Annotated in this window: 387 protein-coding genes and 9 pseudogenes (1 of these 396 only partly in view); 242 read left to right on the top strand and 154 right to left on the bottom strand. The window is 67.6% G+C overall.

Translation table 11 applies throughout. The annotated features are described in order from the left end of the window. The first annotated feature begins 96 nt into the window (after positions 1 to 96). Positions 97 to 975, top strand: coding sequence for a TIGR03854 family LLM class F420-dependent oxidoreductase (locus tag OG225_RS22960; protein WP_405177208.1), 879 nt, complete (start codon positions 97 to 99; stop codon positions 973 to 975). Between the two features lie 181 nt (positions 976 to 1,156). Further along, on the top strand, positions 1,157 to 2,566 hold the full coding sequence (locus OG225_RS22955; RefSeq protein WP_405177207.1) for a serine/threonine-protein kinase: 1,410 nt from the start codon (positions 1,157 to 1,159) through the stop codon (positions 2,564 to 2,566). 57 nt (positions 2,567 to 2,623) lie between these two features. Here the strand turns inward: OG225_RS22955 and OG225_RS22950 are convergent, their stop codons facing one another. The 5 genes from OG225_RS22950 to OG225_RS22930 all read right to left on the bottom strand — a co-directional run bounded on the left by OG225_RS22950 (position 2,624) and on the right by OG225_RS22930 (position 5,487). Further along, on the bottom strand, positions 2,624 to 2,875 hold the full coding sequence (locus tag OG225_RS22950) for a hypothetical protein (protein WP_405177206.1): 252 nt from the start codon (positions 2,873 to 2,875) through the stop codon (positions 2,624 to 2,626). Between the two features lie 48 nt (positions 2,876 to 2,923). Then, positions 2,924 to 3,079, bottom strand: coding sequence for a DUF6131 family protein (locus OG225_RS22945; RefSeq protein WP_216907050.1), 156 nt, complete (start codon positions 3,077 to 3,079; stop codon positions 2,924 to 2,926). Positions 3,080 to 3,439: 360 nt separating this feature from the next. Beyond that, positions 3,440 to 3,982 carry a hypothetical protein gene (locus OG225_RS22940; RefSeq protein WP_405177205.1) on the bottom strand — a complete coding sequence of 181 codons (543 nt, stop codon included), beginning with the start codon at positions 3,980 to 3,982 and terminating at the stop codon, positions 3,440 to 3,442. Positions 3,983 to 4,169: 187 nt separating this feature from the next. Beyond that, positions 4,170 to 4,520, bottom strand: a complete 351-nt coding sequence (locus OG225_RS22935) for an ADP-ribosylation/crystallin J1 (RefSeq protein ID WP_405177204.1) — start codon at positions 4,518 to 4,520, stop codon at positions 4,170 to 4,172. Positions 4,521 to 4,620: 100 nt separating this feature from the next. Then, positions 4,621 to 5,487 carry an SDR family NAD(P)-dependent oxidoreductase gene (locus tag OG225_RS22930; protein WP_405177203.1) on the bottom strand — a complete coding sequence of 289 codons (867 nt, stop codon included), beginning with the start codon at positions 5,485 to 5,487 and terminating at the stop codon, positions 4,621 to 4,623. Positions 5,488 to 5,532: 45 nt separating this feature from the next. Between OG225_RS22930 and OG225_RS22925 the strand changes: the two genes are divergently transcribed. Continuing rightward, positions 5,533 to 5,991: a MarR family transcriptional regulator gene (locus OG225_RS22925; protein ID WP_405177202.1), complete on the top strand. Its 459-nt coding sequence runs from the start codon at positions 5,533 to 5,535 to the stop codon at positions 5,989 to 5,991. 96 nt (positions 5,992 to 6,087) lie between these two features. Next, the gene (locus OG225_RS22920) at positions 6,088 to 12,009 is read left to right on the top strand and encodes an amino acid adenylation domain-containing protein (protein WP_405177201.1); all 5,922 of its coding nucleotides are present in this window, start codon (positions 6,088 to 6,090) and stop codon (positions 12,007 to 12,009) included. Between the two features lie 170 nt (positions 12,010 to 12,179). Here the strand turns inward: OG225_RS22920 and OG225_RS22915 are convergent, their stop codons facing one another. Then, positions 12,180 to 13,637, bottom strand: coding sequence for an aldehyde dehydrogenase family protein (locus OG225_RS22915; protein WP_405177200.1), 1,458 nt, complete (start codon positions 13,635 to 13,637; stop codon positions 12,180 to 12,182). Positions 13,638 to 13,974: 337 nt separating this feature from the next. Here OG225_RS22915 and OG225_RS22910 point away from each other — a divergent pair, with 337 nt between their 5' ends. From OG225_RS22910 to OG225_RS22850, 13 genes are all read left to right on the top strand, one after another. Continuing rightward, complete coding sequence (locus OG225_RS22910) at positions 13,975 to 14,796, top strand: SigB/SigF/SigG family RNA polymerase sigma factor (RefSeq protein WP_405177199.1); 822 nt, start codon at positions 13,975 to 13,977, stop codon at positions 14,794 to 14,796. Between the two features lie 326 nt (positions 14,797 to 15,122). Then, positions 15,123 to 17,345 (top strand): SulP family inorganic anion transporter, encoded by a 2,223-nt coding sequence (locus tag OG225_RS22905; protein ID WP_405177198.1) that lies wholly within the window; start codon positions 15,123 to 15,125, stop codon positions 17,343 to 17,345. A gap of 312 nt (positions 17,346 to 17,657) precedes the next feature. After that, positions 17,658 to 19,904, top strand: coding sequence for a SulP family inorganic anion transporter (locus OG225_RS22900; RefSeq protein WP_405177197.1), 2,247 nt, complete (start codon positions 17,658 to 17,660; stop codon positions 19,902 to 19,904). A 21-nt stretch (positions 19,905 to 19,925) separates the two neighbouring features. Next, entirely contained in the window at positions 19,926 to 20,354 is a 429-nt protein-coding gene (locus tag OG225_RS22895) for a TIGR02611 family protein (protein WP_405177196.1), read from the top strand. Continuing rightward, positions 20,354 to 20,989: a (2Fe-2S)-binding protein gene (locus OG225_RS22890; RefSeq protein WP_405177195.1), complete on the top strand. Its 636-nt coding sequence runs from the start codon at positions 20,354 to 20,356 to the stop codon at positions 20,987 to 20,989. Before OG225_RS22895 ends, OG225_RS22890 begins: the two co-directional genes overlap by 1 nt. A gap of 149 nt (positions 20,990 to 21,138) precedes the next feature. After that, entirely contained in the window at positions 21,139 to 23,199 is a 2,061-nt protein-coding gene (gene thrS, locus OG225_RS22885; protein ID WP_405177194.1) for a threonine--tRNA ligase, read from the top strand. Then, positions 23,196 to 23,801 (top strand): HIT family protein, encoded by a 606-nt coding sequence (locus OG225_RS22880; protein ID WP_405177193.1) that lies wholly within the window; start codon positions 23,196 to 23,198, stop codon positions 23,799 to 23,801. The genes thrS and OG225_RS22880 overlap by 4 nt, the downstream gene beginning before the upstream one ends. A gap of 88 nt (positions 23,802 to 23,889) precedes the next feature. After that, the gene (pgsA, locus tag OG225_RS22875; RefSeq protein WP_405177192.1) at positions 23,890 to 24,600 is read left to right on the top strand and encodes a phosphatidylinositol phosphate synthase; all 711 of its coding nucleotides are present in this window, start codon (positions 23,890 to 23,892) and stop codon (positions 24,598 to 24,600) included. A 61-nt stretch (positions 24,601 to 24,661) separates the two neighbouring features. Then, complete coding sequence (locus OG225_RS22870) at positions 24,662 to 25,633, top strand: phosphatidylinositol mannoside acyltransferase (protein WP_405177191.1); 972 nt, start codon at positions 24,662 to 24,664, stop codon at positions 25,631 to 25,633. Next, entirely contained in the window at positions 25,630 to 26,754 is a 1,125-nt protein-coding gene (locus OG225_RS22865; RefSeq protein ID WP_109526792.1) for a glycosyltransferase family 4 protein, read from the top strand. The genes OG225_RS22870 and OG225_RS22865 overlap by 4 nt, the downstream gene beginning before the upstream one ends. After that, on the top strand, positions 26,754 to 27,797 hold the full coding sequence (locus OG225_RS22860) for an NUDIX domain-containing protein (protein WP_216907317.1): 1,044 nt from the start codon (positions 26,754 to 26,756) through the stop codon (positions 27,795 to 27,797). The genes OG225_RS22865 and OG225_RS22860 overlap by 1 nt, the downstream gene beginning before the upstream one ends. Positions 27,798 to 28,306: 509 nt before the next feature. Continuing rightward, a complete protein-coding gene (gene pdxS, locus OG225_RS22855; protein WP_216907013.1) occupies positions 28,307 to 29,227 on the top strand; it encodes a pyridoxal 5'-phosphate synthase lyase subunit PdxS in 921 nt (306 codons plus the stop codon). Between the two features lie 261 nt (positions 29,228 to 29,488). Next, positions 29,489 to 29,989, top strand: a complete 501-nt coding sequence (locus OG225_RS22850; protein WP_216907011.1) for a hypothetical protein — start codon at positions 29,489 to 29,491, stop codon at positions 29,987 to 29,989. 197 nt (positions 29,990 to 30,186) lie between these two features. Here the strand turns inward: OG225_RS22850 and OG225_RS22845 are convergent, their stop codons facing one another. Further along, entirely contained in the window at positions 30,187 to 30,819 is a 633-nt protein-coding gene (locus OG225_RS22845) for a hypothetical protein (RefSeq protein WP_405177190.1), read from the bottom strand. Between the two features lie 146 nt (positions 30,820 to 30,965). Here OG225_RS22845 and OG225_RS22840 point away from each other — a divergent pair, with 146 nt between their 5' ends. The 3 genes from OG225_RS22840 to OG225_RS22830 all read left to right on the top strand — a co-directional run bounded on the left by OG225_RS22840 (position 30,966) and on the right by OG225_RS22830 (position 33,423). Next, the gene (locus OG225_RS22840) at positions 30,966 to 31,787 is read left to right on the top strand and encodes an acyl-CoA thioesterase (protein WP_405177189.1); all 822 of its coding nucleotides are present in this window, start codon (positions 30,966 to 30,968) and stop codon (positions 31,785 to 31,787) included. A gap of 58 nt (positions 31,788 to 31,845) precedes the next feature. After that, positions 31,846 to 32,508 carry a pyridoxal 5'-phosphate synthase glutaminase subunit PdxT gene (pdxT, locus tag OG225_RS22835; protein ID WP_405177188.1) on the top strand — a complete coding sequence of 221 codons (663 nt, stop codon included), beginning with the start codon at positions 31,846 to 31,848 and terminating at the stop codon, positions 32,506 to 32,508. 159 nt (positions 32,509 to 32,667) lie between these two features. Then, a complete protein-coding gene (locus tag OG225_RS22830) occupies positions 32,668 to 33,423 on the top strand; it encodes a YebC/PmpR family DNA-binding transcriptional regulator (protein ID WP_216907003.1) in 756 nt (251 codons plus the stop codon). Positions 33,424 to 33,474: 51 nt separating this feature from the next. Here the strand turns inward: OG225_RS22830 and OG225_RS22825 are convergent, their stop codons facing one another. Both OG225_RS22825 and OG225_RS22820 read right to left on the bottom strand, forming a co-directional pair. Continuing rightward, positions 33,475 to 33,978, bottom strand: coding sequence for an SRPBCC family protein (locus OG225_RS22825; RefSeq protein ID WP_405177187.1), 504 nt, complete (start codon positions 33,976 to 33,978; stop codon positions 33,475 to 33,477). Then, complete coding sequence (locus tag OG225_RS22820; RefSeq protein ID WP_405177186.1) at positions 33,975 to 34,340, bottom strand: metalloregulator ArsR/SmtB family transcription factor; 366 nt, start codon at positions 34,338 to 34,340, stop codon at positions 33,975 to 33,977. The genes OG225_RS22825 and OG225_RS22820 overlap by 4 nt, the downstream gene beginning before the upstream one ends. Before the next feature lie 73 nt (positions 34,341 to 34,413). Here OG225_RS22820 and OG225_RS22815 point away from each other — a divergent pair, with 73 nt between their 5' ends. The 6 genes from OG225_RS22815 (at position 34,414) to OG225_RS22790 (ending at position 38,406) form a co-directional block, all read left to right on the top strand. Continuing rightward, the gene (locus tag OG225_RS22815; protein ID WP_405177185.1) at positions 34,414 to 34,929 is read left to right on the top strand and encodes an O-acetyl-ADP-ribose deacetylase; all 516 of its coding nucleotides are present in this window, start codon (positions 34,414 to 34,416) and stop codon (positions 34,927 to 34,929) included. A 48-nt stretch (positions 34,930 to 34,977) separates the two neighbouring features. After that, a complete protein-coding gene (locus OG225_RS22810) occupies positions 34,978 to 35,391 on the top strand; it encodes an MmpS family transport accessory protein (RefSeq protein ID WP_405177184.1) in 414 nt (137 codons plus the stop codon). 105 nt (positions 35,392 to 35,496) lie between these two features. Then, positions 35,497 to 36,090 (top strand): crossover junction endodeoxyribonuclease RuvC, encoded by a 594-nt coding sequence (gene ruvC, locus OG225_RS22805; RefSeq protein ID WP_405183339.1) that lies wholly within the window; start codon positions 35,497 to 35,499, stop codon positions 36,088 to 36,090. Continuing rightward, on the top strand, positions 36,087 to 36,689 hold the full coding sequence (gene ruvA / locus OG225_RS22800; RefSeq protein ID WP_216906992.1) for a Holliday junction branch migration protein RuvA: 603 nt from the start codon (positions 36,087 to 36,089) through the stop codon (positions 36,687 to 36,689). The genes ruvC and ruvA overlap by 4 nt, the downstream gene beginning before the upstream one ends. A 12-nt stretch (positions 36,690 to 36,701) precedes the next feature. Further along, on the top strand, positions 36,702 to 37,784 hold the full coding sequence (gene ruvB / locus OG225_RS22795; RefSeq protein ID WP_405177183.1) for a Holliday junction branch migration DNA helicase RuvB: 1,083 nt from the start codon (positions 36,702 to 36,704) through the stop codon (positions 37,782 to 37,784). Positions 37,785 to 37,890: 106 nt separating this feature from the next. Further along, a complete protein-coding gene (locus tag OG225_RS22790; RefSeq protein WP_216906988.1) occupies positions 37,891 to 38,406 on the top strand; it encodes a GtrA family protein in 516 nt (171 codons plus the stop codon). Positions 38,407 to 38,439: 33 nt separating this feature from the next. On the opposite strand, the gene OG225_RS22785 is transcribed toward OG225_RS22790, so the two are convergent. Together OG225_RS22785 and OG225_RS22780 are read right to left on the bottom strand one after the other, a co-directional pair. After that, positions 38,440 to 39,012 (bottom strand): DivIVA domain-containing protein, encoded by a 573-nt coding sequence (locus tag OG225_RS22785; RefSeq protein ID WP_405183338.1) that lies wholly within the window; start codon positions 39,010 to 39,012, stop codon positions 38,440 to 38,442. 143 nt (positions 39,013 to 39,155) lie between these two features. Further along, the gene (locus tag OG225_RS22780) at positions 39,156 to 39,821 is read right to left on the bottom strand and encodes a TetR/AcrR family transcriptional regulator (RefSeq protein WP_405177182.1); all 666 of its coding nucleotides are present in this window, start codon (positions 39,819 to 39,821) and stop codon (positions 39,156 to 39,158) included. Between the two features lie 64 nt (positions 39,822 to 39,885). On the opposite strand from OG225_RS22780, the gene OG225_RS22775 reads away from it, so the two are divergent. From OG225_RS22775 to OG225_RS22745, 7 genes are all read left to right on the top strand, one after another. Next, the gene (locus OG225_RS22775) at positions 39,886 to 41,397 is read left to right on the top strand and encodes a flavin-containing monooxygenase (RefSeq protein ID WP_405177181.1); all 1,512 of its coding nucleotides are present in this window, start codon (positions 39,886 to 39,888) and stop codon (positions 41,395 to 41,397) included. A 168-nt stretch (positions 41,398 to 41,565) separates the two neighbouring features. After that, on the top strand, positions 41,566 to 41,958 hold the full coding sequence (gene yajC, locus OG225_RS22770; protein ID WP_405177180.1) for a preprotein translocase subunit YajC: 393 nt from the start codon (positions 41,566 to 41,568) through the stop codon (positions 41,956 to 41,958). A 172-nt stretch (positions 41,959 to 42,130) separates the two neighbouring features. Continuing rightward, positions 42,131 to 43,930 (top strand): protein translocase subunit SecD, encoded by a 1,800-nt coding sequence (gene secD / locus OG225_RS22765; RefSeq protein WP_405177179.1) that lies wholly within the window; start codon positions 42,131 to 42,133, stop codon positions 43,928 to 43,930. Next, the gene (secF, locus tag OG225_RS22760; protein WP_405177178.1) at positions 43,927 to 45,129 is read left to right on the top strand and encodes a protein translocase subunit SecF; all 1,203 of its coding nucleotides are present in this window, start codon (positions 43,927 to 43,929) and stop codon (positions 45,127 to 45,129) included. The genes secD and secF overlap by 4 nt, the downstream gene beginning before the upstream one ends. A gap of 28 nt (positions 45,130 to 45,157) precedes the next feature. After that, positions 45,158 to 46,864, top strand: coding sequence for an ABC transporter substrate-binding protein (locus OG225_RS22755; protein ID WP_405177177.1), 1,707 nt, complete (start codon positions 45,158 to 45,160; stop codon positions 46,862 to 46,864). 37 nt (positions 46,865 to 46,901) lie between these two features. Continuing rightward, entirely contained in the window at positions 46,902 to 47,474 is a 573-nt protein-coding gene (locus OG225_RS22750; protein WP_405177176.1) for an adenine phosphoribosyltransferase, read from the top strand. Positions 47,475 to 47,707: 233 nt separating this feature from the next. Then, on the top strand, positions 47,708 to 49,285 hold the full coding sequence (locus OG225_RS22745; RefSeq protein WP_405177175.1) for an ABC-F family ATP-binding cassette domain-containing protein: 1,578 nt from the start codon (positions 47,708 to 47,710) through the stop codon (positions 49,283 to 49,285). 9 nt (positions 49,286 to 49,294) lie between these two features. Here OG225_RS22745 and OG225_RS22740 read toward each other — a convergent pair whose 3' ends face one another. Continuing rightward, positions 49,295 to 50,038 carry a hypothetical protein gene (locus OG225_RS22740; protein WP_405177174.1) on the bottom strand — a complete coding sequence of 248 codons (744 nt, stop codon included), beginning with the start codon at positions 50,036 to 50,038 and terminating at the stop codon, positions 49,295 to 49,297. 396 nt (positions 50,039 to 50,434) lie between these two features. Between OG225_RS22740 and OG225_RS22735 the strand changes: the two genes are divergently transcribed. The 3 genes from OG225_RS22735 (at position 50,435) to OG225_RS22725 (ending at position 53,706) form a co-directional block, all read left to right on the top strand. Continuing rightward, positions 50,435 to 51,382 (top strand): hypothetical protein, encoded by a 948-nt coding sequence (locus OG225_RS22735; protein ID WP_405177173.1) that lies wholly within the window; start codon positions 50,435 to 50,437, stop codon positions 51,380 to 51,382. Beyond that, positions 51,379 to 52,641 (top strand): adenylosuccinate synthetase, encoded by a 1,263-nt coding sequence (locus tag OG225_RS22730; RefSeq protein ID WP_405177172.1) that lies wholly within the window; start codon positions 51,379 to 51,381, stop codon positions 52,639 to 52,641. The genes OG225_RS22735 and OG225_RS22730 overlap by 4 nt, the downstream gene beginning before the upstream one ends. 438 nt (positions 52,642 to 53,079) lie before the next feature. After that, complete coding sequence (locus OG225_RS22725; protein ID WP_405177171.1) at positions 53,080 to 53,706, top strand: NUDIX hydrolase; 627 nt, start codon at positions 53,080 to 53,082, stop codon at positions 53,704 to 53,706. A 10-nt stretch (positions 53,707 to 53,716) separates the two neighbouring features. Here the strand turns inward: OG225_RS22725 and OG225_RS22720 are convergent, their stop codons facing one another. Continuing rightward, positions 53,717 to 54,043 carry a YnfA family protein gene (locus OG225_RS22720; protein ID WP_405177170.1) on the bottom strand — a complete coding sequence of 109 codons (327 nt, stop codon included), beginning with the start codon at positions 54,041 to 54,043 and terminating at the stop codon, positions 53,717 to 53,719. 212 nt (positions 54,044 to 54,255) lie between these two features. Here OG225_RS22720 and OG225_RS22715 point away from each other — a divergent pair, with 212 nt between their 5' ends. The 18 genes from OG225_RS22715 (at position 54,256) to OG225_RS22630 (ending at position 75,082) form a co-directional block, all read left to right on the top strand. Beyond that, entirely contained in the window at positions 54,256 to 55,203 is a 948-nt protein-coding gene (locus OG225_RS22715) for an alkaline phosphatase family protein (protein ID WP_405177169.1), read from the top strand. 117 nt (positions 55,204 to 55,320) lie between these two features. After that, positions 55,321 to 57,726 carry a RelA/SpoT family protein gene (locus OG225_RS22710; RefSeq protein ID WP_405177168.1) on the top strand — a complete coding sequence of 802 codons (2,406 nt, stop codon included), beginning with the start codon at positions 55,321 to 55,323 and terminating at the stop codon, positions 57,724 to 57,726. Positions 57,727 to 58,043: 317 nt separating this feature from the next. Further along, the gene (locus tag OG225_RS22705) at positions 58,044 to 59,645 is read left to right on the top strand and encodes a cutinase family protein (protein WP_405177167.1); all 1,602 of its coding nucleotides are present in this window, start codon (positions 58,044 to 58,046) and stop codon (positions 59,643 to 59,645) included. Positions 59,646 to 59,701: 56 nt separating this feature from the next. Further along, complete coding sequence (locus OG225_RS22700) at positions 59,702 to 60,655, top strand: hypothetical protein (protein WP_405177166.1); 954 nt, start codon at positions 59,702 to 59,704, stop codon at positions 60,653 to 60,655. A gap of 16 nt (positions 60,656 to 60,671) precedes the next feature. After that, on the top strand, positions 60,672 to 61,553 hold the full coding sequence (locus OG225_RS22695; RefSeq protein ID WP_405177165.1) for a MinD/ParA family protein: 882 nt from the start codon (positions 60,672 to 60,674) through the stop codon (positions 61,551 to 61,553). Continuing rightward, a complete protein-coding gene (locus tag OG225_RS22690; protein WP_109526825.1) occupies positions 61,550 to 62,191 on the top strand; it encodes a hypothetical protein in 642 nt (213 codons plus the stop codon). Before OG225_RS22695 ends, OG225_RS22690 begins: the two co-directional genes overlap by 4 nt. 58 nt (positions 62,192 to 62,249) lie before the next feature. Beyond that, positions 62,250 to 62,546: a hypothetical protein gene (locus OG225_RS22685; protein ID WP_109526826.1), complete on the top strand. Its 297-nt coding sequence runs from the start codon at positions 62,250 to 62,252 to the stop codon at positions 62,544 to 62,546. Next, positions 62,546 to 62,830 (top strand): hypothetical protein, encoded by a 285-nt coding sequence (locus OG225_RS22680; protein WP_109526827.1) that lies wholly within the window; start codon positions 62,546 to 62,548, stop codon positions 62,828 to 62,830. Before OG225_RS22685 ends, OG225_RS22680 begins: the two co-directional genes overlap by 1 nt. A 28-nt stretch (positions 62,831 to 62,858) precedes the next feature. Beyond that, positions 62,859 to 63,488: a hypothetical protein gene (locus tag OG225_RS22675; protein ID WP_405177164.1), complete on the top strand. Its 630-nt coding sequence runs from the start codon at positions 62,859 to 62,861 to the stop codon at positions 63,486 to 63,488. After that, entirely contained in the window at positions 63,485 to 64,297 is an 813-nt protein-coding gene (locus OG225_RS22670) for a hypothetical protein (RefSeq protein ID WP_405177163.1), read from the top strand. Before OG225_RS22675 ends, OG225_RS22670 begins: the two co-directional genes overlap by 4 nt. A 187-nt stretch (positions 64,298 to 64,484) precedes the next feature. Then, a complete protein-coding gene (locus OG225_RS22665; protein ID WP_405177162.1) occupies positions 64,485 to 65,951 on the top strand; it encodes a hypothetical protein in 1,467 nt (488 codons plus the stop codon). Further along, positions 65,948 to 67,438: an SCO6880 family protein gene (locus OG225_RS22660; RefSeq protein ID WP_109526831.1), complete on the top strand. Its 1,491-nt coding sequence runs from the start codon at positions 65,948 to 65,950 to the stop codon at positions 67,436 to 67,438. The genes OG225_RS22665 and OG225_RS22660 overlap by 4 nt, the downstream gene beginning before the upstream one ends. Positions 67,439 to 67,445: 7 nt before the next feature. Continuing rightward, positions 67,446 to 69,716 carry a hypothetical protein gene (locus OG225_RS22655; RefSeq protein WP_405177161.1) on the top strand — a complete coding sequence of 757 codons (2,271 nt, stop codon included), beginning with the start codon at positions 67,446 to 67,448 and terminating at the stop codon, positions 69,714 to 69,716. Between the two features lie 79 nt (positions 69,717 to 69,795). Next, positions 69,796 to 70,104, top strand: coding sequence for a transposase (locus tag OG225_RS22650; RefSeq protein ID WP_355091500.1), 309 nt, complete (start codon positions 69,796 to 69,798; stop codon positions 70,102 to 70,104). After that, the gene (locus OG225_RS22645) at positions 70,101 to 71,780 is read left to right on the top strand and encodes a peptidoglycan DD-metalloendopeptidase family protein (protein WP_405177160.1); all 1,680 of its coding nucleotides are present in this window, start codon (positions 70,101 to 70,103) and stop codon (positions 71,778 to 71,780) included. Before OG225_RS22650 ends, OG225_RS22645 begins: the two co-directional genes overlap by 4 nt. 116 nt (positions 71,781 to 71,896) lie before the next feature. After that, positions 71,897 to 72,421: a hypothetical protein gene (locus tag OG225_RS22640; protein WP_405177159.1), complete on the top strand. Its 525-nt coding sequence runs from the start codon at positions 71,897 to 71,899 to the stop codon at positions 72,419 to 72,421. A gap of 43 nt (positions 72,422 to 72,464) precedes the next feature. After that, on the top strand, positions 72,465 to 74,351 hold the full coding sequence (locus OG225_RS22635; protein ID WP_405177158.1) for a type IV secretory system conjugative DNA transfer family protein: 1,887 nt from the start codon (positions 72,465 to 72,467) through the stop codon (positions 74,349 to 74,351). Then, positions 74,348 to 75,082 (top strand): DUF4913 domain-containing protein, encoded by a 735-nt coding sequence (locus OG225_RS22630; RefSeq protein WP_405177157.1) that lies wholly within the window; start codon positions 74,348 to 74,350, stop codon positions 75,080 to 75,082. Before OG225_RS22635 ends, OG225_RS22630 begins: the two co-directional genes overlap by 4 nt. A 23-nt stretch (positions 75,083 to 75,105) precedes the next feature. Here OG225_RS22630 and OG225_RS22625 read toward each other — a convergent pair whose 3' ends face one another. Together OG225_RS22625 and OG225_RS22620 are read right to left on the bottom strand one after the other, a co-directional pair. Beyond that, positions 75,106 to 75,663 carry a hypothetical protein gene (locus OG225_RS22625; protein ID WP_405177156.1) on the bottom strand — a complete coding sequence of 186 codons (558 nt, stop codon included), beginning with the start codon at positions 75,661 to 75,663 and terminating at the stop codon, positions 75,106 to 75,108. Positions 75,664 to 75,985: 322 nt separating this feature from the next. Further along, positions 75,986 to 76,882 (bottom strand): peptidylprolyl isomerase, encoded by an 897-nt coding sequence (locus OG225_RS22620; protein ID WP_405177155.1) that lies wholly within the window; start codon positions 76,880 to 76,882, stop codon positions 75,986 to 75,988. 187 nt (positions 76,883 to 77,069) lie between these two features. Here OG225_RS22620 and hisS point away from each other — a divergent pair, with 187 nt between their 5' ends. The 3 genes from hisS to OG225_RS22605 all read left to right on the top strand — a co-directional run bounded on the left by hisS (position 77,070) and on the right by OG225_RS22605 (position 80,303). Further along, the gene (gene hisS, locus OG225_RS22615; protein ID WP_405177154.1) at positions 77,070 to 78,344 is read left to right on the top strand and encodes a histidine--tRNA ligase; all 1,275 of its coding nucleotides are present in this window, start codon (positions 77,070 to 77,072) and stop codon (positions 78,342 to 78,344) included. A 111-nt stretch (positions 78,345 to 78,455) separates the two neighbouring features. Beyond that, positions 78,456 to 79,103: a hypothetical protein gene (locus tag OG225_RS22610; protein ID WP_405177153.1), complete on the top strand. Its 648-nt coding sequence runs from the start codon at positions 78,456 to 78,458 to the stop codon at positions 79,101 to 79,103. 192 nt (positions 79,104 to 79,295) lie between these two features. Further along, positions 79,296 to 80,303, top strand: coding sequence for a malate dehydrogenase (locus tag OG225_RS22605; RefSeq protein WP_405177152.1), 1,008 nt, complete (start codon positions 79,296 to 79,298; stop codon positions 80,301 to 80,303). Positions 80,304 to 80,326: 23 nt separating this feature from the next. On the opposite strand, the gene OG225_RS22600 is transcribed toward OG225_RS22605, so the two are convergent. The 4 genes from OG225_RS22600 to OG225_RS22585 form a co-directional block, all read right to left on the bottom strand. Continuing rightward, entirely contained in the window at positions 80,327 to 81,409 is a 1,083-nt protein-coding gene (locus tag OG225_RS22600) for a 2-oxoacid:ferredoxin oxidoreductase subunit beta (RefSeq protein WP_405177151.1), read from the bottom strand. A 1-nt stretch (position 81,410) separates the two neighbouring features. Then, the gene (locus tag OG225_RS22595; protein ID WP_405177150.1) at positions 81,411 to 83,375 is read right to left on the bottom strand and encodes a 2-oxoacid:acceptor oxidoreductase subunit alpha; all 1,965 of its coding nucleotides are present in this window, start codon (positions 83,373 to 83,375) and stop codon (positions 81,411 to 81,413) included. A gap of 114 nt (positions 83,376 to 83,489) precedes the next feature. Continuing rightward, the gene (locus OG225_RS22590; protein ID WP_405177149.1) at positions 83,490 to 84,506 is read right to left on the bottom strand and encodes an Rv2578c family radical SAM protein; all 1,017 of its coding nucleotides are present in this window, start codon (positions 84,504 to 84,506) and stop codon (positions 83,490 to 83,492) included. A 24-nt stretch (positions 84,507 to 84,530) separates the two neighbouring features. Continuing rightward, the gene (locus OG225_RS22585; protein ID WP_405177148.1) at positions 84,531 to 85,541 is read right to left on the bottom strand and encodes an NAD-dependent epimerase/dehydratase family protein; all 1,011 of its coding nucleotides are present in this window, start codon (positions 85,539 to 85,541) and stop codon (positions 84,531 to 84,533) included. A 748-nt stretch (positions 85,542 to 86,289) separates the two neighbouring features. Here OG225_RS22585 and OG225_RS22580 point away from each other — a divergent pair. From OG225_RS22580 to OG225_RS22570, 3 genes are all read left to right on the top strand, one after another. Beyond that, entirely contained in the window at positions 86,290 to 86,508 is a 219-nt protein-coding gene (locus OG225_RS22580) for a hypothetical protein (protein ID WP_405177147.1), read from the top strand. Positions 86,509 to 87,101: 593 nt separating this feature from the next. Further along, entirely contained in the window at positions 87,102 to 87,419 is a 318-nt protein-coding gene (locus tag OG225_RS22575; protein ID WP_405177146.1) for a type VII secretion target, read from the top strand. A gap of 9 nt (positions 87,420 to 87,428) precedes the next feature. Then, positions 87,429 to 89,105: a hypothetical protein gene (locus OG225_RS22570; RefSeq protein WP_405177145.1), complete on the top strand. Its 1,677-nt coding sequence runs from the start codon at positions 87,429 to 87,431 to the stop codon at positions 89,103 to 89,105. 86 nt (positions 89,106 to 89,191) lie between these two features. Here the strand turns inward: OG225_RS22570 and OG225_RS22565 are convergent, their stop codons facing one another. Continuing rightward, the gene (locus OG225_RS22565; protein WP_405177144.1) at positions 89,192 to 89,710 is read right to left on the bottom strand and encodes a hypothetical protein; all 519 of its coding nucleotides are present in this window, start codon (positions 89,708 to 89,710) and stop codon (positions 89,192 to 89,194) included. 57 nt (positions 89,711 to 89,767) lie between these two features. Continuing rightward, positions 89,768 to 90,691 carry a neutral zinc metallopeptidase gene (locus OG225_RS22560; RefSeq protein ID WP_405177143.1) on the bottom strand — a complete coding sequence of 308 codons (924 nt, stop codon included), beginning with the start codon at positions 90,689 to 90,691 and terminating at the stop codon, positions 89,768 to 89,770. A gap of 297 nt (positions 90,692 to 90,988) precedes the next feature. Here OG225_RS22560 and aspS point away from each other — a divergent pair, with 297 nt between their 5' ends. After that, positions 90,989 to 92,803, top strand: a complete 1,815-nt coding sequence (gene aspS, locus OG225_RS22555) for an aspartate--tRNA ligase (protein WP_405177142.1) — start codon at positions 90,989 to 90,991, stop codon at positions 92,801 to 92,803. 220 nt (positions 92,804 to 93,023) lie between these two features. Then, entirely contained in the window at positions 93,024 to 94,010 is a 987-nt protein-coding gene (locus OG225_RS22550) for a DUF389 domain-containing protein (RefSeq protein WP_405177141.1), read from the top strand. Here OG225_RS22550 and OG225_RS22545 read toward each other — a convergent pair whose 3' ends face one another. Continuing rightward, positions 94,011 to 94,988 (bottom strand): hypothetical protein, encoded by a 978-nt coding sequence (locus tag OG225_RS22545; RefSeq protein WP_405177140.1) that lies wholly within the window; start codon positions 94,986 to 94,988, stop codon positions 94,011 to 94,013. Between the two features lie 193 nt (positions 94,989 to 95,181). On the opposite strand from OG225_RS22545, the gene OG225_RS22540 reads away from it, so the two are divergent. After that, the gene (locus tag OG225_RS22540; RefSeq protein ID WP_405177139.1) at positions 95,182 to 96,351 is read left to right on the top strand and encodes a phosphotransferase family protein; all 1,170 of its coding nucleotides are present in this window, start codon (positions 95,182 to 95,184) and stop codon (positions 96,349 to 96,351) included. A 75-nt stretch (positions 96,352 to 96,426) separates the two neighbouring features. Here the strand turns inward: OG225_RS22540 and OG225_RS22535 are convergent, their stop codons facing one another. Both OG225_RS22535 and OG225_RS22530 read right to left on the bottom strand, forming a co-directional pair. Then, positions 96,427 to 96,936 (bottom strand): DUF664 domain-containing protein, encoded by a 510-nt coding sequence (locus OG225_RS22535; protein ID WP_405177138.1) that lies wholly within the window; start codon positions 96,934 to 96,936, stop codon positions 96,427 to 96,429. 47 nt (positions 96,937 to 96,983) lie between these two features. Beyond that, positions 96,984 to 98,645 (bottom strand): alkaline phosphatase D family protein, encoded by a 1,662-nt coding sequence (locus tag OG225_RS22530; protein ID WP_405177137.1) that lies wholly within the window; start codon positions 98,643 to 98,645, stop codon positions 96,984 to 96,986. 203 nt (positions 98,646 to 98,848) lie between these two features. Between OG225_RS22530 and OG225_RS22525 the strand changes: the two genes are divergently transcribed. From OG225_RS22525 to OG225_RS22500, 6 genes are all read left to right on the top strand, one after another. After that, a complete protein-coding gene (locus tag OG225_RS22525; RefSeq protein ID WP_405177136.1) occupies positions 98,849 to 100,207 on the top strand; it encodes a replication-associated recombination protein A in 1,359 nt (452 codons plus the stop codon). Positions 100,208 to 100,299: 92 nt separating this feature from the next. Then, positions 100,300 to 102,963, top strand: a complete 2,664-nt coding sequence (gene alaS, locus OG225_RS22520) for an alanine--tRNA ligase (RefSeq protein ID WP_405177135.1) — start codon at positions 100,300 to 100,302, stop codon at positions 102,961 to 102,963. Beyond that, on the top strand, positions 102,963 to 103,535 hold the full coding sequence (gene ruvX / locus OG225_RS22515) for a Holliday junction resolvase RuvX (RefSeq protein ID WP_109526854.1): 573 nt from the start codon (positions 102,963 to 102,965) through the stop codon (positions 103,533 to 103,535). Before alaS ends, ruvX begins: the two co-directional genes overlap by 1 nt. Continuing rightward, on the top strand, positions 103,532 to 105,046 hold the full coding sequence (gene mltG / locus OG225_RS22510) for an endolytic transglycosylase MltG (protein WP_405177134.1): 1,515 nt from the start codon (positions 103,532 to 103,534) through the stop codon (positions 105,044 to 105,046). Before ruvX ends, mltG begins: the two co-directional genes overlap by 4 nt. Before the next feature lie 25 nt (positions 105,047 to 105,071). Then, entirely contained in the window at positions 105,072 to 105,905 is an 834-nt protein-coding gene (locus OG225_RS22505) for a shikimate dehydrogenase (RefSeq protein WP_405183337.1), read from the top strand. 71 nt (positions 105,906 to 105,976) lie between these two features. After that, entirely contained in the window at positions 105,977 to 106,453 is a 477-nt protein-coding gene (locus OG225_RS22500; RefSeq protein ID WP_405177133.1) for a B-4DMT family transporter, read from the top strand. Between the two features lie 56 nt (positions 106,454 to 106,509). Here the strand turns inward: OG225_RS22500 and aroB are convergent, their stop codons facing one another. From aroB to OG225_RS22480, 4 genes and pseudogenes are all read right to left on the bottom strand, one after another. Then, a complete protein-coding gene (gene aroB / locus OG225_RS22495; protein ID WP_405177132.1) occupies positions 106,510 to 107,631 on the bottom strand; it encodes a 3-dehydroquinate synthase in 1,122 nt (373 codons plus the stop codon). 1,003 nt (positions 107,632 to 108,634) lie between these two features. Next, positions 108,635 to 109,153 (bottom strand): annotated as a pseudogene (locus OG225_RS22490) (shikimate kinase); the annotation flags it as partial. Further along, positions 109,150 to 110,358, bottom strand: a complete 1,209-nt coding sequence (aroC, locus tag OG225_RS22485) for a chorismate synthase (RefSeq protein WP_405177131.1) — start codon at positions 110,356 to 110,358, stop codon at positions 109,150 to 109,152. The gene aroC and the pseudogene OG225_RS22490, both read right to left, overlap by 4 nt. A gap of 135 nt (positions 110,359 to 110,493) precedes the next feature. Next, positions 110,494 to 110,925 carry a prepilin peptidase gene (locus tag OG225_RS22480; protein ID WP_405177130.1) on the bottom strand — a complete coding sequence of 144 codons (432 nt, stop codon included), beginning with the start codon at positions 110,923 to 110,925 and terminating at the stop codon, positions 110,494 to 110,496. A 225-nt stretch (positions 110,926 to 111,150) separates the two neighbouring features. Between OG225_RS22480 and OG225_RS22475 the strand changes: the two genes are divergently transcribed. The 8 genes from OG225_RS22475 to OG225_RS22440 all read left to right on the top strand — a co-directional run bounded on the left by OG225_RS22475 (position 111,151) and on the right by OG225_RS22440 (position 117,121). Then, a complete protein-coding gene (locus OG225_RS22475; protein ID WP_405177129.1) occupies positions 111,151 to 112,275 on the top strand; it encodes a M24 family metallopeptidase in 1,125 nt (374 codons plus the stop codon). 65 nt (positions 112,276 to 112,340) lie between these two features. Continuing rightward, positions 112,341 to 112,904, top strand: a complete 564-nt coding sequence (gene efp, locus OG225_RS22470) for an elongation factor P (protein ID WP_405177128.1) — start codon at positions 112,341 to 112,343, stop codon at positions 112,902 to 112,904. Positions 112,905 to 112,937: 33 nt separating this feature from the next. Then, positions 112,938 to 113,447 (top strand): transcription antitermination factor NusB, encoded by a 510-nt coding sequence (gene nusB, locus OG225_RS22465; protein WP_216911720.1) that lies wholly within the window; start codon positions 112,938 to 112,940, stop codon positions 113,445 to 113,447. After that, positions 113,444 to 113,710 (top strand): YciI family protein, encoded by a 267-nt coding sequence (locus OG225_RS22460; RefSeq protein ID WP_405177127.1) that lies wholly within the window; start codon positions 113,444 to 113,446, stop codon positions 113,708 to 113,710. Before nusB ends, OG225_RS22460 begins: the two co-directional genes overlap by 4 nt. A 312-nt stretch (positions 113,711 to 114,022) precedes the next feature. After that, entirely contained in the window at positions 114,023 to 114,595 is a 573-nt protein-coding gene (locus OG225_RS22455; RefSeq protein ID WP_405177126.1) for a DUF4334 domain-containing protein, read from the top strand. A 91-nt stretch (positions 114,596 to 114,686) separates the two neighbouring features. Then, positions 114,687 to 115,577 (top strand): hypothetical protein, encoded by an 891-nt coding sequence (locus OG225_RS22450; protein ID WP_405177125.1) that lies wholly within the window; start codon positions 114,687 to 114,689, stop codon positions 115,575 to 115,577. Beyond that, a complete protein-coding gene (locus OG225_RS22445; protein ID WP_405177124.1) occupies positions 115,578 to 116,267 on the top strand; it encodes a hypothetical protein in 690 nt (229 codons plus the stop codon). After that, entirely contained in the window at positions 116,246 to 117,121 is an 876-nt protein-coding gene (locus OG225_RS22440) for an inositol monophosphatase family protein (protein ID WP_405177123.1), read from the top strand. The genes OG225_RS22445 and OG225_RS22440 overlap by 22 nt, the downstream gene beginning before the upstream one ends. 16 nt (positions 117,122 to 117,137) lie before the next feature. Here OG225_RS22440 and OG225_RS22435 read toward each other — a convergent pair whose 3' ends face one another. Continuing rightward, a complete protein-coding gene (locus OG225_RS22435) occupies positions 117,138 to 118,313 on the bottom strand; it encodes an SLC13 family permease (RefSeq protein WP_405177122.1) in 1,176 nt (391 codons plus the stop codon). Positions 118,314 to 118,508: 195 nt separating this feature from the next. On the opposite strand from OG225_RS22435, the gene OG225_RS22430 reads away from it, so the two are divergent. Next, positions 118,509 to 124,241: a TIR domain-containing protein gene (locus OG225_RS22430; protein ID WP_405177121.1), complete on the top strand. Its 5,733-nt coding sequence runs from the start codon at positions 118,509 to 118,511 to the stop codon at positions 124,239 to 124,241. Between the two features lie 10 nt (positions 124,242 to 124,251). Here OG225_RS22430 and OG225_RS22425 read toward each other — a convergent pair whose 3' ends face one another. After that, positions 124,252 to 124,347, bottom strand: coding sequence for a hypothetical protein (locus OG225_RS22425; RefSeq protein ID WP_405177120.1), 96 nt, complete (start codon positions 124,345 to 124,347; stop codon positions 124,252 to 124,254). Beyond that, entirely contained in the window at positions 124,311 to 124,823 is a 513-nt protein-coding gene (locus tag OG225_RS22420) for an alcohol dehydrogenase catalytic domain-containing protein (protein WP_405183336.1), read from the bottom strand. Before OG225_RS22420 ends, OG225_RS22425 begins: the two co-directional genes overlap by 37 nt. Here OG225_RS22420 and OG225_RS22415 point away from each other — a divergent pair. Together OG225_RS22415 and OG225_RS22410 are read left to right on the top strand one after the other, a co-directional pair. Next, entirely contained in the window at positions 124,729 to 124,956 is a 228-nt protein-coding gene (locus tag OG225_RS22415; RefSeq protein ID WP_405183523.1) for a hypothetical protein, read from the top strand. The two genes, OG225_RS22420 and OG225_RS22415, sit on opposite strands and share 95 nt — an antisense overlap. A gap of 69 nt (positions 124,957 to 125,025) precedes the next feature. Beyond that, positions 125,026 to 125,601, top strand: a complete 576-nt coding sequence (locus OG225_RS22410) for a TetR/AcrR family transcriptional regulator (RefSeq protein ID WP_405177119.1) — start codon at positions 125,026 to 125,028, stop codon at positions 125,599 to 125,601. Positions 125,602 to 125,610: 9 nt separating this feature from the next. Here OG225_RS22410 and OG225_RS22405 read toward each other — a convergent pair whose 3' ends face one another. Continuing rightward, positions 125,611 to 126,324, bottom strand: a complete 714-nt coding sequence (locus OG225_RS22405; RefSeq protein ID WP_405177118.1) for an HD domain-containing protein — start codon at positions 126,322 to 126,324, stop codon at positions 125,611 to 125,613. 144 nt (positions 126,325 to 126,468) lie between these two features. Between OG225_RS22405 and OG225_RS22400 the strand changes: the two genes are divergently transcribed. Next, on the top strand, positions 126,469 to 127,383 hold the full coding sequence (locus OG225_RS22400) for a hypothetical protein (protein ID WP_405177117.1): 915 nt from the start codon (positions 126,469 to 126,471) through the stop codon (positions 127,381 to 127,383). Positions 127,384 to 127,402: 19 nt separating this feature from the next. On the opposite strand, the gene OG225_RS22395 is transcribed toward OG225_RS22400, so the two are convergent. Next, positions 127,403 to 128,029: an alpha-ketoglutarate-dependent dioxygenase AlkB gene (locus OG225_RS22395; RefSeq protein ID WP_405177116.1), complete on the bottom strand. Its 627-nt coding sequence runs from the start codon at positions 128,027 to 128,029 to the stop codon at positions 127,403 to 127,405. A 245-nt stretch (positions 128,030 to 128,274) separates the two neighbouring features. On the opposite strand from OG225_RS22395, the pseudogene OG225_RS22390 reads away from it, so the two are divergent. The 14 genes and pseudogenes from OG225_RS22390 to OG225_RS22325 all read left to right on the top strand — a co-directional run bounded on the left by OG225_RS22390 (position 128,275) and on the right by OG225_RS22325 (position 144,794). Then, positions 128,275 to 128,984: pseudogene (locus OG225_RS22390) on the top strand (SAM-dependent methyltransferase). A gap of 157 nt (positions 128,985 to 129,141) precedes the next feature. Next, positions 129,142 to 129,777, top strand: coding sequence for a bifunctional pyr operon transcriptional regulator/uracil phosphoribosyltransferase PyrR (gene pyrR, locus OG225_RS22385; RefSeq protein WP_254189998.1), 636 nt, complete (start codon positions 129,142 to 129,144; stop codon positions 129,775 to 129,777). After that, a complete protein-coding gene (locus OG225_RS22380) occupies positions 129,774 to 130,733 on the top strand; it encodes an aspartate carbamoyltransferase catalytic subunit (RefSeq protein WP_405177115.1) in 960 nt (319 codons plus the stop codon). The genes pyrR and OG225_RS22380 overlap by 4 nt, the downstream gene beginning before the upstream one ends. Positions 130,734 to 130,782: 49 nt before the next feature. Next, positions 130,783 to 132,084 carry a dihydroorotase gene (locus OG225_RS22375; protein WP_405177114.1) on the top strand — a complete coding sequence of 434 codons (1,302 nt, stop codon included), beginning with the start codon at positions 130,783 to 130,785 and terminating at the stop codon, positions 132,082 to 132,084. Next, positions 132,084 to 132,581, top strand: a complete 498-nt coding sequence (locus tag OG225_RS22370; RefSeq protein WP_405177113.1) for a transporter — start codon at positions 132,084 to 132,086, stop codon at positions 132,579 to 132,581. Before OG225_RS22375 ends, OG225_RS22370 begins: the two co-directional genes overlap by 1 nt. Then, positions 132,578 to 133,747 carry a glutamine-hydrolyzing carbamoyl-phosphate synthase small subunit gene (gene carA / locus OG225_RS22365; protein WP_405177112.1) on the top strand — a complete coding sequence of 390 codons (1,170 nt, stop codon included), beginning with the start codon at positions 132,578 to 132,580 and terminating at the stop codon, positions 133,745 to 133,747. Before OG225_RS22370 ends, carA begins: the two co-directional genes overlap by 4 nt. Further along, positions 133,747 to 137,094, top strand: a complete 3,348-nt coding sequence (gene carB / locus OG225_RS22360; RefSeq protein ID WP_405177111.1) for a carbamoyl-phosphate synthase large subunit — start codon at positions 133,747 to 133,749, stop codon at positions 137,092 to 137,094. Before carA ends, carB begins: the two co-directional genes overlap by 1 nt. A gap of 27 nt (positions 137,095 to 137,121) precedes the next feature. Further along, the gene (pyrF, locus tag OG225_RS22355) at positions 137,122 to 137,946 is read left to right on the top strand and encodes an orotidine-5'-phosphate decarboxylase (protein ID WP_405177110.1); all 825 of its coding nucleotides are present in this window, start codon (positions 137,122 to 137,124) and stop codon (positions 137,944 to 137,946) included. A gap of 598 nt (positions 137,947 to 138,544) precedes the next feature. Further along, positions 138,545 to 138,865, top strand: coding sequence for an integration host factor, actinobacterial type (gene mihF / locus OG225_RS22350; protein WP_040708330.1), 321 nt, complete (start codon positions 138,545 to 138,547; stop codon positions 138,863 to 138,865). Positions 138,866 to 138,873: 8 nt separating this feature from the next. Further along, complete coding sequence (gene gmk, locus OG225_RS22345) at positions 138,874 to 139,455, top strand: guanylate kinase (RefSeq protein WP_109526877.1); 582 nt, start codon at positions 138,874 to 138,876, stop codon at positions 139,453 to 139,455. A 143-nt stretch (positions 139,456 to 139,598) separates the two neighbouring features. Then, positions 139,599 to 139,871 carry a DNA-directed RNA polymerase subunit omega gene (gene rpoZ, locus OG225_RS22340; protein WP_109526878.1) on the top strand — a complete coding sequence of 91 codons (273 nt, stop codon included), beginning with the start codon at positions 139,599 to 139,601 and terminating at the stop codon, positions 139,869 to 139,871. A gap of 18 nt (positions 139,872 to 139,889) precedes the next feature. Then, the gene (gene coaBC / locus OG225_RS22335) at positions 139,890 to 141,146 is read left to right on the top strand and encodes a bifunctional phosphopantothenoylcysteine decarboxylase/phosphopantothenate--cysteine ligase CoaBC (protein WP_405177109.1); all 1,257 of its coding nucleotides are present in this window, start codon (positions 139,890 to 139,892) and stop codon (positions 141,144 to 141,146) included. A gap of 238 nt (positions 141,147 to 141,384) precedes the next feature. Beyond that, the gene (gene metK, locus OG225_RS22330; protein ID WP_216911702.1) at positions 141,385 to 142,596 is read left to right on the top strand and encodes a methionine adenosyltransferase; all 1,212 of its coding nucleotides are present in this window, start codon (positions 141,385 to 141,387) and stop codon (positions 142,594 to 142,596) included. A 143-nt stretch (positions 142,597 to 142,739) separates the two neighbouring features. Next, positions 142,740 to 144,794: a primosomal protein N' gene (locus OG225_RS22325; protein ID WP_405177108.1), complete on the top strand. Its 2,055-nt coding sequence runs from the start codon at positions 142,740 to 142,742 to the stop codon at positions 144,792 to 144,794. Positions 144,795 to 144,812: 18 nt separating this feature from the next. On the opposite strand, the gene OG225_RS22320 is transcribed toward OG225_RS22325, so the two are convergent. Further along, positions 144,813 to 145,661 (bottom strand): alpha/beta fold hydrolase, encoded by an 849-nt coding sequence (locus OG225_RS22320; RefSeq protein WP_405177107.1) that lies wholly within the window; start codon positions 145,659 to 145,661, stop codon positions 144,813 to 144,815. A gap of 117 nt (positions 145,662 to 145,778) precedes the next feature. On the opposite strand from OG225_RS22320, the gene OG225_RS22315 reads away from it, so the two are divergent. The 3 genes from OG225_RS22315 to OG225_RS22305 all read left to right on the top strand — a co-directional run bounded on the left by OG225_RS22315 (position 145,779) and on the right by OG225_RS22305 (position 148,220). Continuing rightward, a complete protein-coding gene (locus OG225_RS22315) occupies positions 145,779 to 146,375 on the top strand; it encodes a TetR/AcrR family transcriptional regulator (RefSeq protein ID WP_405177106.1) in 597 nt (198 codons plus the stop codon). Between the two features lie 78 nt (positions 146,376 to 146,453). After that, positions 146,454 to 147,143: a PadR family transcriptional regulator gene (locus tag OG225_RS22310; protein ID WP_405177105.1), complete on the top strand. Its 690-nt coding sequence runs from the start codon at positions 146,454 to 146,456 to the stop codon at positions 147,141 to 147,143. A 111-nt stretch (positions 147,144 to 147,254) separates the two neighbouring features. Then, entirely contained in the window at positions 147,255 to 148,220 is a 966-nt protein-coding gene (locus OG225_RS22305; protein WP_405183335.1) for an esterase/lipase family protein, read from the top strand. A gap of 65 nt (positions 148,221 to 148,285) precedes the next feature. On the opposite strand, the gene OG225_RS22300 is transcribed toward OG225_RS22305, so the two are convergent. The 3 genes from OG225_RS22300 to OG225_RS22290 all read right to left on the bottom strand — a co-directional run bounded on the left by OG225_RS22300 (position 148,286) and on the right by OG225_RS22290 (position 151,614). Then, positions 148,286 to 149,419, bottom strand: coding sequence for a lipase family protein (locus OG225_RS22300; RefSeq protein WP_405183334.1), 1,134 nt, complete (start codon positions 149,417 to 149,419; stop codon positions 148,286 to 148,288). Positions 149,420 to 149,504: 85 nt separating this feature from the next. Continuing rightward, positions 149,505 to 150,716 (bottom strand): lipase family protein, encoded by a 1,212-nt coding sequence (locus OG225_RS22295; RefSeq protein ID WP_405177104.1) that lies wholly within the window; start codon positions 150,714 to 150,716, stop codon positions 149,505 to 149,507. Beyond that, positions 150,703 to 151,614 carry an oxidoreductase gene (locus OG225_RS22290; protein WP_405177103.1) on the bottom strand — a complete coding sequence of 304 codons (912 nt, stop codon included), beginning with the start codon at positions 151,612 to 151,614 and terminating at the stop codon, positions 150,703 to 150,705. Before OG225_RS22290 ends, OG225_RS22295 begins: the two co-directional genes overlap by 14 nt. A gap of 332 nt (positions 151,615 to 151,946) precedes the next feature. Between OG225_RS22290 and OG225_RS22285 the strand changes: the two are divergent. The 5 genes and pseudogenes from OG225_RS22285 to OG225_RS22265 form a co-directional block, all read left to right on the top strand. Then, positions 151,947 to 157,676: pseudogene (locus tag OG225_RS22285) on the top strand (SDR family NAD(P)-dependent oxidoreductase); the annotation flags it as partial. Positions 157,677 to 157,736: 60 nt separating this feature from the next. After that, positions 157,737 to 158,225 (top strand): annotated as a pseudogene (locus OG225_RS22280) (beta-ketoacyl reductase); the annotation flags it as partial. A 235-nt stretch (positions 158,226 to 158,460) separates the two neighbouring features. Beyond that, positions 158,461 to 161,586 carry a type I polyketide synthase gene (locus OG225_RS22275; RefSeq protein WP_405177102.1) on the top strand — a complete coding sequence of 1,042 codons (3,126 nt, stop codon included), beginning with the start codon at positions 158,461 to 158,463 and terminating at the stop codon, positions 161,584 to 161,586. Positions 161,587 to 161,607: 21 nt separating this feature from the next. Then, on the top strand, positions 161,608 to 162,579 hold the full coding sequence (locus tag OG225_RS22270) for an AfsA-related hotdog domain-containing protein (RefSeq protein ID WP_405177101.1): 972 nt from the start codon (positions 161,608 to 161,610) through the stop codon (positions 162,577 to 162,579). Positions 162,580 to 162,592: 13 nt separating this feature from the next. Next, on the top strand, positions 162,593 to 163,894 hold the full coding sequence (locus tag OG225_RS22265) for an FAD-dependent oxidoreductase (RefSeq protein ID WP_405177100.1): 1,302 nt from the start codon (positions 162,593 to 162,595) through the stop codon (positions 163,892 to 163,894). Positions 163,895 to 163,916: 22 nt separating this feature from the next. Here OG225_RS22265 and OG225_RS22260 read toward each other — a convergent pair whose 3' ends face one another. Further along, positions 163,917 to 166,220: an MMPL family transporter gene (locus OG225_RS22260; RefSeq protein WP_405177099.1), complete on the bottom strand. Its 2,304-nt coding sequence runs from the start codon at positions 166,218 to 166,220 to the stop codon at positions 163,917 to 163,919. A gap of 175 nt (positions 166,221 to 166,395) precedes the next feature. On the opposite strand from OG225_RS22260, the gene OG225_RS22255 reads away from it, so the two are divergent. The 5 genes from OG225_RS22255 to OG225_RS22235 all read left to right on the top strand — a co-directional run bounded on the left by OG225_RS22255 (position 166,396) and on the right by OG225_RS22235 (position 171,058). After that, positions 166,396 to 166,719: a hypothetical protein gene (locus OG225_RS22255; RefSeq protein WP_109526892.1), complete on the top strand. Its 324-nt coding sequence runs from the start codon at positions 166,396 to 166,398 to the stop codon at positions 166,717 to 166,719. A gap of 384 nt (positions 166,720 to 167,103) precedes the next feature. Further along, a complete protein-coding gene (gene def / locus OG225_RS22250) occupies positions 167,104 to 167,667 on the top strand; it encodes a peptide deformylase (RefSeq protein ID WP_405177098.1) in 564 nt (187 codons plus the stop codon). After that, positions 167,667 to 168,590 (top strand): methionyl-tRNA formyltransferase, encoded by a 924-nt coding sequence (fmt, locus tag OG225_RS22245; protein WP_216911680.1) that lies wholly within the window; start codon positions 167,667 to 167,669, stop codon positions 168,588 to 168,590. The genes def and fmt overlap by 1 nt, the downstream gene beginning before the upstream one ends. Before the next feature lie 323 nt (positions 168,591 to 168,913). After that, complete coding sequence (locus tag OG225_RS22240; protein ID WP_405177097.1) at positions 168,914 to 170,650, top strand: transcription antitermination factor NusB; 1,737 nt, start codon at positions 168,914 to 168,916, stop codon at positions 170,648 to 170,650. A 60-nt stretch (positions 170,651 to 170,710) separates the two neighbouring features. Next, entirely contained in the window at positions 170,711 to 171,058 is a 348-nt protein-coding gene (locus OG225_RS22235; RefSeq protein ID WP_405177096.1) for an MmcQ/YjbR family DNA-binding protein, read from the top strand. Positions 171,059 to 171,077: 19 nt separating this feature from the next. On the opposite strand, the gene OG225_RS22230 is transcribed toward OG225_RS22235, so the two are convergent. Beyond that, on the bottom strand, positions 171,078 to 171,806 hold the full coding sequence (locus OG225_RS22230; protein WP_405183333.1) for an RNA polymerase sigma factor SigF: 729 nt from the start codon (positions 171,804 to 171,806) through the stop codon (positions 171,078 to 171,080). Positions 171,807 to 172,051: 245 nt separating this feature from the next. Continuing rightward, positions 172,052 to 172,474 (bottom strand): ATP-binding protein, encoded by a 423-nt coding sequence (locus OG225_RS22225; RefSeq protein WP_216911677.1) that lies wholly within the window; start codon positions 172,472 to 172,474, stop codon positions 172,052 to 172,054. Positions 172,475 to 172,644: 170 nt separating this feature from the next. Between OG225_RS22225 and rpe the strand changes: the two genes are divergently transcribed. Then, positions 172,645 to 173,298, top strand: coding sequence for a ribulose-phosphate 3-epimerase (gene rpe / locus OG225_RS22220; protein ID WP_405183332.1), 654 nt, complete (start codon positions 172,645 to 172,647; stop codon positions 173,296 to 173,298). A gap of 40 nt (positions 173,299 to 173,338) precedes the next feature. Here rpe and OG225_RS22215 read toward each other — a convergent pair whose 3' ends face one another. Next, positions 173,339 to 173,812: a hypothetical protein gene (locus OG225_RS22215; protein ID WP_216911676.1), complete on the bottom strand. Its 474-nt coding sequence runs from the start codon at positions 173,810 to 173,812 to the stop codon at positions 173,339 to 173,341. 564 nt (positions 173,813 to 174,376) lie between these two features. Here OG225_RS22215 and OG225_RS22210 point away from each other — a divergent pair. From OG225_RS22210 to OG225_RS22195, 4 genes are all read left to right on the top strand, one after another. Further along, a complete protein-coding gene (locus OG225_RS22210; protein ID WP_405177095.1) occupies positions 174,377 to 175,000 on the top strand; it encodes a riboflavin synthase in 624 nt (207 codons plus the stop codon). Positions 175,001 to 175,102: 102 nt separating this feature from the next. After that, the gene (locus OG225_RS22205; RefSeq protein ID WP_109526899.1) at positions 175,103 to 176,347 is read left to right on the top strand and encodes a bifunctional 3,4-dihydroxy-2-butanone-4-phosphate synthase/GTP cyclohydrolase II; all 1,245 of its coding nucleotides are present in this window, start codon (positions 175,103 to 175,105) and stop codon (positions 176,345 to 176,347) included. A 45-nt stretch (positions 176,348 to 176,392) separates the two neighbouring features. After that, entirely contained in the window at positions 176,393 to 176,872 is a 480-nt protein-coding gene (gene ribH / locus OG225_RS22200; RefSeq protein ID WP_109526900.1) for a 6,7-dimethyl-8-ribityllumazine synthase, read from the top strand. Positions 176,873 to 176,876: 4 nt separating this feature from the next. Continuing rightward, positions 176,877 to 177,383 carry a PH domain-containing protein gene (locus OG225_RS22195; protein WP_405177094.1) on the top strand — a complete coding sequence of 169 codons (507 nt, stop codon included), beginning with the start codon at positions 176,877 to 176,879 and terminating at the stop codon, positions 177,381 to 177,383. Between the two features lie 225 nt (positions 177,384 to 177,608). On the opposite strand, the gene OG225_RS22190 is transcribed toward OG225_RS22195, so the two are convergent. Next, positions 177,609 to 179,558, bottom strand: a complete 1,950-nt coding sequence (locus OG225_RS22190) for a gamma-glutamyltransferase family protein (RefSeq protein WP_405177093.1) — start codon at positions 179,556 to 179,558, stop codon at positions 177,609 to 177,611. Between the two features lie 782 nt (positions 179,559 to 180,340). On the opposite strand from OG225_RS22190, the gene OG225_RS22185 reads away from it, so the two are divergent. The 8 genes from OG225_RS22185 (at position 180,341) to tpiA (ending at position 189,205) form a co-directional block, all read left to right on the top strand. Then, positions 180,341 to 180,757 (top strand): hypothetical protein, encoded by a 417-nt coding sequence (locus OG225_RS22185; protein ID WP_405177092.1) that lies wholly within the window; start codon positions 180,341 to 180,343, stop codon positions 180,755 to 180,757. Between the two features lie 74 nt (positions 180,758 to 180,831). Further along, entirely contained in the window at positions 180,832 to 182,880 is a 2,049-nt protein-coding gene (gene uvrC / locus OG225_RS22180; RefSeq protein ID WP_405177091.1) for an excinuclease ABC subunit UvrC, read from the top strand. 115 nt (positions 182,881 to 182,995) lie between these two features. Next, positions 182,996 to 183,943, top strand: coding sequence for an RNase adapter RapZ (rapZ, locus tag OG225_RS22175; protein ID WP_405177090.1), 948 nt, complete (start codon positions 182,996 to 182,998; stop codon positions 183,941 to 183,943). After that, positions 183,940 to 184,986, top strand: a complete 1,047-nt coding sequence (yvcK, locus tag OG225_RS22170) for a uridine diphosphate-N-acetylglucosamine-binding protein YvcK (protein WP_405177089.1) — start codon at positions 183,940 to 183,942, stop codon at positions 184,984 to 184,986. The genes rapZ and yvcK overlap by 4 nt, the downstream gene beginning before the upstream one ends. Beyond that, the gene (gene whiA, locus OG225_RS22165; protein ID WP_198654415.1) at positions 184,983 to 185,960 is read left to right on the top strand and encodes a DNA-binding protein WhiA; all 978 of its coding nucleotides are present in this window, start codon (positions 184,983 to 184,985) and stop codon (positions 185,958 to 185,960) included. Before yvcK ends, whiA begins: the two co-directional genes overlap by 4 nt. Before the next feature lie 207 nt (positions 185,961 to 186,167). Next, a complete protein-coding gene (gene gap / locus OG225_RS22160) occupies positions 186,168 to 187,187 on the top strand; it encodes a type I glyceraldehyde-3-phosphate dehydrogenase (RefSeq protein ID WP_216911668.1) in 1,020 nt (339 codons plus the stop codon). Positions 187,188 to 187,190: 3 nt separating this feature from the next. Then, entirely contained in the window at positions 187,191 to 188,423 is a 1,233-nt protein-coding gene (locus OG225_RS22155; RefSeq protein ID WP_405177088.1) for a phosphoglycerate kinase, read from the top strand. Further along, the gene (gene tpiA / locus OG225_RS22150) at positions 188,423 to 189,205 is read left to right on the top strand and encodes a triose-phosphate isomerase (protein ID WP_405177087.1); all 783 of its coding nucleotides are present in this window, start codon (positions 188,423 to 188,425) and stop codon (positions 189,203 to 189,205) included. Before OG225_RS22155 ends, tpiA begins: the two co-directional genes overlap by 1 nt. 332 nt (positions 189,206 to 189,537) lie before the next feature. Here the strand turns inward: tpiA and OG225_RS22145 are convergent, their stop codons facing one another. Next, positions 189,538 to 190,371: an META domain-containing protein gene (locus OG225_RS22145; protein WP_405177086.1), complete on the bottom strand. Its 834-nt coding sequence runs from the start codon at positions 190,369 to 190,371 to the stop codon at positions 189,538 to 189,540. Between the two features lie 151 nt (positions 190,372 to 190,522). Between OG225_RS22145 and OG225_RS22140 the strand changes: the two genes are divergently transcribed. From OG225_RS22140 to OG225_RS22130, 3 genes are all read left to right on the top strand, one after another. Next, the gene (locus OG225_RS22140) at positions 190,523 to 192,154 is read left to right on the top strand and encodes an MFS transporter (RefSeq protein ID WP_405177085.1); all 1,632 of its coding nucleotides are present in this window, start codon (positions 190,523 to 190,525) and stop codon (positions 192,152 to 192,154) included. Between the two features lie 34 nt (positions 192,155 to 192,188). Further along, entirely contained in the window at positions 192,189 to 192,422 is a 234-nt protein-coding gene (gene secG / locus OG225_RS22135; protein ID WP_109526914.1) for a preprotein translocase subunit SecG, read from the top strand. Positions 192,423 to 192,524: 102 nt separating this feature from the next. After that, a complete protein-coding gene (locus OG225_RS22130) occupies positions 192,525 to 193,439 on the top strand; it encodes a LysR family transcriptional regulator (protein ID WP_405177084.1) in 915 nt (304 codons plus the stop codon). 1 nt (position 193,440) lies between these two features. Here the strand turns inward: OG225_RS22130 and OG225_RS22125 are convergent, their stop codons facing one another. The 5 genes from OG225_RS22125 to OG225_RS22105 are packed head-to-tail and all read right to left on the bottom strand — an operon-like array spanning position 193,441 to position 198,689. After that, positions 193,441 to 194,253 carry a carbohydrate ABC transporter permease gene (locus OG225_RS22125; protein WP_216911596.1) on the bottom strand — a complete coding sequence of 271 codons (813 nt, stop codon included), beginning with the start codon at positions 194,251 to 194,253 and terminating at the stop codon, positions 193,441 to 193,443. Further along, on the bottom strand, positions 194,243 to 195,268 hold the full coding sequence (locus tag OG225_RS22120) for a carbohydrate ABC transporter permease (protein WP_405177083.1): 1,026 nt from the start codon (positions 195,266 to 195,268) through the stop codon (positions 194,243 to 194,245). Before OG225_RS22120 ends, OG225_RS22125 begins: the two co-directional genes overlap by 11 nt. A 4-nt stretch (positions 195,269 to 195,272) precedes the next feature. Continuing rightward, complete coding sequence (locus OG225_RS22115) at positions 195,273 to 196,160, bottom strand: metallophosphoesterase (protein ID WP_405177082.1); 888 nt, start codon at positions 196,158 to 196,160, stop codon at positions 195,273 to 195,275. Beyond that, complete coding sequence (locus OG225_RS22110; protein WP_405183331.1) at positions 196,157 to 197,518, bottom strand: ABC transporter substrate-binding protein; 1,362 nt, start codon at positions 197,516 to 197,518, stop codon at positions 196,157 to 196,159. The genes OG225_RS22115 and OG225_RS22110 overlap by 4 nt, the downstream gene beginning before the upstream one ends. Positions 197,519 to 197,564: 46 nt before the next feature. Continuing rightward, the gene (locus OG225_RS22105; RefSeq protein WP_405177081.1) at positions 197,565 to 198,689 is read right to left on the bottom strand and encodes an ABC transporter ATP-binding protein; all 1,125 of its coding nucleotides are present in this window, start codon (positions 198,687 to 198,689) and stop codon (positions 197,565 to 197,567) included. 202 nt (positions 198,690 to 198,891) lie between these two features. Here OG225_RS22105 and OG225_RS22100 point away from each other — a divergent pair, with 202 nt between their 5' ends. Together OG225_RS22100 and OG225_RS22095 are read left to right on the top strand one after the other, a co-directional pair. Further along, complete coding sequence (locus tag OG225_RS22100) at positions 198,892 to 199,590, top strand: hypothetical protein (RefSeq protein ID WP_216911592.1); 699 nt, start codon at positions 198,892 to 198,894, stop codon at positions 199,588 to 199,590. A gap of 647 nt (positions 199,591 to 200,237) precedes the next feature. Then, complete coding sequence (locus tag OG225_RS22095; RefSeq protein ID WP_405177080.1) at positions 200,238 to 200,516, top strand: YggT family protein; 279 nt, start codon at positions 200,238 to 200,240, stop codon at positions 200,514 to 200,516. Here OG225_RS22095 and OG225_RS22090 read toward each other — a convergent pair. Further along, a complete protein-coding gene (locus OG225_RS22090; RefSeq protein ID WP_405177079.1) occupies positions 200,506 to 200,844 on the bottom strand; it encodes a putative quinol monooxygenase in 339 nt (112 codons plus the stop codon). The two genes, OG225_RS22095 and OG225_RS22090, sit on opposite strands and share 11 nt — an antisense overlap. A gap of 233 nt (positions 200,845 to 201,077) precedes the next feature. Continuing rightward, entirely contained in the window at positions 201,078 to 201,926 is an 849-nt protein-coding gene (locus OG225_RS22085) for an SDR family NAD(P)-dependent oxidoreductase (RefSeq protein ID WP_405177078.1), read from the bottom strand. Between the two features lie 54 nt (positions 201,927 to 201,980). On the opposite strand from OG225_RS22085, the gene OG225_RS22080 reads away from it, so the two are divergent. Continuing rightward, positions 201,981 to 202,958: an alpha/beta fold hydrolase gene (locus tag OG225_RS22080; RefSeq protein WP_405177077.1), complete on the top strand. Its 978-nt coding sequence runs from the start codon at positions 201,981 to 201,983 to the stop codon at positions 202,956 to 202,958. Here the strand turns inward: OG225_RS22080 and OG225_RS22075 are convergent. The 7 genes from OG225_RS22075 to tkt form a co-directional block, all read right to left on the bottom strand. Further along, positions 202,955 to 203,434 carry a hypothetical protein gene (locus OG225_RS22075; RefSeq protein ID WP_405177076.1) on the bottom strand — a complete coding sequence of 160 codons (480 nt, stop codon included), beginning with the start codon at positions 203,432 to 203,434 and terminating at the stop codon, positions 202,955 to 202,957. The two genes, OG225_RS22080 and OG225_RS22075, sit on opposite strands and share 4 nt — an antisense overlap. Before the next feature lie 84 nt (positions 203,435 to 203,518). Further along, positions 203,519 to 205,888 (bottom strand): thiamine pyrophosphate-dependent enzyme, encoded by a 2,370-nt coding sequence (locus OG225_RS22070; protein ID WP_405177075.1) that lies wholly within the window; start codon positions 205,886 to 205,888, stop codon positions 203,519 to 203,521. Positions 205,889 to 205,962: 74 nt separating this feature from the next. Next, positions 205,963 to 206,751, bottom strand: a complete 789-nt coding sequence (pgl, locus tag OG225_RS22065) for a 6-phosphogluconolactonase (protein WP_109526937.1) — start codon at positions 206,749 to 206,751, stop codon at positions 205,963 to 205,965. Continuing rightward, positions 206,744 to 207,652 (bottom strand): glucose-6-phosphate dehydrogenase assembly protein OpcA, encoded by a 909-nt coding sequence (gene opcA, locus OG225_RS22060; protein WP_405177074.1) that lies wholly within the window; start codon positions 207,650 to 207,652, stop codon positions 206,744 to 206,746. The genes pgl and opcA overlap by 8 nt, the downstream gene beginning before the upstream one ends. Next, positions 207,649 to 209,205, bottom strand: a complete 1,557-nt coding sequence (gene zwf, locus OG225_RS22055) for a glucose-6-phosphate dehydrogenase (protein ID WP_405177073.1) — start codon at positions 209,203 to 209,205, stop codon at positions 207,649 to 207,651. Before zwf ends, opcA begins: the two co-directional genes overlap by 4 nt. Positions 209,206 to 209,208: 3 nt before the next feature. Next, positions 209,209 to 210,345: a transaldolase gene (gene tal / locus OG225_RS22050; protein ID WP_405177072.1), complete on the bottom strand. Its 1,137-nt coding sequence runs from the start codon at positions 210,343 to 210,345 to the stop codon at positions 209,209 to 209,211. Positions 210,346 to 210,349: 4 nt separating this feature from the next. After that, positions 210,350 to 212,491, bottom strand: coding sequence for a transketolase (tkt, locus tag OG225_RS22045; RefSeq protein ID WP_405177071.1), 2,142 nt, complete (start codon positions 212,489 to 212,491; stop codon positions 210,350 to 210,352). Between the two features lie 404 nt (positions 212,492 to 212,895). On the opposite strand from tkt, the gene OG225_RS22040 reads away from it, so the two are divergent. Then, complete coding sequence (locus OG225_RS22040; RefSeq protein ID WP_405177070.1) at positions 212,896 to 213,912, top strand: heme o synthase; 1,017 nt, start codon at positions 212,896 to 212,898, stop codon at positions 213,910 to 213,912. 7 nt (positions 213,913 to 213,919) lie between these two features. Here OG225_RS22040 and OG225_RS22035 read toward each other — a convergent pair whose 3' ends face one another. Next, on the bottom strand, positions 213,920 to 215,350 hold the full coding sequence (locus OG225_RS22035) for an FAD-dependent monooxygenase (protein WP_405177069.1): 1,431 nt from the start codon (positions 215,348 to 215,350) through the stop codon (positions 213,920 to 213,922). An 88-nt stretch (positions 215,351 to 215,438) separates the two neighbouring features. Between OG225_RS22035 and OG225_RS22030 the strand changes: the two genes are divergently transcribed. Continuing rightward, positions 215,439 to 216,041, top strand: a complete 603-nt coding sequence (locus OG225_RS22030) for a TetR/AcrR family transcriptional regulator (RefSeq protein ID WP_405177068.1) — start codon at positions 215,439 to 215,441, stop codon at positions 216,039 to 216,041. 81 nt (positions 216,042 to 216,122) lie between these two features. Here OG225_RS22030 and OG225_RS22025 read toward each other — a convergent pair whose 3' ends face one another. Next, entirely contained in the window at positions 216,123 to 217,088 is a 966-nt protein-coding gene (locus tag OG225_RS22025) for a quinone oxidoreductase family protein (protein ID WP_405177067.1), read from the bottom strand. A gap of 59 nt (positions 217,089 to 217,147) precedes the next feature. On the opposite strand from OG225_RS22025, the gene OG225_RS22020 reads away from it, so the two are divergent. Continuing rightward, positions 217,148 to 217,498, top strand: a complete 351-nt coding sequence (locus OG225_RS22020; protein ID WP_405177066.1) for a hypothetical protein — start codon at positions 217,148 to 217,150, stop codon at positions 217,496 to 217,498. A 3-nt stretch (positions 217,499 to 217,501) separates the two neighbouring features. Here the strand turns inward: OG225_RS22020 and OG225_RS22015 are convergent, their stop codons facing one another. Next, complete coding sequence (locus OG225_RS22015) at positions 217,502 to 217,747, bottom strand: hypothetical protein (RefSeq protein ID WP_405177065.1); 246 nt, start codon at positions 217,745 to 217,747, stop codon at positions 217,502 to 217,504. A 137-nt stretch (positions 217,748 to 217,884) separates the two neighbouring features. On the opposite strand from OG225_RS22015, the gene OG225_RS22010 reads away from it, so the two are divergent. After that, entirely contained in the window at positions 217,885 to 218,361 is a 477-nt protein-coding gene (locus tag OG225_RS22010) for a GNAT family N-acetyltransferase (RefSeq protein WP_405177064.1), read from the top strand. Positions 218,362 to 218,567: 206 nt separating this feature from the next. Here the strand turns inward: OG225_RS22010 and OG225_RS22005 are convergent, their stop codons facing one another. After that, entirely contained in the window at positions 218,568 to 218,948 is a 381-nt protein-coding gene (locus tag OG225_RS22005; RefSeq protein ID WP_405177063.1) for a GFA family protein, read from the bottom strand. Positions 218,949 to 219,244: 296 nt separating this feature from the next. Here OG225_RS22005 and OG225_RS22000 point away from each other — a divergent pair, with 296 nt between their 5' ends. After that, complete coding sequence (locus OG225_RS22000; protein ID WP_405177062.1) at positions 219,245 to 220,090, top strand: DUF389 domain-containing protein; 846 nt, start codon at positions 219,245 to 219,247, stop codon at positions 220,088 to 220,090. A gap of 11 nt (positions 220,091 to 220,101) precedes the next feature. Here OG225_RS22000 and OG225_RS21995 read toward each other — a convergent pair whose 3' ends face one another. Next, positions 220,102 to 220,728, bottom strand: a complete 627-nt coding sequence (locus OG225_RS21995) for a DUF4203 domain-containing protein (protein WP_405177061.1) — start codon at positions 220,726 to 220,728, stop codon at positions 220,102 to 220,104. A 306-nt stretch (positions 220,729 to 221,034) separates the two neighbouring features. Between OG225_RS21995 and OG225_RS21990 the strand changes: the two genes are divergently transcribed. The 3 genes from OG225_RS21990 to OG225_RS21980 all read left to right on the top strand — a co-directional run bounded on the left by OG225_RS21990 (position 221,035) and on the right by OG225_RS21980 (position 223,941). Then, positions 221,035 to 221,526, top strand: coding sequence for a MarR family winged helix-turn-helix transcriptional regulator (locus OG225_RS21990; RefSeq protein WP_405177060.1), 492 nt, complete (start codon positions 221,035 to 221,037; stop codon positions 221,524 to 221,526). Next, positions 221,519 to 223,153, top strand: a complete 1,635-nt coding sequence (locus tag OG225_RS21985; RefSeq protein ID WP_405177059.1) for an MDR family MFS transporter — start codon at positions 221,519 to 221,521, stop codon at positions 223,151 to 223,153. The genes OG225_RS21990 and OG225_RS21985 overlap by 8 nt, the downstream gene beginning before the upstream one ends. Before the next feature lie 398 nt (positions 223,154 to 223,551). Next, entirely contained in the window at positions 223,552 to 223,941 is a 390-nt protein-coding gene (locus OG225_RS21980; protein WP_405177058.1) for a VOC family protein, read from the top strand. Between the two features lie 315 nt (positions 223,942 to 224,256). Here the strand turns inward: OG225_RS21980 and OG225_RS21975 are convergent, their stop codons facing one another. The 4 genes from OG225_RS21975 to mptB all read right to left on the bottom strand — a co-directional run bounded on the left by OG225_RS21975 (position 224,257) and on the right by mptB (position 228,811). Then, the gene (locus OG225_RS21975; protein WP_405177057.1) at positions 224,257 to 225,231 is read right to left on the bottom strand and encodes a COX15/CtaA family protein; all 975 of its coding nucleotides are present in this window, start codon (positions 225,229 to 225,231) and stop codon (positions 224,257 to 224,259) included. A gap of 62 nt (positions 225,232 to 225,293) precedes the next feature. Further along, positions 225,294 to 226,085 (bottom strand): ABC transporter permease, encoded by a 792-nt coding sequence (locus tag OG225_RS21970; RefSeq protein ID WP_405177056.1) that lies wholly within the window; start codon positions 226,083 to 226,085, stop codon positions 225,294 to 225,296. Continuing rightward, positions 226,082 to 227,014 (bottom strand): ABC transporter ATP-binding protein, encoded by a 933-nt coding sequence (locus OG225_RS21965; RefSeq protein ID WP_109526955.1) that lies wholly within the window; start codon positions 227,012 to 227,014, stop codon positions 226,082 to 226,084. The genes OG225_RS21970 and OG225_RS21965 overlap by 4 nt, the downstream gene beginning before the upstream one ends. 54 nt (positions 227,015 to 227,068) lie before the next feature. Continuing rightward, entirely contained in the window at positions 227,069 to 228,811 is a 1,743-nt protein-coding gene (mptB, locus tag OG225_RS21960; RefSeq protein ID WP_405177055.1) for a polyprenol phosphomannose-dependent alpha 1,6 mannosyltransferase MptB, read from the bottom strand. A 351-nt stretch (positions 228,812 to 229,162) separates the two neighbouring features. Here mptB and OG225_RS21955 point away from each other — a divergent pair, with 351 nt between their 5' ends. The 8 genes from OG225_RS21955 (at position 229,163) to OG225_RS21920 (ending at position 236,303) form a co-directional block, all read left to right on the top strand. Further along, on the top strand, positions 229,163 to 230,056 hold the full coding sequence (locus OG225_RS21955; protein ID WP_405183330.1) for a helix-turn-helix transcriptional regulator: 894 nt from the start codon (positions 229,163 to 229,165) through the stop codon (positions 230,054 to 230,056). After that, the gene (gene sufB, locus OG225_RS21950; protein ID WP_405177054.1) at positions 230,053 to 231,513 is read left to right on the top strand and encodes a Fe-S cluster assembly protein SufB; all 1,461 of its coding nucleotides are present in this window, start codon (positions 230,053 to 230,055) and stop codon (positions 231,511 to 231,513) included. Before OG225_RS21955 ends, sufB begins: the two co-directional genes overlap by 4 nt. After that, the gene (gene sufD / locus OG225_RS21945; protein ID WP_405177053.1) at positions 231,513 to 232,724 is read left to right on the top strand and encodes a Fe-S cluster assembly protein SufD; all 1,212 of its coding nucleotides are present in this window, start codon (positions 231,513 to 231,515) and stop codon (positions 232,722 to 232,724) included. Before sufB ends, sufD begins: the two co-directional genes overlap by 1 nt. 39 nt (positions 232,725 to 232,763) lie before the next feature. Next, positions 232,764 to 233,540: a Fe-S cluster assembly ATPase SufC gene (gene sufC / locus OG225_RS21940; RefSeq protein ID WP_405177052.1), complete on the top strand. Its 777-nt coding sequence runs from the start codon at positions 232,764 to 232,766 to the stop codon at positions 233,538 to 233,540. A gap of 1 nt (position 233,541) precedes the next feature. Next, the gene (locus OG225_RS21935) at positions 233,542 to 234,804 is read left to right on the top strand and encodes a cysteine desulfurase (protein WP_405177051.1); all 1,263 of its coding nucleotides are present in this window, start codon (positions 233,542 to 233,544) and stop codon (positions 234,802 to 234,804) included. Between the two features lie 3 nt (positions 234,805 to 234,807). Further along, entirely contained in the window at positions 234,808 to 235,308 is a 501-nt protein-coding gene (gene sufU, locus OG225_RS21930; RefSeq protein ID WP_405177050.1) for a Fe-S cluster assembly sulfur transfer protein SufU, read from the top strand. After that, a complete protein-coding gene (locus OG225_RS21925) occupies positions 235,305 to 235,709 on the top strand; it encodes a metal-sulfur cluster assembly factor (protein ID WP_405177049.1) in 405 nt (134 codons plus the stop codon). Before sufU ends, OG225_RS21925 begins: the two co-directional genes overlap by 4 nt. A gap of 162 nt (positions 235,710 to 235,871) precedes the next feature. Beyond that, a complete protein-coding gene (locus tag OG225_RS21920) occupies positions 235,872 to 236,303 on the top strand; it encodes a DUF4189 domain-containing protein (protein ID WP_405177048.1) in 432 nt (143 codons plus the stop codon). A gap of 68 nt (positions 236,304 to 236,371) precedes the next feature. Here OG225_RS21920 and OG225_RS21915 read toward each other — a convergent pair whose 3' ends face one another. Both OG225_RS21915 and OG225_RS21910 read right to left on the bottom strand, forming a co-directional pair. Continuing rightward, a complete protein-coding gene (locus OG225_RS21915; RefSeq protein ID WP_405177047.1) occupies positions 236,372 to 237,004 on the bottom strand; it encodes a hypothetical protein in 633 nt (210 codons plus the stop codon). A gap of 121 nt (positions 237,005 to 237,125) precedes the next feature. Further along, complete coding sequence (locus OG225_RS21910) at positions 237,126 to 237,617, bottom strand: SRPBCC domain-containing protein (RefSeq protein WP_405177046.1); 492 nt, start codon at positions 237,615 to 237,617, stop codon at positions 237,126 to 237,128. Positions 237,618 to 237,703: 86 nt separating this feature from the next. On the opposite strand from OG225_RS21910, the gene OG225_RS21905 reads away from it, so the two are divergent. Together OG225_RS21905 and OG225_RS21900 are read left to right on the top strand one after the other, a co-directional pair. Continuing rightward, the gene (locus OG225_RS21905; RefSeq protein WP_405177045.1) at positions 237,704 to 238,042 is read left to right on the top strand and encodes an ArsR/SmtB family transcription factor; all 339 of its coding nucleotides are present in this window, start codon (positions 237,704 to 237,706) and stop codon (positions 238,040 to 238,042) included. Beyond that, a complete protein-coding gene (locus tag OG225_RS21900) occupies positions 238,035 to 238,550 on the top strand; it encodes an SRPBCC family protein (RefSeq protein ID WP_216911556.1) in 516 nt (171 codons plus the stop codon). The genes OG225_RS21905 and OG225_RS21900 overlap by 8 nt, the downstream gene beginning before the upstream one ends. A gap of 35 nt (positions 238,551 to 238,585) precedes the next feature. Here OG225_RS21900 and OG225_RS21895 read toward each other — a convergent pair whose 3' ends face one another. The 7 genes and pseudogenes from OG225_RS21895 to OG225_RS21865 all read right to left on the bottom strand — a co-directional run bounded on the left by OG225_RS21895 (position 238,586) and on the right by OG225_RS21865 (position 244,170). Beyond that, complete coding sequence (locus tag OG225_RS21895) at positions 238,586 to 239,095, bottom strand: GNAT family N-acetyltransferase (protein WP_405177044.1); 510 nt, start codon at positions 239,093 to 239,095, stop codon at positions 238,586 to 238,588. A 146-nt stretch (positions 239,096 to 239,241) separates the two neighbouring features. After that, a pseudogene (locus OG225_RS21890) lies at positions 239,242 to 239,658 on the bottom strand (spermidine synthase); the annotation flags it as partial. Next, the gene (locus OG225_RS21885; RefSeq protein WP_405177043.1) at positions 239,655 to 239,897 is read right to left on the bottom strand and encodes a DUF4247 domain-containing protein; all 243 of its coding nucleotides are present in this window, start codon (positions 239,895 to 239,897) and stop codon (positions 239,655 to 239,657) included. The gene OG225_RS21885 and the pseudogene OG225_RS21890, both read right to left, overlap by 4 nt. Positions 239,898 to 239,973: 76 nt before the next feature. Further along, complete coding sequence (locus OG225_RS21880; RefSeq protein ID WP_405177042.1) at positions 239,974 to 240,903, bottom strand: Ku protein; 930 nt, start codon at positions 240,901 to 240,903, stop codon at positions 239,974 to 239,976. A 107-nt stretch (positions 240,904 to 241,010) separates the two neighbouring features. Next, entirely contained in the window at positions 241,011 to 241,643 is a 633-nt protein-coding gene (locus OG225_RS21875) for a TetR/AcrR family transcriptional regulator (RefSeq protein ID WP_405177041.1), read from the bottom strand. Positions 241,644 to 241,798: 155 nt separating this feature from the next. Then, the gene (locus OG225_RS21870) at positions 241,799 to 242,737 is read right to left on the bottom strand and encodes an alpha/beta hydrolase (protein WP_405183329.1); all 939 of its coding nucleotides are present in this window, start codon (positions 242,735 to 242,737) and stop codon (positions 241,799 to 241,801) included. A 71-nt stretch (positions 242,738 to 242,808) separates the two neighbouring features. Continuing rightward, complete coding sequence (locus tag OG225_RS21865) at positions 242,809 to 244,170, bottom strand: flavin-containing monooxygenase (protein ID WP_405177040.1); 1,362 nt, start codon at positions 244,168 to 244,170, stop codon at positions 242,809 to 242,811. Positions 244,171 to 244,345: 175 nt separating this feature from the next. Here OG225_RS21865 and OG225_RS21860 point away from each other — a divergent pair, with 175 nt between their 5' ends. Further along, complete coding sequence (locus OG225_RS21860) at positions 244,346 to 245,062, top strand: PP2C family protein-serine/threonine phosphatase (protein ID WP_405177039.1); 717 nt, start codon at positions 244,346 to 244,348, stop codon at positions 245,060 to 245,062. Positions 245,063 to 245,162: 100 nt separating this feature from the next. On the opposite strand, the gene OG225_RS21855 is transcribed toward OG225_RS21860, so the two are convergent. Both OG225_RS21855 and OG225_RS21850 read right to left on the bottom strand, forming a co-directional pair. Then, a complete protein-coding gene (locus OG225_RS21855) occupies positions 245,163 to 246,254 on the bottom strand; it encodes a lycopene cyclase family protein (protein ID WP_405177038.1) in 1,092 nt (363 codons plus the stop codon). A gap of 92 nt (positions 246,255 to 246,346) precedes the next feature. Beyond that, positions 246,347 to 247,111, bottom strand: coding sequence for an SDR family oxidoreductase (locus OG225_RS21850; RefSeq protein WP_405177037.1), 765 nt, complete (start codon positions 247,109 to 247,111; stop codon positions 246,347 to 246,349). A 260-nt stretch (positions 247,112 to 247,371) separates the two neighbouring features. On the opposite strand from OG225_RS21850, the gene OG225_RS21845 reads away from it, so the two are divergent. Beyond that, the gene (locus OG225_RS21845; RefSeq protein WP_109526973.1) at positions 247,372 to 249,003 is read left to right on the top strand and encodes an ABC-F family ATP-binding cassette domain-containing protein; all 1,632 of its coding nucleotides are present in this window, start codon (positions 247,372 to 247,374) and stop codon (positions 249,001 to 249,003) included. An 83-nt stretch (positions 249,004 to 249,086) separates the two neighbouring features. Continuing rightward, positions 249,087 to 249,320 carry a helix-turn-helix domain-containing protein gene (locus OG225_RS21840; protein WP_109526974.1) on the top strand — a complete coding sequence of 78 codons (234 nt, stop codon included), beginning with the start codon at positions 249,087 to 249,089 and terminating at the stop codon, positions 249,318 to 249,320. 173 nt (positions 249,321 to 249,493) lie between these two features. Here the strand turns inward: OG225_RS21840 and OG225_RS21835 are convergent, their stop codons facing one another. Next, positions 249,494 to 250,024: a RimK family alpha-L-glutamate ligase gene (locus OG225_RS21835; RefSeq protein ID WP_405177036.1), complete on the bottom strand. Its 531-nt coding sequence runs from the start codon at positions 250,022 to 250,024 to the stop codon at positions 249,494 to 249,496. 142 nt (positions 250,025 to 250,166) lie between these two features. Between OG225_RS21835 and OG225_RS21830 the strand changes: the two genes are divergently transcribed. Continuing rightward, the gene (locus OG225_RS21830) at positions 250,167 to 251,015 is read left to right on the top strand and encodes an IS5 family transposase (protein ID WP_331758169.1); all 849 of its coding nucleotides are present in this window, start codon (positions 250,167 to 250,169) and stop codon (positions 251,013 to 251,015) included. Between the two features lie 456 nt (positions 251,016 to 251,471). Here OG225_RS21830 and OG225_RS21825 read toward each other — a convergent pair whose 3' ends face one another. From OG225_RS21825 to OG225_RS21815, 3 genes are all read right to left on the bottom strand, one after another. After that, complete coding sequence (locus OG225_RS21825) at positions 251,472 to 251,933, bottom strand: hypothetical protein (RefSeq protein ID WP_405177035.1); 462 nt, start codon at positions 251,931 to 251,933, stop codon at positions 251,472 to 251,474. A gap of 191 nt (positions 251,934 to 252,124) precedes the next feature. Beyond that, positions 252,125 to 252,622, bottom strand: a complete 498-nt coding sequence (locus OG225_RS21820) for an acyl-CoA thioesterase (protein WP_405177034.1) — start codon at positions 252,620 to 252,622, stop codon at positions 252,125 to 252,127. Between the two features lie 67 nt (positions 252,623 to 252,689). Further along, positions 252,690 to 253,193, bottom strand: coding sequence for a cupin domain-containing protein (locus tag OG225_RS21815; RefSeq protein WP_405183328.1), 504 nt, complete (start codon positions 253,191 to 253,193; stop codon positions 252,690 to 252,692). 95 nt (positions 253,194 to 253,288) lie between these two features. Between OG225_RS21815 and OG225_RS21810 the strand changes: the two genes are divergently transcribed. From OG225_RS21810 to OG225_RS21795, 4 genes are all read left to right on the top strand, one after another. After that, positions 253,289 to 253,816, top strand: coding sequence for a MarR family winged helix-turn-helix transcriptional regulator (locus tag OG225_RS21810; protein ID WP_405177033.1), 528 nt, complete (start codon positions 253,289 to 253,291; stop codon positions 253,814 to 253,816). Positions 253,817 to 253,986: 170 nt separating this feature from the next. Continuing rightward, entirely contained in the window at positions 253,987 to 254,514 is a 528-nt protein-coding gene (locus OG225_RS21805; protein ID WP_405177032.1) for a YbaB/EbfC family nucleoid-associated protein, read from the top strand. After that, positions 254,504 to 254,842 carry a hypothetical protein gene (locus OG225_RS21800; protein ID WP_405177031.1) on the top strand — a complete coding sequence of 113 codons (339 nt, stop codon included), beginning with the start codon at positions 254,504 to 254,506 and terminating at the stop codon, positions 254,840 to 254,842. The genes OG225_RS21805 and OG225_RS21800 overlap by 11 nt, the downstream gene beginning before the upstream one ends. Further along, the gene (locus OG225_RS21795; protein ID WP_405177030.1) at positions 254,842 to 255,756 is read left to right on the top strand and encodes a hypothetical protein; all 915 of its coding nucleotides are present in this window, start codon (positions 254,842 to 254,844) and stop codon (positions 255,754 to 255,756) included. Before OG225_RS21800 ends, OG225_RS21795 begins: the two co-directional genes overlap by 1 nt. A gap of 18 nt (positions 255,757 to 255,774) precedes the next feature. On the opposite strand, the gene OG225_RS21790 is transcribed toward OG225_RS21795, so the two are convergent. Continuing rightward, entirely contained in the window at positions 255,775 to 256,341 is a 567-nt protein-coding gene (locus OG225_RS21790; protein ID WP_109526982.1) for a TetR/AcrR family transcriptional regulator, read from the bottom strand. 92 nt (positions 256,342 to 256,433) lie between these two features. After that, positions 256,434 to 259,250, bottom strand: a complete 2,817-nt coding sequence (locus OG225_RS21785; protein ID WP_405177029.1) for an aconitate hydratase — start codon at positions 259,248 to 259,250, stop codon at positions 256,434 to 256,436. A 356-nt stretch (positions 259,251 to 259,606) separates the two neighbouring features. Here OG225_RS21785 and OG225_RS21780 point away from each other — a divergent pair, with 356 nt between their 5' ends. The 10 genes from OG225_RS21780 to OG225_RS21735 all read left to right on the top strand — a co-directional run bounded on the left by OG225_RS21780 (position 259,607) and on the right by OG225_RS21735 (position 269,605). Continuing rightward, complete coding sequence (locus OG225_RS21780) at positions 259,607 to 260,176, top strand: DUF6676 family protein (protein ID WP_405177028.1); 570 nt, start codon at positions 259,607 to 259,609, stop codon at positions 260,174 to 260,176. Positions 260,177 to 260,442: 266 nt separating this feature from the next. Continuing rightward, entirely contained in the window at positions 260,443 to 261,861 is a 1,419-nt protein-coding gene (locus OG225_RS21775) for an NlpC/P60 family protein (RefSeq protein ID WP_405177027.1), read from the top strand. Positions 261,862 to 262,033: 172 nt separating this feature from the next. Then, entirely contained in the window at positions 262,034 to 263,230 is a 1,197-nt protein-coding gene (locus OG225_RS21770) for an AAA family ATPase (RefSeq protein ID WP_405177026.1), read from the top strand. Positions 263,231 to 263,262: 32 nt separating this feature from the next. Continuing rightward, positions 263,263 to 264,213 carry a DUF58 domain-containing protein gene (locus tag OG225_RS21765; protein WP_109526987.1) on the top strand — a complete coding sequence of 317 codons (951 nt, stop codon included), beginning with the start codon at positions 263,263 to 263,265 and terminating at the stop codon, positions 264,211 to 264,213. Beyond that, positions 264,210 to 265,214, top strand: coding sequence for a VWA domain-containing protein (locus OG225_RS21760; protein WP_405177025.1), 1,005 nt, complete (start codon positions 264,210 to 264,212; stop codon positions 265,212 to 265,214). The genes OG225_RS21765 and OG225_RS21760 overlap by 4 nt, the downstream gene beginning before the upstream one ends. Positions 265,215 to 265,308: 94 nt before the next feature. Continuing rightward, on the top strand, positions 265,309 to 266,031 hold the full coding sequence (gene fabG1 / locus OG225_RS21755; RefSeq protein WP_109526989.1) for a 3-oxoacyl-ACP reductase FabG1: 723 nt from the start codon (positions 265,309 to 265,311) through the stop codon (positions 266,029 to 266,031). 53 nt (positions 266,032 to 266,084) lie between these two features. Further along, the gene (gene inhA, locus OG225_RS21750) at positions 266,085 to 266,918 is read left to right on the top strand and encodes an NADH-dependent enoyl-ACP reductase InhA (RefSeq protein WP_216908338.1); all 834 of its coding nucleotides are present in this window, start codon (positions 266,085 to 266,087) and stop codon (positions 266,916 to 266,918) included. Further along, positions 266,918 to 267,991 carry a ferrochelatase gene (locus OG225_RS21745; protein ID WP_405183327.1) on the top strand — a complete coding sequence of 358 codons (1,074 nt, stop codon included), beginning with the start codon at positions 266,918 to 266,920 and terminating at the stop codon, positions 267,989 to 267,991. Before inhA ends, OG225_RS21745 begins: the two co-directional genes overlap by 1 nt. Positions 267,992 to 268,033: 42 nt before the next feature. Continuing rightward, the gene (locus OG225_RS21740; RefSeq protein ID WP_405177024.1) at positions 268,034 to 268,411 is read left to right on the top strand and encodes a DUF1330 domain-containing protein; all 378 of its coding nucleotides are present in this window, start codon (positions 268,034 to 268,036) and stop codon (positions 268,409 to 268,411) included. 96 nt (positions 268,412 to 268,507) lie between these two features. Then, positions 268,508 to 269,605, top strand: a complete 1,098-nt coding sequence (locus OG225_RS21735; protein WP_405177023.1) for a hypothetical protein — start codon at positions 268,508 to 268,510, stop codon at positions 269,603 to 269,605. Here the strand turns inward: OG225_RS21735 and OG225_RS21730 are convergent. Genes OG225_RS21730 through OG225_RS21720 form a run of 3 tightly spaced genes read right to left on the bottom strand, consistent with a single transcriptional unit; the run spans position 269,602 to position 272,137 of the window. Continuing rightward, on the bottom strand, positions 269,602 to 270,348 hold the full coding sequence (locus OG225_RS21730) for a serine protease (protein ID WP_405177022.1): 747 nt from the start codon (positions 270,346 to 270,348) through the stop codon (positions 269,602 to 269,604). The genes OG225_RS21735 and OG225_RS21730 overlap by 4 nt on opposite strands. A 50-nt stretch (positions 270,349 to 270,398) precedes the next feature. Beyond that, entirely contained in the window at positions 270,399 to 271,706 is a 1,308-nt protein-coding gene (locus OG225_RS21725; RefSeq protein WP_405177021.1) for an SPFH domain-containing protein, read from the bottom strand. Next, positions 271,706 to 272,137 (bottom strand): NfeD family protein, encoded by a 432-nt coding sequence (locus tag OG225_RS21720; protein ID WP_405177020.1) that lies wholly within the window; start codon positions 272,135 to 272,137, stop codon positions 271,706 to 271,708. Before OG225_RS21720 ends, OG225_RS21725 begins: the two co-directional genes overlap by 1 nt. Before the next feature lie 193 nt (positions 272,138 to 272,330). On the opposite strand from OG225_RS21720, the gene OG225_RS21715 reads away from it, so the two are divergent. The 9 genes from OG225_RS21715 (at position 272,331) to OG225_RS21675 (ending at position 288,384) form a co-directional block, all read left to right on the top strand. Continuing rightward, positions 272,331 to 273,542: a hypothetical protein gene (locus tag OG225_RS21715; RefSeq protein ID WP_405177019.1), complete on the top strand. Its 1,212-nt coding sequence runs from the start codon at positions 272,331 to 272,333 to the stop codon at positions 273,540 to 273,542. Positions 273,543 to 273,599: 57 nt separating this feature from the next. Then, positions 273,600 to 274,427 carry a DUF3097 domain-containing protein gene (locus OG225_RS21710; protein ID WP_405177018.1) on the top strand — a complete coding sequence of 276 codons (828 nt, stop codon included), beginning with the start codon at positions 273,600 to 273,602 and terminating at the stop codon, positions 274,425 to 274,427. Between the two features lie 82 nt (positions 274,428 to 274,509). Continuing rightward, positions 274,510 to 275,325 (top strand): hypothetical protein, encoded by an 816-nt coding sequence (locus OG225_RS21705; protein ID WP_216908356.1) that lies wholly within the window; start codon positions 274,510 to 274,512, stop codon positions 275,323 to 275,325. A gap of 276 nt (positions 275,326 to 275,601) precedes the next feature. Continuing rightward, positions 275,602 to 276,534 (top strand): CorA family divalent cation transporter, encoded by a 933-nt coding sequence (locus OG225_RS21700; RefSeq protein ID WP_405177017.1) that lies wholly within the window; start codon positions 275,602 to 275,604, stop codon positions 276,532 to 276,534. A gap of 379 nt (positions 276,535 to 276,913) precedes the next feature. Next, positions 276,914 to 283,300, top strand: a complete 6,387-nt coding sequence (locus OG225_RS21695; RefSeq protein ID WP_405177016.1) for a type I polyketide synthase — start codon at positions 276,914 to 276,916, stop codon at positions 283,298 to 283,300. Continuing rightward, positions 283,297 to 284,736, top strand: coding sequence for an MFS transporter (locus tag OG225_RS21690; RefSeq protein WP_405177015.1), 1,440 nt, complete (start codon positions 283,297 to 283,299; stop codon positions 284,734 to 284,736). Before OG225_RS21695 ends, OG225_RS21690 begins: the two co-directional genes overlap by 4 nt. A gap of 10 nt (positions 284,737 to 284,746) precedes the next feature. Further along, entirely contained in the window at positions 284,747 to 286,141 is a 1,395-nt protein-coding gene (locus OG225_RS21685) for a condensation domain-containing protein (RefSeq protein WP_405177014.1), read from the top strand. A gap of 118 nt (positions 286,142 to 286,259) precedes the next feature. Further along, positions 286,260 to 287,183, top strand: a complete 924-nt coding sequence (locus OG225_RS21680) for a S1C family serine protease (RefSeq protein WP_405177013.1) — start codon at positions 286,260 to 286,262, stop codon at positions 287,181 to 287,183. Between the two features lie 103 nt (positions 287,184 to 287,286). After that, positions 287,287 to 288,384 (top strand): 4Fe-4S binding protein, encoded by a 1,098-nt coding sequence (locus OG225_RS21675; protein ID WP_405177012.1) that lies wholly within the window; start codon positions 287,287 to 287,289, stop codon positions 288,382 to 288,384. A gap of 139 nt (positions 288,385 to 288,523) precedes the next feature. Here the strand turns inward: OG225_RS21675 and OG225_RS21670 are convergent, their stop codons facing one another. After that, positions 288,524 to 288,670 (bottom strand): DUF1059 domain-containing protein, encoded by a 147-nt coding sequence (locus tag OG225_RS21670; protein WP_109527364.1) that lies wholly within the window; start codon positions 288,668 to 288,670, stop codon positions 288,524 to 288,526. 188 nt (positions 288,671 to 288,858) lie between these two features. Beyond that, positions 288,859 to 289,380 (bottom strand): hypothetical protein, encoded by a 522-nt coding sequence (locus OG225_RS21665; RefSeq protein ID WP_405177011.1) that lies wholly within the window; start codon positions 289,378 to 289,380, stop codon positions 288,859 to 288,861. A 628-nt stretch (positions 289,381 to 290,008) separates the two neighbouring features. On the opposite strand from OG225_RS21665, the gene OG225_RS21660 reads away from it, so the two are divergent. Next, a complete protein-coding gene (locus OG225_RS21660) occupies positions 290,009 to 290,530 on the top strand; it encodes a hypothetical protein (protein WP_405177010.1) in 522 nt (173 codons plus the stop codon). A 34-nt stretch (positions 290,531 to 290,564) separates the two neighbouring features. On the opposite strand, the gene OG225_RS21655 is transcribed toward OG225_RS21660, so the two are convergent. Further along, positions 290,565 to 291,257, bottom strand: coding sequence for a TVP38/TMEM64 family protein (locus OG225_RS21655; protein ID WP_405177009.1), 693 nt, complete (start codon positions 291,255 to 291,257; stop codon positions 290,565 to 290,567). 177 nt (positions 291,258 to 291,434) lie between these two features. Between OG225_RS21655 and OG225_RS21650 the strand changes: the two genes are divergently transcribed. From OG225_RS21650 to meaB, 3 genes are read left to right on the top strand one after another with little or no spacing between them, the layout of a single operon-like run. Continuing rightward, a complete protein-coding gene (locus tag OG225_RS21650; protein WP_405177008.1) occupies positions 291,435 to 293,291 on the top strand; it encodes a methylmalonyl-CoA mutase family protein in 1,857 nt (618 codons plus the stop codon). Further along, positions 293,291 to 295,555, top strand: a complete 2,265-nt coding sequence (gene scpA, locus OG225_RS21645) for a methylmalonyl-CoA mutase (protein WP_405177007.1) — start codon at positions 293,291 to 293,293, stop codon at positions 295,553 to 295,555. Before OG225_RS21650 ends, scpA begins: the two co-directional genes overlap by 1 nt. Beyond that, positions 295,552 to 296,595, top strand: a complete 1,044-nt coding sequence (meaB, locus tag OG225_RS21640) for a methylmalonyl Co-A mutase-associated GTPase MeaB (RefSeq protein ID WP_405177006.1) — start codon at positions 295,552 to 295,554, stop codon at positions 296,593 to 296,595. The genes scpA and meaB overlap by 4 nt, the downstream gene beginning before the upstream one ends. 116 nt (positions 296,596 to 296,711) lie before the next feature. Here meaB and OG225_RS21635 read toward each other — a convergent pair whose 3' ends face one another. The 3 genes from OG225_RS21635 to OG225_RS21625 all read right to left on the bottom strand — a co-directional run bounded on the left by OG225_RS21635 (position 296,712) and on the right by OG225_RS21625 (position 298,616). Next, positions 296,712 to 297,284, bottom strand: a complete 573-nt coding sequence (locus OG225_RS21635; RefSeq protein ID WP_405177005.1) for a DUF3558 domain-containing protein — start codon at positions 297,282 to 297,284, stop codon at positions 296,712 to 296,714. Further along, on the bottom strand, positions 297,281 to 297,670 hold the full coding sequence (locus tag OG225_RS21630; protein ID WP_216908383.1) for a hypothetical protein: 390 nt from the start codon (positions 297,668 to 297,670) through the stop codon (positions 297,281 to 297,283). Before OG225_RS21630 ends, OG225_RS21635 begins: the two co-directional genes overlap by 4 nt. Before the next feature lie 208 nt (positions 297,671 to 297,878). Continuing rightward, positions 297,879 to 298,616: a TetR/AcrR family transcriptional regulator gene (locus OG225_RS21625; protein WP_232839946.1), complete on the bottom strand. Its 738-nt coding sequence runs from the start codon at positions 298,614 to 298,616 to the stop codon at positions 297,879 to 297,881. Positions 298,617 to 298,690: 74 nt separating this feature from the next. Here OG225_RS21625 and OG225_RS21620 point away from each other — a divergent pair, with 74 nt between their 5' ends. Genes OG225_RS21620 through OG225_RS21605 form a run of 4 tightly spaced genes read left to right on the top strand, consistent with a single transcriptional unit; the run spans position 298,691 to position 303,117 of the window. After that, on the top strand, positions 298,691 to 299,566 hold the full coding sequence (locus OG225_RS21620) for a metal-dependent hydrolase (RefSeq protein ID WP_405177004.1): 876 nt from the start codon (positions 298,691 to 298,693) through the stop codon (positions 299,564 to 299,566). A 47-nt stretch (positions 299,567 to 299,613) separates the two neighbouring features. Beyond that, complete coding sequence (locus OG225_RS21615) at positions 299,614 to 300,624, top strand: PDR/VanB family oxidoreductase (RefSeq protein ID WP_405183326.1); 1,011 nt, start codon at positions 299,614 to 299,616, stop codon at positions 300,622 to 300,624. A gap of 46 nt (positions 300,625 to 300,670) precedes the next feature. Further along, entirely contained in the window at positions 300,671 to 302,155 is a 1,485-nt protein-coding gene (locus tag OG225_RS21610; protein WP_405177003.1) for a flavin-containing monooxygenase, read from the top strand. After that, entirely contained in the window at positions 302,152 to 303,117 is a 966-nt protein-coding gene (locus OG225_RS21605; RefSeq protein WP_405177002.1) for a short-chain dehydrogenase/reductase, read from the top strand. The genes OG225_RS21610 and OG225_RS21605 overlap by 4 nt, the downstream gene beginning before the upstream one ends. Before the next feature lie 15 nt (positions 303,118 to 303,132). Here the strand turns inward: OG225_RS21605 and OG225_RS21600 are convergent, their stop codons facing one another. Continuing rightward, positions 303,133 to 303,837, bottom strand: coding sequence for a TetR/AcrR family transcriptional regulator (locus OG225_RS21600; RefSeq protein ID WP_405177001.1), 705 nt, complete (start codon positions 303,835 to 303,837; stop codon positions 303,133 to 303,135). Positions 303,838 to 304,006: 169 nt separating this feature from the next. On the opposite strand from OG225_RS21600, the gene OG225_RS21595 reads away from it, so the two are divergent. Genes OG225_RS21595 through OG225_RS21580 form a run of 4 tightly spaced genes read left to right on the top strand, consistent with a single transcriptional unit; the run spans position 304,007 to position 307,092 of the window. Beyond that, entirely contained in the window at positions 304,007 to 305,581 is a 1,575-nt protein-coding gene (locus OG225_RS21595) for a succinic semialdehyde dehydrogenase (RefSeq protein WP_405177000.1), read from the top strand. A gap of 30 nt (positions 305,582 to 305,611) precedes the next feature. Beyond that, positions 305,612 to 306,442, top strand: coding sequence for an SDR family NAD(P)-dependent oxidoreductase (locus tag OG225_RS21590; RefSeq protein ID WP_405176999.1), 831 nt, complete (start codon positions 305,612 to 305,614; stop codon positions 306,440 to 306,442). 45 nt (positions 306,443 to 306,487) lie between these two features. After that, a complete protein-coding gene (locus OG225_RS21585; RefSeq protein WP_405176998.1) occupies positions 306,488 to 306,775 on the top strand; it encodes a hypothetical protein in 288 nt (95 codons plus the stop codon). Further along, complete coding sequence (locus OG225_RS21580) at positions 306,772 to 307,092, top strand: hypothetical protein (RefSeq protein ID WP_216908397.1); 321 nt, start codon at positions 306,772 to 306,774, stop codon at positions 307,090 to 307,092. The genes OG225_RS21585 and OG225_RS21580 overlap by 4 nt, the downstream gene beginning before the upstream one ends. A 36-nt stretch (positions 307,093 to 307,128) precedes the next feature. Here OG225_RS21580 and OG225_RS21575 read toward each other — a convergent pair whose 3' ends face one another. After that, positions 307,129 to 307,959, bottom strand: a complete 831-nt coding sequence (locus OG225_RS21575) for a putative protein N(5)-glutamine methyltransferase (RefSeq protein WP_405176997.1) — start codon at positions 307,957 to 307,959, stop codon at positions 307,129 to 307,131. Between the two features lie 206 nt (positions 307,960 to 308,165). Further along, complete coding sequence (locus tag OG225_RS21570; RefSeq protein WP_405176996.1) at positions 308,166 to 309,035, bottom strand: YdcF family protein; 870 nt, start codon at positions 309,033 to 309,035, stop codon at positions 308,166 to 308,168. 209 nt (positions 309,036 to 309,244) lie between these two features. On the opposite strand from OG225_RS21570, the gene OG225_RS21565 reads away from it, so the two are divergent. Further along, a complete protein-coding gene (locus tag OG225_RS21565) occupies positions 309,245 to 310,099 on the top strand; it encodes a bifunctional 5,10-methylenetetrahydrofolate dehydrogenase/5,10-methenyltetrahydrofolate cyclohydrolase (protein WP_405176995.1) in 855 nt (284 codons plus the stop codon). 20 nt (positions 310,100 to 310,119) lie between these two features. On the opposite strand, the gene OG225_RS21560 is transcribed toward OG225_RS21565, so the two are convergent. Together OG225_RS21560 and OG225_RS21555 are read right to left on the bottom strand one after the other, a co-directional pair. Further along, a complete protein-coding gene (locus tag OG225_RS21560) occupies positions 310,120 to 310,854 on the bottom strand; it encodes a hypothetical protein (RefSeq protein WP_405176994.1) in 735 nt (244 codons plus the stop codon). 256 nt (positions 310,855 to 311,110) lie between these two features. Then, positions 311,111 to 311,539 (bottom strand): MarR family winged helix-turn-helix transcriptional regulator, encoded by a 429-nt coding sequence (locus OG225_RS21555; RefSeq protein WP_405176993.1) that lies wholly within the window; start codon positions 311,537 to 311,539, stop codon positions 311,111 to 311,113. 82 nt (positions 311,540 to 311,621) lie between these two features. Between OG225_RS21555 and OG225_RS21550 the strand changes: the two genes are divergently transcribed. Then, positions 311,622 to 313,379 carry an ABC transporter ATP-binding protein gene (locus OG225_RS21550; protein WP_405176992.1) on the top strand — a complete coding sequence of 586 codons (1,758 nt, stop codon included), beginning with the start codon at positions 311,622 to 311,624 and terminating at the stop codon, positions 313,377 to 313,379. Positions 313,380 to 313,448: 69 nt separating this feature from the next. On the opposite strand, the gene OG225_RS21545 is transcribed toward OG225_RS21550, so the two are convergent. Then, a complete protein-coding gene (locus OG225_RS21545) occupies positions 313,449 to 314,201 on the bottom strand; it encodes a L,D-transpeptidase family protein (RefSeq protein WP_405176991.1) in 753 nt (250 codons plus the stop codon). A 193-nt stretch (positions 314,202 to 314,394) separates the two neighbouring features. On the opposite strand from OG225_RS21545, the gene OG225_RS21540 reads away from it, so the two are divergent. Then, entirely contained in the window at positions 314,395 to 314,817 is a 423-nt protein-coding gene (locus OG225_RS21540; RefSeq protein WP_216908411.1) for an ester cyclase, read from the top strand. Between the two features lie 43 nt (positions 314,818 to 314,860). Here OG225_RS21540 and OG225_RS21535 read toward each other — a convergent pair whose 3' ends face one another. Next, entirely contained in the window at positions 314,861 to 315,520 is a 660-nt protein-coding gene (locus tag OG225_RS21535; protein WP_405176990.1) for a cyclodeaminase/cyclohydrolase family protein, read from the bottom strand. Positions 315,521 to 315,658: 138 nt separating this feature from the next. On the opposite strand from OG225_RS21535, the gene OG225_RS21530 reads away from it, so the two are divergent. Further along, on the top strand, positions 315,659 to 316,696 hold the full coding sequence (locus tag OG225_RS21530; RefSeq protein WP_405176989.1) for an LLM class F420-dependent oxidoreductase: 1,038 nt from the start codon (positions 315,659 to 315,661) through the stop codon (positions 316,694 to 316,696). Positions 316,697 to 316,759: 63 nt separating this feature from the next. Here the strand turns inward: OG225_RS21530 and OG225_RS21525 are convergent, their stop codons facing one another. Beyond that, positions 316,760 to 317,098 carry an STAS domain-containing protein gene (locus OG225_RS21525; RefSeq protein WP_405183325.1) on the bottom strand — a complete coding sequence of 113 codons (339 nt, stop codon included), beginning with the start codon at positions 317,096 to 317,098 and terminating at the stop codon, positions 316,760 to 316,762. 945 nt (positions 317,099 to 318,043) lie between these two features. Then, complete coding sequence (locus OG225_RS21520) at positions 318,044 to 318,799, bottom strand: aspartyl/asparaginyl beta-hydroxylase domain-containing protein (protein ID WP_405176988.1); 756 nt, start codon at positions 318,797 to 318,799, stop codon at positions 318,044 to 318,046. Positions 318,800 to 320,287: 1,488 nt separating this feature from the next. Here OG225_RS21520 and OG225_RS21515 point away from each other — a divergent pair. The 4 genes from OG225_RS21515 (at position 320,288) to OG225_RS21500 (ending at position 352,689) form a co-directional block, all read left to right on the top strand. Next, positions 320,288 to 333,403: an amino acid adenylation domain-containing protein gene (locus OG225_RS21515; RefSeq protein ID WP_405176987.1), complete on the top strand. Its 13,116-nt coding sequence runs from the start codon at positions 320,288 to 320,290 to the stop codon at positions 333,401 to 333,403. Between the two features lie 67 nt (positions 333,404 to 333,470). After that, the gene (locus OG225_RS21510; protein WP_405176986.1) at positions 333,471 to 350,510 is read left to right on the top strand and encodes an amino acid adenylation domain-containing protein; all 17,040 of its coding nucleotides are present in this window, start codon (positions 333,471 to 333,473) and stop codon (positions 350,508 to 350,510) included. Positions 350,511 to 351,277: 767 nt separating this feature from the next. Further along, positions 351,278 to 351,691: a transposase gene (locus OG225_RS21505; protein WP_405176967.1), complete on the top strand. Its 414-nt coding sequence runs from the start codon at positions 351,278 to 351,280 to the stop codon at positions 351,689 to 351,691. Continuing rightward, positions 351,688 to 352,689 (top strand): IS3 family transposase, encoded by a 1,002-nt coding sequence (locus OG225_RS21500; protein WP_405176985.1) that lies wholly within the window; start codon positions 351,688 to 351,690, stop codon positions 352,687 to 352,689. The genes OG225_RS21505 and OG225_RS21500 overlap by 4 nt, the downstream gene beginning before the upstream one ends. Positions 352,690 to 352,827: 138 nt before the next feature. On the opposite strand, the gene OG225_RS21495 is transcribed toward OG225_RS21500, so the two are convergent. The 5 genes from OG225_RS21495 to mobF form a co-directional block, all read right to left on the bottom strand. Further along, positions 352,828 to 353,745, bottom strand: a complete 918-nt coding sequence (locus OG225_RS21495) for a hypothetical protein (protein ID WP_405176984.1) — start codon at positions 353,743 to 353,745, stop codon at positions 352,828 to 352,830. 230 nt (positions 353,746 to 353,975) lie between these two features. Next, on the bottom strand, positions 353,976 to 354,788 hold the full coding sequence (locus OG225_RS21490; RefSeq protein ID WP_405176983.1) for an ExeA family protein: 813 nt from the start codon (positions 354,786 to 354,788) through the stop codon (positions 353,976 to 353,978). 39 nt (positions 354,789 to 354,827) lie between these two features. Next, positions 354,828 to 356,240: a DDE-type integrase/transposase/recombinase gene (locus OG225_RS21485; RefSeq protein WP_405176982.1), complete on the bottom strand. Its 1,413-nt coding sequence runs from the start codon at positions 356,238 to 356,240 to the stop codon at positions 354,828 to 354,830. Positions 356,241 to 356,338: 98 nt separating this feature from the next. Next, on the bottom strand, positions 356,339 to 356,725 hold the full coding sequence (locus OG225_RS21480; protein ID WP_405176981.1) for a hypothetical protein: 387 nt from the start codon (positions 356,723 to 356,725) through the stop codon (positions 356,339 to 356,341). 387 nt (positions 356,726 to 357,112) lie between these two features. Continuing rightward, positions 357,113 to 360,046 (bottom strand): MobF family relaxase, encoded by a 2,934-nt coding sequence (gene mobF / locus OG225_RS21475; RefSeq protein WP_405176980.1) that lies wholly within the window; start codon positions 360,044 to 360,046, stop codon positions 357,113 to 357,115. A 412-nt stretch (positions 360,047 to 360,458) separates the two neighbouring features. On the opposite strand from mobF, the gene OG225_RS21470 reads away from it, so the two are divergent. From OG225_RS21470 to OG225_RS21450, 5 genes are all read left to right on the top strand, one after another. Beyond that, positions 360,459 to 361,220 (top strand): TnsA-like heteromeric transposase endonuclease subunit, encoded by a 762-nt coding sequence (locus OG225_RS21470; RefSeq protein ID WP_331764093.1) that lies wholly within the window; start codon positions 360,459 to 360,461, stop codon positions 361,218 to 361,220. Between the two features lie 74 nt (positions 361,221 to 361,294). Then, positions 361,295 to 363,253 (top strand): Mu transposase C-terminal domain-containing protein, encoded by a 1,959-nt coding sequence (locus tag OG225_RS21465; RefSeq protein WP_405176979.1) that lies wholly within the window; start codon positions 361,295 to 361,297, stop codon positions 363,251 to 363,253. Next, the gene (locus OG225_RS21460; protein WP_331758288.1) at positions 363,250 to 364,365 is read left to right on the top strand and encodes an ATP-binding protein; all 1,116 of its coding nucleotides are present in this window, start codon (positions 363,250 to 363,252) and stop codon (positions 364,363 to 364,365) included. Before OG225_RS21465 ends, OG225_RS21460 begins: the two co-directional genes overlap by 4 nt. Next, entirely contained in the window at positions 364,362 to 365,489 is a 1,128-nt protein-coding gene (locus OG225_RS21455) for a TniQ family protein (RefSeq protein WP_331758286.1), read from the top strand. Before OG225_RS21460 ends, OG225_RS21455 begins: the two co-directional genes overlap by 4 nt. Before the next feature lie 816 nt (positions 365,490 to 366,305). Next, positions 366,306 to 366,614 (top strand): hypothetical protein, encoded by a 309-nt coding sequence (locus OG225_RS21450; protein WP_405176978.1) that lies wholly within the window; start codon positions 366,306 to 366,308, stop codon positions 366,612 to 366,614. A gap of 7 nt (positions 366,615 to 366,621) precedes the next feature. Here the strand turns inward: OG225_RS21450 and OG225_RS21445 are convergent, their stop codons facing one another. Next, the gene (locus OG225_RS21445) at positions 366,622 to 368,349 is read right to left on the bottom strand and encodes a recombinase family protein (RefSeq protein ID WP_405176977.1); all 1,728 of its coding nucleotides are present in this window, start codon (positions 368,347 to 368,349) and stop codon (positions 366,622 to 366,624) included. 98 nt (positions 368,350 to 368,447) lie between these two features. On the opposite strand from OG225_RS21445, the gene OG225_RS21440 reads away from it, so the two are divergent. After that, positions 368,448 to 369,128, top strand: coding sequence for a transcriptional regulator (locus tag OG225_RS21440; RefSeq protein ID WP_405176976.1), 681 nt, complete (start codon positions 368,448 to 368,450; stop codon positions 369,126 to 369,128). A gap of 99 nt (positions 369,129 to 369,227) precedes the next feature. Here the strand turns inward: OG225_RS21440 and OG225_RS21435 are convergent, their stop codons facing one another. From OG225_RS21435 to OG225_RS21410, 6 genes and pseudogenes are all read right to left on the bottom strand, one after another. Continuing rightward, complete coding sequence (locus tag OG225_RS21435; protein WP_216908428.1) at positions 369,228 to 370,682, bottom strand: glyceraldehyde-3-phosphate dehydrogenase; 1,455 nt, start codon at positions 370,680 to 370,682, stop codon at positions 369,228 to 369,230. Between the two features lie 132 nt (positions 370,683 to 370,814). Then, on the bottom strand, positions 370,815 to 372,098 hold the full coding sequence (gene efeB / locus OG225_RS21430) for an iron uptake transporter deferrochelatase/peroxidase subunit (protein ID WP_405176975.1): 1,284 nt from the start codon (positions 372,096 to 372,098) through the stop codon (positions 370,815 to 370,817). Next, complete coding sequence (efeO, locus tag OG225_RS21425) at positions 372,082 to 373,212, bottom strand: iron uptake system protein EfeO (protein ID WP_405176974.1); 1,131 nt, start codon at positions 373,210 to 373,212, stop codon at positions 372,082 to 372,084. Before efeO ends, efeB begins: the two co-directional genes overlap by 17 nt. Before the next feature lie 15 nt (positions 373,213 to 373,227). Then, positions 373,228 to 374,136, bottom strand: a complete 909-nt coding sequence (gene efeU / locus OG225_RS21420) for an iron uptake transporter permease EfeU (RefSeq protein ID WP_405176973.1) — start codon at positions 374,134 to 374,136, stop codon at positions 373,228 to 373,230. A gap of 274 nt (positions 374,137 to 374,410) precedes the next feature. Further along, the gene (locus tag OG225_RS21415) at positions 374,411 to 374,656 is read right to left on the bottom strand and encodes a hypothetical protein (RefSeq protein WP_405183522.1); all 246 of its coding nucleotides are present in this window, start codon (positions 374,654 to 374,656) and stop codon (positions 374,411 to 374,413) included. Positions 374,657 to 374,690: 34 nt separating this feature from the next. Continuing rightward, a pseudogene (locus OG225_RS21410) lies at positions 374,691 to 374,801 on the bottom strand (hypothetical protein); the annotation flags it as partial. 85 nt (positions 374,802 to 374,886) lie between these two features. On the opposite strand from OG225_RS21410, the gene OG225_RS21405 reads away from it, so the two are divergent. Further along, the gene (locus OG225_RS21405; protein ID WP_405176972.1) at positions 374,887 to 375,795 is read left to right on the top strand and encodes an alpha/beta hydrolase family esterase; all 909 of its coding nucleotides are present in this window, start codon (positions 374,887 to 374,889) and stop codon (positions 375,793 to 375,795) included. Positions 375,796 to 375,856: 61 nt separating this feature from the next. Here the strand turns inward: OG225_RS21405 and OG225_RS21400 are convergent, their stop codons facing one another. Continuing rightward, positions 375,857 to 376,474 carry a response regulator gene (locus OG225_RS21400; protein ID WP_405176971.1) on the bottom strand — a complete coding sequence of 206 codons (618 nt, stop codon included), beginning with the start codon at positions 376,472 to 376,474 and terminating at the stop codon, positions 375,857 to 375,859. Continuing rightward, on the bottom strand, positions 376,471 to 377,628 hold the full coding sequence (locus tag OG225_RS21395) for a sensor histidine kinase (RefSeq protein ID WP_405176970.1): 1,158 nt from the start codon (positions 377,626 to 377,628) through the stop codon (positions 376,471 to 376,473). Before OG225_RS21395 ends, OG225_RS21400 begins: the two co-directional genes overlap by 4 nt. Positions 377,629 to 377,758: 130 nt before the next feature. Between OG225_RS21395 and OG225_RS21390 the strand changes: the two genes are divergently transcribed. Further along, the gene (locus OG225_RS21390; RefSeq protein ID WP_405176969.1) at positions 377,759 to 378,808 is read left to right on the top strand and encodes an FtsX-like permease family protein; all 1,050 of its coding nucleotides are present in this window, start codon (positions 377,759 to 377,761) and stop codon (positions 378,806 to 378,808) included. A gap of 14 nt (positions 378,809 to 378,822) precedes the next feature. Further along, the gene (locus OG225_RS21385; RefSeq protein ID WP_405176968.1) at positions 378,823 to 379,545 is read left to right on the top strand and encodes an ABC transporter ATP-binding protein; all 723 of its coding nucleotides are present in this window, start codon (positions 378,823 to 378,825) and stop codon (positions 379,543 to 379,545) included. 432 nt (positions 379,546 to 379,977) lie between these two features. On the opposite strand, the pseudogene OG225_RS21380 reads toward OG225_RS21385, so the two are convergent. From OG225_RS21380 to OG225_RS21370, 3 genes and pseudogenes are all read right to left on the bottom strand, one after another. Continuing rightward, a pseudogene (locus tag OG225_RS21380) lies at positions 379,978 to 380,811 on the bottom strand (IS3 family transposase); the annotation flags it as partial. Further along, complete coding sequence (locus tag OG225_RS21375; protein WP_405176967.1) at positions 380,808 to 381,221, bottom strand: transposase; 414 nt, start codon at positions 381,219 to 381,221, stop codon at positions 380,808 to 380,810. The gene OG225_RS21375 and the pseudogene OG225_RS21380, both read right to left, overlap by 4 nt. Positions 381,222 to 381,310: 89 nt before the next feature. Beyond that, the gene (locus OG225_RS21370; RefSeq protein WP_405176966.1) at positions 381,311 to 382,486 is read right to left on the bottom strand and encodes a helix-turn-helix domain-containing protein; all 1,176 of its coding nucleotides are present in this window, start codon (positions 382,484 to 382,486) and stop codon (positions 381,311 to 381,313) included. A gap of 257 nt (positions 382,487 to 382,743) precedes the next feature. Here OG225_RS21370 and OG225_RS21365 point away from each other — a divergent pair, with 257 nt between their 5' ends. The 14 genes from OG225_RS21365 to OG225_RS21300 all read left to right on the top strand — a co-directional run bounded on the left by OG225_RS21365 (position 382,744) and on the right by OG225_RS21300 (position 396,631). After that, positions 382,744 to 383,121, top strand: a complete 378-nt coding sequence (locus OG225_RS21365) for a hypothetical protein (protein WP_405176965.1) — start codon at positions 382,744 to 382,746, stop codon at positions 383,119 to 383,121. Continuing rightward, positions 383,118 to 383,594, top strand: a complete 477-nt coding sequence (locus OG225_RS21360; protein ID WP_405176964.1) for a DNA-directed RNA polymerase subunit beta — start codon at positions 383,118 to 383,120, stop codon at positions 383,592 to 383,594. Before OG225_RS21365 ends, OG225_RS21360 begins: the two co-directional genes overlap by 4 nt. 196 nt (positions 383,595 to 383,790) lie before the next feature. Further along, positions 383,791 to 384,099 (top strand): hypothetical protein, encoded by a 309-nt coding sequence (locus OG225_RS21355; RefSeq protein WP_405176963.1) that lies wholly within the window; start codon positions 383,791 to 383,793, stop codon positions 384,097 to 384,099. Positions 384,100 to 384,232: 133 nt separating this feature from the next. Further along, complete coding sequence (locus OG225_RS21350; RefSeq protein ID WP_405176962.1) at positions 384,233 to 384,757, top strand: hypothetical protein; 525 nt, start codon at positions 384,233 to 384,235, stop codon at positions 384,755 to 384,757. Between the two features lie 345 nt (positions 384,758 to 385,102). After that, the gene (locus tag OG225_RS21345; protein WP_405176961.1) at positions 385,103 to 386,284 is read left to right on the top strand and encodes a hypothetical protein; all 1,182 of its coding nucleotides are present in this window, start codon (positions 385,103 to 385,105) and stop codon (positions 386,282 to 386,284) included. 274 nt (positions 386,285 to 386,558) lie between these two features. Further along, positions 386,559 to 386,747 carry a restriction endonuclease gene (locus OG225_RS21340; RefSeq protein ID WP_405183324.1) on the top strand — a complete coding sequence of 63 codons (189 nt, stop codon included), beginning with the start codon at positions 386,559 to 386,561 and terminating at the stop codon, positions 386,745 to 386,747. Between the two features lie 97 nt (positions 386,748 to 386,844). Further along, positions 386,845 to 387,693: an IS5 family transposase gene (locus tag OG225_RS21335; RefSeq protein ID WP_331758169.1), complete on the top strand. Its 849-nt coding sequence runs from the start codon at positions 386,845 to 386,847 to the stop codon at positions 387,691 to 387,693. 131 nt (positions 387,694 to 387,824) lie between these two features. Continuing rightward, positions 387,825 to 389,246: an NF041680 family putative transposase gene (locus OG225_RS21330; protein WP_331758060.1), complete on the top strand. Its 1,422-nt coding sequence runs from the start codon at positions 387,825 to 387,827 to the stop codon at positions 389,244 to 389,246. A gap of 16 nt (positions 389,247 to 389,262) precedes the next feature. Beyond that, on the top strand, positions 389,263 to 390,696 hold the full coding sequence (locus OG225_RS21325; protein WP_405176960.1) for an MFS transporter: 1,434 nt from the start codon (positions 389,263 to 389,265) through the stop codon (positions 390,694 to 390,696). Positions 390,697 to 390,957: 261 nt separating this feature from the next. Then, the gene (locus OG225_RS21320; RefSeq protein ID WP_405176959.1) at positions 390,958 to 392,217 is read left to right on the top strand and encodes an ABC transporter substrate-binding protein; all 1,260 of its coding nucleotides are present in this window, start codon (positions 390,958 to 390,960) and stop codon (positions 392,215 to 392,217) included. 88 nt (positions 392,218 to 392,305) lie between these two features. Next, positions 392,306 to 394,318 carry an ABC transporter permease gene (locus tag OG225_RS21315; protein WP_405176958.1) on the top strand — a complete coding sequence of 671 codons (2,013 nt, stop codon included), beginning with the start codon at positions 392,306 to 392,308 and terminating at the stop codon, positions 394,316 to 394,318. Then, positions 394,308 to 395,123 (top strand): ABC transporter ATP-binding protein, encoded by an 816-nt coding sequence (locus tag OG225_RS21310; RefSeq protein ID WP_405176957.1) that lies wholly within the window; start codon positions 394,308 to 394,310, stop codon positions 395,121 to 395,123. The genes OG225_RS21315 and OG225_RS21310 overlap by 11 nt, the downstream gene beginning before the upstream one ends. Then, entirely contained in the window at positions 395,120 to 395,890 is a 771-nt protein-coding gene (locus OG225_RS21305; protein ID WP_405176956.1) for an ABC transporter ATP-binding protein, read from the top strand. Before OG225_RS21310 ends, OG225_RS21305 begins: the two co-directional genes overlap by 4 nt. A gap of 75 nt (positions 395,891 to 395,965) precedes the next feature. Beyond that, the gene (locus OG225_RS21300; RefSeq protein ID WP_405176955.1) at positions 395,966 to 396,631 is read left to right on the top strand and encodes a TetR/AcrR family transcriptional regulator; all 666 of its coding nucleotides are present in this window, start codon (positions 395,966 to 395,968) and stop codon (positions 396,629 to 396,631) included. Positions 396,632 to 396,693: 62 nt separating this feature from the next. On the opposite strand, the gene OG225_RS21295 is transcribed toward OG225_RS21300, so the two are convergent. From OG225_RS21295 to OG225_RS21285, 3 genes are all read right to left on the bottom strand, one after another. After that, complete coding sequence (locus tag OG225_RS21295; RefSeq protein WP_405176954.1) at positions 396,694 to 397,095, bottom strand: group 1 truncated hemoglobin; 402 nt, start codon at positions 397,093 to 397,095, stop codon at positions 396,694 to 396,696. A gap of 291 nt (positions 397,096 to 397,386) precedes the next feature. Further along, positions 397,387 to 398,235, bottom strand: coding sequence for an IS5 family transposase (locus OG225_RS21290; RefSeq protein WP_331758169.1), 849 nt, complete (start codon positions 398,233 to 398,235; stop codon positions 397,387 to 397,389). 385 nt (positions 398,236 to 398,620) lie between these two features. Continuing rightward, complete coding sequence (locus OG225_RS21285; protein ID WP_405176953.1) at positions 398,621 to 399,208, bottom strand: TetR/AcrR family transcriptional regulator; 588 nt, start codon at positions 399,206 to 399,208, stop codon at positions 398,621 to 398,623. Between the two features lie 151 nt (positions 399,209 to 399,359). Between OG225_RS21285 and OG225_RS21280 the strand changes: the two genes are divergently transcribed. From OG225_RS21280 to OG225_RS21230, 11 genes are all read left to right on the top strand, one after another. Next, positions 399,360 to 400,301: an alpha/beta hydrolase family protein gene (locus tag OG225_RS21280; protein ID WP_405176952.1), complete on the top strand. Its 942-nt coding sequence runs from the start codon at positions 399,360 to 399,362 to the stop codon at positions 400,299 to 400,301. A gap of 42 nt (positions 400,302 to 400,343) precedes the next feature. Further along, positions 400,344 to 401,078, top strand: a complete 735-nt coding sequence (locus OG225_RS21275; protein ID WP_405176951.1) for a molybdopterin-dependent oxidoreductase — start codon at positions 400,344 to 400,346, stop codon at positions 401,076 to 401,078. Then, positions 401,062 to 401,697, top strand: coding sequence for a cytochrome b/b6 domain-containing protein (locus OG225_RS21270; RefSeq protein WP_405176950.1), 636 nt, complete (start codon positions 401,062 to 401,064; stop codon positions 401,695 to 401,697). The genes OG225_RS21275 and OG225_RS21270 overlap by 17 nt, the downstream gene beginning before the upstream one ends. Positions 401,698 to 401,848: 151 nt before the next feature. Then, a complete protein-coding gene (locus tag OG225_RS21265) occupies positions 401,849 to 403,486 on the top strand; it encodes an ABC transporter substrate-binding protein (protein ID WP_405176949.1) in 1,638 nt (545 codons plus the stop codon). Positions 403,487 to 403,531: 45 nt separating this feature from the next. After that, positions 403,532 to 404,569 (top strand): ABC transporter permease, encoded by a 1,038-nt coding sequence (locus tag OG225_RS21260; RefSeq protein ID WP_405183323.1) that lies wholly within the window; start codon positions 403,532 to 403,534, stop codon positions 404,567 to 404,569. Continuing rightward, positions 404,566 to 405,459, top strand: coding sequence for an ABC transporter permease (locus tag OG225_RS21255; protein ID WP_405176948.1), 894 nt, complete (start codon positions 404,566 to 404,568; stop codon positions 405,457 to 405,459). Before OG225_RS21260 ends, OG225_RS21255 begins: the two co-directional genes overlap by 4 nt. Positions 405,460 to 405,509: 50 nt before the next feature. Then, positions 405,510 to 407,123, top strand: coding sequence for a dipeptide ABC transporter ATP-binding protein (locus tag OG225_RS21250; protein ID WP_405183322.1), 1,614 nt, complete (start codon positions 405,510 to 405,512; stop codon positions 407,121 to 407,123). Continuing rightward, complete coding sequence (locus tag OG225_RS21245) at positions 407,120 to 408,376, top strand: acyl-CoA dehydrogenase family protein (RefSeq protein WP_405176947.1); 1,257 nt, start codon at positions 407,120 to 407,122, stop codon at positions 408,374 to 408,376. The genes OG225_RS21250 and OG225_RS21245 overlap by 4 nt, the downstream gene beginning before the upstream one ends. After that, the gene (locus OG225_RS21240) at positions 408,373 to 409,599 is read left to right on the top strand and encodes an acyl-CoA dehydrogenase family protein (RefSeq protein ID WP_405176946.1); all 1,227 of its coding nucleotides are present in this window, start codon (positions 408,373 to 408,375) and stop codon (positions 409,597 to 409,599) included. Before OG225_RS21245 ends, OG225_RS21240 begins: the two co-directional genes overlap by 4 nt. A 41-nt stretch (positions 409,600 to 409,640) precedes the next feature. Continuing rightward, positions 409,641 to 410,672, top strand: coding sequence for an aldo/keto reductase (locus OG225_RS21235; RefSeq protein ID WP_405176945.1), 1,032 nt, complete (start codon positions 409,641 to 409,643; stop codon positions 410,670 to 410,672). Positions 410,673 to 410,782: 110 nt separating this feature from the next. Further along, on the top strand, positions 410,783 to 412,120 hold the full coding sequence (locus OG225_RS21230) for an NtaA/DmoA family FMN-dependent monooxygenase (RefSeq protein ID WP_405176944.1): 1,338 nt from the start codon (positions 410,783 to 410,785) through the stop codon (positions 412,118 to 412,120). Here the strand turns inward: OG225_RS21230 and OG225_RS21225 are convergent. Both OG225_RS21225 and OG225_RS21220 read right to left on the bottom strand, forming a co-directional pair. Further along, positions 412,055 to 413,344 (bottom strand): MFS transporter, encoded by a 1,290-nt coding sequence (locus tag OG225_RS21225; protein ID WP_405176943.1) that lies wholly within the window; start codon positions 413,342 to 413,344, stop codon positions 412,055 to 412,057. The genes OG225_RS21230 and OG225_RS21225 overlap by 66 nt on opposite strands. Next, a complete protein-coding gene (locus OG225_RS21220) occupies positions 413,341 to 414,405 on the bottom strand; it encodes an LLM class flavin-dependent oxidoreductase (protein WP_405176942.1) in 1,065 nt (354 codons plus the stop codon). Before OG225_RS21220 ends, OG225_RS21225 begins: the two co-directional genes overlap by 4 nt. Positions 414,406 to 414,996: 591 nt before the next feature. On the opposite strand from OG225_RS21220, the gene OG225_RS21215 reads away from it, so the two are divergent. Next, positions 414,997 to 415,749 (top strand): hypothetical protein, encoded by a 753-nt coding sequence (locus OG225_RS21215; protein ID WP_405176941.1) that lies wholly within the window; start codon positions 414,997 to 414,999, stop codon positions 415,747 to 415,749. 3 nt (positions 415,750 to 415,752) lie between these two features. On the opposite strand, the gene OG225_RS21210 is transcribed toward OG225_RS21215, so the two are convergent. Beyond that, positions 415,753 to 417,363 (bottom strand): ATP-binding protein, encoded by a 1,611-nt coding sequence (locus OG225_RS21210; RefSeq protein ID WP_405176940.1) that lies wholly within the window; start codon positions 417,361 to 417,363, stop codon positions 415,753 to 415,755. 179 nt (positions 417,364 to 417,542) lie between these two features. Between OG225_RS21210 and OG225_RS21205 the strand changes: the two genes are divergently transcribed. Beyond that, the gene (locus tag OG225_RS21205) at positions 417,543 to 418,379 is read left to right on the top strand and encodes an SMP-30/gluconolactonase/LRE family protein (RefSeq protein WP_405176939.1); all 837 of its coding nucleotides are present in this window, start codon (positions 417,543 to 417,545) and stop codon (positions 418,377 to 418,379) included. Positions 418,380 to 418,560: 181 nt separating this feature from the next. Here the strand turns inward: OG225_RS21205 and bfr are convergent, their stop codons facing one another. Together bfr and OG225_RS21195 are read right to left on the bottom strand one after the other, a co-directional pair. Continuing rightward, complete coding sequence (gene bfr / locus OG225_RS21200) at positions 418,561 to 419,040, bottom strand: bacterioferritin (protein ID WP_405176938.1); 480 nt, start codon at positions 419,038 to 419,040, stop codon at positions 418,561 to 418,563. A gap of 58 nt (positions 419,041 to 419,098) precedes the next feature. Further along, on the bottom strand, positions 419,099 to 419,308 hold the full coding sequence (locus tag OG225_RS21195) for a bacterioferritin-associated ferredoxin (RefSeq protein ID WP_405176937.1): 210 nt from the start codon (positions 419,306 to 419,308) through the stop codon (positions 419,099 to 419,101). Positions 419,309 to 419,911: 603 nt separating this feature from the next. Between OG225_RS21195 and OG225_RS21190 the strand changes: the two genes are divergently transcribed. The 3 genes from OG225_RS21190 to OG225_RS21180 all read left to right on the top strand — a co-directional run bounded on the left by OG225_RS21190 (position 419,912) and on the right by OG225_RS21180 (position 422,087). Further along, positions 419,912 to 420,829, top strand: a complete 918-nt coding sequence (locus OG225_RS21190; RefSeq protein ID WP_405176936.1) for a DUF1206 domain-containing protein — start codon at positions 419,912 to 419,914, stop codon at positions 420,827 to 420,829. 223 nt (positions 420,830 to 421,052) lie between these two features. Next, complete coding sequence (locus OG225_RS21185) at positions 421,053 to 421,523, top strand: hypothetical protein (RefSeq protein WP_405176935.1); 471 nt, start codon at positions 421,053 to 421,055, stop codon at positions 421,521 to 421,523. 108 nt (positions 421,524 to 421,631) lie between these two features. Further along, positions 421,632 to 422,087 (top strand): F0F1 ATP synthase subunit epsilon, encoded by a 456-nt coding sequence (locus OG225_RS21180; RefSeq protein WP_405176934.1) that lies wholly within the window; start codon positions 421,632 to 421,634, stop codon positions 422,085 to 422,087. Between the two features lie 17 nt (positions 422,088 to 422,104). Here OG225_RS21180 and OG225_RS21175 read toward each other — a convergent pair. From OG225_RS21175 to OG225_RS21160, 4 genes and pseudogenes are all read right to left on the bottom strand, one after another. Beyond that, positions 422,105 to 423,440 (bottom strand): annotated as a pseudogene (locus OG225_RS21175) (NAD(P)/FAD-dependent oxidoreductase). Between the two features lie 91 nt (positions 423,441 to 423,531). After that, the gene (locus tag OG225_RS21170; RefSeq protein ID WP_405176933.1) at positions 423,532 to 424,974 is read right to left on the bottom strand and encodes a CHAD domain-containing protein; all 1,443 of its coding nucleotides are present in this window, start codon (positions 424,972 to 424,974) and stop codon (positions 423,532 to 423,534) included. A 61-nt stretch (positions 424,975 to 425,035) separates the two neighbouring features. Continuing rightward, positions 425,036 to 426,112 carry a phospho-N-acetylmuramoyl-pentapeptide-transferase gene (gene mraY / locus OG225_RS21165; protein ID WP_405176932.1) on the bottom strand — a complete coding sequence of 359 codons (1,077 nt, stop codon included), beginning with the start codon at positions 426,110 to 426,112 and terminating at the stop codon, positions 425,036 to 425,038. A 55-nt stretch (positions 426,113 to 426,167) separates the two neighbouring features. Next, positions 426,168 to 426,296: a hypothetical protein gene (locus OG225_RS21160; protein WP_405176931.1), complete on the bottom strand. Its 129-nt coding sequence runs from the start codon at positions 426,294 to 426,296 to the stop codon at positions 426,168 to 426,170. A gap of 112 nt (positions 426,297 to 426,408) precedes the next feature. Between OG225_RS21160 and OG225_RS21155 the strand changes: the two genes are divergently transcribed. Further along, positions 426,409 to 426,738 carry a hypothetical protein gene (locus OG225_RS21155; protein WP_405176930.1) on the top strand — a complete coding sequence of 110 codons (330 nt, stop codon included), beginning with the start codon at positions 426,409 to 426,411 and terminating at the stop codon, positions 426,736 to 426,738. A 21-nt stretch (positions 426,739 to 426,759) separates the two neighbouring features. Here the strand turns inward: OG225_RS21155 and OG225_RS21150 are convergent, their stop codons facing one another. Beyond that, positions 426,760 to 427,686 (bottom strand): aldose 1-epimerase family protein, encoded by a 927-nt coding sequence (locus tag OG225_RS21150; RefSeq protein ID WP_405176929.1) that lies wholly within the window; start codon positions 427,684 to 427,686, stop codon positions 426,760 to 426,762. A 41-nt stretch (positions 427,687 to 427,727) separates the two neighbouring features. Here OG225_RS21150 and galT point away from each other — a divergent pair, with 41 nt between their 5' ends. Together galT and galK are read left to right on the top strand one after the other, a co-directional pair. Then, the gene (galT, locus tag OG225_RS21145) at positions 427,728 to 428,849 is read left to right on the top strand and encodes a galactose-1-phosphate uridylyltransferase (protein ID WP_405176928.1); all 1,122 of its coding nucleotides are present in this window, start codon (positions 427,728 to 427,730) and stop codon (positions 428,847 to 428,849) included. Beyond that, complete coding sequence (gene galK, locus OG225_RS21140) at positions 428,846 to 430,003, top strand: galactokinase (protein WP_405176927.1); 1,158 nt, start codon at positions 428,846 to 428,848, stop codon at positions 430,001 to 430,003. Before galT ends, galK begins: the two co-directional genes overlap by 4 nt. 171 nt (positions 430,004 to 430,174) lie before the next feature. On the opposite strand, the gene OG225_RS21135 is transcribed toward galK, so the two are convergent. From OG225_RS21135 to OG225_RS21125, 3 genes are all read right to left on the bottom strand, one after another. Next, entirely contained in the window at positions 430,175 to 430,438 is a 264-nt protein-coding gene (locus OG225_RS21135) for a hypothetical protein (RefSeq protein ID WP_405176926.1), read from the bottom strand. Positions 430,439 to 430,534: 96 nt separating this feature from the next. Next, positions 430,535 to 430,675, bottom strand: coding sequence for a hypothetical protein (locus OG225_RS21130; protein ID WP_405176925.1), 141 nt, complete (start codon positions 430,673 to 430,675; stop codon positions 430,535 to 430,537). Positions 430,676 to 430,961: 286 nt separating this feature from the next. Beyond that, the gene (locus OG225_RS21125) at positions 430,962 to 431,765 is read right to left on the bottom strand and encodes an LLM class flavin-dependent oxidoreductase (protein WP_405176924.1); all 804 of its coding nucleotides are present in this window, start codon (positions 431,763 to 431,765) and stop codon (positions 430,962 to 430,964) included. A gap of 235 nt (positions 431,766 to 432,000) precedes the next feature. Here OG225_RS21125 and OG225_RS21120 point away from each other — a divergent pair, with 235 nt between their 5' ends. Genes OG225_RS21120 through OG225_RS21110 form a run of 3 tightly spaced genes read left to right on the top strand, consistent with a single transcriptional unit; the run spans position 432,001 to position 434,010 of the window. Beyond that, positions 432,001 to 432,930 carry an ABC transporter ATP-binding protein gene (locus OG225_RS21120; protein WP_405176923.1) on the top strand — a complete coding sequence of 310 codons (930 nt, stop codon included), beginning with the start codon at positions 432,001 to 432,003 and terminating at the stop codon, positions 432,928 to 432,930. Further along, positions 432,927 to 433,778: an ABC transporter permease gene (locus OG225_RS21115; protein ID WP_405176922.1), complete on the top strand. Its 852-nt coding sequence runs from the start codon at positions 432,927 to 432,929 to the stop codon at positions 433,776 to 433,778. The genes OG225_RS21120 and OG225_RS21115 overlap by 4 nt, the downstream gene beginning before the upstream one ends. Continuing rightward, complete coding sequence (locus OG225_RS21110) at positions 433,768 to 434,010, top strand: helix-turn-helix transcriptional regulator (RefSeq protein WP_405176921.1); 243 nt, start codon at positions 433,768 to 433,770, stop codon at positions 434,008 to 434,010. The genes OG225_RS21115 and OG225_RS21110 overlap by 11 nt, the downstream gene beginning before the upstream one ends. Here the strand turns inward: OG225_RS21110 and OG225_RS21105 are convergent. Continuing rightward, a complete protein-coding gene (locus tag OG225_RS21105) occupies positions 433,932 to 434,465 on the bottom strand; it encodes an STAS domain-containing protein (protein ID WP_405176920.1) in 534 nt (177 codons plus the stop codon). The genes OG225_RS21110 and OG225_RS21105 overlap by 79 nt on opposite strands. A 279-nt stretch (positions 434,466 to 434,744) precedes the next feature. Here OG225_RS21105 and OG225_RS21100 point away from each other — a divergent pair, with 279 nt between their 5' ends. After that, positions 434,745 to 435,182 (top strand): Zn-ribbon domain-containing OB-fold protein, encoded by a 438-nt coding sequence (locus OG225_RS21100; RefSeq protein ID WP_405176919.1) that lies wholly within the window; start codon positions 434,745 to 434,747, stop codon positions 435,180 to 435,182. Beyond that, positions 435,179 to 436,327 carry a thiolase family protein gene (locus OG225_RS21095; RefSeq protein ID WP_405176918.1) on the top strand — a complete coding sequence of 383 codons (1,149 nt, stop codon included), beginning with the start codon at positions 435,179 to 435,181 and terminating at the stop codon, positions 436,325 to 436,327. Before OG225_RS21100 ends, OG225_RS21095 begins: the two co-directional genes overlap by 4 nt. 41 nt (positions 436,328 to 436,368) lie before the next feature. Here OG225_RS21095 and OG225_RS21090 read toward each other — a convergent pair whose 3' ends face one another. The 16 genes from OG225_RS21090 to OG225_RS21015 form a co-directional block, all read right to left on the bottom strand. Then, entirely contained in the window at positions 436,369 to 437,025 is a 657-nt protein-coding gene (locus tag OG225_RS21090) for a class I SAM-dependent methyltransferase (protein WP_405176917.1), read from the bottom strand. A gap of 51 nt (positions 437,026 to 437,076) precedes the next feature. Next, on the bottom strand, positions 437,077 to 438,216 hold the full coding sequence (locus OG225_RS21085; RefSeq protein ID WP_405176916.1) for a glycosyltransferase: 1,140 nt from the start codon (positions 438,214 to 438,216) through the stop codon (positions 437,077 to 437,079). Next, positions 438,213 to 439,556 (bottom strand): glutamate-1-semialdehyde 2,1-aminomutase, encoded by a 1,344-nt coding sequence (locus OG225_RS21080; RefSeq protein WP_405176915.1) that lies wholly within the window; start codon positions 439,554 to 439,556, stop codon positions 438,213 to 438,215. Before OG225_RS21080 ends, OG225_RS21085 begins: the two co-directional genes overlap by 4 nt. 18 nt (positions 439,557 to 439,574) lie before the next feature. Continuing rightward, positions 439,575 to 440,138 carry a YdcF family protein gene (locus tag OG225_RS21075; protein WP_405176914.1) on the bottom strand — a complete coding sequence of 188 codons (564 nt, stop codon included), beginning with the start codon at positions 440,136 to 440,138 and terminating at the stop codon, positions 439,575 to 439,577. A 65-nt stretch (positions 440,139 to 440,203) separates the two neighbouring features. After that, entirely contained in the window at positions 440,204 to 441,742 is a 1,539-nt protein-coding gene (locus OG225_RS21070) for a hypothetical protein (protein WP_405176913.1), read from the bottom strand. Next, the gene (locus OG225_RS21065) at positions 441,742 to 443,112 is read right to left on the bottom strand and encodes a hypothetical protein (protein WP_405183321.1); all 1,371 of its coding nucleotides are present in this window, start codon (positions 443,110 to 443,112) and stop codon (positions 441,742 to 441,744) included. Before OG225_RS21065 ends, OG225_RS21070 begins: the two co-directional genes overlap by 1 nt. Positions 443,113 to 443,130: 18 nt before the next feature. Continuing rightward, positions 443,131 to 444,138: a glycosyltransferase gene (locus OG225_RS21060; RefSeq protein WP_405176912.1), complete on the bottom strand. Its 1,008-nt coding sequence runs from the start codon at positions 444,136 to 444,138 to the stop codon at positions 443,131 to 443,133. Continuing rightward, positions 444,135 to 445,448 carry a lipopolysaccharide biosynthesis protein gene (locus OG225_RS21055; RefSeq protein ID WP_405183320.1) on the bottom strand — a complete coding sequence of 438 codons (1,314 nt, stop codon included), beginning with the start codon at positions 445,446 to 445,448 and terminating at the stop codon, positions 444,135 to 444,137. Before OG225_RS21055 ends, OG225_RS21060 begins: the two co-directional genes overlap by 4 nt. Before the next feature lie 164 nt (positions 445,449 to 445,612). Next, on the bottom strand, positions 445,613 to 446,788 hold the full coding sequence (locus OG225_RS21050; protein WP_405176911.1) for a glycosyltransferase family 4 protein: 1,176 nt from the start codon (positions 446,786 to 446,788) through the stop codon (positions 445,613 to 445,615). Further along, a complete protein-coding gene (locus tag OG225_RS21045; RefSeq protein ID WP_405183319.1) occupies positions 446,785 to 447,834 on the bottom strand; it encodes a glycosyltransferase family 4 protein in 1,050 nt (349 codons plus the stop codon). The genes OG225_RS21050 and OG225_RS21045 overlap by 4 nt, the downstream gene beginning before the upstream one ends. A gap of 29 nt (positions 447,835 to 447,863) precedes the next feature. Beyond that, positions 447,864 to 448,694 (bottom strand): glycosyltransferase family 2 protein, encoded by an 831-nt coding sequence (locus OG225_RS21040; protein ID WP_405176910.1) that lies wholly within the window; start codon positions 448,692 to 448,694, stop codon positions 447,864 to 447,866. A gap of 378 nt (positions 448,695 to 449,072) precedes the next feature. Further along, on the bottom strand, positions 449,073 to 450,212 hold the full coding sequence (locus OG225_RS21035; protein WP_405176909.1) for a class I SAM-dependent methyltransferase: 1,140 nt from the start codon (positions 450,210 to 450,212) through the stop codon (positions 449,073 to 449,075). A gap of 84 nt (positions 450,213 to 450,296) precedes the next feature. Beyond that, positions 450,297 to 451,361 (bottom strand): NAD-dependent epimerase/dehydratase family protein, encoded by a 1,065-nt coding sequence (locus tag OG225_RS21030; RefSeq protein ID WP_405176908.1) that lies wholly within the window; start codon positions 451,359 to 451,361, stop codon positions 450,297 to 450,299. Positions 451,362 to 451,364: 3 nt separating this feature from the next. Next, positions 451,365 to 452,015: a PIG-L deacetylase family protein gene (locus OG225_RS21025; protein ID WP_405183318.1), complete on the bottom strand. Its 651-nt coding sequence runs from the start codon at positions 452,013 to 452,015 to the stop codon at positions 451,365 to 451,367. Then, positions 452,012 to 452,794 carry a glucose-1-phosphate cytidylyltransferase gene (locus OG225_RS21020; RefSeq protein ID WP_405176907.1) on the bottom strand — a complete coding sequence of 261 codons (783 nt, stop codon included), beginning with the start codon at positions 452,792 to 452,794 and terminating at the stop codon, positions 452,012 to 452,014. Before OG225_RS21020 ends, OG225_RS21025 begins: the two co-directional genes overlap by 4 nt. Further along, positions 452,791 to 454,053: a methyltransferase domain-containing protein gene (locus tag OG225_RS21015; protein ID WP_405176906.1), complete on the bottom strand. Its 1,263-nt coding sequence runs from the start codon at positions 454,051 to 454,053 to the stop codon at positions 452,791 to 452,793. Before OG225_RS21015 ends, OG225_RS21020 begins: the two co-directional genes overlap by 4 nt. Positions 454,054 to 454,503: 450 nt before the next feature. Here OG225_RS21015 and OG225_RS21010 point away from each other — a divergent pair, with 450 nt between their 5' ends. Next, the gene (locus OG225_RS21010; RefSeq protein ID WP_405176905.1) at positions 454,504 to 456,012 is read left to right on the top strand and encodes a sugar transferase; all 1,509 of its coding nucleotides are present in this window, start codon (positions 454,504 to 454,506) and stop codon (positions 456,010 to 456,012) included. On the opposite strand, the gene OG225_RS21005 is transcribed toward OG225_RS21010, so the two are convergent. Further along, the gene (locus tag OG225_RS21005; RefSeq protein ID WP_405176904.1) at positions 456,006 to 456,620 is read right to left on the bottom strand and encodes a TetR/AcrR family transcriptional regulator; all 615 of its coding nucleotides are present in this window, start codon (positions 456,618 to 456,620) and stop codon (positions 456,006 to 456,008) included. The genes OG225_RS21010 and OG225_RS21005 overlap by 7 nt on opposite strands. Before the next feature lie 160 nt (positions 456,621 to 456,780). On the opposite strand from OG225_RS21005, the gene OG225_RS21000 reads away from it, so the two are divergent. Both OG225_RS21000 and OG225_RS20995 read left to right on the top strand, forming a co-directional pair. Next, the gene (locus tag OG225_RS21000) at positions 456,781 to 457,809 is read left to right on the top strand and encodes a TIGR03857 family LLM class F420-dependent oxidoreductase (protein ID WP_405183317.1); all 1,029 of its coding nucleotides are present in this window, start codon (positions 456,781 to 456,783) and stop codon (positions 457,807 to 457,809) included. A gap of 459 nt (positions 457,810 to 458,268) precedes the next feature. Then, positions 458,269 to 458,688 (top strand): annotated as a pseudogene (locus OG225_RS20995) (phosphotransferase); the annotation flags it as partial. 133 nt (positions 458,689 to 458,821) lie between these two features. Here the strand turns inward: OG225_RS20995 and OG225_RS20990 are convergent. Further along, complete coding sequence (locus OG225_RS20990) at positions 458,822 to 459,715, bottom strand: SGNH/GDSL hydrolase family protein (protein ID WP_405176903.1); 894 nt, start codon at positions 459,713 to 459,715, stop codon at positions 458,822 to 458,824. 111 nt (positions 459,716 to 459,826) lie between these two features. Continuing rightward, a protein-coding gene (locus tag OG225_RS20985) for a SpoIIE family protein phosphatase (protein ID WP_405176902.1) crosses the window boundary here: on the bottom strand, positions 459,827 to 461,373 show its 3' portion. 757 nt of this gene lie beyond the right edge of the window; only the last 1,547 of its 2,304 coding nucleotides appear in the window; its start codon lies off the right edge, out of view; its stop codon occupies positions 459,827 to 459,829.

Raw genomic sequence — 461,373 nt, 5'->3', positions numbered from 1 at the left:
CGGCTCGGGATGCGTTGTCCGGAAGCGAACGGCTGTGCGGGCCGGGCCTCGGATCGCATACGGTGATCGGGACGACCCGCTCGGGAGGAGAATTCGGTGAAGATTCGATTCGGGGTCGGTACCGGCGCGGGCACCGACCCGGAGGCGCTGCCCGAACTCGTCGACCGGCTCGAAGCCGCGGGTGTCGATTCGCTGTGGTTCTCCGAACTGGTCTACTCCCAGGCCGTCGATCCGGTGGTCGGGATGGCGTTCGCGTTGTCGCGGACCACCCGGTTGAAAGTCGGTACCTCGGTGGCGATCCTGCCCGGCCGCCATCCCGTGCTTGTCGCCAAACAGTTGGCGTCACTGGCGGCGCTCGCCCCCAAGCGGGTACTGCCGGTGTTCGGGTTGCAGCCCGCGAGCGGCAACGAACGCGACCTCTTCCCGGTGCCCGGCCGGCGCGGCGCCGTCTTCGACGAATCGTTGCGGCTGCTGCGTGCGGTGCTGCGCGCCGACGACGTGGATTTCGACGGCGACTACTTCTCGGTGCGCGGGGCCGCGGTGGGGCGGCGGTCCGCGCGTCCGCTCGATATCTGGCTCGGTGGCCGGGTGCCCGCCGCCTATCGCCGCATCGGCCGCTACGGCGACGGCTGGTTGGGCAGCTTCCTGACGCCCGAGGAAGCCGCGGCCGGGGTGGCGGCGATCAACGCGGAGGCCGCCGAGGCGGGACGCGAGATCGAAGCCGATCACTTCGGAATCACCGTATTCGTGGCCGAGGACGGTATCCCCGCGGAAGCGGCGGCACGGATCGGACGGCAGCGCCCCGGCGTGGACCCGGCCGATCTGATCGCGGGCGGTTGGCCGGAGTTGCACCGGCTGATCGACGGCTACCTCGCGGCCGGACTCAGCAAATTCGTGGTGGTACCCGCGGGCGGCAAGCCGATGGACGGTTTCGTCGACCGCTTCGTCGCCGAACTGATGCCACGCCAGAACTGACCGTTCGCGCCGGGGTCCGCTGTCGAGCTCCGGTCGCGGACGTTCGTCGAATTCCGCGACGCCGAACCGCCCGGCTGCGAAATGATCGGACAACCGTGGCCGAGCGTGGTCGAGCCACGTGGTAGCGGCAGGGATTTCGGGTAACTCTTCCCCGAGGGAGAGGCAGGCGGGAGATTCGCACATGGACGATATGTGGTTCGGTCACTATCGCCTCGAACGTCTGCTCGGTAGCGGAGGCACCGGCCGGGTCTGGGCGGCACACGACACCCGCACCGACAGGGACGTGGCCCTGAAGGTGCTTACGGCCGAGGTCGGGGCCGACCCCGCGTACCGGCAGCGCTTCACCAGGGAGGCCCGCCTGGCCGCGCAGTTGCGCGGTCCGCACACCGTGCCGATTCACGGCTTCGGTGAACTGGACGGGCGGCTCTACCTGGACATGGCGCTCATCGAGGGAGTCGACGGAGCCGAACTGCTGCGCCGCGCCGGGCGGCTCGCTCCCGAAGCCGCCGTCCGGATCGTCGCGCAGGCCGCCGTCGCCTTGGATGCCGCGCATCGGATCGGACTGGTGCATCGCGACGTCAAACCGTCGAATCTGATGGTGACGTCGACCGGGTACGTGTACCTGATCGATTTCGGCACGGCTGTCAGCGCGGGCCAGCGCCCGATCACCGCCACCGGCAATATGGTCGGCACACTCGGATACGTGGCGCCGGAACGCTTCGGCGGGACCGCCGACGCTCGCTCGGACCAGTACTCACTGGCATGCGTGCTCTACGAACTACTCACCCGCCGTAGGCCTTTCGGCGATGGTGACGCGCCGCAGCAGGTGTGCGCGCACCTGATGTCGACACCGCCGATGGCGAGTGACCTGGTCGCCGCCGTACCCCCGGAGTTGGACGCGGTGATCGCGCGCGCCTTGGCCAAGGAGCCGGGCGACCGCTGGTCCACGGCGGGGGAATTCGCGGCGGCGGCCCATGCCGCGGTGACGGGGCGTGATCTGCCGACCGTCGAGATCGGGCCGGTGAGCGTTCCGGGCCCCGCGATGGCGGCGATCGGTATGTCGGAGGCCGGCACAGCCCGTATGCCGGGATCCACGACATCGATCGGCGTCCCCGAGGCCGCCCGAACACACTCGTCCGGTCCGTCGAACCGGCGGGCACGTTCGGCCGCCGCGGTATTGGCCGCACTTTTCGCGGTGATCGGCGGTGCGCTGTGGCTCGGCACGCCCGGCACCGGCGAGACCCACTCCGCTACCCCGACGACCCGGCCCGACGTCACCGTGGTGCCGCCGACCGCGGCACCGATCGCCACGCCGCCGATCGCGCTCACCCCGGTGGCGGGGTGGCCGTGTGACCCGGCTGTGCAGGGCACCGGATTCGACCGGGACGGTGTAGCGCTGCGCTGCAACGACTTCGGGGGCACCGCGAGTTGGGCGTCGTCGGTACCGCAGACCGTTCAGGCCGGACCGGCGCACGACGACGATATCGTCGGCCCTCCCGGGCAGGGCAACGGCTCGGGTCAGGGCAACTCGGGGCATGGAAATTCTGGTCACGGCAACGGTAAGGACAAGCGGGACAAACCGAACAAGTAGCGGCAGCACCGTATGTACTGACGACGTGGACGACGTGGCGACGGCGTTGCCGGTGCGCTACGTGGTGCGATGTCTGCCGGGCGAATACTCCGCCTCATCGACGGTCTCGGATGTCGGGTCGATCTCGTCGGCGATCGCTTCACGCTGACGGACCTGCCGGGACTCTGCGACGGTCTCGGCGCGGATCTGCTCGGCTTCGGCGCGGCGCTGTTGGAGGCGTCTGCGTTGCAGTGCCCATCCCAGTGCTGCCAGGAGCAGGACTACGACGATCACGATCACGATGATCCAGACGATGGTGCTCGTGGCCATCTTCGACTCCTCGGAGTTCGGTCGCGGCCGCTCGTGGCCGCCGACCAGTCAGTAATAGTGGCGGCGGCCGCCGACGGCGCGGCCCATCGATCCCAAGAGCAGCAGCACCAGGCCGACGACCAGGACGACGAGGCCGATGGTCCACAGGATCGGAATGTCGAAGAGGAATCCGAGCAGGAGCAGGATGATTCCGATGATGATCATGGTGACTTCTCGTATTTCGATGGGTGGCCCGGAAACGCGAGCCGTGGGTGAGCGCCGGTGACAAAGAGATGTCCTCGAACTCGGCGCGGGCGTATTCGCTGTCGCCCGTGATCCGGTCGCCGGACCGAATCGCCATTGCCTATGGCATGTGACCAGCGACTTTTATGGGCAGCCCCTCAGTCAACTCCGCTGGATACACGGCTGTCAACGTCATCGATGCCGGGTCGACTGCGTCGCCCGGGCGGAACGATCGCTTCATGGCGGGCTCCTGATTCGTCTCGGTTACGGAGCTCTACCCGCCTGACGAGATCGGAAACCGAAAGTTTGCTGGGTCGGGAATGTCATGACGGCCGCCCGCGATCACCCCTGCGGCATCCGTTCGATGGTGGCGCAGGTCGCCCCGTCGGGCCCGTCGAGCATGAAGGAGCGACGCCCGACCAGATCGTTGACGGAGAACGTGGAATCGATGCCGCGGAATTCGAACTCGCCGTTCCTGTCGGCCTCGAATCTGCCGAATTTGGCGGTGAGATCTCCGACGGCGGCGGTCGCGAAATCGGCCGGATCGGGGCGATACGCGGGGGATTTGCTCAGGTCCATCGGGTCGAGGAGACGGCCGACGCCTTCGCATCCCTTTCCCGCGGCGGTGACGAATTCGTGGATGGAGGCGGAGTACTGCTCGCGAGGGTCGAGGCCGGTGAACGACGCCTCGATGAGAACGGTCTCGTCGAGCGGGACGAATTCGACCCGGCCCGACAGTGATCCGCTCTTCAGTTGCGCGACAACGGGATCGAACCTCGGCGCGGGAGCGGCGGTGGCGGTCCATCCCAGAGCGGTCGCGGAACTCGCGACGACGACACCGGCGATGAACAATGCCGTCGATCGGCGACCGGGTACAGACATCATGCCTCCGTTGAACATCAGCGCGAGCGTCTCGGCGCGAGGGAAAGCGCGGGTGAGGCGGGGCCGTCGAAAACCCCCGGCGTTCCAGGGAGCTCGACCCGCCGACACTGATTCGGAGCCGTCGTCGTCTCGGATTGGTCCGACCGGACCCGCAGCGCTGTCGGTGGTGCCGAACGCTACGGGTTTCCGTTCAGCGGAATTCCCGCACGACTACGATCCGTCCGACGATGTGGCGGTTGAATTCGTCGAGTTCCTCGGCGGGTACCCACAGTTCGAGGATCGTCCGGCCACCCGCCTGGCGAACGGGATATCCGGCGGCGAACTCGGCATCGATCTCGAACCGGGTCACGTAGCCGACACCGGACGCCGGGACGTTCCAATCCCGCGCGATCCGTATCGCGTAGTCCTCGTTCAGGACCGGGTAGAAGATCGGCTGATCCGGCAGGCGCGGTGGCCATGCAGTCCATCCCGAGGCCTCGACGAGCGCCAGTTCCTCCGGACCCGTCGGTCGCCACAGGGTCAGTGTCTCGCGTCGCTCCATCGCCGATCCTCGGTCGTGTCGTGTTCGGTGCGGCATCGCATCGCCGGACCCTCGACAGCCAGTCGTTTTCCGGCCACGAGGGTTCGGCCGGGATTTCGGTTCACACGCCGAGTTGGAAGCGTGCGCTGCGGACGGCGTCGAAGCGTTCGGGCACGACTCGATCGACGAGGGCGGCGATACGGCCGAGGATCGGACCGATACGGCGGGGGCGGTCGATGACGGCGTCGCAGATCGCCTGCGCGCCCTGTTCGGGGGTGAGCGCGGCGGCGTTCCGGTAGAGCGGGTTGGGGGCGATCATCTGTGTGCGGACGAGCGGCATGTAGACGGAGGTGAATCGTATGTTCTCGGTGAGGGTTTCGACCTGGAGGTTGGCGGTGAGCGAATCGAGCGCGGCCTTCGAGGCGACGTAGGCGCTGTATCCGGGGCCGCCGAACAGGTTGGCCACCGACAGGACGGTGACGACCTGTCCGTCGCGCCGTTCGCGCATGCTGGGAAGCAGGGCGAGCATGAGGCGGGTCGGGGCCAGGTAGTTGAGCCGCATGGTTCGTTCGTAGTCGTGGAAGCGGTGGTAGGACTCGTCGAGGCGGCGGCGGATGGAACGGCCCGCGTTGTTGACCAGGATGTCGACGCCGCCGTGATCGGCGAGGATCCGGGCCGCCGTCGCGTCGAGCGCGTCGAAATCATTGAGATCGCAGGGATATACGGCCGCTTTGCCGCCGAGGCCCTCGATCTGCGCGGCGACCTCGCGCAGTTCGGGTTCGCGTCTGGCGATCAGTGCGACGGTGGCGCCCGCCGCCCCGATACGCACGGCCGCCGCACGGCCGATGCCGGAGGACGCGCCGGTGATCACCACCGTCCGGCCCGCCACCCGCTCATCGAGCGTGTGCCGCCTGCGCAGCCGGGACAGGCTCACCTGGGTGTCGAGGCTGTGCTTGATCAGATGGGGTAGCTCGCCGATTCCATACATAGTGATGAATCCTAATTTATATAACTAGTGATGTATATTGCCGGAATGGACGCCGCCAGCCTGCATCTTCTCGCTCGTCGCCTGCGGGCCGTCGCCTTCGCCGCGACCGGCAATACCGGCCCGCGCCGATTCGCCCCGAGCGACTACGCGGTCATCGAGGATGTCGCGGTGTATCCCGAATCCTCGATTCGCGAGATCACCGACCGGACGGCGATCGTGCAGAGTCTGGTGTCGCGCATCGTGGCCCGATACCGCGACGAGGGTCTGTTGGTGACCGCGCCCGACCCGGCCGATGGACGCCGGGTCCTGGTGAGCGTCGACCCGGCGACGATGGTCGAGGTGTTCCGGACTCGCGGGCGCGCGCCCATCGAGACCGCGCTGATCGCGGAAATGCCCCGGTTGTCCCCGGAGCGGCAGCGCCGGATCGTGGAGTTGTTGGACGAGTTGGCCGACCTGGTCGGCGCCGCAGGTCCCGAGGCCGACGCCGGTTCGTCACGCCGGTAGCGGCCCGCATCGATTCTGTATCGCTCTTTGCCCCACGGCTATGGTGGTGAGGAAAGCCTTACCTAAAGGTGTGGATCGGAAGCTCGAGGTAGTGCCATGGAACCGGATCGGGACACGAAGCTGCCCTTGACCTCGGCCCAGCGCGAGGTGTGGTTCGCCCAGAATCTCCACGGCGATGTGCCGCTCACGATCACCCAGTACACGGATGTGACGGGTCCGCTCGATCGTGGCGTGTACGCCGCGGCCGCCAGGTACGCGGCGCGTGAGTTGGGCGGCTACCTCGGATTCGGCGTCGACGACGACGGCACGCCGTGGCAGCGGCTCGAATTCGATCAGTACGACGAGGTCGATTTCCTGGATATGACCGCGGAGCCGGATCCGCACGCCGCCGCGCTCGCGTGGATCGGGCGGGACCGGCGTACGCCGGTCGACGTGACCGTCGACGCGCCCATGTGGTCGACGATTCTGCGGATCGGTCCGGAACGCCATCTCGTCTACACCCGCGCGCACCATCTCTTACTCGACGGATACGGCGCGATGACGCTGGCACGACGGCACGCGCAGATCTACGGGCAGATGCTCGACGGCGTCGAACTCGCGCCGCCCACGCTCGGTACCCCGGACATCCTGCTGGAGGCCGATCGCGCCTACCGGGCATCGACTCGGTTCGATACGGACCGCCGCTACTGGGCCGAACGCGTCGACGGATTGCCGGAAGCGGTCGGTCTCGCGACCCGTCCCGGAGATCTCGCCGCGCATTCGGTGGTGGTCGGAACCGATCTGGACGCGGCGCCGCTCGAGGAGTCCTCCGGCGGCACGGGGACGGCGGCGGTGCTGGTGGCGGTCTTCGGCGGCTACCTCGCGCGGGTGACGCGCGCGGCAGAGGTCACCCTGAGTCTGCCGGTGGCGGCGCGGACGACGGCGGCGCTGCGACGGGCCGCCGGTTCGGTGAGCAATGTGGTGCCGCTGCGTCTCCCGGTGCCGGAGTCGGCCCGGCTGGCCGATCTGATAACCTCCGCGCGCGCCGAACTGAGCGGCGGGCTGCGGCATCAGCGCTATCGCGGCGAGGATATGATCAGGGATGCCGATGGTGGCGGAACACGCTATGGCGCACGTGATTTCGGACCCGCGATCAACATCATGAACTTCCAGTCCTCGGTGGAACTCGGACCGGCGCGCGGCACCCTGCATCTGCTCGGCACCGGTCCGGTGCCGGATCTGACGCTCAATGTCTATCCCGGTTCCGCGAACGGGCTCCGCGTCGAATTCGAGGGGAACCCGAACCGCTACACGCCCGCCGAACTGGCCGCGCATCACGCGCGATTCCTGCGTCTGCTCGACCATCTCACCGGCGACCCGTCGGCGACGGTCGGCGGGTTCGACCTGGTCGATGACAAAGAACGCCGTGCGTTGGTGCCGTGGCGCGGTCCGGAAACCGGTCCCGCCGACACACTGGCGGCGTTGATCTCCTCCGCGGCGCGCCGCAATCCGGACGGCACGGCCGTGGTGAACGGCGAATCACGCTGGACCTACCGGGATTTCGATATCCGCACCGACGGATTGGCGCGTGCGCTGATCGAGGCGGGCGCGGGACCGGAGCGCCTGGTGGTGACGATGCTGGAGCGGTCGGCCGAATCGGTGGCGGCCGTGTGGGCGGTCACCAAGGCGGGCGCGGCATTCGTCCCCGTCGATCCGAGCTACCCCGACGAGCGGATCGAATACGTGCTCGCCGACAGCGGCGCCGAGATCGCGCTCACCACAGCCGAATACGCGGACAAACTGCCCGAGGGCACGCGGGTGATCCTGCTCGACGATCTGCTCTCGACACCTCCGGGCGAGCATCGCGGCTCGGTGACCGACGCCGAGCGCACCGCGGCGCTGTCGGCCGCGCATCCGGCGTATCTGATCTACACCTCCGGCTCGACCGGTCGCCCCAAGGGTGTCATGGTGACGCACGGCGGATTGGCGAATCTGGCCGCCGAACGTCGCGATCGCTACGCCCTGCGCCCCGGTGCGGTGGCACTGCACCACGCCTCACCCGGATTCGACATGGCGGTGGGGGAGCAGTTGTGCGCCCTCGCCGGGGCCGCGACGCTGGTCGTCGCCCCGCGGTTCGTCGTCGCCGGCCCCGATCTCGCCCAACTGATGCGACGCGAACGGGTGAGCAACGCGATCATCACCCCCGCCGTGCTGGCGACCCTCGATCCGGCGACGCTGCCCGATCTGACGGTGCTCGGCGTCGGCGGTGAGGCGATCAGGTCCGATCTGGTCGACGCGTGGGCCCCGGGTCGGCTGATGCGCAACGGCTACGGTCCCACCGAGGCCACCGATATCGCGACCATCGGCGAACTGGTCGAAGGTCGGCCGGTGACCATCGGCGCGCCGCTGCGCGGATTCCACGCGGTGGTGCTCGACGTGGCGCTGCGGCCGGTGCCGCCGGGCGTGCTCGGCGAGTTGTACATCGGCGGGCCCGCGCTGGCCCGCGGGTACCACGGCCGCGCCGCGCTGACCTCGGACCGCTTCGTGGCCGACCCGTTCGGTCCGCCCGGTGGGCGGCTGTACCGCACCGGTGACCTGGTGACCATCACCGACGACGGCTCGGGCACCGGATACGCGCTGCTCTATCACGGACGCGGCGATTTCCAGATCAAGGTGCGCGGGCATCGGATCGAACCCGGTGAGATCGAGACCGTGCTCACCTCGTTGCCGGGGATCGCCCGCGCCGCCGTCACCGCGCACACCGATCCGCGCACCGGAACGCATCTGGTGGCCTACCTGGTGGCCGAACCGGGCGCGGGGATCGTCCGGCCCGCCGTCCGGGCGGCGGTGGCACGGTTGCTGCCCTCCTATCTGCGCCCGGCCGCCTACGAGGTGCTGGAGACGCTGCCGCTCACCACGAACGGCAAACTGGACACTCGGCGGCTGCCCGCGCCGGTCTTCGGGCAGAACGAATTCCGCGCCCCGGCCGGAATCGCGGAGGAACGTGTGGCCGCCGTCTTCGCCGAGGTGCTCGAGCCGTCGAAACCGATCGGTGCCGACGACGATTTCCTCACTCTCGGCGGTACCTCGCTGTCGGCCACCCGGGTCGCGGCCCGGCTCGCGGTGACGGTGCGCACGTTGTTCGACGCGCCGACCGTCGCGGAACTGGCCGCCGTGCTCGCGGACGCGTCGGCCGCGCACCGTCCCGAACTGGTCGCGCTGCCGCGTCCCGAACTCGTGCCGCTGGCGCCCGCGCAATTGCGGCTGTGGCTGCTCAACCAGCTGCTGCCCGATTCCGCCGCCTACCACCTGCCGGTCGCCGTGCGACTGACCGGACCGTTGGACCGGGTCGCCCTCGCGACCGCGCTGCACGCCGTGCTGGACCGGCACGAGGCGCTGCGCACCGTCTACCCGGAGGCGGGGACCTCCGCGCGCCAACACCTGTCGAGCGTCGCCGACGCGGCGACGGCCATCGATCTCGCACCGCACGAGATCGGCGCCGATCTCACGACCGCCGTGCACCGCATCGCCACCGAACCGTTCGACGTGGCGGTCGACCCGCCCGTGCGCGCCCGCCTGTTCCGGTCCGCCGGTGCCACCGACGAGCACGTGCTGGTCCTGGTCGCCCATCACATCGCCGCCGACGGCTGGTCGCTCGGTCCGCTGATCGCCGATCTCACCGCCGCGTACACGGCGGCGCGGGCCGGGACCGCACCGGCGTGGGATCCGCTGCCGGTGCGGTACGCCGACTACGCGCTGTGGCAGCACGCGCTGCTCGGCGACCCCGCCGACCCGGAATCGACCGCGTCCGGGCAACTCGCCTACTGGCGTTCCGTGCTGGCCGATGCCCCCGACCGACTCCCGTTACCGTCGCGGGGAGGGCGGCGTGGTGAGCGCGGTGAACGCGGGGCGGCCGTCACGGTCGACCTCGCCGCGCCGAGCCGCGCGCTGGGCGACAGTACCCCGTTCATGGTGGCCTTCGCCGCCTACGCGGTGCTGCTGCACCGGCTCGGCGACCGCACCGACATGGTGATCGGCACACCCGTGGCCGGACGCGGACATCCCGCGCTGGACCGGATGGTCGGGATGTTCGTCAACACGGTGCCGCTGCGGGTCCGGATCGATCCGGACACCTCCTTCCGCGAACTCGTCGCCGCCGTGCGCACGATCGCGCTCGATGCCTTCGACCACGCCGACATCCCGTTCGACCGCGTCATCGACGCCGTGGACGCGCCCCGCGTCGAAGGCGGACATCCGTTGCTGCGCACGGTCTTCTCCTTCGAGAACCTGCCCGCGCCACCACCGCTGGTCCTCGACGGAATGCGCCTGGAACTGCTCGATCTGCCCCACGACACCGCGCAGTTCGACCTCACCCTCACCGTGCGGGAGAACCCGCCCCGCGCCACCTTCCGCTACGACACCGCCGTATTCGACGCGGCCGACGTCGACCATTTCGCCGCCGGATACCGGACCGTCCTCGCCGCCGCTCTCGCCGATCCGGACCGCCCGGTCCGCGAGCTGGGGGATATCGCCGAGATCGACGGGGCTGTCACCGACGCCGAACCGCTCGGGAGTCGGGCCACCGGTGACGTGCCGTCCGCCCCGGCGACCGCCCGCGAACACGCCATCGCCGCGGTCTTCGCCGAGGTGCTCGGACTGGATTCGGTGGGCCCCGACGACGACTTCTTCGAACTGGGCGGCACCTCACTGCTGGTGTTCACCCTGCGAACCGCGCTGGCAGACCGACTCGGCCTGCACGTCGAGCCGCGCGCGCTGTTCGCGGCCGCGACCGTGCGCGCTCTCGCCTCGGCCGAGCACGACGCCGATCCGCGTCGCTTCGCCGAAACCCTGTCCGTCGACGCCGAACTCGACGACGAATTCACCGTCGACGGCCTGGAGCCCGCGGATCCGGAGGGGCCGCTGCTGCTCACCGGCGCGACCGGATTCCTCGGCGCCCACCTGCTGCGCGAACTGCTCGACAACACCGCCCGCGAGGTGTTCTGCCTCGTCCGCGCCACCGACAGGGCCGACGGGCTGCGCAGGCTGCGCGCCGCCCTGGCGAGTTACGACCTGGCCAACGACGACCTGCCCGATCGCGTCACCGCCGTACCTGGCGATCTCGCCGAACCCCGGCTCGGACTGGACCGGGCGAGTTTCGACACGCTGGCGGGACGGCTCTCGGCCATCGTGCACAACGGCGCGCTGGTGAACCATCTCGCGACCTACGGGCAGTTGCGCGCCGCCAATGTGGGCGGCACCCGCGAGGTGCTGCGTCTCGCGGCGTCGGCGCGGGCGATCCCGGTCCATCTGGTGTCGACCCTGGACGCGGTGCTCGGGCCGGACCGCACCGGTTTCGTCGACGAGAACACCGAGATCACGGCGACCGAGGTGAACAGGCACGGCTACGTCGCGGGCAAATGGGTGGCCGAACAACTGGTGCTGCGCGCGGGCGAACGCGGCTTGCCGGTCGCGGTGTACCGCCCGGGCCTGGTCGGCGCTTCGGCACGCACCGGCGCGATATCCGCCGACGACTCGCTGTGGACGATGGTCCGTGCCGCGGCCCTGCTCGGGACCGCGCCCGACGTGGGTGACGCGGTGGTGTCGCTCGCACCGGTCGACTACGTCGCCACGGGGATCGCGGCACTGGTCGTGCGCGGCACTCCGGACGGCGAGCGCTACCACCTCGTGAACACCGAACCGACTCCGGTCGCGGAACTGCTGGCCGGACTGGTGCGCCTGGGCTACCCGATGCGCACGGTCACACCGGAACAAGCCCAGCTCGCACTCGCCGGACGACTGGGTGAATACGGTGCGGCCCCCGGCGACGATCTGGCACGGGCCGCGCTGCTCGTCGGCAATTACGTCGACGTGGACGCCACCGGTCTCACGGATCTGGTGCTCGACGACACCGCGACCCGCACCGCGCTCCTCGGCACCGGAATCAATTGCCCGAGAGTCGACCGCGCCGTGATCGACCGCTGCCTGCGCAGATTCCAGGAAACCGGTCTGCTCGCGCCCGCGCGGTCCACGGTGCGATAACCGATTCGGCCGGTAGCCGAACCCGCGCTACCGGCCGAATCACCAAGCCATCGAGTACCGGACCCGCCGTAGCGGCGCACGTCAGCGCCCCGCACCGCCGCGAGGGCCGGTGCACGACACTCCATCCCGGTACACCTGGGCGTGAACCGGGACGAACAGTCACGAATCGGTCAGAGCTGGACCCAGACCGACTTGGTCTTCATGTAGCCCTCGATGCCTTCCTTGCCGAATTCGTGGCCCCAGCCGGACTGCTTGTAGCCGCCGAAGGGGACTCCGTGGTCGAAGACCAGCTGGCAGTTGAGCGAGACGGTGCCCGCGTCGAGCCGCTTGGCGAGGTTGTGCGCGCGGCTGAGGTCGGTCGTCCACGCGGTGGCGGCCAGACCGTAGGTCGTGTCGTTGGCCATCGCGACGGCTTCGTCGTCGCTGTCGAACGGCAGGACGGTGACCACGGGGCCGAAGATCTCTTCCTTGTACAGCCTGCTGGTCGCGGGATCGACGTTCGCGAGCACGGTCGGGTGCACGAAGTAGCCGGTGCGGTCGAGCCGATGTCCGCCGGTGACGACCTCGACGCCGTCCTTCTTGCCCTCGTCGAGGTAGCCCATGACGCGGTTGAGCTGCTTCTGGCTGATCAGCGGCCCGATCATCGAGCCCTCTTCCTTCGGCCCGCCGAGTTTGAGGTTGTTCGCCACGGTCGCGATACCTTCCACGACCTGGTCGTAGACACCGCGCTGGACGAAGATGCGCGAACCGCAGACGCAGCCCTGGCCGGAGTGCACGAAGATGCCCATCGCCGCCATCATGATGGCCATGTTCAGATCGGCGTCGTCGTAGATCAGGACCGGCGACTTGCCGCCGAGTTCGAGCATGACCTTCTTGAGGTTGCCCGCCGAGGCCTGCACGATCTTCTTGCCGACCTCGGTCGAGCCGGTGAAGGCGATCTTCTCGACATCGGGATGCGCGGTGAGCGCGGCACCGGCGGTGTGGCCGTAGCCGGTCACCAGGTTGACGACGCCGTCCGGAACGCCCGCTTCGCGGATGATCCGGTCGAGCAGCACCGCCGACAGCGGCGTCTCCTCGGCGGGTTTGACGATGGTGCTACAGCCCGCGGCCAGGGCGGGCGCGATCTTGGCGCACGCGTTGAAGACCGGGCCGTTCCACGGGAAGATCAGGCCGACCACGCCGTAGGGCTCTTTGAGGGTGTAGGCGTGCATCTCGGCGAACGCGCCGGAGACGCCGCCCTGCATCTGCACCTCGTGCGCGGTGCCGTTGACCTTGGTACACCAGCCCGCGTAGTAGCGGAAGAACTCCGCGCAGGTCGGCACGATCATCTTCGCCTGGGCCAGCGGCATGCCGGTGTTGAGGGAATCGAGTTCGGCGAGTTCGTCGAGGTAGTGGTCCATCAGATCCGCGATGCGCCACATGATCTTGGCCTTCTCGCGCCCGGGCAGACCGTTCCAGACACCCGATTCGAACGACGCCTTCGCACGGGCCACGGCCTCGTTCACCGCGTCCTCGCCGCAGTCGGTGAACTCGGTGATCTGCTCCTCGGTCACCGGATCGATGATCGGAATGACATCACCCGTGCCGGGTCGCTTCTGTATTTCGTCCAAAATCGACGGCAGCGTCATTGCGGATTCCTTCTCGTGGCCGAGGCAATCGATGCGATTCGAATGCTGTGCATCTGCTTAGCATCGAGGCGGAGGCGTGGTCAAGGTCTTCGGTCGCGGTCGCGGTCGGGATCGTCGTGCGGCGATCGGGATTCGTGCTCGGGCCGGGTCGGCTTCGCCCGGTCGCGAGCCATTTACCGGCACCGCGCTCTGTGGGATGATCATGTGCCCGGCCGGATGCGCCGGTTTGTCATCGGTGGACGCGCTGAAGCCGTCACCGCCGCCGTGTGAACACAACACTCGAACCGTCCGGGTCACGTGGAGCGCGCAGAGTTCCCCGTCCGGCACGAGGAGACTCATGGCATCGATGATCGTGCAAGACAACGACGCGGCGACGCGGGTGGGACGAGCCCGCGCCGACGGCTACGACGATATCGAGCCTCGATTGGCGCGGCTGGCGTCGATCCCGGCCGACGATCCGGAGCACGCGGTGCTGCGCGAGGAGATCGTGCGATGTTGTCTGCCGCTGGCCGACCACATCGCGCGCAGATTCACCGGCCGCGGCGAAACCTACGACGACCTGCATCAGATCGCCTCGCTCGGTCTGGTACTCGCGGTGGACCGGTTCGACCCGGACCGCGGATCGAATTTCCTCGCCTTCGCCGTCCCGACGATCATGGGCGAGGTGCGCAGGCATTTCCGCGACCACACCTGGGCGGTCCGGGTGCCGCGCCGGATCAAGGATCTCAAGCTCACCCTCGGTCCCGCGGTCGAAGCGCTGTCGCAGCGTCTGGAGCGACCGCCGACCGCCGTCGAGATCGCCGTCGAACTCGACGCGGATCTGACCGAGGTGACCCAGGCATTGCTGGCGGCCAACGCGTATCGGACCGATTCCCTCGACTGCGCCGCACAGACCTCCGACGCGGAGATCTACGCCGCCCCGGTCACCGAAACCCTGGGTGACGACGACCCGGGCTACGGCCTGGCCGAGGACGCGCTCACCGTCGCCCCGCTGCTGGCCGACCTGTCCGATATCGACCGCGCGGTCCTGCGCCTGCGGTTCTTCGAAGGGCAGAGCCAGTCCCGGATCGCCGAACGGTTCGGTGTCTCGCAGATGCACATCTCACGGACATTGACCCGGATCCTGGCGGATCTGCGCGAACACGCACTCGGAGACTGACGGGGGCTCGTCCACACATTCGCGAAAGACCATCGACGGCCCGGCGGCCCTGTGCCCGCCGGGCCGTTCTCGTCCGTTGTGATCGCGCCGGGGCGGCATCGGGATCGCGACTTCTCGACTGTGACTTAGGTCACAGTTGGGTAGCGGTTGGTCCTCCGTACTCCAAAAGCTTTTCATATGTTTTGCGAAGTCTTTACCATTTGGGCGACCCGTGTTCCTTCGGGTCGCGTTCCACGAGAGGCTCGAGTTTCGCCCGCCACTCGCCTTCGATGCCAGTACATGTTCGACCGATGAACCGGATCCGCGAGATCCGGCGAAGGAGAATTATGTCCACCGACACCGATTCCGTACCGCGGACGTCGCGGCTCCACACTCTTGTCCACCACCGGGTGCTCCGTCACGACGTGCCCGCGTCGGTGGTTGTTTTCCTTGTCGCACTACCCCTTTCGCTCGGCATCGCGGTCGCCTCCGGCGCGCCGGTCGCCGCGGGACTGATCGCCGCGGTGGTCGGCGGCGTCGTCGCGGGCGCCGTCGGCGGATCGGCGGTACAGGTGAGCGGGCCCACGGCCAGCCTCGCGGTGGTGGTGGCCGAATCCGTGCACCACTTCGGTTGGGCCGTCACCTGTTTCGTCACCGTCGGCGCGGGCCTGCTCCAGATCCTGTTCGGGCTCAGCCGGATCGCGCGCGGGGCCCTCGCCATCGCCCCGGTGGTCGTGCACGGGATGCTCGCCGGAATCGGCGTCATCATCGCGCTGCAACAGGTGCACGTACTGCTCGGCGGCAATTCGCTGAGCTCGTCCCTACAGAGTGTGATCCAGCTGCCGCATCAACTGATGTCGGTGCACAAGGGCGATCTGTGCATGGGACTGGTCGTCATCGCCATCCTGATCTGCTGGAAATACGTGCCGCGGCCGGTGCGTGTGGTGCCGGGACCGCTGGTGGCCGTGGTCGTGGCGACGGTGCTGTCGCTCGCGCTGCCGACGCATGTGGAGCGGCTGGTGCTCAACGGCTCGCTGGTGGACGCGATCGGTCTGCCCGTGTTGCCGCACGGCGGCTGGTTCGCGATCGGTATGACGATGGTGACCGTCGCGCTGATCGCGAGTGTCGAGACGCTGCTGTCGGCGGTCGCGGTCGACAAGGCGCGTCCCGGCGGGTCGACCGATTTCGATCGCGAACTCGTCGGTCAGGGCGCGGCGAACGTCACCTCGGGACTGCTCGGCGGCCTGCCGATCGCGGCGGTCATCGTGCGCAGCGTGACCAACGCCAACGCGGGCGCGCAGACCAGGGCCGCGACCGTGTTGCACGGTCTGTGGATCCTGCTGTTCGCGGTGGCCCTGGCCGCGGTGGTGCAACAGGTCCCCAAGGCCGCACTGGCCGGACTGCTCATCCTGATCGGCGTGCAGTTGGTCAAACTGGCGCATATCCGGCTGGCGCGGCGCACCGGCGAACTGTACGTCTACCTCGCCACCGTGCTCGGTGTGGTCTTCTGGAATCTGTTGCTGGGCATGCTGATCGGGCTCGCGCTGTCGTTCGCGCTGCTGCTGTGGCGAGTGGTCAGGGTGACGATCTGCGCCGGACCCGTCCCGGAGACGGGCCGCTGGAAGGTCACCGTCGACGGCACCTGCACCTTCCTGGCGCTGCCGAAACTGACCGCCGAACTGGCGAAGGTGCCCGCGGGCCCGCCGGTCACCATCCAGCTGACCGTCGACTTCCTCGATCACGCCTCCTACGAGGTGCTCACCGAATGGGCGCGCCGTCGTGAATCCGAGGGCGGGACGGTCGATTTCGTGGAGATCGGCACCGCGCGCATGGCGGCGGCGCCCGCCGGACCGCCCGAGCGCGGCCACTCCCGGCAGGTGCTCGACCGGGTGATCGGTCCGCGGCGGCACAGCGGTGGCCGCGTCGACCCGATCGCCGCCGGTATCGCGTCCTATCACCGTGGTCACGCGCATCTGATGCGCCCGCATCTGAACGAACTTCGCGATCGTCACGACGCCCACTCCTTCTTCCTCACCTGCGCCGACGCGCGGATCGTGCCGAATGTGATCACCGACAGCGGTCCCGGTGATCTGTTCACCGTCCGCAATGTCGGCAATCTGGTGCCGGTCGGCGGCAGCGATATCTCGGTGGAGGCCGCGCTGATCTACGCGCTGGAGAAATTGGACGTCCGCGCGGTCGTGGTCTGCGGGCATTCCGGGTGCGGTGCGATGGAGGCGCTGCACCGCGAGGTGCAGGCCGATCCCGGCTTCGGCGACTGGCTGGCATACGCCCGACCGAGTCTGGACCGATTCCGGCTGGGACATCCGGTCGCGGTCGCGGCGGCTCTCGCGGGCTTCGGCGAAGTGGACCAGTTGGGCATGGTGAACGTGGCCGTCCAGCTGGAATCGCTGCTTGCCTATCCGGCGGTGCGCCGTGGCGTCGAGGAACGCGGTGTCGCGGTATCCGGGCTGTTCTTCGACCTGGCGACCGCGCGGGTGATCGAGGTGACCGTCGACGGGATCGCCGATTTCGACGACAGGGGCGCCCGCGTCACCGCCGAGCCGGTCTGACGTCCGATCCGTTATCGTTCCGTGATGTTCGATCCGGCGCCACGCCGAGACGGCGGTGTGGAGCGGATCACATCGGAACTCTCGTATCGAACGAGACACTCCTCGGCAAATTCTCAGGTTTTGCTAAGTCTTTACCAATAATCTTGATCTGGTTTACATCTCGATCCGATGTCGTGTCGGGACCTGCTTCACCGCGAGATGCCGGTTCGCGGTCTATTGCCCAGTTGGACAAACGATCGTCAACCGAACTCGGTGCCGGGCCGTCGGGAGCCGTCCGCTCCCGCGCCGCGCCGCCGAGTCGGCGAAGGAGTAATGATGGCTGTCGAGAACGATCTGGCCCCACCGGGATTCGGTGCTGAAAAGAGAACTACCGCAACACGATCCGATCGTCTGGCATCCATCGTGCGCCACGATCTGCCCGCTTCGATCGTGGTATTCCTTGTCGCGCTGCCGCTTTCGCTCGGCATTGCGGTGGCTTCCGGCGCGCCCGTCGCCGCGGGTCTGGTGGCCGCGATCATCGGCGGTATCGTCGCGGGCGTCATCGGCGGGTCCACCTTGCAGGTCAGCGGCCCGGCCGCGGGCCTGACCGTGGTGGTCGCCGAATCCATCAGTCAATTCGGTTGGCGTGTCACTTGTTTCATCGTCGTCGCGGCGGGTGTGCTGCAAATCCTGTTCGGGCTCAGTCGAATCGCGCGCGCCGCGTTGGCTGTCGCGCCGGTCGTCGTGCACGCCATGCTCGCGGGCATCGGCATCACCATCGCGCTGCAACAGGTCCACGTGCTGCTCGGCGGGTCGTCGCACAGTTCGGCGTGGAACAACATCACCGAACTGCCCGCCCAGCTGATGTCGCTGCACGGCGGCGGCGCGTTCGTCGGCGGTGTGGTCATCGCGATCATGCTCGGCTGGCGCTACGTCCCGGCCAAGGTACGCGTGGTGCCGGGGCCGCTGGTCGCGGTCGTCGTCGCCACCGTTCTGGCGACGGTGCTGCCCACCGGCGCCGAGAAACTCGTCCTGAGCGGTTCGCTGTTCGACGCCGTCGCGTTGCCGCAGATCCCCGACGGCGGCTGGTCCTCCGTCGCGGTCATGGTGCTGACGATCGCCCTTATCGCCAGCGTCGAAAGCCTGCTGTCGGCCGTCGCGGTGGACAAGATGCACACCGGTCCGCGCACGCATTTCGACCGCGAGCTCATCGGACAGGGTTCGGCCAATGTGCTGTCCGGCCTGGTCGGCGGTCTCCCGGTGACCGGCGTCATCGTGCGCAGCGCCACCAACGTGCAGGCGGGCGCCCGCAGCCGGGCCTCGGCGATCTTGCACGGTGTGTGGATCCTGCTGTTCTCGGTCGCGCTGGTCGGACTGGTCGAACAGATCCCCAAGGCCGCCCTGGCCGGTCTGCTGATCGTGATCGGCATCCAGTTGGTGAAACTGGCCCACATCAAACTCGCGCGGCGCACCGGTGACCTGCTGGTCTACGCGGTGACGGTGGTGAGCGTCGTGCTGCTCAACCTGCTGGAAGGCGTCATCATCGGACTCGTGCTCGCCTTCGGCCTGCTGCTGTGGCGGGTCGTGCGGGTGGCGATCGTGGCCGCGCCGATCCCGGCCTCGCAACGCTGGCTCATCACCATCGACGGCTCGTGCACCTTCCTCGCCCTGCCGAAACTGTCCGCGGAATTCGCCAAGGTGCCCGTCGACGCCGACGTCACCGTCGAGATGACCGTCGACTTCCTCGACCACGCGGCCTTCGAGGCCATCGAGGAATGGGCGCGTCAACAGGAGGGCAACGGCGGCAGCGTCGATTTCGTGGAGATCGGCAGCGTCCGGATGGCCGACGCGACAACGGGCCCGCCCGCTCGCGGTTTCGGCCGCGCGGTATTCGAGGAGATCCTCGGACCGTGGCGGCGCGAGGATCGTCACCGCGATCCGCTGGCCGCGGGCGTCGCCGCCTATCACCGCAGCCACGCCCACGTCGTGCGTCCGCATCTCGACGAACTGCGCGACCGGCAGGATCCGGATTCGTTCTTCCTGACCTGCGCCGATTCGCGCGTGGTGCCCAATGTCATCACCAACAGCGGTCCGGGCGACCTGTTCACCGTCCGCAATGTCGGCAATCTGGTTCCCGTCGAGGGCGACGCCTCGGTGGAGGCCGCGCTGCTGTTCGCGCTCCAGGAACTGAACGTGCGGTCCATCGTGGTCTGCGGTCACTCCTCCTGCGGCGCGATGGCGGCGCTGTACTCGGGCGCGCAGGCCGATCCCGGGATCAGCGCGTGGCTCGCGCACGCCGAGCCGAGTCTGGACCGGTTCCGGCACGAACATCCGGTGGCGGTCGCGGCCCGCGAGGCCGGATTCGGCGAGGTGGACCAGTTGAGCATGGTGAACGTGGCTACGCAGCTGGAGACGTTGCACCGTCATCCCGCCGTGCGAGCGGCGATCGCCGAACGCGGGGTCACCGTGTCGGGACTGTTCTTCGACATCGCCAGTGCCAGGGTCATCGAGGTCACCGTCGACGGGCTCGCCCACATCGATGACACCGCGCCGGATCCGATGACACCGGAGTTGGTCTGAGCGACCTCGTACGCTGGCGTTGTGAGTACGGATCTCGACCCCCGGTCCACGCCGCCGCCGACCGGTTGGCGTGCCTTCCGCGCGGGCGTGGCCGCGCGGCCTACGCTGAACCTCGCCTACCGGATCGGTGTCGGGTTCGTCGGCACGGCGGTACTGATCGTGGGAATCGTCGCTATTCCGTACCCCGGCCCCGGCTGGGCGATCGTTTTCGCCGGGCTCGGCATCCTCGCCACCGAATTCTCCTGGGCGCGTCACGCGCTCGGCTGGTTGCGAGATAAATATCGGCAGGTCATGGCCTGGTACACCGCGCGTGGCCCGGTGCTGCGGGTGAGCGCGGCGCTGGCCACCGCGTTACTGGTGATCGCGACGCTATGGATTCTCGGCACATTCGGAATGGTCGGCGGCTGGATCGGAGTCGAATCGGAATGGTTGCACAGTCCCCTCATGTAGTGGGTTCCGTTCCCGGAACCACACTCACGCACCCGGAGTGGCTGACCGCGCGGATCGCGGAGATGGGCCGGTCCTGGGGGACCACCACGCCGCGCATCGCGGGCACGCTGTGGTGGTGCATGGCGGCCTCCGCGCTGGTCGAACAGCTCGTATGGGCCTATATCGACGGCGAGTCCACGCCGACGCCGGAATTGCGGAACCTGGACTGCGACATGCGACCCGACGGTGGCGTGGAACGGGTGCGGGTTTCGGCGGCGACCGGGGACGACTGTGCCGACGGCTCCGAGGTCAGCGCGCCCGCCGAGGGGTTGCACGACACGCTCGCCATGGTCATCCCGTCGGTGGCCGAGGTCTCCGGCGCCGGTGTCGCCGCGCTCTGGGCGATCGTCGCCGACGCCATCGGCAATCGCGCCATCGACGCGGGCGATCCCGCCGCGGGCAGCAGGCTCGCCGCCGAGATCGGCGGGAAATTGCCCGCGCCGCGTTTCGTCGATGTCGGTGGGCGCACTTTCGTCCGCAGGATCTCCTGCTGCCTGGTCTTCGAGGTTCCCGGCTGCCAGATGTGCACCAGTTGCCCCAAACGTCCCGCCGCCGACCGTGCGGCCCTGCTCGAGGCGACGGCCGCCCGGAGCTGAGGAAGCCCGAACCTCGCGCCGTCCAGCCGTACGGCGTGAATGCGCGCGCGGCGCGGACGGTTAGCATGGTCGCGCCGGAGCAAACGTGTCTCCGGTGATGACGCGCGCGGGAAAGACCCGCCCACGAGAACGTCAAGGAGTGCGCTGCCGTGACCACCTCAGCACCGATCAGCCCTGCCGCCCTCGTCCGGGTGCAGGCCGGGACGACGGCGGGCGCCGCGGTGCGGGAGGCCGGTCTGCCGACGAAGGGCCCCGACACCGTCGTCGTGGTGCGCGACGCCGAGGGCGCGCTGCGCGATCTGTCCTGGATCCCCGAGACCGACGTCGAGGTGGAGGCGGTGACCGCCGCCTCCGACGACGGCCGCAGCGTGATCAGGCATTCGGCCGCGCACGTGCTGGCCCAAGCGGTGCAGCAGGAGTTCCCCGAGGCGAAACTCGGCATCGGCCCGCCCATCAAGGACGGCTTCTACTACGACTTCCGGGTCGAACGCCCCTTCACCCCGGAGGATCTGGCGAAGCTGGAATCGCGGATGAAGAAGATCGTCAAAGGCGCGCAGCGCTTTTCGCGTCGCGTGGTCGAGGTGGACGACGCCAGGGTCGAGTTGGCGGGCGAACCGTTCAAGTTGGAGCTGATCAGCGACAAATCCGGGATCGACGATCCGGAGATCATGGAGGTCGGCGGTAAAGAGCTGACCATCTACGACAATCTCGATCCGCGTACCGGCGAGCGGATCTGGGCCGACCTGTGCCGCGGCCCGCACATCCCGACCACCAAATTCATTCCCGCCTTCAAACTCACCCGCAGCTCGGCCGCCTACTGGCGCGGTGACCAGGAGCGCGAGGATCTGCAGCGGATCTACGGCACCGCCTGGGAGTCCCAGGAGGCGATGGACGAGCACCTGCACCTGCTGGCCGAGGCCGAACGCCGCGACCACCGCAAACTGGGGCTGGAGCTGGATCTGTTCAGCTTCCCCGACGAACTCGGTTCCGGACTTCCGGTGTTCCACCCCAAGGGCGGCATCATCCGCAAGGAACTCGAGGAGTACTCGCGCCGCCGCCACGTGGCCGCCGGATACGAATTCGTCAACACCCCGCATATCACCAAGGGCCACCTGTTCGAGGTCTCCGGACACCTGGACTGGTACCGCGACGGCATGTTCCCGGCGATGCACCTCGACGCCGAACTCAACGAGGACGGCACCGTCCGCAAACCCGGCCAGGACTACTACGTCAAGCCGATGAACTGCCCGATGCACAACCTGATCTTCCGGGCGCGCGGACGGTCCTACCGGGAGCTGCCGCTGCGGCTGTTCGAATTCGGCTCGGTCTACCGCTACGAGAAGTCCGGCGTGATCCACGGACTCACCCGCGTGCGCGGCATGACCCAGGACGACGCGCACATCTACTGCACCAAGGAGCAGATGCACGCGGAGCTGACCGGCACCCTGCAATTCGTGCTCGATCTGCTGAAGGACTACGGCCTCGATGATTTCTACCTGGAGCTGTCGACCAAGGATCCGAAGAAGTTCGTCGGCTCCGACGAGATCTGGGAAGAGGCGACCGAGACCCTGTCGAAGGTCGCCTCGGCCTCGGGCCTGAACCTGGTTCCCGATCCGGGCGGCGCCGCCTTCTACGGCCCGAAGATCTCCGTGCAGGCCAAGGACGCGCTCGGGCGCACCTGGCAGATGTCGACCATCCAACTCGACTTCAACCTGCCCGAACGTTTCGACCTCGAGTACACCGCCTCCGACGGCACCAAACAGCGTCCGGTGATGATCCACCGCGCGCTGTTCGGTTCCATCGAGCGGTTCTTCGGCGTACTGACCGAGCATTACGCGGGCGCGTTCCCCGCCTGGCTCTCGCCGGTCCAGGTGGTCGGCATTCCGGTCGCCGAGGCCTTCGCGCCGCATCTGGATCTGGTCGTCGAGCGATTGCAGGACGCGGGGATCCGCGCGCAGGTCGATCGCAGCGACGACCGGATGCAGAAGAAGATCTTCAACAACACCGCCCAGAAGGTGCCGTTCATGCTGCTCGCCGGCGAGCGTGACGTGAACGCGGGCGCGGTGAGCTTCCGCTTCCGCGACGGCACCCAGGTCAACGGGGTGCCGGTGGCCGACGCGGTGGCGACGGTCATCGCGTGGATCGCCGATCGCAAGAACGCCTCGCCGACGGCGGAGGGTTTCGAGATCGTGTCGGCGGAGCGGATATGAGCGAGCGGCCCGCGCCGGACGGCTTGGAAGAACTGGACGAACTGGACGGCACCGTGGACGACGGCAGCATCGTGGACAGGGGCGCGGGCGAACCCGATCGGCTGGAACGACTCTGGACGCCGTACCGGATGTCCTATATCGCCGAGGCGGCCACCGCCCGTCCGGCGGATTCGACCGGGCATCCGTTCACCGATATCCCGATGATGTCCGACGAGGACGGCCTGATCATCGCGCGCGGCGAACTCGTCTACGCGGTACTCAACCTCTACCCGTACAACCCGGGGCACATGATGGTGGTGCCCTACCGGGTGGTCGCCAATCTGGAAGACCTCACCGACGCCGAGAGCGCCGAGTTGATGGCCTTCACCCAGCGGGCGATCCGGGTGATGAAGCGCGTGTCCAGGCCGCACGGATTCAATGTCGGACTCAATCTCGGTGGTGTGGCCGGAGGATCGCTGGCCGATCACCTGCACCAGCACATCGTGCCGCGCTGGGGCGGTGACGCCAATTTCATCACCGTCGTCGGCGGGGTCAAGGTGATGCCGCAGTTGCTACGGGAGACCAGGGCGCTACTCGCGCAGGCATGGAAGGAATCGGAGTGAGCGATCGCGTGGCCGCGGTCATCGAAGCCGCCCGGGTGCCCAACCCCTGTACACGGCCGCGCACGGTCGAGCGGGAAACGGACTAGAGGTGCTGAGCTTCTTCGGCCGCGAGGCGTTCGCGAAGGCGACGGCGCCGCTGGGCAAGGCATTGGTCAAGACGGGGCTCACTCCGGACGCGGTGACCGTCATCGGCACCACCGCCTCCATCGCGGCCGCGCTCACGCTGTTCCCCAGCGGGCACCTGTTCTGGGGCACGATGGTGATCTGGCTGTTCGTCATGTTCGACATGCTCGACGGCGCGATGGCCCGCGCGCGCGGCGGCGGCACGCGATACGGTGCGGTGCTCGACGCGACGTGCGACCGGGTCGCCGACGGTGCGATCTTCGGCGGGCTCGCGTGGTGGGCGGTCTACCACGAGAACAACAGGGCGCTGCTGTTCGCGACGCTGGTGGTCCTGGTGACCTCGCAGGTCATCTCCTACGCCAAGGCGCGCGCCGAGGCGAGCGGACTTTCCGCCGACGGCGGTCTGATCGAACGCCCGGACCGGCTGATCATCGTCCTGGTCGGCGCGGGTTTCACCGGAATCGGCGGATACTGGGATATCGAGTGGCTCACCTGGGCGGTGCACGTCGCGATGTGGATCCTGGCGGTGCTGAGCATCGTCACGGTCTTCCAGCGGGTGCTCGCGGTGCGTAATTCGCCGGGCGCGCGTGAGGTGATTCCGCCCATGAAACCGCGGGGTCCGGATACGGGAGACACGGCCTCCGGCGCGGCGGACGCGGCGGGTCAGCCGTCGTGAGATCGCCGGGCCACGGCACGGGTGGCGTCGAGACGTTCGGCGTGACAGGAGGATCCGGGGGATGAGCGAGGTCAGGGCCGTGCTGTTGGACCGGGCGTACGCGGCCGGTTGGCGGTTGGTGCGGGCGCTTCCCGAACGCACGGCGCGCACGTTGTTCGACAAGGGCGCGGACCGGGCGGTGCGCAAGGGCGGTCCGGCGCAGTTGCGGCGCAATCTGGCCCGGGTGATCGGCACCACCCCGGAGGCGGTTCCCGACGAGTTGGTGCGCGCGTCCATGCGTTCCTACGCGAGGTATTGGCGCGAGGCGTTCCGGTTGCCGTCGATGGATCACACGAAGGTGCGCTACCACGTCGGCGGCCTGGAACATCTCGACGCGGCGCTCGCGGCCGGGCGCGGGGTGATCCTGGTGCTGCCGCATTCGGGCAACTGGGATATGGCGGGCGTGTGGCTGGTGCAGAACTACCAGAGCTTCTCCACGGTCATGGAGCGACTGAAGCCGGAATCGTTGTTCGAACGTTTCGTGCGCTATCGGGAGACCCTCGGATTCGAGGTTTTCCCGCTGACCGGTGGCGAGGAACCGCCGTTCCCACAGTTGGCGGCCCGCCTTCGGGACAACAGGATCGTCTGCCTGTTGGGGGAGCGCGATCTCACCGGGCGCGGTGTGCCGGTCACCTTCTTCGGTGAGCGCACCTGGATGCCCGCGGGGGCGGCGAAACTTGCCGTGGAGACCGGGGCCGCGATGATTCCGGTGCACGCGTGGTTCACCGTCGACCCCGACGGGCGTGAGGACTGGGGTCTGAAAACCGAAGCGCCGATCGATGTCTCGCACGGGGTGGAGGTCGCGACGCAGGCGCTGGCGGACCGGTTCGCGGCCAATATCGCCGAACATCCCGCCGACTGGCATATGTTGCAGCCACTCTGGGAGGGTGACCTGTCCGCCGAGCGGCTGGCCCGTATCGCCGAGGTACGGCGTGGCGGCCGGGCCGCGGCGGGAAATCCGGTCGCCGGGGGCACAGAGGAGGGCACGCCGTGAAAATCGGGATGGTATGCCCCTATTCCTTCGACGTGCCCGGTGGTGTGCAGGCCCACGTGGTCGAACTGGCCCGCGTCTTCATCGAGCGCGGACATCGGGTGAGCGTGCTCGCACCCGCCTCCGACGGGACGCCGCTGCCGGATTTCGTCGTCTCGGCGGGCCGTGCCGTCGCGATACCGTACAACGGATCGGTGGCCAGATTGTCGTTCGGTCCCATGGCCTACACCAGGATTCGACGCTGGATCGACGGCAACGATTTCGACGTGCTGCACCTGCACGAACCCAACGCGCCCAGTCTGTCCATGCTCGCGCTCAAGATCGCCGAAGGGCCGATCGTCGCGACCTTCCACACCTCGACCACGAAATCGTTGATACTCAGCACCTTTCAGGGGGTGCTGCGGCCGTATCACGAGAAGATCAGCGGCCGGATCGCGGTGTCGGAACTGGCGAGGCGCTGGCAGGTGGAGGCACTCGGCTCCGACGCGGTGGAGATCCCCAACGGCGTCGACGTCGCCGCGTTCGCCCGCGCGCCGATGCTGCCCGGATATCCGAGGCCGGGACGGACCGTGCTGTTCCTCGGCCGCTACGACGAGCCGCGCAAGGGGATGGCGGTGCTGCTCGGCGCGCTGCCCGAGCTCGTGCGACGCCATCCCGAGCTGGAGATCCTGATCGTCGGTCGCGGTGACGAGGAGCGGCTGCGCCGTGAGGCGGGCGCGCTGGCCGGACATCTGCGTTTCCTCGGTCAGGTGACCGACGAGGAGAAGGCCTCGGCGATGCGCAGCGCCGATGTGTACGTCGCGCCCAATCTGGGCGGTGAGAGTTTCGGCATCATCCTGATCGAGGCGATGGCCGCCGGAACCCCGGTCGTGGCAGGTGAATTGGACGCCTTCCGCCGGGTACTGCGCGACGGCACCGCCGGTGTGCTCGTCCCGGTGGGGGATTCGGCCCGGCTCGCCGCCGCGATCGATTCGCTGCTCACCGATCGGGAGCGCCGCGACGAACTGGTGCGCACCGCGACCAGGGTGGTCGGCGAATACGACTGGCCGGTGGTGGCCGAACAGATCCTGCGCGTCTACGAGACCGTCGCCGTCGGAGATGTCAGGGTGCGTGCCGCAGGATGATCACGTTCTCCGCCACCACGGTCCTCGTTCTCGCGCTCATCGCGGCGGTGATCGTCGCGATCGGCATGTGGGCCTACTCCACCGCCAATCGGCTCGACCGGCTGCACGTGCGTTCGGACCAGTCCTGGCAGGCACTGGAGGGCGCGCTCGCGCGGCGCGCGGTCGTGGCCAGGGCCGTCGCGATGGCGATCGCCGGGCCGGTGTCCGATCCCGCCCTCGCCGAACAGGCCAGGGCGCTCACCGCCCTCGCCGGACGGGCCGAACGCGCCGGACGCCCCGATCGCGAGACGGTCGAGAACCAGCTCTCGGTGGCGCTGTCCGGGATCGATATCGCGCAATTGCGTCCGCAACTGGTCGCCGAACTCGCCGACGCCGAGGCCAGGGTGCTGATCGCGCGCCGCTTCCACAACGACGCCGTCCGCGACACGCTGGCGCTGCGCACCCGTCGTCCGGTGCGCATCCTGCACCTCGGCGGTACCGCGCCGCTGCCGACCTATTTCGAGATCACCGAGCGTGTCACCCCCGCCGCGTCGACCGGTCTGGCCGTCGACACCATCAGAACCTCGGCCAGGGTGGTGCTGCTCGACGAACGCGACCGGGTGCTGCTGATGCGCGGACACGACCCGGTCACCCCGGACATCTCGTTCTGGTTCACCATCGGCGGCGGGGTCGAGCCGGGGGAGACGCTGCGCGGCGCCGCGGTGCGTGAGCTCTGGGAGGAGACCGGGCACCGGGCCGATCCGGCGGCGCTGCGCGGGCCGATCTGGCGACGGGTCGCGGTGTTCCCCTTCAACGGTGAGCTGATCCGTGCCGAGGAACTGTTCTTCGCGCTGCGGGTGCCGTCCTACGAGCCCGAGCCGGGGAACCTCACCGCGATCGAACGCCGGTCCATCACCGGTCACCGGTGGTGCGCCCCCGCCGACATCCTCGCGCTCGAGGCGTCGGGGGAGATCGTCTACCCCTATCACCTGGACGAATTGCTCACCGAGGCCGTCGCCGCGTCCTCGGGTGCGTCGGATCCGGAAGTGCGTTCGATCCGGTAGCGTCGGATCGACCACTGTGATGTGATTCACTATCGTGATAACTTCGTGACTGGATCGCGCTCGCACGGGTAGCCCTGTTGTCAGGACGACACCGGAATGTCCGGTGTCGGCGCTCCCCGACGAGGTGGGGCGGGTCCAGTGAGGTGGAGGTAACTCATTCATGTCGTACCTGCTGTTCGATTTCCTGCTGCCGCTCATCGGAGCCGAGGGCGCGGAGTACTGGGCGAAGCTGCTGGTCGTCGATCCGATCTGACCGAACCGGTGTAGCTGACGGTTCGCTTGCGGGACAAGCGGATTCGTTCGGCGATCGTCGGTCGCGGTGCGATCCATGCGGCCGGGGTCCGTGGCTGCCGCTCGCCCCGGAGAGGTCCACCGCGGCCTCGCGCCGGGGGTTTCGTCGCTCGCGCCCCGCGCCGACCAGACCAGTGGTCCGCAACTGGCTATCAAGTGGCATTTCCGGCACGCCTAGAATTGGGTCGATTTCCATCCGAGCGACCCGATTGGCGCCAATGACCCAGGAGTTAGCCGTGACCACGCCCGAAACCACCAACACCGTCGGCACCGCCCGCGTGAAGCGCGGAATGGCCGAGATGCTCAAGGGTGGGGTGATCATGGATGTCGTCACCGCCGAGCAGGCCAAGATCGCCGAAGACGCGGGCGCTGTCGCGGTGATGGCGCTCGAGCGGGTTCCGGCCGATATCCGGGCCCAGGGCGGCGTCTCCCGGATGAGCGATCCGGACATGATCGAGGGGATCATCGCCGCGGTCTCCATCCCGGTGATGGCGAAGGTCCGCATAGGCCATTTCGTGGAGGCCCAGATCCTGCAGAGCCTCGGCGTCGACTACATCGACGAGTCCGAGGTGCTGACCCCCGCCGACTACGAGAACCACATCGACAAGTGGAACTACACGATTCCGTTCGTGTGCGGCGCCACCAATCTCGGTGAGGCGCTGCGTCGCATCACCGAGGGCGCGGCGATGATCCGGTCGAAGGGGGAGGCGGGCACCGGTGACGTGTCCAACGCCACCACCCACATGCGCCGGATCCGCCAGGAGATCCGCAAACTCTCGTCGCTGCCCGCCGACGAACTGTTCGTCGCCGCGAAGGAGTTGCAGGCGCCCTACGAACTCGTGCGTGAGATCGCCGAAACCGGCAAGCTGCCGGTCGTTCTGTTCACCGCTGGCGGTATCGCCACCCCCGCCGACGCCGCCATGATGATGCAACTCGGCGCGGAAGGCGTCTTCGTCGGCTCCGGCATCTTCAAATCCGGCAATCCGGCCGAGCGTGCCGCCGCCATCGTCAAGGCCACCACCTTCTACGACGATCCGGATGTGCTCGCCAAGGTGTCGCGCGGTCTCGGTGAGGCGATGGTCGGCATCAACGTCGAGGAGATCGCCCAGCCGCACCGGCTGGCCGAGCGCGGCTGGTAGTCCGCGCGACGATCTCAGCGAAACGACCGTCGATCATCGGCGGTCGTTTCGCCGTTTCCGGCGCGAGTGTGGCGGTGCGGGAACGATTTCGAGGCGCGGCCGACGCTGTCGCGGGCCGACTCTTCGGACAGGCACATCGGAGCCTTACCGTTCCCACAGAACCGCTGGATAGCTTCGGATCCGGTGCCGTGGACATCCGGTGACGTTCACCCCGGACGTCGCGGCACGAGTTTCGGACCGACGAACGCAAAGGACGAGCAGTTGAAGCTTCGTAAGACCGGACGTATCGCGATAGCGAGCCTGGCCGTCACCGCCGCGCTCGGCCTCACCGCCTGCGGCACCGACGACAGCTCGAACAACGCCGAGTCCGCACGCGCCTCGACCAGCGCCAAGGTCGCCGCGCCGACCGCCGACCTCCCGCCGACTCCCACCCCCGCCGCGTTGAACGCGGAACTGCAGAAGGCGCTCGATCCGAGTATCCCGTCCTCGGAGAAGCTGGAGATGGTGCAGGGCGTCGAGGCCGATCCCGACCTACCCAACCGCCTCGCCGAGGCGTACAAGAGCACCGACGCGAAGGTCGAGATCACCGAGGTCACCGCGTTCGGCGACACCCTCAACGCCAAGGCGAAGCTGATTCTGAACGGCCAGGAGAACATCGCCGACGTCCCGTTCGTCGCGGAGAACGGCACGTGGAAGGTGCAGAAGGCGTGGGCGTGCACGATGCTGACCAACTTGGGTCAGCAGTCGGTCGCCTGTAGCTGATCCGAGCGCGGTCCCGGCCGTGTCATGTACGTGTGGTGCGATACATCTTCCTACTAGGATATGCGCATCAATGCATGATCCCCTCGGTGGCATCGCCATCGATGCCGAGGCTGCACCCCGCGTTCGAGAACGAGCGGCGGTCGGTCACCGAAGTCGAAGCCCGGCGAGCCCCCGGCGTCGAGAGTCCCCGGCGGTGATCACCGCCGGTTCTCTCCACGGGGTGGGTCCAGCAGCGCGGGCCGGTCCGGATGGTCCCATCGCACCGAGAAATCCGCGGTGACCGGATTCTCCCGCCGATACCGCAGCAGGGGCTCGATGGTCCAGTGCTCGGAGTCCGGGGTCCTGCGGCGAAGCGCGGCCTCGGACATGTCGAGCCGAACGGTCAGATCGAAGTCCAGATCGCGCCCGAGCAGCATCGGGCCCGCGACGACGAGCACGGTGCCGGGACGCGCGTGCCGGATCGGCGTTCGCGCGGAACGATCGTCGCGTTCGTTCCACAGCGCGGGCAGCCAGCGGTCGTCGTCGCGCAACGCGTCGAGAACTTCGCGCCGTAACGCGGCGTAATCGAACCACGCCGTGCGATAGGACATTTCGTCGTCGCGGCCGAATTCGAGCCGCAGTGAGGCCGGGCGGACGAAATCGTGCAGCGCGACGACGTCCGCGCCGCGCCCGACCTCGCGCAGGGAGTCGGCGAAACGCCGCGCGAGCGCGACCGGATCCGCGGCGTCGGCCCCGTCGACGGCGATCACCGTGTGCCCGGTTCGATCGATGACGGCGGCGGTGACCGATTCGGCCAGTCGGTCCTGGGTGATCGCAACGAAATTCGGCACCCGACCATCAGAACAAAGGAACTTCCCGGTGACGCGGGCGGCACTCCCGATCCCGGCGCGAGGGTTGCGGTGTGATCGCCGCCCCAGCGGCCGACCGAGGTGAACGCGCCACGGCGGGCTAATCCACGGCGGGCTAATCTCAGCCCATGGCGACAATCGAAGAGGCGCTCGAGATCGAACGGCTGGAGCGGGACATCTTCCGTGGTGCGTCCACGAAGACCCAGTTGGAGCGCACGTTCGGCGGACAGGTCGCGGGTCAGGCGCTGGTGGCGGCGGTGCGCACCGTCGAACCGCGTTACCAGGTGCATTCCCTGCACGGCTACTTCCTGCGGCCGGGCAACCCCCAGGAACGCACCGTGTACCTGGTCGAGCGGATCCGTGACGGCCGGTCCTTCTGCACCCGCCGGGTCACCGGTGTCCAGGACGGCGACGCGATCTTCACGATGTCGGCCTCGTTCCACGTCGGTGACGCTGGTCCCACGCACCAGGACGTGATGCCGGTGGTGAAACTGCCCGACGAACTCTCCGATGTGCAGTTCGGCCTGAGCCCGGAGCGGCTGTGGGCGATGCGCGAATGGGAACACTGGGATGTCCGCCCGGTGCCCCTGGACGAGGTGCCCGCGCGGGACGGTGTCGTCTCCCCGCAGCAGGTCTGGTTCCGCTACCGGCACGCGCTGCCCGACGACCCGCTGTTCCACGTCTGCACTCTCGCCTACATGAGCGATATGACGCTGCTCGGTTCCTCCAAGGTGATCCACCCGGACGAGCCGACCCAGAACGCTTCGCTCGACCACGCCATGTGGTTCCTGCGCCCGTTCCGCGCCGACGACTGGCTGCTCTACGACCAGTCCTCGCCCTCGGCAAGTTTCGGCCGGGGTCTCACCGGCGGCAAGATCTTCAATCGCCGGGGCGAACTGGTCGCCGCTGTCGTCCAGGAAGGTCTGATCCGCAACCTGCGCGAGGACTGAGTATCGGCGGCGTCACCGTGAGCGGGGACACAGCGACGCTGCTCGTAAGCTCTGCGAGGTGAACGCATCCTCGGTCACCGAACCCGCCGTCGATACCGCCGCGCCGACCTCGCGCCCTACGGTCGGAGTGCTGGCCCTGCAGGGTGACGTGCGCGAACATATGGCGGCCCTGACCCATTGCGGCGCCGACCCCGTGCTGGTGCGCAGGGAATCGGAGCTGGCCGCCGTCGACGGACTCGTGCTGCCGGGTGGTGAGTCGACCACGATCAGCAAACTGCTGACCGTTTTCGAACTGCTCGAGCCGCTGCGCGCCCGGCTGCGAAACGGTATGCCCGCCTTCGGTTCCTGCGCGGGCATGATCCTGCTGGCCTCGGAGGTGCTCGACACCCGACCCGATGCCGAACATCTTTCCGGCGTCGATATGACAGTGCGCCGCAACGCCTTCGGACGTCAGGTCGACTCGTTCGAGACCGATCTCGACTTCGCGGGCCTGGACGACGGGCCGATGCGCGCGGTGTTCATCCGCGCGCCGTGGGTCGAGCGGGCCGGGCCCGGGGTCGACGTGCTCGCGACCGTGCCGAGCGGACCGTGCGCGGGCCGGATCGTCGCCGTGCGCGAGGGCAATGTGCTCGCCACCTCGTTCCACCCGGAGGTGACCGGTGATCTGCGGGTACACGGCATGTTCGTCGATATCGTGCGCGCCGCGCGATCGGGCGGCTGAGTGGCCGGTGTGGGCGGCGGACGGATCGGGCCGGACGGCGTCCATTAGGCTGGTGGAGTTGTCCGTTCGGCCGCGACGGCCGAAACCTCCGGGTTCGCCGCTGCGCCGCGGGTAACGCACCGACGTCCAGACGCGCTACCGACCTGAAGGAAGTAGGGAATGAGCGGCCACTCCAAATGGGCCACCACCAAGCACAAGAAGGCCGCGATCGACGCCAAGCGGGGAAAACTCTTCGCGAAGCTGATCAAGAACATCGAGGTCGCGGCTCGAACCGGTGGCGGTGACCCGGATGGCAACCCGACGCTGTACGACGCCATCCAGAAGGCGAAGAAGTCGTCGGTCCCGAACGACAACATCGAACGTGCCCGTAAGCGCGGCGGTGGTGAAGAGGCGGGCGGCGCCGACTGGCAGACGATCATGTACGAGGGTTACGGCCCCAACGGTGTCGCGGTCCTGATCGAATGCCTCACCGACAACCGCAATCGCGCCGCGGGCGAGGTCAGGGTCGCGATGACCCGCAACGGCGGCAATATGGCCGATCCGGGTTCGGTCGCCTACCTGTTCCACCGCAAGGGCATCGTCACGCTGGAGAAGAACGGTCTCTCCGAGGACGACGTGCTGCTGGCGGTACTCGACGCGGGTGCCGAAGAGGTCAACGACCTCGGTGACGGCTTCGAGGTCGTCAGCGAGCCGACCGATCTGATTCCGGTCCGCAAGGCGTTGCAGGCCGCGGGCATCGACTACGACTCCGCCGAGTCCGGTTTCCAGCCCTCGGTGAGCGTGCCGGTCGACGTCGACGGGGCCCGCAAGGTCTTCAAACTGGTCGACGCGCTGGAGGACAGCGACGACGTGCAGAACGTCTACACCAATGTCGACCTGTCCGACGAGGTGCTCGCACAGCTCGACGAGGACTGATCACGCTCGAACCGGGGCGGTCCGCACGGCGCGGACCGCCCCGGTTCGCGTCTATTCCGGGGTGAGGCCCTCGTAGTAGGCGCGCATCGACGGGAAGTAGTCGTCGAAGTCGGGTGGTTGCGCGCCGTCGCGCGCGGTGCCGAACAGGTCGAGGTAGTACTCCCAGCCGGGACCGACGTGCGAGACCATCCCGAGTTCTTTCGGGCTGTTCAGGTGCTGGGTGAACCGCAGTTCGGTGCCCCCGCCCGATTCGGTGAGCGCGAATTCGAGGAACCACGAACCCTCCTCGTCGACGGCCGAGATCTCCAGCCGCCGCGGCGGTTCGCACGCGCCGATGCGCATCTCTGTCCACGGTTCGCCCTCCTCGAAGGCCATCTGGACCTTGATCATCCGGCCGGGGCCCGCCTGCCCTTCCCAAGGGCCGTACCACCGCGCGGTGCGCTCGGATTCGGTCAGGCTCGCCCAGACGTCCTCGATCGGGGCTCTGTAGCTGCGTCGCAGGACCAGGTCGGCGCCCGCCTCGGTGCCGAACAGTCGGCCGGAAGGTGTGGTCATGCCGTGTTCTCCTTCGTCGTATCCGGGTCGACCGCTGCGGCGCGGTGTTCGCGCCTGGTCCGGTAGACCTCGGTCTCCAATGCGTCGAGATGCCCGGACCAGGTGTCCGCGCGCGTGATCGCGGCGATCCAGTCCGCGAGTTCGGTCAACGCCGCCCGATCGAGCGTGTAGTAGCGCTGCCTGCCTTCCAGTTCGTCGCGCACGAGACCGCTTTCGCGCAGCACCCGCAGATGCCTGCTGATCGCGGGCCTGCTGATCCGGAATTCCGCCGCGATGGCGCCCGCGGTGAGCCGGTTCGCGCGCAGCAGTTCCAGGATCCGCCGCCGGACCGGATCGGCGATCGCTCCAGCCACCTCGTCCACGACAGAAGCGTAACCACTTGGTTACCTTTTGTCGAGGGTGTCCGCCCGCGATGTCGGTCGGCAGAATGGGGTCATGGTCTCTGTGACGCTCGTCCGCGGTGACATCACCGAACAATCCGTCGACGCCGTGGTCAACGCCGCGAATTCCTCGCTGCTCGGCGGCGGGGGAGTGGACGGCGCGATCCATCGGAAAGGCGGGCCGGAAATCCTCGCCGCGTGCAGGGCTTTGAGAGCTTCTCACTACGGCAAGGGTTTACGGACCGGACAGGCCGTCGCCACCACCGCGGGACGGCTGCCCGCCCGCTGGGTGATCCACACCGTCGGTCCGGTGTGGTCGGCCACCGAGGACCGCTCCGATCTGCTCGCCTCCTGCTATCACGAATCCTTGCGTGTAGCAGACGAATTGGGTGCCGAGACGGTCGCGTTCCCGGCCATCTCCACCGGAATCTACGGCTGGCCCATCGACGACGGTGCGCGCATCGCGATCGACACCGTTCGATCGACCCCGACGGCGGTGCGCGAAATACGTCTTGTTGTGTTCGACCACAACGCTTTTGGAATATTCGAAGATCAACTCTCGGCCACGTGACGCCGGGGTAGAGTCGCCTCGATCGAGTGGAGCGCAGGGAGGAACTCGATGGAGAACCGCAATACGCCACGTCAACTCGAACGAGCACAGGATTCGCCGCGCAACCCGCTTACGCGGGTAATCGTGATCGCCGCTGCCGCCGTCGTCCTCGTGATCGCGGGGGTCGGAATCCTCTTCGCCGTCGGTGGCGGCGAGGAGGACACGGTCACCTATGTCTACGAGGTCTCCGGAACCGCGGAAACCGCCCATATCAGCTACAACGTCGGTACCGACAAGCTCACCGAGGTCCCCGGTGCCGCGCTGCCGTGGCGGCAGTCGATCACCGACTCGGCCGGTTGGGCGGGCATCAGGGTCAAGTCCGGCACCGATACCGGCAAGATCACCTGCCGAATCCTGCTGGGCGGCAGGGTCGTCGACGAGGAGACGGCCATCGGCTCCGCGACCTGCACCTACGCGGACTGACCGCGCACGACCCGTCCCGGCCGGTCGTCCGTGTCGTTGGTGACCCGCCCGAACCCCATCCACTAGACTCTCGAACAGTTGTTCGTGTCTGCGAGAGGGGTTTTCGTGCGGGTGATGGGCGTCGACCCCGGGCTCACCCGGTGCGGGCTCAGCATGGTGGACGGCGGCGTCGGACGGAAGGTCACCGCCATCGCCGTCGACGTCGTCCGGACACCGCCCGAACTCGATCTGGCGCATCGCCTGCTCCAGGTCGCCGACGCCGCCGAGTCCTGGATGGACACCCACCGGCCCGAGGCGGTGGCCATCGAACGCGTCTTCGCCCAGCACAATGTGCGGACCGCGATGGGTACCGCGCAGGCGGGCGGGGTGATCGCGCTCGCGGCCGCGCGCCGGGGCATCCCGGTGGCGTTCCATACCCCGAGCGAGGTGAAGGCGGCGGTCACCGGCAGCGGCACCGCGGACAAGGCGCAGGTGACGGCGATGGTCACCCGGATCCTCGGACTCGCGGTCGCGCCGAAACCCGCCGACGCGGCCGATGCGCTCGCCCTGGCGATCTGTCATTGTTGGCGGGCGCCGCTGCTGGCCCGGATGGCCGCGGTCGAGGCGCAGGCCGCCGCGGCACAGCGGCGGTACACCGAACGGCTCGCCGCCCAACAGGCACAGCGGCTCGCCGAACAACGGAAGGTGGTGGGCGGGTGATCGCGTCGGTACGCGGTGAGGTGCTCGAGGTCGCGCTCGACCACGTGGTGATCGAGGCGGCCGGGGTGGGCTACCGGCTCAACGCCACACCCGCCACCCTGGCCACGCTGACCCGTGGCGAGGACACCCGGCTCTACACCTCGATGATCGTCCGCGAGGATTCGATGACCCTGTTCGGCTTCGCCGACACCGAAGCGCGCGACCTGTTCGGGCTGTTGCAGACGGTGTCCGGTGTCGGGCCACGGCTGGCCATGGCGGTACTGGCCGTGCTCGAACCGGAGGCGCTGCGCAAGGCGCTGGCCGAGAGCAATGTGGCGGCGCTGACCAGGGTGCCCGGCATCGGCAAACGCGGGGCCGAGCGCATGGTCGTCGAATTGCGCGACAAGGTGAATCTCGTTCCGGTGCAGGCGGGCCCACCCGGATCGGTGACACCGGCGATCGCCCCGGTGCGCGATCAGGTGATCGAGGCGTTGACCGGGCTCAGTTTCCCGCTCAAACAGGCCGAGCAGGCCGTCGACACCGTGCTGGCCGAACAGCCGGCCGCGGGGACCTCCGTCGCGTTGCGCGCGGCGCTGAATCTGCTCGGTAAGAACCGCTAGGCGGCAACGGATATGGAATACGAAGAGGAATCGCCCGAATCCCAGGTCACCGCGAGTTACCTGCGGTCGGACGGGGAGGTCGAGGCGAGCCTTCGCCCGAAATCGCTCGACGACTTCATCGGCCAGCAGCGTGTCCGCGAACAACTCACGCTGGTGCTGCGCGGCGCGAAGCAGCGTGGCAGCACCCCCGATCACGTGCTGCTCTCCGGACCGCCGGGACTCGGTAAGACGAGTATGGCGATGATCATCGCGGGCGAATTGGGCACGGCGCTGCGCCTGACTTCCGGTCCGGCGCTGGAACGCGCGGGCGATCTGGCCGCGATGCTGAGCAATCTGGTCGAAGGCGATGTCCTGTTCATCGACGAGATCCACCGCATCGCCCGGCCCGCCGAGGAGATGCTGTACCTGGCGATGGAGGATTTCCGGGTCGACGTCGTCGTCGGCAAAGGGCCCGGCGCCACCTCTATCCCACTCGATATCGCCCCGTTCACGCTGGTGGGCGCGACGACCAGGTCCGGCGCGCTGACCGGTCCGCTGCGCGACCGCTTCGGTTTCACCGGCCACATGGATTTCTACGAGCCGCCCGAACTGCTGCTGATCCTGCAACGCTCGGCCCAGATCCTCGGCGTCGAGATCGACGTCGAGGCCGCCGCCGAGATCGCGGGCCGTTCCCGTGGCACGCCCCGTATCGCGAACCGTCTGCTGCGCCGGGTCCGCGACTACGCCGAGGTCCGCGCCGACGGGCGGGTGAACAGGGCGATCGCCCGAGCCGCGCTCGAGGTGTACGACGTGGACACCCTCGGCCTGGACCGTCTCGACCGCGCCGTGCTCGGCGCGCTGGTCCGCAGTTTCGGTGGCGGACCCGTCGGTGTCTCCACCCTCGCGGTCGCCGTCGGCGAGGAGTCGGCGACGGTCGAGGAAGTGTGCGAACCGTTCCTCGTCCGCGCGGGGATGATCGCCCGCACGCCCAGGGGACGGGTCGCGACCGCCGCGGCCTGGGAGCATCTCGGGCTGGTTCCGCCCCCGGATCTCGTCTTCGGCGCCATCGAGGTTCGTGGCCGCGAATCCCACCCGACTCTGGATCTATTCGACTGAATCGGGCTTCGGTCCCGCTCGCACCGAGGTCGCCCGGTGTCCGATTCGACGGCGGACCTCGCAGGCCGGGCGGCCGAGTCGGGTCCGGCGGGCTAGAGTCGATCGGGTGGCGGTGGTCCAGACAGTCCTCGAGCGAGTGCCCGAGCCGGTTCGTTCCCAGCTGATCCTGCATCGGGAGAAGCTCAAGTTCGCCTTGGTCGGCGCACTGACCTGGTTCATCGATACCGGTGTGGTGTACGCGACGAAGTTGACCGTCCTGGGCGAGAAGCCGCTGACAGCACGACTTCTCGGTGTGCTGATCGCCACGATCGCGTCCTACGTGCTCAATCGCGAGTGGTCGTTCCGGACCCGCGGCGGCAGGCAGCGTCATCACGAGGCCGCGCTGTTCTTCGCCGTCAGCGCGCTCGGCATCGGTGTGACACTGCTCCCGCAGGCGATTTCGCTCTACATCTTCAATATCCGGGTGCCGCACGTCGGTCCGGTCACCCAGGCGGTCGCGAATTTCATCACCGGCCAGATCCTCGGCGTGCTGCTGGCGATGGTGTTCCGTTTCTGGGCCTTCAAGCGCTACGTCTTCCCCGACGATCTGCGCGAAGCCGAACTGCACAGCATCCAGGGCTGAATCGGGCCGCTCGCCTGTCCGCGCGAGCGATGTTCAGCGGCGCGGTCCCATATGTTCCAGCGCGATCACGACCAGGTCGAGGAAGGCGTCGACCTCGTCGCGCTGATATCCCCGCGTCCCCAGCCGCGCGTCGGTGAACTGCACCGATTGCACGTCGCCGACCGTCAGGCTGCCCGGTCCGCCGTGTACCAGGGTGGCCGCGACGAGATCGAGGAACGCGTCCACCTCTTCTTCGTTATAACCCCGGTGCCCGACCGGAGCCTGGCTGAATCGCATCAGGTGCACGTCGTCGAAGGTGAGCAGCGGGGCGGGGCGATCCGATCCGCTTCCGCCCGCGGGCACCGGCCGTAGCCCGCGCTGGCGATATTCGAGTTCGACGCGCACCCGGTCGAGGAATTCGTCGACCTGATCGGCCTGATATCCGCGCCCGCCGAAGCGGGGGACGTCGAAGACGACATTGCGCACGGTGTCGGCGGTCATCGAGCCTCGCCCGTCCAGTGTCGCCGCGACCAACTCCAGAAAGGTGTCCACCTCGTCCGCGTCGTAACCGCGATGGCCCACCGATGGCATGGCGAAGTGGATCCGGCTCACATCCTCGGGAGTCATCACCCGCGATATTGTGTCAGGCTCGTCATCCGAGGCCGATCGGTTGGCTGTATTTCGTACTGCACGGTCTCTTGTGAACATTTCGCCCCCATGCGAACCGGTCCTGCCTGTGTCCACACTGTAGCTCTCACCGGCCCGGCTCCTCAGTCCTTGCGAACACCGTCGATGAGCAATCTGCGGATGGCCGCGTTCAGCGCGGCTATCGCCGAATCGTCCGGATCGCGCAGTCCGTGCACGATGCCCGCGAGCAACATGCCGGTGATAGCCCGGGCGGTATTCAGCGTGTCGAGATCCTCTCGGAGATAACCGAGTTCGACTCCGTGCTCCAGATAACCCGCGGTGAGGGTGTCGGCGGTGTCCAGTAGCCCATACAGCCGCGCGGTCAGTTCGTCGTCGATTCCCGTCGCGTGGAAGAGCAACAACTGGGCGACCCGCCGATCCTCGACGAGTATGTGCGTCAGCGCGACGCCGATCCGGTCGATCTGCGCGCGGTATTCATCGAGTGTGGTCGCGGCGTCCGGGGCGTTCTCGGTGCCGAGCGCGCCGACGATACGCGCGGCCAGATCGTCGATGACGTGGTCGATGATGTCGCGCTTGTTGCTGAAGTAGCGATAGAACGTGCCGTGGCCGATACCGAGTTCGGTGGCGATATCGGCGATTCCGGTGGCGTGATAGCCGCGTTCCGCGAACTGGACGAAGGCGGTGTCGATGATGTCCTGGCGCAATTCGGCTTTGCGTCGTTCGGCCCGCGTCGGTGGCTTCGTCACCAGGCCGATGATACAGTCGTCAGCAACGGAATGATGCGTCATTCTGTGATGAATGATTCAGCCAAGACTGGATCCCTGACGGTTGATTCACCTTTGGAGGTTCGACGTGGCACCTCGGTACGACGCGGTCGTGGTCGGTGCGGGGTTCGGCGGTATGGGCGCGGGCATCCAGCTCGACCGGCTCGGCCTGAGCGATTACGTGATCCTGGAACGCGAGAACGATCTCGGCGGTACCTGGCACGTCAATCACTACCCGGGTCTGGCCGTCGACATCGCCTCGGTCACCTATTCGTATTCCTTCGAGCCCAACCCGTACTGGTCGCGCCTGTTCGCGCCGGGCGCGGAACTCAAGAAATACGCCGCGCACGTCGCGGACAAATACGGCCTGCGCAGGCGGATGCGCTTCGGCGTCGTCGTCGACGGCGCCCGCTGGGACGCCGATCAGGATCAGTGGGTGGTCACGCTGGCCGGCGGCGAGACCGTCACGGGCCGCTATCTGCTCACCGCGACCGGCTTCCTGTCCCAGCCCTACACCCCGCCCTTCCCCGGCATCGGGTCCTTCGCGGGCAAGATCATCCACACCACCGCGTGGGAGGACGATTTCGATCTCGCCGGGCGCAAGGCGGCCGTCATCGGCACCGGCGCGACAGCGGTCCAGCTGGTTCCCGAGGCCGCGGCGAGGGTCGCCGAGCTGACCGTCTTCCAGCGCACACCGATCTGGGTGGTCCCGAAGGTCGATGTGGCCATCCCGGCCCCGGTGCAGAAGTTGTTCGCCAGGGTGCCCGCCGCGCAGAAGGTGGCGCGGATGGTCAACACCTCCCTGCTCGAGGCGGTGATGGTCCTAGGCGTGCTGCATTTCGAACGGGCAAGACCGTTGAACCGGGCGGCGGGACTGCTGGCCAAGGCGCATCTGCGGGTGCAGGTGCGCGACAAGGAGATTCGCAGGAAACTCACGCCGCACTATGACTTCGGCTGCAAGCGGCCGACGTTCTCGAATTCCTACTTCGCCGTGTTCAACCGGCCCGATGTGCGGCTCGAGACCGATTCCATCGACCACATCGAGGTGGACGGGATCGTCACCGCCGACGGGCGCAAGACCGAGATCGACACCTTGATCCTGGCCACCGGCTTCGACCTGTGGGACGTGAACTTCCCGGCCATCGAGATCATCGGCCGTGACGGGCGCGACCTCGGAAAGTGGTGGCGCGACAACCGCTTCCAGGCCTACGAGGGCATCACCGTGCCCGAGTTCCCGAATTTCCTCAGCCTGAACAGTCCGTATTCCTACAGCGGCCTGTCCTACTTCACCACCATCGAGGCCCAGATGAAGCATATGGGCCGGTTACTGGGCGAGATGCGCCGTCGCGGGGCGAAGACCTTCGAGGTCACCGAGGCGGCCAACGCCAGATTCCTCGCCGAGGTCACCGAACGCCTCGGATCCTCGGTCTTCTACGCGGGCGATTGCTCCACCGCCCGCAGTTACTACTTCAACCCGCACGGCGAGGCGGCGCTGCTGCGCCCCAACAGCACCGTCAGCACCCATCGTCGCGCGGTCGGGTTCCCGCTGGAGGATTACACCTTCGGATTCGGCGCCGAGACGCCGTCGCGTTCCGCCTGAGATCGTCCGAGCGCACCGGCGGAATCGGCGCGCCGGGGTGCCCGCCGAGCCGCGTGCGCTCGACCAGCGGGATGTCGAGGGTGTGCGGGTGTGGCGTCGGTGACACGAACTGGCAGACTGTGTGAGTACCTGCCCATCCCCACCGATAACTAGGGACTGACTTCGACGATGGAACTCCTGTTTCCGCTGCTGCTGGTAGCCCTGCTCGTGCCGATGTTCCTCGGCGTCCGCCGTCAGAAGCGGGAGGCCGAGAAGGTCTCGACGATGCAGGAAAGCCTCAAGATCGGCGACTCGGTCACCACGACGTCGGGTTTGTACGGAACCGTCATCGACCTGGATGACGAGACCATCGATCTGGAGATCGCCGAAGACGTCGTCACCACCTGGCTGCGCGCGGCCGTCCGCGATGTGCGCACCGCGGAGACGACCGACGAGACCGGCGCCGACGAAGCGATCTCCGCGAAGTCCGGTACCGACGAGTCCGGTGCCGACGACGGCGACGAGATCCCGGCCGTCGAGGAGTCCGCCACGCAGACCGAGACCCGGCTGACCAAGGACTAGATCGCCCGTCCCGGTGCGTTCGCGCCGGTACGTCGCCGTGCGGGTGCCGTGCCCGCAGGCAGCGCGGGGCGTGTCCGCCGCCGTCGCTCGATGTTCCGGCGGGTGGCCGATCGCGAGTTCGACGCGCGCCCGCTTGTTCCACCCTCGACTTCCCGCCTAGGAGATACGTACTGTGCCACCTTCTCAGGGATCGGCGCATCCGCTCCGGTTGCTCGGCGTCTACGCCGCGTTGCTGGCCGTGATCTATGCGCTGGTGTTCTTCACCGGTGACAACTCCCCGACACCCAAACTCGGTATCGACCTGCAGGGTGGAACCCGGGTGACGTTGACGGCCCGCACGCCCGACGGCAGCAAGCCGAGCCAGGACAGCCTGCGCAAGGCCCAGGACATCATCGAGAGCCGCGTCAACGGCCTCGGCGTGTCCGGCTCGGAAGTCCTGATCGACGGCGACAACCTGGTGATCACGGTGCCGGGCGACGACAGTCAGCAGGCCAGGTCGCTCGCGACCACCGCCAAGCTGTACATCCGCCCCGTCCTCGACGCCAAGCAGACGGTGAACGGGAAGATCGCGACCGGAACGGCGGGTACCGGCACCGGCACACCGCAGCTTCCCGCCACGCTGCCCACCGACCCCGCCGCGCCCCCGGCGACCGACGTGCCTCCGCCGCCCGCGGGCGATGTGCCCGCGCCCCCGGCGGGCGATGTGCTCGCCCCGCCCGCTGCCGAGCCCCCGGCCGTCGCGGAAGCCCCCGGCGCCGACGTCCCGGCCCCGCAGCCGCGTGTGTTCCCCGCGCAGGCGCCCACCTCGCCGCCCGCGCCTCCCGGCAACGGCAACCTGACCACCCAGGAACAGGCGCAGAAGGAGATCGCCGACGCCAGGGCGACCAGGCAGAGCACAGATCCCACCGTGCAGCAGGCCGCCATGCTCGCGATCGACTGCGCCAAGCCCGACCCGCTGGCCGGTAACGACGATCCGACATTGCCGCTGGTCACCTGCTCGATTCCCGGTGCGGAGAATCCCGAGGTCTACCTGCTCGGTCCCAGCCGCATCGACGGCCAGGAGATCAAGGACGCGAGTGCGGGCCTGAACTCGCAGCAGGCCCGGCACGAGGTCAACCTGGAGTTCAAATCCGGCGGTAGCGATGCTTGGGCGGCGCTGACCGGCGAGATGGTCAACAAGCGGGTCGCCTTCGTCCTCGACTCGCGGGTCGTCTCGGCTCCCGTCGTGCAGCAGGGCCCGCAGCAGGGTGGTCGCACCACCATCTCCGGCAGTTTCACCGCGGCCAGTTCCAAGGAACTCGCCAACACCCTGAAGTACGGCTCGCTGCCCCTGTCGTTCCAGACCTCGGAAGCGGAGACGGTCTCGGCGACGCTGGGTCTGTCCTCGCTGCGCGCGGGTCTGCTCGCGGGCGCGATCGGCCTGGCGGTGGTGCTGCTGTACTGCCTGGCCTACTACCGCATGCTCGGTTTCCTCGCCGGGTTCTCGCTGATCGCGGCGGGCTTCGCGGTGTACGGGATCATCGTGCTACTCGGGCGATGGATCGGATTCACCCTGGACCTGGCCGGTATCGCGGGTCTGATCATCGGTATCGGTCTGACCGCCGACTCCTTCGTCGTGTTCTTCGAACGCATCAAGGACGAGATGCGCGAAGGCCGCAGCTTCCGTTCGGCGGTGCCGCGCGGCTGGGCGCGGGCCCAGCGCACCAACCTCTCCGGTAAGACCGTGAGCCTCATTGCCTCGGTGGTGCTCTACATTCTCGCCGCGGGTCAGGTGAAGGGTTTCGCGTTCACCCTCGGTATCACCACCGTGCTCGACGTGATCGTGCTCTACCTGGTCACCGCACCGCTGATGATGCTTGCCTCGCGTTCGCCGTGGTGGTCCAAGCCCTCGGTGAACGGACTCGGCGCGATGCAACAGATAGCCAGGGAACGCGGCGCGGGCGGCGTTCCGGTGAAGGAGACTTCCCGATGAGCACTCCCACCCTGGACAGGTTCGACGACGAGCCGCAGCGTGATCACGCGCCCCAGCACAGCATCTTCGAGCGCCTCTACACCGGCACCGGCGGTTTCGAGATCGTCGGTAGGCGGCGTTTCTACTACGCGCTGAGCGCGGCGTTCGTCGTGATCTCGTTGCTGAGCATCGCGGTTCGCGGGTTCACCCTCGGCATCGATTTCGAGGGCGGCTCGCGGATCCAGCTGCCTGCCGCCGAGAACGTCACCACGCAGAAGGCCGAAGACGTCTATTCCGCGACCTTCGGCCACGACCCGGTCTCGGTGCAGAAGGTCGGCTCCGGCGCCGCGGCGACGATCCAGATCCGCTCGGACACGCTGGACCTCACGGAGTCCGAACAGTTGCAGAACGCGCTGTTCACGACATTCCAGCCCAAGGATTCCTCCGGGACGGTGAGCCGCAACGCGATCAGCATCGCGGAGATCAGCGAGACCTGGGGTAGTCAGATCACCCGTCAGGCGCTGATCGCGCTGCTGGTGTTCGTCGCGCTGACGATGATCTACATCGCGATCCGATTCGAACGCGATATGTCGATCGCGGCGATCACCTCGCTGTTCTTCAACCTGATAGTCACCGCGGGCGTCTATTCGCTGGTCGGATTCGAGGTGACCCCGGCGGCGGTGATCGGCCTGCTCACGATTCTGGGCTACGTGCTCTACGACAACGTCGTGGTGTTCGACAAGGTCGAGGAGAACACCAGGGGCGTCCTGCACCTGACCAAACGCACCTACGGCGAACAGGCGAACCTGGCCGCGAATCAGACGCTGATGCGCTCGATCAACACCACGATCATCGGTATCCTGCCGATCATCGGCATGCTGGTCATCGCGGTGTGGCTGCTCGGCGTCGGCACCCTGAAGGATCTGGCGCTCGTCCAGCTGGTCGGCATGATCGTCGGCGCCTACTCGTCGATCTTCTTCGCCGTGCCGGTGCTCGTCTCGATCAAGGAACGGTTCGGTCCGGTGGCGGCGCACACCAGGAAGGTGCTCGCCCGGCGTTCGGGCGCGGCCTCCGAGCGTGCCCGTCTGGAAGCGGAGCGTCGCGCGGTCGCCGCGACCGGCGGCAGGAAGACTCCCGAGGAAATCCGTCGGGAGTCCGACGATTACTCGCCGCGCCCGGGTGCGCGTCCTAGCGGAAAACGGAACAAACGAAGGCACTGACAACCACACGGTAGGGAGTTTCGTTTCTATGCGACCTCGTCCCGGCGCAGTGTTGCGTCTGCTCGGAGTGGTTGGCGCGGGAGTCTTGGCCGTCGGTTCGGTGGTCGGCTGCTCCGGTGAGAACCAGGTGTCCTCCATCGGCTATGCCATCGATGTGCCGATCACCAGCTACAACGGCGGCAGTACCGCCGGGGTGATCGGCGGCGCGCCCGCCGTGTTCGGGCGGGTGCTGACCGGGTTCTTCTATACGGGCCCGGACGGTCAGCAGGTGGCCGACACCGACGCGGGGACCGCGAAGGAGGTGCCGGGGGAGTCGCAGACCATCCAGTACCGGCTCAACCCGGACGGTGTGTACTCCGATGGCGTGCCGACCTCGTGCGACGACCTCGTCCTGGCGTGGGCGGCCCGCAGCGGCCGGTTCGCGCAGGCGGGCGCTCCGATGTTCGACGCGGCGGACACGGCGGGGTACTCCGAGATCGAGCGGGTGGAATGCCAGCCCGGATCGAAGGACGCCACCGTGGTCTTCCGTCCGAATCAGTACTTCGTGCCGTGGCGAACCCTGTTCGCCGCGGGCGAACTGGTGCCCGCGCACGTCGCGGCGCGGGCGGCGAATGTGGCGAATGTGGTTTCCGCGTTGCAGACCGGTGATTCCGGGGCCGTCACGCGGTTGGCCGAATTCTGGAACACCGGCTGGACCCTCGGCGCCGACGCGGATCTGTCGAAGTTCCCCTCCTCAGGTCCTTACCGGATCGAATCCTTCAGTGCCGAAGACGGTGTGGTGCTGGTCGCCAACGAGCGTTGGTGGGGCAACAAGGCCGAGACCGGCCGGATCGTGGTGTTCGGCAAAGCCGCCGATCTGAAGTCCAAGGTCGACGAAAAATCGGTCGGTGTGCTCGATATCGGCGCGGATTCGGTGCGGGAGCTGGGCACAGGCGGATTCTCGGCGAAGACGGTCCCCGGCCGCGGCGCCGAACAGTTGCTGCTGTCCAATTCGGGCGTCTTCGGCTCGGTGGGGGCACGGCGGGCGTTCGCGCTGTGCGTTCCGCGTCAGGCGTTGTTCGACGAACTCGGCAAGGTGGACGACGCGCCCAAGTCGGGACTCGGTTCGGGACCGCTCAATTCACGCACGGTGCAGCAGGATTCGCTGTTCTACGCACCGGCCACCGGCGCGGCCGACCGGTACAAGACCACCGATATCCCTGGTGCGACCAGCGGTTTCGCTTCCGCTCGCGTACCCGCGCCGACCGTCCGCATCGGCTATCTCGGACCGGACGATCGACGGGCGCGCACCGTGGCGATGATCGCCGAGGCGTGTAAACCGGCCGGTGTCACCGTGACCGACGCCGGTTCCGCCGATTTCACGCCCTCGCGGCTCACCGAGGGTGCGGTCGACGCCGTCCTCGGAAGTACCGCGGTGATGCCGGGTCCGGCAGGTTCCCTGTCGGGAATGACGGCGACCAGCGCGTTGCGCACCGATAGCGGACTCAATTTCGGGCGATTCGGGAACGGCCGCTACGATGCGATCACCGATCAGCTTGCGGCCGATGATAACTCGACCGTCCAGTTGAATCTGCTGACCGAGAGCGAGAACCTGCTGTGGTCGGAGATGCCGAGCATCCCCCTGTTCGCCACTCCGCGCACCATCGGCTTCGCGGACGGTCTGCAGAACGGTGTGGCCGGACCCTCGCAAGGTGGTTCCGGCTGGAACATGGACCGCTGGGTGCTGAAGCGGTGACAGGTGCGAATGGGTGAGTGATCATGGAGAGGTGCCGATGAGCAAGCACGCTGCGATCGAATCCGACTACTCGGTCGAAGAGCGAACAGGTCGAGCGGCTGCGCAAGTCGAACGCCTCACCAGGTGGCGTGACGATTTCCCCACTCCCGGTATTCGTTTCGCGGATCTCACCCCGGTTTTCGCCGATCCGCAGGGTTTCCGGGCCGTCATCGATTGCCTCGCGGCGTGCGCTCCCGACGCCGATCTGGTCGCGGGCGTGGACGCGCGCGGCTTCCTGCTCGGCGCGGGTGTCGCGGCCGTTCTCGGCACCGGCGTCCTCGCGGTGCGCAAGGCGGGCAAACTCCCGCCCCCGGTCCTGTCGCGGGAATACACCCTCGAATACGGCACCGCGGGCCTGGAGATTCCCGGCGACGGGGTCGAGCTGGCCGGGCGACGCGTCCTGCTGCTCGACGATGTCCTCGCCACCGGCGGCACCCTCGCCGCCGCGGCCTCGCTCTTCGAACAGGCTGGAGCCGAAATCGCTTCCGCGGCAGTGGTTCTCGAACTCGCCGCGCTCGGCGGACGGGATCAGCAAGGCGATTACCCGGTGACGTCGATCGTCCGGGTCTAGATCGCGTCGATCGATACTCCGTCCCCGGTGCGCACGGCGCACCGGGGACGTCCCGTATCCGGGCCGGTCATCCCGTGTGATCGGAATATCACTGGCGCGCGCCCCGGGTTCGTGTTTACCCTGGACGAGTCCTGCCCCCGCCGATCGGAGTCCGCCGTTGCTCTCATGAGGTAGCGCCTTCGGGCGGCCCGCACACCGCGCGCCGCGATACCGTCGCAACCTCTGGGGTACGCATGAGCACTCTGTCTTTTTCCGATCTCACCTTTTCCTGGCCCGACGGAACCCCCGTCTTCGAGGGGATCGGCGCGGCGCTGGGCCCGGGACATATCGGCCTGGTCGGCGGCAACGGCGCGGGTAAATCGACACTGCTGCGTCTGATCGCGGGCGAATTGCACCCGCTGCGCGGCTCGATCACCACCTCCGGTGCGGTCGGCTACCTGCGCCAGGATCTCGGACTCGCCCCCGGTCTGCGGGTCGACGACGTACTCGGGATCGCCGAGATCCGCACGTCACTGCACCGCATCGAATCCGGATCCGGCGACGAGGGCGATTTCGAGGTCGTCGGCACCGCCTGGGATGTCGAGGAGCGGGCCATCGCGCTGCTCGGACGCCTCGGGCTGCACTATCTCGCCGATTCCGCCGAACATCTGGATCGCACGCTGGAAACGCTGTCCGGCGGGGAAACCGTGCTGCTCGGCCTGGTCGCCGAACTGTTGGCCGAACCCGATGCGCTCCTGCTCGACGAGCCGACCAACAACCTCGATCGGTTCGCGCGAGCGCGGCTCTACGAGGTGGTCGAGCAGTTCTCCGGCACCGTACTGACGGTCAGCCACGATCGTGAACTCCTGGATCGGATGGACACGATCGCGGAACTTCGTCAGGGCGAACTCCGCATGTTCGGCGGCAATTTCACCGTCTACGAACAGATCGTGGCGGCCGAACAGGAGACCGCCCGCGCCGCCATCCGTGATGCCAGAAGCGATGTGCGCAAACAGGCGAGGGAACTCGTCGACACCCGCGTCAAACTGGACCGCAGACAGCGGTACGGCAAGAAGATGTTCGAGAACAAGCGCGAACCCAAGATCGTCATGGGCGCGCGCAAGCGGGCCGCCGAGGTGTCGGCGGGCAAATTGCGCAACAACCACATCGAGAAGCTCGACACCGCCAAGGACCAGCTCCAGCAGGCCGAGGAATTGTTGCGCGACGATCGGGAGATCCGTGTCGAACTGCCGGGAACCCGGCTGTACCCGGGGCAGGACGTCATCGAACTCGACCGGGTACGGCTGAGCTGCGGGCCGGTGGTGTCGCTGCGGGTCAGCGGACCCGAGCGGATCGCGCTGACCGGGCGCAACGGCGTCGGCAAGACCACGTTGCTACGCCGAATCGTCGAGGAACCGCCGAAGGTGGCCTGGCGCATGCTCGCGCAGCGCCTCGATCTCTTCGACGAGCGGCTCTCGGTCTTCGAGAATGTCGCGGCCACGGCACCGCACGCGTCAGCCGAACGGATTCGTGCCCAGCTGGCCCGCTTCCTGTTCCGCGGCGCGGCCGCCGACGTCGCGGCGTCCGCGCTGTCGGGCGGCGAACGGCTGCGGGCGGCCCTGGCGATGATGCTGCTGGCAGATCCCGCGCCGCGGCTGCTGTTACTGGACGAGCCGACCAACAATCTCGATCTGCCGAGCCTGGATCACCTGACCCAGGCGCTGGCGGGATTCGAGGGCGCGCTCATCGTGGTCAGCCACGACGAGCGCTTCCTCGAGGCGATCGAGGTGACCCGGCATCTCGAACTGACCCCCGACGGTCTGGTCGAGTAGTCGCGGCGCTCAGAACTCGCGGACCGGCAGGGCGAGGGTGTCGAACGCGGCTTCGAGGAAATCGTCGGGCAGGCCGCTGCCGGTCCACGTCCAGTCCGCCGGGCTGACGGCCTCGGCGACCTCCTCGACGGCCCAGCCCGCGCGGTCGGGCTCGTCCATCGGGATGCGCAGGGCGATCACCGCCCAGGTGGTCAACTCGTCGATGCCGAGGTACTGCCACCACTCGGCATCGCTCCAACCGAGCCGTTCGGTGGCGTGTTCGGTCCAGGCCGCCCGGTACAGCAGGGTGAGCGCGGTCCGCGGATCGGCGTCGGCGGCGGTGACGGCCGCGCGGACGGTGCGCACCAGGCGCAGTTCCTGGGACCGGGGGTGTCTGGCGAAGAAGCTCAGGTTGTCGCGCAGGGTCGCGCGAAAGGCGCGGCCGCGCCCCAGATTCCAGCGTTCGGGCGGGGCCCAGAGGCGTCCGGGACCATCGCCGAGACCGGCCGTGCGGGCGCGCGTGGCGATATCGCCGAGTACCGCGTCGCGCCAGCCGAGCCCGTAGACGGTCTGCGCGGCGACGATCGCGTGAACCTGTTCGTCGGTCGCGGCGCCGTCGAGCAACTCCGCGTCGCATTCGCCCCAGAGCGCGGCCAACGCCGCGGTCACGGCCTGCCTGCACTGCGTATCGAGTTCGCGTCGGGGAATGTCGGTCCATGGCAGCAACGCCAGGTAGGTCCGGTCCCACAGTTCTCGCACCGCTGAATTGTTCACTACCGCTTCCGTGATGTGGTAATCCGGCGCCAGCGCGCATGAAAAGCGCTGGTACAGGGAATTTTCGAGGGTATCGATCACGCCGGTGTCCGACCCGGTGACTCAGTCCATCAGCGCCGACAGCTTTTTCGGGGCAACCCGGCGATAGCCGTCGCGGACGATGCCGCGGACTTCGTCCCAGTCCGGGACGACGTCGAGCCGCACACCGATCCAGCCGCGGTGCCCGACGTAGGGCGGGACGAGGAAAGACAGATCGCCCTGATGCGGGTCAACGGGTCCACGTCGGCAGTGTAGAGCCGATATCGGCGCCGCGTCGGTGTGCCGCGCGCCGGGTTGTCGTTGACCGATATGTTTTAGTCTATTAAACTAAAACTACTTCACGAGAGGAGTTCAGCTATGGGATACGGACATTGGGACGACACCGCCTACCGGGCGGCCAAGACCTACCGCGCCGGACGGGGGATCGACGACTTCGGCTACACCGCGCAGATGCGGGATCAGCCCTACTCGAGCTGGAAGGCGCATCCGGACCTCGATCCGTTCGGCGCGGGCATCCGCGAGTGCCGGGATTCGGCCGACCACGGCAATTCGCTTCCCATCGCGGTGCTGTTCGACGTCACCGGGTCGATGGGGCAGGTGCCGATCATCATGCAGGACAAACTCGGCAAACTGCACGGCCTGCTGCGGTCCAAGGGATACACCGAGGACCCGCAACTGCTCTTCGGCGCGATCGGTGACGCCGATACCGACCGGGTGCCGCTGCAGATCGGGCAGTTCGAATCCGACAATCGGATGGACGAACAACTGCGCAATATCCTGCTGGAAGGCGGCGGGGGCGGGCAGAAATCCGAAAGCTACGAATTGGCGGCCTATTTCATGGCCACTCATATAGTGACCGACGCGTGGGAGAAGCGTCGCAAACGGGGCTACCTTTTCCTCATCGGTGACGAGCTGAACAAATCCAAGCTGGCGTCCCGGCATATCCGTGCGGTGATCGGTGATCATGTGCGTACCGATGTCTCGGTGGAATCGGTCTATCGGGAACTCGCCGAACGCTGGCATATCTATTACATCCTGCCGAAACAGTCGAACTACTACGACGACCCGGAGATCGCCGCGCACTGGCGGACGCTGCTCGGTCAGAATTTCGTGAAATTGGACGATCCGGCGGCGGTCTGCGAACTCATCGCGCTCACCATCGGATTGGAGGAGGACCGGGTCGACCTGGACACCGGGCTGGCCGATCTGCGCGATATCGGGTCGGTGCGCGAAGCGAGTGCGGTCGGCAAGGCGCTGGGCGCGGACGCGTCGGGGGCCAAGGCACTGCCCGGCGGGTCGAGTTGAGCGGGGTGCGTGACGGGCACGTCATCGTCGTCGACCTCGGATTCGGCGACGCGGGGAAGGGCGCGACCGTCGACTGGCTGTGCTCGCGCGACGGCGGCGCACCGGTGTCGGCGGTCGTGCGATTCAACGGCGGCGCGCAGGCGGCCCACAACGTGATCGCCGAGGGAAGACACCACACCTTCGCGCAGTTCGGATCCGGCACCTTCTCCGACGTGCCGACCCTGCTGTCGCGGCACATGCTGGTCGAGCCCATCGCACTGGCGGGTGAGGCGCGGCAGTTGGCGGCACTCGGTGTGGCCGATCCGTTGCGCCTGGTGCGGATCGACGGTCGCGCCCTGCTCACCACGCCCATCCACATCGCGGCGAACCGTGCGCGCGAGGACGCGAGGGGTTCTTCGCGCCACGGTTCCTGCGGACGCGGTATCGGCGAAACCGCCCGATACGCCATGGAATTCGACGCACCGAGGGTCGAGGACTGCCTTCGCCCCTCGGTGCTGGCCGAGAAGTTGCTGCTGCTGGCCGCGCACTACGGTCCGCTCATCGCGCCCGGCGCGCACCGGTACGAGCCGATCGCGGATCTGGTCGACATGTACCGGGAATTCGTCGCGGCCGTGCGCGTCGTCGGCCCCGGCGAGCTGGCCGCCCTCGCGTCCCGAGGCAGGCTGATCTTCGAGGGCGCCCAAGGCGTACTGCTCGACGAATGGCGCGGTTTCCCTCCGCACACCACCTGGTCGACGGTGGAACCCGCCAACGCGTGCGCCCTCCTGGCCGAGATCGACGCCACGGCGTTCACACTCGGTGTCACCAGGACCTATGCCACCAGGCACGGCGCAGGTCCCTTCCCGACCGAAGATCCCGAGTTGCGCGTTCCCGAACCGCACAACACCCACGGCCCGTACCAGGGATCGTTCCGTCGCGGCCACGCCGACCCCCTGCTGCTGCGCTACGCCGTGGCCGCCTGCGGTGGTGTCGACGGATTGGCCGTCACCCATCTCGACGCCCCGTCGACGGTGCGCGCCGCGACGGCCTACCGCACCGTCGACGGCGTACTCACCGACCTCCCCCCGAGTGCGGGTCGGGACCTGGACCGGCAGCGGCGGCTGACCGACCTGCTGTACGCCGCGGAACCGGTGCTCGCCGAATTGCCCGCCGACCGGGTCGGCTGGTTCCACGAACAGACGGGGGTGCCCGTCGTGCTGACCTCCGACGGTGCGGACCGCGCCGCCCGTGTGGCGACGTCGGCTGTTTCCGTTCGCTGATTTCGGGACGGAATTCTCCGATTGCGAATCCGATGAACGGAATGGTTTCGCGTATTACTGTTCACGGATTTTTCACCCGCCGACGGAGGTAGAATTCCAAAGGCGATTTCCACGAGTTGGCGGCTCGGCTGCACTCCCCGCTGTCGGGCACCGTGTTCGGCACCCTGCGCGCAGCCGCGATAATAAATCAGCCCGAAGAAAGAATGTGCGCAGTGATATCGAGACATGTTCACAAGAACGACCTCGCCACGCGGCTGCGGAGCCCGGCCGAATCCGAACTCCGGATGCGAAACGATCTCGCGTGGCTGAAAGAGGCGATGCGAATCCTGCTGGACGACCGCGGACTTCCGTATCCGGAGGAAAAGAAGGCCTGACCGACCGCGTTCGGCCGGGGGAGCCGGCGTCGCACGATGCTCGGATGCGGCAGGATAGTGCGCCGTGGAGCAATCGGTGGTTTCGGTCGACGTGGTGACGCTGCGCTTCTGGCCCGACGACCCCGGTGTGACGGTCGGTGTCGCCGCGCGCGAACACGAACCGTTCACCGGTGAGTTGGCGCTGCCGGGTGTGCTGCTCGGGCGCGGTGAACGGCTGGTGCTCGCGGCCCGTCGCGCGGTCAACACGAAATTGGGCGTTCCCGAGGCGGCGATCGGCGCGGTCGGGCAGTTGGTGACCTTCGACGAACCCAACCGCGACCCACGCGGCCCGACCCTGTCCATCGCCATGTGGGCGGTGGTCGGTACCCACGAAGGTCCGGCGCGGTGGGTGTCCTTCGACGACGTTCCGCCGCTGGCCTTCGATCACAATCGGATCGTCGAGGCCGCGCGCGGACATCTGTCACGTCTGCTCTGGAAGGATCTGCCGTTCACCAAGGCGCTCGCCGGCTCGGAATTCCCGGCCACGCGCGCCGTCGACATCAGTACCGCCCTGCTGGGCGCCCGCCCCGATCCGGCCAACCTGAACCGCACGCTCGCGGCCATTCCCGGCCTGGAACGCACCACCGAGCGCCGTCGCACCAAGGCCACCGGCCGGCCGGCCGCCGTCTGGGCGTTCGAATCGGCCGAATGAGGCTTCCGGTTCAGCGCGGGGCGTACATGATCACCCCGATGCCCGCCAGGCAGATCGCCGCGCCCAGGTAATCCCAGCGATCCGGCTGGAATTTGTCGACCACCATGCCCCAGGCCAGCGAGCCCGCCACGAAGACGCCGCCGTAGGCCGCGAGGATGCGGCCGAAGTTCGGGTCGGGCTGGAATGTCGCCACGAAACCGTATGCGCCGAGCGCGATCACGCCCGCCGCGATCCACAGCGCGCCGCGATCCTCGCGCCACCCCTGCCACACCAGCCACGCGCCGCCGATCTCGGCGACGGCGGCCAGGGCGAACAGCAGTAGCGAGCGGACGACCATGCGCCGAAGCTACCGCAGCGCCGGGCACCGGGCGGGTACCCGGCGTTCACGCGCCATATGCCTGCTGTCGACCAGTGCGTATAGCTGGAGGCTATCGAGAGTTCAGGTGGCGTTCAGCGAGACGACCCGGCGTCGCGCGGCCGATGAAACGTCGATGAACAGCGCGCCGACGGACTATCGGGGGCGGTGCCCGAGGCCGGATCGTTCGGGGTATGAACCGGAGGCAGCTGCTTTCGACCACCGCCTTGGCCGCGTGCGCGTTCCTCGGCACGGCCACCGGGACCGCCGCGGCGCGCGGCACGACGAACAAAGTGGTGCTGATCGGTATCGACGGTGTGCGCTACGACAGGATCCAACGGGCCGAGGCCCCGAACCTGTTGCGGCTCAGTGCGGAAGGGCTGCTGAGCCGCAGTTCGATCGCCCCGCACATCAGCGTCTCGGGCCCGTCGTGGGCCACCGTCCTGACCGGGGTGTGGGATCGCAAGCACGGCATCACCGGCAATATCTTCGACGCGACGCCCTTCGCCCGATACCCCACCGTCTTCACCCAGCTCCAGCGCGCGAAACCCGCGCTGAAAACGCACTGCGTCGCGACCTGGGAGATGATCGCGGTGATGGCGGGCAGCGGCGATCCGCGCGCCGATGTCGTCGTCACCACCGCCCCGGTCCCCGACGATCCGGACGAATCGAAGATCGACGCCGTCACCGCCGACGGCGTCGTCACCGCGATCACCCGATTCGGTCCCGATCTCTGCTTCACCCACCTCGACCAGGTCGACCACGCGGGGCATTACGCGGGCGGCGCCCGGTCCAGGAACTATCGCGCCGCCATCGAGCGGGTGGATCGACTCGTCGGCCGTATCGTCGCCGCCGTCGACGCCCGCGCGGCGGCCGAACCGGGCGAATCCTGGACGATCCTGGTCACCACCGACCACGGCCACACCGCCGAAGGTGGTCACGGGGGGATGTCGGCCGAGGAGACCGCGACTTTCGTCATCGCGCGCGGACCCGATTTCCCCGCGGGTGTCAGCACCGACCGTTTCTGTCTGGCGGACCTGACTCCGACGGTATTGGACCTGCTCGGAGCGCCGCCCGACCCCGCCTCCGACGGGCGATCGATGCGCGCCGCACCCTTCGAGCGACCGCTCGCGGGGCGCTAGTTCCACGCTCCCGCAACCGCACGCCCACGGATGTCGGCGTGCGGGACTAAAGTTGTGGTCTGGGCGGTTGCGGCGGTCCGATAGGGTGATCCGACCGCGGCGTGGAGAGGTGGTGGCATGACGCAACATCTGGACGAGGCGAATGTCGAGCAATCGGCGGCATCGGCCCCGTCGCAGGAGGGGACCCCGGCGACGTCCGAGACCGCTTCCGCGCCCCGTCCGACACCGAGCGCCCCGGCCCGCCCACAGGGCGCGTCGGCCGCCGTCCCCACCTCGGCCTCGCGCCGCGTCCGCGCCAGACTCGCCCGCCGGATGACCGGTCAGCGCGGTATCGCCGCGGTCAAACCGGTACTCGAACCACTGGCGACGGTGCATCGTGAGCTGTACCCGAAGGCCAATCTGACGCTGTTGCAGAACGCGTTCGACGTGGCCGACGAGCGGCACGCGCACCAGTTCCGCAAATCCGGTGACCCGTACATCACCCACCCGCTCGCGGTGGCCAACATCCTCGCCGAACTGGGCATGGACACCACCACGCTGGTCGCGGCGCTGCTGCACGACACCGTCGAGGACACCGGATACTCGCTCGAGCAGCTGACCGCCGATTTCGGTCAGGAGGTGGCGCACCTGGTCGACGGCGTCACCAAACTCGACAAGGTCAACCTGGGCGCGGCCGCCGAGGCCGAGACCATCCGCAAGATGATCATCGCGATGGCGCGCGATCCCCGCGTGCTGGTGATCAAGGTCGCCGACCGCCTGCACAACATGCGCACCATGCGGTTCCTGCCGCCGGAGAAGCAGGCCAAGAAGGCCAAGGAGACGCTCGAGGTCATCGCCCCGCTGGCGCACCGCCTGGGTATGGCGACCGTCAAATGGGAGCTCGAGGATCTCGCGTTCGCGATCCTGCACCCGAAGAAGTACGACGAGATCGTGCGCCTGGTCGCCGACCGCGCGCCCTCGCGCGATACCTATCTGGCCAAGGTGCGCGCCGAGATCGTGAATACCCTTGCGGCGTCACGGATCGACGCGATCGTCGAGGGCAGGCCGAAGCACTACTGGTCGATCTATCAGAAGATGATCGTCAAGGGTAAGGATTTCGACGACATCCACGACCTGGTCGGCATCCGCATCCTGTGCGACGAGGTCCGCGACTGCTACGCCGCGGTCGGTGTCGTGCATTCGCTCTGGCAGCCGATGGCGGGTCGGTTCAAGGATTACATCGCCCAGCCGCGTTACGGCGTCTACCAGTCGTTGCACACCACCGTGGTCGGCCCGGACGGTAAACCGCTCGAGGTGCAGATCCGCACCCAGGACATGCACCGCACCGCCGAATTCGGCATCGCCGCGCACTGGCGGTACAAGGAGACCAAGGGCAAGCACACCACCGACAGCACCGAGGTCGACGATATGGCGTGGATGCGCCAGCTCCTCGACTGGCAGCGTGAGGCCGCCGACCCGGCGGAATTCCTGGAGTCGCTGCGCTTCGACCTGAGATCGCCGGAGATCTTCGTCTTCACTCCCAAGGGCGATGTCATCACGTTGCCGCAGAAGTCGACCCCGGTCGATTTCGCCTATGCCGTGCACACCGAGGTCGGGCACAAATGCATCGGCGCCAGGGTCAACGGGCGACTCGTCGCGCTGGAACGTCAGCTGGAGAACGGCGAAGTGGTCGAGGTCTTCACCTCGAAGGCGCAGAACGCGGGCCCGAGCCGGGACTGGCAGAACTTCGTCGTCTCCCCGCGCGCCAAGGCCAAGATCCGGCAGTGGTTCGCCAAGGAGCGTCGCGAGGAGGCCCTGGAGAGCGGTAAGGAGCAGATCTCCAAGGAGGTCCGCCGCGTCGGTCTTCCGCTGCAACGACTGATGAGCGTGGACGCGATGACCGCGGTCGCGCACGAACTGCACTACGCCGACATCTCCACCCTCTACACCGCGGTCGGCGAGCACCAGGTCTCCGCGCACCACGTCGTCCAGCGGCTGATGGCCCAGCTCGGCGGCATCGGTGACGTGGAGAACGAACTCGCCGAACGCTCGACACCGTCGAGCACCCCGTCACGCCAGCGCACCACCGGCGACGCGGGCGTACTCATCCCCGGCGCCACCGGAACCGTGGCCAAACTGGCGAAATGCTGCACGCCGGTGCCGGGCGACGAGATCATGGGCTTCGTGACGAGGGGCGGCGCGGTCAGCGTGCACCGCACCGACTGCACCAACGCGGGCTCGCTGCAATCGCAGGCCGAACGGATCATCGGGGTGGAATGGGCGCCGTCCCCGTCCTCGGTCTTCCTGGTCGCCATCCAGATCGAGGCGCTCGACCGCACCCGGCTGCTGTCCGATGTCACCAAGGTACTCGCGGACGAGAAGGTCAACATCCTGTCCGCCGCGGTCACCACGCACGGCGATCGGGTCGCGATCAGCAAGTTCACCTTCGAGATGGGCGATCCGAAACATCTGGGTCACCTGCTCAATGTGGTGCGCAACGTGGAGGGCGTCTACGACGTCTACCGCGTCACCTCGGCATCCTGATCGGTTTCCCTGCGCCGGAACCGCACATCGGCCGCTCCGTTTCCGGGGCGGCCGATTTCGTGCAATCCGGGTCATATTTGCCGCGGGAGTCCGCTCGCGACAGGTATCGACCGGTCGTAAACTTGCCGACATTACACCGGTGCCACGCCGTCGCGCGATAAGTGTGGCACGGCGATTCGCGAAAACTTTTCGCTGCTTCGCCAGTCATAGCCGGAATCTGTTACCGTCTTAGGGGTTTCATGGCGTTGAAGTTGGCTGCGGCAACACGAGATTGATTGTGGTTCGCTATGACTGGGTACACGGCAAGGACATCGGGGATGCTGCTCGCACTCGCCGTCGCCTCGGCGTTCGTACCCGCCGGTTCCGCGGCCGCCGACCCGTCGAATCCCGTTGGGCCGCTGACGGATCTGTCGATCCGCACCTGCCCCGCATTGTTCGCCCTCGGTGTCCAGGGCACCGGAGAGTCCTCTCCCGACGCCGCGCCGACCACCGACACCGGCATGCTCTCGACGGTGTTCAGCCCCATGATGGCCGCGGCGGCCGAACCGGGACTCGTCGACCGCGCCTATGTCCCCTACGAATCCGCGTTCGGGGGTATCGACGCCAAACGCGCCACGCCGTATACGGAATCGGTGGCCACCGGACTTGTCCGGTTGCGGACGATGGCCGCGCAGGTCGCGAGCCGATGCGCCGACACCAGATTCGCGCTCGTCGGATATTCGCAGGGCGCGCATGTCGTCTCGATGTTCGCGCAGGAGATCGGCAAGGGTTCGGGGGTGATCCCGGCCGAGAAGGTCGCCGCGGTCGCGCTGTTCGCCGATCCCACCCGCAATCCCGGCGCGCCGTTGTTCCCCGGCGCACCGGGCAAACAGACCCCCGACCCGGCTCCCGGTACCAGTGGTACGCGCGTGGCCGAGGTGGCCGCGCTGCCGCTGACACCCGCAGACGGCGGCGGCATCGGCCCGGACCGGGACCGGGCGACCGATTTCGCCGCGCTCACCGGACGGGTCGCGAGTTTCTGTGCCGCAGGCGATTTGGCGTGCGACGCGCCGAACGGCGCGCCGGTGTTGCGCGCTGTCGCCAATGTCGCCGGACAGGCGACACTCAGCGGCGGTGACCCGATCGCCTCGCTGATGTCGATCTCGCAGGCGCTCGCCTACACCTCCATCAAGACGGTCACCGAGGTCGCCGCCGAGGACGTCCAGGGCACCTCGCTGACGAATCTGTCCATCGCGCCGAAGAAGTCGATCTCCCAGCGCATCGCCGACGCCTCCGATCCGCGCGCGCCGATCGATCTCGCGGGCGCGGTCCAGGCGCTGCTGAGGGTCGGAATGATCGGACTGAACGCGGTGGCGAGCGTCGTGCGGACGGTGCTGAGCCCCGCCGCGATCTCCGAATTGGCCACCGCCGGTTTGTCGGATCCGGTCGCGGGACTGCTGCGCCTGGGCACCCGACTCGCGGGCGCGATACCCCAACTGGTTCCGCCGACGACGGTGTCGCGCCTGGTCGCGCAGTCCTACGACGCCGTCGTGCAGAACATCACCGACAACAGGGAACTGCTCGATCTCACCACCTGGGTGCGGTACTGGGACACCGTGCGCACCCACGGCGCCTACGGCACCGCGGCGGTGGCGGCCAACGGTGACGCGCCCACCCGCTACGTCGCGGACTGGCTGGCCGCGCTGGCGCGCGATCTCGCCGAGAAATTCGGACAGGGTGCCGCCGCTCAGGGTAGCAAGCCGGGACCCGGATTCTTCGGCAACAGTTCCGGCGCGTCGACTACGCCGAATTCCTCCGGTACGGGACAATTTCCGTTCGGGACAGGAGCCGATGGCGCCTCATCCGGCGGCGCGACCTCGATTCCGCCCACCGAGCGACCCGGAACCACCAACACTGCCTACCCGTTCTCCACGAACTGATCGCCGAGAGGTCCGACGATGCGACGCTACGTGCCCTGCGCTGCGGGAATGGGGGAATGTTGAACTCGTACAAAGATCTTTCGCGCTGGTACGGCGCGCTCGAACCGGACGCGGCGACCTCCGCTCCGGTGGCCGGGGGCGACGCGATCGCGGAGCCGACGAACGAGGACGAACGCACCGCCCGTTTCCCGGACTACATCCGCGAAGAGGATCCGGAGGAGGCGCGCGCCAAGGCCGAGGTGCCGACGGATCTGCCCGCGCGGCGCAGTGAGTTCATCGGCGGCTGGTCGGACTGGGTGGCCGACGACCAGGCGCCGGGGCCCGACGACGACTACGACCCGCGCTCCGGTGTCGCCGTGCGCTTCCCCTGGCCCGACGACAACGATGCCGATGACGATCCCGCTGAGGAACCACCGTCGCCGCGCAACCGCTCGGCTCCGGCGTTGCGCGTCGCGGCCAAACAGCATCCGGCCACCCGGCGCGCGCGGGTGATTCTGGTCCTGATCGTCGCCGTGCTGATGCTGATCGCGGCGGGCGTCGGCGCGCTGTGGTTGGTGCAGATGTCGGGTCAGCGCGGCGCCGCGGGCGCCGCACCCGCGTCGATGCAGTTCACCGCGGGCAGCGCGCGTGCCGGTGGTCCGGCCGACTGCCCCACCGAACACGGTGTGAGCGTGCTGCGCAGCGCGGAGGCGGGCAGCACCGATTCCGGGCCGGATGCGGTGCTCGCCTTCCAATACGCCTACTACGTCGCGCGTTCGGGCGAACAGGTGCGCGCCGTCGTCGCGCCCGAGGCGCCGATCTCGCCCCCGGAGGTGATCCAGCGCGGGATCGACACCGTTCCCGAGGGCACCACGCATTGCGTGCGGGTCGTCACGGTCACCGAGAACAGGTATTCGGTGGAGGTCACCGAATACCGGCCCGGTGGTGTGCCCGCCACGTACAACAAGCAGATGGTCACCACCGCGGTGATCGGCGGTCGCACCCTCATCACGGGTATCGCGGCCGGATGAAGGAGAGCTGAGAACGATGGGAGAGGACTGGAGCCGCTGGCTCGACGAGGCGCCCGAGGAGGGCGGACCGTCGGGCCGGCAGGCACGTTCCAAGGCTCCGGTAGTACGGCTACGGCGCGGCAAACGGGACGACGACGGCATCGACGGTGAACCCGCGCAGCGCCCGATCCTGGTGGTCGGCGGTTGCGGCGGCGCGGGAACCACGACCACGGCGCTCGGCATCGCCGGTGAACTCGCCTCGGCGGGTACCCCGACCGTCGCGGTGGACGCGACGGCGGCGGGCAGCGATCTGGCACTGCGGGGCGCGGACGAACACCTGCATCCGATCAGTCTGCAGTCGTGGCTGTACGGGCGTGGCGACGACCAGCCGGCCCCGCTCAAGGAGTGCCTGTCGCTGGCGACGTCGGGGATGGGACTGCTGTGGCGCGACGCCGCGCCGCTGCGCCGCAGAGCGACATACCTCACCGTGGCGCGGGCGGTCGACGAGGCCGGCTTCACCGCGGTGTACGACGGCGGGAACCCGATTGCCGGACGTCAGCTGCGTCCGCTGCTCGATGACGCCGATGTGGCTCTCGTTCTTGCCATTCCGGCGCGCAGCGACGCGGCCAATCGGCTGCGGGTGACCCTGGAATGGCTCGATGACCAGTTCGGTGATTCCAGTGAGGGGCCGGGTACCGGCATCGTCGGAGACACCACCATCGTTGTCTCACATCAGCATCCGGGGTTCGACTCACGTGTTGCCGATCATTTGCGCGAACATCTCTCCGGGTGGGTGCGCGAGATCAGGGAGATTCCCTACGATCCGCATCTGGCCCGCGGCGAACTGGTCGAGCACGCCGCACTCGCCGACGAGACGCGCCGGGCATACGCACGCCTGCTGGCCGGGGTGGCATCATGACCGCAGCTATGAAACTTCGTCGCAAACACGACCCTCAACCGGCGGGGGTGGTGGCGCCTCCCGAGTCGAGACGCGCACCGGTATGGGAGCGTCCGGTACCCGGTGTCGGTCGGGCGCCACTGGTCTGGTTGCTCGGTGTGCACGGCGGTGCGGGAGCCACTACGCTCGCGCATGTGCTTGCGCCCGCGGCGGATTCGAGCCGCCGCTGGCCCGGCGTCTTCGAGCGTGAATCCCCCTTTGTCGTGCTGGTGGCCAGGGAGACGATCGCCGGGCTGACGCGTGCCCACGATTTGCTGCGGCAGCATCATTTCGGTTTCGGTGGGCCGTCGGAGGTCATCGGACTGGTCACCGTCGCCGCCAGACCCGGCCGGATTCCGCCGGAGATCCGGCGTTATCGCGAGGTGGTCGGGTCGCTGGCGGGGCCGATGTGGCAGGTGCCGTGGTACGAGGAATGGACGCTGGTCGAGCCCGAGCAACTGCCGACATGGTCGCCCGGCGATCCGATGCCGGAGAAGAAGCGCAAGATCGACCCGCTCGAGGAGGTCCCGCTCGAGGTTCGCGAGCTCGGCACCGATATTGTTGCCGTCGTCCGTGAAAAGCTCGATGCCAGTTCGTCTTTCGATGAGGAGGAGCCGTGATGGCGTGCACCGTGTCGATGTACAGGGCGTTGATTCACACTTCCCGGGAAGGTAGCCGATGAGCATGTTGCTGTTCGCCGCGCAGGACACCTACGGCGCCGTCCTCGCGCAGGTCGGGAATCCGACGCCGGAGGCGCCTCCGGGCTCGGAGAAGATCCTGCAACTCGTGCGGTACCTGACCTGGTTCGTCCTGCTGTCCGGAATCTGCGGCATCGTGTACGCGGGCGGCAAATTCGCGTGGGAGCGGTGGACCGGCGGCGGTCTCGAATCGCCGAAGATGGTCGCCGGAGCCATGATCGGCGGTGTCGTCGCGACGAGCGCGGGCACCATCATGAACGCCGTCATCGGTACCTGATGTCGACCATGTCCGACGTGCGACTCTCGGCGAGCGAGCTGCTCGCCTACAAGCAGATGCCCTCCGATGTACTCGAACCGCTGATGCAGTTGCTGAATTGGCTGCTGTGGTTCGTGCTGTTGGTCTGCCTGGCGTGGATGATCCTGTCCGCGGGCCGGTTGTGGATGGCCTTCCGCAGCGATATGGCGATCAACGACGCCACCCACGGTGTCGTGATGAGTTTGATCGGCGCTTCGGTGGCGAGTACCGCCTCCGGAATCGCGTTGGCGTTCCTGCCGACGTGAGCCGGCATCTGACGGGGACGGATCCGACATGAATTCCACAGTGATGCGCTCGCGCGCGGTCGGCGTCTTCGGCGTCGCGCTGTTCGCTGTCGCGGGCTGCGGCGGCTGCGAAGCCGACGGAGACGGCGCAACGGCGCCCAATCCGGCCGCGGCGCCGACCGATGTGCGGTGGCAGGACTTCCAGGGCGTCGCATTGCCGCGAACCGCGCAGGGGCCCCGGTCGATCACCGACGGCGCCGCCGTCGACTTCGACCGCAGCCCGCCCGGGGCCGCGGTGGCCGCCATCACCCATACCGTCCGGCTGTCGGTGGCCACCGACAGCCAATGGGCGAAGGTGGTGGCCGGGGAGGTCGTGCCCGGCGTCGCGCGTGACGAGTGGTCGGTGAACCGGCTACAGCTGTCGATCACCGGCGCCGCGGCCCCGGAGTACGCGCCGAGGCTGCTCGGTTACAAGATCACCGAATACACCGATCAGGTGACCGCGGTGGATATCTACACCGAATATTCCGACGGTTCGAAGGCGGTGAACCACACCACCGTCGAATGGTTTCGGCAGGACTGGAGATTACGTCTGCCCGGTCCGGACTCGACCGCGAGGCCGGTCGAGTCCATCGACGAATTACCCGACGACATCGTGACATTGGAGGCACCGCAGTGAGTCAGAAGGAGCCCTACGCCCGCTCGGGCGTCTCCTTCGGTGCCATCGCGTCCGCGGCCCTGCTGGCACTGATCCTGGTGGTCGGCATCGTCATGTGGATCGGAAGCGACGATGCGGACGGCGGTGACGGCGGCGGTGTCGCCGCCACCACCGGCGGTGAGGGGTTCGCCGAACCCGAGGTCGATATCTTCGGCAGGCGCATCGATGTTCCGAACAATCCTGCCGGACAACCGCTCTCGCAGGATCCGGCCCGCCAGCGCAAACCCACCGATTCGGACTGGCTGACCGCCGCGCCCGAGGGCACCAACGCCCCGCGCGGCTGGCAGAAGGTCTACGGCGCGTCGGTGCCCTTCTCCACCTCCGACGGCCCGACCCGGCTGGAAGACGGTCTGGCCGTTGGCTATTCGCACACCCCGCAGGGCGCGGCGCTGGCGGCGGCGCAGATCACCTACCGGATCAACGCCCGCCCGGCCGATCGCGAACTGTATCTGCGCCAGGTCCGTGTCTCCGCCGCGCAGATCGCGGCCTACGACAAGGCGCTCGACGAGGACCGTCTCCCGAAACAGCAGCCGGAGCGCATCACTCGCTATTTCGTCGCTCCCGACGCTTTCAAGGTGGAGAACTACGCCGACGATCTCGCCATCGTCCGATTCGCCTCGCGCGGACAGGTGATCGACGGTAAACAACTGTGGGCCGCACTGCGTTTGGTGATGGTCTGGGACGCGGGGGACTGGCGACTGAAGCCGTCCGCGTCCAGCGGAGCCCCGACCGAGTTGATCGAGTCGATCGAAGGGTGGACCGCATGGTGAGCCGGTGTCAGCAGGCCGCGACCGTCGAGTTCGCGAGAAAGGCCCGAGTAACAGTCGACGGCCGACCGGTACGGGCGGGCATGTGCCCGACGGTCGTGCGGCGGGACAGCGAGGGGAAGGTCCGCCCGGTGACAGGCGAAGAGCAAGTCCATATCGAGTCCCTGCGAGATATCGAGGGGTGGACATAATGGTGAGGCGAATTCTCACGATCTTCGCGGTGATCTTCACCGTGATGATCGCGACACCGACGGTGGCCTACGGCCAGACCTACGGTTTCGACGACACGTGCAACGAAATCCACGACACGCTCGACGATGTCGGACTGCCGGGGATCTCCCTCGGCGACGCGGCCTCGGCCGCATGCAAGGCGGGCAATGCCGCGTCCCATCCCGGCGACGCCGCGACCGCCGTCAAGGACAAGGCGTGGGACTCGACCTTCGGCAAGGTCGTCGACTCGTTGATGAAGGGTCTCGGTGAGGCCATCATCCTGGCGTTGACGTTCTGGATGAAGGTGCCCAACGAGGCGGCAAGCGACAACGGCTCGCTGTTCACCAAGATCAACGACTACACCTATCAGATACAGATATTGCTGCTCATCGCCTCGGTCATCCTGACCGGCGCGCGTCTGGCCGAGGCCAGACGCGGGGCCGCGGTGAGCGAGGCGGCCGAATCGTTCCGCATGTTCGCCCGGGTGGTGTTCAGTTCGTGGATGCTCGGGGCGATCATCGTCGCGGGCACCCAGGCCTCGGATCGCTTCTCCGAGTGGGTCATCACCGACGCCACCAACGGTAATGCCAAGGATCTGGCCGAGCTGATGGTGAAGACCAGTAAGTTGCAGGCGTTCTCGCCGGGCCTCGTCCTCATCATCGCGATCGTCGGCCTGCTCGGCGCGCTCGCGCAGATCGTGCTCGCCATCGTGCGCCAGGGGCTGCTGCTCGTCGCGGCGGGCGTGCTCCCGCTGGCGGCCGCCGCCTCGGGTATGAACACCGGCAAACAGTCCTATCAGAAGCTGATCGGCTGGATCATCGCGTTCATGCTGTACAAGCCGGTCGCGGCGATCGTCTACATGATCGCGTTCATGACCGCCGGGCACGTCGACGGCCTGACCTCGACCACGGCGCTGCCCGAAGCCGAAGAGGCACAGCGCATGCTGGTCGCCATCGTGCTGCTGTGCAGCGTCGCGTTCGTGCTCCCCGCGCTGATGCGCCTGGTCACCCCAGCCGTCGCGATCGTCGGCTCCGGTGGTTCCGGTCTGACCGCGGCGGGCGGCACCCTGATCGGCGCGGCGGCGCTCGGCGCGATGGGCACCAAGGCCGTGGCCGTGAAGTCCACCGCGGGCGCGGGTGCGCCCGGCTATGTCGCGGGCGGCGGCGGGCCGCGTCCGGGCGGCGCGGGGCCACGCGGCGGCGGCCGTCCGGTACCGCCACCGCGCGGTGGCGGCGGCGGAAGCGGCGGTGCGCTGCCACCGCGCGCCTCCGGTGGGCAGGCACAGGCCGGAGTACCCTCCGGTGCGTCGAGGGCCGCGGGACGCATCGGCGCCGCCCGCGCCGCGAGCACCGGATTGAACCGGGCCGACGAAAGCATGGGCGATCTCGCCGGTGACCGCTGGGCGAATCGTTCGCCCGACCTCGGGAGGAGCACCATTCCGCGATGACGATGACCGACACCTATGAGCGCCGTTCCTACGGCCTCTGGCAGAAGCCCCGCAGCGCAGGTCTTTTCGGCCTGCGCTGGGAGGAGACAGTCATCGGCTTCGTGGTCGTGATCACGGCGCTGATCACCGCGATGGTCGGTGGATTCCAGTGGGGTCTGATCGTCGGCGGCACCGGCGTGGTGATCATGGTTCCACTGGTGTGGCGGACCGGGGGCCGCTCCGGATACGAGACGGGATTGATGATGTTCAACTGGATGCGTTCACGCAACAACGGTGAGCACGTGTATCGGGGTGGCCGGTTCTCGCGGGTCCCCGGCGGCGTCACCCGCCTGCCGGGTCTGCTCGCCCCGTCGAAGCTGTACGAGGGAATCGACGCGGGCGGTTACAGCTTCGGCATGATCCACCTGCCGCAGTTCGCCCAGTACACCGTCGTGCTCCGGGCCTGGCCGCAGGGCCACGAGGCCGTCGACCAGCCGGTGATCGACCGCTGGGTCTCCGCGTGGGGCACCTTCCTCGCCTCGGTCGGTCAGACCAGCGACATCATCGCGGTGGTGCCCGTCATCGACACGGTGCCGGAAACCGGAAACCGCTTGCTGACCGAGGTTTCCACCATCACCAGGCCGGAGGCGCCCGACCTCGCCCAGCAGGTGATGTACGAATTGGCGACCGAACTGCCGCAGGAACGGGTGCAGTTGCTGCCGCGGGTCGCGATCACCTTCAAGGCGACCACCGCCGAGCGGCGCAAGAATCCGGCCGAGGAGGCCGTGGAGATCGGCCGCAGGTTGCCCGGTATCTGCGCAGCCCTCGCCGAGGCCGGTGTGCGCGCGCAGCCGATGTCGGCCGACGAGGTGATCTCGTTCATCCGGCGCAGTTACGACCCGGCCTCCCAGGCCGATCTCGAGGTCGCCTCCTCCGAACCTGATGGCCACGGCCTGGATTGGGCCGATGCCGGGCCGGTCTCGCACGACGAGAAGTGGGATCACCTGATCCACGACGGCGGCCGCTCGGTCACCTGGGAGATGGACGCCGCTCCCGAGGGCGCGGTGGACGAGCGGGTGCTGCAACGCCTGCTCGCGCCGAATCCCGAAGTGCCGCGCAAGCGCATCGCCATCGTGTACCGGCCGCATTCTGCCGCCGACGCCGCCGAGATCGTCGACGACGATTTCAAGAACGCGCTGGTGGCCCAACAGAGTGAACGCGGTGTCGTCTCGGCCGCCGCGACCCTGCGGGTGGGTGCCACCCAGCAGGCACGTGAGGAACAAGCCCGGGGTCACGGTGTGACCCGCTTCGGAGCCCTGGTGACCATCACCGAGCCCCTGCGCGGCGATCTGCCGCGTATCGAAGCCATCACTCGCGACCTGTCCACACAGGCGCGACTGAAGATCCGGCGGTGCTACCGCTACCAGTCCGCGGCCTTCGCGGCCTCGCTCGGGTGCGGAGTCATCCTGCCGGAACACGCGACAATTCCGAAGGCATTGGCGGGGTGAGTGATTCATGGCACGTGAGAACGAGCCACCGGTGCACGACCGCGACGGCATCCCGGTCCGGCGCGGCGGGCGCCCCGGCGTGGAGGACCTGCCCGACCGGGCCGGGCGACCGGCGCGGAGCGTGAACGGCGACGATCGGTCCGACGTCGGGGAGATGTCCGATCGGGAGCGGAGGGCGTCGCGCGACGCGGCCGAGCGACGGGCGCGCCCCGGGGCCGGGCGGGCCGACGCTGTCCGTGCCGATCGGGCGCATGCCGAACGTGAACGGGCGGAACGGGTCAGAGCGGAGAACCGACGCGCGTCGGCGCCGCGCTCGGAGTACGACGGATGGGCGGAACGTCCGCGTCAGGGCGCCGCGCGTCCCGATCGCGGTGCGCCGCAGCGTCAGGACCGACTGCCCGCCCGCCCGGACCGGGTCGGGCCGCAACGTCCCGATCGCGGTGCCGCGCAACGCAACAGCGGGCGATCCGGTCGCGGGGCACGCCAGGACAAGGCCGATTTCACCGCCGACCGCGCCATGGGAACCCCGCCCATGGACAAGGCCGCGCGTCGCGCGAAGGCCAAGGCGGACAAGCGCAAGACCTCGGGCCCGCAGCTGCTCGACGACGTCACCAGGTCCAAACTCGAACAGATCAGCCGCGAGGGTTCCGGTCTACGCGCGGCATGGGCGACCTTCCGCGTGCGCACCGACGACATCCGCCGCCGCAACTTCGCCGCGCGCGCCGAACAGGTCTACGAGGACGGTTTCGACCGCAGCACAGCCCAACTCACCGATCGCGGGTACGCGGGTCCCGGCGGCGGCCGGATGAACGTCGTCGGCCGCCCGGTCGAATACCGGGCGACCACCGCCCAGGTCGCGGGGTTGTGGCCGTGGTCGGTGGGCGCGGGCGCGCCGCTGATCGGGACACCGCTCGGCTCGCATCTGCACACCGGCGCGCCGGTGTGCTTCGATCCGATGAACTGGTTCCTGCGCGGCAGTTTCATCACCGCGCCGAGCCTTTTCGTGCTGGGGCTCAACGGTTTCGGCAAATCCTCGCTGGTGCGCCGGATCGTGCTCGGCGGAATCGCCCAGGGCATCACCCCGCTCATTCTGGCCGACGTCAAACCGGACTATCGCAAGATGGTCGAACTCGTCGGCGGCCAGGTCATCGACCTCGGTTACGGCCACGGCAAACTCAATCCGCTCGCGGCGGGCGTGCTCGGTTCGGTGGTGCCGCGTCTCGACGATCTCCCGGCGCTGCAACTGCAAGTGCTACAGGATCTGCGGGCCCGCCAGGTGACATTGATCGCGGGACTGGTCGAACTCGTGCGCGGCGCGCGGGTGCGCGACTACGAGGAGACCCTGATCTCCACCGGTCTGCGCATCCTCTACCAGCCCGGCAGCGGTTACACCCCGGATCAGCCGCCGATCATGGAGAACCTGCTCGAGGTGATCGTCGCGGGCGGCGAGGAACTCATGCTCGACGCGGGCGCGGACGATCCGAGCGAATACCAGAACGCCATCAAGGGTTTGCGCCGTTCGCTGCGCGCGCTGACCCAGGGCCCGTTCGGCGCGATCTTCAACGGGCAGACCTCGGTGCCGATCGATACCAGCGCCGTCGCGGTCTGCATCGACGTCTCGCACATCCCGACCGGCGACAAGAAGCTCAAAGCCGCGGTCATGCTCGCGTGCTGGGCCGACGGTTTCGCCTCGGTCGAGGCCGCGCACGTGCTCGCCGACGCCGATCTGGGCCCGCAACGGTACTTCCAGGTCGTGATGGACGAGTTGTGGCAGGTGCTCGGACTCGGCGATTTCATGGTCGACCGGGTCGACGAACTGACCCGTTTGCAGCGCAGTATCGCGACCGCGCTCATCATGATCAGCCACACGATCAAGGATCTACAGTCCCTCGGCTCCGAGGGCGCCATCGCCAAGGCGCTGGGCTTCCTCGAACGCGCTCGCGCCAAGATCTTCGGCGCGTTGCCCGCGGAAGAGGTCAAACGCCTCGACAGCATCGTGCCGTTCACCTCCGCCGAGGAGGAGATGGTGACCGGCTGGTCGGCGCCGCAGGCGTTGACCGGTGAGGCGCTCAAACCGGGCCAGTTACGGCCGTCGCCGCCTGGCACCGGAAAATTCCTGCTGAAAATCGGTGAGGACCGTCGGCCCGGCATCCCGTTCCATATGGAATTCACGGTGTCGGAGAAGGAGAGCGGGATCCACGACACCAATCAGCGCTTCAGCGAGTTCACCGAATCCACTGCGCGCGGTTCGGATTCGCCGAGTGGGAGCGCCGCATGAGGTTCCGGCCGGGATACGCGGTGTCCGTGCGGTGCCGCGTGTCCTCGCGGCCGGAACCGGGCGGTGCGGGGAGTGTCCGATGATGCCGCACCGGTCCTATCGCCGGGTATCGCCGGAGGTCCGCAAGGCCGCCGTGGAACAGGTCCTCGCGCTGACCGGCACGCTCAGTAGCGAATCCGAGGCGTGCCGGATGGTCGCTGATCAGATCGGAGTGCACGCCAATTCGGTGCGCAACTGGGTCCGTGCCGCCGAAGGGCCAGGACTGGAGCGGATGGACGCCGGCGCGCTGCGCCGCAAAGTCGCTCTGCTGCAACAGCAATTGGCCGCGGCCGCCGAGATGAACCGAACCCTGGCCGACACCCTGAACGAATCCCGCCGTCGCACGTGAGCGCCAAAGGCATGCTCTGGGGGGTGATGGGCGTCGTGGTGGCGCTGATGGCGGTGGTGCTCGTGGTGATCATGCCCTCGGTCGACGACCCGTGCGAAGGTATGTCGGTGCTCGGATCGCAGTCGGCGCTACCGCCGCTCGGCGGTTACCCGCAGGGCGATCCACGCGCGTCGACCGCCGCTGCCGCCCCATCCGGTTCCGCCACGGTGACCTCGGCGAACCCCGCTGCCACCGCGACCCCGTCGCTGGCGGCGGGCGTCGGCGCGATCCGTCGCGTGCTGCCGCTGGCGACCGGAACGTTCACCGTCTCCGATGTCTTCGGTTCGCGCGGGGGCGACCACAAGGGCATCGACATGGCGGCCGTCGACGGCACGCCGATCTTCTCGGTCTCCGACGGCAGGGTCGTCGCGGCCGGGCCCGCGTCCGGTTTCGGCAACTGGATCGTGGTCGACTCGATCGACACCAACGGCCGCGGCTATTCGGCCGTCTACGGACATATGTGGGACGGGGGCGTGATGGTGCGCGTCGGCGAGACCGTGCGCGCGGGACAGCAGATCGGACTGGTCGGATCCGCGGGCGAATCCAGCGGTGCCCACCTGCATTTCGAGATCGTTCCCGGTGGCCGTTTCACCGGCGGCAGGCAGATCGATCCGGTGCCGTGGCTCGACGGCGCACCGACCCCCGATCTCGGCGGCGCGCAGTGGTATTCCACCGATCCACGATGCAGCCTCGGTTTCGGCAGTGCCGGTGGCGCGCTCGCCTCGGGCAAGGTGCCGGAGGAACTCGAGATCTGGTACCGCCGAGCCGGTTCGATCTGCCCGCAGATCACCTCGTCGCTGCTCGCCGCCCAGGGCCGCCAGGAATCGGGTTTCCGTCGCGGCGCGACCTCGCCCGCGGGCGCGCAGGGCCTCGCGCAGTTCCTGCCCGGCACCGCCGCGAGTATCAATCCCGACGACGGTAAGCCCTATGTCATCGACGCCGACGGCAACGGTGTGGCCAGCGTGTGGGACGACGGTGACGCCATCATCGGCCAGGGCCGCTACATGTGCGCGATCGCGCACAAGATCGAGCGGTGGCAGGCGGAGGGACGGGTGCAGGGCGATCTCACCGCGCTGTCGCTTGCCGCCTACAACGCGGGCGAGGGCGCGGTACTGGCCTCGGGTGGAATGCCCAACCAGGTCGGCGCGCACTATTCCGAAACCCAGCCGTACGTGCGCAATATCCTCACCATGGAACCGCAGTATCGCGCGCCCGGCTCCACCGGCCGCTTCACCCCGGGCGAGGACGACGCCGGTACCCAGATCGTCGAGGCCGCGCACGACTGGCTCGGCACCCCGTATGTGTGGGGCGGCGGCGGACCGCAGGGCCCGAGCGGCGGCGGACTCGACGGACCCGGCCTCACCTCCGCGGCGGTCTTCGCGGCATCCTCCGGCGCGGTCACACTGCCGCGCACCGCCGAACAGCAGTGGGAAGCGGGCTCCGAAGTGCCGTTGAGCCGGGCGAAACCGGGAGATCTGGTGTTCAGCTCCTTCGGTCCACGCGGCCCGGCGCAGGTCGGAATCTACGCGGGGGCGGGCAGGATGATCCAGTCCGCTCCCGCCGCGCCGGGCCGAGGCGGCGGCGGGGTCGGCGAAACGGCGATACCGGGTGACGCGCGGGCGAGGAGGGTGCTGTGAATGTAGAGCGGAAAAGCGAACACGCGCTGCGATACCCGGCGTTCGGACCGCGACGTGGCGGCCCGCGACGGTTAGCCTGGAAGATACATGGAAGAGCCCGCGCGAAACTGGTGGTGATGCTGGTGGTGAGCGTAGCGACGCTGAGCGCGGCATGCGGGAGCGACAGCGACGGGCCGGATTCCGGCGCGTCGGATCGGGCCACGTCAACGACCCGGTTGCTCGAGGCCGCGCCCGCACCCGATCCGGTGACCCCCGACGGTGTCGCGGTCGCGGCGCTGAAGGAGATCTACACCTGGCAGCCCGCCGCCGAGCCCCAGGGCTCGTCGCTGGCCAGAGCCCGCAAATGGCTCGGTCCCAGCCTGATCCGGGTGCTCGACACCCCCGCCGCGTCGACCGAGACGCCCCGGCAGTCGTTGCAGTGGTCGGATTGGGCGAAGGCGAAAGCCACCGTTCAGGCCTTCACCTTCGCGTCGGGGGAGCGTCCGCCCGCGGGCGCGGACCCGAACACCGAGCAGTACAAGATCGGGATAGAGCAGACCGTCGTCTACCCGGACGGGCGCAAGGAGGAGTTGCCGCCGAGCACGGTCATCGCGACCGCCGTCCGCACGGCCGAGGGCTGGCGGCTCGACGCGTTCCGCTGACACCGCATCATTCACCACCGCAAGGCAATTCGAGGAGGCACAGATGGCAAAGAAGAAGCCGGTGAAAGATCCGGCCGCGGTCGGACCCGATCTCGGCCTGTACGCCGTCTACGCCGCTGCCGCGGTGTTCGCGACACTGCTGCTCGCCCTGCACCTGGGCAACGCGCTGTCGTCCCCACGCCAGGACGTCCCGGTCAATCCGATCGAGATCATCGCGAAAATGGCACGGGGACAACTGAAATGGCCGGTCGCCGCCACCGTGATCGTGCTGCTCGTCATCGCGGTGGGGGTGATCTACCTGCTGACGCGTAAACAGTCCAAGACCCGAGCGTCCAAGGGCAGACTCCCGGTCGATGACAAAGCCGATGTGATGGGTAACGGCGGTGCGATCGCGTCGCTGACCGAAGCGGGGGTACGGGAGAAGGCGGCGCAGCTCGGGATTCGGCTCGGGAGTCAGGACACACCCGGTGTGCCGATCGGTATCGGCGTCGCCGATGGCGCCATGTTGTACGGGTCGTACGAGGATCTGCACATCGACATCTGGGGTCCGCGCCAGGGGAAGTCGACCTCCCGCGTGATTCCGGCCATTCTCACCGCGATCGGTCCGGTGCTGGCCACCTCCAACAAGCGTGACGTGGTCGACGCGACCCGTGATGTGCGGGAGGCGAAGGGGAGTCCGACATTCGTCTTCGATCCGCAGGGTGTGGCGGCCGAGGAACCGACGTGGTACTGGAATCCGCTGAAATGGGTAGCGCCCGAACGGGCCGGGTTCGAGATGCGTGCGGCGCGTCTTGCGGGGCACTTTGCCGACAGCGACGACGGATCGGACGCCAAGACCGACGCGTTCTTCGATCCTGAGGCCGAGGATCTGCTCGCCGGTTTGTTCTTGGCCGCAGCCGTCGCGAAGGAGCCGATCACACGGGTGTGGTACTGGGTGACCCACCCCAGAGACGAAACTCCCATTCAGCTGTTACGCGATGCCGGCCACGAATTCACGGCCGATGGCCTGACCGCCCAGTATCAGGCCGACGAACGCACGCGTAGCAGTGTTTTCGGCACGGCGAAGAAAATGATCCGTTGCCTCAAATTGACCAATGTGCACGACTGGGTCACACCCGGTAGTACCCGTCTCGACAACGGACGCAGCCATGAACGAACACTGTTCGATGAACTGGAATTCATCGAGAACAACGGCACGCTCTACAGCCTGTCGTTGGAAGGACGCGGCTCGGCTGCGCCGCTGGTGAGTGCGCTGACCGAAGCGGTGATCGACGTCGCGATGCAGAAGGCGTCGAGGTCGCGCGGTGGACGTCTCGACATCCCCCTCCTTGCTGTCCTCGATGAGGCGGCAAACGTGGTGCGCTGGAAGGATCTTCCCAAGCAGTACAGCCACTTCGGGTCGCGTGGGATCGTCGTCATGACCGTGCTCCAATCGTGGGCGCAGGGCGTTCGCTGCTGGGGTGAGGACGGTATGTCCGCGCTCTGGTCCGCGGCTAATATCAAGGTGCTCGGCAGTGGTGTCGATGACACCAACTTCCTTCGCGATCGCTCCGAAGCGCTCGGGGAATACGATGCCATCTCGCAGTCGGTCTCCGAGTCCTCCAGTGGCAAGAGCTATTCCCGTTCGCTCGGTTCTTCCAAGACGTTCTCGGTGAACGGGCTCGCGACATTGCCGCGCGGGCGGGTCATCGTGTTCTCTTCGGGCGCACCGCCGGTACTCGTACGCACTGTTGCATGGTGGGAGAGCGAATATTCCGCCGAAGTCGAACAGTCGATCAAACGGCATGATCCGACACGAAAGACCGAGATCATCGACCTCATCGGATCACCGGCGCTCGACAAGTCCGCACCGCGACAAGACCCCCCGTCGTTGGTGAAGTCGGCGCCGCCGCAGGATCATGGGCAGCCAGAGGAGGCACGGCCGCTGTGAATGATCAGAAGCCCAAGTTCGCCACCGTGAACTCGTTCGTCGAGGAGTATCTTGTCGGGATCTATCAGCGACAGGTCACCGATACGAGCGATACGGTCTGGTGCGACCAGTGGTGGCGCCACGGTGAGGCGGCCGCCCGCCTCACCGCCGTGTGGCGGGCATGGGAACGATGGCATCGTGACGAGCGTGGCGGATTGAGTTACTGGCTGGTCCAGCATGCCGATCGGCACATGAAGCAACTGTTCGACCCGCGTGGGCCGTTCAAATATTGCAGTGTGCGTAACGGTCACCGCGGCGTGCTCGGCCCGCTGCCGACCGAGGCTCCGCCGAACGCTGTACTCGCCGAGCTGACACCCGAGCGTCACGATGACTGGTGGTATCCCACACTCGTCGACTTTGTTGACGGGTACCTCGGTCAGGTCTATCAGCGACAGGTCACCGACCTCAGTGATACCGCATGGTGCCCGCGGTGGTGGCAGCACAGGGAAGCTGTGGTCAGAATCGAATCGCTGTGGACCGCACACGAATTCGCTCGCAATGACCGATCGGACGGGCTGAGCGAATGGTTCCTGGAACATGCGGACCCGCAGATGAAGCAGCTCTTGGACCCGAGGGGGCCGTTCAAGTACTGCACGGTGCGGGGTGGGCACCAGAGTAAGGTGAGTCCGCTTCCGGTAACGACGGAACCGCCCGGATTGTTTGCCGAGCCCGATCCCGTGCCGGAGCGGTAGTCCGGCCGGATCGGTCCTACTACTCAGCGGCTACGTTCGAGCCCGCGGCCCAATTCTTGTTCGCGGGCTACCGTTGGCGTCGGCGCTTCTTTGGATCGTGTGCGGGCTGCTTCCTCGACGGGGTGCGCGTGCCCGGCTTCGACGAGCATCCGCACCGCCGCCAGTTCGGGTTCGACGCCGATCCTGGCGAGATGTGCCGCGATGGCGCTGCGGCGTTCTTCGGAGTCGTAGCGCATCTGCGGTGCGGCTACCGATGACGCGGTGGCAACCGAACCGGTGGCGACCGACATGCTCGAAGATCGATCCTTCTCCAGCGAGATACCGAGACTCTGACTCGTCACCGGCATCTCCATCATCCGCGCGAGTTCCACGTTGCGCGGATCCTTCGCTTTGGCGTCACGCGCCTCACGAACCTGGAGTTCCCTGGCCTCTTTGATGCGGGCCTCGGTGACCTTGACCCGTGCCTCGGCTTCTTTCTGGCCGCGCTCACGAGTCCGCAGTGCGACGAGGGTCGCAAGCTGCAACATGGTCCTCATCATCGCGCCTGTTTCCTTGGCGATGTCGTCCAATTCTCCGGACATGGCTGCTCCCCGATGCTGCGGTGATCACTATGGATTGTGGTGGTACTCGGTGACGAACTACTCGGTGACGAACTCTGCCCCTTGTCACGACCGAACGAGCGGTGATCCGAGGGGCAGCGTGTCGTCTGCAAACGCGGACATCAGAAGCCGGTCGCGTAGCACTCCCCGCCCGGGGGATCGGCCCGTTAGGGTTGGCTACGCTACGCGCGCTCCTTCTTTCGAGATTACCCGAGAAAGCCCTGGCACAACCGTACGGACGCGTCGGTTACAGCATATATCGCACAATTCCGACACGCAGGGGTAAGTCGCCGGACAACCTCGCTCAATCCATCTGAACGGACGTGATCGTTACGGGGGTGGTGGGTTTGCCGTCGCCCGGACCGTTCGAATTGTCCTGGCCCGCTTCGGCGATCTTGTCCAGGGTGCCCATGTCGCCCTTGTCGACGGTGCCGAAGATCGTGTACTGCGGCGGGAGTTGCGAATTGCCGTAGACGATGAAGAACTGGCTTCCGTTGGTGGCCTTGCCATCCACGCCGTCGGACCCGGTCGAACCGTTGGCGTTGGCCATGGCGAGCACGCCGCGTTCGTAGTCGACCGGCATCTGGAGGTTCGGGTCGCCCGCCGCGTACTGATCGGTCGGGTACTCGTTGTCGAATTCGTAACCGGGACCGCCCATTCCGGTGCCGACCGGGTCGCCGCACTGGAGCACCTTCAGGCCCTCGCTCGCGGTCATCCGGTGGCAGCTGGTGCCGTCGAAGTACTTCTGGTCCACCAGATTCATGAAGCTGTTGACCGTGCAGGGGGACTCGGCGTTGTTCAGCGTGAGTCCGATCGGGCCCGCGCTGGTCTCCACGCTGAGGCTGACCTTCGCGTCGTTACCCGTGGTCGGCACCGCGGTGCGTTCGGGTTTGTGCACCGGCTTGTCGGCGGGGGCGCGACCGTCGCGGTAGCTGCAGTTGACCAGTGCGGGCTTGGCCTTGGCGGCGGGCGGAGCTGCGGTCAGCGACGCGTCCTTGGGCTCGGCTGCGGTGTTGCTGTCGTTGTCGTCGCCCTTGGTCAGGAAGTACACCCCGGTCACCGCCGCGACCACGACGACGACGCCGAGCACGGATCCGGCGATCGTGAGTTGCTTGCGTTTGCGGGCCCGATCGGCGCGGGTGGCGAGCTGGCGCTCCAGCTTCCGCTTGGCCGCTGCTCGTCGCTGTTCGTTGCTCGGCACTGACACGTTCCTCCCGTTTTCCGGTCCTTTCGGGGGATCAGTGTGCCATCTCTTCCTTAGAGTTCCTCTAGACCTCCGGTGAGCGCGGCGGCCACGAGGCCGCAGGCGGGCTCCGCACCTGTGTGAGTGCGGCCCGAGGGACAACCGGTTGGACTTGTCGGGCCGCGGTGGTGGAAACTGGACCATCGTGACCAAGACCAGCCGCTTCTCCGCCCCGAAGGGGGTTCCGGATTACGTCCCGCCCGGCTCCTCGGAGTTCGTCGCGGTACGCGAGGAACTGATCCGTGCCGCCACCCTGGCCGGGTACGGGCATATCGAGCTGCCGATCTTCGAGGAGACGGCGCTGTTCGCGCGTGGCGTCGGCGAGTCGACCGACGTGGTCAGCAAGGAGATGTGGACCTTCGCCGACCGCAACGGTCAGAGTTTCACGCTGCGCCCGGAGGGCACGGCGGGCGTGATGCGCGCCGTCATCCAGCACGGCCTGGACAAATCCGCCCAGCTGCCGGTGAAGGTGGTCTACGCGGGGCCGTTCTTCCGCTACGAGAATCCGCAGGCCGGACGGTACCGGCAGTTGCAGCAGGTCGGTGTCGAGGCCATCGGCATGGACGATCCGGCCCTCGACGCCGAGGTCATCGCCATCGCCGACGCCGGATACCGCACGCTCGGCCTGAAGGATTTCCGGCTGGAGATCACCTCGCTCGGTGACGAGACCTGCCGACCGCAGTATCGGGAGCTGTTGCAGGAATTCCTGTACGGGTTGCCGTTGGACGAGGAGACCAAGCGTCGGGCCTCGATCAATCCGCTGCGGGTGCTCGACGACAAACGGCCCGAGGTCAAGGCTCTGACCGCCGCCGCGCCGTTGATGATCGACCACCTCTCGGAGTCGGCGAAGACGCATTTCGAGCAGGTGCTCGGATATCTCGACGCCCTGGGCGTGCCGTACGTGGTGAATCCGCGCATGGTCCGCGGACTCGACTACTACACCAAGACGACCTTCGAATTCGTGCACGACGGGTTGGGCGCGCAATCCGGGATCGGCGGCGGCGGTCGCTACGACGGACTGATGGCCGAATTGGGAGGCCAGCCGCTGTCCGGAATCGGCTTCGGCCTCGGTGTCGACCGGACCGTTCTCGCGCTGCGCGCGGAGGGCAGGCCCGCGGGCAATCCGGCGAGTTGCGAGGTGTTCGGGGTGCCGCTCGGCGACGCGGCGAAACAGGCTCTGTTCGTGCTCGCGGCTCGGTTGCGCGCGTCGGGTATCCGCGTGGATCTGGCCTACGGCGGTCGCGGAATCAAGGGCGCGATGAAGGCCGCCGACCGCTCGGGCGCGAAGTTCGCGCTGGTACTGGGCGACCGCGACCTGGCGGAGAACACCATCGGCCTGAAGGATCTCGGCGCCGGTGATCAGCGTCAGGTGCCGTTGGACGAGGTGGCGGGAATACTCGCCGAGGCCCTCGCCCGGTAGATCCCCGATCGGGGCCGGTCCCGCGTACCACAAGCGGCCCCGCGACGCCGGTGCACGCGGTAACGTGTCCGGCGCGCCGATGGTGCGCGAAGTCGCGGAGAGGCAGGGTCGGTGGAGTCGAATCCCGAGGGCGCGGAGGCCGTTTCGGCGATCGGCCTCGATCTGGTCGCACCCGAGGTGTACGCTCCGATGCTGCGCAAGCTGGTGCTGGCGGCGACCGGGGTCGGCGTCGGCGCGGCACTGCTGGCGGCCACGGCGCTGAGCTGGCCGGCGGCGGTCGCCATCGGCGTCATCGTCGCCGTGCCGACCATCGCCTATGCCCTCGCGATCCGGCGCAGGCGGATCTGGATGGCGGGCACCACGATTCACGTGCAACGGGTGTTCGGCGAGCGTCGCGTCGAACTGTCCGAGACGACCGGGGCCGAGCTGCTCGTGTACCCGGCCCGGCTCAGCCGGATCGTGCTGCGGGTGACAGCGGGACCGGAGACCCAGATCATCCCGCTGGCCATGTACACCGATACCGGTAGCGGCCGCGAACTGCACCTGCTGGGTCTGCGCAGGCTCGCCGACGCTCTGGCCGCGAGCCGATTGGCCGCCGCGATCGCCGTCTCGGACGTTCTCGTCCACCAGCTGCGCGCCGAGGCCCGCGACGCCGCACTGGGCGATCGGCCCCTCTACAAGGCCGTTCGACTGGCCAGAACCAACGACACGGTCTCCCCGGTCGTCCTCACCGACTCCGAGGTCGCCGAACTCGGCTGATCGGACACGCCGGTTTCCCCGCGCCCCGACACCCGGCCTGGCCGGCGAACGGCGACGCCGGTGAACCGCCCGCTGGGCTCGGTGAAGGGCGGTCGGCGACAACTGTCTGTTAGCTCACGCCCGGCCTTCGGGCTCGGTGAGACTCGATAGGGTTGGAGACGAGTTGACCGTCTGACGTAAGGAGCCGACGTCGTGAGCACCGCTCGGAACGCGCCCGTGACCGTTGCCGTCACCGGAGGAGCAGGCCAGATCGCCTACGGCCTGCTGTTCCGGATCGCCTCCGGGGCGATGCTCGGCTCCGAGACCCCGGTGCGGCTGCGGTTGCTGGAGATCCCCGCCGCCGTCGCGTCGCTCGAAGGTGTCGCGATGGAACTCGAGGACGGCGCTTTCCCGCTACTCGAATCCATCGATATCAGCGACGACCCGTGGGTCGGCTTCGACGGCGCGAATGTCGCGCTGCTGGTCGGTGCGCGGCCGCGCACGGCGGGGATGGAGCGCGGCGACCTGCTGGCCGCGAACGGGCCGATCTTCACCGAGCAGGGACAGGCGATCAACGCCAGCGCCGCCGACGACGTGAAGGTGCTCGTGGTCGGCAATCCGGCCAACACCAATGCCTTCATCGCGATGAGCAATGCCCCCGATGTGCCCGCCGAACGGTTCACGGCAATGACGCGCCTCGACCACAATCGCGCCATCGCCCAGCTGGCCAAGAAATCGGGCGCACCCGCCGCCGAAGTCGCTCGCGTCGCGATCTGGGGTAACCATTCGGCCACCCAGTATCCCGATATCACCCATGCCACCATCGGCGGTCGTCGCGCGCTCGACGTGATCGACGAGCCGGACTGGGTGCGTGCGGATTTCATCCCCACCGTCCAGCAGCGCGGCACCGCCATCATCCGGGCGCGCGGCGCGTCGTCGGCCGCCAGCGCGGCCAGTGCCGCGATCGACCACATTCACGACTGGTCGCTTGGAACCGGCGAGGGCGACTGGACATCCATGGCCGTCCCGTCGGACGGTTCCTACGGCATTCCCGAGGGCCTCATCAGTTCCTTCCCCGTCACCTGCGCCGACGGGGCGTACGCGATCGTGAGCGATCTCGAACTCGACGATTTCTCGCGCACCCGCGTCGACCTCAGCGTCGCCGAACTCGAACAGGAACGCGGCGCGGTCATAGACCTCGGATTCGCCAAACGCGTCTGACAACGGCCGCGGTCGGCCGCCGCTCAGCCGCCGACGGTCCAGGTCTCCGAACCGGTGAGCAGGTTCTGTAGGGAACCGGAGTCGACGGGTGTGCGCTCACGGGCGGTATCGGTCTGCGCGCGGACGCCGTCGTCGTAGGTGGGGCGGCTGACACTGCGGAAGATGCCGGTGACGACGTGGTCGAGATCCTGATCCGACAGGCGCGAGAGCGCGTAGGCGTATTCGGGGCTGTCGGCATAGGCGTCGTGCACGACGATATCGGATTCGGCCACCCGGTCGGCTCGCGCGGCCGCGAGACCGAAACCGTCTCGCACCACGGCGAATTCGCGATCGGCGCCGAAACGGATGGGTTCGGCGTGGCGCAGCGGGACGAGATGGTCGGCGGCGGTGTCGCGGCGCAGCGCGTCGAAGGAGCCGTCGTTGAAGATCGGGCAGTCCTGCAAGATCTCCACGAAGGAGGTGCCCCGGTGTTCGGCGGCGGCCCGCAGCACCTCGGTGAGTCCGGCGCGATCGGAGTCCAGGGCGCGGGCGGCGAAGGTCGCCTCGGCGCCGAGCGCCACGGACAGGGTGTTGAACGGCCGGTCCACCGATCCCATCGGGGTGGATTTGGTGACCTTGCCGGGTTCGGAGGTGGGCGAGTACTGACCCTTGGTCAAGCCGTAGATCCTGTTGTTGAACAGCAGGATCGTCATGTTCACATTGCGCCGCAGCGCGTGGATCAGATGGTTGCCGCCGATCGAGAGGGCGTCGCCGTCACCGGTGACGACCCAGACCGACAGGTCGGGGCGGGTGACGGCCAATCCGGTGGCGATGGCGGGCGCGCGACCATGGATGGAATGCAGACCGTATGCCTCCAGGTAGTACGGGAAGCGGCTCGAGCAGCCGATCCCGGAGACGAACATGAGATTCTCGCGGCGCAGACCCAGGTCGGCGAGGAATCCGCGCACGGTCGCCAGGATGACGTAATCGCCGCAGCCGGGGCACCAGCGCACTTCCTGGTCGGAGGTGAAATCCTTGACCTTCTGCGGACCGGTCGCCGCGGGCACCCCGGACAGACCGGTGAGCCCCAGATCGGTTCCGACGAGCGAAGTCTCGATGATGGTCATCTCAGTTACCCCCGGTACCGGAGCGTGCGGACGGTGATCGGTCGGCCGTCGGCGCGCGGTAGGTGGCCCTGGCGCGGGCGGCGAACGCCTTGCCGTGTTCCAACTCCGCGAGCGAGCCGTCGATGGCGGCGGCGATGACGCCGACGAGTTCCTGCGCCGAGAACGCGGTGCCCGCGATCTTCGTCCACGGCAGCACGTCGACGAGATATCTCGCGCGCAGCAGCATGGCGAGCTGCCCGCCGTTCATTTCGGGGACGACCACGGTGCGGTAGCGGCGCAACACGTCGCCGAGATCGGGCGGGAGCGGGTTGAGGTGGCGCACGTGGGCCTGGGCGACGGACACGCCGCGACGGCGGGCGCGGCGGCACGCCTCACCGATGGGACCGTAGGAACTGCCCCAGCCCAACATCAGGAGTTCGGCGTCGCCGTCCGGATCGTCGACCTCGAGTGAAGGCACGTCGATGCCGTCGATCTTGGCCTGCCGGAGCCGGACCATGAGTTCGTGGTTGTCCGGCTCGTAGGAGATGTTGCCGCTGCCGTCGGCCTTCTCCAGGCCGCCGATGCGATGGGCGAGTCCCGCGGTGCCGGGCACGGCGATGGGTCGGGCCAGGGTGTCCGGGTCGCGGGCGTAGGGCTGGAATCCCGCGCCGTCCTCGGCGTCGGGTTCGAAGCCCGGATCGATGGGTTCCATGGTCGCGACATCGGGTATCGACCACGGTTCGGAACCGTTGGCGATCGCGCCGTCGGAGAGCAGCAGTACCGGCGTCCGGTAGGTGAGCGCGATCCGCGCGGCCTGCACCGCCGTGGCGAAACAGTCGGCGGGAGAGCGCGGTGCGAGGACCGCGACGGGGGATTCGCCGTTGCGGCCGTAGAGGGCCTGCAACAGATCCGATTGCTCGGTCTTGGTCGGCAGACCGGTGGACGGGCCACCGCGCTGGACATCGATGATCACCAGCGGCAGTTCCGTCATGACGGCCAACCCGATGGTCTCGCTCTTCAACGCGAGACCCGGCCCCGACGTACTCGTCACCCCGAGCGCACCGCCGAGCGCAGCGCCCAGGGCCGCACCGATTCCCGCGATCTCGTCCTCGGCCTGGAAGGTCGTGACGCCGAAGTTCTTGTGCTTGCTCAGCTCGTGCAGGATGTCGGAGGCCGGGGTGATCGGGTAGGTGCCGAGGAAGACCGGCAGCCCGGCCAACTGTCCCGCCGTCACCAGTCCGTAGGCGAGCGCGGTATTGCCGGTGATCTGCCGATAGGTGCCGGGCGCGAGCGCGGCGGGCGCGATCTCGTAGGTGGTGGCGAAACTCTCCGTCGTCTCGCCGTAATTCCAGCCCGCGCGGAACGCGAGGATATTGGCCTCGGCGATATCGGGTTTCGTCGCGAACTTCTCCCGCGTGAATTTCTCGGTGCCGCCGATCGGACGCCCGTACATCCAGGACAGCAGTCCGAGCGCGAACATGTTCTTGGCCCGCTGCGCGTCCTTCTTGCCGACACCGGCGGGTTCGGTGGCGGTCAGGGTCATCGAGGTCATGGCAACGCGGTGCACGGTGAAATCGGCGAGGGTGCCGTCCTCGAGTGGATCGCCCGCGTAACCGGCCTTGCTGAGATTGCGTTTGGTGAACTCGTCGACGTTCACGATCACCGTGCCGCCGCGCGGCACCTCTTCCAGATTCGTCTTCAGCGCGGCCGGGTTCATCGCCACCAGAACGTCGGGCTGATCGCCCGCGGTGAGGATGTCGTAGTCGGCGATCTGGATCTGGAACGACGAGACGCCGGGCAGCGTGCCCTGTGGCGCGCGGATCTCGGCGGGGAAATTGGGCTGGGTGGCCAGGTCGTTGCCGAACGCGGCGGCCTCGTGCGTGAACCTGTCGCCGGTCAACTGCATTCCGTCGCCGGAGTCACCGGCGAATCGGATCACGACCTTTTCCAATTTCGCTGTGCCGATTGCACTTTGGTGCGAGACCATATGCCTTGTCCACTTCCTCGTCGCGTGAGAGGGGTGCTAGTGGCCAAAGTACTCCGCGAGACGCCTTCGGCGCGGGCGAAGCGCTGTCTCGGCCGAAATCGGCGCGGCGCGTCGTCAGGTGAACAACGACAGTTGCGGATCGGCGTCGGGTTCGGGCGCCGGATCGGCGTCGGGGACACGGGCGGAGGACCCGGCCAGTCCGTGACGGCGCAGTAGCGGATCGACGCGTTCGCGCAACCACGCCGCGTATTCCGGGGTGACGTAGGCGCCGCGCCCGTAGAGCTGACGGTATCGGCGCAGCATCGCCGGATGCGCCTCGGCGAGCCAGCCGAGGAACCAGCCCCGCGTCGCCCCGCGCAGATGCATCGGAAAGGCGACCGCCGAACTCGCGCCCGCCGCCGCGATGGCGCCGAAGAGTTCGTCGAGATGGGATCGGCTGTCGGTGAGATAGGGGATGACCGGGGCCACCATCACGTTGACGTCGAATCCGGCCCCGCTCAGCGCGCCGACCATGTCGAGCCGGGCGCGCGGCGACGGTGTGCCCGATTCCAGCCCGTGGTGCAGGTCGGTGTCGAGAATCGCGATGGACACCGCCACGCGCACCGGAACCTCACGCGCGGCGAGGGTGAGCAGAGGCAGGTCGCGCCGCAGCAGGGTGCCCTTGGTGAGAATCGAGAACGGCGTGCCGGAGTCGGTGAGCGCGCGGATGATTCCGGGCATCAGGCGGTAGCGGCCCTCCGCGCGCTGGTACGGGTCGGTATTGGTGCCCAGCGCCACCGCCTCGCGTTGCCAGGAACGCCGGCCGAGTTCCTTGCGCAGCACCGCGGCGATATTCGTCTTCACCACGATCTGGGCGTCGAAATCGCGTCCGGCGTCCAGATCCAGATATTCGTGGGTCGGGCGCGCGAAGCAGTACCGGCAGGCATGCGAACACCCGCGCATCGGATTGATCGTCCAGCGGAACGGCAGCGACGAATCCGGTGGCAACTTGTTCAGCGCGCTCTTGCAGAGCACCTCGTGGAAGGTCATCCCGTCGAATTCCGGGGTCCGCACGGTGCGGACGAAACCCGCCCGGCCGAGGCCGGGCAGTGCGCCGTCGTCGGCGTCCAGGGATTGGTTCTGCCACCGCACCCCGCCAGTCGAACATGTGTTCTATTATCTGTCAAGCGACCCGGCAGGTACGCGCCGGGCGAAGAGTTCCGGGTCGGCGAAGAATTCCACCAGGTCACGCACCGTCTCGTCGGTCGGGCGCGGCTGGTAGCCCAGTTCGCGTTCGGCCTTGGCGTGGTCGACCACCGGCGCGGAGACCAGCGCGCCCAGCGCCGCGCGCGAGATGACGTCGGTACGCAGCAGCTTGCCGATCGGGGCGAGGACCGGGATCAGACCGCCGACCAGCTTGGGCGAGATGGTGAACTTCGGTCCCTTCTTCCCGCCGTGGCGCGCCACGAGCCTGCACAGGTCGAGCATCGAGATCATCGAACCGCCGAGCAGGTAGTTCTCGCCGGTCCTGCCGTTGTCCGCCGCCAGGATCAGGCCCGCGGCGACATCGCGGACGTCGACGAGGTCGAATCCGCCGCCGATCATCGCCGGGATGCGGCCCTGGGCGGCGTCGCGCAGCGTGCGATTGATCCGCGACAGCGGCGTGCCCAGATCCGCGGGCCCGAAAACCCCGGTCGGGTTGCACAGCACGGCGTCGAGTCCCTTGTCGACGACCGCGCGCAAGGCCACCTCACCCGCCCATTTCGACCGGTCGTAGACGGGAAGCGCGGGCGCGACGGATCGGGCGGAGGTCTCATCGATGCGGCCGCCGCAGGTGTACTGATCGAAGGCGTGGATCGAACTGGCGTGCACCATGCGCCGCGCGCCGACCTCCAGCACGGCCTCGGCGACCACGCGCACACCCTCGGTGTTGACCTTCCACGCCAGGTCGTTGCGATCGGCGAGGGTGATCACCGCGACCAGGTGGTACACGACCTCGGCGCCGCTCAGCGCCGCCCGCATCGACGCGGGGTCGAGGACATCGCCGCTGACCCAGGTGACATTCGGTTCGGTCGACCGCTGCGGCGCCATCCTATCGATGGCGACGACCTCGTCGCCTCGATCGATCAGCAGGCGGAGCAGGTTCGTACCGAGGTAGCCGGCTGCGCCGGTCACTGCGACCTTCATGGGAACGAGAATATAGAACTTGTTCTAACATGCAAATCGCAGCGATAGCGTGCCTTTTATGCGCTCATACAGTCACACGTTACTGTTTCACTATGGGGCTGTCGCACGAATAGATGACATCCTGACCTGCCCCACCGTCCTGCCTCCGGGATCGGGTGGGCCCACACCGTTCGGGCAACGAGAATGCGTGTGTTCGGAGCCGCCGCCGCGACCAAGTCCGAGGCCGATCAATCCCAGTGTCGGAGGTCATGCTGCGTGAGGTCCGCGCCGGGGAGTGGAGCGATTTCCGCAGACAGCCCCGGCCGTCGATACTGTTCTCCCACTTCACCGCAGAGGAACTCGGCGCCTTCACCGCGTGTCGCAGCGGTTGTCGGGACCCGCCGCGTCCCAGAAGTATCCTCCCGTTCATGCGCTGATGGCTCGTCGGGGCCGTCGAACCGGGGGTGGAGTGAGGCGGTCGAACGCAAGCCGACGTAGTTCAACGGTAGAACTTCTGCTTCTGCCCCAACACAATTCGGCGTTCCGCGACTCGCTTCGTACGCCTATTTCTATCGGGGTGGATACCTGCAAGCTATCGACTGCCGAGTGATGCTGTAGCGCATCGCATTCGGGCGCGTTCGGCTGAAGATGTAGAGTAGATAAAGACCTCGTCGCCTCCGCGGCGATCGTGCATCGTAGGTCCAGGCAGGCCGGATTCACATACTCCCGGCTGCGGTCATTCATCGAACCGTCGCGCATGTTTCGGCTGATGACGGGACGTGTCGGCGATGCCCTCGGCATACCTCCGAACTCGGCGCACCTGCCCACCTTTCGCAAGGTGCGTGAGCTGACCGGCAAGATCCGCGAGTTCATCAACGGCTGGAACCCCGCGCGAAACCCTTCGCCTGGACCAAGAACGCCGAACAAGTCCTCGCCAAAGCAGACCGCCGAAGAACTTCAATACGGCCCACTAGTGTGTCGCGCCTGAGATCCGTTGAAGATATTTGGCGAGTGATTCGAGGATCTCTTCCGCGGTTTTGCGCCAGACGAAGGGTTTCGGGTCGGCGTTCCATTGCTTGATCCAGGCACTGATGTCTTTGTCCAGCGCGGCAACGCTTTTGTGGACTCCTCGGCGCAGAAAACGAACTGATATTCGAGCAGTTCGCGGCCGCGCGGCTCGCCGCTGGTCCGACACCTGAAGGAACCCCCATCCCCGGGTTCGGAGGGAAGTTCTCCGACGACACGTCGGCACCGAGTTCGAAGGTTGGACGTGGGAGGGGGCCAGTGGTACGACCAGGACGGACAACTCGTGCGATATAGCGAGGACGGCACCCGGGCATGACGGTCCGCCTCTCAGTTTTTCCCCTATCGCCGTGCGGCGGGCAGGAACTCGCGGGTTCGTGGCGCGTGGGAGACGGGCGCGGACCGTCTGGCTGCCCGCATGGGGGTCGGCTATATTAGGGCCCAACCGTGCCGGTTCGTGCGCTGGGAGTGCGTAGAGCTGGCGCGGCAGGGTGTAGAAGACGCCGGCGACGGTAAGCGCACGACACGAACGTTCACGACGATTTGGGGGGTTGCTCGATGGCAGAATTCTCGGCGGATACCGATGGGCTGCGGCTGTTCGCCACGGAGAACGCGGGTATCGCTTCGGAACTCGCGGGTGCGGCGAGTTACGACACGGTGGCACAGGTCTCGGCGGCGACGCCGGTATTCGGACTGATCGGCGCGGATTATCTGCTCAGCTTCGCGGCGGCCCAGGTGTTGCAGGCCAGGGATATCAACGAACTCTCGGCCAAGTACCAGGGGCTGTCGTCCAAGGCCTTCAGCGCCGCGCTGCGCTTCGACGGCCAGGACACCGAACACGCGGCCGATCTCGGCGCCGCCGCGGAACAGATCTGAGGTCGCGCGATGAAGCCCATCGATACCGCCGACACCGGTCTGATCATGCCGCAGGACCAGGCCTCGGCCTCGACCCAGCACGCCGCCGACGACGCCGGACAGATCGCCGCCGCGGCGGTGCAGAGCACACCGCAGGCGATCCAGGATCTGGCGATGCCGCAATTGCCGGAGGATATGGCGCCGATCGAGGCGCCGGAATTCTTCCTGTCCAAGAAGATCAGCGACGACGCGCAGTCCGGTGGTATCGGCATGCCCGCCGGTCCCGGTGGGCTCAACGGTGGCGCGGCGCCCGACACCCAGGGTGTTCTCGGCGCGGCGCCCGCCGATGTCTCCGGCCTGCTCGGTGAGGCGAACACCGCGATAAGTCATGCGACGACACAGGTGCAGTCTGCGGCCCAGGGCGTGCTCGACCAGGCGAACGGTGTGGTCGGCAGTGCCCTGAGTTCGGGCGCGGCCCAGGCGACCCAGGCCGCGGCGTCGGTGCCGACGGCGCTGTCCTCGTTGCCCGCCATGCCCGCAGATCCGGTCGCCGCGCTGATGAACGGACTCTCCGTTCCCGCGCTGCCCGGTGTCGATCAGTTGGTGAAGCCGATCCTCGATCTGCTCAGCAGCTTCGGCACCGGCGTCATGGGCGCGCTGGACCCCACCCAGATCCTGAGCCAGGCCTCCGCGATCGTCGACAAGGCCGTGGCGATGGGCAAGGGCAGCATGGCCACGGTCGAGCAGGTGTGGGAGGGGCAGGCCGCGCGCAGCGCGTCGGCGGCGAGTCAGCAGGCGAGCGTCCAAGGCCAGGAAACCAGCACGAACGGGACGGATATCGCGAAACTCACCGAGTTCGCGGCCTCCGACGTGCAACGCGGCAATACCGAACTCGTCGCCGTCGCCAGCTCGTTCGTGACCCAGGCCGTCGCCATGGCGCCGGTCATCTTCACCCCGCCCGGACAGGCCGCGCTCATCGCCTCGGCGACCGAACATCTCGGCAACGCCGTGGGGGTGGTCAATGCCACGCGCGGCCAGCTCGCGGGCAAGACCGCCGAACTGAACGGCGTCGTCGCCCAGATGCTCGGGCAGAGCGGGCTGCCCGCCCCGCAGGACGTGGCCCAGGCCGCCATCCAGAACATCGGCGAGCCGCTGATGAGCGAGGCGAAGGACACCGCGACCAAAGCGGCCGGACTCGGCGATTCCTCCGGACTTTCCTCGCTGGGGAGCCAGTCGCCGACCGCGGCGCAATCCGCTGGCAGCCACGGCAGTTCGGGAAGTCCGAGCGCGCTCGGTGCGCTCGGCACGGCGCGGCCGGGAGGTTCCGGCGGCTCGGGGCGCGGCGGCGGCGGTTCCGGATCGGGTTCCGGCTCCTCGTCCTCGGCTCGTCCCGGCACGGGTTCGCTCGGATCGACGGTGTCCCCGTTGCGTTCGATGCCGGGCCTTTCGGGAACGTCATCGGGGGCCGCCGGTGGCGCTTCCACATCGACGGCGGGTACCGGGAGTTCGTTCATGGGCAGCCCCGGGGCCGGAGCAGCCGGCGCCAAGGGCGGCGACGACGATCAGCACTCACGCAATGTGGCGCCGTATCAGAGCATCATCGGCAACGATGACCTGACCGGGCCGCTCGGGGAATCGACCCCGGACGTCATCGGCGCGCCGCATTCGGACGAACTGCTCTCGGACTACGAACAGGACCAGTTCTAGTTCGTTCTCGCACAACCGTATTCGGCACGAGTGCCCCTTCCCGGGTCGGGGAGGGGCACTCGTGCCGTACAGCGGTCCTTCGGCGGTCAGTTCTTGACGAAGGCGTCCAGCAGTGTGCGATAGAGGTCGGCGAAGCGTTTTCTGGCGCTCTGCTGATCGGTGGTGAGCCCTTCCGACAGGTCCGGCGCGTAGACGATCAGGTGCACGGTCTGTTCGGGCGGTTGCGGCATCAGATCGATGATCTGGGTGCCGTGGTCGGTGATCGACGGCGTGCCGAGGTCGAGGGTCGCGAGTTCCTTGATCTCGGTGAGCGCCGAGCGCACCACGTCGGGGCGGATCTTGCCCTCGAGCTGTTGCGGCGGGGTCTCCGGCTTGCGCTCGGCCGAAGCGGCGTCGGGCTTCTTTATCGCACGGCCGTCGGCGAAGACCTCGAGAATCGGGCGTAGATCGGTTCGCTCCTGCCATCCGCCGGGGATGGTCGTGAGGGTCAGCAGGGCGATCGAGTCGGCGTCCGCCGAACCGGATTCCGGGTCGGCGGCAGCGGTACTCCCACCGCCCACGAGGGCCAGTACGAGAACCACCAGCGCTGACATTGTTCTGCGCATCAGATAACCCACCTCGTTCACTGTGTCGAATTCGCCGACGGTCAGATGCGACGTCGGTCAGCGCAGCGCGTCGGGATTGTCCAGGTCGCGAGCCGAATACGTATCGCACGCGTCGACCCGGCCCGTCCGGTATCCGGTGAGGAACCACTTCTGCCGCTGTTCCGAGGAACCGTGTGTCCATGCCTCCGGGTTGACCCGACCCTGCGCCGCGCGTTGGATCCTATCGTCACCCACCGCCGAGGCGGCGGATAACGCGTCGCGAACATCGTTGTCCGACAGTGGCTTCAGAAACGGCTGCGAACCGCCCGGCGCGGGGGTCTTGTCGGCGTAGTGCGCCCAGATGCCCGCGTAGCAGTCGGCCTGCAATTCGGTACGCACCGCACCTGATTCGGGACCGCGCGGATCGCGCTGCGCGCGGCCGATATCCCCGAGCAGGTTCTGGATGTGATGGCCGATCTCGTGGGCGACCACGTATTCCTGGGCGAGCGGGCCGTTGCTCGCGCCGAAACGATCGGTCAGCTCGTTGAAGAAGGTGACGTCGAAGTAGGCGGTCCGATCGGCAGGGCAGTAGAAGGGGCCGACCTCGCTGGTGGCATTGCCGCAGCCGGTCGCCGTCGCACCCGAGAACAGGACGACCTGGGGTTCGACATATGTGTCACCCGTCTGCGCGGCCAACTGCTCACCCCAGATGACATCGAGGCTGACCGCGGTCAGCGCGACCCGGCAGTCGACGTACTTGTTGGCATCGGCGCCGGTCTTACAGTGCTCGGGCGTGCCCGCTGTCGCGGATTCGGACTGCGGATCCTGCGCGCCGGTGAGGTCGCCGAGCAGCGAACCGGGATCGCCGCCCAACAGCAGTGCCAGCACCAGCACGATGAGTCCGCCCGCGCCGCCGCCGAGGGCGATCTTGCCGCCCCTGCCGGGACCACCGCCGGACCGGACGGCATCCGGATCGATCTGCATGCCCTCGTTGAAGGTCATCGTCGTCGCTTCCTGTGTTCGATCGGACGCGCGCCGCCGCGGGTCGTCGGACGACGATCCACGGCGGGATGTGGCGCAAGGTCGCACCCGACATACCCGGTGCGACCTGGTATCCACACCTTGTCACGGATGAACCGCATTCCGTTATCGAGCGCGGACGTGTCGCGACGATGGGCGATTCGCGCGGTTTCGGGGTGTCACGAGCCGAGCGTGATTAGGGAGCCTGCCTGCGTCGTCGCTACGATGGCAACCGCACCGGGTGGCCCAACCGGTGCCGGAATCGTCGAAAGGAATCCCGTGCTGCGCACCCACTTGGCCGGTTCGCTGCGAAGCGAACACGCCGGCCAGACCGTCACCCTCACCGGCTGGGTGGCCCGGCGTCGTGACCACGGTGGCGTGATCTTCATCGACCTGCGTGACGCGTCCGGCGTGGCGCAGGCGGTATTCCGTGAGGGCGAGCCCGCCGAACAGGCGCACAAACTGCGCGCCGAATTCTGCGTGCTGGTCACCGGGATCGTGGAGCAGCGCCCCGACGGCAACGAGAACCCCGATCTGCCGACCGGCGACATCGAGGTCAACGTCACCTCGCTCGAGGTGTTGAACGAGAGCGCGCCGCTGCCGTTCCAGCTGGACGAACAGCCCGGCGAGGAAGCCCGGCTCAAGCACCGCTACCTCGATCTGCGCCGCGAGGGTCCCGCCCAGGCGATCCGGTTGCGATCCAAGGCGAACGCCGCGGCCCGCGACGTGCTCGCCGAGCACGCCTTCATCGAGGTCGAGACGCCGACGCTGACCAGGTCCACCCCCGAGGGCGCCCGCGACTTCCTGGTTCCCGCGCGGTTGCAGCCCGGCAGTTTCTACGCGCTGCCGCAGAGCCCGCAGCTGTTCAAACAACTGCTGATGGTCGGCGGTATCGAACGCTACTTCCAGATCGCGCGCTGCTACCGCGACGAGGATTTCCGCGCCGACCGTCAGCCGGAGTTCACCCAGCTCGACATCGAGATGAGTTTCGTGCGCCAGGAGGACGTGATCCTGCTGGCCGAGGACATCCTGGTCGCGCTGTGGAAGCTGATCGGCCACGACATCCCGACCCCGATCACGCATATGACCTACGCGGAAGCGATGCGCCGCTTCGGTTCCGACAAACCGGATCTGCGTTTCGGCGTCGAGATCACCGAACTCACCGAGTACTTCCGCGAGACGCCGTTCCGGGTGTTCCAGTCGCCGTATGTCGGCGCCGTCGTCATGCCGGGTGGCGCGAGCCAGCCGCGGCGTCAGCTCGACGCCTGGCAGGAATGGGCCAAACAGCGCGGATCGAAGGGCCTCGCCTACGTTCTGGTCAACGAGGACGGCACCCTGGGCGGTCCGGTCGCCAAGAACATCACCGACGCCGAACGCGACGGCCTGGCCAAACAGGTCGGCGCGGAGCCGGGCGACTGCGTCTTCTTCGCCGCGGGCGAGGTCAAGTCCAGCCGGGCCCTGCTGGGCGCGGCGCGCGGCGAGATCGCCCGCAAGGTCGGCCTGATCGACGAGAGCGCCTGGTCGTTCGTGTGGATCGTGGACGCGCCGATGTTCGAACCCGCCGCCGAGGCGACCGCGAGCGGCGATGTCGCGCTCGGTCATTCGGCGTGGACGGCCGTGCACCACGCGTTCACCTCGCCCAAGCCGGAATCGCTCGAGACCTTCGACACCGATCCCGGGTCCGCGCTGGCCTACGCCTACGACATCGTCTGCAACGGCAACGAGATCGGCGGCGGTTCCATTCGTATCCATCGCCGCGACATCCAGGAACGCGTTTTCGAGGTGATGGGGATCAGCCACGACGAGGCGCAGGAGAAATTCGGCTTCCTGTTGGACGCCTTCGCCTTCGGCGCGCCGCCGCATGGCGGTATCGCCTTCGGCTGGGACCGGATCGTCGCACTGCTCGGCGGTCTCGATTCCATCCGCGAGGTCATCGCGTTCCCGAAGACCGGTAACGGCGTGGACCCGCTGACCGACGCGCCCGCCCCGATCACCGCGCAGCAGCGCAGGGAAGCGGGCCTGGACGCGAAACCGGAGCAGACGAAGGGGCAGCAGCCCGCGAAGCCGCAGGCCGAGGCCACCGCACCGCAGTGAACGAACGGCCGCGGTCACAGCGGTCCCGGTACCCGGGATCGCTGTGACCGTCGCTCGTTCGAGATCCGGCTGCGCACACGGTTCGGCGGGACGCGGCGCTGTGGAACGCATGACCTTTTACCGTATGTCGGTTCGTTGCGCGGTCGCACCGGGAGTGCGGTAGCTTCGTCTCGATTTCGACGTCCTCCGCGTGGAGGACGCTGACGGCGAGGGGATACCCGTGCTCCATCTGCGCATGATCAGTCCTCCCGAGACGACCGATCCGGTGCTGCGAGTGCTGACCGACGAGCCCGGTGTCACCCACATCACCTGTGCGCGTGGGGTGGCGATCGAGCCCGAGGGCGATCTGATCCAGGCCGATATCGCCCGCGAGGCCGCCAACGATGTGATCGAACAGCTCAAGCGGCTGGACATCGACCACACCGGCGGTCTCACCCTCGTGCCGGTCGAGACGGTGCTCTCCGACGCGGGCGAACGCGCGGTCGACGAGGCGCCGGGCGATCCGACCGACGCGGTGGTCTGGGAGGAACTGCTCGCCCAGACCCACGAGGAGTCCTCTCTCAATTCCACTTTCGTGGCGTTCCTGACCATCGCGTGCCTGCTCGCCGCGGTCGGTGTGGCGACCGACTCGCCGGTGACCATCGTCGGCGCCATGGTGGTCGGCCCGGAATTCGGTCCGCTCGCGGCCTTTTCGGTGGGCGTGGTGCGGCGGGACTGGGCGCTGGTCCGTCGGTCGGCGGTGGCACTGCTGGTCGCGTTCCCGGTCGCGATGGTGGTCACCCTGGCCGCCACCGCGATATGGGAACAGTTCGGCTGGATCACCCTGACGGGCGTGGAGCACACGAACAATGTCGACTTCATCTACGAGGTCGGGCCGTTCTCGCTGATCGTGGCCCTCCTGGCCGGAGCGGCGGGCATGCTGTCGCTGGTCACGTCCAAATCGGCGGCGTTGATCGGCGTCTTCATCTCGGTGACCACCGTGCCCGCGGCCGGATTCGCGGTGGTGGCCGCCACCGTGGGCAAATGGAATATCGCCATGATGTCGGCCGGACAGCTCGCGGTGAACCTGTCCGGCATTGTCGTGGCAGGGGTGATCGTGCTCGAATTGCGGCCCCGCGCGGGAAGCGACGTGGGGCCTGTGGAACGGTGCAAGAAATGGCTCGGGATGACCTCGAAGGTCGAGAAGGTGAACTGGGTCGAGAAATGATCAGGGTGCGACGACTCCGCCGGTGAGGCCGCGATAGGCGAAGGTGACCGCGATGACCGACACCGGGCCCGCGACCAGCAGTCCGAGGCCGCACAGCAGCGTGCCGACGAGGGTGATCACCGCGACCGCGAGGGCGAGCAGCAATGTCTGCCCGAGGTTGCTCACCACCAGCACGGCACTGGATTTGATCGCGCTGAACGGTCCCTGATCCTGATCGACCACGAAGTGCAGGGCGAACATGCACAGATATCCGACGATCAGGCCCGGAATCACGCAGAACGCCAAGCCGATCCAGGTGCCGAGGAACGCCAGCATCGCGGTCAGCAGGACATTGCCCGCGTTCACGAAGCGGAAGTACGACCCGAAAGCCGGTTTGTTGCCGTCGGTTTCGTACAGCGCGCCGCGCACCATGGCCGCTTGCAACAGCCAGACCGCCGCCATCACGGCGAGGAACAGCAACACGACCGGAAGGAAGGAGTTCGGGGCGAAAATCCGGACGAGCAACCAGAAAACCAAATAGATGACAATACCCATGGCTGTAATTCCGAGCCATGGCGCGGGATTCGCTCGGAACTTTTCCAGCCCGTAGCTGATCGCGTTCCCGACATCGAGGTCGACCGGCTGGCCTACGGTTTGGTACCCATAGGTGTGCTGGTGGCCGGAATCCACCCCGGAATCGTCCGGGGAGAGAGTGCCGGGACCCGTTCCCCGCGGCCCGTAGGTCGGCTGCGGCGAGTAGGCGATCGGGGGCGGCGGTTCGACCGGCTCGTTGCCGTACTGGGCCGCGCCCGGCCCGTCGAACTGCGGGTATCCTGCGCCACCTGCCATTTCGTGACGGGCGTGGGGTGTGCCCGGCTCCGCGGGATGTGGCTGCGCGGCTTCGGGCTGTCCCTGGCCGGCCGCGTACTGGCCGCCGCCGCCCTGCGGGGGTGCTTCGCGTGCCGGATCGCGCGGTGCGTGAGACGGAGTGTCGGTCACAGTGTCAGACCTTTCGAGGCACCTGGTTTGCCATGTGGCGCACAGCAGTTGACGATGAGAAAACCCGACCGCCGCAATAGTGTCAAGCAAGCGCCGTGGGTTCCGCGAGCTGGAGGCCGGACACGCCGAGCGACGCGGAAAGGTTGTGTAACAGGTCGCTAGAAGTGACCTGATGCGAGTAGCTTGGGAGTCGATGACCGCACTATTGGCCGAACGCGCCGCCGAAGTCGTGTCCGCAGCACAACAGTTGCTCACAAAGCGAATGGGTGCTGCGGTCAAGCTGAGCGATCCGATGGAACTCAGCGGAAGTGGTAGGACGACAGTCCTACGCGTGCGTGTGTCGGAGAATGCCTACTCGTTGCCTCGGACCCTGATCATCAAGCAGGTCCGCGGTGCCGCACGCGATCGCAGGACCGGTGGGCTGGCGCCCGGTGTGGCCAGCGTCGATTCGGCATTCCTCCGCGAAACCGCCTCCTATCAGTTCACCACCGCCCTCGGCCGTGACCAGCGGCCGGGTGCCTACCTGATCGCGCACAGTCTGCCGGACCGGCTGCTCATCCTGAGCGACCTCGGCGAGAACTCGCTGCTGACCCAGGCCCTGCGCACCGGAGCCGAACCGGCGACCCGTAACGCGCTGATGGCCTTCGCACAGGCCATGGGCCGCATGCACGCGGCGACGGTGGGACGTGAGGCCGATTTCGTCGCGCTGCTGCGCCGGGTCGAGGTCGTGCACCGGGTGGACGGCATCGCCCAGCAGGCCGAATCCGCCATCGCCGAAGTGCCGGGACTGCTTCAGCGCGAAATCGGCGTCGAGGTGCCGGGTGAGATCGCCGAGCGCATCGTGCGCGGTAACCGGCTGTTCTCCGCGGGCCGGTTCCGTGCATTCAGCCCCTCGGATCTGTGCCCCGACAATGTGATCCTCAACGAGGAGGGCGCGCGGTTCCTCGACTACGAATGGGGCGGATTCCGCGACGCCACCCTGGATATCGCGTACGCGCTGGTGTCCTTCCCCGGCTGCCTGTGCGATTTCGAGCTGTCACGTGAACGCGGCGGGCAGATGATCGAGGCCTGGCGCTCCGAGATCGTCGGGGTGTGGCCCGCGCTCGCCGACGACGACGTCCTCGCCGAGCGCATCCTCGAGGCCCGGCTGATCTGGGTCTGGCTCAGCACCTACTGGTTCCTGCCCGCCGATCACGCGCGCATCGCCGCCGCCCGCGAGCACGGCCTGTCGGTGCCACGTTCGGACGCGCTGATCAATCGCTGGGCCGCCCTCGCCGAGGATGCTCGGTGCATCGGCGACGATATCGTCGGCGATTTCGCGGAGGATGTGTCGGCCCGGCTCGAGGAGCGCTGGGCCGAGTAGGAGCCGATCGGCGGCTACCGACACCCGGCGTACCGCCGACCGCGGCGCTCACGATCAACGGGTCGACGGTCGCGATCAGCGGCGGCGCAGGAGTACGCCGCGGATGAACGCGGCCTGGCCCGAATGCTGGATATCGTCATCGATGACGCTGATCAGTCGCACGCCGAGGGTGACCGGCGGATCCCACCGGATATCGACCACGCGCGGGAGGTCGGCGTCGGTCAAACCGGCGACGTATTTCACGGATTGCTCGTGCACCGCATCGAAGTAGCCGAGAAGTAGCTCTGGGGTCGCCGTGACCCGAGCGATCTCGGTCTGTCCGTGTCCGTGCCCGGTGTCGGCCTCGGGGAACGGGAGGCCGAAGCGCTCGGCCCAGCCCGCCGCCGTCCACACCTGCTCCAGGCCCGCCACCTCGGCGACGTGATCGTCCTGGACCCTGGTCAGATGCCAGACCAGCCAGGCGATGGAATTCGCGCCCGGCTCGATCGCGGCGTCCAGTTCGTGCTGTGTGAGACCTTCGACGGCTCCGTGCACGTTCTCCAGGATCCGGCCGAAGGCATCGGTCAGTAAGTCGGCACTCGTCATACCCGGACCAACAGCGGCGGCCCGGACTTATTCCCGTCCGCCGCTCGTCAGTGGACCGGAGCCGAGCGCGGCGTGACGCGCCCGCCCGACGGTACGGCGAACGAAGCGCCGTGCCGCACAGCGGAATCGGGATTCTCCACATCGGCCAGGTAGAACCAGTCCATCTGGGCGCGTTCGGTGGTGACATCGAGGACGCCGTAGCCGTGCGATTCCAGTTCGACATAGCGCAGGTGGTGGTTCGCGCCCGTCACCGCCGCCTCGATGGGCACGGCGGCGGTGCGCGGTGGCGCGCCGATCAATTCGCCGATACTGGACGAAGTGACCGAGGGGACCACGAATTCCGCGCCTACGGTGGGCCCGCCCGGATAGTTCGCGGCGTCGATCGGCAGATCGGCGGCCCAGGAGGAATGGATATCGCCGGTCAGGAACACCACGTCACTGATCCGCTGGTCGTGCAGGGTGCGGAACAGGGTTCGGCGATCGGCGGTGTATCCGTCCCACTGGTCGGCATTCGCTGGGATGCCCGCCTGCGGTAATCCCATCACCCGGGTGAAGGCTTCGGTGGTGGCCGGTTCGAGTGGAGGGAAGACCAGCGGCGCGATCATCACCGAATTGCCGATCAGTTTCCACTGCACCGGGGCCGAGGCCAAACCGGCTGTGAGCCACTCCATTTGCGCCTTGCCGGTGATGGTGCGCGCCGGATCGTCGATATCGCGCCAGCCGGTCACCGCCTCGGCCTCGCGATCACGGTAGCTGCGCAGATCCAGCATCGACAGTTCGGCGAGCGTGCCGAACCGCAGGCGGCGGTAGATCTTGGCCTGGTCACCGGAGCCATTGGCGCGCACCGGCATCCATTCGAGGTAGGCGCGCGCCGACGCGGCACGACGGTCGCGCCAGTCGCCGCTCACCGCCGGGTCGTGTGTGCTCGAGCCGCCCGACCACGAATTGTCGGCGGATTCGTGATCGTCCCAGGTGCAGATGAACGGCAGCCGCGTGTGCAGGACGGCGAGGTCGGGGTCGGTCTTGTACTGGGCGTGCCTGATGCGGTAATCGGCCAGCGTCACGATCTCCACGGCCGGCTCGTGCGGTCGGACGGCTCCGGTGCGGCCGCCGTATTCGCCGCGGCCGTATTCGTAGATGTAGTCGCCGAGGTGCACGATCGCATCGAGATCGTCGCGTGCGGCCAGGTGGCGGTACGCGCCGAAGTAGCCCGCCTCCCAGTTCGAGCACGACACCACGCCGAAGCGAAGGCGTTCCGGGGAATCGGCGGTGGCGGGGGCGGTGCGGGTGCGGCCGACGGGGGAGGACTCACCGAGTGCGGTGAAACGGTAATGGTAGACGCCGCCGGGTGCGAGACCGGTGACGTCGACCTTCACGGTGTGATCGGAATCCGAAGTAGCCGTGGCACTTCCGGATGCCACCGGCCGGGTGAAGGCGGCATCCTCCGCGACTTCCCAGCCGACCGTCGCGGGTGCGCCCGTCCCGGAACCCGGGGTCGCGTCGGGGGAGGCGGTGATGCGGGTCCAGATGACCACGCCGGTCGGCAGCGGGTCGCCCGACGCGACCCCGTGGGCGAAGACCGGGGTGGCGGCCCGCGCCGGGCCGGTCGCGAGTAACGCCGTCGCTGCCGCCGCCCCGCCTTTCAGCACGGTGCGTCGAGCGAGGGATCCGAGGAGAGACGGGTCTGAAACGGCATCGTTTTCGGCCACGAGTACCGATCACAGTCGATCCGCGAGCGGGAGGCAAGTCGAATGACCCGTCTCGGCCACATGTTCGGACCGGTCGAGGACGGTCGACCACGTCGCCACGGGCGACTCGATCCGGTGTCGTACCCGGGCGGTACGGTCGAAAGCATGAGCGAGCGATTCGGGTGCCGCCGAGCGTCGGTTGCGCGCCGGGGCGAGGCGCGCGTATGAGCGACGGGCTCTTCGACGTGCCCGGGCACCCGGGTCCCGAGTCGGATGTGCCGGGCGGGGCGGGCGTGGATTTCCGAGGACCGGGCAGCGCGGCGCCGCTGGCGGTGCGTATGCGCCCGGCGTCGCTCGACGAGGTCGTCGGCCAACAGCATCTGCTCGGTCCCGGCTCGCCGCTGCGGCGGCTCATCGAAGGTTCCGGTGCGGCTTCGGTGCTGCTATACGGTCCGCCCGGCACCGGGAAGACCACCCTCGCCTCGTTGATCTCGCAGGCCACAGGCCGTCGATTCGAGGCATTGTCGGCATTGTCGGCCGGGGTCAAGGAAGTGCGCGCGGTCATCGATCTGGCCCGCCGTCGGCTCACGGCGGGCGAGTCCACCGTGCTGTTCATCGATGAGGTGCACCGGTTCTCGAAGACCCAGCAGGACGCGCTGTTGGCGGCGGTGGAGAACCGGATCGTGCTGCTGGTCGGCGCGACCACGGAGAATCCGTCGTTCTCGGTGGTGTCGCCGCTGCTGTCGCGTTCGCTCGTCCTGCAACTGCATTCGCTGACCGACGCCGATATCCGGTCGGTGTTGCGGCGCGCGATCACCGATCCGCGTGGTTTCGGCGACTCCTACACCGTCACCGAACCCGCGCTCGATCACCTCGTCCGGATCGCGGGTGGCGACGCGCGCCGCGCACTGACCGCGCTGGAAGCCTCCGCCGAATCCTCGCTCGACGGGACCGTCGACGTGACCTTGGTCGAGGCGAGCGTCGACAAGGCCGCCGTGCGTTACGACCGCGCGGGCGACCAGCACTACGACGTGGTGAGCGCGTTCATCAAATCGATTCGCGGTTCGGACGTCGACGCGGCGTTGCATTACCTCGCGCGGATGCTCGGCGCGGGCGAGGACCCGCGTTTCGTCGCCCGTCGCCTGGTGATCTCGGCCAGCGAGGACATCGGCATGGCCGATCCCACCGCCTTGCAGACCGCCGTCGCGGCGGCTCAGGTCGTGCAACTGATCGGGATGCCGGAGGCGCAGCTCACGCTGACCCACGCCACGATCCATCTCGCCACCGCCCCGAAATCGGGCGCGGTGCCCGCCGCACTCGGTGCGGCCATGGCCGATATCGCGGCGGGCAGGGCGGGCTCGGTTCCGGCCCACCTGCGTGACGGTCACTACTCCGGGGCCGCCGCGCTCGGCAACGCGCAGGGCTACAAATATCCGCACGACGATCCGGACGGCGTGCTGACCCAGCAGTATCCGCCCGACGAGTTGGTCGGCGCGGATTACTACGCCCCGACCGACCACGGGCACGAGCGTGAGATCGGCCCGCGCGTGCAGAAGTTGCGCCGCATCGTTCGCGGCCGCTAGTCGTCGCGCCGCCCGTATCCCGCCCGGGGGCGGCCGGTGTGAGCGGCGGGCGATGAAAAACCACGTGCGCGGCACCGGTAGGCTGGATATCTGTGCAGACCCACGAGATCCGACGGCGATTCCTGGACCATTTCGTCCGTGCCGGCCACACCGAGGTGCCCAGCGCGTCCTTGATCCTGGCCGACCCCAACCTGCTGTTCGTCAACGCGGGCATGGTGCAGTTCGTGCCGTATTTCCTCGGTCAGCAAACCCCGCCGTACGCGACCGCGACCAGCGTGCAGAAATGCGTGCGCACCCTCGACATCGAGAACGTCGGCATCACCACCCGTCACAACACCTTCTTCCAGATGGCGGGCAACTTCTCCTTCGGCGACTACTTCAAGCGCGAGGCCATTGCACTGGCCTGGTCGCTGCTGACCGGTAGCGTCGAGGACGGCGGTTACGGCTTCGACGCCGAACGTCTCTGGGTCACCGTCTACCTCGACGACGACGAGGCCGAACGCATGTGGCTGGAGATGGGTGTGCCGTCCGAGCGCATCCAGCGCCGCGGCATGGCCGACAACTACTGGTCGATGGGCATCCCGGGTCCGTGCGGTCCGTGTTCGGAGATCTACTTCGACCGCGGCCCGGAATTCGGTGTCGAGGGCGGTCCCGAGGCCGACGAGGATCGCTACCTCGAGATCTGGAACCTCGTGTTCATGCAGAACGAGCGCGGTCAGGGTGTCGGCAAGGACGATTTCGAGATCCTCGGCCCGCTGCCGAAGCAGAACATCGACACCGGCATGGGCGTCGAGCGCGTCGCCTTCCTGCTCCAGGGCGTGGAGAACGTCTACGAGACCGATCTCTGCCGCCCGATCATCGACAAGGCCGAGGAGCTGACCGGGCGCTCCTACGGTGTCCAGCACGAGGACGACGTGCGGTTCCGCGTCATCGCCGACCACGCGCGCACCGCCGCGATGTTGATCGCGGACGGCGTCAACCCGGGCAACGACGGCCGCGGCTACGTGCTGCGCCGTCTGCTGCGCCGCATCGTGCGTTCGGCCCGGCTGCTCGGAGCCGAGAAGCCGGTGATGGCCGATTTCATGAAGGTCGTCAGCGACCTGATGGCGCCGTCGTATCCGGAGCTGGCCACCGATTTCCGGCGCATCGAGACCGTCGCGGTGGGTGAGGAGACGGCGTTCCTCAAGACGCTGAACACCGGCTCCACCCTGTTCGACAACACCGCGTCCGCGGTGAAGGCCAAGGGTGGCAAGACGATCCCGGGTTCGGAAGCCTTCACCCTGCACGACACCTACGGGTTCCCGATCGACCTCACCCTGGAGATGGCCGCCGAGGCCGGACTCGCCGTGGACGAGGACGGTTTCCGCTCGCTCATGGCCGAGCAGCGCACGCGCGCCAAGGAAGACGCCAGGTCCCGCAAGCACGCGCACGCTGACCTGACCGTCTACAAGGATCTCGTCGACCGCGGCCCGACCGAGTTCACCGGATTCGACGAACTGACCTCCGAGGCCCACGTGCTCGCGCTCATCGCCGACGGGGTGCGGGTTCCGGTCGCCACGGTCGGGCAGGACGTCGAGGTGATCCTCGATCGCAGCCCGCTCTACGCCGAATCCGGCGGTCAGATCGCGGATCGCGGCACCATCACCGCCGCCGGGATCAAGCTGCGCGTCAACGACGTGCAGAAGATCGCCAAGAAGTTGTGGGTGCACAAGTCGACGGTGGAGCAGGGGCAGATCACCGAGGGTGACGTCGTGCTCGCCCAGGCCGATCCGGCGTGGCGCAGCGGCGCGACCCAGGGCCATTCGGGCACCCACATGGTGCACGCCGCCCTGCGCCAGGTGCTCGGCCCGAACGCGGTGCAGGCCGGTTCGCTGAACAAACCCGGCTACCTGCGCTTCGACTTCAACTGGCAGGGCCAGCTCTCCGAACAGCAGAAGGCCGATATCGAAGCGGTGTCCAACGACGCCGTCAGCTCGAATTTCCCGGTCAACACCTTCGTTACCGATCTGCCCAAAGCCAAGCAGATGGGCGCGCTCGCGCTGTTCGGCGAGAACTACGGCGACGAGGTTCGCGTGGTCGAGATCGGCGGCCCCTTCTCGATGGAATTGTGCGGCGGCACCCACGTGCGGCATTCCTCGCAGATCGGGCCCATCACCGTGCTCGGCGAATCCTCGGTCGGGTCGGGGATCCGGCGTGTCGAGGCGTTCGTCGGTCTGGATTCCTACAAGTACCTGGCCAAGGAACGCGCGCTGCTCGCCGGTGTCGCGTCCTCGCTCAAGGTGCCTTCCGACGAGGTGCCCGCGCGCGTCGAGCAGCTGGTGGAGCGCCTGAAGGTGGCGGAGAAGGAACTCGAGCGGACCAAGATGGCCGCCGTGCTGTCCTCGGCGGGAGCCTTCGTCGACCAAGCCGAGCGTGTCGGCGCGGTGTTGCTGGTCGCCGTCGCGGCCCCCGAAGGGGTGCAGGCGGGCGATCTGCGGACGCTGGCCACCGATATCCGCGGTCGATTCGGCAGCGAACCGGCGGTCGTCGTGTTGCTCGGCAACACCGACGGCAAGGTGCCGTTCGTGGTGACGGTGAACAAGGGCGCGCAGGGACTGGGCTTCAAGGCGGGCGATCTGGTGGCGAGTTTCGGACCGAGTATCGCGGGTCGCGGCGGCGGCAAGCCGGAGATGGCACAGGGTGCGGGCTCGGATCCCTCGGGGATCGCGGCCGGTTTGGCCGCGGTCCGTGCCCGGGTGGCCGAACTGGCCGGTTGATGGGCGATTCGGAGAGTTCCGAGCCGTCGGGCCGGTCGCGCGCCGCGGACCGGCCCGACTCGGCGTCCGATCCGGGCCGGGGCAGACGTATCGCGATCGATGTCGGCAGCGTCCGAATCGGGGTCGCGTCGAGTGATCCCGACGGTATTCTTGCCACGCCGGTCGAGACCGTGGCGCGGGCGAAAAAATCCCGAGCCGGTGGTCCCGCCGCGGATATCGAGAGAATTGCCCACATTGTGCGGGAATACGAGGCGGTGGAGGTTGTCGTCGGCCTGCCGAGGACCCTGCGCGGGGAGAAGGGAACCGCGGCCGATCTCGCGATCGCGTTCGCGGAACGTTTGCGAATGGAAATTGATCCCGTGCCGATCAGGCTTTCCGACGAACGTTTGACTACCGTGTCAGCTGCACGTGCATTGCGGGACAGTGGAGTTCGCGCGCGTGGCCAGCGGCAGGTGATCGATCAGGCAGCGGCCGTGTCGATCCTGCAAGGATGGTTGGACGAACGGAGTGCGGTGTTGAAGTCGGTCGAAGAGGCGTCGATGGGTGACGCGTCGTTCGGAGACGATGCATGACGGATCGGTGGGCGCGGGCCGAGGAACGCTATAAACAGCGCGAGGCCGAGCGGCGTTATCAGCGAGACGACCGAGCCTGGGCCGGGCAGGGCACTTCCCAGGACGAGCCCGACGATTGGGACGACTACGAGGACGACACCAACGTCATCCCTCGGTACACCGACGACGAGCCGTTGTACGACGATCCGCCGTTGTACGACGACCTCGAGGACGAGGAGCCCGAACCGGCACCGCCGCCGAGAGCGCGCGGCCCCCGGGTCGGCAGGCAGGAACCCCCGGAACGCGGCCGTTCGGGGCGGCGTCCGCCGCCGAAGCGCTCCCAGCGGGGAAAGCGCTCGCGGGCGGCGGCGCGCAAGGCCGAGGAACGTAAGAAACGCCGCAGGACCCTGTGGTTGGTCGCGGGATTCTTCATCGTGGTGCTCATCGGCGCGGTCGGCTTCGCGAGTATGAAATTCGCCAGGTCGGTGGCGATTCCGGAGGATTACGCCGGACCGGGCGGGCCGCTGGTGGTGGTTCAGGTCCATCCGGGCGATACCGCCAAGGAAATCGCCTCGTCGATGGTCGACAAGGACGTCGTCAAGAGCAGCGGCGCGTTCTACGAAGCGGCGGTGCGCAATTCGGGGATGAACGCGGTGCAGCCGGGTTTCTACGCCCTCCCCAGTCAGGTGCCCGCTCTGGACGCCGTGACGGCGCTGCTGGGCAAGAACTCGCGGGTCGGCAATGTCGTCGTGTCGGAGGGCAGGCTGCTGCACGACCAGCACGATGTGAACACCGGGGCGCGCAAGGAGGGGATCTACACCAAGATCGCCGCCGCCAGCTGTATCGGCACCGCCACCGCGAAGAAATGTGTCACCTACGAGCAACTCGCCGCCGCGGGGGCCGATGCCGATCTGGGCGCGCTCGGCGTGCCGAGTTGGGCGCAGGCCAGGGTGAAGGCGGTCCCGGATCGCGCCAGGCAGCTCGAGGGCCTGATCGCGGCGGGCACGTGGGACTTCGATCCGAGCGCGTCGCCGCAACAGATCCTGAAACAGCTGGTCAGCGCGAGCGCCACGAGTTACGAGTCGACCGGCCTGCTGCAATCCGGCGCGACCACCAAACTGTCGCCCTACGAGACGCTGATCGCGGCGTCGCTCGTCGAACGCGAGGCGCTGCCGCAGGATATGCCCAAGGTGGCGCGGGTCATCATGAACCGGCTGGAGGTGGGACAGCAGCTGGAGTTCGATTCCACCGTCAACTACGCGTTGGATCAGACCGAGGTCGCCACCACCGACAGCGACCGTGCCACCCGTACGCCGTGGAACACTTACGCGATGGCCGGGCTGCCCGCCACCCCGATCGCCGCACCGTCGTTGAACGCTCTGCGCGCCATGGAGAATCCCGAGCCGGGACCGTGGCTGTACTTCGTGACCATCGACATGAAGGGCACCACATTGTTCACTCAGAGCTATTCCGAACATCTACGCAATATCGAGAAGGCCGAGGACAGCGGAATCCTCGACAGTGGCCGATGAACGCGGTGCGGCGGTGAACGGCACCGTGGCGAACGGGGCCGCGGTCGACGGTGCCGCGGCCCGCAAGGCCGCGGTGCTCGGCAAGCCCATCGCGCATTCGCGCTCTCCGCAGCTGCACCTGGCGGCCTACCACGCGCTCGGGCTGCCGTGGACCTACGAGCGGATCGAATGTTCGGCCGAGCAGTTGCCCGGTCTCGTCGACGGTCTCGGTCCGGAATGGGTCGGGCTGTCGGTCACCATGCCGGGTAAGGAAGCGGCCCTCGCGTACGCGAACGAGCGCACCGAGCGTGCCGAACTGGTCGGCTCCGCCAACACCCTGGTCCACACGGCGGGCGGCTGGCGTGCCGACTGCACCGACGTGGACGGCGTGGTCGGCGCGCTGCGCGAGGGCGGTGTCACCGCGCTCGACAGCGCTGCGGTGCTCGGCGCGGGCGGTACCGCGCGTCCGGCGCTGCTCGGACTGTCGGCGCTCGGCGCGAAATCGGTGACGGTCTTCGCGCGCGACGCCGGACGGGCACGCGGTGCCGTGGAATTGGCCGAGCGCCTCGGCATCGCGGTCGCGGTGGCCGGATTCGACGCGCAGTCCGTGGAGTCGGTGTGCGCCGAGGCCGGTGCGGTGGTCAGCACCATTCCGTCGGAGGCGGCCGCGGTCATCGCGGCGTCGGTGGCGCACGCTCCCGTGGTACTCGACGCGATCTACGATCCGTGGCCGACGCCGCTCGCGGTGGCCGTGGCCCGCGCCGGTCATACGGTGGTCAGCGGGTTGCGGATGCTGCTGCATCAGGCCTACGGCCAGGTCGAGCAGTTCACCGGGTGTCCCGCGCCGCGCGCCGAGATGGCTTCGGCGATGGAGGAGTGATCCCGTCCCGGCCGTATTTCTGATACCTGTTCTAGTTCTGTTGCGGCGAGCCGGGCGTTAAGGTAGTCGATATGACTGCTTGGGTTCTGCGGGCTTTCGCGCTCGGTTTGCTGGTCGTCGGCCTGCGTATCGGGCTCGGGTTCGGGATGGTGTACTGGCCGACGCACGGGAGTTCGATGCGGATCTTGTGCCTGGTCGTACTGCTCGCCGTCATCGTGGCATGGGGTGTACTCGACGGCCGCGCCGATCGTCTCGACAACCCGGACCCCGAACGCGGCTCCGACCTGACCATCCGATGGTTGAAGGCGGCGGTCGCGGGCGGTGTCGGCAGCGGTCTCGTCTCCTGGATCGTGGACTTCTTCCCGAAGATGGACCTCAGCGACAACGGACTGCTCTTCGAAGTGACAGCGGGCGCTTCCTTCATCATCCTGCTGATCTTCATCCCCGCGCTGATCGGCGTCGGGATCGGCCGCATGGTCACCGGACGCGCGGCGGAGAAATCGGTGAGTGCCGAATCCGAGCGACACCCGGTGTCGTCCGCGCACTGACGCGGAGACGACGAGGGCGCACTCCACGTGGAGTGCGCCCTCGTCGCATCTGAGCGCTAGAGCAGGACCGCGCCGCCGCTGGGACTCTCCTCGCGGGCGATGGCCGAATACGCCGCCGCCAGCAGGGTCGGGTCGGGACCCTCCAAACGGCCCGGTTTCGCGAGGCCGTCGAGGACGACGAAACGCAGGACGCCCGAGCGGGTCTTCTTGTCGGTCTGCATCGCGTCGAGCAACTGGGGCAGCGCGTCGGCGTCGTAGGAGACGGGGAGCCCGACGGCGGTCAGCACCGCACGATGCCGATCGGCGGTGGCGTCGTCGAGTCGTCCGGCCAGCCTGCCCAGTTCGGCGGCGAAGACCAGGCCGACCGACACCGCCGCACCGTGACGCCAGCGGTAGCGCTCGCGTCGCTCGATGGCGTGCGCGAGCGTGTGCCCGTAGTTGAGGATCTCGCGCAGGCTCGCTTCCTTGAGATCGGCGGCGACGACATCGGCCTTGACCTGGATCGCCCTGCGGATCAGCTCGGGCAGCACCTCGCCGGTCGGATCCAGCGCGGCCTCGGGATCGCGTTCGATCAGATCCAGGATGACCGGGTCCGCGATGAATCCGGCCTTGATGATCTCGGCCATGCCCGCGACGATCTCGTTGCGCGGCACCGTCTCCAGTGTCGCCAGATCGACGAGTACGGCGGCCGGTTCGTGGAAACTGCCGACCAGGTTCTTACCGGCCTCGGTATTGATTCCGGTCTTGCCGCCGACCGCGGCGTCGACCATCGCCAGCAAGGTGGTCGGCACGTGCACGATCCGCACGCCACGCATCCAGGTGGCGGCGACGAAACCGGAGAGATCGGTCGCCGCGCCGCCGCCGAGGCTGACCACGACATCGTTGCGGGTCAGGCCGATCCGGCCGAGGACTTCCCAGCAGAAACCCGCCACGGCAAGTTCCTTACCGGCCTCCGCGTCCGGGATCTCCACCCGATGCGCGTCGATCCCGGTGTCGGCCAACGCCTTGCGCACCACTTCGGCCGTCTCGGCGAGCGGCGGCTGATGGAAGATCGCGACCGTGCGGACCCCCGTGGTCGCACCCGTCACCGATTCGACGAGTTCACCGAGCAGTCCGCGCCCGATGATGACCGGATACGGGGCGGCGGTCTCGACCTGGATACGCCTCGGCTCTGTCACGAATGCTCCGATTCTCTCGTTACGAAATGTCGCGCTGCGCGGTCGTGGATCCGGCCCGCTCGTACGGCCGACCACGGACGCGGGCCGGTATGCCCGATCGCGCGTCGATCCGCGGTGCTCATGTGCGCTGCTCCGATTCTGTGCCCGCCGACTGTTTCTCGGCCCGGCCGCGACCGCGCGGGGCACGCCTGCGACGTGAACGCCCGGACTGACGCTCTCCGGTGGTCGGCTTGGCGTCTGCCGCGCGATCCCGGCCGTCCGACTCGGTGAGCGCGCCGGTATCGGGCACGGCACCGGCGGTGCGGCGGGTCACCTTCGACACCACCGTGCTCGTCGACGGACTGCCCGACAGCCCGGCCGAGGTGACCCGGCGTGCGGACCCCGAGTCGGGAGTCTCCGCACCGTCCGGGTCCACTACCTGGCTCGGGGCGCCCGCCGCGCGCTGCGCTCGACGCGGTCGACGCGGTCGACGTCTGGTCCCCGAAGTCCCGGCGTCGGCGATCCCGTCGGGTGGCGGACCGGAATATCTGTCGACGCCCGCCTCCGTCGCGTCTCGTCGTGCGGTCCGGGTGGTCTGCGCATCGCCGTGGGTGGCGCCCTGGTCCAGTCCGGCCTGCGTGCCGCCGTGCGCCGCGTCGACCTTTCGGCCGACCCGAGTGTCACCGCGTGTGGTGTCGCCCGTCCTGCCGATCTGCTCGGCACCGAGCACGGTGTCGGCGTTACCCGCGGTCGCACGGTGGTTGTTCGCCGTATGGGTGGCGGATTCGCCGCGTGTGCCGTTGTTCGGGGTGCGACGACCCCGGGCGCGCCGTGAGCGCTGCCTCGGGGCGGGATCGCCGGTGCGATCGGGCGTCGGCTCGGTGGTTTCGGTGGTTTTGTGCTTGGCCGCGGCCCGGGCACGGGCTCGACGGCGGGTGCGCGACCGCCTACCGGTCGGAGCGGGCGCGGCTTCGACGGCGGTATCCGGCTCGGGATCGGCACTCGGCGCGACGGATTCCATGCCGAGTTTGTCCAGGATCATGCGGACGACCCGGCCCGGACTGCGTCCGTCGGTGCGCACGCGGACGGTCGCCACCTCGCGGTAGAGGGGGCGGCGTTCACGCATCAGCTTGCGGTATTTCACGCCGGGGTCGGCGCCGTTGAGCAGTGGGCGCTGGTTGCTCGCCCCGGTGCGGCGCAAGCCCTCGGCGATGCTGATCTCGAGGTAGACCACGGTGCGGTCGCGCAGCAGCGCCCTGGTGTTGTCCGACAGCACCGCACCGCCGCCGAGGGAGACCACTCCGCGTTCGCCGAGAACGGCCCGGCGAACGACCCGTTCCTCGATCCTGCGGAATTCGGGCTCGCCGTCGACGGCGAAGATGTCGGGGATGGTCCGTCCGGTCTCGCGCTCGATCCCCGCGTCGGTGTCGTACAGCTCGACCCCGAGTTCCCTGGCGAGTTTGCGGCCGATCGTCGATTTTCCGGCGCCGGGCGGTCCGACCAGCACCACGCGAGGGGTGCGTGGGTCGGTCTGCACGATCATTGCGACCGACTGTCCGCGGGAATGTGGGGTCGGGTGCTCACCCGCTTGATGTAGCTGTGGATGTTGTCGACGGTCTCGGTGAGCGAATCGCCGCCGAATTTCTCCAGCGCCACCTGGGCGACGACGAGCGCGACCATCGTCTCGGCCACCACGCCCGCGGCGGGCACCGCGCACACATCGGAGCGCTGGTGGATGGCGACGGCTTCCTCGCCGGTGGTCATGTCCACGGTCGAGAGCGCGCGCGGGACCGTGGAGATCGGCTTCATGGCGGCACGCACGCGCAGCGCCTCACCGTTGGTCATGCCGCCCTCGAGGCCGCCGGCCCGGTTGGTGGATCGAAGTACGCCGTCGGGGCCGGGCCGCATCTCGTCGTGGGCCTGGCTGCCGCGGCGGCGGGCGGTCTCGAAACCGTCGCCGACCTCGACGCCCTTGATGGCCTGGATACCCATGAGGGCCGCGGCGAGACGGGAATCCAGACGGTCGGCGCCGCTGATGAACGAGCCGAGGCCGACCGGAAGGCCTTCCACGATCACCTCGACGACACCGCCGAGGGTGTCGCCGTCCTTCTTCGCCGCCTCGATCTCGGCGATCATCGCCGCCTCGGCGTCCTTGTCGAACGCGCGCACGGGGCTCTCGTCGACGGTGGCGAGGTCGGCGCCGGTCGGGGTGATGCCGGTGGTGTTGGCGGCGGTGCCGATCGAGACGACGTGCGAGACGACCTCGACCCCGAACGCCTGGCGCAGGAAGTTGCGGGCGACGGTACCGGCGGCGACCCTGGCCGCGGTCTCGCGCGCGCTGGCCCGCTCGAGCACATTGCGGGCGTCGTCGAAGTTGTACTTGAGCATGCCGGAGTAATCGGCGTGGCCGGGGCGCGGCCTGGTCAGCGGCGCGTTGCGTGCCAGGTCGGCCAGGATCGCCGGATCGACCGGATCGGCGGACATGACGGTGGTCCACTTCGGCCATTCGGAGTTGGCGATCTCGATGGCGACGGGGCCGCCCATGGTGCGTCCGTGCCGGACACCGCCGACCATGGTGACCTTGTCGGCCTCGAATTTCATCCGGGCGCCACGCCCGTACCCGAGCCGGCGGCGGGCCAGTTGCGCGGAGATATCGTCCGACGTCACCTCGACACCGGCGACCATCCCCTCCAGGATGGTGACGAGGGCGGGACCGTGAGATTCTCCAGCAGTTATCCAGCGCAGCACGCTCTATATCCTTCCATGTCGGACCCCGCGTGGGTGCATCCGGTCTTTGGTGATCGAGGGCACGTCGATGGTGGCGCGCTCTGTTCTTTCATCGTCGTCGCGGGGTGCGCGCGCAACCCCGCGACCCGCCGGATCTCACGGCGCCGTCGCGATCAGCGCGACCAGGGTCGCCAGGCCCATCGACGGTCCGTGAGGCATGCCATGATCCACTCGCCGCGATGCCAGTACGGCCACCCCGGCCGCCGCCGTCAGCACGGGCGCGCCGACGGCCGCCCACACCCACGCCTGCGCACCGCCCAACGCGCTCGCCGCCCCCAGCCCGACCGCGAGTTTGACATCACCGGCCCCCAGCGCGGCGGGGGCGAGGAGATGGATCGCCAGGTACAGCGCGGCGAGTAGCAGCCCGCCGGTGACCGCGACGGTGAATCGTGTTGTGCCCAGGGCGTATCCGAGGATCGCCGCGGCACCGGCGGCGGTCAGCGTATTCGGCAGCCTGCGATGACGCAGATCGAACCAACCGAGAACCGCGCACCATGCGGTGAGTGTCGCGAGCGCCGTGGGTTCCATGACCATCAGCTTCGTCCGAAATATGACCGCCGTCCGGCGTGATTCGCGGAATGTGGATGGATTCGCCACATGTGGATATGTGATGTTCCGCTCCAAGGTAATTCGGCTCTCACGTGGACGTCGTGCGGAATCCACGTGCCGGGGCGGTAGCGCGGCGACCACGGATTCGGCAGACGTCCGGACCGTGGGGGGCCGAGCGGGCCCGCGTCGCGGTAGCTTGGACCCATGTCTGCTGATCGCGCCGGCCGTTGGCCCGACTACGCCGCGCGCCGGAGCGCGCTGCGCAGTCTGTTGGTGGAGAACGAGCTCGACGCCCTGCTGGTCACCGATCTGGTGAACATCAGGTACCTGACCGGATTCACCGGATCCAACGCCACGCTGCTCGTGCATTCCTGGGATATGCGCAATGCCGAGGATCGCACCGTCATCGGCACCGACGGTCGATATCACAGCCAGATCGCCGAACAGGTACCCGATCTGCGCGCCGAGATCGCGCGCGCCACCGCGCGCCGGATCGTCGCGCTGGCGGGGGAGTGGCAGATGGGTCGGATCGGCTACGAGAGCCACGTCGTCACCGTCGACGAGCATCGAGGTTTCGTCGAACAGGGCACCGGGCTGGAATTCGTCGCGGCTCCCGGTCTGGTCGAACAGTTGCGCACGGTCAAGGACGACTACGAGGTCGAGCAGTTGCGCGCGGCCTGCGCGGCCGGTGACGCGGGTCTGGCGACGCTGCTCGAACGCGGCGGTCTGCGGCCGGGCCGCACCGAGCGGCAGGTGGCGCGCGACCTCGAATGGGCGATGTTCGAACACGGCGCCGAGGCGATCTCCTTCGAGACCATCGTGGCCGCCGGCGTCAATTCCGCCGTTCCGCACCACCGGCCCACCGACGCGGTGCTCGCGTCGGGCGATTTCGTGAAACTCGATTTCGGCGCCGTGATCGGCGGCTACCACTCCGATATGACCCGCACCCTGGTACTCGGCGAGGCGTCGGACTGGCAGCGCGAGATCTACGCCCTGGTCGAGGAGTCGCAGCGGGCCGGGCGCAAGGCGCTGCACCCCGGTGTGAAGGCCGCCGACGTCGACGCCGCGGCCCGCGCGGTGATCGAAGCCGCGGGTCACGGGGCGCTGTTCGTGCACGGTCTCGGGCACGGCGTCGGATTGCGGATCCACGAAGCGCCGGGAATCGCGAAAACCGGAACCGCTACACTTCTCTCTGGCGTGGCGGTGACCGTCGAACCTGGTGTGTACTTTCCCGGCCGCGGCGGGGTCCGGATCGAGGACACGCTCGTGGTGCGCGAAGGGGGCCCGGAGTTGCTCACCCACACCAGCAAAGACCTGACCGTCGTCTGACGACGGTCGCGCGAGACAACAGTGTTTACGACAACGAAGTTTACGAACTAGGAGATCCGAGGACAGTGGCGGACACCAGCGACTTCAAGAACGGCCTAGTGCTGAAAATCGATGGTCAGCTTCAGCAGATCACCGAGTTCCAGCACGTCAAGCCGGGTAAAGGGCCCGCCTTCGTGCGGACCAAGCTGAAGAACGTCGTGTCCGGCAAGGTCGTCGACAAGACCTTCAACGCGGGTGTCAAGGTGGAGACGGCCACCGTCGACCGCCGCGACATGACCTACCTGTACCACGACGGCACCGACTACATATTCATGGACGGCGAGACCTTCGACCAGCTGTCGATCGCCGAGGGCACCATCGGCGCGGGCGCCCGCTTCCTGCTGGAGAACATGGCGGTCCAGGTCGCCGTGCACGAGGGCGCGCCGCTGTTCGTGGAACTCCCGGTCTCCATCGAGCTCATCGTGCAGCACACCGATATCGGCTTGCAGGGCGACCGCTCCACCGGCGGCACCAAGCCCGCGACCCTGGAGACCGGCGCCGAGGTGCAGGTCCCGCTGTTCATCAACACCGGTGACAAGCTGCGCATCGATTCGCGCGACGGCAGCTACCTCGGCCGGGTCAATGCCTGATCGCCGGTTCGGCGCGCGGGGATAATGGTGACTGTGGCGGAACAGCCGGTAGACAAGAAGTCCAACTTCAAGAAGCTCGGCGCCCGGCATAAGGCCAGGCGTCGCGCGGTGGACCTGCTCTTCGAGGCAGAGGCGAGGGATGTCGACGTGGCCGACCTGCTCTCCGAGCGGGTCGACCTGGCGACGCACGACCAGTCGGTCGCGCCCGTGCACGCCTACACCCACACCCTGGTCGAGGGCGTCGCCGACGATCTGGATCGGGTGGACGGCACCATCGAGTCCTACCTACAGGACTGGGCGCTGTCGCGGCTGCCCGCCGTCGATCGCGCGATCCTGCGTATCGCGGTGTGGGAGTTGTTCCACGCCAACGATGTTCCGCCGGTTGTCGCGGTGGACGAGGCGGTGGAACTGGCCAAGGAACTGTCCACCGACGACTCGCCGTCCTTCGTCAACGGTGTGCTCGGCCAGGTCGTGCTGGTCGCTCCCCAGGTGCGCGCGGCCGCCGCCGCGACGCGGGCACCGCGGCCCGGCACCGACGCATGACCAAAAAATACCTGGTCATGGCTATGCGGACGCCGAATTTCGACGCCGCGACGATCGAACCCCACCGACGATTCCTCGACGCGTTGCTCGAGCGTGGTCAGTTGCGGGAGAGCGGTAAGTTCACCGACGGCAGCGGCGGCGCGTACGTGATCCTGGCCGAGAGCCTCGATGCCGCGCGCGAGATCGCCTTCACCGATCCGGTGCACACGAGCGGTTCCTCGGAACTGACCGTCTACGAATGGGAGATCGCCGTTTCGGCGTGAGTTCCCGCACCCCCGAAACAGCGACAGCCGCACCTCCGATGAGGGTGCGGCTGTCGCTGTTTCTGGGGTGACCGAGGCTCCCGCCGGTGGGTGTACGGAGCCCGGCGGGAGCCGACCGGGACCATCGGCGTGGTGTTCCCGGAGCGGTGTGCGCTCGAACCAGCGAGCACGGATTCGATCCTCGTTCCTCGAGCGGACTCGAGGTCAAGCGGTGTGGCGCAGCGCACGGCGGCTGCCCCGACCTGGTGGGACACCGGCAGTGAGAGATAGCTACAGTTGTTCTCGCAATAGTGCTGGGTGAGGAGAGCTGGGATGACATCGAATACTGTCCGGTCGGCGACCGAGGAACTGGCGCGGTTGCAGGCCGACGGGTGCACGCCCGAGCAGGCGTGGGCACTGTTCGATCGGCTGCCGGTGGCGGCGGTCGACGAGATCGTGACCGGGCGCTGGCAGGGTTCGGAGATCCAGACGGGCCATCCGTTCGACGGCGTACTCGGCGCGTCCGGCTGGTACGGCAAACAGTTCGACGACGCGCATTCCGTCCACCCGCTGCTGTTCTCCGACACCGACGGCAAGATCTTCGCGGTCGATCCGCGCCGGGTGCCGCTCTCGCTCACCGGAAAAGTACCGCTTCCCGGCGTGCGCGCCATCCGGAAATCGTTGCGTTACACCGGAATCGCCCTGCGGACCCAGCGCTACACGGCCCGCCTGCGTGCCGTCGAATACCGCGGCGTCCTCAGCGCGGCGATGGTCTACGACCACCTGCCCATCATCGACCACTTCCGCCGGGTCGACGCCGACACCCTGTTCGGCGTGATGGATATGCGCGGCATGACCGAACCGTACTTCTTCGTCCTGCGTACCCCTTCGGGCCTGCCCGCCTGATAGAAGTCCTGCCGCACAGTACTTCTCGGCTATCGCGTTCGCCTCCCGGTCCTTGCGCCTATCCTGGTGTCGAGACTGGGGAGGGCGGTGCATGGCTCGTCTGTTGGGCTGGATGCGGAACAATATCGACGGCGTCGTCGCGTTGGTGCTCGCGCTGACCGTCGGTGTGCTCGCGGTATTGGACCTCATCGACGTCGATTCGGTGAACGCGGTCGTACTGCTCGTGCTCGGACTGCTGGCCACCACGTTGCTGCGCGACCGGCACCTGTCGGCGCAGGCGGTTCGCGACGCGTCCTCGGTGCGGCTGCTGTACGGCCCGGAGATCGGGCACGCGCACACGCTGGCCCGCCGCGATACCGAACACTGGATCTTCAAGGGCGGCACCGGAACCTACATCCGCGCGGTGACGCTGCGCGCCTGCGTGGAGAACGCCAGGCGCGAGCAGCGTCCGCTGCGGATGCAGGTGGAGATCCTCGATCCGAGCAACGAGCCGCTGTGCAAGACCTACGCGGAGTTCCGTTCCTCGCTGGCGCCGGAAGCCGACCGCACCGGTGAGCGCTGGACCACCGAGCGCACTCGCAAGGAGGCCTACGCGACAGTCCTCGCGGCCTGCTGGTACCGGCAGCGGTTCACCTTTCTCACCATCGACGTCGGCCTGTCGTCGGTGATGACGACCTTCCGCTGGGATCTGTCCTCGAGCTGCGTGATCGTCACCCAGGACAATCCGAATACGCCCGCGTTGATGTTCGAACGCGACAAGCCCTACTACCGGGATCTGAGCAGGGAACTGGTCGCCAGCTTCAAACAGACCCGCCAGGTGCCGCTCGGCCGCGGCCAGGAACAGCAACTGGCCGACGAACCGACCGTCGACCAGGCCCGCGCGCTGTTCGACGGGCTCGGGCTCGGCCTACCGGCCTCGTTCACCGACCGTGATGTCGCCGATATCGTGCGGCGCGCGCTACAGCCGAGGAATCCGTACTAAGTGGACGACTACACCCGCCTGCGCACGCTGATGACCTCCGGCGTCGCGCGGCCGGGTGTGTACGACTGGGTCCGCGGCTATCTGGCGGGTGTGGTCGCGGGCGAGACGAAGCCCGTCGCGGTGCGACATCCCCTCGGCTTCCTGTGCTTTCCCGCGTGGCGCGGCGGCGTTCTCGGCATCTGCGTGCACGTCTGGCTCGAGGGAGCGTGCGCGCGTCCGACGACTTCGGCCATGCACGCGCACAGCTGGGATCTGCTCAGCCTGGTGCTCTACGGCACGGTCGCGAACGAGATCATCGAGGTCACCGAACCGCCCGCGACGCCGACGCATCGCGTCTTCGAGATCCACAGCGAGGCGGGCGGTGATCTGGTCCGCGCGACACCGTGTTCGGTGGCGCATCGCGTCCGCTCGCGGGAGGTGTTCGGACCCGGCGAGATCTACACGCTGCCGCGCGGGGTCTTCCACGTCACCGACGTCGACGGACCGGCCGCCACGGTCGTTCTGGGCGAATATCGCCCCGGTTGTCCCGATCGCTCGCTGGGAGCGCCGGATACCGAGGATCATTGGGTGCGACGCATTCCCTGCGCCGCGCAGGAAGCCGTCCGGGCGGCGCAACTCGTCCTGGACCGGATGGCGGACCTGGCGGCTCCGCGAGAGCTGGAGGAACGATGCGATCGGGCGACGTCATGAATCAGGTGCTGGAAGCCGCCGTGCTGGAGACCGCCGCGAAGGTGGCGGTCGGCGCGGCGGTCGCGGCGGGCGCGGCGATCCGCTCCGGTCTGGAGGGCGCGGTCGCCGTGCGGGCCAAGGGCACCGCGGGCGATCTCGTCACCGACCTCGATCTACGGGCCGAGGACATCATCCTGGGCCGGTTGCGTCGCGCGTTCCCGGATCATCACATCCTCGCCGAGGAATCGGGGCTGCTCGATGGAGCCGACAGCGCGTGGTGCTGGATCGTCGACCCGCTCGACGGCACCAACAACATCGCGGTCGGCCTTCCGGTGTACTCGATCGGAATCGCGCTGTGCCATCTGGGGACACCGGTACTCGGCGTCGTGCACGAGCCGACCACCGGGTACACGTGGTCGGCCCTGCGCGATCGCGGCGCCACCGGTCCGCGCGGCAGACTCGCGCCCGCGCGGCCGCCGCGCGCCGACGCGGGACCGATTCTGGCCTGGTTGCAGGGATATCCGGTGGCACGGACCGACCCGGTCGCGCGGGCATTGAGGCTCACCCTGGAGGCCAACGCGCGCCGGGTGATCCAGCTCTGGTCGCCGCTGCTGTGCTGGATGATGGTGAGCCGCGGCGATATCGACGGATTCGTCGGCTACCGCGCGGGATTGGTCGATCTACCCGCGGGCAGCATCATCGCCCGCGAAGCCGGTGTCAGGATCACCGATTGGGCGGGTGCCCCGCTCGACGACCGGATCGATCCGGACGGCGGTGAGATCGATTTCCTGGCGGGCAGTGCGGAGATCGTGGGGGAGCTGGCGACGCTGGTGAAATCGGCGGACGGTGTGACGGTCACGGGTCTGCCGGATTGAGACCGGCGCTCGGTGCTCACCCGAGAACGAGCAGCGCGGCGACGGCGCCCGTCGTCGCGAGTACGGCCAGGATCGCCCCGGTGACGACGAACCGCGTCATCGGGACGCGGACACCGTGGGTTCGGCAGAATTCCAGGCACAGCAGGGTGGCCAGCGATGCCCACGGCGTGATGATCGGACCGACGTTGGTGCCGATCAGCAGGGCCAGCAGCTGATCTCGGTTCTCCACCGGTACCACCGCCTCACCGGCGGTGTAGGCGGGCAGGTTGTTGGCGATATTGGAGAGCGCGGCGCCCGCGCCGGCCGCGCGGTAGGCGCCTTCCGCCCCGGGGTCCGAGCCGATCAGGGCGTGCATCAGATCCGACAGACCGAACCGGCTCAGCGTCGGCACCACCAGGAAGAGGCCGACCACGAAGACCAGCAACTGCCACGGGATCAGCGACCATCGCAGCGCCGAGCGATCGAAGATCGCGAACGCGCCGACGGCGATCACCGCGGCGAGGGTGGCCGCGATCTCGATGCGGTCACCGAGTATCGGAATGGCCAGAATGAACAGCGCGCAGGCCAGCGCCGTGGTGTAGAACAGCGCACGTTGCCGGGAGTTCTCGGGACGCACCGGCTCGGGGGGCACGTAGCGATCGGCGTCGCGGCGCCCGCGCCGCCAATAGAAGAGCCAGAGACAGAGCATGGTCGCCACCATCGAGACCAGTTGCGGCGCCCACATGGTCGCCGCGAATTCGGTGGCGTCGAGCGCGACCCGGTCGGCGGCGAGCAGATTCGTGAGATTGGAGACCGGCAGCAGCAGGCTCGCCGTATTCGCCAGCCACAGTGTCGTCATCGCCAACGGCAGCGGCGCGATGCGGGCGGGCACGGCGAGCGCGAGCATGACGGGGGTGAGCAGGACCGCGGTGGTGTCGAGATTCAGCAGCGCGGTCGTCGCCGAGGCGAACAGCACGCACAACCCGAACAGCGCGGGATAGTTGCCGCGCCCCAGGATCGCGAGCCGATGCGCGATCACATCGAATACCTTTGCCTGCCTGGTCAATTCCGCCAGGACGATCACGCTGCCGAGGAACAGCAGCAGCGGTCCGATGCGCCGCATATTGTCGGCCGCCTCCGCGCGCGGAAGTAGTCCGGTGGCGACACAGAACAGTCCGACCAGCAGCAGTCCGACCCGGACCCGATCGAGCACGCTGAGTCTCGCCCACCGCGACGGCGGCGGTGAACTCGGTCGATCCGACGGGCTCGACGGTGGGTGCGACGCGGCTGAGCCGACCTGTTCGGGCACCACTGCATGATCGCAATCCCGCCGCCGGTACCGGAATTCAGGGCGGTCGGTTCGACCGGGACCGCGGGCGGGCGCATCGGGCCGGGGCATACTGGGGGCGTGATACAGCGGGGCGGGCTGCCGAGGGAATTCTTCATCAGTTATTCGCCCGCGGACGAGCGTTGGGCGACCTGGATCGCCTGGCAATTGGAAACCGCGGGTCACCGAACACTGATCCAGGCATGGGATTTCGTGCCGGGCACCAATTTCATCGATTTCATGGATCGCGGAGTCCGTGAGTCGGCGGTGGTCATCGCGGTGCTGTCGGACAACTATGTCGGGTCGCGATACGGAACCATGGAGTGGCAGGCGGCCTTTCGGACCGATCCGGGGAAACTGCTGCCGGTCCGGATCGCCGAATGCACGCTCGAAGGACTGCTCGCCACGATCACCTACCTCGATCTCGTCGGCGTGCGCGCCGCCGAGGACGCGCGACGGGTCCTGCTGGAACGGATCGGGCATCTGTTGGCCGGACGGGCCAAACCGCTGCGGGAACCGCACTACCCCTACGACACCGCGCCGCTGGACCGGATCGCCGTCGAGGACGACGGCGGCACCATCGAATCACCGATGACCAGACGCACCCCGGTCGCCGCGCCCGGTTTCCCCGGCGCGGGCGACCGGTCCCGCGACGGCCACGAGGGCGTTTCGGTGCTGCACGTGGCCGGACCGCGTTTCGGCCGTGGCCTGTTCGGCCGTGACGAACCCGCGACCGCGCGGGAATCGCAGGCGCGGCTGTGGGCCGATGTCACCTACCTGGTCGATCAGGGCGCGCCCAGACCCGATCTCATCGTGGTGAGCGGCGATCTGACCGAATCCGGTCGCCCGCGCGAGGTCGACGAGGCACTGACGTTCCTGACCGGCCTGCGGGTGCTGCTCGGTCTCGAACCGGACCGGCTCGTCGTCGTGCCGGGCAACCACGATGTGTCGAAGGCTGCCTGTCACGCGTATTTCCTCGGCTGTGAGGCCCGCGACCGGCGGCCGCAGCCGCCGTACTTTCCCAAACTGGAGCAATACGCTCGCCTGTTCGGTGAGCTGTACCAAGGTCTGGACCACCTGGTGTTCGACGTCGGCCAGCCGTGGACGCTGTTCCCGATCCCCGAATTGCGGGTGGTGGTAGCGGGTTTGAACTCCACGATGGCGGCGACCCATCGCGCCGACGACGACTACGGGTCACTCGGCGAACCACAGACCGCGTGGTTCGCCGAGCGGCTGCGATCCTTCGAGGCATCGGGCTGGCTGCGGCTCGGTGTGGTGCGCCACGATCCGGTGCCGGGACCGGCCGCCGGGCCGCGCGACCCCGCCCTGCTACAGGACGTGGCCACGCTCTCACGACTGCTGGGCAACAGATTGCACCTGCTCATCCACGGCCCCGGTCCCGGTGGCAGGCATCTGGACCTGCTGGACGGCAGGCTTCCCGTGCTGCCCGCCGACGCACCGGGGCGCGCCGAGATCATCCACATCACCGCCGAGGGGCTGGCCCGCTACAGCGGCAACGACGCCCGTCCCGGTGAGCCGGGCGCGCGGCTCGAGCGAGCCTGGTCGAGTTCGGCCGCCGCTCTGATGGCCGCCGCGGACCTCGAATCGGTCGCTCCGGAGATCGGGACTGCGGTGCCGCCCGCGGAGATACCCGCGATCGTCGGCCCGCACGGCCGACTGCTGGAGCGGGTCGCCGAAGTCTGCGAAACCCGCTATCCGGGAGCACGAGTCCGGCGCGTGGAAACGGATCCGCCGCATCTTTTCGTCACCCATCAGGCCGACGAGGTCGTCGCGCAGTGGCGCATCGGCGTGCACGTCGGCGAGGTGACCAGGCACGTGGTGGAGGAATTCCTCGGTCACGACCCGGAATACGGTTCCGAACTCGTCTACCGCGGTGCGGCGCCCGCGCGTTCCCTGCGTGAGGAAGCCGCCAGTCACGGCCTGCGGGTGCGCAGTTTCGTCGAGTTCCAGGGACTGCTCGATCTGGAGGACTATCTCGCGCGACAGGCCGTCCGGCTGCGCAACGACCGCCGCTATCCACCGGAAATGTATGTGCCGCAGCGTTTCCGTATGCTCGACCACGGTGATCAGCTGATCCGTGACGACCTCGTCGGCGAACTGATGAGTCTGGTCGCCGCCGACCACGGCCGCTTCGTGCTGCTCCTGGGCGATTTCGGACGCGGGAAGACGTTCGCGCTGCGCGAGGTCGCCCGCCGCATCACCGAGACCATGCCCGCGCTGATCCCGATCCTCATCGAATTGCGCACCCTGGATAAAACCCATTCGGTCGACGGGCTCGTCGCCGCGCATCTGGCCGATCACGGCGAGGACCGGATCGACCTGAAATCCCTGCGGTACATGCTGCGGGAGGGTCGGGTGGTGCTGCTGTTCGACGGCTTCGACGAACTCGTCACCCGCATCAGCTACGAATTCGCCGCCGAACATCTGGAAACCCTGCTCCAGGCGGCGGTCGGCAAGGCCAAGATCATCGTCGCCAGCCGCACCCAGCATTTCGAATCGCGCGCCCAGGTGCTGTCCGCGCTCGGCGAGCGGGTCGGACTGTTACAGGACCGGCGCATCATCGGCATCGAGGATTTCGCCCCGGCGCAGATCCGGGCCTATCTGGCCAACCGCTACGACGGGGACGCGGGCCGGGCCGACGGCAGGATGCGCCTGATCACCGGGATCGAGGACCTGCTCGGATTGGCGCAGAACCCGCGCATGCTCGGTTTCATCGCGGATCTGGACGATCGCAGACTCCGTGCGGCGGCCAGCGCCGAACAGGCGGTCGGACCGGCCGGACTCTATCGGGAGATCCTGGAATCCTGGCTGTCCTACGAGGCCGACCGGGTCGCCTCCGTGACGGGCGGACTGCCCGGCCTGCGCGTGCACGAACTGTGGCTCGCCGTGACCGCGTTCGCCGTGCGCAGTTGGGAATTCGGCGAACCGTACCTGCATCTGTCCGAATTGACCGATGTCGCAAGGGAACTCGTCGAACTCATCGGCCCGCAGTCGATGTCGGTGCCCCAATCCGCCCACGCGATCGGCTCCGGCAGCCTTCTGGTGCGCACCGAGGACAATCTGTTCGGATTCATCCACCTGTCGGTCATGGAATGGCTGGTGGCCAACCATATCGCCGAGCAGTTCGCCGCCGGGGTGCCCGCGCCGCCGCAACTGGACAGGGCACAGCTGTCGCAGCTGTCCATCGATTTCCTGTGCGACCTCGCCGACCTCCGGATGGCGCGCGCCTGGGCCGAGGCGGTGCTGGCGGATTCGGCCGCCGACGATCATTCCCGCACCAACGCCCTGCGAATGACCACCCGGTTGCGCACCGCCCCGACCGCCGATCTGCGCGACGCCGCGCTGGCCGGTGAGGACCTGTCCTATCGCGACCTGCGCGGCGTCGACCTCAGCGGCGCGGACCTGACCGGGGCCCGGCTGGTCGGTACGAATCTGTCGCGCGCGATCCTGCGCGGTACGCGGCTGGTCGCGGCGCGGCTGGACGAGGCGCTGCTCACCGGGGCCGATCTGACCGACGCCGATCTGACCCGAGCGCGGCTGGCCCGCACGGATCTCACCGGATCCCGTGCGGCAGGCAGTACCTGGCAGCGGGCAGCGCTGCTCGACGTCATCGGGAGACCGGCGGGTACCGAACTACGCGGCGCGGCCCAGGTGCCGGGCGCGCCCGCGCGGACCGAATTCGCGCCCGCCGCCGTCGGTGTCCGGCACGGGTTCGACGCCAGGCACGGCCGGCTGCCGCAGCCGATCGCCTACAGCCCGGACGGCGGCACCTTCGCCAACGGCAGCGACGACGGCGGTGTCCTCATCTGCGACAGCGAGACCGGTCGTCCGCTGCGCACCTTGCAGACCCACCGGGCCCGCACCTTCGCCGTCGCCTACACCGATTCGGTTCTGATCACCGGGTCCGGAGACGGAACCGTCGGCATCTGGGATGCCGACACCGGCGAGTTGCGCAGCATTCTGCAAGGTCACCGCGCTTGGCCGTGGCCGGTGCTGCTGAGCGGGCCGGGTGATCTGCTCGCCACCGGCGACGCCGAGGGTGTCTTGCGCCTGTGGTCGCTGCCGGACGGCGAATTGCGCCACACCTGCCGACCCGCGGACGGCCGGGAACTGATCTACAGCATGGATTCCCACGGCGGGCGCGTCGCCGCCTCCTACCGCGACGGCACCGTGCGGCTGTGGGACACCGAGACCGGCGCCGAGACCGGAAAGTTCACCGGGGCAGCGGGTTCGGTGTTCCGCGTCGCCTTCAGCCCCGGCGGTGACCTGCTCGCGGTGGGCGGCGTCGACGGGACGGTCGCGATCTGGGATCCGGCGACACTGCGCCCGATCCGCACCCTGCCCGGTCACACCGGGCGGGTGTACACGCTCGCCTTCCACCCCACCGAACCGGTGCTCGCCAGCGGGGATACCGACGGGGGACTGCGCCTGTGGAACACCGTCACGGGCGACGCGCTGCACACCGCCACCGAACACACCGCCGCCATCTACTGGCTCGCGTTCTCCCCGTCCGGTGATGTCCTCGCCTCGGGCGACAGCACGGGCCTGGTATGCCTGCGCGACGGCGCGACCGCCAGGGCCGGACATCGGCTCTCGGCCCACACCGGATCGGTGTGGCCGTTCGTCTTCCGCCCGGACGGCGCGCAACTTGCCGTCACCGACGACCAATTCACCACCCGGCTCTGGGATCCGGTGACCGGGACCTGCAAGCACACCCTGACCGGGCACGGCAGACAGGTCACCTCGGTGAGTTTCAACGCCGACGGCACACTGCTGGCCGGGTGCGGCAACGACGGTGTGGTGCGGCTGTGGGATCCGGCGACCGGCCGCCTGACGCGTCGGCTGATCGGCAGCGAGGACCGGCTGTTCACCTTCGAATCCGCGCTGTTCAACGCCGCCGCCCCGCAGCAGCTCGGCACCGTCGGCAACGACGGCAGACTCAGCCTGTTCAACCTGGGCACCGGTCTCTACGACCGGCACATCACCGTCGAATCGGCCCCGGTCTGGGCCTTCGCGTTCGACCCGACCGGGGAATTCCTCGCCACCGCCAACGACGACGACACCGTCGTCATCTGGGTGCGCACCACCGGCGCGCTGCACACGGTGTGCGCCGAACATCGCGGCCGGGTCCGGTCGATCGCCTTCGACGCCGGGGGCACGTTGATGGCGACCGGCTGCGACGATTCGGTGATCCGGATCTGGGATGTGCGGTCGGGGCGGCTCGTGCGGAGCCTGCACGGTCACCGCGACCGGGTGTACGCGGTGGTGATCCACGGCGATCGACTGGCGGGCGTCTCCTGGGACGGGACCGCCCGCATCTGGGATATCGGCACCGGCGCACTGCTGCACGAGTTGACCCGGCACACCGGCCGACTCTGGGCAGCCGCGGTCGACCCGGCGACCGGGACCCTCGCGACCGGCGGCGACGATCTCGTCGTGCGCCTGTGGGATATCGCCACCGGCCGCCACCTGCACACCCTCGAAGGACATAAGCGCCGCGTATGGTCGCTGTCGTTCAGCCCCGCCGGTCGGCAACTGGCCAGCGGGGGTGACGACGGCAATGTCATCGTCTGGGCGATGGGAGAACAACCCGTCGAGCGCGCGGAGATCAAGGCGATACTGCTCGGACTGCCCGAAGGCTGGGCCGCCTTGGCTCCCGACGGGCGATACAAGTTCGAAGGCAATATCGCGGGCCAGTTCTGGCACGTGATCGGCATGTCGCGCTTCGATATCGGCGAACTGGACCCGTACGTGCCGCAAGTACGGCGCCTGGCTTCCGACGACCCGTTCTGAGATCGGGCATTCACGTACTCGCGGAATCGGGACGAAGCACGATCTTGCCCAGCGGGGTTCGTCCCTCGATCAGCCGATGCGCCTCGTCGGCGCGTTCCAGCGGCAATACGGATTCGACCAGGGGATCGATATCGCCGCTCGCGGCGAGTTCCAGCGCCCTCGTGCGGTTGGCGGCGACGATCGCGAGCCAGTGCGGTCCGGCGCAGCCGACGAAGGTGAGTCCGCGGGTGATGAGGTCGGCGGCAGAGACCCGGGCCGGTGCGCCGGAGAGGAAGCCGTAGCCGAGCATGCGGCCGCGTCCAGCAGGGTGATCGCCACCGAACCGCTCATCAGCACCGCCGCGGCCTCGGTCGCCGACAGGCTCTGGGGAATCGGGGTCGCGGAAACCGCGGGTGCGCACACATATTCGGCGTACGCGCCGAAACCGGTGGTGGCTACGGCGACCCGCTGACCGATGAGGTCGGTGTCGACGTCCGGACCGGTATCGGTGACGACGCCCACCGCTTGGAAGCCGAAGATCTGCGGCGGCTCGGCGGCCAGCGGGAACGTGCCGGACCGCAGCGCGATCTCGGGGTACAGCACCGGAATCGCCTCCGTCCTGATCGTCAGTTCACCCGCGCCGGGACGCGGTGTCGGCATCTCGCGCGGCACCAGTACCTCGGGGCCGCCCGTACGTGTCATTACGATTGCCCGCATCGAGAACTCCATAAGTTGACTGATGGTCCAGATCGAAACCGAACGATATGGACCGTCGGTCAACTTGTCAATGCGGGAAGTGGGTGAGATGGCCGTGGACCGTCCGAGGGAACGCGCCGACGCCACACGAAATCGGCGCGCGATACTCGACGCGACCAGGGCTCTACTGGCCGAGCACGGGGGCGAGGCGATCACCATGGATCGGGTGGCCGCCGCCGCCGGGGTCGGGAAGGGGACCATCTTCCACCGGTTCGGCAGCCGGGCGGGGCTGCTGCACGAACTCGTCGCCGAACCCGCGCTCGCGCTGATGAACGCGGTGAAGGATGGTCCGCCGCCGCTGGGCCCCGGGGCCGCCGCCGAGGATCGATTGCTCGCCTATTTCGGCGCGATGACCGAACTCATCGTCGGCAATCTCGAACTCATGGTCGCCTACCGGTCGGAACCGCCCCATCCGCAGAGCGAGGAGTTCCACGCGTTCTGGGCCGCGCACATCACCGCGTTGCTGCGTGAGGCCAGGCCGGATATCGACGCCGAGGTCGTCGGCGCGCTACTGCTCGCCCCGCTCGGCGGAGAACTGGCCGCGCGCATGGTGCGCGCGGGCGAGGCGGACCGGCTGCGCGCGGGTGTCCTGGCGCTGGTCGAGGCGGTACTGCGACAGCCGTGAAGCCGGGGTTCAGTCGCTGTCGAGGATCGCCTCGAAGCGTTCGTCCGCGCGATCCAACTGGTCGAGGATGAGCTGTTTGACGTGATCGGCCAGCGGTGTGTCCGGCCGGTTGACCAGTTCACGGTAGATATCGGGCAGCGGTTGGTACTTGGTGGCCAGCCGTTCCATCGCCGGACCGGTCGCGTAGAGAATTCCGACGCCGTTATCGGTGAAATCGGAGAATTTCACGATCCGCGCCCACGGTGCTCGATCGAGTTCGGCCGCGATATGTTCGCGATATTGTTCGTGCTTGTCCCGATCCGGGTCCGGGGTCGGATTCGTCACGGCCGCGACGATATCGGCGACACGTGTTCCGAAACGTTCGGCGAGCACCGCCAGCGCGGCGGACTTCGGTTCGCCCGGTTGTTCGTCCGCCAATTCCCGCGGGTGGTCCTCGACCGAATCGTGCAGCAGGCCCGCCACGACCAGATCGGTGTCGCGGACCTCGTAGTGGCTGATGATCCGAATCGCCACCCGCAGTAGATGACTCAGATACGGCTCGCGGCCGTAGCGATCGTCGCGATGCAGGTCGGCGGCCAGTTCCAGGGCGTCGACGACCCGATCGGCGTCCGGAAGTTCCGCGATTTCGAGTAGAAGTCGTTCCCGAAGCCCCGCTTCGCCGTAGACCTCGCTGATCGTATGCAGCGGCATCACGGCCAAGACCCCCGCCCCTGGATTGCTCATAAGGCCAATCTATCCGGGTACACGCCCGCGCGCTGTGCGGCGGGACACCCCGGCCACCGCCGGTCGGCGACGGAAAATGCGTTGCCGAACCGAGTTCATCCGTGGTGTCCTGTCCTTCACAGCGAGCCGAAACGGAGGATTATCGTGGCCGCGCAACAGGAACGGCCGCGTCACGGTTCGGCCGATAACGACATACTGAAATTGCACCGTCGCACGATGGTGCTCGACGGCCGTGTGTTCACGGTTCTCACACTGCGTCCCGGTGACGATTTCCGCTTCGCCACCAATCGCTACCACGACACCTGGCACGTGCTGTCGGACTGGCGCGGCGCGCGGGTGTCCGCGCGGTTGCTGTGGGGACTGTCCTACCAGCGTCGGCCCGGCACGCTGGTCGTGATCGATCCGGCGCATCTGGATCCGAACCCGTTCGACGCGGCACCGTCCGATCCGATCGTTCTCGTGCCGTCCGGTCTCACCGTATTCACCGCGGCCTCCGCAGCCGCGTTGCGCGCCCGGTTGCCGTTGCGCGACCGCTCGCAGGGCACGGTTCGCTGGCAGACTTTCGGGCTGAAACCCGCGCTCGCGCGGCGGCGAGAGCGGGATTCACGTGAATCCGGCACTACCGCATCGCATTACGTGGCGAAGCCGGTCGGCTGGACTCGGATCGACCGGGTCGGTGGCACTCTCGCGATCTACGGCGGGCCCGAACAGTTGCGAGAGTGGGCGATCGATCTCGAGCGGCTCGGCGAATACGCCCACGACGGCATGGACTACCTGTACCTGGACTACCCGGAAGTCGACGGGGAGGTCCAGATCTTCCGGCAGTATCGCAGGAAGGTGAGTATCGCCCGCCAGGCGCGGGCGGAGATCACCGTGCGGTTGCGGGAGGCTGGCTCGGGGGCCGACACGGCGGTGCGTCACGGTCGGCGTCGGCGCACCCGCGACGGTGGCGGCGGGCCCGTTATCGCGCCCGCCGATTTCGACCACGCGATCCACGCCCACACGGTCACTGTTGGCCGCCGCCGAAGTCCGACCCCGGCCCGCACAGCGGACGACTGATTCCGAGGTGCGCCCGAGGTCAGCGCACGCCGCGCGGACGGAACTGGATGCTGATCCGGGGGCCGGTCGGTCTGCGTGATTTCGGGACCGCGTGTTCCCAGGTCCGCTGACACGATCCGCCCATCACCAGCAGATCTCCGTGGCCCACGTGGTACCGGATGCTCGCGCCGCCCCCGCGCGGACGCAACAGCAGTGCCCGCGCGGCGCCCACCGACAGGATCGCGACCATGGTGTCGTCGGTCGCGCCCCGGCCGACGGTGTCGCCGTGCCAGGCAACGCTGTCGTGTCCGTCGCGGTAGTAGCACAGCCCGGACGTGCGGAACGGTTCGCCGAGTTCATCGCGATAGTGCGCGCTCAACGCCGTGCGCGCCCGGTCCAACGCCGGATCGGGGAGCGGGTCGCTCTCGTCGTAGAAGCGCGTCAATCGCGGCACATCAACTACCCGGTCGTACATCGGCCTGCGCTCCGACTGCCACGGCACCCCGGCCGCGAGCCGTTCGAACAGTTCATCCGCCCCGGTCATCCAACCCGGCAGCACATCGACCCACGCGCCCGCACCGAGCGTCGTCCGTCGAATTCCCTCCAGCGAACCGATCTCGATCTCACCGAATCCGTCGAGCAGTGAACCCTGTAGTGGCGTCGGCATGGCGTCGAATGTACGCCCGATCGAACGTATGTGCTAGCGGAATTCGGACTGGGGTGTCGCGGACGTACCGGTCCCCGCGGTGGACGGGAACTACCGGTCGATGATGTCGAGTGCGATCCGGGTGGCGGCGGATCGCCGTATCGAATCAAGGATTTCGCCGGCACGTCCCGGCCCCTTCGGCGAAAATGGCCGACTGGGCGACAAGCTGACCGGGAGGGAGAGCCGTGGCCGAGGATCAGGTGCCGATGGCGGGGGTGGCGATGACGGCTGTCGGGGTCGCGGTCATCCGGGCGACGGAATCCGAACGCGCCGACCGCCTCTACGACGATCCGCTGGCGCGAGATTTCGTCGCCGCCGCGCGACTCGGCTTCGAGAGCGCCGAGGAGGGGCGGGAGCGGTGGGCGCGGGATTGGACACCCGCGCCTACCGGATGGAGCTGCCCGCGCGGGTGCGGGTGTTCGAAATCGACCTGCCGGAACTGTTCGCCTTCAAGGAACCGATTCTCGCGGCGGCGGGCGCGACCGCGACCTGTGCGCGACACGTCGTCGCCGCCGATCTCCGCGCGGACTGGGTGTCGGCGTTGAGCGCCTCTGGCTACCGCGCCGATCGGCCAGCGCACTGGGTCGACGAGGGGGTGCTCGACTACCTCCCGCACGCCGACGCGCTGCGCCTTGCCGAGCGGATGACCGAAATATCCGCCCCGGCGAGCAGTTTCGCCCTCGGACGGTTCGATGTGGCGCCCCAGCGCGAGCGTTACGCCGAACTCGGGCGGTTGGTGGGAGCGACGGCTTCCGCCGATCGGCGTGGGCTCGGATCGGAAGGCGAACGATGGCTGGCCGAACGCGGCTGGCGCACGCGCTTTCATCCCTGGGACGATCTCGTCGAGTCGTTCGGCAGACCGGAAATGGCAGGCGGGTCGGGGGCCGGTCTCGTGCGGGCGGTGCGCCCGTTGTAGTGCTCGGTGTCGACCGCGTGGCAGAGCTCACAGGCCGCGCGTGGCCGGGCTCACAGGGGGATACCGCTGGTAGGAGGGCGCTGTTCGGCGCTGTTAGGCTGCTAGCCGTAAGACATCCTTTAACGGACCGTCCGGTGAGGCGGGGAAGGAGGTCGGCATGGCTGTGCCCGGAGATCGGGTCGCCAAGTCCGGCGGTGCCGAGGTATCGCAGCGGCACGCACCCGAGTGGGTGGAGGCGGGGCGCGAGCTGTTGTCGGCATCCGATGTGAGCCGGACCATCGCGCGGATCGCGCACCAGATCATCGAGAAGACCGCGCTCGACTCGGGGGAGACCGGCGCCGCGCGCGTGGTGCTGATCGGTATTCCGACCCGAGGCACCACCCTGGCCGCGCGGCTGACCGAGAAGATCGAGGAATTCTCCGGGGTCAGGCCCGCGCTGGGATCACTCGACATCACCCTCTACCGCGACGACCTGCGCAGCCGTCCGCACCGTCCGCTGGAACGCACCTCCGTTCCCGACGGCGGTATCGAGGACGCGCTCGTCGTCCTGGTCGACGACGTGCTCTTCTCCGGCCGCACCGTGCGCTCCGCGCTGGACGGACTCCGGGATCTCGGCCGCCCGCGCGCGGTCCAACTCGCGGTGCTGATCGACCGGGGACATCGCGAACTTCCGATCCGCGCCGATTTCGTCGGGAAGAACGTGCCGACCTCGCGGTCGGAGGACATCGCGGTACTGCTCACCGAACACGACGGCCGCGACGGTGTCTACCTGCGCCAGGAGGAGGCACAGTGAGGCATCTGCTGACCGTCGCCGATCTGGATCGCGACGCCGCCACCGAAATGCTGGACGAGGCGGAACGATTCGAGCAGGCGCTGCTCGGCCGCGAAGTGCACAAACTTCCGACACTGCGCGGACGCACCGTGATGACGGTCTTCTACGAGAACTCGACCCGCACCCGCGTCTCCTTCGAGGTCGCGGGCAAGTGGATGAGCGCCGACGTCATCAATGTCAGCGCGAGCAGTTCGTCGGTGTCCAAGGGCGAATCGCTGCGCGACACCGCGCTGACCCTGCACGCCGCGGGCGCCGACGCGCTCATCGTCCGCCATCCCGCCTCCGGCGCGGCGCATCAGATCGCGCGCTGGATGGACAGCTGGACGGCGGCCGGGCGCGGAACCTCTCCCGCCGTCATCAACGCCGGTGACGGCACGCACGAACATCCGACCCAGGCCCTGCTCGACGCGCTCACCCTGCGTCAGCGCCTCGGCGATATCGAGGGCAAACGGGTCGTCATCGTCGGCGACATCCTGCACAGCCGGGTCGCGCGCTCGAATGTCTTCCTGCTCGCCACCCTCGGCGCGGAGGTGGTGCTCGTCGCGCCGCGCACGCTGCTCCCGGTCGGTGTCGAGGCATGGCCCGCGCGGATCTCGCACGCGCTCGACGCCGAATTGGCGGGCGCCGACGCGGTGCTCATGCTCCGGGTGCAGGCCGAGCGGATGAACGGCGGTTTCTTCCCGTCGGCGCGCGAGTACGCGGTGACCTACGGACTGTCCGAGCGCAGGCTCGGACTGCTCGACGAGCACGCGGTCGTGCTGCACCCCGGCCCGATGCTGCGCGGTATGGAAATCGCGTCGGCCGTGGCGGATTCGCCGAAGGCCGCGATCCTGCAACAGGTGACCAACGGCGTGCACATGCGGATGGCGGTGCTGTTCCGGCTGCTGGTCGGCACCCAGGAGGCGGTCGCGGTATGAGCGCGGAGATTTGCCTCGGCCACGAGATCCGGGCGGAAGGCGGCGCGGTATGAGCGAACTGTTGATCAAGGCCGCACGGCCCTACGGCGAGGGCGAACCGGTGGACGTGCTGGTGCGCGACGGTGTCATCGTCGAGATCGCGGCGCGGATCGCCGCGAGCGAGGCCGCCGAGATCATCGACGCGGCGGGACAAATCCTGCTGCCCGGTTTCGTCGACCTGCACACCCACCTGCGCGAACCCGGTCGCGAGGACACCGAGACCATCGAATCCGGTTCCGCCGCCGCCGCTCTCGGCGGATACACCGCGGTGTTCGCGATGGCCAACACCAATCCGGTCGCGGATTCGGTGGTCGTCACCGATCACGTGTGGCGGCGCGGCAGGGAAGTCGGCCTGGTCGACGTCTATCCGGTGGGCGCGGTCACCGTCGGTCTCGCCGGCAAGCAGCTCGCGGAAATGGGCACCATGGCCGCGGGAGTCGGCGCGGTGCGCATGTTCTCCGACGACGGCCACTGCGTCTACGACCCGCTGATCATGCGACGCGCGCTGGAATACGCGAACTCGCTCGGCGTGCTGATCGCCCAGCACGCGGAGGAGCCACGGCTGACCGAAGGCGCGGTGGCGCACGAGGGTCCGACCGCGGCCCGCCTCGGCCTGGCAGGATGGCCGCGCGCCGCCGAGGAATCCATCGTCGCCCGTGACGCGCTGCTCGCCCGTGACGCCGGAGCCCGCGTTCACATCTGCCACGCGTCCACCGCCGGAACCGTCGAACTGATCAAATGGGCCAAGGCCCAAGGTATTTCGATCACCGCCGAGGTCACCCCGCACCACCTGCTGCTCGACGACTCGCGCCTGGAGACCTACGACGCGGTCAACAAGGTGAATCCGCCGCTGCGCGAGGCCTCCGACGCCGCCGCGCTGCGGCAGGCGCTGGCCGACGGGGTGCTCGACTGTGTCGCGACCGATCACGCCCCGCACGCCGAGCAGGACAAATGCTGCGAGTTCGCGGCCGCGCGTCCCGGCATGCTCGGTTTGGAGACGGCGCTGTCGATCATCGTGTCGACCATGGTCGAACCGGGACTGCTCGACTGGCGCGGTGTGGCCAGGGTGATGAGCGAGCGACCCGCGGCCATCGTCGGACTCGACGAACACGGCAGGCCGATCGAGGTGGGCGAACCCGCCAACCTCACACTGGTCGATCCCGAGGCGAGCTGGACGGTGCGCGCCACCGAACTCGCCAGCATCTCGAACAACACGCCGTTCGAGGATATGACGTTCCCCGCCAAGGTCACCACGACATTGCTGCGGGGCCGGATGACCGCCCGCGAGGGCAAAGCGGTGGGAGCTCCGTAATGGAAAGAACACTGTGGGTGATCGGGACGCTGGCGTTCTTCGTCATCGGCGTCTCGCTGATGTACCGAGGGTGGCAGCGTCGCGCCGCGAGGCAGGCCGAACGGATCGGCGAACTGCCGACCGTGCCCGCCGAACTGGGGGCGCAGGTATTGGAGCCGACGACCGGTCTCTACCTGGGCAGCACCATCGCGCCCAGCTGGCAGGACCGGATAGCGGTGGGTGACCTGGGGTTCCGCGCGACGGCGGAACTCACCAGGTTCGAACGAGGAATCCTGCTGCAACGCGACGGGGCAGCGGTGATCTGGATTCCCGAGGAGTCCATCACCGCCGTGCGGACCGAACGCGGGCACGCGGGCAAAGTGATGACGCAAGATGGTGTGCTGGTAATTCGCTGGAAGCTGCCGACCGGAACCGAGATAGATACCGGTTTCCGAGGTGACGACAAGACGGTGTACCCGGCGTGGGCCAGGACGATGACGGGAGATGAGCAAGGATGAGTGCGGTATCGGGTAACGATTCGGCGGGGGGCGGTGGCCGGGTGACCGGCGGGCACGACGAAGCCGCTCTCGTGCTCGAGGACGGCCGGGTGTTCCGCGGCACCGCCTACGGCGCGGTGGGCGAGACCCTCGGCGAGGCGGTGTTCTGCACGGCGATGACCGGGTATCAGGAAACCCTGACCGACCCGAGCTACCACCGTCAGATCGTCGTGGCCGCCGCCCCGCAGATCGGCAACACCGGCTGGAACGACGAAGACGACGAATCCGGCAAGATCTGGGTCGCCGGTTACGTGGTCCGCGATCCGGCCCGCCGCGCCTCCAACTGGCGCGCGACCGGAACCCTGCCCGAGGCGCTCCAGCGTCAGGACGTGGTCGGCATCGCGGGTGTCGACACCCGCGCCCTGGTGCGGCATCTGCGCACCCGAGGTTCGATGAAGGCGGGCATCTTCTCCGGCGCGGCCCTCGCCGTCACCGACGAACTGCTGGCCAGGGTCAACGGCCAGCAGTCGATGCTCGGCGCCGATCTCGCCCGCGAGGTGAGCACGGATTCGGTCTACACCATCGAGCCCGCGGGCGATCACCGCTTCACCGTCGTCGCGGTCGATCTCGGCATCAAGACCAACACCCCGCGCATGTTCGCCGAACGCGGGATGCGCGTGCACGTGGTGCCGTCGACGACCTCGATCGAGCAGATACTCGAACTGAATCCGAACGGCGTCTTCCTGTCCAACGGTCCGGGCGACCCGGCCACCCAGGACGGCGCGGTCGCGCTGACCCGCGGCGTGCTGGAGAAGGGGGTGCCGCTGTTCGGCATCTGCTTCGGCAATCAGATCCTGGGGCGCGCGCTCGGGCGCAGCACCTACAAGATGAAATTCGGCCACCGCGGTATCAACATCCCGGTGGTCGAGCACGAGACCGGTCGCATCTCGATCACCGCGCAGAACCACGGCTTCGCGCTGGAAGGTGAACAGGGCGAACGTTTCGACACCCCGTTCGGCAAGGCCGAGGTCAGCCACATCTGCGCCAACGACGGCACCGTCGAGGGTGTGCGACTGGTGGACGGTCGCGCGTTCTCCGTGCAGTACCACCCGGAGGCCGCCGCCGGACCCCACGACGCCGCCTATCTCTTCGACCGTTTCGCCGGTCTCATGGAAGGAGCCTCCTGATGCCTCGCCGCGTGGATCTCGAGCACATCCTGGTCATCGGCTCCGGCCCCATCGTCATCGGCCAGGCGTGCGAATTCGACTATTCAGGCACCCAGGCGTGCCGGGTGCTGCGGTCCGAGGGACTGCGGGTGTCGCTGGTGAACTCCAACCCGGCGACCATCATGACCGACCCGGAATTCGCCGACGCCACCTACGTCGAGCCGATCACCCCCGAATTCGTAGAGAAGGTCATCGCCAAGGAACGCCCCGACGCGATCCTGGCCACCCTCGGCGGCCAGACCGCGCTCAACACCGCGGTCGCGCTGCACGAGAACGGGGTGTTGCAGAAGTACGACGTGGAGCTGATCGGCGCGGATTTCGAGGCCATCCAGCGCGGTGAGGACCGGCAGAAGTTCAAGGACATCGTCGCCAAGGTCGGCGGCGAGAGCGCTCGTTCGCGCGTCTGCTTCACCATGGACGAGGTCCGCGAGACCGTCGCCGAACTGGGCTTCCCCGTGGTGGTCCGGCCGTCGTTCACCATGGGTGGGCTCGGCTCGGGCATGGCCTACAACGACCGGGACCTCGACCGCATCGCGGGCGGCGGCCTCGCCGCCTCGCCCACCGCGAACGTCCTCATCGAGGAATCCATCCTCGGTTGGAAGGAATTCGAACTCGAGTTGATGCGGGACAGCCGCGACAATGTCGTGATCGTCTGCTCGATCGAGAACGTGGACCCGATGGGCGTACACACCGGTGACTCGGTCACCGTCGCGCCCGCGATGACGCTCACCGACCGCGAATACCAGAAGATGCGTGACCTGGGCATCGCGATTCTGCGCGAGGTCGGCGTCGACACCGGCGGCTGCAATATCCAGTTCGCCGTCGATCCGGCCGACGGTCGACTGATCGTCATCGAGATGAATCCCCGCGTGTCGCGGTCCTCGGCGCTGGCCTCCAAGGCGACGGGTTTCCCGATCGCCAAGATCGCCGCCAAACTGGCGATCGGCTACACGCTCGACGAGATCGTCAACGACATCACCGGGGAAACCCCGGCCTGTTTCGAACCGACGCTGGACTACGTCGTGGTCAAGGCGCCGCGGTTCGCGTTCGAGAAATTCCCCGGCGCCGACCCGACACTGACGACCACCATGAAATCGGTCGGCGAGGCGATGTCGATCGGCCGCAATTTCTCCGAGGCGCTCGGCAAGGTGCTGCGTTCGCTCGAGACCAAGGCGACCGGGTTCTGGACCCAGGACGACGGGCAGTGGGCTCCGGTCGACAACAATGTCCAGGCCGCCGTCGAGGCGATCCTCGAGGATCTGCGCACGCCGACCGAGGGACGGATCTACCAGGTAGAGCGGGCGTTGCGCCTCGGCGCGAGCATCGAGGTGGTGGCCCAGGCGTCCGGTATCGACCCCTGGTTCGTCGCCGAGGTCGCCGGACTGGTCGAGCTGCGCGGTGAGATCCTCGACGCACCGGTACTGGACGAACCGCTGCTGCGTCGCGCCAAGCACTACGGACTGTCGGACCGTCAGCTCGCCGCGCTGCGCCCCGAATTGGCGGGCGAGACCGGCGTGCGCGTGCTGCGCCACCGGCTCGGCATCCGGCCGGTCTTCAAGACCGTCGACACCTGCGCCGCCGAGTTCGAGGCCAAGACCCCGTACCACTACTCGGCCTACGAACTCGATCCCGCCGCCGAATCCGAGGTCGCGCCGCAGCGTGAGCGCGAGAAGGTGATCATTCTCGGCTCGGGACCGAACCGCATCGGCCAGGGCATCGAATTCGACTACTCGTGTGTGCACGCGGCGCAGACGCTGTCGGCCGCCGGATACGAGACGGTCATGGTCAACTGCAATCCCGAGACAGTCTCCACCGACTACGACACCGCCGACCGCCTCTACTTCGAGCCGCTGACCTTCGAGGACGTGCTCGAGGTCTTCCACGCGGAATCCGAGTCCGGCACCGTCGCGGGCGTCATCGTGCAGTTGGGCGGTCAGACCCCGCTCGGCCTCGCGCAGCGGCTGACCGACGCGGGCGTTCCCGTCGTCGGCACCAGTGCCGCCGCCATCGACCTGGCCGAGGATCGCGGCGAATTCGGTGAGGTGCTGGTCGCCGCCGGACTGCCCGCGCCCAAGTACGGCACCGCGACCACCGTCGCGCAGGCCAAGAAGATCGCTGCGGGCATCGGCTACCCGGTGCTGGTGCGGCCGTCCTATGTGCTCGGCGGGCGCGGCATGGAGATCGTCTACGACGAGAATTCGCTCGAGGGCTATATCTCCCGCGCGACCGAACTCAGCCCCGATCGCCCGGTGCTGGTCGACCGGTTCCTCGAAGACGCCATCGAGATCGACGTCGACGCCCTGTGCGACGGCGAGGAGGTCTACCTCGGCGGAGTCATGGAACATATCGAGGAGGCCGGTATCCACTCCGGCGACTCCGCCTGCGCACTGCCTCCGATCACGTTGGGGCGCAGCGATATCGAGGCGGTGCGCCGGTCCACGGTGGCGCTGGCCAAGGGGATCGGCGTCAAGGGCCTGCTGAACGTGCAGTACGCGCTCAAGGACGACGTGCTCTACGTGCTCGAGGCCAACCCGCGTGCCAGCCGCACGGTTCCGTTCGTCTCCAAGGCCACGGCGGTGCCGCTGGCCAAGGCGGCGGCCCGGATCACCATGGGCGCGACCATCGCCGAACTGCGCAAGGAAGGCATGCTGCCCGGTGAAGGCGACGGCGGACACGTCCCGCTGGACGCGCCGGTGGCGGTCAAGGAAGCGGTGCTGCCGTTCCATCGGTTCCGCCGCGCCGACGGCAGCGGGGTCGATTCGCTGCTCTCCCCGGAGATGAAATCCACCGGCGAGGTCATGGGTATCGACGCCGATTTCGGTACCGCCTTCGCCAAGAGCCAGGCCGCGGCCTACGGCTCGCTGCCCACCGAGGGCACCGTATTCGTCTCGATCGCCAACCGCGACAAGCGGGCCATGGTCTTCCCGGTGAAACGCCTGCACGACCTCGGGTTCCGCATCCTCGCCACCGAGGGCACCGCGGAGATGCTGCGCCGCAACGGCATTCCGTGCGAGCAGGTCCGCAAGCATTCCGAACCGGATACCGCCGTCGATGCCGGGGATCGGCTGCCGAGCATCGTCGACCAGATCCGCGACGGTGAGATCGACATGGTGTTCAACACCCCGTACGGCAATTCGGGGCCGCGCGTCGACGGTTACGAGATCCGCACGGCCGCCGTCGGCGTCGACATCCCCTGCATCACCACCGTGCAGGGCGCCGCCGCGGCCGTGCAGGGCATCGAGGCGAGTATCAACGGCGGTATCGGGGTGCGCTCCCTACAGGAGCTGCATTCGGTGCTGCGTGGCTGATTCCGACCCTATGAAGGAGGCGGTTCGATGAAGACGTTCGGTGACCGATTACTGCGCGCCACGGCGCATTTCGGCCCGGTCTGTGTCGGCATCGATCCGCATCCCCAGCTGCTGGACGCGTGGGGCCTGACCGACGACGCCGACGGCGTGGAGAAATTCGCGGAGATCTGCGTCGAGGCCTTCGACGGCACCGTCGCGCTGGTCAAGCCGCAGGTCGCCTTCTTCGAGCCCTACGGTTCCGGCGGTATCGCGGTGCTGGAGCGGACGATCGAGGTGCTGCGCGCCTCGGGCACGCTGGTGCTCGCCGACGCCAAACGCGGCGATATCGGCTCGACCATGGACGCCTACGCCAGGGCCTGGCTCGGTGACGGATCCCTCGGCGCCGACGCGGTGACGGTGTCGCCCTATCTCGGATTCGGATCGCTCTCGCCCGCGCTCACGCTGGCCGAGGCCAACAACCGTGGGGTGTTCGTGCTGGCCGCGACCTCCAATCCTGAGGGCGGTCAGGTGCAGCGGGTGGTCGCGGCGGACGGGCGGACCATCGCCCAGTCGATCGTCGACGAGGCGACGCTGTGCAACGTCGGTGCGGAATTCGGGTCGGTGGGCGTCGTCGTCGGTGCGACGCTGACCGAGGCTCCCGATGTGTCGGCCCTCAACGGCCCGATCCTGATGCCCGGTGTCGGTGCGCAGGGCGGCGGCCCCGACAGCGTGCGCGCGCTGGTGCCCGAGGCGATGCTGCGTTCGGTGCTGCCCGCGGTCTCTCGCGAGGTCCTGCGCGAGGGCCCTTCGGTATCGGCACTGCGTGCCAGGTTGAACGCGATTCAGGACGAGTTCGCGTTCCTGCGTTCCTGAGCTACCCACCGCTGAGCTACCCACCGCGACGCCGCGGCCCTCTGGTGGGCAGCCAGGTGGCACTCCGGGCCGGTTGGGCGCGCTCGCGGACCACGTGTGGTCGGTGGTGCCCGCCCGTCGGGCTCGGTGGACGCCTCGGCGCATCGAATACGTGGATGCAAGGCCCCGGATTCCTCGGAATCCGGGGCCTTCGTCGTCTCGGATCCGGCTCCCGGGGAGTGATCCAGGACACGTATGGGGACATGTGTTCGATCCGACACGCGGGAAGTTGCGCCGACACGCCGATAATTTCCAGAAAGTTCCTGGTCGGGCGGGTGTGTGGTTGCTGGGGGTCCGCGCGGCGCTACCGCTACCGCTCCGCTATCCCTCATATTTCCGGTATATCCCCAGCTCGCGGGGTGTTTCATGGGAATGGCGGTACGATCACGGCAGCGAGCGAGGCATTGTGCGGATTCGACCGCTCGCGCCGAGGTGACAGTCGGAATCATGCGCTGACCTGGGGGGCGGGTTCGCAATTGCAGGACGTCGTGGGTACGGTCGCTGAGACTGTCGGGTTACCGGCAGGAGTTTATGCAATGAACGATGAGACGGAGGAACCGTGGCCCTTCCCCAGCTGACTGACGAGCAGCGCGCCGCTGCTTTGGAGAAGGCGGCGGCCGCTCGCCGCGCTCGGGCGGAGCTCAAGGAGCGTTTGAAGCGTGGTGGCACCGACCTGAAGAGCGTGCTCAAGGATGCCGAGACCGATGAGATTCTCGGCAAGATGAAGGTTTCGGCGCTGCTGGAGGCCCTGCCCAAGGTCGGCAAGGTCAAGGCAGCCGAGATCATGACCGAACTGGAGATCGCTCCCACCCGCCGTTTGCGCGGGCTCGGCGATCGGCAGCGCAAGGCGCTGTTGGCCCGGTTCGACTTCGACGCCTGATTACGAGGGTGGTCGAACACACGCGGAAGGGTCGACTGGTTGTACTGGTCGGCCCCTCGGCCGTGGGCAAATCCACGGTCGTGCGGTGCGTGCGGGAATTCCTGCCCGAGCTGGTCTTCAGTGTGTCCGCGACAACCCGGGCCCCCCGGCCCGGGGAAGTCGACGGACTGGACTACCGGTTCGTCTCCCGAGCCGAATTCGACGCCATGATCGAGGCGGGCGAACTGCTCGAATGGGCGGAGATCCACGGCGGACTGCAGAGGTCGGGCACCCCGGCAGGTCCGGTACGCGAGGCGCTGGCGGCGGGCAAGAACGTGCTCGTCGAAGTGGACCTCGAAGGTGCCCGTTCGGTACGTCGGGCGCTGCCCGAAGCCATACTCGTCTTCCTGGCCCCGCCGAGCTGGGACGAACTGGTCTCCCGGCTCACCTCTCGCGGGACCGAATCCCCCGAGGTGATCGCACGTCGGCTGGAGACCGCGAGGATCGAATTGGCGGCCTGTGACGAGTTCGACATCGTGATCGTGAACGACGAGGTGACCAGCGCCTGTGAGCAGTTGGTATCGTTGTTCGTTAGCACTATTTCGAGATAGGCTGCGCGCTCTTCGTCGTCGTCGGCACGAAACCGGGCCGACGACCGTCGCGCCGCGATCCCGAGACACGAGCACCCGCTGATCTCAGTACCCGCTGATCCAGTACCCATCGATTTCACCGACGAACCGCAGGAGCCTCCTCAGTGAGCGAAAAGACCGTGCACGTGTACGACACTCCGATCGGCCTGACCAACCCCCCGATCGATGAGCTGCTCGAGCGCACGTCGTCCAAGTACGCGCTGGTGATCTACGCGGCCAAGCGTGCACGTCAGATCAACGATTACTACAACCAGCTCGGTGACGGCATCCTCGAATACGTCGGCCCGCTGGTCGAGCCGGGTCTGCAGGAGAAGCCGCTGTCGGTGGCCATGCGTGAGATCCACTCCGATCTGCTCGAGCATTCCGAAGGCGAATAAGATCGTCGTTCTCCCCGCGTGGGCGGGGAACAGCCACCCGGAGGGCCAGTGACCACACGGATCGTCGTCGGTGTCGGCGGAGGAATCGCCGCATACAAGGCGTGCGCGCTCGTCCGTCGTTTCACCGAGACCGGGCACGAGGTGCGGGTGATCCCGACCGAGTCGGCGCTGCAATTCGTCGGCAAGGCCACCTTCGAGGCACTGTCGGGGAACCCGGTGCACACCGACGTGTTCACCGATGTGCCCGAGGTGCCGCACGTGCGCCTCGGCCAGGAGGCGGACCTCGTCGTCATCGCCCCCGCCACCGCCGACCTGATGGCGCGCGCCGCCCACGGCCGCGCCGACGACCTACTGACCGCCACGTTGCTGACGGCCCGATGTCCGGTACTGATCGCGCCCGCGATGCATACCGAGATGTGGGAGCATCCGGCGACGGTGGCCAATGTCGCGACGCTGCGCGAGCACGGCGCGATCGTCATGGAACCGGCGTCGGGACGGCTCACCGGAACCGATACAGGTCCGGGCAGGCTGCCCGAGCCCGAGGAGATCTTCGGGCTCGCCATGCTGTTGCAGGAACGCCCCGACGCGATTCCGCGCGATCTGGTCGGCCGCCGGGTGGTCATCACCGCGGGCGGTACCAGGGAACCGCTGGATCCGGTGCGTTTCCTCGGCAATCGCAGCTCCGGCAAACAGGGCTACGCACTGGCCAGGGTGGCCGCCCAGCGCGGCGCTCAGGTCACCCTCATCGCGGGCAACACCATCGAGATGGCCGCACCCGCCGCCGTCGACCTGGTGCACGTCACCACCGCCGAACAGCTGAAAACCGCCGTCGACAAGCACGCGGTCGGCTCGGACGCGGTGATCATGGCCGCCGCGGTCGCCGATTTCCGGCCGACCAATGTCGCCGCCGCCAAGATCAAGAAGGGCGCGGGCGAACCGGACGTCATCGCGTTGACCAAGACCGACGACATCCTCGCCGGTCTGGTGCAGTCGCGACGTGACGGCCAACTGCCGGGCACCTCGATCGTCGGATTCGCCGCCGAAACCGGTGACGAGCAGGGCGATGTACTCACCCACGCGCGCGCCAAACTCGCGCGCAAGGGCTGTGACCTGCTGGTCGTCAACGCGGTCGGTGAGGGCAAGGCGTTCGAGGTCGACACCAACGACGGCTGGCTACTCGGGGCCGACGGCACCGAACAGGCCCTCGATCACGGATCGAAGGCCTTGCTCGCCAGTCGTGTGCTCGACGCGCTGACGGTCCTGCTGCACGCCTGAGTCGCGACGATCGATATCGTTGCGACGCCGAGGATCCCGGCCACGGGCGTCCGGTCGGGATCCGGGGTTGTGGATATACGGCCGGAATCCCGCGCGTGAACCGTCTGGGTCGGACGAGGTAGGTCCACACTTTGCGCCGAAGATTTGGAATAGTCTGAGTTCAAGGGTTGCGCTGTGGCGCGGTCGCACTACTGTCGTGGCCCGATACGAGAAATCCGTCGAGGAAGAGGGAACAACTGTGCCCACGTCTGGCAGCCGCCTATTCACCAGTGAGTCCGTGACCGAGGGTCATCCGGACAAGATCTGTGACGCCATCAGCGATTCCATCCTCGACGCCTTACTCGCGCAAGATCCGCGCAGCCGGGTGGCGGTGGAGACGCTCGTGACCACCGGCCAGGTCCACGTCGCCGGTGAGGTCACCACCTCGGCCTACGCCGATATTCCGAAAATCGTCCGCGACAAGGTCCTCGAAATCGGATACGACTCGTCCGCAAAGGGTTTCGACGGGAACTCCTGCGGCGTCAATATCGCGATCGGCGCGCAGTCGCCCGATATCGCCCAGGGCGTCGACACCTCGCACGAGGCCCGTGTCGGCGGCGAGGACGACGCCATCGCGCGTCAGGGCGCCGGTGACCAGGGGTTGATGTTCGGTTTCGCGACCGTCGACACCCCCGAGCTGATGCCGCTGCCGATCGCACTGGCCCACCGGCTCTCGCGCAAACTCACCGAGGTGCGCAAGACCGGTGTGCTGCCCTACCTGCGCCCGGACGGCAAGACCCAGGTCACCATCGAATACGACGGTGACCGCCCGGTCCGGCTCGACACCGTCGTGCTCTCCACCCAGCACGCCGCCGATATCGATCTCGACAATATGCTCGCCCCCGATATCCGCGAGAAGGTCGTCGACGCGGTGCTGGCCGACCTGAACGTGCCGACCCTCGACATCTCCGACGTGCGGCTGCTGGTCAACCCGACCGGCAAATTCGTGCTCGGCGGCCCGATGGGTGACGCGGGTCTGACCGGCCGCAAGATCATCGTCGACACCTACGGCGGCATGGCCCGTCACGGCGGCGGCGCGTTCTCCGGCAAGGATCCGTCGAAGGTCGACCGCTCGGCCGCCTACGCCATGCGCTGGGTCGCCAAGAATGTCGTCGCGGCCGGACTGGCCGACAAGGTCGAGGTCCAGGTGGCCTACGCCATCGGCAAGGCGGCGCCGGTCGGTCTGTTCGTGGAGACCTTCGGCACCGAGAAGGTCGATCCGACGCGCATCTCCACCGCGATCACCGAGGTGTTCGACCTGCGTCCGGGTGCGATCATCCGCGATCTGGACCTGCTGCGCCCGATCTACGCGCAGACCGCCGCGTACGGCCACTTCGGCCGCACCGACGTCGATCTGCCCTGGGAGAGCACCGACCGCGCGGACAAACTGCGCGCGGCCGTCGGCCTCTGAAACCGGCGGGTACGGGTCGCCCCGGCGTGAAGAGGGCCGTGGCGAAAGCCCCCGGCCCTCCCTCGGACCCCGGGTCCGAGGGAGTCACGCCGACCACCGCATCGACAGCAGCGGGACTACCCATCGCACGGGTACTCCCGCTGTTGTCGCCTGCCCACCTCGACCGGGATTTCGACTACCTGGTTCCGCCCGAGTTCGACGATATCGCCCAGCCCGGCGTGCGCGTCCGTATCCGTTTCGCGGGCAGACTCGTCGACGGGTATCTGCTGCGTCGGCTCGCGCACACCGAGCACACCGGGAAAATGGTGAAACTCGAGCGCGTGGTCTCCGCGGAACGCGTGCTCACCCCCGAAATCCTCGACCTCGCCACCGCCGTCGCCCATCGGTACGCGGGCACCCGCGCCGACGTTCTACGCTTGGCCGTTCCACCCAGGCACGCCCGCACTGAGAACGGTGGGACCGCGAAGAAGGGCGCCCCCGATCCGAGCGTGCCGGTGGGGGACCCCGGGTCCCACGAGCAGCGACAGGAATCCGGCGATCACGAAGCATCGCCGCACACGCTCGACGGTTCGAGTGTGGAGAATGTCCCGGGTGCCCCGGAGCCGTGGGACCGCTACGTCCACGGCCGGGCATTTCTCGCGGCGCTCGGGCAGGGCAAGGGTGTGCGCGCGGCGTGGCAGGCACTCCCCGGCGAGGACTGGGCTCGACGGCTGGCCGAATTGGCGGCCACGGTCGTCGGTGCCGGGCGCAGTGCGATCCTTCTGGTGCCCGATCAGCGGGACCTGGACCGGGTGCTGGCGGAATGTGCTCTGCTGCTGGGGGATTCGGCGGTAGGACTGGCGGCGGGGCTGGGTCCGGCGGCGCGCTACCGGCGCTGGCTCGCGGTGTTGCGGGGGAGTGCGCGGGTGGTCGTCGGCACGCGTGCGGCGGTGTTCGCCCCCGCCGCCGACCTGGGATTGATCGCGGTGTGGGACGACGGTGACGACACCTACGCCGAACCGCGCGCGCCCTATCCGCACGCGCGTGAGGTCGCGATGCTGCGCGCGCACGAATCCGGCGCCGCCTTCGTGGCCGCCGGATTCGCCAGGACCGCCGAGGTGCAGGCGGTGGTGGACTCCGGCTGGGCGCACGATCTGGTCGCCGACCGGTCGGTGTTGCGCAAGCACACCCCTCGGATCAGCGCGCCGGGTGATTCGGATCTGGCGCTCGAACGCGATCCGATCGCCCGCGCCGTGCGTATTCCCGGCATCGCCTTCGCGGCGGCGCGGTCGGCGTTGAAGGAAGGCGCGCCGGTATTGGTCCAGGTGCCGCGTCGCGGCTATGTGCCCGCGCTCGCCTGCACGAAATGCCGGACCCCCGCGCGTTGCAGGCATTGCAACGGACCGCTCGCGCTGCCGGAAACTCGTGGCGGCCGGAATGATCCGAACGTGGCGCACAGTCCGAGTTGCCGGTGGTGCGGGATCGTGGAGGCCGGGTTCCGCTGTCCGGTGTGCGCGTCACGCGCGCTGCGCGCGGTGGTGATCGGCGCGCAGCGCACCGCGGAGGAACTCGGGCGCGCTTTCCCCGATGTGCCCATCCGTGGTTCGAGCGGCGGCGCGCTGCTCGACACGGTGGAGCCGGGGCCGCAGGTGGTGGTCGCCACGGTCGGCGCCGAGCCGACGGTGCGCGGCGGCTACGGCGTCGCGCTGTTGCTGGACAGTTGGGCGCTGCTGGGCCGGGCCGATCTGCGCGCGGGCGAGGACGCGTTACGCCGGTGGATGTCGGCGGCGGCCCTGGTGCGCGCGCACGGGCAGGTGATCGTGATGGCCGAACCGTCCATCCCGACCGTGCAGGCACTGGTCCGCTGGGATCCCGTCGGCCACGCGCGCGCCGAGGTCGACAGTCGAGCCGAGGTCGGATTTCCGCCCGCGGTCCGGTTGGTCGCGATCGACGGCTCCACCGAGGCCATCGCCGAATTGCTCTCCACCGCGGCACTACCCGATCATGTGGAAGTGCTCGGCCCGGTGCCGCTGCCGCCTTTCGCCCGCACACCGTTCGCGGGTGATTCCCCCGTCGAGGTCGAACGCATGATCCTGCGCGTCGACCGTCGCGAGGGCGCGGCCCTGTCCAAGGCGCTGATCACCGCGCAGGCCATTCGCAGCACGCACCGCACCGATGCCCCGCTGCGCGTGCAGATCGACCCGGTCGACATCGGTTGAGCGGTCCCGGACGCGTTGCTACGGCGTGCCGACCGGTCTGCCGGTGAGAAACGCGCTCATCGCCTCGGCGACGGCTTCCGGACGGTCGAGCATCGAGAGGACGTAGGCATCGTGGATCTCGACGAGTCTCGCCTTCGGGATCAGGTCGGCCAGCCGTCGGCCGTGGTCGCGTGGCATCACCTTGCCCGCGGACGACCACAGGATCAGCGCGTCGCCGGAGAAATGCCGCAGTGCTTCGGTATGGGCGACGAGCTCGGCCTTGTGGAATCCGGATCTGGTGTAGGAGAGCACATCCCGGCGAATGCGCTTGTCGCGTAGCCCGGGTTCGGTCCAGCCTCGCACCAGGTCGTCGGGCAGGCTCCGGCGCGTCATCCAGCCGAACAGCACCGGGGTGTCACGCAACCACCGGATGCGCAATTGCCGCAGGGCCAGCGAGACTCCGCCGGGCAGATAGCTGGCGACGGTGGCGGTCTTACCCGGCAGGCCGGGCGGGAAGTTGTCGAACGCCTCGCAGGGCAGCACGATCAGGCGTCCGACGCGTTCGTCGAGTCCGTAGGCGGTCAGGAACAGGCCGCCGCCCCAATCGCTGTGCACCAGGGTCGTGTCGCGCAGGTCGAGGGCGGTGAGGAATTCCGCGATCAGCACGTTCAATCCGCGCATGCTCAGATCCGCGCCGGGAAGCATCGGTTCGGGATGCGCGCCCAACGGCAGATCCGGCATCAGGTAGCGGAAGCCGTCGGGCAACAGGTCGATGACGCCGTCCCATTGCGTGTGATTGATGAGCAGTCCGTGCAGGAGGACGACCGGTGGGCCTTCTCCGCGTTCGGCGTAGTGGAGTGGACCCGCTGTGAGCTGGACTGTCGGCATGTGGACTCCATTCTGGGACCGCTGTCGGGCGATGCTCCGCGCGCCGTGTCCGCGAGCGGAACTGCCCGGGTGGCAGGTAGAGCATTTGCTCTAGAGTGCTTACTCTAGTCTGGGAGTGTGACCGAGCAGATGTCAACAACCACCAGGGATCGCCTCGTGACGGCGACGGCGGAACTGATGCGAAGGCAGGGGTATTCGGCGACGACGGTCAAGCAGGTCACCGTCGCCGCCCGCGCCCCGATGGGGTCGCTGTATCACCACTTCCCCGAGGGAAAACCACAGCTGGCGGCGTCGGCGCTACGCACATCCGGCGCCGCGTACATCCAGCTCCTGCCCCTGCTGATGGATCCGTACGACGACCTGCGCGAGGCGATCCCCGCCGCCTTCGCCGCGGCCGCCGAACAGATCCGGGACTCGGGCTGGATGAATATGTGCCCGGTCGGGACCGTCGCGGGCGAGATCGCCGACAGTGAACCCGGACTGCGCGAGGTCACCGCCGAGGTCATCGGCTCCTGGGTCGAATCGGGGTCGGACTATTTCGTGCGCCGCGGTCTCGCCGCCGCCGACGCCCGTGAGCTGATCTTCGCGGTGCTCGCCGCGTTGGAGGGCGCCTTCATCCTGTGTCGCACCCTCCGGTCGGTCGAACCGTTGCACGCCGCGGGGCGTGCGATGGCGTCGCGGGTGGAGGTGATGGTCGCGGCGTCGGGCGGCTGAACCCCGAGTGGGCGTCGTCACTGGGAATGATCCCCGACTTCCTTGCGTTCGATGCATTGTCGATATATCGTCGATAGTATGAAGAGAACGCGAGAGCCTGAGGAGGCCGAGATGAACACCCTCGACAATCAAGATTTCGGACGGCGTGGACGCCGTCATGGTCACCACCGCGCCGATATCGAATTCGGCCCGGATTTCCACGGCCGTCGCCGCGGACCACGCCAGGGCTTCGGTCCCGGCTTCGGCCCGGGGTTCGGCCCCGGTTTCGGGCCGGGCGCGCAGTTCGGACGTGGACGCGGTCGCGGTGGCAGGGGTAGGCGCGGTGACGTCCGCGCCGCGGTATTGCTGCTGCTGGCCGAGCGCCCGATGCACGGATACGAGCTGATCCAGCAGATCCGTGAGCGCAGCGACGATGTCTGGCGTCCGAGTCCGGGATCGATCTACCCCGCGCTGGCCCAGTTGGAGGACGAAGGTCTCGTTCTCATCGAGAAGGTCGCGGGTCGTAAGACCGCGAAACTGACCGAGACCGGGACGGCGTACATCACCGAGAACCGCGAGGATCTGGGCGACCCGTGGGCCGATGTCAAGACCGATGTGGGCGCCCAGGCCATCGACCTGCGCGGACTCGTCGGACAGCTGATGGGCGCGGTCGGGCAGGTCGCCGCGGCGGGTACGCCCGAACAGGCGGAGAAGGCGGCCGAGGTGCTGACCGAGGCGCGTCGCGCGCTCTACCGCATCCTCGCCGACGACGACGCTACCGAGAAGTAACCCCCGGACCTGTCCTGCGCGTGTGCCTTTCGCGCCTTTTCGGGTCATCATTGTGAGATGGAACATCCGAAGGGTGTGTTGGGTCGGGGATTATCACAGTGGGGCAGGTCGATGCTGATCTGCGTCTTGGCCGGAGCCGTCTTGTTCGGCTCCGGCGCGGCGCGGGTGCACGCGGATCCGAGTTCGAACCACGCGCCCCCGGAGATACCGACCGCGAGCGCCCCCGCGCAGCCCGATCACCTGGCCGCGGCCGTCTATCAGAAATTCCATTGGAACGTCGTTCCCGCGGGCGTGAACAACGTCGACTGCGTACCCGCTGACCCGTCCTCGCGACCGGTGATCCTCGCGCACGGCACCGATTCCACCGCGTACTCCGATTGGTCGGCCATCGGCTCGCTACTCGTCGACGCCGGAATCTGTGTTTTCGCATTGAATTACGGCGCGGCGCCGGGCGCGACCACCTATGGCACCGAGGATATGCGGGTCAGTGCCGCCCAGGTCGGGGATTTCGTCGATCTGGTGCTGGCGCGGACCGGCGCCGACCAGGTCGATCTGGTCGGATTCTCCCAGGGTGCCAACGTGACTCGGTACTACATGAACAAACTCGGCGGTGCGTCCCGGGTGCGGCAGTGGGTCGGACTGGCGTCGCCGAGTTACGGCGGGGTGATGTACGGGCTGGCTCCGGTCGCGCAGATGATCCCGGGGGCGTTGGAACTTTTCGCTCGGGTGACCTCGCAGGCGGTGATCCAGCAGGCGCAGGGATCGGCGTTCATGCTCGAACTCAACGCGGGCGGCGACACGGTTCCCGGACCGAGATACGTGACGGTCGGCAGCCGCGTCGACGAGATGATCCAGCCGTTCGAGAATATCGCCCTGCGGGGCCCAGGCGCGGAGAACCTCGTACTCCAGGACCTGTGCCCCGAGGATCTGACCGGGCATTTCCACATGGTCTACGACCCGTTCGTGGGGGAATTGCTGCTCGACATCCTCGACCCGGCCCGCGCCCCCGCGCCGGTGTGCCGTCCGGTGCCGCTCGGTACCGGCATTCCCGAGGTGATCATCGCGGGCAATTCCTGACCGCGACCGACGTGAACGGCCCCGTGATTCCGTCCGGAATCGCGGGGCCGTTCCGCGCGGGTGGGTCAGCAGTTGCTCGGCGCCGGTTCCCCGCGGAACCGCGCTTCGATGAAATTCCACGCTCCGGGGAATCCCGCCACCGCCGTGGTCATGTGCTCGGAGATGTCGTAGGTGACGAAGGTCAGGTGCGCCCCCGCCGCGCAGTATCTGTCGGCGACCTCGGCGGCGGATTGGAACGGCGTCAGCTCGTCGTAGATGCCGTGCCAGTAGTACAGCGGCGCGGTCGGCACGTCGGGAAAACGGCGCACGCTGTTCTCGCGCAACACCGCCCGTGCCTCCGGGTTGTCCATCAGGCTCTTGGTCGCCGCCATCTGCTCGGCATTGCGCAGGGCGCCGTTGGCCAGGATGAAACGCCTGCATTCGTCGTGGGTGAACTCCCGGAACCACAATCCGGTCTCGTTGAGCTGGGCCGAGATCGGCAACCGCGTCGGATACTCCCGCTCCAGGCCCATCGCCGCGGCGAAGGCGAGCCCGAAGCCGGGGTGCGGTCCGAAACCGATCCCGAGCGCCATCTCCTCGACATCCACCGGGATACCGCCCGCCGCGACGCCGGCCAGTGACAGATCGGGGGCGTAGGTCGGCTGTAACGCGGCGGCCCACGCGCTCGCCATCGCGCCGCCGGAGTACCCGGCCAGCGCGACGGGCGAATCCCCGAGTCCGAGGCCGGTCGCCCGCTTGAGCGCCCGCACGCTGTCGAGGGTGACCATTCCGCTCAGCCGTGCCGCGCCGTAGGCGACCGTCGGCCCCAGGTAGTCGGGTAGTGCGATGGCCCAGCCGCGCCCGAGCGGAAGTACCGCGCCGAGCGCGTCCAGGGTCTCCTCGTTGAACAGCGAATACGACGGATTGCATTTGGTGCCGAGGGAATTGATCAACGCCTGGTAGGAGACCAGCGGCGGGTTCACCGCGCCCTCGGGGATCAGCACGGTCGTCACGCCCATGATGGGATCGCCCGCCGAGTTGGTGGACCGGAAGGCGACGTTCCAGTAGTCGACGCCCTGGAACGGGCCGGTGTCGACCTTGCGTGTGCGCACCACGTCGCCGGGCTGGAGCGCGGCGAGATCGTCGGGGGCGTGGAAGAACGGGTCGGGGTTCGGCGTCGGATAGAGGGGTTCGCTCGACGCCGTCGAATGGGTGGACATGGCGAGGCCGACGAAACAGACGGCGGCGATCAATGCCCTGAACCAGGTACCGGTCATGAGGTCGATCCTTGGAGGTCGGGGTCGGTCAGCAGTTGCTCGGCGCGGATTCGCCCCGGAAGCGGGCGTCGAGCCAGCTCACCGCGGACGGGAAGCCGAGTACTGCGGTGGCGAGGTGATCGGGGCTCGGATACAGCTCGGACCAGAGCCTGACCCCGGCCTGACAGTAGCGGCGATTGGTGCGGTCGACGGATTCGACCGGGATCAGCGGGTCGGTCGGGGTGTGCCATTCGAAAACCGGCACGGTCGGCGTGCCGTCGAACAGTTCGAGACTGTTCTCGCCACTGACCTGCCATACCCGCTCGTCATCGATCAGCGACGTGGTCGAGGCGAGCGCGCCCGCGCTCTGCATGGCGCCGAGCGCGATGAGTTCGTAGGTGCAGGCGTTGGCCATCGACGCCCGGATCTGCTTGCCCTGCTCGTTGAGCTGATCGCTGATCGGGAGCCGGTCGGGGTATTCGCGCTCCAATCCGAGCGCCGCGCCCATCGCCAGGCCGAACATCGGGTGCGGCGCGAGGCCGAGCCCGCGGGCCATGAGATTGATATTCATCGGAACGCCGCCCGCCGCCGCGCCGACCAGACGCAGTTCGGGGGCGTATCGCGGTGCGAGCGCGGCGGCCCACGCGGTAGCCATGCCGCCGCCGGAATAGCCGAGCATCGCGGCCGGGCTCTCGGCGAGGTCGAGTCGGGGAACGCGCTGCGCCGCGCGGATTCCGTCCAGGGTGATCTGCCCGCCCAGCCGTGCCGCGCCGTAGGCGGCGGTGGGACCGAGGTGATCGGGCAGCGCGATACTCCACCCGCGCAGCAACATGGTGTTGAGCAGCGGGACGGCGCGGTAGAGCAGGTTCGGGTCGTGGTCGTAGAGCCCGTGATAGACCGAGCATCGGGTCCCGAGACCGTTGATGATGTGCTGATACGACAGCAGGGGAGCCCCCGGCCGGTGCTCGGCGGGGGTCAGCACCGTCGTGGTCGCCGCGATCGGTCGGCCCTGGGAGTTCGTCGAACGGAATTTGATCAGGGTGACCGTCGCGGTCGGGAAATACGGCAGCGGCGGCTCGGAACGCACATCGATGACGTCACCGGGCGCGGCGTCGGCGATGCCCGACGGTGTGGCGAAAAACGGGTCGGGGTCCGGGTCCGGATAGACGGGCTGGGCCATGACCTGGCCCTGACAGGTCAGTCCCGTCGCCGCGCCGATCATCAGCGCGCAGATCAGGATTCGGGTCCTAGTGAGCTTCATGAACGGTCCCTGTGGCAGTAGGTGCTATGGGGAAGCGGAGGCCGGTGGCCCGCTCGGATTCCTCCCACAACCGTTGCCACAGTGCGGGATCGCGCGAGAGCGAACTCGACGGGGTCGCGGCGACCGGGCCTCGGGTGTGCATCAGCCGGGTCGGGCCCCAATAGATTCCCGGGTCGGCTTCCGGTGCGGTGGCCGCGAACAGCATCGATCGCGCCGCGGCCGCCCTGGACTGCCCGACGAGTCCGATGAAGGGTTCGGCCACCAGATCCAGCGGCGTGCCGGTCCTGGCGACCAGTCCGGTGGGGGCGACTCCCGGATGGACGGCGTAGGACCTGGTGGCCGATCCGGTGCGTTCGAGTCGGTCCTGTAATTCGCGGGCGAACATCAGCGTCGCGAGTTTGGACTGCGCGTAGGCGCCCGATCGGGAATAGCGGCGGCGTTCGAACTGCAAATCATCCAGATGTAATGCGCGTATCCACTTGTGGGAAATGCTGGAGACCGACACGACGCGGTCGGTGATGCGGTCCAGCAGCAGTCCGGTCAACGCGAAATGCCCCAGGTGGTTGACGCCGAACTGCATTTCGAAACCGTCCGCCGTCCTCGCGAACGGGATGTTCATCAGACCGGCATTGTTGATCAGAACATCGACTTCGCCACGCCGGTCGGCGAATTCGCGAACCGAGGCTAGGTCGGCCAGTTCGAGTCGCTCGACGACGATATCTCCGTCGATGTCGCGCGCGAATTCACGCGCCCGCTCGACGTCACGGCATGCCATCACCACCGTCGCCCCGCGGTCGGCGAGCGTCGCGGTGACGACTCGGCCGAGACCGCCGTATGCCCCGGTGACGACGAAAGTTCGGCCCTGTTGGTCCGGTATCAGGCCGGGGGTCCACGTCATGGGGGCAGACACTATGGCAGCCTGCGAAACCCGAGCAATGGTTGCTGGGCAAGCCCCAGTGGCGTCACACCCGCCATTGTTGTGTCTCCCAAATACCCTGATTGCGAATGCGATTCGTCACGACCTGTCCTAGCCTGACGCACAGCGACACGGCAGCTCGCGCTGTGTGTCGCCCCACTTTGTCCGCTAACTGTGTCGCATCGACGGTGTCGCGCCGTCGCCGTCCGGCCGGTGCGACGCGATGGGGCCGGCGATTCGAATTCTGCCGCCGTCGTGTCTGGTTCCACGGTAATGACGCATGCCGTTACCGCTGATGCAGGAGATGTTTGCCCATGGCGAATGAGAACGAGCTTCGCGCCTACATGAAAAAAGCGATCAAGGAATTGCAGACCACCCGGGGGCGGTTGGCGGATCTGGAATCGAGGGCGCACGAGCCGATCGCGATCGTCGGGATGGCATGTCGCTATCCGGGCGGCATCGAATCGCCGGAACAGCTGTGGCGCGCGGTGGCCGACGGTGTGGACCTGGTCTCGGACTGGCCGCGCGATCGCGGCTGGGACACCGACGGGCTCTTCGACGCCGAACCGGGCATCGAGGGCAAGACCTATGTCCGTTCCGGTGGATTCCTCGACGGCGCAACAGAATTCGATCCGGCGTTCTTCGGAATCGGGCCGCGCGAGGCCCTCGCCATGGATCCGCAGCAGCGGCTGGTGCTCGAGACCGGCTGGGAGGCGTTCGAACGGGCCGGTATCGATCCGACAACCGTGCGCGGCAGCGCCACCGGTGTCTTCGTCGGCATGATGACCGATGCCCAGACCCCGCCCGCGCACACCATGGGCAAGGATCGCCACGGTGTTCTCCCGTTCCTGATGACGGGCCAGGCGGCGAGTATCGCCTCCGGCCGCATCGCCTACACCCTCGGGCTGGAGGGGCCCGCCGTCACCATCGACACCGCCTGTTCGTCGTCGCTGGTCGCGGTGCACCAGGCGGCGCGGTCGCTGCGCGCGGGGGAGTGTTCGCTCGCGCTCGCGGGCGGGGTCACGGTGATGGCGACCCCGTCGGCGTTCATCGCGTTCTCGGCCCAGCGCGCGCTCGCGGGCGACGGCCGCTGCAAATCCTTCGCCGCGGCCGCCGATGGCACCGCCTGGGGCGAGGGTGTGGGAATGCTGCTGCTGGAGCGTCTTTCGGAAGCGCGACGGCTCGGGCATCCGGTGCTCGGCCTCGTCCGGGGTACCGCGGTGAATTCCGACGGCGCGTCGAACGGGCTCACCGCGCCGAACGGATTGTCGCAGCAGCGGGTGATCCGGACCGCGCTCGCCGACGCGGGTCTGGAGGCGCGCGACGTGGACGTGGTCGAAGCGCACGGCACCGGAACGACACTCGGCGATCCGATCGAAGCCCAGGCGCTGCTCGCGACTTACGGTCAGCAGCGCGGCGATCGCGATCCGCTGCTGCTCGGGTCGATCAAATCGAATATGGGCCACACCCAGGCCGCCGCGGGCGTCGGCGGCCTGATCAAGATGGTGATGGCGATGCGTCACGAACTCGTCCCGCCGACCTTGCACGTCGATGAACCGTCACCGCATGTGGACTGGGCCTCCGGCGCGGTGCGCCTGGTCACCGAAGCGACACCGTGGCGGCGGTCGGACCGGTCGCGGCGGGCGGCGATCTCGTCGTTCGGGATCAGCGGAACCAACGCGCACGTGATCGTGGAGGAGGCACCGGCCGAATCGGTCGCCGCGCCCGCCGCGCCCGTCGATCCGGTGGTGACGCCGTGGGTGGTGAGTGCGAAATCCGAGGCGGCACTGGCCGCGCAGGCGGCGCGGCTGGCCGACTTCGTCGCGGCGGCCGACTCCGCGACAGCGGACCTCGCGACGGCCGATATCGGTTACACGCTGGCCGAGGCGCGGGCCCGATTCGAGCACTGCGCCGTCGTCCTCGGCGGTGATCGGGCGCAGTTGCGGGCGGGACTGCGGGCGCTGGCCGACGGTGTCGGCACGGCTGCGGTGGTGCGCGGCGCGGCGGGCGGACCGGCCTCGGTGGCGGTGATGTTCCCCGGCCAGGGCGCGCAGCGCGTCGGCATGGGCCGCGATCTCTACGAGCGATATCCCTTCTACCGCAACGTCTTCGACGAGATCTGCGCGGCCTTCGACGCGCATCTGGACAGGTCGCTGCGTGACCTGGTCCTCGGCGGCGAGGACACGGAATCGGCTGATCTGCTCGATCGGACCGAATACACCCAGCCCGCGCTGTTCGCGACCGAGCTCGCGGTCTATCGGCTGGCCGAATCGTGGGGTCTGCGCGCGGATTTCCTGATGGGACATTCCATCGGCGAGATCGTCGCGGCCCACGTCGCCGGGGTGTGGTCGCTCGCCGACGCGGTCACCCTGGTGGCGGCCCGAGGCAGGCTGATGCAGTCGCCGCCCGCGGGTGGCGCGATGATCTCGGTCGCCGCGAGCGTCGACACCCTCGCCGGACTGCTCGACGAATTCGGTGACGTCCTCGGTGTCGCGGCGGTCAACGGGCCGCGTGCCACGGTGCTGTCCGGCCGGGACGCCGCGATCACCGCCGTGGCGGGCAAACTCGAGGCCGACGGCGTCACGGTGCGCAGGCTGCGGGTCAGCCACGCGTTCCATTCACCGCTGATGGATCCGATCCTGGACGAATTCGCCGAGGTGTGCGCGAATCTGACCTACGGGACGGCGGTACTCCCGGTCGTCTCCGCGCTCACCGGGCGGGTGGCCGAGACAGCCGAGCTGAGTTCACCCGACTACTGGGTGCGGCACCTGCGCGAACCGGTGCGATACCTGGACGCGGTGCGCTGGGCCCACGACACCGGCGAGGTCACCTGTTTCGTCGAGGCGGGGCCGGGCACTACCCTGTCCGGGCTGGTGCTGGGAGGCGTTCCCGAGGACCGGGCCGACGCAGTCACCGTCGCCCCGCTGCAACGACCGGGGTCGGCGGGCGAGATCGCCTTCGTCCACGGACTCGCCACCGCCTACACCGGCGGCGCACCGGTCCGCTGGACCGCCGCCTTCGCCGAGACCACCGCGCGGCGGGTCGACCTGCCGACCTACGCGTTCCAGCGGGGCAGGTTCTGGCTCGAGAGCGCTTCCGGCGGCGATATGCGCCAGGCCGGTCTCGGCGCGACCGACCACCCGCTGCTCGGCGCGGCGATCAGTCGCGCCGACGACGGCGGCCTGCTGCTGACGGGACGGCTCTCGCTGCGGACGCACCCGTGGCTGGCCGGGCACCGGATCGGCGGACAGGTGCTGCTGCCCGGCACCGCCTTCGTCGAACTGGCCTGCCACGCGGGCGAACTCGTGCACACCCCGGACATCGGCGAACTCGTGCTCGAAGCGCCGCTGGTCGTGCCCGAGAGCGCGGCGGTCGAGGTACAGGTCGTCGTCGGCGCGACGGGTGCGCAGGGCGCGCGGACCGTCGCGGTGTACTCCCGGCCGCAGGGAGCGGGCACGAATGTGGCCGAAGGCCGCTGGCTGTGCCACGCGAGCGGCAGTCTCGTTCCCGCGTCCGCCGAACAGCGCGTCAGCGGTGACCTCGGCGCCTGGCCGCCCGCGAACGCGGTGGCACTGCCCGTGAACGACCCCTACGACGGGATGGCGGCGGCCGGATACAGCTACGGCCCGGAATTCCAGGGCATGGGGCGAGTGTGGCGTCTGGGGGAAGTGGTCTTCGCGGAAGTTCAGCTCCCCGAGCCGATTCGCGGCGACGCCGAACACTTCGGCCTCCATCCGGCCCTGCTCGACGCCGCGCTGCACGCGATGATCCTGGCCGGGACTATCGGTATCTCGGGCAGCGGCGGAATCCGCCTGCCGTTCGCCTGGGAAGGTGTCCGCGTACGCGCCGTCGGCGCCGCGGCACTGCGGGTGCGCATCGCGCCGCGCGGGCCGGACCGCGTCGAGTTGGAACTGGCCGACACCATGGGCGGGATCGTCGCGACGATCGACGCGCTCGTCATGCGGGAAGTCCCCCGCTCGGCACTCGGCGTCGCCGCCCCGGTCGCCGACGACGCGCTGTTCGAGACCACCTGGGTGCCGGTGCCGCACGGCACGCGCACGGACGGAACCTGGTCCGGCGACGACTCGGACCTCCGATACACGCACTCGGACAACGACTTCCGCGTCATACCCCTGTTCTCCGACGCCACCGGACCGTCCGGCGACGATCTGCCCGACGACGTACACGCCCGGCTCGCGACCCTGCTGTCCCGACTCCAGGATCTGCTCGCCGCCGACGATGACGACCACCCGGCACTGATCGCGGTCACCTGCGGCGCGGTGGCCGTGCACGGCGCCGAGGACGTCCCCGACCTGGCGGGCGCGGCGGCCTGGGGACTGCTGCGCAGCGCGCAGACCGAGAATCCCGGCCGTGTCCTGGTTCTCGACGTCGACGACCGCGCAGACTTCCGCTCGGCCGTCGCCCTCGCCGCCGAATCCTTCGACGAGGGCCAGTTCGCGCTGCGGCACGGCGAACTGTTCGCCCCCCGCCTGACGCGCGCCGGAGCCGATACCGTCGGCTCGGCCGCGCTCGTCGGATCACCGTCCTGGCAGCTGGTGACACGGGGCAGGGGCACCCTGGACGGCGACAACATGATCCTGTCCGAAGTGCCCGACACCGCCGCGCTGGAGCCGGGACAGGTCCGAATCGCGGTGCGGGCGACGGGGATCAACTTCCGCGACGTGCTCATCGTGCTCGGCATGTATCCGATCCCCGATACGCCCGTCGGCGGCGAGGGCTCCGGAATCGTCGTCGAGGTCGCCCCCGACGTCACCGACCTCGCGCCGGGGGACAAGGTGATGGGCATCTTCACCGGCGTCGGCGCGACCGTGGTCTCCGACCATCGGACCCTGATCCGCGTTCCCGAGGGGTGGTCCTTCGAACAGGCGGCGGCCACCCCGATCGTCTTCGCCACCGCCTACTACGCACTCGTCGATCTCGCGGCCGCGCGGCCGGGGGAAACCCTGCTCGTGCACGCCGCGACCGGCGGTGTCGGCATGGCCGCGGTGCAACTCGCCCGTCACCTCGGACTCGACCTCTACGTCACCGCGAGCACCGGCAAATGGAAAGTGCTGCGCGACATGGGCTTCACCGACGATCGGATCGGTGACACCCGCACCGTCGACTTCGCGGACAAATTCATGGCCGCGACCGACGGTCGCGGCGTCGACATCGTCCTCGACTCGCTCGCCGGCGACAAAGTGGACGCGTCGCTGGGACTGCTGCCGCGCGGCGGTCGCTTCATCGAGATGGGGCTCACCGATCTGCGCGACCCGCAGACGGTGGCGACCGATCACCCCGGCGTGCGCTACCGCAACTTCCTGCTGATGGAGGCCGGTCCGCAACGTCTGCGCGAGATTCTGGCCGAACTGGTCCGGCTCTTCGACACCGGTGCGTTGCGCCCGCTTCCGGTGACCTCGTGGGACGTGCGCCGGGCCCCGGCCGCGTTCCGCCAGCTCAGCCAGGCACGACATATCGGCAAATACGTGCTCACCGTCGCACCGGGACCGGACCCGGCGGGCACCGTGCTGGTGACCGGCGGTACCGGCGGACTCGGCGCGCTGATCGCCAAGCACCTGGTCACCGCGCACGGTGTCCGTCATCTGCTGCTGGCGGGCCGGCGCGGTCGCGCCGCCGACGGCGCGGCCGAACTGGAAGCCGAACTCGCCGCGCTGGGGGCCGAAACATCCATCGTGGCCTGCGATCTCGGTGACAGGTCGGCGGTCGACGCGCTGCTCGCCGGGGTGGACCAACGTCATCCGCTGACCGGAATCGTGCACGCCGCGGGCATCGTCGACGACGCGCTGCTGTCGGACCAGAACGGCGAGCGGCTCGCCCGGGTGCTGCGGGCCAAGGCCGATTCGGCCTGGCATCTGCACCGGGCGACCCGCGAACTGCCGCTGTCGATGTTCGTGCTGTACTCCTCGGTCGCCGGACAACTCGGTTCCCCCGGTCAGGCGAACTACGCCGCCGCGAACGCCTTCCTCGACGCCCTCGCCCAGCATCGCGTGGCCGCGTCGCTGCCCGCGACCGCGCTGGCGTGGGGTCTGTGGGAACGCGCGACCGGCATCACCGGCCACCTCAACGACCGTGACCGCACGCGGATGCGCCGTGACGGCCTGATCCCGCTGGCCGACGCCGAGGGCGTCGCCCTGTTCGACACCGCACGCGGCACCGGCCACACGGCGCTTGTGCCCGCGCGGCTCGATCCGGACGCGCTCCGATCGCTGGGCGAGGCGTCCGAGATGCCGCCGGTGCTGCGCGGCCTGCTGCGCGCCCAGCGCCGTGCCGCCGACGCGAGTGTCGCCGAGGCGGCCGCCCTGGTGGCCGGTCTGACCGGGCTCGGGCCGGTGGAACAGGAACGCGTGATCCTCGGCGTCATCCGGTCGCACGCCGCCGCGGTGCTCGGCCACGAATCGCGCGAGGCGGTGCCGCCGGACACGGCGTTCACCGAACTCGGATTCGATTCGCTGGGCGCGGTCGAATTCCGTAACCGGCTCAAAGCGGCGACCGGGGTGAAACTGTCGACCACCGTCGTCTTCGACTACCCGAACGCCGCCAAACTGGCGCGCTACCTGCGCGAGGAGATCGCACCGGAACGGGATCCGGTGCAACATCTCGTCGTCCAGTTGGAGACCGTGGCCCAGGGCTGCGCCGAACTCGACGGCGAACAACTCGGCGTGATCGTGGCCCGCCTCGGCGACCTGGCGCGCCGACTCGGCGGGGCCACCGGCGAAACCGTCGACGACATCGATGACGCCGACGACGACGAACTGTTCGAACTCATCGATCAGGTTCGCCCCGCGAGCCTCGGCTGAAAGGGCGACCGTGGCGAACGAAGCCGAACTGCGCGACTATCTCAAGCGCGCGGCACACACCATCAAGGAGACGCGACAGCGCCTCGACGAGATCGAATACCGGGCCCGCGAGCCGATCGCGGTCGTGGGGTCGGCCTGCCGGTTCCCCGGCGGCATCGACTCACCGGAGCTGCTGTGGGAGGCGCTGCTCGAAGACCGTGACCTGATCGGCGACATGCCGGACGATCGCGGCTGGGATATCGACGGGCTCTACGATCCCGACCCGGACAAATTCGCGAAGTCCTACACCAGGTCCGGGGGGTTCCTGGACCGGGCGGGCGCGTTCGACGCGGGATTCTTCGGGATCGGTCCGCTCGAGGCTCGGGCCATGGATCCGCAGCACCGACTGCTGCTCGAAGTGGCCTGGGAGGCGATCGAACGCGCCAGGATCGATCCGTCGACCCTGCGCGACGGCCCGACCGGTGTATTCGTCGGGCTCAGCGAACAGGGGTACGGATTCGGCTCGGCCCAGCAGTGGGACGGCGCGGAGACCTACTTCTTCACCGGGAACGCCGCCGCGATGGCGGCGGGACGGATCGCGTATCTGCTCGGTCTGGAAGGTCCCGCGCTCACCGTGGACACCGCGTGTTCGTCGTCGCTGGTCGCCGTGCACCAGGCGGTGCAATCGCTGCGCCTGGGCGAATGCGCGACCGCGCTGGCCGGTGGCGCGGCCGTGATCGCCACGCCCGCGCCGTTCGCGCTGTTCTCGCGGCAGCGGGCATTGGCGCCGGACGGACGCTGCAAGTCCTATGCCGCCGCCGCGGACGGCACGGCCTGGGGTGAAGGCGCGGGACTGCTACTACTGGAACGACTTTCGGACGCGCGCGCCAACGGTCATCCGATCCTCGCGGTCATCAGGGGTTCGGCGATCAACGCCGACGGCGCGTCGAACGGACTGACCGCGCCGAGCGGGATCGCGCAACGCCGGGTCATCCGGGCCGCGCTCGCGGCCTCGGGGCTCACCACCGCCGAGGTGGATGTCGTGGAAGGTCACGGCACCGGAACGGTGCTCGGCGATCCGGTCGAGGCCCAAGCCCTGCTCGCCACCTACGGTCGCGGTCGCGGCGACGGCGCCCCGCTGCTGCTCGGTTCGATCAAATCCAATATGGGCCACACCCAGTCCGCGGCGGGGGTGGCCGGACTCATCAAGGTCATCGAAGCCATGCGGCACGGCGTCGTCCCGGCGACCCTGCACGTGGATACCCCGACACCGCACGCGGATTGGGACGACGCCGGGGTCCGGCTGGTCACCGAGCCGACGCCGTGGCCCGAGGTGGACCGGCCGCGCCGCGCGGCGGTGTCGTCCTTCGGGATCAGCGGCACCAATGCCCACGTCATCGTCGAACAGGCCACCGAAACCGCCACCGATTCACTGTCCACGATCCGGGATTCCCTCCCCACGGCGTGGGTTCTCTCGGCGAAATCCGAAGCCGCGCTGCGGGAACAGGCCGTTCGGCTAGGGAGCATGTCGCCCGCCGACCCCGTCGATATCGGGTACTCCCTGGTGCGAACCCGCGCACGATTCGATCACCGCGCGGCGGTTGTCGCGACCGACGCCGACGAACTGCGGCGCGGCGTGGACGCGCTCGCGGCGGGCACCCGCTCCGCGGCGCTCGTCCGTGACCGCCGTCGCGGCTCGGGGAAGGTCGCCATGCTGTTGTCGGGCCAGGGTAGCCAGCGCACCGGGATGGGGCAGCGGCTCTACCGGGCCTATCCGGTCTTCCGCGCAGCCTTCGACGAGGTGTGCGAGTTGTTCACCCCGTATCTGGAGCGCCCGCCGCGCGAGGTGATCTTCGACGCGGCGGCCGCGGATCTGCTCGGTCGCACCGATCACACCCAGCCCGCGCTGTTCGCGATCGAGGTCGCGCTGTTCCGGTTGCTCGAATCCTGGGGAATGACACCGGATTTCCTGGTGGGACATTCGATCGGGGAGTTGGCGGCCGCGCATCTGGCCGGGGTGCTGTCCCTGCCGGACGCCGTCACGATGGTCGCGGCCCGTGGACGTCTCATGCTCGGTCTGCCGCGCGGGGCGATGACCTCGGTGCGCGCCTCCTACGACGACGCCATCGCGGGTCTGGCCGAATCCGGGCTCGACATCGCGGTCGCGGCGAGCAACGGCCCCAACGCCACCGTGATCTCCGGCGCGCCCGACGCGATCGACGCCGCCGAACGGTACTGGCGAAGCCGGGGACGCCGGGTGAAACGTCTGGACACCGAACGCGCGTTCCACTCGCCGCAGGTGGACGGGATACTCGACGAATTCGCCCGCGCCATCGCGGATATCCGGTTCGGCGAGCCGGTCCTGCCCATCCTGTCCACGGTCACCGGGCGGCTCGCCGGACCCGCCGACATGTCCACGCGCGACTACTGGGTACGCCAACTGCGCGAGCCCGTGCGATTCCACGACTGCCTGCGCCACATCGCGGCCGCGGGCGTCTCGGTCTTCCTGGAAGTGGGTCCGGCCGACATTCTCTCGGCCATGGTCTACGAGACGGTGACCGATCCCGACACCGTCGCCGTTCCCGCATTGCGACCCGGCATCGATGAGGCGACCTCGGTCACCAGGGCCGCCGCCGCGGCGTGGGTGCGCGGGGCCGCGCTGGACTGGGTCGGCACCTACGCGGGCAGCGATGCGCGCGCTGTCGACCTGCCCACCTACGCCTTCCAACGCGAGGTGTACTGGGCGCAGACCGATCGCGCCGTGCTCACCGAATTGATCGGCGCGGAAGGCGCGCAGCTCGCCGTAGGTGCTGACGTCCTCGTTCGAGTCGATACCGCCGAGCGGACCGGAGCCGCCGAACCCCTGATCGAGGTGGCCGAGGCGGATCGTGCGGAATACACCGTGCGACTGGTGATCTCGCAGATCCGCGAGATCCTGGTCGATCTGGCGGAAGACGATATCGCCCTCGACGCGACCGTTCTCGAGATCGGCCTCACATCGCTGTCGGCCCTGGAACTGCGGGCCAGGATCAACGCCACCGCCGGGACATCGATCACCCTCGAGGACCTCTTCCTGCATCCGACCCCCCGCGCCCTCGCCGACCTGCTGGCCGACCGGCTCTGGCCCGCCGAACCGGCCGTCGTGGGCGCACCGTGACACGAAGCCCGAGGTGAATCCATGGAGAACCAGCTGACCAACGGCCGCACCGCCGCGCGCCGGGCCCTCGGCTTCGACCAGGCGGTGCCGCGTTCGCTCGCGCATCGCAGCGCCGTCGCCGAGGTCTTCGTCACCGACACCGCGGCCGTCGGCGACGAATTCCTCGCGGCCGTGCAACTTCCGCGCGCGCACTCGCTGTGGTTCGACCGCCTCGTCACCTACCACGATCCGCTGGCCGTACTCGAGGCCGTCAGGCAGTCGCTGCTCGTGATCGGACAGCGGTACCTGCGCGTTCCGGTCGACTCTCCGGCGAGTCTGCAACGCATGGGTCTGTGCGTGGAGGATCTCAGCCTCTTCCACGACGACGAACGGGCCCCGCTCGAGGCCGTGGTGCGCATCCGCTCCGACCGGAACCCCGCCGATTCCGGGTACTTCCGCGATATCTCGTTCGATGCCGACGTCACCGTCGACGGCGCGGCGGCGATGACCGTGCACGGCGGCGGCATCGCCTTCCCCCGCGACGCCTACGACGAGCTACGCGCGCTGCAACAGGACAGCCGCGACCCCGGCACGATCACCGAGGTCGACTCTCTCGACCCGAATCTGCTGGGCCGCAGGGATCCTCGCAATATCGTCCTCGGCCGAGCGGGGGAGCGACTGCTGCTCGTCGTCGACCAGCGCCATCCCAGTTTCTTCGACCACCCCTACGACCACGTGCCGGGCCCGCTGCTGATCGAGGCCTTCCGGCAGGCGGCGCTACTGGCCGCGACCGAGGCGAACCAACTCGCCGCCCCGATCGCCGCCGTCACCGAATTACGCGCCGAATTCACCGAATTCATCGAACTCGACGTCGATATCGACTGCGTCACCGAGATCGCGCCCGGATCGGCGCCCGGTTTCCCGCTGGTGTCGATAGGACTGCGGCAATACGGCAAGCAGATCGCCCACGGCACCGTCGAGTTGTCGTCGTATCCGTCGATCACCCACCGATAGGAACAGGAACCCCATGAGGCGTACGCAGATATCCCGCAGATTCGCCGTGGTCGGCGGTGGTATGTCCGGACTCGCCGCGGCCCATCGGCTCTACGAGGCGGGCCACCGCGTCGATCTCATCGAAGCCGACGGAGTACTCGGCGGCCGCATGGGCTTCGACATGCTGGGCGAACGCCCGATCATGGTGGGCGGCAAGAATATCGGCCGCCGCTACACCCAGGTCAGGGCTTTCGTCGCGGCCATGGGCGGCGCCGAATACGAACAGTTCGGTATCAACAGTTCGCAGATCATCGACGGCGAACTGACCACACTCGACAACCCCGGCGTGATCGGACTCGTCCGTCACCTGCTGCGCATCGGCACCCCCGCCGATGTCGTGACGATGCTGCGCTACGGCGCGCGGGTCCGACTGTCCGCCCGTAACCGCTACCTCGGCTCACCGCATTTCACCCGCGTCGGCGCGGCACTCGACAACGCCACACTCGACACCTATTTCACCCCGGGGCTCGGCCGTCACGCCTTGCGGCCCATGAGTTTACGGCTCAACGCCGCCGAACCGGACGAAGTCTATCCGGGCACCTTCGGTGTGCATCTCGGCATGGTGATGGACCGCTACGACCAGTTGGTGCGCGGTTTCCAGCCGGTCGTCGACGATTTCGCGAACCGGATCACCCTGCGACTCGACACCAGGGTCGATGGCATCGTGCTCGACGACGGGCACGTGCGCGGACTGACCCTGTCCAGCGGTGCGGGCGCCGCCACCCGTGCGGACTACGACGGCGTGGTGCTCGCGACCCCCGCGTTCGCGACGGCCGCGATCGTCGCCGACGGCCTGCCCGCGTTGGGTAAACTCCTCGGCGAGGTCGCCTATCATCCTTCCACCGTGGCCGTCGTCGAATACGACGGTGAGATGTTCACCAGCGCAGTGCGCTCGATCGCCTTCGACACCGGACCGTGCAGTGCGGCCGGAGTCTACGGAATCGACGACCGCCACATCGTCCGCTACACCTTCAGCGGCGCGCAGGCGCGACCGGTCCCGAGTTCGGGAGTCCTCGGCGCCTGGATCGACGCCGCCGAGAAACAGGTCACCGACCACCTGAAAACCACACCACCGCGGCGTGTTCGGATGCGAACCCGCAGTTGGGAGGCCGCGCACTGCGCCTACGTCCCCGACCACGGTGAGTTCCTCTCCCAGGTCGCGACCCAGGTCGCCGCCGTCCCGGGCCTGGAACTGGCGGGCGACTACCTGCTCGGCGCGCAGTTGGAAGCCTGTTTCCGCTCCGGCGCGGCGGCCGCGCGTCGCTTGCACGGCTGAGGCTGCGCGCGGCTCGACAGCGTCAGCGGTGGGTCGCCGCCGCGGTCTCGGTCCTCGATGGCCGCTCGGCCGCGCCGGGATCGCGTACCACCGGTAACCGCAGGGTGATCGGGTCGGTGACGGGTGTGGTCTCGACCAGATCGACCGGGTGCGCGTTGCGGGGATGTTCGTCGTCGAGGACCGGTTCCCCGAGGCCGATCCCGCGTTGCACGCGTTTCATCCACTCCGGGGCCCACCAGCAGTCGTCGCCGAGCATTTTCATGGTGGCCGGGACCAGGAGCATGCGTAGTACGGTCGCGTCGATGAACAGCGCCGCGATCATGCCGTAGGCGATGTACTGCATCATCACCAGATCGGAGAAGGCGAACGCGCCGACGACCACGAGCAGGATCAGTGCCGCCGCGGTGATGATGCGCCCGGTGTGTGCGGTGCCGATACGCACGGCCTCGGTGGTCGACGCGCCCTTCGCGCGCGCTTCGACCATGCGGGACAACAGGAATACCTCGTAGTCGGTCGACAGCCCGTAGATGACGGCCATGATCACCACGAGCATGGTCGACTGGATCGGCTGCGGCGTGAAATTCAGCAGTCCGGCGCCGTGCCCGTCGATGAAGATCCAGGTCAGGATGCCCAGCGTGGAACCCAGGCCGAGCGCGCTCATCAGGGCGGCCTTGATCGGCAGGACCAGCGAGCCGAATGTCAGGAACATCAGCAGGGTCGTGACCAGCACGACCGCGGCGATCATCCACGGCATCCGGGTGAGCAGCGCGTCGATGCTGTCCTTCTGCATGGCGGGAACACCGCCGACGAGCATGCGCGTGGAATCCGGACGGTCGAGGCCGCGCAGATATTCGATGGTCGGCCCGGCTTCGTCGGAATCGGTGAGCACGGCTGTGGCACGGAAGATCTCGGGCTCCGCGGTGGAGCGGGACGGCACGCTGAACGGTTCGGCGAGACCGGGCGCGGCGCTCGCCTGTTTCCACAGTGTCCCGATGGCGGAGGTGTCATCGGAGACGAAGACCACCTCGATCGGGTCGGATTTCCGCAGTGGGAAGAGGCTGTCGAATCCCTGTTGGGCCAGCCGTGTCGAATTGTCGGGCGGCAGGTATTTCTCGCTGAATCCGCCGAAGACCAGATTGCCGATGGGCAGGATCAGCAGCACGAGCACCAGCACCAGCGGGACGGCGATCTCGACCGGATGGCGCATCACCCAGCGGGTGCTGCGCCCCCAGAATCCGTTCTCGATCTCCTTCGCCGCCTCGGTCCTGCGGAAGCGTGCGATTCCCCACATGTCCACGCGCGGTCCGAGCACCGCGAGTATCGCGGGCAGAATCGTGATCGCCGTCAGCGCCGCCATCGACACCGTCGCGATCGCGCCGTAGGCGATGGATTTCAGGAATCCCTGCGGGAAGAGCAGCATGCCGCCGAGGCTGGCGATGATCATCGTCGCGGAGAACACCACTGTCCGGCCCGCCGTCATCACCGTGCGCCGAACCGCGGTGGGGGTGTCGTAACCCTCGGCCGATTCCTCGCGGAAGCGGCTGACGATGAACAGTCCGTAATCGATCGCCAAACCGAGCCCGATCATCGAAACCACCGGTGACACGAAGGAGTTGACCTCGGTGAATTCGGTGAGGAATCGCACGATGCCGAACGCGCCGAAAACCGTGAGCCCGCCGACGATCAACGGCAATGCCGCGGCCACGATGCCGCCGAAGATGAAGAACAGCAGGACGCCGACCGCGGGGAACGCCAGGACCTCCATGCGACGCAGATCGGCGGCGATGGTGTCGTTGAGCGCGCCCGCCACCGGTTGCAAGCCGCCCACCCGCACGTCCACACCGGGGATGTCGAAGGCATCCTGGACCGCGCGGTAGTTGCGCACCATCGCGGTGTCGTCGTCACCGCGCAGGGCGATCGCCGCGAAGGCGTGTCTGCGGTCCGCGGTGGCGGCCGAGGCTCCGCTGATCCGGCCCGTCTCGGTGCGCCAGTAGGCGGCGTTGATCCCGGAGATCTGCTCGGGATAACGGCGCGGCAGATCGTCGAGACTCTCGACGACCTTGCGCGAGAACTCCGGATCGTCGACGGTCCGGCCCTCGGGCGCGGTGTAGAGAACGAGTACGTCGGCGTCGTGATTGCGTCCGAACGCGGTGTCGGCCAGCCGACCGGCCTCCGACGACTCCGAGGTGGGGTCGAACATTCCGCCCGATGTCAGGTGGTCATCGAGTCCGATCCCGTATCCGGTCAAGCCGAGCATCGCCGCGGCCACCAGTCCGATGACCACGAAACGGATGCGCGAGACCAGATCACCCCACCACACGAACATCCCGGCTCAACGAGCGACAGGTTCCGGATAGTTCCCGCGATCAGCGAATTCTCAGGAAGCAAGTCCCCCATGCTGTTTGGTCTCGGGGGTGGGATGGGGGCCGTCCCCGGCGTACAGCGCCGTCCGCTATGTCCGATACCCTCGAAATTCCCGCGACATCCAGGAGATACACGCTATGAAATCCCGCTCGAGAACCTGGCGGTTCACCCAGTTCGCAGGCGGTGCGCTGCTCGTCAACGCCGCGCTGCACTCGGCCAAAGGCCTGACCGGACAACGATTCCCCACTCCCTTCTCCAGCCCGCCGGGAGTCGGTCTGTCGACCCCGGGACAGAACATGGTGTGGGGCGCCATGAATCTGGCGATCTCCGGAGCGCTGCTGCGCCGCCTTCCCCGCACGACCGCCGAGAAGGTCACGGTGGTGACCGGAGGCGTGCTGATGGGCTTCTACCTGCGCCACTACTTCAGCGGTCTGGAACTGGACGAGACCGATCGCGCCTGATCGCTTCGAGCGGATCACCCGATGCGGGCTCCCGGACAGCGCCTCCCCGGAGAAGTAGCCGTACCCCGCTCCCGCACCGTCGACCAGGTATTTTCGGGGTAGCCGGACGGAGGTGAGAACACCCCGCCCGGCCACACGAGTTTTCTACCAGCTTTTCGATCTCTCCGTGGGGACCTCGGCCGAACTTTCCCACGGCACGCCGAGCGCCACTCCCGAGCGCGGCGACCGCGTTTCGCATCGTTTCGACGACACCGATTCTCCGGGTCATCCGGAAGTGGCGCGGTCGGGGACGAAGGGCCGTTCGCGTGGCTCTCTAGAATAGAGCGACCGCTGTGCCGCCATCACCTGACGACGACCCTGACGAAACGCTTCCGGGAGCTACTTGTGACCATTCAGCCCGTTCGCCTGTTCGGCGATCCGATCCTGCGTGCCCGTGCGGCGGAGGTCACCGAATTCGATCGTGAGCTGCGTCAGTTGGTCACCGACCTGACCGACACCATGCACGACGACGGCGGTGTCGGTATGGCGTCGCCGCAGATCGGGGTGGGGCTGCGGGTGTTCGTCTACGACACCGAGGACGCGGCGGGACACCTGGTCAACCCCACCTACACGGTGGTCGGCGACGAGGAGCAGGTCGGCGCGGAGGGGTGTCTGTCCATTCCCGGCCTGCGCTACGACACCCGTCGCGCGCTACGGGTACACGCTTGCGGATTCGATCTGACGGGGGCGCCGGTCGAATTCACGGCCGAGGGGCTGCTCGCCCGCTGCGTCCAGCACGAGACCGACCATCTCGACGGCGTGCTGTTCATCGACCGACTCGATCCCGCCGACCGCAAGGAGGCGATGCGCACCATCCGGGAATCCGACTGGTTCAACGCGGGCGTCACCGTGCGCAGTTCGCGCGCGCTCGGCGCCGGTAACGCCGGACCGTTCGGGCGGGGTCGCTGATGCGCATCGTCTTCGCGGGGACGCCCGAGCCCGCGGTGCCGTCGCTGCGGCGCTTCGTCGAATCGCGACGTCACGAGGTGATCGCCGTGGTGACCAGGCCCGACGCGGTCGCCGGACGGGGCAGGAAGGTCACCAGGTCGCCCGTCGGACAGCTCGCCGACGAACACGGGATCCCGGTGCTGACTCCGCGTCGCCCCTCCGAGCCCGAGTTCGTCGAACAACTCCTCGCGCTGGCGCCGGACTGCTGCCCGGTGGTCGCCTACGGTGCGTTGCTGCCGCAACAGGTGCTCGACATCCCACGCTTCGGCTGGATCAATCTGCATTTCTCGCTGCTGCCCGCCTGGCGTGGCGCGGCGCCGGTGCAGGCCGCCATCGACGCGGGCGACGAGATCACCGGCGCCTCCACCTTCCAGATCGAGGCGGGACTCGACACCGGCCCGGTCTTCGGTGTCGTGACGGAGAAGATCGCGGTCACCGACACCGCGGGCACCCTGCTCGCCCGGCTCGCCGAAACCGGGGCGCGCCTGCTGGAGACCACCATCGACGGCGTGGAAGACAATACGCTGCAAGCGATTCCGCAATCCACCGACGGCGTTTCCTACGCGCCGAAGGTCGTCGCCGAGGACGGTCACATCCGCTGGGATCAGCCCGCGCTCGCCATCAGCAGGCGCATCCGGGCCGTGACGCCCGCACCGGGCGCGTGGACCGAGATCGACGGTCTGCGCCTGAAGGTCGGTCCGGTGGAGATGGTCGAGGAGGCCCTTCCTGAACGTGCCATCGAAGTGCGTAAATCCGGGGTTTTCGTCGGCACCGCCACCACGGCGGTCCGGCTCGACCAGGTGCAACCGCAGGGCAAGCGCATGATGGCCGCGCTGGACTGGGCACGCGGTGCCCGGCTGGCGCCCGGCGCGGTGGTCGAGTGAAGGCCGAGGATCGACCACACGGCTCCGATCGCCCCGACCGGCGACCCCGTCGCGCTCCCGAAGCGCCACGCCGACCGGACGGAGAACCGACGCGCGGTCCCCGCTCCGGGCAAGAACGGACCGCCGCCCGCCAGCCGGGAAAACGCGCCGTCGACGGCGGTTGGCGCGCTCGCACGCAATCCACGAAAAGTGAAACCGCACAGCATGAATCGGAACGTCGGGGCAAGAATTCCGCCCCACGCTCGCGCCCCGGCGCGGCCGTACCACGACGAGACGACTACCCGCGCGACGACGCGCCACGAACCCGACCGGAGCGGTGGAATATGAACGCACAGCGTAATTCGGGGGACGAACAGTCGCGCGGCGAGGGCAGGGGAGCGTCGGAACGCGAGGGTGGGGCGAATTCGCCGGATGCCCGTCGAGGCGGTTCCCGGGACGAGCCCGGCCGTTCCGGTGAGTTCCGCGACCGGCGGCGTGATCCCGAGGCGTCTCGGCGCGGCGCGGCGCGTGATGAAGGCAAGCGCCCCGCAACCGGGCGTCCGAATGCAGTCCGACCGCAGGAGGCCGGTGGTCGTTCCTCCGGTGGCGGGCGTGGTAACGACGATGGCGCACGCGGCGGCAGAGCGGCTTCGGAAGGTGGCGGCAAGAAGCAGCAGGTCCGCTCGGGAGCGTCGAAAGACGCGGGGCGGCAGCATGTTCAGAAACAGCGCGGCCCTGCGGGCGATCCCGTTCGACTCGTCGCCCGCGATGTACTGCGCGCCGTACGGGAACGGGACGCGTACGCGAACCTCGTGCTCCCCGCGCTGCTGCGTGAACGCAAGATCTCCGGTCGCGACGCGGCCTTGGCGACCGAGCTCGCGTACGGGGCGAGCCGTTCACGCGGTCTGCTCGACGCGGTGATCGCCGCGGGCGCGGGCCGCCCGGTCGAGGAGATCGACGGCCCGCTGCTCGACGTGCTTCGACTGGGCGTCTACCAGTTGCTGCGCACCCGGATCGGCGCGCACGCGGCGGTGGACACGTCGGTGGATCTGGCTCGCGCCGAATTCGGCACGGGCAAGGCGGGATTCGTGAACGCCGTGCTGCGCAGAGCGGGGGAGAAGACCGCCGAGGAATGGGTGGAGGCGCTCGCGCCTGCCGATCCGGTCGGGCACATGGCCTTCGAATTCGCGCATCCGCTCTGGATCGCGCAGGCCTTCGCCGACGCACTCGGCGCGCGCGCCGGGGAATTGCGCGATCTGCTCGCGGCCGACGACGCCCGTCCCTCGGTGCACCTGGTCGCCCGTCCCGGTGAGATCAGCGCCGAGGAACTGGCCTTGGTCACCGGCGGCGAGGAAGGCCGGTGGTCGCCGTACGCGGTGTATCTCGACGGCGGCGACCCGGGCAAATTGGATCCGGTGCGCGAGGGTCTCGCGGCGGTGCAGGACGAAGGTAGCCAGCTGGTCGCGCTCGTGCTGACCCGCGCCCCGCTCGAAGGCCCGGACAGCGGTCGCTGGCTCGACCTGTGCGCGGGTCCCGGCGGCAAGGCCGCGCTGCTGGGCGCGCTGGCCGATATCGACGGGTTCCGCGTCGACGCGGTGGAACCGGCCGAACATCGTGCCGAACTGGTCCGCAAGACGACCAAGGATCTGCCGGTCGACGTGCACGTGGTCGACGGCCGCGACAGCGGACTGACCCCCGGCTACGACCGCGTTCTGGTCGATGCTCCGTGCACCGGCCTCGGCGCGCTGCGTCGTCGCCCCGAAGCGCGCTGGCGTCGGACCCCGGCCGATGTCCGCGATCTGGTCGTCCTCCAGCGTGAACTCCTGGCCGCGGCGTGGGAACTGCTGCGCCCCGGCGGGGTGGTCGTCTATTCCACCTGTTCACCGCATCTGCCCGAGACGGTCTCGATCGTCGCCGATTTCGCCCGCCGCACCGACGCGGTGCAACTCGACACGAGGGAACTCCTCCCCGGTGTCACCGATATCGGCGAAGGTCCGGCAGCCCAGCTCTGGCCGCACCGGCACGGCACCGACGCCATGTTCGTCGCGGCCCTGCGCAAACCCTCCGGGCCGGTGAACTGACCGGACTGCCGCGTTCCATTCGTCCAAGCCGGGCCGCCGTCGACGCGGGAGACTGGGTTCATGGCTCTGAGTTGGCAGCAGGTCGTCTCGATGGCGACCGAACTCCCCGAGGTCACCGAGTCGACGTGGTGGCGTAGTCCGGCGTTGAAGGTGGGCGGGAAGGGGTTCGCCCGATTACGCACGGAGGCGGAGGGCGGTCTGGCGCTGCGGTGTGAGCTCGAGGAGAAGGCGGCGCTGCTCGCCTCGGGCGACCCGGCGTTCTACACGACCCCGCACTACGACGGGCATCCCTACATCCTGATCGATCTCGACCGGATCGCATCCGAGCAACTCCGGGAGATGCTCGACGCCGCCCGGTGGCTGGCCGCCCCGGCGAAACCGCGCGGGCGACGCGAAAGCACCCGATAGGACCTCGGGCGTTGCGCGTTCACTCGCGCTGGGACAGTTCCCGCAGGCGGGCGAGGGTTTTCGCGAGGATTCGCGAGACGTGCATCTGCGAGATGCCCATCTGCTGGGCGATCTGGGTCTGGGTCATGGATTCGAAGAACCGCATGGTCAGGATGCGGCGCTCGCGTTCGGGCAGTCCGGCCAGCAGCGGCCGGATCGCCACGTATTCCTCGACGCGGTCGAACTGGGATTCCTCTTCGCCCAGGGTGTCGAGCAGGGAGGCATCGGTATCGCGCCCGAGTGAGGCCGCGTCGATCGAGCTGGGCTGATAGGCGTTACCCGCGATGACGGCCTGGGTCACCTCGTCCGGGTCGACGTCGAGTTCGGCCGCGATCTCCTTGGCCGTCGGCGAACGCCCGAGCGTCTGTGACAGCGAGTCGATCGCCGCGCCGATCCGCAGGTGCGTCTCCTTGACCCGCCGCGGAACCCGCATGGCCCAGGTGTTGTCGCGGAAGTACCGCCTGACCTCGCCCATGATGGTCGGCACCGCGAACGACAGGAAATTGGAGCCGCGGCTCACATCGAAGCGGTCGGCCGCGTGCACCAGACCGACGCGCGCCACTTGGGTGAGATCGTCGAACGGTTCGCCGCGCCCGCTGAACTTGCGCGCGATGTGATCCGCGAGCGGGATGCAGCGGCTGATCAGTTCCCCGCGGATCGCGGCGTGCTCGGCCGTGCCGGGCACGGCGGCGGCGAGACGTTCGAAGATGGCGGCGAGGTCGTCGTATCCCCCCGAGACCGACCCGACCTCCTGGACGGTCTCGGCATCTTCGGCCTCGTCGGGATCCTCCGCGCTGTCGGCATCCTCGGTGTCTTCGGAGTTCGAGGTGTTCGGGTGTCCCGGGTTCTCGGCATCCTCGCCATCGATGATCTCGACGCGCTCCTCGGTGGTCACCGAATCGGCGTCGCGCTCGTGCTCGATGTCGTGCTCCTGCTCGGTGTCCTGCTCCGCCACTACGCCTTCCCCCGGACCCGACGGAACTCGACCGTCGTCGGATATCCGGAAGCCGTCGAGTCGTAGGGGTTCTGGGTAGCTTCGACCGAATCGGTCAGGGTGCGCAGGACATGCCACCCGAAGCTGCGCTGGTCGGGTAGCCCCTCGTTTGCCGCGATTCCGCTGACGTGCACGAGCAGCTCGGCCTCACCGATGGTGAACCGGCACAGCAGGCTCGTCTCCGGCAACGCGACCGCGATCAAGGTCGAACACACCTCGTCCACCGCGAGTCTGATGTCGGCTACCTCGTCCAGCGTGAAATCGCTGAGTAGGACGAGGGTTTCGGCGAGCCCGCGCACGATGGGCAGCTGTGTGACCGATGCGGCCACCCGAATCTCCACCGGGGTGCTGTAGATCCCCTGTTCCGCCGAAATGTTGATCACCCTGAGAAGGCTACCCACTCGCGGCGCGGGCAATCACCGTTTGTGCTGCGCGCGCCCATCGATGTCCGGTCGGCGTTCGGGTCGATGTCCGGGTCCGCGCCTGCGGATCCGGGGTTCTACCGGCCTCGGTACACTCCCGCGATGTGACCTTCTCTCGCCCGGCCGAGCCGATGATCGCCCCGTCCATACTCTCCGCCGACTTCGCGCATCTCGCGGACGAGGCCCGCGCCGTGTCGGGCGCGGACTGGCTGCATGTCGACGTCATGGACGCGCATTTCGTGCCCAACCTGACCCTCGGTCTGCCCGTGGTGCACAGCCTGCTGAAGGCCACCGACATCCCGCTGGACTGCCACCTGATGATCGAGGATCCGGGCCGGTGGGCGCCGCCGTACGCCGAGGCGGGCGCGCACAACGTCACGTTCCACGCCGAGGCGACCGACGATCCGATCGCGGTGGCCCGCGATATCCGCGCGGCGGGCGCGAAGGCGGGGCTCTCGGTGAAACCGAACACGCCGATCGAGCCGTACCTGGAGATCCTGCGGGAATTCGACACCTTGCTGGTGATGAGTGTCGAGCCGGGATTCGGCGGGCAGTCGTTCATCACGCACGTGCTGGACAAGGCACGGATCGTGCGCAACCTGGTCGACGCGGGGGAGCTGCGGTTGATCGTGGAGATCGACGGCGGTATCAACGCCGACACCATCGAGCAGGCCGCGGAGGCGGGAATCGACTGTTTCGTCGCCGGATCCGCGGTGTACAACACGGCAGATCCCGCGGCCACGGTCGAGGCGCTGCGACGCAAGGCCGTGGCGCACCGCGTCTGAGCGTCGCAGGGCAACGCACCTGAGCGTCGCTCGAATTCCGTTAGCGCGCCGGTGATTTGCGCGTGCCGAGGGTGCGAGCCGCCTCGATCACCGCCTCGAGCGGCGGCAGGGCGGCCGCGCTGTCGGGCGGCGGCTCGATCCAGGTGCGGTAGCCGGTGCGCTCGTCCTCCGGCGAGGGCAGCACGACCTGGCAGCCGGTGCAGGCCACGGTCGCGTACAGCCGGAACAGTTCGGCGGAGACCGCCGCCCCGAGTCCCTCGGGTTGTGCCGGGCCGGTGATGAAGGTCCAGCGCTTGGCCCTGGGATGGTCGACGACGGGCGCGACAATGCCCGCCCGGCTCAAGTGCGCGCGCACCTGTTCGCCGAGGTCGCTCGGCATTGTTATCGCGCCGTAATGGGTTCCTATATGAAGCAGGATTCGCCGCGATGTCGGATCGATCGACGCGGGCATATGGAATTCGCGTCGATACTGCACGCAACGCACTTCCAGCGTCGAATCGAGAGAAATGGTCACGCGACACCCCCGGCTGTGCAGAACTCGTTCGGACCCACGGGTTTCATACTTCCCTCGAGTGTTGGTGTTCGTCGGTGTCGTACTCCCCGGTAGTGGCGGCACCACGGGGCGAAGAGCTCCACGCTGAACTGCTCGGATCAGAAGTTGAACGGTAGGAATGGGTTACATAACAATATTGCGTCCGTCGCGGTCGGCGCGCAAGTTGAAAGTGTAAGCGTGTTCCGGATGGGTACCACCCGGTAATCGATGCTAGCGCGGGTGTGTGAAATTCATCCGCTCGGTTTCCAAAATGTGTCTCAATGATTATCGCCGTCGGATGAACGGCGACACTCCGCCCTGTTCCGGGAGAGTTGTCCGGTCGTTACCGGGGAATTCGGTACGCATTCGGTCGGTTTCGTCCCCCCGGGTGGTTCCGCGATCGACGCCGACCCGCGCCCGCCGCCTACGGCTCGGCGTCGTTAGGCTGGTCAGGGGACCACGATCGCCGCGCGCCCCGGGAATAGCGGCACGGGTTCCGGCTGTTTCGCAGTTCGTACGTACACCCACGCGACAGGAGTGTCACCGATGTTCACAGGCATCGTCGAGGAATTGGGCGAGATCGTCGCGGTCGAACGGCTGGCCGACGCCGCCCGCCTCACGATCAAGGGCAAACTGGTGACCTCCGATGCCGGGCACGGTGATTCGATCGCGGTCAACGGCGTCTGCCTGACCGTCGTCGATGTCGTCGACGGCGACTCGTTCACCGTCGACGTGATGCAGGAGACGCTGAATCGATCCAGTATCGGCGGTCTCGACACCGGATCGGGAGTCAACCTGGAGCGCGCGGCGGCGTTGAACAGCCGTCTCGGCGGGCACCTGGTGCAGGGACACGTGGACGGCACGGGCACGGTGCTCGCCCGCACGCCCTCGGAGAACTGGGAAGTGGTGCGGATCTCGTTGCCCGACGCCGTCGCCCGCTATGTCGTCGAGAAGGGTTCCATCACCGTCGACGGCATCTCGCTGACGGTCTCGGGTCTCGGCATCGCGGACGAGCGGGCGGCCGACGGCACCCTGGACTGGTTCGAGGTCTCGCTCATCCCGACCACCCTGGCGATGACCAATCTCGGCGCCGCGAGCGTCGGCACCACGGTCAACCTCGAAGTGGACGTCATCGCCAAGTATGTGGAGCGCTTACAGCAGCGTGGCTGATTCCGCCGTGGGCGATCCCACCCCGGCGGACGCGCCGACCCGCGCGCACGGTCAAGGCCTTACTGTAGTGAGGCACCTATTTCGAGATGGAGCGCAACAGACGTGACCAGGTTCGACACCATCGAGCGCGCAGTCGCCGATATCGCCGCCGGTAAAGCCGTCGTTGTCGTCGACGACGAGGACCGCGAGAACGAGGGCGACCTCATCTTCGCGGCGGAGAAGGCCACCCCCGAACTCGTGGCCTTCATGATTCGCTACACCTCCGGTTACATCTGCGTGCCCCTGATGGGTGACGACTGCGACCGTCTCGGACTGCCGCCGATGTACGCGCAGAACCAGGACAAGCACGGCACCGCCTACACCGTCTCGGTCGATGCCAGGGAGGGCATCACCACGGGTATCTCCGGCGCCGACCGTGCCACCACCATGCGTCTGCTCGCCGACCCCAACGCCAAGGCCGACGACCTGACCCGCCCCGGTCACGTGGTGCCGTTGCGCGCCAAGGACGGCGGCGTACTGCGCAGGCCCGGTCACACCGAGGCCGCGGTCGACCTGTCCCGGATGGCGGGTCTGCGCCCGGCCGGTGTGATCTGCGAGATCGTCAGCCAGAAGGACGAGGGCCACATGGCCCGCACCGAGGAACTGCGGATCTTCGCCGACGAGCACGATCTGGCGCTGATCTCCATCGCCAGCATGATCGCCTGGCGCCGTAAGCACGAGAAGCAGGTCATCCGGGTCGCCGAGGCGCGGATCCCGACCGCGCACGGTGAGTTCATGGCCGTCGGTTACCAGAGCATCTACGACGAGGTCGAGCACGTCGCGCTGGTGCGCGGCGATATCACCGACGGCGAGGACGTCCTGGTCCGCGTGCATTCGGAATGCCTGACCGGCGACGTCTTCGGCTCGCTGCGCTGCGACTGCGGACCGCAGCTGGACGGCGCGCTGGAATTGGTGGCGGCCGAGGGACGCGGCGTGGTGCTGTACATGCGCGGACACGAGGGGCGCGGCATCGGCCTCATGCACAAATTGCAGGCCTACCAGCTCCAGGATTCCGGTCACGACACCGTCGACGCGAATCTCGAACTGGGCCTGCCCGCCGACGCGCGTGACTACGGCACCGGCGCTCAGATCCTGGTCGACCTCGGAATCCGGTCGATGCGGCTGCTCACCAACAATCCGGCCAAGCGGGTCGGTCTCGACGGCTACGGTCTGCGGATCACCGAGCGGGTGCCGATGCCGCTGCGCGCCAATGCCGAGAATCTGCGCTACCTGCGGACCAAGCGCGATCGGATGGGCCACGACCTGATCGGGCTCGACGAACTCGATCTGGGCGAGACCGCGCAGTAGGGGAGCCGACAGCATGTCAACCACGTACCGAAAAGGCGGACAACGATGAGCGGCACCGGCGTACCCAGCTTCGAGCTGTCGGATGCCAAGGATCTCAAACTCGGCATCGTGGCGTCACGCTGGCACACGACCATCTGCGACACCCTGGTGGCGAATGCCGAACGGGTGGCCAAGGAGGCGGGCGTCGAGCAGGTGACCGTGGTGCGCTGCGCGGGCGCGATGGAACTTCCCGTCGTCGCCCAGGAGTTGGCTCGCACCCATGACGCCGTCGTCGCGCTCGGCGTGGTGATCCGCGGTGGCACACCGCATTTCGAATATGTTTGTGACGCGGTGACGGCCGGTCTGACGAGGGTTTCGCTGGACGAGTCGACCCCGGTCGCCAACGGCGTGCTGACGACGAATACCGAGGAGCAGGCGCTCGACCGCGCCGGGCTGCCGGGTTCGGCCGAGGACAAGGGCGAGCAGGCCTGCGCCGCGGCGCTCGATGCCGCGCTCACGCTGCGCGCCCTGAGACAGTCGGCGTAGACGGATGCCTGCCATCGACGTGTCGAAGCGCGACTCCCCGGCGGACGAAGCCGGGCCGGTGTGGGATCTCGAGGTGCGTCCGCGCCGGGCGGTACTGACCGCCCGGATCGTGGCCGTGCTGCTGATCATCGTGTTCGGTATCGGCGGGATCTGGTTGCGTTCCGGCTCGACCGGCGTGACCTTCCGGGTGATCGACCAGGTCGCGATGGTGTCGATCGGCCTGCTCCTGGCCGCGGGGGTGCTGATGCTCACCCGGCCTCGGGTGCGGGCGGGCAAGCGCGGTGTTTCGGTGCGTAATGTGCTGGGCGACAACGAATTCGGGTGGGAACATATTCGAGGTGTGAGCTTCCCCGACCGGAAGTCCTGGGCTCGCCTCGAACTCGTGAACGACGACTACGTTCCGATGCTGGCGATTCGGTCCAACGACGGCGAGCGCGCGGCACGGGCGATGGACCGGCTGCGCGAACTCGGCCGCGAATACGGCATCACCGAAGAACATCCCAACCCCTGACCGACCCCGGCCCGTATTCTCGCGGCCATGATGCCGGGCGCGCAGATCCTCGCCGACGCTTTCGCCGCCGACCCACTGATGGCACTGTTCTGGCCCGATCCGCTGCGTCGTCGCCAGGCGTTGCCGTACTTCTGGGAATCGCGCATCGCCTCGCGGCTGCGCAAGGGACCCGATGTCACGCGCGAGGTAGGCGGTGACGGTCGCTGGATGGTGCGCCGATCGGGGTCAGCGTGGACTGTCGCCCAGCACCGCACCTTCGCGACGGGGGTCCGCGCCGCCGATCCAGCCGGTGCCGTCCCTGTGCAGGGCGCTGAGACCGCTGGATTGCGGGGCGACCGATACCTGATGGCCCAATTCCCGCAATCGGCGCACCAGCGGGTCGTGATCGCCGTTGTCGGAGGCATCGATGGCCGGATGTTCGCCGCCGACTCCGGTGGCCGGGCCGTTGCCCGCGCCGAACGACACCGCCGAGACGGCCTGCTGCGGATCCATACCCCAATCCAGCATGCCGACCAGTGTTTTCACCACGAACTGGATGATGACCGAGCCACCGGGGGAGCCGGTGACATAGATCGGGTCACCGCGTGATCCGTCGGGCGCGCGATCGAAGACCAGAGTGGGGCTCATCGAACTGCGCGGACGTTTGTTCGGCTGTAGCCGGTTGGCGACCGGGATGCCGTCGGGGCCGAGCGGATCGGCGGAGAAGTCGGTGAGCTGATTGTTCAGGACGAAGCCGTCGACCATGTGGAACGAGCCGAAGGCCGATTCGACGGTGGTGGTCATCGCCGCGGCGTTGCCATATTTGTCGACCACCGAGATATGGCTGGTGCCGTGCTCGGGCGGTTGCGGCCCGACGCCGAGGGGGACCGGACCGAGATCACCCGGCTGCGCGGTGCCCATACTGCGTCCGAGGCCGATCAGCCCCGATCGCTGCCTCAGGTAGTCCTTGTTCACCAGTGATTGGGCCGAATTACCCGGCAGCGGAACGAAATCGGTGTCGGCGACGTATTTGTTGCGGTCCGCGTAGGCCAGCCGCTCCGCCTCCGAGATCAGATGTACCGCCTCGGCGCGCGGCTTACCGCCGTTCGCGTCGACACCGTCGGGCCGCAGCGCGGCGAGATCGAAATTCTCCAGGATGCCGAGCGTCGCCGCGACCGTCGATCCACCGGAGGAGGGCGCGGGCATACCGCAGATCTCGCGTCCCCGGTATTCGGTGCACAGCGCCGTGCGTTTCTTGGCCTGGTATCCGGCGAGATCGGCCGCGGTGATCTGTCCCGGGGTGCGTCCGCCCGCGCCGGAACCGACGGCCGCGACGATGTCCTCGGCGATAGCGCCGGTGTAGAAGGCCTGCGCGCCCTCCGAGGCGATGGCGCCGAGGGTTTTCGACATCGCGGGATTGGTCAGCATGGTGTCGACGGTTTTCGGGCTGCCGTCGGGGTTCAGGAAATACGCCTTCGCGGTATCGTCACCGGCGAGATCCTTCGCCGATTCGGCGATCTGGCCCGCGAGCCTGGCGCCGATAGGGAAACCCCGGTCGGCCAGCCCGACGGCCGGATCGAATAGTTCGCGCCAGGTGAGTTTGCCGTGTTCCAGGTGCGTCTGTTCGAGCAGGCGCAGCACTCCGGGCACGCCGATCGAGCGGCCGCTGGCCCGGGTGTTCGGCGCGGGTTCGGTCCGGTTCGTGTCGCTGACCCAGCGCAGGTAGTTCTCGGTGGCCGCGGCGGGCGCGGTCTCGCGGCCGTCGTAGGCCTCGATGTTGCGGCTCGCGGCGTCGTAGTAGAGCAGGAACGCGCCGCCGCCGATTCCCGAAGCCTGAGGTTCGACCAATCCGAGAACCATCTGCGCGGCGACGAGCGCGTCCGCGGCGGTGCCGCCGCTGCGCAGTACCTCGCAGGCGGCCTTGGTCGAGATCGGATTGGCGGTGGAGACCGCGAAACTGCCGGTGCGCACCGCGCTCATCCCGGAGCGGTACCCGGAGGCGATCTCGGGATTGGTGCTGATGTTCGTGGAGGTGTTCGCGCCGCCCGCCGACGGTGCCGCCGACACCGGGGTGCCGTTCGGTGTCGCGACGCATTCGGCCGCCGAATCGTCCTCGGAGGAACAACCACTCAGCAGTCCCACGGTGAGCAGCGTGGCCGCCGTCATCCCGGTCCAGGCGTGCCGTGCTCGCGTCATCCCCCGACTGTAACCGTGGCTCCCGGTGGGGACGTCGGTTTCGGCGGCATTCCGGGGCGCGCTCGGATCCCCGGCGCGGCGCGCGGGCGCACGTCGCCGTGCGGCACGAATTGATCTGTGCGACACCAATTCTCGTCTTTCTGTGCACCACCGTCGGATGTTGCGGATCCTTGGAGGTGGGCGGGTGTGGCTCGTGCTTGTCCGGAGCGTGGAGGCTCGGCGGTTCCGAACATGGATACCCGTTCGTCCGCCGGAATCACCCGGGCAGCACCGTCCTGGGGGGCGCGAAGCCGAGCGTCGGTGGTGCGCGAAGCCGAGCGTCGGCGGTCGTGCGCGAGGCTGGGCGTCGGCGGTCGTGTGGGGGGCCGAGGGGCGCTGGTCGTGCGCGAGGCCGGGCGTCGTTCGTCCGTCCGGATCACCCGGGCGGCACCGCCCTCGGTGGTCGTGCGAGGCCGAGCGTCGGTGGTCGTGCACGGGGCCGAGTGTCGTCGGTCGCGCGCGAGGCCCAGCGTCGGCCGGAACCCTGGTCGTGGCCGATGCCGGAAGTTGACGGTGTGCGTCCCGCCTGCCCGCTGATCCGCGCATGCTCCACTCTCGACGGACCGGCGAGCGCACCGAGGTCGGCGCGCGGATTCATGCAGGTCCGACGATGATCCCGCACGCTATTTCCACGAAAGGTGATCTGGATCACACTGTAGCGGACTATCATGTCCGGACGCGGGATGTGAATTAACGTTCCCTCTCGTGCGTCCGAGGGGGCGTGTTCGAACTGGGAGTTGCCCGTGGTTACTTTCACAGATTCCGCTCGATTCCATTCGGCGGTACCGATGCCGGGCCCCGTGCGCGAGGCGCGCGAAGCGGCGCTCGGACTGGCCGGATTCGGAATTCTCTACCCGGCGGCGCTGGGGCTGACGCTCGGCGGTGACGCCGCCGTCACCGCGGCATTGCATTTCGCGCCGAGTCTGCTGATCGGGCTGCTCGCGCTCGGCTTCCGCTCCGGCGACGCGTCATTGCGCAAGAGCGTGCTCGTGCTCGCCGCGGTACAGATCCTGCTCGGCCTGCACATCATCGGCGCTACCGACCTCGGGGTGATCGTCGTGCTCACCGTGCTCTACGTGTGGGGTACCTCGGCGATGCTGATCTACCTGTTGCGGCGTCCGCAGGCCGTGGCGTGGTTCACCGACGACGGACAGGGCTGACGCGCCGACCGGATCGGGCGGGTAGGTCCGCCGCCGACGCGGGAGCTGTCGGACCGCGTCGATAGGCTTGTCCGGTGGCAGATCCAGCGACGTACCGTCCCGCGCCGGGCACGATTCCGGTGCAACCCGGTGTCTACAAATTCCGGGACGTACACGGTCGGGTCATCTACGTCGGTAAGGCCAAGAGCCTGCGCGGCAGGCTGAATTCCTATTTCGCCGACGTGGTGTCGCTGCATCCGCGAACCAGGCAGATGGTCACCACCGCGGCGGCCGTGGAATGGACGGTCGTCTCCACCGAGGTGGAGGCGCTGCAACTCGAATACAACTGGATCAAGGAATTCGATCCGCGATTCAACGTCAGGTACCGCGACGACAAGTCCTATCCGGTGCTCGCGGTGACCTTGAACGAAGAGTATCCGCGGCTGTTCGTCTACCGGGGCGCCAGGAAGAAGGGTGTGCGCTACTTCGGGCCCTACGCGCACGCCTGGGCCATCAGGGAGACCCTCGATCTACTGCTGCGCGTCTTCCCGGCCCGCACCTGCTCCAACGGAGTCTTCAAGCGCCACAGCCAGATCGGGCGTCCGTGCCTGCTCGGCTATATCGACAAATGCTCGGCGCCCTGCATCGGCCGGGTCAGCGCCGACCAGCACCGCCGGATCGTGGAGGACTTCTGCGACTTCCTCGCCGGACGCACCGACAGGATGGTCCGCGAACTCGAGCGCCGAATGCACGACGCCGCCGAGGAACTGGATTTCGAGACCGCCGCGCGGCTGCGCGACGATGTGCAGGCGCTGCGGCGGGCGCTGGAGAAGCAGGCGGTGGTGCTCGGCACCGGAACCGACGCCGACGTGATCGCCTTCGCCACCGACGAATTGGAGGCCGCGGTCCAGATCTTCCACGTGCGCGACGGCCGGGTGCGCGGTCAGCGCGGCTGGGTGGTGGACAAATCCGGCGACGCCGTCGACGCGCCCGAGGGCGGCGGCGAGATGGCCGCGCTCGTCGAACAGTTCCTCACCCAGTTCTACGGCGAGCAGGCCTCCTACGTCGACCAGGGCCCCGACGAACAGTCGGCGGCGGTGGTGCCACGCGAGGTCCTCGTCCCCGATCTGCCCGCCGACGCCGACCAGATCCAGGAATGGCTCGGCAGCCTGCGCGGTTCGGCGGTGCGTTTGCGGGTGCCACAGCGCGGGGACAAGAAGGCACTCGCCGAAACCGTGGAACGCAACGCGAAGGAAGCGCTGGCCCAGCACAAACTGAAACGCGCGGGCGATCTGACGTCGCGGTCGGCCGCGCTCCAGGACATCCAGGACGCTCTGGAACTCGACAGCGCGCCGCTGCGGATCGAATGCGTCGACATCAGCCACGTCCAGGGCACCGATGTCGTGGCCTCGCTCGTCGTCTTCGAGGACGGGCTCGCCCGCAAATCCGAATACCGCCACTACACCATCAAGGAGGCCGCGGGAGACGGCCGCTCCGACGACGTGGGCAGTATCGCCGAGGTGACCCGACGTCGGTTCGCGCGTCTGCGCCGGGAACGCGACGAGGCGGAACGCACCGAACTCGACGCCGCCGGTTCCGGTGACCTCGGTCCGAACGGTGTCGGAACGGGTGGCGCCGAGGACGAGGGCCTGGACCTCATCTCGCGTCCCGGGATAGATCCCACCACCGGTCGTCCCCGCAAATTCGCCTATCCGCCCAACCTGTACGTCGTCGACGGCGGCGCGCCCCAGGTCGCCGCGGCCGCGGAAGTGCTCGACGAACTCGGCATCACCGATGTCGCGGTCATCGGTCTGGCGAAGCGACTGGAGGAGGTGTGGGTGCCGGGCGAGCCGGATCCGGTCATCATGCCGCGTAACAGCGAGGCGCTGTTTCTGCTGCAACGGGTCCGCGACGAAGCGCACCGTTTCGCCATCACCTTCCACCGCAGCAAACGCTCGCGCCGGATGACCGCGTCGGCGCTGGACTCGGTGCGCGGGCTCGGTGCGGCGCGCCGGACCGCGCTCGTCACCCATTTCGGGTCGGTGGCCAAGTTGAAGGAGGCGACGGTGGAACAGATCACCGAGGTACCGGGCATCGGCGTAGCAACCGCGAAGGCCGTCCTCGCGGCATTGCGGGAGACCTAGCGGGCGCATCAGTGCACCCGCGGCCCCGGTATCGCGTACGTTGTGTGTCTGCGCCCGATACCGGAACCCGGTGCGGGATGATCGAGAGGCCCCCAAAACACAGATCCGGTAGGACATGACACGCGTCGAATCGAACAATAGTGCGGGCAGCCCGCGGCAGGTCGCGGGTAACCGGTTCCAAGAGCAGGTCGAGGTCGTCATCGTTACCGGGTTGTCCGGTGCGGGCCGTGGTACAGCCGCGCGGGTGCTCGAGGACCTGGGCTGGTATGTCACCGATAATCTGCCACCCGAATTATTCGGCCGCATGGTCGAACTCGGTGTCTCGGCCGAGCCACCCATCACCCGGTTGGCACTGGTCATGGACGTGCGCAGCAGATTCTTCACCGACGATCTCACGGTGGTGATCGAGCAGTTGCGCGCCCTGGGCGTGCGCACGAGGGTGCTGTTCCTCGAGGCGTCCGACGATGTGCTGATCCGGCGCTTCGGTTTCGCCAGGCGGCGTCATCCGCTGCAGAGCGAGAGCGCCGACGGTACGTTGTCGGCGGGTATCGCCGCCGAGCGGATCCGGCTGTCCCCGGTCAAGACCGCCGCCGATCTGGTGATCGACACCACCGAACTATCGATCCACCAACTGCACAGGAAGATGGAGGAGGCATACGGCGGCGGCGCGCCTGCCGCTCTCCAGTTGACCGTGCAGTCCTTCGGTTTCAAATACGGGGTTCCGTTGGACGCCGACATGGTGTTGGATGTGCGTTTTCTACCCAATCCGCATTGGATTCCGGAACTCCGGGAACGTTCGGGACAGGACACCGTGGTCAGCGAGTACGTGCTGTCGCGTCCCGGCGCGGCCGATTATCTGAGTACCTGCCGCCACCTGGTCGATCTGACGACGAATGGTTACCGCCAAGAGGGGAAGCGATACATGACGGTGGCAGTGGGCTGCACCGGAGGCAAACACCGCAGCGTGGCGATAGCCGAAAGGCTGGGGGAGGCGATCGGCGGGGAATCGGACGGTTCCGCGGATGTGGTCCGGATCGTGCATCGGGATCTGGGGCGCGAATGACGGGGTGGGAATCGAATCCCGCCGTCGTCGCACTCGGTGGCGGGCACGGCCTGTACGCGACGTTGACGGCGGTGCGCCGGTTGACGCGCAAGATCTGCGCCGTGGTCACGGTCGCCGACGACGGCGGTTCCTCCGGCAGGCTACGCGCGGAACTCGGCGTGCTACCGCCGGGTGACCTGAGGATGGCGCTCGCCGCGCTGGCCGATGACCCCGACGGGGTGTGGACGAAAACCGTCCAGCATCGCTTCGGCGGGACCGGCGCGCTGGCGGGACATTCGGTCGGCAACCTGATCGTGGCGGGCCTCACCGAAGTGCTCGGCGATCCGGTCGCGGCGCTAGACGAGGTCGCCAAGATGCTGCGCATCACCGGCCGCGTGCTGCCCATGTCGCCGATCGCGCTCGATATCGAGGCCGACGTCTCCGGACTCGAGGCCGATCCGCGGGTGAGCCGCTGCATTCGCGGACAGGTTGCGGTGGCGACGACGCCGGGCAAGGTGCGCCGAGTCAGGTTGATCCCGTCCGACCCGCCCGCGAGCACGGAGGCGACCTCGGCGATCGAGCACGCCGATGTGGTTGTGCTCGGCCCCGGTTCGTGGTTCACCAGCGTGATTCCGCATGTGCTCGTGCCCGAACTACGGGACGCGCTGGTGTACACGCGAGCGCGAAAAGTCCTCGTGTTGAATCTCGCGGCGGAGCCCGGCGAGACCGCGGGCTTCTCCGCCGAACGACACCTGCACGTATTGTCCCAGCACGCACCGGAATTCGTGGTAGACGAAGTTCTGGTCGACGCGAACAGTGTTCCGGAGGGCCGGGAACGCGAACATGTGGCCAGGGCTGCCGAACAGTTGCGGGCCCGGGTAACCTTCAGCGATGTCGCCGAAGCGGGGACGGCCCGGCATGACCCCGGAAAGCTCGCCGCCGCACTGGATCACCTGATCCGGCAACCTCGGCCGCAAATGGCAGGGCTTCGAGTCGAGGGACGGCACATGGGCGCGGATGTGCGGTCCGGGTTGGGTGGAAAGGAGCGCGTCTCGTGGCGATGACAGCCGAAGTGAAAGACGAGTTGAGCAGGCTCACGGTGTCGCAGGTGAGTTCTCGCAAGGCGGAGTTGTCCGCGTTGCTGAGGTTCGCGGGCGGCCTGCATATCGTCGGCGGGCGGGTGATCGTCGAGGCCGAGGTGGACATGGGATCCATCGCGCGACGGCTACGCCGGGAGATCTTCGAGCTGTACGGGTACGGGTCCGACGTACACGTACTCGGAGCGGGCGGCCTGCGTAAGACCTCGCGGTACGTGGTGCGGGTGTCGAAGGAGGGCGAGGCGCTGGCGCGCCAGACCGGCCTGCTCGACGTGCGCGGCCGTCCGGTGCGCGGATTGCCCGCGCAGGTGGTCGGCGGCAGTATCGCCGACGCCGAAGCAGCCTGGCGCGGTGCGTTTCTCGCGCACGGCTCGCTCACCGAACCCGGGCGCTCCTCGGCGCTCGAGGTCAGCTGCCCGGGTCCGGAGGCGGCGCTGGCGCTGGTCGGCGCGGCTCGGCGGCTCGGCATCACGGCCAAGGCCCGCGAGGTGCGCGGCACCGACCGTGTCGTGGTCCGCGACGGTGAGGCGATCGGCGCGCTGTTGACCAGGATGGGCGCGCAGGACACCCGCCTCACCTGGGAGGAGCGCCGGATGCGGCGCGAGGTCAGGGCGACGGCGAACCGGTTGGCCAATTTCGATGACGCGAATCTGCGTCGTTCGGCCCGTGCCGCGGTCGCCGCGGCCGCCAGGGTGGAACGCGCGCTGGAAATTCTCGGCGAGGACGTGCCCGACCATCTGGCCGCCGCGGGCAAACTGCGCGTACAGCACCGGCAGGCGTCGCTGGAGGAACTGGGCCAGCTGGCCGATCCGCCCATGACCAAGGACGCGGTCGCGGGCCGGATCAGGCGGTTGTTGTCGATGGCGGACCGGCGGGCCAAGGAGTTGGGCATTCCGGATACCGAATCCGCGGTCACCGCCGAACTGCTCGACGAGGCGTAGCAGCGCCGCGTTCAGCACACCGATTGCCATGACCGGCCGGGCACACCGTGAGAACACGCGGCGCGCCCGGCCGGTCGTGTTTCGTCCGTGTTGCGGTCGCGTCGCGCGAGCTCATGAATGCCAGGTGCATGTCGGGGAGATCGGCGCAGGGCATTAGGGTGAGTGGGGCATCGGAATGAATCCGCTTGAAAGCTGAGGAGCGATAACGTGACTGTCCGGGTAGGCATCAACGGCTTCGGTCGTATCGGACGTAACTTCTTCCGGGCGGTGGAGGCGCAGAAGGCGCTCGGCACCACCGACATCGAGATCGTCGCGGTCAACGACCTCACCGACAACGCGACTCTCGCCACGCTGCTCAAGTACGACTCGATCCTCGGCCGCTTGCCGCAGGACGTGTCCTTGGACGGCGACGACACCATCGTGGTCGGCGACCAGCGCATCAAGGCGCTGGCCATCAAGGAGGGCCCGGCGGCGCTGCCGTGGGGCGACCTCGGCGTCGACGTGGTCGTCGAGTCGACCGGTATCTTCACCGACGCGACCAAGGCCAAGGGCCACCTGGCGGCGGGCGCCAAGAAGGTCATCATCTCCGCCCCCGCCAAGGGCGAGGACCTCACCGTGGTCCTCGGCGTCAACGATCACCAGTACGACGGCAGCCAGAACATCATCTCGAACGCCTCGTGCACCACGAACTGCCTCGGCCCGCTGGCCAAGGTCCTCAACGACGAGTTCGGCATCGAGCGTGGCCTGATGACCACGATCCACGCCTACACCCAGGACCAGAACCTGCAGGACGCCCCGCACAGCGACCTGCGTCGCGCCCGCGCGGCCGCGCTGAACATCGTGCCCACCGGCACCGGAGCGGCCAAGGCCATCGGCTTGGTGCTCCCGGAGTTGCAGGGCAAGCTCGACGGCTACGCGCTGCGCGTGCCGGTCCCCACGGGTTCGGTCACCGACCTCACCGCGACGCTGCGCAAGTCGGCCACCGTCGACGAGATCAACGCCGCCTACAAGGCCGCCGCCGAGGGCCCGCTCAAGGGCATCCTGAAGTACAACGTGGACCCGATCGTGTCCAGCGACATCGTCACCGATCCGCACTCGTCGATCTACGACGCGCCGCTGACCAAGGTGATCGACAACCAGGTCAAGGTCGTCTCCTGGTACGACAACGAGTGGGGCTACTCCAACCGCCTCGCTGACCTCATCGGTCTCGTCGGCAAGTCGCTCTGACATATGGGCGTCAAGACACTCCAGGATCTCCTGGCGGAGGGTGTCGAGGGTCGGGGCGTACTCGTGCGCTCCGACCTGAACGTCCCTCTCGACGACAACGGACAGATCACCGATCCCGGGCGCATCATCGCGTCGGTGCCGACCCTGAAGGCGCTGGTCGAGGCCGGCGCGAAGGTGGTCGTCACAGCGCATCTGGGCCGTCCGAAGGGCGAACCGGATCCGAAGTTCTCGCTGGCGCCGGTCGCGGTGAAGCTGGCCGAACTGCTGGGCCGCAACGTCCAGCTGGCGGGCGACGTCGTCGGGTACGACGCGCTGTCGCGCTCGGAGGGCCTCACCGACGGTGACGTGCTGCTGCTGGAGAACGTGCGGTTCGATCCGCGCGAGACCAGCAAGGACGACGCCGAGCGGGCCGAGCTGGCCGCCGCCCTGGTCGAACTGGTCGGCGAGGACGGCGCGTTCGTCTCCGACGGTTTCGGCGTCGTACACCGCAAGCAGGCGTCGGTATTCGACGTCGCGCAGCTGCTCCCGCACTACGCGGGCACGCTGGTCGCGGCCGAGATCGAGGTGCTGGCCAAGCTCACCGCAGAAGCGCAGCGACCGTCCGCGGTGGTGCTCGGCGGGTCCAAGGTCTCGGACAAGCTGGCCGTCATCGAGGCGCTCGCCCCCAAGGTCGACACCCTGGTGATCGGCGGCGGCATGTGCTTCACCTTCCTTGCCGCGCAAGGCTTCTCGGTCGGAAACTCGCTCAAGCAGGACGAGATGATCGACACCTGCAAGGGATTGCTCGATCGCTACGCCGACGTCATCCATCTGCCGCGCGACATCGTGGTGGCCGACGGATTCGCCGCCGACGCGGAGTCGAAGGTGGTCGACGCCAACGAGATTCCCGACGGCTGGATGGGCCTGGACATCGGCCCCGAGTCGGTGAGCCGGTTCTCCGCGCTGCTGACCGAGGCGAAGACGGTGTTCTGGAACGGCCCGATGGGCGTGTTCGAGTTCGAGAAGTTCGCCGCGGGCACGCGAGGTGTCGCCGAGGCGATCGTCGTCGCGACCGGCAAGGGCGCGTTCACGGTCGTCGGCGGCGGTGACTCGGCCGCGGCCGTGCGCACCCTCGGCGTGCCCGAGGACGGGTTCTCGCACATCTCCACCGGCGGCGGCGCCTCCCTCGAATACCTCGAGGGTAAGGAACTGCCCGGCATCAGTGTTCTCGAAGACGCAGCGGGAGAGGCCGAGTAATGGCACGTAAACCGCTCATCGCGGGCAACTGGAAGATGAACCTCAATCACCTCGAGGCCATCGCCCTGGTTCAGAAGATCGCCTTCGCGCTGCCGGAGAAGTATTTCGCCAAGGTCGACGTGACGGTCGTTCCGCCGTTCGTCGACCTGCGCAGCGTGCAGACCCTCGTCGAAGGGGACAAACTCCTGCTCACCTTTGGTGCGCAGGATGTCTCCACCCACGACGAAGGCGCCTACACCGGCGAGATCAGTGGCGCGATGCTCGCCAAGCTGGGGTGCAGTTTCGTGGTCGTCGGCCACTCGGAACGGCGGCAGTACCACCTCGAGGACGACGCCACCGTGCTCGCCAAGGCCAAGCAGGCGCTGAAGTTCGGGATCACCCCGATCGTGTGCATCGGCGAGGGCCTGAACGTGCGCGAGGCGGGCACCCACGTCGAATACAACCTCGAGCAGTTGCGCGGTTCGCTCAAAGGTCTGACGGCCGAACAGATCTCGAAGGTCGTCATCGCCTACGAACCGGTCTGGGCGATCGGCACCGGCAAGGTCGCCACGCCCGCGGACGCGCAGGAAGTCTGCGGCGCCATCCGTAAGGAACTGGCCGAATTGGCCTCGCCGGAGATCGCCGCCGAGGTCAGGGTACTCTACGGCGGTTCGGTCAACGCCAAGAACGTCGGCGAGCTTGTCGGTCAGACCGATATCGACGGCGCGCTGGTCGGCGGCGCTTCGCTGAAGGGTGACGAATTCGCCACCCTGTCGGCCATCGCCGCGGGCGGCCCCCTGTAATTGGCGGCCGGGGCCGCGGGTTCGCGGCCCCCTTGTGTCTCGCGTCCGAGGGGGCGAAGCTGGCGACTGCGTCGCTTCGCTTCGCCCCCTCGGACGCGAGACGGGCCGCGAACGTGGGGGTCGGGTTTCGTCGCGAACGGGAGTTTCGGGGCTATGCCGCGAACGCGGGGTTTCGGGGCTGCGCCGGGATGGGGGGTTTCGGGCTACCCGTGAACGGGGGTTTCGGGGCTATGCCGCGAACGCGGAGTTTCGGGCTATGCCGCGAATGGGGTTTTCGGGTTTCGTCGCGGATGTGGGGTTCCGGGCTACGTCGTGAACGCGGGGTTTCGGGGCTACGTCGCGTGGAGTACCAGGCCGGTGTTGTTGGGGTTGCGCAGGGTGAGGGTGTCGGCGTCGATATTCGCGGTCGTGGTGCCGTCCAGTGCCGAGAGGACGGCGGACTCGACTTCCATGACCTCCGGGGGACAGGCCATTCTGGTGGTCGCGAGCTGGAAGGTGATCGGCGAACCCGAAGGGGCGACGTCGGCGCTACCCGTCATCCTGTTGCAGCCGGTGGTGCCGGAGACGGTGCCGTCCTCGGCGATCAGCAGCGTCGGCCTGGCCTCGGCGAGGGTTCGTGACGTCGTGCGGGCATCCTGGGTGATGATCTCGGTCACCACCCAGTCGGTGCCCTTCAGCGGTTTGTCGGGGCTGGCGACCTTCCTGTCGACCAGGGTGACTGTCTGATCCTTGGCCCGCAGTGTCAGGGTCGTACCCTCGAGGCGCCAGGTGGGAGCGGCGGTCAGCAGGGTGTTCATCCACTGGTCCGCGTCGGCCTGTGGTTCGGGGCAGCCGATCAGGGTGCTCGCGAGGTCGCCCACGCGCAGGACGTCGCCGTCGAAGGTCACCGAACCCGACGCGGTGTTGCAGCCCGCGTACCCGCTGACGCGATTGTCGGCGAAGGTGAGAGTCAGCGGTCCGTCGCCGGGAATCGGAGTGCCCTGCACCATCGTGGAGATGTAGGTGTGGCCCATCGGAGTGGCCCCCGCGGTGTTCGCGGTCGACGCGGCCGAGGTCGTCGATGTGGATGATGGCGTCGCCGCATCCGGGTCGTTGTCCGAGCAGCCGACCACACCGAACGCGGCGAGTAACAACAGCGGTGCCAGGCGAGCCGAGTATGCCGACATGCGTCCGATGGTAGTCACGCGACCGTCGGGTAATGGGTGCCGCGCCAAACGAACGGCGACGGCGACGGCCCGATTCGTCCGCTCCGCGCTGCCCACACCCCCGGCCCTTCGGTTCGTCGCAGGGCGCCTCTGGCCTGGCGCGGCGAGCGATATGCTCTGGCGAGTGACCACAGCCGACGCGCCGAGCCCACTGTCTACCTGGGCGCCGCTGCGAACGCCGATCTACCGGGCGTTGTGGATCGCGCAGTTGGTCTCGAATCTCGGTACCTGGATGCAGACCGTCGGCGCGCAGTGGATCCTGGTCGACGAACCGAACGCCGCGACGCTGGTGTCCCTGGTGCAGACCGCGATCACCCTCCCGGTGATGCTGCTTTCCATTCCTTCCGGGGTGATCGCCGATCTCGTCGACCGGCGCAGGCTGCTGCTCGGCGCGCAATCGGCGATGGCGGTGCTGGCCGCGATACTGGCGATCACCACCGCGTCCGGGCATACCACTCCCGCGATCCTGCTGACCCTGCTGTTCCTGCTCGGCTGCGGGCAGGCGCTCACCGCCCCGGCGTGGCAGGCGATCCAACCGGAACTGGTCCCGCGTCAGCAGATCGTCGCCGTGGCCGCGCTCGGCAGTATGAATATCAATATCGGCCGCGCGGTCGGGCCCGCCATCGCGGGCGTGCTCGTCACGATATCGGGACCGACCCTGGTCTTCGCGCTCAACGCGGTGTCCTTCGGCGGCATCGTCGCGGTGCTGCTGTTCTGGCGGCGACCTCCCACCGATCGCGCACTGCCCAGCGAACGGCCGTTGGCCGCGCTCCAGGCCGGCACCCGGTTCATCCGCGCCGCCCCGGCCATCCGGCGGGTGCTGCTGCGTTCGATCCTGTTCATCGCCCCCGCCAGCGCGCTGTGGGCGCTGCTGCCCGTGGTCGCCCGCGACGAACTCGGTCTGTCCGCGTCCGGCTACGGGCTGATGCTCGGCGCGCTCGGTGTGGGCGCGGTACTCGGCGCGCTCGGGCTGTCCAGGATCCGCACCCTGCTCACCCCGACGCAGCGGCTCACCGCGGCCTCGGTCCTGTTCGGCGTCGCGACGGCGGGCGCCGCGCTGCTGCGTTCGGTGCCGCTGGTGCTGCTGCTGCTCGTCGGCGCGGGCCTGGCCTGGCTGCTTGCCATGTCGACGATGAATTCCACGATGCAACTGCTGTTGCCCGCGTGGGTGCGCGCTCGCGGGCTCTCGGTCTACCTGCTGGTGTTCATGGGCGGCCAAGCCATCGGATCACTGCTGTGGGGACTGGTCGCGGGAGCGCTCGGCACCGTGTCGGCCTTGCTGATCGCCGCGGCACTGCTGGCCTGTAGCGCGCTGAGCAGCGTGTGGTTGCCGATTCGGCACAACGCCGAGGAACTGGATCTGACGCCGTCGGCGTTCTGGCCCGAGCCGCAGCTGGTGGTCGAGCCGGATCCGGAGGAGGGACCGGTCATGGTGTTGCGGACCTACGACGTGCCCGCCGAGCGCGCCGACGAATTCCTCGCGGCCATGGCCTTCCTCGGCCGCTCCCGCCAGCGCACCGGCGCCATGGAATGGCGGCTCTACCGCGACGTCGGCGTGCTCGACCGGTACGTGGAGGCGTTCGTCGTGCGGTCCTGGGCCGAGCACATGCACCAGCACCAGGTGCGGCTGACCGCGCAGGACCAGCTCAGGGAACAGGATGTCCTGCGGTTCACCGTCGGTGAGGAGCAGATCACCCACCTGGTCGCCGTCGAGCCCTATAGACCGCCCGGCCGGGTCCATTAGGTGCTGGGCAAACCCACCCCATAGACTGACCGGCATGCGGATGTTCCTGGATATCCTCCTGATCATCACCAGCCTGCTGCTGGTGCTGTTGGTGCTGCTGCACCGCGCCAAGGGTGGAGGCCTGTCCAGCCTTTTCGGTGGCGGCGTGCAGTCGAGCCTGTCGGGATCCACAGTCGTCGAGAAGAACCTCGACCGTGTCACGATCTTCACCGGTCTGGTGTGGCTCATCGCCATCCTCGGCATCGGACTCGAGATCAAATTCGCCTGACCGGCAACCGGTCGGCCACCCAACCGGTCTCGCCCGTTACCGCGTGATTCATTCCCGGTTACCCGCCCCCGATACGGTAGCGAGTACCGGGAAGGAGTCGGTATGGAGCTCCGGCATCTTGTTTCGTTCCTCGCTCTCGCGGAGGAACTGCATTTCGGTCGCGCCGCGCAGCGGCTGCATCTGACCCAACCGAGTCTGAGCGCCCAGTTGCAGAAACTGGAGCGGTCCCTCGATGTCCAGTTGGTATCCCGCAATTCCCACGAAGTGCGGTTGACCCCGGCCGGGCGGGAATTCGAGGGACAGGCCAAACTCATCGTCGCCCAGCTCGACCGGGCCGCCGAAGTCGCGAAGGCCGCGGCGGCGGGCCGGACCGGAACGCTCGACATCGGATATAACCTGCCCGCGAGCAGGCATGTGCTGCCCACCGCCCTGGCCAGGATGACTTCCGAGAATCCCGACATCACCGTGTCGCTGTGGGAGAAACGCACCGGCCCACAGCTCGCGGCGCTACGTGAGGGCACTCTCGACGTCGGGCTGATCTACGGGCAGCCGACCACGTCGGAATTCCGCTACCGGCGATTACTGCGCCGCATTCCGCTGGTCGCCGTGGTCGGACGCACCCACCACTGGGCGGGCCGCTCCGGTGTCCGGTTCGCCGAACTCGCCGATCAGCAGTGCGTGCTGTTCGCCAGGGAACAGTGTCCGGCCATGTACGACGCCATCTTCCGCGCCGCCGCCGTCAATCGGATCGCCCTCGACGTGGTGCAGACCGCCGACGATCCCGGGGCAACCGGACATATGGTCTCGGTGCGACCGCTGGTGGGTTTCGCGTCCCTGCCGAGGGCGCAGTCGATGCAGATGGGCGGGCCGGATTCCGCCGCCGTCGCGGTGAAACTGCTCGACCCGGTGCCGACACTCGACCTCTTCGCGGTCTGGCGGGCCGAGGAGACCAATCCGGCGGTCGGTCTGTTCCTCGACAGTGTCCCCGCGGTGGACGAGGACACCGTCGCGGTGTGAGTCATTTCAACCCCGAGCGCACGAACGCGTTGACGATATGGCGTTGCAGCAGCAGGTAGAGCACCAGCACCGGCAGGCAGGCCAGTCCGGCCAGCGCCATCATCGGCCCCCAGTCGTCACCCTCGGTGCCCATGAAACTGCGCAGCCCGAGTTGCAGCACGCCGTTGGAGCGGCGCATCACCACCGCGGGCCAGAAGTACTCGTTCCACGAGTTGATGAACAGCAGGATCGCCAGCGCGGCCAGCGCGGGCCGCAGATTCGGCACGACCACCGTCCACAGGATCGACCACGACGAGCGCCCGTCGATTTTCGCGGCGGCGACGAGTTCCTTGGGGAAGGCGGCCATGTGCTGGCGCATCAGCAGTACCGCCAGCGCCGAGCACAGCGTCGGCAGGGCGACGCCGACCAGGGTGTCGATCAGTCCCAGTTGGTTGAGCAGTACATAGTTCGGCAGCATGGTGACCTGGAACGGCACCAGCCAGATCCCGACGAAACCCAGATACAGCACCCGTTGCAGCGGGAAGGTGTACATGGCGAAGGCGTAGGAGGCCAGCAGCGCGATGAGCAGCTGCGCCGAGGCCGACAGCAGCGCCACCGCGAAGGTGTTCGCGATCAGCTGGGCCACGTCGACCTTGCGCGCCGCGTCGGTGTAGTTGTCCACCGACAGCGGCCACGGGATCGGGGACAGCGACATCACATCCGACGGTCTGCGCAGCGAGGTCGCGAACAGCCAGTAGATCGGGAAGGCGCACAGCAACGCGGTGCCCGCCAGCAGCAGGTGGCTCCCGAGTCCGCGCAATCGGTCAATCGTCATGGAAGGAAAGCCTTTCCGAGATCCACACGAGCAGCCCCGCGACGGCGCCGAAACCGAGGAACAGCAGCACGCCCGCCGCGGCACTGAGTCCGGCGTCGAAACTGTGGAAGGCGTAATCCCAGAGCAGGTAGTAGATATTGGTGGTGGACTGGGACGGACCGCCCTGGGTCATCGAATCGATGAGCGGGAAAGTCAGTGTCGGCGTGAGCAATACGGTGGTCAGGACCAGGAACATCAGGGTCGGCGCGAGTAGCGGCAGGGTGATCCAGCGCCGGATCTGACCGGGGGACGCGCCGTCGACGCGGGCCGCCTCGTCGTAGTCGGGACTGATCCCGGCCAGCCCCGCCCAGACCACGAGCACCGCGAATCCCAGCAGTTGCCAGCCGGTGATCACGATGATCACGCCCTGGGCGGTGTCGGTGTCGTAGACCCAGTTGCGATCCGAGCGCAGCACCTGGTCCACCGCGCCGCCACCCGGATGCAGCAGCCAGCGCCAGACGGCGGCCGCCGCGACGGGCGCGACGAGGAACGGGGTGAAGATGAAGGCCTGGTAGATGGTCCTCGCCCGGGGCGAGACCCGACGTCCGGCCAGGGCGAGCGCCGCGGGCAGCAGCACCGTGAACGGAATCAGGCCCACGATCAGCACGACGGTGCGCCACAGCGAATCACGGAAAGCCGGAAGGTCGAGCAGCCGTTCGTAATTGCCGGTGCCCACCGGTTTCATGGGGGAGCTCGGCAGCAGATTCCATGAGTAGGTGGACAGTTCGAACGCCTGGACCAACGGGCGATAGGTGAAGATCACCAGCAGGGCTATCGCGGGGGCCAGATACAGATAGGGGACCGCGGTGCGTCCGACGCGGCGCGGTAGCGAAGCCCACCGGCCGGTCCCGGGCGCGCGAACCGCGCCCGGGACCGAGGTGACCGTGTCGGTGCCGTCGTCGGGTACGCGATCTACCGCGAGTTCATCGCGGTCCGGCCGCGTGGCGGGTGCGAGCGAGGATTCGACGACGAACACCGGATCACCGCCGCTCGGCCAGAGCGGCGAGCTGATCGAGGACTTCCTGTTCGGGTCGGTCGTAGACCGTCGTCGCCGCGGTGGCCTCCACCGCGGTGGCCACCATCCCCGATCCCAGCACGTCGATTCGGGTGAAACCGAATCCGACGACGCCGCGATGCCTGCCCTGCGGCGCGAGGGTGTCGATCCGGTAGGACAGCGCGGGCGCCACCCACACCGGGATCCCCGCGAGCGCCGCCGCGCCGGTGAGGTGATTGTGCCCGCAGACGATCATGCCGACATCGGAACCCGCGAGCGCCGACGCCAGCAGATCCGGATGTTCCAGTCGCAGGAAATCCGGTCCGGGAATGGGCGAGGGCACCGGTGGATGGTGCAGTGCGAGCAGCGTGCCGCGCGGTGCGGGCGTGCTCAATACCTCGGCGAGCCACGCCAATTGCTGTTCGGAGAGCCGCCCGTGGTGGTGCCCGGGAATCGTGCTGTCCAAGGCGATGATCCGCAGGCCCGCCACGTCGACGACACTGTCGAGCGGCAGGTCCGGATCGACGGTGCGCCCGAGCAGTTCCTCGCCGAAGGCCGACCGCTCGTCGTGATTGCCCATGACGTAGACGATCCTGGCACCGAGGGCGTCGGCCACCGGTTCGACAGCAGCGCGCAGCCTCCGATAGGCCTGCGGCGCACCGTTGTCGGCGAGATCACCCGACAGCACGATGGCGTCGACGGGTCGTCGCGCAACGGCGAGCCGGTCCAGCACCGCGAGCAGGTTGGCGTGGGTGTCGATTGAGCCGTGGACCAGTTCACCCTCGGCTCGCAGATGGGTATCGGTCAACTGGACGACGGTGATCGTGTCGGTGTGCCCGAGATGTCCGGCCGGTCCGCCGTTGCGCGTACTCATGCTGCCGGGAGGAGTTTGCGGCCCTGATCCTGTGCGGCGGTCAGGGTGGACTTCGGATCCTTGCCCTGGAAGACGACCGCCTCGACGGCATCCATCATGCCGTCGCGGATCTGCAGGTAGTTGGTTCCCGGCATGGAGATCCACGGCTCCATATTCGCCAGCTGCGCGACATTGGGGGCCAGCAGCGGGTTACGACGTGACCATTCCTGCAAACCGTTCGGGTCGGTCAGCAGACCGGTGCGCAGCGGCAGGTAGCCGATACCCTGCGAGATCTTCACGTAGGCCTGTTCGCTGGTGAGGAACCGGATCAGTTCCCACGAGGCGCGCTGCTTGGCCGGATCGTTGGACAGAATGTAGAGCGAGGCACCGGAATTGGTGGGAACAGTGGTCTTCGCGCCGAAACTCGGCATCGGCGCCGACCGCAGATCCCATTTGCCCTCGGCGCCCTTGACGAAGGTGCCCTGGATGGCGCTCGTCTCCAGGATCATGCCGATCTCGCCGCGACCGAACGCCTCGTAGCCCTGCTTCTGGTTCAGCGTCGGCATCCCGCCGGTGCGGACCAGATCCTGTGCCATGCCGACGACCTCGACCGAGGCGTCGTCGGCGTAGGTGAGGGTGCGCCGATCCTCGGAGATCACCCGGCCGCCGTTGGAGCGGACCATCGACTGGAAGCACCAGTCCTTCGCGGTCTTGGTGAGGCAGTCGATGTACACACCGCCCTTACCGGTCTTCTGGGCGATCGCGGAGGCCGCCTGCGCGACCTGCTGCCAGGTGCTCGGCGGGTTGGCCGGATCGAGTCCGGCCTCGGTGAACAGCGAGGCGTTGAAGTACAGCACCGGAGTCGAGAAGACGAACGGCACACCGTAGGTCGCGCCGTTCCAGTCGGCCAGCGTGCGGGCGCGCGGCGCGAACGGGTGCGTGCCGTCGAAATTGCGCTGCACCTCGGTCTTACCGACCAGCCCGTCGAGGGATTTGGCCTGCAACTGGTTGACGGTGAAATCCAGATCGCTGAAACCGAGCTGCGCGACATCGGGCGGCGTCCCCGCCACCATCTGGTTCTGGATGCTGGAGATGGTGTCGGTGGCCGGATTCGGGCTGTTGCCCTGCGGCTTCTGCGCGGTCACCGTGATATTCGGGTGCTTGGCCCGGAATTCGGTGAGCAGCGCGTCGAACGTATCCGTCCACGCGCCCGCCAGACCGTAGTTGTAGGACTCGAAGACGATCGACACCTTCTGGTCGGCGCCGAGTTCGGGGATCGTGGCGGTCGGCCCGGCGGAATCCTCGGTGGTGCTGCCCAATCCGCCGCACGCGCTGAGCGCGAGGGCGGTGGTCAGCGCCAGAGTGGCGATGGCCGTAATACGTTTCACGACGGTGCTCCTGAGAGTTGTTCGAGCGAGGGGTTTGTCACGCGACAGGAACTTCGTCGCGCACATCTTGGATCGGATCGGTCTCGGTGGCCTGCCAGGTCAGGCGGAGACCGGAATCCGGATGGAAGAGATGGATATCGTCCGGGTCGACGGTGAGCGCGATCTGCTCGCCGATCGACACCCGCGCGGGACGCGGGACGCGCGCGCGGATCTCGTGCTCGCCGACGGTGATGTGCACGACCTCCTCGCTGCCGAGGTTCTCGACCATCCGCACCTGTCCGCGCAGCCCGCCGGGACCGGTCGTGACGCGCAACTGCTCGGGACGGATACCCACGGTGACACTGGTGTCACCGCAGGTATCCGTGATGCCGAGCGCGGCGTCGAGTCCCTCCGCCGTCACATGCAGTCGTCCGGCGCGCTCGGTGATCGTGGCGGGCAGCAGGTTCATCGGTGGGGCGCCGAGGAATCCGGCGACGAAGGTCGAACGCGGGCGGTCGTAGAGTTCGGTCGGCGGCCCTACCTGTTCCACCTGTCCGTCGTTGAGCAGCGCGATCCGCGAGGCCATGGTCATCGCCTCGACCTGATCGTGGGTCACGTAGAGGAATGTCGACCCGAGTCTGCGGTGCAGCGCGATCAACTCGGCCCTGGTCGCGCTGCGCAGCCTGGCATCGAGATTGGACAGCGGCTCGTCCATCAGGAACGCGCCCGGATCGCGAACCATGGCGCGCGCCAAGGCCACTCGCTGTCGCTGTCCGCCCGACAACTCGGCCGGTTTACGTCCGAGCAGCGGTGTGAGCGCCAGCGTCGCGGCGACCTCGGCGACCCGTTCGGCGATTCGCGCGCGCGGCACCCGCCGCGACTTCAGCGGGAAGCCGATATTGCGCGCCACCGTCAGATGCGGGTACAGCGCGTAACTCTGGAACACCATCGCCAGATCCCGTTGCTGCGGAGCGACGTCGGTGATGTCGCGCCCGTCGAGCATGATCCGGCCCGAGGTCGGGAGTTCGAGACCGGCGATCATGCGCAGCAGCGTGGACTTGCCGCATCCGCTCGGCCCGAGCAGGACCATGAACTCGCCGTCGGCGATATCGAGACTCACCTCGCGCACCGCGTCGGTCGCGCCGAATCGCTTCGACACCGCTTCGATCTGCAGCCGGGCCACCGGGGGTCCTCCTTCGCTCGGTATGCCGTAGTGACCTGGACAGTTTCGGCCGGACGCGCAGGCGCACGCGGGTGCGATAGGCAACGCCGATCGGGCGAATCGAGGGTTTCGACTGTGTGCGCGACGGCTGCGGCGGTGGGTGAGGGTGTTGTCGCTGATACAGCCGGGTTCGCCCGAATTTCCCGAGATGAGGATTCATTCGATGAAGGTCAAGCTGACCGTCACGTCCGCACTACTGATCGCCGCGCTCGGTGCCGCCACGGGTAGCGCCGGTGCCGCGCCGCAGTCCGACAGCGTGGGTTTCTCCGCCGTCGCCGAGAACAACTCGACCGTGATCACCACCGACGCGGGTTCTTTGGCCGCCGACAACGGTGTGTTCACCATCAAGGCCGCCGATGGCACCGTTGTCGCGGGAACCGAACTGGCGTTCCGGGTCGACGAGTTCGTCTTCCCGATCGCCGCACAGATCGCCGGCAACACCGCGACTCTCACCCCGCAGCTCGATCTCGACCACGCCACCTACAAGCCCGTCGCATTGCCCTACGAGGATCAGGCGCCGTGGAAGACCGAATACGAGCGTGAGGTCGCGGCCTGGAGCCGTATGACCACCACCATCGCCATGGGCGCCACCATCGGCACCCTCGTCGGCGGCCTCGGCGGCGCTGCCGTGGGCTGTGTCCTCGGCGGCGTTCTCGGCGCCGGCGTTGCCTCGGCCACCATCGCGGGTCTGTTCGGCCCGTTCATTCCCGCGGCAGCCGTCGGCTGTGTCGGCGGTATCGCCACGATCGGCTTCCTCGGCACTCTGGTCGGCCAGATCCTGATCACCGCACCGGTTGCCATTGCCGCCGCGGCCCAATACTTCACCACCATCAATACCCCCGCCCCGAAGCCCGCGAAGTAATTCACCTCTCGGTCACGGGCGTTCCGTGACTCCGATCGGAGAGTCTCGGATCGGTCGCCACGAATATGGACGGCCCCTTTTCGGTGAGAGCCCCTCATCGAAAAGGGGCCGTTGTCGTAGGAACGTCTCGCCGCGCCGGTCATCGGCTGAACTGGCGGGTGCGGACGAGCCTCGTACGCGGCGACGGCACGCGGAATCGTTGTGTGCGCCCGACGTTCGCCGCGCCGCGGCACTGGATTGCTGAAAGCACCGGGGTCAGGGGATCAGGGTGCTCGGGGAAAGCTCCCCGCCCCGGTGCAATTCCAGCATGTCGGTGGTCGACGTAGGTGCGTCGGCCGCCCGTGCATTCCGATTCTCGCGGAACACGATCGAGTCTACGAAGGCCGACTGTGGTTCGCCGGAAGTTTGCGGGATAGTTAGCGAAGGGTGGCCGGATGGACGCGCCGCCCGGCGGCGGGGTGGTGCGGGAACTACGATCTCGGCAGAGGCGGGGTGGGTGGCGCGACCGCCCCCACAACCCTTCGCGCTCGCCCGATTTGTCCGATCCTGATAGTCGGCTGAGAAGACGGCCACCCGGACACTTCGACGCGGGCGGGCCCGTTGATACCGATAGACGGCCGGTTCGGCCGACACATAAGGAGTTGGTCATGAGCCTCATCGGAGCAGTGCTCGGCTACGCCCTGACGCTGTTTATCGTGGTGCTGATCGCGCGGATGATTCTGGACTGGGTGGTGCTGCTCGGCAACACCAGGTCGCCGTGGGTGTTGCGGGCGCGCGATGTCACCCAGAAGGTGACCGAACCGGTGATCGCGCCGGTGCGCAAGGTGCTGCCGCCGATACGCGCGGGCGGGATGGCGATCGACCTGGCCTTCATGATCGTGTTCATCGTGGCACTGGTGCTGCGGTCGATCTTCTTCAGTCTGTGACGCGCGGTGTGCTCGCCGACCGGGCGAGCACACCCTTGGCCGCCACCGGTTCGCCGACGATGAGTTCGGCGCCCGCGATGAGATCGCCGAGTACGGGTGTGGCCGCCGACATCGCCGCGCTGTCGCGGTGTGCGGTGAACGCGTCCTCGTCGGCGTAGATCTCGGAGACCCAGAACAGTTCCGGATCATCCTTGGACCGATTCAGGACGTAGAGCAGCGTGCCCGGTTCGCGTTCGACCTGCTCGAATACCGGACCGAAAGCGGCGACCAATTCCTCGGCCCTGCCTTCCTTGGCCTTGACCCGGGAGACCAACGCGACCTGCGGCATTCGAGCGCTCCTTGCGGAAATGCAGACGGAAACAGGGGAGCCGAATTGCCGGTCGTGGCATGCGGAATTCGATCCGGTCATCGGCCGCAGCCAGACTAGCACCGACTTCGAATTGCCCCACCGGTGGTCCGCGTCGACGCGCGATCGGATTATCGCGTGGTGCAATGGGTTTCGCCGGGAATTCGAATCGGCACCGGAGAGCGTTCGCGGTCCGCTGCCGGTGCTGGCCGATTTCAGTCGTTGCGGGGAATGCGCCCGTCGACATCGGTGAATCCGTAGTGTTCCGCGAGATCGGCGACGCGCCAGGCGGATCCGGTGCGCGCGCGCCGGTCCGGATCGGTGGCGAGCGCGACAACCGCGCGACCGGGAAACCGCGGTGTTTCGGCGGTGTCCAGATCGAATGCGCCCTCGCCGGGCAGGGTGATGATCCTGCGCCCCTCGGCATCGGCGGGCACCATCCGGAGTAGTTCGGTGTCGACGATGCCCGGCCACAGCGAAACCACCGTGACCTCGGTATCGGTCAGGTTCCGGGCCAGATCGGCGGTGAGCCGATCCAGCGCGGATTTGGCCACCCCGTAGACGGCATTGTGCATGTACCGCTCGGCGCCGGGTGAGGAGATATTGACGATGAGGCCACCCGATTCGATCAACAGCGGAGCGGCGAATACGGCTGCCGCGTAATGGGATCGCACGCCGACGTCGAAAGTCTCGTCCCACGCGGCCGGCGGCACCTCCCAGAACGGTTTGCCGAGCCAGCGGGCCGCGGCGGGCGCGTTGTAGACATTGTTCACCAGGACATCCAGGTGGCCGTATTCGTCACGTATCCGCTCGAACAATCGGGCGACCGCGTCGTCGTCGCGATGGTCGCAGACGAACGGGATACCGACGCCGCCCAGTTCGTTGATTTCGGCAGCGGTGCCGTGCACCGTTCCCGGCAGGTGTCCCGGCGTGATCGATCGCCCGGTCACGAATACGGTGGCGCCCGCCGCCCCCAATTCGAGAGCGATGCCTTTCCCGATGCCGCGACTCGCCCCCGTGACGACGGCCACGCTGCCGCCGAGTTTCTCTGGTATTCCGTTCACGACTTCGGGACATTACCGTGAAATAGGAACACGTTCTAAGTTTTGGAGGCGATAGTGGAGTCGGCGCATCGGTTCGTGACCATCGACGGCGGACGGATGCACGTCGCCGAACAGGGGGAGGGGCCCCCGGTGATCTTCTGCCACGGGTTCCCGCACACCTGGTACATCTGGAATCGCCAGCTCGGGGCCGTCGCGGGGGCAGGCTACCGCGCCATCGCCCCCGACCTCCGCGGATACGGTCGCACCCGGGTGCGCGACGAACCCGATTCGCACACCAATCGCGCCGTCATCGGTGATCTGCTCGCGCTGCTCGACGATATCGGCGCCGAACGGGCGGTTTTCGTCGGACTGGATTTCGGCGCCGCGCTGGTCTGGGAGCTGGCGTTGCGCGCCTCGGAACGCGTCAGCGGGCTCATCGTCCTCAACAATCCCTTCGCGCCTCGTCCGCCTCGTCCGCCCTCGCAATTGTGGGCCAAGGCCGCCGCACGTCATTTCCTGCATCTGGACTACTTCCAGAAGCCCGGCGTCGCCGATGTCGAACTCGGCGCGAATCCGAGGGAATTCCTGGCGCGCGTCTATTTCTCCCTCAGCGCCGACTACCACTACCTCGACACCTGGCGTTATCCCGCCGAGGGGACCGGATACCTCGACGTGCTCCCCGAGGCCCCACGGCTGCCGTGGCGGTGGCTTTCCGGCGAAGACCTCGACACGCTCGCCCAGGATTTCGAGAGCACCGGATTCACCGGCGGGCTCGCGTGGTACCGGGCGCTCGACCGCAACTGGGAACTCACGGCCGAGTACGCCGACGCCCACGTCACCGTCCCCGCGTACTTCCTCTACGGCGACAGGGACACCGATATGGAGGGGTTCAGCGGCCACGATCCGCTGGGCGCGCTGCGCGCCCACGTGCCCGATCTGCGCGCGGTCACCGAAATCGCCGACGCCGGACATCTGCTCCAGCTGGAACGGACCGAGGAGGTCAACGCGCTCATCGTCGACCATCTCCGCGATCTGGCCGACCGGGCTCGCTAGCGGTACTCCCCGGCCAGTTCCTGATAGCCCGCCCACCTCGGCAGCGGCCTTGATTCGAGGTGGGCGCCGAGGCGGTCGAGCAGGTACTGCCAGCGCGGACCGATGGCCTCGGCTTCGTCGGGCCGCAGGTGACGACGGATCAGTTCGACGGTGGTGACCACGCCGACCTGGGTGAGGCGCAATTCCAGTTCACGGCCGTCGATACGGACGACAAGTGCGTGCGGTGCCTCGCAACGCTCCACACGCACGTCGAGGGGACCGGAGACCGGGCCGTCGACGGGGTCGACGGTCAGATCCGCGCCCTCGCCCGCGACGGTGCCCAGCCAACGCCCCAACTGCTCGCGGGAGGTGCACGCGGACCAGACGTCGATGACGGGCTGCGGGTAGGAGCGCTGATAGTGCAGCAGTACCCGCTCGCCGTCGATGGGTCGGTCGTGCTCGGGACGCACCTCGCCGAGCGTGGATATCGTGGTCATGAGCCTCATCCTTCCGCTGCCGGTCAGAAGTTACTTCTCCACTGTATTTCCATGCCGGGGAATTTCATGCGGCCCGACCGTCGATCACCGGGATCGCGTCGGCGACCGGAATCTGCGCATCAATGTGACGCCGCGTCGGTTCGTGGTACCGAGGATCGTGTCGGCGGCGGATTCGATCGCGGCCTCGTCCAGCAGGACGTTGTCGGCGGCCGGGCCGAGTGGCACGAAACTGTCCTCGCTGGTCACCCGGGCGATCCGGCCCTCGAATCCCGCGTCGAGCAGTGCGGTGACGACCGATTCCGAGACACCGCCGCTGCGACGGGTCTCGTCGGCGACCAGGACGCGGCCCGTGGCGCGGGCGTGCAGGATCAGATCCTCCACCGGCAGCGGGTTGAGCCAGCGCAGGTCGAGGACGCGCACCTTGATGCCGCGTTCGGCGAAACGATGGGCGACGCGCAGACTCATCGGGACGCCGTTGGCGAAGGTCACGATCGTGAGATCGGTTCCGTCGCCGTGGATTCGCGCGCGACCGATCTCGACATGGTCGGCGGGAGAGCCGGAGGCCAGCCAGCCCTTGTCGCCGGGATGCAGATCGCGGGCGTGGTAGAGCGCGATCGGTTCGAGGAAGACGCACACCCGGCCGTCCACGCGCGCGGCCGAGACGCAGGTGCGCAACATGGCCGCGGCGTCGTCGGCCCGGGATGGCACAGCGACGACCAGTCCCGGTATATCGCGCAGTGCCGCAACCGAATTGTCGTTGTGGAAGTGGCCGCCGAAACCCTTCTGGTACGCCAGTCCGGCGATGCGGACCACCATGGGGTTGCGGTAGCGCCCGTCCGAGAAATACGACAGCGTCGCGGCCTCGCCGCGCAGCTGGTCGAGGGCATTGTGGACATAGGCCAGGTACTGGATTTCCGGAATCGGCACGAATCCGGCGAGCCCGGCGCCGAGGGCGGTGCCGAGCACACTCTGCTCGTCGAGCAGGGTGTCGAAAACCCGTCGCGCGCTGAACCGCTTCCGCAGACCCTTGGTGACCCCGTAGACGCCGCCCTTGCGGGCGACGTCCTCGCCGAAGACGAGAATGTCGCGGTCGCGGTCGAGTAGTTCGGCCAAGGTGTGATTGATCGCCTGCGCGAGCGTCATCGGGTCGGGTTCGGCGGCGGAACCGTTGGCCGACGAATCGGCGGGCATGGAGGCCGCTGCCTTGGAGGCTGCTGCCTTGGTCGCCACCGCCTTGGAGGCCACCGCTTCGGTCCCCACTGCCTCGGGGTCGGCAGTCTCGGTGGCCACAGCTTCCGTGTCGGCGGGCTCGGTGGTTCTGAGCACATCGGCGCGCACGTCGTCCGGGTTCGCCGCCGCGATCGGGGCGGTCACGGCGGTGGCGGAGGCCAATTTCGGTTTGGTCCACACCGTCTGGGCCGTCACCGACACCAGGTGCGTGATGAGGTCGTAGCGGGCCAGAATCTCCTGCGGTGTCGCGGTTCCGGTGCCGACGAGTACCCGCGCGGTGGCCAGGACCGGATCTCGTTCGAGATCGGCGGCGATATCGCCCGGGCTGCGGTAGGCGGATTCGACATCGGATCCGGCATGACCGAGCAGTCGGACGGTGCGCATACGGAAGAAGGCCGGTTTGCGGTTCTTGCGCACCCATTCGACGGCCGCCGCGGCGGTCGTCATGGCGTCCACCGGATCGCAGCCGTCGGCGTCGAAGTAGCGCAGGCCGGGGCGGGACCCGTAGGCGGACTCGATCCAGTCCGACGGTGTCGGCACGCTGAGTCCGATGCCGTTGTCCTCGCACAGGAACAGCACCGGCACCGCGACGCCCTGGTGCGCGGTGTGGACGGCGGCGTTGATCGCGCCGGTGGCGGTGGAGTGGTTGGCCGACGCGTCACCGAAACTGCACAGCACCACCGAATCCGCGGGCCATTCGCTCGAAACGCCCAGTCGCGCGGCACGTTCGAGGGAGAAGGCGAGTCCGACCGCGCGGGGCAGATGCGACGCGACCGTCGAGGTCTGCGGAATGATGTTGGCGGCCTTGCTGCCGTAGACCTTGTGCCTGCCACCGGAGATCGGGTCGGCGGCCGCCGCGACGACGCCGAGGAGCACGTCGAGAATCGGGTCGAGTTCGGGCACCCGACGCGCGCGATGGACGAAGAACGCGCCGGACCGGTAGTGCAACAGTGCCGGGTCGGTCGTGCGCAACGCCGCCGAGACCGCGGCATTGCCCTCGTGCCCGGACGAGCCGATGCTGTAGTAGCCGCGCCGCGCGCTGCTCAGTCGCCGGGCCGCCAGATCGAGTTGCCTGCTCGTGGCCTGCGCCTGGAACAGTTCGAGTATCGCCTCGCCCGAAACCCCCGGCGCGACCGCACGATCCGACGGCGGCGCCGACGGACCGACCAGCGCCGCGATGCCCTCGCGTAGTCGCTGGTCGAGTTCACTTTCGGAACGGCTCACCGGATGTTCCCTCGATGGATACCGTCGACGAAATTGCTGGTCGGCACCCCGACCCCTCCTGTCAGAAAGTCGAGCTAGCGCAGCGCCGCTGCGGCCTCGTTGTCCAGCAACCATGTCGTCGATTCGGTGCCGATGGCGCCCGCCGAGGGGATGTCCACCGGAAACGCCCCGCCCATGGCGTCCGCGACGGCCTGCGCCTTGGCGGCGCCGCCGACGACCAGCACGACATGCCTCGTGCGACGCACGGCGGGCAGCGTCAGCGTCACCCGGACCGGCGGCGGCTTCGGTGAATTCGTCACCGCGACAACGAGTTCGTGCTCCTCGCGGACCGCGTCGGTATGCGGGAACAGGGAGTTCACGTGTCCTTCGCCGCCCATGCCGAGCAAGTGCAGGTCGAAGGCGCCGTGTTCGGCCAGATGTGCGTGCACCGCCGTAGAGTACTCGGCCGCCGCCTCGATCGGGTCGGGGTATTCCCCGTCCGAGGTCGCGACCGGGTGCACGCGCGCCGGATCGACCGGGACATGATCCAGCAACGCCCGGCGCGCCTGTAGGTCGTTGCGCTCCGGATCGTCGGCGGGCACGAAACGTTCGTCACCCCAGAAGATGTCGAGCGCCGACCAGTCGATCGCGCCCGGCTCCTTGCGTACCAGCTCCAGCAGGCCGATGCCGGTGCCGCCGCCGGTCAGCACCACCGACGCCGATCCGCGCGCGGCCTGCGCCGCCACGACGACCTCGACGAATCTGGCGGCCGCCGCGGCGACCAGCGCGTCGGTGTCGGGATGCACCTCGACGATATCGGAGGGGAATTCCCTGGTGACCCGCTTGCCCTGGTCGGCGTATTCCTGCCCCGGTGTCTCACTCATAGGTCACCTCATCGATTCCGGCGAGCGCCTCGGCGTAGATCTCGTCGGCATCGAGCCGACGCAGTTCCTCGGCGAGACAGTCGCGAGTCTCCCGGCGCGCCAGCGCGATTCGCTGGTCCGGATCTCCGGTACGGGTCAGCGTGGCGGTGCGCCCGGTCTGGGGGCGTTCGATGGCGATGGACACCGAAGGACGGTGCAACCTGACCTCGAGCGCGCCCGAATGCCTGCGCACCGGGCAGCCGAGCCGGATCGCGAGCCAGCCCGCGAGTATGTCGAGCGCGGGCTCGTTGCGCAGGCCCGACACCGTCACCGATTCGATCGGCTCGAAGGGCGGCTCGTCCATGGCCGCGGCGAGCAGGGCCCGCCAGTAGGTGATCCGGCTCCAGGCCAGATCGGTATCGCCCGGCGCGTAGGAACCGCGCCGTTTCCTGATCGTCGCCTGTGGATCGGCGGCGAAGGTGGCGTCGGTGATCCGCCTGGTCGCCAGGCGGCCGACCGAATCCTTGGACGGGAATTCCGGGGCGCCGCGCGGCCACCAGGCCACCACGGGGGTGTCCGGCAGCAGGAACGGGATCACGACGCTGCTCTCGTGGGCGATCAGCTCGCCCTGAAGGCGCAGCACGATCACCTCCGCCGCGCCCGCGTCGCCGCCGACGCGGATCTGGGCATCGAGTTTGGTCTCGGCGTCACGATCTCCACGCGCCAGCACCACGACGCGACAGGGATGTTCGCGACTGGCGTCGTTGGCGGCGTCGATCGCTTCCTCGGCCTCGGAACTGTCCAGGGTGCACACCACCAGGGTGAGCACCCGGCCCATGGTGATGACGCCGTTGTTCTCGCGCAACCGGATCAGGCGTTTGGTGACCGCGCCCGTCGTGGTGGCAGGCATGTCGACGATCATGGCCGCCGCCATTCCCGGCCGGTGCGCTCGAGCATCTCGTCCGCCGACGGCGGACCCCAGGTGCCCGCCTCGTACGGTTCGGGCCTGCCGTCGGCCGCCCAGTGATCGAGCACCGGATCCAGGATGCTCCAGGACAATTCGACCTCCGCGTTCACCGGGAACAGTGACGGTTCCCCGAGCAGTACGTCCAGGATCAAGCGTTCGTAGGCCTCGGGGGAGGATTCGGTGAACGCCTCGCCGTAGCTGAAGTCCATATTGACGTCACGCACCTCCATGCTGGAGCCGGGCACCTTGGACCCGAAGCGCGTGGTGATGCCCTCGTCCGGCTGTACCCGGATGACCAGGGCGTTCTGGCCGAGATCCTCGGTCATGGTCTGGTCGAACGGCAGATGCGGGGCGCGCTTGAAGACGACCGCTATCTCGGTCACCCTGCGGCCGAGCCGTTTTCCGGTGCGCAGGTAGAACGGCACCCCGGCCCAGCGCCGCGTGTCGACCTCGAGGGTGATGGCGGCGTAGGTCTCGGTCTTGGACTGCGGGTCGAAACCCTCTTCCTCCAGCAGCCCGACCACGTGTTCGCCGCCCTGCCAACCTTCGGCGTACTGCCCGCGCGCGGTGGTCTCGTCCAGCGGCGCCACCAGTTTCGTCGCCGAGAGCACCTTGATCTTCTCGGTCTGCAACTGGCTGGGCTGGAAGCTGATCGGCTCCTCCATCGCGGTGAGCGCCAGCAGTTGGAGCAGATGGTTCTGGATCACGTCGCGGGCCGCGCCGATACCGTCGTAATAGCCCGCGCGCCCACCCAGCCCGATGTCTTCGGCCATGGTGATCTGGACGTGGTCGACGTAATTGGCGTTCCAGATCGGGTCGTAGAGCTGATTGGCGAAACGCAGCGCCAGGATGTTCTGGACCGTCTCCTTGCCCAGGTAGTGGTCGATCCGGAACACCGTCTCCTCCGGGAAGACCCGGTTGACCAGTGCGTTCAGTTCGACCGCGCTCTCCAGGTCGTGCCCGAAGGGTTTCTCGATGACCACCCGCCGCCACGGTGTGCGGCCCTGCGCGTCGACGATGTCGGGCTGGGCCAGTTTGTGTTCGGAGAGCTGATCGAGCACCACCGGGAACATATTCGGCGGAATCGACAGGTAGAAGGCGTGATTGCCGCCGGTGCCGCGTTCGGCGTCCAGATTCGCCAGCGTGGTGGCGAGACGGCCGAAGGCGGCGTCGTCATCGAACGTGCCCTGTACGAAACGGATTCCCTCCGCCAGGTGATCCCAGACCTCCTGGCGGAAAGGCGTGCGCGCGTGCGCGCGCACCGAATCGAGGACGACTTTCGCGAAATCCTCGTCCGCGTAGTCACGCCGGGCGAAGCCGACCAGGGCGAAACCGGGGGGGAGCAGCCCCCGGTTCGCCAGGTCGTAGATGGCCGGCATCAGTTTCTTCCGGGACAGATCCCCGGTGACACCGAAGATCACCATGCTGCACGGTCCCGCGATGCGTGGGACGCGCTTGTCGCGCTCGTCGCGCAGCGGGTTCTTCCAAACCTCTGCTGTGCCGGCCATGGATCAGGCGCTTTCGCCCGAAGCGGCGCCCAACTCCTCTGTCGTCGCGGAAAGTAGTTCCTCCCACGACTTCTCGAACTTGTCGACGCCCTCGGTCTCGAGCACGGTGAAGACGTCGTCCAGGTCGATTCCGACGGCGGACAGCGCGTCGAAGACCGCCTGCGATTCGACGGCCGTCCCGCTGAGGGTGTCACCGCGGACCTCGCCGTGGTCGGCGACGGCCTCGAGGGTCTTCTCCGGCAGGGTGTTCACCGTGTTCTTCGCCACCAGTTCGGTGACGTAGAGGGTGTCGGAGTAGTCGGGGTTCTTGACACCGGTCGACGCCCACAGCGGCCGCTGCCGGTTCGCGCCCGACGCCGCGAGATGGGCGTAGGTCGAGGTGTGCGCGCCGCCGTCGAAGACGTCCTGGTACTCGGCGTAGGCCAGCCGGGCATTGGCCACGCCCGCCTTACCGCGCAGCGCGAGGGCCTCGGGGGTGCCGATGGCCTCGAGGCGCTTGTCGATCTCGGTGTCCACGCGGGAGACGAAGAACGAAGCGACCGAGTGGATCCGGGCCGGATCGTGACCGGCGACCTTCGCCTTGGCGATGCCGTCGAGGTAGGAGCCCATGACCAGGCGGTAGCGCGCGACCGAGAAGATCAGCGTCACGTTCACGCTGATGCCCTCGGCGAGCACCGCGCTGATGGCGGGCAGGCCCGCCTCGGTCGCGGGGATCTTGATGAACAGATTCGGCCGGTCGACGATCTTCCACAGCTCGACCGCCTGCGCGGTGGTCTTCTCCGCGTCGAAGGCCAGGCGCGGATCGACCTCGATGGAGACGCGCCCGTCCACCCCGTTGGTCGATTCGAACACCGGGAGGAAGACGTCGCACGCGGCGCGCACGTCGTCGGTGGTGATCGTGCGGATCGCGGCGTCGGCGTCGGCGCCGAGGGCGGCCAGATCCTTGATCTGCGCGTCGTAGGCGTGACCCTGGCTCAGGGCGCCCTGGAAGATCGTCGGGTTGGTGGTGACTCCGACGACACCGCGGGTGGCGATGAGTTCGGCGAGATTGCCGGACTGGATCCGGTCCCTGGACAGGTCGTCGAGCCATACCGAGACGCCTGCGGCCGAGAGAGCGGCGACGTTTTCGTTCTGTGTCATGGGGTTATCCCTTCACGTTTTCGAGCGTGCGCTGCGCGGCGGCGACAACGGCTTCCGCGGTGATCCCGAACTCGCGGAACAGGGTCTTGAAATCGGCGGAGGCGCCGAAATGCTCGATCGACACGATCTCGCCCGCGTCACCGGCGAACCGGTGCCACGGCATGGCGATTCCGGCCTCGACGGTGACTCGCGCGCGCACCGTCGGGGGCAGCACCTCGTCCCGGTAAGCCTTGTCCTGCGCGTCGAACCACTCGACACACGGCATCGAGACCACGCGGGTTCCGATGCCCTGTCCCTCCAGCGTAGTGCGGGCGGCCATGGCGAGCTGGAGCTCGGAGCCGGTAGCGATCAGGATCACCTGCGGCGTGCCGGTGGACGCCTCGGCGAGGACGTAACCGCCGCGTTTGACGCCTTCGTAGCTGGTGCCCTCGAAGATCGGCAGATCCTGACGGGTCAGCGCCAGCGCCGACGGTCCGTCCTGGTGCGGGGCGTCCGACGGCACGAAATGCGAGGTGCGTTCGCTGGAGTCACGCTCGAGGATGGTGCGCCAGGCGTAGCTGGTCTCGTTCGCGTCACCCGGGCGGACCACGTTCAGGCCGGGGATGGCGCGCAGCGCGGCCAGATGTTCGATCGGCTGGTGGGTCGGGCCGTCTTCGCCGAGTCCGATCGAGTCGTGGGTCCACACGTAGATCGCGGGCACCCGCATCAGCGCCGCGAGGCGGACCGCGGGACGCATGTAATCGGAGAAGACCAGGAAGGTGCCGCCGTAGGGGCGGGTCGGCCCGTGCAGCGCGATGCCGTTGAGGATCGAGCCCATCGCGTGCTCGCGCACACCGAAGTGCAGGGTGCGGCCGTACGGGTTGGCCTTCCACATCCCGGTAGAGATGGATTCCGGCCCGAAGCTCGGCGTGTCCGGCATGGTGGTGTTGTTGGATTCGGCGAGGTCGGCCGAACCGCCCCACAGTTCCGGCAGCACCGGGGCCAGCGCGGCGAGCACCTTGCCGGAGGCCTTGCGGGTCGCCACGCCCTTGGGATCGGCCTCGTAGGTGGGCAGGTTCGCGGCCCAGCCCTCGGGCAGATCACGGTTGGCGAGCCGGTCGAACAGTGCCTTGTTGGCCGGGTTGGCCTGCGCCCACGCGTCGAAACCGCGCTGCCAGTCGCGATGGGCCTGCTGTCCGCGTTCGATGACCTCGCGGGTGTGCGCGATGACGTCGGGATCGACGTCGAAATTCTTCTCGGGATCGAATCCGAGCACCTTCTTGGTGGCGGCCACCTCGTCGACGCCCAGCGCCGCGCCGTGGGCGCCACCGGTGTTCATCTTGGTGGGGGCCGGGTAGCCGATGATGGTGCGCAGCACGATGATCGAGGGCTTGGAGGTCTCCGCCTTGGCGGCCGCCAGCGCGTTCTCGATGGCGACGACGTCCTCACCGCCCTGCACGACCTCGACGTGCCAGCCGTAGGCGGCGTAGCGCTCGGCGACGTCCTCGGTGAAGGCGATGGTGGTGTCGTCCTCGATGGAGATCTTGTTGTCGTCGTAGATCAGCACGAGGTTGCCGAGCTGCTGGGTGCCCGCCAGCGACGACGCCTCGGAGGTGACGCCCTCTTCCATATCGCCGTCGGAGGCGATCACGTAGACGAAGTGGTCGAACGGGCTGGTCCCCGGCGCGGCCTCGGGATCGAACAGGCCGCGTTCACGCCGGGCCGCCATCGCCATGCCCACCGCGGAGGCCAGGCCCTGACCGAGCGGGCCGGTGGTGATCTCGACGCCGTCGGTGTGCCGATACTCGGGGTGGCCGGGGGTGAGCGAACCCCATTTGCGCAGGTTCTTCAGATCGTCGAGTTCGAGACCGAAGCCCGCCAGGTACAGCTGGATGTACTGGGTCACGCTGGAATGGCCGCAGGACAGCACGAAACGGTCCCGGCCGACCCAGTGCGGGTCGCTCGGATCGTGACGCATCGTACGCTGGTAGAGCGTGTAGGCCAAGGGCGCGAGGCTCATCGCGGTACCCGGGTGACCGTTTCCGGCGTTCTGGACCGCGTCGGCGGCGAGGACGCGGACGGTGTCGACGGCCTTGGTGTCCAGATCCGTCCAGTCGTCCGGGTGGTTCGTCTGAGTGAGGGCGCGGATGTCATCTGTCACTGGCACGACCGGGGTTCTCCTGACATTGGTTTCGTCGACGGCGGTGTTGTTGGCGGCCCGATTTCTGCCGCGAGACGCACGGCGGCTGCGCGATGCGTGTCCGAGTGTCGACACCAGCCTAGATGTGCCCTCTGACCGGCATTGCGTGAACCCGGCTCTACCGGTGCCCGTGTCGCTGACTTCACCGCGTGGCGTGGCGCGGCGGTGCCCGTTTTGCCCGTTGCTGCGGGGCCGGTGCGGTACACGGTCATCGGAGGCTGCCAGGGGCGAGGAGAGGAGTGCGGTCGGCGAGGGTCTACCATCCTCTGTAGTAGTAGCCGCGCCGCACTGTGCTGTGCATCGGAACATCAGGACCGAGCGCGCTGCTCGTTCCATTGCCGGATGTGATGCACAGCGTGCGAGGAGAGATAGTGCGGATTGGGCAACAGCCGGGTGGCAGCGGTGCGCACGGCTCCTCCGCGACGGCGCACGACACCTCCGCCTCCGCTTCCACGCAGGTCGAGAAATCGCAGGGTGACGGCGTGGTCTCCCGGGTGCTGCGTCGCCCGCTGGCCTACATCGCGCTGACCAAGCCACGCGTCATCGAACTGCTGCTGGTCGCCACCATCCCGACCATGCTGCTCGCCGACCGCGGCACCGTCGATATCCGGCTCATCCTGGTCACCCTGTTCGGCGGCTGGATGGGCGCGGCGAGCGCGAACACGCTCAACTGCGTCGCCGACGCCGATATCGACAAGGTGATGAAGCGGACCGCCAAGCGTCCGCTGGCCAGGGAAGCGGTTCCCACCTCGCACGCCGCGATCTTCGGCGTGACGCTCGGAATCGCCTCGTTCGCCTGGCTGTGGTGGCAGGCCAACCTGCTGAGCGGCATGCTCGTGGTCGCCACGATCCTGTTCTACGTCTTCGTCTACACCCTCGGGCTCAAACGGCGTACCTCCCAGAACGTGGTGTGGGGCGGCGCGGCCGGATGTATGCCCGCCCTCGTCGGCTGGTCCGCCGTCACCGGCGGTATCGGCTGGCCCGCGATCGCGCTGTTCGGCGTCATCTTCTTCTGGACGCCGCCGCACACCTGGGCGCTCGCCATGCGCTACAAGGAGGACTACCGCGCGGCGGGCGTGCCGATGTTGCCGGTGGTCGCCACCGAGCAGACCGTCACCAAGCAGATCGTCATCTACACCTGGCTCACCGTGCTCACCACCCTCGCCCTGGTCCCGGCGACCGGGGTCGTCTACGCCGCCGTGGCGCTGGTGGCCGGAGCGTGGTTCCTGCTCATGGCCCACCAGCTGTACTCCGGCGTGCGGCGCGGCGAGTCGGTGAAACCGCTGCGCCTGTTCCTCCAGTCGAACAATTACCTGGCGGTCGTGTTCTGCGGCCTCGCGGTGGATTCGGTGCTCGGCTGGGACACGGTCGGCAGCTTCTTCGGCTGATCCGCCGTCAGTCGCGGCGGGCGAGGTACCCGTCGGGACGGATCTCGACGACATCGCCGTCGGTCGCCGCGTACGCGTCGAAGGCGTGCCCGTCGACGTCGACCACGTACCGCCCGCTCGCCGTCGTCCCCGGCCGGATCACCCGATACACCTCGGCGTCGGTCGCGCCGGGCAGTTCGCCCCCGTCGCCGAACATCAGCACCGTGGCGTGCGGCCCGCGGAACAGGTCGAACAGCCGGACGGGCTGCCCGTCGACATCCTTCACCGGCGCGTCCGGGGCCCGATCGCCCGCGACGAGTCGGCCGGTCGCGCCGGGTTCGCGGTAGCTCACGCTCAACTGGCGGGCCTCCTCGCCGCGTTCCATGGCGTCGGCCTTGCCTTCCACAAGTTTGTCCAGCAATTCGGTGCTCAGGCCGAGGACCCGCGCGGCGACCGTGCGGCGTTCGGGTTCGTAGGTCCGCAGCGGCGCGGGATCTCCCAGCAGCGCCGCGGCCAGCTTCCAGCCGAGGTTGTACGCGTCCTGGATGCCGGTGTTCATGCCCTGACCGCCGGTCGGCGGATGGACGTGGGCCGCGTCGCCCGCGAGGAAGACCCGGCCGTCACCGAACCTGGCGGCGAGCCGGATATTCGGCCGCCACACGGTGACCCAGGTCAGGTCGGTGAATTCGAGGTCCATCGTTCCCGTGTAGCGGTCGGCCATGTCCTGGAGCACCGCGAGCGTGGGTTCGGCGGCGGCGTCGAGGGGCGCGCCGAATTGGAAATGACGCCCGCCGGGCAGGGGCGAGAGCGCGAAACCCTCCATCGGACGTTCGGCCGAAGCGGCGAACCAGTGGCCGTAGTCGTGGTCGAGCACATCCGCCCGCACATCGCCGAGCAGCATCCGTATCGAATCGTCGGTGGAACCCTCGAACGGGATGCCGAGGGTTTTGCGCACGGTGCTGCGTCCGCCGTCCGCGCCGACCAGATAGGCCGCGCGCACCGTCTCGACGCCGTCGGCGGTGGTCAGCGTCGCGGTGACGCCGTCGTCGTCCTGCGTGAGGTCCGTCAGGGCGGTGCCGAGTTCGACGTGCACGCCGAATTCGGCCAGTCGCGCGCGCAGGATCGCCTCGGTGCGTGACTGCCCGAGGAACCACGGGTTGGGATAGGGGATCGCGGGGGTGGGTTCGGCGGGCTCGAACATCCGCCGTTCGCCGACGAACTCACCGCCGAAGTATGCGCGCATGACGGGCGCGGGAATGCCCGCGTTCGTCACCGCTTCCAGGACGCCGAGATCGTCGAACACCTCGAGGGTGCGGGGCAGGATGCCGTCGCCCCTGGAACCCGCGAAGAACTCGTCCGCCTTGTCGACCACGCGGACCGGGATGCCGCGGCGGGCGAGATCGATGGCGAGGGTCAGGCCGGTCGGCCCCGCACCCGCGATGAGTACCTGGTTCGTCACGATTCCTCCAAGAGTGAATTCAGTTTCAGTGAATCTGAATTCAGTATTGGACTTGGTAGGTTCTGCTGTCAAGAGGAGGTGGGTGCCGGTGGCGACGAGTAGGCGGGAACGGTCGGCCGAAACGGAGCGCGCGCTCAAGGACGCCGCGCAACGATTGTTCGCCGAACGCGGCTACCTCAACACGAAGATCACCGACATCACCGCCGCCGCCGGACGTGCGGCGGGCTCGTTCTACAACCATTTCGCGAGTAAAGAAGAACTGCTTCAGGCCCTGTTACGGGATCTGGCCGACGCGGGGGACGTGCGCGCCGAACATCCGGACCACAATCCGGATTTCAGCGATCCGGACGCCGTGCGCTACCACATCGCCGGTTACTGGCATTTCGCCCGCGAGCACGCCTCGGTACTGCGCGCCGTCGGTCAGGCCGCGGCCGTGAACGAGGATTTCGCGCGTCTGCTCCAGCAATTCGGCGTCGAACAGCGGGCCGATATCGCCGACCACCTGAAAGGTCTGGTCGACAACGGATTCCGGTTACCGAGCACCCCCGACGCCAGCCTGGCGGTCATGTTCATCGCGACACAGGGACTGCTCGCGGCGGTGGAGGACGGCGCGGTCGAACTCAGCGACGAACAGGCGATCGACGGGCTGACCCGATTCGTCTACCGGGGACTCACCGGACGCGATTACTGACACACGGCGGATCGGATCTTCGCGGATTCCGTCACCGACGCGATCATGGCGGGCGCGTCGCCGATCGAGGTCGCGCTCGGGTCAGGGCAGCAGCACGATGGATCCGGTGGTCCGGCGACCTTCCAGATCCCGGTGTGCCCGCTGCGCCTCGGCCAGCGGATACGTCGCGCCGATCCGGACGTGCAGTGAACCGTCGGCGACGGCGGCGAGCACATCACCCGCGCGCCAGAGCAATTCGGCCCGGTCACGGGTGTAGTGGACCAGTGTCGGCCTGGTGACGAACAGCGAACCCGCCGGATTGAGTCGTTGCAGGTCGAACGGCGGGACCGGTCCGCTGGCCGCGCCGAACAGCGCCAGCGTGCCCCGGACGCGCAGCGAGGCCAGACTCGCCTCGAAGGTCGACCGGCCCACCCCGTCGTAGGCCGCGGCCACGCCGATTCCGTCGGTGAGCGCACGCACGCGCTCGGCGAGATCGTCGGTGTAGCGCAGCACTTGCGCGGCTCCGGCGGCGCGCGAGAGCGTCTCCTTCTCGTCGGAGGACACCGTCGTGATGACCCGGACCCCGCGCGCGACCGCCATCTGGGTCAGGATCAGACCGACCCCGCCCGCTCCCGCGTGCACCAGGATCGACTCACCGGATTCCGGTTTGTAGACCGATTCGATCAGATAGTGCGCGGTCATGCCCTGGAGCAACACGGACGCGGCGACCGAGGCGGGCACGCCGTCGGGAACCGCGATCGCCACCGTCGCGTCCACCACGACCCGCTCGGCGTAACTACCGGGCGCGGCGGCCCAGGCGACCCGGTCACCGACCGAGAATTCGGACACCTCCGCACCGACCTCGGCGATCACGCCCGTCCCCTCCGCGCCGGGGATGTACGGCACGGACTGGGGATAGACGCCGGTGCGGATATAGGTATCGATGAAATTGATACCGATGGCCTCGGTCTCGACGAGCAGCTGACCGGATCCGATCGAAGGCCGCGGCACCTCCGTGTAGGTCAGGACCTCGGGACCACCGTGTTCGGAAACCTGGATGGCACGCATGGACTCCGTTCTACACCCGTGGTCGATGAGACGGCCTACCGGTCGGTAAACTCGGTGGAATGAGCGTTGAAACTGCCCCGGTCGAAGCCAAGTTGTCGGGTGCCCTGGTGGATTCCGTCAAGGGTTTCCTCGCCGAGCACGGCGGTTCGGCCACGGCCGTTCTGCAACCCATCGGGCGCCTCGGCGTGCGTGTCACGCTGGTCGGCGCGAACGGCGTCATGGGTGATCGCGTCGTCGCCGATCTCGCCACCGCCAAAGCGCTCGTCGAGGCCGTCGACGGGCTCACCGAGGCCGACGAGTGGGATCGTGCGCTGACCTCGATCGTCACCCCGCGCAAAGGCCACTGGGCGCAGATGGCGGGCTGGGTCGCCCGTCAGACCCGCTTTCCCAAGGCGCGCAACGAGAGCTGAGCTCTACATCCGGTCGTCGGCGGGATCGAGCAACTCGCCGACGCCCCAGTGCAATATGCGCCCGGCCACCGCGAGATAGGCGAGGACCGCCATCGCGATCAGCACCGTGCCGTAATCGGCGGCCCAGCCGGGAATCCGATCCGATCCGGCCACCGCGACCAGCACCATGATCACGCCGAGCACGACCGCGAGCGACGCCAACGGTGCGGTATCGGGCCTGCCCGGACAGCGGGTGGGGCGATTCGTCATCGGACGGGCCTCTCTTCTCACGCAACACCGCGCTCCGTCCGTCGCGGTGTGGTCTGTTCATCGCCGAACGTCACCGATTCGTTATCACCACGCCTCATATTCGTGATCACAACTTCCGCCCGATTACCGTGACTTCGATGCAGATGGTGCGGATCGCCCCCGCCGATCCCGAAGATCGCGGCGTGGCCGAACTTCTCTTCGCCGCGATCGGCGGTGATCGCGCCCGTCTCGCGGCGGCCATTCGGCGCTACCTGATCGACGGATCGACCGAACTCGTCGGGGCGACCATCGGCGCCGAACTCGCCGGTGTCGCCGGGTACGAAATGCGCCGCGACCACCTCGTGCTCCTCCACATCGCGACCGCCGACACCCACCGTCGATCCGGCATCGGTCGCCTACTCGTCGCGGAGATCGGCTCGCGCCACCCCGATCTGCCGGTGGTCGCCGAAACCGACAGCGCCTCCGTGGACTTCTATGCCGCCATCGGATTCACGGCCGTGCCTCTCGGCGAGAAATACCCCGGTGTCCAACGGTTCCGGATGACGCTGGCCTCCGATTCGGCCCGCGCGACGGCTGGGCACGCCGCAGACGATGCGGGAACATCGAGCGTGTGATCGGTGGGTGGCCGGTGCTGGAGGCATTCAGGTGAGGCGTCGCGATCCACCCGTGCTCGGCTCGGCGCAGGTCTGCGAGGCCCTCGACACCGGAATGGTCGGCCTCGACCAGGGCGTGGCGTCGAATCCGGCCGCGCCATTCGGTACGAGCGCGTCGTCGATCTGGAGTATCCGCAAAACAGCGGGCAAGCCGATCCGGTCGATGATCAGGGGCGGGAGACGGTTTCGACGACCGGCAACCACGGCACCGCGTTGTCCTTGAAGGACTGGTGTACCGGTGTCAGCGCGGTGTGATCGTCGAGCGACATCATCGTGACGCCGATATCGGCGCTGCCGTCATCGATGGCGGCCACCGTGGATCCGCAGTCGGGGCAGAAACCGCGTCGGGTGGTCGCGAAGGTGTTGTACCAGCGGGGTTCACCGGCCTCGCCGGTCCAGGTGAAGCTGTCGGCGGGGAAGCCGACCCAGGCCATCACCGGTCCGCCGCTCAGACGCTGACAGTGCGGACACGAGCACAGGTGCGGCCAGTCGGCCTCCGCGTCGGCACGGAATCGGATCCGTCCACACAGGCAGCCGCCTTCGTACATCGGTCACACTCCTCGGCTCGAATCGGGTTGGCGCAATGGAGAATCGACGTCCGCCGCGGCGGCACCGGCAAGCGTAGCGGGTGACGTTCGAGGTTCGCGGCCCCGCGCATACTCGGCCGGGCCGTCGCTCGTTTCCGGCGAGGGCTCGGAGCGCTCGAACATGTCGATCGATCGAGAAGGAGCGGCCGTGCAGGTGCTGGTCCTGGTCGAGTCAACGGCGGACTTCGGAAGAACTGGTCGAGCGGCTCGATCTGGATGTCGGGGACACGAAAGCCAAACGCTCCGCGTTCTGGATCATGCTGACCCTGTCCAGCGTCATCGCGGTCTCCGGTGTCATCGGCGATTCGACGGCCACGGTGATCGGCGCGATGATCGTCGCGCCGCTGTCGCTGCCGATCCTCGATGTGGCACTCGGCATCGCGACGGGCCGGGTGGCGTTGATCGGACGGAGCCTGCTGTTGGTCGTGGCGGGGGTCGTGATCGGGTACCTGTTCGCGCAATTGCCGCCGAATCCGACGAATGTGCTGGCCAATTCGCAAGTGACCGGGCGTACTTCGCCCAAGTTGATGGATCTGACGGCGGCTCTGGCGACGGGGTCGGTCGGTGTGATCGCGCTGATCCGGCGCGATGTCGGCGATGTGCTGCCCGGTGTCGCCATCGCCATCTCCCTGGTTCCGCCGCTGGGTGTGGTCGGGGTCTGTCTGGGCTCGCACGCGCCGGGGATGGCGTTGGGCGCGTTCGTGCTGTTCGCCTCCAATATGGTCGCCATGATCGTCACCGCGACCGTGGTGCTCGTCGTGACCGGATACGCGCGTGAAGCCGGGGTGGGCGAGGCCCGTCGCGGGCGCGCCTACGCGGTGCTCGCGGCGGCGCTGGTGCTGGTCGCGGTGCCGATGGTGGCGAATTCGCTGTCCTCGCTGTGGGCCGATCGGATCGCGACCGCGACCAGGAGCTGGCTCGACGCGGTGCCCGGCGCCGAGGTCAGGCAGGTGACGGTGCACAGCGACACGGCGACCGTCGAAGTGCTCGCCCCCACCGACCTCCCGCCGATCAGCGAACTACAGGACCGGGTGAACCGGGTCGTGCCGTGGAACCCCCGGGTCGTTCTCGTACACACGGTCGGCAGTCGGGTGGACGACTGACTCGCGCGCGTTCATCTGCTCGGCCATTTCCCGCCGATATTGTGGCCCTGCTCGCGCGGTTCGTCGTCACCGGCGAGGTGCTGGATTCCCAGTTTCTCGGCGAACAGATGACGCTGGGTGATCCAGCCCGCCGCCGACAGCGCGATCCAGGCGGCGGTGAAGGTGACCTGCTGCCAGCCCGGATCGGGGTCGTGCAGGAAGGCCATGGAATCGTCGATTCGAGCGAGGCCGCTGAGCATCATGCTCGCACCGCCGATGGAGGTCAACCACAGCAGGGCGCGGGCGCGGAACTTCTCGGCGAGGAACGCACCGGTCACGCCGACCGCGAGTATCACGATCATGCTCAGCGCCCAGTTCTTGTCGCCGGGTTGCAGGACCGTGGCCAGCTTCGCCCCGACCATCGCGCCGGTGAGCCCGCCGATCAGATACGACGCGAATCCGAAGACCAGTGCCGTGATCACCCACGCGGCGACCGCCCCGATCAACCCGAACAGCAACAGGACAGTGAACGAGGGTTCGAACAGGTCGGCGATCAACCAGCCGAGCCCGAATCCGATCGCCAGCAGTCCCAGATGCACGGATCGGACCCCGTAGAAGCACAACAGCGCACCGACCAACGTCAAAACAATGCCCGACATCCGTCATCCCTTCGGCCCGCGTCCTCGTCCCGAATGAAATCCCGCACATTCACAGTAAACCTATTTCCCCCGCCCGCGACCGGCCTCGGCCGCCTTTCACCCGTCACGGATGACGTCGCGGGTGCGACCGCGTGCGGTCCGCCTCGCCTGTGGTCGAGCCGCACAGGCGACGGGTGTGTGATGGCCCGCAACCGACCGGGACCGGGTGATTGTCGACACTCGACCCCTCGAAAAGTAATTGATTAGCGAAAGCAATGATAATGTAGTTGTGTTCCGCAAGTAAGTATTATCGTGCTGGGAGTGGCCATGGCTGTGTCATCGGATACGGCGCAAAGCCTGATCGAGGAGCTCTACCTGATGGGCCGGGCGATGCGTGTCGTCCTGTTGCATCCGGACGAGGGGCAGTTGCTTCCCGGCGGGGTCGGGGTGCTCGGCTCGCTCGAAGCCAGGGGCGAATGCCGCCAGGTCGATCTGGCGACTGATCTGTGCATCAGTCCGTCGGCGTTGAGCAGGCATGTCGCCGAATTGGTCGGGGCGGGCTACATCAGCCGTCACGCCGACCCGGGAGACGGCCGCGCCACGCTTATTCGGATCACCCCGGAAGGGCGCGAACTGCTGTGCCGCGTCCGGGTCTCCCGCGCGAGGGGATTGCAGACCGCGCTCGCCGACTGGAGCGAGGGTGACGCCGAACAGGCGTACCTGGCCGTCCAGCAGCTGAGAAACGCACTCATCGCACATCACACCGCACCGGGACAGCGTCGCCTCGGTCCGAAACAGAATCAGGAAGCAGATGTCTAGTTCAGTCGAGGCGGTGACACCGCGTGATCCCTTCGCGATGACGCACCGCGAAATCCTCGAGGCGATGACCGGACTGCTCGCGGCGCTTTTCACGGCGCTGCTGAGCACCACGATCGTCGCGACCGCCCTGCCGACCATCATCGGTGACCTGAAGGGCTCGCAGACCGCCTACGCCTGGGTCATCACCACGGCGCTGCTCGCCAACGCGGCCTCCACGCCGATCTGGGGCAAGTTCGCCGATCTGTTCAACAAGAAGGTGCTGGTCCAGACGGCCATCGTCATCTTCGTGCTCGGCTCGATCGTCGCCGGTTTCGCCCACAGTGTGCCGCTGCTGCTCGTGGCGCGCGTCGTGCAGGGTGTCGGCATGGGCGGTCTGACCGCGCTCGTCGTCGCCATCATCGGTTCGATCGTCGCGCCCCGTGAGCGCGGCAGGTATTCCGGTTACATGGGCGCGGTCATGGCCGTCGCCATGTCGGGCGGACCCATTCTGGGCGGCGTCATCGTCGACAGCCCCCTCGGGTGGCGATGGTGCTTCTTCGTCTGCGTGCCGCTGGCCGTCATCGCGCTGGTGCTGTTGCAGCGGACCCTGCGTCTGCCGACCGAACGCAAGACCGGTGTCTCGATCGACTGGCTCGGCGCCGCGCTGCTGACCGGTGGCGTGTCGGTGCTGCTCATCTGGGTGTCGTTCGCGGGCAAGGCGGGCTACTACGACTGGATCTCGGGTGAGTCCGCGCTCTACGTCGGCGGCGGTCTGCTGCTGTTGCTGGCGATGGTGTGGGTGGAATCGCGGGCCGAGTCGCCCATCATTCCGCTGCCGATCGTCACCGAGCGCACCACCGGCCTGGCGATCATCGCCTCGATCTCCGTCGGAATGGGCATGTTCGGCGCGACCACATTCCTCGGCCAGTACTTCCAGACCGCACGCGGATTCTCGCCGACGATCGCCGGTGTTCTCACGATCCCGATGGTCGCTGGCATGCTCGCCGGTTCGGCGGGCTCGGGACAGCTGATCACCCGCTTCGGCAAGTGGAAGGGTTTCGTCGTCGCCGGCGCCACCTCGCTGGTGATCGGCCTCGGACTGCTCTCGATGATCGACCACGCGACGAGCCTGTGGCAGGTCGGTATCTACATCGCCCTGGTCGGCCTCGGCGTCGGCATGATGATGCAGAACCTGGTGCTCGCGGTGCAGAACACGGTGAGCGTGCACGATATCGGCGCCGCCTCCAGCAGTGTCGCGTTCTTCCGCACCTTCGGCGGCGCGATCGGAGTCTCGGTGCTCGGTTCGGTGCTGGCCACCCGGGTGGGTGAATTGTCCGCACAGGGCTTCGACCGGATCGGCGTCGAGACGGGCTCCTCCGGCGGCGGCAATCTCGACATCGGCGCACTGCCCGCGCCCATCGCCGCGATCGTGCGCGCCGCCTACGGTGACGCCACCGGACGGATCTTCCTGATCGCGGCAGGCGCGGCGATCGTCGCACTGCTCGCCGCGATGCTCCTGCCGAACAATCCGCTGCGCCGCACTATCGACATCGACCCGGACCTCGACCCCATGCGGGCCGAGAACGATGAGGACGATGCCCCGGTGGGCGAGTTCGACGGCGACCGGCAGAAGGTCGGAGCCGGTTAGGGTTCGGCGTATCGCTCGGTAGTTCTCGCACCGCCCTCGATGATCACCGCCCCCGCTGTCGCAGCGGGGGCGGTGATCTGTGTATGGGCGGCTGGGTCCGTATATCGCCATGAGGTGGCGTCCGCCTGTGGGTGCTCCATCGGCGCGCCATGGGCGGCAAGTGCGGGCGCGTCGTGATCGGTGCTCAGTCGGCGTCCCGTGAGAGCCCGGCGGGGCGGGCTGGTTCCGCATGCGGCCTGCGCGGACAATCTCCGGCCGAACACGCAGGATTCCCACGTTTGGGGGCAATGAATGTCCCCGGAGGCCGGGGCCCCAAGTCGGCCCAGCCGACCGGTGTGAGCGCGCCGACCGAATAACTCTGTACAATGTACTGAGTTATTCGGTGTCGGAGGAGGAATATGAAGGTCGTCGAGTCCATCGCCTGTCTGAATGTCGATGATGTGCCGGGTGCGGCGGCGTTCTTCGCGAAGTACTTCGGGTTCGAGGAACTGTTCGCGGCCGACGGGTTCGCGTCGCTGTCGCGCCCCGACTCGGGAATGAAGATCGCGCTGCACCGCAGGGGATTGGAGGTCCTGCCGGAGGGGTTTCGGGATCAGCCGATGTCGGGGGTGATGCTCGCTTTCCAGGTCGACGACCTCGAAGCCGAGGAGCGGCGATTACAGGCGGAGGGTGCGCCGTTCCTCCTGCCGATGACCCGGCAGGAGTGGGGCGAGAGGGCGCTGCTCGTCGCGGGGCCGGACGGGATCGTCGTCGAACTGTGCGACTTCCCGGAGGCTCCGGGAGCGTAATCCCCTTGTCGATCGGAGGCGGGGTCCGATTGCTGTGGCTATGGGGCGTAATCCCGGTATCGATCGGGGCCGGGGGGCGATCGCTGAACCCCGGCTCCGGCGTACTGATCAGGAGATGGAGGGGCCGACAGTGAGCACGCCCGACCCGAAGGTCCGCCGCGGCGCGGCAGTACGCCCACGAACGGCTGGGGATGGCTGATCTGGACGGGTAGTCGCACCGACCGGCGCGAGCGCGGCCACGGGATTCGGATGAGCGCCGACCCGGAACGATGATCGGTCCGCGCCGACAGAGCGGTTCTGTGAGTCGGCCGCCGCTCAGACGGCTTGGGCGGTGGCGGCGGGCAGTGGCGCGGTCACCTTCTCGCGCGTGCGCAACGAAGCCCAGAGTGCGGCGGTGGCGGCGGTGCACGCGCCCGCGCCCGCGACGTGGAAGACGACGAGTACGGCGGGGACGTCGGTGAAGTACTGCACGACGCCGATGAGCGCCTGCGAGCAGACCAGCGCCAATAGGGTGAACAGCCGGGCGCGGACGGCGGGCATGATGCCGAAGGCGAACAGGCCGAACGCCAAGCCGATCAGTAGTGCCAGGTAGCCGACCAGCAACTGGGAATGCAGGTGGACGAGCGTGACGATCTCGACCTCGAGTCGCGCGACCGGGCGGTCGATACTCTTGTCGCCCGCGTGCGGTCCGGCGGCGGTGACGAGCGTGCCCGCGACCAGGACGGCGGCCAGCGCGGCGGCGCAGAGGGCGGTGAGCCAACGCAGCGGCGCGGGGGCGCGCACGGCTTCTATTCCGTCGTCAGGTTCGGAGACCTTGGCGTACAGCACGGTCGCCAGCCACACCATCAGCATGGAGACGAGCAGGTGCACCGCGACGGTCCACCAGAGCAGTCCGGTACGGACGGTGATCCCGCCGATGACGGCCTGCAATACCGTGCCGCCCGGCATCAGCCACGCGTACACCAGAACGTCGTGGCGGCGTCGGGCCCTGATCACGGCGAGCACGATCAGTCCGGCGAAGAGGCTGACCACGAAGGTCAGCATGCGGTTGCCGAATTCCACCGCCTGGTGCACGACCGCGACTTCGGACACCCCGATGGGGGTGAAACTGCCGGGGAAGCATCGCGGCCAGGTCGGGCAGCCGAGTCCGGAGGCGGTGACCCGGACGATCGACCCGGTGACGGCGATCCCGGCCTGGGTGAGGATCACCGCGAACGCCGTCAACCGCTGCACTCGCAGTGAGGGCAGCGGGAGGCGATCGACAAGTCCGACGAATGCGCGATACAGCACCCGACGATGGTAGCGGCAGCAGATCCGGCCACCGCACCCGGACTACTACAAGGCGTCGTTAGTCAGTGGAAGCGGAAGAATCGCGTGCCGAGGAAGGCGCAGACCGCGCCCCACACCGCGAGCACGACGAGTCCGAACCAATCGATGGAACCGCGCAGCGCTTCCTCCAGCGTGACGGCGAGCGCGCCGGAGGGAACCAGGCGGGCCAGCACGTTCACCACGGTCGGCAGATCGTCGGAGGCGAAGACGATACTGGCGATGCCGAGCATGACGAACCAGAGCACATTCGCCAGCGCGAGCACGACCTCCGCCTTGAGGGTGCCGCCGAGCAGCAGGCCCATGGTGGCGAAGGTGAACGTGCCGAGGGCGATCACCAGGGCGCCGAGCAGCAGGCCGGTCGGCTCCGGTCGCCAGCCCAGCGCGACGCCGATGAGGCCGAGCACGATCGCCTGGAGCACCACCACGATCAGCACCGCGGCGCTCTTGCCCGCGATGATGCCCCAGCGAGGAAGTGCCGTGGCGCCCAAGCGTTTCAGCGCACCGTATCGGCGATCGAAACCGACCGCGATGGCCTGACCGGTGAACGCCGTCGACATCACCGCGACCATCATCACCGCGGGCACGATCTTGTCCACCCGGTCGTCGCCGAGTCCGCCGAAGGGCAGCAGGGCCAATCCGACGAGCAGGGTGATCGGGATGAACAGCGTCAGTAGCAACTGTTCGCCGTTGCGCAGCAACAGGATCAGTTCGAGTCGGGTCTGCGCGAGCAGCATGGCGGTGCGCGCGGCCGGGCGAGGCGCGGGGGAGAAGGTGCCGGGCGCGAAGCGGTTGGCAGCGGGATCGACGTTGGTCATCCGCGCAGATCCCGTCCGGTGAGTTCCAAGAAGACGTCCTCCAGCCGACGCTGATCGATGCGGATATCGGTGGCGAGGACATTGAGCCTGGCGCACCACGCCGTTGTCGTCGCCAGCACCTGTGGGTCGATCTCGCCTTCGATCAGGTAGGAGCCCGGCGTGGTCTCGCGTGGCGAGAACCCTTCCGGCAGCGCTGATTTCAGCAATTCGAGATTCAACTTCGGCGGAGCGGTGAAACGCAGTTGCCCGGCCGCTCCGTGCGCGGTGACCTCGGCGGGCGTGCCCGCGGCGACGATCTGCCCGTGGTCGATGATGATGAGCTGATCGGCGAGCTGTTCGGCCTCGTCCATCAGATGCGTGGTCAGTACGACGGTCACCCCGTCGCGGCGCAGCGCGTCGATGAGTTCCCAGACGATGAGGCGGGCCTGGGCGTCCAGACCGGCGGTCGGTTCATCGAGGAAGACGATCTCCGGGCGTCCGACCAGCGCGCACGCGAGGGCGAGGCGCTGTTGCTGCCCGCCGGACAGGCGACGGTAGGGGGTGCGCCGATTGTCCTGGAGACCGAGTGTGCGCAGCAGCCAATCCGGATCGAGCGGATCGGCCGAGTAGGCGGCGACCAGTTCGAGCATCTCCCCGGCGCGGGCGCCGGGGTAGGCGCCGCCGCCCTGCAACATGACACCGATCCGTGAACGCAGCCGCTCGGAGTCGGCGATCGGATCCGCGCCGAGTACCCGGACCGATCCGGCGTCGGGGGTGACGAACCCCTCGCACATCTCGACGGTGGTGGTCTTGCCCGCGCCGTTGGGGCCGAGGAGCGCGAGCACTTGGGCCCGTTCGACGTCGAAGGACAGGCCGTCTACCGCGGTGGTCTCGCCGTAACGCTTGACGACTCCATCGACGCGGACGGCGGGTCCAGAGGCAACGGTCACGGTGTCACACCGTATGCCTCGGGCCGATGTGACCTGGAAGACACCCCCGCACGGTCAGTCGCCCGACCTCGCCGCGGGCAGCGCGCTCTCCGCGCCGGATCTGTTCAACCGCCACGGCAGCGATTTGCGGGTGGCCAGAATCATCAGCAGGCAGGTGACGATGGTGATCGCCGCGGCGTAGATGAGGACGAACGGGGTGATGTCGCTGCCCGACGGCATCAGCAGTACGGCCACCGTCGCCGAGGCCACCGTCGCCGGGACGCGGAAGGCGGGCCGGTTGGCCCACGCGGCCAGCGGCACGATGCCCCACAGCAGGTACCACGGCTGCACCACCGGGAACAGCAGCACGACCGCGCCGAACGCGACACCGAGCGCGCCGACCGGATGCAGGCGACCGCTCCAGGCCGCGATCAGCAGCCGTACCACGATCAGCGCGGCGGCGGCGGCGGCGATCGGACGGGTGATACTGAGCAGCGCGGTGGTGTGATCGCCGAGACCGAGCAGGACGCCGCCGAATCCGGTGGCGACGCCGAGGGCCGTCGGCAGTGACATCCAGCTGCGCACCGTGCTCGCCGTGTTGAGCGTGTCGATCCAGCCGAATCCGAGTCCGCTGCCGAAACACACCGCCAGCAGCACCGTCGCGGTCGTGGCGCCGAGTAGGAGCGCCGCGCTGCAGATCGCGCGCCAACTCCCGCCCCACCGTCTGCTCAAGGCCATCCAGACGAACGCGAGCGCCAGCATCGACGGGATCTTGACGGTGGCCGACAGCGCGATCACCGTCGTGCCCGCCAGTAACAGGGTCAGCGTGTGACCGCGTATCGGGCCGGTGCGACCGAGCGCGGCCAGGCACAGTTCCAGCCCGACCAGCATCAGGCCGATCATCATCGCCTCGTTGTGCACGCCGGACACCAGGTGGAATATCACCAGCGGATTCGCGGCGCCCAGCCACAGGGCGGCGACACCGGACACGCGGCAGCGCTGCGCCAGACGCGGCAGCGCCCACACGATGCACGCGATGCCGACCAGCGCGAGCAGGCGATGCAGTAGTACACCGGCCAGAATGTTCTCGCCGGTCAGTTCCGCGATGCCCTTGCCGAACCAGATCGACAACGGCCCGTACGGCGCGGGGGAGTTCTGCCAGATATTCGGGACGCTGCGGGTGAGCACATGGTCCTGGCCCAGTCCGGTCACCGGGCCGACGTCGTAGGGATCGAGTCCGCGCGCCGCGATCTCGCCCTGGGCCAGATAGGAATACACGTCCTGGCTGAACATGGGCGGCGCGACCGAGAGCGGAATGATCCACAGCAGCAGCGTGCGATCCAGTTGCGACCGGCTGAGCCTGCGGACCCGATTCGATTGCAGGCCGAGCGCGAACCGGCCGAGCAGCAGCCAGGCCAGCATGACGATGACGGTGCCGAGCATGGTCACGGCCAACCCGGAACTGTGCACCCGGGCGGGCAGGCCGAGGATGGCCTTGCCGTAGGTGGGGTTCTGCAAGGTCGGCTGCGCGCCGAGTCCGAGCGCGCCGATCGCCATCATCACCGAACCGGTCGCGCCGAGCAGTCTGACCCGGCGCAGCTGGCCGGTCTCGTTGACATTGAGACCTGCGGCCTCGGGTTCGTTGACGTGGAGCGCTTCGCTGACGGTGTGATCGGGCGGAACATCGAGTCCGATGACGCGCCTGCCGAGGGCGACGGCGGAGGCGAACGGCTTGGTCGCACGCAGTCGGGTCAGGGTTCTCGAGGGGGCGGATCGATCGTCATCGACACCGTCTGCACCCTGTTGGCCTGACTTCACCGGGTCAGCGTAGCCGATCGGGGGTGGGCGTTCCGTGGTCGGAAGCACGGCGCTGATCCCCTGTTCGCGGCGGGGTTCAGGGGCGCCCGAGCGGGGCCGATCCCGGTGGGCTCGCAACCTGTCGACGTCGGCCGGTGCCTCCGTCGGAGGTCGTGACCGCGACCGCTGGCTCGCGTCGACGTTGTGGCCGTCTCGGCTCGTGGAGGCGCTGAGCCCCGATGCGCTGTCGGGGTGATTATCGAATTCCGCACGTCGCGCGGACCCGATACGTGGATTCACGCGGTGTGCTGCGCGTCACTCACGACGGCGGTCGGTCACCGCGCGCAGCCGACGTTTCGCACGGTCACGCGCATGGATGTCCGATTTTCCGCAGGTAGGGCCCTACTTCTGGTCAGGGCACCCTTATTAGATTTCGGGAACGAATTCCGCCACACTGATGTTGTGAAAAGCGTGGGCTTGCGGAAAAACGACGGAAGGCCCGGCCGTCCGGCCGGTGCCGCGTCCTCCGCCGCCTCCGTTCCGGTGGGCGCGGAAGGACCGACGCGAGCTGCCATCGTGCAGTTGCTGCTCGAAGAGGGGCCGATCACCGCGACCGCGATCGGAACGAGACTCGGTCTCGCCCCCGCGGGGGTGCGCCGTCACCTCGACGCCCTGATCGATTCCGGTCAGGCACGCGCGGCTCGTTCCGCGCCGTGGCAGCAGAAGGGGCGCGGCCGTCCCGCCAAGCAGTACCAGCTGACGGCGACCGGCCGAGGCAAACTCGGTCACGCCTACGACGATCTCGCGGGGGCCGCGATCCGGCAACTCGGCGAGATCGGCGGCGAACAGGCGATCACCGAATTCGCGCGCAAACGGGCACGCACTATCGTGGCCGGGATCGACGCGATCGGGGAGCACACCCCGGAGAAAACCGAGGCCAAGGCCGAGGAGATCGCCGAAGCGTGCACCGAAGCGGGTTTCGCTGCGACCACCCGCAAGGTGGGCGCGGGCGTGCAGATCTGCCAGCACCACTGCCCGGTCGCCCATGTCGCGGAGGAATTCCCGCAACTGTGCGAGGCCGAGCTGGAGGTGTTCCGCGAACTGCTCGGCACCCATGTGCAGCGGCTCGCCACGATCGCCAACGGTGACTGCGCGTGCACGACGCACGTGCCGCTGATGGTGATGCCAACCCCGAAAACTTCTCCATCCTCCGTCGCACAGCCCGCGACGGTACGAACGAACGACTCCGGAAGGAGTGCCGAATGACGACGACCTCCGCGGCGAGCCGCGAATCAGCCGCTGTCCAGGTTCAGCCTTTGACTCAGGAAGAGACGATTGCTTCCCTGGGTAAATACGGTTACGGCTGGAGCGATTCGGACGCGGCCGGTGCCAGCGCGCAACGAGGCCTGTCCGAGGCTGTCGTCCGCGACATCTCGGCCAAGAAGAACGAGACCGAATGGATGCTCGAACAGCGACTCAAGGCGCTGCGCATCTTCGATCGCAAGCCCATGCCGAACTGGGGTTCCAACCTCGACGGCATCGACTTCGACAACATCAAGTACTTCGTGCGCTCGAGCGAGAAGCAGGCCGAGAGCTGGGAAGACCTGCCTGAGGACATCAAGAACACCTACGACCGGCTCGGGATCCCGGAAGCGGAGAAGCAGCGTCTGGTCGCCGGTGTCGCCGCGCAGTACGAATCCGAGGTGGTCTACCACTCGATTCGTGAGGACCTGGAGAAGCAGGGTGTCATCTTCATGGACACCGACACCGGTCTGCGCGAGCACCCGGAGATCTTCGAGCAGTACTTCGGTTCGGTGATCCCGGCCGGTGACAACAAGTTCTCCGCGCTGAACACCGCCGTGTGGTCGGGTGGCTCGTTCATCTACGTGCCGCCTGGCGTGCAGGTCGACATCCCGTTGCAGGCCTACTTCCGGATCAACACCGAGAACATGGGTCAGTTCGAGCGGACCCTGATCATCGTCGACGAGGGCGCCTACGTGCACTACGTCGAGGGCTGTACAGCACCGATCTACAAGTCGGATTCGCTGCACTCCGCGGTGGTCGAGATCATCGTGAAGAAGGGCGGCCGCTGCCGCTACACCACCATCCAGAACTGGTCGAACAACGTCTACAACCTGGTCACCAAGCGGGCCAAGGCCGAGGCGGGCGCGACCATGGAGTGGATCGACGGCAATATCGGCTCCAAGGTCACCATGAAGTACCCGGCGGTCTGGATGACCGGCGAGTACGCCAAGGGCGAGGTGCTCTCGGTGGCGTTCGCCGGCGAGGGCCAACACCAGGACACCGGTGCGAAGATGCTGCACCTGGCGCCGCACACCTCGTCGACCATCGTGTCGAAGTCGGTGGCGCGCGGCGGCGGTCGCGCTTCCTATCGCGGCCTGGTCCAGGTCAACAAGGGCGCCTACGGCTCGAAGTCGACGGTGAAATGCGACGCGCTGCTGGTCGACACCATCAGCCGCTCCGACACCTACCCCTACGTCGACATCCGCGAGGACGACGTGACGATGGGGCACGAGGCGACCGTGTCGAAGGTGTCCGAGGATCAGCTGTTCTACCTCATGAGTCGCGGTATGAGCGAGGACGAGGCGATGGCGATGGTGGTGCGCGGCTTCGTCGAGCCCATCGCCAAGGAACTGCCGATGGAATACGCGTTGGAACTGAACCGGCTCATCGAGCTGCAGATGGAAGGAGCCGTCGGCTGATGGCGACTGGCGTAATCGGAGCGGTCGAGGGCGAGAACCCGACGATCAAGCCGATCCAGAACCCGGGTGCCGGCGCGGCGACCAACAAGGGCGAGGTCTTCACCTCGTTCGATGTGGACGCCTTCGAGGTGCCTTCGGGTCGTGACGAGGAGTGGCGGTTCACCCCGCTGCGTAGGTTGCGCGGTCTGCACGACGGCAGCGCGACCCGCGACGGCGCGGCCACCGTCGAGATCGGCGCGGTCGAGGGTGTGACGGTGGAAACCGTCGCACGCGACGACGTTCGCCTCGGCCGGGCCGGTGTGCCCGCGGACCGGGTCGCCGCGCAGGCGTACTCGGGGTTCGTCACGGCCACCGTGGTGTCGGTGCCCGCCGAGACCGAGGTCGCCGAACCGGTCGTCGTCACGGTCACCGGTCCCGGCGAGGGCAAGACCGCCTTCGGCCACCTGCAGATCGCGCTCGGCAATTTCGCGGTCGCCACGGTGGTCATCGACCAGCGCGGTAGCGGAACCTATGCCGAGAACGTCGAATTCGTGCTCGGCGACAGCGCCAAGCTGACCGTCGTCGCGGTGCAGGACTGGGCCGACGACGCCGTCAACGCGACCGCGCATCACGCGAAACTCGGCCGCGACGCCACGCTTCGCCATATCGCCGTCACGCTCGGCGGAGATCTGGTGCGCCTGACCGGCAGGGTGAACTACGACGGGCCCGGCGGCGACGCCGAACTGCTCGGCCTGTACTTCGCCGACGCGGGTCAGCATTTCGAACAGCGCCTGCTGATCGATCACTCGCAGCCCAACTGCAAATCGAATGTGCTGTACAAGGGCGCGTTGCAGGGTGATCCGCACTCGCCCAAGGGCGATGCCCGGACCGTGTGGGTCGGCGATGTGCTGATCCGCGCGGCCGCCGAGGGCACCGACACGTTCGAGGTGAACCGCAATCTGGTGCTCACCGACGGCGCGCGCGCCGATTCGGTGCCGAACCTGGAGATCGAGACCGGCGAGATCGCGGGCGCCGGACATGCCAGCGCCACCGGTCGTTTCGATGACGAGCAGCTGTTCTACCTGCGTGCCCGCGGCATCCCCGAGGATGTGGCCAGGCGGCTGGTCGTACGCGGCTTCTTTCACGAGATCATCCAGAAGATCGCGGTCCCCGAGATCAGGCAGCGGCTGGAGACGGCCATCGAGGTCGAACTCGCCGCCATCGGCGTCTGATCCGCACACATCAACTTCCCACGAAGGAATTCGAATTCGATGACCACCTTGGAAATCAAGGACCTGCACGTCGAGGTCGCCAACCCGGACGAGGCGGGCGAGCCCATCAAGATCCTCAAGGGCGTCGACCTCACCGTGAAATCCGGTGAGACGCACGCCATCATGGGCCCCAACGGCTCGGGTAAGTCCACGCTGTCCTACGCGATCGCCGGACATCCCAAGTACACGGTGACCAAGGGCTCGATCACGCTCGACGGTGAGAGCATCCTCGAGATGCCGGTCGACGAGCGGGCGCGGGCGGGGCTGTTCCTCGCCATGCAGTACCCGGTCGAGGTGCCGGGTGTCTCGATGTCGAACTTCCTGCGCACCGCCGCCACCGCGGTCCGTGGCGAGGCGCCGAAGCTTCGCACCTGGGTCAAAGAGGTGAAGGAGGCGATGGGCGAACTCGAGATCGACGCCGCCTTCGGCGAGCGCAGCGTGAACGAGGGTTTCTCCGGCGGCGAGAAGAAGCGCCACGAGATCCTGCAACTGGGCCTGCTCAAGCCGAAGATCGCCATCCTGGACGAGACCGACTCCGGCCTCGACGTCGACGCGCTGCGGATCGTCTCCGAGGGCGTCAACCGCTACCGGGAGCGTGAGAACGGCGGCGTGCTGCTGATCACCCACTACACCCGTATCCTGCGCTACATCCAGCCGCAGTTCGTGCACGTCTTCGTCGGCGGCCGCATCGTCGCCGAGGGCGGCCCCGAACTTGCCGAGGAACTCGACGCCAACGGCTACGTGCGTTTCACTCAGACAGCAACAGCTGGAGCCTGATATGACAGCAGCGTCCGTGACGGGCAACGCCGTCGACGTGGCCCGCGTCCGGGCCGATTTCCCGATCCTGAGCCGCACGGTCCGGGACGGGAAGCCGTTGGTGTACCTGGATTCCGGCGCGACGTCGCAGCGACCGACCGAGGTGCTCGATGCCGAACGCGAATTCCTGATCACCAGCAATTCGGCGGTGCATCGCGGCGCGCATCAGCTGGCCGAGGAGGCGACCGACGCCTACGAGGGCGCCCGCGCCGATATCGGCCGCTTCGTCGGTGTCGAAGCCGACGAGATCGTCTTCACCAAGAACGCGACCGAATCGCTGAACCTGGTGACCTACTCCTTCGCCGACGAGCGGTTCCCGTACCACGTCGGACCGGGTGACGAGATCGTCATCACCGAGTTGGAGCACCACGCGAATCTCGTTCCGTGGCAGGAACTCGCGCGTAAGACCGGGGCCACTCTCAAGTGGTACGCGGTGACCGAGGAGGGGCGGATCGATCTCGATTCGCTCGAATTGTCGCCCGCCACCAAGGTTGTCGCGTTCACCCACCAGTCCAATGTCACCGGGGCGATCGCGCCGGTGGCCGAGTTGGTGCGCCGCGCGAAGGCGGTCGGCGCGATCGTCGTACTGGACGCCTGCCAGTCGGTGCCGCATATGCCGGTCGACTTCCGTGAACTCGGCGTCGATTTCGCCGCGTTCTCCGGTCACAAGATGCTCGGCCCGTCCGGTGTCGGCGTGCTCTACGGCCGCCGCGCGCTGCTCGAGCAGACCCCGCCTTTCATCACCGGCGGCTCCATGATCGAAACCGTCTTCATGGATCACAGCACCTACGCCCCGCCCCCGCAGCGTTTCGAAGCGGGCGTGCCGATGACCTCGCAGGTGATCGGATTGGGTGCGGCGGTACGGTATCTCGAGGCCATCGGCATGGACGCCATCGCCGCGCACGAACACGCGCTCGTCGACGCCACGCTGGCCGGTCTCGCCGCGATCCCCGGCGTGCGGATCGTCGGACCGACCGAGAATGTCGAGCGCGGTGGCGCGGTGGCGTTCGTCGTCGACGGCATCCACGCGCACGACGTCGGCCAGATCCTCGACGATCAGGGCGTCGCGATCAGGGTCGGACACCACTGCGCGTGGCCGCTGCACCGCCGTTTCGGCGTCGCGGCGACAGCGCGAGCGTCCTTCGCCGTCTACAACACGCTCGACGAGGTCGACGCACTGGTCGCGGCCGTGCGGAAGGCCAAGAGCTTCTTCGGGGTTGAATAACACATGCGTATGGAGCAGATGTACCAGGAAGTGATCCTGGACCACTACAAACATCCTCATCATCGCGGGCTGCGGGAACCGTTCGGCGCCGAAGTGCACCACGTGAACCCGACCTGCGGTGATGAGGTGACTCTGCGCGTCCACATCGGCGACGACGGTGATGTCGCCGACGTCTCCTACGACGGACAGGGCTGCTCGATCAGTCAGGCCGCGACCTCGATCCTGGCCGATCAGGTGATCGGGTTGCCGGTGCAGCAGGCGCTGAAGGTGGTCGACTCCTACAGTGAGATGATCTCCAGCCGCGGCACTGTCGAAGGCGACGAGGATGTGCTCGGCGACGGCATCGCGCTCGCCGGAGTATCGAAATACCCGGCTCGCGTGAAATGCGCGCTGTTGGGCTGGATGGCATTCAAGGACGCGGTGGTCCGGATAGCCGCCGGGGAAGGCACAGGGACAGCGGAGGATGCCAAGCGGACAATGGGCACGAATGGGGCTACGTCATGAGTGAGACATCGACGACCGAGACGACCGAGACGAGCGAAGCGGCCGGAACCGCCGAACAGCCCGAGAAGGTCGAGCTGTCGGCGGAGGAGATCAAACACCTCGAGGACATCGAGGAGGCGATGCGCGACGTCGTCGACCCGGAACTCGGTATCAACGTGGTCGATCTCGGACTGGTCTACGGTATCGCGGTCGAGAACGAGATCGCGAAACTTGACATGACCCTGACCTCGGCGGCCTGCCCGCTCACCGATGTCATCGAGGATCAGACCCGCAACGCCCTGGTCCGCAGCGGCCTGGTCGAGGACCTGGAGATCACCTGGGTCTGGATGCCGCCGTGGGGTCCGGACAAGATCACCGACGACGGCAGGGAACAACTGCGCGCTCTCGGCTTCACCGTCTGATTCCGGCGTCGTCGTAGCCGCCCCGTACCGCGGGGCGGCTTCTTCGTGCCGTGACCAGGCCGGGGAACGATAGCCGTCGGCTCCGAAAAGAATTGCTGGACAATCCGGTTCGAGACGAGCAAGATCGCCCCGTTGTCGTTCTCTAAACGGGGAGATCTTTTCGTGTCCGTGTTGCGCAAGTCGGCCCTCGCGGTCGCCGTCTCATCGACCGCCGCTCTCGCCATCGTCGGGGTGGGGTCGGGTCCCGCCGCCGCGGCGGGCAAGTACTACGGGACGCTGGCGGTGTCGAGGAGTACAGGCAAGGTGGTCGCGGCGGTCGATCAGTCGAGCCGGGTCCGCGCCGACGCCGAAGCCATCCGCGAATGCGCGGTCTACGACTGCGAATTGGTGCAGCGTTTCGTCGACGGCTGTGCCGCGATCGCCAGGGGAGCCGACGGCGCGTACGGCTGGGCGGCGGCGGGCACCCGCACCGAGGCCGAGCAGGCCGCGATCGGCGCACTCGGCGAATCCGCGCCGCCATTCCCCGATCTCGGCAGTGCGCAGGCGCGGCCTGCGGCGGTCGCCCTCTCGGCGTGCACGTCGAACGCGAACTGATCCACCCGGAACGTGAAAGGGGTGCGGACGTGGTCCACACCCCTCGGTTCCGGAATGCCCTGCCGTGATTACGGATCGATGTGCACGCCGCCGAGGATGGTCGTCAGGTCGGTGCGGTATCGCGGCAGATCCACGACCTTCACCTGGCTGCTCACCTGAACCGGGTGCACTCCCGTCGGGGCCCGGAACGCGAGTTCCAGATATTCGTAGTGGATATCGATACCGGCGCTGGGCGCGGTTCCGGTGACCCGGAGACCCCGGACGCCGCACACCTCGATGCTCTCCGAACCCGATTGACGCCAGCCCGGAGCCGTCGCACGCACCATGGTGAGATGCGCGAGGGCGGAATCGATATCGGCCAGCGAGTTGTACGTCGCGATGGTCACCATCGCGGAGCCGAGGCCACCGCTGTCGGTCGGCAGGTCGAAACGGTTCACCATGAATCCGGGGGAGGAGCCGTTGACCCAGGACAACGTCCAGCCCGGCAGTCGGGGGACGCGGATGGTGATCCGGCCCGGACGCTGTTCACTGGTGAACACCTCGTCGCTCGATTCGAAGGCGGTGCACACCGATTCGGTGGTCGCCACCGTCCGGGCTTCGGGTTCGGCCACGGGTAGTTCCGATGTGCCGCAAGCGATCACCAATGCCGCCGCGATACCGCCGAGTGCCAGGTGTTTCCCGGTACGCCACATCACCGTCATGACCGGACAGCGTAACCGGAACGACCATCGATTTGTCGACCGCTCAGCAAGTGACCAGCGAGTAGCTAATGTCGCCGGATGGTGAGCGCCGTCGGGCCGTCCACCATTCGGGGAGTCCGTATTACCGCGAGGTCGTCTCGGTCTGTGCCCGTGACAGTGCGACGGCTTGCGGTTCGTCGTCGGGTAGGCCGGTTCCGGTGGTGATCAGCCCGCCGAGACTCTGTTCGATGTAGTAGGTCCAGCCCTTGCGGCAGGCCTCGAAACATTCGAATCGGGGGACCAGGCCGACGTGGGTGAAGCGGAGTTCGGCGCCGCCCTCGGTCGCGGTGACGTCGAAGCGGATCTCGGTGCCGTTCCATTCGGTCTGGTCCTCGACGAAGTCGATCCGGTTGTCCAGCACCCGCCAGACCACCCGTTGTCCGGGCACCACCTCGGTGACCTCGATGGTGCTGCGGTGCACACCGGGAACTTCGTAGGTGAACACGTCACCGGGCCGGGCGGAGTCGCCCACGAGGGATCTGGACCACCAACCGCGCACGTCGGTGACGGCGGCGGTGACGGATTCGGGGGTTCGATCGGTGCCGATGGTTGTGGTGAAACTCTGGTCGGTCATGGCTCACTCCGTTCGATGCGGGAAATCGGCCACGATATTCAACCGATTGGTTGACAGTAGTGCCGGAATGCGGGATATTCAACCGTATGGTTGAGAGTTCTCGGGGTCGTCTCGACGTGGTATTCCACGCGCTGTCGGATTCCACGCGCCGGTCGATGTTGCGCAGCCTGGCGCGCAGGCAATGCAGTGTGGGTGAACTCGCCGCGCCGTTCGACATCTCGCTGGCGGCCGCGTCCAAACACATCAAGGTGCTGGAGCGGGCCGGGCTGGTGCGGCGCAGTGTGCGGGGACGGACGCATATCTGCCGACTCGACGCGGGGCCGCTGCGCGACGGTGTCGAATGGATGCGCTTCTACGAACGATTCTGGAACGAGAGCCTCGACGCACTGGAAACCGCACTGCTACAGGAGGATCAAGGTGAGTGAATACGGTGAGGTCGTCGACGCGGCCACGATCCGCGTCGAGCGGATCCTGCCCGGACCCATCGAGCGGGTCTGGGCGTATTTGACCGATGTCGACAAACGCGCCACCTGGCTGGCAGGCGGGTTGCTCGAACAGCACACCGGCGGCCGGGTCGACCATGTCTTCCGGATCCACGAACTCACCGGCGAGGGTGATCCGGCCGAGGTCGCCGATCGACGCCACGGCGAGGTGCTCGCCTGGGATCCGCCGCGCCTGCTGCGCCACACCTGGAGCACCGGGGGCGACCTCGCCGATTCGGTGGTGACCTTCGAACTCGACCCGGTGGACGACAAGGTCCGCCTGGTGGTCACTCACAGCAAGTTGCCGTCACGGGACGAGATGGTGAATGTGGCCTCCGGCTGGCACACGCACCTGGACTTCCTGCGCGATCGTCTCGAGGAACGGTCACCGGCGACGTTCTGGCCGAAACTCGAGGAGTTGCGCGGCGAATACGAGACGATCCTGCCCTGAGGGGATCGGGCCGAGTACCCGCGTCGGCCAGTCCGTCAGCGCGGGCGGTTCGCTCGATTGTCGCCCGCCAGGCGTCCGCGTCGTATCAGCGCGCGTTTGGTGCCGGGGGCGATCGGCGGCAACCCCACATCCGGATCTGTCTCGGGCTCGGCGGGATTCGGGCGGACGAACAGGGTCACCGACGCCGCGGCGGTGAATCCGCTGCGCGTCATGAGGGTGGCCGAGGCGGTGTTGCGGCCCTCCACATCGGTGACGATGCGGAGGGCGCCGCGGGCGAACAGCGCGTCCGAGCAGATGTCGACCAGTCGTTTGGCGATACCTTGGCCCTGCATATCGGGGGCGACGGCGATCCACTCCAGGTAGGCCCAGTCGTCGCGGAGTTCGAATTCCATCGAACCGAGGACGAAGCCGACCACCCGATCCGAATCCAGCGCCACCCAGCATGCCCCGTCCGGACTGTCGAGATGTTCGGCCACCGAGGTCAGCGACCACGATGTGTACGGCTTGGCGGTGACGTCGAACACCTCGTGCCCGAGATCGAGCACCTGACGTAGATGGCCGAGGCCCATCGGGACGATCGCCGTGACGGAGTCCATGCCGCCAGTTTGCCAGGGTCCGCAGCCGTGGACCTCAGCGCCACTCGTGCAGTTCGAGGTCGATGATGACCGGGTGCATCAGCGTCGAGACCGGTGAGCAGTTCCATCAGCAACGGAATCTCCGCGCCGATCAGGATGCCGAGCAGCATCGCGAGGAAGATCAGCGCGGAGGTGTAGATGTTGAGCCAGGCGTAGGCGGCGTAGAGCGCGAGCACCGAAAGCCCGCCGAGCAGCGCCAACGCCAATTCGACCGCGACGAAAGCCGCCGCCGCGTGTCCGCGCAGTGGTTTCGCGGCGAGCGCGCCCAACCCCATCGCGAAAACCATGACGCTCAGGGTGATCGAGGCCTGCGCGGCGGTGTCGCCGAGCAGATAGCTGCCGAGGGTGACCAGCGACAGCTCGTACACGAGACCGCAGGCCGCGCAGATGAACGCGGTGGCGAGCAGGGCGACGCGAGCAGCTCTGACCCGCTCCGGCAGAGGGCGTACGACGACGGCGGTCACTGTGCCTATTTCCCGCTCTGACTCCGGTATTGGTCGTTGGGCGGAGTATTCGGCCGGCCCCACTGCGACACCGTCGAATGGTGCCGGGTGTAACCGTTGCGGTATTGATCGACCAGGACCACCGATCCGGCACCGTTGGGGGACACCGTGATGATGTCGTCGCGATATTGCAGGTAGTTGCGGTCGCCCGATTTCCGGCTGTCGAGCGGACGGGCGGCCCCGGTGATCGCGCTGGTCAGGCGTTTCATCTGTATCCCCCGTGGAGCGCCGAACGGGCGCCCGTCCCGTGGTGATGCGACTGGACGGGGACTCTATCAGGAAGGGTCAGGCCCCTTTTCGGGCTGCGGTCTTCTTCGCGGTCTTCGCCGCGGGCGTGCTCGCCTTCTTCGCCGCCGCTTTCTTGGCCGGGGTCTTCTTCACCGCCGCCTTCTCCGCCTGCGTGCCCGATCCGCCGCTGTCCCCGGCGCCGCGGCGTCCGCTCGCCTCCAGACTGCGCTGCAAGGCGGCGACCAGATCGACGACTTCGGCGTCCATCTCGGCGGGCGCGGCCTCCCCGTGGCTGACCACCTTGCCGGTGCCGCTGGTGATGGCCTCGTCGAGCACCTTCTTCAATTCGATCTGGTACTCGTCCTTGAACAGTGTCGGATCGAAATCGTCGGACATGGTCGCGACCAGGGTCTCGGCCATATCGATCTCCTGGGAGCGCGGTTCGGACACACCGTCGAGGGATTCGAATTCGACCGCCCGGACCTCGTCGGGCCACAGCAGCGTCTGGAGGACCAGCACACCGTCGCGCACCCGCATCGCCGCGAGCCTGGTCTTCTGTCTGAGGGTGAAATGCACCAGCGCGGTGCGATCGATGCGGTCGAGTGTCGTCGCCAGCAACACATACGCCTTGGGCGTGGTCGAATCCGGCTCCAGGTAATAGCTCTTGTCGAAGAAGATCGGATCGATCTGATCCGACGGCACGAATTGCAGTACCGGAATCTCGTGCTTCTCGGCCACCGGCAATTTCGAGAAATCGTCGTCGGTCAGCACGACTTTGTCGCCTTCGGGGGATTCGTAGGCTTTGTCGATATCGGCGTACTGCACGGATTTCCCGCAGATCGTGCAGACCCGGTCGTATTTGATCCGGCCGCCGTCGGCGGCGTGGACCTGGTGAAAACGGATGTCGTGATCCTCGGTGGCGGTATAAACCTTGACGGGGACGTTGACCAGCCCGAATGCAATCGAGCCTTTCCAAATAGCTCGCATGGAGTCCATGATGGCCGACCCCGTGGGAATCCGCGAGCAGAGCCGCCCGCGGTTCGGTCACGGTCGGGTGTGGAATCGCGCAGCCACCTTTATGAAGGAGATTCGGCCTACACCGCGACCGTGCCGTAGATGGATCTGAGCCAGATCACGACCAGGGCTTCGACCCGTTGTTCCACGGTGGGCGGGCCGTCGGCGCTGAATTGTTCGAACGCGCGTTCGTTGAGTTCGACCAGGATGGTGGCGAGGGCGACGCTGTCCGGGCCGTCCGGCGCGTTGCCGTTCGCGCGTTCGGTCTCGATCACGGCGGCGATCGGTTCGACGAAGGAGGCGCGGGTGGTGTTCCAGAGGTCGGCCACCGACTGATTGCGCTGACGGGCGGTCACCATGGCCCGGAACAGGCGGCGGTGGCCTTCCCACGCCGCGAAGACTCCGCGCAGGGCGTCTTCGAGACGGTCGCGCGGTGAACCGGCGCCGTCGACCAGCAGGTGGGTCGCGTCGAGCACTTCGCGGTACATCTCCGCGCCGAGCGCGGCGACGCAGGCCGCCTTGTCCTCGAAGTAGAAATAGAACGCCGACCGGGTGACGCCCGCCGCCGCGGTCAGATCGGCGATGTTGATGTCGTCGAGAACCTGCACCTTCAACTTCTCGTCCAGGGCCCGCAGCAGGGCGAGACGGCGTTGATCGCCGCGTTTGGGGGTGCGCCGGTCGAGCAGGCCGCCCGCGTCGTCGGTCGCGGCCATCTCAGTTCTCCGACCGTGTCGGCGCGGATTCGTGTGGGAGGTGACGCATGTGTCGAGTGTGCCGTGGTCCCGGTGAGCCGTGGTGCCGCACCCCGTCCGATGCTGTCGGCCTATCCGGTGCTCGTTCGAATATCATTGCGGTGCAGCTTGTTTCGTCATGATATCCGCAATGTTCGGGTCAGGAACGCGGCTTGATGCTCACGCACCGCCTCGTGCAGGCGTTTGCCCGGATACACGTCGAAATGGTCGCCCGGGTAGTGCCGGATCTGCGCCCGCGCCTCGACCGCGGTCTTGACGGCCGCCCCGACCGGGACGCAACGGTCGAAATCGGCGATCTGGAAAAGGACCGGGCACCGCAGGGCCTGAGCGAAGCGTCGTGGGCGGTGTCCCATGGCGTCGAAGGCGATCGACGCGCTCACCTCGTTACGCCAGGTGGGGCCGGCGATCGAGAGGTAATCGTCGTACGTGCCGGGCAGATTCAGCAGCGCGACCTCGTCGGGCCGCCCGACCGCGGGCAGCATGACCCGGGGACGGCGGGCGGCGGCGGCACGTTTGTCCTCGGCGGCGCGCAGCAGCAGGCGCGCGGTCGTGGTGGCGCGGGTGGACAGTGACGCGGCCGGTTCCGCGGTCGGCGGTGTCGAGACGGCGGGGCGATCGGTGGCCAGACCCGACACCAACGGTGTCAGCGCGATGATCGCGGCGATATCGGTGCGTCCCGCCGCGACCTCGAGGACGGTGCCGCCCGACAGCGAGACACCCCAGAGCACCAGCCGACGCGGATCCACCCCCGGCAGGCGCGCGGCGGTCCGCAACGCCGCGCGGTAGTCCTCGATCTGCCCCCGCAGCGAGATGACCCGGCGCGGTTCGCCCGCGCTCGCGCCGAAACCCCGGTAGTCGAACGCGAGGACGTCGAGTCCGGCTTCGGCCAGACGCGCGCCGAAGGAATCCAGTCCGCAGTCCTTGGTTCCGGCGAAACCGTGCGCCATGACGGCGGCGGGTCGTCCCGCGTCGGTGGCCAGGCGGTCGTGCGCGGCGGGGAAATGGCAGGCGTCGCAATCCACGCCGTGGGAGTCGAAGGTGAGCGATCGGGGCATGGGGCTGTCTCCGTCGGGCTGATCGCCGGTGGTCCCGGCGGGGCTGGTCGTCGTGGTGGGGCGCGGGTGATTCACGCGCGCATCCGCCGGGTGATCGCCGCGCCGCCGTCGAGCGCCCGGCGTCGGCCTTCGGGCAGTTCGCTCACCCGCATCTGTCGCTCGTAGGTGAAGAAGTCGACCTGCTGGGTGTGCCGTGGCCGGTCCAGGACGTGCCCGGTGTACATCTGCTCGTCCTCGGTGATGATCTGCTCCATCACCTCGGGTCTCGGGGGGCGGTATTCGCCCGCCGCGTAGGCCGCGATCATGCGCGCCTGGCATTCCACGAAGGGGAACAGCGTCGGCACCGACTGGGCGAAACCCGTGAACGCGAGATCGTCCATGCCCGGCACGAGGATGCGCTTGTAGAGGCGGATGCGATTGTCCGGCGCGCTGATCAGATCCGGATCGAAGAACGGGAAGGTGATGTTGTATCCGGTGGCGTAGACGATCACATCGAAATCGGCGCTGGTGCCGTCGGCGAAATGGACCGTCCGGCCGTCGAGCCGCGCCACATCGGGTTTGGGGGTCACGTCACCGCAGCCCAGGCGCAACGGCAATTCGATCGACTGGGTGCCGTGCGCGTCCATGAACCGATGCGTAGGCTTCGGCAGACCCCACTGCTCCGGATTGCCCGAGATGAATTCGGCGAAGCCGTTCACCATCCAGCGGAACATCCGGCGCGGCATGAAAGGCAGTGCGGCGCCGTATTTGTCGACCGGCTTGCCCGCCATGTACTTCGGCACGATCCAGGACCCGGAACGGGTGGACAGATACACCGTGTTCTCGGTGGCGCGCGAGGACAGTTCGACGGTGATGTCGGCCGAGCTGTTGCCGATCCCGACGACGAGGATGCGCCGACCGTGCAGGTCGAGCGGTTCGCGCGGATCGATGTAGTGGTGCGAATGGATCGTCTCGCCGGTGAACGTGCCGGGAAAATTCGGGTAGCGCGGACCCCAGTGATGTCCGTTGGCCACCACGAGGAAATCGAAGTCACGGGCCGCCCCGTCGGTGGTGTGCAGTGTCCACCCGCCCTCGGCGTGATGTTCGGCGCGCACGACGGCGTTGCCGAATTCGATCCGGTCGAGCAGTCCGAAAGCCGCCGTGTACTCATCGAGATAGGCCTTGATCTGCGAGTGGTGCGGGAAGTCCGGATACTCCCGAGGAATCGGGAAGTCCTGGAACGAGAGCCGATATTTCGAGGTGTCGATATGCAGCGACCGGTACGCGCTCGAGTGCCCGTTCGGATTGCGGAACGCCCAGTTGCCGCCGATCCGATCCGACGCTTCGAAACAGGTGTACGGAATCCCGTAGTTCCCGAGCATCTTCCCCGCCGTGAGCCCGGCGATGCCCGCGCCGATGATCGCGGTGGACGGTGGACTGCCGGTCTCGCTCATGGTGATCCTTCGTTCCAGTCGGGTCGGCGGACTCGCCACCGACCCGGAATCCGACGCGCGTCAGATATAACTGTCGCGCGTGAAATCGGACGAGAATCGCGGATATCGGCGCCGGCGACGCGGTGGGAACTCCTCGGCCCCGCACGCTCCGCTCCGTCATGCCAGAATTCGCGGGGTGCATGGTCTGGAGATCGAGACCGCCGTCGGCAGCGATATCGGTCGCCGCTACTCGGCGAACTTCGACGTCACCCACCTGGTCGAACAACCCCTGCTGGCGGTATTGGCCGACGGGATGGGGGAGGGACCGGGCAGCGCGCCCGCCGGGCGGACCGCGGTCGATATCTTCGTCGACCACGTCACGCGCGGACCGGAGCCGGGGCCGGACGGGTTTCGTGACGCGGTAGCGGCAGCTCACGCCGAGGTGAGTCGAATCGGCCGGAGAACGCGGGATCTGGCCGGGTGCACACTGACCGCCATGGTGGCCACCTCGCGGGAATGCTGGCTGGTGCAGATCGGTGACTCCCGGGTGTACCGGTTGCGTGCCGGGCTGCTCGAACTGCTGACCACCGACCACACGATGGCCTGGCTCGGCGCCGTGCACGGTTGGTATCCGTTCGACTCGGCGCAGGCCGCGTCGGCGCGGTATCAGCTGACCCGCTATATCGGTCACGGGGGCGCGCCGGAACCGGATGTGCTCAGCGTGACGATGAGACCGGGTGACCGGTACCTGCTGTGCACCGACGGAGTATCCGAGCAGGTCGGCTACGACGACCTACGAACCTTCCTCGGTCGGAACACGCCGCCGCGGTCCGTTGTCACGAGCCTGTTGGCCGCGTGCGACAGGGCGGGCGGAAACGACAACGCCTCCGCCATCGTGATCCGGGTCGACTGACCGCGCGGTATCGGGACGCCGATGGTGTACATCGAACGGCACCGGAACGACTCGGAATTTCGAGTGGGGGATCGTCATCCGTGCTGCTGGACACCTGGTGTCAACGACCCGGTTCGGGCGGAACTCCGGTGGTGCGTGCGGGAAGGACGAGCGGGCGGCGCAGGTGCGGGGGCACTGCGGCGAAAAGCGATCCCATCGCGGCCAGGGTTCCGGCGAGGTCGGAACGGCCGGACAGGTAGGCGCGTTGCCGCGCGGGCGGGAGCGTGAAGAAGGCGTCGAAGAATTCGGGCATGTTCCGTGGTGGCATGGCCAGGAGTGCGCGGAGTCCGGCGGCGCGCAGTGCGGCGACCGCGCGGGTGCGCAGCGGGTGCGCGGGGGAGTCGGCGGCCACCGCGTCGGCGGCGGCGAGTGCCGCCGCGACGCTGTAACCCGTTGCCGGGTGCGTGAATCCGCCCGCGGCGCCGAACCGGTGACGGCCCTGGTGTCCGCCCTGCACCGGGAAACGGACCCGCTCGACGGTCTCGTCGCCGTCGAGCTCGATTCCCCGCGAACGCAATCGATGAACCAGGCGGTCCCTGAGTTCACGGGTGGACAGTGCGGGTCGTCCCGCCAGACAGGTCTCCTCGAGCAGCATGGCGCCGCCGCCGAGCGGTACCGCGTACAGGAACGACGGTGGCGCGTCGGAATTCGCGCCGTTGTCGCGCCGCCAGTCCATGAAGGCCGGTTCGATGCCCTCGGTCCGCTCGGGACCGAGGACCACGCCGTAGGCGGTCTGCTCGGCGAGCGCGGGGGAGCGGGCGACGCCGCGGGCGTCGATCACCCGGTCCGCGCCGAGCACGGTCCCCGACGCGCAGACCACCGAATCGCGGCCGAGTTCGGTCACCCGATCCGCCAGGACCGTCGCCCCGTCGATGTCCAGCGACGCGCGCAGCCGCTCGGTGTCGAAGACGACGTAGCGCCGGTCCACCTCGTGACGCAGATATCCCCAGACGATCGGACGGTCGACGGTCGCGGCGATCACCTCGGGGTCGAGCCAATCGGGGAGTTCGTCGGCCCACGCCGCGTACGTCGCCGTCCAGCGCCGTAGCGGAACAGGGTCGACGACGGTCACCGTGAGCCCGCGCGCCAGGCAGCGCGAGGCCACGGCCCGGCCCGCGGGTCCGAGTCCGCAGACGACGACCCGCTCGCTCACCGCCGCTCGCCGCGTGAGATCCGCATCGGTGCTCCCGTTCGTGTCGGTGCCGCCGTGGTCCGGACCGGTCCGCAGGGCCTACGGGACCTGCCTCACAAGCCGCCCGTCGAGAGCAGCCCACCGTCCACGCGCACCGTCTCACCGGTGATCCACGCGGCCTCGTCGGACGCGAGGAAGGCGATCAGGCGGGCGACATCCTCCGGCGAGCCGAGACGTTTCATCGGGTACACCGAGGCGGCCTTCTCCTCGTCGGCGGAATACAGCGCGTCCGCGAATTTGGTCTTGACGACGCCGGGAGCGACGGCGTTGACCCGGATCTTCGGTCCGAGCTGCCAGGCGAGCTCGTCGGTGAGCCGGATGAGCGCGGCCTTGGAGGCGCCGTAGGCGGCGATCACGCCGGTGGAACGAATACCGGCGACGCTGGCGACGTTGACGACCGCGCCGCCGTTGTCGCGCATCCACGCCTTGTACGCCTCCTGGACGTAGCCCAGCGCGGCCACGACGTTCACGTCGAAGATCTTGCGCACCGCGTCCAGATCGGCCTCCATCAGCGACCCGTACACCGGGTTGATGCCGGTGTTGTTGATCAGGATGTCGATCGAACCGAATTCGGCGACGACCCGCGCCACCGCGGCGGCCCTGCTGTCGGCATCGCCGGAGTTGCCCGCGAGCGCCACGATCTCGCCCTTGTGGCCCAGCGCGCGCAATTCGGCGGCGGCGGCCTCGAGCGGTTCCGGTTTGCGCGCGGTGATCAGCACGTTCGCGCCGCGTCGTGCCAGTTCGGCGGCGACCGCCTTGCCGATACCCCGGCTCGCGCCGCTGACCAGTGCGCTTCTACCCAACAGATCGGTGCTCATGTGAGGGCACGTTACCGCAGCGATCTCGGCCTCCGGTCGAGGATGCGGACCGGCAATCTCCTGGAATTCGCGGCATCGATTCGGCCCGTGGGAACCTCCCGCGAAGAGTTATTGCCGTCACATGAGCATCGCGCGGTGCATGGTGTGGGATATGTGGCGGGTAAAATCGGTGGTTCTTGTGGGTATCGCGTCGCACAATCGAGCAGCAACCGCCCAGCAGCGCCTATTCGCACCATTGTCTATTCGTGAGGAGCCCGTCTGTGATCACCGCGACCGACCTGGAGGTCCGGGCCGGAGTCCGCACCTTGTTGTCGGCACCTGGTCCGGCGTTACGGGTGCAGGCGGGCGACCGGATCGGCCTCGTCGGGCGTAACGGCGCGGGCAAGACGACGACCCTGCGGATCCTGGCGGGCGAAGGCGAACCCTACGCCGGAAAAATTCTGCGCTCCACCGAAATCGGGTACCTGCCGCAGGACCCTCGCGAGGGCAACCTGGACGTGCTCGCGCGTGACCGGGTGCTGTCGGCGCGCGGCCTCGACAGTCTCATCCGGGACATGGAGAAGCAGCAGGCGCTGATGGCCGAGGTCGCCGACGAGGCGGAACGCGAGAAGGCGATCCGCAAGTACGGCAGGCTCGAGGAGCGTTTCTCGTCACTCGGCGGCTATGTCGCCGAGAGCGAGGCGGCCAGGATCTGCCACAGCCTCGGCCTGCCGGATCGGGTGCTCGGGCAGGCGCTGCGCACGCTGTCCGGTGGTCAGCGTCGGCGAATCGAATTGGCGCGCATCCTCTTCTCCGCCTCCGACGGCAGCGGAGGCCGCTCCGATCGCATCCTGCTCCTGGACGAGCCGACCAACCACCTCGATGCCGACTCCATCACCTGGCTGCGCGGATTCCTCCAGAGTCACGACGGCGGCGTGATCGTCATCAGCCACGATGTGGAACTGCTCGAGGCGGTCGTGAACAAGGTGTGGTTCCTCGACGCCGTGCGCGGCGAGGCGGACGTCTACAACATGGGCTGGAAGAAATACCTCGACGCCCGCGCCACCGACGAGCAGCGCCGGGTCAGGGAACGCGCCAACGCGGAGAAGAAGGCGAGCGCGCTCAAGTCGCAGGCCGCCAAACTCGGTGCGAAGGCCACGAAAGCCACTGCGGCACAGAACATGGCCAAACGCGCCGACCGACTGCTGGCCGAACTCGACGATGTCAGGGTGGCCGACCGGGTCGCCAGGATCAAGTTCCCGGAACCGGCCCCGTGCGGCAAGACACCGCTGATGGCGGAGAACCTGACCAAACTCTACGGTTCGCTCGAGATCTTCACCGGCGTGAACCTCGCCATCGACCGGGGCAGCCGGGTGGTCATCCTCGGCCTCAACGGCGCGGGTAAGACGACCCTGCTGCGGCTGCTCGCCGGCGTCGAGACGCCGACCGCGGGCGGTCTGGTGGCCGGACACGGGTTGAAGGTCGGCTATTTCGCGCAGGAGCACGACACCCTCGACGACACCGCGACGGTGTGGGAGAACATCCGCCATGCCGCGCCGGACGCGGGTGAGCAGGAATTGCGCGGTCTGCTCGGCGCGTTCATGTTCTCCGGTCCGCAGCTGGAACAGCCCGCGGGCACCCTGTCCGGCGGTGAGAAGACGCGTCTGGCGCTGGCGGGCCTGGTCTCGTCGGCGGCCAATGTGCTGCTGCTCGACGAGCCGACCAACAACCTCGATCCGATCTCGCGCGAACAGGTGCTCGACGCGCTGCGCACCTACGGCGGCGCGGTGGTGCTGGTGACCCACGATCCGGGCGCGGCGGAGGCTTTGTCGCCGGAGCGGGTCATTCTACTGCCCGACGGCACGGAAGATCATTGGTCGGCTGAATATCTGGAATTGATTCAGCTCGCGTGATTCTCATCACAAGCACCCGTTGATCACGGCCCGTCGAGTGCTTAGCCTGGAGTGACGCGCTGCTCGGCGACTCGGAGGAAGCCATGAGCGACAGGCCCACACAGAACAAGGCCCCATTGGGAAAGGGCACCCGCGTCACGGGGAAGTCACGTGACCGTCTACAGAACCAGCTGAAGAAGCAATACGAGGCGGGTGCAAGCATCCGCTCGCTGGCACGCGCTACGGGGCGCTCCTACGGATTCATCCACAACGTGCTGGTGGAGTCGCATGTGCAACTCCGCAGCCGCGGCGGCGCCAATCGGCGAAAGAGCCAATAGCCGCCGATCGAATGTGACCTCCTGCCGTACCGCCGGTCCGATCGTGGGTCGGTGGTACGGACGGACAGCCATGCGTGCGTCGGCGTATCCGCCACGGGCACAACGGGATAACGACGTGTCATGAGGGCTTTACCCGAGCCGGGGATCATCGTGCCCGGTGAAGGAAGAGCGGATCAGTAGCCGGGAACCGCGCCGTCACCGTGCACGAGCAGATTGCTCAGGCTGCGGAACAGCGGTAATCCGGTCTTGATCTCCAGGTAGGCGAACTGGCCCTGCGGGTTGACCTCGAGGAAGTAGTACTCGCCGTCGCGACCGAGCCGTAGGTCGATCACGCCGAAACTCAGTCCGAGCGCGCCCATCAGTGTGGCGAGAGATTTGCTCACCGAGGCCGGTAGCTGCTCGCGCGCGAATTCGACCGAGGTGTCGAGGCGGGAATCGATGCGCCCGACACCGGCCTGCGAATCGATCCGCACCGTCCACTCCACGCCGTCGACCCACACCACGCGCAGGTCACAGGTGGCGTCGATGTAATCCTGGAAGGTGGTCGGTGAGGTGCGGATACTCGTGAGCTTCCCGAAGTCCGCGCGATCGATGATCCTGGTCTCCGCGAATTCGGCTCGCCCGGTCCCGGTGCGTTTGTAAACCACTGGGCCGGGACGGGATTCGGCGAAGCTGCGGGCCTCGTCCGGATCATTGGTGATCAATGTCTCAGAGCGCGTCTGAGATCTCGGTCACCGGCTGGCGTGTGACGCCGGATATGTAGAGGGACTCCCGGTACGACTGAGGTTTCCACACCAAGACGTCACACCGAGAGTCCCTGTGCCAGTGTCGCTTACCTGCTTGTGCTTGTCGTGCCCAGCCCACGGCGAGTCGCCGAAGTGCCCGTTCTATCCGTCTTCGTCGCTGACCGACCCGCAGTGGGCGATCCTGGAGCCGCTGCTTCCGCCACCAGGCAACACCGCCGGTAAGGGCGGCCGACACGAAAAGTGGTCGCGGCGGCTGGTGTGCGACGCGATCTTCTACCTGTCGCGCGGCGGGATCGCGTGGGCGCAGCTGCCGCACGATTTCCCACCTGCGAAAACCGTGTACGACATCTACCGGCGATGGACGAAAGCCGGTGCATGGCAACGTATCCACGATGCACTGCGTGATCGTGCCCGAGTCGCCGCCGGTCGGGCGCCGCAGCCGACCGCGGCGGTGATCGACTCGCAGACCGTGCGCGGCGCCGACACCGTCGCAGCGGGTACGGCCGGATACGACGCGGGCAAGAAGATCAAAGGCCGCAAACGCCACATCGCCACCGATACCAGCGGGCTACTGCTGGCCGTCGTGGTCACCGCCGCCTCGATCCAGGACCGCGACGCCGCGCACCGGCTGCTGGCCGCTGTCGCGGCCCGCTTCGCCACCATCACGCACGTATTCGCCGACGGCGGCTACGCCGGGCGACTGGTCATCTGGACGAAATCTGTTCTCGCCCAAACTATTCAGATCGTCAAACGCAGCGACACCGCCACCGGGTTCGAAGTCCTGCCACGCCGCTGGGTAGTCGAACGCACATTCGGCTGGCTCGTCAAACACCGCCGATGCGTCCGCGACTACGAAACCCGCCCCGACCACCACGAAGCCATGGTCTACATCGCTGCCATCCACACCCTCACCCGACGACTGGCTCACGCCAGCACACCAGCCACATGAGATCCCAGACGCCCTCTCAGGAACGGTGAAACCGGCGCGCAGTGCCGTCTCCAGTTGAACGATCTTGCGGCTCGCGGTGCGGTCGGCGCCGGGATCGTTGATCCATGCGGCGGGAATCGACCACAGCATGCCCTGGCTGAAACCGTCGCATTCGGCTTGGCGAAAGGCGTCGTCGGAGGCCCGGATACCGGTGGGGACCGCGGACAGATGCGGTCGACGCCACCAGACCGAACGGACGTCGTCGAGTCCGATGAGGTGCGACATCGAGCGCGTCGTGCCGAGCCGGTCCAGCCGGAAGCTCCCGTACTCGCGCGGGAAATCACGCAGGTCGAGATGAATCGGGCTGAGCCCGTGGTGTTCTCGCAGCGTCGCCGCCATCGCGGTGCCGTGTAGATCGTCGGTTTCCGAGACAATGAGCACCGAACCTCGCGGGCTTGCCACCATGCGCGGGGCCGCTCAGTCGAGGCTGTCGCAGTTGATGCCGTCGTCGCTGCTGTCGAGCGATTTCGTCTGGCAGTAGGTGTGGGTCGCGCCGCTGCCGGATGACCCGTCGGTGATTCGCATCCGCTCCGCCCAGGAATCCGTGAGTTGTTGCAGCAGTTCGTCTCCCAGCGCGGGGGACGGCTCCCCCGCGAGGGTCAGCGGCCGCTCGACCAGGTCGATGCGCAGCCTGCGGGTGAAATCGGCGGTGGCGCCGGGCCGGATGTCCACCAGGACCGGCCGCTCGTCGTCGGTGCGATCGTCCACGCCCGCGGAATCGAGTACGCGGAGCACATCGTCGCGACGGAAGGTCCACGTCCCCTCGGCGACGCGGACGGAGATCTCACGTTCCGACTCGGCCACGAGCAGGCCTTGTAAAGCGGGAACGCGGTCACCCGTCGCCGGCGCGCCTCCTGGGAGGTGGATTGCGTCGGTCATGATGTGAACTCCGATCTGCTCGCGATTAGCCATGACCCTCGAGCGTGAACAGGATCATATCGTGTGAGGCCCCGTGACCGACCCGGTTCGGAAGATTTAAACCCCGGTGGCAAACAGATTAACGGGGGCCGGATAGGCTTGCACCGAAAGATTTTCGGTGGGTGCCCACCCCACCTGTCGCTAACATGCAGCTATTTCATTGTGGGATTTGTCTTCCCGCGTTGCTGGGCGGTGGCGGTGCCGCGGGGCCCGGACGATCGGGGTTCGCTCGTTCGGAGTCCGAGGAGTTCGGGTCGCTCCGCGAGGGCGCGCAGTCGCGCTCCCGGATCGGCCACGAGTTTGCGCGCGGTGAGATCGAGTATGCCGCCGATCACCGAGATCTCCGCCGCGACGGTGTCGTCGAGTTTGCGGATCTCCTGCCGGATGCGGAACGTCTTGCCGCCGGACCACTCGAAAGCGCAGTCGATGGTGACCTCGTCGCCGCCGCGCAGTTCGCGCCTGTACTTGATGGTCGTCTCGAGCACGACGGGGCCGATGCCGTCGGCGATCAACTTCTCCTGTGCCACCCCGGCGGCGCGCAGTAGTCCCCAGCGCGCGTGCTCGCCGTATTGCAGGTACACGGCCTGATTCAGGTGCCCCTGGGTGTCGAGTTCGTATCCACGCACCATCACCTGGGTAGAGAAGCTCATGGCGGAGGCAACCCCGGCCGGGCGCGGGAATGTTCCCGTGCGCCGGGATAGGTGTGTCACATCCGGTTCAGCGACGCTGGGCGGAGCGTCGCGCCCACCAGTCGGGCGCGTCGACGAAGTGATTGTCGAATTCGTCCTGGGCCGCCGCCAGATCGGCGAGGGTCGCCTCGCTCCTGCCGATGCGATCGAGCAGTCGGAAGTAGTCGAAACGTTCCACGCCCGGCATGAGGGCGATCAGGACGCGGGCCCCGCTGTCCGGCGTCGCGCCGAACGCGTGCGGCATCCGTTTCGGCACCACGACGGAACCGCCCGCCGCGACCGTGACGATCCGGTCGCCCGCGAGCAGTTGTAGTTCGCCGTCGGCGACGTAGAACAGTTCGTCGGAGCGCGTGTGATAGTGCGGAGCCGCGCCGTCCGCGCCGGTCGCGAGGGTGATCTCGGCGGTGCTGACCGAGTCCTCGGTCGCGTTCGCGTCGATGAGCAGGCGAATCCGTGCCTGCTCCGTGCCGAGGATCTCGGCCTCGTGGGGGTGCCGGACGGCGATGTCGCGGTGTTCGGCGGCGGTGCTCATGGTCACTGTGGTTCTTCGTCGGTAGTTCTTCGGCATATAGTTCGCTATCGAATGATTCGGTACCGAACTATATCCCGGCGAATAGAATGCTGTCCATGGTTGCCAAGGATTCGGGTGCGACGCGATCCGACCCGGTCGACGCCATCACCGCGCAGTGGCGTCGCGAACGGCCCGATCTCGACCTGGAGGCGATGGCGATCCTCGGTCGACTCGGCAGGTTGACGCTGGTCGCGCAACGCCGGATCGAATCGGTGTTCACCGCGCACGGCCTCCGGCGCGGTGAATTCGATGTGCTTGCGGCCCTGCGCCGTTCGGGTGATCCGTTCGAACTGAACCCCTCGGTCCTCGCCGACACCCTGATGCTGTCGCGGGCGGGGATGACCGGACGGCTGGACCGGCTCGAATCCGCCGGACTGGTGCGGCGGGTGGCGGACGCCGCCGATCGACGCGCGATCCGCGTCGTCCTCACCGACGCGGGCCGCGCGCTCGTGGACACTGTGGTCACCGATCACGTCGCGAACGAGACCGCGATGCTGTCCGTGCTCGACGCGCCGGATCGCCTCGAACTGGACCGGATCGTGCGGGTACTGCTGGAGCGGCTCGACCCCGGTTCACCCGTCTGACCGCGCGAATCGAGTAGTCGGTCACGCGCGCCGCGCACGGAACGCCGATCGGCAGGCTCGGCGATGTGAAGGCGAACGGAGGTGACCGTCGGGCCGATTTCGACATCGAGGGAACCGCGACCGGCTCCGCTGCGTCAGACCTAACGACGACAGAGCTGAAAGGTACGAATATGGGTTCGCGATTCGAATCAGACGAGCTGCGGGCTCGCACCGATGGTCTGCAAAGGCAGGTCGACGGCATGATGTCGACCTACGAACAGCAGTTGCGCGATATCGCCGCCGCGAAGTCGACGCTGGCGACGGTATCGTCGCAGGGCTGGTCCGACGACAGCCTGGTCCGAGTCACCGTCAACGGCGCCGGAATCCCGATCGACGTGTGGGTCGACGCCGGGGCGCTCAAACGATCCACTCCCGAAGGGCTTGCGGCCTCTTTCCTCCGGGCGGCCCAATCGGCCGCGCGGTCGGCCAAGGCCGATATCGACACCCTGCTGGCCCCGGTGCGCGAGGCGGCGGCGGAATTCGGTCCGCCGGAGCAGGTCTACGAGCACTTGCCGTTCGTCGGGGCGCTCGACGACATCCTCCCGCCACCACCCGAACCGGCCGCGCCCGCGCCGGAATGGCAGGATCCGGGGCCGTTGGACGACGAGGACGAAGGTCCGCACTGGAAGGGACTGGGGGCGAACCGCAATGGCTGGTGACGACTTCCGCATCGATACCGATCAGGTTGGCGCGCAGGCGGCGAAATTCGGCGAACTCGCCGGTGAACTGACCACGGGGCTGACCGATCTGGTCGCGGGGCTGTCCGCGATCGGAGATGCCTGGGGTGAGGACGAATTCGGTGAACGGTTCGCGGCGAATTACGTCGACAAGGCCGACGACGCCCTGACGAATATCGCCACGGCCGTACAGATGTTCCAATTCCTCGAGAAGGGCACCGAGGTCACGGCGAATACCTTCGGCGCTCTCGACGCCGATTTCACGAACGTCCTCACCACGATCACCTCCCGGCTCGACGGGACGGCGTGATGGGTCTCGAGATTCCCGACGAACTCGAACCCGTTGCCGCGCTGGTCGTCTACAAATGGCCCGAAACCGACGAGACCGGGCTGCGTGGCGCCGCCGACACCTGGGATCAGATGGCCGATCTGCTGGATCAGGTGAATGATCTGGGCAGCGACGTGGTGAAGGTGGTCCTGGCCAACACCCAGGGCGACACCCACGACGCCATCGAGAACTTCTGGAACAAAGCGGGCGGCGACACCGGGATGCTGGGCGAGCTGTCCGAGTTCTGTCGTGAGTTGGCCTTCGTGCTGCGCGTGATGGCCGCGTTGGTGTTGGCGGTGAAACTGTTCATCATCGCGATGCTGGTGTATCTGGCGGTGCAGTTGGCTGCTGCCGCCGCCGCGGCGGTGCCGTCGCTGGGAACCAGCACCGCGGTCGGTGCGGCAGCCCAGGTGAGTACGCGAGTGGCGGTGACGACGGCGCTGCGCCAACTGATCCAGGACATCACCGCCAAGACGATCGTGCTGGGCGCGGTCACGGGTCTGGGTACCTCCTCCGCGATCGAAGTGGGGTTCCAATCGCTGGAGATCAAACTCGGTGTGCGCGAGGGCTACGACTGGACCCAGGTCGGTTCTGTCGCCGCGCACGGCGCGATCAAGGGTGCTGTCGCGGCCCCGGTGAAACAAATTCTGAAGAACGCCGGGGTGCAGCTTCCGGGTGACAGCGTGATCGGCGGCGACCACGTCGGTCCTTCCGCGCTCATCAGCAAGATGATCGGCAAGAAGGTGGCCGATGTCGCGTGGGGTGAGGAGCCGGGCATCGCCGGCCGCGGCACCGAGGTGGCCACCAAGGTGATCCGTCAGGAGATCGTGGACGCCCTGGCCGAATCCTCGACGCTGAATCAGGGTTCCAGTCTCGATCTCCCGCAGCAGAATTAGCCGGACATCGGTGCGCGGTCACTCCCGGCGACGCACCGAGGCTTCCACGAGATCCAATACCGCGGAAAGGTTTTCGTTGGTGTGCCCCGACGCGATGCGGGCGATCAGACCGTCGAGGACGAGATCGAGATAGCCGAGCAGGACGTCGGTGGGTACGTCGTCGCGCAGTGCGCCCGCGGCCTTGCGGCGTTCCAGACGGGCCAGGGTCGCCGTGGTGAGTTCGGCGGACCGCTGGGTCCAGCCCGCGCGGAATTCGGGGTCGGTGCGCAGCCGCCGCGCGATCTCCAAACGTGTTCCGAGCCAATTGAACTGCTCGGGATGGGTGAGCATATCGCGCATGACCTGCACGATGCCCTGATTGGCCGCGACATCGGCCATCCGTTCGGCGTCCTCCTGGGCGAGGGCGAGGAACAGGGCGTCCTTGTCGCGGAAATGGTGGAAGATCGCGCCGCGTGAGAGGCCGATCGCTTCTTCCAGGCGGCGCACGGTGGCGCCTTCGTAACCGAATTCGGCGAAGCAGGCCCGCGCCCCGTCGAGAATCTGGCTTCGCCGGGCGGCGAGATGATCTTCACTGACCTTGGGCATGCGGACTCCTCGAGGCAATGTGCGAGAGTCCGCGCACCGCGAAACCGCGGTGCGCGGACCCGTACAACGACCGTGCAGTCGAGCGCCGCGATCTAGCCGCGAATCATGTTGCGCAGCACGAACTGCAGGATGCCGCCGTTGCGGTAGTAGTCGGCCTCGCCGGGGGTGTCGATGCGGACCACGGCGTCGAAGGTGATCTTGTCACCGTTCTCCTTGGTGGCCGTGACCTTCAGGGTCTTCGGGGTGACACCCTCGTTCAGCGCGGTGATGCCCTCGATGTCGAAGGTCTCGGTGCCGTCCAGCTTCAGCGACGCGGCCGACTCGCCGGCCGGGAACTGGAGCGGGACAACGCCCATGCCGATGAGGTTCGAGCGGTGGATGCGCTCGAAGGATTCGGTGATGACGGCCTTGACGCCGAGCAGGCTGGTGCCCTTGGCCGCCCAGTCGCGCGAGGAACCCGAGCCGTACTCCTTGCCGCCGAGCACGACCAGCGGGATACCCGCGGCCTGGTAGTTCTGCGAGGCGTCGTAGATGAACGACTGCGGGCCGCCCTCCTGGGTGAAGTCGCGGGTGTAACCGCCCGAGACGTCGTCGAGGAGCTGGTTGCGCAGCCGGATGTTGGCGAAGGTGCCGCGGATCATCACCTCGTGATTACCGCGACGCGAGCCGAGGGAGTTGTAGTCCTTGCGCTCCACGCCGTGCGAATCCAGGTACTGCGCGGCCGGGGTACCCGGCTTGATCGGACCGGCCGGGCTGATGTGGTCGGTGGTGACCGAATCTCCGAGCAGCGCGAGCACGCGGGCGCCCGTGATATCGGTGACCGGGGCCGGATCCATCTGCATGCCGTCGAAGTACGGGGGCTTGCGCACGTAGGTGGAGTTCGGATCCCACGCGAAGGTGTCGCCCTCGGGGGTTTCCAGGTTCTGCCAGCGCTGGTCGCCGTCGAAGACGGTGGCGTAGGACTTGGTGAACATGTCCCGGCTGATCGCCGACTTGATGGTGTCATCGATCTCCTGCGACGACGGCCAGATGTCCTTCAGGAACACGTCGTTGCCGTCGGTGTCCTTGCCGAGGGCGTCGGCCTCGAAGTCGAAGTCCATGCTGCCCGCGAGCGCGTACGCGATGACCAGCGGCGGCGAGGCCAGGTAGTTCATCTTGACGTCGGGGGAGATACGGCCTTCGAAGTTGCGGTTACCCGAGAGCACCGCGGTGACCGAGAGGTCGTTGTCGTTGATCGCCTTGGAGATCTCCTCCGGCAGCGGGCCGGTGTTACCGATGCAGGTGGTGCAGCCGTAACCGCCGACAAAGAAGCCCAGCTTCTCCAGGTAGGGCCACAGGCCGGCCTTCTCGTAGTAGTCCGAGACGACCTGCGAGCCCGGCGCCATGTTCGTCTTGACCCACGGCTTGGACGACAGGCCCTTCTCGACCGCGTTGCGAGCCAGCAGGGCCGCGCCGATCATGACCGACGGGTTGGAGGTGTTGGTGCAGGAGGTGATGCCCGCGACCACGACGGCGCCGTGATCGAGGACGAAGTCACCGCGCTCCGGATCCGACACCTTGATGGGCTTGGACGGGCGGCCGACATTGCCGTTGGCCGCGGACGGGAGTACCGCGTCGTCGTCGGCGAAGGACAGCACCGCCGGATCGGAAGCCGGGAAGGACTCCTCGATGGCTTCGTCCAGGTGCGTGTGCGGGGTGCTGGCGGCGGGGCCGGATTCCGCGTCGTTCGTGTAGTTGTGGATGTCCTTGCGGAACGCGGTCTTGCTGTCCGACAGCAGAATCCGGTCCTGCGGACGCTTCGGGCCCGCGATGGACGGCACCACGGTGCTCAGGTCCAGCTCCAGGTACTCCGAGTACGCGGGCTCCTTGTCGGCGTCGTGCCACAGACCCTGCTCCTTGGCGTACGCCTCGACGAGCGCGAGCTGCTCGTCGCTGCGGCCGGTGAGGCGCAGGTAATTGATGGTCTCGCCGTCGATCGGGAAGATCGCCGCGGTGGAACCGAATTCGGGGCTCATATTGCCCAGGGTGGCGCGGTTCGCGAGCGGAACCTCGGCGACGCCCCTGCCGTAGAACTCGACGAATTTGCCGACCACGCCGTGCTTGCGCAGCATGTCGGTGACGGTGAGCACCACGTCGGTGGCGGTGACGCCCGGCTTGATCTCGCCGGTCAGCTTGAAGCCGACCACGCGCGGGATCAGCATGGAGACCGGCTGGCCGAGCATCGCGGCCTCGGCCTCGATACCGCCGACGCCCCAGCCCAGCACGCCGAGGCCGTTGACCATGGTGGTGTGCGAGTCGGTGCCGACACAGGTGTCGGGGTAGGCCTGTCCGTTGCGGACCATGATCGTGGGGGCCAGGTATTCGATGTTGACCTGGTGCACGATGCCGACGCCGGGCGGGACGACCTTGAAGTCGTCGAACGCGCCCTGGCCCCAGCGCAGGAACTGGTAGCGCTCGCCGTTGCGCTGGTACTCGAGGTCGACGTTCAGCTCCAGCGCGTCCGCGCGGCCGAAGACGTCGAGGATGACCGAGTGGTCGATGACCATGTCGGCGGGGGAGAGCGGGTTGACCTTGTTCGGGTCGCCGCCGAGGGTGGTGACGGCCTCACGCATGGTGGCGAGGTCGACGACACAGGGCACACCGGTGAAGTCCTGCATGATGACTCGGGCCGGGGTGAACTGGATCTCGGTGTCGGGCTGGGCGTTCGGATCCCAGTTCGCGATCGCGCGGATGTGGTCTGCGGTGATGTTCGCGCCGTCCTCGGTGCGAAGTAGGTTCTCCGCGAGGACTTTGAGCGCGTAGGGGAGTTTTTCGGTGCCTGGCACGGCCGAGAGGCGGAAGATCTCGTAGGAGTTGCTTCCGACCTCGAGGGTGCCCTTTGCGCCGAAAGTATCGTTACTTGTCGTCACGTCAGCTCCACTCGTCTGTGAGGGTCGGCCACCGGCGGGGCTGTGCCGATGACTGGTTGTTCGAGGGCGTCCTTGGAGGGGCTCCTGCGCCCGTCGGGCGTCGGTTCCTCGCGCCGTAACTCTAACAGTACGCTTGTCCTATGAAACGCGCGGGGGCCGCTCTGTGCGGCATGGTCGACGCCCGGTCGGCTCTGTCGCGTACTGTGCTCGAGAGCCAGCGTGGTCGGATCCCGGTCCGGCTGCGCGCTCCCGGGGCGGTCGCACGCCGCCCGCGTCGGACGGGAGCGGTGCTCAGCCCGCAGTGTTAAACGCCCATCGCATCGCACGCCGATGTGGCTCGACAGACCGGATGGAAGATGGCCCCCTCGCAAACCTCGGTTTTCACCCCCATGGCCGCGAAACTGCCGCCCGAGATCACCGAAAGCGGTCTGAAGGCGATTCTGGCCGATGTCGAGGGCAATCGCGTCGCCACGCCGGTGGGTAAAGGGCAGTCCGGGCTCGAGACCGTCGTCGCCGAGGCGCAATCCCATGGGATCCCGCTGAGCATCGTGGTGATTCCCGGTAATCCAGGCCACGACTCCAATCTACGGGACCTGGCCACCGAGGTCGGAAAACAGCAGCACGGCACCGTCGTCGTCCTCAGTGACGACTGGGTGGGCACCTACAGCGACTCGATCAGCCGGGTGACGCTGGAATGGGCCGAGGACGCGGCCAAGAGCAAGCAGGGCAATTCGGTCGAGGCCGCGCGCATCTTCGTCGGACGCCTCGAGGAACCGGAATCGGTGTCCTGGACCGCGATCACCCTCGTGCTGCTCGCGATCACCGTGCTCGCCACCGGCGGGCTCTACTGGGTGAAGGCTCGGCGTGCTCGGGAAGAACTCGCCCCCGCCGTTGCCGCCCGGCGTCCCGGGGACGCCGACAGGTAAGCGGTATCTGCTGCTTCCTTTTTACATAACGGTCGGTTCGTTTCGACCGGTCAATTCCTCTAGCGCATACGGCTAATTCTGGGCAATCCATAAATTACGCGCCTGTGATTCTGTTGCTGGAGTTCTCTTGGTGATGAATGTGTCGTACGGTTCGAATGATCGCCGATGGGGAACATGTGTTGACAAGGGCCTCTAGCTGACCACTGGGTTGGATGTGGCGACAGGGGCTCGTGTGGCTATGCCGGATTCGGGTCCTTGGAGGTGCGATGCGTAGTTTCGGCAACGGCAATCAACGCTCGTTTTCGATCGCTCTGGGTTTGCTGGTAGCGATGACCGTCCTCGTCACGGCGAGCCCGGCGGTCGGAGTGCCCCCCGCCCCGCCCAATCCGAGCGACAGCGAGATCTCCGCCGCGGACGCACAGGTCGACGCGAGGGTCGGCGAGGTCGGCGGGCTGATCAACCAGGTCGCGGTCGTCGAACAGCAATTGCAGCAACTCGACGACGCGGTGGCTGCCGGACGCGAACAGGTCAACAAGATGCTCGTCGACCTGCAGACCGCCCGAGACGCCGTCGACGCCGCCGCCGAGGCCGTCGACGTCTCCGGCTACGAACTCGACCAGGCGGGTACCGCGGTCGCGCAGGCCAGGCGGGAATTCGACGAATTCGCCACCCAGGCCTACACCAGGCCGACCTCCGGCTCGATGGTCACCTATCTGTCCGCGCACAGTCCGGGCAGCGCCATCGACCGATCGCAGATCCTCGGTCTCGTCGCCAAGGATCAGCGGCAGGTGCTCGACGGGCTGCGTCGGGCCCAGATCGAACAGGGCAACAGGAATTCCGATGCGCGCGAGGCGAAAGCGGCCGCCGACGCCGCCGAGGCCGAAGCCGAACAGCGCAAGATCGACGCCGAGAACGCGGTCGCCGCCGCCACGGCGCGGCTGGCCGAACAGAACGCGCAACGCGAGGGACTACTACAGCAGCGCGCGGCAGCGCAGAGCAGGCTGGACGCCGCGCGCACGAACGTCGACGGCCTGCAGAACCAGCGCGAGGCGTATCTGGCCTGGGACCAGCGGCGCCAGGCCGAGCAGACCGCCATCCTCGCCGCGGCGAGCGCCGCCGCGGCCCGGGCCGCGGCCGACCGCGCCGCCCGGGATCGCGCCGCCGAACTCGGCACCGGCAGACGCCCGCACACCGACCTGGAGAGTTCGACCCCGCCGCGCAAGGCCACCACTCCGCGCCCGTCGCGACCATCGCTGGGCGGAACCGCGGCGGTCGACACCGTGGTGGACCGGGCGATGTCGCAGCTCGGCGTCGTCTACGCCTGGGGCGGAGGTGACGAGGACGGGCCGACGCTGGGCATCCGCGACGGCGGCGTCGCCGACAGTCACGGCGATTTCCAGAAGGTCGGCTTCGACTGCTCGGGTCTGATGATCTACGCCTTCGCCGGGATCGGCGTCTCGCTTCCGCACTACAGCGGCTACCAGTACAACGCGGGCACCCGGGTGCCGATCTCCGACCGGGAACGCGGCGACATGCTGTTCTGGGGTCCGAACGGCAGTCAGCACGTCGCGCTGTATCTGGGTGACGGCACCATGGTCGAGGCGCCGGAATCCGGCGATGTGGTGAAGGTTTCCCCGGTGCGCGAAGGCGGCATCATGCCTTTCGCGGTACGTATTCCCGGCTGACGGATCCCTTGTGGATCCGCCGCGGAATCCCTCGCGCGACAGCCCGGGAGAACTCCGTGCGTACCCTGCGAACAGACCATGAATTCGGCTGTTAGCGGAGCCGGTTGCGGCATGTGCGGCAATTACCTGGAATAGTTGGGTCAGCACGCACAGGACCAAGGCGAAAGCGGGGATGTTGGTGACTTCGACGGATGGTGTGAGCGGGGCGAACCTGGCGAAGGATGCGCCGGAGCCCGCGTCCACGCTGGAGCGAGACGTCCAGATTCTCGAGAAAGCGATCTACGAGGTCAAGCGCGTCATCGTCGGCCAGGATCGCCTGGTCGAGCGGCTGCTCGTCGGTGTCCTCGCCCGCGGTCACGTCCTGCTCGAGGGTGTGCCCGGTATCGCCAAAACCCTTGCGGTCGAGACGTTCGCGAAGGTGGTGGGCGGTTCGTTCTCGCGTGTCCAGTTCACCCCCGACCTGGTGCCGACCGACCTCATCGGTACCCGTATCTACCGTCAGGGCCGCGAGCAGTTCGACACCGAACTCGGACCGGTGGTGGCGAACTTCGTCCTCGCCGACGAGATCAACCGCGCGCCCGCCAAGGTGCAGTCGGCGTTGCTCGAGGTGATGGCCGAGCGGCACGTGTCGATCGGCGGCAAGACCTACCCGATGCCCGATCCGTTCCTCGTCATGGCGACGCAGAACCCGATCGAGAGCGAGGGCGTGTACCCGCTGCCCGAGGCGCAGCGCGACCGCTTCCTGTTCAAGGTCGTCGTCGACTACCCGTCGGTGGAGGAAGAGCGCGAGATCATCTACCGGATGGGTGTCACCCCGCCGGAGGCCAAGGCGATCCTCGAACCGACCGAACTGATCCGGTTGCAGAAGGTCGCCGCCAACACCTTCGTGCACCACGCGCTGGTCGACTACGTGGTCCGGGTGATCGCGGCGACCCGCAAGCCGCTCGACTTCGGCATGCCCGATGTCGCGAACTGGATCTCCTACGGCGCCTCGCCGCGCGCCAGCCTCGGCATCATCGCCGCGGCCCGCGCCGTCGCCCTGATCCGCGGCCGCGACTACGTGGTGCCCCAAGACGTCGTCGAGGTGATTCCGGACGTGCTCCGCCATCGTCTGGTGCTGTCCTACGACGCGCTCGCCGACGAGGTGTCCCCCGAGGACGTCATCAAGCGGGTGCTCCAGACCGTCGGTCTGCCGCAGGTCGCCCCGCAGGCCGTCGCCCCGAATTCCGCCCCGGCCGCGCCCGCGGTGCCCGCAGGGCCTTCCGCCCCGCAATCGCAGATCCCGCAGCCGCCCACCCCGCCGCAGGCGACACCCCAGCCGCATGTCGGCCAGATGGCACCGGCCGCCGGCAACAACCAGCCCAAGTGACGGCCGCACCGGATCCCGCTGCCCGAGCGCCGATGTCCGCACACGTACCGCCCTCGTTCCGTTCGGGTGAACTGACCGATCCCCGGCTCACCGCGGCGCTGAAGACGCTGGAACTGACCGTGCGTCGCCGTCTCGACGGCGTCCTGCACGGCGACCACCTCGGCCTGATCCCCGGACCCGGTTCGGAACCGGGTGAGGCGCGCGCCTACCAGCCCGGCGACGATGTGCGGCAGATGGACTGGTCGGTCACCGCCCGCACCACCCACCCGCACGTGCGGCAGATGATCGCCGACCGCGAACTCGAGACCTGGATGGTCGTCGACCTGTCGGCCAGCCTCGATTTCGGCACGGCCAACTGCCAGAAACGTGATCTCGCCATCGCGGCGGCGGCCGCGATCACCCATCTGACCAGCGGCGGCGGCAACCGGATCGGCGCCGTGGTCGCCACCGGCGAACAACTCGTCCGCATTCCGGCCCGCAGTGGCCGGGTGCACGCGCAATCACTGCTGCGCAGTATCGCGACCACCCCGCACGCCCGCGACGGGGTGCGCGGCGATCTGCGCACCGGGATCGAATCGCTGCGCCGCCCGCAGCGCAAACGTGGTCTCGCGGTGATCATCAGCGATTTCCTCGGCGATATCGATTGGCAGCGTTCGCTGCGCGCGATCTCGGCACGCCACGACCTGCTCGCCGTGGAGGTGCTCGACCCCCGCGATCTGGCACTGCCCGATATGGGTGACGTGGTGCTGCACGACCCGGAGACCGGGCGGACCCGCGAATTCAGCGTGACGCCGACGCTGCGCGCGGATTTCGCCGCCGCCGCGCAACGTCATCGGCAGCAGGTCGAGCAGGCGCTGCGCAGCTGCGGCGCCCCGGTGATGACCCTGCAGACCGATCGGGACTGGATCACCGACGTGGTCCGGTTCGTCTCCACCCGGCGTCACAGTTTCGGCGCCCCGAGCGGACAGGCCCCGCGCCAGTGAGTATTTCGCATTTCACCGCGCTGATCTGGCTCGCCTTCCTCATCGTCGTGGGACTCATCGCGCTCGGTTACGTGCTGGTGCAGCGCAGCAGGCACAAGCACATGCTGCGGTTCAGCAATATGGAGATGCTGGAGAAGGTCGCCCCGTCGCGGCCGAGTCCGATGCGGCACGTGCCGGTGGCGCTGATGCTGGTCGGTCTGGTGTTCCTGACCATCGCGGCGGCGGGCCCGACCGCGGTGCAGAAGGTGCCGCGCAACCGCGCGACCGTGGTGCTCGTCATGGACGTCTCGCTGTCGATGGAGGCCACCGACGTGCCGCCGAGCAGGTTGCAGGTCGCCCAGGAAGCCGGCAAGGAATTCGTCGACGGTCTGACCCCCGGCATCAACCTAGGATTCGTCACCTTCGCGGGTACGGCGTCGGTGATGGTGTCGCCGACGACCAACCGCGAGGCCGTCAAGGCCGCGATCGACAACATCAAACTCGCCGAACGCACCGCGACCGGTGAAGGCATTCTCACCGCGCTCAATTCGATCGATACCCTGGCCAGCGTGCTCGGCGGCGCGGAGACACCGCCGCCCGCCCGGGTGGTGCTGATGTCGGACGGTAAACAGACCGTGCCCGACGACAAGGACACCGAGAATCCGAGACACGGTTTCACCGCGGCGCGCCTTGCGAAGCAGAAGGGCATCCCGGTCTCGACGATCTCCTTCGGCACCGAATGGGGTTCGGTCGAGATTCCCGACCAGGACGGTCAGGGCGCGCAGCGGGTGAAGGTGCCCGTCGACAACGATTCGCTCCAGGAGATCGCGAAACTGTCCGGCGGCGAGTTCTACACCGCGTCCAGTCTCGAGGAACTGACCGCGGTCTACGACACCTTGGAAGAGCAGATCGGCTACGAGACGACCAGGGGCGACGCCTCCAGACCGTGGCTGCTGCTCGGCATGCTCCTCGTCGCGTCCGGTGTCGTGACCGGATTGCTCTATCGTCAACGCCTGCCCTAGCCCGACGACTGCCCCGGCTCCGCCGCGTAGTGGCATCTCACAGGGTGTGGTGCCCGGGCGTCGCCATGCGAACCCGAACAGATAGGTTGTGCTCATGTCCAACATCACATCCCGGTCGGTCCTGGTGACCGGCGGAAATCGCGGTATCGGACTCGCGGTCGCCCAGCGTCTGCTGGCCGATGGTCACAAGGTCGCCGTCACACATCGCGGTTCCGGAGCGCCGGAAGGCATGCTCGGCGTCAAATGCGATGTGACCGACACCGAATCGATCGATCAGGCGTTCACCGAGATCGAGCAGAAGCAGGGCGCCGTCGAGGTGCTCGTCGCCAACGCGGGCATCACCGACAACACGCTGCTCATGCGGATGAGCGAGGAACAGTTCGAGCGCGTCATCGACGCGAACCTCACCGGCGCCTTCCGCTGTGCCAAGCGCGCCAACCGGGCGATGTTGCGCGCGAAATTCGGCCGGATCATCTTCCTCGGCTCCGTGGTCGGCCTCAAGGGCGGACCGGGTCAGGTCAACTACGCGGCCTCCAAGGCGGGCCTGGTCGGTATGGCGCGTTCGATCACCATGGAGATCGGCTCGCGCAACATCACCGCCAACGTCGTCGCCCCCGGCTTCATCGATACCGATATGACGCGCAACGACGTCACCGACGAAATGCGCGAGGTCGTCCTCAAATACGGTATCCCGGCCCAGCGCATGGGCCAGCCCGAGGAAGTCGCGTCCGCGGTCAGCTTCCTGGCCTCCGATGACGCCGCCTACATCAGCGGCGCGGTCATCCCGGTCGACGGCGGTCTCGGCATGGGCCACTGAGGCCCCTGTCCTTTCCCGACCCGACACACCTGACACAGGAGAACCACACACTCATGGGCGGACTGCTCGAGGGCAAGACCATCCTGATCACCGGCATCATCACCGATGCCTCGATCGCGTTCCACGCCGCCGCGGTGGCGCAGGAACAGGGCGCGCGCGTCATCATCACCGGTTTCGACCGGCTCCGGCTGATCGACCGGATCGCGCAGCGGCTGCCCAAGGAGGTGCCGCCCGCCATCGAACTCGACGCCACCAACGAGGAGCACCTGAGCACCCTCGCCGAGCGGATCCGCGCCGTCGCGCCCGAGGGCATCGACGGCGTGCTGCATTCCATCGCGTTCGCCCCGCGCACCCTGATGGGCCCCGACGCGAAACCGTTCCTCGAGGGACCGGGCCCCGACGCGGCCAAGGCGTTCGAGATCTCGGCGTGGAGTTACGCCTCGCTGGCCCGCGCCGTGCTGCCGGTGATGAACGAGGGCGGCTCCATCGTCGGCATGGACTTCGATCCGCGCACGTCGATGCCGTACTACAACTGGATGGGCGTGGCCAAGGCCGCGCTCGAGTCGGTGAACCGCTACGTCGCGCGAGAGGTGGGCGCGGCCAAGCGGATTCGCTCCAACCTGGTCGCCGCCGGCCCGATCAAGACGCTGGCCGCCAAGGCCATCGCGGGCACCGCCACCGACGACGCGGCGAAGATGAACCAGCTCAACACCTACTGGGACGGCGCTTCGCCGATCGGCTGGGATGTCGACGACCCGACCGTCGTCGCCAAATCCATCTGCGCGCTGCTGTCGGACTGGCTGCCGGGAACCACCGGCTCGATCATCTACGTCGACGGCGGCGCCAGCCACAACACGTGGCTGCCGGAGGATATGCCGACCGCCTGATGGACTACCAGGCCCTGCTCGTTCTCTCCTTCGGCGGCCCCGAACGCCCCGAGGACGTGATGCCGTTCCTGGAGAACGTCACCGGGGGGCGTGGAGTGCCGCGCGAACGACTCGAAGAGGTCGCGCGGCACTACCTGCACTTCGGCGGGGTGTCGCCGATCAACCGGCTCAATCGCGACCTCATCGCCGCGATCGAGACCGAACTGGACGGCGCGGGTTCACGATTGCCGGTGTATTTCGGCAACCGGAACTGGCATCCCATGGTGGAGGACACCGTCGCGCGGATGGCCGCCGACGGTGTCACCTCGGCGCTGGTCTTCCCGACCTCCGCGTGGGGCGGCTATTCGGGCTGCCGACAATACGACGAGGATATCGCCAGGGCGCGTGCGGCTTTCGGCGCCGATGCGCCGCATCTGGTGAAATTGCGCCAGTATTTCGACCATCCGTTGTTCGTCGACGCCTTCGCCGACGCCATCCGCGCGGCGGTGCTCGAGATCCCGGCCGAGCGGCGTGATCGCGCGCGCCTGGTCTTCACCGCGCATTCGATTCCGGTGTCGGCCGATATCGCCGCGGGCCCGCCCGCCGACGGTGGCAAACTCTACAGTCGCCAGGTGGCCGAGGCCGCCCGATTGTGCGCGGCGGCAACCGGATTCGCCGACTTCGATCTGGTGTGGCAGTCACGTTCCGGTCCGCCGCAAGTGCCGTGGCTCGATCCCGACATCGTCGACCACCTCGAGAATCTGTCCGGTAAGGGTGTCGACGCCGTCGTGGTGTGCCCGGTCGGTTTCGTCGCCGACCACCTCGAGGTGATCTGGGATCTGGACAACGAGGCGAAGGTGCGCGCCGCCGAATTGGGGATGGCCTTCGCCAGGGCGGCCACGCCGGGCACCGATCCGCGTTTCGCCCGCATGGTCGTCGAACTGATCGGCGAGCAGGTGTCCGGAGGGCAGGTGCGCCGGATGGGCGCGGTCCCCGGATACGGCGGCACCGCCGACGGTCAGTCGTGCGCGATCGGCTGCTGTGCGTCGACCAGGCCCGCGCGGCCGTCGGGAACCGGCGGACGTCCGGTGTGAGGTAGTCGGGCGCCCACGGACGCACGAACACGAGGAGCGGAAATGGCTGTCGACCCACGAGGCGCCGATCTGGCCCGGTTGATCTCCGAGGATCCCGGCGGGCCGGTGGTGATGCTCAATCTGCTGCGGTTCGCGCCGGACGGTGCGGCGGCGTACCAGGAGTACTCCCGCCGTGCGGCGGAATTCCTGCACAAGTACGGCGGGCGCGTCCTCTACGGCGGTCAGGGGTCGACCGCGTTGGTCGCGGAGACCGGTCAGGCCTGGGATGCCGTTCTCGTCGTGTGGTACCCGAGCCGGGACGCGTTCTCGAGCATGGTCGCCGACCCCGGATACCTGGAGATCACCTCCTTGCGGACACAGGCCCTCAGCGAGGCCGTCCTCCAGGCCACGGTGCCGTGGCCCGGGTTCGGCGAGAGCTGATCCACCGGCGCGGGCTCGCGGGTAGCCGGTCGAGGTCCCGGTGACGCGCACGGTTTGGTACCCTGCGCCCCAGTCCTGTCTGCGAGGGGGAAGTGCATGCGTGCGAGACATCGTGTGCTGTTGGCGGTGTCCCTGGCCTCGGCGACCCTCGTCGGATGTTCGACCGAACAGCAGGCACAGGAGTCCGCGGCTCCGTCGGCCGCGGTGGCGACGTTCGGGGTCCGAGTGCCCGCCGTCGACCAGCACAAATTGCAGATCGCCGATCAGGTGCGCGGGCTCGATCCGTGTGGCTTCTTCGACGGCGAGGAGTTCGCTGCCTACACCCTGTCGGCCACGGCCGGACCGGCGCGGGGTTTGGACGATTGCGCGGTCGGGTTGACCACGGCCGGGCGCACCCGGGCCTCCGGCCTGGCCACGATCGCGCTGGCCGGTGACGCCCCCGCCCCCGACGAGACCGAGACACGTCCGATCGCGGGCGAGAAGGTGATCGTCGCCCGGACCGCCGCCGAGGACGTCGACTGCGTGTTCAAAGTGCCGCTGCGGCTGCCAGGCTCGCCGACGACCTCGCACGACGGGGCCTCCACCGCGACGCCCTGGGCGCGGGTCGAGGGCTCCGGGTTCGACGATTCCGAGCTCAACTGTCAGGCTGCCACCGACGCCACCGCCGCGCTGGTCTCGGCGTTGCGGGAGAACAGGGCCCCTCGCCGCGAGGACGCCACGGTGACGACGACGCTGGCCGACCGCAGCCCGTGCGAACTGATGCCCGCCGTCCCCACCGGCTACACGATCTCCCGCTTCGACGTCCAAACCCGGCCCTACACCTGCAGTTTCCGCGTCGATGGATCCGCCGCGGGTCGCTACGGCTCCACGGTGACCGTCGATTTCCTGCTCCGTCCCGCCGCCGAGGCCCTGGAGCCCGCCGAGGGGCAGCAGGCGGTCGACGTCGCCGGGCACGCCGCCCTGCGCGAGGAATCCCCTGGGACCGGCTCCTGCTTCGTCAGCATGACGGCGGGTCCGCCCCTCGCCTCGTCCGCGACACCCAAACCGTCCACGACGACCTCCGGCACGACCACCGGCACCGCGAGCACCGCCGCCACACGCGGCCAGGTGGTCATTCGCCTGTTCGCGGGCTCCTGCGCGGTTGCCGATCAATTGGCCCCCGTGGCCGCCGAGATATTCGGCGCCAATCCCTAGAAGTCCGTGGCGGGAAGTCGGGAGTAGACGCCCGGGAACCCGGGGCGCGCGACACCGTTACCCCACGAGGTGATTCCGGTGAGGTATCCGTCGACGAGAAGTGGTCCGCCGCTGTCGTATTCGCCGGTATCCGCCGTGGTCGAGCCCGCGCAGAGCATATCCCGCGGGTCGAAGGCGGGACCGTAGACCGCCGCGCATTCGGCGTCGGGGACCATCGGGACGCTCGCCGCGCGCAATCGGGTGCCGGAGGTGTCGGTTTCCGAGGTGGCGCCCCAACCGAGTATCGATCCCGTCCTCGCGTCGGCGGCCGCGATCTCGGCGAAGGGGCCGGGACGTGGCGCGGCGAGGGTGAGTATCGCCAGATCGTCGTGGTATACGGCGGTGCCGCCGAAGGAGGTCTCGCGGAATCCGGGATGCAGGCGGATATCGGTGACGCCCACCGTCTCGCCGTCCGACGAACGCAGATCGGTGCGGCCGAATGTCACCGACAGCGCGCGGGGGACGGGTTGTGCGATCTGCACGCAATGCGCCGAGGTGAGCACCCTGTCGGGCGCGATGAGCGCACCGCCACAGAATTGTCCCGATGGGCGGGTGAAGAACAGCGGACTGCCGACGGCGGCCAGCCACGGATAGCTCGCCGCGTCGACCTCGCCGCCGCCGACGATCGCCCCGGCCACACCGGGGACGGCGAAGGCGACGAGCGCGGCCGTGGCGAGCGCGGCCGCGCGGTGTGCGCGTGTCATCCCCGGGCCTCCCGTGCGTGCGCGTCGACTGTTCGATCGGTCGCCGCACACTACTGGCGGTAGCTCTCCGGCGGTTGCCACGGCCGACCGTAGGGGTCGGCGGGCGGCGAGTCGGCGGGAGGTTGCTGCGGTTCCCGGGTCTGCTGCGGTTGCTGCGGCGCGGGTGGCTTCTGTGACGCGGGTGACTGCTGTGGTTGGTCCGGCGTCGGAATCACCTGCTGATGCGGCGAGGGCACCGGCGGGTGCCCCGGCGTGACGCCGAGACCTTCGACCGATGTGCGCGCGGTCGCCTCGGCGGCGCGCACCGCGCGTTCGATGGTCGGGTCGGGCGCGGTGTCGAACCAGTCGGCGACATCGGAATCGTCTTCGACCCGGACCTCGGCCGCTTCCTCGGTGGGCGGTTCGTACCGGAACACGCCGTCCTGGCCCTGGGTGGCGAAACTCTTGGCGAATCCCTCGAGCGCCTTGCCGAAATCGCTCGGTACCAACCACACCTTGTTCGCGTCGCCGCGCGCGACCAGCGGCAGCGTCTGCATGTACTGATAGGCGAGCAGTTCCGGGGTCGGCTTACCGGATTTGATTGCCGCGAAAACCTTTTCGATGGCCTTCGCCTGTCCCTGGGCCTGGAGGTACGAGGCCGCGCGCTCGCCCTGGGCACGCAGGATGCGGCTCTGCCGCTCGCCTTCCGCGGACAGGATCGACGACTGCTTGGCACCCTCGGCGGACAGGATCTGCGCCTGTTTGGCGCCCTCGGCGGTCTTGATCTGCGATTCGCGCTGACCTTCCGCGGTCAGGATCATGGCCCGCTTCTCGCGGTCCGCCTTCATCTGCTTCTCCATCGATTCCTGGATCGACGGCGGCGGATCGATGGCCTTGAGTTCCACGCGCGCCACCCGAAGACCCCAGCGGCCGGTCGCCTCGTCGAGCACGCCGCGCAGTTGGCTGTTGATCTGGTCGCGGGAGGTCAGCGTCTCCTCCAGCGTCATCCCACCGACCACGTTGCGCAGCGTGGTCACGGTGAGCTGTTCGACCGCGGCGATGTAGTTGCTGATCTCGTAGACGGCCGACTGTGGGCTGGTGACCTGGAAATACACCACCGAATCGATCTGCAGGGTCAGGTTGTCCTGGGTGATCACCGGTTGCGGTGGAAAGGAGACGACGCGTTCGCGCAGGTCGACCTTGGCGCGGATGCGGTCGGCGAACGGCACCAGGAACGTCAGCTGCCCGGATGCGGTGCGCGAATATCTCCCGAGTCGTTCGATCACCGCCGCCTCGGCCTGCGGCACCAGGGCGATCGATTTGAAGACCACCACCACGACCAGCAGGACGAGGACGGCGGCCACGATCAGTACAGCCATTACGGTCCCTTCCAGACGACGGCGGTCGCGCCGTCGATTCTCATCACGTACACGGTCGTGCCCGGCTCGTAGCTCTCGTCCGCGTTCATCGGCCGGGCGGTCCACTCCTCGCCGCCCAGTTTGACGCGACCGGAATGGGCGGAGACCTCCTGTAGAACCAGTGCCGACTTGCCCGTCAGCGCATCGACATTCGTCGGAATGGGCGGCGGCGTGCCGAAACGCCTGCGCAGCATCGGACGCACCCCGAGGAACAGGATCGCGGAGATCACCCCGAAGACGATCGCGTCGACGACCAGTGACGTGTCGGCGGCGGCGCTGACACCGGCCGTGCCGAGTGCCGCGGCGCCCAACATCAACAATGTGAGGTCCCCGGTGAGCATCTCGGCCGCCGCGAGCAGTACTCCCGCGACGAGCCACACGACTGCGGCCACGAAATTCACTGTAGTGCGATCGCGGTGATCGCGGGCCCGAGCGCGCGAACCGCGACGGCACCGATCACACCCGCGTCACGAATGCGGTGCGCGGACGGGCGCGCGGTTGCGCCGCCGCCGCGTACCGCGATGACGGTGTAGGGAGGCGAGCCGTGTCGCCCCCGTTTCCGACCGACACGAGGGATATGCCGAGATGGTTCGACGATCACGCATCACGTTGCTCGCCGCCGGGGTGGCGCTGGCGAGTCTGCTGACCGCCTGCGGCGTCACCGGCGCACCCGTCGCGGGCGAACCCGATGTGCGCATGCTCGAGGTCGGCCCGTATCCCGTCGACCGGCACCGATACGACCAGGACTCGCACGGCAGAGGCGCACTGCTGGAAGGTATCCGGATGGCCGACGCGGTCGTTCCCGCCGTCCGGATCGATTCGGCGCTGACCGCCGGCGTCTACTCCGACGTCGTCTCCGACGTCGACAGCGCCGTGTACGGATTCCTCGCCGATGTCGCGAAACCGGTGCTGGAGCGCCACGACATGGTGGTCGCCTACCGCACGATCGGTGCGGATCGGCCGTTCCAGCCGTTCGCGCAGGAGCAGACCGGGCCGACGCCGGACACCGTCGTGTTGCAGTCGCTGATGCGCTTCCGCAGCGCCGCCGTCGCGCAACAGGCCGCGCGCGATCTGGAGGAGACCGATTTCCAGGTCGCGCCGGACCAGAACCGGCGCGTGCGGCACCCCGATTACCCCGACGCGCTGATCCATTGGCGTCCTGGCGTGCCCAATATGGGCACCTTCGTCGCCATCGGCGAATACGTCCTGTTCGTCTTCGTCCAGCGCCAGAACGCCGACGAGCAGAACCTGCTCGGCTGGGTCGGTGCCACATTGCGCGCCGAGATCCCGACGGCGAAGGCGTTCGCACCCACCGCGATCGACAAGCTGGACACCCTGCGGGTCGACCCGGACGATCTGCTGGCTCGCGTGGTGGTCGAGGACCGTGATCGCGAACTCGACCCGGAGACCTTCAGCGTGCACCCGCCCTCGGCGATCGTGCACGGCGCGTCCAACCAGGCGGTGGCGGGGCGCATGGTGGAGGAGACCGGCATCGAGGCTGCGGGCGGTATCGACAACAGCGTCGTCTACCGGTTGCGCGACGCCTCCGGCGCCCCCGCGCTCATCGCCTACCTGCGGGCGAATTCGGGCGACGCCTTCGATCCGGTCGACGCACCGCACGATGTGCCCGGCGCGACCTGCCAGCACCTCAACCATCGCGGCGACAGCGAAACGCACTACCGGTACGTGTGCTTCGTCTCGTACAAGCGCTACGTCGCGGGCGTCGCCGGAGACAGCGAAGCCGATGTGCGCCAGCGCGTGGCCGCGCAATACGCGTTGCTCGCCAACAGCCTGTGACCGGCACACCGCTACCGATTGCGCCGCGATCGGTAGCGGCGGTGTTAGTTTCGGGCGGTGAGCGGGCGCGACGGATACGGCGATATCTTCTCGGGACATCCGAGGGCGAACAAGCGGGTGGTGCCGACGGTCACCGCCGAGCGGGACCTGGTGGTGGAGGACGCCGCGAGCGGATTCTGCGGCGCGGTAGTCGGTTTCGACCGCAGCTACGACGGCGAGTTCGTGAAACTGGAGGACGCGCGGGGCGCGGTGCGGCTTTTCGCGTTGCGCGAGGCGGCCTTCCTGATCGACGGCAGTCCGGTCACGCTGGTGCGTCCGCGCGCGGCGGCGCCGAAACAGCCGACCAGGTCCGCGTCGGGTTCGACACGGGTGGAGGGTTTGCGGGCTCGCGTCGCCAGGACCAGCCGGATCTGGGTGGAGGGCGTGCACGACGCGGCCCTGGTCGAGCGGGTGTGGGGGCACGACCTGCGCGTGGAGGGCGTCGTGGTCGAACATCTGGAGGGGCTCGATAATCTGGCGCAGCGCCTCACCGAATTCGGGCCGGGTCCCGGCTGCCGGGTCGGGGTGCTCGTCGACCATCTGGTCACCGGGTCCAAGGAGACTCAGCTCACCACCGGGCTCGGCCCGCACGTGCTGGTGACCGGGCACCCGTTCATCGATGTCTGGCAGGCGGTGCGGCCCGCCGCGGTCGGCATCGAGGAGTGGCCCCGGGTGCCGCGCGGTGAGGACTGGAAGACCGGTATCTGCGCCAGGCTGGGGTGGGGCACCCCGCAGCACGGGTGGCGCCGGGTCTACGAGGCGGTCGGATCCTTCCGCGACCTGGAAGCACCGCTGATCGGCGCGGTGGAACGGCTGATCGACTTCGTGACCGAACCCGAGCCGTAACACCCCGAGCCGTAATGCGCAGCTCACCGGGGTTGTGCGACAGCCGCACCTCATCGTGGCAGTCATATTATGCTCGATGATTATGTGCTCTCCTAGTGCCACGCTGACGGTGTGGGCCGGCTCCTGGCTGGCCGGGAACAGCGCGCCCGACGACGTGCTGGAAGCCCTACAGCAGTGGGCGCCCAAGCACACCATCGCCGCGGGCGATCCGGTCACCGGCGGTCGTTCCGACCTGCCGTGGTCCTCGCGCGGCAATGTGGCGGGTAGTGCGATGATGGCCCTGTTCAAGGTCATTCGGGAGACCATGGCCCAACCCGGTGCGCGGCTGCGGCTGGTGCTCCCGGTACCGGGTGACGTGCGCGGACTTCCGGTCGGCACCATCTTCGCCGCCGACGCCGTCGAGGCCGAGGAAGGGCTGCTGATCGGTGTTCCCGGACAGGACGGCACCGGCCTGATTCCGCTGTGGGCCGACGACGGCTCGTTGCAGTGGACGATCTACACCACCCCGATTCCCCCCGAGCCGGGATCGGATATGAGCCTCGGCGAGGCCGAGTACACGATGCGCGAGGCGGTCCGCGACGCCGCCGACGCGCTGATGCAGCTGCACACCACCGCCGTCGGCACGGTCGAATCCGATCCGCGTGAATTGATCGAGGCGGAATTGGCCGACTATTCACGTCACGATTACCCGGAGTCGATTCCGTTGCGCGCCAAGCGCATCCTCGACACCGCCGATCACGTCGCGGCGATTCTCACGGTGGCGCAGCGGGAACCGGCGTCCTCACCCACCTCGGCCAGCGCCATCGGCGCGCAGGAGACGCTGTTGCGTCCGCTGTGGGACGCGATCCGCGCGGCCAGACTGGTCGCCGTGCACGCGGCGGCGCGCGACGGTCGCTAGTTCCGACACGTACCCGACCGGTCCCCGCCGCGACGTGGTCTACACCGCTTAACCTGTTCGTCGATTGACGCGGACACCGGGCGGTTTCTAATGTTGGAGCGCACGATTCGTGCGCGATCGACACCCTCCGAGCGGGACGAGCGGCCTGTGCCTTCTCCCGCGCGCGAGCGCGGTCCACACCGGCCCGCGCCACGAAGTACACCGAATCCGAATCTGGAGTTCAGCCATGGCAGAACTGTTCGTGCGCCCGGCGCGCCGCGGCGGCGGGCGGTAGCGGTGCGTACCCCCACCGCGCCCGCCGCCGACCACTTCGACACCGAAGTGCTCGGTAAACATTGGATACCGCTGTCGATGACCGATGCCGAGACGGCGGTGGTTCTGCGTGAGCGGTTGGGCGTCGATTTCCCGGCCGCGCGGGAACGCGACTGGGCGGCAGATGATTTCCTCTATGTGCCGGTGGTGGTGAATCATCGGCTCGGCGACGGCGATCCGGTGCGCGACACCATCGTCTTCGCGGTGAACGAGGAATTCCTGGTCACCTGGCAGCCGACGGAACCGTTCGTGCCCTTCGACGCGGCGATCGCGAAGATGAGCCGCGACCCGCTGCTGACCGGATCGTCCTACGGTGTGATGTACGCGCTGCTGTGGGCGCTCAACGACGGATCGCGCGAAATCCTGCGTTCGGTCGACGCGACGCTGGCCTCGGTGCGCGCCGATCTCGCCGCGGCGAGCACCGCGGACGGTCACCGCGACCGCGGTGGTGTCACGGGTGAACTGCGCGGCGTGCCCGCCGCCCTCGACGCCGTCGAGCGCGCCGTCGCCCCGGTGCGGGAGACGCAACGCCACCTGGCGCGCGCCGCGCACCGGATGCGGGGTGAACTCGCCTGGTGCGCAGGTGAACTCGACGCACGGACGATCGCGCTCGTAGCCGATATCGACAGCGTGGAGAAGTACGCGGCCGCCGAGTACGACACATTGCGCTATCTCCAGCACTCGCTGCGTTCCCGGCTCGACGTCGAACGCAACCGTCTCGTCGAGATCCTCACCCTCCTGGCCGCGGTCTGTCTCCCGCCGACCCTGATCTCCACGTTCGTGCACGCCATCGGCATGCCGGATTGGGAGTTCGGCTACCTCGCCGCCACGGCGATCACCGTCGCTTCGGCCGTGATCCCCTTCGTCTATGTCGTCCGGAGGATCGGCGAGCGCTGAAATTCACGGCGCGAGTGAATATTCGGCGCGCCGCTGTCCCGAATACATTGTGCCCGTCGGATCTGCGCGTTCGGCCGATAGGATACGCGCGGAACAGCGGTCGCCGTCGTGCGCTTGGTGTGGTTCACAGTACCCCCTTCCCGGGGTTGTGGAACTCACGAAATCTCCGATCCGGTGTGTTCGTCCCGCCGGGGGCCGTGGGTACGATCGAGCGAATCCAGCAGTGGCGCAGGATGTTTGCTGAGTATCGATCAAGTCCCGGTGTGTATCGGCCGCTGCGGTCGCCGGGGCAGGTACAGGACCATTTCGTGCGCGGGGCGCGAGGTGGGTCCTTCGATTGCCCGTGTTCGGGAGGACCAAGTTGTCGGATATTGCCATTGTGGGTATCGGCTGCCGATTCGGCGGTGGAATCGACTCACCGGAGAGCTTCTGGGATTTCGTGGTCGACAAGCGGGACGCGGTGGTCGAGATCCCCGCGGACCGCTGGGACTATCGCCGCTACTACGACTCGGACCGGCGCACGCCAGGACGCAGCTACACCAAACGCGGTGCGTTCCTGACCTCGGACCCGTGGGAATTCGACCCCGATTTCTTCGGTATCTCGCCGCGCGAGGCGACGGGCCTCGATCCCCAGCAGCGGCTGCTGCTGGAAGTCACATGGGAGGCGTTGGACGACGCCGGATTCGCCGGGCGCGCGGCGGGTGAGTCGGTCGGCGTCTACGTCGGCGGATTCGTGGTCGACCAGTCGGTGGTCGGGGTGGTCGGCCCCGCGCTGGCGCACGTGGACATGCACACCGCCGCCAGTGCCTCGTACACGATGCTGTCGAACCGAATCGCTTATGCGCTCAACCTGATCGGACCGGCACTGACGATAGATACGGCCTGTTCGTCGTCGCTGGTCGCGTTCCATCTCGCCTGCCAGGCGCTGGACAACGGCGACTGTGCGGTCGCGTTGGCGGGTGGTGTGAACGTCATGCTCCAGCCGGAGACCTTCGTCATGATGTGCAAGGGTGGATTCCTCGCCGAGGACGGCCGCTGCAAATCCTTCGACGCCACCGGCGACGGATACGGCCGCGGTGAGGGCGGCGGGATCGTCGTGCTCAAGAAGCTCGACGACGCGGTGCGCGACGGCGACCGGATCTACGCCGTGGTCAAGGCGACCGGCTCCAACCAGGACGGGCGAACCACCGCGATCACGGTGCCCAACGCCGATTCCCAGGAGGCGCTGGCGCGGGCGGTCTGCGCGCGCGCCGGGCTCCCGCCCTCGGGGATCACCTATGTCGAGGCGCACGGCACGGGCACGCCGGTGGGCGATCCCATCGAACTGCGCGCGCTCGGCCGGGTCTACGGCGCCGACGCGGGCCGCCCCGCCTCCCTCGGGGTCGGCTCGCTCAAGGCCACCCTCGGGCACACCGAAGCCGCGTCCGGGATCGCGAGCGTGATCAAATCCGCCCTGGCGATCCGGCACCGCACGATTCCGCCGCAGGGCTGGCTCGACGAGCCCAATCCCGACATTCCCTTCGCCGAGCTGGGATTGCACGTGCAGACCGAGCCGGAAACCGTCGCGCCGGACGTCGATCGCATGACGATCGCCGTCAACGGTTTCGGCTACGGCGGCACCAACGCCCACGCCATCCTCCAGGAGTTCCGCACCGAGCAGGCCGGTGTACCCGCCACGGCGAGGCACTATGGTGTGCTCCCACTGTCGGCGCGGAGCGCGCCCGCCGTGCGCGCCATCGCGGGACGATTCGCCGATCTGCTCGCCGACGGAGCCGACGTGGACCACCTCGCGGAGGCGGCGTGGACGCGGCTGGCGCACCATCAGTTCCGAAGCGGCGTCCTCGTCGGCGAGAGCGCCGACGTCGTCCGGGATCTGCGCCTGTTCGCGGCGGGCGAGGGGCGCGACGCCACCCGCACCGTCTCGCGGCGCACCGCCGAGCCGGTATTCGTCTTCTCCGGTATGGGACCGCAGTGGTGGGCCATGGCACGCGAACTGCTCGTCGCGGGCGGCGCCTTCGCGAAGACCGCCGAGCAGATCGACGACGTGTTCGTCGAACTCGCGGGCTGGTCGATCATCGAGGAACTGCTGCGACCGGAGCAGGAATCGCGGGTCGCGAAAACCGAAGCGGCACAGCCAGCGAACTTCCTGGTCCAGGTCTCGCTGGCCAGCGAACTCGCCGAATTCGGGATCACCCCCGCGGCCGTGATCGGTCACAGCGTCGGCGAGGTATCGGCGGCCTACGTCACCGGTCTGCTCTCGCTGCGGGACGCGGTGCTTGTCGCCTATCACCGCGCGCGCCTCCAGGCGACGACGGCGGGCTCGGGCGGGATGCTCGCGGTCGGTCTCGGGCGGGAACAGGCCGAGCAGCTCATCGCCGATATTCCCGGTGTGGATATCGGCGCGGTCAACAGCCCCGGCGCGCTGACCCTGTCCGGTGACGCGGACCGCTTGGACGAGATCGCCGAAACACTCGCCGAACAGGGCGCTTTCGCCCGCAGGCTGCGCGTCGAGGTGCCCTATCACAGCAACCTGATGGACCCGATCCTGGACGAACTGCGCACCGTGCTCGCCGAACTCACGCCGCGCCCGCCCACTGTCGCGTTGTACTCGACGGTCACCGGCGCGCCCGTAACGGCGGGCGACTGGGATGCCGAGTACTGGTGCGCCAACGTGCGGCAGCCGGTCCGCTTCGCCGACGCCGTCTCCGCGGCGATCGGGGCGGGTAACCGGGTGTTCATCGAGGTCGGTCCGCACCCCGTGCTCTCGGGCAATATCCGCGAGATCCTGCTCGGCGCGGGCGAAACCGGCGCGACCGTCTCGACCCTGGACCGCAAACAACCCGACAGCGAGAGCATCCGCCGGACCATCATCGGCCTCTACAGCGCGGGCGTCCTCGATCCGGATGCCCTCTTCCCCGCCGACGGCGCGGTCACCCCGCACCTGCCGCTGCCGCGCTACCCGTGGCAGCAGACCCGCCTGCACGCACCGCTGCCCGTCTTCGAGCAGTTGCGTCTCGGCACCCCGGGCGGCTACGCCATGCTCGGCGATCCCGATTTCGAGGGCAGGCCGGGCTGGCAACTACAGATCGGCACCGAGAAACTGCCGTGGCTGGTCGATCACGTGGTCGGCGGCGCACGGATCCTGCCCGGCGCGGCCTATCTCGACGCGGCGCTGAGCGCGGCCTCGAGTCGAATGGTCGACAAACGGGTGGCACTGGAACAGGTGCGGTTCGTCGCGCCGCTGATCATGAGCGCTCCCGATGTGCCGCTGCTCGAATTCACCATCGAGGAATCCAGCGGACGTTTCCTCATCAGATCGCGCAGCGCCACCGGAACGGCCTGGACGGTCAACGCGATCGGCCGACTGCTGACCGGCAGCTACGAGGGCGCGAAAGGCACCGTCCCCGAAGATGACTCCGCGGTGGATTTCGCCCCCGACCTGTTCTACGCCGCACTCGCCGCGCGAGGTCTGCACTACGGTCCGACCTTCCGGCGGGTGACCTCGGTGCGCTCCGGAACCGATGCGGTGGTCGCGACCGTCGACGCCACCATCGCCGCCGACTCCGGTCACCTGGCGCACCCCGCCGTCGTCGATGCCGCGATGCAGACGGTGGCGCTGCTGTTCGCCGCCGACAGTCTGGGCGAAGGCGCGATGGTGCCGGTCGGGGTGAACGCGGTACGCATGTTCGCCCCGCTGCCCGAGCAGGTCACCGTGGTCGCCCGCCGCGATCCGGCGGTACGGCTGTGCGCCGACGTCGATCTGCTCGACGAGGACCGCAATGTGTGCCTGCGCCTGATCGGAGTGCAGGTCGGCGCGCTGACACCGGGGATGAGCCCGCTGCATCGGATGGCCGACTTCTTCTACGCCGACGCCATGGAACAGCTCGACCCGGTCGACCCGGCGGCCTTGCCCGCCGCGGAGAGCGTGGCCACCGTCGTGGTCGCGCTCGGTGCGAGCGCGCGCGCCGAACTGCTGGCCGACGCGCTGCCCGGTTCCGGATTCCACCTCGTCGAGCGGGACGATCCGGACCTGGAGACCCGGGTGACCGAACTGCTGGCGGCCGCCGCCGCGGACGGCGTCCAACGGCGGCACATATGCGTGGTCGCGGGCTCGGTCGCCGACGATATCGCCGACCTGTGGACCTTGAAGCGGATCGCCCTCGCCGTGGACGCGGTCGCCGAGGCCGCCGACACCGAGGTGCTGTCCGGGATCGGCGACGGCTCCTGCCACATCACCCTGGTGACCGAGCGGGCGTTCACCCTGCCGGACAGCGCGGACGCACCCGATTCCGCGCACGCCGCGCTGGCGGGCGCACGCCGCGTCCTGCTGAACGAGCAGAGCAGGCTGCGCTGGCGCCTGATCGACGTCGACACCGACACCGCGGTCACCGATCTCGTGCGGGAACTGCTGATCCCCGGCGCGTTCAGCTACGACAATTCCGACGAGGTGCTGCTGCGCGCGGGCGAGCGCTGGGTTCCCGTGGTGCACAAGCCGCTGTCCGAGCGCATCGACGTCCTGGAAACCGCGGCCCCGCTCGACGATCCCGAATCCGATTTCGAATTGGAGGTGCCGCGTTCGCGGCTGCTGTCGGCGCTGGCGTGGCGGCGGTGCCGACGCCGCGATCCCGGGCCGGGCGAGATCGAGGTGCGCATGCGCGTCGTCGGGCTCAACTACAAGGACCCGCTCAAGGTGATGGGCATCCTGGGTGAACGCGAACTCGCCGGAACCTTCTTCGGGACCTCGCCGGGCATGGAAGGTGTCGGCACCGTGGTCCGGCTCGGTCCCGGCGTCGACACCGTCGCCGAGGGCGATGTGGTCGCCGTCGCCGCCAAGGGCATGATGCGGCGCTTCCACCTCGTCGGACAGCATTCGGTGATCCGGCTGCCGGAGGGCGCGGAACCCGGATTCTGCACCAGTACAACGGCATTCGGCACCGCGGAGTACGCGCTGCTCGATCTGGCGCGCATCCAGCCGGGTGAGACGGTGCTGATCCACGGCGCGGCCGGTGGCGTCGGTTCGGCGGCGATCCAGGTGGCGAAAGCCGCGGGCGCGCGGATCATCGGCACCGCGAGCACCGACGAGCGCCGCGCCCACATCCTGGACCTCGGCGCCGATCACGCGCTGAATTCGCGGTCGCTGAATTTCGCCGACGACGTGCTCGGCCTGACCGACGGCGTCGGCGTCGACGCGGTGCTGAGCACCGCGCCCGGTGAGATCCTGCGCCAGAACTTCAAGGCGGTCACCGAATTCGGGCGCATCGTCGAAGTCGGCAAGGCCGACGTGTACACCGGCGGCCTGCTGGAGCTGGCCAATTTCGACAAGAATCTGTCCTACTTCTCGGTCGACCTCGACCGCATGTGCGCGGTACGCCCCGCCCAGCTGGCCGACCTGCTGCGCCGGGTCTACGACAAGATCGAGAGCGGGGTCTACCGCCCGCTGCCCTACGAACTGTTCGGCGTCGAGGACGTGTCGAGGGCATTCGACGAGGTCATCCGCTCGACCCGGATCGGCCGGATCGCCATCGACATGGACCAGGTCGCGCCGCCGGTGCGGCCCGCCCTGCCCGACGTCGAGATCGACAGTGTCGCGAGCTATCTGATCACCGGCGGGTTCGGCGGCTTCGGTCTGGCGACCGGGCGCTGGCTGGTGAGCAAGGGGGCGCGCACACTCGTGCTGGTCGGACGGAGCGGCGCGAACAACGACGCGGCACGTCAACAACTGGCCGCCTGGCGGGCGGGGGGAGTCGAAATCGTCGAAGAACTCGCCGATATCGCCGATGCCGAGGCCGTCGCGGCCATCGTCGAGCGGGCGCACGGGGTCGGTCATCCACTGCGTGGCGTCTTCCACGCGGCGGGCGCGGTGGCCGACAACCGGATCGCGGTGATGGATCTCGACCAGCTCACCAGGGTGTACCGGCCCAAGGTGCACGGCGCGCGCGCCCTGCACAAGGCCGTCACCGAAGCGGGCATCACGCTGGACATGTTCGTGCTGTACTCCTCGGGCGGCTCGATGTTCGGCATCTTCGGGCAGTACAACTACACCGCCGCCAATGTCGCGGTCGAGGCGCTGGCCGAGCGGTGGGCCCGCGCGGGCGAACGCGTGACCTGTGTCGGATGGGGTCATATGTCCGGGGCCACCGGCGGTATGGCCTCCGACGACAAGGTCGCCAAATATCTGGAGGTGGTCGGGTTCGGCCCGATCGACATGACCGACGGCACCGTCTATCTCGAGCAGACCCTGCGGCTCGGACAGACCCGCGCGGCGATCATCCCGACCGACTGGACCAAACTCACCGCCGCGTTCCCGCAGATGAGCCGCACCGGCAGGTTGGCCGCGCTCGCGGCGGCCTCGGTGGAGGACAATTCGGCGGCGGCGAAGATGAAGGCCGAACTGGCCGCGCTCGACGAGGGCAAACGCGGCCAGGCGGTCGCCAGGATGCTCGCCGACCAGCTCGCGGTGGTCATGGGCGTGGCCCCCGAGTCGATCGACCTGACCGTACCCGTCCCCGAACTCGGTCTGGATTCCCTGATGGCGGTGGAATTCGGTACCCGCGTGAGCAAATCGCTCGGTATCGAGCTGATGTCGTTGCAGATGGGACGCTCGTTCAGCCTCGAACAGGTCGGACCCAAGGTGGCCGAGCTCATCCTCGCCTCCGCCGCGGGCGCCTCGGCGGCAGCGCTGCTGGCAGCCTCGGAAGCGCCGAGCGCACCCGCCGCCGCGATCGAGGAACCGGCTGCGGAACAACCGGTGCCGGTGGGCGCGTGACCGAGATCGGCACTCGCGCGTCCACGGATACGGCGAACGGCGAGCGCGCCGCGTGGCTGGCCTTCGCCGGATGTCTGATCGCGGTGTTCATGCAGATGATCGACGTGACGATCGTGAACACCGCGCTCCCGGACATCACTGCGGACCTGGATGCCTCGCGGTCGGAGCAGTTGTTCGTGATCTCCGGCTACTCGCTGGCCTTCGCCTGCACCCTGCTGGTCGCGGCCCGGATCGGCGAACTGACCGGCCGTCGCGCCATGTTCCTGGTGTCGGTGGTCGCCTTCACCGCGACCTCGGTGTGGTGCGGTATGTCCACCAGCGCCACCGAACTCATCATCGCCAGGGTGGCGCAGGGGATCTCGGGCGCGGGCATGGCGGCGCAAACGATCGCCATCCTGACCGCGAGCTTTCCGCGCGAACGGCATCCGCAGGTTTTCGCCCTCTACGGTGCGACGGCCGGATTCGCCGGAATGCTCGGACCGATTCTCGGCGGCACGCTGATCACCCTGTCGCCCTGGGGATTCGGCTGGCATTCGATATTTCTCATCAACCTGCCCCTCGGGATCGTCGCGCTCGTGCTCGCGCTGCGCTACCTGCGTCTGGGCAGACCCTCCGAACGCGGCAGGCTCGATCCCGTCGGCGCGATCCTGTCGACGGTGAGTCTGTTCGCCCTGCTCGGGGCACTGGCCGATCTGCAACAGAACGGCTGGCGGCCGGGATCTTTCGCGGTCGCCGTCGGCGCGCTCGGGCTCGGCGCGCTCTTCGTCGGCCACCAGCGACTGCTCAACCGGCGCGGCCGGATGCCGCTGGTACGGCTCGATCTGTTCGCGGACCGCGGATTTCGCGTCGGCTCGATTCTGGTGACCCTGTTCTTCGGGCTGTTCACCGCGTTCGTGTACACCATCTCGATCACCCTGCAGGACGAGCTGGATTTCTCGCCGCTGCGCACCGGACTCGCCATGACACCCTTCGCGCTGGGCGCCGGTGCGGGGGCGCTCGCCTCACCGCTGCTGGTCGGGCGGTGGGGTGTACGGGTGCTCGCGGTCGGAATCGCCTCCTACGGTGTCTGTATCGCGATCGGCGCCGCCTATCTCCACATCACCGGCGGCGTCGTGAATCTGGCGCTGGCGGCGGGCCCGGTATTCCTGTCCGGGCTCGGCGTCGGATTGTTCGGCGTCCAACTACAACCCCTGATGCTCGCGGGCCTGGATCAGCGCCGCATGGACGCGGCGTCGGGCCTGCTCCCCACGATCGAGCAGATCGGCAACGGTGTCGGTCTGGCGCTGCTGAGCACGGTCTTCTTCCGCGCTCACACACTCGGTGGCAGCGTCACCATGCTGTCGGCCATCGCGGTCGTCGCCCTCGGCATGGGTGTCCTGACCCTGGCTCTGCCCGACACACCGGCGCTGGCCCAGCCGTTCGCACGCATCGAATAGAGGTTTTCCCGTGGTCAGTTTCGGTCTGATCGACGAATGGGATCCGGCCCCCGGTCGGCTCGTGAGCTGGTCCGCGTCGCCGGATTCGGTGGCGCGGGCCGCGTCGGCGCCCGTCCATCCGGCGCCGCCCTCGCACCAGCAGGAGTCCTATCTGCGCCTGGCCCATCGCAATGCCACCGCCGACTTCCGCTATTCGGGGCTGTGCGTCGTCACCGCGCAGGTGCCGGGCGCGCTGGATCTCGACGCGATGACGCGGGCGGTCAACGCGTTCCTGCTGCGGCACGATACCTTCCGCACCTGGTTCGACCTCGGCGCGGACGGCGCGGTGCGCACCCATCTCGTCGACCCCGATGTCATCGATTTCGTGCCGACCGGATACGGCGAGATCGACAATGCCGAGGCCATCCGCGAACACGTCCAGAAGCAGACGCCTGGACCGTTCCAATGGGACTGTTTCACCTTCGGCGCCATCGAACACGCGGAGACGACCACCGTCTACATCGCCGTCGATCACCTGCACACAGACGGTGTCGCGCAGTACCTCTCGTGTGTGGACCTGGCCCAGCTCTACGCCGCGCAGGTGTGGGACGGCGGCACCGAACTCCCCGCCCCGGCCAGTTATCTCGACTACTGCGTGCGCGAACGCGCGCAGTCCGCGCTCCTGACTCCCGCGTCGCCCGGGGTCAGGAAATGGCTCGAGCTGGTCCACGGCAACGAGGGTGAACTGCCGTCCTTCCCCCTGGATCTCGGCAGACGCGGCGGGGGCTACCACCGCAGCGCCCATCTGACCGTCGCACTCTTCGACGAAGAGGGCGCGGCGCGCTTCGAACAGGTGTGCCGCGACAACGGCGCCGAATTCACCGGCGGCATCTTCGCCGCCGCCGCGCTGGCCGAACGCGAACTCGTCGACGCCGACTACTACTTCACCATGACCCCCATCAGCACCAGGGGCACACTCGCCGAACTCGGCTCGGTCGGGTGGTACGCGACCCTGATCCCGGTGGCCTTCCCGATCGGCGCGAACGCCTCCTTCGCCCGCGCGGTGGTCGCGGCGCAACGCGCGTACGAAAGCGGACTCCGACTGACCACCGTGTCCTTCCATCGGGTGCTGGAACTGGTGCCCGACGACGCCGGGATCTCGGTCCAGGCGGGCTGGTCGAATCCGATGCTGTCCTACGTGGACGCCCGCGATTTCGCGGGCAGCGAATTCTTCGACGTGGCGCGCGGTGGCGTCTACGCCAACCGGGCGGCCGCCGAGGAAGTGCTGATGTGGATCAACCGGTTTCCCACCGCGACGTCGCTGAGCGTGATCTACCCCGATACCCCGGTCGCCCACGATTCCGTCGACCGCTACGTGAACGCGCTGAGATCGGTCTTCCTCGAGGTGGTGAACGGGGCGCGCTAGCCGTCGCGGCGACGGTTCCCGTTCATCCCGAATTCATCTGCGGCTGTGGCGAACCCGGCATGTCCATGCCCGCCGAGGTGCATGCTGGAAGTGGTTGCTGTTGGTGCGGGTGGGCAGGATGGTGGTCAGTGTGGACGACACCGCGATGGACGCGTATTCCCGGACGGTGATCGCCGTCGCCGCGGCGGTGACCGGCCACATCGCCGGAATCCGGACCCGGTACGGCGGCGGTTCCGCCGTTGTCTGCGCCGACGACGGTTTCCTGCTCACCGCCGCGCGGGTGCTCGGTGCGGCCACCGAGGGCGAGATCGTCTTCGCCGACGGTGTGGAATCGCGTTTCGAGGCGGTGGGTGTCGACCCGCTGTCCGATCTGGCGGTACTGCGGGCGCGCGACGGTGCGCCCGGTGCGGTGACCTTCGGTGACGCCGACACCCTCGTCGTCGGTCAACTGGTCGTCGCGGTGGGGAGCCCGCTGGGGTTGGCGGGTTCGGTCGCCGCGGGAGTGGTCGGGGCGCTCGGTCGAGCGGCCCCGGTCGCCTCCCGTCGCGCTGGCCGGGTCATCGAGGACGTCATCCACACCGATGCCGCGCTGAATCCGGGTAATGCCGGTGGCGCGCTGGCGGATTCGAACGGACGAGTGGTCGGGGTGGTGACCTCCGCGGCCGTGGTCGGCGTCGGCCTCGCCGTTCCGATCAATGGCACCACCCGTCGCATCATCGACACACTGCGCACCGAAGGCCGGATTCGCCGCGCATACCTCGGAATCGTCGGTGCGCCCGCACCGATCACCGCCGAGATCGCCGGGCGCGCCGGACAATCCGTCGGTGTGCGCGTCGTCGACGTCGTGCGCGGCGGACCGGCCGAACGGGCCGGACTACTTCGCGGTGACCTGGTTCTCACCGTCGGCGACGTGGAAGTACGTGACGCGCAGGGGATTCAACGCGCGCTCTTCGCCGAGGCGATAGGCCGGGCCGTGCCGATCAGCGCGGTGCGTCACGGTGCGATGGTCGACGTCGTCGCGATCCCGGTGGAACTTGGTTGACGAGAGTCGACATTCTTCCGGTCGCCCACCGATGAATTCCGGCTGCCTGGGCGGTCCGACCTTATGAGGCCACGCAGGTCTCGTCGAGTTCGGGAGGTCGACCATGGACCAGGAATCATCGGCGCAACGGCGCCTGGCGCAGCATCCGACGGTGCGACGGATGGCCGAACGGGGGCGGACGAAACCCGATCCGGTACTCACGGCGTCCCGGCTGCGGGAACTGTGCCTGGCGGCGGGCGCCGAGGACGTGGGTTTCGTTCCGATCGATGATCCGCGCGTCGCGCCGGAGTACGAGCACGCGCGCGCGATCCTGCCGTCGGCACGCACCTTCGTCGCCTTCTGCGTGCGGATGAACCGCGACAACCTGCGCAGTCCGCAGCGCAGCCTCGCCAATACCGAGTTCAACCATGCCGACGACGAGACCAATGCCGTGTCGCGTCGAATCACCACGGCATTGCAGGACGCGGGCTATCGCGCGGTCTACCCGGCGCCCGGTTATCCGATGGAGGTGGACAAATTCCCCGGCCGTATCTGGGTCATCGCGCACAAGGTGGTGGCCGAGGCCGCCGGGCTCGGGGTGATGGGCATCCACCGCAATGTCATCCACCCGAAATTCGGCAATTTCATCCTGCTCGGCACGATCGTCACCGACGCCGTCGTCGACGAGCCGAGTTCGCCGCTGGATTTCACTCCGTGCCTGGAATGCAAACTGTGCGTGTCCGCGTGCCCGGTCGGTGCGATCACCCAGGACGCGGGTTTCGACTTCCAGGCCTGCTACACCCACAACTACCGGGAATTCATGGGCGGGTTCACCGACTGGGCGGAGACCATTGCCGACAGCGACAGCCGCGCGGACTACCGCGAGCGGGTGAGCACCGGGGAATCGTTCTCGATGTGGCAGAGCCTGTCGTTCAAACCCAATTACAAGGCCGGGTACTGCATGGCGGTGTGCCCGGCGGGGGAGGACGTGATCGGCGCCTATCTCGACGACCGGAAATCCCACCTGGACGAGGTGGTGCGGCCGCTACAGAACACCGAGGAACCGGTCTATGTGCTGTCGGGATCGGCGGCCGAGGAACACGTCATCCGTCGTTTCCCGCACAAGACGGCGAAACCGGTGACGAACGGTTTTCCCGACGAGGTCAACGCGCTGCTCGACCAGATCGGACCGAGGCCGCGACCCCGGGTGGATCCGGACTGAACGGCATCGATGATTCGGCAGTCGATCCGTCCGGAAGTCGCGCCGGGGGCGGCGGATGATACCGCGGACCGCCCCCGATCGCGGCAGTACATACAGCCCGCTCCGCGCCTCGGCGATGACGTCGTGGCGCGGGGGCGGGTCAGTAGGCGATGAAAAGGATTTCCTCGCGGGAGTAGTCGTGCCCGGGGTGGTTCGCGGCGAGATGGGCCTTGGTCTTGGTGACCAGGTCGTCCTCGTCGGTGCCGACGATGGTCTCGCCGCAGGGGCAGTTCAGATTTCGCTTCATGCGTGGTCCTTCTTCCTTGAAACGGCCTGCCCGGACGTGCGCCCACCCGTGCTGCGCGCGGGTCGGCGGGCTTGGCACGAACGAGCGCTCGGCCATCGTATCCAGCCCGGCCGAACGCATGGAAGCCCCCCGCCCGCGCCGCTGCCGCCGGTGCGCGCGACCCGGCACCGGCGGCAGCGAACCCGCGATTACGGCGTCGAGTAACCGACGAGCGCGCCGATACCCGCCCCGATCGGGACGGTGACCAGGGCGCCGACGCCACCGAGGAAGAAACCGAGTACCGCGCCGATACCGGCGCCGACCAGTGCCCCGATTCCGGCGTTGTACTGCTTGCGGGCCAGTGTGTCGGCGGCCTCGTCGATGGCCCGCGCGCTCGCCGACTGCGGCGTGAGTGTGAGCGTGCGGCCCTCGGCACCGATCTGCGCTGTGCTCTGTCCGGCGGCGAGCGGAATGCTCGCGACGATATTTCCCGCGTTGTCGGTCAGTGCCACCCACGCGGCATCCGGTGCGAGCGTGAACCGACCCGCGTCCACGGTCGCGATGACCCCGGTGCGATCGGCCGTGGCGGCCGCGACGTAGCCGATGCCGTGTTCGACCCCGTGGATCGCGGCTTCGGTATCGGATACGGGCTGTGCCGTTGCGGCGCCGGCGGTGATGCCGGTGGCGCCGATGGCGAGTAGAGCAGTGGCGGCGAACGTGTTGGCTCTCATTGCTTTCCCCATGTTCCGTCGGCCGATCGTGCGCCGACATTTCCCCTGACGGCCGGATCTCGGCCACCCCATTCTCACCCAGTCGACCGCCGCGTCGGAAGGTTTCGATCACATCGCTCCGATCCGTGGCGCTCGGTGTTCGCGGAGCCCGGCCGGGTTGTCCCGAGGTCCACCACGCTTGCCCGCGTACACTTTTCACGTCGCCCGGTGTTCGCGGTCCCGAAGCCGGGCAGCCGTCGTTCCACGGGCCGATCCGCTCCGCACGGCCGAAACCCTCTCGCCGATCCGTGAGCCACCTGGGGGACCCGGTCCGCGTCCCGCGCCGGATATCCGAAACATCCTGTCGCCGGGAGGATTAGCGACCCGATCGCCCATTCCTGGTTTCGGGTACGACGACCCGTTCGCGCCGCCACCCGGGCACCCGCCTCGATACCCGCGATCACACACGCTGTGTGATAACCGGCACACCCGGGCGCCCGCTGCCGCTGCCGCTGCCGATCGCCGGCCCCTACCGGACCGATCCGACCCGCAGGTGAACGAATCGATATCCGGGCGTGGCCGATCGGGTGACTTGTAGGGTGCTCGGAAAGCCGGAGCGATCGGCTGGTGTGGATGAAGGGATGCCCTGATGGCGGATACGTCGGTCGAAGTTCTCCTGGAAGACTTCGAGAACAAGGACAACTGGGATCTCGGTGGCCCGGGGGCCGGGCAGAGCCATATCACCACCTTCGCGGAGGGCGCGCCGAGCAAGGAACCCGGCGTGTACGCCAACGGCGCCGCCGGCGCCGACTACCGGGCCGTCGCCCTGCTGGTCAAGGCCGCCGAGGAAGGTCTCGACATCGAACTGAACCCCAAACCGGGCGCCGCGTTCACCGTCCCGGGACACCTCGAGGAACTGAACCTCTGGGTCCGTTCACCGCACGCCTCGATCCGGGTTTTCGCCCGCGTCGGCGTCGGCGCCGAGGAACAGGAACTGCCACTGGGCCGCATCACCGCCAACGGCGAGTGGCAACGCGCGGGCCACGAGCTACCCGACCCCGCCGCCGACGTGGCGATCCTCGGCCTCCGTATCCGCCTGGCCGAGGTGATCAAACGAGCGGGCGAGGTCATGATCCTGCTCGACGACCTCACCGCCCGCACCCGCCGCTAGCCGGGGTTCGGTACGTCGCCGACGACTGCGCGTCCTACCGAGGCGGGAGTGCGGCTGCGGGGGCCGGAACCTCGACGGGCGCCGACGGGTCGGGGTTCCATCGGCTGTCGACGACGAGGCCGATCAGCCCGATCGCTATGCAGAGACCGGAGACGGCGAGCATCGCGGGGTGGGTGCCTCCGGTCAAGGCGTCGGCGAGGATGACGGTGGCGACGGTGCCGGGGACCGAGCCGATGAGGGACGCGGCGAGGTAGGGCCAGAAACGCACCGAGGACAGCGCGCAGCAGTAGTTCACGACCGAGAACGGGGCGAAGGTGACCAGGCGCAGTGATCCGACCGCGAGCCAGCCGCGTCGTTCGAGGCGTTGATCGATGGCGCGCACGGCGGGATGGGTCAGTCGGGCGGCGACGTGGTCGCGGTCGAGGGCCCGGACGAGGAGCAGTGCGAGGGCGGCGGCGACGGTGGTCGCGGACAGGGCGACGACGCTGCCGACCAGCGGACCGAACAGGACCCCGCACGATACGGTGAGCACGGTGCGCGGGATCGGCGCGGTCGCCGCGACGGCGTAGACGACGAAGAACACCAGCGGGAACCAGGGGCCGACCGAATCGGCCCACTCCTGCATCCGCTGCGGACCCGGCAGCGGAATCAGCATCGCGCCGACGAACAGGATGCCGACGCCGAGAAGTAGCGCGACGATACGCCGGTTGCGAATGAGCCAGGTCACGCGAGGGAGGTTACCGGTTGGTAGTGGCGGCCAGGGTCAACCCTCGGGGACACTGCCGCTAGCATCAGAAGAAACGGGACGAATGCTCGTTAACCGAAGTACTCGCTGACCTGGGCGGATATGGAGGTAATGGGCGCGCACAGTGGGTGCGCCATCTCGAGTGGAAGAGGGAAAGCAGTGCCGATTGCTTCAGAACCGGCCGCCGAGTCGGTACCGGAGTACGCCGCATGGCGTAAGGGAGTGGCCGGCGTCCTGGCGAAGGCCCGCAGGGTCGAGATCGCCGAATTGCCGGAGGAGCCCGAGCATCTGCTCGCGGAGACCACCTACGACGGACTCACCGTCGCCCCCCTGTACACCCGTCGAGACGAGCTGCCCGAGCAGCCGCTGCCCGGCGCCTTCCCCTTCGTGCGCGGACGCGACGCGACCCGTGACGTCCACCGCGGCTGGTACGTGACCGCGCCGGTCACCTCGTCCGACGCGGCCGCCGCCAACCGGGAGATCCTGTTCGGTCTGGAGAACGGCCACAGCGCCGCGTGGATCGCCACGGGCGAGCGCGGAGTGCCGGTCGAGCAGTTGCCGACCGCGATCGCCGGACTGCTCTTCGAACTCGCGCCGCTCACGGTGAGCGCGGGCCCCGAGGTCGCCGCCGCCGCCACGCGGATCTTCGCGGTACTCGACGAGTACAAGACCCCGGACCGGGCGGCGATCACGGTCGCCCTCGGCGCCGCTCCGCTGACGAGCCGTTTCGCCGGCGTCGACGACGCGGGCCTGCCGGAGACGCTGACCCTCGCCGACCGGGCCATCGCACGCGAGGAGACGATCCGCGCGATCACCGTGGACGGCACCGTATTCCACGACGCGGGCGCGTCCGACGCCCAGGAACTCGGCGCCGCCGTGGCCGCCGGCCTGGAATACCTGCGCGCGCTGAGCCCCGGCCGCGATATCGCCGATGTGCTCGGTCAGCTGGAATTCCGGTACGCCGCCACCGACGACCAGTTCGCCACCATCGCCAAATTCCGCGCCGCGCGTCAGCTGTGGGCGCGAGTGGCGCACGTGTGCGGTGCGCCCGCCTTCGGCGACGCGCCCCAGCACGCGGCGACCTCGGCGGCCATGATGACCCAGCGCGACCCGTGGGTGAACCTGCTGCGCACCACCCTCGCCGCGTTCGGCGCGGGCGTCGGCGGCGCGGACACCGTGACGGTGCTGCCCTTCGATTCCGCGCTGCCCGTCGGCGAACTCGGCGTCTCGAAGTCGTTCTCCGACCGCATGGCGCGCAACACCCAGTTGCTGCTGCTCGAGGAATCGCGCCTCGGCCACGTCCAGGACCCGGGCGCGGGTTCCTGGTACGTCGAGGACCTCACCGCCGCCCTCGCGGACAAGGCGTGGGAGTTCATGCGGGAACTCGAGGCCGCGGGCGGCTACACCGCCGCGCTCGACTCGGGTCTGCTCGCCGAGCGGATCGCCGAGACCCGCGCGGCCCGCGACGCCGATGTGGCCCACCGCAAGACCGCGGTCACGGGTGTGAACGAATTCCCGAACCTGGCCGAGAAGCCGCTGTCGGAAACCGCCCGCGAAAGCGGTCTCACCACCCGATACGGCGCGGCCTTCGAAGGGTTGCGCAACCGGTCCGACGCCTACCTGGCGGCGAACGGCGCGCGGCCGAAGGCGCTGCTGGTTCCGCTGGGCACGGTGGCCGAACACAATGTGCGCGTCACCTTCATCGCGAACCTGCTGGCCTCCGGCGGTATCGAATCGGTCAACCCGGGACCGCTCGACGCGGACGCGATCGCCGGTGCCGCCGCCGAATCCGGCGCCACGATCGCGGTGCTGTGCGGTTCGGACAAGCGTTACGGCACCGAGGCGGGCGCGGCTGTCGACGCCCTGCGCGCGGCGGGTGTCGGCACGGTACTGCTGGCCGGTGCCGCGAAGGCGGTCGCCGATCTGAGTGAGACACAGCGTCCGGACGGATACCTCGCCGCGAAGATCGACGCGGTCGCGGCACTGTCCGGCCTGCTGGAGAAGGTAGGAGCCTGATGACTACGCGCGAAGTCGAACATGTGATCGGCAGTTTCGCCGATGTGCCGCTGCACGAGCGCGCGCCCGAACCCGCCGCGGTCGACGCCGCGCAGGTGAAGGAATTCGTCGCCGAGGCCGCCGAGGCGAATCACTACACCCCCGATCAGCTGGTGTGGGCGACCCCCGAGGGCATCGACGTGCCGCCGGTGTTCACCAAGGCCGATCGTGACGCCATCGTGGCCGAGGGGTTCCCGCTCGACAGCGTTCCCGGTGTCGCGCCGTTCGTGCGCGGTCCGTACCCGACCATGTACGTGAATCAGCCGTGGACGATCCGCCAGTACGCGGGTTTCTCCACCGCCGCCGATTCCAACGCCTTCTACCGCCGCAATCTCCAGGCGGGACAGAAGGGCCTCTCGGTCGCCTTCGACCTGGCCACGCACCGCGGCTACGACTCCGATCATCCGCGCGTGCAGGGTGACGTCGGCATGGCCGGTGTCGCGATCGACTCGATCCTGGACATGCGCCAGCTCTTCGATCACATTCCGCTGGACCAGGTTTCGGTGTCGATGACGATGAACGGCGCGGTGCTGCCGATTCTCGCCCTCTACGTCGTGGCCGCCGAGGAACAGGGCGTCACGCCCGAACAGCTGGCCGGAACCATTCAGAACGACATTCTGAAAGAGTTCATGGTCCGCAACACCTACATCTATCCGCCCAAGCCCTCGATGCGGATCATCTCCGACATCTTCGCCTACACCAGCTCGAAGATGCCGAAGTTCAACTCGATCTCCATCTCCGGCTACCACATCCAGGAAGCGGGAGCGACCGCCGATCTGGAACTGGCCTACACCCTCGCCGACGGCGTGGAGTACATCCGGGCCGGTATCGAGGCGGGTATGGAGGTGGACAAGTTCGCGCCGCGACTGTCCTTCTTCTGGGCCATCGGCATGAACTTCTTCATGGAGGTCGCCAAACTCCGTGCGGGACGGCTGCTCTGGAGCGAGCTCGTCGCGAAGTTCAACCCCAAGAGCGCCAAATCGCTGTCGCTGCGCACCCATTCGCAGACCTCCGGCTGGTCGCTGACCGCCCAGGACGCCTACAACAATGTGGCGCGCACCTGCATCGAGGCGATGGCCGCGACCCAGGGCCACACCCAGTCGCTGCACACCAACGCCCTGGACGAGGCGCTAGCGCTGCCGACGGATTTCTCCGCCCGCATCGCCCGCAACACCCAGCTGCTGATCCAGCAGGAGTCCAACACCACCCGCCCGATCGATCCGTGGGGCGGCTCGTACTACGTCGAATGGCTCACCCACCAGCTGGCCAACCGGGCCAGGGCCCATATCGCCGAGGTGGAGGCGCACGGCGGTATGGCCCAGGCCATCGGCGAGGGCATCCCGAAGTTGCGCATCGAGGAAGCCGCCGCGCGCACCCAGGCGCGCATCGACACCGGGCAGCAGCCGGTGATCGGCGTGAACAAGTACCAGGTCGAAGAGGATCAGCAGGTCGAGGTTCTCAAGGTCGAGAACTCCCGCGTGCGGGCCGAGCAGATCGAGAAGTTGCAGCGGCTGCGCGCCGACCGGGATTCGGGCGCGGTCGAGCGGGCGTTGAACGAATTGACTCGTGCGGCGGGCTCTTCCGAGGGCGGCATGCAGAACAACCTGCTCGCCCTCGCCATCGACGCCGCGCGCGCCAAGGCCACCGTCGGCGAGATCTCCGACGCGCTGGAGAAGGTCTACGGCAGGCATCAGGCCGAGATCCGCACTCTGTCCGGCGTGTACCGCGACGAGGCAGGGAAGGTCACCAACATCACCACCGCGGTCGAACTCGTCGAGGAATTCGCGGAGGCCGAAGGCCGTCGCCCGCGTATCCTCGTCGCGAAAATGGGTCAGGACGGGCACGATCGAGGACAGAAGGTGATCGCCACCGCCTTCGCCGACATCGGCTTCGACGTCGATGTGGGCCCGCTGTTCCAGACCCCCGAAGAGGTGGCGCAGCAGGCGGCCGACAACGACGTGCACGTCGTCGGTGTGTCCTCGCTCGCGGCGGGCCACCTCACGCTGGTGCCCGCTCTGCGGCAGGCACTGGCGGGCGCGGGTCGTCCCGACATCATGGTGATCGTCGGCGGCGTGATCCCGCCCGGTGATTTCGACGAGCTCTACGAGGCGGGCGCCGCGGCGATCTTCCCGCCCGGCACGGTCATCGCCGACGCGGCGATCGACCTGCTGAAGAAGCTCGGCGCCGAACTCGGTCACGGCGCGGACGCCACCGCGACGGAATGAGCGAAGCAGGTTCGGCCGCCCCGCAGCGGGCGGCCACGCGCCGTGCCATCGATGTCGACGCACTCGCCGACGCGGTCCGCGCCAACGAACGGGCCGCCTTGGCGCGGGCCATCACCCTGGTGGAATCGACCAGGACCGACCACCGGGATCTGGCCCAGCGGCTGCTGCTGAAGCTGACACCGGAGGTGCAGGGATCCGACAGCACCGTGGTGTCGAATCGGGTCGGCATCACCGGTGTTCCCGGCGTCGGCAAGTCGACGTTCATCGACGCGCTCGGCATGTCGCTGATCGGGAAGGGCCATCGGGTCGCGGTCCTGGCCGTCGACCCGTCCTCCACCCGCACCGGCGGCTCCATCCTCGGCGACAAGACCCGGATGGCGCGGCTGTCGGTGGAACGCGACGCCTTCATCCGGCCGTCGCCGACCGCTGGCACGCTGGGCGGTGTCGCCAAGGCGACCCGCGAGACCATCGTGCTGTTGGAGGCGGCGGGTTACGACGTGATCCTGGTCGAGACCGTCGGCGTCGGCCAGTCCGAGGTCACCGTCGCCAATATGGTCGACGTGTTCTGCTTCCTGACCCTGGCCCGCACCGGAGATCAGTTGCAGGGCATCAAGAAAGGCGTTCTCGAACTCGCCGATCTGGTCGCGGTGAACAAGGCCGACGGCAGACACGAGATCGAGGCCAAGGCCGCCGCCCGTGAACTCCAGGGCGCGCTCCGTCTGATCCACCCGCACGACGCACTGTGGCGCCCACCGGTTCTCACCATGAGCGGGCTGGAAGGCATCGGCCTGGACAAGTTCTGGGACACCGTCCTGCAACACCGCCGGGTCCTCACCGACGCGGGCGAATTCGACGAGAAGCGCCGCCGTCAGCAGATCGACTGGACCTGGACCATGGTGCACGATCAACTGCTGCGCCGTCTTGCCGACAACCCGAGGGTGAAATCCCTTCGCGCCGAAGTCGAATCGCAGGTTCGCGAAGGCACTCTCACCGCGGCGCTCGCCGCTCAGCGTTTGCTCGACGCCTTCGACGGATCCTGATCCCGGTGCTCGTCGCGACCGCCCCGCGCTGCTTGTCGCCGATCATCCCGAACAGCAGTGGCGTGCACTGCGCGCCGACCGCGCCGAGATCCCCCACGCCGTCGAAGCGGCCGCCGTCAACTGCCCTCGGGCAGTAGCGGAACCACCGCTTCGGCGATCTCGGTGACGTTGTCGCAGGGCGACAGTCCGCGCGGATGGGCGCGACGCGGATCGTCCACCAGGATGAACAGGGAACCGGATTTCATCTCGACATTGATGGTGCACCCGCCCGGCACGTCGGGGCGTGCCTCGTATCGCATCGCTCGGCGTCCGCCGACGGTCGTCGCCATGGCGACGGGGAATTTCTCCCGCACGGCGATCAGGGTCGTGTCGGTGGTCTGCACGCGGAAGGTGTACGCGCCCGAGGCGGTGTAGGCGCATCCCTTCCAGGAGGAGCCGCCCGCATTGTCGATCCGTGGCTGCGGCGGGCGAGCATCCCACCGGCGCTGCGCGAGGAACGGTGGCGTCAACGCCGCGCACGGGTCGAAATTGATGGATCCCGAATCGGCGCTGGTGGTGAGTGTCGCCGTGGTGACCGGTGCGTCGGCGGTGGGCATCGCGGTACCGTCGGCGCCGCACGCGGTGAGGGCGAGCGACAGTGCCACCACGCCGAATCCGAGGACACGCCCGCCGTGTCTTCGGCGGTTCACTGCCGTATTTCCCGGATCCCGCGCGCGAAGTCCTCGTCGGTCCGCTCGTAGGTTTCGCGAATCGTGGTGAGCAGCGACCGGATCTCGGTGGCGACGTCGATGTATTCGGCGAGGGTGTCGTACGCGTTGTCCGGCCCGCCGAACGCCTGTTGCCTGAACAGGGTGACCAGTTCCCGTGCCGAGGACAGGCGCGTATTCGTCTCGCCGAGTCCCCAGGCCGTGCGCTCACCAAGCGCCCGCGCGTCGTTCCTGGCCAGCGACAGTTCGAGAATCAGCTCCTCGCAGGCCCTGTCGAGTTCGAGGAAGGTCTGCGGTTCCATGCGCACGGTCAGCGCGCCGGATTTCGCGTCCTCGACGAACCCCCCGAACGGACTCTCCACGGACATCCGTCGCCCCTTCCGATAGTCGCGTTACCCATTGAGACGCACGCGCCGGGAAAACGGTTCCATCGAAACACAGGAGAGGCGGTTCGCGCCGTGTCATTCACGGACGAAGCGTCCTGGAATGACACGGCCGTCGATCATCGGATCGGGAACCGCGGACCGGAAGTCCGCCGCCGGGGCGCGGGCGCGACCCTCTCGCGGATCCACGATCCTAGAATTCCGATTCGCGCGAACCACGTTCCCGCGCGACGGATTCGGGCTCCGGCGGCCCGGAGCGGATCAGCGCGATACCGGTGAGCAGTCGGGCGGCGTGTTCGTCGAACCGCTCCCGCGACACCGGGATCGAACCGGTCAGCCACGGCCGGTACAGATACGCCAGTGATCCGAAGATCGCGTTGGCGTTGAGCACGCTGTCGGTGTGATCCGGGGCCGGATTGCGGTAGTCGCCCGCGCCGATCGTCAGGGCGATGGGCGCGGTGAACAATTCGATGAGCTCGTCGGCGCGCGCGGTGAGCGCGGGGGTGGCCTGGCATTCCACGAACATGATCCGCCCGCGTCGGCGATCGTCGGTCAGGAAATCGGTGAACGCCGCGACGCAGTGCAGGAACATGGCGTCGCGATCGATCGGCGCGGTGGTCAGCGCGTCGAGGAGATGGTCGCGCGCCGCCAGCACCACGGTTTCGAGCACGGTGGTCATCAGGGCGTCGAGATTGGGAAAACTCTCGTAGAAGTACCGCTCGGTGAGTCCCGCCTGACGGCAGATGCCGCGCATGGACGTCTCGCCCGCGCCGACGGTGCCCATCAGCTCGATTCCCGCCGCGACCAGCTGTTCGCGGCGCGCGGTGACCCGCTCGGCGGGGGCGAGCCCGCGCCAGCGTCGGGTGCCGGGCTGGGTTGCGTCCGATTCGGCGACCATGACGCCGATCTTCTCATATCCAGAAGTAGACATCAGCTGATGTTGACATCATGTGATTTCAGAAATACATTTCGTATGTCCGGTTTCATCGAGGAGACGTGAGGACCATGGGTTCCGCTGCATATACCGATCAGGCGCACGCCATCCACGCCCGCGATGTCAGCTTCGACTTCGCCTCGGTGCCGATGCACTACATTCCCGGCGAGGTCATGGCGACGCACATCATCAACGTCATGCACCTGGTGCTCCCGGAAGGGGAGCGGGCCATGGCGCAGGCGCTGACCGAAGCGCTTCCGCTGATCTCCGACGAACGCCTCGCCGAGGAAGTCCGCGGATTCATCGGCCAGGAATCCATGCACGCCGGTTCGCACGAACAAGCGCGTCGGCAGTTGGAACAGCTCGGTCTCGAGGTCGGACCGATGGTCGAACTGATGTCGTGGCTGACCGATCGGCTGCTCGGCGATCACGGCCTCACCGGCCGTGCCAAACACGCGTGGCTGTGCGAACGGCTCGCTCTGTTCGCGGGGATGGAGCACTATACCGCCGTGATCGGCGAATGGCTGCTCACCAACGACAAACTCGAAGCCGCGGGAATGCATCCGGCGATGCTCGACCTGATCCGCTGGCACGGCGCCGAAGAGGTGGAACACCGCAGCGTCGTCTACGACGCGTACATGTACGTCGACGGCAGTTACGCCAGGAAGGCGCGACAGGCGGTCATCGCGAGCGTGGGACTGCTCGCCCTGTTCGCCGCCTCCGGCGGCTACCTGTTCCACCGGGATCCCGAGCCGACGAAGGGCCGCTGGTGGCCGTGGCAACTGGCCGGCGCCTCGGTGCGGGGCGTGGTCCCGAGTTTCACCACCTTCTTCACCGAGATCCCGCGCTACCTGCGTCCCGGATTCCATCCCTCGCAACTGGGCCCGATGGACAACGCGCTGCGCTACCTGGCGAAATCGCCCGCCGCGCGAGGCGGCGTGTCGTGAGCGACGGGTTCCGTCCCGGCGCGGGGGTGCGGCTGCTGGTCTCGGCGATGGACGCCTACAAGCTGGTTTTCGTGGAAACCGCTGCCGCGCGGGTGCTCTCGCGCCCGCGTCCGGTGCGCCGCGAGGGATACGACCGCACCGTGGTGATCGACCGCGTCCGAGTCGAAGCCGACGACGTCGTCAGCCTGACCTTGCGCGATCCGCGACGCGCGCTGCTACCCGAATGGACGCCGGGTGCGCACCTGGATGTATTCCTGCCGTCGGGCAGGCAACGCCAGTATTCGCTCGACGGCGACCCGGCCGATCGCGCGAGCTATCGGATCACGGTACGTCGCATCGCCGACGGCGGCGGCGGTTCGGCCGAGGTGCACGACGCGATGCGTCCCGGTGACCGACTCCGAATCCGCGGCCCCCGCAACGCATTCCCCTTCATCGCCGCCGAATCCTATCTCTTCGTCGCCGGTGGTATCGGCATCACACCGATCCTGCCGATGGTCGCCGCGGCCGCTCGCGCGGGCATCCCGTGGCGGCTGGTGTACGCGGGGCGCTCACGCGCGAGTATGCCGTTCCTGGAAGAACTGTCGCGGTTGCGCGGCGGGGAGCTGATCGTGCGACCCGACGACGAATTCGGCCTCGCGGGCCCGGCCGATCTCGTCGACCGGGTGGCCCCGAATTCCACCGTCTACGTCTGCGGTCCGCCCGCGCTGATGGAGGCGGCCTGCGCGCGGGTGGCCTCCCTCGATCCGTCGGTCGCCCTGCACACCGAACGATTCTCCGCGCCACCGGTGCGTGACGGTGTCGCGTTCGATATCGCGCTCACCAGGACCGGCCGCACCGTGCGCGTCGGCGCGCGGGAATCGGCGCTCTGCGCCATCCGGCGGGTGCTGCCCGGCGTCGCCTACTCGTGCCGGCAGGGATTCTGCGGAACCTGCAAGGTTCGGGTGCTCGACGGCACGGTCGAGCACCGCGACCGGCTGCTCGCCGACACCGAGCGCCCCGATTCGATGCTGACCTGCGTATCACGCTCGCGCGGTGGCGAACTCACGCTCGACCTCTAGCTGCTCGGCGGGCGAGGACGCCCGCGCCGGAAAGGATTTGGCTGGCATGGCCGTAGATATTCGCGCACACGATATTCCCGAACACCTCTCGATCGCCGTCATCGGCGCGGGTATCGCCGGTATCGGACTCGCGGTGAAATTGCGCGAAGCCGGATTCGAGGACTTCCTCGTCTTCGAACGCGCCGACGATCTCGGCGGCACCTGGCGGGCCAACACCTATCCCGGTGCCGCCTGCGATGTGCCGTCGCACCTGTACTCGTACTCGTTCGCGCCCAACCCCGACTGGTCGCGCACCTACGGCACGCAACCGGAGATCCTCGCCTACCTGCGCGGTGTCGCCGACGAACACGACGTGCGGCGGTACATGCGTTTCGGCGCGGACCTCGAACAGGCGCGCTGGGACGAACCGGAGAACCGGTGGCGGTTACGCACCGGCCGCGGCGAACTCACCGCCGATATCCTGATCTCGGCCGTCGGACCGTTCAGCGAGGCGCAGATCCCCGCGATGCCGGGCCGGGACACCTTCGCGGGCAAGCAGTTCCACTCGCTGCACTGGGACCACGAGCACGATCTGACCGGCGAGCGGGTGGCCGTCATCGGCACCGGCGCGTCCGCGGTGCAGTTCATCCCCGAGATCCAGCCGGTGGTCGACTCGTTGACGGTCTTCCAGCGTTCCGCGCCGTGGATCGTCTCCCGTCTCGACCGCACCACCACCGGCGTAGAGCGCGCGGCGCTGCGCCGGATGCCATTGCTCGGCAAAGCGATTCGCGGCGCGTTCTACGCGGGTATCGAGGGGTTCGGACTCGTCGGATTCGTCGACAAACGTTTCCGGCATCCCTACGAGACGCTGTCGAAACTGCAACTGCTGCGCCAGGTCCGCGACCCCGAACTGCGCCGCAAACTCACCCCCGACTACGTCATCGGCTGTAAGCGCGCGATCTTCTCCGACGCCTATTTCCCCGCCCTGACCCAGCCCAATGTCGAAGTGGTGACCGAGGGCATCCGCGAGATCCGCCCGCATTCCGTCATCACCACCGACGGTGTCGAACATCCGGTCGACACCCTGATCTGGGGAACCGGATTCGGTATGCCCGCGGGCGTTTTCGAACGGGTCCACGGCGCGGACGGACTGTCCATCGCCGACCACTACCATCGCCGTCCCAGCAGCTACCTCGGCGCCGCCATCGCCGGTTTCCCGAATTTCTTCTGCACCCTCGGTCCGTTCGGGGCGGCGGGTAACCAGTCCGCCATCTACATGATCGAAGCCCAACTGCACTACATCGTCGACGCGCTGCGGACCATGCGCGAGCAGGGTTTCGGCCGTGTCGAAGTCAGGAAGGACGTGCAGAGCGCCTTCCTCGACGAGGTCGCCGAACGCAGCCGCGAGACCGCGTGGCTCACCGGTGGCTGCCGCAGCTACTACCAGACCGCCGACGGCCACAATTCCGGTCTGTATCCGAACTGGAGTTTCGAATACCGCCGTCGCACCAGGCGTTTCGACGCCGAATCCTACGAATTGAGTGGCCGATGAGCCTGACGGACCTGCTGTCGGTACGCAAACTGCTCGCGGCGGTGCCGTCGGTGTCGCAGAGCGCGGGCGCCCTCGACCCCCGAGGCAAGGTCGCGCTCATCACCGGCGCGGCCACCGGGATCGGGCGGGCGCTGGCCGAGGATCTGCACGAACGCGGCGCGCGCGTCGCGATCCTCGATATCGACGCCACCGCGGCCGAGACCGCCGCGCGTGAGCTGGGGGAGCGCGCGCTGGCCGTCACCGCCGATGTCGCCGACCGGCAGACCATGCGCGCCGCCGTCGAGCGGGTGCACGCGACCTTCGGCCGCATCGACGTGGTCGTCGCCAACGCCGGAGTGGTACCGGAACCCGCGACGATCGCGACCATGGATCCGGCCGTCTTCGATCGTGTCGTGGCCATCAACCTGATCGGCGTGTTCAACACCGTGCACCCGGCGCTGCCGCACATCATCGACGTCGGCGGACACGTGGTCGTGGTGTCCTCGGCCGCCGCCTTCGCCCCCGGCATGGCCGGTTCGCCGTACATGACGACCAAAGCCGCCGTCGAACAATTCGGTCGCGCCCTGCGCGTCGAACTGGCGGCGGCGGGTGCGACCGCGGGCGTCGCCTACTTCGGCATCGTCGACACCGCCATGACCCACGGCACCCTCGACGACGACGAATTGGGCCGCGCGGTAGGCGAATTGCTGCCGTGGCCGCTGAGCCGCCGCATCTCCGCCCGCGAGGGCGCCGCGTCGGTCGCCGAAGGTATCGTCCGCCGCGCCCCCCGCACCATCGCCCCCATCCAGTGGGAGCCCTACGCCCTGCTGCGCGGCGCGATCAACGTCGTCCTCGACGATCGCCTGACCCGCGACGCACGCGTCGCGGACCTGATCCGGCGTGTGGAACAGCGGGTGATCGCCCGCCGCGCAGCGGGTGACGGATCGCGGGAACGCACCGTGACTCCCTCGGCTGTCGACTAGCCGGAACCGGTCCCGTCAATCGGCGCTTTCGGGGAACAGTCCCGGCAGCCCGAGGGCGTATTCGAGGTCGGTCCTCGTCCCGAGGGTGGTCAGCAGGACGCGGATCATGGTCAATCTGGCCTCGGCGACCACTTCGGGATCGGGTTCCGCGCCGGGACCGGCGTCGGCGGAGATCCGGAAGACCACGTATTCGCAGACGTGCAGCGCGGCGTCGAGGTCGAGGGGGCTGGGCGCGGGGCGGCCGAGCGCGGCGAAGGTGTCGCGCACCGAGGCCCGGATGTCGTCGAAGGCGCGTTCGCGGTATTCCGACACCGGTGAGGCCGGGTCGTGGAGTTCGGCGAAGAGCGGGCGCAGCATCGCGCCGTGGCCGCGTGCCCAGTCCAGATAGGCGTCGATGAGGCGGATGCCGAGTTCGACGGGTTCGTCGGTGCCCGACAGCGCGGTACGGATGCCACCGACCAGCCCGGCATTGGACGTGGTCAGCAGCGCGTGCAGCGGTTCGACCGCGTTGCCGAAGTAGCGGTAGAAGGTCGGACGGGCCAACCCCGCCTGTTCGATGATCTGCGCGACGTTGAGCCCCCGCGACCCGGTTCGGGTGAACACGGCGGCGGTGGCGGCCACGATCCTGGCGCGGACCTCGTCGGCCTGCTCCCTCGTCTGCGGCGGCCTGCCCCGCCGTGTGGTGGAGGTTTCGGCCGCGTCGGAGCTACTTGTCGACATGGTGACTCCTCACAGCGGCCCGACCTGCGGATCTGTGGTGCACACCGGAGAGCTTGACACGGGATACGGCACAAGGATTAATCTAACACTAGTGTTCAGTAAATAGCTGACGGGCTCGGCGCACCGCCGGACCCACGAGCCGTATCCGATCCACGAGAGGGGCCGACCGATGACGACCGCCCGCAGGCTCGCCGCAGAACCCACCGCGCTGCCCGCCGCCCTGGTGCAGCCCCTGCTCGATCTCGCCGTCGCGGGCGGCGCGCCCGCCGTGGAGGTATTCGCCCCCGCCACCGGCGCGAAGATCGCCGATCTGCCGCAGTCGTCCACGGCCGATATCGACCGCGCCTTCGCCACCGCGCGGGAAGCTCAGCGCACCTGGGCGCTGCGTCCGGTGCGCGAGCGGATCGCGATCCTGCGCCGCTTCCACGACATCGTGCTGGACGAGCAGCAGACGATTCTCGACATCGTGCAGGTCGAAACCGGTAAATCGCGCGCCCACGCCTTCGACGAGGTCGGCGACGTCGCGGTCAACGCCAGGTACTACGCCTCGGTCGCGGACAAACTCCTGGCCGACCGCAAACCGCGCGGTGTGCTGCCGGTACTCACCCGCGTCGAGGTGCGCCACCGCCCGAAGGGCGTCGTCGCGGTCATCTCACCGTGGAACTATCCGCTCGCGCTCGCGGTATCGGACGCGGTGCCCGCGCTGGTCGCGGGCAATGCCGTGGTCTCGCGCCCGGACAACCAGACCGCGCTGACCGCACTGTGGGCCATCGCCGCCGCCGAGCGCGCCGGCCTCCCGTCCGGGCTGTGGCAGGCGGTGCTCGGCCGTGGTTCGGCGATCGGCGGCGAGGTCATCGCCCGCGCCGATTACGTCGACTACACCGGGTCGAGCGCCACCGGCCGCACCATCGCCCAGCAGGCCGGGGAACGCCTCATCGGCTACTCGCTGGAACTGGGTGGAAAGAATCCGCTGCTCGTCCTGGCCGACGCCGACATCTCGCGCGCCGCCCGCATCGCCATTCGCGCCTGTTTCGCCTCCGCCGGGCAGCTGTGCGAATCGATGGAGCGGATCTACGTGCACGACAGCGTGTACGACCGTTTCGTGTCCGAGTTCGTCAATCACGTGAAGGCGATAAAGCTCGGCGGCGCACTGGATTTCAGCAGCGACATGGGTTCGCTGACCTTCCAGCGTCAGATCGACACGGTTCGTTCGCACGTCGAGGACGCCGTCGCCAAGGGCGCGACGGTGCTCGCGGGCGGCCGCGCCAGGCCCGACCTCGGCCCCTACTTCTACGAACCCACCGTGCTCGCCGACGTGCGCCCCGGAATGACGGTGTACCGCGAGGAGACCTTCGGTCCCGTCGTCTCGATCTACCGCGTCGGCAGCGACGAGGAGGCGATCACGGCCGCCAACGACACCGCCTACGGACTCAATGCCAGTGTGTGGACGAAGGATACGAGTCGTGGGCGTGCGGTCGCGGCGCGCATCAACGCCGGATCGGTGAACGTGAACGAGGGGTTCATCGCGGCATGGGGCAGCGCCGACGCGCCGTCGGGCGGACTCGGCATCTCCGGAACCGGGCGTCGTCACGGTCCGGAAGGACTGCTCAAGTACATCGACACCCAGACGATCGCGACGCAGCGCGTGCTGCCGATCGCGCCGCTGCCGGGAATGTCGGAGGAACTGTGGGCCAAGACGATGACGCTGTATTTCTCGGTCATGAAATCACTGCGCCAGAAATAGCCCGCACCACGACTCAGGAATGGGAAGCCGATGAAGCTCGACACCGTAGCCGGTAAGAAGGTCCTGGTCACGGGCGCCGCGATGGGCCTGGGCAAACTGTTCGCCGAGCGCGCGGTCAGCGAGGGCGCGGCGGCGGTGGTGCTGTGGGATATCAACGAGACCACGCTGAAGGAGACCGCCGCCGAATTGGCCGAACGCGGCGGACGGGTGCATCACCACGTGGTCGACGTCTCCGATCGCGACGCCATCGCCGAGGCGGCGGCCGCCGTGCGCAACGAGGTCGGCGATATCGACATCCTGGTCAACAACGCGGGCATCGTGCGCGGCAACAGGTATTTCTGGGAAACCGAGAATCGCGCCGATATCGACAAGACGATGGCGATCAATTCGCTGGCGCCGATGTACATCACGCTGGAATTCCTGCCCGCCATGGTGCGCGGCACGGGCGAGGCTCGGGTGCTGAACATCGCCTCGTCCGCCGGTCTGGTGTCCAATCCACGCATGAGCGTCTACGCCGCGTCCAAATGGGCCGCGCTCGGTTGGTCGGATTCGGTGCGCATCGAACTGGAACAGGCGGGCAATGCCCACGTGAAGGTGACCACGGTCTGCCCGACCTATATCGACACCGGCATGTTCGACGGTGCGAAGGGTTTCTGGTTCACCCCGATCCTGCGACAGGACGCGGTCGTCGACACCTCGTGGAAGCAGATGAAGGCGGGTAATCCGCTGGTCGTCCTGCCGTGGACCTCGCGCCTGAACAAGGCGCTGTCGGGCGTGCTGCCCATCAAGGCGCGCGATCTGTTCCTGAATACCGTCGGCGTCTACCACTCCATGGACGAGTACACCGGCCGCGACAAATAATCGGCACTCCCAGCTGCGGTAATACCTTGGTATTATCGACACACAATGCAATACGAGTGGTGGTATGGAGCCCGGGAGCATCTGCGACGAGCCGGGGTCGAACCCTGGGAAGTCATGGAAGTCCTCTATTCGCCCACGCGCTGGCCCAGGCCCGCGCGCACGCCCGAGAACCTGCCGGTGCTCACGGTGTGGGGCCGGACCGAGGAGGGCCGCCCGATCGTGGTGCTGCTGCGGCAGCCGCCCTCCGCGCCGGGCACCTGGGAGGTCGTGATGGCCGCCCCCATGCGACCACTGCAATTGCGTGAGTACGAGGCATGGGAGGCCCAGCGGTGAGAGATCTACGCGCAGGCGAGGATCCGGAAACGATCCTGGACTCGCTGACCTACGACAACCCGGCGGATACCGCGGTGACGCCCCCGCTGCCGCCGACGACCACCGAGATCGAACACGCCATGTCGGTGGTCCGATCACTGAAGATGTCACCGGAGATGGACCGGCGCGTCAAAGAAGCCGCCGCCGCCCACTGCGTCACCCAGTCCATGCTCATCCGCCAATACATCGAGATGGGCCTGGCCGCCGAGCAGCCGGAACGCATGATCCCGCTCTCCGACGCCATCCGCGTGCTCTCGAATCTGCGGCCTTCGGCGTAGGGGAACCTCGTCCGGGGGACGATGCCGGTCCCGAGGTCACTCGGATAGCGGTAACTGTCCCGCTACGGGCCTGCGTGCGATGACCGCAGTGGCGTAGTACTCCTCGCTCGACCGCACCTCCGCCGCCAACCCGTGCGCGCGCAGGATATCGGCGGCGACGGGAGCCTGTTCGTCGCTTTCCTCGACCAGCAGGTGCCCCCCGGGAGCCAGCCAGGTCGGAGCCGCTTCCGCGACGCGGCGCAGGATGTCCAGACCGTCTACGCCGCCGTCGAGCGCCCGACGCGGTTCGTGATCGCGAGCCTCCGGCGGCATCCGCGCGATCATGTCCGTCGGGACGTAGGGCGTATTGCAGAGCAGGATGTCGACGCGTCCACGCAGGTCGACCGGCAGCGGTTCGAACAGATCGCCTTCGTAGACCAGTGCGTGCCACGCGCCCAGATTCCGGCGGGCGCAGACGATCGCGGCGGGCTCGATATCGGCGGCGACCAGGTCCACCGGCATCCGATCGGCGGCCAGGGACGTGGCGAAGGCCATGGCGAGTGCGCCCGATCCGCAACACAGGTCCAGGACGACGGGTCGAGCGATTCCCGCCGCCCGTACCGCGGCCACCGCCTCGTCGACCAGGAATCCGGTCCGCTGCCGCGGCACGAACACCCCGGGTGTCACCCCGACCCTGATCCCGTGGAATTCGGCCCATCCCAGCAGATGTTCCACCGGTGTCCCCGACACCCGGCGTGCGACCAGCACGTCCAGATCCGCGCCCGTCTCCGCGGCGGCTTCGGTCAGCAGCGCCGCCTCGGCCTCGGCGAATACGCATCCGGCCGCGCGCAGTCTCGCCACCACCTCGAGACGGTCCGTCGATGTCACGGGGCCATACTGCCCTCTCCGGCCGGGGAGATGCCAGCGTATTCCGGGCGCGCGTCGGCCGTTGGGACGCGGTCGCGCACGCCGACCGATGAACTGGGAGGTCACCGCGGTCGGGCGCACCGGGCCTCGCACAGTTCGACCGACATACTTCGGAGGAAGCCGTGTCCGCCGGCGTCACGCCGGGCGGACACGGCGACCGATACGGGTCAGCGCGCGGTGGAGAGCTGGAACGTGCGAGTCGCGTCCAGGTAGATGTAGCGCTGGCTCGCGCGCGACGGCGGCGGCAACTGCGACACCAGTTCGTCCATGGACGTGGTCGCTCCGACGACGTGGGTGCCCGCGACGATGAAATCCGCGACGGCGCGCCTGATGTGGTTGGGGGAGGTGACGACCACCGCGCTCGACGCCCCGAGATCGCGCAGCATGCGGGTGCTGAACAGTGCGTTCTGCACGGTGGACCCGGACCGGTTCTCGATGAACACGCGGCTGGGCGGCAGACCCTGGCGGACCAGCCAGTGGAACATGGCGTCGGCTTCGGTGATCCCGTCCACCGGCGCGCCGCCGGTGACGATGACGGGGGACAGCGGCGACACGATCGCCTGCAACCAGGCGGCCGCGAGCCGGTTCACCAGTTCCGGCCGTAACACCCCGCCTGGCAGCAGACCGTAGCCGAGTACCACGATGCCGGTCTGCGGGCCGACCAGGGCGGGCAGTGGATTCGGCAGCGTGCCGACCGCGGCGTTGATGGCGTTGAGCACATTGGTCGTGCCCGCCGCCATGCCGGGATCGACCGCGTTCAGCCTGTCCATCGAATCCGCCAGCGCGGGAAGATCATTCGCGTACTGCGACCAGATGGCCTGGAGCGACAGCGCCTCGGCGTCGGCCGGATCGGCCCCGATCAGGGCCCGCAGATCGGCGCGGCCCGCGTCGTCGTTGCCGTTGCCGAAATTGCGCTGGGCGGAGTTGTACAGTGCGTCGGTATCGGCCGCGTGCGCGGGGACGCCGACCAGTCCGGTGAGTGAAACGGCCGCGAAGGTGGACGCGACCAAGGTTTTCCAATGCCTCGAGATTCTCACTACAGTTGACACCTTTCCACGCGTGAAACGGGGGTTGTCGGCACGTCAGCTGGCAGTTAGCCGGGGGCAAGCTGCCCATACGATACGGCTGGTCAGCGCGATAGGCGCGCAATTGCGAAGGGGGTCGTGCGACCTGTGTCGGCCGCGACAGGCCGCAGTGGTGGTCCGGCATGACCGGCCATGCGGCGTCCCCGATAGGGTGGAACACCGTGGATACCGCTTCGCTGACCGGCAAGGAACTCGCCGCCGCCATCAACGCCGACACCAAGGCGCGCGCCGCCACGCTGACCGAGGCGGGAACCGCGCCACGTCTGGCCCTCGTCGTCGCCAACGACGACCCGGCCAGCGCCTGGTACGTGAACTCGCTGCGTAAAGCCGCCGAACGACTCGGAATCGACTGCGACCGTATCGATCTCGGCGCCCACGCGAGCGCCGAGATCATCCGCGCCGAACTGGCGGCTCGCAGCGCCGACGCCGCCGTCGACGCGATCATGCTCCAGACCCCGCTGCCCGCAGGCGTCACCCTGGACGACGTGAGCTCGTCCATCGTCGCGAGCAAGGACGTCGACGGCGTCAGCCCGCTGTCGCTCGGCCTGCTCGCCGCCGGACTCGACGGTTTCGTGCCCGCCACCTCCGAAGCGGTGGTGGAACTACTGAAGCATCACGACATTCCGCTCACCGGCAAACATGTCGCCGTCGTCGGCCGCTCCAACGTGGTCGGCAAACCGCTCGGGCAACTCCTGCTCGCCGAGAACGCGACCGTCACCATCGCCCATTCGCGCACCGTCGACCTGCCCGCCGTGACCTCGGCCGCCGATATCGTCGTCGCGGCGGCGGGCCGGATCGGGCTGGTCACCGGCAAGCACGTGGCCGAAGGCGCGGTCGTCGTCGACGTCGGCACCAACGAGGCCGCGGACGGCGGCATCGTCGGCGATGTCGAAGCGGAATCGGTGCGCGGCACAGCGTCCGCCCTGAGCCCGGTGCCCGGCGGCGTCGGGCCGGTCACGACCGCGCTGCTCATGCGGCACGTGGTGGTCGCCGCGGAAAAGGCTCGCGCCCACTGAGATTCGAGGAGCGGGGCCGATTACGGCGCGGGTGCGATTCCGGTGATCACCGTCTTGCCGTCGACCTTCGCCGTGGCGACGGCTTGGGCGCTGTAGGTGAACGCCGCCGCGCCGGGCCGGTATTCGGTGACGGTCACCAGGTACTGCCCGGCGAACGCGCCGGGGGTGATGCTCACGCAGTGGGTGGTGCCGACCGGAATGGAATCGATGCCCTGCTGGATGGCGGCCTCGGTGGACACCGACGCGTTCGGCGCGACGATCGAGCGTGCCACGGTGGCGGAACGGGCCACGTAGTAGGCGTGCTGGAAGGCGAAGATGGCCGCGGGCCCGGAATCCGAACCGCCCGCGCCGTTGCCCTGGATGCGATTGCCGACACGTTCGGCGGGGCATTGCGCCACCGCCGTGCCCTGGGAAGAGGCGGGGACGACGACGATTTCGGTCGAACTGCTCGACATGACCGATTCCGCGGCCGGAGCGCCACGGAGTTGGAAGAAGGCGACGCCGAGCAGAACGGCCGCCGCGACCGATCCGGCCAACGGCATCAGCCATTTCGGAGTCGCGGGCTTGCGCTGGGGACGTCTGCGGGTGGATCGATCGATGAGGCGGGCGAAGGCGTCGGCGGGGACCGTCTCGCGTTGCGGACCCGGCTCGAAAGGCGAGGGTTCCTCGTCGAAACGCGGTAGGTACATCGGAATGGTGGGTGCGTCCGCCATCCAGTCCGACCAGCCGCCGTCGAATTCCCGGTCGGATGACACCGGTATGCCGGAGGTCCTTCGCCATGCTCCCGGTCGCAGACCTATGTCCGGTCGATCCATTACCCCGCCTCCATCAGGTCACACCCGTCGAGTTCGTTCCCGCATTCGATTCCGCCCCCGGAACGATACTGCCGTCGCGCCGACCTCGACGGGTCTCGGTCGTGCCATTGCTGATCGGTTCTTCGAAACCGTTCTATCGCAGCCGATTCTAGCCAGCACCCGCCGTAAAGGGGTGGTGGCGCGCTGATGTCGCGGCTCAGGCCCCCGCCGCGTCCAGTGCCGCGAGCAGTTCGCGCAGGGTGTCGCGCTGATCGGGACTCAGGGTGGCGAACACTTCGGCGGCGGCCTCGCGCCGTGCCCGTGCCATCCGTTCGAGGACGGCGGTCCCGGCGTCGGTCGGGGTGACCAGAGTGGATCGGCGGTTGCCCGGGTCCGGGGTCCTGGTCGCCAGGCCCGCGGATTCGAGCGCGTCCACCACCGTGGTGGCCGAGCGGGGGACGATTCCGAGCCGCTCGGCGAGTTCGGCCATGCGAAACGGTTCGGACGCGTGACCGAGGAAGCGCAGCGCCCGCGCCTGTCCGGGGGTGAGGCCGAGCGGCGCGAGGCGGGTCATCTGATTGCGGCGGATGCGTTTGGCGGTACGCAGGAAGAGTTCGGGGAGGTCGGGTTCGGGGCCGCTGTCCATATACTGAGCTTAACTCATTGTTCAATGGAACAATTATGAGTAATACTCGGTTTCATGACTTGATCCTCGGAAGGAGGCGCCTGTGCAGCCCCCATCTCAACTTCGCCGGATACTCCGGCTCTTCGGTCCCTATCGCGCCAGGCTGATGTCGGTCGCCGGTCTCGTCGGCCTGTCGTCGGTCGTGGCACTCGCCTCGCCGTTCATGTTGCGCGCGGTTCTCGACGACGCCCTGCCGCACGGCCGTACCGGCCTGCTGACCCTGCTCGCCGCGGGCATGGTCGCGGTCGCGGCGCTGACCAGCGTGTTCGGCGTCCTGCAAACCTATATCTCGACCACTGTCGGCCAGGACGTCATGCACGACCTGCGTTCGACGGTCTACGCCCGGCTGCAACAGATGCCGCTGGCGTTCTTCACCTCGACTCGCACCGGTGAGGTGCAGTCCAGGCTCGCCAACGATATCGGCGGCATGCAGTCCACCGTCACCTCGACGGCGACCTCGCTCGTCTCGAATTTCACCACCGTCCTTGCCTCGGTCGTCGCCATGGTGGCGCTGGACTGGCGACTGACTCTGGTCTCGCTGATGATGTTGCCGCTGTTCGTGTGGATCAGCCGCCGCGTCGGCGACGAACGTCGCAGGATCACCGGGCAGAAGCAGCGTCAGCTCGCGTCCATGTCGGCGATCGTCGAGGAATCGCTGTCGGTCAGCGGCATTCTGCTCGGCCGCACGATGGGCCGCTCCCCGGCGCTCGTCGACGATTTCGCGCGGGAATCGCGCGGGCTGGTCGACCTGGAGATCCGCGCGAGTATGGCGGGCCGCTGGCGGCAGTCGACGATCCAGATCGTGCTCGCCGCCATGCCCGCGATCATCTACTGGGTGGCCGGGCTGACGGTCGCCACCGGCCATCCGCTGGTCTCGATCGGCACCCTGGTCGCGTTCACCACCCTGCAAGCGGGACTGCTGAGGCCCATGGTGCAGCTGCTCTACACCGGGGTGGAAGTGCAGAGTTCCTTGGCCCTGTTCGGGCGGATCTTCGAATACCTCGATCTGGAACCGGATATCGAGGAGCCCGCGCGGCCGACGCCGCTGGCCCGTCCGCGCGGCGAGGTGCGTTTCGAGAACGTCGACTTCTCCTACACGCCGGGCGAGCGCGCGGTACTCGACGATATCGATATCACCGTCGCGCCCGGATCGGGTCTGGCCGTCGTCGGCGAGACGGGATCGGGTAAGACGACGCTGGGTTACCTGGTCGCCCGGTTGTACGACGCGACATCGGGGCGGGTGACGATCGACGGCATCGACGTGCGCGACCTGTCCTTCGCCGATCTCGCGGCCGCCGTCGGGGTCGTCTCGCAGGAGACCTACCTGTTCCACGCCTCGGTCGCCGACAACCTACGGTTCGCCAAACCCGACGCCACCGACGCGGAACTGCACGCGGCGGCCCGTGCCGCGCAGATCCACGACCATATCGCCGCACTGCCCGCGGGCTACGACACCATGGTGGGGGAACGCGGCTACCGGTTCTCCGGCGGCGAGAAACAACGTCTCGCGGTGGCGCGGGCGATCCTGCGCGATCCGCCGATCCTCATCCTGGACGAGGCGACCAGCGCGCTGGACACCCACACCGAACGTGAGGTGCAGGCCGCCATCGACGCGCTGTCGACGGGACGCACCACCATCACCATCGCCCACCGGTTGTCGACGATCCGCGGCGCGGACCAGATCGTGGTTCTCGATCACGGCCGGGTCGCCGAACGCGGCACCCACCAGGAATTGATGAGCAAGGGCGGACACTACGCCGAACTCGTCGCCCGCGACCAGACGGTGCTCACCGCCGCGTGAGAATCGAAAGTGCGCGCACACCACGAGGATCGGCGGCACGCGAGCGTTCGCCGATCCTCGTCGGAGTACTCACCAGTGCAGTGTCACCGGATCGCCGACGCCGACGTTCTGGTAGTACCAGGCCGCGTCCTCCGCGGACAGGTTCACGCATCCGTGGCTGACGTTGGCATAGCCCTGCGAATCGACAGACCAGGGCGCGGAGTGCACGAATACCCCACCCCAGGTGAGCCTTTCGGCGTACTCGCCGTTGATGTAGTAGCCTTCCGCGGAATTCAGCGGAATGCCGATGGTGCGGGAGTCGAAGACCACGGAGCGGAACTTCTCCAGCACGGGATAGGTGCCGACCGGCGTCTCCCATCCGGGTTTGCCGAACGAGGCGGGCATGACCCACTGCACCTTGCCGCCGACACTGACGGTGAAGGTGTGCGCGGACATGTCGCCCTCGGCCACTACGCCCGCGTTGGTGGTGAACTCGCTGCGCGAATTGCCGAATTGCACGGTGATCGGCGAACGCGCGGGCAGGAATTCATCGGGCGTCCACGTCAGTTCGGTGTCACCGACCCACGAATACGTGCCCGCGAGCGGTCGGTTGGCACTCACTCCGAGTTTGCTCTCGGCGCGGGCTCGGTCGGCGACGGGAGCGGCGAAACGGACGGTCACGGGATGCGCGATACCTACCGTCTGACCGACCGCCGGCGAAATCGCCGCAACCGTGTCCACCGGAGGTTTTCCGATCAGTGTCGCTGCCGCCGCACCGGACCCGAAGGTGGCCAGAGCGATGACCACCGAGGCGAGGAACATTTGTCTTAATGCGCCCCTCATAGATATCCACCCCTTTCGAGACGGGTGTGGTAGGCGGAAATTCAGTCTACGTCAGCATGATCAACACCGTCGACCCGAACGTGACAGTCCTGTTTCAGATTTGCGAACGCCAGGGGTCGATCGGTGAACTTGACCCTGCAACCCCGCCCGAACAAGGATGAAACACGGTCGTTCGTATCGAGGGGAGTGGGAAGTGGATCCGGACGCGGTGACCGGTGTACAGCGTCGAGTTCAGCAAGCGTGGAGCACACAGCGATGGGAAGACTGGGCGGACACCTGCGCGCGGGACTATCTCTTCGACACCGGCATCGGCTACCGGATGAATCAGGAGGAGACGCTGCGGTGGAGCCGCGCCTGGTTCTACGCGTTCCCCGACTACACCGAGGAAGTCGGCCACGTGCACGCCACGCGATCCTCGGTCGTCTACGAACTGGTCGGCCGCGCGACCGCCACCGGCGCCTTCGTCCTCGACGGCAAGGTGCTGTTACCCGCCACCGGTAATCCGTTCGAGTTGTCCTACGCGAAAGTTCTCGAAGTGGACGAATGGGGCATGGTCACCCGCGATCGCCAATATCTGAACCAGGCGTCGCTGCTCCTGCAACTCGGACTGGGCTGACCGGGATCCTTCGTTCGGCCCCGGTGTGATCCGGCTGGTCCGCTCAGCCCCGGACGACGTGCAGGACGTCCGCGTGCAGGGCGTCGGCGCGGGCGCAGATCTCATCGATGCGCAGCAGGGTCGGGGCGAAACGGTCACCGTGCTCGGCGGGCAGCGAGGCCACATTGATCTCGATATTGAGCTGGGAACTGGTGGCGGCGGCGCGGGCGGCGTCGGCCGCCGCTCCGATATCGGTCACCACGTTCGGGTTGCCGATCGGCAGCAGTTCCGCGGCCAGTGACAGCACCTCGTCGGCTTCGTCGACGACGGCGGCGGGCACCCGCGCGGCCTCGATCAGCGCCACCGTGATCGCCGCGGTGCGGGCGGTGGCCTCGGCCTCGGTGGTCTTCGGCAGTTTGTAGGCGTTTCCGACCGCGGTGAAGGCGGCGGCGTCGGCGTCGGCCAGGGCGAGCGCGCGTTCGCGGGCGGCGTCGGCGGCGTCGATGAGGCGATCCACGACGGGGCGATGCTCGGCGTCCTTGGCCCTGGTCGTGTAGCGCGCGACCATCGCGACCAGCGCCGCGCCCTGTGCCGCGTGCAGTGCCGCGACCGCGCCGCCACCGGGCGCGGGAACCTTGGCGGCCAGCTCGGACAGGTACTGCGCGAGGGCGACCCCGCCGAAGGAGGACGCAGTGTCCTGGTACGACGTGCTTGACTGCGACACGGGGTTGTTGCCTTTCGTTCTGCGACGCGGACGCTACAGCTTCAACCTACCGGGTCGCGCGCCGCGAGCGGCCCGCGCCGGGGTGTTCGGGCCGTGCCGATGCGGGCTCTGCCCGTAGCTGCGGTTATGTTCAATGCCATGCGGATCGGATTGAGCATCAACTACTCGGGGGGCTTCAAGGAGGCAGCGGCCGAGGTGGCCGATTTGGAGCGCGCCGGACTCGACGTCGTGTTCGTTCCCGAGGCCTACTCCTTCGACGCGGTCAGCGCGCTCGGCTACCTCGCCGCCAAGACCGAGCGTCTGCAACTCGCCTCGGGCATCCTCCAGATCTACACCCGCACGCCGAGCCTGACCGCGATGACGGCGGCAGGCCTGGACTTCGTGTCCGACGGCCGTTTCCTACTCGGCCTCGGCGCCTCCGGGCCGCAGGTCATCGAGGGTTTCCACGGCGTCGCCTACGACGCGCCGATCGGGCGAACCAGGGAACTGGTCGAGATCTGCCGCAAGGTGTGGCGCCGGGAGAAACTCGAATACCAGGGCAAGTACTACCAGGTCCCGCTGCCCGCCGAGCGCGGCACCGGCCTGGGCAAACCGCTGAAGCTGATCAACCACCCGGTCCGCGAGCGCGTCCCGGTGCTGCTCGCCGCCCTCGGCCCCAAGAACGTCGAGTTGGCCGCCGAGATCGCCGAGGGCTGGCAACCGATCTTCTTCCTGCCGGAGAAGGCCGGGGAGATCTGGGGCGAATCCCTCGCCGCAGGCCAGGCCAAGCGCGACCCGATCCTCGGTGACCTGGATGTTTTCGCGGGTCCGGCGTTGGCCATCGGCGAGAACGTGACACCGCTGCTGGAATTCGTCAAACCACACCTCGCGCTCTACATCGGCGGAATGGGCGCGAAAGGCAAGAACTTCTACCACAACCTGGCCACCCGATACGGATACGGCGCCGAAGCCGACCGGATCCAGGAGCTCTACCTGGCGGGCAAGAAAGAAGAGGCCGTCAAGGTCGTGCCCGACCAGCTGGTGCGCGACATCTCGCTGGTGGGTCCGGCCGGGTACGTCAAGGAACGGATCGCCGCGTTCCGCGAGGCCGGTGTCACCGTGCTGAACGTGATGCCGATGGCCGCCACCCCCGCCGAACGGGTGAAACTGATCGAGGAACTGCGCTCGCTCGTCTGATCCGCACGTGAACAACGAGGCCGCCCCGGATTCGACCGGGGCGGCCTCGATTCGTTCGGTGGGTCAGCTGCCCCGCACGCTCTCCAGCGCCGCTTCCAAGGTGGAATGCAGCGCGAAGACCTGATCCAGGCTGGTCATCTTGAGCTGGCGACTGGTGGCTGGCCCCTCGGCGACGACCGCGATGGTCGTGGCCTCCCCGGCCCGCTGATGCGCGGCGACCAGGGCCGCCATCCCCGCCGAAGCCAGGAAACTGACCCCGGACAGGTCGATGATCAGGGTGCCGGGTTTGGTGGCGAGCACACCCTCGATCGCCGTCTCCAGCGCGGGCGCCGTCGCCAGGTCGACCTCGCCGGCCACCGTCAGCACCGTCGCACCGTCGTGCGTTGCGACGGAGGTATTCATCGTGTCCGCGAGGGGATACGCGTCTCCGGAAGTGTTGGTCACACCTCAACAACACACAAAACGCGGCAAATGCGCAACTTCGATGTGTTCACAGCGCTGACCATAGCTCGTTTTCGGGGCGGATTGTCCAGTCGGCGGCCGTCCTGCCAGCGGGTGAGGCCGTGCGGGTGCGAGGGGATGTGCCTCACCGGTGAGGACCGAAACCGCCTCGGCCAACTCGACCAACGACGCACGGACGTAGGTGAAGGTAGCCGAGCCGTGCCCGGGGTTTCCGAGGCTGTGGCCAGCGTAGGCGCGGGCGATGGCGGTGCCGAATTCTCGTTCGACCCAGGTGAGGGTGGTGTGGCGGATCCAGTGGGCGCTGATTCCGAGTGCGTCGGCCCATGGCAGGTGGGTGCGAAAGCGTGTCGAGAGTGTGTCGTAGCGGCGCCTCGAGATCGGCCGTCCGTTGCGTGAGCGCAGGACCCGATCCGACGCCTCCCCGCCGCGTTGAGCGGTGTGCTCGACCAGGCGTGTCATGAGTGTGGGGAGATGGGGTGCCATCGCACGACCCCGCCCTTCCGTCCCCGCCGCTCCGGGCGAATTCGGCATCTCGGTGACGGTGAGCGGACACCCTGTCGCCGGAGTCGACCGGGGCAAATCGACACTCTAGACTCCACGAAAAACTGCCATCACGCAATGTCGGGCCGATGGGCGCGACGGACTGCCGATCGTCGAGGACAACTCACAGGCGGTCCAGGCCCGCTCGACTTTTCAGAATGCACGCAACTCGTGTCGACGCCGTGTCGACCACCGCCCGCGATCAGTGCCGAATGATGTTGTGGCTGACCGAATATCACCGGCTCAACATCCGCTACGAGCGCAAGGCGACGCACTGTTCAGCTTCCTCACCGTCGCCGGCGGCGAGAAACTCGCCAAAGCGAATAGACGACGTGAGACACGCTCCTATTTCCCATCAGAACGGCGGCCCGCTAGTAGCCGCTCGAAATCTTTCTCCCATTCAAGTTGGCGCTGCTTGCTGTTGGTGATGAATGGCGAAACCTGAATAGCTCGAAGTATGATCAGATTGACGACATTTGCGGGAAACCTCAACGGTCTGATGAAGTCCACGAACAGGACAACCCTGATATCGTCCGTATCGTTCCATGCCTCATGGTTGTAGGTGTCATCGAAAATCAGTGATCCTCCCTCCACCCAGGGGCGAATATCGTCGCCTACTCTGATTCTGCAACCTCCCTCCGGCCCTGGGATACGCAGACCCAGGTGGTACCGAAGGACTCCACTCCAAGGACCGGTATGCGCAGGTATGTGTTTCCCGGGAGACAAAATCGAGAAAAATGCGGTCTTGAGGCCGGGGATCTCTGCCAGAACACGGGCCGTGTCTGGGCAGCGGCCGAGATTCGCGTCGGAACGTTCCCCATACGCATAGAATATGTACGTCTTCCACTTATCATCTCGAGTCAACACGGTCTGTTCGACAGAGATATCTTGGAAATTCGGTAGATGGTCGCGATCTACCAGCAGTTCATCGAGCTCGGCGCGAATGAGTGACCCCTGCGCTTCGACGTGCTCGACCCATGGAAAGTTGTCAGGATCGAAGAACGTACCTTCGCCTACCCGAGATGATCTTCTCATCCAGTTCATCAGGCCGATTACCAGCCGAACAACTATTCGTTGGCCTATTGCTTGCAGTGCTGTCATGCCGATCTCTCTGTTCGCGTTCTTCGAGTCGAACTGATTCGAATGCCATCCGAATGGTAAGGATGATCCGAACCTGGGATGCGCGAAATTACAGTGCCCTGATGCGATGGGACATCAACAATTCATCTCTACGTTTTCGGGAAGTAACCGAAATTCCATCAGAATATTCCATAGCGACTCGCTAGACCTTCAACTGATTCACGGACTCGCAGTCTCGATTCATATTCCAGATCGTTTCGCCTCTCACACCGAACAACGCCGACACCAATGGTATTCGGACTGCGCACGGGATACTACGTACGAACCACACACACCTGCAACCCATTCCGATCAGCAGACCTCACCCACCGCCCAATTGCCGGTCAAGCCCGGCCATATAGACCAGCGGTGATTCATCCAGGCCGCCGAACGGTGTGACGAATCCCATTTCTGCGCGGTCGTCGAGACTGGATTCGGCACCCGCATTCGGTGCGGCAAGTCGGCGGTCGATGCCGTGATGGTAGTCAACCCGGTCGGCCCTCGGCCGATCGGGAAGCGATCGGAACAAGCGGTGCAACCATCCGAAGGTGGTCGAGTAGGTAGCCGGGTGGCTGAATGCGAAGTTCGCACTGACAGAGTGTCGACACGTCGCACACCAGCTGAAACATGATCTGCCGCAATGCAACTGATACACGGCAAGGGACGACATTGTCGGAGCCGAACCGGAACGTCAATGCCTGTAACACCTTCGGTGCGTCCATGTCGATCGTCGACATGGACCTACTCCCGTAATCGAGCGCGGTGGGATACCCGGAGGGGCACCCGCGGCGTCGAGACTCTGCGTGACCGGGAGCGGTCAATGGCTGGAACGGTGCGTTCCAGCCACGCTGCCTGCGAACCGTTCCGACGCATTCTGCGGCACTTCACGTGAGTTGACCGAACGAAGCCCATCGGATGGGATCGCCCGCAGACCAGCATCGAAATCGCGACGGGGTCACAATGCCCGAGTGGTCGATGCCGAGGACCCATTCTGTATCTGCGAGTTTCGCACGAGCGCGTCGGAGGCTGGCATCGGGAATCTGCGCGTGATCGGCAGAAGCCTGTTCCCGCAGGGGCGAATTGCCCCGATCGGGTGCCTCGGTGAAGGGGCGCGAGGTCGGTGATTCAGTCTGGGCGCGAGCCGCGGAGATCCGCTCAGTTGGTCGGCGGCAGCGGCAGTGACCACTGGAACTCCCTGTCCCGCAGATACTTCCCCAGGACCGATCGCCGAGGGCTCACCTTGTCCCGTGGTTCCCTGTGAACTGTCGCAGCAAGTGGGTGCGCCCCGATGTCGGTGTACGGAGACGGGGCGAACGGGTCCCGTTACTGGCTATTTCACGACCCGTACATCTTTCGCACATCTGCCGTGCACCACGCATTGGGCCGCTCCACGTCTATTACAGGAAGATTTCTCTGATTATCTATTCGCCTGCTCGTATGGTGTCGGGCGCAATTCTTGCCGAGGTGTGAATGTCTGAACAGAGTCACGTGCGTTGGGGGCTCATGGCTGGTCAGCTCGGAATGTGGCATGCGCAACAATTGCAGCCGGGCAATCCCGTCTTCAACATGGGCGAGTACATCGAGATTCGCGGCCCGGTGGACATCGCGCTGTTCGAAACCGCTGTGCGCACGACCGCCGGCGAAGTGGACTGCCTGCACCTGCGGTTCGAAGGCTCCGCCGACGAGGTTCCTCGGCAGTTCTTCGACCGGCGCCCCGACTGGACCTTCCACGTGCTCGACGTCAGTGCGGCAGCGGACCCGATGGCCGGTGCGCGGAGCTGGATGCTGGCCGATATGCGCCGTCCGGTGGACCTGCGGCACGGTGAACTGTTCACCGCGGCGATCTTCCGGGTGCGGCCGGATCTGTTCCTGTGGTACCAGCGCACCCACCACATCATCGGTGACGGCCTCGCCGGATCCCTGATCGCGGCCCGCGTGGCCGAGGTGTACTCGGCGCTGTCGGCCGGTCGGCCCGGCGTGGGCGACCCGCCGCCGTCGAGCACCGTACTGATGGATGCCGATGCGGCCTACCGGGTGTCGCCGCAATTCGGGTCGGACCGCGCGTACTGGGCGGAGCGGCTCTCGGGTCGGCCGCAGACGGTGAGCCCGAGTGGTGGCGAGCCTTCCGACACACCGCACCAGATGCGGCGGCACACGCTACCCATCGACCCGGACACCGCCGCCGGGCTGCGACGGTCGGCCCGCCGGTTGGGCACGAACATCTCCGGTATCTCGCTCGCGGCGAGTGCGGTCTTCCTGCATCGGGTCACCGGGCAGACCGACCTCGTCATCGGGGTGCCGGTACTCGGCCGGGACATCGGGCTGCGGAATGTGCCCGGAATGACGGCCAACATCGTCCCGCTGCGTCTGTGCGTACTCCCGGACGGGACCGTCGCCGACCTGGTGAAACAGGTCCACCGGGGTATGCGCGACGCGTTGCGGCACCAGCGGTACCGCTACGAGGACATGCTCCGGGACCAGAAACTCGTGGGTCGCGGCGGACTTTTCTCCCTGCTGGTGAACATTATCTCCTTCGATTACAACCTGACATTCGGCGACTATTCCAGTGCTGTACACGGACTCGGCGGAATCAATTTCAACGACCTGTCGATATCGGTTTATGACCGGGCCGCGGACAAAAGTCTGACGGTCGTCATCGATGCGCATCCCGACCTCTACGGCGACGCGGAAATCGAAAACATCGCCACGCAATTCCTGACCGTGCTGAATTGGCTGGCGGACACGGTGGCAGGGGACCGGCTCCACGAGGCCACCCTGATGAGTGCCGACGATCGTCGCCGGTTGGTGGCCGGATGGTCGGCAGTCGAGCACACCGCTCCCGCCGCGACACTGTGCGAGTTGTTCGAAGCGCGGGCGGCGAGCACCCCGAACGCGGTCGCGGTGGTGTGCGAGAACGTCGAAGTCGCTTACCGGCAATTGAATTCGCGGGCGAACCGGCTGGCCCGGCTGCTGGTCCGGGCGGGTGTCGGGCCGGAGCGGTTGGTGGCACTGGCGCTGCCCCGGTCGATCGACCTGGTCGTGGCGCTGCTCGCGGTGTTGAAGGCGGGAGGTGCGTATGTGCCGATCGACCCGGGATACCCGGCCGAGCGCATCGCTTTCACGCTGGCCGATGCTGTGCCGCAAGTTATTGTGACGCAACAGAATACGATTGTAGTGCCGCCCGGGCTCACGACGGTGTTCATCGACGCCGAGGAGACCACGGCCGCGCTCGCCGGTTTCGCCGATTCCGACCTCGGTGCGGCGGACCGCGCGGGCACGTCGGCGCCGGAAAACCTCGCCTACCTGATCTATACCTCCGGATCCACCGGCACCCCGAAGGCGGTGGCGGTGAGCCACGGCAATGTGGTGCGTCTGTTCACCTCTGTCGAGAACCGGTTCCGGTTCGGCGCCGACGATGTGTGGACCGGATTCCACTCCTTCGCGTTCGACTTCTCGGTCTGGGAGCTCTGGGGAGCGCTGCTCCACGGCGGACGCCTGGTCGTGGTACCGCTGGAGGTGGCGCGTTCGCCCGCCGACTTCCTGGAACTGCTGGTGCGCCAGGGCGTGACCGTACTCAATCAAACACCGTCGGCCTTCTATCAGCTGATGGCCGCCTGCGCCGACCGTCCAGACCTCGAGCGGGCACTCGCGTTGCGGCAGGTGGTCTTCGGTGGCGAGGCACTCGACCCGGGGCGGCTCGAAGGGTGGTATCGACGCCACCCGGACAACGTGCCGCAGCTGGTCGACATGTACGGCATCACTGAAACCACCGTGCATGTCACCTGTGCCGCGCTGAACGGGGCGAGTTCCGCGCGCTCGATCGGAGTTCCGCTTCCCGACTTGCGCACCTACGTTCTCGACCCGAGTCTGCGGCTGCTGCCCCCCGGCGTCGACGGCGAACTCTACGTGGCGGGAGCGGGTCTGGCGCGCGGGTACCACCACCGGGCGGCCCTGACCGCGGGACGTTTCGTCGCCGACCCCCTCGGTCGGCCGGGCGAAAGGATGTACCGCACCGGGGATCTCGCCAGATGGCGGGCCGACGGCACCCTGATGTACAGGGGCCGGGCCGATGATCAGGTCAAGATCCGCGGCTTCCGAATCGAACTCGGTGAGGTCGAGGCGGCGGTGCTGTCGCATCCGTCGGTGGCCCAGGCCGCGGTGGTACCGCGCGAGGACCGCCCCGGCGACACCCGCCTTGTCGGCTACGTCGTACCTGTCGACCCGACGGCCCCGCCGTCGCCCTATGAAATCAATACCTTTGTAGCACAACGTTTGCCACAGCACATGGTGCCGTCGGCCGTGGCGGTGCTCGAGGTGTTGCCGCTGACGGTGAACGGGAAACTCGACCGTCGGGGCCTGCCCGCCCCGGATTACCCGACCGATGGGACCGGGCGCGGTCCGACCTCACCGCGGGAGGAGATCGTCTGCGCGGTCTTCGCCGAGGCGCTCGGTGTGCCCGAGGTCGGGGTCGACGACAACTTCTTCGAGTGGGGCGGCCACTCGATGATGGCGGTGTCGCTGGTGGAGAGGTTGCGCGACCGCGGTCTGCGCGTGGATGTGCGGTCCCTGTTCCGTCGTCCGACACCCGCGGCGCTCGCGGCGGCCGCAGGGGCCGAGGACGTGGTTGTCCCGCCGCGCGGATTCGCGCCGGGAAGTACGGCGATCACGCCGGAGATGCTCCCGCTCGTCGAGTTGACCGGCGCCGAACTCGAAACCATCCTCGCGCGGGTGCCCGGCGGGGCGGCGAACCTTGTCGACATCTACCCGCTCGCTCCGTTGCAGGAAGGTATCCACTTCCATCATGTGATGGCGCGCGGCAGCGGCGCGGACGATGTGTACGTCATACCCGCTGTGCTGCGGTTCGATTCGGGCGAACGGTTCGATTCTTTCCTCCTCGCGCTGTCACGAGTCGTCGAGCGCCACGATGTGCTGCGCACCTCGGTGATGTGGGAGGGGTTGCGCGAACCGGTTCAGGTCGTCACCCGGGCCGTGACCGTTCCGGTGACGGCGATCGAGCCGGATATCGTAGCGGTGGGCACGGACCCCGTCGAACAGCTCATCGCGGCCGGTCCCACGTCGATGGATATCGGCCTGGCCCCGATGCTGCACGTATCCGTGGTGCCCGAGCCGGGGTCCGCGCGACGGTTGGCGCTGGTGCAGGTCCACCATCTGCTCCAGGACCTCACCTCGCTCGAGATCGTCCTCGGAGAGGTCGCGGCGTTCATGAGCGGCGAGGAAGGCGCGCTACCCGAGCCGATCCCGTACCGCGACTTCGTCGCCCACACACGTTCGGTCGGCGTCGACGAGCAGCGCCGGTACTTCTCCCGTCTGCTGGGTGACCTGAGCGAGACCTCGCCCGCGTTCGGGGTTTTCGATATCCGCCAGGACGGTTCGGGCATCACCGAATCCCGTCGCGCCATCGCCGCGGAACCGGCTCGGCGGATCAGGGAACAGGCCCGCCGCCACAGGGTCGGCCCGGCCGCCCTCTTCCATCTGGTCTGGGCGCGAGTGCTGGCCGCCGCGAGCAGCCGCGACGACGTGGTCTTCGGCACGGTGCTGTTCGGTCGCATGAACGCGGGCGCAGGCAGCGACCGCGTCCCCGGCCTGTTCATCAACACCCTGCCGGTGCGTATCGACATCGCCGGCACCGGCATCGGCGACGCCCTCCGTCGCGTTCAGGAACAACTGGCCGACTTGATCGTTCACGAACACGCACCCCTATCCCTCGCCCAGCAAACAGGCGACCTGCCGCCGGGCATGCCACTGTTCACCTCGCTGCTGAACTACCGGCACAGCGACCACCTCGCGCACGGTTCGACCGGCGTGCTGGACGGCATCGAACTGCTGCGCACGCGGGAACGCACCAACTACCCCCTCTCGGTGATCATCGACGACACCACCGACGGGTTCGCCGTCACCGTCCAGGCCGCCGCCCCGATCTCCCCGGAGTGGGTCTGCGCCCTGATCGCCACCACCGCCGAACGGTTCGCCGACGCACTCGAAGCCGACGACACCGCACACCCGGTCGACCGAATCGACGTCATGGGCGCGGACGAGCGCGATATTGTTCTCGCTCAATGGAACTCGACCGCCCGAGATGTTTCCGTGGATGTGTTGCCCGTGCTGTTCGAAGCGCAGGTGGCCCGGACGCCGGACGCGGTGGCCGTCGTCTTCGAGGGAACCGAGATCTCCTACGCGGAGTTGAACGCGCGCGCCGATCATGTGGCCCGGCATCTGGTCGAAAATGGCGTGGGACCTGAGGTTTTCGTCGCGCTCGCACTGCCGCGATCGGTAGAACTTGTCGTCGCTTTGCTGGCGGTTCTCAAGGCCGGTGGCGCGTATGTGCCGATCGATCCGGAATACCCCGCGGACCGCATCACTCGACTGCTGGACGATGCCGCGCCCGCCATCCTGATCGCCGAACCGGAAACTCTTGTCGAAGTGCCGATCCCGGTGGGAACGAGGAACCTGTCGTTCGACGCCGTGCGCGATGTCGAACCGCGCGCCGTTACCGACCTGATCCGAGCCCTACTACCGGACCACCCCGCCTACGTCATCTACACCTCCGGCTCCACCGGGCGGCCCAAGGGCGTCGTCGTCACGCACCGAGGAGTCCCGAACCTCGCGGCGGATCACATCGCCCGGCTGGCCATCGGCCCGAACAGCCGCCTCCTCCAGTTCGCGTCCCCGAGTTTCGATGCCTCCGTCGCCGATATGTGGCCGGCCTGGCTGGCCGGGGCCGCCCTCGTCCTGGCCACGAAGGAGAACCTGACACCGGGAGCTCCGCTGGCCCGCCTGGTGACCGAAACCGGCGTCACACACGCGACGCTGACCCCCGCGGTATTGCCCGTCCTCGCCGCCGACGGCGGACTTCCCCCCGGTCTGACGCTCATCATCGCCGGTGATGTCTGCACCGAGGAAACCGCGCGACTGTGGTCCCGAGATCGGTTGATGCTCAACGTGTACGGGCCGACCGAAGCGACCGTCGCGTCCTTGGCCAGTGCGCCGCTCACCGGATCAGCGGGTGTTCCGCCGATCGGCCACCCGCTGTGGAACACGCGGGCCTACGTGCTGGACGCCGCGCTGCGGCCGGTGCCACCCGGCGTCACGGGTGAGCTGTATCTGTCCGGGGTGCAATTGGCCCGCGGCTACCTCGACCGGCCCGGTGCGACCGCCGAGCGGTTCGTGGCACACCCGTACGGTGCGCGGGGCGAGCGAATGTATCGCACCGGTGACCTCGCGGTGCGTGGGCTGGATGGTGCGGTGACGTATCAGGGTCGTGTTGATGATCAGGTGAAGGTGCGTGGTTTTCGGGTCGAGTTGGGTGAGGTGGAGTCGGCTGTGTTGTCGCATCCGTCGGTGGGGCGGGTTGCGGTGGTGGTGCGTGAGGATGTGCCGGGGGATAAGCGTTTGGTCGCCTATGTCGTGGCTGCTGATCCGGCGGTGCCGCCGGTGCACGGTGAGGTGAATACTTTTGTGGCGAAGCGGTTGCCGCAGTACATGGTGCCGTCGGCGGTGGTAGTGGTCGATGAGTTGCCGTTGACGGTGAATGGGAAGTTGGATCGGAAAGCATTACCCGCGCCTGATTTCGGTGTGCGGGCTGGGGTGGGTCGTGGTCCGGTGTCGGTGGTGGAGGAGATTTTGTGTGGTGTGTTTGGTGAGGTGTTGGGTGTTTCGGGTGTGGGGGTGGATGAGAGTTTCTTTGATTTGGGTGGTCATTCGTTGTTGGCGACGCGGTTGGTGTCGCGGGTTCGGGTGGTTTTGGGTGTGGAGTTGTCGTTGCGGGTGTTGTTCGATGTGCCGACGGTGGCGGGGTTGGCAGGTCGGTTGGGGGAGGTGAGTGGTTCGTCGCGTGAGCGTTTGGTGGCGGGTCCGCGTCCTGATGTGTTGCCGTTGTCGTTTGCTCAGCAGCGGTTGTGGTTTCTGTCGGAGTTCGAGGCGGCGAACACCGTCTACAACATTCCCTTGGTGTTGAGGTTGACCGGTCTACTGGATCGCTACGCCCTGGGGGCGGCATTGGGCGATGTCGTCGGTCGGCACGAGGTGTTGCGAACGCTGTATAAAGCTACGGATGGTGTTGCTTACCAACAGATTCTGTCTCCGAATTCAGTGAGCGTGGATTTGCCGGTGATCGATGTCGTCGAATCCGGGCTGTCCGAGAAGATAGTCGAGGCGTCGGCGTTCGTTTTCGACCTGTCGGTGGACCTGCCGTTGCGTGCGTCGTTGTTCCGGGTGGGTCCGCAGGATCACGTGTTGGTTCTGGTGGTGCACCATATCGCTGCGGATGGTTGGTCGATGGTGCCGTTGGCTCGCGATGTGGCGGTGGCGTATTCGGCCAGAATTGCCGGGCGCTCTCCGGGGGACCTCGGCGGGGATGCGTCGTGGGTGCCGTTGCCGGTGCAGTACGCGGACTACACGCTGTGGCAGCACGAATTGCTCGGCACGAGTGGTGATCCCGCGAGTGTGCTGTCGAGGCAACTCGCGTATTGGCGTGAGAACCTGGCGGGTGCTCCGGAGGAGTTGGTGCTACCGGTCGATCGTTCTCGCCCAGTCGTTGCGAGCCATGTCGGTGCGCAAGTGGATCTGCGGGTCGGTGCCGCTCTTCATCGGGGTTTGGTTGATCTGGCGAGGTCCGAGGGTGTGACGGTGTTCATGGTGTTGCAGGCGGGTGTGGCGGTGTTGCTGTCGCGTCTGGGGGCGGGTTTCGATATTCCGATCGGTACTCCGGTGGCGGGTCGTACGGACGAGGCGCTCGATGATCTGGTCGGTTTCTTCGTCAATACGTTGGTGATTCGGACCGATCTGTCGGGTGATCCCACCTTCAAATCGGTGTTGGGTCGGGTTCGTGAGGCGAGTTTGGGGGCGTTGGGGCATCAGGATGTGCCGTTCGAGCGTGTGGTGGAGGAGCTTTCTCCGACGCGTTCGTTGGCTCGGCATCCGTTGTTCCAGGTGATGCTGACTGTGCAGAACACTGGCGAGGTCTCGTTGGAGTTGCCGGGCGTGGCGGTTTCCCAGGTGGGGGTCGGTGTGGTGGCGGCGAAATTCGATCTGGCCTTCACCTTCGCCGAGAACATCACCGCTGCTGTTGGTGCCGATGACAACGCGAGTGCGGGCGGCAACGCGGGCATGGGTTCGATTGGCGGTGTCGATGCGATCAACGCTGCCGGTGTCCGTGCCTTTACCGACCCCGGTGCAGTTGCCATCGGAGGTACCGGTGCGCGAACGACTTCCGGCGGCGTTGACGATGCCGGTGCGGTCGCCGACGTGGGTGCCGTGCGGAGCGGAAGTGCGACAGGTCTGTCGGGCTCATTGGTGTACGCGACGGATTTGTTCGATGCGGTGACCGCCGAGGCGATGGCGGTCCGTCTGGTGCGAGTTCTGGGTTCGTTGGTCGCCGATCCGGATATTCGGGTGGGTCGGGTCGATGTATTGGACGCCGCCGAGCGGGAGACGATCTTGTCCCGGTGGAATGCCACGACTCGTGAGGTCGCGGCGGCGACGGTGCCGGAGTTGTTCGAGGCTCAGGTGGTGCGTGATCCGGCTGCGATCGCGGTGGTGTGTGAGGGGACGGTGCTGAGTTATGGGGAGTTGAATTCGCGGGCGAATCGTCTGGCGCGGTTGTTGGTGGAGTGGGGTGTCGGTCCGGAGGTGTCGGTGGGGGTGTGTGTGGCGCGGTCGGTGGAATTGGTGGTGGTGTTGTTGGCGGTGCTCAAGGCAGGTGGGGCGTACGTGCCGGTGGATCCGGAGTATCCGGTCGAGCGTGTGGGGTCGATGTTGGGTGATGCGGGTGTGGGGGTTGTGGTGGTGGGGGAAGGGGTGGTGTCGGAGGTTCCGGCGGGGGTGTCGGTGTTGTCGTTGGGGTCGTCGGGGCAGCGGCTCGCCGAGTTGGGGGATTCGGATCTGACGCCGATCGAGCGGGGCGTGTTGTCGGCTGATCATCCGGCGTACGTGATCTTCACCTCGGGATCGACCAGTCGTCCCAAGGGCGTGGTGGTGTCGCACCGTGGTGTGGTGAACCGGCTGGCCTGGATGCAGGAGAAGTATCCGCTCGGCGTGCCCGACCGGGTATTGCAGAAGACCCCCTCCGGTTTCGATGTTTCGGTCTGGGAGTTCTTCTGGCCGTTGTCACAGGGCGCGACACTCGTTGTCGCACGCCCGGGCGGACACCGCGAACCGGCCTATCTGATCCGGTTGATCCGCGCGCAGCGGGTCTCGGTCGTGCACTTCGTCCCGTCGATGCTGCAAGCGTTCCTGGAAGATCCCGGTGCGGCGACGTGTTCGGGACTGCGCGCGGTCTTCGCCAGCGGCGAGGCCCTCTCGGTGGAAGTTCGCGACCGATTCGTGGAGGCACTGCCCGGATCCTTGTTCTTCAATCTGTACGGGCCGACCGAGGCTTCCGTCGACGTGACCGCCGCGCTGTCGTCGGAGGAAACTCGGGGTTCGGCGGTATCGATGGGCGGCCCGGTATGGAACACCCGCGTCTTCGTTCTGGACGCGTTCCTGAACTCCGTGCCTGTTCGGGTGCCGGGGGAGCTGTATCTGGCCGGCGTGCAGTTGGCTCGTGGGTATGTGCGTCGTCCCGGTTCGACGTCGGAGCGGTTCGTGGCGAGTCCGTTCGGTGTGGGGGAGCGGTTGTATCGGACGGGTGATGTGGTGCGGTGGCGGGTCGATGGGGAGTTGGAGTTTCTGGGTCGTGTTGATGATCAGGTGAAGGTGCGTGGTTTTCGGGTCGAGTTGGGTGAGGTGGAGTCGGCTGTGTTGTCGCATCCGTCGGTGGGGCGGGTTGCGGTGGTGGTGCGTGAGGATGTGCCAGGGGATAAGCGTCTGGTCGCTTACGCCGTGGCAGACCTTGGGCCGACGTCGCCGGTGGAGTTGCGTGACCACGTGCGGCGGGTATTGCCGGAGTACATGGTGCCTTCGGCGGTGGTGGTCGTGGAGTCGTTGCCGTTGACGGTAAACGGGAAGTTGGACCGTAGGGCGTTGCCTGTTCCGGATCGTGCCGTCGAGGTGTCGGGTCGTGGTCCGGTGTCGGTGGTGGAGGAGATTTTGTGTGGTGTGTTTGGTGAGGTGTTGGGTGTTTCGGGTGTGGGGGTGGATGAGAGTTTCTTTGATTTGGGTGGTCATTCGTTGTTGGCGACGCGGTTGGTGTCGCGGGTTCGGGTGGTTTTGGGTGTGGAGTTGTCGTTGCGGGTGTTGTTCGATGTGCCGACGGTGGCGGGGTTGGCAGGTCGGTTGGGGGAGGTGAGTGGTTCGTCGAGGGTGCGTTTGGTGGCGGGGCCGCGTCCGGAGATTCTGCCTTTGTCGTTTGCTCAGCAGCGGTTGCGATTCCTGTCGGAATTCGAGAACGCGAACTCGGCGTACAACATTCCGCTTGTCCTGCGGTTGACCGGGACTCTCGATCGGGGCGGGTTGGTGTCGGCGATCCGGGATGTGGTCGGTCGGCACGAGGTGCTGCGGACGGTGTTCCCGTCGGTGGATGGTGTTGCCTGTCAACGGATTCTGCCGATGGAATCGGTGAGTGTGGATCTTCCGGTGGCGCAGGTCGTGGAGGGGGATTTGGCGGGCGCGATCGGCCAGGCGACTCGGGTGGTGTTCGACCTGTCGGTCGATTTGCCGTTGCGTGCGTGCTTGTTCCGGGTCGGTGCGGAGGATCATGTGTTGGTTCTGGTGGTGCACCATATCGCGGCGGATGGTTGGTCGATGGCGCCGTTGGCTCGTGATGTGGCGGTGGCGTATTCGGCCAGAATTGCCGGGCGCTCTCCGGGGAGCCTTGGTGGGGATGTACCGGGGTGGGTGCCGTTGCCTGTGCAGTATGCGGATTACACGTTGTGGCAGCACGAATTACTCGGTACGAGCAGCGATCCCGAGAGTGTGCTGTCGGAACAACTCACCTATTGGCGTGAAACGTTGGCGGGTGCTCCCGAGGAACTGGTGCTGCCGGTTGATCGTTCTCGTCCGGCTGTGGCGAGTCATGTTGGCGCGCAGGTGGATCTGCGGGTTGATGCCGCTCTTCATCGGGGTTTGGTTGATCTGGCGAGGTCCGAGGGTGTGACGGTGTTCATGGTGTTGCAGGCGGGTGTGGCGGTGTTGCTGTCTCGTTTGGGGGCGGGTTTCGATATTCCGATCGGTACCGCGGTGGCGGGTCGTACGGACGAGGCGCTCGATGATCTGGTCGGTTTCTTTGTGAACACGTTGGTGATTCGGACTGATCTGTCGGGTGATCCCACGTTCAGGGCCGTGTTGGGTCGGGTTCGTGAGGCGAGTCTGGGGGCGTTGGGGCATCAGGATGTGCCGTTCGAGCGTGTGGTCGAGGAACTCTCCCCGACGCGTTCGCTGGCCCGGCACCCGCTGTTCCAGGTGATGCTGGCTGTGCAGAATACGGGCGAGGTCTCGTTGGAGTTGCCGGGTGTGACGGTTTCCGGGTTGGAATTAGACGAGGTGGCGGCGAAGTTCGATCTGGCCTTCACCTTCGCCGAGAACAATGCGGCCGTTCATGCGGATGCGAGTGCTGGTGCCGCTGTGAACGCCGCTGGTGCGACAGGCTTGTCGGGTTCGCTGGTATACGCGGTAGACCTGTTCGACCGTATGACCGCGCAAGCGTTGGCAGGCCGTTTGGTGCGAGTGCTGCGGCGCGTGGTGACCGATCCGGATATCCGGATCGGTCGGGTCGGCGTGTTGGACGACGCCGAACGAGAGATGATCTTGTCCCGATGGAACAGCACCGCCCATGACGCGCCCGCCGCGACGATATCGGAGTTGTTCGAAGCCCAGGTGGCTCGTGATCCGGGTGCGATCGCGGTGGTGTGCGAGGGGATAGCGCTCAGCTACGGCGAGTTGAATTCGCGGGCGAATCGCTTGGCGCGGCTGTTGGTGTCGCGAGGCGTGGGGCCGGAGTCGTTGGTGGCGTTGGAATTACCACGGTCGGTGGACTTGGTGGTCGCCATCGTGGCGGTACTGAAGGCCGGTGGCGCGTACGTGCCGATCGACCCGGATTCCCCCGCCGAACGCGTCGCCTACATTCTTCGCGACGCGGACCCTGCCGTGCTGATCACCCACCAGGGCATGCCATCGCCGAGCGGCACCGACCTGCTGCCGACGGTGCGGATCGATGCGGATCAGACACTCACGGCCCTCGCGGAATTCGCGGACTCCGACATACGGGCGGATCACCGGGCAGTGACGTCGCGGCCGGAGAACGCCGCCTACGTGATCTACACGTCAGGGTCCACCGGCCGACCCAAGGGCGTCGCCGTTCCGCATGCCAATGTGGTGCGGCTGTTCACCGCCGCCGCCGAACATTTCCGCTTCGGCGCGGACGACGTCTGGACGGCGTTCCACTCCTTCGCCTTCGACTTCTCGGTCTGGGAACTCTGGGGTGCGCTGCTCCACGGCGGGCGCCTGGTCGTCGTACCGATCGACACGACCCGGTCGCCCGCCGATTTCCTCACGCTCCTGGTCGACGAGCGTGTCACCGTCCTCAACCAGACCCCATCGGCTTTCTACCAACTGCTGGCCGCGGCCGACCACACGCCGGAACTGGAACAGAGACTGGCGCTACGCACCGTGATCTTCGGTGGTGAGGCCCTCGACCCCGCCCGGCTCCGCGCATGGCACGAACGACACCGTGACACCGCGCCGCAGCTGGTCAATATGTACGGCATCACCGAGACCACGGTGCACGTCACCTACTCGGTGATATCGGAATCGAGTATCGGGCGGGAAGCGACCGCCGCGAGTTCGATCGGGGCGCCGCTCCGCGACCTGCGCACCTACGTGCTGGACGAGCACCTGCAACTCACGCCCTCCGGCGTCGCGGGTGAACTCTATGTGTCCGGCCCGGGGCTCGCGCGCGGATACCTCGATCGTGCCGCGTTGACCGCCGACAGGTTCGTCGCCGATCCGTTCGCCGCTTCCGGCGCACGGATGTACCGCACCGGCGACCTTGTCAGGTGGCGAGCCGACGGCACCCTCGTGTACCTGGGCAGGGCCGATGATCAGGTCAAGATTCGCGGTTTCCGCATCGAACTCGGTGAGGTCGAATCCGCTGTGCTGTCACATCCTTCGGTCGACAGGGCCGCAGCGATGGTGCGGGAGGATCGCGCCGGAGACAAACGCCTCGTCGCCTATGTCACGGCGGTCGACGGCTGTGGCGAGGTGGATTCGTCGCAGATTCGAGCGCACGTCGCCGGAGTGCTTCCCGCCCATATGGTTCCGTCCGCGGTGGTCGTTCTGGAAAGTCTGCCGTTGACCGTCAACGGGAAACTCGATCGGCGGGCGCTGCCGGCTCCCGATCGCCGGGCGGGTGCGTCCGGTCGAGAGCCGGTGACGGTGCAGGAGAAGATCCTGTGCGAGGTTTTCGCCGAGGTGCTCGGTGTGTCTCATGTCGCCCTCGACGACAACTTCTTCGAACTCGGCGGCCACTCACTCCTGGCCACCCGCCTGCTCAACCGCATTCGCGCGGTCCTCGAGACGGAAGTCCCTGTCGCCGCCTTCTTCGGAGCTCCCACCGTCGCCGGGGTGGCGACGACGATCGAGGAGAACCCGAACAGGCGGGCGCGGCCCGCGCTGCGCACGCGGTCGCGTTGACGGACCGACTTCCCCCGTACTCGGATTTCCTTCGAACCTGTAGTGAGAGAGCTCTCCCGTGATTCCCTTGTCCTTTGCTCAGCGACGGTTGTGGCTTCTGGCGGAGTTGGAGGGCGCGAATTCCCTCTACAACATTCCGCTGGCGTTGCGGATGACCGGCACGCTCGACCGTGATGCCCTAGCGGTGGCGTTGAGTGATGTGGCGGGCCGCCACGAGGTGTTGCGGACCGTGTTTCCGTCGGCGGATGGTGTTGCCCACCAAGAGATTCTGCCGGTGGAATCGGTGACGGTGGAGCTGCCGGTGGTGCGTGCCGCGGAGGGGGAGCTGGCAGGCGCGATCGCGCAGGCGGCTCGGGTCGTGTTCGACCTGTCGGTGGATCTGCCGTTGCGTGCGTGGTTGTTCGAGGTGGGTGTCGGCGAGCACGTGTTGCTGGTGGTGGTGCATCACATCGCCGCGGATGGTTGGTCGATGGTGCCGTTGGCTCGTGATGTGGCCGTCGCGTACGCGGCCCGGGTCGACGGGAAGGTGCCCGGATGGGATCCGTTGCCGGTGCAGTACGCGGACTACACGTTGTGGCAACAGGATCTGTTGGGAGAGGCCGACGATCCCGGCAGTGTGCTGTCGGAACAACTCACCTATTGGCGTGAAACGTTGGCGGGTGTTCCCGAGGAACTGGTGCTGCCGGCCGACCGTTCGCGTCCGACCGTGGCGAGTCATGTCGGTGCGCAAGTGGATCTGCGGATCGACGCGCAGGTACACCGAGGGATGGTCGATCTGGCGAGGTCCGAGGGTGTGACGGTGTTCATGGTGTTGCAGGCCGGTGTGGCGGTGTTGCTGTCCCGTTTGGGTGCCGGTTTCGATATTCCGATCGGTACTCCGGTCGCGGGCCGTACCGATGAGGCGCTCGATGATCTGGTCGGTTTCTTCGTCAATACGTTGGTGATTCGGACCGATCTGTCGGGTGATCCCACCTTCAAATCGGTGTTGGGTCGGGTTCGTGAGGAGAGTCTGGGGGCGTTCGCTCATCAGGATGTGCCGTTCGAGCGTGTGGTCGAGGAACTCTCCCCGACGCGTTCGCTGGCTCGGCACCCGCTGTTCCAGGTGATGCTCACCCTGCAGAACACGGGCGAGGTCTCGTTGAACTTGCCGGGTGTGGCGGTTTCCCAGGTGGGGGTCGGTGTGGTGGCGGCGAAATTCGATCTGGCCTTCACCTTCGCCGACAGCAGCGGTGCGGCGGGCATGTCGGGTTCGTTGGTGTACGCGACGGATTTGTTCGACGCGGTGACCGCGGAGACATTGGCGGTCCGTTTGGCGCGAGTTCTGGGTTCGTTGGTCGCCGATCCGGATATTCGGGTGGGTCGGGTCGGCGTGATGGACGAAGACGAGCGTTCGTTGGTTTTGTCGGAGTGGAACGCAAGGGCCACTGCCGATTTCGGATCGGTGACGTTGTCGGAGTTGTTCGAGGCGCAGGTGGTGCGTGATCCGGGTGCGAGGGCGGTGGTGGCCGAGGGGGTGGTGCTGAGTTATGGGGAGTTGAATTCGCGGGCGAATCGTTTGGCGCGGTTGTTGGTGTCGTGGGGTGTGGGTCGGGAGGGCCGGGTCGGTTTGTTGTTGCCTCGGTCGGTGGATTTCGTGGTGGCCATGTTGGCGGTGTTGAAGGCGGGTGGGGCGTATGTGCCGGTGGATCCGGAGTATCCCGCCGATCGTGTCACGGGAATGTTGGCCGATGCCGGGGTGATCGTGGTGATCGGTGTGGGCGAGATGCCTGCGGGAGCGCGGGTGCCCAGGGGGAGTCGGGAACTGCGTCTGGATAGCCGTGTGGTGGTGGATGAGATTGCCGCTCTGGATGATTCGGATCTATCGCGGTTCGAGCGTGGTTTGTTGTTGGTTGATCAGGCGGCGTATGTGATTTTTACGTCGGGTTCGTCGGGTCGGGCGAAGGGTGTGGTGGTGTCGCATCGGGGTGTGGTGCGTTTGGTGGTGGGTGGTGGTTTTGTGGGTGTTGGTGTGGGTGATGTGGTGGGTCATGTGGCGTCGGTGTCGTTCGATGCGGCGACGTTCGAGGTGTGGGGTGGGTTGGTGGTGGGGGCGTGTGTGGCGGTGGGTCCGGTGGGGCCGTTGGGTGTGGGGGAGTTGGGTGGGTTTTTGTCGGGGTGTGGGGTGTCGGTGTTGTGGTTGTCGGCGGGGTTGTTTCATGAGGTGGTGGATGTGGATGTGAGTGTTTTGGGTGGGTTGCGGGTGTTGGTGGTGGGTGGGGATGTGGTGTCTGGTGTGCGGTGTGGGGTGGTGTTGGATCGGTTGCCGGGTGTGGTTTTGGTGAATGGGTATGGGCCGACGGAGAACACGGTGTTTTCGGTGATGGGTCGGGTGGGTGTGGGGGATGTGGGTGGTTCGGTGCCGGTGGGTGTGCCGGTGTCGGGGACGGGTGTTTTTGTGTTGGATGGTTTGTTGGTGCCGGTGGTTGTGGGGGTGTGGGGTGAGTTGTATGTGTCGGGTGGTGGTTTGGCTCGGGGTTATGTGGGTGGTGGGGGTGTGACGGCGGGGTGTTTTGTGGCGAGTCCGTTCGGTGTGGGGGAGCGGTTGTATCGGACGGGTGATGTGGTGCGGTGGCGTGGTGATGGGGTGTTGGAGTTCGGGGGTCGGGTTGATGATCAGGTGAAGGTGCGTGGTTTTCGGGTGGAGCCGGGTGAGGTGGAGTCGGTGGTGTTGTCGCATCCGTTGGTGGGTCGGGGTGTGGTGGTGGTGCGTGAGGATGTTCTGGGGGATAAGCGTTTGGTGGCGTATGTGGTGGCTGCGGATCCGGTGGTGCCGCCGGTGCCTGGTGGGGTGAGTGGGTTTGTGGGGCGGCGGTTGCCGGGGTTTATGGTGCCGTCGGCGGTGGTGGTGGTCGATGAGTTGCCGTTGACGGTGAACGGGAAGTTGGATCGAAAGGCGTTACCTGCACCCGATTTCGGTGTGCGGGTGGGTAACGGTCGCGAGCCCGTGACCGCGCAGGAGAAAATTCTGTGCGAGGTATTCGCCGAGGTACTCGCGGTGCCTCGTATCACCCTCGACGACAACTTCTTCGAATTCGGCGGCCACTCGCTCCTGGCGTTGACTCTCATCAGGAAATTGGGTGAACGCGGGATCGTGGTCGACGCTCGGTCTGTGTTCGGATCACCCACCCCGGCAGGACTATCCGTCGGTGTCGATACCGTCGACGTGCGGATCCCCCGAAACCGGCCCGAGCGGACCGAGATCATCACCGCGGATATGGTGCCGCTCACCGAACTGAACGTCGACGAGATCGACCTCATCACCCGCCGGGTCCACGGCGGGGCCCCGAATATCATCGACATCTATCCCCTCGCGCCCTTGCAGGAAGGAATCCTCTTCCACCACCTGATGCGCGACGGCGCAGGCGAACGCGACCTCTACGTCATTCCGACCATGCTCGGCATCGACTCGCGCGCCAGCCTCGACGCGTTCCTGCACGCGCTGCAATGTGTGGTCGACCGGCACGAGATCCTGCGCACCGCGGTGCAGTGGGAAGGGCTACGAGAACCGGTCCAGGTCGTGCTGGCGGACGTCTCGGTTCCCGTGGAGTACGTGACACCGATCATCGGTCACGACGAGCAGCGACTACGCGCACACCTGATGGCCACCGCCGACGAGCCGATGGATATCACGCATGCCCCGCTGCTACGGGTCTACGCGACAGCGGAACCCGTCGGCGGGCGGCATCTCGCCCTCGTGCAGGTGCATCACCTCGTTCAGGACCACACCTCGCTGGAAGTCCTGCTGGGCGAAGTGCGCGCCTACCTCGAGGGCGACGCCGAACACCTGCCGCAGCCACTACCCTTCCGAGACTTCGTGGCACGGGCGCGACTGACCGTCTCGCGCGAGGCCCACGAGCAGTACTTCACCGAACTCCTCGGTGACGTCACCGACCCGACAGCACCTTTCGGTCTGCTCGATATACACGGTGACGGTGCGACCGTTGCCGAGGCGCGGCTGCCTCTCGGACCGCAACTCACGAATCGGCTACGTGCCCAAGCCCGTCGACTCGGCGTCGGTGTCGCCACCCTGCTGCACACCGCGTGGGCGCGCGTCGTCGCCGCTACCTCCGGACGCGACGACGTGGTGTTCGGCACCGTGGTGTTCGGGCGCATGGGATCGGCCGCGAGCGGAGAGCGGGTGCCCGGCCTGTTCATCAATACCCTGCCGATGCGTATCCGCACGCGCGAGGTCGGCGTCGCCGACGCGATCCGGCTGACCCAGCGGCAACTCGCGGATCTGATGCGCCACGAACACGCGCCCCTGGTGCTGGCACAGCAGGCCAGCGGCGTTCCCGCGACCACGCCGCTGTTCACCTCGATCATCAATTATCGCCACACCAGCGATGATTCGGAGACGGCCGCGGTCACGCTCAAGGGCATCGAGGTGCTCGACGCCGAGGAACGCACCAACTACCCGGTGTCGCTGATGGTGGACGACAGCGGCACCGACCTCACCCTCTCCGCTCAGACGATGTCACCGATCTCCCCGGCACAGGTGTGTTCGATGATGCGCCGGGCGGCCGAAAATATGGTGACCCTCCTCGAAACCGACGAGAGCACGACCCTGGACCGCCTCGACGTCCTCGACGGGACCGAACGCGCGACGGTCCTCACCCGGTGGAACGCCACCGATCACGAGGTCACGGCCACGACCCTGCCCGATCTCTTCGCGGCACAGGTGGCGCGAACTCCGGACGCGGTCGCCGTCGTGAGCGAGACCACCGAGCTCACCTACGCGCAGATCGCGCGCGCAGCAAGCGATCTGGCCGTGTTGATCATCGCCGCGGGAGCCGCACCGGAATCGCTGACGGGCGTCATGATGGACCGCTCTGTGGAACAGGTCGTCGCGCTGCTGGCCGTCCTCGAAGCCGGTGTGGGCTATCTGCCGTTGGACACCGAACTCCCGGCAGGCCGGACCACCCGAATTCTCGCAGACGCGCGGCCCACGACCGTTCTCACCACACAGCGGGCACTGAAGCACTACCTGAGCGAGTCCGCCGAGGACGACGCTACCGCCGCATCGCCGACGACCTGGATCGTCGTGGACGACCCGCGAACACAGGCATCGCTCGCGGCCATGGACGGCCGCCCGGTGACCGATGCCGATCGGGTCACCCGGCTGCTGCCGCAACATCCGGCCTACGTGCTCTACACCTCGGGTTCGACGGGCATACCGAAGGGAGTGACCGTCACCCAGCAGGGGCTCGTCAACCAATTGTCGTGGATGCAGTCGCAATTCGGGCTGCGCGAAACCGATCGGGTGCTGTACAAGACGCCGTTCGGATTCGATGTCTCGGTCTGGGAACTGTTCTGGCCGCTGTTGCACGGCGCGGCGCTGGTCGTCGCCCAGCCGGGTGGTCACCGCGATGCCGAGTACCTGGCCGAACTCATCATCCGGGAACGAGTGACCGTCTGCCAGTTCGTGCCGTCTATGCTCCAGATCTTCCTCGACTCCGCCCAGCCCCTAATCGGCGACTCGCTCCGCGCGGTACTCTGCGCGGGGGAAGCGCTCTCCGCGGAGTTGATCGACCGATTCACCGCGACACTCGATGTACCGCTGCACAATCTCTACGGACCGACCGAAGCATCGGTGGCCGTCACCTCCTGGCCGGTCGACCGCACCGGAGATGGTCGTGCCGCAGTGCCGATCGGGCATCCGGTGTGGAATACGCGGGCCTTCATCCTGGACTCGAATCTGCACCCGGTACCCGTCGGCGTGCCGGGAGAGCTGTACCTGGCGGGTCGACAACTCGCTCGCGGCTACGTGAACCAGCGCGCGCTGACCGCAGAGCGATTCGTAGCGAGCCCGTTCGGATCGGGCCAACGGATGTACCGCACAGGCGATGTGGTGCGCTGGCGTGCCGACGGCGCGCTGATGTACATGGGGCGAGCCGACGACCAGGTCAAGATTCGTGGGTTCCGCATCGAACCGGACGAGGTACGGGCAGCGCTGGAAAGTCACGAGCGGGTGGGCCGGGCTGCGGTGGTGATGCGTGAGGATGTGCCGGGCGACAAGCGCTTGGTGGCGTATGTGGTGCCGGTCGACCCGGTGGTATCGCTGGCACCCGTCGCGGTGAGTGCCTTTGTGGCGCAGCGGTTGCCGCGATACATGGTGCCTTCGGCGGTGGTGGTCGTGGAGTCGTTGCCGTTGACGGTAAACGGGAAGTTGGACCGTAGGGCGTTGCCTGTTCCGGATCGTGCCGTCGAGGTGTCGGGTCGTGGTCCGGTGTCGGTGGTGGAGGAGATTTTGTGTGGTGTGTTTGGTGAGGTGTTGGGTGTTTCGGGTGTGGGGGTGGATGAGAGTTTCTTTGATTTGGGTGGTCATTCGTTGTTGGCGACGCGGTTGGTGTCGCGGGTTCGGGTGGTTTTGGGTGTGGAGTTGTCGTTGCGGGTGTTGTTCGATGTGCCGACGGTGGCGGGGTTGGCAGGTCGGTTGGGGGAGGTGAGTGGTTCGTCGAGGGTGCGTTTGGTGGCGGGGCCGCGTCCGGAGATTGTGCCGTTGTCGTTTGCTCAGCAGCGGTTGTGGTTTTTGTCAGAGTTCGAGGCGGCGAACACCGTCTACAACATTCCCTTGGTGTTGAGGTTGACCGGCACCCTGAATCGTGATGCCTTGGCGTGGGCGATCCGGGATGTGGTCGGTCGGCACGAGGTGCTGCGGACGGTGTTCCCGTCGGTGGATGGTGTTGCCAGCCAACGGATTCTGGTGGTCGAGTCTGTGAGCATGGATTTGCCGGTCGTTGATGTGGTCGAATCCGAACTGGTCGAAAAAGTCGCTGAGTCAGCTCGGGTGGTGTTCGATCTGTCGGTCGATTTGCCGTTGCGTGCGTGGCTGTTCCGGGTGGGGGCGCAGGATCATGTGTTGGTTCTGGTGGTGCATCACATTGCTGCGGATGGTTGGTCGATGGCGCCGTTGGCTCGTGATGTGGCTGTGGCGTACGCGGCCCGGGTAGACGGTAAGGAGCCTGGATGGGATCCGTTGCCGGTGCAGTACGCGGATTACACGTTGTGGCAGCACGAATTACTCGGTACGAGCAGCGATCCCGAGAGTGTGCTGTCGGAACAACTCACCTATTGGCGTGAAACGTTGGCGGGTGCTCCCGAGGAACTGGTGCTGCCGGTTGATCGTTCTCGTCCGGCTGTGGCGAGTCATGTTGGCGCGCAGGTGGATCTGCGGGTTGATGCCGCTCTTCATCGGGGTTTGGTTGATCTGGCGAGGTCCGAGGGTGTGACGGTGTTCATGGTGTTGCAGGCGGGTGTGGCGGTGTTGCTGTCTCGTTTGGGGGCGGGTTTCGATATTCCGATCGGTACCGCGGTGGCGGGTCGTACGGACGAGGCGCTCGATGATCTGGTCGGTTTCTTTGTGAACACGTTGGTGATTCGGACTGATCTGTCGGGTGATCCCACGTTCAGGGCCGTGTTGGGTCGGGTTCGTGAGGCGAGTCTGGGGGCGTTGGGGCATCAGGATGTGCCGTTCGAGCGTGTGGTCGAGGAACTCTCCCCGACGCGTTCGCTGGCCCGGCACCCGCTGTTCCAGGTGATGCTGGCTGTGCAGAATACGGGCGAGGTCTCGTTGGAGTTGCCGGGTGTGACGGTTTCCGGTCTGGAAATAGACGAGGTCGCCGCGAAATTCGATCTGGCCTTCACCTTCGCCGAAGAGATTGCTGCCAGTGCGAGTCCTGATGCGGGTAGTGAAGTGAGCGTGAGTAGTGCTATTGCCCTTGCCGGTAAGGGCGGCACCGCGAATGCGCTCGCGGGGGCTGCTGAAGACGCACGACCGGACAGCGCAGAGATGGGCTCGTGCTCGCCGGGTGCTGGTCCCGTCGGTAGTGGAACTGGTGGGAGAGGTTTGTCGGGCTCGTTGGTGTGCGCGGTAGACATGTTCGATCATGCGACCGCGGAAGCCTTGGTGGCGCGCCTGGTGCGGGTGCTGCGGTGCGTGGTGGCCGATCCGGATGTTCGGGTGGGGCGGGTAGGTGTGATGGACGAGGTCGAACGGGAGATGATCCTGTCGCAGTGGAACGCGAGCGCGGCCGCTGCCGGTGAAGTCGAGATGACGTTGTCGGAGTTGTTCGAGGCGCAGGTGGTGCGTGATCCGGGTGCGAGGGCGGTGGTGGCCGAGGGGGTGGTGCTGAGTTATGGGGAGTTGAATTCGCGGGCGAATCGTTTGGCGCGGTTGTTGGTGTCGTGGGGTGTGGGGCCGGAGGGTCGGGTCGGTCTGTTGTTGCCTCGGTCGGTGGATTTCGTGGTCGCCATGTTGGCGGTACTCAAGGCGGGTGGGGCGTATGTGCCGATCGATCCAGAGTATCCGGTCGAGCGTGTGGGGTTGATGTTGGGTGATGCGGGTGTGGGGGTTGTGGTCGTGGGGGATGGGGTCGTGCCGGAGGTTCCGGTGGGGGTGTCGGTGTTGTCGTTGGGGTCGTCGGTGGGGCGGCTCGCGGAGTTGGGTGATGCGAATCTGACGTCGGCGGAGCGTGGTGGTTTGTTGTTGGTTGATCAGGCGGCGTATGTGATTTTTACGTCGGGTTCGTCGGGTCGGGCGAAGGGTGTGGTGGTGTCGCATCGGGGTGTGGTGCGTTTGGTGGTGGGTGGTGGTTTTGTGGGTGTTGGTGTGGGTGATGTGGTGGGTCATGTGGCGTCGGTGTCGTTCGATGCGGCGACGTTCGAGGTGTGGGGTGGGTTGGTGGTGGGGGCGTGTGTGGCGGTGGGTCCGGTGGGGCCGTTGGGTGTGGGGGAGTTGGGTGGGTTTTTGTCGGGGTGTGGGGTGTCGGTGTTGTGGTTGTCGGCGGGGTTGTTTCATGAGGTGGTGGATGTGGATGTGAGTGTTTTGGGTGGGTTGCGGGTGTTGGTGGTGGGTGGGGATGTGGTGTCTGGTGTGCGGTGTGGGGTGGTGTTGGATCGGTTGCCGGGTGTGGTTTTGGTGAATGGGTATGGGCCGACGGAGAACACGGTGTTTTCGGTGATGGGTCGGGTGGGTGTGGGGGATGTGGGTGGTTCGGTGCCGGTGGGTGTGCCGGTGTCGGGGACGGGTGTTTTTGTGTTGGATGGTTTGTTGGTGCCGGTGGTTGTGGGGGTGTGGGGTGAGTTGTATGTGTCGGGTGGTGGTTTGGCTCGGGGTTATGTGGGTGGTGGGGGTGTGACGGCGGGGTGTTTTGTGGCGAGTCCGTTCGGTGTGGGGGAGCGGTTGTATCGGACGGGTGATGTGGTGCGGTGGCGTGGTGATGGGGTGTTGGAGTTCGGGGGTCGGGTTGATGATCAGGTGAAGGTGCGTGGTTTTCGGGTGGAGCCGGGTGAGGTGGAGTCGGTGGTGTTGTCGCATCCGTTGGTGGGTCGGGGTGTGGTGGTGGTGCGTGAGGATGTTCTGGGGGATAAGCGTTTGGTGGCGTATGTGGTGGCTGCGGATCCGGTGGTGCCGCCGGTGCCTGGTGTGGTGAGTGCTTTTGTGGGGCGGCGGTTGCCGCAGTTCATGGTGCCGTCGGCGGTGGTGGTGGTCGATGATTTGCCGTTGACGGTGAATGGGAAGTTGGATCGGAAGGCGTTGCCCGCGCCCGAGTTTGGTGCACGGGCTGGGTTGGGTCGTGGTCCGGTGTCGGTGGTGGAGGAGATTCTGTGTGGTGTGTTTGGTGAGGTGTTGGGTGTTTCGGGTGTGGGGGTGGATGAGAGTTTCTTTGATTTGGGTGGTCATTCGTTGTTGGCGACGCGGTTGGTGTCGCGGGTTCGGGTGGTTTTGGGTGTGGAGTTGTCGTTGCGGGTGTTGTTCGATGTGCCGACGGTGGCGGGGTTGGCACGTGTTGTGGGTGATGGTGCCCGGTCGTCGCGTGAGCGTTTGGTGGCGGGTCCGCGTCCTGATGTGTTGCCGTTGTCGTTTGCTCAGCAGCGGTTGTGGTTTCTGTCGGAATTCGAGGTGACGAACACGGCATACAACATTCCATTGGCGCTGCGTTTGACCGGTCGGCTCGATCAGGGTGCGTTGGCATCGGCGGTCAGGGATGTGGTCGGTCGGCACGAAGTGCTGCGGACGATATTCCCGTCGGTGGATGGTGTTGCCTGCCAACAGGTTCTGCCGGTCGATTCGGTGCGAATGAATCTTCCGGTCGTCGATATCGTCGAATCCGAACTGTTCGAAAAGGTCGCCGAGGCGGCTCGGGTGGTGTTCGACCTGTCGATGGATCCGCCCCTTCGCGCGTGGCTGTTCCAGACGAATGCGGACGATGATCACGTCGCGGCCGAGTACGTGCTGGTTCTGGTGGTGCATCACATCGCGGCGGATGGTTGGTCGATGGCGCCGTTGGCTCGTGATGTGGCAGTGGCGTATTCGGCCAGGGTTGTCGGTGAGACTCCGGGGAGCCTCGACGAGGATGCGTCGTGGGTGCCGTTGCCGGTGCAGTACGCGGACTACACGTTGTGGCAACAGGATCTGTTGGGAGAGGCCGACGATCCCGGCAGTGTGCTGTCGGAACAACTCACCTATTGGCGTGAAACGTTGGCGGGTGTTCCCGAGGAACTGGTGCTGCCGGCCGACCGTTCGCGTCCGACCGTGGCGAGTCATGTCGGTGCGCAAGTGGATCTGCGGATCGACGCGCAGGTACACCGAGGGATGGTCGATCTGGCGAGGTCCGAGGGTGTGACGGTGTTCATGGTGTTGCAGGCCGGTGTGGCGGTGTTGCTGTCCCGTTTGGGTGCCGGTTTCGATATTCCGATCGGTACTCCGGTCGCGGGCCGTACCGATGAGGCGCTCGATGATCTGGTCGGTTTCTTCGTCAATACGTTGGTGATTCGGACCGATCTGTCGGGTGATCCCACCTTCAAATCGGTGTTGGGTCGGGTTCGTGAGGAGAGTCTGGGGGCGTTCGCTCATCAGGATGTGCCGTTCGAGCGTGTGGTCGAGGAACTCTCCCCGACGCGTTCGCTGGCTCGGCACCCGCTGTTCCAGGTGATGCTCACCCTGCAGAACACGGGCGAGGTCTCGTTGAACTTGCCGGGCGTGGCGGTTTCCCAGGTGGGGGTCGGTGTGGTGGCGGCGAAATTCGATCTGGCCTTCACCTTCGCCGAGAACATCACCGCTGCTGTTCGGACCGATGACAACGCGAGTGCGGGTGGCAATGCGAGTGCGGGTGGCAGCGCACCCGCCGGCGACGTGACAGGTCTGTCGGGTTCGTTGGTGTACGCGACGGATCTCTTCGACCATGTGACCGCGCAGGCATTGGTGGACCGTCTGGTGCGGGTTCTGGAGTCGCTGACCGCCGATCCGGATATTCGGGTGGGCCGGCTCGACGTATTGGACGACGCCGAGCGGAAGACGATCGTGTCCCGCTGGAATGCCACCACCCGCGAGATCGCGTCGATCACGCTGCCCGAGTTGTTCGAGGCCCAGGTGGCCCGCGATCCGAATGCGGTGGCAGTGGTGTGCGAGGGCACCGAAGTCGCGTACGAGGAGCTGAATTCGCGGGCGAATCGTGCGGCCCGATTGTTGGTGGAGTGGGGTGTGGGCCCGGAGTCGTTGGTCGCATTGGTTTTGCCCCGGTCGACGGATCTGGTGGTCGCCATGGTGGCGGTGCTCAAGGCCGGTGGCGCGTATGTGCCGATCGATCCCGACTCTCCCGCCGAACGCGTCAGCGCGACACTGACCGATGCCGCCGCGACCGTGGTGATCAGCACGAGCGACACGGCCGCCGGAGCGCGCATTTCCGACGGGAGCCGAGAACTGCACTGGGACAGTCCCGCCGTCACACAACGACTTGCGCACCTGGACGATACGGATCTGACCAGGGCCGAGCGCCGAGCCGTTCTGCTTCCCGATCATCCCGCGTATGTGATCTACACGTCGGGTTCGACTGGGCGTCCGAAGGGCGTGGTGATTCGGCACGCAGGACTGGTCAACTACCTCACCCGAGTCCGCGAGGTCTATCCGGAGGCCGCGGGCAGCACATTGCTGCATTCCAGTGTCGCCTTCGACCTCGGCGTCACCGGCCTGTACGGAGCGCTGGTCAGCGGTGGTCGTGTACACATCGTCGACTGGGACGAGACCCTTCCCGACGCCGTCGGGAATACCGACATCACGTTGCTCAAGGCCACCCCCAGCCATCTGGCCTACCTGGAGGCATTGCCGGGTGACGTCGCCCCGTCGGGCCGACTGGTTCTGGGCGGCGAAGCTGTCCAGGGATCCCGGTTGAGCGCGTGGCGCGCCGCGCACCCCGACGTGACGGTGGTGAATCACTACGGGCCGACGGAGACCACGGTCGGCTGCGTCGACCACATCATCGAAGCGGGAGCCGAGGTCGGCGACGGAAACGTGCCGATCGGACGGCCGATGTGGAACACCCGCGCCTACGTCTTGGAAGCGAACCTCCGGCCCGTGCCGGTCGGCGTCGCGGGCGAACTGTACATCGCCGGCGTGCAGTTGGCTCGTGGGTATGTGCGTCGTCCCGGTTCGACGTCGGAGCGGTTCGTGGCGAGTCCGTTCGGTGTGGGGGAGCGGTTGTATCGGACGGGTGATGTGGTGCGGTGGCGGGTCGATGGGGAGTTGGAGTTTCTGGGTCGTGTTGATGATCAGGTGAAGGTGCGTGGTTTTCGGGTCGAGTTGGGTGAGGTGGAGTCGGCTGTGTTGTCGCATCCGTCGGTGGGGCGGGTTGCGGTGGTGGTGCGTGAGGATGTGCCAGGGGATAAGCGTCTGGTCGCTTACGCCGTGGCAGACCTTGGGCCGACGTCGCCGGTGGAGTTGCGTGACCACGTGCGGCGGGTATTGCCGGAGTACATGGTGCCCTCGGCGGTGGTGGTCGTGGAGTCGTTGCCGTTGACGGTAAACGGGAAGTTGGACCGTAGGGCGTTGCCTGTTCCGGATCGTGCCGTCGAGGTGTCGGGTCGTGGTCCGGTGTCGGTGGTGGAGGAGATTTTGTGTGGTGTGTTTGGTGAGGTGTTGGGTGTTTCGGGTGTGGGGGTGGATGAGAGTTTCTTTGATTTGGGTGGTCATTCGTTGTTGGCGACGCGGTTGGTGTCGCGGGTTCGGGTGGTTTTGGGTGTGGAGTTGTCGTTGCGGGTGTTGTTCGATGTGCCGACGGTGGCGGGGTTGGCACGTGTTGTGGGTGATGGTGCCCGGTCGTCGCGTGAGCGTTTGGTGGCGGGTCCGCGTCCTGATGTGTTGCCGTTGTCGTTTGCTCAGCAGCGGTTGTGGTTTCTGTCGGAATTCGAGGTGACGAACACGGCATACAACATTCCATTGGCGCTGCGTTTGACCGGTCGGCTCGATCAGGGTGCGTTGGCATCGGCGGTCAGGGATGTGGTCGGTCGGCACGAAGTGCTGCGGACGATATTCCCGTCGGTGGATGGTGTTGCCTGCCAACAGGTTCTGCCGGTCGATTCGGTGAGCACGGACCTCCCGGTGATCGAAATCGCCGACGACGCGGAGTTGCGGGAGCGGATCACGGCCGCGGCTCACGCGCGGTTCGATCTCGCCGCAGACCTGCCGTTGCGCGCGTGCGTGTTCCGCATCGGCCCGGACGAGCACGTGTTGCTGGTGGTGGTGCATCACATCGCCGCCGACGGTTGGTCGATGGCACCGCTGGCCCGCGATGTGGGTGCCGCCTACGCGTCAAGGGTTGGCGGAGAGGTGCCGGGGTGGGTGCCGTTGCCGGTGCAGTACGCGGATTACACGCTGTGGCAGCACGAATTACTCGGTAGGAGTGACGATCCCGACAGTGTGCTGTCGGAACAACTCGCCTATTGGCGTGCGACATTGGCGGGCGCTCCCGAGGAACTGGCACTGCCGGTCGACCGGCCACGTCCGACGGTGGCCGGTCATCGAGGCGCACACGTGGATCTGCGGATCGATGCCGACCTTCATCGGGGTTTGGTCGATCTGGCCAGGTCCGAGGGGGTGACGGTGTTCATGGTGTTGCAGGCCGGTGTGGCGGTGTTGCTGTCGCGTCTGGGTGCCGGTTTCGATATTCCGATAGGCACCCCGGTGGCAGGTCGAACTGACGAGGCACTCGATGACCTCGTCGGTTTCTTCATCAACACGTTGGTGATTCGGACCGACCTCTCCGGTGATCCCACCTTCAGAACCGTGTTGGGCCGGGTTCGCGAGGCGTGTCTGGGGGCATTCGGTCATCAGGATGTGCCGTTCGAGCGTGTGGTCGAGGAACTCTCCCCGACGCGTTCGCTGGCCCGGCACCCGCTGTTCCAGGTGATGCTCACCCTGCAGAACGTGGCACCGGCGGCCCTCACCCTGCCCGGACTCGGCATCGAAATGCTCACCGTCGGTGAGAATCCCGCGTTCGACCTGTCGTTCACCCTCGCCGAGGGGCACGGCCCCGACGGCGAGCCGACAGGGGTTGCCGGCACCGTGACCTACGCCGTCGACCTGTTCGACCGCGCCACCGTCGACGCCGTCGCCGCACGTTTCGTCCGCGTACTCGCCACCGTCGTGGCCGATCCGGATTCGCCGACGCACCGCATGGACATCCTGCGCCCGGACGAGCGGCGGCAAATCCTGTCGGAATGGAACCGGGGCGCGCCGGAAATCCCCGCATCGACGCTCGGCGACCTGTTCGAAGCCCAGGTGGCCCGCACCCCGGACGTGGTGGCGGTGGATGCCGAGGACTGTCGACTCACCTACGCGGAACTGAACCGAGGAGCCAACACGCTGGCGCGCCTGCTGATCGAGGAGGGGGTCGGACCCGAAAGCCTGGTGGCCCTGGCACTGCCGCGTTCGCCGGAATTCGTGGTGGCGCTGCTCGCCGTCGCGAAAGCGGGCGGCGCCTACGTTCCCGTCGACCTCGGCTATCCCGCCGAACGGATCGCCCACATGCTCAACGACGCGAAACCGGTCGTCCTGGTCATCGACGCCAACACGGTGCCGGAAGCCTTGGCATCCAATGGAATTCCGGTTGTTTCACTGCATCGCCCCGGTACCATCGAGCGGCTGGTCCGCCTCGATGACGCCGACGTGGCCGACCGGGAGCGCCACGGCACACTGCGGACCGACCATCCCGCCTACGTCATCTACACCTCGGGATCCACCGGCCGACCCAAAGGTGTCGCGGTGACCCACCGCGGTCTCGCCGGACTTGTGGCCGCCCAAGCCGAACGATTCGCGGTGACACCGCACAGCCGAGTGCTCCAGTTCGCCTCGCCCAGTTTCGACGCCGCGATCTCGGAGGTGGTGGTGACATTGGCCTGCGGCGCCACCCTGATCGTCGCCTCGGCCCCGCAGATCATGCCGGGACAGGCTCTGACCGAGCTGATCGCCCGGCAACGCGTGACCCACGTGACGCTGCCGCCCGCCGCGCTCGCGGTGCTCGACCCGCACGCGGTCCCGTCTCTCACGACCGTGATATCCGCGGGTGAGGCACTCGGCGGCCACGAGATCGGCCGCTGGGCGGCAGGGCGGCGACTGGTCGACGCCTACGGCCCGACCGAAGCGACCGTCTGTGTCACCAGTACCGGCGCGCTCCGCCCGAAAGACGCCGAATCCCCCCATATCGGCTCGCCACTGCCGGGAACCCGGGTCTATGTCCTGGACGGATCACTGCGGTTGGTGCCATGCGGCACCACGGGGGAGATCTACCTCGCCGGACCCAATCTCGCCAGGGGATATCTCGGTCGCCCCGGGCTGTCGGCCGAACGGTTCGTCGCCGACCCCTACGGCGCGCCGGGCGAGCGGATGTACCGCGCTGGCGACCTGGCCGCGTGGCGCGCCGACGGCACCCTGCGCTTCTTCGGACGGGCCGACGACCAGGTCACCCTCCGCGGTTTCCGGATCGAATCGGGTGAGGTCGAAGCCGCGCTGCTCGGCCACCCGCAGATCGGCCGGGCCGCCGTGGTGCTGCGCGCCGACACCCGAGAAGTCCGGCGCCTGGTCGGCTACCTCGTCCCGGCCGACCCGGCGGTGCCGATCGATGTGACCGCGGTTCGCACCAGGGTCGCCGAGATACTGCCCGAACATATGGTGCCGTCGGCGCTGGTCATCCTGGACGCCCTGCCCGTGACACCGAACGGAAAGCTGGACCGCACGGCTCTCCCGGCACCCCGGCTCGGAACCGACAGCCCCGGTGCCCGGCCGCGCACCCTCGGGGAGAAGCTGGTCGGTCATGCCTTCGCCGAAGTGCTCGGCCTGCCAGAGGTGGGCGTCGACGACAACTTCTTCGAACTGGGCGGCCATTCGCTGCTCGCGGTGCGGCTGCTGAGCGAATTGGCCGACGCCACCGGTGTCCGCCTGTCGATCGTGCAGGTTTTCCGGCACCCGACGGTGGCCGGACTGGCGACGCTGCTGGAGGCCGGCTCGTCGGAGGACCCCTTCCAGCAGGCCCTGCCGCTGCGGTCGACCGGCACCAGGCCGCCGCTGTTCTGCTTGCCGCCAGGCACCGGGCTGAGCTGGAACTATGCGGGGCTCGTACGGCACCTCCACGCGGAGCAACCCGTGTACGGCCTACAGGCGCCCGCCTACAGCGAACGTGCCGCCGCCCTACCGGATCTGGATTCGCTGGTGTCGACGTATGTCGGCATCATCAAACGGATCCAGCCGCACGGGCCGTACCATCTGCTCGGCTGGTCGGTCGGCGGGAATATCGCGCACGCCGTCGCGGTACGTATGCAGCGGGCCGGTGACGAGATAGCGGTTCTCGCACTGATGGATTCGATCGCCCATATAGCCGCCGATCGTCGCGAACTCGACGAGCACGACGCCCTCGCGGCACTGCTGGACGGCTTGGGTATCGACGTGCCCGTCGAGGACGAGACATTGACCGTCACCGGTGTTCTCGAGCTGCTCGCCTCGCGGATCGCGATGCCCTCGGAGCTGAACGAGCAACGATTGCGCGGATTCCTCGACACGATCGGCAGCCTGGAGCGGATGTTTCGGGGCACCGTGCCCGGTCGGGTCGCCGGAGATGTGCATCATCTGACGGCGACGACGGACCGTGTCGCGCCCGAGACGGTCGCCGCAGCCTGGCAGCCGTATGTCAGTGGCCGCGTGCACATATACCCAGTCGACGCCGCGCACGCGCGGATGTGCGACCCCGAGCCGCTGCGTGAGGTCGGCAGAGTGCTGGCGACGTTGCTGGAGCGGCGGTGACGGCGCTCAGTTCGCGAGTGGCGGCGGCGACAGGGTGTGGGTGGTAATGGTTCCGCCGCCCGCCGCGGGATTCCATGGTGGCGGTGCCGCCGTGCAATTCGGCGATTCCATGCGACCAGGGCCGGGCCGATGCCGCTGCGCGAGACCACGCTGCCTGTGCGAGTGGCGAGCAGTTCCAGTACCGCGAACTCCTTGGGACTGAGCGAGCGCAGGACACCTGCTCGCTGCACCCGGCGGCGCGCAAGGGTGATGTCGATGTCGCCCAGAATGATTCGGGCCGACGCCGGTTGCTCGCGGAGCCGACACAGGGCACGTACTCTGGCCACCAACTCGGCCACGGCGAAAGGTTCGACCAGGTAGTCGTCTGCGCCGTGCTCGAATCCGGCGACCCGGTCGGCGATGGCGTAGCGGGCGGTGAGCTTGAGTACCGGCACCCGCTGACCTCGACCGCGTGCAGCGGCGTCCGATGGTTACGTCGGATGAGTTGCTGAACGAAATTCCGGTGGCGCACAGCTGTACGGCGCACCTTGCCGACGAGGCGTCGTGTGGTTGTGTAACCCCTACTTCCTCATGGCCCGATTGTCTGACCTCACTCGGACGAGTCAAGGAAACATCGCCCGTGCCACGACCTCCTTCCGCTCAGGGATGGCCAGCACGAAGCGGGGGAAGGGAAGTTGCCCGGACCACCCCCTCTCTGTCAGGCTGTGGTGAGACACTCGGATGTCCCCGAGTTCACTGTTTGAGGGCATGACTGGAGCAGCAATCCCGTGAGTAGCCCGAAGCCCGCACCCGCTGGTAGGCCAGTCGATCCGGCGCCGAAGCCGACGCGGCGGACCTTCACCGCGGAGTTCCGCGACAAGATCATCGACGAGTACCGCGACGCCCCACACGGGGAGAAGTCCGCGGTTTTGCGCCGCGAGGGTCTCTACCAATCCCAGATCGCCGAGTGGACCCAGGCCCGCGACACGAGGCAATCCGGCGGTGCCACCAAGCGTGCCGTTCGACCCTCGGGCGATGCGGCCGCGCGCCGGGAGAACGAACGTTTGACGCGTGAGAATGACCGCCTGGCAAAGCAGTTGAAGCAGACGGAGGCCGCGCTCGAGATCATGGGAAAACTTCACGTGCTTTTGGAATCCATCTCCGAGAGCACGGGCACACCGCCGCGACCGACCAAGCCATGACCGACGCCTACGACGACCTGCGGGCCGTCGAGGTGCCCATCCGCCGGGCCTGCACGCTGATCGGGTGGTCACGAGCCACCCATTACCGGCATCAGCGGCCACCGATCCAAGGACCCGAACCCGCTCGGGCGGTGCCAGACAACGGTCAGGCACTCACCGCCGCCGAACGCGCCCATGTGCTCACGGTGATCAACTCACCGCCCTACGCGGACCTGGCGATATGCCAGATCTGGGCTCGTGAACTCGATGAAGGCAACTATTGGTGCTCGATGTCGAGCATGTATCGCATCGCCGCCGCCGCGGGTCAGAACCGGGAACGGCGACGACAGGCCACCCATGCGGCGAGGGTGAAACCCGAACTCCTCGCCGACGGCCCGTCGCAGGTGTGGACCTGGGATATCACCAAGCTACGCGGCCCTGCCAAGGGTGTCTGGTTCCACCTGTATGTACTCATCGACATCTACTCCCGCTACACCCCGTCCTGGATTGTGTCTCGTCACGAAAGCGCTGAACTGGCACAGGAATTCATCGACGAGGCCATCGCCCGCAACGGTGATGTCCCGCACACCGTCCACGCCGACCGCGGCCCGTCGATGACCTCGGGGCTGGTGTCGGAACTGCTCACCGATCTCGGTGTCACCCGATCTCATTCCCGGCCACGGACATCGAACGACAACCCTTTCAGCGAGGCGCAATTCAAGACCCTCAAATACCTTCATGATTTCCCGAAATCCTTTGCCTCACTGAAAGACGCGCGCCTGTTCCTGGAAGGATTCTTCAACGAATACAACCACATCCACCGCCACTCCGGCATCGGCTGGCACACCCCCGCATCAGTCCACTTCGGCACCGCCGACACCATCGACGACGCCCGTCAGATCACCCTTACCGCCGCCTACCACGCCAACCCGGCCCGGTTCGGTCACCGACCCACCCCACCGAAAATGCCAGCCATCTTCTACATCAACGAACCCGCACCCGAACCCCAAATCAACTGATCAGCACTGTCTCATTTGACTTGACAAATTCCGGATGGATCGCTGTCGACTCGCGCGTAGGTGCAGTACGTGTCCAGCTCTGCCGCGTGCGATGGCCTTGCCTGCATAGTTGGCGGCGTTGTCACTGCTCGGATGGCGTTACCAGTCGATTTCGGGGCCTGTGTCGGGTAGCTGCTGGTCGTAGGGGTCGTATTCGTCGGGGTTGTGGTCGTATTCGGTGTGGTTGTTGAGGGCGGCGGCGTTGATGGCGTCTGCGATGTCCCATCCCGTCGGTTCTGGCTCGTGGGGTTGTGGGGCAGTGTCTCCGGGCTCGGGCTCAGGTCGGGGTTCGGGCTCGGGTTGGGGTTCCGGCGGGTGGGTGGAGTCGGTGTCGTCTATTTCCAGGCGTGCCCAGAGTGCGGCGGCGGGCATTTCGTCGGGGAGCGGTCGTTGCTGTGCGGCGTGGGTGAGTTGTTGTTCGATGTCTGGTCGGGTGTGGGCGGCGTTGTCGATGTGGGTGGCGATGATGGGCCATGCGGGGTCGGTGGTAATGCGGGGGTCGATGCGGTCGACGGTGGCGGCCCATTGGTGTTGGGGTTGGCGGGTGTCGGCGTCGTTTTCGAGGATGCGTCGTTGTAGTTGTTGCTGGTGGACGGCTTCGATCGCGGTGTGCCGGGTGGGTCCGGTGGGGCGGTGGTCGGTGTCGGGGATGTGGAGTCCAGCGCGCCAGATCGCGAGGTCGGCCAGTAGTTCGGGTTCCGCGCTGAGCAGGGTTCGCGCCCATCGCGGGGCGGTGGCGGGTGTCCAGGTTCGGGTGGTGTCGCTGATCTGTGTGGCGAGTTCGGCCACGATCTGTTGACGGGCTCGCACGGGTGCGAGGGTGGCGGGGTCGATGCTGTCGGTGTTGGTGGGTAGTCCTGGTGTCCAGGCGAGTGGGCCGGGTCCGGCCGAGTGTTGGCCGGTGGGGTCGAGTCGCCAGTCCAGCACGGCGGCGGGGTCGGCGGCGGTGTCGAGTTCGCGGGCGTTGATCGCGTCGCGCAGCGCCGTGATGGGGTCGGTCCCATCGAGGGCGAGCATCGCCAAGTGTTGGCGCAGGACCGGGTAGGCGGGGCTGTCGGTCAGTCCTGGAGCGAGGTGTTCGGCGGTGTGGTCGATGGTGTCGAGTCGCGTGTTGCCGGGCGTTGAAGATGCCGATGTTCCAGGCGTTGTGGGTGCCGATGGTGTGGGATGAGAAATCCCCGCCAGGCGGGGCCGTGGCGGGGATTTCGTCGGTGAGGTGTCGGGGTTGGTCGGCAAGGTGCCGGTGGTCAGTCTCCGATGACTTCGGTGACTGCGGAGCGGGCGGCGACTTCGTCGACGAGGCTTTTGCCGGAGGCGAAAGCCGCGACGAGGGCTTGGATGGCGAGGTTGTTGACCGCGCGGGGGAACCCGCGCGAGGTGGTGTGGATCAGCCCGACAGCGTCCTCGGTGAACAAGGGGTCGGCGCGGCCGGACAGTTTCAGATGGTGGGCGATGTAGCTGGTCGTCTCGGCGGCGCTCATGCCGGGCATCGTGTAGCGCAACGCGGTTCGCTGCTCCAATGCCGCCAGGACGGCCAGTTTCATGGTGCGTCGCAGGGTCGGTTGACCGACGAGCAGACAAGCCAGCGGCGAGTCCTGGTCGAGGTTGGTGTTGGTCAGCATCCGGACCGCTTCGAGTTGCTCGTGGGCCATCAGATGCGCCTCATCGATCACGAGAACGGGTGTGCGGCCGCGTTCTTCGCGTTCGGCGACCAGGGCTTTGCTGGCCTGGACCATCAGCCGCGAGCCCAGGTGGGCGACGTGCTGACCGAACGCGTTGACGATCTCTTCGTGGATGCCGCGGACCCCGATCATCGGGTTCGGCAGATAGATCACGGTGTGTTTGGACGGGTCCAAGCCGGCCAGGACAGTGCGGACCGACACCGTTTTGCCCGCACCGACCTCGCCGGTGACCACGCCGATGGACCGCTCCGCGATGCACCAACTGATGCGGGCGACGGCCTCGTTGTGGGAGGCGTGGCGGTGCAGCATCCCCGGGGCGAGGTCGCGCCCGAAGGGGGTGCGGGTGAAACCGTAGTGGGCCTGCAATTTCTCGATCATGAATGTGTTGGTTTCTTTCCGGAGTCGTTGTGGGAAGAGTTATTCGGGGTCGGGGATCCGGCCGTCGGGGAAGGCTTCGTCGAAGAATTGCGCCTCGGGCGGGTCGTAGCCGAACGCGGCGTAGTTGACCCTGGCGGCCAGATCCTCACGGTGGTGACGGTCGACCAGGCCGAGGTAGTCGATGCCGGTCGTCGGTTTCGGTGTCTGCGCGGGGATTTCGGGTCTGGCCTTGGGGTGGGCGTGGCGGTTGATCTGGAACGGCAGCGCGGTGCCTGCGTCACCGCCGTCGACGCGGACCCGCAGAAACGACAGGTCGAACGGGTCGAACACCAACTCGACGCGTCGACCGTTCAGGGCGGGGTCGACCTGATATCGGTTGCCGTGCAACGACACCAACGCGGTCTTCGACACCGTCCGATGCTCGGACCAGCGGAACGCCTCGGCCAGATCCCCCGGCGCCGGGACCGGAAACGGCGCGCCCTCCATCCACCGCGCCATCGGGGCCATGCCCGTCTCGGAATGGGTGCGACGGTGATAAACCGTCTCGACCCAGGCCGTGAACAGCCGGTTCATCTCCGCCAAGTCGGTGATCCGACGACCGACCTCACCATCCCCGGCGGCGATCTCGACGGTGAATTCGCCGTTGACGGTGCGGAAGAACCGTTCGATCTTCCCGCGGCCCTGCGGGCGGCCGGGCTGGGAATGGATCAGCTTGATCCCCAGCTTCGCGCAAGCGCGCAGCAGCCAAGAATCGACGAAGGCCGACCCGTTGTCGACATAGATATATTGCGGAATTCCCCTGGCGGCCAATGCCGGTCGCAACGCGGCGGCCAGTCGGACGGTGTCCTCGGCGAATCCCCACCGGTGCCCGACGATCGCGCGGGAGTGATCGTCGATGAAGGCGAACAGATAGGTTTTGCGGCCGTCGATCCGAGGCCCGTGCAGCGCGTCCCCGGTCCACATCTCATTCGGGTGTCCGGCTTCGAACCGGCCGAACGCCGCCGGTTCGATCGGCGCGTGCAGCGCGGTGAGCCCGGTGCGAATGAACATCCGCTGCAAGGTCCGCTCATCCGGCGACCACCCCAACTGAGCCCGCAAGATCCGCTGGATCTGGGCGGCGCTGCGGGCAGGGTTCTCCTTCTTCAGCGCCGAGGCCAGCTCGAACACCTCCGGCGGAGTCCGCGGCTGAGACTGACGCGGCGAGGGGACCAGCGCGTCGAAACCCTCACGACGCCACAACGCGATCCACCGATCCAACGTCCACCGCGTCAACCGAACCACCCGGCCATCTGGGTCGGTATGCGGCTCGGCGGCCAGTTTGCGCACCAGAGCCCCGCGCTGACGCGAGGTCAGCGAGGGATCAGCGGCCTCACGAATCAGCATGTAACGGAACAGCCCGATCGCCTGCGCACGTTCGAGCCTGGCTTTTTCTTCCTCATCGGCCTTCGACATTCCTCGAAGCCACCTCCTTCGGGTCGACAACAAACAGACCCGCCGAAAATGCCTTGTCCCAACAGATTTCGACAGAGCCGACTCGTGTTGCGACCGATTCAGGGCCACCTCGGCGACAACAAACGTCCACCCGTGGCCGCGACGGCAAGCGACCACGCCGACACCTCACCGACGCCGGGCCACCGCGACGACGCCGCGATACTCGCGCCGATCACCGCCGACACCGCATCAGCGAAGGGCGATCTCGACTGCGCCGGTGGCACCGGATCGACACCGACATCGACCAGCAATCGGGTGAACCACACCCGAAGAGCCTCCGCTCGCGCCGCGAAACGACGCAACCAGCCCCGCACCGTCTCCACCGGACGACCCACCAGCCCCGCGATCACACGGGCACCCGCCCCAGCGGCCTTCGCCGTCAACGCCACCCCGATCACCGATACCAGATCCGCCCGTCTCACCAGCGCGAACACCGGAAGCAGCACATGCGAACCCCCACACGAACCACACCGCGACCGACGCGGCCGCACCAACACCACGCCGCCGCGAGCCCGCAGCGTTCTCGCCCTGGCCCACCCCCACGGCCGCAACACACCCCCACAACCCGGGCATTCCAACTCGCCATCGACAAGCCGGGACTCGACTCCGGCCGCATCCACACCTACCGTGATCACAGCGCCTCCACGCGCTACACGGCCCTCTCGGACAGCACTTCGCCAAAAGGTCACCGAGAGGGCCTTCGCGTGCCCTCATCGGCAAGGTGCCGCCGCCAATCAACACCACCCCGACCCCGGCACACACCAGAAATCATCGGCAGACATCATGCCCCCAAATCGCCTGCCACGTAGGCATATTGAGTGCCGTCCAACACATTAGGCGTGGTTGGCGTGGCGTCCGCGGGTCATCGCGACGTAGAACTGTTGGCGTGATTCACGCCCGGACAAGGCGACGTGACAGGTGTCAGCGGTGATGCCTTGAGCGGAATCGATGGTGGCGGCGTAACCCAAGTGGAGGTGGTCGCGCACGTACTCGGCAGACAGGCGTACAACGGCGGCGGCGGTGGGGTCTGTGCCGTGGGTTTGTCGTACGACGGTGACTGATTGGTCGGGGTGTATTTCGTGGATGGTCCAGGTGTGGCCGTTGCGCACCCAATCATGTTCGTTCACGCGCAGGCGGGGGTCGTTGCGGCGGGTGCGCACGGTGTCACCGGCTGAGGCCACGAGTTGGTCGGCGAGGAATACGTGCGCCTCGAACGGCGCATCAGTGGGTGCGCTGATCTGGGCGAGGCGGTGGGCGCGGGCGCGAACGTTGAGCGCCTTCACGATGTCGTGGGTCGGGGCGAGCATGACCGCGTGCGCACCTTGGGCGGTGTCGGCGGCCCACGCTCGGTAAGCGTCTTCGTAGACACTGCCCAGATGTCCGGCGTGGATGCGGCCATGGTCGAGATACCACGCCAGTGCGAGCGGGTCACCAACGCGGATTCCTGTGGACGCCAACGCTTCTCCACGATGGGCGAACCGGACAACTTCGGTGAGAGTCGATGGGGCGTGTGGTGAGGCGTGGGCCATGTCGGCGTGCACGCCCCCGGCATCGATGGCGGGGAGTTGGCGGTCGTCGCCGAGGCATCGCACGGTCGCGCCCTGCCCGGTCAGATACCGCAACAGTTGTAGGCGTTTGGCGGTCGGTATCTGGACGTGTTCATCGATGATGATCAGGGTGGTGTCGTTGATGTCGAGTACCCATTGCGGCAACGACGGCGGGTAGTCGCCCAGATCGATGCTCGGGTGGTGACGGTCCAGGACGTTGAGGAGTTTGTCGACGGTCTCGGCACGCGCCCCGATCGCTTCGCCCAGGTTCGCGGCTGCGGCGGCGGTGGGGGCCATCCCCAGTACGGTGCCGCCGGTCGCGTGCCATGCGGTGGTGAGTACGGCCATGGCGGTGGTCTTGCCGGTTCCGGCGGGGGCGTTGGCGGTATGCACGGCCATTCCGGCGGCGGCGAAGGATTCGATGACGCGGACCTGACCGGGGTTGAGCGGTTGGTCGGGGTGTGCGGTGTTGTAGTCGGCGATCGCCATCGCGACGTGTCCGGGGTGCAGGGTGCGTCCACCGGGTTCGACGGCGAGGGCGATGAGTTCGGCTTCGGCGGCCAGCGTGGATTCGGTGGTGTAGATCCGGGAGTTCGCGCGGGTGTGGGTCGGGGTGCCGTCGCGGCGGCGTAGCCATGCCGGGACGGCACGTAGGTCGGGTTGTTCGGTCAGGTCGGGGTCACCGCGCGCGACTACCGATGATGTCGGGGCGAGTGTGTGCGTGTGGACCTGTTCGACGACACGCGGCCAGTCCGCGGGTGCGAGGGTTCCGCGGAGTTGGCGTTCGATTTCGGCGCGGAGGTTGAATTCGCGCCAGGTCGCGCGTTTGTCCGATACCGCCGCCAATGCCTGATCACTGATGTGGGTGATGAACGCACCATCGGGTACCGGACGCGGTACGGGCGGCACCGACAACACCCGCGCCAAGACCACGTCCACGGCGTCGTCCCCTCCCAACACGGTGGCGGCTTCGGCCCGCCATGCCGCGCGCTGTTCGGTTCGTGAGCCGGGTAGGTGCTTGTTGGGGCGGGTTTCCAGGGTCGCGCGTTGGGCGAGTCGGTGGATTTCGCCGGGGCCTGGTTCACGCCCGAACGCGGCTTGCCATGCGGCGGTGAGGGTGTCGAGCCGGTCGGTGATCGCGGTGCCGCGCCGGGACCAATGATGGATCAACGGCAACGGAACACCGACGATTTCACGGACCCGGACCTGTTCGGAGGTGCGGTCGGGGCGTGTGGCGAACCGTATGCCGAGTGCGGTTTCGAGGTGGTGTTCGAGGCGGGTGTCGTAGATTTCGGAGATGGTGACGGCGGCTTCGTGCAGGGTTGCGCCGTCGATGGTGCGCCATTTCCCGTCTTCGGTGCGTACGCGGTTGGCGATCAGGACGTGAGTGTGCAGGTCGGGGTCACCCGCGCGGGAGTCGCGGTGGTCGAACCTGGCGGCGATCACACCTTGGACATCGACTTGGCGGACACCGTTGCGACCCAGCCGGGTGAACAGCGCGTTGCCTTCCATCCAGATCAACGCGTCGCTGTAGGCGCGACGGTGCGCGGTCGCGATCATCTCCGCGAACGGCGGTGTCGCGATCGCCCACAACACCGAAACGCTCTTGGGCGGGCTGAACGTGAAGTCGTATCCGGCCACCGCCGTACGGTCCGGACGAGAGTTCTTGGCTACCCACCCCGACAGTTCGCGGGCATCGAGAGGGCCGCGCCCGTACTCGGTGGTGAACATATCGGTGGCGACCTCGGTGCGTATCCGGGCGCGCACCGCGTCGGGAATCGACGTGGTGACACACGCATCGATGCTGGTGTTGTAGTCGCGGTATGCCTGGGCCGTGGCCGCACGGAAACCCGAAGTAGAGGTGTAGACGGGGTAACGGTTGCCCAGCCGCGTGGCCTTCTCGGCCAACCGAGCGGCTTCGGCAGGCCCCGCCCCGGCTGCCTGGTGGACCGCTGTTGCGCGTTCGCGGACCAATTCGGCGTTGGGGTGAATCCCTTCTCCGAACAAATTTCGCATCTGATCTTCGGTGACTTCGGCATCCGCGTCGATGCCGAGTGCGGTAAGGCCGGTGCCGGACCAGGTTCCGGGGGCTTCGCCGTGTTCGTCGTAGTATTCGGCCAGCGATGCGCGTCCGCGGGCGCTGGTGTCGTTGGCGGCGGTGTTGCGTAGGTAGTACTCGTAGCCGTTGCCTGCGGCGACCTTGTGCATCGTCGCGACCATGCTCACCTCCATGACGTGTCAACACGCCCAAAGGGATTCGAGGGGATAGCGGGGATAACCCTCCAATTTAGCTGAGGAAACCCGGATTCGGCCACGCTGCAATACCGAGATGCAAGATGTCTGATTGTTGAACTATATGGAGGTACGGGTGGGGGGTACAGGGGATGGTTGTCCGTTACAGTTTTAGTTGGCGAAGTCCAGATGTAGTTGGCGAGTGAGTGGCGAAGTCCAGGTTTTGTTGGCGAGCAGAGTACGCGAAGTGATCGGCTGACCGGTACAGGAGTCGGTGCGATTTTCGGTCCACCGCGTCGCTTCGCTTCGCCGACCGGAGGTCGGCGGTGTTCGGAGGTTCGTGGGCGAGCTGGGTGGTACGCGTTGCGCTGTGCTGCTGGGTGGTTGAGAATCACAGCCCGTGACGTCGGCGGGGCTGAACGTGGTTGAAGGGGGCGCGCGATACGCGCTGTCGGTGTTCGAGTTGTCCTACTCGGCCGATGCGGTCGGCGAGGTGCGGGTTCCGTTGGCGGAGGCGTGGTCGCTGCGGTTGGAATCGCTGCGGCCGGTGCGTCGGTTCCGTTCTTATCGGGGCCAGAGGCATTTATCTGGTCAGTGGTGGTCGGCAACGACGGGGCGGCACGTGGGGTTCGAGTCCTGGCTGGAACGTGACCAGCTGGTGGCGCTGGACTTCGACCCGGCGGTGGTGGGTATTGCCTCGCAACCGTTCTGGCTGTTCTGGTCGGCCGAGGAACCGGCTCCTCGGCCGCGGTCACACGCCCCGGACTATTTTGTCCGCAAGGTCGACGGGACCGGGGTGGTGATCGACTGTCGACCGGTGGATCGGCGCGGGCCGCGTGACTTGGCGGCGTTCGAATCGACTCGCCGTGCTTGCGAGCTCGTCGGGTGGGAGTATCGGCTGTTGGGTGCCCCGGACCCGATCGTCACCGCGAACCTTCGATGGCTGAGCGGGTATCGGCATCCTCGTCATCGGATCTCCGAGATCGCCGAGCGACTTCGTGCTGCGTTCGCTGATCCGCTGACACTGATGGACGGCGCGACGGCGGTGGGGGATCGCATCGCGGTGTTGCCGGTGCTCTTTCATCTGATCTGGCAACACGAACTGAACGCAGACCTTTCCCTGCCGCTGCGCGGGGAGACGATCGTGACGGCGATGCGATGATGGCCCAGAGGGATTCGGTGCTCCGGGTCGGTGACTGGATAGTGTTCGACAACACCGAGCATCAAGTAGTCGCTGTGAGCGGGACCTCGGTCCGGCTGCGGGCCGGTGACGGCGTCGAGACCGTCGTGCTCGCCGCCTATCTGATGGGTTCGGCGGACTTCGAAGTCGTCGGATCCGAACCGCGGCAGCCGATGACACCATTCGGGATCCTGGACTCGCTACCCGAATCGGCCCTGGCTACGGCCCGTGAGTGGGAACAACACATCATCGAGATCACCACCGGCGTCGCGCCGGACGGGGCTCGCCGCGCGACCTACGATCCGCTGACGCGGACACAGCATGAGCGGGACACGGCAAAGGCGGCCGAGCTGACCGACGCGGGTCGGCGGGTCGGTGTCCGGACACTCCAGCGGCTGCGCGCCAACTATGCAGAGCAAGGACTCTGGGGACTGGTCGACCAACGGGTGCTGCGCGAGTCGACGGCGGTCGGTCGGGTCGATGAGCGAGTCGTCACTGCGGTCCGCCGAGAGTTGGACGCGCAGACCGGTGCTTCGACAGGCACGCGGTCGCGGGTGATCCGGCGGGTGAGCAAGGCTCTGGAGGAAGAGCACGGTCCAGACGTGGTCCCGTTGCCGGGCCGCAGCACCTTCTATGCGTTGATCGAGGCGTTATCGACGGGGCGGCACAGCTTCGCCTCGGCGGTGACGCGGCGGCAGGCAGCGAATCGTCCGGCGCGGCCGTTTACTCCGACGTTGGCGGCTCGGCCTGGTGAGCAGATCCAGATCGATTCGACACCGCTGGATGTGATGGTGGTGTTGGAGCCCGGGGTCCTCTCGCGCGCGGACCTGACGATCGCGGTCGACGTCGCGACCCGCACGATCTGCGCGGCGGTGCTGCGACCGGTCGGAACGAAGGCGGTCGATGCGGCGCTGCTGCTGGCGCGGATGCTGGTTCCCGAGCCGATGCGACCGGGATGGTCGGCGACGTTGGCGATGTCGGCGTCACGGCTGCCCCACGATCGGCTGATGTCGGTCGATGAGCGGATGGCGCGCGCGGCAGCCAAGCCGGTGATCGTGGCGGACACGATCACGATCGACGGCGGGAACGTCTTCATCTCCGAGACTTTCACCCGGGCCTGCGAACGCTTGGGCATCTCGATCCAGCGCGCACGCAAACGCACCCCGACCGACAAGGCGATCGTCGAAGCGACGTTCGGATCGATCAACACTCTGTGGTGTCAGCACCTGCCCGGTTATACCGGCGCCAACACCAGCCGCCGCGGGGAACGCGTCGACGAGCAGGCGGTCTGGACGATCCCGGAGTTGCAGGAATTGCTGGACGAATGGGTGATCGCGGGCTGGCAGCCGCGCCCGCACGACAGCCTGCGGGATCCGGACTTCCCGCGCAGAGCGTTGTCGCCCAACGACGCCTATGCGGCGATGGTCGCGGCGGCGGGCTATCTGCCGGTGATGCTGACCGGGCTCGATTACCTCGAGTTGCTGCCGGTGACCTGGCGGGCGATCAACGACTACGGCATCCGCCTCGACTACCGCACCTACGACGCGAAAGCGCTGGAGCCACACCGACGTCAGCCCTCGGGCAACGCCGCGAAGAGGGATCTCTGGGAGGTGCACTACGACCCCTACGATCTGTCGCAGGTGTTCGTCCGCACCCCCAACGGCTGGGTCACCGCCGAGTGGACGCACAAGCCGATGGTGAGTGCACCGTTCGCTGACTTCACCTGGCGCGAAGCTCGCCGACTGCTCGCCCAACGCGGCGTCGACGACACCGACGAGACCAACATCGCTCGCGCCCTCGATGATCTGCTGACCCGCAGCGAGAACGGACCGGTTCGGCCGAACGAGCGCGCCGGCCGCAGAGCCGCTGCCCGCGGCAGGGTCGCTGCCGCGACACATCGCCCACCGACATCCGATGCTGAACCGGTCGAACCGACCTCGATCGAATCTGTTGAGGCGACGGTGATCCCGTTCGGGATTTTCGACGCCGCCACTGAAGCCGAGAAGTGGAGATGACGAGCAGAACCCGCAAACCGGTCCGCCGACGCGAGTCCGCCTACACCCCGGCGTCGTCCGCGAAGACCATCACTGCGATCCCGCCTGACAGCCCGTTGACGACCAAGGAAGGATGGGGCCGTTTCGTCGGGCACACCCCCGCGCCGCCACCGTTGCTCACTGCCGCGCAACTGCTGGGCATGACACCGCAGGATCGCGCCGCACACGAGGACCGATTGTTGGACTACCACGCGGATCTCCCGTTGGTGAACACTCCGACGATCCAGGAAGTGATCTCGGCGGGACGGCTGCTGGTCCAACTCAACCGCCGTCAGATCTCGGCCCGACGCGGGATGGTGATCAGCGGCATGTCGGGAACCGGCAAGACCACCGCGCTCACTCAACTCGGACGCGCACACGAAATCGCGGTCCGCCGACGCTATCCCGGCCAAGGTGAGCGGTTGCCGATCATCTACGTCACCGTTCCACCGGCGGCCACACCGCGGATGCTGGCCGTCGAGTTCGCGCGCTTCCTCGGCCTGGACTTCCCGACCCGCGCCAACGTCACCGACATCACCGATGCCGTCTGCTCGGTCGCCGCGCACACTCACGTCGACCTGGTCCTGGTCGACGAGATCCACAACATCTCCCTGACCAGCCGCTCCGGCGCGGAAGCCTCCGATCAACTCAAATATTTCGCCGAACGACTTCCGGCGACGTTCATCTACGCCGGGGTCGAAGTCGAAGCACAAGGATTGTTCGCCGGTCCCCGCGGCCGTCAGATCGCTGGGCGGTTCACCGTCGTCCCGGCCACGTCGTTCGCCTACGGCACCGCCGAGCAACGCACGCAATGGCAAGCCCTGGTCGCGGCGGTCGAGTCGACGCTGCGGTTGCGCGACCACATCCCGGGAACGCTGGCCTCGATGGCCGAGCAGCTCTACCGCCGCAGCGGTGGCATGATCGGCAGCCTTTCCCAAATCATCCGCGGCGCAGCGATCCTCGCGATCGAGGACGGCACCGAGAAGATCACCAGCAACCTGCTCGACCTGGTCCCGGTCGACTACGCCGCACAACGCAGCAACCTACCGATCGCGGCATCGACATCGAGGACGTCTGCGGCAGCGCCCCGGTGAGGCGCGCGCTTCCGCGGCGCCTGCCGCGCACCGCCGCCCCCGCCCATCATGAGATCGTCGCCTCCTACCTGGCGCGCTTGGCTGCGCTGAACCACCTCGACGGCGACGAACTCTGGAAAAGCGTGAGCGTTCCCGGCCCGACAGCGGCCCGGCGGATCGTGACCGCCGAACGAATGTCGGCACTGACCGGCCGACCAGCCGAGCATCTGGCGGGAGCATTGCCCGAGCTTCGGGCCACCGCGGAGCACTGGCCGCTGTTTCGGCATCGTCCGCAACCGGGCTGCCCACGCTGCGACGCACGCCACCCGGGCGGACCGGTCTGGCGGATCCTGCCGCATCATCGCTACGTCTGCACCCGGCACCACTATTGGATCGGCCCACCCGACAACGACAGTCACGGTCCCTCGCTGCGGGGAAACCGGGAGGTGATCGCGGCCCAGCGCAAACACCTGCGCCTCGTCCAACACTTCGGCCCGGGCGCGACCTACGACGCCGTGCTGACCGCCTTCATGATCTGCGCCCATCGATGGGAAATATTCCGCCCCACCAGCGGACTACACCGGCAACAACAGATCTGGAGAGAACGCAGCTTCCAGTTCATGCCCGCGGGCGCTGAACTGTCGAGTTTCACCGCGTCGAAACTATTCGCCTGCCTCTATCCCGAAGCGGTCGATCTCGCCCCGCTGATCGCCGCGCCCCGCTGGCGACAATTCGCCGCAAGCGGCGGGGACCAACTCACGCGGTTCGTTGCCGAGGTTCGTCGGAGACTGCGTGACCACGACTACCAGCCACAGGCAGAACAAGACGCCATTGCGCACTGGATCGCGACCGACTGCTGGCGACCACCGACCACGCCGCCGAACACCTTCGCCACCGCACGAGGAAACCGCAAACCCAGCCAGGTCGGACGAATGAAACTACCCAGCGCAGAACGGACCATCCGATCCGCGGCATGGTTCGCGCTGAAAGACCGCCGCGGGATGGGTGACGCCGTCCTGCACCACGTCACACTTCGCCCCGTGATCATCCGAGAATGGTCACCCGACATGCAGGAGTTCCGCGGCGCGATTTGGAACAGCCAACGAACTGACAAGCGGTTCAGGCAGCCACAATCCGCCAACTAGACCTGGACACCACCATCAAACATCGTCCAGACCAAGATGGCGAACCGCAGCTCACGAGCAACTCGCACACCAACAAAACTCGGAACGGACAATGGTGGTGAGAGTGGCTGTGTGAGTGGGGCGTAGAGGAGAGAGGTGAATGTGCGGGGTGTGAGTGCGGGTGGGTGTGGATAGCTGAGGGTGTGCCATGAGCGCACGTATAGGTGCTGTAGCGACGAAGCGGAGTGAACCGCGCGCGCCGACCGGGCCGCCGCCGCGACAGCGGCGACACCCGCACCTCAACGCGGCGGCGGTGCGCGGCGTCGGCGGCGGGCACGGCGCGGGGCAGGTCCGGTCGGGCTGCGCGGGGTGGGGCGTCGACGTGGGGCCTCGGCCGGTGTCGATCTTCGGGCATACTCGATGACGGACGGATCAGCGGACTGGGTGACTGGGTGCCGAACGAGAGGATCATCTATGTCACGCACCAGGAAAGTCCGTGCGCGCACCACCGGGACCGACACCCCGGCCGGTGACCCGCAAGCCTCGGCACCGCTGGACGGTTCGACAACCGAGGACATACGCGAGACCAGGGACGTAGCAAAAGGTGGGGCCAGGGGCAACGAGAGGACACCCATGCCACCCACCAGGAAAGCTCGCGCACGCACCAGCCGATCCGATGGCACGCGTTCGAGTGGACGCGGCCCGCGAAACCCCGCGAGCACCGCACCCGCCACCACGGCCGGTGACCCGGAAACCTCAGCACCGGACGGCTCAGCGGGCATACTGGATAGCGGAGGATCAGCAGACGGTGGGACCGAGGGCAATGAGAGGACACTCATGCCACCCATCAGGAAAGCTGACGCGCGTATCGATACCCCGGCCGATGGCCCGGAAGCGGCGGCACCTCCACACGATTTAGAAACCCACGACACGACAAGCGACGGCGGCAAACCGGACGGTGACGGTCCTCGACTGTCGCTGATCGGTCCGACCAGTGAGGCCACGCGTCGGTTGGTCGCGGAAAGTCGGGCGCGGCAAGGGCTCACCCCCTACGTCAACGACCCGCACGTGATCGAGTCGTTGGCGTTGTTCCTGCGCAACGCGATCGACACCCTCGACAGCGAGGGGCGACGCGACGACGTGTGAGCCGGTGTCAGAATTTGCGCCACACGATCTCCACCGATGAGGTGTCGAAACGCCATCTGCGCCCGTGCTGGTCTTCCCAGCGCGCGGCGTAGACCTTGGCCGGGGACACGATGACTTTCTCGATGAGTCGCGCGGTGGCCTCATGACGCCACCGCGATCCCTTGCTGTCCCAGCTCTGGCGCAGCTCTCCGGCTTTGCCGATGTCGGCCAACACCGCCAACGCTGCGGCGCTGCGCAACGAGTCCTGTTCGGCGCGCAACTGCTTCAACGACTCTTTCAGGCCGGTGATGGTGCGGTCGATCACCCGCAAGTCGTACTCGTCCCCGCCACCGGTCAGCGCATCAGCGCGTGCGTCGGCCTCGGCGTCCAAATTCCGGGCGGTGACCTCGATACGCTTCTCGAGTTCGGCGATCCGTACGGCGTTGTCGTTACCGCGATCCAACCGAGCAAGGATCTCGGGGTCCTCGTAGACCGCGATCACCTGCTCAGCGACATAGGTCTCCAACGCGCCCGCGTCGCGGAACACCCGGCCACAACCACAGGCAACCTTGCGCGAATCCTTGGCGCGGCAACCGTAGCGACGTTGGGTGACCGTGCCGTGCTTGCGCTGGCGATCCACCGAAGTCCCGACCAACCACGACTCGCACTCTGCTCCGGGGCGCTCGCTGGTCTCGAGCCAGCTACCGCCGCACGCGAGCAACCCGGTCAGCCAGTACTCGCCGTTGCGTTGACGTGGACGGTCGGGATTCTTGGCGCGGTTGTGGGCGTTCAACCCGGCCTTGATGGCGTCGTGCTCGGCGCGGGTGAACACGGCGGGCCACTGCGCGCGGTGACGGGTACCGGTGCGCGCGTGCACGCGTATCCCGTTGCCTTCGGGATTGTTCAAGCACTCACAACGCGCCCCGTTCGTGTCGGTGTGCTCACCGAGGTCGTAGACCACATACGACTCCAACCGCAGCAGGCTCGACAGTTTGCCCACCCGCCACGGCTTGCCCCCGCTGGTGGTGATGCCACGCCGATTCCAGTCGGTGATGATCGTGGTCTGAGACTCACCGTTGACCACCCGATCGGCCCCCTCCCGCAACACCGCCACCTCGTCCTCACGCGCCGCATTACGGTCCAAAATCTCGACACCGGTCAACGGATGGGTACCGATCACCGGGCCGTACCCGAACCGACGCGAACCACCCTGCATCGCCCCCTTCGCGGCGATCTCGCTCATCCGGTCCAACAGATTCTCGGTATTGGTCTCGCGGTACTCGGTGGCATCGGCAACCTTCACCATGAAATTCTTACGCCCCACACCCGTGGTCAGGTCGTATTCACCGTCTTTCACGAACACATACCGCAACCCGTGATCGCGACCCAGCTTCATCAGCTTGGCCCCCAAGTCGTAATCACGAGTCAACCGGGCGACATCACGCGCAATGATCACCTTCGCCGGACCCTCCGACACCAACCGCAGAACCTCCCGCAAACCCGGCCGCTCCGCACTCGCCCCCGACAAATCGTTATCACACAAAATCCGCGCCAACGCCAAACCCTTACGAGTGGCGTACGCCATCTGATTCTTCGCCTGCAACTGCACCCCCTCGGCACGGTCCTTCTCATCACGAGAGATACGCACATAGCCATACACCCACTCGGACGGGTCGATACCCGCAACCGAAATAGCAAGGGCGGCATTGATTTCCGCGAGCCAAGCAGGCTCGGTGTGAGTCGTCGTTCGCGTCATAACCCCAGTTTACGGAAGGGATGTATAATTGATATGTCTCTGGGGTCGGCGTCACCTGGTACACCTGGCTCGAACAGGGCCGCAATATCAATGTCAGTGTGCAGGTGTTGAACGCGGTGGCGCGGACACTGTCGCTCGATCCCGCGGAGAAGGCGCACCTGTATCGCTTGGCGGATGTGCCGACGGTACCGACGGCGCACGTGGACGCGGCGCTGCCCGAGGAATTGCAGGTGATCCTGGACCATCTCCAGCCGCTGCCCGCCGTCGTGTTGAGCGCGCGCTACGACGTGCTCGCGCACAACATCTCCTACGAGGCGCTGTGCCCGGGATTTCTGCTCGGTGAGCGCAACGTCGCCCGGCGAATCTTCCTGACTCCGGAATGCTGCAACGCCCATCGCCACAATTGGGATGATCTGCGGCGCATGGTCGGATATCTGCGCGGCGCGTACGCGAAGAATCTCGGCGATCCCGACTGGGAGCGGTTCATCTCCGAGTTATGTTCGGAGAGTGAGAGTTTCGCGGCGATCTGGGCGCGCAACGATGTGGCGAGCCCGGCGAGCCGCACCAAGCAGATCCGCAATCTCGCGGTCGGCGAGCTGGAGATGTTCTTGACCAGCATGTCGCTGCCGTCGGTTCCGCACGCGTGGATGCAGGTGTACACACCGACCGATGACGCGGCGTGGGAGAAGTTGCGTGAACTGCTGGCGATGAGCGAACAGGAACGCCATCGGCCGTGGAACGAGCACCGGGAGCGGTTCCACGCGGCCGCGGCGGGATAGGTTCCGCGCCGAGCGGTCGACGCCGCTCGGCGATCGCGGGGGCCGTACGCCGCCGCGACCGCCGGAGTCACCCGGGATTCGGCCGAAAGGCAGGGAGCGTCAGACGCTTTCGAGGATCGCGTCGACCCGCGGGTAGGTCGGATACTCGATGCCCGATATGTATTGCACCGTGCGCACCACCTGGCACGAGTAACCGAATTCGTTGTCGTACCAGACATACAGAATCGCGGTGTCGCCCTCGACGATCGCGGCGTTGGCATCGATGATCGATGCCGCGCGCGACCCGATGAAATCGGAGGACACCGCGTCGGTGGCGGCGGTGTAGTCGAGGTTGCGGCTCAACGGTCCGGTGAGCGAGACCTGTCGCAGGTACTCGAGCACCTCGCTCTTGTTCGTCTCCCGCTCGAGTTGCAGGTTCAGGATCGCGACGGAGACGTCGGGGGTGGGGACCCGGATCGAGTTGCCGGTGATCTTGGCCTTGAAATCGGGCATCGCCTTCGCGACCGCGGACGCGGCGCCGGTTTCGGTGAGCACGAGATTGAACGGCGCGGAACGGCCGCGACGGTCCGCGCTGTGATAGTTGTCCAGCAGGTTCTGATCGTTGGTGAACGAGTGCACCGTCTCCACGTGGCCGCGGACGATGCCGTACTCGTCGTCCATGGCCTTGAGCGGCGGAACGATCGCGTTGGTCGTGCAGGACGCGCACGAGAAGATCCGCTGCGACAGGTCCAGGCTGCGGTGATTGACGCCGTGCACGATATTCGGGACGTCACCCTTGCCGGGGGCGGTGAGAACGACCTTCGCGATACCGGGGCGCAGATGCTGCGACAGTCCATCCCGATCACGCCACTTGCCGGTGTTGTCGATCAGGATCGCGTCATCGATCCCGTATTCGGTGTAGTCGATCGTCGTCGGATCGTCGCTGTAGATGAACTTGATCACGTTCCCGTTGGCGATGATCGTGTCGTTGTCGGTGTCGACCTTGATCGTGCCGTTGAACTGGCCGTGTACCGAATCCCGCCGCAGCAGCGACGCCCGCTTGGCGAGATCGCCGTCGCCGCCCCGGCGCACCACCACCGCGCGCACGTTCAACCCGTTGCCGGATCCGACCTTCTCGATCAGCAGGCGCGCGACCAGGCGGCCGATGCGGCCGAAACCGTAGAGGACGACATCCTTCGGGCCGGGAGGCTGCGCTTTGTTGCCGTTGGTGACGTCGACGAGGACCGAGGCGGTGAAATCGCGGATCGACAGTCCGCGGTCGTCGGCGCGGTAGGTCGTGACCAGGTGACCGAGGTCGATCTTGCACGGCCCGAGGTCCAGTTCGGCGAGCACCCGCAGGAAGGGCAGGGTCTCGTCCACCGACAGTTCCTCGCCCTCGATCTGCCTGGCGAAGCGGTGCGTGCGCAGAATGCTGATCACCGACTTGTTCACCAGCGATCGGCTGTGCAGCAGGACCGTCACACCCTTCTCTCGATACAACGTGCCGATGATCGGACTCATCGCCTCGGCAGCGGCTTCCTGTGCGTTCCAGCGGTCAAGTTGTTCGGTAGTCAACGCAAGTCCTCGGGTTCGCTCGATGTGTTCGCCGACTCGACTCTAATCAGCGCCGCGATATCACCGAGGTCGGATACCCACCGGTGAGGTGGGCGGGTGGTCGCGTCGATCGAACATCGAGGCGGAAACCGCCTAGAGCGCGAAAAGCCCCGAGCCCCAGTGCTCGTCCGCGCCGAGACCGGGCGGCACCGCGAAGACCGCCGAGCCGACGTGTTTGATGTATTCGTTGAGCGCGTCGTTGCGGGCCAGATTTTCCTGCATCGGTACGAACTGCGCGAGTGGGTCACGGCAGTAGGCGATGAAGAACAGGCCCGCGTCCAGATGCCCGAAACCATCGGAACCGTCGGTGAAATTGTAACCGCGACGCAGGATCTGGATCCCGCCCAGTTCATCACGTGACGCCAGTCGGACGTGAGCGTCGGTGTCGATCAACGGGCCGGACGGGCCCGCCGACTCGAGATCCAATTGCTCGAATTCGTCCCGGCCGCCCAGTGGGGCTCCGGTGCCCTTCGCGCGTCCGATGACCCGTTCCTGCTCGTGCAGGCTGGTCCGATCCCACGGTTCGATCAGCATGCGGATCCGGCGTGTGACCAGATACGAGCCGCCCGCCATCCACGCCGTGTCGTCGCCGCCGTCGACCCACACGAATTTCGAGACCGTGTCGCGGTCCTCTGCTTTGATATTGCGGGTTCCATCCTTGAACCCCAACAGGTTTCGCGGAGTCACCTGACTGGTCGAGGTCGAGGAGGTTCGACCGAAACCGAGTTGTGACCACCGCACCGACACCACGCCGAACCCGGCCCGTGCCAGGTTGCGGATCGCGTGGACCGCGACTTGGGGATCGTCGGCGCAGGCCTGGATGGCGATATCGCCGCCCGACCGCGCCGGATCCAACGCGTCGGCGGTGAATTTCGGCAGATCGGCCAACACGGTCGGCTTGTGCTTCGACAGACCGAATCGATCCGCACCGGTCGACGTCGTGAACAACGACGGCCCGAAACCGATGGTCAGCGTCAACCTGGCGGGTGCCAGATCCAACGCCTCCCCGGTGTCGGTGGGCGGCATGTACTCCCCGGCACCGGTCGCGCCGTCGTGCACCGCTTCCCGACCCGATGTCATGCGTTCGGCCATCGCGGTCCAGATTTTCAACAGTGCGACGAGTTCATCTCGGGATTCGGTATGCACATCGAACGCGGCGAAATGCAGGCGATCCTGCGCCGGGGTGACGATGCCCGCTTGATGCTCGGCACGGAACGGCACGACCGCCGACACCGAGGAGTCCGGACTCGACGCCCGCCCCGCCAGCACGCCCGCCCCGGCCGCGAGGACACCGACACCCGCAGTGCCGAACAGACCGCGACGGGATACCCCGCTGCGACCCGAATCATGCCGCGCGCGTTCAGGATCCCGCGACAATGCCTTGCACCTGACTGACAACCGCCGACAGCGCGTCGATACGCCGGGCCAGCTCGACTCGCTGCGGTTCGGTCACCTTGTCGTAACTGATCTGCCCGTCCCCGACGCGGTATTTCGCCAGTTCACTGTCGAGTTCGGCGAAGCGGCGATCGATCTGGACGCCGAGATCCTTGTTGCGTTCGTCGAGAATCGGTCGGACGCTGGCGATCGCGGCCTGGGAGCCGTCGACATTGGCCTGGAAATCCCACAGATCGGTATGCGAGAAGGTGTCCTCCTCGCCGGTGATCTTGGTGCGCGCGATCTCGTCGAGCAGAGTCTGCGCGCCACCGGCGACCTGGATCGGATCGACGGTGAAATCCGCCGCGCTCACCCCCGCGGAAAGTTCGGCGATATCGGCGAGAAGCTGGTCGGCCACCTGCTTGGTATCGGGCTGGAGCCCCTGAGCCCAGAGATCCTTTTCCAGCCGATGGAACCCGGTCCATGCATCACCCGCGGCCAGATCGGCCTCGCGCAGGTCCAGCCGCGGGTCCAGATCATTCGGGAAACTCTCGGCCACCGGCTCGATGCGTTCGTAGTACGTCCGTGTCAGCGGGAACTGCTTCTTCGCCACCTCGACATCACCGGACTTGATCGCGTCGACGAACACTTTCGCCGTCTCCTGCAACGCGGTCACCTGCGAGACCAGGTAACGCTGGTATCCGGCCGAGGCCTCGGCCAGTTTGCCGGTGTCATCGCGGGTCTGCGCCTCGCCGGTCACGACGAAGTCGGTGCGGATGCCGTCGCCGACCATGCCCGGCTTGCACGCGGTCTGGTAGGTACCCGGGTCCGATACCGCGACGATCAGCTGCCTGGTCAGGCCGGGGCCGATATTCTCGACTTCGCCGATGACCCGATCGCCCGCGCCGTAGACGTAGAACTCGGTGACCTTGGTGCCGTTGTTGGTGATCCGGAAGGTCGTGTTACCGGTCGTCGCCGAGTTCGGCGACACCTCGCACGAACTGTCGTTCGTGGTGACGGTGATGTCACCGGCACTGCTCTCGGACTTGCTCGTACACGAGACCAAGGCCATCGGCAGCACGACAGCGGCGGTAACCCACTTCGTAGTAGATCGCATGGGTGGTGGAACCTTTCACAAGTGCGGCGCGGCCGCGGAGGGAGCAGGGGGTGGTCGATCGGAGTCGGGCGGGCCCGCCCCCACGGTCGGGCGCAGGAACAATGTCGATACGACGACCACGTATCCCCCCCACGCGAGCACCTGGAGCAGTGTCGGATCGGCGCGGAAATTGAAGATTCCCTGCGCGACGGTGCCGTACCAGCTCGACATGGCGAACCACGACGAGATATCGAAGGCGTTGGCCGTCAAGCCGGGCAACCAGTCCGCTGTCTGCAACGCACGAATCCCGTATGCCAGGATTCCCGCGGCGACAACGATCAGGAAAACGCCCGTGTACTTGAAGAACACCGCGAAATCGATGCGAATCGCACCGAAGTACAGCAACACCGTCAGCACCGCGGCCACCACGATTCCCAGCAGCAGACCGATCAGCGGCCAACTGCTCCCTTCGGTATTCTCCGCGTAGCCGACCATCAGCAGCGCCGTCTCCACCCCCTCGCGCCCCACCGCGAGAAAGGCCAAGGCCGACACCGCGAGCGGGCCGCCCGCGACCGCCTTCGCCATCCCGGCCCTCAGATCCGCCGAGATCGAACGCGACGCGGTACGCATCCACAGCACCATCCAGGTCACGATCACCACCGCGGCCAACGACGCGATCCCCGAGATCAGCTCGGCCCCGACCCCGGTCACCGTCGAGGTACCGAAACGCACACCGACGAAGATGGCGGCGACCATCGCGATCGCCGCCCCCACCCCCGTCGCGACCCATTTCAGTGCCCCGCGATCACCGGACCTGACCAGGAAGGCGACCAGGATCATGACCACGATCCCGGTTTCGAGGCCTTCACGCGCACCGATCAGCCCACTACCGAACAACTGCGCGGCAACCGAGGGCGCATCCGCGGCGAGTGCCCGTACGACCACATCCACTCCCTCATCGCGACTAAACCAAGCCTTACCTATTTCGTAAGGAAGTTCAGTGTCGCACACGGATGGCGTCCCGGACTCCTCGAACCGAATACACACCGAGAGACCCGCTCTCATCAGGCATGATCGCGCCGACTTCGATGTGCCACAGCGCTGAACAAGCGGTAATCGGCCGCACGAGTTCACGCGCAGCCGACACCTCGCTACCTCCACTGTCTCACCGTCCGCGACGGCGGGCAGGAGGACTACGTGTCGGGGCGGTCCTCCGCGTTCACACCAGCAGGGCCTTCGTCTCGGGAGCGGCGGGGTCGGCGAGCACTTCGGCGGTATGGCCGCGCTCGACCACCCTTCCGCCCGCGAGCACCACGATTCCCGGGCAATACCCGGCCACGACGCTCATATCGTGGCTGACGACGAGAATGCCGATACCCTTCTCGATTCGGGTGCGCTCGACCAATTCCATGATCGAACGCGCGGTCGCCGTGCCGAGGGCCGAGGGCCGAGGTGATCTCGTCACAGACGAGGATCTCCGGTTCGGCGGCCAGGGCGCGTGCGATGGCGACACGCTGCCGCTGACCACCGGAGAGCTCGTCGGGATACCGGTGCAGTGGGTAGGTATGCGATATGGCGCGGCGCCGGTCGATGTCCGGGGGTGTGCCCATAGATCCGGGGCCTCGATCTCGCGCGGCATCCGCCCTACGATTCACCGAAGCGGTCACGAAAGCCGTTCGGAGGCAGGGGCATTCCATGCGCTGGAACAAGATCAGAACGATATCGGCCGTCGCGGGCGCACTGCTGACGGTTTCCCTGGCCGGACCGATGGCCCCGGCGTCGGCCGAGGTCACCGGCCTCGGCCCGTTGCCCGCGCCGTCGGCATCCTGCTCGACCTCGCCGACCGGCGGGAGCGTCGAGCGCACCCTCGTCCACGAGGGTGAGTCGAGGCCGTACCGACTGTTCGTGCCCAGCGGCCTGACCGGGCCCGCGCCGCTGATCGTGGCGGTACACGGCGGGCAGAGCAGCCCGTCGATCTTCGAGCCCCAGACCGGCTGGAACTCCTTCGCGGAGACCAACAAGGTCATCGTGGCCTATCCGCGGGGCAGCAAGAGCGAGGGCGTCGGCAAATGGGCGTGGGAGTTCGCGAGAAATGTCGGTCCCGACGTCTCGTTCCTGCGCAAAGTCGTCCACGACGTCGCCGCCTCCTACTGTGTGCTCCCGAAACGGGTTCACTTCGCCGGCCACTCCAACGGCGGTCAGATGACCTCCCGAATGGCTTGCGACGCAGCGGATCTCATCGCCTCGGCTGCGGTCTGGGCGGGCCCCAAGGGCGCCTGGGACCTCGCCGATTGCCCCGCCTCGCGCAAGATCGCCTTCGGCGTGATGCTCAACGACAACGACCCCGTCGTGTGCCAGTGGATAGCCGAGCAGCATCGCGACCACTGGCGACAGATGAACAACTGCGGAACCGAACACGGCGAAACCGGCCCCGGCGTACTCACGGGTCAACGATTCGACTGCGCCGCGGGCACTTCGGTGATCTACCGACTCTACGACGGTCCCGACGACGTATCCCAGGCCCACGTGTGGCCCAGCGGTGCGCGCGGCACCGATGTGCGCGCCCGAATGTGGTCACTGTTCACCGCCAACCCACTCCCCTGACCCCGCCCGGCCTTTCGGCTGCGGCGCGGCACCGACGCCGGCACTTCGGTGAATCCGCGTCTCAGATCGCGCCTTGTTCGCGAGCACGGGCGACCGCCGAAGTGCGAGAGCGCACACCGAGTTTCGTGTAGATGTGGACCAGGTGGGATTTGACGGTGGTCTCGCCGAGGAAGAGTTCCTTGGCGATCTCCCGGTTGGATCTACCGTCGGCGACAAGTCGCAGGACTTCGATCTCACGGGGGCTCAGTGTGGTATCGGCTCGGCGGACCCGGGTCAGCAGCTTCGACGCGACCGTCGGTGAGAGCGCGCTCTCACCCGCGGTGGCCGAACGCACCGCCGCGAGTAGTTCGGTGGGCGGGGTGTCTTTCAGGATGTATCCACACGCACCCGCCTCGATGGCGCCGAGAATGTCGGCGTCGGTGTCGTAGTTGGTAACTACCAGCACATTCGGTGGTTTCGGCAGGGCGCGCAGTTCGGCGGTCGCCGCCACACCGGATCGACCCTGACCGAAACTCAGGTCCATCAGCACGAGGTCGACCGGTGTGGTCGCGCAGAACGCGACCGCGGCCTCCGCCGTCGCGGCCTCGTCCACCACCGCGATATCGGATGCGCTCGCCAGGAGCGCGCGCAAACCCGCGCGGACGATGGCGTGATCATCGACGAGCAGCAGACGGATCACGGTATTCCCCTCGGGAACGACACGGTCACGGCGGTATGTCCCGGCTCCGATTCGATGGCCGAGATGCCGCCCTGCTGTGCCACTCTGGCCCGCATCGCCGACAGGCCGAAGGAGCCGGTGGAAGCACGGTCGAGGATGTCGGGAGCGATGCCGATACCGTCGTCGACGATGTCCAGCGAGATGTCGGCCTCCGAATAGGTCAGGGTGAGACGCATCCGGGTCGCGTCGGCGTGCTGCACGACATTGGCGACCGTCCCCTGTGCGATGCGCACCAACGCCGCCTCGATCGGCATCGGCAATCGCTGCGGCGTGCCTTCCACCACGAGTCGGGTGGTACGTCCCGGCGTTTCGGCGCGCAGACAGATCCGTTCGAGCGCCTGTCGCAGTGACTGCCCGTCCAGTGCGGCGGGCGCGGCGTCGGTGATCAGTCCTCGGGTGTCGGCGAGGTTCTCGGCGGCGGTCGTCCTGGCCAGCCGGATCTGCGGCAGCGCGGGATGTTCGGGGTCCGCGCGTTCGGCGGCGTGCAGGAGCAGTTGGATGCTGCTCAAGCCCTGCGCGACGGTGTCGTGGATCTCCCTGGCCCACCGTTCCCGCTCGGCGATCCTGCCCGCGGTTCGCTCCCGCTCGGCGAGTGCCGCACGGGTACTGACCAATTCGTCGATGAGCCGTTGCCTTTCGACGGACTCCCGGAACAGCGCCTGGTAACCGAGGCCGATCCCGACCGCCACCGCGGCTCCGAGGACGGGGCCGATCACACCCGCGAGAGCCCAACCGCGATGCCACCCGAAGCCGACAACCACGACAGCTGTCGCGGCCGCCACGGCAACGAGATTCCACGGGTACGGCAGCAGGTGCAGGTAGAGGAAGAACAGTCCGAAGGCGAGATATCCGGCATCGGGGGCGGTGGCGACCAGCCCGAGCCAGAGCAGGGTGAGCGCACCCAGCCAGACCCGCATCGCGAGGGGACGCCCGGACAGGCGCGCTCCCGCGAAATAGGTCAGCAGGAAGGCCACGGTCAGCAACACCACCGACAGCGGATGCGGGGCGCCCGGCAGCAGTGCGCGCACCGCGATCACCGTCGCCAACGCCGTCATCAGCACATGCAGGCCGAGTCGCAACGTGGCGAAGACGGGCGTGAGCGGCGACGAGTGCACACTGCCAGCTTATGCACGGCTATCGGCGGGGCATCCATCGAAAGGTGTAATCGGACCACCGACCTTCGACCGACCGGGTCTCGACCTCACACCCGATGTTCGGATGCTCTTCGTCCGCGACGGTGGAACCATGTTCGTCGCACTCCGGGAACTGCGGGCCGCCCGCGGCCGATTCCTCCTCATCACACTGGTCGTCACGCTGGTCGCGCTGCTGGTGAGCTTTCTCGGCGGCCTCGCCGCCGGGCTCGCGCACCAGAACATCTCCGCTGTGCGATCACTGCGGGCCGACGCGCTCGTCTTCGCCGACAACGGGGCTCCCCCGTCGTTCGACGCTTCATCCCTCACGCCCGAGCAGGTCGGCATCTGGCAGGCCGCCGCCGGACGGACCGGGACCGTCGAGCCGATCGGCATCAGCCGCGCCGAAGCGGGCCGTCCCGGCGCGCCACCGACCGCGGTCGCACTGTTCGGCGTCACATCGGCGGTCGCGGGCGATCGTGCCGCTACCGACGCGGGCACGGTGGTGCTCAGCGATCCGGTGGCACAGGCGCTGAACGCGGACACGGACGCTGTGGTCACCCTCGGCGGACGCTCCTTCACCGTGGCCGCGGTCCGCGGCGACGACTGGTACAGCCACACCCCCGTGGTCTGGATGACCCCCGCCGACTGGCGATCGGTGAGCCCCCACGCGGGCGCGGCCACCGTGCTCGCGATCACCGGCGTACCGGACCGCGACACCGCCGCGCACACGACGACCATCGATCTATCCGATTCCCTCTCCGCGCTCGGCTCCTACCGGGCCGAGAACGGCTCCCTCACCCTGATGACGGTGCTGCTTTTCGCCATCTCGGCCCTGGTGATCGGCGCGTTCTTCACGGTGTGGACCATCCAGCGGATGCCCGACATCGCGACGTTGAAGGCGTTGGGAGCGACCACGGAATCGCTCGTGATCGACGCACTCGCCCAGGCCGCGCTCGTGCTGGCGGCCGGGGTCACGCTCGGTCTCGCCCTCACCGCGCTGGGCGCGAGCGCGCTCGGGGACACGCTCCCGTTCGTCGTCGGCCCGGCCACCACGCTGCTGCCCGCAGGCGCGCTCATCGCGCTCGGCCTCCTCGGTGCGACCTGCGCGCTGCGCTTCCTGTTCACCGCCGACCCACTCACCGCGCTCGCCGCGACCCGCTGATCCGGAGTTCCGAGATGACCGTCGCACTGACCGCCGAGAACGTGACCCTCACCTACCCCGACGGCGCGGGCAGACTCACCGCGCTCGATCGAGTGAACCTCCATGTGACCGGCGGCAGTGTCGCCGCCGTCACCGGCTCCTCCGGTTCCGGAAAATCCAGCCTGCTCGCCGTGGTGTCCACCCTGACCCGCCCCGATTCGGGCCGCGTCCTGCTCGAGACCGACAGCGGCACAGTCGATCTCACCAGCCTGGGCCGACGTGCGGCGGCGACCGTGCGTCGATCCTCCGTCGGCATCGTCTTCCAACAACCCAACCTCCTGTCGGCACTGACCGCGATCGAACAACTCGAAGTGACAGCGCGTCTCGGTCGACGCTCACGCACCCCGACCCCCCGCCGACGCGAAACACGGTCGAAGGCAGGAGAACTCCTCGACGCGGTCGGACTCGGCGACCATCGGACGAAATACCCCGCGCAGTTGTCGGGCGGACAACGCCAACGCGTGAATATCGCCCGCGCCCTCATGAACGACCCCGCGTTGCTCGTCATCGACGAGCCGACCAGCGCTCTGGACACCGAGCGCGGCGCCGCCGTCATCGACCTGATCCTCACCGTGGTCCGCCAACGCGGCGCGGCCACACTGCTGGTCACCCACGACCGCACCCACCTGCACCGCATGGACGCGGTGTATCGGATGGCCGACGGCACCCTCGACAGACAGTCGGTTCCGGTCGCGTAATCGGAGATCATGCCGAGAAGCCGGGCGGCGGCGGTCACACTGTCGTGCAATTCGGCCGTTCCGGCGGTGTGCTCGGTGTCCGGGTAGCGGCGCACGGCGTGTGAAGAGCGCGGTCCACGCGACGCGCAGATCACTCGGCCCCGGTTGCGCGTCCGCGCCGACATCGAGGTTCATCGGCCGAGGCACACACATCGAAGTTGCGCATTTGCCTCCTTTTGTGTGTTGTTGAGATGTTTCCGACACTGCACAATGGCGAATCCGCTGCCTCGCGAGTGTTGGTTGACCGTAATGACACCGGATGTAGAAGATGGCTGGCATTTTCGGTGGGGTGGGTCGGTGACCGAACCGGGCCGGGTTGGCGTGGTAGGCGGCGGTAAGGGTGATCTGACGGGCGTCGTCGATGGTGTCGGCGGTGCCGAAGTGGACTGATGCGGGGGTGTGCCAGCCGATGCCGGAGTGGCGGTGGATGTGGTTGTATTCGTTGAAGAATCCTTCCAGGAACAGGCGCGCGTCTTTCAGTGAGGCAAAGGATTTCGGGAAATCATGAAGGTATTTGAGGGTCTTGAATTGCGCCTCGCTGAAAGGGTTGTCGTTCGATGTCCGTGGCCGGGAATGAGATCGGGTGACACCGAGATCGGTGAGCAGTTCCGACACCAGCCCCGAGGTCATCGACGGGCCGCGGTCGGCGTGGACGGTGTGCGGGACATCACCGTTGCGGGCGATGGCCTCGTCGATGAATTCCTGTGCCAGTTCAGCGCTTTCGTGACGAGACACAATCCAGGACGGGGTGTAGCGGGAGTAGATGTCGATGAGTACATACAGGTGGAACCAGACACCCTTGGCAGGGCCGCGTAGCTTGGTGATATCCCAGGTCCACACCTGCGACGGGCCGTCGGCGAGGAGTTCGGGTTTCACCCTCGCCGCATGGGTGGCCTGTCGTCGCCGTTCCCGGTTCTGACCCGCGGCGGCGGCGATGCGATACATGCTCGACATCGAGCACCAATAGTTGCCTTCATCGAGTTCACGAGCCCAGATCTGGCATATCGCCAGGTCCGCGTAGGGCGGTGAGTTGATCACCGTGAGCACATGGGCGCGTTCGGCGGCGGTGAGTGCCTGACCGTTGTCTGGCACCGCCCGAGCGGGTTCGGGTCCTTGGATCGGTGGCCGCTGATGCCGGTAATGGGTGGCTCGTGACCACCCGATCAGCGTGCAGGCCCGGCGGATGGGCACCTCGACGGCCCGCAGGTCGTCGTAGGCGTCGGTCATGGCTTGGTCGGTCGCGGCGGTGTGCCCGTGCTCTCGGAGATGGATTCCAAAAGCACGTGAAGTTTTCCCATGATCTCGAGCGCGGCCTCCGTCTGCTTCAACTGCTTTGCCAGGCGGTCATTCTCACGCGTCAAACGTTCGTTCTCCCGGCGCGCGGCCGCATCGCCCGAGGGTCGAACGGCACGCTTGGTGGCACCGCCGGATTGCCTCGTGTCGCGGGCCTGGGTCCACTCGGCGATCTGGGATTGGTAGAGACCCTCGCGGCGCAAAACCGCGGACTTCTCCCCGTGTGGGGCGTCGCGGTACTCGTCGATGATCTTGTCGCGGAACTCCGCGGTGAAGGTCCGCCGCGTCGGCTTCGGCGCCGGATCGACTGGCCTACCAGCGGGTGCGGGCTTCGGGCTACTCACGGGATTGCTGCTCCAGTCATGCCCTCAAACAGTGAACTCGGGGACATCCGAGTGTCTCACCACAGCCTGACAGAGAGGGATCGACCCCGTCAGTACTCAAGGCGCACGGCATCGGCAAGCTCTCGCATCTCAGCCGACAGGGTGCGACGTTCACGCACTACGCGACCAAGGATGTCTCGTGCGTATCGTTGCTGCGTAAGCCATTCAGGTGCAACCGAATACACTTCCCGCAGTACTTGAAAAGCCTCACCGTATTGACGCAACTGTATATGTGCGTTGGACACATCCAGTCGATGACGTAGCCGTCCCGCTGCTGTCGGCGACAACACTTCAGTAGGTAGACTTTCTGCGATCGCTATCGCCTCGGTTGGACGCTCAGCTATCACCGCGCACTCAGCGGTTATCTGCGCGACTGTCACCGGGCCGAACAATCGATTCGGATTGGGGTCGTAGAGCACTTCTCGACCTATCCGGGATGCCGCCGCCCGTGCGAGGCTCAGAGCGTCATCGGTTGCCCCTGGCGAATTGTCGCGTACTCCGACATTGGCGACGTAGAGCCACAAGCGGCCCCAGAGCGCGAGCTGTGACGCACTTGCGCGCGAGAAGCGGGGCTCGATGTCGTCAGCCCACTTGACTGCCAGCTCACGTGCGATATCCAAGTTGCCTTGCCGCAGGTGCGACCAGACCGCCACATTCACCGCACCGACCGCTATTCCGCGCTCGGGAGCAACATCGACAGCTTGATCGAGCGTCATTGCCGCTACGTCGAATTGCCGATTCTGCGTCAGCATCCACCCCGTCAGGCTGAGCAGGCGGGCACGGATCGCTCGCCCATCGTCATCGGTCAGTGATTCAGCGTCTCGCAGCAGAGCGGGAAGTATTGCCGCGATGTCGACGTATCGGTGTGCGTCGATCATGGGGATGAGCGCCCGATACGCGGAATTCACGCCGTCGTTGGTCGCCTGTTCCTCGTCAGTTGCAGCTACTCCGCTCGGAATCGCCAGCGCGCGACGCACGGGTTCCCAGATATCGGACGTCGCAGGGTCGGCGTGCTCGGCATCGGTTGCCTGTCCACCCTGGAGGCTCGAGGTGCGAACGCGCAGCCCAATAGCCAGCTTGCGTAGCGTTTCCAACCTGGTGTCGGATCGCTCGCCCTGTTCGATCTTGCGAATCAGCGACACCGAAACGGACGAAGCGTCCGCGAGCTCTTTTTGTGTGAGGCCGCGCCGCTTGCGAACCGATCGCAGCCGTTCCCCTAGGTCCATACACACAAGCCTACGTCGCCGAGCACAGCGCATCAGCGCTTGGCAACCAGCCAAAACCTCTGCGCAATAACTGCCGTCGCCCGCATACATCTCGCTATTGCTACTTCGCACAACCTTCGGTTCCGGAGTGCCATTGTCCGGCCGCCCATGAACCGTTGAGGCTGATTGCAGCCCCGCCGTCGGGTTGACGAGTCCCTCATCCTCGTCCTCGGCGGTGGGTGCCTACCACGTCGACATTCGAGCAGGAGGCGCAGGGAATGGGATGGCCCAGCGACGACGAAGACCAGCACACGCCGACCGCGCAGGACCACTACTACGCGCATCTGGTGTACCTGCGTAGTCACCGTGACGAGCGCAACGCGGTCCGATTGGTACGGCTCGAGGACCAAGGCCCGCCACCACCCGAATCCGGTGATGGGGCGCGTGGCTGGCTGCGATGGCACGCCCGCCATCCCCCCAGCGCCGACGAGTTCGCCGACCTGCTGTCCAAACTTGCGTACGAAGGCTTGTTGACCGGCGACGACGTCGCCGCCTATACGGGTGGGGTCACCGCGGATTCGGTGGCCGAACTCATCGCGCGAATCGCCGCAATCGACGACATCAGCCACGCCCGAGAGCAGGCGGGCCGGTCATGAGCGCAGACACCCCGAGCACACGCTGTGAGTACTACCGGCGGATCTGTCACCTACCCGCGCGCGTCGATCCGACCACCGGGCGTATCACCGTGCGTGCTGGTCTGGTGTGGGGGATCCAGCTGCCCGCCGGACTCGCCCAGGTCGTGAAAATGGACCTCGACCGCCGCCAGCACGGAGGCGGACCGGTCATCACCGCACCCCGCGAAGCACGGTGGACATTTTTGACCCGCTCCGATATCCCCGCCACCATCGCCGCTCGCGACATGCCGTTATGGCGTAACCAGGTCACGATCCTGCATGACGGGGACGACATCGTGTTGCCTTCGCCCGCGGATCGAGGCCATCTCTACCGGGCCTGGATCACTCCCGCGCACAGTTCGTTCCGACCCTCCGGGCTCGCGGTACTGGACTCGATACAGGTATGCCTGACCGCCCGTGAACACGCCGACACCACCACCCGCCTCTACGCCTGACAAACCCCCGCAGACTCCCGCACCCCGACAGGTCGGTGACACCGTGCCGCTCACCGACCCACTGTCGATGGCGTGCGGGAACGGGAACCCCGGGGTTGGCAAACCCGCATTCCGGTGCCGCCGCAGTGCCCACGCAGGCACCGGAAACCACCCCGGGGTTCCCACCCTCAATACTCGAAGTAAGGAGCGAACACTATTGCCTAGCAACGCAATCGGATTGATCAACCTGGAGCACAGCCCCGCCGATCCTGCCGCCCACCTACTCATCACCACGTTGGTGCGCCACCACGGATTCACCCTCACCCATACCCTCACCGTCGACGCGGACACCTACATGCCCACCGCGTTGATCGTGGCGACCGCCCACAAACACCACGCGGCCATCATCGTGGCCCCCACCCTCGCCCACTTCGGCCCCAGCCCCAAAGCCCTCGCCCTGACCTGCACCCTGATCGTCCCCACCCTCACCATCCCCGCCGCAGGCAGCTGGAACCCCAACCACTGACAACGTCACCGATCACCCCTCCCGAGACCGACCGCGAACGAGTTGCACACCCCGCGCCGGAATACCACTCACGTGGGGACACTGCCCCTACGCTGTGCATCGCGTACACGACCGGACAGGACGGAGCACCACCATGACCGACGAACAACTCGACCTGGGATTCGAGGTCGAACAGACCGCGTGGGGCAAATGGGTCGACACCGACCGCCGCACCGCACAAGTCCGAAGGTTCATGGAACACGTAGGGTTGCAACAGCTTCCAGTGCAACCGTGGCCCGAGGACTCGCCGGAGGTGAAACGGCTGGATCCTGTCGTCGCCGACCTGTTCCCCGATATGGCGACCGCGATGGCGCCGGAGAACGCCGACATCGCGGACGCGTTCATCTGCTTCATGGGCGAGTGCTTCATCCGATACGCGGGAGCCGAATGGATCGAATTCGAGTGGTTCGGCCGCGAACATTCCTTTTACGACCAGGTGAACCCGGCTCTGCGGTTCGATACCGACGACGAGGACGAGGATACGGTCTGGGGATTGATGGCACGGCTGGTCGACTACGACCCCGAGACGCACAACGGCATGTTCTCGAAACTTGCGGCATACATTCGCGAATACGCCACCTATCACGAAGAAAAGCGCAGCGAGGACGCCTCGAGGTAGCTCAACCTCCATGTACCAGGGGGGACAGTCGTGCCGGATGGATACGACAAAGACCGAGACAAGATCGAAAACAACCAGCGGGGGCGAATATTCGAGAACGGAGCCGATAGATATTTTCGAGACAGCGAGACCGGATACGTTCACGCATCTCGCACATACGTCTCACGTGCCGGAAATATTCAGTTCGACAAGGTGCGAGAACACGACGGCCGGACATACACGATCGAAGAGAAATCCGGCAGGATGGAGGGCGGTAAAGACGAGAAGCAATTAATGGTCGTCAGAGCTCTGTTCGAAGCGGGAAAAGTTCAACAGCACACTTTGCGTTCGGTCCACGGTGAGCATATGTCACCCGAGATCCGCAAGCTGATCGACGCACTGGCCCGTGATTTCCCGGCCCGGTTCACCCATCACGTGATCTCCCGCGCCGACGCCCGCGAGATCTGGGCGCGGGGTTTGAATTTGGAGCGTGGGCAGCAACTCGAGCTGCCCCAGGTTCGACAGCTAGCGCGCGAGCACAAGGCCCAGCAGCAGGCCCGCGCCAACGCCCCCGAACGCGGACCCGAGACCGGCCGCGACAGTCGAGGCCATGTCAACGAACCACGCGCCCCGGAGCGAGTACCGGAAACTGTAGGCACACAGTCTATTTCGAGGGTCGAGCGTGAACGTGTCGAACATCTGCGGACACTGGCGATGGCGGCAGCGCTCGAACGCGGCAGAGACCTCGACACTGCCCGCCAGGCCGTTCGCGACGCCATCACCGCCCAGGCGATCGAAGTCGCTGTTTCCCGCGCGCAGGGCCGAGAACTCGACCCCGAACTGTTGCGTGACGCCCACGCCGCGTTGAGCGCCGGACTCGAGCAGATCCGCGAACGCGAACGCCAGAACTCACGCAACATGTTGACCGCCGCAGGAACCAGCCCCGAACAGATCGCAAGCCTTGCCCCCGTCCTCGAGCACAACCGCGAGGCCCGCCGCGAGGAAACCGTCCGCCATCTCGACAGCATCGGCAAAGAAGTCCAACGCCACGAGTGGGTACGAGAACTCACCACCCACAACGAACGCGCCCAGCAACGCGGACTCGAACACGTGCGAGAAGTCCAAGCCAAAGCCGCCGTCCGCACCCCCGAACACGACGCACGAGTCCAATCCGCCGAACGCGAAGCCCGACAACTGACGATCGACCCCGACCAGGCAGCCCGACTCGACCTCGAAAAGTTCCGGGCCGTCCGATACGGACGCTCTCTCGGCTACGACCACGAGGCGAAAGCGCACATCTACCAACGCGCCGGTCGACCACCCATCGAAGTCGAACACGACGCCCGCGAACGAGACCTGGCGATCCTGACCAACAACGTCGAACGAGGACTCACCGTCGAACAGATCACCGTCGCACGCCTCGCTGAAGCCGGGCACGCATTCCCCGTTGAGGAAGCAGCCCGAGCCCGATCCATCGAACCACCCACAGAAATCCTCGCCAGGGACCACGATCGCGGCCAGGAACGCGGACTCTACCGCGACCGGTAACCCCGCGAATCTCGCGATGCCGGGGCACTTGCCGCGCCGGATTCGGAACCCTCACCACATGCGGAACCCGCGCCGGGGGTGCCTGCCAGAAGCTCAGCTACGTACTTGGCAATCTGACCATTCGCGAAATAGTTGGTGGGGGCGCAGGCGTGAAAATCATGTGAAGACAGGAGGAGTCCTTGCTGCGGAGCGCATGCCCGCACGAGCCCAGAAGGCTGTCGTCGTGGCGTAGAATTTGCGTGCCTAGTTGACAGACACAGCTCGCTCAGCCCACATGCACAGCTCGGGAGAACGCTTGCCGGACTACGATTTTCACACACTGTCACCGACAGATTTCGAGCTGCTGACGCGCGATCTTCTACGAGAAAAGATTGGCGTTGAACTTGAGGCCTTCGGGCAAGGGCCAGACGGCGGGGTTGATCTAAGAGCGCGTCTGAGATCTCGGTCACCGGCTGGCGTGTGACGCCGGATATGTAGAGGGACTCCCGGTACGACTGAGGTTTCCACACCAAGACGTCACACCGAGAGTCCCTGTGCCAGTGTCGCTTACCTGCTTGTGCTTGTCGTGCCCAGCCCACGGCGAGTCGCCGAAGTGCCCGTTCTATCCGTCTTCGTCGCTGACCGACCCGCAGTGGGCGATCCTGGAGCCGCTGCTTCCGCCACCAGGCAACACCGCCGGTAAGGGCGGCCGACACGAAAAGTGGTCGCGGCGGCTGGTGTGCGACGCGATCTTCTACCTGTCGCGCGGCGGGATCGCGTGGGCGCAGCTGCCGCACGATTTCCCACCTGCGAAAACCGTGTACGACATCTACCGGCGATGGACGAAAGCCGGTGCATGGCAACGTATCCACGATGCACTGCGTGATCGTGCCCGAGTCGCCGCCGGTCGGGCGCCGCAGCCGACCGCGGCGGTGATCGACTCGCAGACCGTGCGCGGTGCCGACACCGTCGCAGCGGGTACGGCCGGATACGACGCGGGCAAGAAGATCAAAGGCCGCAAACGCCACATCGCCACCGATACCAGCGGGCTACTGCTGGCCGTCGTGGTCACCGCCGCCTCGATCCAGGACCGCGACGCCGCGCACCGGCTGCTGGCCGCTGTCGCGGCCCGCTTCGCCACCATCACGCACGTATTCGCCGACGGCGGCTACGCCGGGCGACTGGTCATCTGGACGAAATCTGTTCTCGCCCAAACTATTCAGATCGTCAAACGCAGCGACACCGCCACCGGGTTCGAAGTCCTGCCACGCCGCTGGGTAGTCGAACGCACATTCGGCTGGCTCGTCAAACACCGCCGATGCGTCCGCGACTACGAAACCCGCCCCGACCACCACGAAGCCATGGTCTACATCGCTGCCATCCACACCCTCACCCGACGACTGGCTCACGCCAGCACACCAGCCACATGAGATCCCAGACGCCCTCTCAGCTTGAGATTTAACCTCTGAGCTGGGGTAGGTCGCCCCGGTTGATCATGGGTGAAGCCCTTGGTTGATGATTCATCTTGCTACAGAACGAATCTCATGAACCAAGGGCTTCGATGAACAGTGTGCACGATCCTGGTCGCGAGGGTGCGGCCGGGGAGTTGTCGGCGTTTCGGCAGGAGTTGTACCGGTGTGCGAGCGCGCGAGCGGATGCGTTGTTCGAGCTGTGTGAGGCGGTGTTGTGCGCGGACGGGCCGGTGACCACGCTGGTCGGGTTGTCTCTGGTGGCCGAGCATCGCCGTGGTCATGGCGGTATGTACGACGCGCTGGCGGCGGGCCGGCTCGATGTCACCAGGCTGCGGCGGGCGGTGACCGGATTGCCGGTCCCGTGTGAGCGCGGCGGCCGGATCAGGCTGGCGGTGGATGTGTCACCGTGGCTGCGGCCCGACGCTATGACCAGTGCCGACCGTTGTTTCTGTCATACCTATGGGCGCGGCAAGGGCAACGCGCAGCTGATCCCGGGCTGGCCGTACTCGTTCGTCGCCGCGCTCGAGTCCGGGGCGTCGAGCTGGTGCGCGCTGCTGGACGCGCAGCGTATCGGCCGTGACGAGGACCTCACCGCGGTGACCGCCGCCCAGGTCCGCGACGTGGTTGCCCGGCTGCGCGCGGCCGGGCATCATCGGCCCGGGGATCGCGACATCGTGATCGTGTTCGACGCCGGCTACGATATCTGCCGCTTGGCGTGGCTGTTGGCGGATCTGCCGGTTGAGCTGGTAGGTAGGGTGCGGTCGGATCGGGTGTTCTGCTTCCCCGCCGCCGCGCGGGCCCGCACGGGCCGCCCGCCGCGCCACGGCCCGGTGTTCACCCTCGCCGACCCGGCGACCCATCCCGAGCCCGCGGTCACGACCAGCACCGACACCCTTCGCTACGGCACCGCCCGCACCACTGCCTGGCACCGGTTGCATCCCCGGCTCACCCACCGCGGCCCCTGGGCCGACCTCGACGGTCCGCCACCGATCATCGAGGGCGCCCTGATCCGGTTGACCGTGGATCGGCTACCCGGCGACCGAAACCCGAAACCGGTGTGGCTGTGGACATCCCGTGCCGAAAGCGCCGCAGCGGACGTGGACCGCTACTGGCAGGCGTTCCTGCGCCGCTTCGACATCGAGCACACCTTCCGGTTCCTGAAACAAACCCTCGGCTGGACCCGGCCCCGGGTCCGTACCGCCGCCCAGGGCGACCGCTGGACCTGGCTGATCCTCACCGCCCACACCCAGCTGCGGCTCGCACGCGGCCTCACCACCGACCTGCGCCGCCCCTGGGAGAAACCCGTCACCGACCCGCACCGGCTCACCCCCGCCCGCGTCCGTCGCGGGTTTCGCCACCTCCGCCGGAAAACCCCCAATCCGGCCAGCGCGCCGAAACCCTCACGCCCCGGCCCCGGCCGCCCGAAAGGCAGCAAGAACCGGCACATCGCGCCACATCCAGAGGTCGGCAAAACCCGTGTGGCCCCGGCTACGCCGGGGCCACAACCTTAAATCTCAAGCTCAGACCTTGCCGCCCGAACCGGCCTCGGCCGTGTCGAATACCGCTGCGGCTACGCCCACCGGGTACGACGCGCGCCGTACCGTCGCCCTGCTCGCGGTGATACTCACCGGACAGTTCATGGCGGTGCTCGACTCCTCCATCGTCAATGTCGCCATTCCCTCGATTCGCGGCGATCTGCGCACCAGCGGATCGTCGCTACAGCTGATCGTGGCCGGATACGTGATCGCCTATGCCGTACTCCTGGTGACGGGTGCGCGGCTGGGTGATCGGTTCAGTCAGCGCCGCGTCTTCATCGCCGGGCTCGCCGTGTTCACGGTGGCATCACTCGCGTGCGGCCTGGCGTGGGACGAGACCGCGCTGATCGTGTTCCGATTCGCGCAGGGGATCGGTGCCGCGGCCATGGTGCCGCAGGTGATGACGCTCATCCAGCGCGATTTCACCGGTAACGCCCGCGCGAAGGCGCTGAGCCTGTACTCCGCGATCATTTCCGGCGGTGTGGTGGTCGGGCAGGTACTCGGCGGGCTGATCGTGTACGCGGATCTGTTCGAGAGTAGTTGGCGCGGTGTCTTTCTGGTGAATGTGCCGATCGGCCTGGCACTGCTCGTCGCCGCGCCGAAGGTGCTACCCGCCGATTCCGTGCGCTACCACCGTGCGGTGGATCTCCCCGGCTTGGGGATGCTCACGGTCGCGGTGCTGCTGTTGGTGTTGCCGCTGGTGCTGGGACACGAACAGGATTGGCCGCTGTGGACCTGGATCAGCCTGGGGGCCAGTGTGATCGCGGTCGGCGCGTTCCTGCTGATCGAGCGGGTGGTCGCGGCGCGTGGCGGGGAACCGCTCTTCGCGCGACGCGCACTACGTGCGCCTCGGCTGTTGCTCACGGCGGCGACGCTGTTCGTCGTCATGGCGACGTTCGGCGGATGGATGTTCGTGATCGCCATCCACTTGCAGAACACGCTCGGCTACAGCGCCCTGCACGCGGGACTGCTCTTCATACCGATGGGCCTGACCTTCGCGCTGGGAAGCCTGTATTGGGAGCGCCTTCCGGCCCGGTCGCATGCGAGGACCATTCCCGCCGGATTGGTCGTGGCCGCCGCGTCGATGGTCGCGATGGGGATGCTGTTGCGCGACGGCGCGGAGTTCGGGGTCGCGGCGCTGATCCTGTCCGGTTTCATGGGGCTGGGCAACGGCCTCGCCTTCAGCCCGTTGATGACGCGCACACTCGCCCGGATTCCGAGGGATCTGGCCGCCGATGCCAGCGGCATCCTGGTCACGAATGTCCAGTTGGGCATCGTCGTCGGCATCGCCTGTTTCGGGACGGTATTCCTCGGTCTGGCCGGGGCGACGACGGTCTCGGCCGCGCACGCGCTCGGCGGAACCGCCATCGCGGAGGGGGTCACGGTGTTGGTCGCGGCCGTGCTCGCGGCCAGGGCCGCGCGCTAGACCCGGGCCCGGTCCGGAACCGCGCGGGCGCGACTCATCGCCTGGGATACAAGGCATCTCACCTCGTGTTTCGTCGGGGCACCACCGTCGAAATTCAGCTTGATACTCATGTAAGGCTGAGTTAGCTTCTAGTGGCCCAGATCACAATCAGGATCGGGTCGCCGAATATCGCCGAATGTGCGATCCGGCGTCGAAACATGTAGCTCGACGGGGTGCCCGGCGCTGATCGCCCGGCACGACCCGGCCTGGAAGGGCATCAGCATGGGTAGTAGATCCGGTCGAATCGCGGCGGCGGCGCTGGCCGCCGCGTGCGTGTTCTCCGTCGTTTCGTGCGGCGACGACAGCAGTTCCGAGGCAGGCGGTGGCACCTCGATCGCCCCGGGCGTCGAGGCCACGGGCACGCCGATCAAGGTCGGCCTGTTCAATCCGTCGAAAGGCCCGGCGACCCAGGCGGGGGTGACGACGGGCAAGCACGCGGCGATCGAATACATCAACAAGCAGATCGGCGGCATCGGCGGCCACCCGATCGAGGTGGTCGACTGCGGTATCGACAACACCTCGCCGGAGTCGACGATCTCCTGCGCCAACCAGTTCGTGCAGGCCGGTGTGGTGGCGGCGCTCGACGGCTACAACGCCGAATCTTCCGCCGCCATGCCGATTCTGACCTCGGCGGGAATTCCGCTGGTCGGCCAGATTCCGTTCAATACCGCGACCGGCGCGGTACCGGAGAACCGGGTGTTCTTCGGCCCGCCACCCGCCGCCTTCCTGGTCGGATTCCTGCAATCGCTCAAACAGGCGGGGAAGAACTCCTTGACCCTGGTGAATTCCGATCTGCCCCAGGCGCATCAGGTCTTCGACAACCTGCTCACTCCGCTGGGCAAGCAGTTGGGCATCGAGGTCAAGAGCGCGTACTACCCGCCGACCGGCCCGAACTTCACCGCGCTCGCGTCGACGATCGCGGACGGTTCACCCCCCGCGGGCGGTCTGATGACCGCACCCAACGACAACACCTGTAACAAGCTGGCACAGGCGCTGAAGTCCGTGAAGTACTCGGGCACCGTATTTCTCGCGGCCTGCACGGAATTCGTCGACATCATGGGCGCGCAGGCGGTAGGCGCGCAGGCGTATTCACCGGTGTGGCTGCCGCCCGCCGTCGACTCGGCTCCCGAGCCCGCGAAATCCAATCTGAAGACCGCCGAGAAATTCATCGAGAACGCCGGTGGCACAGCCGGTTTCTACGCCTACGGGACTTTCTCGTTGCTGGTCGACTTCGCCCAGGGGCTGGCCTCGGCGGCCCCGGCCGAGTTCACCGGGCCGTCGATCCTGACCGCGCTCGAGGGGCTGACCGACTACCAGAGTTTCCTCGGCCCGAAACTGACCTGCGGCAAGGCGACCACGCCGAACTGCACCACGGACATGCTGCTGTTCGAGGTCACCGGGGACAAGAAGCAGGCACCGGTTTCCGGCGGGTACATCACCCCGAGTCCCGAAGTCCTGAAATTGATTCCGGGCGCGGCGTAACCGACCGGGGATGGCCGTGAGGGGTGGGCCGCCGACGGGTCCGCGGTCCACCCCTCACGGCCTCGGCCATCCACAGAAATAGGGGCACATGGGCCAGTTCTTGCAGTTCGTCTTCCTCGGTCTCTCGGTCGGCGCGGTATACGCCGTCCTGGCCTCGTCGCTGGTAGGAGTGCACGCCGCGACGGGAATCATCAATTTCGCGCAGGGCGCGTTCGCGCTGTGGGCGGTGTATGTCGTCGCGGCACTGCGGACCGACGGGACGTTCGTCCTGCCGATCGGCAGTCTCGCACTCGGTAGCGAGGAGTATCCGACGCCGATGGCGGCGGCGGTCGCGTTGGGGATCGCCTCGTCGGCGGTCTGGGCGCTGCTGGCGCACCTGGTGGTGTTCCGCCCGCTGCGTCACGCGCCGGTACTGGCGCAGGTGGTCGCCTCGGTCGGGTTGATGCTGTTCATCCAGGCGCTGGTCGGGTTGCGGTTCGACACCGAAAACCTTTTCGCGTCACCGATTCTTCCGGAGAACACCGTCACGGTGGCCGGTGCGCTGATCAATGTGTCCAATCTCGTCCTCGCCGCGATCGCGATCGCCGTCGCGATCGGCCTGCGCGCGTACTTCACGCTGACCACCGCCGGTATCGCGACCCGCGCGGGCTCGGAGGACGAACTCGCGGCCCGGCTGACCGGATACTCACCCGATCGGCTCGCCGCGATCGTGTGGACGCTGACCGGCGCCGCCTGCGGGCTCATCGGAGTGCTCGCCGCGTACACCATCGGGTTGAACGAGACGAGCTGCACCTTCTACGTGATCCCGGCATTGGCGGCGGCGCTGGTCGGTCGGCTGTCGTCGTTCGCGGTCGCCTGCGCGGCCGGGTTGGGACTGGGGTCCTTCCAGGCGGTCGTGCTGTGGATCGACACCAAGGACTGGCTGCCGAACTGGGCGCAGGCCGGGCTCGGTGACGCGGTGCCCTTCGTGATCGTCGTGATCGCGCTGTTCCTGCTCGGCGGCCGGATTCCCGCGCGCGGCTCGCTCGGGGCGGTGAAGATGCCCGCGGTGCGGATCCCGCGAATCAGGTTCGTGCCCACGGCCGGGGTTCTCACGGTCGCCGTCCTCGCGATCGTCTCGACGACGGGCACGTGGCGCTACGGCGTCGTCACCTCGATCATCCTGTCGCTGATCGCGCTGTCGCTGGTGCTGCTGACCGGGTATCTCGGTCAGATCTCCCTGGCCAGTATGGCTTTCGCGGGCACCGCGGGATTCGCGTTGTCGAAGTTGTCCGACGGCTGGCACGTGCCGTTTCCGCTCGGCATGATCGCCGCGGCCGCGGCCGCCACCGCGCTCGGCGTCCTGGTCGGGGTGCCCGCGCTGCGCATTCGCGGCGCGCAACTCGCGGTGGTGACCCTGGCGGCCGCGCTGGCGATCCAGAGTTTCGTGTTCAACAACCCGTCGCTGACCCCCGCGCAGGGCAATCTCATCGCCGATCCGACCCTGTTCGGCCTCGACCTGGGTGTCCGCGAGGGCACCGACCTGGTCACCCTGCGCTTCGCGCTGATGGTGCTGGTGGTCGTCGCGATCTGCACACTGGCGGTGATGCGGATCATGGGCGGCGCGACCGGCCGCGCGCTGCTGGCGGTGCGATCCAACGAGCGCGCCGCCGCCTCGGTCGGCATCGACGTCGCGGCGACGAAATTGCTCGGCTTCGCCGTCTCGGCCTTCCTCGCCGGTATCGGCGGCTGCCTGATCGGCTACAGCCGAGGGCAGCTCTCGGCGGGATCGTTCACCGTGATGATCGGATTGACGGTACTGGCGATGACCTACGTCGGCGGCATCACCTCGGTTTCGGGCGCGTTCCTCGCGGGAACGGTCGGCCCGCTCGGCGTGGGCTACGTATTCCTCAATCAGACTCTCGAACTCGGCGAGTACTACGACCTCATCGCCGCGGGGGTGCTGCTGCTGATGGCGGTGCTCAATCCCGTCGGCATCGCGGGCGCGTTCGCCTCCGCGAAAGAATCTCTCACCGCGACTCTTTCGCGTCGACCGGCCCGAGAACCGGTCACCGAACCCGTCGCAGACACCGGAAGGGAGGCAGTGACCCATGTCGGATGACCTGACGCCTCTGCTGCGTACGTCGGGGTTGTCGGTGCGCTACGGCGGCGTCGTGGCGAACGCCGATATCGATATCGCCGTCGACCCCGGTGAGATCGTCGGCTTGATCGGACCCAACGGTGCGGGCAAGACGACATTCGTCGACGCCGTCACCGGATTCACCGAGTACACCGGACATGTCGGCCTCGGAGGCGCCGCGCTCGACAAGCTCGGCCCGCACCGCCGACGCCGCGCCGGACTGGCCAGGACGTGGCAGGCGGGGGAGTTGTTCGGGGATCTGACGGTCGCGCAGAACCTCGCCGTGGCCGTCTCGCCGACCGGTCTGCGCACACTGTTCTCCGACATCTTCGGAAGTTCGGCGCTGCCGAGCGAAACCGTCGACGCGGCACTGGAATTGGTGGGCGTGCCCGGCGTGGCCGCCCGGCGTCCCGATGAATTGACGCTCGGCCAGCAGAAACTGGTCGGCGTGGCGCGCGCCCTGGTCGGCGGCACCAGGGTGGTGCTGCTCGACGAGCCGGCCGCCGGGTTGGACACACACGAAAGCCTGGAGTTCGGAGGGCATTTGCGCCGGGTCGCCGAGGCGGGCGTCGGTGTGCTGCTCATCGACCACGACATGTCGCTGGTCCTCGACATCTGTACGCGACTGTATGTGCTGGACTTCGGCGTCGTCATCGCCGCCGGAGCGCCCGCCCTGATCCGAGAAGACCCCCGTGTGATCGCGGCCTATCTGGGCACCACCCGGTCAGGCGAGAGCGAAACGGCGGCGCCCGCGAGTGCCGCCCGACCGGCAGGAGAGACCGAATGACCGGCTCGGCGATCGCCGAAGTGCCCGTGTCCGAGACGAATCCGGCGCTGCGCATCGACAAGCTCACGGTCGGGTACGGCGGTGTGCCCGCCGTGCGCGAACTGGATGCCCGGGTGCGACCGGGTGAGATTCTCGCGCTGTTGGGGCCGAACGGTGCGGGCAAGACCACCACCCTGCTCGCCTCGGTCGGGGCGCTTCCGGTGCTCTCGGGCACCATCACCGCGCTCGGCGAACCGCTGGATCGACGGGTCGAGCGAAACGCGCGCTGCGGCGTCGTCCTGGTACCCGACAGTCGCGGGGTGTTCCATCGGCTGTCGGTCGATGACAACCTGCGCCTGGCCCGACGCAAGCACGGTCCGTCGATCGCCGACGTCCTGGACTATTTCCCCAGACTCGGGTCCATGCGCTCGCGGCGGTGCGGCACCCTGTCCGGTGGTGAACAACAGATGCTCGCGCTGGCGAAAGCGTTGCTGTGCGCGCCGAAAATCCTGCTCATCGACGAACTCAGCCTCGGGCTCTCACCGATCGCGGTCGAGGATCTGCTGCCGCGACTGCGGGTGATCGCCGACGACCAGCACATGGCTGTGGTACTGGTCGAACAACATATCGAACTGGCGTTGTCGATCGCCGACTCCGCGGTGGTGCTCCACCACGGCAGAGCCGCGCTGTCGGGCTCGGCGACCGAGTTACGTGATCGCCGGGATATGGTCGAGGCGGCGGACTTCGGTGCTGTCGGAGAACCCGTGGGTGGTCCCGCCATGACCTGACACGGGCCACCACGGTGGCCGCGTTCGATCGGACGACCGCAGGCGAGGGCGTGCGGCACACGAGGGAGGGGGAGCGTGACCGGAAAGCCGGACCGAGGGAAGACGGCGCGTCGCAGTACCCGCAATCGCCCCACCGACAACGAACTGCTCGACGCGGCCTGCGCGGTGATCGCCGAAGTCGGCGTCGACCGGACCACCATGGACACCATCGCGCAGCGCGCCGACACTTCCCGGGTGACCCTCTACGCCCATTTCGGTTCTCGCGACGCACTCGTCGACGCGGTGATCGAACGCGAACTCGAGGCGTTGACCGCCTGGATGTTCGAGATCTACGACAACGGCGAGACGATGCAGTACGGGCAGCGCGCCAGGTATTCGGTCGAATCGCTCTTCGACTACGCGCGCCGACACCCCGAGGGATTCCGGGTGCTGCTCGACAACCGATACGACGACAGCCATCCGGGGCGACGGCTCTCGGCCGCCCTGGAACCGCGTATCGCCGAGCGGTTGCGAGCGAACTACGCAGAACGCGGGACACCCATCCACGGCGGCGCCGACACCCTCGCCACCATGCTCCTCGGGATCAGCCTCGATATCGCCTACCGTGCCGTCATCGTCGCGGGCGCCGATATCGACGCGGCCTGCGACCTCGCCGTGACGGCGTCGCTCGCGGTGCTGCGCGCCGTCGAACCCGAACAGCTGCGCGCGATCGATACCTCGCCGGTGCCGAACGGTTCGTAACGACCACCGGTCGACGTACGCACGCGTGTGCCGGGTCGACTGACGAGTCCTCGGGTGGGCAATCAGCCGGAGGCGATGTCGTCGGCCAACGGTGCGATGGCGGCGATGATCAGGCCGGTCGTCTCGCCAGGTACTCCCGCCGCCGACAGTGCGTCCGCGAGGTGGTGGGCGACCAGGTCGAAATAGCGCCGGGTGATGCCGCGGCCTCGGTGGACCTGTTTCATCGAGGGGCCGATGTACGGGTCGGGACCGCCGAGGGCGGCGGCGAAGAATTCGACCTGACGTCCCCGCATACGTGCCATGTTCACGCCCGCGAAGAACTCCGACAGCGCGGCGTCGTCGAGGACGCGCGCGTAGAAGTCCTCGACGACGACTTCGATGGTTCGGCGACCGCCGATCCGGTCGTAGATCGGCACGTCCCCCGGCGGGGGCGGATCGGAGGCGAAAGGTGCGGCGGAACACATGATTTCAGCGCCCGCTTCTGGTCGTCGACGGGGACCGGTCGGGTTTCGGTTCGTAGTCGACTCTCGATCCGAGACGTCTGGTGAGTCCGTGCATCGTCGCCACTCCTCATTGAGTTGAGCATCACCCGGTGCGGGAGCGAGAGGTGCTCGCGCTGGTTGGTCGTTGAGAATATATAATAACTTAGTGGTTCTCGAGTGGGCTATTCGAACCGTGGATGACGAGACTTCGGATGGGTGCGCAGCTGCTTATGAAGTCCGATAGTCCTTGGCTGTAAGAGGGCGTCTGGGATCTCATGTGGCTGGTGTGCTGGCGTGAGCCAGTCGTCGGGTGAGGGTGTGGATGGCAGCGATGTAGACCATGGCTTCGTGGTGGTCGGGGCGGGTTTCGTAGTCGCGGACGCATCGGCGGTGTTTGACGAGCCAGCCGAATGTGCGTTCGACTACCCAGCGGCGTGGCAGGACTTCGAACCCGGTGGCGGTGTCGCTGCGTTTGACGATCTGAATAGTTTGGGCGAGAACAGATTTCGTCCAGATGACCAGTCGCCCGGCGTAGCCGCCGTCGGCGAATACGTGCGTGATGGTGGCGAAGCGGGCCGCGACAGCGGCCAGCAGCCGGTGCGCGGCGTCGCGGTCCTGGATCGAGGCGGCGGTGACCACGACGGCCAGCAGTAGCCCGCTGGTATCGGTGGCGATGTGGCGTTTGCGGCCTTTGATCTTCTTGCCCGCGTCGTATCCGGCCGTACCCGCTGCGACGGTGTCGGCACCGCGCACGGTCTGCGAGTCGATCACCGCCGCGGTCGGCTGCGGCGCCCGACCGGCGGCGACTCGGGCACGATCACGCAGTGCATCGTGGATACGTTGCCATGCACCGGCTTTCGTCCATCGCCGGTAGATGTCGTACACGGTTTTCGCAGGTGGGAAATCGTGCGGCAGCTGCGCCCACGCGATCCCGCCGCGCGACAGGTAGAAGATCGCGTCGCACACCAGCCGCCGCGACCACTTTTCGTGTCGGCCGCCCTTACCGGCGGTGTTGCCTGGTGGCGGAAGCAGCGGCTCCAGGATCGCCCACTGCGGGTCGGTCAGCGACGAAGACGGATAGAACGGGCACTTCGGCGACTCGCCGTGGGCTGGGCACGACAAGCACAAGCAGGTAAGCGACACTGGCACAGGGACTCTCGGTGTGACGTCTTGGTGTGGAAACCTCAGTCGTACCGGGAGTCCCTCTACATATCCGGCGTCACACGCCAGCCGGTGACCGAGATCTCAGACGCGCTCTAAGCTATGCCTGCCGTAGACGGCAGGTGAAAGCTAGCTCGGCGAGTGGTGGGGCGGGAATTCATCATTCGTCGCACGCTGTATCGATACTGTGAATAGTTAGTTACATAATCGCTTGCTAGTTGCTAGTTGCTAGTTGCTAGCACCTGAGTGGGCGAATACGGAGCGGCGAGCATGCGGGAGTGGCCGAACTACCGGGTGCCGACGGCAGGGATCCACCGGATCCGTTGGTGGGGGAGCGCCCCGCGGCTCATTCGGTCCGGCGAAGTCCCGCGATCAAGAATTCGATGAGCCGCCGTGCGTCGTAGCGCAGATTCGCGCTCGCGCCCGCGCACAGGCTCCCGACTCCACGCATGAGTTCGTAGGCGTCGAGATCGGGGCGGATCTCCCCGGAAGTAGCTGCGGCATCGAGTATTTCGGTGCAGACGGGGACCAGTCGATCGAGGAAGTACGAGTGCAGCGGGTCGAAACATGGGTCGTCGGATTGGAGTACGGCGGCGAGTCCCTGTTTGGTGATGACGAAATCGACGAAGCGGTCGATCCAGGATCGCAGGGCGGCGTACGGTGTCGCGCTGGTCGCCAGGAGTTCGGGGCCGTCCACGGCGAGGGCGTCCACCTGGTGTCGGTAGACGGCGATGATGAGGTCCGCGCGCGTGGGGAAGTGGCGGTAGATCGTGGCCGTGCCGACGCCCGCTCTGGTCGCGATATCCCGGATCGGCGCCTCGACACCCGAGGTGACGAACACCGCCGCCGCCGCGTCGAGCAGCGCTTTCTCGTTACGCCGGGCATCGGCCCTTCGGGGGCGGGTCGCGCCCTCGGTGGTGCGGTCGTCGTTCACCTCGTCCTCTCCTTCGTGGCGCGGTCGATAAACGGGACAGTGTCCCGTATAGTAAAACGTGACAGCGTCCCGTTTCTCCATTCTGTCAGATCTCGCCGACGGCCCTGCCGTTGCGGCCGTCGAGCGGGACAGATCTCGGAAGGAATTCTGCGTGAACCAGTCGAACGCAACGATGATCGCGGGTGTCGAATCGCCCGCGCCGGTCGTCTCGGTGAAGCCGATCATCCTGCCCGCTCCCGAGCGGGGTGATGACCTGCGGGTACGAGTATCCGCGCCGGTAACCGGGCAGGCTCTGCCAGTGCTCGTCTTCTCACACGGCTTCGGCTCGTCGTCGGACGGCTACGGCCCTCTCGCCGACTATTGGGCCGCCCACGGTTTCGTGGTGATTCAACCGACCCATCTCGACTCCCGAACCCTGCGGCTCGCTCCCGACGATCCCCGCACACCGCTGATCTGGCGGTCGCGAGTGGCGGATATGACCCGCGTGCTCGACCGGCTCGAACAGTTGGAGACCTCGGTTCCCGGCCTCCCCGGTCGGGTCGACCGCGACCGGATCGCGGTGGCGGGCCACTCCTTCGGCGGCCAGACCGCGGGCAATCTCCTGGGAGCGCGCGTCCACGATCCCGACGGCGGGGACGGCGTCGACCTGTCCGATCCCCGCGTCGCGGCGGGCGTCCTCCTGGCCAGCGCCGGACACGGAGGTGCGGACCTGAGTCCGTTCGCCGCCGAGCACTTCCCGTTCATGCACCCGAGTTTCGCGGCGATGACCACCCCGGCGCTGGTGGTCGCGGGCGACCACGACGACTCCCCGCTGACGGTTCGCGGACCGGACTGGCTCACCGACGCGTACCACGCGAGCCCCGGCAGCAAGAGCCTGCTCACCGTATTCGGCGCCGAACACTCCCTCGGCGGAATCCCCGGCTACGAAGCCGCCGAGACGACCGACGAGAGTCCGGAACGGGTCGACCTGATCCAACGGGTCACGCTGGCCTATCTGCGGAAAGCCCTCGACATCGACGACATCGGCTGGAAGCAGGCGTGTTCGGCACTGCTGGAGGGTAATTCGTCACTGGGCCGCATCGAGTCGAAGTGAGATCCTCGGGGTCGCACAGGCCGGAACCGGGATACTGGGAATATGGCCTCCGCGCACGACTCCGATCCGGATATCTCCGGCGCGCCGGTCGGCCGTCGCGTTGTCCTCGGATTACTCGCGGCGGGGGTGGCCGGTGTGCTCGGCGGCGCCACCGTGCAGACCGGTTTGTCGGCGGTACTCGGGCCGATCGGCAACCGCGATCCGACCGGTTTGGTCGGGTTGATCCCGGTCGGTGACTCGTTCCGGTTCTACTCGGTCACCGACAGCGTCCCGCATCGCGACGCCGGGAACTATCGGCTCGATGTCACCGGTCTGGTCGGGGCGCCGCGCGGGTACACGCTCGAGGAATTGCGGGCCATGCCGCAGACGACGCTGGTGCGGGATTTCCAATGCGTCACCGGGTGGCGCGTGCCCGAAGTGCGGTGGAGCGGAGTACTTCTGGCTGATCTCCTGGACACGGCCGGGGTGCGCGACGAGGCTCGGGCGGTGCGATTCGCCTCGTTCGACGGTGAGTACACCGAGAGTCTGACCCTCGAACAGGCCCGCCGCGACGACGTGCTGGTCGCGCTGGAGATGATCGACGGGCCGGTCACCCATGACCACGGCGGGCCGGTCCGGCTCTACGTCGCTCCCATGTACGGGTACAAGAGTCTGAAATGGCTGTCCGGCATCGAGGTGACCGCCAAGGTGATCCCCGGCTACTGGGAGCGGAACGGGTACGCCGTCGACGGATGGGTCGGCAGGTCGAACGGTCGTGACGATGACCCGACCGGCTGAATCCGGCGCGGTCCGCCTGCACCGGTTCGGACGGGTCGAACGCGCGGTGCACTGGCTGACCGGACTGCTGGTCGTCAGTTGCGTGGTGACCGCCGCCATCCTCTACAACGGCCCGCTCGCGGTGCTGGTCGGCAATCGGCACATCGTCGAAACCGTCCATGTCTGGAGCGGTTTCGCGTTGCCGATCCCCTTGGTCGCGGGCTTGGTTTCCGCGGCCTACCGCGCCGATCTGCGCCGCTTGAACCGCTTCACCTCGGCCGACTATCGGTGGTTGCGCTCCAGAACCCGCCGCCGTTCCGGTGCGGATGTCGGGAAGTTCAACGCGGGCCAGAAACTCAATGCCGCGCTGAGCGCCGGGTCGATTCCGGTGCTGCTCGGGACCGGGGTGATCATGTTCTTCCCCGACTGGACGCGGCTCACCTGGCGCACCGGCGCGACCTTCGTCCACGACTGGTTCGCGCTCGCGTTCGGCCTGCTGATCGCGGGCCATCTCGTGTACGCGCTGCGCGATCGGGAGGCCATGCGCGGCATGCTCGTCGGCACGGTGTCGAAATCCTGGGCGACGCGCGAGCACATGCTGTGGGCCGCGCGCGCGGAATCGGAACGGCGCGACCGATAGCGATCGGTGGCGGTCGGATCGGTGGCGGTCGCCGGGTTTCAATCATCGTGAGCTGACCCATCGCACTGCGGTGGCGGTCGGTGGTCCACTCACTGGACAACGCGCGACCACCCGTTCGGCGTCCGATCCGGATGAAAGACCCACCACAGCAATGAGGAACATTCGATTCCGCAAACTCCTGGCCACGACCGCGGTGGCCACCGCCCTCGCGACGGCACTGGCCGCCTGCGGTGGCTCGTCGTCCTCGTCGGGCGATTCCGTGGGCGAACCCGTCTTCGGCTCGACCTTGCAGTTCTACGATCCGGTGCAGTACACGGCGTGGCTCCCCACGAATTCGATCTGGTCCAACAGTCAGGTCACCAACAATCTGGCGGAGCGGCTGACCTGGCAGGACGCGAAAACCGGCGAGATCAAGCCGTGGTTGGCGACATCGTGGGAGATCAGCGACGACAAGCTGAAATACCGGTTCCGGCTGCGCGAGGGTGTGACCTTCAGCAACGGTGATCCGGTCGACGCCGCGATCGTCAAGGCGAACTACGACCAGCACGGCTTCGGCGACCAGAGACTCGGCATCCCGCCGGATCGTTTCTTCTCCGATTACCAGGGCGCCCAGGTCATCGATCCGCTGACGGTGGAGATCTCCTTCACCAAGCCGAACGCGGGATTCCTCCAGGTCGCCTCGTTCTACCGCGCGGGATCCATTCTGGCGAAACCGTTCCTGGAGAAGGATCTCAACGGGCAGGGACTCGCCACGAACTGGATCGGCTCCGGTCCCTTCGTCGTCGAATCCGTCGACGGCACAACGGGAATCACGCTGAAACGGCGCGAGGACTACAACTGGGCGCCGGAGGGTTCGGCGCATCAGGGCAAGGCGTACCTCGAGCGCGTCGTCTTCAAGACCGTTCCCGAGGCGGGCACGCGGGTTGGCGCGCTGCAATCGGGCCAGGCCCATATCGCGCGCAATATCGCGCCCTACGACGAGGAGTCGGTGACGGGCGCGGGCGGTCAGATTCTCGCCTTCCCGGTGCAGGGGCAGACCAACAAACTCTCGGTGCAGCTCGATTCCACGGCGCCGATTCTCGACAAGAATGTGCGACTCGCGTTGCAGGCGGCCACGAATCGCGAGGAGATCAACCGGACGGTGCTCTCGCCGAGCTACCCGATCCCGACCAGCATTCTGGTGCAGGGCACGCCGAGTCGCGGTGACGCGACCAAGTATCTGGGCTACGACCAGGGCAGGGCCGAGTCACTGCTCGAACAGGCGGGCTGGAAGAAGGGCGCCGACGGCATCCGGGTCAAGGACGGCAAGAGTCTGCGGCTAGAGATCTGGGTCGCGCCGTATTACCAGGTCTCCCAACCGGTTCTGGAACTGCTGCAATCACAGTGGAAGAAGGCGGGCGCCGAGCTGAATATCCACAGCACGTCGCTGACCGAGTACGAGGCGACCCAGACCGCACGCCCGGACGAATGGGCGCTGGTGCAGGGCCAGACCTCGCGGGCCGAACCCGATGTACTGCGGACCGCGTTCGACAGCGCGGGCACGAACGAACTGCACGCCACCACCCCCGACGAGAAATTGAACGAACTGGTGCGCGCGCAGGCCTTCTCCTTCGATCCGGCGGCCCGAGCGAAGGCCGTGCAGGCGATCGAGGATCACCTGTTCGCGGAGGGCTATGTGATCCCGCTCTACGACGAGACCCAGGTGTTCGGCCTCGCGCCGAACGTGCACGGATTCGGTACCGAGTCCACCGCGCGGACCTGGCTCTACGACACCTGGATCTCGGAGTAGCAGCGGACCGGGGCAGTCGAAGAACAGTTACGGAAGGTGAGCGAAATGCGCGGCTATGTCGTCAGACGGCTGGGGCAGGCGGTGCTGGTGCTGTGGGCCGCCTACACCCTGTCCTTCGTCCTGCTCAGCGCGTTGCCGGGGGATTCGGTCAACAACCGGATCCAGAATCCGGACGCGCAGATCTCGCCGGAGGCCGGACGGATCATGCTGGAGTTCTACGGCCTCGACCGGCCGATCTTCGAACAGTATCTGCTCGGGATACGCGGGGTGCTGACCGGGGAATTCGGCTATTCGCTCGTCAACGGCAAACCCGTCACGCAATTGCTCGCCGAGGTACTGCCGAGCACCGTGCGGTTGACCGCGCTCGGTCTGGTCTTCGGCCTGCTCTTCGCGGTGGTCGTCGCGCTCGCGAGCAACTACGCGCCGTGGGCGTGGTTGCGCGGCCTGTTCGGCACCGCGCCCGCGCTGTTCGCCTCGGTGCCGACCTTCGTCGTCGGCATCCTGGCGCTCCAGTTCCTGTCCTTCCGGTTCCACCTGATCCCCTCGGTCGACGACGGCAGTCTCCTGGCACTGATCGCCCCCGCCGCGACGCTGGGACTGTTGATCGCCGCGCCGATCTCACAGGTTTTCGCGCTCTCGATCCACGCCACGCGCCGCGCGCCGTTCGTCCACGTGCTGCACGCGAAGGGTGCGGGCGAGGGGTACATCTTCCGCAAGGACGTGCTGCGCAATTCGTCGCTGCCGGTGTTGACCCTGCTCGGGCTGGCGCTCGGCGAGTTGATCGCGGGGTCGGTCGTGACGGAATCGGTCTACGCCAGGGACGGCATCGGGCAGCTCACGGTCGGGGCCGTCGACACCCAGGACCTGCCGGTCGTGCAGGGCGTGGTGCTGCTGTCGACGGCGGCCTATGTCCTGGTGAATCTCGCCGTCGACCTGATTTATCCGTTCGTCGACCCGCGCGTGCTCGTCGACGGCAGGACGCAGCGGGTGACGCGGGTCCGCCGCACCCGCGGGCGCAAACCCGTGGCCCGGGTCGTGGCGCCGACACCGCACCGTCTTCCGCCGGAAATGGCGATGCCGTGACCGCCGTCGTCGAGACCGGGAAGTCCGGTGCGGCAACGCCGCTCACGAGCGAGAAGCGTTCGCGCGAGCGCGTGATCACGGCCGTGCGCTGGTTGGGCGGACACTGGAGTCTGCTGCTCGCGATCGTCGTCGTGGCCGTGGTGTTGCTGTGGGCGCTGGTGCCGGGCCTGTTCGTCGCCTACGACCCGTTGGCGGTGGATCCGGCGAGCAAACTGAAACCCCCGTCGGGGCAGCACTGGTTCGGCACCGACCAACTCGGCCGTGACCTCTACAGCCGGGTCGTCTACGGTGCGCGCGCGTCGCTGACCGGATCGGCGGTCGCCGTCGCGGTCGGTGTCGCGGTCGGCACCCTGCTCGGGGTGCTCGCGGGATGGTTCGCCGGATTCACCGACAGCGTCCTGATGCGGATCATCGACGTGGTGCTGTCGATTCCGGGCTTCCTGCTCGCGATCACCATCGTCGTCCTGCTCGGCTTCGGGGTCTTCCAGGCCGGTGTCGCGGTCGGGCTGACCGTGTCGGCGACCTTCGCGCGGTTGATCCGCTCGGAGGTCATGAAGGCGCGCACGAGCAATTACGTCGAGGCCGCGATCACCAGCGGCGCTTCCACTTTCGATATTCTGCGCCGCCACGTGATCCCGAATTCGATCGCGCCGACCGTCTCGCTGATCACCGTGCAGTTCGGTATCGCCATCGTCTGGATCGCCTCGCTGAGTTTCCTCGGACTCGGCGCGCAGCCGCCCGATCCGGAATGGGGGCGGCTGGTCTCCGACGGGCGCAACTACATCGCCACGCGCGGCTGGTTGACGCTGTGGCCGGGCCTCACCGTCGTGGTCGTCGTCCTCGCGACGAATCACATCTCGCACCACATCACCAGGAGGACGTCATCGTGAGTGTCGTCCCCGAACATCTCGTCGCCGAACACCCGGTCACCGAATCCGCCGTGACCGCTCCGGTTCTCGCGGTGCGGAACCTCAGCGTCGGCTACCGCGTGAAACGGCGTATCGAACCGGTCGTCCACGACGTGTCCTTCGAGGTGGGGCCGGGACAGGTGCTGGCACTGGTAGGGGAGTCGGGCTCCGGCAAGACCACCACCGCGCACGCCGTCCTCGGATTGCTCCCCGGCAACGGCGAGGTGATCGGCGGCCGCATCACCTTCCGCGACCAGGTTCTCACCGATCTGTCGGCGAAGGGCTGGCGCGAGATCCGCGGCCGCGCGGTGAGTCTCATCCCGCAGGATCCGACCGTCTCGCTCGACCCGGTGCGCCGCGTCGGCGACCAGGTCGAAGACGTGTTGCTGCTGCATACCGACCTGGGCGCCGAGGCGCGAAGGGCACGCGTGCTCGAACTGTTCGAACTGGTCGGCTTCGACGATGTGGAACGCCGCTTCCGGCAGTACCCGCACGAACTCTCCGGCGGCATGCGCCAGCGGGTGCTGATCGCGACGGCGGTGGCGGCCGAGCCGGATCTGATCATCGCCGATGAGCCGACCTCCGCCCTCGACGCGACCGTGCAGAAACAGGTGCTCGACCTGATCGACGACATTCGCGTGCGCACCGGCACCGCCCTGGTGCTGGTGACGCACGACCTCGGCGTGGCCGCCGACCGGTCCGACATCATCGGCGTGATGCGCGACGGCCGACTCGTCGAAGCGGGACCGACCGCGCGGGTCGTCGCGAATCCGGGCCACGACTACACCCGCCGACTGCTCGACAGCGTGCCCGCGCGGCGCGTCGGGACGCGGACCCGGGCGGCGGTGGGGCAGGACCGCGCCGTCGTCATCGAAGTATCCGAACTGCGCAAGGAGTACGGCGCCGTCGCCGCGGTCGACGGCGTCTCGTTCGAGGTGCGCCGGGGCGAGACGTTCTCCCTCGTCGGAGAGTCGGGCAGCGGCAAATCGACCACCGCGCGCGTGCTGACGGGGCTCACCGAGGCGACCTCGGGCCGAGTCTCCTTGTTGGGCAACGACATCGCCCGGATCGGCCGACGTGGGTTCCGGCCGCTGCGGCGTGACGTGCAGATCGTCTATCAGAATCCGTTCTCGTCGTTCGACCCGAGATTCGACGTGTACGACGTCGTCGAGGAGCCGTTGCGCTCGTTCCGGTCCACCCGTCGCCCGCGCGGTCGGCGTCCCGACCTGGACCGGGTCGTCGCCGCGCTGGAGGCCGCCGCGCTGCCCGCCGATTTCGTGAACCGCCACCCCGGCGAACTGTCCGGCGGGCAACGGCAACGGGTCGCGATAGCGCGGGCACTGGTTCTCGAACCGAAGGTCGTCGTCCTGGACGAGCCGATCTCGGCACTGGACGTCTCGGTCGCGGCGCAGATCCTGGATCTGCTGCGCACCCTGCAAGAGGAACGCGGCCTGACCTACCTGTTCATCTCCCACGACCTCGCCGTCGTCCGCGCCATCTCGGATCGGGTGGCGGTGATGCGGCACGGGCACATCGTCGAACAGGGCGCGGTGGAACAGGTCTTCTCCGATCCAGCCAACGAGTACACGGTGCGACTGATCGACGCGATCGCGGGCCGCGAACTCACCGTAGGAGGTTTGTCATGACTGCTCCGTCTCGTCTGGACCACGCGCTGGTGCGGATCCGGTCGGTGCTGGCCGAACTCGCCCTCGGTGTCGGTGCGCGCGACCTGGCCTTCGAACATCCCGACGAACTGGTGCGGGAACTGGCCGACGCCGGATTCGGGCGGCTGCGGGTTCCCGTCGAATTCGGCGGGTTCGACGTGGACCTGCCGACGCTGTTCGATCTGCTCGCCGAAGCGGGACAGGCGGATTCGAATATCCCGCAGATCTGGCGCGGCCATTTCACCACCGTCGAGATCCTGCGCGCGGAGATCGACGAGGACGTCAGGCAGTACTGGCTGCGCCGCGTCGGCGCGGGCGAGGTATTCGGCAACGCCCAGTCCGAGCCGTCGGCCGTGGTCGCCGAGGCCGTCGCCGCTGGCGCGGCGGTGCGGGAATGGGGTGCGACGACGACGCGGGTGCGCACCGACGAGAACGGCGACCGTTTCGTCTCCGGCACCAAGTTCTATTCGACCGGAGCCAGATTCGCCGACCACATCCGCGCGGCGGTGGCCGACGACAAGGGCACGCGCGGTTTCGTCGTCATTCCGGCCCGGCACGCGGGCGTCACCCACGTCGACGATTGGGACGGGATCGGGCAGCGCCAGACCGGCAGCGGCACAACGCTGTTCGACGATGTTCCGGTCGAGCCGCACGGTGATATCGGCGCCTTCAAGGAATCGCTGCGCGGGCTCGACTCGTTCGTGCAGATCGTGCACCTGGCGAATCTGACGGGGATCGCGCGCGGCATCGTCACCGAGACGGTCGATCTCGTTCGCGCGCGCACCAGGACGAGCCTGCACGCCCTCACGCAGACGGCGACCGAGGATCCCGAGGTCCTCGGCGTGATCGGCCTGCTGGAGACCCGCAGGCTCACCGCGGAGACACTGCTGCGGCTGGCCGCGCAACGCCTGGAGGACGCGCACGCGGGCGGCGCCGAAGCCGATTTCACCCGGGCCTACCTCGACACCTCGGCGGCGCAGGTCGCCGTGATCGAGGCGGTACTCGACGCGGCGACCAGGGCTTTCGACGCGGTCGGATCGTCGGCGGCGCGTAACAGCGTCCACCTGGACCGGCACTGGCGCAACGCCAGAACCCTCGCCTCGCACAATCCGGTGGTCTACAAGCCGAGGGTGATCGGGAATTTCCTGGTCAACGATGTCGCACCGGTGCCGGGCTACTACCGCAACCGGCCGTCGGTCACCGACGCGGCCGAGCGGTCGGAGACCTCGCGATGACCGCCCTGCACGCCGAACCCGAAACAGAGTCGGCGACAACGGATTCGGTGTTCACCGTCGACGGCGTGCGTGCCGCGATCGGTCCGGTCCTGCGCCGTCTCGGCGACAGCGCGGCGCTGCGGGAACAGACCCGCGACTACGCCTTCGCCGACGTCGCGGCCCTGGCCGCCGCCGGAATCGGACTCGTCGGCATCGCCGAGGACGACGGCGGCGCGGGCGGATCGCTGCGCGAAGTGACCGAGGTGATCATCGACGTGGCGCGCGCGGATTCCAGTGTCGCGCAGGCCCTGCGCAGCACATTCCTGATCGCGAACCAGGTCGCGAGCCGACCCGACCTGCCGCACCGCGCGCTGATCCTGGCCCGGCTGCGTGACCGGGATCTGTTCGCGGGCACCGTGAACGAGCGTACCGGCGGCGCGAGCGGACAGACCAACGCGACCGCCCGCCGCGAGGGCGCGGGCTGGGTGATCACCGGCGAGAAATACTACTCCACCGGCGGTCTCTACGCGTCCTGGTTCTCCACCCAGGCGTCGGCCGAGGACGGCACCCCGGTGCGCTTCATCGTGCCGCTCGATCGCGCGGGGGTGGAACGGCTCGACGATTTCGACGCCGTGGGCCAGCGGCTCACCGCCAGCGGCACCACCCGCTTCACCGAGGTGCGGGTGTCCGACGACGAGGTGACCGTGCTCGGCGACAGTCAGCCGGACAATCCGTGGGCGGGTTCGTTCGCCCAGCTCTATCTCGCGGCGGTACAGGCGGGGATCGCCGCGCGAGCCCTCGACGACGCGGTCGGATACGTGCGGGAGAAGGCGCGGCCGATCAAGCACAGTTCCGCGTCGACGAGCGCGCAGGATCCCTATGTCAGGGAGACGATCGGCCGGATCGCCGCGCGTGCGCAGGCGGCGCGGGCCGTCGTCCTGCTCGCGGCCGAGGCGCTCGAAGATATCCGGGGTCTGACCGGCACCGCCGCGCGCGAGGCGGGCGCGGCCGCCGCGGTGCACGTCGCCCAGGCGGGAACGATCGCCATCGAATCCGCGCTGAACGCGGCCGAACTGCTCTTCGACGTCGGCGGCGGTTCGATCACCGATCGCGCGCTCGGCTTCGACCGGCACTGGCGCAATTCCCGCACCGCGGCCAATCACAATCCGAGACAGTGGAAGGACGCGGTCGCCGGGGCCTATCACCTGACCGGCGAAGAACCGCCGACCACCGGCCTCTTCTGAGTTCCCACCCGACAACACATCGAACGGAAGACGACATACCGATGAGCTCGAGCCCCTACGACCTGACCTACGCCGCCGCGGCCGACCGCTACGAGAAGGTTCCCTACCGCCGCACCGGAAGATCCGGCCTGGATCTTCCGGCCTTCTCCTTCGGGTTGTGGCAGAAGTTCGGCACCGACTACCCGTTCGCCACGCAGCGCGAGATCATCCTGCACGCCTTCGATCTCGGCATCACCCATTTCGACAACGCCGACCGCTACGGTCCGCCGCATCGCGCCGCCCAGAAGAATTTCGGCGCCGTCCTGTCCAAGGATCTGGCGGCCTACCGTGACGAGCTGATCCTGTCGACCAAGGCGGGTAACCCCATCGGCCCGAGCCCGTATCTGCGCGGCGGCTCGCGCAAATCGATCCTCACCTCGCTCGACCACAGCCTGCGGGATCTTGGCACCGATTACGTCGACATCTTCTACCACCACAGCCCCGACCTCACCACGCCGCTGGAGGAATCGGTCGGCGCGCTGGTCAGCGCCGTGGAACAGGGCAAGGCGCTCTACATCGGTATCTCCAACTATCAGGCCGAGCGCACCCACGAGGCCGCCGAACTGCTGCGGCAGGCAGGCGTTCCGCTGCTGATCCACCAGGCCCGCTATTCGATCTACGACCGGCGACCCGAACGCGACGGACTGCTCGACACCGCCGCCCAGGACGGATTCGGCGTGATCGTCTACTCGCCGCTGGCGCAGGGTCTGCTCACCGACAAGTACCTGGAGACGATTCCGGCGGGCGCGCGGGCGCAGAACAGCAGTTTCCTGTCTCCCGACGTGATCGACGAGATCTACCGGCAGCGCACCTCCGAACTCAACAAGATCGCCGAGGCACGCGGGCAGTCGCTCGCCCAGCTGGCGCTGCAATGGGTGCTGCGCAGGCCCGAAGTCACCTCGGCGCTGATCGGCGCGAGTTCGACCGCGCAACTCGACCACAATATCGCCGCCGTGGAATTCCCCGATTTCACCGACGACGAACTGGCCCTCATCGAGGAACACGGCGTGCACGGGACCGGTCTGAACCTCTGACCCGTCCCGAGCCCGACGACACGACGCCGCGAGAACCCCCGGCAGGTAACCGTTCTCGCGGCGTCCCCGTATCACCCCGCCTGCCGTAGCTCACATACGAGAGGTCGACGATGTCCGGATTCCACCTCAATCTGTCGCTGATGACGCCGGGGCATTTCCGGCACGCGTGGCGGCGCGATCACGCCGATCCGCTCGCCTACCTCGATATCGACTACTTCCAGCGGCTGGCGAAGATCGCCGAAGCCGCGAAGATCGACGCGGTCTTCCTCGGCGACGGCCCGGCCTTGCGCGGCGAGATCGAGGAAGCGCCCGGCACCGGCATCGATCCGCTGATACTGCTCGGCAATCTGGCGGCGGTGACCGAGAATCTCGGCGTCGTGATCACCTCGTCCACCACCTACAACTCGCCCTACAACCTCGCACGGCGCTTCCAGGCGCTCGATCACGTCACCAAGGGCCGGGCGGCGGTCAATATCGTCACGACCGGAACCCCCGCCGCGGCAGCCAATTTCGGCCTCACCGAACATCCGGACAAAGAGACCCGCTATCGCCGGGCCTGGGAATTCCTCGATGTCGTCACCCGGCTGTGGGACAGCTGGGAATCGGGGTGGCTCGTCGCGGACAAGGAGTCGGGTCACTACGCCGACCTCGGCAAGATCCACCCGATCGACCACGAGGGCGAATTCTTCTCCGTCGCGGGCCCGCTGCCGGTCGCGTCCGGCCCGCAGGGCAGGCCGGTGGTGGTGCAGGCGGGCGGGTCCGAGGGCGGACTCACACTCGCGGGCGATTTCGCCGACGTCGTGTTCACCGTCGCGCAGACCCGGGCGATGGCGGTCGCGTTCCGCAACGATATCCGGCGGCGCGCCGCGGCGGCCGGTCGTCATCCCGACGACGTGAAGATCTCCCTCGGTGTCGTGGTGCTCGTCGAGGCGACCGAGGAACAGGCCCGCCGCCGCGAACAGGAACTCTACGATCGGCTTCCCATCGACCGGCTCACCGCCGCGCTGCTGACCAATCTCGGTCTGCCGCAGGACAGTTTCGGCCCCGACGATCCGATCGGGGCCGACGATCTGCCCGAAACCCTTCCCGCCGGAGCGTTTTCCACCGGATTCGGTATCTCCACCCGCGCGCTCATCGCGGAGGGGCCGCGCACTCCGCGCGAACTCGTCCAGCGCGGTGCGGGCGGTTCCGGGCACCGGCTGGTCGTCGGCTCGGCCGAACAGGTCGCCGACGATCTGGCGGGCTGGTACGAGGCGGGCACGGCCGACGGTTTCACCGTCATGCCCGCGGAAACCGCCATCGACCTGCCGAATTTCACCGAACTGGTGGTGCCGATCCTGCAGGAGCGGGGCCTGTTCCAGAAGGAATACGCCGCGCCGACGCTACGGGAGCGGTTCGGTCTGCCCTTCCCGCATCGCGAGCGCGCCGCCGACAGCCTGCCCGCCTGACGGGATCGTGTCGTCCCTACCGGCCCGGCCCGGTGGGGACAGCGGCACCAACGCCGCGGCCGCGAGCAGCGCCGCCGCGCCGACCAGGAGCAGGAACCGCCAGTCGCTCAGCCAGGCCGCGGCGAGCGGAGCCCCGGCCCGTGACAGCGCGATCGGCACCGTCATCACCGCCAGAATGCTCGCGAAACGGGCGACGCCGAAGGTGTCGGCGACGATCGAGGGCCGCGCGACGACACTGATCCCGTAGCCGAGTCCGAACGCGACGACACAGGACATGGTCAGCGCCAACGAGGTGCCCATCAGCGGTAACAGCACCAGCCCGAGCCCCTGGACGGCGAACGACACCGCCGTCACCCGCGTCATCCCGTAGCGGTGTGCCAGCGGAGCCAGTGCGAGCCGGGAGAAGATCTGGGCGACACCGACCGTGATCGGCAGTGCGGCAGCGGTCGTCGCCGAATGCCCGACATCGCGGAAGTAGGTCACCATCATCAGCAGGAAGGCCGAGGTCGACCCGCTCTGTGCCACGAAAGCGATGACCAGGAGCCAGAAGTCGCGATCGCGCAGCGCGCTGCCGATCGGGACACCGCTGCGTTGCGTGACCCGGCCGGTGTGGGCGGCGGTGCTCGGCACCGCCCACAGGTGCGCGGGCACGGCGATCAGCGCGAGACCGGCGGCGAGGGTGAGCAAGGTGTGGCGCCAGCCGAGATGGCCGTCGAGCCAGCCGGCCAGGAAGTAGTAGAAGCTGGTGGCGAGGCCGCAGATCATCGTCACCGCGACGATCGCGCCGTCGCGGTGTTTCGCGTCGGTCGCGACGACCAGGACCGCGAACGCCGCCTCGTAGGTCGACATCGCCAGGGCGAGCCCGACGAGGGTGAACGCGAGATAGAGCTGGGCCAGGCTGTCGGCCTGCGACCACAGCACCACGGCGAGGACGCCGATCGCCGAACCGGTGCTCATGAGCACCCTGCCGCCGTATCGGTCCAGCAGCGCGCCGACCGGAACCGCGGCGAGCGCGCCGACCAACGTCGAGATCGTGGCCGCGCCGGTGACCGCCGTCCGCGAGACGCCGAGGGCTTCCGACATGGGAATGAGCAGCACCGTGAACGCCTGGATCATCGCGCCGTACCCGACGGTCTGGGTGATGGCGAAGACGACGACCAGCCGTCGCCAGTGCTGCGATTCGCGTTGCGGGAGAGGGGCGGTGGTGGTGCTGTCCGCCGTCACTCTCCGAGCAGCGGAAGCAATTGATCGCCCTGACGCTCGATCTCCCGCAGATACGGGGTGTCGGAGAGTACGAAGTGCGTGATGCCGAGGTCGCGGTATCTGCGCAGCGATTCGGCGACATCCTCTGGCGAACCGACCAGCCAGGTGGTGCCTGCGCCGCCGCCGCCGTATCGGCCGGGCGCGGTGTAGAGGTTGTCGTCGATGACATCGCCGCGCGCGGCCAGGTCGAGCAGTCGCTGCTGACCGACGGCGGTGCGGCGGTGCGGGTTCTGTGCGGGATCGGGCTGGTTCTTCGCCATCTCCGCGACCTTCGCCTCCGCCTCGGCCCAGGCCTGCTCGGTGGTGTCACGGACGAAAGTGGTGACGCGCAAACCGAATTCGAGCGGCGCGTGTTCGCGGCCGAGTTCGGCGCTCAGCGTCCGCAGGTGTTCGATCCGCTCCTGCACACCGGCGAGCGGCTCGCCCCAGAACAGTTGCACGTCGGCCTCGGTCGCGGCCACCCGCTGCGCGGCCTCGGACGCGCCACCGAAATACAGCGTCGGGTGCCGCCGCTCGCCGCGCCGGGCGATCCTCGGGGTCACGGTGGAATCGGTGACCCGGTAGTGCTCGCCGTGGAAAGTGACGTTGTCCTCGGTCCACAGTTTACGGACGAGCTGGAGGAATTCCTTGGTCCTGGCGTAGCGATCGGCCTGATCTTCCTCGGCTTCGCCGTACGCGCCGAGATTGTCCTTGCCGGACACGATATTGACGCGCAACCGTCCTCCGGACAGATGGTCGAGCGAGGCCGCGGCGGAGGCGAAATGGGCCGGACGCCAGTATCCGGGACGGATCGCGACCAGCGGCTCGAACGTCTCGGTCCGCGCGGCGAGCGCGGTGGCGACGGTGAAGGTGTCGGGCCGCCCCCAGCCGGTACCGACGAGCGCGCCCTTCCATCCGTGCGCCTCGAGTGCTTTCGCCTGCGCGGTCAGCGTGTCCAGGCTGTTGTGATCGGCGGTGACCGGTTCGCCGCGGTGTCCGGGCGTGACCTGATTGGGGATGTACCAGAGGAATTCGAGACTCATGCGGGTTGATCCTGTTCGGTGGTGCGGTCACCGGGTCGACGACGACCGACATCCGGTCATCGAGATTATCGACCCGGATGTCCGGCCGGATCCGGCGCCGAACGCGCCACGGCGGGAGGGGGAACCCGTGATCTGCGACGACCGACCCGATCGGAAATAAATTCCGGGAGATTCGATGGACCGATCCCGCGTTCGCGGCGGCTGTGCCCGGCGAGCCCGGTGGACGGCGGTAGGTCGCGTAGCAAACAGGTGGCGCGGTATGTATTCGTGGCCGTCGCCGGGCGTCGAAACTCCCCTGATGCAGCGAGAACATGATCGACTTGTCATCTCACTCGGTAGGGCATTCGGTCCCGAATTCTGGTGCCAGTTACTAGCGGTGGGTGGGTAACCCTGTTACCGTGGCACTCGATCGGAAGTTCGTATATGCGGTTCGCCTCAGCGCGCGATAGGGACACGTCGACGACAGTGCCGAGCCTGCATGTCCACGCGGAACGAGGTACCACCATGGCTCGAGTCCTCCCGTCGTCTGCGTCGCCGGTGTACGAGGGTTTCGCGACGGCTACCGGGGGCAGGTGGTTGTATCCCACGGCCGTGACCACCGAGGGAACCTGCCAGGGGCTGGCCGAGGCCGTCGACTGGGTGACAGCCGTGACCCGCCGTATCGGTGGCACCGTGCTGGTGTGGGTACCGAACGATTCGGCCGTCGACACCTGTGCCGCCCTGCGTGAATTCGTCGACACCCAGCGCGTCGTCGCCGCCGTGGCGGGCGAGGCCGCCCCCGAATGGCACCGCGGTCCGGTACTCGCGGTCTGGCCGAGCCGCGCCGAACTCGCCGAACTCGCCGACGACCCGCGCACCACCGCACTGTGCGTCGCACCGGCGCGCAACGCCGACCTGGTCGCCTGGGCGGCCCTGACGGATCCGGAACTGCTCGCCGACGCCGTGTTACCGCCGACGCCGCCCACGACGAATCCCATCGTCGCCCAGGCGCTGATCACCATGAGCGGCATGCTCACCACGCCGCTGACGCTCGCCTCACCCTCGGATCATCGCGACGCGACTGCCATTCTCGACATCCTGCACCGGGCGGGCCACGGATTCAGTGCCGACGCCATCTACACGTGGGCGCTCGCGCACGGCTGGCCGGCACTCGGCGCGGGACGGCTGGCCGAACTGGCGTCGAGTTTCGACACCGGGAATCCGCCGCCGCTGCCGGGCGGGAATCCGTTCCATCCCGGCGCCATCGAGCTGTGGCAGGCCAGGTCGGCCGAGGCCGCGCATACGAGTATCCGATCGGGATGGACCTCCCGCACCGAGGTGCGTGACCTCGCCGGGACCCGCTGACCGCTATTCGGCCGCTCGTTCCGGGATGACCGCGTCGGCGGAATCGTCCTCGGGCGTGGCCGGTGCGGGCAGGGTGAACCGGAATCGGGTTCCGCCGGTGTAGTCGGTGTCGATCCAGATCTTGCCGCCGTGGTACTCCACGATCTTCTTGCATACGGCCAGCCCTATGCCCGTTCCGCCGTATTCGTCGCGATTGTGCAGTCGCTGGAAGATGACGAACACCTTGTCGGCGAACTCGGGTGCGATGCCGATCCCGTTGTCGGCCACCGAGAACTCCCACATGCCGGTGCCACTGTCGAGTTCGCAGTCGACGCGGATGGCGGGCGTGAGATCGGGTGTTCGGAATTTGATGGCGTTGGCGATCAGGTTCTGCCACAGCATGGTCAGCAGCGTGGGATCGCCGACGACCTCGGGCAGCCGGGCCGGTAGTTCGATACGGCTTCCCGTGCCTTCGATGACCGAGGAGATATTGGTCAGCGCCGCGTCGAGCGTGCGGCCGAGGCCGATGCGTTCGGTCCGGTCGGTGAGTCGGCCCACGCGGGAGAAGGCCAGCAGATCGTTGATCAGGATCTGCATGCGTTTGGCGCCGTCGACGGCGTAGTCGATGTACTGCTTGCCGCGCGCGTCGAGTTGGTCGCCGTAGCGTTTCTCCAGCAGCTGACAGAACGAGGCGACCTTGCGCAACGGTTCTTGGAGGTCGTGGGAGGCGACGTAGGCGAACTGTTCCAGCTCGGTGTTGGAGCGGCGCAGCTCCTCGGTCTGGGCGTCCAGATCGGCCTTCTGCCGGGAAAGGACGGCCTCCTGGCCGCGCGAGGACTCCAGTTCCGCGACGATGCGCGTGCGCATACTCTCCACCGCCGCCGCGACCGTGGTGACATCGGCGGGGCCCGCGACGCCGATGTGGTGGGTGAAATCGCCGCCGCCGACGCGCAGCGAGGCCTCCGTCAACGCCGAGATGGGCCGGGCGACGAGCCTGCGCACCAGAATCGTCAGCGCCACCCCGGTGATCAGGAAGACCGCCACCATCAGCGTGAGCACCGTATCGCGCAGCACCCGCGCGTTCTCGAGTTCGCGACGGTCCTCGGCGATGGCGTCGGCCATACCTTCGTTCTGTCTGTCGAAGGCCGCCCGCAGCGTGTCGAACAGCTCCTTACCGCGCGCCGACGAACTCGCCGTGCCCGGCGCCGGTGCGCCTGCGGTCACCGCGGCCGCGTAGCCGGAGCGCCAGTCGTTCGCGGCCTTCTCGGCGGCGTCCAACTCGGCCAGCCGGTCGGGACGGTCGGCGAGCAGGCTGCGGATTCGGTCGGCCGCTCGGGCCTGCTCCCGCTGTCCGTCGAGATAGGGCTGGAGGAATTGCTGGTCACCGGTGATCGTGAAGCCACGGACGCCGGTCTCCTGATTGATCAGCGCGTTCTGCCACCGATAGGTCTCCACCGACGCGGGCTGGGTGTGGTCGAGCAACCGGTCGGTCACCGTGCCGGTGTGGGCGATCACTTGGGCGCCCACCGCCGCTCCGATGATCACGACGATCGCCATCGAGGCCAGGACCAGCTGAAACCAGGTCTGCACGGTGAAGCGGCCGATGAATGAAGTCCTGCTCTCGACGGTTGTCAACGCTGGCCCTGCTTTCGATTCGGTTCCGGCTCAGCGTAGGTGCACGATCGTGATCGCGACATCGGGGGCGAGCACGGGGAATCGGCGGACGACATCGGTAGACCGAGTTGTGGAACGACAGATGATTTCCCGGCGCGAGAACGGTCGGTAGTGGTACCGACGGGGAAGGATGTCAGCGCGTGAGCGAACCAAGGATCTTGACGCGAGGAATCGTGTTCGGCGAGTCACCGCGATGGCACGACGGACGGCTGTGGTTCTCGGACTGGGGTGCGGGGCGGGTGATCGCGCTCGACGCCGACGGCGGACAGCAGACGATCGCGCGGATCGACTCGTTCCCGATGTGTATCGATTTCCTGCCGGACGGAGCGCTGCTGGTGGTGGACTCGGCCCACCGGCAGCTCCTGCGCCGCGACGACGCCGGCTCGATGCGGCGATACGCCGACCTGTCCGCGATATCGGACAAGCCGTGGAACGACATCGTCGTCGACCAGCGCGGCAATACCTACGTCAACAGCATCGGGTTCGATTTTCCCAGCGGCGAATTCGCACCGGGGCTGATCGTCGTCGTCGGCCCGGACGGTGGCGTGCGGCGCGTCGCGGACGATCTGGCGTTCCCCAACGGCATGGCGGTCACCGCCGACGGCGCGACGCTGATCGTCGCCGAGTCCTACGCCGAAAGGCTCACCGCCTACCGGATCGCCGACGACGGCGGTCTCACCGACCGGCGGGTGTGGGCCGAGACTCCCGGCGACCATCCGGACGGAATCTGCGTCGACGCCGAGGGCCTGGTCTGGTACGCCGATGTGGGCAACAGGCACTGCGTCAGAATCGCCGAGGGTGGCGCGCTCGCGCAGCGGGTCGCGTTCGACCGCGGGGCTTTCGCCTGTGCCCTCGATCGGGGCGAGAATGCGCACCTGTACGTCGTCGGCCAGAACTGGGGCGGTGCGGAGACCGAGGAACCCGGCGGTGTGGTCGCGGTGTTCCCCGCACCCGCGCCCGGCGCGGGCAGGCCGTGACGGAATTTTCTCGAAGTGGTGGCGTCGACACCGTGCCCCGACAGCGCGGTGCCGACTGCCCCACCCACGGAGCCGCCGTTGGGTAGCTCCACTATGTCGATTACCCGCTGACCGGCGGTTCAACCCTCACGGTCCACCCGTGGGCGCGCCCGGCGGTGTCGCCGGGCGCTGATCGAGCGGGTCAGTCGTGGGCGGGTTCGGTGTAGCGCTGCAGGTAGAGCGGCTCGCCGAGCTTCTCGAGCAGGTCGAGTTCGGTCTCCAGGTAGTCGACGTGGGATTCCTCGTCCTCGAGAATGTGCTCGAAGATGCGGGCCGAGGTGACGTCGCCGCGGGAGCGCATCAGGTCGATGCCACGGCGGAGCCGTTCGACGGCTTCCAATTCGATTTGCAGATCGGCTCGCAGTTGCTCGGGCACGCTCTGCCCGATCCGCAGCGGATTGAGTTTCTGGTAGTTCGGCAGGCCCTCGAGAAAAAGGATGCGGTCGGTGAGGACCTCCGCGTGCTTCATCTCATCGATGGATTCGTGACGCGTGTAGCTCGCTAGTTTCTTGAAACCCCAGTTTTCCTGCATCTTGGCGTGCAGGAAGTACTGGTTGATCGCCGTGAGTTCGGCCGTCAGCTGCTCGTTGAGCAGCGTGAGGATGTCCTGGTCGCCTTCCATGGGTCAGATGGTGACACAGATCTACCCCGGGCGCGCTCGGACGAGAGGGCGTGTCGGGTCAGGCAGCCGAGGATTCGGACACCTCGGACACCTGTAGTGCCTCCGTCAGCCGCGCTCGGCTGATGACTTCGGCCAACCGGGTGGTGCAACTTCCACAGCCCGGTTTCCAGCCGCATGCTTTCTTCACTTGGCGGACGGTGCACGCACCTGCCGCAACGCAGGTGTGAACGTCTCCTTCGGAGACCGCGTTACAGATACAGACGTACATGACACCCTCACAACTTCGTGGATTTTCCTGAGGTTAGGCTCCGCTCTGGAGGTTAGCCTCCCCTAATGTATAGCAGGTGAGGCGGCGGAACGGAACCTCCCACGCGGATCGATATTCGGGCAGGTCAGGACGGTGCGCCAGGTGAGGCCGAGCGTCTCCGCTCGGTCGCAGCGTCGGGAATCCGGTGATCGAGGCTGTCAAGATGGCATGACACCTATCGGCGCGCGGGGGCAGGAGCGTGCCGTACGGGGAGGGTGTCGCGTGTGTCGCGGAGGGGCCGGTGCGCGCGCGCCGCCTGCGGTGCGCCCGGAATTCTGCCGGGCCGTTCAGGATCCGGTTCCCGCCGCGGGCGTCGATCTCTGATGCGCTGTGCCACAGCGTATTCGCGCACCGATATCGCGTAGGTGACGACTCGGCGAATACCCGCCATCGTGCGGTCCGCGCCGGTTCGGTGCGCTGATCGCTTGGGCGAGAGCATTTCCCGGGATATCCGTGCCGCATGCCGCGAACACCCCTCGGATCGGCCGCCCGTCCGGAAATATCGCCCGCCGTGTTATTCGCGGCGAAGTGGGGGCATTACGGGCCGTGAAGAAATGAGGAGCCATGAGCATATTCCGCAATACCAGATATCGACGACGTGATCGGGTCACCACCGGGGGCCGCCGCCGGTGGCGCACCGGCGGCGGGTACCGGGGCAGGCGCGCCTCCGACTACCGCAGGAGCAGGTCCACGGGTTCGGCGGGGATCGAGACCGCGGCGCGGTTCGGATTCCTCGCACGCGGTGTCGCCTACATCGTGATCGGCATTCTCGGTTTCATGTTGGCCATCGGCACCGCCGAGCACGAGCCGGACGCGGGCGGCGCGCTGGCGGCGATCGCGAGCAAACCGCTGGGCTACCTGCTGCTGTGGGTGCTCGTCTTCGGCTTCGCGGCCCTGACCGTGTGGCGGATCGCGCAGGTGGCGACCGCGCGCCGGACCTATTCCGGTGGGCATCGGCTCTACGCCGTCGTCTCCGGAACCATCTACGCCCTCGCCTTTCTCGCCACCCTGCGCTTCGTGGTGCACGGCAGGTACCCCACCCCCACCGACGCCGCCGCCCGCGATCTGACCGGCCGCATCCTGAGCTGGGACGGTGGGCAGGTCGTCGTGCTGCTCATCGGTCTTGCCGTGCTGGCCTTCGGGATCTGGCAGACGATCCGCGGCCTGCGCCTCGAGTTCGTCGACGATCTGCGCATGGGCTGGATGACGCACGGTTCGCGCGAAGCGGTGATCTGGCTGGGCAGGCTCGGCTATCTCGCCCGGGGCGCGATCGTGATCGGCATCGGGCTGGCCGCCATCGTGGCGGGCGCGAACTACGACCCGGCCGAGGCCAAGGGGGTCGACGCGGTCCTGCGTGATTTCGCGGACGAACCCTTCGGCCCGTGGCTTCTCATCCTGGTCTCGGTCGGACTGATGGCCTTCGGTGTGCTGTCGTTCCTCGAAGCCAAACATCGCAGGACCTACGGCGGCGTTCCGGTGTGACGCGGCTCCTCCGACAGTGAACCGGAGGGCATGCGAATTCATCGGTCCGATCGAAAAGGGTGACCCGCACGGGTGCGGGTCACCCTTTTCGCGCGCCGTGAAAACCCGCGTCCGGCGCGTGGACCATGATCGGGTTACCGCTTATCGGTCGTGGTAAGGGGTATGTAGTGGACAGATCGGGCGACTCCGCTCGAGCGCCGAGGGCAAAGGCCGGACAACAGCTATGCGTCGTGTGTCGATTCTTCGATCATTCGCCACGGTCGTCACCGCGATCGTTCTCATCGTGATCCTCGCGGCCTGCGCGACGGATTCGCCGAGCGGGCAGGCGGACCGGCAGGACAAGGCCGCCGCCCTGTCGGTCATCACCCTGCACATACCCCGTGATCTCTGGGAGCAGACCAGTACCGGCGCGGGACACAAGCCCATCGAGAATCCCCAGCGCCTGACCGACGAGCCGAACGGAATGGCGGCCGTCGAATTGACCGGCGCGCAATTGGTCGAATATCTCCAGATGCTCGATTTCAACGCGCACGGCGGTTTCATGGCGCAGGACAAGGAACTGGCCGCCACCGTCTACGACACGCTGGCCTCGGCCCTGGACGGGATGCGGGCGCCGCCCGCGCCCGGCGTGCCAGCCCCGGAAGTCACGATCGACGCCGCCGCGGTGCCGAAGGACCCGGCGCCGCCGAAGTAGAGGGGGCTTGCGATGTCGTTGTTTTCGATCGGCCGCATCCGGGGTAGGCCCGGTACTGAGCGGTGGTCGGTCGATACCGCGACAGGCGTCGTGAGGAGGAATCTCACCATGCGTGACATCGTTTCCCGGCAGTCGGCAGCGACGACGACGGACCGGCGGCGCGCCGCCGAACGCTTGGCGGTGACGCTGAGCGTGCCCGGCTACCGCGATTTCACCGTCGGGGTCAGCGCAGTCCTCGCGCCGACCGTGCACGGCGAATATCTCATCGAGCCCGGTCACGAACCCTGCGCCATCGCGCTCGAGCACGGCGCGCTGACCCTGCGCGCCGACGACCGGACGTGGCTGGCCGCCGTGCACACCGGGTCGCTGTCGGCCCAGGACGACGAACTGCGGATCACCGCCGACCGCATCGAATTCGCCGATCGCATCGACGTCGAGCGGGCCCGCTGGGCCCAGGCCGACGCCGCCGAACGCCTACGGCACGATCACGGTGACGCGGACGCGCACGCGGCACTGCGCCGGGCGAACCTGCGGCTGGCCGTAGCGGCCAGGGTGTGTGGGTAGGCCCGCACCGTGCGCGGTCAGGACGCCTCGTGCCTGATGCCCTCGCTTGCGGCGAAACTCGATTCCTCCGGGCTGACCAGCCCGCGCCGGGTCAACGGCCGTGGCACCACGGTATTGGTCAGATAGGTCAGCGTGATCGCCCAGCGATTGACTCCGCGCGGCACCGCGTAGGTGTGGTAAGCCCTGGTCACCGCCTTGGCGGCCAGGCCGGACAGGCGAATGCCGAGCGGGTTGGCGACCGCGAATCCCGGGCCGAGATCGACGACGAGTCCCCTGTCCCGATGTTTGTACGGTTTCGACCTGCCGAACCCGAGCCCGGCGGCGAGATTGCGCGCCAAGGCTTTGCCCTGGCGGATCGCGTGCTGGGCGGTCGGCGGCGTGATCGCCTTCCCGTTCTCGGTCAGATCGGGCACCGCTGCGGCATCGCCGCCGGCGAACACCTCGGGGAAGCCGGGAATCCGCAGGTCCGCGTCCACCACGAGACGTCCGCGTTCCAGCGGTAGGCCGAGGGAACTCAGCAGCGGCGCTCCGGTCACCCCGGTCACCCAGGCGACGGTATGGGTCGCCACCTTCGTGCCGTCGGTGAGCATCACGTGATCGGCGGAGACCGACCGCAGCGAGGTCTGCAACCGGATCTCGATACCGCGGGCGCGCAGCACCTCGAGCACCTTGTCGCCGAGTCGCGTGCCCACTTCCGGCATCACTCGTTCCGCGGTGTCCAACAGCAGGAAGCGCACCTGCGCGCGTTCGAGACCGCGTCGATCGGCGTAGGCGTCGGCAAGGGCGCGCAACTGGGCGATCAATTCGGTGCCCGCGTAGGAGGCGCCGACCACCACGACCGTGCGGCGTGCCTGTCGCACCTGCGGATCGTCGTCGTGTTCGGCCGCCTCCAGTTGATGCAGCAGCTGCTCGCGCAGGTAGAGGGCCTCGGCGACGGTTTTCAGGCCGCGGGCGTGTTCGTGCAGACCCGGCACGTCGAAAAGCCGGGTCACCGAACCGGGGGTGAGGACGAGCCGGTCCCAGCCGATCTCGCGCGGCGGGTGGTGTTCGCCGCGCACGGTGATCGTGCGGGCCGAGCAGATCCACCGATTCCACCTCGGCCACCACCAGCCTGACCTTCGGCAGCGCGTCGGCCAGCGGCACCGTGACGAACCTGGGGTCGATCAGACCGCCCGCCACATCGGGCAGCAGCGGGGTGTAGAGCATGTAGTCGTGCGGGTCGACCAGCACGATCTCGATATCCCGTCCGGCGTGGGCGAGCGTCTTGCACAGCCGTCGCGCGCAGGTGAAACCGGCGAAGCCACCGCCGACGATCACCACCCGTACGGCCTGTCCGGTTGCGTCCTCCGTCACCGTCGTCTCCCATCGGTCGTTTGGGACGCGATTCCCGGCTCACCGGATGTGAAACAGACGCGATGAACGACACAAGCCCGGAGACGGGCGACTACCGGTCGTGCTCGTCGGCGACCTTCGTGATCTTCTGCTCGGCCGCGTCCGCCTCGCGCTTCTCGTTCGCGTACAGCAGGCCGAAGGTGAAACCGTTCTCGTCCTGTGCGGTGCCCGCGACAGTCGCGGTGCGCCACAGGAATTCGGCCGAGACCACGCCGTCGTTGTGATCGCCGAGCACCCGCTGCACCTTCTTGTAGTACGCGACATTCGCCTTCGCGCGTTCGGCCCGGCGGACCGGGCCGTGGAGTTCGGCAGCGTAGCGGGCCCGCTTCGCGGCCTTACGCGCGCGATGCAGCGATTCGTCGCGCTGATCGTCGATCGCGCTCGCCAGGCGTTTGTCGGCTTTGCGCGCGGCCCTGTGCGCTCGCCGCACGAGATCGCGGCCGCGGATGTGGTCGGCGAACGGCGGATTCGACTTCCACGCGTGCAGCGTGGCGAGCAGGTCCAGATAGCGTCGCGAGTTCATGGCCTCGGCGAGTTCGTCACGCCGCACGACCTGTCTGCCGAGCAGTTCGGATTCGATCCGCGCCGCCACCGGACCGAGCACCAGTTCGGGTTCCAGTGCCGCGACCTTGCCGCCGAGGCGACGTCGCTGCACCTGGCAGTCGCGCACCTCGCCGAGCAGGCCCGCGTACCACTTCACCTCGTCCTGGACCGCGCCGATCGCGGTGTCGTCGAGCAGGTCGCCGAAAACGCGCAGGGTACTGCGCAGCCGCCGACATGCCACGCGGGTGTCGTGGATCGGGTCGCGTCCCCGGCGCAATTCGATATCGCCCGCGATGATCAGGTCGATCTGGGCGGTCAGATAGTCGCCGATCGCGCGTTCGGCGGTCGACTCGCCGCCCGGCCTGCCCGAACGACCGGGCAGCACCCGCGACAACTTCGACGGATACTCCGAGGCGCGGGCCCCCGCCCGCGCGAGCGTGTCGACCAGCGCCGCCGGAACCCGCTCGGTCCGCGGCCCCAATTCGATCTCGACCTCGCGCCAGGCGAAGCTGTCCGCCGAACCGTCGGACGGTGTCGCCTCCACCGTGTCGTCGGCGACTTCGGCGATCAGCTCACCGTTCGCGTCGAGCACGCGATGACGGTCGCGCAGCGTGTAGATGGTCGTCACCGCGTGCAGCGGCTTCCCCAGACTCACGCCGCGGACGACATCACCGAGTTCGCTCGGCAAATCCTCCGAGACCGCCGCGCCCAACTCGACCCGTCCGCGCGCATGCGGGATCTCGAGTTGCCATCCCGACTCGTCGTCGCCTTCGCGCCGCCGCAATGTCACATTGTCGGCGAGCAGATCGAGCTCATCGGTGTCGTAATAGGTACTCGTGAGCTGGACGGACGTCTTCTCGACCCGGCCCTTCGGGACGAGCTCCTCCAGCGTGGGGAGGGCGAAGTCGCGATCGACCTCCCATTTGCTCTCACGCTCCAAGTCTTCCTTCATCCATACGGCCTTCCCCGAACGGGGCGACCGAAACGGGCACGACCTCCGATATCAACGGATATCAGCCGACGTCGGACAGGTACTGGTTGTAGAAGAGTCCGAGTCCGAGGGCCGCCGAAATTCCGGAGAGAAGCCAGAAGCGGATGATGACCGTGGATTCCTTCCAGCCGCTCAGTTCGAAATGGTGGTGGAACGGCGCCATCTTGAACACTCGATTGCCGGTGGTGCGGTACATCGCGATCTGGATCATCACCGACATGATCTCGGCGACGAACAGCGCGCCGACCAGGGTGGTCAGCAGTTCGGTGCGGGTGGTGATCGACAGGCCGGCGAGCAATCCGCCCAGGGCCAGCGATCCGGTGTCGCCCATGAAGATTTTCGCGGGCGCGGCATTCCACCACAGGAAACCCGCGCACGCGGCCGCGCCCGCGGCACAGACGACACCGAGGTCGAGCGGGTCGCGCACGGTGTAGCAGCCGACGTCGGGGGTGCGCGAGCACGCGTTGGTGTACTGCCAGAACGTGATGATCATGTACGCGCCGAGGGTCATTCCCATGGAACCCGCCGCCAGCCCGTCCAGCCCGTCGGTGATATTGACCGCGTTGGACCACGCGACCACGAGGAAACAGACCAGGATCAGGAACAGCGACGGCGGAAGTAGCACCGTCGCGATGTCGCGGACATCGGACAGATGCCTGCTCGCCGGTGTCGCGCCGGTGGCGTCCGGAAAGCGCAGTGCGAGCACACCGAAGATCACGGCCGCGGAGATCTGTCCGACGTATTTGCCGGTCGCGGTCAATCCCAGATTGCGTTGCCTGCGCAATTTGATGAAATCGTCGAGGAATCCGACGAATCCCAGTGCCGTGGCCAAACTCAGCACCAATAATCCCGACGCCGAGGGTCCGGTGGATTCACCGCCCATCTCGATGAGATGCGATCCCAGATATCCGACCCAGATCCCGATGACGATCGCGATACCGCCCATCGTCGGCGTACCGCGTTTGCCCTGGTGGCTCTGCGGGCCCTCGACCCGGATCTCCTGCCCCAGCGCGCGCCGCGCGAATATCTGGATCAGCAACGGCGTCAACGTGATCGATACCGCGAGCGCGATCAACGCCGAGAACAAGATCTGCCTCATCCACACCCTCACTACCGCCGAATACTCGGCCGCGACCCCTCGGATCGACCGCCCGTCAGACCATAACCAGCCGACGGGTTTCCGGCACGTCCTGCGCGAGATCGCCCGAACTCCGCGCCCCCGACCAGCGGGCTACCCGCTGGTCGGACGAACCGCGCAGGTCGTCGCGCCGAGGCAGGTGCATGCCGTGACGATCCAGACCGGCGTGGCAGGAAGCGTTGTCACCGAGCTGAATCGGTGGGGGAGTGAGTACATCGCCGGGTTGTCCGCCCGGGCGGAGACCGTAGGGTCGGGGCGTGGTGCAGGAGTGTCGTGAGTGGGCGGGTCCGTTGCGGGTGGGGACGCGAACGCAAGCCTACGAGCGGTTGGTCGGACTGAAAGAAGCGTTGACGCCGGTGCTCGCGGGGTATCCGTCGGCGCGGTTCCTGGCGCGCGCGTACTTCGAGACCGAGTCGATGGAGAACGATCTGCTCGTGCCCGCGGTGTTGCTGGCGGTCGCCGGTGCGCTTCCTGTGCTCTGGCTCAATGTGACCTACGAGGATGAGGAAGTTCCCGCGGACGCGCTGGTCGAGGTGGAGCGGCTGTTCGAGTTGCGATTGCTGGGGGAGTTCCGCCGGATCGAATGAAAGCCACCCCCGAGGGGCGAATCAGCGTGCGGGTGTGTAGCGGATACCCCAGGTTCGTTCGGTCGACTCGCCCGGTGACAGCCAGTGCAGGCCGCGGCCGGAGTTGAGTGCGTCCGGCGGTGCCGACATCGGTTCGATCGCCACGGCGAGGCCGATACCGTCGGGGCGCGGGAAGTTGCGCGGGGTGAACACCTGGAGGTGACCCCATCGGTCGCCCTGTATCAGGTCGACGGTGGCACCGTCGGGCGCGGTGAGCCGGGCCGCGACACCCTCGCGGGGGACGACGTCGCCGAAGGCGGTGTCGAGATCGAGATCCCCGACCCGTACGCCCGCGCGCAGATCGCTGCCGGTTCCGTCCACGGGATGCTCGCCGACCGGGTTCTTGCGGTCGTCGGCCTCGAACCAGGTGCCCGCGTGCGCGGTGAGCACGAGATCGTCGATCGGGGTATCGCCCACACGCAGGTACGGGTGCGCGCCGACGGACCACGGCGCGGGGCGATCACCGTGGTTGACCACGCCGTGGGTCACGGTGAGTCCGTCGGGGCGCAGTCTGTACCGGACCCGGGTGTCCAAGAGGAACGGCCACCCGTGTTGCGGCGGGATCAGCGCGCCCAGGGTGACGGCGTCCGTGGAACGGTCGAGCACCGTGTACTCGGTATTGCGCAGCAGACCGTGGATCGCGTTGGCGCGGGCCGGTTCGGTGATGTCGAGTCGCTGTTCGACGCCGTCCAGGGTCCAGCGGGCGTCGCGCACCCGGTTCGCCCACGGCACCAGGACGATGCCGCAACCCAGCGGCGGTGGTGCGTCCGCCGACACGGGTTCGGTTACCGCGACACCGGCGACGGTCAGCGAGCGCAGCACCGCGGCGACCGTTCCGATCTCGGCGCGGGCGCCGTGCGCCTCGAGCAGGATCGTTCGACCGGTGGCGGTGGGAACCGATTCGAGCACATCGCGAGCCTACGGTGCCCATCGGTGGTTATCGTGGGGCGGTGTCCTCCGGAATCGTCAAGCGCGCGGCGAAGCTCGCCGACGGCCGCGACCTCTTCTACTACGACGACGCGGATACCGTGCTCGGCCCGCGGCGCCGGATCGACGCGAGGCGGCCGGACCCGCGTCCCGGCACCGCGGTGATGCGTCAGGACGTGCTCACCGGGGAGTGGGTCTCCATCGCCGCGGCCAGGCAGAACCGGGTCGTCCTCCCGCCCTCGGAGCGCGACCCGCTCGCGCCGCAGACGCCGGAGAATCCGTCGGAGGTGCCCGATATCTACGATGTCGCGGTCTTCGAGAACCGCTCACCGTCCTTCGGTCCGGCGCTGGCGTCGCAGGTCACCGGCGAGCCGCCCGCCCCGTCCGGGCTCGATGACACGACCGCGCTCGGCCTCGGCCGGGAGCGGAGGGCGGTGGGGCGGTGCGAGGTGGTGTGTTTCAGCCCGGCGCAGCACGGTTCGTTCGGCACGCTCGGTACGAGTCGCGCGCGCACGGTGATAGAGGTGTGGGCCGACCGCACCGGGGAGTTGTCGGCGTTGCCCGGCGTCGAGCAGGTGTTTCCGTTCGAGAACCGCGGTGAGGCGATCGGGGTGACGCTGCATCATCCGCACGGCCAGATCTACGCCTACCCCTATGTCACCCCGCGCACCGCGCGCCTGCTCGACGCTGCCGCCCGGCTCGGCCCCGATCTGTTCGCGCGCATTCTGGACTTCGAGCGCGACGGCGGGCGGGTGGTGCTCGAGGGCGAGTACTGGACCGCGTTCGTGCCGTTCGCGGCCCGCTGGCCGATCGAGGTGCATATGCTGCCGCACCGTCACGTACCGGATTTCGCGGAAACCAGCGAGGCCGAGCGCGCCGAACTCGCGATCCTGCTCCCGCGTCTGTTGCGCGGGGTGGACGCGCTCTACGAGACACCGACCCCCTACATCGCGGCCTGGCATCAGGCGCCGGTGCGGGTCGGGCGGGATGCGTTGCGTCTGCATCTGCAACTGACCTCGCCGAGGCGCGGTGCGGACAAACTGAAATATCCGGCGGGTTCGGAGGCGGCGATGGGCGCGTGGGTCGGCGATATCCCGCCCGAGGTCGCGGCGGAGAGTATCCGGGCGGCGGTGACTTCGGCGTGAGCGTGCGCGAACTGTTCGGCACACTCACCGGCCGGGCCGCCGACGGGGTGTGGTCCGCTCCGGGCCGCGTCAACCTGATCGGTGAGCACACCGATTACAACGAGGGTTTCGTGCTGCCGTTCGCGATCGATCGGCGCACGGTGGTCGCGGCGGGTCGGCGCGCCGACGGTCTGGTGCGGGTGGCGAGTACCTTCGCCGCGGAACCGGTGCAGATCGAGCTGACGGACCTGGCGCGCGTGCACGCGGCGGGTCGGTTGCGCGACTGGGCGGCCTACCCGCTGGGGGTCGCGTGGGCACTGGGTGAATTCGGCGTCGATCTGTCCGGGGTGCCGGGTGTGGATCTCGTCATCGATTCCACCGTGCCGGTGGGCGCGGGCCTGTCCTCGTCGGCGGCGATCGAGAGCGCGGTGGCGCTGGCCCTGGCGCAACTGTGGGGTCTGGACTTTTCCCGGGAGACGCTGGCGCGGGTGGGGCAGCGGGCGGAGAACGACGTGGTCGGCGCGCCGACAGGCATCATGGACCAGTCCGCTTCGCTGCTCGGCAGTGCCGATGCCGCGGTCTTCCTGGACTGCCGTTCCCTGGCGGCCGAGGTCGTGCCCCTCGGTTTCGCGGAGGCGGACCTGGTGGTGTTGGTGATCGATACCGGGGTTCGGCACGCGCACGCGACCGGCGGCTACCGGGACCGGCGGGCCGCCTGCGAGGCGGGTGCCGCCGCGCTCGGGGTGCCCGCGTTGCGTGATGTGGGAATCGATGACCTGAGCGGAGCGCAAGATCTGCTGGACGAGACGACGTTTCGGCGCGTGCGCCACGTCGTCACCGAGAATCAGCGAGTACTCGACACCGTGCGCACCCTGCGCGCCGACGGCCCGGCCGCGATCGGCGCGCTCCTGGACGCCTCGCACGTGTCGATGCGCGACGATTTCGAGATCTCGGTGCGGGAACTGGATGTCGCGGTGGAAGCCGCCACGTCGGCCGGGGCGATCGGGGCGCGGATGACCGGGGGCGGATTCGGAGGCGCCGCGATCGCGCTCGCCCCGGTCGATGCCGTGCCCGCGATCTCGGAGGCCGTCGAAAAGGCCTTCGCGACAAGAGGTCTGGCTATACCCGCCCGGTTCACCGTGACCCCGTCCGAAGGCGCGCGCCGCGACGGCTGAGGACGAAACCCGCGATCGTCACGCGAGACGCGTACGCGGCCGCCGATCTACCAGGTGCTCACCCCGGGCCTGTGGGCGCAGATCACCGGCGCGGGTCGACGGCGACGCCTGCACGCCGAGATCGGTCGCGACCCACACCCGAGGTTCGGGCGCTGTCGGTGACGCCGGTGATCACCGTTTCCGGCGCAGCACGATCCACGTGAGCACGGCCGCCGATCCTGCGGCGACCGCGGCGATCGGCACGCGGTTCCTGCGTGCGGAATCCTCCACGTGCTTGCCGAGGGCGTCGAGCGGGTCCCGCACCGAGTCCTTCGAGAGCTCCTGATCGAATATCTCCGCGCCGACCAGATGCGGGAACCGCGTCACCGTGTCGTCGAGGGAATCCGATGCGGGACCGGGCCGATCGTCCGATTCGCCGGGCATGTGATGTGCCATGGACCGTCACCTCCTCTGTCGCGCCTACCCGCTGGGTTCGGCGGCAAACGGGGTGGACGAATCGGCCGGATCGGCTGGTTCCCCGTCGAGTGCCCGCTACGGGTAGTCGGTTTCGGTGTATCCGAGCTCGGTCGGAGGTCTCGTGGGCGCCGTCGAGGGGTTTTCCTCGGCGGCGGGGTTGTCCGCCCACATCGCGATGGCGGCCGCCGCGCGGGAGACCTCATCGATCCGCGTCACGCCCCGGGGGGTCGGGGCCGACGGGACGCCCTGTGCCGCACGCTTGGGGAGCGTAGGTCGTTGCCCGGACTCGTACGGCTGGTTGTCTTCAGGGCCTTGGATGTATTGCATGGGCGCGACCTCGGTGTTCGGTGTGTGTCAAGGATGACGACCGGGTGTCGCACCAGGCCTGAGCCGGTCCGACACGCTCGCTCGCATCCGTGGTGTGCCCCGCCACTCGGGTGGGAAAACATTCCGAGACCGGACGGCAACAAGCGGGTGTCGGTGACTACATATCACACTCTGTTCAGTCGAGCGCGGCACGGAGTTTCGCGGCGAAGTGGTAATCGCGCTGCCAGTCGGGACCGGTCGGGGCGAGGATCACCCGTTCGATGCCGAGCGCGGCGTAATCGTGCAGGAATCCGGCGGCGGCCGTGAGGTCGGTGGGCAGGGTGGGAGCGACCACGGTGACCGTAGGTGTCGGCCTCTCGTACTTCTCCGCGAGCTCGCGGAGCTCGGCGATATCGGCGGGGATCTGTTCGCGCGCCGGATTCAGGACGATCCAGCCCTCGGCGTAGGCGGCGGCACGGCGACGGGCGCGAACACCATTGCCCGCCACCAGGATCGGGGGCACCTGCGCGCCGGGCGTCAGCGTGATCTCCAAGCCGTCGGACAGCGTCGTCGGCGCGCCCGACACCAGACCGGGAAGGACGGCGAGCGCCTCGTCGGTGCGCTTGCCGCGCTGCTCGAACGGCATATCCGCCGCCCGCCACCCGATATCGCCGTGCGCGGGATTACCGGTCCCGACGCCGAGGAGCAGTCGGTTTCCGGACACGTACTGGAGGGTGGCGATCTGTTTGGCCGCCCAGGCGACCGGCCGCAGCGCGAGCAACATGACATTGAATCCGATCCCGATCCGATCGGTGACCGCGGCGGCGGTGGCGAGGGTGACCGTACTGTCCAGCATCGGCGCGCTCGCGATGAGATGGTCTGTGGACCAGACGGATTCGAGCCCGACCTGTTCGGCCAGCCTGGCGCTCGCCCGCACGTCACCCAGGATCGGATGTGCGGGGTCGGGCGTGGACGTGGGCAGAATGACGCCGAGTTCCATGATTCCTCCGGTGCGTTGTCGCGATCGAACCACCGACAACGCTATGAGTCGACCGTGAGCATTCCAATGCTCCGAATACTCCACTGCATATTCGCAACGCTCACCCTCGCCTGGTGTTCGCCGGTGACGGATCCGGCCGCGTGGTCGGGCCGGGGAAAGGCGCGCGTGGGGTATTGCTATGGCGATATGTAGTACATATACTACAAACCATCATATGTCGATGATGGGAGGGCTCATGAGGTCGACCGACGGGGTGGTGCTCGATGTCGAGGATCTGCGGATGCGATACGACACCGCGGATGTTCTGCACGGTGTGGGGTTCCGGGCGAATCGGGGGGAGGTGCTGGTGATGCTCGGTCCCAACGGGGCGGGCAAGACCACCACGCTCGAGATCCTGGAGGGGTTTCGTAAGCGTTCGGCGGGGCGGGTCAGCGTGCTCGGGGTCGATCCCGAGCACGGTGACGAGCGTTGGCGTGCGCGAATCGGGGTGGTGTTGCAGTCGTGGCGTGATCACGCCAGGTGGCGGGTGCGCGAGTTGCTCGGCCACCTCGGCGCGCTGTATCTCCCCTATCGCGGCGAGGGCGTCCGCCCGCCCTGGGGCAGTGACGAACTCATCGATCTCGTCGGGCTCACCGATCAGGGCGATGCCAGGATCGCCACTCTGTCCGGTGGGCAACGCCGCAGGCTGGATGTGGCGATCGGGCTGCTCGGCCGCCCGGAATTGTTGTTCATGGACGAACCCACCGCGGGTTTCGATCCCGCCGCACGCCGCGACTTCCACGATCTGGTGCATCGGTTGGCCGATCTGGAGGAGACGACGGTGCTGATGACGACCCACGACCTCGACGAGGCGGAGAAGCTGGCCGACCGGATCCTGATCCTGGCCGGTGGTCGGATCATCGCCGAAGGTTCGGCGGCGGAGTTGACCCGCACGGTGGCGGGCGAAGCCGAAGTGCGGTGGACCCTCGATGATCAGCATTTCGTCCACACCACCTCGGAGTCGACGAAATTCGTCCACGAACTGTTCGGCCAGCACGGTGCCGAGGTCCGGGAACTGGAGGTGCGCCGGGCGTCGCTGGAAGAGGTCTACATGACCCTGGTGCGTCGCCACGAATCGGGCGAGATCGACGGCGCCGTCCGCACTCTCGCGGAGGTCGGGCGATGAATCCCACCGTGACCGCGTTCCGCGTCGGCTTGGCGCGTGGACGTATCGAATTGCGGCAACTGTTCACCTCCGCCCCCGACCTGATCGGGCAATTCCTCACGCCCGCCATCACGCTCGCGGTGCTGTACCTGATCCGTGACCGCGACTACGCCGACACCGGCATGTCGATCGCCGAACTCGCGCTGCCCGGGCTGATCGGCAGCATCGTCGCGTTCAACGGCCTGTTCGGCATCACGAATGTGCTGGTACTCGATCGCGAGGACGGCACGTTGCTGCGGGCCAAGACCGTCCCGAAGGGCATGATCAGCTACTTCGTCGGCAAGATCGTGACGAGTGCGGGGTCGGTGTGCGCGCAGGTGGTCGTGGTGCTGGCCGTGGGCGCGGTGATCATCGGCGGTTCCGCTTTCGACGGTCCGGGGGCGTGGGCGGGCTTCGCCGGAATCGTGCTGCTCGGTCTGCTGGCGACCCTGCCCGCCGGTGCGATCCTGGGCGGCGTGCTCGAGGGGCCGCGTGCCACATTCCTGCTGACGATGCCGCTGATGGGTCTGGTCGCGATCTCGGGCATCTTCTATCCGCTGACGGCCCTGCCCGGATGGTTGCAGGGTCTGGCGCAGGTGTTCCCGATCTACTGGACCGGACTCGGCATGCGCTCGGTACTGCTGCCGTCCGAGGCGGTCTCCGTCGAGATCGGCGGTTCGTGGCGGCATCCGGAAATGGTCGGGGTGCTGGGCGGGTGGGCCTTGGTGGGGCTGGTGCTCGCGCCGATAGTGTTGGGACGCATGGCGCGACACGAGTCCGGATCGAGCATGGCCACGCGGCGTGACAAAGCGATGCAGCGTGCCTTCTGAGGTCATTCACAACCGTCTCGCGATGCTGCGCGCCGAGCGCGGCATCTCGCGACGGGAGTTGGCCGAGGCGCTGGGAGTCCACTATCAGACGGTGGGCTACCTCGAACGCGGCGAGTACAGCCCCAGTCTGCACCTGGCGTTACGGATCGCCGACTATTTCGAGGTCGCGGTCGAAGTGGTGTTCTCCACCGAGCCGTTCCCCCGTCTCGGATCGAGTGCCGACACCGCGTGAGCCTCGGTCGGCGGCCGCGGTGCGGAGTCGTCGGCCGTCGGCGTCGTCGGTCGGGATGTGGTGACGACGAGTTCGGCCAGGCCGGTCAGACGGAGTTGCCGTTCCAGTCGATCGGGCACGTGGATCAACCTCAGTGTGCCGCGACGATCGTGGGCGCCGTAGAGCAGGTCGAGCACGGCGTTGATGCCGGAGGGGTCGGCGTAGTCGACCGCGGACATGTCCAGGACCAGGTGACGATGCCCGCGCGCGAGCAGTGCGAGTCCGCGTTCGAGTAGCGCCGGTGCGGTGGCGAGGTCGATATCTCCGTCGACTTCCACCACGGCGATATCGCGTTCGGGTGAGGTATCGCCGTGGTGGGAGGTGTCGGCGGGCGGGCGGGGACGGTCCGGTGGCTTCTTCTTCGGTGTGACGCGAGGGCGAGATACGGTCCGTCGCGCGTGCAGGCCGGATGTCATCGCGGCCCCTCTCTCTTCGAACCACCCGGAGTGTCCCGTCGCGGGGACCGCTCCAAAACCGGGCAGTACTGTCCGGTTTTTCGAGTGTGGCCAACGACGGCGGCGCGGTCAAGAGGCCGACACCGATTGTCGGCACTACTGTATTGCTATCTGTAGGTTCTCCATAAGATGGTGGACAGTGACGTCGGAGCCGTCGCCCGCTCTGCCGTATGCCTCGTGGTCGTCGCGGTGGCAGCCGTGTCGATGAGAAGACGCCATCGCGAATGTGAGGAGCGATAGATGCAGAGAATTATCGACCCGGCGATTTCCACCTGGCCGGAAGACGATTTCCGGCTGGTCGGCGGCTCGTGCGCGGACTGCGGCGCGACGGTGTTCCCGATCCAGGATCTGTGCCCGCGGTGCAGTCGGGCCTCGGTCGAGAAGATCACGCTGCCCTCGACCGGGACATTGGTGGCGTGGACGCCCCAGGGGTTCCTTCCCGGCGCGCCCTATCTGGGTGACGAGACGTCGAAGACCTTCGTCCCGTTCGGGGTCGGGCTGGTTCAGCTCGGTGACGTCATCCGGGTCGAGGGCCGGTTGACCGAGAACGACCCGGAGAAACTGGAATTCGGGATGCCGGTCACTTTGACGGCCGTCCCGCTCGGTACCGACCCCGAAGGCAACCAGGTCATCACCTTCGCCTTCCGACCCGCCGCAGCGGCAGGAGTTCTGATATGAGCAACGATGTCGCGATCATCGGCGTGGGTGTGCATCCCTTCGGCCGTTTCGATGGCAAGACCGCCATGGCGATGGGGACCGACGCGATCCGCGCCGCGCTGGCCGACGCCGGACTGGAATGGCGGGATATCCAATTCGCCGTCGGCGGTAGTTGGGAGGTCGCCAATCCCGACGCGATCGTGGGTCTGATGGGTTTGACCGGTATTCCGTTCACCAATGTCTTCAACGCGTGTGCCACCTCGGCCAGCGCCACCGAGGCGTGCGCGGACGCGATTCGGCTCGGGAAATACGACATCGGCATCGCGATCGGCCTGGACAAACATCCGCGCGGGGCGTTCACCGTCGACCCGACCCTGGTCGGCATGCCCAAGTGGTACGGCGAGAACGGGCAATATCTGACCACGCAGTACTTCGGTATGAAGGCGAATCGGTATCTGCACGATCACGACATCTCGGTGCGGACGCTGGCCAGGGTCGCGGCCAAGAACTACCGCAACGGTGGTTTGAATCCGAACGCCTTCCGCCGCAAGCCGGTTTCGGAGGAGGAGATCCTGGCCGCGCCGATGCTCAACTACCCGCTGACCCACTACATGTTCTGCGCGCCGGACGAAGGCGCGGCGGCGGTGATCATGTGCCGTGCCGATATCACCCATCGCTACACGAGCAAACCGGTGTATGTGCGCGCGGTGGAGGTGCGCACGCGCACCTACGGGGCCTACGAGGTCAATACGACCTACGCACCGGTGGAGGAGGATGTGTCCCCGTCGGTGTACGCCTCGCGCGCGGCCTTCGAATCGGCCGGTCTCTCGCCCGAGGACATCGATGTCGTCCAGTTGCAGGACACCGACGCGGGCGCGGAGGTCATCCATATGGCCGAGGCTGGGTTCTGCTCGCACGGTGATCAGGAGCGTTTGATCGCCGACGGCGCCACCGAGATCTCGGGCTCGCTGCCGGTGAACACCGACGGTGGGCTGATCGCCAACGGCGAGCCGATCGGCGCGTCGGGTATGCGTCAGCTGCACGAGTTGGTGCTGCAATTGCGTGGCACCGCGGGCGAACGTCAGGTCGCCGGCGAGCCGAAGGCGGGGTTCGCGCTGCTCTACGGTGCGCCGGGTACCGCGGGGGCGACGATCGTCACCACCTGAGCGTCGACGCCGTGGCTCGCCCGTCGTTCGTACCCGCCGGATCAGTCGCGGCGGATGCGGGCGAGCCAGGCCGCGGTGTCGATCGGGCCTTCGGCGGGCAGCCCGTGGCGGGCGGCGTCCTCGGCGACGACCTCGGTGACGCGGCCGCGATAGATGGTCGGGCCGAGCTGTTCGATGGTCCAGCCGTCGGCGAAACCGTCACGGATGACGTTCTCGCCGATCCGCGGGCCGAAACCCTTCTCCGTGTCGGAAAGGGCGAGGACGATGACGTGGCCGCCGGGGACGCACAGGCGGCGCAGGGCGCGCACATAGGTGGCACGTCCCGCGGGATCGTCGACGAAGACGTGGAAAAGGGCGCTGTCGAGGACGGTGTCGAATTCGCCGAGTGGCTCGACGGCGGGGTCGGCGAAGGTGAGCAGATCGGCGACCTCGAATCGAGCCCGCGCGACCCCCTTGGCGACAGCGTTGCGGCGCGCGTAGGCGACGGCGCTGGGTGACAGGTCGACGCCGAGCACGTCGTAGCCGAGTTCGGTCAGGGCGATGGTGTGTTCGCCCGCGCCCGCCCCCGGATCCAGGACGCGGCCGCGAATCCAGCCGTCGGCCTCGGCGGCGACGATCGCGGGCTGCGGCGCACCGATCACCCAGGGGGCGGTGTCGTTGTCGTAGACGATGTTCCAGTTGTCCGGGTTCTGTGTCATGGTCCCAGCCTCGGACATGAACCATGGTTCAGGTCAAGTATCGCGACCGTCTCATCGAACAGATTTCTGGGAAGACGAATCCAACACTCCCGCAACCACTTCCGCCATCCGCGCGCGAAACACCTCGGGCCCGAAGGATTCCGCGTGCGCGCGGACGACCGCCGGGTCGTAGGTCTTCCCCGCGCCGAGGACCTCGGCGAAGCCGGTGACGACCTCCTCGTCGGTGCCGAACGGGATGTGCGCGCCGGTGACGCCGGGGGCGACGGTGTCGAGCGCACCGCCTTCTCCGACCGCGAGAACCGGTGCGCCACAGGCCATCGCCTCGACGGGGACGATGCCGAAATCCTCCACGCCGGGCATGAGCAGGGCGTGGCAGCGGCGGTACATGTCCACCAGCACGTCGTCGGGGGCGGCACCGAGGAAGGTGGTCTCGGATCCGGCGATGGCCTCCAGTTGACGGCGGTAGCGGCCGTCGCCCACGACCACGAGCCTGCGCCCCGAACGCTGGGCGATGCGGATCGCGAGGTCGGGACGTTTGTAGGGCACGAGACGTCCGGCGAAGAGCAGGAAATCCTCGCGCGGGACGGCGGCGTCGAGGGAGAAGCGGTCGAGGCGGACCGGAGGGTTGACCACGACCGCGGGCAGATCCCACCACTCGCCGACCCGCGCGGCGACCGCGTGCGAATTGGCGACGACGGTGTGCAACCGCGGCGCGGCGGCGCGTTCGGCGCGACGGGCGACCGCGCCCAGCGCGACCAACGCCGTACGACCGGCGAAACCACCTGCCTCACGGGCGCGGAACGCGGGCTCCCAGGCCCAGCGCGCCGGGCTGTGGACGTAGGCGACGACGGGCGCGTCGGTCGCGAATACCGCCTGGACGGCGAAAGCGTGGTGGCTGACCACCACCGCGTCGAACCGGTCGCGCAACGGCAGTCCGCGCAGGGCGCGCGGGACCAGCGGCAACAGCGGCGCGTGCGAGCGACGGCCGGTCGCGGCGTGCACGCGCGAGAGCCAGGTGGTCTCGATGGTGTCCCACGGCGGATGGGCGATGGCCGGAGCCCGCGCGGGGTCGACGATCGGCGCGTACACCGACGCCTGCGGCCAGGTGCGCGCGAATTCGCCGACCACGGCCTCCGATCCACCGTATTCGGTGAAACGTTCGTGTACCAGGGCGATGCGCGGTTCGCTCACAACACCGCTCCTTCCAGCCGTCGTGGGTCGGCGAAACGGCGCAACGCGGGCGCGACCGGTCTGCCGGTGAGGTGTGGGTCCGCGCTGCCGTCGTCGAGCGCGCGCCGATACCACCGCGCCGCCGCGTGACAGGCGGCGATCGTGTCGTCGATATCGGCGTCGGTGTGGGCGGCGGAGGTGACGAAGGACTGCCCGAGCACCCCGTGGCGCAACAGTTCCTGGAGGAACAGGGTGCGGAATTCCTGGGAGGCGACGCCGTCGGGGTCGAAGGTCTGGAAGATCAGGCACGACGACCGTCCGGCGATACGCAGCCGATCGGCGATTCCCAGCTCGGCGGTGATCTCCTCGAATCCCGCGCGCAGCCGCCGACCCGCGTGCTCCATGCGCCCGATGGGATCGGTGGTCGCGTAGGCGTGCACCACCGCGCGGAAGGCCGCGAGCGCGCCGGTTTCGGGTCCGTGGGTGGTGGAGAGCAGGAATACGCGCGCCCGGTCGGTGCGCAGACCGCCGAGTTCCATGTACTCGCGCTTACCCGCCAGGGCCGACAGCGGGAAGCCGTTACCCATCGCCTTGCCCCAGCACGACAGGTCGGGCACCACCCCGTACACCCGCTGCGCGCCACCGGAGGACCAGCGGAATCCGGTGATGATCTCGTCGAATATCAACAGCGCGCCGTAGCGGTCGCACAGCGCGCGCATGCCTTCGAGGTAGCCGGGCAGCGGTTCGTGCAGCGCGGTCGCGGCTTCCAGCAGCACACAGGCGACCTCGTTTCCGGCGAGGACCGCCTCCAGCGCGGGGAGGTCGTTGTAGGGGAAGCGCACCGTCGGCGGGGCGGGGATGCCGCTGTCCATCGCCGTGGTCCCGATGAACCAGTCGTCGACGGAGAAGAAGGGCTGGTCGCAGGCGGCGACGGTGAGCCGTCCGGTGACGGCGCGGGCCAGGCGCACGGCCGCCGTCGTCACGTCCGAGCCGTTCTTGGCGAATTTCACCATATCGGCGCCGGGGACCAGCGCGAGGAAATCCTCGGCCGCCAGCAGTTCCAGTTCGGTGGGGCGGGAGAAGTTCACGCCGTCGGCGATGGCGGCGCTCACCGCGTCGACCACGGGACGGTATCCGTGCCCGAGAGTGACCGAGCGCAGGCCCATGCCGTATTCGACGTATTCGTTGCCGTCACGGTCGACAACCCGGCATCCGTTGCCGCGCACCAGGATCGGGGCCATGTGCTCGGGATACTGGTCGTCGCCCCTGGCATAGGTGTGCGCGCCGCCCGGTACCAGCTCGTGCAGGCGGGCCCGCGCGGCGTCGCTACGGGCGAAACTCCTCGACGTGGTCGGGTCCATGCTCGTTCCTCTCGGTTCTCAGCAGCCGAATTCGGTGGCGGCCTTGAGATATCCGGCGCTCTGACGCAGATACATCCACGCCTGGAATGCGAGGTCGGACCGGCTCGGGCTGGCGACCATGGTCAGCTCGCCGTCGAAACATTTGCCGACGATGTAGCGGGCGCGCGACACGTGCGGGGTGAAGGTGACGACGATGATGTGACGCCAGTTCTCGGCCGAGGCGCGGCGCCGGATCTCCTGCGCCTCACCCTGGGTGGTCCACGGATCGGGCTCGAAACATGCCACCCGGAAAGGGAATTGGCCATCGCAGTACTTGGCCATCCAGGGGTCGTCGAGACCGGTCGAGGCCGAGATCACCAGTTCCGGCGCGAACCCTCGTTCGGCGAGGTCGAGTCCGACGTCGAAACGTTCGTAGGCCGTGCCGCCGAGGACGACGATCGCGTCGGCGGGCCGCAGCGGGTCGACCTGCGGGTACACGTAGACCGGAAGCCCCGCCACGACGACCGTCACCAGGAACGCGAGCAGCCCCACGGGTAGGAGGACTCGCCAATGTTTCCGGCGTCCGGGTAGGCGCGCGTACACGGCCTACCGTCCCGGTCCGTCGTGGTCGGCGGTGGAGGTGGTGGAGACGATCGGCGGGCGCGCCGTCATTCACGCACCTGCACGATGCGGCGGCCCCATCGGCGGCGCACCGGCACCGTGACGAGTCCGGTGAGCGTCGCCCCGGCGCCGGTCAGCGCGTTCAGGTCGGCGGTGACGACGTCGAGGCTGCGGGCGGGGAGTTCGACAGCCGCGACGGTCGCGTCGCATTTCTCCGCGACCGCGAGCGCGTCGGTTCCGCTGGCCGCGACGACGACGTGGTCGAACCGCGCCTCGGCGTCGGTCAGGACGGTGTCGAAACGATCGGAGGCGAGCAGATCCGAGGTCGTCGGATCGGCGTCGCCGAGCGGCAGCAGCGAATAGGACTGCTCGCCGGGCGCGAGTACCGCGTCGGCGAAGGCGGTTTCGCCGCGCAGCAGTGCGCCGAGTCCGCCCGAGCGCGCGACGGCGGGCTGCGGCGGGGCGACGGTATGCGCGGGTGCGGCGATATGCGGCGGTGCGGCGGGGGACCCGCCGTCGCCGACCGGCGGTTTGGCCGGAATCTTGCGCAGATCCAGGACCGTCGTGCGCTGGGCCGCGTTCTCGAACAGCATCTCGCCGCCGTCGGTCGCCGCGACGGGCACCGGGGCGACCGGGGCGGACTGACCGTTGTGGTGCACCGGCCAGTCACCCTCGGGGACGAGCGGTCGGTCCGCGACGGCGGGCGTCACGTCGGCCCGGACGACATCGGCCGCCGTGACGACGGTGCGCCCGGCCGCGGTATCGATCAGCAGCACCCGCGCGCCGGTCGCGGCGAGCGTATTCGCCAGGCCGCCTGCCACATTCGGCGCGGGCAGCGGGCCGATCGACGAGATCAGCACCGATTTCGCCTGCTCGGGCAGCCGCGCCCGCAGTGCGCGCAGGTCGTCGGTCTCCGATTCCGCACCGGGGGTCACCGAACCGAGAATCGGTCCGAGCGAAGCCAACTCGGTGGCGGCGCGCACCGTACGGTCCAGCCGCTCCCACACGAACGCGGCGCCCGCGCCGAGCACGAGACCGGCCAGGATGCCGAGGGCGAGGGTTTTCGTCGACTGCGGTCCACTCGGGTCGGTCGGACGTTCCGCGCGGTCGACCACCGCGACCCTGGCGGCGGGCGCGGCGGTGCGCTCGATGGTCTCCAGATCGTCGACCAGCGCGCGCAACTGCGAGACGACCTCGTCGGTCATCACACGACTGCGCTCGGGATCCTCGTCGGTGACCGTCACCGTCAACAGCGTGGTCGCGGGCGGGGCGTCGACGGTGATCTTGCCGCGCATCTCGTCGCGGGACAGCCGCAGCCCGAGCTGGCCGATCACCCTGTCCACCACGGCGTCGCTGGAGACCAGTTCCAGATACGAGCGCACGCGCTGCTGCGCGGCCAACCCGCCCTGATAGGAATCGGCGACCGAGGTTCCCGTCGCCATCGAGACGTACATCGTGCTCGAGGCGGAGTAGGTCGCGGGTGTCGACTGGATCTGGAACGCCGCGAGCACGACGCCCAGCACCAACCCGGCCAGCAGAACCGCCCAGCGCCTGCGGGCGATATGCAGGTAGTCGACAAATCCCATTATTCGCTTCCTTCGCTTCCCACGGACACCGGAACCGCGGTACCGGTCGTGGTCGTTCGTTGTCTGTAACGCCGCCATTCGACGACCACGAGATGGGTGAGCCACGCGAGGACGACGACCTGGAGATATTTTCCGAGAGTTTCCGCGCTGCCGAGCATTCCGCGTTCGAAGACCACGGGCACCTCGACCAGCGCGATGCCGAACATCACGGCGGGCAGATGCCGCGAGTACAGCGACCGCGACCAGCAGATGAGCACGACCGCCGTGAACGCCACGCCGACCACGACACCGGTGGTCCCGCCGATCACGTAGCCCTCGTTGACATTGCCCTCGGCCAGCGAGACCGAGATCTGACTCATGTCGACCGAAGCGCCGCGCACCTCGGTGGCCCACGCGGTACCCGACTGCAATTTCGGCTCCGCCAGAAACTGGCCGGGGATCATGCTGCGCGCGAGGTGGCCGACCACCTCGCCCGGCGACAGCCACGAGGACGGGCCGGTGTAGTAGGCGTCGGTGGCGGCCTCGAGCAGATCGAACCGGCGCAGCAGACCGAGGAACGGTCGCACGGGCTCCGGGTAGGCGGAGTCGATGAGTTCGGCCTGGGCGCGCAGATACGGGGTCGACTTGAGCGATTGCAGCCAGTCGAATCCGGCGATGCCGGCGATCGACACCGCCCCGATGCCCGCGATCTTGCCCCGCGACCAGCCGGTGAGCGCGAAGCGCACCGCGATGGCCAGCGCCGCGCCGAGTACCGGCGTCTTGGACTGGATCGTCGTGGTCCACCACAACTCGCCGAGCATCAGGATGCCGAGCAGCAGCGCGGTGTTCACGGGTTTGGCCGAGCGGTAGAAGATAATCAGTCCGACCGCGCCGAGGGTGGCGGGCATGGTCAGCAGGCTCAGAATCGGCGAGGCGCTCTGTACTTCACCCGCACCGCCCGCGGCGCCGGTGGCGGCGGCGGCCAGCCTGGCCATGGTGCCGAGGACGTAGAGCACGCCGAGGGTGGCGGTCAGATCCGGGTCGCCCGCGAGCACGGCGACCCGAGGTGTCCGATTCCGTCGCGACCACAGCGCGTAGCCCAGTACCAGCAGCGCGTACACGGACAGGCCGAAGGCCACCGGGCGCAGCACCTCGCCGATCGCGACGTCGTAGCCGAGCGCGGCCAGGCGTGGATCGGCCACGTTGTCACCGAAATGCGGATCGGGCAGGACCGTGAGCAGCACCGCGGGCCGGGCCACGTAGGACATCGCCCAGTACAGCGCCTGCGCGACCAGGAGAACCCGAAGCACACCCGAGGTCAGCGCGGCGGCGACCACCATGGTGGCCAATGCCGCCATGATGACGAGGATTTCGGGTTCGAGGGCGGGCATCGTCACGGCCGCACCGCGCTATCGGTCCAGCGCATGCAGGATCTCCCCGGCTCGATCGGCGTAGCTGTGACCGCCGTCGATGATGCGGCGGAAGCCGGCTTCGGCGATCTTGGCCGCCTGATCCGGATACAGCGACGCGCGCTCGAGGATCTCGTCGAGTTCGTCGCGGCTGGAGAACAGGAACGCCTCGGCGCCGTCCTCGAGCAGTTCGGCGTGTTCGTCGGTGCGCTCGCCGACGAACAGACCGCCCGCGGCGGGCACCTCGAAGGTGCGGCAGGTGTGGGTGTCGCGGTTGTCGGAGTTGAGCAGCACCAGGTTCGCGGTCACCGACGCCACCGTCATCGAGAAGTCCTGGCCGTAGACCGCGCCCGCGACTTCGGCGCGGGTGGTGCGCAACTGGCGCACCCGCCGCCAGCCGGGCCCGGCGACGAGCAACTGCGCGCCGTAGGCCCGCGCGAGCGAGACCATGCCGTCGCGGCGGTCGGGCCTGCACGCCCCGATGAAACCGACCAGGTACTGGCGGGTGGTGCGCCGGGCGCAGGGATGATGCCAGGCGGGGTCGTAGGCACTGCGCACGAAGAGTGCCTCCTTCGCGCCTCGATCGAGCAGTTCGGGCACATTGTGCCGTTTGGTCGTCACCACCAGATCCCACTCGGATTCGTGGGCCAGGTAGTCCGGTGTCGTGTTCACCGGGTTGGCGACGTCGTCGGGACTGTAGTGCACATGCAGCCTGGCCGGGATATCGAGCAGCTTGCGCTGGTCCAGATGGACCGATTTGAAGGCGAAGACGAGGTCGGGACGCAGTTCGGCCGCGGCGCGCTCGATCCGGGTGTGGACGTGCTCGACCGTCCACGGCGCGCGTTGCTCGTGGGATTTCGCGTACAGCCACGACGGCGACAGCCGCGGCGGCAGGGTCGCCGGGGTCGAGTCGACCATGATGACCTCGTGCCCGAGCCGCCGGAAACCCTCGGCGAGTGAGCGTGCGTTGCTTCCGAGCCAGTCGTCGCCGACGAAGAGGATCTTCATGGCGTCCGCCTTTCCGAGACCGTGGGCGAGGGTGCGGCGCGCGCCGCTCTGCGTTCTCGTGCCATCAACCCGCGCATCCGCGCGAGATACCAGATCGCGACCGCGATCTCGGCGGCGACGATGCCGCCGACCAGGGTCCACACCGAATGGGACCGCACCGCGAGCAGCAGCGCGATTCCCGCGACGACCGTGCCGGTCACCGCGCCGATCAGCACACCGACGGTGTCCTGGCGCACCGGCAACACCGCGGTGGTGACGAAGGAGGTCACCGTGGTCGCGGGCAGGATCAGCACCTCGAGTCGCAGTACCGCCACCGCCCCTTCGAATTCCTGGCCGAAGACCAGGGTGACGATGGTCGGCGCGGCGAACCACAGTCCCGCGCACGCCACACACGCCGCGAGCACGCAGGCGGCGAGCGCGCGATGGGCGTCGGGCCAGAACCGCGCCTCGCCGCTGCGTTTGGCCATCCGTGGCAGTAACGCGAACCCGATCGGGTCCAGCATCGACTGCACCGCGCGCACCAACCGGTCCGAGGCCGAGTACAGACCCAGTGACACCGCGTCGAGCACCGAACCGTAGACGGTGGCCGACCCCTGGCCGTAGCTGGTCGTCATCAGTCGGCCGGTGACGACGGGCGCGGCCACCCGCAGCATCGCGAACACCTCGCGCGGCCGGGCAGGCGGGCCGAAACCACGCCAGGTGTCCCACCAGGTCAGCAACACGCTCACCACCGCGGAGGCGAGCAGGCACAGCAGCGCGACCGTCGCGGTGGGCCAGTGCGGCAGCGCGACGAGCAGCAGTCCGAGATAGGCCAGTCGGGCGACGGCCTGGTAGACCGTGGAGGCCCCGAAACGGCCCTGTCCGATCAGGACCCAGTCCTCCGACATCGACCAGAAACCGCCGACGAAAAGTCCGAGCAGGATCATGTGCAGGTGTTCCGGCGCCCTGAACGCGATGCCGACGGCCAGTGCGAGTCCGAGAACGCCGAGCAGTGACGCGCGGATCGCGAGATAGGTTCCGCGCGTGCGGTTCACCGAATCGCGACGGACGCCCGTCTCCTGCACTCGCGCCGCGAGGAACGAGGTGATCCCGAGGTCGACGACCAGCGACCCGAGGAAATACGACGACATCCCGATCGCCAGCAGACCGAGTCCTGCCGCGCCGAGCACGCGCGCGATGATCGGCAGCGTCGCCACCGTCACCAGGTACTGGCCGTATTTGCCGAAGCTGACGTAGGCGATATCGCGCAGCACGCCGAGCAGTTCGCGGGTGCGTGAGGCCTCGGCGGAGGGCTGGGGCAGCGACGTCAGCAGCGAGACGGTGAGTACCGGAAGTTTGACCGTCGGCGGGTCGACGAACTGGACCGGCAGGATCTCGGTCGGCGGATCGAATTCGGGCGCGCGCAGACCGTCCAGCGAGACCGGGTAGTAGCGCGGGCGGATCCGGATGGGGACCGTGCGCTCGGTGGGCAACGTCATCGCGACGCCGCCGAATCCGGATCGGAAACCGATGCGCGCCCGCGCACCACGGTGTCGAGCAGCGCGGTCACCGAAGCGGCGGTCGCCTCGATGCCGAAATCGGCCGCGCGTTCGCGCGCGGATTCGCCGAGCCGGGTGCGCAGCGCGGAGTCGGCGATGAGCCGGTCCAGCGCGCCGGCCAGCGCGGCCACGTCCCCCGGCGCGACGAGCAGTCCGTCGTGTTCGGTGCGGACGATTTCGGTGGGGCCGCCCGCGTCGGCCGCGACGACGGCGCAACCCGCCCGCATCGCCTCCACGACCACCTGGCCGAACGGTTCGGCCGTCACCGAGCAGTGCACCGCGATATCGGCCCGGGCGAATTCGGGACCGGGATCACCGAGATGGCCGGTGAATTCGACGGGAACCTCGAGTTCGGCGGCGAGGCGCTCCAATTCGGCGCGGTAGTCCTGTTCGTCGAAGAAGGTGCCGCCGACCAGTCGTACCGTCATCGGCCGGTGCCGCAGCAGGGCCACCGCGCGCAACAGCACATCCTGGCCCTTCCACGAGGTGAGGCGTCCGACCATGACGATCCGCACCTCGTCCGGCGCGCGCTGGGCCTCACGCTCGATCGCGGGACCGGGTTCCAGGCCCGGATAGGCGACGGTGTGCGGCCTGCGCCGGGTCAGCAGCGTCCGCAGGGTGGCACGGCTGTTGGCGACGACCCCTCGCGCGGCCAGCCAGCCGAGTACACGCAGCCCGAATGCCAGCGGACCGCCGAAATATTCACCGGAGATCCGGTCGTGGACCTGCCAGACCAGCGGCACCCCGGCCCGCCGTGCGGCGATCGCGCCCATCAACAGTGCCTTGGTGCTCTGCGCGACCACCACGTCCGCACCGGTCTCGGCGACGGCGGCGCCGAGACCGCGACCGAGTCGCACCAGATCGGCCGCGCCGCGGAGCAGGCCGAGCGGTCCCGATCCGGAGATGGTCAGGGATCGGCTGTCGAAATCGTTGCGCCACACCGCCACCGGGATACCTCGGGCGCGCAGCAACGCGACCAGCGGTCCGTCCTCGGTGAGCAGCATCGACGCGCGCACCGACCCGCCACGCTCCAGCGCGGTGAGCAGGCGCAGCGTCGCCAGTTCGGCGCCCGAGGGCGCGGCGGTATGGGTGAGGAAGACGGCGGTGATCATCCTGCCAACTCCCGGTACAGGTTCACGTGCCGTTGGGCTGCGGTGGCCCAGGAGAAGGTCTCCGCGTGCGCGCGGCACCGTGCCGGATCGGGCAGGTCCCCGGACAGCGCGGCGGCGAGTCTGGCGGCCAAGGCGTCCGCGTCACCCGCCGCGACGATCAGCGACGGGTCGAGCCCACGTACCGAATCGGGAAGTCCGCCGCAGTCGGTCACCACCGGCGCGCGACCGGATGCCAGCGATTCCAGCGCGATCAGCCCGAACCCCTCCAGCGCCACCGAGGGCACGACGGTGCACGCGGCCCGCGCGTACAGCTCGGCGAGCCGTTCGTCGGTCGCGGTGCCCTCGAAGGTGACGGTGTCGCGGTACGGGGCGGCCTGTTCGCGCAACGCCGCCTCGGCGGTGCCGGTGCCGACGATCACCAAGCGCGCGTCGGGGCACGCCGCCAACACCGCGGGCCAGCCGCGCAGCAGGACGTCGATTCCCATCCGCTGTTCGAGCCTGCGCACGCACAGCACCAGCGGTCGCGCGGTCGCCTCGTCGCGTTCGCGCAGCGGGAAGCGGTCCAGGTCGACGCCCGGTGGCAGCACCCGAACGGCCTCGGGCCGCATCCGGTAGTCCGAGACGAGCAGGTCGCGGAAATGTTCGGACAGGACGACGAACCGGTCGGCTCCTCGGGCCCGGAGCCGTTCGAGCGCGAATTTGGCGCGGACCGCGAGTGATCCGCCGCCCGCCATCCGGCTCTCGGCCGCCCACGGGCCGTGGAAATGCACGACGAGCGGATGCCCGCGACGGGCGGGCGGCCCGTAGAGCGCGAAATGCCGGTCCAGGATCACCGGACCCGCGCCCGCGCGGTCGAGGTAGGCGGTGCGGGCACGTCGCAGGGTCGATCCGCCGACCGGACCCCACGAACCGCCGCCCTCGGGCGCGGTGCCGAAGGCGGCGGAGGAGACGACGACATCCGGACGGGCGGCGAGCGCGCCGTGCAGATCGGTGAAATAGCGGTTCAATCCGCCGGGCGCGGAGCCGAACCATTCCGATCCGGTCATGTGGACCCGCACGGGGCTCTCGGAGGCCGTCATCGCCGCAGTCCCGTCAGCGCGAGCGCGGTGGTGCGCACCCGCAGCCGGTGCAGTACTTCGCGGGCCAGGCGCAGATCGCCGACGGCCACGTCCAGCGGCGAGAGCAGGCGCGGGCAGTCACGCGCGAGCCGGTGATGGAACCGCAGCAGTTCGGTGAGTTTGCTGAACGTCGAGGTCCGGCTGCACAGATTGAAGGTGGAATCGCGCCACGCCGCGGCGACTTCGGTGAGTCCGTAGAACAGGCCGAACTGCCCGACGCGGGCGAACAGGTCGACATCCATCGGGAACACCAGATCCCCGCGCAGTCCGCCGACCTTGTCGAAATGCTCGCGCCGGAACATCGCCGCCGCGGTCGGGCCGAAGTCTGCGGGTCCGCGTCGCACGATGGTGCGCGCCAGTGAACGGGGAGTGTGCACACCGTCCAGGCCGGGCAGTCCCAGATCGGTCTCGAGCAGTTCGCCGCTCTCATCGATGACCTGGAAACGGGAGGAGCTGATCGCGAAGGTGCGATCACGCATGACCTCGAGCTGCGCGGCCAGCGAGCCGGGCAGCAGGATGTCGTCGGCGCACACGACTTTGACCAGGTCGCCGGTGGACAGGTGGATCGCCCGATTCCAGTTGTCGCCGATGCGCAGACTCGAATCGTTGCGTTCCACCCGCAATCGCGGGTCGTCGAACGACGCCGCGATCTCCCCCGTGGTGTCGGTGCTCGCGTTGTCGAGCACGAGCAGTTCGAAGTCGGCGTCCTGGCTCAGAATCGAGCGCAACGTCGGTTCCAGAGTGCGTCCGGCTTGGTAGGCGGGGACACATACCGAAAGGCTGACCACTTCCCCTCCTTTTAATAGGATAAATCTGATAGAAATAAGTTCGGCAACATGGCGGCAATACGATGTGAATTGTTGGTGGACGTGGCATGGCAACCGAGGGCCGACATCACGTTTTCGCGAGAGAATCGGCGGACAAGGCGACCTAGCACAGAAGGAATCGCGTCCAACACGCCGAATCGGTGCGGGGGGAATGGTCCGGCGGCACTCGTCGTGGCCGTGTCCCGGGAACTTTCATACTGCCCTTGTCTGTAATGCCCTGTGAATTCCGAATGAAAGAATCGGCAGAGCAATAGAAAAGCTATCTCGAATTACCTGGGGTGGGAACCCCGATTCACCGCACGTGGTCGACCTCACAGCGGCGCCACCCCTGCCAGCGCACTATCGGATCGGCCGCTCCCCGGAAATCGCGGACGGTTCGTCGATGAACCAGCGTCCGGCCAGTTCGGGATAGGTTTCCTCGACCTCGGCCCGCAGGTCGGGAATGGTCAGCAGCACCCGGTCCGGGTCGGCGGCGACCAGTTCGAGCGGCCCGATGATCGGCACGTCGGTGCCGGGCATCCGCCTGCCCTGTTTGGCGGGGGAGGCGTCGGCCACCGCCGCCAGCAAACCTCTGTGCACACCGGCCCGGCACAGCAGCGCGACAGCGCGCGAGGCGGCGCCGTAGGCGTAGACCGTCGATCCCTGGGCGGCAAACTCTTCCAGTCGATCGCGCAGCGCCGCGGTATTGCGGTCGGCGGCGCGTTGCAGTCCTCGCACCAGGTCGGGGTCGTCCATGCCGTGCTCGCGCGCGAGCACCCGTCCCAGCGATTCAGGGCCGTCGATATCGACGACGGTGGTCTCGGCCGCCGCGTCGTGAACGGCCGCGATCATCACCGTGCCGCCGTACAGATCGAATTCCCACGCGGCGATCGCCGACAAACCGGCCGAACGGAGCAGTGTGCGCAGTACGGCCAGTGTGTAGTAAGCGAAGTGACCGTGCCGCAAGGCATTCCACTGTTCTCCCGCCACGATGGTATGCAGCGAATGGTACTGCACGAGCAGGACCCCACCGGGCGCGGTGGCGGCGGCCCGCGCGGTGAACGCCGCGCGCTGGTCCGGTTCGTGCATCAACCCGAAGCTGTCGAGCACCACGTCGGCGGGTCCGTCGGTCGGGGTGAAACCGCGTTCTGCCAGCGACCCCAGCCAGCTACCGCCGTGCGGACTACCGAATTCGCGCACCGTCGTACCGCGCAGCAAACCCGCCGACGCCACCCGTGCGACCGCGTCGGCGGCCTGATCGCGCAGCGCGCGCGGCTCGACCCCGCGCGGTTCGGCGGTTTCGGTGTCGTCCGCGCCGAGCTGGGCGAGCCCGCAGGCGCGGCACAGCGTCATCGACAGGGGATGGGCGGACTCCTGCGGCCGCACCGGTGATGTCGCGGCGGGGAAGTGGTCGGCGGCGGGCATGCGGCCCAGATCGAGGACGGTCTCCAGGTCCCGGCCGCCGCACGCCCGGCAAGCGGCGCTGACGACGGCGCTCATCGGGGATCGCGCCGCCGTCGTCGCTCGGCCGTCACCGGCGGGCACTGGGGATTCGGGGACGCGCCCCGGCGGATTCGACTCACCTCACCCACCGACCCTGACCGGACTGTCACCGGCGGACGCGGCGGCATGGCCGATCCGGCGCAATTCGCCGTCGATATCCCCGCGTTCGCCGAGTTCGCGCAGCCGGGACAGCCGGACGAAGCGTTCGGCGAAATCGACCGCGGTCAGACCGCGGTCGCGGTATTCGGTGTAGAGCTCCTCGGCCCCGGCGGCGACGCTCCAGCGCGCCTCGAATCCGAGTTCGCGGCGGGCGGCGGCGAAATCGACCCGGTACGAGCGCGGATCGGCCCCTGACTCCCCGGTGATCAGCACCTTCGCGCCGGGCACCACCGCGGCCACGGCGTCGGCGATCTCGGCGACGGTGAGGTTGTTGGTCTCGGTGCCGATGTTGTAGGCCCGGCAGTGGATCGCCGCGGTCGGCGCCTCCAGGCAGACCGCGAACGCGCGCGCGATGTCCTCGGCGTGCACGAGCGGACGCCACGGCGTGCCGTCGGAGAGCACCTTGACCACCCCGTCGAGCACCGCGTGACCGACCAGGTTGTTCAGCACGATATCCGCGCGCAGACGCGGCGAGAATCCGAACGCGGTGGCGTTGCGCAGGAATACCGGGCTGAACCCGGAATCGGCCAGCGCCACCAGATCGTCCTCGACCCGGACCTTGCTCTGGGCGTAGGGGGTCAGCGGTCGCAGCGGGGCGCTCTCGTCGACCAGGCCGTCGCCCGCCGACCCGTACACCGAACAGGTCGAGGCGTAGAGGAATCTGGTCACGCCCGCGTCCTTGGCCAGCCTGGCCAGCCGTACCGACGCGTGATGGTTGATGTCGTGGGTGATCTGGGGGACCAGCGCGCCCAACGGATCGTTGGACAGCGCCGCCAGGTGGACCACCGCGTCGAACCCGACGAGCTGCTCGGCCGTCACATCGCGCAGGTCGGCCGCGATACCGGGCGGATCCTGCGGCGCCGAACCCAGGACACAGTCGGCGAAGTAGCCGATGTCGAGTCCGGTCACCTCATGGCCGCTCGCGCGCAGCACCGGCACCATGACGGTGCCGAGATAGCCCTGATGGCCGGTCACGAGTACACGCATCCGCTACATTCCTCCGAACTCGATGACAGCCTTGTCGATCACGAAACCCTCCGCGTACGCGGCATGGCACTGCACCCCTCGGATCCGTGCCAGACCGAGGAACGCCGCTTCGTCGAACCAGTCCCGCCCCACCTGCGAGGGATAGCACTGCATGAGCAGGCGTGCCTTCTCGGCCGCGAGCTCCGGCGAAACCGGATGCAGGAGTTCCGGTTTCGGGGTGTCGGTCTCCCACTTCAGTATCTCGTATCCGAGGACGAGATGGTTACGGAATTCGGTGGGCACCAGTTCGGCGAGGGTCCGGTGATCCTGGTGGGCGTCACCGCGCTGGGGTGCGAAGACCACCTCCGGCTCGGTTCCGCCCCGGAACGCCGCCAGCGCGTCCTTGACCGCCGCCCAGTGCGCGGGGGCCCGCCCGTCGGGGACGTCGAGCACGGTCAGTTCCAGATCGGCGGTGCCGCAGAAACTCTCCAGCGCCTTGCGTTCCTCCTCGGCGCGCGGGGTGTCGCGGCCCGAGAGCACCAGGGCGCGCACGCGCAGATCGGGGTGGCGACGGGTCAGCGCGAGCAGGGTCGCGCCCATGCCGATGGCGATATCGTCGCAGTGCGCGCCGAGTATCGCGATCTCGCGCAGCGGCGCGGTGGTCAGCGTGATCACGGTGACCGCGGCTCCCACACCATCCACGGACGGTCGCCGCGGTGGTAGCCGGCGTCGAGTTCGGCCCGTTCCTTGAAGGTGTCGGCGGGTTTCCAGAATCCCGAGTGCTGGTAACCGAGCAGCCGTCCCCGCGCGGCCAGCGCGCCGCAGGCGTCCTCGACCAGGTCGCCACCGGGCGGCAGGTGATCGAAGATCTCCTGGGTGAGCACGAAATAGCCGCCGTTCTCCCAGATCGGCAGCCGCGCCACCGGCGTGATGTCCTTGATCTCGCCACCGGGTCGCATCTCCACGCAGTGGAACGAGGACTGCGGCGGAACCACCATCATGGAAGCGGCCGCGCCCGATTCACGGAGCCGATCGACCATGGTGTCGAGCGGCGCGTCGGTCAGGACGTCGGAGTAGTTGGCCAGGAACATCGCGTCGCCGTCGAGGTGCGGGCGCACCCGGCGCAGCCGTTCGCCGATGGCCGATTCGACGCCGGTGTCGACGAAGGTGATGGTCCAGTCCGCGATATCGGAGCCGAGTAGTTCCACCTTGCTGTCTCGGATGACGAAATCGTTGGACATCGTCTCCTGGTAGCCGAGGAAGAATTCCTTGATGTGGTGTGCGCCGTACCCGAGGCACAGGATGAACTCGCGGTGCCCGAAATGGGCGTAGTACCGCATCACGTGCCAGATCAGCGGACGCGGGCCGACCATCTGCATCGGCTTGGGCACCACGTCGGTATCGCTGTGGCGCATACGCATTCCGTATCCGCCGCAGAAGAGAACCACCTTCATGCCGGGACCACCTCCACGACGTCGGAGCCGACCGCGTTCGGGTCGACCACCCGCACGGTGGGCATCGGGTAGACCAGTCGCCCGCCCCATTCGCCGATATGGCGCAGTTGGGCGGTGATCTCGGATTCGAGATTCCACGGCAGCACCACCACCACATCGGGCCGGTCGGCGTCGATGCGCTCGGGGGAGTGGATCGGGATGCGGGTGCCGGGGGTGTAGCGGCCGTGTTTGTACGGGTTGCGGTCCACCGTGTACTCGAGCAGGTCGGGCCGGATACCGCAGTAGTTCAGCAGCGTGTTGCCCTTACCCGGCGCGCCGTAGCCGACCACCCGACGCCCGGCCTCGCGCTGCGCCAACAGGTACCGCAACAGGTCCTGGCGCACGGTCTCGGCGCGGGTGCGCAGCGCCGCGTATCCCGCGACGTCGTGCAGACCCTCGGCGGCCTCGCGTTCGAGCAGCGCGGCCACCCGCTCGGTCGGCACGGCGACCGATTCGGGCCTGGCCCAGATCCGCAGCGACCCGCCGTGCGTCGGCAATTCGGTCACGTCGGCCACCGTGAGCCCGGCGCTCGCGAGGGCGCGCTGGGCCGACAGCAACGTGTAGTACTGGAAATGCTCGTGATAGATCGTGTCGAACTGACCGTGGCGCACCAGCGGCAGCGCGTGGTGCACCTCTATCGAGAGCCAGCCGTCCTCGGCCACCAGCGTGCGCAGGGCCCGGGTGAAACCGCGCAGATCCGGGATGTGGGCGTAGACGTTGTTCGCCACCACGAGATCGGCGGGGCCGTGTTCGTCGCGTATCCGCCGCGCCAGGGTCTCGTCCAGGAAGGCGGTGACGGTGGGCACGCCGGCCTCGCGCGCGGCGGCCCCGACATTGACCGAGGGTTCGATACCGAGGCAGGGGATTCCGGCCTCGACCACGTGGCGCAGCAGATATCCGTCGTTGCTGGCGACTTCGGCCACGAACGAGTCCGCGGTGAGCCCCAACCGGCTGATCGCCTCGTCGACGAAGGTGGCGGCATGGCGCACCCAGCTGTCGGAATAAGACGAGAAATAGGCGTATTCGGTGAAGGTGTCCTCGGGGGTGATCAGCGCCGGTATCTGGAGCAGCAGGCAGTCCTCGCACACCCGCAGGTGCAGCGGATAGGTCTGCTCGGGCAGGTCGAGTTCGTCGGCGGCCAGGAACTTCTCACACGGGGGTGTGGCTCCGAGGTCCACAATGCTCGACAGTCGGACCGAGTCACACAAACGACAACGCACGCGGGCTCCACTCGAAAACTGATGTGATATCGGCGGCGCCCCGCAGCCCGAGAAGCGGACTTCCCTGCCGACCGGGAGAAATTATCATCCGCGCGCCACGATTGCGAGTCGAAGGGTCGCGGGAATTGTCGATCGCCGGGTGAACAGCATGTTTTCAGTTACCGCCGATCGGGCGGAAGTCGCCGCGATCGGATACATGGGATGAATTTTTCGCACACCTCGTTTCGTACGCTCTTACCCGATCACGGCACAGCCAAACATCGGCCACATTGTGACCTGTCTCCTACCGCTTGTGCGGAGCCCATGCGGCGAGCAATACTTTCGCAACAGATCGGCCCGGCTTCGAATCGTCTCCGCCCCGACGTCGCCGGACGTACTGCCCCAGGAATTCCGCGCGGCCTCCTAGGCCGCGAAGAATGCGACGGTTCAAGCTTCAAGCAGGTGCTTTTCATGGTTTTCGAGCTCGGTGCCTCCGGTGGCGCGGTCGACCTGCGCCTGCATTTCGCCCGCCCCGGCGAACGCGACGGCTGGCGTACCAACTATCTACGTCGTATCGCCGTCACCGATATCACCGTGATGTCGGCCTCGGTGGCGTTGGCGCAACTGTTCACCATCGACGCCTCCGCGTCGGCGCCGCTGTTCTGGAACCCGCAACTCGGCCTGCGCAACACCCTGTTCTCGGCGGGCATCGTCGCGGCCTGGTCGATCCTGCTCGGCTGGAAGGGTTCTCGGTCTCGGCGCACCGTCGGGGTCGGCGGCGAGGAATATCGCCGAATCCTCGCGGCGACACTGAACCTGTTCGGGCTGATGGCGATCGTGTCGCTGGCTCTGCGCGTCGAACTCACCCACGACTATCTCACCGTCGCGCTGCCGCTCGGACTCGTCGGCCTGGCGGCGACGAGAACGATATGGCGCGCGCACGCGGCACGTCATCGCGCGCTCGGCCGGTATCGGCATTCGGTGCTGGTCGTCGGCGGTCCCGACGCGGCGCGCGCCATCGCCGCCGCGTTCTCGCGCAATCACCTGCACGGCTACCACGTGGTCGGCGTGTGCACCGCGACCGGACCCGATCCGGCCGCCCCGCAGACGATCCGAGTCGGCGGGCGCGATATCCCGGTGACCGGCGACGACCGTTCGGTGGTGCGCGCGGCCCGCCGCACCGGCGCCGACACCGTCGTCGTGATGGCGACCGATCGGCTCGGTCCGCACGATATCCGGTGTCTGGCCTGGGATCTCGACACCTTCGGCGCCGAACTGATCGTCGCGCCCGGTGTCATGGACATCTCCGGTACCCGGATGTCGAATCAGGTCCTCGCGGGCATGCCGATGCTGCATATCGAGAAACCGCAGTACGACCGCGCGCTGTCGCTGAGCAAGTCGGTGTTCGACGTCTGCTTCTCGCTGCTCGCCCTGGCCCTCATCGCGCCCGCGCTGCTCGCCGTCGCGGTCGCGGTGAAAATCACCAGCAAAGGTCCGGTCTTCTATCATTCAGAGCGAATCGGTATGGACGGCAAACCTTTCCGGATGATCAAATTCCGGAGCATGTACATGCACGCCGACCGCCACGTCGGCTCCCTGATCGCGGGTAACGGCGGCAATCCGCTGTTCTTCAAACTGAAGAACGATCCGAGAGTCACCCCGGTCGGCCGGTTCCTGCGCAAGTACAGCCTCGACGAGCTGCCGCAGTTCTTCAACGTGCTGCGCCGCGATATGAGCGTGGTCGGACCGAGGCCACAGGTGCGCAGGGAAGTGCACTCCTACAACGGAATCACCCGCAGACGCCTGCTGGTGCGCCCGGGTGTCACCGGGCTGTGGCAGGTCAGCGGACGTTCCGATCTGGCTCCCGAGGAGTCGGTCGAACTGGATCTGTCCTATGTGGAGAACTGGTCCATGCTGCTGGACCTGCGCATCATCGCCAAGACCGTGCGCGCTGTCGCCGCGGGCGACGGGGCCTACTGAGCGGTGCCGTAGGTTCGGATCAGCCGCGCCCGAATGTATTCCAGTTCCAGGACCAGATCGAAGTCGGGAAACACCGTCCACTGGAAGGCGACGCCGAAGACGGCCATCGCCACGTCGGTCGCCGCGCGCTCGATATCGATATCGGCGCGCACCGATCCGTCCTGTATCCCGCCTCGCAGTCCCGCCGCGACCCGGTCGGTTCCGCGCCGCAGATAGGACTGCACGCGCGGGCGTAACCCCGATGTCGTCTTGACCGCCTCGAAACCCGCGATGAACATGCCGCGCAGGAAATCGGGATCCTCGCCGTGCAGTTGCCCGACGCGGTCGAAATGCGCGACCGCCCGCTGGAGTCCGGTGGCGTCCGGCCGCGGATCGGGTGCGAGCCGCTCGACGTAGTCCTGCTGGAAGAACGCTTCGAGGATGGCGTCCTTGCTGCCGTAGCGGGCGTGGACCATGGCCCGGCTGTAGCCGGCGCGTCGACCGATCTCCGCCGCCGTGGTCGCCTCCCATCCCTTTTCGGCGATCAGTTCGATCGCCGCGAGGACGAGCCTTCGATTGGAGAGTTCGACGCGCTCCGGCTGCGTCAGTCGCGGGGGCGGAGAAGTCACCCTTGCGATATTAGACGCTCGACAACTAACTTGGTTGACGAGCGTCAAATACATCACACGAAAAGGGCCGATCATGACGTAGGCCACACTTCCGCCGTACCCGGGTGTCGGCGAGATCGGCATCCGAGAGGTCGCGAGATGAGTCCGCGTACTCGACGAACTGGGCTACTACCTGCTGGCGGGCGCGGGTGGCGAGGGTCCGCGGACCCTGGTCGAGGAGGCCCGCCGGGGTGAGGAACTCGGTTTCGGCACGGCGTTCATCTCCGAACGATGGAACGTGAAGGAGGCCGCTTCGCTGGTCGGCGCGGCGTGCGCGGTCACCGAACGCATGCGGATCGCCACCGCCGCGACCAATCACAACACCCGCCATCCGCTCATCACCGGATCCTGGGCGACCACCATGCACCGGCTCTCCGGCGGACGTTTCACCCTCGGCATCGGACGCGGCGTCGCGGCGATGTACGCGGCCTTCGGGGTGCCCGCGGTGACCACAGCCCAGATGGAGGATTTCGCGCAGGTCATGCGCAGGCTGTGGAACGGGGAGGTGATCATCGGCCACGACGGTCCCATCGGCAAGTATCAGGTGCTGTTCCTCGACCCGGATTTCCGGGAGGACATCCGCCTCGGCCTGGTCGCCTTCGGTCCCCGCTCGCTCGCCCTGGGCGGGCGCGCCTTCGACGACATCATCCTGCACACCTACTTCACCCCCGACACCCTGCGCCGCAGCGTCGACATCGTGAAGGAGGCCGCCGAGGAGGCGGGCCGCGATCCCGACGCCGTGCGGGTGTGGTCGTGTTTCGCGACCGTGGGCGATCATCTGCCCGAGGAGTTGCGGCTCGAGAAGACCGTCGCTCGCCTCGCCACCTACCTCCAGGGCTACGGCGATCTGCTCGTGCGGACCAACGACTGGGATCCGGCCGTACTGCAACGCTTCCGGGCCGACGCGGTGGTCAACTCGATCCCCGTAGGCATCGACCACAAGGCGTCGGCCGAACAGATCGAGCACATCGCGACGCTGCTGCCCGACGAATGGCTGGAGGTCTCGGCCACCGGATCGGGGGCACAGTGCGTCGACCGGATCCGCCGCGAATTCGACTACGGCGCCGACGCGGTCATCATGCACGGCTGCACCCCCGACGAACTCGATCCGATCGTCAGCTCCTACCGCGAGCGCACGGCGAATCCGTGACACTCGTCTCGGCCGCAGCGCCGCCGACCCACCGCGAGAAGATGTGAGCCCCATGAACGCACCCGTGACGATTCCGCGTCATCCCTCCGAGGTGACCGGCGCCTGGCTGTCCGCCGCGTTGAGCACCGCCGAGAACCCGGTGACCATCGGTGCTGTCGATGTCAGGGCGGTCGGCACCGGCCAGACCGGCGCGACCTACCGCCTCACCCCGACCTACCTGTCCGAGCAGGGAACCCTGCCCGCGACCTTCGTGATCAAACTTCCCGTACTCGACGATTCGGTGCGCGCGGGCGTCGTGCTCGGTTACGTCAGCGAGGTCGCCTTCTACGCGAAAGCGGTCGCCGGGCTGCATGTTCCGACCCCGCGCTGCTACTACAGCGATATCAACGAGCACGGCAGCGAATTCGCCCTGTTGCTCGCCGATATGAACCCCGCGGTGCAGGGCGATCAGCTCGCCGGATGCGGCGCCCACGACGCGGAGCTGGCCGTCACCGCGCTGGCGGGCCTGCACGGGCCGAGCTGGTGCGATCCGCGCTGGCTCGAGCTCACCGAATGCGCGATGCCCAAACCGGGGGGGATACCGCCGCCTCCGGTGGGCTCGGACAGATCGCGGAGATGGGCGTGGGCATCGTGCTCGACAAGCTCGGCGACCGGATCGACGCCGACGAGCGCGAAACCCTCACCGCAGCCATGGGACTCGTCACACCGTGGCTGCTGCACGATCGGGAGCGGTACTCGCTGATGCACGGTGACTATCGGCTCGACAACCTGCTGTTCGACACCGCCGCGGACGCGGTGAGCGTGGTCGACTGGCAGACCATGGGCGTCGGACTGCCCGCCCGCGATCTCGCCTACTTCCTCGGCACCAGCCTGCTGCCCGACGCGCGCCGCGAGCACGAGGCCGATCTGGTCCACCGCTACCACGACGCACTGGGGAAGTACGCCATCACCGGCTATGACCGGGAAACCTGCTGGCAGGACTACCGATTCGGGATGCGACCGAACGTCGGCGTCAGGCCGTCAGTGCCGAGATCACGGTGCGCGCTTGATAGTTCACGCCGAGCTGATTGGGGTGGAACGGTAGGGCGGGCCCGGGAGGATCGCTGGTGTAGGGGACGAGTCCCTCGGCCCAGCGAACGCCCGGGGCCTGACAGGCGTCGTGTCCGGCCGAACCGGTGTAGGTGTCGACGAATTCGACGCCGGTGCGTTGCGCCACGCGCGCGAGCATGGCGTCGAGTTCGACGAGTTTGGCGGCCAGCCAATCGACATCGGTCGGCGAGATCGGGATGGTCGGGAAGCAGCCGCCGGTGGCGGCGACCCCCTCGAAATAGTCGAGCATGAGCACGCGGGCGTCGGGGGAGCGCTGCCGGATTCCCTCGATCGCGGCGGTGACGTGCGGTTCGGCGGCGGCGATATTCTGCGACATACGGTCGACGCCGTCCACGACCCAGGTGCGCTGACACGGTGACACCGCGGGATCGACGGTCAAGCACCCGCGTACGGTGGCGGCCAGCCCCACGTCGTTGCCTCCGATCAGGACGGTGACCAGATCGGTGGTGGGCGTCAGGCGATCGAATTGCGGGGTGTTGGCGCCCGGCCACAGATCCCGGCCCACCGGCTGGTCGACGACCATATCGGCGGTGACGGCACCGGCGCAGGCCGCATCGCGGAAGGTCGGTATGTCCAGCGCCGCGGCGACCTGCCTGGAGTAGTTGTCGATCCGCTGCGCGCACCCCGCGGGCACGAATTCGGTGGTGACCAGGGACGGAGCGAGGGTGGCATCGGCCGCCCAGGAATCGCCGAGCGCGACGTACTCGTCGTAGCCGGGGGCCGCCGAGGAATGCGGTGCGGTGAGTACGGTGCCGATCGCGGCACAGGCGGCGATCAACGCGGGCGTGATTCTCATGGATGCCTCCGTCGGGAGTGGTGCGGGGCATTCGTTCGAACGTCGTTGGAAAGTTAGCAGCCCGCCGAGGAATCCCGGCAAAGGTCACGCGGCGATTCGGCTGCCCGTCGATTACCCGGCCAGGCGTCGGTGGGTGCCGCGCAGTGGATTCGCCACCGGTGACTTGATGGCGGGCAGTGTGATCGACATGCGGACCGTCGTACCGAATTCGGTGTGGTCGATATCGAGATTCTCGGTGAGCGCGCTCATCATGTCGATGCCGCGGCCACGGGTACCCGGATCGGCGGAACGCGGTTTCCACCCACCGGAATCGGTGACGACGATGGCGACGGTCTCGGTATCGCAGGTCGCGGTGAGTTCGACCTCGTGCTCACCGGCCATATCCCGGTAGGCGTGCTCGATGCTGTTACTGCATGCCTCGTTGGCGGCCGCGACCAGATCCGAGGCCAGATCGTGCGGTACCGCCGCCGCCGCGAACCAGGCCTTGAGGGCACGGCGCAATCCGGCGAGCCGATCGGCGTGCGCGGCGACGGTGAGGCGCAACGGCGCGGGCGGCTGCCGGTACACCACCATGGCGACATCGTCGTCGTATCCGCCGTCGGGGCGCAGCCGCGACAGGACCGCGTCGGCCACCTCGCGCGGCAGTTTGCCAGTGGTGTCGGAGAGGACTTCGGCGATCTGGTCGAAACCGTCGTAGATGTCGACACCGCGCTGCTCGACCAGTCCGTCGGTGAACAGCACCATGGTCGATCCGGGAGCCAGCGTCGCGGTGGCCTCGGGGCGACGCGGGATATCGAAGGTCGCCAGCGGCACCGAACGCCCGTCCTCCAACATCCTTCCCCGTTCGCCGACATCGGCGACGATCGCGGGCATATGCCCCGCGCTGCTGTAGCGGATCACCCCTCGCTGCGGATCGAGCACCGCCGCGAACACCGTGGTGCACATCGCGCCGGGAATCCGGCTCGCCACCGTGTCCAACTCGGCGAGCAGTTGCGCGGGCCCGGTCTCCCTGAGCAGCAGAGCCCGTGCGGCCGTGCGCAATTGGCCCATGACCACCGCGGCGGACAGTCCACGGCCGACACAGTCTCCGACGACCACGCCGATGGTCCCGTCCTTCAACGGCACCACGTCGTACCAGTCGCCACCGATCTCGAGCGGCGGCAGCGCGGGTTCGTAGTGCACCGAGAATCGGGGCGGCAGTTCGATCGGACCGAGCATGGCGCGTTGCAGGGTGAGCGAGGTCGAACGCGCCTGGTCGAAGTTGCGCGCCCGCTGCACCGCCAGACTCAGATGCCCGATGAGCAGCGAGAACATCGTCCAATCCGCCGCGGTGATGGCGCGCGGCGCGGCGAAGCGCAACCACAGCGCGGCATCGCCGGTCTCACCGAGCGGTGCGACGATCCCCTCCGAACTCTGCGCGCCCTCCGGAATCGCCGACAGACTGCGCGGCAGCCTGCGCCGAGCCCGGTCCAACATCGTGCGGGCCCGCTCGTCCAGCACCGGACCCTCGGTGTTCGACGTGCCTGGCTCGATGGCTCCCGACATGTAGACCTCGGGGCTCGCGTGGCGATTGGGCCAGACCGACACCACCGCGGATTCCGCGCCGACGGTGCGCCGCAATTCGTCCAGACCGACCGCGAGCACCTCGACCACGCTGG

The sequence above is a fragment of the Nocardia sp. NBC_01377 genome, assembly GCF_045040005.1.
GTDB classification, from domain to species: domain Bacteria; phylum Actinomycetota; class Actinomycetes; order Mycobacteriales; family Mycobacteriaceae; genus Nocardia; species Nocardia noduli.
Note: the sequence above shows the minus strand (reverse complement) of the source record. Positions and strands in the feature narration are given on the sequence as shown.

Excerpts from the sequence above, each read along its gene's own strand:
- OG225_RS21805 (WP_405177032.1), top strand. The coding sequence starts at position 253,987 with ATGGGTTCGCGATTCGAATCAGACGAGCTGCGGGCTCGCACCGATGGT.
- OG225_RS21450 (WP_405176978.1), top strand. The coding sequence starts at position 366,306 with ATGCCACCCATCAGGAAAGCTGACGCGCGTATCGATACCCCGGCCGAT.
- OG225_RS22580 (WP_405177147.1), top strand. The coding sequence starts at position 86,290 with ATGACGGGACGTGTCGGCGATGCCCTCGGCATACCTCCGAACTCGGCG.
- OG225_RS21545 (WP_405176991.1), bottom strand. The coding sequence starts at position 314,201 with ATGAGGGGCGCATTAAGACAAATGTTCCTCGCCTCGGTGGTCATCGCT.
- OG225_RS21170 (WP_405176933.1), bottom strand. The coding sequence starts at position 424,974 with ATGAAGGAAGACTTGGAGCGTGAGAGCAAATGGGAGGTCGATCGCGAC.
- sufD (WP_405177053.1), top strand. The coding sequence starts at position 231,513 with ATGGCGACTGGCGTAATCGGAGCGGTCGAGGGCGAGAACCCGACGATC.
- OG225_RS22675 (WP_405177164.1), top strand. The coding sequence starts at position 62,859 with ATGAATTCCACAGTGATGCGCTCGCGCGCGGTCGGCGTCTTCGGCGTC.
- OG225_RS21080 (WP_405176915.1), bottom strand. The coding sequence starts at position 439,556 with ATGGACCCGACCACGTCGAGGAGTTTCGCCCGTAGCGACGCCGCGCGG.
- inhA (WP_216908338.1), top strand. The coding sequence starts at position 266,085 with ATGGGCGGACTGCTCGAGGGCAAGACCATCCTGATCACCGGCATCATC.
- OG225_RS22720 (WP_405177170.1), bottom strand. The coding sequence starts at position 54,043 with ATGGTCGTCCGCTCGCTACTGCTGTTCGCCCTGGCCGCCGTCGCCGAG.
- OG225_RS22585 (WP_405177148.1), bottom strand. The coding sequence starts at position 85,541 with ATGAAGGTCGCAGTGACCGGCGCAGCCGGCTACCTCGGTACGAACCTG.
- OG225_RS21665 (WP_405177011.1), bottom strand. The coding sequence starts at position 289,380 with ATGAGAGCCAACACGTTCGCCGCCACTGCTCTACTCGCCATCGGCGCC.
- OG225_RS21840 (WP_109526974.1), top strand. The coding sequence starts at position 249,087 with ATGAGCGACAGGCCCACACAGAACAAGGCCCCATTGGGAAAGGGCACC.
- OG225_RS22780 (WP_405177182.1), bottom strand. The coding sequence starts at position 39,821 with ATGACGCATCATTCCGTTGCTGACGACTGTATCATCGGCCTGGTGACG.
- OG225_RS21260 (WP_405183323.1), top strand. The coding sequence starts at position 403,532 with ATGCGCGGCTATGTCGTCAGACGGCTGGGGCAGGCGGTGCTGGTGCTG.
- carA (WP_405177112.1), top strand. The coding sequence starts at position 132,578 with ATGAGTGCGGTATCGGGTAACGATTCGGCGGGGGGCGGTGGCCGGGTG.
- OG225_RS22115 (WP_405177082.1), bottom strand. The coding sequence starts at position 196,160 with ATGAGTACGCGCAACGGCGGACCGGCCGGACATCTCGGGCACACCGAC.
- OG225_RS22705 (WP_405177167.1), top strand. The coding sequence starts at position 58,044 with ATGCTGCTCGCACTCGCCGTCGCCTCGGCGTTCGTACCCGCCGGTTCC.
- OG225_RS22660 (WP_109526831.1), top strand. The coding sequence starts at position 65,948 with ATGACGATGACCGACACCTATGAGCGCCGTTCCTACGGCCTCTGGCAG.
- OG225_RS22540 (WP_405177139.1), top strand. The coding sequence starts at position 95,182 with ATGACCGCACTATTGGCCGAACGCGCCGCCGAAGTCGTGTCCGCAGCA.
- OG225_RS21605 (WP_405177002.1), top strand. The coding sequence starts at position 302,152 with ATGAGCCTGACGGACCTGCTGTCGGTACGCAAACTGCTCGCGGCGGTG.
- rapZ (WP_405177090.1), top strand. The coding sequence starts at position 182,996 with ATGACACGCGTCGAATCGAACAATAGTGCGGGCAGCCCGCGGCAGGTC.
- OG225_RS22815 (WP_405177185.1), top strand. The coding sequence starts at position 34,414 with ATGGTCTCTGTGACGCTCGTCCGCGGTGACATCACCGAACAATCCGTC.
- OG225_RS21910 (WP_405177046.1), bottom strand. The coding sequence starts at position 237,617 with ATGACCGACCAGAGTTTCACCACAACCATCGGCACCGATCGAACCCCC.
- OG225_RS22565 (WP_405177144.1), bottom strand. The coding sequence starts at position 89,710 with ATGCGCAGAACAATGTCAGCGCTGGTGGTTCTCGTACTGGCCCTCGTG.
- OG225_RS22715 (WP_405177169.1), top strand. The coding sequence starts at position 54,256 with ATGAACCGGAGGCAGCTGCTTTCGACCACCGCCTTGGCCGCGTGCGCG.
- OG225_RS22475 (WP_405177129.1), top strand. The coding sequence starts at position 111,151 with ATGTCTGCTGATCGCGCCGGCCGTTGGCCCGACTACGCCGCGCGCCGG.
- OG225_RS22745 (WP_405177175.1), top strand. The coding sequence starts at position 47,708 with ATGAGCACTCTGTCTTTTTCCGATCTCACCTTTTCCTGGCCCGACGGA.
- OG225_RS22840 (WP_405177189.1), top strand. The coding sequence starts at position 30,966 with ATGGCGACAATCGAAGAGGCGCTCGAGATCGAACGGCTGGAGCGGGAC.
- OG225_RS22635 (WP_405177158.1), top strand. The coding sequence starts at position 72,465 with ATGGCAAAGAAGAAGCCGGTGAAAGATCCGGCCGCGGTCGGACCCGAT.
- OG225_RS22900 (WP_405177197.1), top strand. The coding sequence starts at position 17,658 with ATGATGGCTGTCGAGAACGATCTGGCCCCACCGGGATTCGGTGCTGAA.
- OG225_RS22955 (WP_405177207.1), top strand. The coding sequence starts at position 1,157 with ATGGACGATATGTGGTTCGGTCACTATCGCCTCGAACGTCTGCTCGGT.
- OG225_RS21985 (WP_405177059.1), top strand. The coding sequence starts at position 221,519 with ATGTCTAGTTCAGTCGAGGCGGTGACACCGCGTGATCCCTTCGCGATG.
- OG225_RS22010 (WP_405177064.1), top strand. The coding sequence starts at position 217,885 with ATGCAGATGGTGCGGATCGCCCCCGCCGATCCCGAAGATCGCGGCGTG.
- mraY (WP_405176932.1), bottom strand. The coding sequence starts at position 426,112 with ATGAGGCAGATCTTGTTCTCGGCGTTGATCGCGCTCGCGGTATCGATC.
- OG225_RS21305 (WP_405176956.1), top strand. The coding sequence starts at position 395,120 with ATGACCGGCTCGGCGATCGCCGAAGTGCCCGTGTCCGAGACGAATCCG.
- OG225_RS21765 (WP_109526987.1), top strand. The coding sequence starts at position 263,263 with ATGTCCGCACACGTACCGCCCTCGTTCCGTTCGGGTGAACTGACCGAT.
- OG225_RS21530 (WP_405176989.1), top strand. The coding sequence starts at position 315,659 with ATGCGGATCGGATTGAGCATCAACTACTCGGGGGGCTTCAAGGAGGCA.
- OG225_RS21675 (WP_405177012.1), top strand. The coding sequence starts at position 287,287 with ATGGACCAGGAATCATCGGCGCAACGGCGCCTGGCGCAGCATCCGACG.
- OG225_RS22680 (WP_109526827.1), top strand. The coding sequence starts at position 62,546 with ATGTCGACCATGTCCGACGTGCGACTCTCGGCGAGCGAGCTGCTCGCC.
- OG225_RS21310 (WP_405176957.1), top strand. The coding sequence starts at position 394,308 with ATGTCGGATGACCTGACGCCTCTGCTGCGTACGTCGGGGTTGTCGGTG.
- mobF (WP_405176980.1), bottom strand. The coding sequence starts at position 360,046 with ATGGTCGCGACGATGCACAAGGTCGCCGCAGGCAACGGCTACGAGTAC.
- OG225_RS21585 (WP_405176998.1), top strand. The coding sequence starts at position 306,488 with ATGCAATACGAGTGGTGGTATGGAGCCCGGGAGCATCTGCGACGAGCC.
- OG225_RS21340 (WP_405183324.1), top strand. The coding sequence starts at position 386,559 with ATGCACAGCTCGGGAGAACGCTTGCCGGACTACGATTTTCACACACTG.
- OG225_RS22395 (WP_405177116.1), bottom strand. The coding sequence starts at position 128,029 with ATGCCGACGCCACTACAGGGTTCACTGCTCGACGGATTCGGTGAGATC.
- OG225_RS22015 (WP_405177065.1), bottom strand. The coding sequence starts at position 217,747 with ATGACGAATCGCCCCACCCGCTGTCCGGGCAGGCCCGATACCGCACCG.
- OG225_RS21795 (WP_405177030.1), top strand. The coding sequence starts at position 254,842 with ATGGGTCTCGAGATTCCCGACGAACTCGAACCCGTTGCCGCGCTGGTC.
- OG225_RS21780 (WP_405177028.1), top strand. The coding sequence starts at position 259,607 with ATGGCCCCCTCGCAAACCTCGGTTTTCACCCCCATGGCCGCGAAACTG.
- OG225_RS21915 (WP_405177047.1), bottom strand. The coding sequence starts at position 237,004 with ATGACGGTGATGTGGCGTACCGGGAAACACCTGGCACTCGGCGGTATC.
- OG225_RS22190 (WP_405177093.1), bottom strand. The coding sequence starts at position 179,558 with ATGACGCGAGCACGGCACGCCTGGACCGGGATGACGGCGGCCACGCTG.
- OG225_RS21600 (WP_405177001.1), bottom strand. The coding sequence starts at position 303,837 with ATGTCGACAAGTAGCTCCGACGCGGCCGAAACCTCCACCACACGGCGG.
- OG225_RS21180 (WP_405176934.1), top strand. The coding sequence starts at position 421,632 with ATGCGTGACATCGTTTCCCGGCAGTCGGCAGCGACGACGACGGACCGG.
- OG225_RS22195 (WP_405177094.1), top strand. The coding sequence starts at position 176,877 with ATGCCTGCCATCGACGTGTCGAAGCGCGACTCCCCGGCGGACGAAGCC.
- OG225_RS21050 (WP_405176911.1), bottom strand. The coding sequence starts at position 446,788 with ATGATCACCGCCGTCTTCCTCACCCATACCGCCGCGCCCTCGGGCGCC.
- ruvB (WP_405177183.1), top strand. The coding sequence starts at position 36,702 with ATGGAATACGAAGAGGAATCGCCCGAATCCCAGGTCACCGCGAGTTAC.
- scpA (WP_405177007.1), top strand. The coding sequence starts at position 293,291 with ATGACTACGCGCGAAGTCGAACATGTGATCGGCAGTTTCGCCGATGTG.
- OG225_RS22695 (WP_405177165.1), top strand. The coding sequence starts at position 60,672 with ATGGGAGAGGACTGGAGCCGCTGGCTCGACGAGGCGCCCGAGGAGGGC.
- OG225_RS22560 (WP_405177143.1), bottom strand. The coding sequence starts at position 90,691 with ATGACCTTCAACGAGGGCATGCAGATCGATCCGGATGCCGTCCGGTCC.
- OG225_RS21515 (WP_405176987.1), top strand. The coding sequence starts at position 320,288 with ATGTCTGAACAGAGTCACGTGCGTTGGGGGCTCATGGCTGGTCAGCTC.
- OG225_RS21850 (WP_405177037.1), bottom strand. The coding sequence starts at position 247,111 with ATGAGCACCGATCTGTTGGGTAGAAGCGCACTGGTCAGCGGCGCGAGC.
- OG225_RS21740 (WP_405177024.1), top strand. The coding sequence starts at position 268,034 with ATGGCTGTCGACCCACGAGGCGCCGATCTGGCCCGGTTGATCTCCGAG.
- OG225_RS22320 (WP_405177107.1), bottom strand. The coding sequence starts at position 145,661 with ATGCCGACAGTCCAGCTCACAGCGGGTCCACTCCACTACGCCGAACGC.
- OG225_RS21820 (WP_405177034.1), bottom strand. The coding sequence starts at position 252,622 with ATGAGCTTCTCTACCCAGGTGATGGTGCGTGGATACGAACTCGACACC.
- bfr (WP_405176938.1), bottom strand. The coding sequence starts at position 419,040 with ATGGAAGGCGACCAGGACATCCTCACGCTGCTCAACGAGCAGCTGACG.
- OG225_RS21670 (WP_109527364.1), bottom strand. The coding sequence starts at position 288,670 with ATGAAGCGAAATCTGAACTGCCCCTGCGGCGAGACCATCGTCGGCACC.
- OG225_RS21990 (WP_405177060.1), top strand. The coding sequence starts at position 221,035 with ATGGCTGTGTCATCGGATACGGCGCAAAGCCTGATCGAGGAGCTCTAC.
- yvcK (WP_405177089.1), top strand. The coding sequence starts at position 183,940 with ATGACGGGGTGGGAATCGAATCCCGCCGTCGTCGCACTCGGTGGCGGG.
- OG225_RS22925 (WP_405177202.1), top strand. The coding sequence starts at position 5,533 with ATGGACGCCGCCAGCCTGCATCTTCTCGCTCGTCGCCTGCGGGCCGTC.
- OG225_RS22405 (WP_405177118.1), bottom strand. The coding sequence starts at position 126,324 with ATGAGCAATCCAGGGGCGGGGGTCTTGGCCGTGATGCCGCTGCATACG.
- OG225_RS21865 (WP_405177040.1), bottom strand. The coding sequence starts at position 244,170 with ATGAGCGAGACCGGCAGTCCACCGTCCACCGCGATCATCGGCGCGGGC.
- sufU (WP_405177050.1), top strand. The coding sequence starts at position 234,808 with ATGCGTATGGAGCAGATGTACCAGGAAGTGATCCTGGACCACTACAAA.
- OG225_RS21185 (WP_405176935.1), top strand. The coding sequence starts at position 421,053 with ATGCGTCGTGTGTCGATTCTTCGATCATTCGCCACGGTCGTCACCGCG.
- OG225_RS21660 (WP_405177010.1), top strand. The coding sequence starts at position 290,009 with ATGGCGGATACGTCGGTCGAAGTTCTCCTGGAAGACTTCGAGAACAAG.
- OG225_RS21630 (WP_216908383.1), bottom strand. The coding sequence starts at position 297,670 with ATGTCCGTGGAGAGTCCGTTCGGGGGGTTCGTCGAGGACGCGAAATCC.
- OG225_RS21680 (WP_405177013.1), top strand. The coding sequence starts at position 286,260 with ATGGTGGTCAGTGTGGACGACACCGCGATGGACGCGTATTCCCGGACG.
- OG225_RS21095 (WP_405176918.1), top strand. The coding sequence starts at position 435,179 with ATGAGCAACGATGTCGCGATCATCGGCGTGGGTGTGCATCCCTTCGGC.
- tal (WP_405177072.1), bottom strand. The coding sequence starts at position 210,345 with ATGACACAGAACGAAAACGTCGCCGCTCTCTCGGCCGCAGGCGTCTCG.
- OG225_RS21935 (WP_405177051.1), top strand. The coding sequence starts at position 233,542 with ATGACAGCAGCGTCCGTGACGGGCAACGCCGTCGACGTGGCCCGCGTC.
- OG225_RS22270 (WP_405177101.1), top strand. The coding sequence starts at position 161,608 with ATGGAGAACCAGCTGACCAACGGCCGCACCGCCGCGCGCCGGGCCCTC.
- OG225_RS21195 (WP_405176937.1), bottom strand. The coding sequence starts at position 419,308 with ATGTACGTCTGTATCTGTAACGCGGTCTCCGAAGGAGACGTTCACACC.
- yajC (WP_405177180.1), top strand. The coding sequence starts at position 41,566 with ATGGAACTCCTGTTTCCGCTGCTGCTGGTAGCCCTGCTCGTGCCGATG.
- OG225_RS21875 (WP_405177041.1), bottom strand. The coding sequence starts at position 241,643 with ATGGCCGCGACCGACGACGCGGGCGGCCTGCTCGACCGGCGCACCCCC.
- OG225_RS22300 (WP_405183334.1), bottom strand. The coding sequence starts at position 149,419 with ATGTCCACCCATTCGACGGCGTCGAGCGAACCCCTCTATCCGACGCCG.
- OG225_RS22870 (WP_405177191.1), top strand. The coding sequence starts at position 24,662 with ATGAGCGAGGTCAGGGCCGTGCTGTTGGACCGGGCGTACGCGGCCGGT.
- OG225_RS22920 (WP_405177201.1), top strand. The coding sequence starts at position 6,088 with ATGGAACCGGATCGGGACACGAAGCTGCCCTTGACCTCGGCCCAGCGC.
- OG225_RS21070 (WP_405176913.1), bottom strand. The coding sequence starts at position 441,742 with ATGGGATTTGTCGACTACCTGCATATCGCCCGCAGGCGCTGGGCGGTT.
- OG225_RS22255 (WP_109526892.1), top strand. The coding sequence starts at position 166,396 with ATGAAATCCCGCTCGAGAACCTGGCGGTTCACCCAGTTCGCAGGCGGT.
- OG225_RS21730 (WP_405177022.1), bottom strand. The coding sequence starts at position 270,348 with ATGACACGCGCACACCGCGCGGCCGCGCTCGCCACGGCCGCGCTCGTC.
- OG225_RS22095 (WP_405177080.1), top strand. The coding sequence starts at position 200,238 with ATGAGCCTCATCGGAGCAGTGCTCGGCTACGCCCTGACGCTGTTTATC.
- zwf (WP_405177073.1), bottom strand. The coding sequence starts at position 209,205 with ATGGCCGGCACAGCAGAGGTTTGGAAGAACCCGCTGCGCGACGAGCGC.
- OG225_RS22410 (WP_405177119.1), top strand. The coding sequence starts at position 125,026 with ATGGCCGTGGACCGTCCGAGGGAACGCGCCGACGCCACACGAAATCGG.
- OG225_RS21190 (WP_405176936.1), top strand. The coding sequence starts at position 419,912 with ATGAGCATATTCCGCAATACCAGATATCGACGACGTGATCGGGTCACC.
- OG225_RS21235 (WP_405176945.1), top strand. The coding sequence starts at position 409,641 with ATGAGCTCGAGCCCCTACGACCTGACCTACGCCGCCGCGGCCGACCGC.
- OG225_RS21870 (WP_405183329.1), bottom strand. The coding sequence starts at position 242,737 with ATGCCCCGATCGCTCACCTTCGACTCCCACGGCGTGGATTGCGACGCC.
- OG225_RS21620 (WP_405177004.1), top strand. The coding sequence starts at position 298,691 with ATGGGTTCCGCTGCATATACCGATCAGGCGCACGCCATCCACGCCCGC.
- OG225_RS21350 (WP_405176962.1), top strand. The coding sequence starts at position 384,233 with ATGACCGACGAACAACTCGACCTGGGATTCGAGGTCGAACAGACCGCG.
- OG225_RS22810 (WP_405177184.1), top strand. The coding sequence starts at position 34,978 with ATGGAGAACCGCAATACGCCACGTCAACTCGAACGAGCACAGGATTCG.
- OG225_RS21320 (WP_405176959.1), top strand. The coding sequence starts at position 390,958 with ATGGGTAGTAGATCCGGTCGAATCGCGGCGGCGGCGCTGGCCGCCGCG.
- OG225_RS22600 (WP_405177151.1), bottom strand. The coding sequence starts at position 81,409 with ATGACCATCATCGAGACTTCGCTCGTCGGAACCGATCTGGGGCTCACC.
- OG225_RS21790 (WP_109526982.1), bottom strand. The coding sequence starts at position 256,341 with ATGCCCAAGGTCAGTGAAGATCATCTCGCCGCCCGGCGAAGCCAGATT.
- OG225_RS22155 (WP_405177088.1), top strand. The coding sequence starts at position 187,191 with ATGGGCGTCAAGACACTCCAGGATCTCCTGGCGGAGGGTGTCGAGGGT.
- fmt (WP_216911680.1), top strand. The coding sequence starts at position 167,667 with ATGCGCATCGTCTTCGCGGGGACGCCCGAGCCCGCGGTGCCGTCGCTG.
- OG225_RS22145 (WP_405177086.1), bottom strand. The coding sequence starts at position 190,371 with ATGTCGGCATACTCGGCTCGCCTGGCACCGCTGTTGTTACTCGCCGCG.
- pyrR (WP_254189998.1), top strand. The coding sequence starts at position 129,142 with ATGGCTGTGCCCGGAGATCGGGTCGCCAAGTCCGGCGGTGCCGAGGTA.
- OG225_RS21625 (WP_232839946.1), bottom strand. The coding sequence starts at position 298,616 with ATGTCTACTTCTGGATATGAGAAGATCGGCGTCATGGTCGCCGAATCG.
- OG225_RS21745 (WP_405183327.1), top strand. The coding sequence starts at position 266,918 with ATGGACTACCAGGCCCTGCTCGTTCTCTCCTTCGGCGGCCCCGAACGC.
- OG225_RS22000 (WP_405177062.1), top strand. The coding sequence starts at position 219,245 with ATGCTGACCCTGTCCAGCGTCATCGCGGTCTCCGGTGTCATCGGCGAT.
- OG225_RS21555 (WP_405176993.1), bottom strand. The coding sequence starts at position 311,539 with ATGGACAGCGGCCCCGAACCCGACCTCCCCGAACTCTTCCTGCGTACC.
- OG225_RS22235 (WP_405177096.1), top strand. The coding sequence starts at position 170,711 with ATGGCTCTGAGTTGGCAGCAGGTCGTCTCGATGGCGACCGAACTCCCC.
- pdxS (WP_216907013.1), top strand. The coding sequence starts at position 28,307 with ATGACCCAGGAGTTAGCCGTGACCACGCCCGAAACCACCAACACCGTC.
- OG225_RS22595 (WP_405177150.1), bottom strand. The coding sequence starts at position 83,375 with ATGGTCTCGCACCAAAGTGCAATCGGCACAGCGAAATTGGAAAAGGTC.
- OG225_RS21905 (WP_405177045.1), top strand. The coding sequence starts at position 237,704 with ATGGTTGAGAGTTCTCGGGGTCGTCTCGACGTGGTATTCCACGCGCTG.
- OG225_RS22535 (WP_405177138.1), bottom strand. The coding sequence starts at position 96,936 with ATGACGAGTGCCGACTTACTGACCGATGCCTTCGGCCGGATCCTGGAG.
- OG225_RS22735 (WP_405177173.1), top strand. The coding sequence starts at position 50,435 with ATGGGATACGGACATTGGGACGACACCGCCTACCGGGCGGCCAAGACC.
- OG225_RS21770 (WP_405177026.1), top strand. The coding sequence starts at position 262,034 with ATGTTGGTGACTTCGACGGATGGTGTGAGCGGGGCGAACCTGGCGAAG.
- OG225_RS22075 (WP_405177076.1), bottom strand. The coding sequence starts at position 203,434 with ATGACCACGATATCCACGCTCGGCGAGGTGCGTCCCGAGCACGACCGA.
- OG225_RS22945 (WP_216907050.1), bottom strand. The coding sequence starts at position 3,079 with ATGATCATCATCGGAATCATCCTGCTCCTGCTCGGATTCCTCTTCGAC.
- OG225_RS22935 (WP_405177204.1), bottom strand. The coding sequence starts at position 4,520 with ATGGAGCGACGCGAGACACTGACCCTGTGGCGACCGACGGGTCCGGAG.
- OG225_RS21610 (WP_405177003.1), top strand. The coding sequence starts at position 300,671 with ATGGCCGTAGATATTCGCGCACACGATATTCCCGAACACCTCTCGATC.
- OG225_RS21160 (WP_405176931.1), bottom strand. The coding sequence starts at position 426,296 with ATGCACCTGCCTCGGCGCGACGACCTGCGCGGTTCGTCCGACCAGCGG.
- OG225_RS22450 (WP_405177125.1), top strand. The coding sequence starts at position 114,687 with ATGGCTCGTCTGTTGGGCTGGATGCGGAACAATATCGACGGCGTCGTC.
- OG225_RS21800 (WP_405177031.1), top strand. The coding sequence starts at position 254,504 with ATGGCTGGTGACGACTTCCGCATCGATACCGATCAGGTTGGCGCGCAG.
- OG225_RS21385 (WP_405176968.1), top strand. The coding sequence starts at position 378,823 with ATGACCGTCGCACTGACCGCCGAGAACGTGACCCTCACCTACCCCGAC.
- OG225_RS21275 (WP_405176951.1), top strand. The coding sequence starts at position 400,344 with ATGGCCTCCGCGCACGACTCCGATCCGGATATCTCCGGCGCGCCGGTC.
- OG225_RS22950 (WP_405177206.1), bottom strand. The coding sequence starts at position 2,875 with ATGGCCACGAGCACCATCGTCTGGATCATCGTGATCGTGATCGTCGTA.
- OG225_RS22640 (WP_405177159.1), top strand. The coding sequence starts at position 71,897 with ATGCTGGTGGTGAGCGTAGCGACGCTGAGCGCGGCATGCGGGAGCGAC.
- OG225_RS21010 (WP_405176905.1), top strand. The coding sequence starts at position 454,504 with ATGGTTTTCGAGCTCGGTGCCTCCGGTGGCGCGGTCGACCTGCGCCTG.
- pyrF (WP_405177110.1), top strand. The coding sequence starts at position 137,122 with ATGAAGACGTTCGGTGACCGATTACTGCGCGCCACGGCGCATTTCGGC.
- OG225_RS21525 (WP_405183325.1), bottom strand. The coding sequence starts at position 317,098 with ATGAATACCTCCGTCGCAACGCACGACGGTGCGACGGTGCTGACGGTG.
- OG225_RS20990 (WP_405176903.1), bottom strand. The coding sequence starts at position 459,715 with ATGAGAATCACGCCCGCGTTGATCGCCGCCTGTGCCGCGATCGGCACC.
- OG225_RS22655 (WP_405177161.1), top strand. The coding sequence starts at position 67,446 with ATGGCACGTGAGAACGAGCCACCGGTGCACGACCGCGACGGCATCCCG.
- OG225_RS22940 (WP_405177205.1), bottom strand. The coding sequence starts at position 3,982 with ATGATGTCTGTACCCGGTCGCCGATCGACGGCATTGTTCATCGCCGGT.
- OG225_RS22310 (WP_405177105.1), top strand. The coding sequence starts at position 146,454 with ATGAAGAGAACGCGAGAGCCTGAGGAGGCCGAGATGAACACCCTCGAC.
- OG225_RS21390 (WP_405176969.1), top strand. The coding sequence starts at position 377,759 with ATGTTCGTCGCACTCCGGGAACTGCGGGCCGCCCGCGGCCGATTCCTC.
- OG225_RS21360 (WP_405176964.1), top strand. The coding sequence starts at position 383,118 with ATGAGCGCAGACACCCCGAGCACACGCTGTGAGTACTACCGGCGGATC.
- OG225_RS21345 (WP_405176961.1), top strand. The coding sequence starts at position 385,103 with ATGTCACCCGAGATCCGCAAGCTGATCGACGCACTGGCCCGTGATTTC.
- OG225_RS21815 (WP_405183328.1), bottom strand. The coding sequence starts at position 253,193 with ATGAGCACCGCCGCCGAACACCGCGACATCGCCGTCCGGCACCCCCAC.
- OG225_RS21265 (WP_405176949.1), top strand. The coding sequence starts at position 401,849 with ATGAGGAACATTCGATTCCGCAAACTCCTGGCCACGACCGCGGTGGCC.
- OG225_RS22625 (WP_405177156.1), bottom strand. The coding sequence starts at position 75,663 with ATGTCCGGAGAATTGGACGACATCGCCAAGGAAACAGGCGCGATGATG.
- sufC (WP_405177052.1), top strand. The coding sequence starts at position 232,764 with ATGACCACCTTGGAAATCAAGGACCTGCACGTCGAGGTCGCCAACCCG.
- OG225_RS21880 (WP_405177042.1), bottom strand. The coding sequence starts at position 240,903 with ATGCGAGCTATTTGGAAAGGCTCGATTGCATTCGGGCTGGTCAACGTC.
- efeO (WP_405176974.1), bottom strand. The coding sequence starts at position 373,212 with ATGCGATCTACTACGAAGTGGGTTACCGCCGCTGTCGTGCTGCCGATG.
- OG225_RS21980 (WP_405177058.1), top strand. The coding sequence starts at position 223,552 with ATGAAGGTCGTCGAGTCCATCGCCTGTCTGAATGTCGATGATGTGCCG.
- OG225_RS22260 (WP_405177099.1), bottom strand. The coding sequence starts at position 166,220 with ATGTTCGTGTGGTGGGGTGATCTGGTCTCGCGCATCCGTTTCGTGGTC.
- OG225_RS21405 (WP_405176972.1), top strand. The coding sequence starts at position 374,887 with ATGCGCTGGAACAAGATCAGAACGATATCGGCCGTCGCGGGCGCACTG.
- OG225_RS21295 (WP_405176954.1), bottom strand. The coding sequence starts at position 397,095 with ATGTGTTCCGCCGCACCTTTCGCCTCCGATCCGCCCCCGCCGGGGGAC.
- OG225_RS21240 (WP_405176946.1), top strand. The coding sequence starts at position 408,373 with ATGACCGCCCTGCACGCCGAACCCGAAACAGAGTCGGCGACAACGGAT.
- OG225_RS21220 (WP_405176942.1), bottom strand. The coding sequence starts at position 414,405 with ATGAGTCTCGAATTCCTCTGGTACATCCCCAATCAGGTCACGCCCGGA.
- OG225_RS22370 (WP_405177113.1), top strand. The coding sequence starts at position 132,084 with ATGGAAAGAACACTGTGGGTGATCGGGACGCTGGCGTTCTTCGTCATC.
- OG225_RS22905 (WP_405177198.1), top strand. The coding sequence starts at position 15,123 with ATGTCCACCGACACCGATTCCGTACCGCGGACGTCGCGGCTCCACACT.
- pgl (WP_109526937.1), bottom strand. The coding sequence starts at position 206,751 with ATGAGTGAGACACCGGGGCAGGAATACGCCGACCAGGGCAAGCGGGTC.
- OG225_RS21500 (WP_405176985.1), top strand. The coding sequence starts at position 351,688 with ATGACCGACGCCTACGACGACCTGCGGGCCGTCGAGGTGCCCATCCGC.
- OG225_RS21060 (WP_405176912.1), bottom strand. The coding sequence starts at position 444,138 with ATGAAGATCCTCTTCGTCGGCGACGACTGGCTCGGAAGCAACGCACGC.
- OG225_RS21825 (WP_405177035.1), bottom strand. The coding sequence starts at position 251,933 with ATGACCGACGCAATCCACCTCCCAGGAGGCGCGCCGGCGACGGGTGAC.
- OG225_RS22930 (WP_405177203.1), bottom strand. The coding sequence starts at position 5,487 with ATGTATGGAATCGGCGAGCTACCCCATCTGATCAAGCACAGCCTCGAC.
- OG225_RS22020 (WP_405177066.1), top strand. The coding sequence starts at position 217,148 with ATGAGCGTTGAAACTGCCCCGGTCGAAGCCAAGTTGTCGGGTGCCCTG.
- OG225_RS22290 (WP_405177103.1), bottom strand. The coding sequence starts at position 151,614 with ATGACGTGGACCCCCGGCCTGATACCGGACCAACAGGGCCGAACTTTC.
- OG225_RS22570 (WP_405177145.1), top strand. The coding sequence starts at position 87,429 with ATGAAGCCCATCGATACCGCCGACACCGGTCTGATCATGCCGCAGGAC.
- OG225_RS22690 (WP_109526825.1), top strand. The coding sequence starts at position 61,550 with ATGACCGCAGCTATGAAACTTCGTCGCAAACACGACCCTCAACCGGCG.
- OG225_RS21715 (WP_405177019.1), top strand. The coding sequence starts at position 272,331 with ATGGTTCGACGATCACGCATCACGTTGCTCGCCGCCGGGGTGGCGCTG.
- OG225_RS21595 (WP_405177000.1), top strand. The coding sequence starts at position 304,007 with ATGACGACCGCCCGCAGGCTCGCCGCAGAACCCACCGCGCTGCCCGCC.
- OG225_RS22210 (WP_405177095.1), top strand. The coding sequence starts at position 174,377 with ATGTTCACAGGCATCGTCGAGGAATTGGGCGAGATCGTCGCGGTCGAA.
- OG225_RS21885 (WP_405177043.1), bottom strand. The coding sequence starts at position 239,897 with ATGAAACGCCTGACCAGCGCGATCACCGGGGCCGCCCGTCCGCTCGAC.
- OG225_RS21065 (WP_405183321.1), bottom strand. The coding sequence starts at position 443,112 with ATGCCCGCCCTCGAACCCGAAATCCTCGTCATCATGGCGGCATTGGCC.
- OG225_RS21995 (WP_405177061.1), bottom strand. The coding sequence starts at position 220,728 with ATGTCGGGCATTGTTTTGACGTTGGTCGGTGCGCTGTTGTGCTTCTAC.
- OG225_RS22090 (WP_405177079.1), bottom strand. The coding sequence starts at position 200,844 with ATGCCGCAGGTCGCGTTGGTCTCCCGGGTCAAGGCCAAGGAAGGCAGG.
- OG225_RS21925 (WP_405177049.1), top strand. The coding sequence starts at position 235,305 with ATGAGTGAGACATCGACGACCGAGACGACCGAGACGAGCGAAGCGGCC.
- OG225_RS21370 (WP_405176966.1), bottom strand. The coding sequence starts at position 382,486 with ATGGACCTAGGGGAACGGCTGCGATCGGTTCGCAAGCGGCGCGGCCTC.
- OG225_RS21725 (WP_405177021.1), bottom strand. The coding sequence starts at position 271,706 with ATGGCTGTACTGATCGTGGCCGCCGTCCTCGTCCTGCTGGTCGTGGTG.
- OG225_RS21090 (WP_405176917.1), bottom strand. The coding sequence starts at position 437,025 with ATGACACAGAACCCGGACAACTGGAACATCGTCTACGACAACGACACC.
- opcA (WP_405177074.1), bottom strand. The coding sequence starts at position 207,652 with ATGATCGTCGACATGCCTGCCACCACGACGGGCGCGGTCACCAAACGC.
- OG225_RS21495 (WP_405176984.1), bottom strand. The coding sequence starts at position 353,745 with ATGCTCGCCCTCGATGGGACCGACCCCATCACGGCGCTGCGCGACGCG.
- rpe (WP_405183332.1), top strand. The coding sequence starts at position 172,645 with ATGATCGCCCCGTCCATACTCTCCGCCGACTTCGCGCATCTCGCGGAC.
- OG225_RS22650 (WP_355091500.1), top strand. The coding sequence starts at position 69,796 with ATGATGCCGCACCGGTCCTATCGCCGGGTATCGCCGGAGGTCCGCAAG.
- OG225_RS21230 (WP_405176944.1), top strand. The coding sequence starts at position 410,783 with ATGTCCGGATTCCACCTCAATCTGTCGCTGATGACGCCGGGGCATTTC.
- OG225_RS22440 (WP_405177123.1), top strand. The coding sequence starts at position 116,246 with ATGCGATCGGGCGACGTCATGAATCAGGTGCTGGAAGCCGCCGTGCTG.
- secF (WP_405177178.1), top strand. The coding sequence starts at position 43,927 with ATGAGCACTCCCACCCTGGACAGGTTCGACGACGAGCCGCAGCGTGAT.
- OG225_RS21955 (WP_405183330.1), top strand. The coding sequence starts at position 229,163 with ATGGATGTCCGATTTTCCGCAGGTAGGGCCCTACTTCTGGTCAGGGCA.
- OG225_RS21445 (WP_405176977.1), bottom strand. The coding sequence starts at position 368,349 with ATGACGCGAACGACGACTCACACCGAGCCTGCTTGGCTCGCGGAAATC.
- ruvX (WP_109526854.1), top strand. The coding sequence starts at position 102,963 with ATGGGCGATTCGGAGAGTTCCGAGCCGTCGGGCCGGTCGCGCGCCGCG.
- OG225_RS21735 (WP_405177023.1), top strand. The coding sequence starts at position 268,508 with ATGCGTGCGAGACATCGTGTGCTGTTGGCGGTGTCCCTGGCCTCGGCG.
- OG225_RS22575 (WP_405177146.1), top strand. The coding sequence starts at position 87,102 with ATGGCAGAATTCTCGGCGGATACCGATGGGCTGCGGCTGTTCGCCACG.
- OG225_RS21035 (WP_405176909.1), bottom strand. The coding sequence starts at position 450,212 with ATGAGCGCCGTCGTCAGCGCCGCTTGCCGGGCGTGCGGCGGCCGGGAC.
- OG225_RS22500 (WP_405177133.1), top strand. The coding sequence starts at position 105,977 with ATGACTGCTTGGGTTCTGCGGGCTTTCGCGCTCGGTTTGCTGGTCGTC.
- OG225_RS21135 (WP_405176926.1), bottom strand. The coding sequence starts at position 430,438 with ATGGCACATCACATGCCCGGCGAATCGGACGATCGGCCCGGTCCCGCA.
- OG225_RS21105 (WP_405176920.1), bottom strand. The coding sequence starts at position 434,465 with ATGACATCCGGCCTGCACGCGCGACGGACCGTATCTCGCCCTCGCGTC.
- OG225_RS22480 (WP_405177130.1), bottom strand. The coding sequence starts at position 110,925 with ATGGAACCCACGGCGCTCGCGACACTCACCGCATGGTGCGCGGTTCTC.
- OG225_RS21315 (WP_405176958.1), top strand. The coding sequence starts at position 392,306 with ATGGGCCAGTTCTTGCAGTTCGTCTTCCTCGGTCTCTCGGTCGGCGCG.
- OG225_RS21810 (WP_405177033.1), top strand. The coding sequence starts at position 253,289 with ATGGTTGCCAAGGATTCGGGTGCGACGCGATCCGACCCGGTCGACGCC.
- OG225_RS22830 (WP_216907003.1), top strand. The coding sequence starts at position 32,668 with ATGAGCGGCCACTCCAAATGGGCCACCACCAAGCACAAGAAGGCCGCG.
- carB (WP_405177111.1), top strand. The coding sequence starts at position 133,747 with ATGCCTCGCCGCGTGGATCTCGAGCACATCCTGGTCATCGGCTCCGGC.
- OG225_RS22665 (WP_405177162.1), top strand. The coding sequence starts at position 64,485 with ATGGTGAGGCGAATTCTCACGATCTTCGCGGTGATCTTCACCGTGATG.
- OG225_RS22305 (WP_405183335.1), top strand. The coding sequence starts at position 147,255 with ATGCTGATCTGCGTCTTGGCCGGAGCCGTCTTGTTCGGCTCCGGCGCG.
- OG225_RS21030 (WP_405176908.1), bottom strand. The coding sequence starts at position 451,361 with ATGCGTGTACTCGTGACCGGCCATCAGGGCTATCTCGGCACCGTCATG.
- OG225_RS22710 (WP_405177168.1), top strand. The coding sequence starts at position 55,321 with ATGACGCAACATCTGGACGAGGCGAATGTCGAGCAATCGGCGGCATCG.
- OG225_RS21365 (WP_405176965.1), top strand. The coding sequence starts at position 382,744 with ATGGGATGGCCCAGCGACGACGAAGACCAGCACACGCCGACCGCGCAG.
- OG225_RS22525 (WP_405177136.1), top strand. The coding sequence starts at position 98,849 with ATGAGCGACGGGCTCTTCGACGTGCCCGGGCACCCGGGTCCCGAGTCG.
- OG225_RS22100 (WP_216911592.1), top strand. The coding sequence starts at position 198,892 with ATGAAGGTCAAGCTGACCGTCACGTCCGCACTACTGATCGCCGCGCTC.
- OG225_RS22785 (WP_405183338.1), bottom strand. The coding sequence starts at position 39,012 with ATGACTCCCGAGGATGTGAGCCGGATCCACTTCGCCATGCCATCGGTG.
- OG225_RS22750 (WP_405177176.1), top strand. The coding sequence starts at position 46,902 with ATGAGCAAGCACGCTGCGATCGAATCCGACTACTCGGTCGAAGAGCGA.
- OG225_RS22755 (WP_405177177.1), top strand. The coding sequence starts at position 45,158 with ATGCGACCTCGTCCCGGCGCAGTGTTGCGTCTGCTCGGAGTGGTTGGC.
- OG225_RS21520 (WP_405176988.1), bottom strand. The coding sequence starts at position 318,799 with ATGACAGCACTGCAAGCAATAGGCCAACGAATAGTTGTTCGGCTGGTA.
- fabG1 (WP_109526989.1), top strand. The coding sequence starts at position 265,309 with ATGTCCAACATCACATCCCGGTCGGTCCTGGTGACCGGCGGAAATCGC.
- OG225_RS22295 (WP_405177104.1), bottom strand. The coding sequence starts at position 150,716 with ATGAAGCTCACTAGGACCCGAATCCTGATCTGCGCGCTGATGATCGGC.
- OG225_RS22005 (WP_405177063.1), bottom strand. The coding sequence starts at position 218,948 with ATGTACGAAGGCGGCTGCCTGTGTGGACGGATCCGATTCCGTGCCGAC.
- secG (WP_109526914.1), top strand. The coding sequence starts at position 192,189 with ATGCGGATGTTCCTGGATATCCTCCTGATCATCACCAGCCTGCTGCTG.
- OG225_RS21125 (WP_405176924.1), bottom strand. The coding sequence starts at position 431,765 with ATGGAACTCGGCGTCATTCTGCCCACGTCCACGCCCGACCCCGCACAT.
- OG225_RS21590 (WP_405176999.1), top strand. The coding sequence starts at position 305,612 with ATGAAGCTCGACACCGTAGCCGGTAAGAAGGTCCTGGTCACGGGCGCC.
- OG225_RS21045 (WP_405183319.1), bottom strand. The coding sequence starts at position 447,834 with ATGACCGGATCGGAATGGTTCGGCTCCGCGCCCGGCGGATTGAACCGC.
- OG225_RS21485 (WP_405176982.1), bottom strand. The coding sequence starts at position 356,240 with ATGTCGAAGGCCGATGAGGAAGAAAAAGCCAGGCTCGAACGTGCGCAG.
- OG225_RS22130 (WP_405177084.1), top strand. The coding sequence starts at position 192,525 with ATGGAGCTCCGGCATCTTGTTTCGTTCCTCGCTCTCGCGGAGGAACTG.
- OG225_RS22140 (WP_405177085.1), top strand. The coding sequence starts at position 190,523 with ATGCTCTGGCGAGTGACCACAGCCGACGCGCCGAGCCCACTGTCTACC.
- OG225_RS21120 (WP_405176923.1), top strand. The coding sequence starts at position 432,001 with ATGAGGTCGACCGACGGGGTGGTGCTCGATGTCGAGGATCTGCGGATG.
- OG225_RS21460 (WP_331758288.1), top strand. The coding sequence starts at position 363,250 with ATGACGAGCAGAACCCGCAAACCGGTCCGCCGACGCGAGTCCGCCTAC.
- OG225_RS22375 (WP_405177114.1), top strand. The coding sequence starts at position 130,783 with ATGAGCGAACTGTTGATCAAGGCCGCACGGCCCTACGGCGAGGGCGAA.
- OG225_RS21615 (WP_405183326.1), top strand. The coding sequence starts at position 299,614 with ATGGACGCCTACAAGCTGGTTTTCGTGGAAACCGCTGCCGCGCGGGTG.
- sufB (WP_405177054.1), top strand. The coding sequence starts at position 230,053 with ATGACGACGACCTCCGCGGCGAGCCGCGAATCAGCCGCTGTCCAGGTT.
- OG225_RS22125 (WP_216911596.1), bottom strand. The coding sequence starts at position 194,253 with ATGACGATTGACCGATTGCGCGGACTCGGGAGCCACCTGCTGCTGGCG.
- OG225_RS21020 (WP_405176907.1), bottom strand. The coding sequence starts at position 452,794 with ATGAAGGTGGTTCTCTTCTGCGGCGGATACGGAATGCGTATGCGCCAC.
- OG225_RS22685 (WP_109526826.1), top strand. The coding sequence starts at position 62,250 with ATGAGCATGTTGCTGTTCGCCGCGCAGGACACCTACGGCGCCGTCCTC.
- OG225_RS22025 (WP_405177067.1), bottom strand. The coding sequence starts at position 217,088 with ATGCGTGCCATCCAGGTTTCCGAACACGGTGGTCCCGAGGTCCTGACC.
- OG225_RS22455 (WP_405177126.1), top strand. The coding sequence starts at position 114,023 with ATGACATCGAATACTGTCCGGTCGGCGACCGAGGAACTGGCGCGGTTG.
- OG225_RS22700 (WP_405177166.1), top strand. The coding sequence starts at position 59,702 with ATGTTGAACTCGTACAAAGATCTTTCGCGCTGGTACGGCGCGCTCGAA.
- OG225_RS22825 (WP_405177187.1), bottom strand. The coding sequence starts at position 33,978 with ATGACCACACCTTCCGGCCGACTGTTCGGCACCGAGGCGGGCGCCGAC.
- OG225_RS21330 (WP_331758060.1), top strand. The coding sequence starts at position 387,825 with ATGAACAGTGTGCACGATCCTGGTCGCGAGGGTGCGGCCGGGGAGTTG.
- OG225_RS21100 (WP_405176919.1), top strand. The coding sequence starts at position 434,745 with ATGCAGAGAATTATCGACCCGGCGATTTCCACCTGGCCGGAAGACGAT.
- ribH (WP_109526900.1), top strand. The coding sequence starts at position 176,393 with ATGAGCGGCACCGGCGTACCCAGCTTCGAGCTGTCGGATGCCAAGGAT.
- OG225_RS22265 (WP_405177100.1), top strand. The coding sequence starts at position 162,593 with ATGAGGCGTACGCAGATATCCCGCAGATTCGCCGTGGTCGGCGGTGGT.
- OG225_RS22460 (WP_405177127.1), top strand. The coding sequence starts at position 113,444 with ATGACCAAAAAATACCTGGTCATGGCTATGCGGACGCCGAATTTCGAC.
- OG225_RS21775 (WP_405177027.1), top strand. The coding sequence starts at position 260,443 with ATGCGTAGTTTCGGCAACGGCAATCAACGCTCGTTTTCGATCGCTCTG.
- OG225_RS21115 (WP_405176922.1), top strand. The coding sequence starts at position 432,927 with ATGAATCCCACCGTGACCGCGTTCCGCGTCGGCTTGGCGCGTGGACGT.
- whiA (WP_198654415.1), top strand. The coding sequence starts at position 184,983 with ATGACAGCCGAAGTGAAAGACGAGTTGAGCAGGCTCACGGTGTCGCAG.
- OG225_RS21705 (WP_216908356.1), top strand. The coding sequence starts at position 274,510 with ATGTGCTCTCCTAGTGCCACGCTGACGGTGTGGGCCGGCTCCTGGCTG.
- OG225_RS22240 (WP_405177097.1), top strand. The coding sequence starts at position 168,914 with ATGAACGCACAGCGTAATTCGGGGGACGAACAGTCGCGCGGCGAGGGC.
- OG225_RS21270 (WP_405176950.1), top strand. The coding sequence starts at position 401,062 with ATGACCCGACCGGCTGAATCCGGCGCGGTCCGCCTGCACCGGTTCGGA.
- OG225_RS21245 (WP_405176947.1), top strand. The coding sequence starts at position 407,120 with ATGACTGCTCCGTCTCGTCTGGACCACGCGCTGGTGCGGATCCGGTCG.
- mltG (WP_405177134.1), top strand. The coding sequence starts at position 103,532 with ATGACGGATCGGTGGGCGCGGGCCGAGGAACGCTATAAACAGCGCGAG.
- OG225_RS21490 (WP_405176983.1), bottom strand. The coding sequence starts at position 354,788 with ATGATCGAGAAATTGCAGGCCCACTACGGTTTCACCCGCACCCCCTTC.
- OG225_RS22915 (WP_405177200.1), bottom strand. The coding sequence starts at position 13,637 with ATGACGCTGCCGTCGATTTTGGACGAAATACAGAAGCGACCCGGCACG.
- meaB (WP_405177006.1), top strand. The coding sequence starts at position 295,552 with ATGAGCGAAGCAGGTTCGGCCGCCCCGCAGCGGGCGGCCACGCGCCGT.
- tpiA (WP_405177087.1), top strand. The coding sequence starts at position 188,423 with ATGGCACGTAAACCGCTCATCGCGGGCAACTGGAAGATGAACCTCAAT.
- OG225_RS22880 (WP_405177193.1), top strand. The coding sequence starts at position 23,196 with ATGAGCGAGCGGCCCGCGCCGGACGGCTTGGAAGAACTGGACGAACTG.
- OG225_RS21970 (WP_405177056.1), bottom strand. The coding sequence starts at position 226,085 with ATGACCAACGTCGATCCCGCTGCCAACCGCTTCGCGCCCGGCACCTTC.
- OG225_RS22910 (WP_405177199.1), top strand. The coding sequence starts at position 13,975 with ATGGCATCGATGATCGTGCAAGACAACGACGCGGCGACGCGGGTGGGA.